This is a genomic window from Mucilaginibacter ginkgonis (assembly GCF_009754905.2).
Taxonomy (GTDB): domain Bacteria; phylum Bacteroidota; class Bacteroidia; order Sphingobacteriales; family Sphingobacteriaceae; genus Mucilaginibacter; species Mucilaginibacter ginkgonis.
Genome location: NZ_CP066775.1, coordinates 2,243,545 through 2,704,917, shown reverse-complemented (window position 1 = coordinate 2,704,917; position 461,373 = coordinate 2,243,545). Strand labels below are relative to the sequence as shown.

General features: G+C 44.5%; 413 protein-coding genes, 4 tRNA genes and 1 riboswitch (2 of these 418 cut by a window edge). Of the genes, 258 read left to right on the top strand and 159 right to left on the bottom strand.

The window, feature by feature from the left end; all coding sequences use genetic code 11:
* Positions 1 to 666, top strand: the 3' end of a protein-coding gene (locus GO620_RS12605; protein ID WP_157525710.1) for a S8 family serine peptidase. 966 nt of this gene lie to the left of the window's left edge; the window shows 666 of its 1,632 coding nt (coding positions 967–1,632); its start codon lies off the left edge, out of view; it ends in the stop codon at positions 664 to 666.
* Between the two features lie 176 nt (positions 667 to 842).
* Here the strand turns inward: GO620_RS12605 and GO620_RS12600 are convergent, their stop codons facing one another.
* From GO620_RS12600 to GO620_RS12590, 3 genes are all read right to left on the bottom strand, one after another.
* Positions 843 to 3,299: a TonB-dependent receptor domain-containing protein gene (locus GO620_RS12600; protein WP_157525709.1), complete on the bottom strand. Its 2,457-nt coding sequence runs from the start codon at positions 3,297 to 3,299 to the stop codon at positions 843 to 845.
* 266 nt (positions 3,300 to 3,565) lie between these two features.
* Positions 3,566 to 5,239, bottom strand: coding sequence for a PspC domain-containing protein (locus GO620_RS12595; RefSeq protein ID WP_157525708.1), 1,674 nt, complete (start codon positions 5,237 to 5,239; stop codon positions 3,566 to 3,568).
* 21 nt (positions 5,240 to 5,260) lie between these two features.
* Positions 5,261 to 5,596: a PadR family transcriptional regulator gene (locus GO620_RS12590; RefSeq protein WP_157525707.1), complete on the bottom strand. Its 336-nt coding sequence runs from the start codon at positions 5,594 to 5,596 to the stop codon at positions 5,261 to 5,263.
* Positions 5,597 to 5,778: 182 nt separating this feature from the next.
* Between GO620_RS12590 and GO620_RS12585 the strand changes: the two genes are divergently transcribed.
* Positions 5,779 to 9,027, top strand: a complete 3,249-nt coding sequence (locus GO620_RS12585; protein ID WP_157525706.1) for a SusC/RagA family TonB-linked outer membrane protein — start codon at positions 5,779 to 5,781, stop codon at positions 9,025 to 9,027.
* A gap of 13 nt (positions 9,028 to 9,040) precedes the next feature.
* Positions 9,041 to 10,456, top strand: a complete 1,416-nt coding sequence (locus GO620_RS12580) for a SusD/RagB family nutrient-binding outer membrane lipoprotein (protein WP_157525705.1) — start codon at positions 9,041 to 9,043, stop codon at positions 10,454 to 10,456.
* A 322-nt stretch (positions 10,457 to 10,778) separates the two neighbouring features.
* Here the strand turns inward: GO620_RS12580 and GO620_RS12575 are convergent, their stop codons facing one another.
* From GO620_RS12575 to GO620_RS12555, 5 genes are read right to left on the bottom strand one after another with little or no spacing between them, the layout of a single operon-like run.
* Positions 10,779 to 11,807, bottom strand: coding sequence for an asparaginase (locus tag GO620_RS12575; RefSeq protein ID WP_157525704.1), 1,029 nt, complete (start codon positions 11,805 to 11,807; stop codon positions 10,779 to 10,781).
* A gap of 34 nt (positions 11,808 to 11,841) precedes the next feature.
* The gene (locus GO620_RS12570) at positions 11,842 to 12,609 is read right to left on the bottom strand and encodes a TatD family hydrolase (RefSeq protein WP_157525703.1); all 768 of its coding nucleotides are present in this window, start codon (positions 12,607 to 12,609) and stop codon (positions 11,842 to 11,844) included.
* Between the two features lie 51 nt (positions 12,610 to 12,660).
* Complete coding sequence (locus tag GO620_RS12565; protein WP_244139410.1) at positions 12,661 to 13,656, bottom strand: FKBP-type peptidyl-prolyl cis-trans isomerase; 996 nt, start codon at positions 13,654 to 13,656, stop codon at positions 12,661 to 12,663.
* A gap of 55 nt (positions 13,657 to 13,711) precedes the next feature.
* A complete protein-coding gene (locus GO620_RS12560; RefSeq protein WP_157525701.1) occupies positions 13,712 to 14,683 on the bottom strand; it encodes an FKBP-type peptidyl-prolyl cis-trans isomerase in 972 nt (323 codons plus the stop codon).
* Between the two features lie 22 nt (positions 14,684 to 14,705).
* Positions 14,706 to 15,716 (bottom strand): DHH family phosphoesterase, encoded by a 1,011-nt coding sequence (locus tag GO620_RS12555; RefSeq protein ID WP_157525700.1) that lies wholly within the window; start codon positions 15,714 to 15,716, stop codon positions 14,706 to 14,708.
* Positions 15,717 to 15,842: 126 nt separating this feature from the next.
* Here GO620_RS12555 and GO620_RS12550 point away from each other — a divergent pair, with 126 nt between their 5' ends.
* On the top strand, positions 15,843 to 16,262 hold the full coding sequence (locus tag GO620_RS12550; protein WP_157525699.1) for a nucleoside-diphosphate kinase: 420 nt from the start codon (positions 15,843 to 15,845) through the stop codon (positions 16,260 to 16,262).
* 160 nt (positions 16,263 to 16,422) lie between these two features.
* On the opposite strand, the gene GO620_RS12545 is transcribed toward GO620_RS12550, so the two are convergent.
* Together GO620_RS12545 and recF are read right to left on the bottom strand one after the other, a co-directional pair.
* Positions 16,423 to 16,713 carry a DUF721 domain-containing protein gene (locus GO620_RS12545; RefSeq protein WP_157525698.1) on the bottom strand — a complete coding sequence of 97 codons (291 nt, stop codon included), beginning with the start codon at positions 16,711 to 16,713 and terminating at the stop codon, positions 16,423 to 16,425.
* Positions 16,706 to 17,806, bottom strand: coding sequence for a DNA replication/repair protein RecF (recF, locus tag GO620_RS12540; protein ID WP_157525697.1), 1,101 nt, complete (start codon positions 17,804 to 17,806; stop codon positions 16,706 to 16,708). Before recF ends, GO620_RS12545 begins: the two co-directional genes overlap by 8 nt.
* 139 nt (positions 17,807 to 17,945) lie before the next feature.
* Here recF and GO620_RS12535 point away from each other — a divergent pair, with 139 nt between their 5' ends.
* The 6 genes from GO620_RS12535 to GO620_RS12510 all read left to right on the top strand — a co-directional run bounded on the left by GO620_RS12535 (position 17,946) and on the right by GO620_RS12510 (position 22,007).
* Entirely contained in the window at positions 17,946 to 18,626 is a 681-nt protein-coding gene (locus GO620_RS12535) for a tetratricopeptide repeat protein (RefSeq protein ID WP_157525696.1), read from the top strand.
* A complete protein-coding gene (ribH, locus tag GO620_RS12530; RefSeq protein ID WP_157525695.1) occupies positions 18,626 to 19,123 on the top strand; it encodes a 6,7-dimethyl-8-ribityllumazine synthase in 498 nt (165 codons plus the stop codon). Before GO620_RS12535 ends, ribH begins: the two co-directional genes overlap by 1 nt.
* 210 nt (positions 19,124 to 19,333) lie before the next feature.
* Positions 19,334 to 19,663, top strand: a complete 330-nt coding sequence (ytxJ, locus tag GO620_RS12525; protein ID WP_157525694.1) for a bacillithiol system redox-active protein YtxJ — start codon at positions 19,334 to 19,336, stop codon at positions 19,661 to 19,663.
* A gap of 41 nt (positions 19,664 to 19,704) precedes the next feature.
* Positions 19,705 to 20,583, top strand: coding sequence for a lipoyl synthase (lipA, locus tag GO620_RS12520; protein WP_157525693.1), 879 nt, complete (start codon positions 19,705 to 19,707; stop codon positions 20,581 to 20,583).
* A 28-nt stretch (positions 20,584 to 20,611) separates the two neighbouring features.
* Positions 20,612 to 21,163: an RNA polymerase sigma factor gene (locus GO620_RS12515; RefSeq protein WP_157525692.1), complete on the top strand. Its 552-nt coding sequence runs from the start codon at positions 20,612 to 20,614 to the stop codon at positions 21,161 to 21,163.
* A 1-nt stretch (position 21,164) separates the two neighbouring features.
* On the top strand, positions 21,165 to 22,007 hold the full coding sequence (locus GO620_RS12510; protein ID WP_157525691.1) for an anti-sigma factor: 843 nt from the start codon (positions 21,165 to 21,167) through the stop codon (positions 22,005 to 22,007).
* A gap of 365 nt (positions 22,008 to 22,372) precedes the next feature.
* Here the strand turns inward: GO620_RS12510 and GO620_RS12505 are convergent, their stop codons facing one another.
* The 3 genes from GO620_RS12505 to GO620_RS12495 form a co-directional block, all read right to left on the bottom strand.
* Positions 22,373 to 23,680, bottom strand: a complete 1,308-nt coding sequence (locus GO620_RS12505) for a carbohydrate porin (protein ID WP_157525690.1) — start codon at positions 23,678 to 23,680, stop codon at positions 22,373 to 22,375.
* A 92-nt stretch (positions 23,681 to 23,772) separates the two neighbouring features.
* Positions 23,773 to 24,426 (bottom strand): HD domain-containing protein, encoded by a 654-nt coding sequence (locus GO620_RS12500; protein ID WP_157525689.1) that lies wholly within the window; start codon positions 24,424 to 24,426, stop codon positions 23,773 to 23,775.
* Positions 24,427 to 24,478: 52 nt separating this feature from the next.
* On the bottom strand, positions 24,479 to 24,721 hold the full coding sequence (locus GO620_RS12495; RefSeq protein WP_157525688.1) for a helix-turn-helix domain-containing protein: 243 nt from the start codon (positions 24,719 to 24,721) through the stop codon (positions 24,479 to 24,481).
* A gap of 175 nt (positions 24,722 to 24,896) precedes the next feature.
* On the opposite strand from GO620_RS12495, the gene GO620_RS12490 reads away from it, so the two are divergent.
* The 6 genes from GO620_RS12490 (at position 24,897) to GO620_RS12465 (ending at position 31,486) form a co-directional block, all read left to right on the top strand.
* On the top strand, positions 24,897 to 26,279 hold the full coding sequence (locus GO620_RS12490) for a mercuric reductase (RefSeq protein ID WP_157525687.1): 1,383 nt from the start codon (positions 24,897 to 24,899) through the stop codon (positions 26,277 to 26,279).
* Positions 26,280 to 27,164 (top strand): ABC transporter ATP-binding protein, encoded by an 885-nt coding sequence (locus GO620_RS12485; protein WP_157525686.1) that lies wholly within the window; start codon positions 26,280 to 26,282, stop codon positions 27,162 to 27,164.
* Between the two features lie 441 nt (positions 27,165 to 27,605).
* Positions 27,606 to 29,180: an ABC transporter permease/substrate-binding protein gene (locus GO620_RS12480; protein WP_157525685.1), complete on the top strand. Its 1,575-nt coding sequence runs from the start codon at positions 27,606 to 27,608 to the stop codon at positions 29,178 to 29,180.
* Between the two features lies 1 nt (position 29,181).
* Positions 29,182 to 30,333 carry an ergothioneine biosynthesis protein EgtB gene (gene egtB / locus GO620_RS12475; protein ID WP_157525684.1) on the top strand — a complete coding sequence of 384 codons (1,152 nt, stop codon included), beginning with the start codon at positions 29,182 to 29,184 and terminating at the stop codon, positions 30,331 to 30,333.
* A 7-nt stretch (positions 30,334 to 30,340) separates the two neighbouring features.
* Entirely contained in the window at positions 30,341 to 31,324 is a 984-nt protein-coding gene (locus GO620_RS12470; protein ID WP_157525683.1) for an L-histidine N(alpha)-methyltransferase, read from the top strand.
* Positions 31,325 to 31,414: 90 nt separating this feature from the next.
* Positions 31,415 to 31,486: transfer RNA gene (locus tag GO620_RS12465), tRNA-Glu, on the top strand.
* Between the two features lie 353 nt (positions 31,487 to 31,839).
* Here GO620_RS12465 and GO620_RS12460 read toward each other — a convergent pair.
* On the bottom strand, positions 31,840 to 32,862 hold the full coding sequence (locus tag GO620_RS12460) for a metallophosphoesterase (RefSeq protein WP_157525682.1): 1,023 nt from the start codon (positions 32,860 to 32,862) through the stop codon (positions 31,840 to 31,842).
* A gap of 285 nt (positions 32,863 to 33,147) precedes the next feature.
* On the opposite strand from GO620_RS12460, the gene GO620_RS12455 reads away from it, so the two are divergent.
* The 10 genes from GO620_RS12455 to GO620_RS12410 all read left to right on the top strand — a co-directional run bounded on the left by GO620_RS12455 (position 33,148) and on the right by GO620_RS12410 (position 48,697).
* A complete protein-coding gene (locus GO620_RS12455; RefSeq protein ID WP_157525681.1) occupies positions 33,148 to 36,261 on the top strand; it encodes a SusC/RagA family TonB-linked outer membrane protein in 3,114 nt (1,037 codons plus the stop codon).
* A gap of 11 nt (positions 36,262 to 36,272) precedes the next feature.
* On the top strand, positions 36,273 to 37,814 hold the full coding sequence (locus GO620_RS12450) for a RagB/SusD family nutrient uptake outer membrane protein (RefSeq protein WP_157525680.1): 1,542 nt from the start codon (positions 36,273 to 36,275) through the stop codon (positions 37,812 to 37,814).
* A gap of 721 nt (positions 37,815 to 38,535) precedes the next feature.
* Positions 38,536 to 39,873 (top strand): sigma-54-dependent transcriptional regulator, encoded by a 1,338-nt coding sequence (locus GO620_RS12445; RefSeq protein WP_200230011.1) that lies wholly within the window; start codon positions 38,536 to 38,538, stop codon positions 39,871 to 39,873.
* A gap of 261 nt (positions 39,874 to 40,134) precedes the next feature.
* Entirely contained in the window at positions 40,135 to 40,212 is a 78-nt protein-coding gene (locus GO620_RS17500; protein ID WP_157525817.1) for a potassium-transporting ATPase subunit F, read from the top strand.
* Positions 40,213 to 40,221: 9 nt separating this feature from the next.
* A complete protein-coding gene (gene kdpA / locus GO620_RS12435) occupies positions 40,222 to 41,937 on the top strand; it encodes a potassium-transporting ATPase subunit KdpA (RefSeq protein ID WP_157525679.1) in 1,716 nt (571 codons plus the stop codon).
* A gap of 59 nt (positions 41,938 to 41,996) precedes the next feature.
* Positions 41,997 to 44,087, top strand: a complete 2,091-nt coding sequence (gene kdpB / locus GO620_RS12430) for a potassium-transporting ATPase subunit KdpB (RefSeq protein WP_157525678.1) — start codon at positions 41,997 to 41,999, stop codon at positions 44,085 to 44,087.
* 7 nt (positions 44,088 to 44,094) lie between these two features.
* A complete protein-coding gene (locus tag GO620_RS12425) occupies positions 44,095 to 44,661 on the top strand; it encodes a K(+)-transporting ATPase subunit C (RefSeq protein WP_157525677.1) in 567 nt (188 codons plus the stop codon).
* A 65-nt stretch (positions 44,662 to 44,726) separates the two neighbouring features.
* Entirely contained in the window at positions 44,727 to 45,806 is a 1,080-nt protein-coding gene (locus GO620_RS12420; RefSeq protein WP_157525676.1) for a porin, read from the top strand.
* A gap of 3 nt (positions 45,807 to 45,809) precedes the next feature.
* Complete coding sequence (locus GO620_RS12415) at positions 45,810 to 46,946, top strand: sensor protein KdpD (RefSeq protein ID WP_157525675.1); 1,137 nt, start codon at positions 45,810 to 45,812, stop codon at positions 46,944 to 46,946.
* A complete protein-coding gene (locus GO620_RS12410; protein WP_157525674.1) occupies positions 46,943 to 48,697 on the top strand; it encodes a HAMP domain-containing sensor histidine kinase in 1,755 nt (584 codons plus the stop codon). The genes GO620_RS12415 and GO620_RS12410 overlap by 4 nt, the downstream gene beginning before the upstream one ends.
* 38 nt (positions 48,698 to 48,735) lie before the next feature.
* On the opposite strand, the gene GO620_RS12405 is transcribed toward GO620_RS12410, so the two are convergent.
* Genes GO620_RS12405 through GO620_RS12395 form a run of 3 tightly spaced genes read right to left on the bottom strand, consistent with a single transcriptional unit; the run spans position 48,736 to position 49,748 of the window.
* Positions 48,736 to 49,287 carry a mechanosensitive ion channel family protein gene (locus tag GO620_RS12405; RefSeq protein ID WP_157525673.1) on the bottom strand — a complete coding sequence of 184 codons (552 nt, stop codon included), beginning with the start codon at positions 49,285 to 49,287 and terminating at the stop codon, positions 48,736 to 48,738.
* A gap of 12 nt (positions 49,288 to 49,299) precedes the next feature.
* A complete protein-coding gene (locus GO620_RS17375) occupies positions 49,300 to 49,527 on the bottom strand; it encodes a mechanosensitive ion channel (RefSeq protein ID WP_157525672.1) in 228 nt (75 codons plus the stop codon).
* A gap of 41 nt (positions 49,528 to 49,568) precedes the next feature.
* Positions 49,569 to 49,748, bottom strand: a complete 180-nt coding sequence (locus GO620_RS12395; protein ID WP_157525671.1) for a hypothetical protein — start codon at positions 49,746 to 49,748, stop codon at positions 49,569 to 49,571.
* A gap of 206 nt (positions 49,749 to 49,954) precedes the next feature.
* On the opposite strand from GO620_RS12395, the gene GO620_RS12390 reads away from it, so the two are divergent.
* The 3 genes from GO620_RS12390 to GO620_RS12385 all read left to right on the top strand — a co-directional run bounded on the left by GO620_RS12390 (position 49,955) and on the right by GO620_RS12385 (position 51,824).
* Positions 49,955 to 50,749 carry a hypothetical protein gene (locus tag GO620_RS12390; protein WP_157525670.1) on the top strand — a complete coding sequence of 265 codons (795 nt, stop codon included), beginning with the start codon at positions 49,955 to 49,957 and terminating at the stop codon, positions 50,747 to 50,749.
* Positions 50,750 to 50,835: 86 nt separating this feature from the next.
* The gene (locus tag GO620_RS17340) at positions 50,836 to 50,964 is read left to right on the top strand and encodes a hypothetical protein (protein WP_262895009.1); all 129 of its coding nucleotides are present in this window, start codon (positions 50,836 to 50,838) and stop codon (positions 50,962 to 50,964) included.
* On the top strand, positions 50,961 to 51,824 hold the full coding sequence (locus GO620_RS12385) for a class I SAM-dependent methyltransferase (protein ID WP_157525669.1): 864 nt from the start codon (positions 50,961 to 50,963) through the stop codon (positions 51,822 to 51,824). Before GO620_RS17340 ends, GO620_RS12385 begins: the two co-directional genes overlap by 4 nt.
* On the opposite strand, the gene GO620_RS12380 is transcribed toward GO620_RS12385, so the two are convergent.
* Positions 51,812 to 52,246: a VOC family protein gene (locus GO620_RS12380; RefSeq protein ID WP_157525668.1), complete on the bottom strand. Its 435-nt coding sequence runs from the start codon at positions 52,244 to 52,246 to the stop codon at positions 51,812 to 51,814. The genes GO620_RS12385 and GO620_RS12380 overlap by 13 nt on opposite strands.
* A gap of 113 nt (positions 52,247 to 52,359) precedes the next feature.
* Positions 52,360 to 52,773, bottom strand: a complete 414-nt coding sequence (locus GO620_RS12375) for an EthD family reductase (protein ID WP_198173581.1) — start codon at positions 52,771 to 52,773, stop codon at positions 52,360 to 52,362.
* Positions 52,774 to 52,836: 63 nt separating this feature from the next.
* On the opposite strand from GO620_RS12375, the gene GO620_RS12370 reads away from it, so the two are divergent.
* The 4 genes from GO620_RS12370 (at position 52,837) to GO620_RS12355 (ending at position 56,368) form a co-directional block, all read left to right on the top strand.
* The gene (locus GO620_RS12370; protein WP_157525667.1) at positions 52,837 to 53,127 is read left to right on the top strand and encodes a hypothetical protein; all 291 of its coding nucleotides are present in this window, start codon (positions 52,837 to 52,839) and stop codon (positions 53,125 to 53,127) included.
* Between the two features lie 77 nt (positions 53,128 to 53,204).
* The gene (gene map, locus GO620_RS12365) at positions 53,205 to 53,969 is read left to right on the top strand and encodes a type I methionyl aminopeptidase (RefSeq protein ID WP_157525666.1); all 765 of its coding nucleotides are present in this window, start codon (positions 53,205 to 53,207) and stop codon (positions 53,967 to 53,969) included.
* A gap of 6 nt (positions 53,970 to 53,975) precedes the next feature.
* Positions 53,976 to 54,791, top strand: coding sequence for a helix-turn-helix domain-containing protein (locus GO620_RS12360; protein ID WP_157525665.1), 816 nt, complete (start codon positions 53,976 to 53,978; stop codon positions 54,789 to 54,791).
* 41 nt (positions 54,792 to 54,832) lie between these two features.
* Positions 54,833 to 56,368 carry an FAD-dependent monooxygenase gene (locus tag GO620_RS12355; protein ID WP_157525664.1) on the top strand — a complete coding sequence of 512 codons (1,536 nt, stop codon included), beginning with the start codon at positions 54,833 to 54,835 and terminating at the stop codon, positions 56,366 to 56,368.
* Here GO620_RS12355 and GO620_RS12350 read toward each other — a convergent pair whose 3' ends face one another.
* Positions 56,369 to 56,920: a dihydrofolate reductase family protein gene (locus tag GO620_RS12350; protein ID WP_198173580.1), complete on the bottom strand. Its 552-nt coding sequence runs from the start codon at positions 56,918 to 56,920 to the stop codon at positions 56,369 to 56,371.
* An 83-nt stretch (positions 56,921 to 57,003) separates the two neighbouring features.
* Here GO620_RS12350 and GO620_RS12345 point away from each other — a divergent pair, with 83 nt between their 5' ends.
* Positions 57,004 to 57,882 carry an NAD(P)H-binding protein gene (locus tag GO620_RS12345; protein ID WP_157525663.1) on the top strand — a complete coding sequence of 293 codons (879 nt, stop codon included), beginning with the start codon at positions 57,004 to 57,006 and terminating at the stop codon, positions 57,880 to 57,882.
* A 193-nt stretch (positions 57,883 to 58,075) separates the two neighbouring features.
* Positions 58,076 to 60,370, top strand: coding sequence for a catalase/peroxidase HPI (gene katG, locus GO620_RS12340; protein WP_157525662.1), 2,295 nt, complete (start codon positions 58,076 to 58,078; stop codon positions 60,368 to 60,370).
* 81 nt (positions 60,371 to 60,451) lie between these two features.
* Here katG and GO620_RS12335 read toward each other — a convergent pair whose 3' ends face one another.
* Both GO620_RS12335 and GO620_RS12330 read right to left on the bottom strand, forming a co-directional pair.
* Positions 60,452 to 60,991 carry a DUF4199 domain-containing protein gene (locus GO620_RS12335; RefSeq protein ID WP_157525661.1) on the bottom strand — a complete coding sequence of 180 codons (540 nt, stop codon included), beginning with the start codon at positions 60,989 to 60,991 and terminating at the stop codon, positions 60,452 to 60,454.
* Positions 60,992 to 61,090: 99 nt separating this feature from the next.
* A complete protein-coding gene (locus GO620_RS12330; protein ID WP_157525660.1) occupies positions 61,091 to 61,573 on the bottom strand; it encodes a response regulator transcription factor in 483 nt (160 codons plus the stop codon).
* Positions 61,574 to 61,653: 80 nt separating this feature from the next.
* On the opposite strand from GO620_RS12330, the gene GO620_RS12325 reads away from it, so the two are divergent.
* Positions 61,654 to 62,781 carry a lactonase family protein gene (locus GO620_RS12325; protein WP_157525659.1) on the top strand — a complete coding sequence of 376 codons (1,128 nt, stop codon included), beginning with the start codon at positions 61,654 to 61,656 and terminating at the stop codon, positions 62,779 to 62,781.
* A 135-nt stretch (positions 62,782 to 62,916) separates the two neighbouring features.
* Here the strand turns inward: GO620_RS12325 and GO620_RS12320 are convergent, their stop codons facing one another.
* Positions 62,917 to 63,387: a hypothetical protein gene (locus GO620_RS12320; RefSeq protein ID WP_157525658.1), complete on the bottom strand. Its 471-nt coding sequence runs from the start codon at positions 63,385 to 63,387 to the stop codon at positions 62,917 to 62,919.
* Between the two features lie 57 nt (positions 63,388 to 63,444).
* On the bottom strand, positions 63,445 to 64,605 hold the full coding sequence (bshA, locus tag GO620_RS12315) for an N-acetyl-alpha-D-glucosaminyl L-malate synthase BshA (RefSeq protein WP_157525657.1): 1,161 nt from the start codon (positions 64,603 to 64,605) through the stop codon (positions 63,445 to 63,447).
* A gap of 139 nt (positions 64,606 to 64,744) precedes the next feature.
* On the opposite strand from bshA, the gene GO620_RS12310 reads away from it, so the two are divergent.
* From GO620_RS12310 to GO620_RS17335, 6 genes are all read left to right on the top strand, one after another.
* On the top strand, positions 64,745 to 65,302 hold the full coding sequence (locus tag GO620_RS12310) for a thiamine pyrophosphokinase (protein ID WP_157525656.1): 558 nt from the start codon (positions 64,745 to 64,747) through the stop codon (positions 65,300 to 65,302).
* 54 nt (positions 65,303 to 65,356) lie between these two features.
* The gene (locus tag GO620_RS12305) at positions 65,357 to 66,199 is read left to right on the top strand and encodes a glycoside hydrolase family 16 protein (RefSeq protein WP_157525655.1); all 843 of its coding nucleotides are present in this window, start codon (positions 65,357 to 65,359) and stop codon (positions 66,197 to 66,199) included.
* A 111-nt stretch (positions 66,200 to 66,310) separates the two neighbouring features.
* Positions 66,311 to 67,471 carry a DUF6515 family protein gene (locus GO620_RS12300; RefSeq protein WP_198173579.1) on the top strand — a complete coding sequence of 387 codons (1,161 nt, stop codon included), beginning with the start codon at positions 66,311 to 66,313 and terminating at the stop codon, positions 67,469 to 67,471.
* Positions 67,472 to 67,597: 126 nt separating this feature from the next.
* Positions 67,598 to 67,945: a four-helix bundle copper-binding protein gene (locus tag GO620_RS12295; RefSeq protein ID WP_157525654.1), complete on the top strand. Its 348-nt coding sequence runs from the start codon at positions 67,598 to 67,600 to the stop codon at positions 67,943 to 67,945.
* A gap of 2 nt (positions 67,946 to 67,947) precedes the next feature.
* Positions 67,948 to 68,559 carry a flavodoxin family protein gene (locus GO620_RS12290; protein WP_157525653.1) on the top strand — a complete coding sequence of 204 codons (612 nt, stop codon included), beginning with the start codon at positions 67,948 to 67,950 and terminating at the stop codon, positions 68,557 to 68,559.
* A gap of 180 nt (positions 68,560 to 68,739) precedes the next feature.
* Positions 68,740 to 68,874 (top strand): hypothetical protein, encoded by a 135-nt coding sequence (locus tag GO620_RS17335; RefSeq protein ID WP_262895008.1) that lies wholly within the window; start codon positions 68,740 to 68,742, stop codon positions 68,872 to 68,874.
* Between the two features lie 130 nt (positions 68,875 to 69,004).
* On the opposite strand, the gene GO620_RS12285 is transcribed toward GO620_RS17335, so the two are convergent.
* Positions 69,005 to 69,217 (bottom strand): hypothetical protein, encoded by a 213-nt coding sequence (locus GO620_RS12285; protein WP_157525652.1) that lies wholly within the window; start codon positions 69,215 to 69,217, stop codon positions 69,005 to 69,007.
* Positions 69,218 to 69,390: 173 nt separating this feature from the next.
* Here GO620_RS12285 and GO620_RS12280 point away from each other — a divergent pair, with 173 nt between their 5' ends.
* Positions 69,391 to 69,537: a hypothetical protein gene (locus GO620_RS12280; protein WP_157525651.1), complete on the top strand. Its 147-nt coding sequence runs from the start codon at positions 69,391 to 69,393 to the stop codon at positions 69,535 to 69,537.
* Between the two features lie 361 nt (positions 69,538 to 69,898).
* Positions 69,899 to 70,345 (top strand): hypothetical protein, encoded by a 447-nt coding sequence (locus tag GO620_RS12275; protein WP_157525650.1) that lies wholly within the window; start codon positions 69,899 to 69,901, stop codon positions 70,343 to 70,345.
* Between the two features lie 687 nt (positions 70,346 to 71,032).
* On the opposite strand, the gene der is transcribed toward GO620_RS12275, so the two are convergent.
* Both der and era read right to left on the bottom strand, forming a co-directional pair.
* On the bottom strand, positions 71,033 to 72,334 hold the full coding sequence (der, locus tag GO620_RS12270; protein WP_157525649.1) for a ribosome biogenesis GTPase Der: 1,302 nt from the start codon (positions 72,332 to 72,334) through the stop codon (positions 71,033 to 71,035).
* A 125-nt stretch (positions 72,335 to 72,459) separates the two neighbouring features.
* Positions 72,460 to 73,338: a GTPase Era gene (era, locus tag GO620_RS12265; RefSeq protein WP_157525648.1), complete on the bottom strand. Its 879-nt coding sequence runs from the start codon at positions 73,336 to 73,338 to the stop codon at positions 72,460 to 72,462.
* Positions 73,339 to 73,410: 72 nt separating this feature from the next.
* On the opposite strand from era, the gene GO620_RS12260 reads away from it, so the two are divergent.
* Both GO620_RS12260 and GO620_RS12255 read left to right on the top strand, forming a co-directional pair.
* Positions 73,411 to 73,487: transfer RNA gene (locus GO620_RS12260), tRNA-Met, on the top strand.
* 171 nt (positions 73,488 to 73,658) lie between these two features.
* The gene (locus GO620_RS12255; RefSeq protein WP_157525647.1) at positions 73,659 to 74,357 is read left to right on the top strand and encodes a hypothetical protein; all 699 of its coding nucleotides are present in this window, start codon (positions 73,659 to 73,661) and stop codon (positions 74,355 to 74,357) included.
* 20 nt (positions 74,358 to 74,377) lie between these two features.
* Here GO620_RS12255 and GO620_RS12250 read toward each other — a convergent pair whose 3' ends face one another.
* The 3 genes from GO620_RS12250 to GO620_RS12240 form a co-directional block, all read right to left on the bottom strand.
* Positions 74,378 to 75,787: a serine hydrolase domain-containing protein gene (locus GO620_RS12250; RefSeq protein ID WP_157525646.1), complete on the bottom strand. Its 1,410-nt coding sequence runs from the start codon at positions 75,785 to 75,787 to the stop codon at positions 74,378 to 74,380.
* A gap of 78 nt (positions 75,788 to 75,865) precedes the next feature.
* A complete protein-coding gene (locus GO620_RS12245; RefSeq protein ID WP_157525645.1) occupies positions 75,866 to 77,188 on the bottom strand; it encodes a sensor histidine kinase in 1,323 nt (440 codons plus the stop codon).
* Between the two features lie 105 nt (positions 77,189 to 77,293).
* Positions 77,294 to 78,622 carry a sensor histidine kinase gene (locus GO620_RS12240; RefSeq protein ID WP_157525644.1) on the bottom strand — a complete coding sequence of 443 codons (1,329 nt, stop codon included), beginning with the start codon at positions 78,620 to 78,622 and terminating at the stop codon, positions 77,294 to 77,296.
* 170 nt (positions 78,623 to 78,792) lie between these two features.
* Between GO620_RS12240 and GO620_RS12235 the strand changes: the two genes are divergently transcribed.
* The 5 genes from GO620_RS12235 to GO620_RS12215 all read left to right on the top strand — a co-directional run bounded on the left by GO620_RS12235 (position 78,793) and on the right by GO620_RS12215 (position 83,549).
* Positions 78,793 to 80,274 (top strand): PAS domain-containing sensor histidine kinase, encoded by a 1,482-nt coding sequence (locus GO620_RS12235; RefSeq protein ID WP_157525643.1) that lies wholly within the window; start codon positions 78,793 to 78,795, stop codon positions 80,272 to 80,274.
* A gap of 73 nt (positions 80,275 to 80,347) precedes the next feature.
* The gene (locus GO620_RS12230) at positions 80,348 to 80,743 is read left to right on the top strand and encodes a DUF3224 domain-containing protein (protein WP_157525642.1); all 396 of its coding nucleotides are present in this window, start codon (positions 80,348 to 80,350) and stop codon (positions 80,741 to 80,743) included.
* A 92-nt stretch (positions 80,744 to 80,835) separates the two neighbouring features.
* Positions 80,836 to 81,402, top strand: coding sequence for a dihydrofolate reductase family protein (locus GO620_RS12225; protein WP_157525641.1), 567 nt, complete (start codon positions 80,836 to 80,838; stop codon positions 81,400 to 81,402).
* A 62-nt stretch (positions 81,403 to 81,464) separates the two neighbouring features.
* Entirely contained in the window at positions 81,465 to 82,742 is a 1,278-nt protein-coding gene (locus tag GO620_RS12220; protein WP_157525640.1) for an MFS transporter, read from the top strand.
* A gap of 99 nt (positions 82,743 to 82,841) precedes the next feature.
* Positions 82,842 to 83,549, top strand: a complete 708-nt coding sequence (locus GO620_RS12215) for a hypothetical protein (RefSeq protein WP_157525639.1) — start codon at positions 82,842 to 82,844, stop codon at positions 83,547 to 83,549.
* Here the strand turns inward: GO620_RS12215 and GO620_RS12210 are convergent.
* A complete protein-coding gene (locus GO620_RS12210; RefSeq protein ID WP_157525638.1) occupies positions 83,546 to 84,433 on the bottom strand; it encodes a dienelactone hydrolase family protein in 888 nt (295 codons plus the stop codon). The two genes, GO620_RS12215 and GO620_RS12210, sit on opposite strands and share 4 nt — an antisense overlap.
* Before the next feature lie 165 nt (positions 84,434 to 84,598).
* Between GO620_RS12210 and GO620_RS12205 the strand changes: the two genes are divergently transcribed.
* Positions 84,599 to 86,749 (top strand): xanthine dehydrogenase family protein molybdopterin-binding subunit, encoded by a 2,151-nt coding sequence (locus GO620_RS12205; protein ID WP_157525637.1) that lies wholly within the window; start codon positions 84,599 to 84,601, stop codon positions 86,747 to 86,749.
* Here GO620_RS12205 and GO620_RS12200 read toward each other — a convergent pair.
* Complete coding sequence (locus GO620_RS12200) at positions 86,746 to 87,279, bottom strand: lipocalin family protein (RefSeq protein WP_157525636.1); 534 nt, start codon at positions 87,277 to 87,279, stop codon at positions 86,746 to 86,748. The two genes, GO620_RS12205 and GO620_RS12200, sit on opposite strands and share 4 nt — an antisense overlap.
* A 166-nt stretch (positions 87,280 to 87,445) precedes the next feature.
* Here GO620_RS12200 and GO620_RS12195 point away from each other — a divergent pair, with 166 nt between their 5' ends.
* The gene (locus GO620_RS12195) at positions 87,446 to 88,210 is read left to right on the top strand and encodes an SDR family NAD(P)-dependent oxidoreductase (protein WP_200231149.1); all 765 of its coding nucleotides are present in this window, start codon (positions 87,446 to 87,448) and stop codon (positions 88,208 to 88,210) included.
* Between the two features lie 54 nt (positions 88,211 to 88,264).
* On the opposite strand, the gene uvrA is transcribed toward GO620_RS12195, so the two are convergent.
* Both uvrA and GO620_RS12185 read right to left on the bottom strand, forming a co-directional pair.
* Positions 88,265 to 91,114 carry an excinuclease ABC subunit UvrA gene (uvrA, locus tag GO620_RS12190; protein WP_157525634.1) on the bottom strand — a complete coding sequence of 950 codons (2,850 nt, stop codon included), beginning with the start codon at positions 91,112 to 91,114 and terminating at the stop codon, positions 88,265 to 88,267.
* A 152-nt stretch (positions 91,115 to 91,266) separates the two neighbouring features.
* Positions 91,267 to 92,028: a lytic transglycosylase domain-containing protein gene (locus GO620_RS12185; RefSeq protein WP_157525633.1), complete on the bottom strand. Its 762-nt coding sequence runs from the start codon at positions 92,026 to 92,028 to the stop codon at positions 91,267 to 91,269.
* Positions 92,029 to 92,258: 230 nt separating this feature from the next.
* Here GO620_RS12185 and GO620_RS12180 point away from each other — a divergent pair, with 230 nt between their 5' ends.
* From GO620_RS12180 to GO620_RS17495, 3 genes are read left to right on the top strand one after another with little or no spacing between them, the layout of a single operon-like run.
* Entirely contained in the window at positions 92,259 to 93,629 is a 1,371-nt protein-coding gene (locus GO620_RS12180; protein ID WP_157525632.1) for a pseudouridine synthase, read from the top strand.
* Positions 93,630 to 93,689: 60 nt separating this feature from the next.
* A complete protein-coding gene (locus GO620_RS12175; RefSeq protein ID WP_157525631.1) occupies positions 93,690 to 93,935 on the top strand; it encodes a hypothetical protein in 246 nt (81 codons plus the stop codon).
* A gap of 1 nt (position 93,936) precedes the next feature.
* Positions 93,937 to 94,239 carry a type II toxin-antitoxin system RelE/ParE family toxin gene (locus GO620_RS17495; protein ID WP_157525630.1) on the top strand — a complete coding sequence of 101 codons (303 nt, stop codon included), beginning with the start codon at positions 93,937 to 93,939 and terminating at the stop codon, positions 94,237 to 94,239.
* 215 nt (positions 94,240 to 94,454) lie between these two features.
* Here the strand turns inward: GO620_RS17495 and GO620_RS12165 are convergent, their stop codons facing one another.
* The 6 genes from GO620_RS12165 to kbl are packed head-to-tail and all read right to left on the bottom strand — an operon-like array spanning position 94,455 to position 98,387.
* Positions 94,455 to 95,036 carry a TetR/AcrR family transcriptional regulator gene (locus tag GO620_RS12165; protein ID WP_157525629.1) on the bottom strand — a complete coding sequence of 194 codons (582 nt, stop codon included), beginning with the start codon at positions 95,034 to 95,036 and terminating at the stop codon, positions 94,455 to 94,457.
* Positions 95,037 to 95,040: 4 nt separating this feature from the next.
* Positions 95,041 to 95,460 carry a Rieske (2Fe-2S) protein gene (locus GO620_RS12160; protein WP_157525628.1) on the bottom strand — a complete coding sequence of 140 codons (420 nt, stop codon included), beginning with the start codon at positions 95,458 to 95,460 and terminating at the stop codon, positions 95,041 to 95,043.
* Positions 95,457 to 96,491 carry a phenylalanine--tRNA ligase subunit alpha gene (pheS, locus tag GO620_RS12155; RefSeq protein ID WP_157525627.1) on the bottom strand — a complete coding sequence of 345 codons (1,035 nt, stop codon included), beginning with the start codon at positions 96,489 to 96,491 and terminating at the stop codon, positions 95,457 to 95,459. The genes GO620_RS12160 and pheS overlap by 4 nt, the downstream gene beginning before the upstream one ends.
* Complete coding sequence (locus GO620_RS12150; protein ID WP_157525626.1) at positions 96,491 to 96,904, bottom strand: PIN domain-containing protein; 414 nt, start codon at positions 96,902 to 96,904, stop codon at positions 96,491 to 96,493. Before GO620_RS12150 ends, pheS begins: the two co-directional genes overlap by 1 nt.
* Positions 96,901 to 97,164, bottom strand: coding sequence for a DUF6364 family protein (locus GO620_RS12145; protein WP_157525625.1), 264 nt, complete (start codon positions 97,162 to 97,164; stop codon positions 96,901 to 96,903). The genes GO620_RS12150 and GO620_RS12145 overlap by 4 nt, the downstream gene beginning before the upstream one ends.
* 32 nt (positions 97,165 to 97,196) lie before the next feature.
* Positions 97,197 to 98,387, bottom strand: a complete 1,191-nt coding sequence (gene kbl, locus GO620_RS12140) for a glycine C-acetyltransferase (RefSeq protein WP_157525624.1) — start codon at positions 98,385 to 98,387, stop codon at positions 97,197 to 97,199.
* A gap of 124 nt (positions 98,388 to 98,511) precedes the next feature.
* On the opposite strand from kbl, the gene GO620_RS12135 reads away from it, so the two are divergent.
* The 4 genes from GO620_RS12135 to GO620_RS12120 all read left to right on the top strand — a co-directional run bounded on the left by GO620_RS12135 (position 98,512) and on the right by GO620_RS12120 (position 104,696).
* Complete coding sequence (locus tag GO620_RS12135) at positions 98,512 to 100,977, top strand: DUF5686 and carboxypeptidase regulatory-like domain-containing protein (RefSeq protein ID WP_157525623.1); 2,466 nt, start codon at positions 98,512 to 98,514, stop codon at positions 100,975 to 100,977.
* Positions 100,978 to 101,053: 76 nt separating this feature from the next.
* Positions 101,054 to 102,688, top strand: coding sequence for a TldD/PmbA family protein (locus GO620_RS12130; RefSeq protein ID WP_200229995.1), 1,635 nt, complete (start codon positions 101,054 to 101,056; stop codon positions 102,686 to 102,688).
* A 340-nt stretch (positions 102,689 to 103,028) separates the two neighbouring features.
* A complete protein-coding gene (locus GO620_RS12125; protein WP_198173578.1) occupies positions 103,029 to 104,198 on the top strand; it encodes a Gfo/Idh/MocA family protein in 1,170 nt (389 codons plus the stop codon).
* 54 nt (positions 104,199 to 104,252) lie between these two features.
* Positions 104,253 to 104,696: a DinB family protein gene (locus tag GO620_RS12120; RefSeq protein WP_157525622.1), complete on the top strand. Its 444-nt coding sequence runs from the start codon at positions 104,253 to 104,255 to the stop codon at positions 104,694 to 104,696.
* 3 nt (positions 104,697 to 104,699) lie between these two features.
* On the opposite strand, the gene GO620_RS12115 is transcribed toward GO620_RS12120, so the two are convergent.
* Entirely contained in the window at positions 104,700 to 105,959 is a 1,260-nt protein-coding gene (locus tag GO620_RS12115; protein WP_157525621.1) for a glycoside hydrolase family 2 TIM barrel-domain containing protein, read from the bottom strand.
* Positions 105,960 to 106,080: 121 nt separating this feature from the next.
* On the opposite strand from GO620_RS12115, the gene aspS reads away from it, so the two are divergent.
* Positions 106,081 to 107,826, top strand: coding sequence for an aspartate--tRNA ligase (gene aspS / locus GO620_RS12110; protein WP_157525620.1), 1,746 nt, complete (start codon positions 106,081 to 106,083; stop codon positions 107,824 to 107,826).
* A gap of 107 nt (positions 107,827 to 107,933) precedes the next feature.
* Complete coding sequence (locus GO620_RS12105) at positions 107,934 to 108,416, top strand: FKBP-type peptidyl-prolyl cis-trans isomerase (protein WP_157525619.1); 483 nt, start codon at positions 107,934 to 107,936, stop codon at positions 108,414 to 108,416.
* 13 nt (positions 108,417 to 108,429) lie between these two features.
* Here the strand turns inward: GO620_RS12105 and GO620_RS12100 are convergent, their stop codons facing one another.
* Together GO620_RS12100 and gcvH are read right to left on the bottom strand one after the other, a co-directional pair.
* Complete coding sequence (locus GO620_RS12100; protein WP_157525618.1) at positions 108,430 to 109,512, bottom strand: DUF3810 domain-containing protein; 1,083 nt, start codon at positions 109,510 to 109,512, stop codon at positions 108,430 to 108,432.
* 78 nt (positions 109,513 to 109,590) lie between these two features.
* Positions 109,591 to 109,971: a glycine cleavage system protein GcvH gene (gcvH, locus tag GO620_RS12095; protein WP_157525617.1), complete on the bottom strand. Its 381-nt coding sequence runs from the start codon at positions 109,969 to 109,971 to the stop codon at positions 109,591 to 109,593.
* 111 nt (positions 109,972 to 110,082) lie between these two features.
* Here gcvH and GO620_RS12090 point away from each other — a divergent pair, with 111 nt between their 5' ends.
* Together GO620_RS12090 and GO620_RS12085 are read left to right on the top strand one after the other, a co-directional pair.
* The gene (locus GO620_RS12090; protein ID WP_157525616.1) at positions 110,083 to 111,111 is read left to right on the top strand and encodes a Gfo/Idh/MocA family protein; all 1,029 of its coding nucleotides are present in this window, start codon (positions 110,083 to 110,085) and stop codon (positions 111,109 to 111,111) included.
* A gap of 1 nt (position 111,112) precedes the next feature.
* Positions 111,113 to 111,598 (top strand): TlpA family protein disulfide reductase, encoded by a 486-nt coding sequence (locus GO620_RS12085; RefSeq protein ID WP_198173577.1) that lies wholly within the window; start codon positions 111,113 to 111,115, stop codon positions 111,596 to 111,598.
* Position 111,599: 1 nt separating this feature from the next.
* Here GO620_RS12085 and GO620_RS12080 read toward each other — a convergent pair whose 3' ends face one another.
* Complete coding sequence (locus GO620_RS12080; protein ID WP_157525614.1) at positions 111,600 to 112,178, bottom strand: DUF1572 domain-containing protein; 579 nt, start codon at positions 112,176 to 112,178, stop codon at positions 111,600 to 111,602.
* Positions 112,179 to 112,482: 304 nt separating this feature from the next.
* Between GO620_RS12080 and GO620_RS12075 the strand changes: the two genes are divergently transcribed.
* The 7 genes from GO620_RS12075 to GO620_RS12045 all read left to right on the top strand — a co-directional run bounded on the left by GO620_RS12075 (position 112,483) and on the right by GO620_RS12045 (position 123,079).
* Complete coding sequence (locus GO620_RS12075) at positions 112,483 to 112,845, top strand: hypothetical protein (protein WP_198173576.1); 363 nt, start codon at positions 112,483 to 112,485, stop codon at positions 112,843 to 112,845.
* Between the two features lie 147 nt (positions 112,846 to 112,992).
* On the top strand, positions 112,993 to 113,397 hold the full coding sequence (locus GO620_RS12070) for a VOC family protein (RefSeq protein WP_157525613.1): 405 nt from the start codon (positions 112,993 to 112,995) through the stop codon (positions 113,395 to 113,397).
* 69 nt (positions 113,398 to 113,466) lie between these two features.
* A complete protein-coding gene (locus tag GO620_RS12065; RefSeq protein WP_157525612.1) occupies positions 113,467 to 114,438 on the top strand; it encodes a polyprenyl synthetase family protein in 972 nt (323 codons plus the stop codon).
* A gap of 79 nt (positions 114,439 to 114,517) precedes the next feature.
* Entirely contained in the window at positions 114,518 to 117,778 is a 3,261-nt protein-coding gene (locus GO620_RS12060) for a S41 family peptidase (protein ID WP_198173575.1), read from the top strand.
* A gap of 195 nt (positions 117,779 to 117,973) precedes the next feature.
* On the top strand, positions 117,974 to 120,436 hold the full coding sequence (locus tag GO620_RS17235) for a T9SS type B sorting domain-containing protein (protein WP_157525610.1): 2,463 nt from the start codon (positions 117,974 to 117,976) through the stop codon (positions 120,434 to 120,436).
* Positions 120,433 to 121,401: a PorP/SprF family type IX secretion system membrane protein gene (locus GO620_RS12050; protein ID WP_157525609.1), complete on the top strand. Its 969-nt coding sequence runs from the start codon at positions 120,433 to 120,435 to the stop codon at positions 121,399 to 121,401. Before GO620_RS17235 ends, GO620_RS12050 begins: the two co-directional genes overlap by 4 nt.
* Position 121,402: 1 nt before the next feature.
* Positions 121,403 to 123,079, top strand: coding sequence for an OmpA family protein (locus tag GO620_RS12045; protein ID WP_157525608.1), 1,677 nt, complete (start codon positions 121,403 to 121,405; stop codon positions 123,077 to 123,079).
* 54 nt (positions 123,080 to 123,133) lie between these two features.
* Here GO620_RS12045 and GO620_RS12040 read toward each other — a convergent pair whose 3' ends face one another.
* Positions 123,134 to 125,236, bottom strand: a complete 2,103-nt coding sequence (locus GO620_RS12040; protein ID WP_157525607.1) for an LruC domain-containing protein — start codon at positions 125,234 to 125,236, stop codon at positions 123,134 to 123,136.
* A 125-nt stretch (positions 125,237 to 125,361) separates the two neighbouring features.
* Positions 125,362 to 125,508 (bottom strand): hypothetical protein, encoded by a 147-nt coding sequence (locus tag GO620_RS12035; RefSeq protein WP_157525606.1) that lies wholly within the window; start codon positions 125,506 to 125,508, stop codon positions 125,362 to 125,364.
* An 86-nt stretch (positions 125,509 to 125,594) separates the two neighbouring features.
* On the opposite strand from GO620_RS12035, the gene GO620_RS12030 reads away from it, so the two are divergent.
* Both GO620_RS12030 and GO620_RS12025 read left to right on the top strand, forming a co-directional pair.
* A complete protein-coding gene (locus GO620_RS12030) occupies positions 125,595 to 126,662 on the top strand; it encodes a sensor histidine kinase (RefSeq protein WP_157525605.1) in 1,068 nt (355 codons plus the stop codon).
* Positions 126,643 to 127,374: a LytR/AlgR family response regulator transcription factor gene (locus tag GO620_RS12025; protein WP_157525604.1), complete on the top strand. Its 732-nt coding sequence runs from the start codon at positions 126,643 to 126,645 to the stop codon at positions 127,372 to 127,374. The genes GO620_RS12030 and GO620_RS12025 overlap by 20 nt, the downstream gene beginning before the upstream one ends.
* Here the strand turns inward: GO620_RS12025 and GO620_RS12020 are convergent.
* Positions 127,371 to 130,325 (bottom strand): lantibiotic dehydratase, encoded by a 2,955-nt coding sequence (locus GO620_RS12020; RefSeq protein WP_157525603.1) that lies wholly within the window; start codon positions 130,323 to 130,325, stop codon positions 127,371 to 127,373. The two genes, GO620_RS12025 and GO620_RS12020, sit on opposite strands and share 4 nt — an antisense overlap.
* Before the next feature lie 185 nt (positions 130,326 to 130,510).
* Here GO620_RS12020 and GO620_RS12015 point away from each other — a divergent pair, with 185 nt between their 5' ends.
* The gene (locus GO620_RS12015) at positions 130,511 to 131,359 is read left to right on the top strand and encodes a phosphatase PAP2 family protein (RefSeq protein ID WP_157525602.1); all 849 of its coding nucleotides are present in this window, start codon (positions 130,511 to 130,513) and stop codon (positions 131,357 to 131,359) included.
* A gap of 14 nt (positions 131,360 to 131,373) precedes the next feature.
* On the opposite strand, the gene GO620_RS12010 is transcribed toward GO620_RS12015, so the two are convergent.
* The 6 genes from GO620_RS12010 to GO620_RS11985 form a co-directional block, all read right to left on the bottom strand.
* The gene (locus tag GO620_RS12010; protein ID WP_157525601.1) at positions 131,374 to 132,057 is read right to left on the bottom strand and encodes a response regulator transcription factor; all 684 of its coding nucleotides are present in this window, start codon (positions 132,055 to 132,057) and stop codon (positions 131,374 to 131,376) included.
* A gap of 79 nt (positions 132,058 to 132,136) precedes the next feature.
* Positions 132,137 to 133,153: a YncE family protein gene (locus tag GO620_RS12005; protein ID WP_157525600.1), complete on the bottom strand. Its 1,017-nt coding sequence runs from the start codon at positions 133,151 to 133,153 to the stop codon at positions 132,137 to 132,139.
* Positions 133,154 to 133,201: 48 nt separating this feature from the next.
* Positions 133,202 to 136,252: an efflux RND transporter permease subunit gene (locus GO620_RS12000; RefSeq protein WP_157525599.1), complete on the bottom strand. Its 3,051-nt coding sequence runs from the start codon at positions 136,250 to 136,252 to the stop codon at positions 133,202 to 133,204.
* Positions 136,249 to 137,190, bottom strand: a complete 942-nt coding sequence (locus GO620_RS11995; RefSeq protein WP_157525598.1) for an efflux RND transporter periplasmic adaptor subunit — start codon at positions 137,188 to 137,190, stop codon at positions 136,249 to 136,251. Before GO620_RS11995 ends, GO620_RS12000 begins: the two co-directional genes overlap by 4 nt.
* Entirely contained in the window at positions 137,190 to 138,422 is a 1,233-nt protein-coding gene (locus GO620_RS11990) for a TolC family protein (protein WP_157525597.1), read from the bottom strand. The genes GO620_RS11995 and GO620_RS11990 overlap by 1 nt, the downstream gene beginning before the upstream one ends.
* Positions 138,423 to 138,473: 51 nt before the next feature.
* Entirely contained in the window at positions 138,474 to 139,727 is a 1,254-nt protein-coding gene (locus GO620_RS11985; RefSeq protein ID WP_157525596.1) for a sensor histidine kinase, read from the bottom strand.
* Positions 139,728 to 140,076: 349 nt separating this feature from the next.
* Between GO620_RS11985 and GO620_RS11980 the strand changes: the two genes are divergently transcribed.
* Entirely contained in the window at positions 140,077 to 140,511 is a 435-nt protein-coding gene (locus GO620_RS11980; RefSeq protein WP_157525595.1) for a hypothetical protein, read from the top strand.
* A gap of 111 nt (positions 140,512 to 140,622) precedes the next feature.
* Here the strand turns inward: GO620_RS11980 and GO620_RS11975 are convergent.
* The 3 genes from GO620_RS11975 to GO620_RS11965 all read right to left on the bottom strand — a co-directional run bounded on the left by GO620_RS11975 (position 140,623) and on the right by GO620_RS11965 (position 141,990).
* A tRNA-Val gene (locus GO620_RS11975) sits at positions 140,623 to 140,697 on the bottom strand.
* A gap of 111 nt (positions 140,698 to 140,808) precedes the next feature.
* A complete protein-coding gene (locus GO620_RS11970; protein ID WP_157525594.1) occupies positions 140,809 to 141,327 on the bottom strand; it encodes a DUF4402 domain-containing protein in 519 nt (172 codons plus the stop codon).
* A gap of 207 nt (positions 141,328 to 141,534) precedes the next feature.
* Positions 141,535 to 141,990 carry a ferritin-like domain-containing protein gene (locus GO620_RS11965; RefSeq protein WP_157525593.1) on the bottom strand — a complete coding sequence of 152 codons (456 nt, stop codon included), beginning with the start codon at positions 141,988 to 141,990 and terminating at the stop codon, positions 141,535 to 141,537.
* Between the two features lie 258 nt (positions 141,991 to 142,248).
* Here GO620_RS11965 and GO620_RS11960 point away from each other — a divergent pair, with 258 nt between their 5' ends.
* Positions 142,249 to 143,448: an ATP-grasp domain-containing protein gene (locus GO620_RS11960; protein WP_157525592.1), complete on the top strand. Its 1,200-nt coding sequence runs from the start codon at positions 142,249 to 142,251 to the stop codon at positions 143,446 to 143,448.
* A 177-nt stretch (positions 143,449 to 143,625) separates the two neighbouring features.
* Positions 143,626 to 145,440: a translational GTPase TypA gene (typA, locus tag GO620_RS11955; RefSeq protein WP_157525591.1), complete on the top strand. Its 1,815-nt coding sequence runs from the start codon at positions 143,626 to 143,628 to the stop codon at positions 145,438 to 145,440.
* A gap of 66 nt (positions 145,441 to 145,506) precedes the next feature.
* Here the strand turns inward: typA and GO620_RS11950 are convergent, their stop codons facing one another.
* The gene (locus GO620_RS11950) at positions 145,507 to 146,151 is read right to left on the bottom strand and encodes an FkbM family methyltransferase (protein WP_157525590.1); all 645 of its coding nucleotides are present in this window, start codon (positions 146,149 to 146,151) and stop codon (positions 145,507 to 145,509) included.
* Positions 146,152 to 146,267: 116 nt separating this feature from the next.
* Here GO620_RS11950 and GO620_RS11945 point away from each other — a divergent pair, with 116 nt between their 5' ends.
* The 5 genes from GO620_RS11945 (at position 146,268) to GO620_RS11925 (ending at position 150,641) form a co-directional block, all read left to right on the top strand.
* Positions 146,268 to 147,584, top strand: coding sequence for a flippase (locus GO620_RS11945; RefSeq protein WP_157525589.1), 1,317 nt, complete (start codon positions 146,268 to 146,270; stop codon positions 147,582 to 147,584).
* Positions 147,581 to 148,228, top strand: a complete 648-nt coding sequence (locus GO620_RS11940) for a class I SAM-dependent methyltransferase (protein ID WP_157525588.1) — start codon at positions 147,581 to 147,583, stop codon at positions 148,226 to 148,228. Before GO620_RS11945 ends, GO620_RS11940 begins: the two co-directional genes overlap by 4 nt.
* A 9-nt stretch (positions 148,229 to 148,237) precedes the next feature.
* Positions 148,238 to 149,134 (top strand): glycosyltransferase, encoded by an 897-nt coding sequence (locus tag GO620_RS11935; RefSeq protein ID WP_157525587.1) that lies wholly within the window; start codon positions 148,238 to 148,240, stop codon positions 149,132 to 149,134.
* Positions 149,135 to 149,261: 127 nt separating this feature from the next.
* Complete coding sequence (locus GO620_RS11930; protein ID WP_157525586.1) at positions 149,262 to 150,008, top strand: glucose 1-dehydrogenase; 747 nt, start codon at positions 149,262 to 149,264, stop codon at positions 150,006 to 150,008.
* Between the two features lie 63 nt (positions 150,009 to 150,071).
* Positions 150,072 to 150,641 (top strand): TetR/AcrR family transcriptional regulator, encoded by a 570-nt coding sequence (locus tag GO620_RS11925; protein ID WP_157525585.1) that lies wholly within the window; start codon positions 150,072 to 150,074, stop codon positions 150,639 to 150,641.
* Here the strand turns inward: GO620_RS11925 and GO620_RS11920 are convergent.
* Positions 150,634 to 151,386 (bottom strand): methyltransferase domain-containing protein, encoded by a 753-nt coding sequence (locus GO620_RS11920; RefSeq protein ID WP_157525584.1) that lies wholly within the window; start codon positions 151,384 to 151,386, stop codon positions 150,634 to 150,636. The two genes, GO620_RS11925 and GO620_RS11920, sit on opposite strands and share 8 nt — an antisense overlap.
* Positions 151,387 to 151,480: 94 nt before the next feature.
* Between GO620_RS11920 and GO620_RS11915 the strand changes: the two genes are divergently transcribed.
* On the top strand, positions 151,481 to 152,773 hold the full coding sequence (locus tag GO620_RS11915; RefSeq protein WP_244139409.1) for a glycosyltransferase: 1,293 nt from the start codon (positions 151,481 to 151,483) through the stop codon (positions 152,771 to 152,773).
* Positions 152,760 to 153,521, top strand: coding sequence for a glycosyltransferase family 2 protein (locus GO620_RS11910; RefSeq protein ID WP_394368529.1), 762 nt, complete (start codon positions 152,760 to 152,762; stop codon positions 153,519 to 153,521). Before GO620_RS11915 ends, GO620_RS11910 begins: the two co-directional genes overlap by 14 nt.
* Here the strand turns inward: GO620_RS11910 and GO620_RS11905 are convergent.
* The gene (locus tag GO620_RS11905) at positions 153,518 to 154,372 is read right to left on the bottom strand and encodes a beta-1,6-N-acetylglucosaminyltransferase (RefSeq protein ID WP_157525581.1); all 855 of its coding nucleotides are present in this window, start codon (positions 154,370 to 154,372) and stop codon (positions 153,518 to 153,520) included. The genes GO620_RS11910 and GO620_RS11905 overlap by 4 nt on opposite strands.
* A gap of 173 nt (positions 154,373 to 154,545) precedes the next feature.
* On the opposite strand from GO620_RS11905, the gene ruvC reads away from it, so the two are divergent.
* Entirely contained in the window at positions 154,546 to 155,136 is a 591-nt protein-coding gene (gene ruvC / locus GO620_RS11900; protein WP_157525580.1) for a crossover junction endodeoxyribonuclease RuvC, read from the top strand.
* On the opposite strand, the gene GO620_RS11895 is transcribed toward ruvC, so the two are convergent.
* The 6 genes from GO620_RS11895 to rsmA form a co-directional block, all read right to left on the bottom strand.
* The gene (locus tag GO620_RS11895) at positions 155,137 to 155,556 is read right to left on the bottom strand and encodes an HIT family protein (RefSeq protein ID WP_157525579.1); all 420 of its coding nucleotides are present in this window, start codon (positions 155,554 to 155,556) and stop codon (positions 155,137 to 155,139) included.
* Positions 155,557 to 155,644: 88 nt separating this feature from the next.
* Positions 155,645 to 156,118 carry a transcription elongation factor GreA gene (gene greA / locus GO620_RS11890; RefSeq protein WP_157525578.1) on the bottom strand — a complete coding sequence of 158 codons (474 nt, stop codon included), beginning with the start codon at positions 156,116 to 156,118 and terminating at the stop codon, positions 155,645 to 155,647.
* A 184-nt stretch (positions 156,119 to 156,302) separates the two neighbouring features.
* Positions 156,303 to 157,181 carry an NAD(P)-dependent oxidoreductase gene (locus tag GO620_RS11885; protein ID WP_394368560.1) on the bottom strand — a complete coding sequence of 293 codons (879 nt, stop codon included), beginning with the start codon at positions 157,179 to 157,181 and terminating at the stop codon, positions 156,303 to 156,305.
* A 46-nt stretch (positions 157,182 to 157,227) separates the two neighbouring features.
* Complete coding sequence (locus GO620_RS11880; RefSeq protein WP_157525576.1) at positions 157,228 to 157,530, bottom strand: type II toxin-antitoxin system RelE/ParE family toxin; 303 nt, start codon at positions 157,528 to 157,530, stop codon at positions 157,228 to 157,230.
* A complete protein-coding gene (locus GO620_RS11875; RefSeq protein WP_157525575.1) occupies positions 157,514 to 157,753 on the bottom strand; it encodes a hypothetical protein in 240 nt (79 codons plus the stop codon). The genes GO620_RS11880 and GO620_RS11875 overlap by 17 nt, the downstream gene beginning before the upstream one ends.
* 50 nt (positions 157,754 to 157,803) lie before the next feature.
* Positions 157,804 to 158,586, bottom strand: a complete 783-nt coding sequence (gene rsmA / locus GO620_RS11870; protein ID WP_157525574.1) for a 16S rRNA (adenine(1518)-N(6)/adenine(1519)-N(6))-dimethyltransferase RsmA — start codon at positions 158,584 to 158,586, stop codon at positions 157,804 to 157,806.
* A gap of 144 nt (positions 158,587 to 158,730) precedes the next feature.
* Between rsmA and pdxA the strand changes: the two genes are divergently transcribed.
* Together pdxA and GO620_RS11860 are read left to right on the top strand one after the other, a co-directional pair.
* A complete protein-coding gene (gene pdxA, locus GO620_RS11865) occupies positions 158,731 to 159,786 on the top strand; it encodes a 4-hydroxythreonine-4-phosphate dehydrogenase PdxA (protein ID WP_157525573.1) in 1,056 nt (351 codons plus the stop codon).
* Between the two features lie 81 nt (positions 159,787 to 159,867).
* A complete protein-coding gene (locus GO620_RS11860) occupies positions 159,868 to 161,046 on the top strand; it encodes a DUF5009 domain-containing protein (protein WP_157525572.1) in 1,179 nt (392 codons plus the stop codon).
* Between the two features lie 50 nt (positions 161,047 to 161,096).
* Here the strand turns inward: GO620_RS11860 and GO620_RS11855 are convergent, their stop codons facing one another.
* Positions 161,097 to 161,606: a DinB family protein gene (locus GO620_RS11855; protein WP_157525571.1), complete on the bottom strand. Its 510-nt coding sequence runs from the start codon at positions 161,604 to 161,606 to the stop codon at positions 161,097 to 161,099.
* Between the two features lie 62 nt (positions 161,607 to 161,668).
* Here GO620_RS11855 and GO620_RS11850 point away from each other — a divergent pair, with 62 nt between their 5' ends.
* Positions 161,669 to 163,813 (top strand): M3 family metallopeptidase, encoded by a 2,145-nt coding sequence (locus tag GO620_RS11850; protein WP_157525570.1) that lies wholly within the window; start codon positions 161,669 to 161,671, stop codon positions 163,811 to 163,813.
* Between the two features lie 111 nt (positions 163,814 to 163,924).
* Here the strand turns inward: GO620_RS11850 and GO620_RS11845 are convergent, their stop codons facing one another.
* The 8 genes from GO620_RS11845 to GO620_RS11810 all read right to left on the bottom strand — a co-directional run bounded on the left by GO620_RS11845 (position 163,925) and on the right by GO620_RS11810 (position 168,532).
* Positions 163,925 to 164,692 carry an exodeoxyribonuclease III gene (locus GO620_RS11845; protein WP_157525569.1) on the bottom strand — a complete coding sequence of 256 codons (768 nt, stop codon included), beginning with the start codon at positions 164,690 to 164,692 and terminating at the stop codon, positions 163,925 to 163,927.
* Between the two features lie 82 nt (positions 164,693 to 164,774).
* A complete protein-coding gene (locus GO620_RS11840) occupies positions 164,775 to 165,470 on the bottom strand; it encodes a peptidylprolyl isomerase (RefSeq protein ID WP_157525568.1) in 696 nt (231 codons plus the stop codon).
* A gap of 1 nt (position 165,471) precedes the next feature.
* Positions 165,472 to 165,819 (bottom strand): hypothetical protein, encoded by a 348-nt coding sequence (locus tag GO620_RS11835; RefSeq protein ID WP_157525567.1) that lies wholly within the window; start codon positions 165,817 to 165,819, stop codon positions 165,472 to 165,474.
* 29 nt (positions 165,820 to 165,848) lie between these two features.
* Entirely contained in the window at positions 165,849 to 166,157 is a 309-nt protein-coding gene (locus GO620_RS11830) for a type II toxin-antitoxin system RelE/ParE family toxin (RefSeq protein ID WP_157525566.1), read from the bottom strand.
* Positions 166,147 to 166,332 carry a hypothetical protein gene (locus tag GO620_RS11825; RefSeq protein WP_157525565.1) on the bottom strand — a complete coding sequence of 62 codons (186 nt, stop codon included), beginning with the start codon at positions 166,330 to 166,332 and terminating at the stop codon, positions 166,147 to 166,149. The genes GO620_RS11830 and GO620_RS11825 overlap by 11 nt, the downstream gene beginning before the upstream one ends.
* A 28-nt stretch (positions 166,333 to 166,360) precedes the next feature.
* Positions 166,361 to 166,933 (bottom strand): nicotinate (nicotinamide) nucleotide adenylyltransferase, encoded by a 573-nt coding sequence (gene nadD, locus GO620_RS11820; protein WP_157525564.1) that lies wholly within the window; start codon positions 166,931 to 166,933, stop codon positions 166,361 to 166,363.
* Positions 166,934 to 167,002: 69 nt separating this feature from the next.
* The gene (gene gmk / locus GO620_RS11815) at positions 167,003 to 167,569 is read right to left on the bottom strand and encodes a guanylate kinase (protein ID WP_157525563.1); all 567 of its coding nucleotides are present in this window, start codon (positions 167,567 to 167,569) and stop codon (positions 167,003 to 167,005) included.
* Positions 167,570 to 167,656: 87 nt separating this feature from the next.
* The gene (locus tag GO620_RS11810) at positions 167,657 to 168,532 is read right to left on the bottom strand and encodes a YicC/YloC family endoribonuclease (RefSeq protein WP_244139407.1); all 876 of its coding nucleotides are present in this window, start codon (positions 168,530 to 168,532) and stop codon (positions 167,657 to 167,659) included.
* A 159-nt stretch (positions 168,533 to 168,691) separates the two neighbouring features.
* Here GO620_RS11810 and GO620_RS11805 point away from each other — a divergent pair, with 159 nt between their 5' ends.
* The gene (locus GO620_RS11805; RefSeq protein WP_157525562.1) at positions 168,692 to 169,426 is read left to right on the top strand and encodes a hypothetical protein; all 735 of its coding nucleotides are present in this window, start codon (positions 168,692 to 168,694) and stop codon (positions 169,424 to 169,426) included.
* On the opposite strand, the gene rnc is transcribed toward GO620_RS11805, so the two are convergent.
* The 3 genes from rnc to GO620_RS11790 are packed head-to-tail and all read right to left on the bottom strand — an operon-like array spanning position 169,415 to position 171,663.
* Positions 169,415 to 170,140, bottom strand: coding sequence for a ribonuclease III (gene rnc, locus GO620_RS11800; RefSeq protein WP_157525561.1), 726 nt, complete (start codon positions 170,138 to 170,140; stop codon positions 169,415 to 169,417). The genes GO620_RS11805 and rnc overlap by 12 nt on opposite strands.
* A 12-nt stretch (positions 170,141 to 170,152) precedes the next feature.
* On the bottom strand, positions 170,153 to 171,406 hold the full coding sequence (gene fabF / locus GO620_RS11795) for a beta-ketoacyl-ACP synthase II (RefSeq protein WP_157525560.1): 1,254 nt from the start codon (positions 171,404 to 171,406) through the stop codon (positions 170,153 to 170,155).
* A gap of 20 nt (positions 171,407 to 171,426) precedes the next feature.
* Positions 171,427 to 171,663, bottom strand: coding sequence for an acyl carrier protein (locus tag GO620_RS11790; RefSeq protein ID WP_008508386.1), 237 nt, complete (start codon positions 171,661 to 171,663; stop codon positions 171,427 to 171,429).
* A 148-nt stretch (positions 171,664 to 171,811) separates the two neighbouring features.
* Between GO620_RS11790 and GO620_RS11785 the strand changes: the two genes are divergently transcribed.
* The 4 genes from GO620_RS11785 to GO620_RS17490 all read left to right on the top strand — a co-directional run bounded on the left by GO620_RS11785 (position 171,812) and on the right by GO620_RS17490 (position 175,319).
* On the top strand, positions 171,812 to 172,231 hold the full coding sequence (locus GO620_RS11785; protein ID WP_157525559.1) for an IPExxxVDY family protein: 420 nt from the start codon (positions 171,812 to 171,814) through the stop codon (positions 172,229 to 172,231).
* A 62-nt stretch (positions 172,232 to 172,293) separates the two neighbouring features.
* Positions 172,294 to 173,730, top strand: coding sequence for a pyruvate kinase (pyk, locus tag GO620_RS11780; RefSeq protein ID WP_157525558.1), 1,437 nt, complete (start codon positions 172,294 to 172,296; stop codon positions 173,728 to 173,730).
* A gap of 333 nt (positions 173,731 to 174,063) precedes the next feature.
* On the top strand, positions 174,064 to 175,119 hold the full coding sequence (locus GO620_RS11775) for a proline iminopeptidase-family hydrolase (protein WP_157525557.1): 1,056 nt from the start codon (positions 174,064 to 174,066) through the stop codon (positions 175,117 to 175,119).
* 119 nt (positions 175,120 to 175,238) lie between these two features.
* Complete coding sequence (locus tag GO620_RS17490; protein ID WP_394368559.1) at positions 175,239 to 175,319, top strand: hypothetical protein; 81 nt, start codon at positions 175,239 to 175,241, stop codon at positions 175,317 to 175,319.
* A 664-nt stretch (positions 175,320 to 175,983) separates the two neighbouring features.
* Here GO620_RS17490 and GO620_RS11770 read toward each other — a convergent pair.
* The 8 genes from GO620_RS11770 to GO620_RS11735 all read right to left on the bottom strand — a co-directional run bounded on the left by GO620_RS11770 (position 175,984) and on the right by GO620_RS11735 (position 185,445).
* Positions 175,984 to 176,553: a 5-formyltetrahydrofolate cyclo-ligase gene (locus GO620_RS11770; RefSeq protein WP_157525556.1), complete on the bottom strand. Its 570-nt coding sequence runs from the start codon at positions 176,551 to 176,553 to the stop codon at positions 175,984 to 175,986.
* A gap of 102 nt (positions 176,554 to 176,655) precedes the next feature.
* Positions 176,656 to 177,219 (bottom strand): elongation factor P, encoded by a 564-nt coding sequence (gene efp, locus GO620_RS11765; protein ID WP_157525555.1) that lies wholly within the window; start codon positions 177,217 to 177,219, stop codon positions 176,656 to 176,658.
* A gap of 57 nt (positions 177,220 to 177,276) precedes the next feature.
* Entirely contained in the window at positions 177,277 to 180,126 is a 2,850-nt protein-coding gene (locus GO620_RS11760) for a M16 family metallopeptidase (RefSeq protein ID WP_157525554.1), read from the bottom strand.
* Positions 180,127 to 180,165: 39 nt separating this feature from the next.
* Positions 180,166 to 180,801, bottom strand: a complete 636-nt coding sequence (locus GO620_RS11755) for an ABC transporter ATP-binding protein (RefSeq protein ID WP_157525553.1) — start codon at positions 180,799 to 180,801, stop codon at positions 180,166 to 180,168.
* 98 nt (positions 180,802 to 180,899) lie between these two features.
* Positions 180,900 to 181,682: an acyl-ACP--UDP-N-acetylglucosamine O-acyltransferase gene (lpxA, locus tag GO620_RS11750; RefSeq protein WP_157525552.1), complete on the bottom strand. Its 783-nt coding sequence runs from the start codon at positions 181,680 to 181,682 to the stop codon at positions 180,900 to 180,902.
* On the bottom strand, positions 181,679 to 183,079 hold the full coding sequence (locus GO620_RS11745; RefSeq protein WP_157525551.1) for a bifunctional UDP-3-O-[3-hydroxymyristoyl] N-acetylglucosamine deacetylase/3-hydroxyacyl-ACP dehydratase: 1,401 nt from the start codon (positions 183,077 to 183,079) through the stop codon (positions 181,679 to 181,681). The genes lpxA and GO620_RS11745 overlap by 4 nt, the downstream gene beginning before the upstream one ends.
* Before the next feature lie 37 nt (positions 183,080 to 183,116).
* The gene (gene lpxD, locus GO620_RS11740) at positions 183,117 to 184,160 is read right to left on the bottom strand and encodes a UDP-3-O-(3-hydroxymyristoyl)glucosamine N-acyltransferase (RefSeq protein WP_157525550.1); all 1,044 of its coding nucleotides are present in this window, start codon (positions 184,158 to 184,160) and stop codon (positions 183,117 to 183,119) included.
* 58 nt (positions 184,161 to 184,218) lie between these two features.
* Positions 184,219 to 185,445 carry an HD domain-containing protein gene (locus GO620_RS11735; RefSeq protein WP_157525549.1) on the bottom strand — a complete coding sequence of 409 codons (1,227 nt, stop codon included), beginning with the start codon at positions 185,443 to 185,445 and terminating at the stop codon, positions 184,219 to 184,221.
* 147 nt (positions 185,446 to 185,592) lie between these two features.
* Here GO620_RS11735 and porX point away from each other — a divergent pair, with 147 nt between their 5' ends.
* The 10 genes from porX to GO620_RS11685 all read left to right on the top strand — a co-directional run bounded on the left by porX (position 185,593) and on the right by GO620_RS11685 (position 193,571).
* Positions 185,593 to 187,143, top strand: a complete 1,551-nt coding sequence (gene porX / locus GO620_RS11730; protein WP_157525548.1) for a T9SS response regulator signal transducer PorX — start codon at positions 185,593 to 185,595, stop codon at positions 187,141 to 187,143.
* Between the two features lie 15 nt (positions 187,144 to 187,158).
* Entirely contained in the window at positions 187,159 to 187,344 is a 186-nt protein-coding gene (locus GO620_RS11725; RefSeq protein WP_157525547.1) for a hypothetical protein, read from the top strand.
* On the top strand, positions 187,331 to 187,705 hold the full coding sequence (locus GO620_RS11720) for a PIN domain-containing protein (RefSeq protein ID WP_157525546.1): 375 nt from the start codon (positions 187,331 to 187,333) through the stop codon (positions 187,703 to 187,705). Before GO620_RS11725 ends, GO620_RS11720 begins: the two co-directional genes overlap by 14 nt.
* Positions 187,686 to 188,117: a tRNA (adenosine(37)-N6)-threonylcarbamoyltransferase complex ATPase subunit type 1 TsaE gene (tsaE, locus tag GO620_RS11715; protein ID WP_157525545.1), complete on the top strand. Its 432-nt coding sequence runs from the start codon at positions 187,686 to 187,688 to the stop codon at positions 188,115 to 188,117. The genes GO620_RS11720 and tsaE overlap by 20 nt, the downstream gene beginning before the upstream one ends.
* Positions 188,118 to 188,152: 35 nt before the next feature.
* Positions 188,153 to 189,382, top strand: coding sequence for an alanine dehydrogenase (locus GO620_RS11710; protein ID WP_157525544.1), 1,230 nt, complete (start codon positions 188,153 to 188,155; stop codon positions 189,380 to 189,382).
* A 7-nt stretch (positions 189,383 to 189,389) separates the two neighbouring features.
* Positions 189,390 to 190,067, top strand: a complete 678-nt coding sequence (locus tag GO620_RS11705; RefSeq protein ID WP_244139406.1) for a M15 family metallopeptidase — start codon at positions 189,390 to 189,392, stop codon at positions 190,065 to 190,067.
* 167 nt (positions 190,068 to 190,234) lie between these two features.
* Positions 190,235 to 190,603 (top strand): MarR family winged helix-turn-helix transcriptional regulator, encoded by a 369-nt coding sequence (locus GO620_RS11700; protein WP_198173572.1) that lies wholly within the window; start codon positions 190,235 to 190,237, stop codon positions 190,601 to 190,603.
* 5 nt (positions 190,604 to 190,608) lie between these two features.
* On the top strand, positions 190,609 to 191,880 hold the full coding sequence (locus GO620_RS11695) for an MFS transporter (protein ID WP_157525541.1): 1,272 nt from the start codon (positions 190,609 to 190,611) through the stop codon (positions 191,878 to 191,880).
* Between the two features lie 13 nt (positions 191,881 to 191,893).
* Entirely contained in the window at positions 191,894 to 192,460 is a 567-nt protein-coding gene (locus GO620_RS11690) for an isochorismatase family protein (RefSeq protein ID WP_157525540.1), read from the top strand.
* A gap of 118 nt (positions 192,461 to 192,578) precedes the next feature.
* Complete coding sequence (locus GO620_RS11685; RefSeq protein ID WP_157525539.1) at positions 192,579 to 193,571, top strand: YihY/virulence factor BrkB family protein; 993 nt, start codon at positions 192,579 to 192,581, stop codon at positions 193,569 to 193,571.
* Here the strand turns inward: GO620_RS11685 and GO620_RS11680 are convergent.
* Positions 193,564 to 194,910: an FAD-dependent oxidoreductase gene (locus GO620_RS11680; protein WP_157525538.1), complete on the bottom strand. Its 1,347-nt coding sequence runs from the start codon at positions 194,908 to 194,910 to the stop codon at positions 193,564 to 193,566. The two genes, GO620_RS11685 and GO620_RS11680, sit on opposite strands and share 8 nt — an antisense overlap.
* A gap of 100 nt (positions 194,911 to 195,010) precedes the next feature.
* On the opposite strand from GO620_RS11680, the gene GO620_RS11675 reads away from it, so the two are divergent.
* From GO620_RS11675 to GO620_RS11630, 10 genes are all read left to right on the top strand, one after another.
* A complete protein-coding gene (locus GO620_RS11675; protein ID WP_157525537.1) occupies positions 195,011 to 195,535 on the top strand; it encodes a YfiT family bacillithiol transferase in 525 nt (174 codons plus the stop codon).
* Positions 195,536 to 195,984: 449 nt separating this feature from the next.
* The gene (locus GO620_RS11670) at positions 195,985 to 196,506 is read left to right on the top strand and encodes a YceD family protein (RefSeq protein WP_157525536.1); all 522 of its coding nucleotides are present in this window, start codon (positions 195,985 to 195,987) and stop codon (positions 196,504 to 196,506) included.
* A 7-nt stretch (positions 196,507 to 196,513) separates the two neighbouring features.
* Positions 196,514 to 196,705: a 50S ribosomal protein L32 gene (gene rpmF / locus GO620_RS11665; RefSeq protein ID WP_157525535.1), complete on the top strand. Its 192-nt coding sequence runs from the start codon at positions 196,514 to 196,516 to the stop codon at positions 196,703 to 196,705.
* 17 nt (positions 196,706 to 196,722) lie between these two features.
* Positions 196,723 to 197,667 carry a phosphate acyltransferase PlsX gene (plsX, locus tag GO620_RS11660; protein WP_157525534.1) on the top strand — a complete coding sequence of 315 codons (945 nt, stop codon included), beginning with the start codon at positions 196,723 to 196,725 and terminating at the stop codon, positions 197,665 to 197,667.
* Positions 197,668 to 197,674: 7 nt separating this feature from the next.
* The gene (locus tag GO620_RS11655) at positions 197,675 to 198,664 is read left to right on the top strand and encodes a beta-ketoacyl-ACP synthase III (RefSeq protein ID WP_157525533.1); all 990 of its coding nucleotides are present in this window, start codon (positions 197,675 to 197,677) and stop codon (positions 198,662 to 198,664) included.
* Positions 198,665 to 198,745: 81 nt separating this feature from the next.
* Positions 198,746 to 199,237 (top strand): acetyl-CoA carboxylase biotin carboxyl carrier protein, encoded by a 492-nt coding sequence (accB, locus tag GO620_RS11650; protein WP_157525532.1) that lies wholly within the window; start codon positions 198,746 to 198,748, stop codon positions 199,235 to 199,237.
* Between the two features lie 104 nt (positions 199,238 to 199,341).
* Entirely contained in the window at positions 199,342 to 200,682 is a 1,341-nt protein-coding gene (accC, locus tag GO620_RS11645) for an acetyl-CoA carboxylase biotin carboxylase subunit (RefSeq protein ID WP_157525531.1), read from the top strand.
* A gap of 76 nt (positions 200,683 to 200,758) precedes the next feature.
* Positions 200,759 to 201,637 (top strand): twin-arginine translocase subunit TatC, encoded by an 879-nt coding sequence (gene tatC / locus GO620_RS11640; protein WP_157525530.1) that lies wholly within the window; start codon positions 200,759 to 200,761, stop codon positions 201,635 to 201,637.
* Complete coding sequence (gene rpiB / locus GO620_RS11635) at positions 201,634 to 202,074, top strand: ribose 5-phosphate isomerase B (RefSeq protein WP_198173571.1); 441 nt, start codon at positions 201,634 to 201,636, stop codon at positions 202,072 to 202,074. The genes tatC and rpiB overlap by 4 nt, the downstream gene beginning before the upstream one ends.
* A gap of 81 nt (positions 202,075 to 202,155) precedes the next feature.
* Positions 202,156 to 203,685 carry a M28 family peptidase gene (locus tag GO620_RS11630; protein WP_157525529.1) on the top strand — a complete coding sequence of 510 codons (1,530 nt, stop codon included), beginning with the start codon at positions 202,156 to 202,158 and terminating at the stop codon, positions 203,683 to 203,685.
* 173 nt (positions 203,686 to 203,858) lie between these two features.
* On the opposite strand, the gene GO620_RS11625 is transcribed toward GO620_RS11630, so the two are convergent.
* The 5 genes from GO620_RS11625 to uvrB form a co-directional block, all read right to left on the bottom strand.
* A complete protein-coding gene (locus GO620_RS11625; protein WP_157525528.1) occupies positions 203,859 to 206,348 on the bottom strand; it encodes a YfhO family protein in 2,490 nt (829 codons plus the stop codon).
* A gap of 82 nt (positions 206,349 to 206,430) precedes the next feature.
* The gene (locus GO620_RS11620) at positions 206,431 to 206,715 is read right to left on the bottom strand and encodes a hypothetical protein (RefSeq protein WP_157525527.1); all 285 of its coding nucleotides are present in this window, start codon (positions 206,713 to 206,715) and stop codon (positions 206,431 to 206,433) included.
* Positions 206,716 to 206,718: 3 nt separating this feature from the next.
* Positions 206,719 to 206,973 carry a DUF4834 family protein gene (locus GO620_RS11615; protein WP_157525526.1) on the bottom strand — a complete coding sequence of 85 codons (255 nt, stop codon included), beginning with the start codon at positions 206,971 to 206,973 and terminating at the stop codon, positions 206,719 to 206,721.
* 342 nt (positions 206,974 to 207,315) lie between these two features.
* Positions 207,316 to 207,705, bottom strand: coding sequence for a DoxX family protein (locus GO620_RS11610; RefSeq protein ID WP_157525525.1), 390 nt, complete (start codon positions 207,703 to 207,705; stop codon positions 207,316 to 207,318).
* Positions 207,706 to 207,717: 12 nt separating this feature from the next.
* Positions 207,718 to 209,742 carry an excinuclease ABC subunit UvrB gene (gene uvrB / locus GO620_RS11605; protein ID WP_157525524.1) on the bottom strand — a complete coding sequence of 675 codons (2,025 nt, stop codon included), beginning with the start codon at positions 209,740 to 209,742 and terminating at the stop codon, positions 207,718 to 207,720.
* A 340-nt stretch (positions 209,743 to 210,082) separates the two neighbouring features.
* On the opposite strand from uvrB, the gene GO620_RS11600 reads away from it, so the two are divergent.
* On the top strand, positions 210,083 to 211,180 hold the full coding sequence (locus tag GO620_RS11600) for an AAA family ATPase (protein ID WP_157525523.1): 1,098 nt from the start codon (positions 210,083 to 210,085) through the stop codon (positions 211,178 to 211,180).
* Between the two features lie 34 nt (positions 211,181 to 211,214).
* Here the strand turns inward: GO620_RS11600 and GO620_RS11595 are convergent, their stop codons facing one another.
* The 4 genes from GO620_RS11595 to GO620_RS11580 form a co-directional block, all read right to left on the bottom strand.
* Positions 211,215 to 212,060 (bottom strand): N-acyl homoserine lactonase family protein, encoded by an 846-nt coding sequence (locus GO620_RS11595; protein WP_157525803.1) that lies wholly within the window; start codon positions 212,058 to 212,060, stop codon positions 211,215 to 211,217.
* A 72-nt stretch (positions 212,061 to 212,132) separates the two neighbouring features.
* On the bottom strand, positions 212,133 to 212,435 hold the full coding sequence (locus GO620_RS11590) for a nucleotidyltransferase family protein (protein WP_157525522.1): 303 nt from the start codon (positions 212,433 to 212,435) through the stop codon (positions 212,133 to 212,135).
* Between the two features lie 388 nt (positions 212,436 to 212,823).
* Positions 212,824 to 214,410 carry a DUF1501 domain-containing protein gene (locus GO620_RS11585; protein WP_157525521.1) on the bottom strand — a complete coding sequence of 529 codons (1,587 nt, stop codon included), beginning with the start codon at positions 214,408 to 214,410 and terminating at the stop codon, positions 212,824 to 212,826.
* Positions 214,407 to 216,005 carry a DUF1800 domain-containing protein gene (locus tag GO620_RS11580; RefSeq protein ID WP_157525520.1) on the bottom strand — a complete coding sequence of 533 codons (1,599 nt, stop codon included), beginning with the start codon at positions 216,003 to 216,005 and terminating at the stop codon, positions 214,407 to 214,409. The genes GO620_RS11585 and GO620_RS11580 overlap by 4 nt, the downstream gene beginning before the upstream one ends.
* Before the next feature lie 161 nt (positions 216,006 to 216,166).
* Here GO620_RS11580 and GO620_RS11575 point away from each other — a divergent pair, with 161 nt between their 5' ends.
* The 13 genes from GO620_RS11575 (at position 216,167) to GO620_RS11515 (ending at position 228,415) form a co-directional block, all read left to right on the top strand.
* Complete coding sequence (locus GO620_RS11575; protein ID WP_200229979.1) at positions 216,167 to 216,862, top strand: YjjG family noncanonical pyrimidine nucleotidase; 696 nt, start codon at positions 216,167 to 216,169, stop codon at positions 216,860 to 216,862.
* A 688-nt stretch (positions 216,863 to 217,550) separates the two neighbouring features.
* Positions 217,551 to 218,402, top strand: coding sequence for a UDP-2,3-diacylglucosamine diphosphatase (locus GO620_RS11570; RefSeq protein WP_157525519.1), 852 nt, complete (start codon positions 217,551 to 217,553; stop codon positions 218,400 to 218,402).
* Between the two features lie 135 nt (positions 218,403 to 218,537).
* Complete coding sequence (locus GO620_RS11565) at positions 218,538 to 219,527, top strand: glycosyltransferase family protein (protein WP_157525518.1); 990 nt, start codon at positions 218,538 to 218,540, stop codon at positions 219,525 to 219,527.
* Between the two features lie 52 nt (positions 219,528 to 219,579).
* The gene (locus tag GO620_RS11560) at positions 219,580 to 220,566 is read left to right on the top strand and encodes a DUF6427 family protein (protein WP_157525517.1); all 987 of its coding nucleotides are present in this window, start codon (positions 219,580 to 219,582) and stop codon (positions 220,564 to 220,566) included.
* 45 nt (positions 220,567 to 220,611) lie between these two features.
* Entirely contained in the window at positions 220,612 to 221,304 is a 693-nt protein-coding gene (gene purQ / locus GO620_RS11555) for a phosphoribosylformylglycinamidine synthase subunit PurQ (RefSeq protein ID WP_157525516.1), read from the top strand.
* Positions 221,304 to 222,041, top strand: a complete 738-nt coding sequence (locus tag GO620_RS11550) for a type III pantothenate kinase (RefSeq protein ID WP_157525515.1) — start codon at positions 221,304 to 221,306, stop codon at positions 222,039 to 222,041. Before purQ ends, GO620_RS11550 begins: the two co-directional genes overlap by 1 nt.
* Complete coding sequence (locus GO620_RS11545) at positions 222,034 to 223,392, top strand: PorV/PorQ family protein (RefSeq protein WP_157525514.1); 1,359 nt, start codon at positions 222,034 to 222,036, stop codon at positions 223,390 to 223,392. Before GO620_RS11550 ends, GO620_RS11545 begins: the two co-directional genes overlap by 8 nt.
* On the top strand, positions 223,358 to 223,972 hold the full coding sequence (gene lptC / locus GO620_RS11540; protein WP_157525513.1) for an LPS export ABC transporter periplasmic protein LptC: 615 nt from the start codon (positions 223,358 to 223,360) through the stop codon (positions 223,970 to 223,972). Before GO620_RS11545 ends, lptC begins: the two co-directional genes overlap by 35 nt.
* 128 nt (positions 223,973 to 224,100) lie before the next feature.
* Positions 224,101 to 226,188: a peptidylprolyl isomerase gene (locus GO620_RS11535; protein ID WP_244139405.1), complete on the top strand. Its 2,088-nt coding sequence runs from the start codon at positions 224,101 to 224,103 to the stop codon at positions 226,186 to 226,188.
* Positions 226,189 to 226,258: 70 nt separating this feature from the next.
* Positions 226,259 to 226,774, top strand: a complete 516-nt coding sequence (locus GO620_RS11530; RefSeq protein ID WP_157525511.1) for a DUF2480 family protein — start codon at positions 226,259 to 226,261, stop codon at positions 226,772 to 226,774.
* On the top strand, positions 226,774 to 227,571 hold the full coding sequence (locus GO620_RS11525) for a DUF3108 domain-containing protein (protein ID WP_157525510.1): 798 nt from the start codon (positions 226,774 to 226,776) through the stop codon (positions 227,569 to 227,571). Before GO620_RS11530 ends, GO620_RS11525 begins: the two co-directional genes overlap by 1 nt.
* Positions 227,564 to 228,133, top strand: a complete 570-nt coding sequence (locus GO620_RS11520) for a DUF3109 family protein (protein WP_157525509.1) — start codon at positions 227,564 to 227,566, stop codon at positions 228,131 to 228,133. The genes GO620_RS11525 and GO620_RS11520 overlap by 8 nt, the downstream gene beginning before the upstream one ends.
* A gap of 3 nt (positions 228,134 to 228,136) precedes the next feature.
* Complete coding sequence (locus GO620_RS11515; RefSeq protein WP_157525508.1) at positions 228,137 to 228,415, top strand: hypothetical protein; 279 nt, start codon at positions 228,137 to 228,139, stop codon at positions 228,413 to 228,415.
* Positions 228,416 to 228,705: 290 nt separating this feature from the next.
* Here the strand turns inward: GO620_RS11515 and GO620_RS11510 are convergent, their stop codons facing one another.
* Together GO620_RS11510 and dxs are read right to left on the bottom strand one after the other, a co-directional pair.
* Positions 228,706 to 229,272, bottom strand: a complete 567-nt coding sequence (locus GO620_RS11510) for a Crp/Fnr family transcriptional regulator (RefSeq protein ID WP_157525507.1) — start codon at positions 229,270 to 229,272, stop codon at positions 228,706 to 228,708.
* Positions 229,273 to 229,346: 74 nt separating this feature from the next.
* Positions 229,347 to 231,275, bottom strand: coding sequence for a 1-deoxy-D-xylulose-5-phosphate synthase (dxs, locus tag GO620_RS11505; protein WP_157525506.1), 1,929 nt, complete (start codon positions 231,273 to 231,275; stop codon positions 229,347 to 229,349).
* A 134-nt stretch (positions 231,276 to 231,409) separates the two neighbouring features.
* Between dxs and GO620_RS11500 the strand changes: the two genes are divergently transcribed.
* From GO620_RS11500 to GO620_RS11490, 3 genes are read left to right on the top strand one after another with little or no spacing between them, the layout of a single operon-like run.
* On the top strand, positions 231,410 to 232,153 hold the full coding sequence (locus tag GO620_RS11500; RefSeq protein WP_157525505.1) for a segregation and condensation protein A: 744 nt from the start codon (positions 231,410 to 231,412) through the stop codon (positions 232,151 to 232,153).
* Between the two features lie 27 nt (positions 232,154 to 232,180).
* Positions 232,181 to 233,452 (top strand): serine hydroxymethyltransferase, encoded by a 1,272-nt coding sequence (gene glyA, locus GO620_RS11495; RefSeq protein ID WP_157525504.1) that lies wholly within the window; start codon positions 232,181 to 232,183, stop codon positions 233,450 to 233,452.
* 8 nt (positions 233,453 to 233,460) lie between these two features.
* Positions 233,461 to 236,583 carry a PAS domain S-box protein gene (locus tag GO620_RS11490; RefSeq protein WP_157525503.1) on the top strand — a complete coding sequence of 1,041 codons (3,123 nt, stop codon included), beginning with the start codon at positions 233,461 to 233,463 and terminating at the stop codon, positions 236,581 to 236,583.
* A 101-nt stretch (positions 236,584 to 236,684) separates the two neighbouring features.
* On the opposite strand, the gene GO620_RS11485 is transcribed toward GO620_RS11490, so the two are convergent.
* The 3 genes from GO620_RS11485 to rlmN form a co-directional block, all read right to left on the bottom strand.
* Positions 236,685 to 237,542 (bottom strand): OmpA/MotB family protein, encoded by an 858-nt coding sequence (locus tag GO620_RS11485; RefSeq protein ID WP_157525502.1) that lies wholly within the window; start codon positions 237,540 to 237,542, stop codon positions 236,685 to 236,687.
* A gap of 98 nt (positions 237,543 to 237,640) precedes the next feature.
* On the bottom strand, positions 237,641 to 238,342 hold the full coding sequence (locus GO620_RS11480; protein ID WP_157525501.1) for a ComF family protein: 702 nt from the start codon (positions 238,340 to 238,342) through the stop codon (positions 237,641 to 237,643).
* Between the two features lie 39 nt (positions 238,343 to 238,381).
* Positions 238,382 to 239,446 carry a 23S rRNA (adenine(2503)-C(2))-methyltransferase RlmN gene (gene rlmN, locus GO620_RS11475; protein WP_200229951.1) on the bottom strand — a complete coding sequence of 355 codons (1,065 nt, stop codon included), beginning with the start codon at positions 239,444 to 239,446 and terminating at the stop codon, positions 238,382 to 238,384.
* Positions 239,447 to 239,606: 160 nt separating this feature from the next.
* Here rlmN and GO620_RS11470 point away from each other — a divergent pair, with 160 nt between their 5' ends.
* The 14 genes from GO620_RS11470 (at position 239,607) to sov (ending at position 260,605) form a co-directional block, all read left to right on the top strand.
* Positions 239,607 to 240,773: an amidohydrolase family protein gene (locus GO620_RS11470; protein WP_157525500.1), complete on the top strand. Its 1,167-nt coding sequence runs from the start codon at positions 239,607 to 239,609 to the stop codon at positions 240,771 to 240,773.
* Between the two features lie 53 nt (positions 240,774 to 240,826).
* A complete protein-coding gene (locus GO620_RS11465) occupies positions 240,827 to 241,102 on the top strand; it encodes an acylphosphatase (RefSeq protein ID WP_200229923.1) in 276 nt (91 codons plus the stop codon).
* Positions 241,103 to 241,143: 41 nt separating this feature from the next.
* Positions 241,144 to 242,631, top strand: coding sequence for an oligosaccharide flippase family protein (locus tag GO620_RS11460; RefSeq protein ID WP_157525499.1), 1,488 nt, complete (start codon positions 241,144 to 241,146; stop codon positions 242,629 to 242,631).
* A complete protein-coding gene (gene dut / locus GO620_RS11455) occupies positions 242,628 to 243,062 on the top strand; it encodes a dUTP diphosphatase (RefSeq protein WP_157525498.1) in 435 nt (144 codons plus the stop codon). The genes GO620_RS11460 and dut overlap by 4 nt, the downstream gene beginning before the upstream one ends.
* Positions 243,063 to 244,790, top strand: a complete 1,728-nt coding sequence (locus GO620_RS11450) for a tetratricopeptide repeat protein (RefSeq protein WP_157525497.1) — start codon at positions 243,063 to 243,065, stop codon at positions 244,788 to 244,790.
* A complete protein-coding gene (locus GO620_RS11445) occupies positions 244,768 to 245,562 on the top strand; it encodes a DUF4292 domain-containing protein (protein ID WP_157525496.1) in 795 nt (264 codons plus the stop codon). The genes GO620_RS11450 and GO620_RS11445 overlap by 23 nt, the downstream gene beginning before the upstream one ends.
* A gap of 19 nt (positions 245,563 to 245,581) precedes the next feature.
* A complete protein-coding gene (locus GO620_RS11440; RefSeq protein ID WP_157525495.1) occupies positions 245,582 to 246,880 on the top strand; it encodes a murein hydrolase activator EnvC family protein in 1,299 nt (432 codons plus the stop codon).
* 55 nt (positions 246,881 to 246,935) lie between these two features.
* Positions 246,936 to 247,445, top strand: coding sequence for a Sec-independent protein translocase subunit TatA/TatB (locus tag GO620_RS11435; RefSeq protein WP_157525494.1), 510 nt, complete (start codon positions 246,936 to 246,938; stop codon positions 247,443 to 247,445).
* Between the two features lie 30 nt (positions 247,446 to 247,475).
* Positions 247,476 to 247,685, top strand: coding sequence for a twin-arginine translocase TatA/TatE family subunit (locus GO620_RS11430; RefSeq protein ID WP_157525493.1), 210 nt, complete (start codon positions 247,476 to 247,478; stop codon positions 247,683 to 247,685).
* 88 nt (positions 247,686 to 247,773) lie between these two features.
* Positions 247,774 to 249,201 (top strand): Asp-tRNA(Asn)/Glu-tRNA(Gln) amidotransferase subunit GatA, encoded by a 1,428-nt coding sequence (gene gatA / locus GO620_RS11425; RefSeq protein ID WP_157525492.1) that lies wholly within the window; start codon positions 247,774 to 247,776, stop codon positions 249,199 to 249,201.
* A 66-nt stretch (positions 249,202 to 249,267) separates the two neighbouring features.
* The gene (locus tag GO620_RS11420) at positions 249,268 to 250,506 is read left to right on the top strand and encodes a lytic transglycosylase domain-containing protein (RefSeq protein ID WP_157525491.1); all 1,239 of its coding nucleotides are present in this window, start codon (positions 249,268 to 249,270) and stop codon (positions 250,504 to 250,506) included.
* Between the two features lie 153 nt (positions 250,507 to 250,659).
* On the top strand, positions 250,660 to 252,942 hold the full coding sequence (locus GO620_RS11415) for an NADP-dependent malic enzyme (RefSeq protein WP_157525490.1): 2,283 nt from the start codon (positions 250,660 to 250,662) through the stop codon (positions 252,940 to 252,942).
* A 30-nt stretch (positions 252,943 to 252,972) separates the two neighbouring features.
* Positions 252,973 to 253,557, top strand: a complete 585-nt coding sequence (ruvA, locus tag GO620_RS11410) for a Holliday junction branch migration protein RuvA (protein ID WP_157525489.1) — start codon at positions 252,973 to 252,975, stop codon at positions 253,555 to 253,557.
* 25 nt (positions 253,558 to 253,582) lie between these two features.
* A complete protein-coding gene (sov, locus tag GO620_RS11405) occupies positions 253,583 to 260,605 on the top strand; it encodes a T9SS outer membrane translocon Sov/SprA (protein ID WP_157525488.1) in 7,023 nt (2,340 codons plus the stop codon).
* 249 nt (positions 260,606 to 260,854) lie between these two features.
* Here the strand turns inward: sov and GO620_RS11400 are convergent, their stop codons facing one another.
* The 4 genes from GO620_RS11400 to GO620_RS11385 all read right to left on the bottom strand — a co-directional run bounded on the left by GO620_RS11400 (position 260,855) and on the right by GO620_RS11385 (position 264,807).
* The gene (locus GO620_RS11400; protein WP_157525487.1) at positions 260,855 to 261,445 is read right to left on the bottom strand and encodes a hypothetical protein; all 591 of its coding nucleotides are present in this window, start codon (positions 261,443 to 261,445) and stop codon (positions 260,855 to 260,857) included.
* A gap of 4 nt (positions 261,446 to 261,449) precedes the next feature.
* Positions 261,450 to 262,499: a hypothetical protein gene (locus tag GO620_RS11395; RefSeq protein ID WP_157525486.1), complete on the bottom strand. Its 1,050-nt coding sequence runs from the start codon at positions 262,497 to 262,499 to the stop codon at positions 261,450 to 261,452.
* Positions 262,500 to 262,594: 95 nt separating this feature from the next.
* On the bottom strand, positions 262,595 to 262,924 hold the full coding sequence (locus GO620_RS11390; RefSeq protein ID WP_157525485.1) for a hypothetical protein: 330 nt from the start codon (positions 262,922 to 262,924) through the stop codon (positions 262,595 to 262,597).
* 71 nt (positions 262,925 to 262,995) lie between these two features.
* Positions 262,996 to 264,807, bottom strand: a complete 1,812-nt coding sequence (locus GO620_RS11385) for an AsmA family protein (RefSeq protein WP_157525484.1) — start codon at positions 264,805 to 264,807, stop codon at positions 262,996 to 262,998.
* A 171-nt stretch (positions 264,808 to 264,978) separates the two neighbouring features.
* Here GO620_RS11385 and GO620_RS11380 point away from each other — a divergent pair, with 171 nt between their 5' ends.
* The 10 genes from GO620_RS11380 to GO620_RS11335 all read left to right on the top strand — a co-directional run bounded on the left by GO620_RS11380 (position 264,979) and on the right by GO620_RS11335 (position 275,739).
* Positions 264,979 to 266,475 carry a MiaB/RimO family radical SAM methylthiotransferase gene (locus GO620_RS11380; protein ID WP_157525483.1) on the top strand — a complete coding sequence of 499 codons (1,497 nt, stop codon included), beginning with the start codon at positions 264,979 to 264,981 and terminating at the stop codon, positions 266,473 to 266,475.
* 34 nt (positions 266,476 to 266,509) lie between these two features.
* Entirely contained in the window at positions 266,510 to 266,902 is a 393-nt protein-coding gene (locus GO620_RS17485) for a four helix bundle protein (protein ID WP_157525482.1), read from the top strand.
* A gap of 46 nt (positions 266,903 to 266,948) precedes the next feature.
* Positions 266,949 to 268,193 (top strand): sigma-54 interaction domain-containing protein, encoded by a 1,245-nt coding sequence (locus tag GO620_RS11370; RefSeq protein WP_157525481.1) that lies wholly within the window; start codon positions 266,949 to 266,951, stop codon positions 268,191 to 268,193.
* A gap of 1 nt (position 268,194) precedes the next feature.
* Positions 268,195 to 268,725: an LptE family protein gene (locus GO620_RS11365; protein WP_157525480.1), complete on the top strand. Its 531-nt coding sequence runs from the start codon at positions 268,195 to 268,197 to the stop codon at positions 268,723 to 268,725.
* Positions 268,726 to 268,757: 32 nt separating this feature from the next.
* Complete coding sequence (locus tag GO620_RS11360) at positions 268,758 to 270,527, top strand: hypothetical protein (protein WP_157525479.1); 1,770 nt, start codon at positions 268,758 to 268,760, stop codon at positions 270,525 to 270,527.
* Positions 270,528 to 270,536: 9 nt separating this feature from the next.
* Positions 270,537 to 270,899 carry a preprotein translocase subunit SecG gene (secG, locus tag GO620_RS11355; RefSeq protein WP_157525478.1) on the top strand — a complete coding sequence of 121 codons (363 nt, stop codon included), beginning with the start codon at positions 270,537 to 270,539 and terminating at the stop codon, positions 270,897 to 270,899.
* A 228-nt stretch (positions 270,900 to 271,127) separates the two neighbouring features.
* On the top strand, positions 271,128 to 271,421 hold the full coding sequence (locus GO620_RS11350; protein WP_157525477.1) for a co-chaperone GroES: 294 nt from the start codon (positions 271,128 to 271,130) through the stop codon (positions 271,419 to 271,421).
* Positions 271,422 to 271,457: 36 nt separating this feature from the next.
* Positions 271,458 to 273,095 carry a chaperonin GroEL gene (gene groL, locus GO620_RS11345; protein ID WP_157525476.1) on the top strand — a complete coding sequence of 546 codons (1,638 nt, stop codon included), beginning with the start codon at positions 271,458 to 271,460 and terminating at the stop codon, positions 273,093 to 273,095.
* A 365-nt stretch (positions 273,096 to 273,460) separates the two neighbouring features.
* Positions 273,461 to 274,246: a mechanosensitive ion channel family protein gene (locus GO620_RS11340; RefSeq protein WP_157525475.1), complete on the top strand. Its 786-nt coding sequence runs from the start codon at positions 273,461 to 273,463 to the stop codon at positions 274,244 to 274,246.
* A 62-nt stretch (positions 274,247 to 274,308) separates the two neighbouring features.
* Complete coding sequence (locus GO620_RS11335) at positions 274,309 to 275,739, top strand: L-serine ammonia-lyase (protein WP_157525474.1); 1,431 nt, start codon at positions 274,309 to 274,311, stop codon at positions 275,737 to 275,739.
* 121 nt (positions 275,740 to 275,860) lie between these two features.
* Here the strand turns inward: GO620_RS11335 and GO620_RS11330 are convergent, their stop codons facing one another.
* The 3 genes from GO620_RS11330 to GO620_RS11320 are packed head-to-tail and all read right to left on the bottom strand — an operon-like array spanning position 275,861 to position 277,928.
* The gene (locus tag GO620_RS11330) at positions 275,861 to 276,562 is read right to left on the bottom strand and encodes an SGNH/GDSL hydrolase family protein (RefSeq protein ID WP_157525473.1); all 702 of its coding nucleotides are present in this window, start codon (positions 276,560 to 276,562) and stop codon (positions 275,861 to 275,863) included.
* Positions 276,559 to 277,287, bottom strand: a complete 729-nt coding sequence (gene lipB / locus GO620_RS11325) for a lipoyl(octanoyl) transferase LipB (RefSeq protein WP_157525472.1) — start codon at positions 277,285 to 277,287, stop codon at positions 276,559 to 276,561. The genes GO620_RS11330 and lipB overlap by 4 nt, the downstream gene beginning before the upstream one ends.
* 2 nt (positions 277,288 to 277,289) lie before the next feature.
* Positions 277,290 to 277,928 (bottom strand): 4'-phosphopantetheinyl transferase family protein, encoded by a 639-nt coding sequence (locus tag GO620_RS11320; RefSeq protein WP_157525471.1) that lies wholly within the window; start codon positions 277,926 to 277,928, stop codon positions 277,290 to 277,292.
* Positions 277,929 to 278,000: 72 nt separating this feature from the next.
* Here GO620_RS11320 and dcd point away from each other — a divergent pair, with 72 nt between their 5' ends.
* Entirely contained in the window at positions 278,001 to 278,537 is a 537-nt protein-coding gene (gene dcd / locus GO620_RS11315) for a dCTP deaminase (RefSeq protein WP_157525470.1), read from the top strand.
* A 49-nt stretch (positions 278,538 to 278,586) separates the two neighbouring features.
* Entirely contained in the window at positions 278,587 to 281,271 is a 2,685-nt protein-coding gene (locus tag GO620_RS11310) for a TonB-dependent receptor (RefSeq protein ID WP_157525469.1), read from the top strand.
* A 3-nt stretch (positions 281,272 to 281,274) separates the two neighbouring features.
* Here the strand turns inward: GO620_RS11310 and GO620_RS11305 are convergent, their stop codons facing one another.
* Positions 281,275 to 281,526 (bottom strand): hypothetical protein, encoded by a 252-nt coding sequence (locus GO620_RS11305; RefSeq protein WP_157525468.1) that lies wholly within the window; start codon positions 281,524 to 281,526, stop codon positions 281,275 to 281,277.
* 257 nt (positions 281,527 to 281,783) lie between these two features.
* Here GO620_RS11305 and GO620_RS11300 point away from each other — a divergent pair, with 257 nt between their 5' ends.
* The 3 genes from GO620_RS11300 to GO620_RS11290 are packed head-to-tail and all read left to right on the top strand — an operon-like array spanning position 281,784 to position 283,846.
* Complete coding sequence (locus GO620_RS11300; RefSeq protein WP_157525467.1) at positions 281,784 to 282,797, top strand: c-type cytochrome; 1,014 nt, start codon at positions 281,784 to 281,786, stop codon at positions 282,795 to 282,797.
* Position 282,798: 1 nt separating this feature from the next.
* Positions 282,799 to 283,245 carry a DsrE family protein gene (locus GO620_RS11295; RefSeq protein ID WP_157525466.1) on the top strand — a complete coding sequence of 149 codons (447 nt, stop codon included), beginning with the start codon at positions 282,799 to 282,801 and terminating at the stop codon, positions 283,243 to 283,245.
* 7 nt (positions 283,246 to 283,252) lie between these two features.
* Positions 283,253 to 283,846: a TlpA family protein disulfide reductase gene (locus GO620_RS11290; protein ID WP_157525465.1), complete on the top strand. Its 594-nt coding sequence runs from the start codon at positions 283,253 to 283,255 to the stop codon at positions 283,844 to 283,846.
* Between the two features lies 1 nt (position 283,847).
* On the opposite strand, the gene GO620_RS11285 is transcribed toward GO620_RS11290, so the two are convergent.
* Positions 283,848 to 284,708, bottom strand: coding sequence for a DOMON domain-containing protein (locus GO620_RS11285; RefSeq protein ID WP_157525464.1), 861 nt, complete (start codon positions 284,706 to 284,708; stop codon positions 283,848 to 283,850).
* A 110-nt stretch (positions 284,709 to 284,818) separates the two neighbouring features.
* Between GO620_RS11285 and GO620_RS11280 the strand changes: the two genes are divergently transcribed.
* Positions 284,819 to 285,100: an ATP-dependent Clp protease adaptor ClpS gene (locus GO620_RS11280; RefSeq protein WP_157525463.1), complete on the top strand. Its 282-nt coding sequence runs from the start codon at positions 284,819 to 284,821 to the stop codon at positions 285,098 to 285,100.
* A 113-nt stretch (positions 285,101 to 285,213) separates the two neighbouring features.
* Here GO620_RS11280 and GO620_RS11275 read toward each other — a convergent pair whose 3' ends face one another.
* Entirely contained in the window at positions 285,214 to 286,278 is a 1,065-nt protein-coding gene (locus GO620_RS11275) for a branched-chain amino acid aminotransferase (protein ID WP_157525462.1), read from the bottom strand.
* A gap of 71 nt (positions 286,279 to 286,349) precedes the next feature.
* Positions 286,350 to 287,348, bottom strand: coding sequence for a tryptophan 2,3-dioxygenase family protein (locus GO620_RS11270; protein ID WP_244139404.1), 999 nt, complete (start codon positions 287,346 to 287,348; stop codon positions 286,350 to 286,352).
* Between the two features lie 38 nt (positions 287,349 to 287,386).
* A riboswitch (Fluoride riboswitch) is annotated at positions 287,387 to 287,453 on the top strand.
* 27 nt (positions 287,454 to 287,480) lie between these two features.
* Here GO620_RS11270 and GO620_RS11265 point away from each other — a divergent pair.
* The 3 genes from GO620_RS11265 to GO620_RS11255 all read left to right on the top strand — a co-directional run bounded on the left by GO620_RS11265 (position 287,481) and on the right by GO620_RS11255 (position 289,723).
* Positions 287,481 to 288,794: a chloride channel protein gene (locus GO620_RS11265; protein WP_157525461.1), complete on the top strand. Its 1,314-nt coding sequence runs from the start codon at positions 287,481 to 287,483 to the stop codon at positions 288,792 to 288,794.
* Positions 288,795 to 288,823: 29 nt separating this feature from the next.
* Positions 288,824 to 289,168 carry a nuclear transport factor 2 family protein gene (locus GO620_RS11260; protein ID WP_157525460.1) on the top strand — a complete coding sequence of 115 codons (345 nt, stop codon included), beginning with the start codon at positions 288,824 to 288,826 and terminating at the stop codon, positions 289,166 to 289,168.
* A gap of 69 nt (positions 289,169 to 289,237) precedes the next feature.
* Entirely contained in the window at positions 289,238 to 289,723 is a 486-nt protein-coding gene (locus GO620_RS11255) for a universal stress protein (protein WP_157525459.1), read from the top strand.
* Here GO620_RS11255 and GO620_RS11250 read toward each other — a convergent pair.
* Positions 289,720 to 291,012 carry an HAD-IB family phosphatase gene (locus tag GO620_RS11250; protein ID WP_157525458.1) on the bottom strand — a complete coding sequence of 431 codons (1,293 nt, stop codon included), beginning with the start codon at positions 291,010 to 291,012 and terminating at the stop codon, positions 289,720 to 289,722. The two genes, GO620_RS11255 and GO620_RS11250, sit on opposite strands and share 4 nt — an antisense overlap.
* A gap of 96 nt (positions 291,013 to 291,108) precedes the next feature.
* On the bottom strand, positions 291,109 to 292,077 hold the full coding sequence (locus tag GO620_RS11245) for an SDR family NAD(P)-dependent oxidoreductase (protein WP_157525457.1): 969 nt from the start codon (positions 292,075 to 292,077) through the stop codon (positions 291,109 to 291,111).
* Positions 292,078 to 292,147: 70 nt separating this feature from the next.
* On the opposite strand from GO620_RS11245, the gene GO620_RS11240 reads away from it, so the two are divergent.
* The 3 genes from GO620_RS11240 to GO620_RS11230 all read left to right on the top strand — a co-directional run bounded on the left by GO620_RS11240 (position 292,148) and on the right by GO620_RS11230 (position 295,771).
* Complete coding sequence (locus GO620_RS11240) at positions 292,148 to 293,332, top strand: formimidoylglutamase (protein WP_157525456.1); 1,185 nt, start codon at positions 292,148 to 292,150, stop codon at positions 293,330 to 293,332.
* Between the two features lie 48 nt (positions 293,333 to 293,380).
* On the top strand, positions 293,381 to 294,544 hold the full coding sequence (locus GO620_RS11235; protein ID WP_157525455.1) for a TlpA disulfide reductase family protein: 1,164 nt from the start codon (positions 293,381 to 293,383) through the stop codon (positions 294,542 to 294,544).
* A 75-nt stretch (positions 294,545 to 294,619) separates the two neighbouring features.
* Complete coding sequence (locus GO620_RS11230) at positions 294,620 to 295,771, top strand: TlpA disulfide reductase family protein (RefSeq protein ID WP_198173569.1); 1,152 nt, start codon at positions 294,620 to 294,622, stop codon at positions 295,769 to 295,771.
* 166 nt (positions 295,772 to 295,937) lie between these two features.
* Here the strand turns inward: GO620_RS11230 and purD are convergent, their stop codons facing one another.
* Positions 295,938 to 297,212 carry a phosphoribosylamine--glycine ligase gene (purD, locus tag GO620_RS11225; RefSeq protein ID WP_157525453.1) on the bottom strand — a complete coding sequence of 425 codons (1,275 nt, stop codon included), beginning with the start codon at positions 297,210 to 297,212 and terminating at the stop codon, positions 295,938 to 295,940.
* Between the two features lie 220 nt (positions 297,213 to 297,432).
* Here purD and secA point away from each other — a divergent pair, with 220 nt between their 5' ends.
* The 3 genes from secA to GO620_RS11210 all read left to right on the top strand — a co-directional run bounded on the left by secA (position 297,433) and on the right by GO620_RS11210 (position 302,573).
* Positions 297,433 to 300,741, top strand: coding sequence for a preprotein translocase subunit SecA (gene secA, locus GO620_RS11220; protein WP_157525452.1), 3,309 nt, complete (start codon positions 297,433 to 297,435; stop codon positions 300,739 to 300,741).
* Between the two features lie 194 nt (positions 300,742 to 300,935).
* Complete coding sequence (locus tag GO620_RS11215; RefSeq protein ID WP_157525451.1) at positions 300,936 to 301,385, top strand: SPOR domain-containing protein; 450 nt, start codon at positions 300,936 to 300,938, stop codon at positions 301,383 to 301,385.
* A 3-nt stretch (positions 301,386 to 301,388) separates the two neighbouring features.
* Positions 301,389 to 302,573, top strand: a complete 1,185-nt coding sequence (locus GO620_RS11210) for a M20 metallopeptidase family protein (protein WP_157525450.1) — start codon at positions 301,389 to 301,391, stop codon at positions 302,571 to 302,573.
* 87 nt (positions 302,574 to 302,660) lie between these two features.
* Here the strand turns inward: GO620_RS11210 and asnS are convergent, their stop codons facing one another.
* The 3 genes from asnS to GO620_RS11195 all read right to left on the bottom strand — a co-directional run bounded on the left by asnS (position 302,661) and on the right by GO620_RS11195 (position 307,022).
* The gene (asnS, locus tag GO620_RS11205; protein ID WP_157525449.1) at positions 302,661 to 304,097 is read right to left on the bottom strand and encodes an asparagine--tRNA ligase; all 1,437 of its coding nucleotides are present in this window, start codon (positions 304,095 to 304,097) and stop codon (positions 302,661 to 302,663) included.
* Between the two features lie 104 nt (positions 304,098 to 304,201).
* Positions 304,202 to 306,409: a hypothetical protein gene (locus tag GO620_RS11200; RefSeq protein ID WP_157525448.1), complete on the bottom strand. Its 2,208-nt coding sequence runs from the start codon at positions 306,407 to 306,409 to the stop codon at positions 304,202 to 304,204.
* Positions 306,410 to 306,509: 100 nt separating this feature from the next.
* Positions 306,510 to 307,022, bottom strand: coding sequence for a DUF6252 family protein (locus tag GO620_RS11195; RefSeq protein WP_157525447.1), 513 nt, complete (start codon positions 307,020 to 307,022; stop codon positions 306,510 to 306,512).
* Between the two features lie 171 nt (positions 307,023 to 307,193).
* On the opposite strand from GO620_RS11195, the gene dnaG reads away from it, so the two are divergent.
* The 8 genes from dnaG (at position 307,194) to GO620_RS11155 (ending at position 314,650) form a co-directional block, all read left to right on the top strand.
* Positions 307,194 to 309,119: a DNA primase gene (dnaG, locus tag GO620_RS11190; protein WP_157525446.1), complete on the top strand. Its 1,926-nt coding sequence runs from the start codon at positions 307,194 to 307,196 to the stop codon at positions 309,117 to 309,119.
* Positions 309,119 to 309,481 carry a YraN family protein gene (locus tag GO620_RS11185; protein ID WP_157525445.1) on the top strand — a complete coding sequence of 121 codons (363 nt, stop codon included), beginning with the start codon at positions 309,119 to 309,121 and terminating at the stop codon, positions 309,479 to 309,481. The genes dnaG and GO620_RS11185 overlap by 1 nt, the downstream gene beginning before the upstream one ends.
* Before the next feature lie 113 nt (positions 309,482 to 309,594).
* The gene (locus tag GO620_RS11180) at positions 309,595 to 310,662 is read left to right on the top strand and encodes a glutaminyl-peptide cyclotransferase (protein ID WP_157525444.1); all 1,068 of its coding nucleotides are present in this window, start codon (positions 309,595 to 309,597) and stop codon (positions 310,660 to 310,662) included.
* Between the two features lie 293 nt (positions 310,663 to 310,955).
* Positions 310,956 to 312,048 (top strand): peptide chain release factor 2 gene (gene prfB / locus GO620_RS11175; protein ID WP_157525443.1). Its coding sequence is split into 2 segments (ribosomal slippage): positions 310,956 to 311,015 and positions 311,017 to 312,048, totalling 1,092 coding nucleotides; the frame shifts between segments, so codons are not numbered across the junction.
* Positions 312,049 to 312,449: 401 nt separating this feature from the next.
* Positions 312,450 to 313,361 carry an alpha/beta hydrolase gene (locus GO620_RS11170; protein WP_157525442.1) on the top strand — a complete coding sequence of 304 codons (912 nt, stop codon included), beginning with the start codon at positions 312,450 to 312,452 and terminating at the stop codon, positions 313,359 to 313,361.
* A 39-nt stretch (positions 313,362 to 313,400) separates the two neighbouring features.
* Positions 313,401 to 313,691, top strand: a complete 291-nt coding sequence (locus GO620_RS11165; RefSeq protein ID WP_157525441.1) for a nucleotidyltransferase family protein — start codon at positions 313,401 to 313,403, stop codon at positions 313,689 to 313,691.
* Positions 313,688 to 314,044 carry a HepT-like ribonuclease domain-containing protein gene (locus GO620_RS11160; RefSeq protein ID WP_200229909.1) on the top strand — a complete coding sequence of 119 codons (357 nt, stop codon included), beginning with the start codon at positions 313,688 to 313,690 and terminating at the stop codon, positions 314,042 to 314,044. The genes GO620_RS11165 and GO620_RS11160 overlap by 4 nt, the downstream gene beginning before the upstream one ends.
* Positions 314,045 to 314,128: 84 nt before the next feature.
* Positions 314,129 to 314,650, top strand: a complete 522-nt coding sequence (locus tag GO620_RS11155) for a contractile injection system tape measure protein (protein ID WP_157525439.1) — start codon at positions 314,129 to 314,131, stop codon at positions 314,648 to 314,650.
* A gap of 29 nt (positions 314,651 to 314,679) precedes the next feature.
* Here GO620_RS11155 and GO620_RS11150 read toward each other — a convergent pair whose 3' ends face one another.
* A complete protein-coding gene (locus GO620_RS11150) occupies positions 314,680 to 315,579 on the bottom strand; it encodes a transglutaminase-like domain-containing protein (protein WP_244139403.1) in 900 nt (299 codons plus the stop codon).
* On the opposite strand from GO620_RS11150, the gene GO620_RS11145 reads away from it, so the two are divergent.
* On the top strand, positions 315,578 to 316,363 hold the full coding sequence (locus tag GO620_RS11145) for an O-methyltransferase (RefSeq protein WP_157525438.1): 786 nt from the start codon (positions 315,578 to 315,580) through the stop codon (positions 316,361 to 316,363). The genes GO620_RS11150 and GO620_RS11145 overlap by 2 nt on opposite strands.
* A gap of 87 nt (positions 316,364 to 316,450) precedes the next feature.
* Here GO620_RS11145 and GO620_RS11140 read toward each other — a convergent pair whose 3' ends face one another.
* Positions 316,451 to 317,587, bottom strand: a complete 1,137-nt coding sequence (locus GO620_RS11140) for a BamA/TamA family outer membrane protein (RefSeq protein WP_157525437.1) — start codon at positions 317,585 to 317,587, stop codon at positions 316,451 to 316,453.
* A gap of 134 nt (positions 317,588 to 317,721) precedes the next feature.
* On the opposite strand from GO620_RS11140, the gene GO620_RS11135 reads away from it, so the two are divergent.
* The 22 genes from GO620_RS11135 to GO620_RS11030 all read left to right on the top strand — a co-directional run bounded on the left by GO620_RS11135 (position 317,722) and on the right by GO620_RS11030 (position 340,108).
* Positions 317,722 to 319,320, top strand: a complete 1,599-nt coding sequence (locus GO620_RS11135; protein WP_157525436.1) for an ATP-binding protein — start codon at positions 317,722 to 317,724, stop codon at positions 319,318 to 319,320.
* A 110-nt stretch (positions 319,321 to 319,430) separates the two neighbouring features.
* Entirely contained in the window at positions 319,431 to 320,411 is a 981-nt protein-coding gene (locus GO620_RS11130) for a deoxyhypusine synthase family protein (protein ID WP_157525435.1), read from the top strand.
* Positions 320,412 to 320,675: 264 nt separating this feature from the next.
* Positions 320,676 to 321,947: a c-type cytochrome gene (locus GO620_RS11125; protein ID WP_157525434.1), complete on the top strand. Its 1,272-nt coding sequence runs from the start codon at positions 320,676 to 320,678 to the stop codon at positions 321,945 to 321,947.
* 95 nt (positions 321,948 to 322,042) lie between these two features.
* The gene (locus GO620_RS11120) at positions 322,043 to 325,090 is read left to right on the top strand and encodes a TAT-variant-translocated molybdopterin oxidoreductase (RefSeq protein WP_157525433.1); all 3,048 of its coding nucleotides are present in this window, start codon (positions 322,043 to 322,045) and stop codon (positions 325,088 to 325,090) included.
* Between the two features lie 24 nt (positions 325,091 to 325,114).
* Positions 325,115 to 326,587, top strand: coding sequence for an NrfD/PsrC family molybdoenzyme membrane anchor subunit (gene nrfD, locus GO620_RS11115; RefSeq protein WP_157525432.1), 1,473 nt, complete (start codon positions 325,115 to 325,117; stop codon positions 326,585 to 326,587).
* A 2-nt stretch (positions 326,588 to 326,589) separates the two neighbouring features.
* Complete coding sequence (locus tag GO620_RS11110; protein WP_157525431.1) at positions 326,590 to 327,129, top strand: DUF3341 domain-containing protein; 540 nt, start codon at positions 326,590 to 326,592, stop codon at positions 327,127 to 327,129.
* A complete protein-coding gene (locus tag GO620_RS11105; RefSeq protein ID WP_317198304.1) occupies positions 327,122 to 327,697 on the top strand; it encodes a c-type cytochrome in 576 nt (191 codons plus the stop codon). The genes GO620_RS11110 and GO620_RS11105 overlap by 8 nt, the downstream gene beginning before the upstream one ends.
* A gap of 14 nt (positions 327,698 to 327,711) precedes the next feature.
* Entirely contained in the window at positions 327,712 to 328,989 is a 1,278-nt protein-coding gene (locus GO620_RS11100; RefSeq protein ID WP_157525429.1) for a quinol:cytochrome C oxidoreductase, read from the top strand.
* A 48-nt stretch (positions 328,990 to 329,037) separates the two neighbouring features.
* A complete protein-coding gene (locus GO620_RS11095; protein ID WP_157525428.1) occupies positions 329,038 to 330,225 on the top strand; it encodes a cytochrome c oxidase subunit II in 1,188 nt (395 codons plus the stop codon).
* Between the two features lie 18 nt (positions 330,226 to 330,243).
* A complete protein-coding gene (locus GO620_RS11090) occupies positions 330,244 to 332,136 on the top strand; it encodes a cytochrome c oxidase subunit I (RefSeq protein WP_157525427.1) in 1,893 nt (630 codons plus the stop codon).
* A gap of 81 nt (positions 332,137 to 332,217) precedes the next feature.
* Entirely contained in the window at positions 332,218 to 333,276 is a 1,059-nt protein-coding gene (locus GO620_RS11085; protein WP_157525426.1) for a COX15/CtaA family protein, read from the top strand.
* Complete coding sequence (gene cyoE / locus GO620_RS11080; RefSeq protein ID WP_157525425.1) at positions 333,273 to 334,130, top strand: heme o synthase; 858 nt, start codon at positions 333,273 to 333,275, stop codon at positions 334,128 to 334,130. The genes GO620_RS11085 and cyoE overlap by 4 nt, the downstream gene beginning before the upstream one ends.
* A gap of 5 nt (positions 334,131 to 334,135) precedes the next feature.
* Positions 334,136 to 334,717 carry a cytochrome c oxidase subunit 3 gene (locus GO620_RS11075; RefSeq protein WP_157525424.1) on the top strand — a complete coding sequence of 194 codons (582 nt, stop codon included), beginning with the start codon at positions 334,136 to 334,138 and terminating at the stop codon, positions 334,715 to 334,717.
* Between the two features lie 18 nt (positions 334,718 to 334,735).
* A complete protein-coding gene (locus GO620_RS11070) occupies positions 334,736 to 335,449 on the top strand; it encodes a cytochrome c oxidase subunit 3 (RefSeq protein WP_157525423.1) in 714 nt (237 codons plus the stop codon).
* A 20-nt stretch (positions 335,450 to 335,469) separates the two neighbouring features.
* Complete coding sequence (locus tag GO620_RS11065) at positions 335,470 to 335,817, top strand: cytochrome C oxidase subunit IV family protein (RefSeq protein WP_157525422.1); 348 nt, start codon at positions 335,470 to 335,472, stop codon at positions 335,815 to 335,817.
* Positions 335,818 to 336,519, top strand: coding sequence for an SCO family protein (locus GO620_RS11060; protein ID WP_157525421.1), 702 nt, complete (start codon positions 335,818 to 335,820; stop codon positions 336,517 to 336,519).
* 2 nt (positions 336,520 to 336,521) lie between these two features.
* Positions 336,522 to 337,100 carry a DUF420 domain-containing protein gene (locus GO620_RS11055; protein ID WP_157525420.1) on the top strand — a complete coding sequence of 193 codons (579 nt, stop codon included), beginning with the start codon at positions 336,522 to 336,524 and terminating at the stop codon, positions 337,098 to 337,100.
* 24 nt (positions 337,101 to 337,124) lie between these two features.
* Entirely contained in the window at positions 337,125 to 337,397 is a 273-nt protein-coding gene (locus GO620_RS11050; protein WP_157525419.1) for a hypothetical protein, read from the top strand.
* Between the two features lie 23 nt (positions 337,398 to 337,420).
* Positions 337,421 to 337,825 carry a DUF983 domain-containing protein gene (locus GO620_RS11045; protein WP_200229895.1) on the top strand — a complete coding sequence of 135 codons (405 nt, stop codon included), beginning with the start codon at positions 337,421 to 337,423 and terminating at the stop codon, positions 337,823 to 337,825.
* Entirely contained in the window at positions 337,803 to 338,462 is a 660-nt protein-coding gene (locus tag GO620_RS11040) for a DUF2461 domain-containing protein (RefSeq protein ID WP_157525418.1), read from the top strand. The genes GO620_RS11045 and GO620_RS11040 overlap by 23 nt, the downstream gene beginning before the upstream one ends.
* Positions 338,463 to 338,468: 6 nt before the next feature.
* Positions 338,469 to 339,296, top strand: a complete 828-nt coding sequence (locus GO620_RS11035) for an OmpA/MotB family protein (protein WP_157525417.1) — start codon at positions 338,469 to 338,471, stop codon at positions 339,294 to 339,296.
* 35 nt (positions 339,297 to 339,331) lie between these two features.
* On the top strand, positions 339,332 to 340,108 hold the full coding sequence (locus GO620_RS11030; protein WP_157525416.1) for a metallophosphoesterase family protein: 777 nt from the start codon (positions 339,332 to 339,334) through the stop codon (positions 340,106 to 340,108).
* Positions 340,109 to 340,234: 126 nt separating this feature from the next.
* Here the strand turns inward: GO620_RS11030 and dapA are convergent, their stop codons facing one another.
* The 3 genes from dapA to GO620_RS11015 all read right to left on the bottom strand — a co-directional run bounded on the left by dapA (position 340,235) and on the right by GO620_RS11015 (position 344,798).
* The gene (gene dapA, locus GO620_RS11025) at positions 340,235 to 341,116 is read right to left on the bottom strand and encodes a 4-hydroxy-tetrahydrodipicolinate synthase (protein ID WP_157525415.1); all 882 of its coding nucleotides are present in this window, start codon (positions 341,114 to 341,116) and stop codon (positions 340,235 to 340,237) included.
* A gap of 37 nt (positions 341,117 to 341,153) precedes the next feature.
* The gene (locus GO620_RS11020; RefSeq protein ID WP_157525414.1) at positions 341,154 to 342,806 is read right to left on the bottom strand and encodes a M1 family metallopeptidase; all 1,653 of its coding nucleotides are present in this window, start codon (positions 342,804 to 342,806) and stop codon (positions 341,154 to 341,156) included.
* Between the two features lie 123 nt (positions 342,807 to 342,929).
* Entirely contained in the window at positions 342,930 to 344,798 is a 1,869-nt protein-coding gene (locus tag GO620_RS11015) for a CocE/NonD family hydrolase (protein ID WP_157525413.1), read from the bottom strand.
* Between the two features lie 256 nt (positions 344,799 to 345,054).
* On the opposite strand from GO620_RS11015, the gene lpdA reads away from it, so the two are divergent.
* Both lpdA and GO620_RS11005 read left to right on the top strand, forming a co-directional pair.
* Positions 345,055 to 346,458, top strand: a complete 1,404-nt coding sequence (gene lpdA, locus GO620_RS11010; protein ID WP_157525412.1) for a dihydrolipoyl dehydrogenase — start codon at positions 345,055 to 345,057, stop codon at positions 346,456 to 346,458.
* 121 nt (positions 346,459 to 346,579) lie between these two features.
* Positions 346,580 to 346,768, top strand: a complete 189-nt coding sequence (locus GO620_RS11005) for a DUF433 domain-containing protein (protein WP_157525411.1) — start codon at positions 346,580 to 346,582, stop codon at positions 346,766 to 346,768.
* 6 nt (positions 346,769 to 346,774) lie between these two features.
* On the opposite strand, the gene GO620_RS11000 is transcribed toward GO620_RS11005, so the two are convergent.
* Together GO620_RS11000 and acs are read right to left on the bottom strand one after the other, a co-directional pair.
* Entirely contained in the window at positions 346,775 to 347,185 is a 411-nt protein-coding gene (locus GO620_RS11000; RefSeq protein ID WP_157525410.1) for a hypothetical protein, read from the bottom strand.
* Positions 347,186 to 347,194: 9 nt separating this feature from the next.
* Positions 347,195 to 349,096, bottom strand: a complete 1,902-nt coding sequence (gene acs, locus GO620_RS10995) for an acetate--CoA ligase (RefSeq protein ID WP_157525409.1) — start codon at positions 349,094 to 349,096, stop codon at positions 347,195 to 347,197.
* A gap of 110 nt (positions 349,097 to 349,206) precedes the next feature.
* Between acs and GO620_RS10990 the strand changes: the two genes are divergently transcribed.
* The 7 genes from GO620_RS10990 to bshC all read left to right on the top strand — a co-directional run bounded on the left by GO620_RS10990 (position 349,207) and on the right by bshC (position 355,012).
* Positions 349,207 to 349,881, top strand: coding sequence for a hypothetical protein (locus GO620_RS10990; RefSeq protein WP_157525408.1), 675 nt, complete (start codon positions 349,207 to 349,209; stop codon positions 349,879 to 349,881).
* A gap of 105 nt (positions 349,882 to 349,986) precedes the next feature.
* The gene (rpmB, locus tag GO620_RS10985) at positions 349,987 to 350,220 is read left to right on the top strand and encodes a 50S ribosomal protein L28 (RefSeq protein WP_157525407.1); all 234 of its coding nucleotides are present in this window, start codon (positions 349,987 to 349,989) and stop codon (positions 350,218 to 350,220) included.
* Positions 350,221 to 350,296: 76 nt separating this feature from the next.
* On the top strand, positions 350,297 to 350,479 hold the full coding sequence (gene rpmG / locus GO620_RS10980) for a 50S ribosomal protein L33 (protein WP_074490316.1): 183 nt from the start codon (positions 350,297 to 350,299) through the stop codon (positions 350,477 to 350,479).
* Between the two features lie 91 nt (positions 350,480 to 350,570).
* Entirely contained in the window at positions 350,571 to 350,732 is a 162-nt protein-coding gene (locus tag GO620_RS10975) for a DUF4295 domain-containing protein (protein ID WP_157525406.1), read from the top strand.
* Positions 350,733 to 350,877: 145 nt separating this feature from the next.
* Positions 350,878 to 351,843 carry a signal recognition particle-docking protein FtsY gene (ftsY, locus tag GO620_RS10970; protein ID WP_157525405.1) on the top strand — a complete coding sequence of 322 codons (966 nt, stop codon included), beginning with the start codon at positions 350,878 to 350,880 and terminating at the stop codon, positions 351,841 to 351,843.
* Between the two features lie 124 nt (positions 351,844 to 351,967).
* Complete coding sequence (rimO, locus tag GO620_RS10965; RefSeq protein ID WP_157525404.1) at positions 351,968 to 353,305, top strand: 30S ribosomal protein S12 methylthiotransferase RimO; 1,338 nt, start codon at positions 351,968 to 351,970, stop codon at positions 353,303 to 353,305.
* A 108-nt stretch (positions 353,306 to 353,413) separates the two neighbouring features.
* Entirely contained in the window at positions 353,414 to 355,012 is a 1,599-nt protein-coding gene (gene bshC / locus GO620_RS10960) for a bacillithiol biosynthesis cysteine-adding enzyme BshC (protein WP_157525403.1), read from the top strand.
* A gap of 135 nt (positions 355,013 to 355,147) precedes the next feature.
* On the opposite strand, the gene GO620_RS10955 is transcribed toward bshC, so the two are convergent.
* Positions 355,148 to 356,971 (bottom strand): UbiD family decarboxylase, encoded by a 1,824-nt coding sequence (locus GO620_RS10955; RefSeq protein ID WP_157525402.1) that lies wholly within the window; start codon positions 356,969 to 356,971, stop codon positions 355,148 to 355,150.
* 86 nt (positions 356,972 to 357,057) lie between these two features.
* On the opposite strand from GO620_RS10955, the gene GO620_RS10950 reads away from it, so the two are divergent.
* The gene (locus tag GO620_RS10950; RefSeq protein WP_157525795.1) at positions 357,058 to 357,402 is read left to right on the top strand and encodes a putative quinol monooxygenase; all 345 of its coding nucleotides are present in this window, start codon (positions 357,058 to 357,060) and stop codon (positions 357,400 to 357,402) included.
* A gap of 82 nt (positions 357,403 to 357,484) precedes the next feature.
* Here GO620_RS10950 and GO620_RS10945 read toward each other — a convergent pair whose 3' ends face one another.
* Complete coding sequence (locus GO620_RS10945) at positions 357,485 to 358,543, bottom strand: class I fructose-bisphosphate aldolase (protein WP_157525401.1); 1,059 nt, start codon at positions 358,541 to 358,543, stop codon at positions 357,485 to 357,487.
* 139 nt (positions 358,544 to 358,682) lie between these two features.
* Between GO620_RS10945 and GO620_RS10940 the strand changes: the two genes are divergently transcribed.
* Entirely contained in the window at positions 358,683 to 359,153 is a 471-nt protein-coding gene (locus GO620_RS10940; protein ID WP_157525400.1) for a DoxX family protein, read from the top strand.
* Between the two features lie 26 nt (positions 359,154 to 359,179).
* Here GO620_RS10940 and GO620_RS10935 read toward each other — a convergent pair whose 3' ends face one another.
* Positions 359,180 to 360,496: a M16 family metallopeptidase gene (locus GO620_RS10935; protein WP_157525399.1), complete on the bottom strand. Its 1,317-nt coding sequence runs from the start codon at positions 360,494 to 360,496 to the stop codon at positions 359,180 to 359,182.
* 9 nt (positions 360,497 to 360,505) lie between these two features.
* Positions 360,506 to 361,876: a M16 family metallopeptidase gene (locus GO620_RS10930; RefSeq protein ID WP_157525398.1), complete on the bottom strand. Its 1,371-nt coding sequence runs from the start codon at positions 361,874 to 361,876 to the stop codon at positions 360,506 to 360,508.
* A gap of 124 nt (positions 361,877 to 362,000) precedes the next feature.
* On the opposite strand from GO620_RS10930, the gene GO620_RS10925 reads away from it, so the two are divergent.
* A complete protein-coding gene (locus GO620_RS10925; protein WP_157525397.1) occupies positions 362,001 to 362,837 on the top strand; it encodes a sulfite exporter TauE/SafE family protein in 837 nt (278 codons plus the stop codon).
* A 1-nt stretch (position 362,838) separates the two neighbouring features.
* Complete coding sequence (locus GO620_RS10920) at positions 362,839 to 363,228, top strand: DUF1634 domain-containing protein (RefSeq protein WP_157525396.1); 390 nt, start codon at positions 362,839 to 362,841, stop codon at positions 363,226 to 363,228.
* On the opposite strand, the gene GO620_RS10915 is transcribed toward GO620_RS10920, so the two are convergent.
* Complete coding sequence (locus GO620_RS10915) at positions 363,225 to 365,645, bottom strand: outer membrane beta-barrel family protein (RefSeq protein WP_157525395.1); 2,421 nt, start codon at positions 365,643 to 365,645, stop codon at positions 363,225 to 363,227. The two genes, GO620_RS10920 and GO620_RS10915, sit on opposite strands and share 4 nt — an antisense overlap.
* A 193-nt stretch (positions 365,646 to 365,838) precedes the next feature.
* Here GO620_RS10915 and GO620_RS10910 point away from each other — a divergent pair, with 193 nt between their 5' ends.
* Positions 365,839 to 367,119 carry a serine aminopeptidase domain-containing protein gene (locus GO620_RS10910; RefSeq protein WP_157525394.1) on the top strand — a complete coding sequence of 427 codons (1,281 nt, stop codon included), beginning with the start codon at positions 365,839 to 365,841 and terminating at the stop codon, positions 367,117 to 367,119.
* Between the two features lie 262 nt (positions 367,120 to 367,381).
* Here GO620_RS10910 and GO620_RS10905 read toward each other — a convergent pair whose 3' ends face one another.
* Complete coding sequence (locus GO620_RS10905) at positions 367,382 to 367,852, bottom strand: DinB family protein (protein WP_157525393.1); 471 nt, start codon at positions 367,850 to 367,852, stop codon at positions 367,382 to 367,384.
* A 133-nt stretch (positions 367,853 to 367,985) separates the two neighbouring features.
* Here GO620_RS10905 and GO620_RS10900 point away from each other — a divergent pair, with 133 nt between their 5' ends.
* Positions 367,986 to 369,746 carry a DUF885 domain-containing protein gene (locus tag GO620_RS10900; RefSeq protein ID WP_157525392.1) on the top strand — a complete coding sequence of 587 codons (1,761 nt, stop codon included), beginning with the start codon at positions 367,986 to 367,988 and terminating at the stop codon, positions 369,744 to 369,746.
* Between the two features lie 111 nt (positions 369,747 to 369,857).
* Here the strand turns inward: GO620_RS10900 and GO620_RS10895 are convergent, their stop codons facing one another.
* Positions 369,858 to 370,805: a nucleoside phosphorylase gene (locus GO620_RS10895; protein WP_317198303.1), complete on the bottom strand. Its 948-nt coding sequence runs from the start codon at positions 370,803 to 370,805 to the stop codon at positions 369,858 to 369,860.
* A gap of 11 nt (positions 370,806 to 370,816) precedes the next feature.
* Between GO620_RS10895 and GO620_RS10890 the strand changes: the two genes are divergently transcribed.
* Entirely contained in the window at positions 370,817 to 371,467 is a 651-nt protein-coding gene (locus tag GO620_RS10890; protein ID WP_157525391.1) for a CatB-related O-acetyltransferase, read from the top strand.
* Positions 371,468 to 371,847: 380 nt separating this feature from the next.
* Positions 371,848 to 372,024 carry a DUF6496 domain-containing protein gene (locus GO620_RS10885; protein ID WP_198173567.1) on the top strand — a complete coding sequence of 59 codons (177 nt, stop codon included), beginning with the start codon at positions 371,848 to 371,850 and terminating at the stop codon, positions 372,022 to 372,024.
* Positions 372,025 to 372,026: 2 nt separating this feature from the next.
* Here the strand turns inward: GO620_RS10885 and GO620_RS10880 are convergent, their stop codons facing one another.
* The 3 genes from GO620_RS10880 to mgrA all read right to left on the bottom strand — a co-directional run bounded on the left by GO620_RS10880 (position 372,027) and on the right by mgrA (position 374,667).
* On the bottom strand, positions 372,027 to 372,545 hold the full coding sequence (locus tag GO620_RS10880; protein WP_157525390.1) for a hypothetical protein: 519 nt from the start codon (positions 372,543 to 372,545) through the stop codon (positions 372,027 to 372,029).
* Positions 372,546 to 372,619: 74 nt separating this feature from the next.
* Positions 372,620 to 373,594, bottom strand: coding sequence for a Gfo/Idh/MocA family protein (locus GO620_RS10875; RefSeq protein ID WP_157525389.1), 975 nt, complete (start codon positions 373,592 to 373,594; stop codon positions 372,620 to 372,622).
* 83 nt (positions 373,595 to 373,677) lie between these two features.
* On the bottom strand, positions 373,678 to 374,667 hold the full coding sequence (gene mgrA / locus GO620_RS10870; protein ID WP_157525388.1) for an L-glyceraldehyde 3-phosphate reductase: 990 nt from the start codon (positions 374,665 to 374,667) through the stop codon (positions 373,678 to 373,680).
* 129 nt (positions 374,668 to 374,796) lie between these two features.
* Here mgrA and GO620_RS10865 point away from each other — a divergent pair, with 129 nt between their 5' ends.
* Positions 374,797 to 375,702 (top strand): hypothetical protein, encoded by a 906-nt coding sequence (locus GO620_RS10865; RefSeq protein WP_157525387.1) that lies wholly within the window; start codon positions 374,797 to 374,799, stop codon positions 375,700 to 375,702.
* A gap of 2 nt (positions 375,703 to 375,704) precedes the next feature.
* Here GO620_RS10865 and GO620_RS10860 read toward each other — a convergent pair whose 3' ends face one another.
* The gene (locus GO620_RS10860; protein ID WP_157525386.1) at positions 375,705 to 375,905 is read right to left on the bottom strand and encodes a hypothetical protein; all 201 of its coding nucleotides are present in this window, start codon (positions 375,903 to 375,905) and stop codon (positions 375,705 to 375,707) included.
* 117 nt (positions 375,906 to 376,022) lie between these two features.
* Between GO620_RS10860 and GO620_RS10855 the strand changes: the two genes are divergently transcribed.
* A complete protein-coding gene (locus GO620_RS10855) occupies positions 376,023 to 376,382 on the top strand; it encodes a glycoside hydrolase (RefSeq protein WP_157525385.1) in 360 nt (119 codons plus the stop codon).
* Positions 376,383 to 376,436: 54 nt separating this feature from the next.
* Positions 376,437 to 378,077, top strand: a complete 1,641-nt coding sequence (locus tag GO620_RS10850; RefSeq protein ID WP_157525384.1) for a hypothetical protein — start codon at positions 376,437 to 376,439, stop codon at positions 378,075 to 378,077.
* Here the strand turns inward: GO620_RS10850 and GO620_RS10845 are convergent, their stop codons facing one another.
* On the bottom strand, positions 378,078 to 379,166 hold the full coding sequence (locus tag GO620_RS10845) for an SDR family oxidoreductase (protein ID WP_198173566.1): 1,089 nt from the start codon (positions 379,164 to 379,166) through the stop codon (positions 378,078 to 378,080). It abuts the gene before it with no gap.
* 102 nt (positions 379,167 to 379,268) lie between these two features.
* On the opposite strand from GO620_RS10845, the gene GO620_RS10840 reads away from it, so the two are divergent.
* Positions 379,269 to 380,396, top strand: coding sequence for an MFS transporter (locus GO620_RS10840; RefSeq protein WP_244139402.1), 1,128 nt, complete (start codon positions 379,269 to 379,271; stop codon positions 380,394 to 380,396).
* On the opposite strand, the gene GO620_RS10835 is transcribed toward GO620_RS10840, so the two are convergent.
* On the bottom strand, positions 380,393 to 381,337 hold the full coding sequence (locus GO620_RS10835) for an MBL fold metallo-hydrolase (RefSeq protein ID WP_157525383.1): 945 nt from the start codon (positions 381,335 to 381,337) through the stop codon (positions 380,393 to 380,395). The two genes, GO620_RS10840 and GO620_RS10835, sit on opposite strands and share 4 nt — an antisense overlap.
* Before the next feature lie 36 nt (positions 381,338 to 381,373).
* Entirely contained in the window at positions 381,374 to 382,468 is a 1,095-nt protein-coding gene (locus GO620_RS10830) for an AI-2E family transporter (protein ID WP_157525382.1), read from the bottom strand.
* Between the two features lie 94 nt (positions 382,469 to 382,562).
* Here GO620_RS10830 and ligA point away from each other — a divergent pair, with 94 nt between their 5' ends.
* The 3 genes from ligA to GO620_RS10815 all read left to right on the top strand — a co-directional run bounded on the left by ligA (position 382,563) and on the right by GO620_RS10815 (position 388,487).
* Positions 382,563 to 384,560, top strand: coding sequence for an NAD-dependent DNA ligase LigA (gene ligA, locus GO620_RS10825; protein ID WP_157525381.1), 1,998 nt, complete (start codon positions 382,563 to 382,565; stop codon positions 384,558 to 384,560).
* A 224-nt stretch (positions 384,561 to 384,784) separates the two neighbouring features.
* Positions 384,785 to 387,265, top strand: coding sequence for a DUF5686 and carboxypeptidase regulatory-like domain-containing protein (locus GO620_RS10820; protein ID WP_157525380.1), 2,481 nt, complete (start codon positions 384,785 to 384,787; stop codon positions 387,263 to 387,265).
* A 70-nt stretch (positions 387,266 to 387,335) separates the two neighbouring features.
* Positions 387,336 to 388,487, top strand: coding sequence for an aldose epimerase family protein (locus tag GO620_RS10815; RefSeq protein WP_157525379.1), 1,152 nt, complete (start codon positions 387,336 to 387,338; stop codon positions 388,485 to 388,487).
* 8 nt (positions 388,488 to 388,495) lie between these two features.
* Here GO620_RS10815 and GO620_RS10810 read toward each other — a convergent pair whose 3' ends face one another.
* On the bottom strand, positions 388,496 to 390,928 hold the full coding sequence (locus GO620_RS10810; protein WP_157525378.1) for an outer membrane beta-barrel family protein: 2,433 nt from the start codon (positions 390,926 to 390,928) through the stop codon (positions 388,496 to 388,498).
* A 161-nt stretch (positions 390,929 to 391,089) separates the two neighbouring features.
* Here GO620_RS10810 and GO620_RS10805 point away from each other — a divergent pair, with 161 nt between their 5' ends.
* Positions 391,090 to 392,013, top strand: a complete 924-nt coding sequence (locus tag GO620_RS10805; RefSeq protein ID WP_157525376.1) for a DUF72 domain-containing protein — start codon at positions 391,090 to 391,092, stop codon at positions 392,011 to 392,013.
* A 57-nt stretch (positions 392,014 to 392,070) separates the two neighbouring features.
* Positions 392,071 to 393,405, top strand: coding sequence for an argininosuccinate lyase (gene argH, locus GO620_RS10800; RefSeq protein ID WP_157525374.1), 1,335 nt, complete (start codon positions 392,071 to 392,073; stop codon positions 393,403 to 393,405).
* A 42-nt stretch (positions 393,406 to 393,447) separates the two neighbouring features.
* On the opposite strand, the gene GO620_RS10795 is transcribed toward argH, so the two are convergent.
* Genes GO620_RS10795 through GO620_RS10785 form a run of 3 tightly spaced genes read right to left on the bottom strand, consistent with a single transcriptional unit; the run spans position 393,448 to position 395,032 of the window.
* Positions 393,448 to 394,083: an HAD family hydrolase gene (locus tag GO620_RS10795; RefSeq protein ID WP_157525372.1), complete on the bottom strand. Its 636-nt coding sequence runs from the start codon at positions 394,081 to 394,083 to the stop codon at positions 393,448 to 393,450.
* 27 nt (positions 394,084 to 394,110) lie between these two features.
* Entirely contained in the window at positions 394,111 to 394,806 is a 696-nt protein-coding gene (locus GO620_RS10790) for a DUF1345 domain-containing protein (protein ID WP_157525370.1), read from the bottom strand.
* 28 nt (positions 394,807 to 394,834) lie between these two features.
* Positions 394,835 to 395,032, bottom strand: coding sequence for a YwbE family protein (locus GO620_RS10785; protein ID WP_157525368.1), 198 nt, complete (start codon positions 395,030 to 395,032; stop codon positions 394,835 to 394,837).
* A gap of 160 nt (positions 395,033 to 395,192) precedes the next feature.
* Between GO620_RS10785 and GO620_RS10780 the strand changes: the two genes are divergently transcribed.
* Positions 395,193 to 398,210 carry a glycosyltransferase family 117 protein gene (locus GO620_RS10780; protein WP_157525366.1) on the top strand — a complete coding sequence of 1,006 codons (3,018 nt, stop codon included), beginning with the start codon at positions 395,193 to 395,195 and terminating at the stop codon, positions 398,208 to 398,210.
* Between the two features lie 27 nt (positions 398,211 to 398,237).
* Positions 398,238 to 399,008: an Fpg/Nei family DNA glycosylase gene (locus GO620_RS10775; RefSeq protein ID WP_157525364.1), complete on the top strand. Its 771-nt coding sequence runs from the start codon at positions 398,238 to 398,240 to the stop codon at positions 399,006 to 399,008.
* Positions 399,009 to 399,208: 200 nt separating this feature from the next.
* Here the strand turns inward: GO620_RS10775 and GO620_RS10770 are convergent, their stop codons facing one another.
* Positions 399,209 to 400,273 carry a M20 family metallo-hydrolase gene (locus GO620_RS10770; RefSeq protein WP_157525362.1) on the bottom strand — a complete coding sequence of 355 codons (1,065 nt, stop codon included), beginning with the start codon at positions 400,271 to 400,273 and terminating at the stop codon, positions 399,209 to 399,211.
* A gap of 88 nt (positions 400,274 to 400,361) precedes the next feature.
* Between GO620_RS10770 and GO620_RS10765 the strand changes: the two genes are divergently transcribed.
* Genes GO620_RS10765 through GO620_RS10755 form a run of 3 tightly spaced genes read left to right on the top strand, consistent with a single transcriptional unit; the run spans position 400,362 to position 402,647 of the window.
* Positions 400,362 to 401,024 (top strand): basic secretory protein-like protein, encoded by a 663-nt coding sequence (locus GO620_RS10765; protein ID WP_157525360.1) that lies wholly within the window; start codon positions 400,362 to 400,364, stop codon positions 401,022 to 401,024.
* A gap of 60 nt (positions 401,025 to 401,084) precedes the next feature.
* Positions 401,085 to 402,422: a DUF2851 family protein gene (locus GO620_RS10760; protein ID WP_244139401.1), complete on the top strand. Its 1,338-nt coding sequence runs from the start codon at positions 401,085 to 401,087 to the stop codon at positions 402,420 to 402,422.
* Positions 402,423 to 402,425: 3 nt separating this feature from the next.
* Positions 402,426 to 402,647: a PspC domain-containing protein gene (locus tag GO620_RS10755; protein WP_157525356.1), complete on the top strand. Its 222-nt coding sequence runs from the start codon at positions 402,426 to 402,428 to the stop codon at positions 402,645 to 402,647.
* On the opposite strand, the gene GO620_RS10750 is transcribed toward GO620_RS10755, so the two are convergent.
* Positions 402,648 to 402,884, bottom strand: coding sequence for a hypothetical protein (locus GO620_RS10750; protein WP_157525354.1), 237 nt, complete (start codon positions 402,882 to 402,884; stop codon positions 402,648 to 402,650). It abuts the gene before it with no gap.
* 419 nt (positions 402,885 to 403,303) lie between these two features.
* Between GO620_RS10750 and GO620_RS10745 the strand changes: the two genes are divergently transcribed.
* The 4 genes from GO620_RS10745 to GO620_RS10730 all read left to right on the top strand — a co-directional run bounded on the left by GO620_RS10745 (position 403,304) and on the right by GO620_RS10730 (position 407,833).
* On the top strand, positions 403,304 to 405,952 hold the full coding sequence (locus GO620_RS10745; RefSeq protein WP_157525352.1) for an FtsK/SpoIIIE family DNA translocase: 2,649 nt from the start codon (positions 403,304 to 403,306) through the stop codon (positions 405,950 to 405,952).
* Between the two features lie 68 nt (positions 405,953 to 406,020).
* Entirely contained in the window at positions 406,021 to 406,698 is a 678-nt protein-coding gene (locus GO620_RS10740) for a LolA family protein (RefSeq protein ID WP_157525350.1), read from the top strand.
* A 101-nt stretch (positions 406,699 to 406,799) separates the two neighbouring features.
* Entirely contained in the window at positions 406,800 to 407,072 is a 273-nt protein-coding gene (locus GO620_RS10735) for a hypothetical protein (RefSeq protein WP_157525348.1), read from the top strand.
* On the top strand, positions 407,069 to 407,833 hold the full coding sequence (locus tag GO620_RS10730; RefSeq protein ID WP_157525346.1) for an MBL fold metallo-hydrolase: 765 nt from the start codon (positions 407,069 to 407,071) through the stop codon (positions 407,831 to 407,833). Before GO620_RS10735 ends, GO620_RS10730 begins: the two co-directional genes overlap by 4 nt.
* Before the next feature lie 15 nt (positions 407,834 to 407,848).
* Here GO620_RS10730 and GO620_RS10725 read toward each other — a convergent pair whose 3' ends face one another.
* Positions 407,849 to 408,610, bottom strand: coding sequence for an NUDIX hydrolase (locus GO620_RS10725; RefSeq protein WP_157525345.1), 762 nt, complete (start codon positions 408,608 to 408,610; stop codon positions 407,849 to 407,851).
* 687 nt (positions 408,611 to 409,297) lie between these two features.
* Between GO620_RS10725 and GO620_RS10720 the strand changes: the two genes are divergently transcribed.
* From GO620_RS10720 to GO620_RS10675, 10 genes are all read left to right on the top strand, one after another.
* Complete coding sequence (locus tag GO620_RS10720; RefSeq protein ID WP_157525343.1) at positions 409,298 to 412,564, top strand: SusC/RagA family TonB-linked outer membrane protein; 3,267 nt, start codon at positions 409,298 to 409,300, stop codon at positions 412,562 to 412,564.
* Positions 412,565 to 412,588: 24 nt separating this feature from the next.
* On the top strand, positions 412,589 to 414,424 hold the full coding sequence (locus GO620_RS10715) for a RagB/SusD family nutrient uptake outer membrane protein (protein WP_157525341.1): 1,836 nt from the start codon (positions 412,589 to 412,591) through the stop codon (positions 414,422 to 414,424).
* A 78-nt stretch (positions 414,425 to 414,502) separates the two neighbouring features.
* On the top strand, positions 414,503 to 418,084 hold the full coding sequence (locus GO620_RS10710) for a VCBS repeat-containing protein (protein ID WP_157525339.1): 3,582 nt from the start codon (positions 414,503 to 414,505) through the stop codon (positions 418,082 to 418,084).
* Positions 418,085 to 418,087: 3 nt separating this feature from the next.
* On the top strand, positions 418,088 to 419,416 hold the full coding sequence (locus tag GO620_RS10705; protein ID WP_244139400.1) for a vanadium-dependent haloperoxidase: 1,329 nt from the start codon (positions 418,088 to 418,090) through the stop codon (positions 419,414 to 419,416).
* 11 nt (positions 419,417 to 419,427) lie between these two features.
* The gene (locus tag GO620_RS10700) at positions 419,428 to 420,987 is read left to right on the top strand and encodes an FG-GAP repeat domain-containing protein (protein ID WP_200229886.1); all 1,560 of its coding nucleotides are present in this window, start codon (positions 419,428 to 419,430) and stop codon (positions 420,985 to 420,987) included.
* Entirely contained in the window at positions 420,987 to 422,540 is a 1,554-nt protein-coding gene (locus tag GO620_RS10695) for an FG-GAP repeat domain-containing protein (protein ID WP_157525335.1), read from the top strand. The genes GO620_RS10700 and GO620_RS10695 overlap by 1 nt, the downstream gene beginning before the upstream one ends.
* A 107-nt stretch (positions 422,541 to 422,647) precedes the next feature.
* Positions 422,648 to 423,922, top strand: coding sequence for a flavin monoamine oxidase family protein (locus GO620_RS10690; RefSeq protein WP_157525333.1), 1,275 nt, complete (start codon positions 422,648 to 422,650; stop codon positions 423,920 to 423,922).
* A gap of 240 nt (positions 423,923 to 424,162) precedes the next feature.
* Positions 424,163 to 425,479: a TolC family protein gene (locus GO620_RS10685; protein WP_244139399.1), complete on the top strand. Its 1,317-nt coding sequence runs from the start codon at positions 424,163 to 424,165 to the stop codon at positions 425,477 to 425,479.
* Positions 425,480 to 425,488: 9 nt separating this feature from the next.
* The gene (locus GO620_RS10680) at positions 425,489 to 428,761 is read left to right on the top strand and encodes an efflux RND transporter permease subunit (protein WP_157525329.1); all 3,273 of its coding nucleotides are present in this window, start codon (positions 425,489 to 425,491) and stop codon (positions 428,759 to 428,761) included.
* Between the two features lie 20 nt (positions 428,762 to 428,781).
* Positions 428,782 to 429,942, top strand: a complete 1,161-nt coding sequence (locus GO620_RS10675; protein ID WP_157525327.1) for an efflux RND transporter periplasmic adaptor subunit — start codon at positions 428,782 to 428,784, stop codon at positions 429,940 to 429,942.
* Here the strand turns inward: GO620_RS10675 and GO620_RS10670 are convergent, their stop codons facing one another.
* The 6 genes from GO620_RS10670 to GO620_RS10645 form a co-directional block, all read right to left on the bottom strand.
* A complete protein-coding gene (locus tag GO620_RS10670; protein ID WP_157525325.1) occupies positions 429,943 to 430,866 on the bottom strand; it encodes an aspartate carbamoyltransferase catalytic subunit in 924 nt (307 codons plus the stop codon).
* Positions 430,867 to 431,006: 140 nt separating this feature from the next.
* The gene (pyrR, locus tag GO620_RS10665) at positions 431,007 to 431,546 is read right to left on the bottom strand and encodes a bifunctional pyr operon transcriptional regulator/uracil phosphoribosyltransferase PyrR (RefSeq protein ID WP_157525323.1); all 540 of its coding nucleotides are present in this window, start codon (positions 431,544 to 431,546) and stop codon (positions 431,007 to 431,009) included.
* Between the two features lie 152 nt (positions 431,547 to 431,698).
* Positions 431,699 to 432,400, bottom strand: a complete 702-nt coding sequence (locus GO620_RS10660) for an endonuclease III domain-containing protein (protein WP_198173565.1) — start codon at positions 432,398 to 432,400, stop codon at positions 431,699 to 431,701.
* A 517-nt stretch (positions 432,401 to 432,917) separates the two neighbouring features.
* Entirely contained in the window at positions 432,918 to 434,912 is a 1,995-nt protein-coding gene (gene rpsA, locus GO620_RS10655; RefSeq protein WP_157525321.1) for a 30S ribosomal protein S1, read from the bottom strand.
* 660 nt (positions 434,913 to 435,572) lie between these two features.
* The gene (locus tag GO620_RS10650) at positions 435,573 to 436,757 is read right to left on the bottom strand and encodes an FAD-dependent oxidoreductase (RefSeq protein ID WP_157525319.1); all 1,185 of its coding nucleotides are present in this window, start codon (positions 436,755 to 436,757) and stop codon (positions 435,573 to 435,575) included.
* A gap of 80 nt (positions 436,758 to 436,837) precedes the next feature.
* Positions 436,838 to 437,500: a hypothetical protein gene (locus GO620_RS10645; RefSeq protein WP_157525317.1), complete on the bottom strand. Its 663-nt coding sequence runs from the start codon at positions 437,498 to 437,500 to the stop codon at positions 436,838 to 436,840.
* Positions 437,501 to 437,706: 206 nt separating this feature from the next.
* Between GO620_RS10645 and tyrS the strand changes: the two genes are divergently transcribed.
* From tyrS to GO620_RS10630, 3 genes are read left to right on the top strand one after another with little or no spacing between them, the layout of a single operon-like run.
* Positions 437,707 to 438,990, top strand: a complete 1,284-nt coding sequence (gene tyrS, locus GO620_RS10640) for a tyrosine--tRNA ligase (protein ID WP_157525315.1) — start codon at positions 437,707 to 437,709, stop codon at positions 438,988 to 438,990.
* A 37-nt stretch (positions 438,991 to 439,027) separates the two neighbouring features.
* Entirely contained in the window at positions 439,028 to 439,510 is a 483-nt protein-coding gene (gene parS / locus GO620_RS10635; protein WP_157525313.1) for a type II RES/Xre toxin-antitoxin system antitoxin, read from the top strand.
* Entirely contained in the window at positions 439,511 to 439,960 is a 450-nt protein-coding gene (locus GO620_RS10630) for an RES family NAD+ phosphorylase (RefSeq protein ID WP_157525311.1), read from the top strand.
* A 2-nt stretch (positions 439,961 to 439,962) separates the two neighbouring features.
* Here GO620_RS10630 and GO620_RS10625 read toward each other — a convergent pair whose 3' ends face one another.
* Together GO620_RS10625 and GO620_RS10620 are read right to left on the bottom strand one after the other, a co-directional pair.
* The gene (locus GO620_RS10625; RefSeq protein WP_157525309.1) at positions 439,963 to 440,598 is read right to left on the bottom strand and encodes a PH domain-containing protein; all 636 of its coding nucleotides are present in this window, start codon (positions 440,596 to 440,598) and stop codon (positions 439,963 to 439,965) included.
* Between the two features lie 50 nt (positions 440,599 to 440,648).
* Positions 440,649 to 441,638 (bottom strand): LuxE/PaaK family acyltransferase, encoded by a 990-nt coding sequence (locus GO620_RS10620; protein ID WP_200229877.1) that lies wholly within the window; start codon positions 441,636 to 441,638, stop codon positions 440,649 to 440,651.
* Positions 441,639 to 442,007: 369 nt separating this feature from the next.
* On the opposite strand from GO620_RS10620, the gene GO620_RS10615 reads away from it, so the two are divergent.
* Entirely contained in the window at positions 442,008 to 443,111 is a 1,104-nt protein-coding gene (locus tag GO620_RS10615) for a PQQ-dependent sugar dehydrogenase (RefSeq protein WP_157525307.1), read from the top strand.
* 2 nt (positions 443,112 to 443,113) lie between these two features.
* On the opposite strand, the gene GO620_RS10610 is transcribed toward GO620_RS10615, so the two are convergent.
* The 5 genes from GO620_RS10610 to GO620_RS10590 all read right to left on the bottom strand — a co-directional run bounded on the left by GO620_RS10610 (position 443,114) and on the right by GO620_RS10590 (position 450,124).
* Positions 443,114 to 443,449, bottom strand: coding sequence for a hypothetical protein (locus GO620_RS10610; RefSeq protein ID WP_157525305.1), 336 nt, complete (start codon positions 443,447 to 443,449; stop codon positions 443,114 to 443,116).
* 1 nt (position 443,450) lies between these two features.
* Positions 443,451 to 445,883: a penicillin acylase family protein gene (locus tag GO620_RS10605; protein ID WP_157525303.1), complete on the bottom strand. Its 2,433-nt coding sequence runs from the start codon at positions 445,881 to 445,883 to the stop codon at positions 443,451 to 443,453.
* A gap of 12 nt (positions 445,884 to 445,895) precedes the next feature.
* Positions 445,896 to 446,360, bottom strand: a complete 465-nt coding sequence (locus tag GO620_RS10600) for a hypothetical protein (RefSeq protein WP_157525302.1) — start codon at positions 446,358 to 446,360, stop codon at positions 445,896 to 445,898.
* A 35-nt stretch (positions 446,361 to 446,395) separates the two neighbouring features.
* Complete coding sequence (locus GO620_RS10595) at positions 446,396 to 446,881, bottom strand: hypothetical protein (RefSeq protein ID WP_157525301.1); 486 nt, start codon at positions 446,879 to 446,881, stop codon at positions 446,396 to 446,398.
* 87 nt (positions 446,882 to 446,968) lie between these two features.
* Positions 446,969 to 450,124 carry a glycosyltransferase family 117 protein gene (locus GO620_RS10590; protein WP_157525300.1) on the bottom strand — a complete coding sequence of 1,052 codons (3,156 nt, stop codon included), beginning with the start codon at positions 450,122 to 450,124 and terminating at the stop codon, positions 446,969 to 446,971.
* Positions 450,125 to 450,660: 536 nt separating this feature from the next.
* Here GO620_RS10590 and GO620_RS10585 point away from each other — a divergent pair.
* The 9 genes from GO620_RS10585 to GO620_RS10545 all read left to right on the top strand — a co-directional run bounded on the left by GO620_RS10585 (position 450,661) and on the right by GO620_RS10545 (position 460,302).
* Positions 450,661 to 450,731 (top strand) — tRNA-Gln (locus GO620_RS10585).
* Positions 450,732 to 450,887: 156 nt separating this feature from the next.
* A complete protein-coding gene (locus GO620_RS10580; protein WP_157525298.1) occupies positions 450,888 to 451,832 on the top strand; it encodes a ribose-phosphate pyrophosphokinase in 945 nt (314 codons plus the stop codon).
* A 125-nt stretch (positions 451,833 to 451,957) separates the two neighbouring features.
* The gene (locus GO620_RS10575; protein WP_157525296.1) at positions 451,958 to 452,533 is read left to right on the top strand and encodes a 50S ribosomal protein L25/general stress protein Ctc; all 576 of its coding nucleotides are present in this window, start codon (positions 451,958 to 451,960) and stop codon (positions 452,531 to 452,533) included.
* 449 nt (positions 452,534 to 452,982) lie between these two features.
* Positions 452,983 to 453,543, top strand: coding sequence for an aminoacyl-tRNA hydrolase (gene pth, locus GO620_RS10570; RefSeq protein ID WP_157525294.1), 561 nt, complete (start codon positions 452,983 to 452,985; stop codon positions 453,541 to 453,543).
* A gap of 108 nt (positions 453,544 to 453,651) precedes the next feature.
* Complete coding sequence (locus GO620_RS10565) at positions 453,652 to 456,093, top strand: outer membrane beta-barrel family protein (protein WP_157525292.1); 2,442 nt, start codon at positions 453,652 to 453,654, stop codon at positions 456,091 to 456,093.
* 12 nt (positions 456,094 to 456,105) lie between these two features.
* Positions 456,106 to 456,453 (top strand): Spx/MgsR family RNA polymerase-binding regulatory protein, encoded by a 348-nt coding sequence (locus GO620_RS10560; protein WP_157525290.1) that lies wholly within the window; start codon positions 456,106 to 456,108, stop codon positions 456,451 to 456,453.
* Positions 456,454 to 456,497: 44 nt separating this feature from the next.
* On the top strand, positions 456,498 to 458,462 hold the full coding sequence (locus tag GO620_RS10555) for a M1 family metallopeptidase (protein ID WP_157525288.1): 1,965 nt from the start codon (positions 456,498 to 456,500) through the stop codon (positions 458,460 to 458,462).
* A gap of 72 nt (positions 458,463 to 458,534) precedes the next feature.
* The gene (locus tag GO620_RS10550; protein WP_157525286.1) at positions 458,535 to 459,212 is read left to right on the top strand and encodes a peptidase associated/transthyretin-like domain-containing protein; all 678 of its coding nucleotides are present in this window, start codon (positions 458,535 to 458,537) and stop codon (positions 459,210 to 459,212) included.
* A 16-nt stretch (positions 459,213 to 459,228) separates the two neighbouring features.
* Positions 459,229 to 460,302 (top strand): glycoside hydrolase family 130 protein, encoded by a 1,074-nt coding sequence (locus GO620_RS10545; RefSeq protein ID WP_157525284.1) that lies wholly within the window; start codon positions 459,229 to 459,231, stop codon positions 460,300 to 460,302.
* Here the strand turns inward: GO620_RS10545 and GO620_RS10540 are convergent.
* On the bottom strand, positions 460,278 to 461,373 hold the 3' portion of the coding sequence (locus GO620_RS10540) for a toxin-antitoxin system YwqK family antitoxin (RefSeq protein ID WP_157525282.1). It continues 20 nt past the right edge of the window; only the last 1,096 of its 1,116 coding nucleotides appear in the window; its start codon lies off the right edge, out of view — the gene reads right to left on this strand; the stop codon is at positions 460,278 to 460,280. The genes GO620_RS10545 and GO620_RS10540 overlap by 25 nt on opposite strands.

Genomic DNA, 461,373 nt, shown 5'->3' with positions numbered 1-461,373 from the left:
ATCATCGCTTCGCCCGATGGTGACGAGTATGACAAAGATGTAGCCAACGCCATTTACTACGCGGTAAACAATGGAGCTAAAATTATCAACATGAGCTTCGGCAAAAAGCTTTCGCCGCATAAAGAATGGGTAGACGGCGCCTTTAAATATGCTGCCGCGCATGATGTTTTACTGGTAACCGCGTCGGGTAATGACAGCCAGAACCTTGATGATGTACAAGACTTTCCGAATGATACTTTTCTTGATGGTTCTTCTACTGACGCGGATAATGTGATCAACGTTGGTGCATCGGGGCCAAAAGCTGATAAGTCTTTAGCGGCAGATTTTAGCAATTATGGCAAAAAAAACGTTGACGTTTTCGCGCCCGGTGTTAAGGTTACTTCCGTTGGCCTGAACAAGGAAACGGAAACAGAAGACGGTACAAGTTTTTCCTCACCCATTACTGCCGGTGTGGCGGCGCTTGTCCTCGAATATTACCCCGACCTGAGCGCCCGCCAGTTAAAACAGGTGCTGATCCAATCCGCCAAACCTTTAACCGGTTTTATGGTGAACAGGCCCGGCACTACAACTACGGTGGATTTTACCGCGCTAAGCAAATCCGGCGGTATCGTTAACGCTTATGAGGCTTTAATGATTGCTTCGACGATGAAGGGAGAGCGGAAGTAGCTGAACTTCTCTACTCCCGACATCTATAGGGATCTCTCCGAATGAGAGGGAGCTTAATTTATGCCTGGGTTTAGTCGTTACCTAACTAAATTCAGCATAAAAAAGCAATTCAACATCTGAAACGCAAAAAAGCCCCGCAAATTTGCGGGGCCTTTACGCTTATGATTGGGTTGGGATTAGTTTCCGGTTTTTACACGGTTTCTTTCGGCGTCTGCGCCGGTCTCGTGCTGGCGGGCTTTGATCTTGCTGTTGCCAAAGTTGTAGGTCAGCGTTAAGCGGGCCACACGTGAGTCGTTTTTCTGATGAATATCTATGGTGCTGCCTTGTGCTATGCTGGTAACATTATTGGTGCGCATATTAAAGATATCGCTCACAGATAACTTAACGTTCAGTTTTTTATCCGCGAATGATTTGCTCAGGCCGCCATCAATAGCATATTGCGGGTGAACCAAAAAGTAACCATAGATAAGCGGTGACTGGTAGTCGCCCATAACTTCGGCTTTAAATGTTTTAGTGATCGCAAATGTCTGTGTTGCTTTAACCTGATAAGCAACTTTACCGGCATTTAACACGCCGTTAGAAAGGGTAGTGCCGGTTGCTTCGGAACCCGATTTAAAGCCTAAGTAAAACGCGGTGAAGTTAAGATTGCCTGTCCACCATTTGGTGACGGTGTACGGCGTGTTCACGTTAAAGTTATATGCGTTCTGCACACGCAGGTTTTGGTTAGTTTGGAAAGTAGCTTTCCTTGCAGTATCTGTCAATAACACCTGGGTAATAACGTCGGTAGTTCTGCTGTAACCTAAGCTCACATTAACTGTATGCTTAAAAGTATAGTTCAGTTCGAACGAATTAGTATACTGCGGTTTTAAGAAAGGGTTGCCTTGTGAATAAGTGTATTGGTCCAGGTAAAAGATGAACGGATTCAAATTATCATACCCCGGGCGATCGATACGGCGGCTGTAATTGAAACCAATTTCGTTGTTTTTGTCGATGGTTTGATTAACGAACAAGCTTGGAAAAAGATCCAGATAGCTGCGGTTTACCACATTGTTGGTGGTTACTAAGTCACCCATTGATTGAGTGTACTCGGCACGTAAACCAGCCTGGATGGATGTATTCTTAAAGCTCTTGCTAAAATTTACGTAACCGGCATCGATCTTTTCCTGGTAAATGAAGTGGTTGGTCAAAGTAGCATCATTAACATAGCCCGAAGCTGTGTTGCGTTGCGCGGCAAGGTCATTATCTGTCTTTACATCGCTGAACTTCACGCCTGCTTCCAATTTTAAAGTCTTAGTCAGCGGTTTGGTATAATCTGCTTTGGCGGTTTTGATGTCTATTACAGAAGGGCTTTGGTTGCGGAGCATGATGGGGGTGCTCGCGCTTGTGCCGTTAGCGTTATATATATAGGTATCGTACTGCGCGTTTGATGAGTTTTTGAATTTAGAATAGTCCAGGTCAACGCTTAGCTGCTGACCGGCGGTATCTATCTGCCATTTATCGTTCAGGTTTAAGGCAAAGTTGCGGTATACCTGTGGCACACCGGAAAATGTATTCTGGTATGTGCTGAACACTCCCGGCTGCGTACCTATTAAAGTATGGTTGTAAGTGCTGTCGCGTTCGGGGTTATAGTAACCGCTTACTACAACACCCAGGGTGTTTTTGCTGCTCATGTCCCAGTCGGCACCAACACGGTAGTTATTGTAATGGTTGGTATTGATCATGTTACCGCTCTGGCTGAAATAAGTGTTACTGGTGGTGCCGATCACGGTACGGTCTATGTCTAATAAGTGCGTACGCTTGTTGTCACCGCGGCTAAAGTTGCCGAAGAAGTTAAGCGCGCCTTCTTTATGATTTAGCGATAAGCTGGTGTTATCCCTGTAGTAAGCACCTTTAGCTGCTGTTGCAGAAATATTGCCGTTAGTACCGCTTTGTTTGTTCTTTTTAAGTTTAATGTTGATGATACCAGAGTTGCCTGCAGCATCATATTTAGCAGATGGGTTAGTAATGATCTCGACGGAGGTGATAGTATTGCCATCTGTAGAGCGTAACAAGGTGGCCAATTGTGCTGCAGACAGGTAGGTCAATTTATCATTGATCATGACAGTTACCCCTTGTTTGCCCTTAAGGCTGATGTTGTCATCTTTGTCAATGGTAACACCAGGGGCGCGTTCCAGAATATCCATAGCAGAGTTCCCTGCTGCCAATACACTATTTTCTACATTAAGCACGGTGCGGTCTATCTTACGCTCAATTAGTGGACGGGTACCTGTTATGGTTACACCGCTTAATGCTTTGCTTGCCGGCACCATTTTAATTGCAGCAACTTTTACGTCGGCGCCACCAACGGTGAACACAGCGCTTAGCGCTTTTTGGTAACCTACGTTTGTTACCCGGATCATATAGCTGCCGGCTTTTATGTTTGGAAAGATGTAATTACCATCCGCGTCAGATAGGCCGCCCTTTACAACGGTAGAATCTTTTTGCCTTAGCAGGCTTACGGTAGCGTAATCTGCGGGTTTGCCTGCTTCGTTAGTGATGCTACCGCTTACCTTTACACCGGCTTGGGCATTTGCGTTTGTTAAAGTTACAGCCCAGGTAATGACGGATAATAGGGCTGTTGTGAGGGTTTTCATATGTGTGGTATTAGTGTTGTAAAATTTAGTCAAAGCGTTGCCAGTGGGCTTTTAGGCCCTTTTTTAATTTCCCTGAAATTTTTGGTTCAGTTTTTTGCTGCTGCGAACAGTTTGTTTTATCGATTAGATGCTGATCACGTAACAAAGGTTACATTAAAAGAAATTTTTACCGACGGTTATTCGGTGAATGGCGGGATATTTACGGTTAAAGTAGTGAATGGCTATGGGAACAAAAAAGCCCCGATACTTTACCGGGGCTTCAGAAGTTATTTAACTTTCTTCAGGTGCTTTGGGGCGACCGTTGGTTTGGCAAATACTTTTACAGTATCTGTAACTCTCACTGTATCCCTCTTTAAGGTATCAACCTTACACTCTAAACCGGTTGGCTGCATCTTAAAGGTTGCATAAGTAGCATCCGGCGTTTTGTTATCGTCAAGGCATCCCCAAATATTCAGGCTTAACGGACGATTAAGGTTTTTATCAACTAGTACAGTTGAATTAACCGGCACCTTTAAAACCAGTAATATTTCCTGATTGTGCCATTGCTCATTATAATTTCTATGCAAAGAACGGTCAAAGGTTAATACCGAGTCTTTCTGAGTGAAATTATACACTGTGTTACGGGCGTTCATCAGCGCCTGATCATAGGTTGCGCCGTTAGCGCTGAAACGTTCAAAAAGGGTAGGCTGGGCTACATCACTTTTTTCTACCGATATCGATACATTGTTCGGTTCACCCATATCGTCTTCATCGCCATCTATTACAATAAAGCCATGGAAGCGCGATTGTACATTTAAACGTGCGCTATCTTCTGCCGTAAGGTATTTCTTATCATTCAGTTTAAGGTGATACACATTGTTCTTTGTAGCGGCGATGTTTACAGTTTTGCCAAAACTTGCAGAATACCTGAAGTTCGCGCTGATCCGTGCCGCATAGTAAATGCTAAGCGTTACGGCGCATACCCACAATACGCCTAACACGGTCAATGCCGACGAACTTAAACGTGCGGTATTGAATGCCAGCCTTGCAAATAATACAATAAGGATTACCAGCGGGATAATAATTGCAAAGAACGCCGACGTATACAAAGCGGTATTGTACTGCACCCCTAAAACACTGAAGGGGAAAATAAACTGCAGCTCTGTATGGCCAAACATCATAAAAGAGATATAGGCTACAATTACGGCTATAGCCATGCAGAAAAAGGATAACATAAAGGCAATGCCTATTAGTTTAAGCAACAGGTTACCAGATTGCCCTATGGCCTTGCCCAGAAAACCGAAGAACTCGCCCAAAAAATCCCTGAAACGATAGATAAAAGGTTTAGCGTGGTGGCCTGCCTCGTTGAGCCGTTCGCGAAGATTTACTGCTTCAGCCTCAAAGTTTCTTTTAAAACCTTGCAGGTCCAGTTTTTCACCTTTCATGGCCATGCGGTCGGCGCGGGTTTGTGCTTTAGGCAGCACTATCCATAATATAATGTATAGAAAGAAACCCGTGCCTGCAAATATCACTGATAGGGCGAAGGCCAGTCTTACCCAAACAGCAGGCGCGTCAAAATAATTTGCGATGCCTGCGCACACGCCGCCAACCAGATGGTCATCCGGATCGCGGAACAAGCGGCGCTGACTGGTGTGCGTTTGATAGTAGCTGTCACCTGCAGTGGCACCGGTAGGGGCATTGTCAAAATCCTCAACCGCGCCCATTTGTTCAATTACCGCGTGCACATCCTGGTCTATGATCGCCTGGCGGCCTTCGCGGGCCAGTATCTCTGTAAATAGTTCGGCTACGCGGTTTTCAATATCGGTAGTGATCTCAAGGCTGTCTTCAGAATCAAAGAAATGACGCTTAACAGCCGTCATGTATGCCTTTAATATTTCGTAGGCCTGTTCCTCAATATGAAATACAGTGCCGTTTATGTTTATAATGATTGTTTTATTCATGATCGTAAAATTGTGAGGTTATTAAGCGTTGCGACCGTCTATTGATGATTGTACCGCAAAGGCAAGTTCCTGCCAGGTTTTGTCGAGTTGTTCCAACACAACTTTTCCTTCGTCAGATAGTGAATAATATTTGCGCGGCGGGCCCGATGTAGATTCTATCCAGGTATAAGCCAGCAGGCCATTGTTCTTAAGGCGGGTTAACAGCGGATACAAAGTGCCCTCAACTACAAGCAATTGCGCTTTGCGCATCTCTGCAATAATATCAGATGCATATATCTGCCCCCGCGCAATTATAGAAAGTATGCAATACTCCAGTATGCCCTTTCTCATTTGTGTTTGGGTGTTCTCGATTATCATAATACAAAGATATATGCTTTAGATTGTATTATGCAATACATAGTACTAAAATATTTTTGCGTTACCTACTTTTAAGTAATTTTTTAACCGACAATTAACATTTATATAGAAAATGTTTGTTTTTGTTGATAATAATGTCCTATTTTAGGGCAATTAACTATTAACTGATTTAAAAAGACAACATGAAAAAACATTTACTTTTTTCTTTGTGCGTACTTCTATTAGCTTTTTCGCAACAGCTATACGCGCAAAACCGTACTGTTACAGGTACGGTGACTGGTAAAGATGACGGATTGCCCCTACCTGGTGTATCTGTTGTCGTTCCGGGCAGTACCATCGGTACACAAACAGATGCTCAAGGTAAGTATACCCTGCGCGTACCGGCTGGTACTACCGCATTAAGGTTTAGCTTTATAGGATATGGTACAGAAGAGCGTGCCATCCCGGCAGGCGCTTTAAACGTTGCATTGACCATTTCTGCCAGGCAACTGGGCGAGGTTGTGGTACAAGGCGCGTTAGGCTTAAATCGTAACCGTAACCAGCAATCTTATGCTGCGCAAACAGTAAGCGGCGAAAGTCTTTCTGCAACACGTAGCACTAACATTTCCAGCGAGTTATCAGGTAAAGTGGCAGGTTTGGAAGTTCGTCAGAGCAGCAGCCTTGGCGGTTCTACCAACGTGGTTATCCGTGGTGCAAAATCTATCTACGGTAACAACCAGGCACTTTATGTGGTTGATGGTGTTCCTTTCAGCAACGGTGGTTTAAACAGTGCTTCTATTAATCAAAGCGGTCAGCGTAGCGGTACCGGTGGTTATGACTACGGTAGCCCTGCGAATGATATCAACCCTGATGATGTTGAGTCTGTGACTGTATTGAAAGGTGCTGCTGCAACAGCGCTTTACGGTTCTCAAGGTGCAAATGGTGTAATCTTGATCACTACCAAAAAGGCTAAAAAAGGCTTGGGTATCACTATTAATGCAGGTATCGGTACCGGTTCTATAGACAAAACAACCTTTGCTAAATACCAGAAACAATATGGTGGTGGTTATGGCAACTACTATGATGACCCAACCGGTTATTTCTTGTATCAAGACGTTAACGGCGACGGTAAACCGGATTTGATCGATCCATTGACTGAGGATGCATCTTACGGTGCCAAATTTGATCCAAACCTGTTGGTCTATCAATGGGATGCTTTCTATCCGTCATCGCCAAATTATTTAAAGGCAACTCCATGGGTAGCAGCTGCTAATGATCCAAGCAAATTCTTTACCCGCGCTACTCAAAACAACGAGAGCATTTTTATCACTAACGCTAATGATAACGGTTCATTCAAATTAGGTTATACCCGCGATAACCAGACCGGTATCATGCCAAACAGTAATATCCTTAAACAAAACGTAGACTTCTCTGGCAGCTACAATGTAACCAGCAAATTGACTGCAAGTGCTAACATCAGCTACATCAACACTGTTGGTTTAGGCCGTTACGGTACGGGTTACCAGTCAGACAACATTCTTAACTCATTCCGTCAATGGTACCAGGTTAACAATGATGTTTATGAATTAAGGGACCAGTATTTTGCTTCAGGTGGCCAAAACACTACCTGGAACTTAAGTGCTCCGTTTAACACAACCCCTATCTATTGGGATAACCCTTATTTTATCCGCTATCAGAACTATAACTCTGATACACGTAACCGTTATTTTGGTAACGTAGCTGCAAACTACAAAGTAACCAGCTGGTTAAACATTTTAGGCCGTGCTACAGTTGATAACTGGACACAGTTACAAGAAGAGCGCCGCCAGGTTGGTTCTGTAGGTGTATCTGGTTATACCCGCAGAAACTTAGGTTTCACAGAGTCTAACTATGATCTGATCGCTTCTGCTGATAAGGATCTTACTAAAGACCTAAACTTGAAAGCGGTATTAGGTGGTAATATCCGTAAACAACGCTATCAAACTATTAGTGCTTCTACAAACGGCGGCTTAGTTGTTCCGGGCATTTATGCTGTTTCAAACTCTGTAAGCCAACCTGTAGCACCTGTAGAAGGTGATCAGCAACGCGAGCTTGATGGTGTTTATGGTGAGTTGAACTTGACCTACGCTAAAGTAATCAACATTGACGGTACAATACGCCGCGATGCTTCATCAACTTTACCTAAAGGCGCTAACGTTTATTATTACCCGTCAGTTGCTGTCGGTTTCATCTTCTCTAACTTACTTAAAGATTACAAATGGTTGTCTTACGGTAAATTGAGAGGTAACTATGCCCAGGTTGGTAATGATGCTACTCCATACAGTACTATTGATACTTATAGCATTGGTACTCCTTATGGCAGCTCTTCTCAAACGTATATTTCAACTACTAAAAACCTTCCTAACTTAAGGCCGGAACGTACTCAAAGTACTGAGGCTGGTTTAGAGTTGCAGTTCTTTAATAACCGTTTAGGTTTAGACGCGACTTACTATGTCACAAAAACTAAAGATCAATTAATCCCGGTTTCTGTATCAACCGCAACAGGTTTCTCAAGCACTTACAGAAACGCAGGTACTGTACAAAACAAAGGTATAGAGCTTGCTTTGACAGGTACACCTTTGAAAACCAGCGATTTCTCATGGAACCTTGGCGTTAACTATACCCGTAACCGCAACAAGCTTATCGAAACATTTAATGATGCTACCGGTAACCCAGCCAACAACTTATTGTTAGCAAGCTTCCAAGGCGGTGTTACGTTGAATGCTACATTAGGCGAACCATTGGGTACCATACGTGGCAGCAACTATGTGTTTTTAAATGGACAGCGTGTGGTTAAAGCTAACGGCCGTTACCAATTATCTGCAACATCTAATGAGGTTATTGGCAACTACAATCCCGATTGGATCGGTGGTATCACTAACACATTCAAATACAAGAACTTTACTTTAAGCTTCTTGGTTGATATGCGTAAAGGTGGCCAGGTATTCTCACTTGATATGTATTACGGTTTGGCGACAGGTTTATATCCTGAAACTGCGGGTAACAATGATTTGGGTAACCCATCAAGAAATACTCTCGCAACAGGTGGTGGTATAATCCTACCAGGAGTAAAAGCTGATGGTACTCCAAATACTACAAGGGTAAGTAACACCGTTTATGGTACATACGGTTATGTATATAATCCAAATGCGGCCTTTATTTACGACGCTAGCTATGTTAAACTGCGTGAAGCTTCTTTGGGATATTCTTTCCCTCAGAAATGGATCTCTGGTTTAGGACCTGTTAAAGGCGTAGACGTATCTGTAAACGGTCACAACTTATGGATCATCCACAAAAACGTTCCTTATGCAGATCCTGAAGAGACATTGTCTTCAGGTAACTTGCAAGGTTATCAAAGTGGAGCAATGCCAACCGTGCGTTCATTCATATTAAATTTAAGAGTTAAATTTTAAGGAAAATTAAAACATGAAAAAACTATTATACATTGTTTTGCCGGCGTTGTTAGTTATAACGTCGTGCAAAAAGAACCTAACGGATCTCAATGTAAACCCTAAGTCGCCTACCACTGTACCTGCTGCAGGCGAGTTTACTGGTGCGGAGCATACATTTGCCAACATCCTGTCTTCTGCCAGCGTTAACTTGAATATATTCAGGTTAATTGAGCAGCAATGGCAAGAAACCACTTACACAGATGAGTCTAACTACGATATTAACACCAGGCCAATTCCCGATGCGATCTGGAATGCCTTTTATCGTGACGCGTTAGAAAACTTTGAACAAGCAAAAAAACTTGGTGCTGCAGACCCTGCTTCAAAAGTTAACAACGCAATGGTTGACGTAATGGAGGTTTATAGCTATTACTATTTGACAACTACATTTGGCAATGTTCCTTACAGCCAGGCGCTTAACCCTGACAACTTGTTCCCGGTTTATGACGACGCTTTAACTGTGTACAAAAGCTTGTTAACAAGGCTTGACGCGGATATTACCGCATTAGGCTCAGGTACATCAAGCTTTGGTGCTGCTGACCTTCTATATGGTGGCAGTGCAACTCAATGGAAAAAAGCTGCTGCAACGTTGAAGCTTAAAATGGCTATCACGCTTTCTGATGCTGATAACGCTACTGCGAAAGCAGCAGCAGAGTCTGCAGCTACCGCAGGCTTGTTTACTTCAAACGCCGATAACATGACCTTTGCTTACCTAAGCGCTCCACCTAATACCAATCCGGTTTGGGTTGACTTAGTGCAAAGCGGCCGTCAGGATTTCGTAGCTAACACCGTCTTAGTAACTACGTTGAAAAGCCTGAATGATCCAAGATTATCATTCTTCTTTACAACTGATGCTAACGGTGGCTATTCTGGTGCTGCACCGGGCGCAAGTGCTAACTACTCAGCGTTCTCTAAACCATCAACTACTATAACTCAGCAAACTTATCCTGGTTTGTTGTTAAGCTACTCTGAAATGCAGTTTGACCTAGCTGAGGCAGTAGAAAGAGGTTATAACGTTGGTGGTACAGCAGCAGCTCACTACAACGAGGGCGTTACCGCTTCTATCACTTTCTGGGGTGGTACAGCAGCACAGGCTACTACTTACCTTGCACAGCCAACTGTGGCTTATGCAACCGCAGCCGGTACTTACAAACAAAAGATCGGTATCCAAAAATGGATCTCTTTCTACAACCGTGGATGGGATGCATGGATAAACCAACGCAGATTAGATTACCCTGTGTTGACAGCTCCTGCTACTGCACGTACCGCTTTCCCGGTTAGGTTTACCTACCCAGTACAGGAAGGTAACGTTAACGGTCCTAACTTCACCGCTGCAGGCGCTGCAATTGGTGGAAATACTGTTACTACTAAACTATTCTTCGATAAATTCTAAGAAGAATATTTGTAATATAGAAAGGCTCCCGGATTCCGGGAGCCTTTTGTGTTTTACATGAGATGTACAATTTTATTAGTGACATCAGCTTGTTACTTCAACTGTTTCACAGCCAGTTTTAATGACTCAAAAGGCTGTTTTTTGGTTACTAGTGACAAAGCAGTGCTTGTAGATAAACGCTGTAATAAGCTGACTATTAACGAAGAGCAACTTCGTGTCACATACTTAAAAGTAGGAATCAAACTGTTTCAACTGTTTCACCTGAAACAGTGAAACACTGACAACGAAATGCGCACTATTAATGAACCGGACGGTATAAAATTCAGGAAACGGTTAACTCGCCGCGCAGGTCTGTTTCTATGAGTTCTTTGATGGTAGCAGGGTCGTCATACTGGCCAAGAAGGTACATCATTTTAGTGATAGCAGCCTCGAAAGTCATATCATAACCATTAGCTACGCCGATATCTTTAAGCTGCTTGCTGGTTTCATAACGGCCAAGTTCTACGGTGCCTACTTTACACTGTGAGATATCGACGATGACCTTGCCGTTGTCTATCGCAGATTTCAGCAGGTTAACAAACCAATCGTCTGTACTGGTATTGCCTGCACCGAACGTTTCCATTACAACGCCACGTACATCGGCAGATAGGATATTCTCTACCACTTTTGGACTGATGCCCGGATAAAGTTTTAAAACGGCAACGTCGCTTTCCAATTTCTGGCGGATAACCAGCGGCTGTCCTTCAGACGGGCGGATATCATTTACGCTGAAACGCAGGTGTACGCCGGATTCGGCCAGGATAGGGTAGTTAGGCGACCGGAAGGCTTCGAACTTTGAGGAATTATATTTGAATGAACGGTTACCCCTGAACAGTTTGTAATCAAAGTAAATGCAAACCTCGGGCACGCGTGATCGGTCATACTTTTTGGCCTTCGCGATCTCGATGGCCGTCATCAGGTTTTCCTTCGCGTCTGTACGAATGGCGCTGATGGGTAGCTGCGAACCGGTAAAGATTACCGGCTTGTCCAGGTTCTCTAACATAAAACTTAACGCCGACGCTGTATAAGCCATGGTATCAGAACCATGAAGAATGACAAAGCCATCCACCTCATTGTAATGCTTTTCTATCAGCCCTGCCAGTTCGCCCCATATTTCCTGGTTCATGTTAGATGAATCGATGATCTCATCAAACGAGTGGACTTTTATGCGGCAATTAAGCTTCTCAAGCTCGGGCACGTTATCCATGATCTGCTCAAAATTGATGGGCCGCAATACCTTGCTCACCGGGTCTGCCATCATACCAATGGTGCCGCCGGTGTAGATGATCAATATCTGGCAAGTGTCGCTCATGGTGTATAAATGTAAAAAAGAAGATCGAGATTTCTCATATGCCAAATATTGCCTTAGAATTAGCGGTGGTAATGTCGGCAACCTGCGCAACATCAACCATAAAGATATCTGCTACCTTTTCGGCGATGTATGTAAGGTAGCTACTCTCATTTGGCTTACCGCGAAATGGCACAGGAGTTAGATAAGGAGCATCAGTCTCCAGCACAATGTGCTGCAAACTTAGTTGTGCTAATGCTTTATCCAAACCTGAGTTTTTGTAAGTAACAACGCCACCTATGCCCAGGTAAAAGCCAAGATCAATGATCTGTTGTGCCTGTTCAACAGTGCCACCAAAGCAATGGAAGATGCCGCGCAGTTTGTCGTCATTGTGGCGTTGAAGTATGTCGTAAACTTCGTTAAACGCGTCGCGGCAATGGATCACGATAGGCAGATCGAGCTGTTTAGCTAATTGTATCTGGTATTCAAAAGCTGCGGTTTGAATATCGAGCGTTGTTTTATCCCAGTACAGGTCGACACCGATCTCGCCTATTGCATAGATCCTTTCGTTTTCGCCGGTGGCCATTATGGCATCTATTTCTGTTTGCCAGTCTGGTTTTACATCGCAGGGATGCAAACCAAGCATCGGGAAAAAATATTGGGGGTGGGCGTTGGTAAGATCGAAAACCAATTGCGCCGAAGCAGCATCAACATTTGGTAAAAACAGGCGGCTGATGTTCTTATCCAAACAGCGTTGCAGCATTTCATCGCGTTTACCTGGATCGGTCTCGTAATAGAAATGCGTGTGCGTGTCCGTCAGTACCATGCTGCAAATGTAAAAGGCTGCCGGTTTCCGCGGCAGCCTTTTTTATAAACATTATTTATGCGTGACTTTCTTCTTTACCGTCGTCCCTTTCTTGACAGTAGTTTTCGCGCCGGTAATTGGCTTAGCAGCCGGTGCTGTTGTCGCCGGGCGGGGACCCGGATTTAGTTTCACCAACTCGACATCAAACAGCAATGTGCTGAACGGGCCTATGTCTTGCCCGGCGCCGCGTTCGCCATAGGCTAAGCTTGACGGTATGATGAGCGTGGCTTGCGCGCCCTGGTTAAGCAAACGCAGGCCGGCTTCCCAGCCTGCTATAACTGTGTTTTGCCCAAGTATCACCTGTATAGGCTGATAATTGCGACCAGGTTGCTGCAAGCCGGCTGCCTGCGCTACAGATTGCAGGCTGGTATCAAACACTTTGCCCGCCAAGGTGCGGCCTGTATAATTAACCAAAACGGTATCGCCGGTAAGTGCTTTGCGCCCCGTGCCCTGTTGAGTGATCACATATTTTAACCCGGACGGTAAACTGGTAGCAGGAATCTTATTAGCTGCAATGTACTCATCGGCTTTAGTCAGTTCAGCCTTTTGAATTTTCTGCAGTTCGGCGTTGCGCTCGGCCAAGGCCTCGGCAAGGGTTTGCACTTTCTCTATCTTAACAATGTAAGAGATATAGCTCTTGGCCGACAAAAACGGTGGGCGTTCTTTTTCATGCCCTTTAAAAACAGAATCGACAGGCACCTTGATCAAAGCGCTGTCTTTATTTGCCAATAGCGGGAACACTTCCATCAGGTCGGCTACGTTTTGCGATGGTTTTACCTGGATCTGTACCGGATGGCCTATAGTATAACTGCTGAAGACTACCGAGTCGCGGTCTGTTTTCTGTACTACGTGGAAGGTGACAATATCTTCCAGCTTTATTTTAGGGCCGGTATTGTGGGTAAATACCTGGTATTGCGCGCCTTTTGGCGTTTGTGTGATTACCACCTGTGCTTTAGCGGAATAAATAAATGCTATTAAAGCAACGAATCCTGAAAATAACTTTTTCATCATCTCAAAAAAAACGCCCGCACAGTGTGCAGGCGTATATTATGCATTATTAATTTTACTTCTGGATTTGAGGGGCAGCACCCGGCATAGCAGGAACTACAGGTTTAGGCGCGTTAGGGTTTGGTTTGATGATGTCCATTACCTCAACCTCAAATGCCAAAGGTGAGAACGGTGGGATCACCTGCATACCACGCTCGCCATAAGCTAAATTCGAAGGGATCACAAAAGTTGCTTTCGCACCTTTGTTAAGCAACAATAAGCCCTGGTCCCAACCCGGTATAACACGGCCTGTACCTACCGGAATAGGAGCAGGTTTGTATGGCGCCATTGGGTTAAATACCTTTTCTTTTTGAGCTACTTCTTTAATGCTGGTATCAAACACTTTACCGTTTAAGAAACGGCCGGTGTAGTTAACCAATACAGTATCGCCTTTAGCCGGAAGCGGTCCTGAGCCCGGTTTGGTGATCTGGTAATACAGACCCGAATCTGTTTTGGTAGCGTTAATGTTATGGTCTTTAATGTATTTAGCGATCTTACCCGGCTCGGCAGCTTTAGCTTTAGTGCTTTCTACTTTAAAATAGTCTTCAATTTTGGCAGAGAAGATCTGGTCAGACATAGTGCCTTTAGAGATCACCTTATTTACTTTGATATCATAGACAATGTACTTGCCTTTAAAGCCCGGTGGGCGCGCATTTTTCTTAAATAAAGAGTCGGCGTTAACTTTAACCACCGCGCTATCACCTTCGCTCATCATCACTAATGCGCTGTACAGGTCGCCTTTGTTAGCGATCTTTTCCGGCATGCTCATTACTGCGGGGCGGCCGACATCATAAGTGCTGTACATCACAGAGTCGGCATCTGTTTTGGCGATCAGGTTAAGGCTTACAAAATCCTTTGGTTTAATAAGCGGTCCCGATTTGTCGTCGACGATATCATATAAAAGGCCTGAATCGCCTTTTTTAAAGCCACCATTACAGCTTGCCAACCCGGCAAGTGCAAGGGCCAAAAACATAAAGTTTTTTTTCATTTCTATTTTTAAGTTTATTGTATTAAAGTGTTAAAAGTGATTTATAATCGGGTAGTAGTTGTTTAAACTGGGTCACAACAGCGTCGAGCGTATCATCGCTCTGGCCGCCGGCCGCGTTGCGATGGCCGCCACCGTTAAAATATTTTTTGCATATCTCGTTAGCAGGGAATTCGCCTTTTGAGCGTAAAGATAGTTTTACTTTATCTTTCCGTTCTACAATAAAGGCGGCAAGTTTTATCCCGCTTATAGAAAGCGCATAGTTTACAATGCCTTCGGTATCACCGGTGGCACTATCGTACTGATTCAACTCTGCGTTAGTGACCGCTATGATGGCTGTATTGTATTCGTAAAGCACTTCCAATTTCTGGCTGAGGCAGTAACCCAAAAAGCGCAAACGGTTTTCGGTAGCGCTATTGTAAACCAGTTCATGGATGCGCCAGTTAACCGCGCCCGCGTCTATCAGGTCGGCAATGGTGCGATGAACGGCAGAGGTGGTATTTGGCAAACGAAAAGACCCCGAATCTGTCATAATACCGGTGTACAAGCAAGTAGCGACATCCTTGTTTACCAGGTCTTTATCATTAAGCTCTTTAGCTATAAAGTCATAAACCAGCTGGGCGGTTGCGCAGGCGTTAATGTTCCAGTAACGATAATCATCAAAATCCTGAGGTTCCAGGTGATGGTCTATCATTACTCTAACAGCGCTGGCTTTGCCCACTTCTTCGCCCATCTCATTGATGCGGCTTAACGCGTTAAAATCAAGGCAAAAGATGATTTCGGCATCTGCAATTAACTGATTGCTTTGTTCTACGTGCTGTGTATAAATGATCACCTCCTCGTTACCTGGCATCCACTCTAAAAAGGCAGGATAATCTGTAGGGGTGATCACCTTTGCATGATGCCCGCGCTGTACCAGATAATTGTACAAGCCCAGCGACGAACCCAAAGCGTCACCATCGGGTTTGTGATGGGTGGTAATGACGATCTTCTTAGGCTGCGACAATAAAGCTGAAAGCTGCGCGATATCTAACATTAGTGTATAAAAAAAGAATGCAAAGGTAATTATTTATATGACAAAGGTGTTTGTTAAATTTTGTTAACCGTATTAATTATCAGCATTAAACGCTACCTTTGCAGCAATTTTAAAGGTATCATAACAATGACTACAAACAGAACATTTACCATGATTAAGCCTGATGCCGTTGCCAACGGACACATCGGTGCAATACTGGATCATATTGTTAAAGCAGGCTTTACTATCAAAGCCATGAAACTTACTGCCCTGACTGAAAAGACTGCCGGCGAATTTTACGCGGTGCACAAAGAGCGCCCATTTTATAAAGACCTTGTAGGTTTTATGAGCAGCGGCCCAATTGTAGCTGCAATCTTAGAAAAAGATAACGCGGTCGAAGATTTCCGTAAAGTGATCGGTGCTACAGACCCTAAGAAAGCTGACGCCGGTACCATCCGCCAGTTGTTTGCAGATTCTATTGAAGCAAACGCGGTGCACGGTTCAGACTCTGACGAGAACGCGCAGATTGAGGGTAATTTCTTCTTCTCTGCTTTCGAAAGGGTTTAAGTTAGCCCCACCTAAATCCTCCCCCGGTAGGGAGGACTTTGAAAATACGATGCCTCTGCCTTAATTGGTGGGGGCTTTTTCGTTAGTCGAAACCTCACATTAATCCTATTTAAAAATTTAAAAGTGACCTCTCCCCAACCCCTCTGCGAGGGAGAGGGGCTTACAAAAAAATAATCTCTTGAACGATAACGTCGCCGGCTTCTTCGTTGATCTTTTGGATGATCTGGCTGCGAATAAGCATTAGCTCGTTTTTGATGACCGACGATTCTATTTTAAGAAATAGTTTGCGGTCGCGAATAAAGAGTTCTTTGGTGCGGTTAGCCACAGACTTACCTACCAGGTCGGGCCAGTGCGCGGCTATAGCCGTTTCATCGAAGCGGCGTTTTATTTTATACACCTGCAGCATTTGTGCAATAGCGTCTTTTAACGTTTTGTCGTTAGCCTTACGCATCTACTTCGCCTCCCGCAACTTTAAATAAGGTATAATCTACCTTTATGCTGTCCATAATATCCGTAACGCGCTGCTGGCTGGTATCGGTAATAAATACCTGGCCAAAATTATGGTCAGACACCATTTGCATCAGTTTTGTAACGCGCAGCTCGTCAAGTTTATCAAAGATATCGTCCAGCAATAGCAAAGGCTTAAACCCTTTTTTCTGATTAAGAAAGGTATACTGCGCCAATTTTAGTGCTATCAAAAATGACTTTTGCTGACCTTGGGAGCCAAACTTTTTCATCGGCATACCATGTACGCTAAAAAGAAGATCGTCTCGGTGTATGCCGGCGGTTGTGCGCTGCATAACACGGTCTTTATCGGCTGTTGATCTTAACAGATCAGCTAGGTTCGCGGTTAGCAACTGTGACTCATACACCAGTTCAACCTCTTCGGCGCCATCACTAATAAATTTATAATGCTCGTTAAATATCGGGGTAAACACATCCATAAAAGCTTTACGCTTCTGGAAAATGCCGGCGCCCAAGACAACCAACTGATCGTCAAAAACCTCGAGGAGCCCGGCGTCGAAGCTGCGGTATATGGCCATCTGCTTTAATACCGCGTTTCGGTTTATCAGTACCTTATTGTAGGCTATCAGTTCGTCGAGGTATTTGTTATCGGTTTGCGATATCACGTTGTCGATAAAACGGCGGCGCTCTTCACTTCCCTCAATAATGATACTTACGTCGTACGGCGAAACCATCACCACCGGAAACAAGCCTATATGATCTGCCAATCGCTGGTAATCCTTTTTGTTGCGCTTAAATTGCTTTTTCTGATTTTTCTTTACCGCGCAGGCCACAATATCTGCTTTACCATTCTTCTCAAAGGTTCCGTTTACCATGAAGAAGTCGGTGCCCTGTTTTATTTGCTGGCTGTCAACCGGGTTAAAGTAACTCTTGCACAGGCACAGGTAATGTATAGCATCCAGCAAATTGGTTTTGCCAGCACCATTATTACCAGTAAAAGCGTTCACCCCGGCGCTAAGGTCTAACCTGGCTTCGGTATAGTTTTTAAAGTTAATTACTGACAGTTGCTGCAGGTACATATCGCGATTTCAAAGGTAACAGTTAGGCAATGCTTTTGGTAAGGTTATTAATTTATGTTGGCTTAAGTATTTAACTTAAAAGCTATTGTGTAGAATTTTTAAAACCGTATTTTTGCACTCCTGAATTTAAAAGTTTAAAATGTCAACTACTGAGACAAATACTAAGGCAGCAGAGCCGGTGAAAGAAGTGAAGCCAAACAGTGGCAGCTTTGTGCAAGAGAACCAGAAGAGCCTTATGTTTATTATAGGTGCTGTAATTGTGCTTGTAGCCATATACTTTGCTTACCAGAAATTATACCTGGCACCAAGGGAAGCTAAAGCTGCAGACCAGATGCACGTTGCTCAGGACGCGTGGGACAAAAAAGATTGGGACAAAGCCATTAAAGGTGATGGCAGCTACCCCGGTTTTGAAAAGATATTAGCCGATTACAGCAACACCAAAGCTGCAAATCTGGCCTACTACTATTTAGGTATGGCTTACCTTAACAAAGGTGAGTACAAAAAAGCGATAGATAATCTTAATGGTTACCGCGCCGACGATCAAATGGTGGCCAGCGAGGCTTTGGGTGGTATTGGTGATGCTTATGTTGAGTTGAAAGACTATGATAAGGCAGTAACCAACTTTAAAAAGGCGGCTGATAAAGCGAACAACAAATTCTTAAGCCCCTTCTACTTAAAAAAATTAGGTTTGGTTTACGAAGCGCAGAAAAATAACAGCGACGCGCTGGATGCTTACAAAAGGATTAAGTCTGATTATCCTGAAAGTACCGAGGCATCTACTATTGATGAGTACATTGCCCGCGTACAGGCTAAAATGTAATGGCAAGCAGGCTTAAAAACCTTTCAGACTTTTCTAATACAGAAATACCGTCAGCAGCGCCCTACCGCTTTGGCATTGTTACTGCCGAGTGGAACGCCGAAATTACCAATGCCCTTTACCAGGGAGCCTACGATAGCCTGGTAGAACATGGCGCCAGCGAAGATCATATTCATTCTTATCCAGTTCCGGGGAGTTTCGAACTTATTGCCGGTGCCGATGTTTTATTGAATAATATCGCTAATTTAGATGCAGTGATCTGCCTGGGTTGCGTTATACAAGGCGAGACCCGGCACTTTGATTTTATATGCAACGCCGTTGCAAACGGTTTGGCAAACGTGGCGTTAAAGCATAATAAACCGGTGATATTTGGCGTTCTTACCACCGATAACCAGCAGCAGGCAATAGACCGTGCCGGCGGCAAACATGGCAACAAAGGTGTAGAGGGCGCCGTAACCGCTATTAAGATGGCGCATTTGGCTAAGAGTATTAAGATCTGATAAAAGCTTTATATACAATGAAAAAGGTAATGGTTTTAGCAGTAGCTGCAGCAATGTTAATGTGTGTGGCACAATCATGCTCAAACAAGCTGTGTCCTGCTTACGGCAGCTACCACGGCAGGCGATAGCATTTTACGCAGCACTTACAATCAGCCGGCTTTAGGCGCGATTTTTGGGTTAAATTTGTATAAAATTAATAAACCCTTCTGCATGAAATGGATCGCGCTTGAGACTGAGCAACAACTGGCTGACATACAACAGCATCCCGGCTACAGCATTATATTTAAGCACAGCACACGCTGCTCTATCAGCATGATGGCCCGCCGCAAATTTGAAATGGACTGGGACCGCATCAATGAAGAAATCCCCTTGTATTTTCTCGACCTGTTAAAGTTCCGCAATATTTCAGCAGAGATAGCAGAACGTTTTCACGTACATCACGAATCGCCTCAATTATTGCTGATCAAAGAGGGCGAGTGTATCCTTGACCAATCGCATGGCGGTATCTCTGTTGATGAAACGCTGTTAATGGTGCAGTAAGCGCAGCCCGGTTTCCGTAGTTTTATTATTATCTTTGTTTGATGATCGATCTTCCGGTTATACCTGCTACACAGGTTGCACGCAAACCAGACTGGCTTAGGGTAAAATTACCTGTAGGTAAAGAATATGCCCATGTACGCGGACTGGTTGACACCCATAAACTGCATACCATTTGCGAGAGCGGTAATTGCCCAAACATGGGCGAATGCTGGGGCGCAGGTACGGCAACCTTTATGATCCTGGGTAATATTTGTACCCGGTCATGCTCGTTTTGCGCTGTAGCCACCGGCCGGCCGCTTGCGGTAGATATGGACGAGCCTTCGCGCGTAGCCAATTCGGTTAAGTTAATGCAGGTAAAGCATTGTGTAATTACATCTGTAGACCGTGACGACCTGAAAGATGGCGGTTCTATCATATGGGCAGAAACGATCAACGCCATCCGCCGCGAAAGCCCGGGAACTACGTTGGAGACATTACTGCCTGATTTTAAAGGGAACTGGGACAACCTTAAACGTGTAACAGATGTCGCTCCCGAAGTTGTATCGCACAACCTGGAAACCGTGCGCCGCCTAACCCGCGAAGTACGCATACAGGCCAAATATGATCGTAGTTTAGAGTGCCTTAGTAAAATATCAGAAGCCGGCTTACGCACTAAATCTGGTATAATGCTTGGCCTTGGCGAAACCGAAGACGAGGTTATTGAAGCCATGGACGATCTGCTGCAAGCAGGCGTACATATCCTTACACTTGGCCAGTATTTACAGCCTACACGTAATCACCACCCGGTGCTTGACTGGATTACCCCTGATACATTTAAGATGTACAAAGAGGTTGGTTTAGAAAAAGGGTTCAAATATGTTGAGAGCGGCCCATTAGTCAGGTCATCCTACCACGCCGAAAAACATTTGTTTGAAATGTAAGTTTTCATTACTACTTTCATTCCTTCATTTGAGCCCAAAACGTAAAATATCATTATCAGAGGAAGAACTGATAAATGCACTGCGCCACAGAGAAAAGATTGGTGCCGAAGCACTGTATGATATGTACTCCTCTTCTCTTTATGGTGTCATCGTTCGCATAGTGGTTGATACCGCTGTTGCCGAAGATGTTTTGCAGGAAACGTTTGTCAAAATTTGGCAATCATTTTCGGGCTATAGTGCAGAGAAGGGCCGCTTATTTACCTGGATGGTGAATATAGCGCGCAATCTGGCTATCGATAAGATAAGATCTAAAGACTTTAAGAATCAGAATAAAAACCAGGAGCTCGAAAATAACGTAACTTTTATAGACGAGCAAAGGAACACGGTTTACAAACCCGAATTGCTTGGCTTAAAGGATTTAGTACAGCAGCTAAAGCCTGAACAAAAGTCAATACTTGACCTGGTTTATTTTAAAGGTTACACGCATGTTGAAGTTGCAGAAGAACTAAACGTGCCGCTGGGGACCGTTAAAACAAGGCTGAGAATGGCTATTCAGCAGCTGCGAAAAAGTTTTAATTGAATTGGAAGACGTAAAAGCATATATCGAATCAGGCGTACTTGAGCTTTATGTTCTGGGGGTATTATCCGCGGAAGAAAAAGCACAGGTAGAGGCTATGGCTGCCAATAACCCGGCTGTGAAAGCTGAGTTGGGCGAGATAGAGCAGTCGATAGAACTTTACGCAAAACACAATGAGGTTGAGCCCGAAGATAGCTTACGTGACCGGATCATGAACAGCCTGGTGACCAATCTTGGCGACGACCGCATCTTCAAAACAAAACCGGCGTCTGAGCTTGAGGCGAAAGTGGTTACACTCACGCAGCAAAAGCAAAGCAACTTCTTTAAGTACGCGTTTGCTGCTTGTTTAGCGTTATTAATTTTAAGCGTTGCTGCTTTATATACAGTTTACAACAGGCTGCAAGATACACAAGGCCAGTTAGTGGCCGTACAGTTGCAGTCGCAAAAGTTTAGCAGCCGAGTTAATTTGCTGGACAGGGAACTTAATGTGTTAAGGGATCCTTCTTTTAAATTGATAAAATTAGGTCCGGGCCCGGCAGGTCCCGGCGCCGGACTTGCTGTAGCATGGAGCCCGTCTAAGAAAGAAGTGATGATCGATATGAGCCGCGCTAATAACCTTAAGCCAAATGATAAAGATCATTCTTACCAGTTATGGGCTTTAGTAAACGGCAAACCTGTAGATCTTGGCGTTTTTGATGTAACTGATAGCGCTAAAGATATGATAGAGATGAAATCTATCGACAAAGCCGACGCTTTTGCCGTTACCCTTGAACCACATGGCGGCCTGCCCGCACCAACCTTAACCAATCTTATGGTGATAGGTAAAACAGAAATTTCTGCGGAGTAATTATTGAGTTACCCTTATACAAGACGTCGCGGAGATAATTTCGAGACGTTTTTGTTGATAGGGTTTATCTTCCTGTCGTTATTGCGATACGTCAAAGGCGGAGAAGCAATCTCTTTGAGATTACTTTGTGAGGTTTGGGATTGCTTCGTCACAATGTTCCTTACAATGACGTTTAAAAGTGGATACGACACAGTTGTTTATGATGATCTTGTAATTGCGAGGCACGAAGCAATCCGAGCATAAAATCATTGATGATATAATGAGAAATTCCTCGCACTCATAGAAAGTCTCTCCATCAATTAACTCACTTTGTTACTAAGAATATGGGATGCCGAAACAAGTTCGGCATGACCTTAACGGATAGACTAAAACTCCACGTGCGCCCGTATGCCAAATACATTCACAGGTCCGCGGTCTTTGTTGTATGCCGGGTTTATAATAAATTGGTAATCGGGGGATAGGAATAACTTATGCTGATATGCATCAACTTTATAATAGGCCTCGGCGATCAGCTCGGTTCCGTAGTTTAGTTTGCCATCACCTATAATAAAACCATAGCCACCTGCGGCAAGGTAATCGCGGTGGGGTTGAGAGATGCCGTTGGCTACAAAAGCCAAACCCACTTCATCAAATTTACGTTTCCAGCTTGCACCGTTCAACACACCGCCAAAGCTGAATGAGCGATCTATCTCTGTAAAATACCAGGTTTCTGTTTTGCCGTCGTTATAGCTCAATTTTGCAAATATGCCAAAGTCTTTACTTAGGTTCTGTTCGGCGTTGATACCGAAGCCAAACTTATGCGCACCATATTTATTTACAGTATCTATAACCGGATTTACAGGCATAAACGCTAAAGCGTTTCTGTAATAGCTCATTTTGCCATTATTTAAAAATCCTAAAACCCGCACAGTTCCTTTTTGCCCATTTAGAGTATATCGGCGCTCATACTCTAAAGTATGTGTGTTCGCTTTTCCGATCTTCGCGTCCCATACCGAACCGTTTGCTTCTGTAGTTGACATGGTGAATGCGAAACGCAGGGCCCAATCCGGCTGGCCTAACTCTGCAACAGCACCCATTACGTAACCGCGTGTATTGGCCGGATAATCCCATGCGCCGTTGTCCATCAAACTCCAGTTCATGAACTGCGTACGTGGGTCATGGCTAAAAGCATTTTGGTCGAAGAAATCGGCCATGCCCCATTTACCAACGGTAATCGACAGGTATCGCTTGCTGCGCAAGCCGGCAAGCTGGTTGGCATCGTCTGTAAGTGTGTCTTTCTCTTTACCCCATTCAAAGTTTTGAGTAAGAAATAATCTGGCTATATAGATCTTAGGCTCAGGCGCGCCTACGCGAAAAGTTTCGCCATTTGGAAAGCCTGCTACGCCTAAAGTCTTGCTTAAGCCTGCTCCGCCGCTCATCTCGGGATTGAAATATGCTTGCGCACCCTTCCACAAACGGGCACCTCCATAAAAAGTAGTTGTCAGCGAGGTAGCAGTTTCAGATAATGGTGACATACTGTTATCGCCGGTATATTTGGCGCCAAAACCGGGCTTAGTTTGCGTAATTATCGTTTGCTGGAAATGAAAATTGAAACGCTGTTGTTTTAGCGTGTCTTGCGCATAAGAACTTTGAGCAACAAGAAAGAACGCGAATGGGAGTATTTTTTTAAGCATATATGAACTCACTAAAGTTAACAAAGCTAGGTAACCTCAGCAAACGTAATAAATTAAATTAGCCTAAACAAATTTTTAGGGATACCTAAAAATTATAATTCCCCATTCCATTCACTATAAAATTGATCGAGGTAGTGCAGCATGTAGTCGTGTCGCTGCTGGGCCATACGCTTACCCGTAGTGGTGTTCATCTTGTCTTTCAACAAAAGCAGCTTCTCGTAAAAATGGTTTATGGTAGGAGACGAGCTGTTTTTGTATGCTTCCCTACTCATTTCAAATTCGGGCGGGATGCCCGGATTGTAAAGTTCCCGCCCTTTGAATCCGCCATAAGTAAACGCACGCGCTATGCCAATGGCACCTATAGCGTCCAGGCGATCGGCGTCCTGTACTACCGACAATTCGGGCGAGGTATATTGCTGCCCGCCGATGTTTGATTTAAAGGATATATGTCTGATGATAAGATCAACTTTATCAATGACCTGTTCGCCGACATCATTTGCAGTCAAAAATTCTTTGGCTATGCGCGGACCAATTTCTTCATCGCCTCCATGGAATTTGGCATCTGCAATGTCGTGCAGCAATGCGCCAAGCTCAACTATCAGCATGTCGACATTTTCTGTAGCCGCAATACGTTTGGCGTTATTCCAAACGCGCAAAATATGCCACCAGTCATGCCCGGCTTCAGCGCCTTTTAATTTTTCCTGTACAAATGCTACTGTTTTAGCTATGATTTGTTGGTTTTCCATAATGCGGTTTATGCCGCAAATATAGTACGTCCCGGTTAGGATGGCCTTAGAGTTAGGCAGGGACTTTATCCTCGCTTAGCAACGTAACAACGTCGGTCTCCAACAGAGCAGCAACATGATATAAGCGCTCAAGCGTTATTTTAGTGTAACCGAGTTCAATCTTACTGAACGCGTTTTGCGATAATCCAAGTTTCATTGCAACGTATTCTTGCGTAAATCCTTTCGCCTCTCTTTTAAGGCGGAGGTTGTTTGCTATGCTTTTAATTTTGTTGGCTACAGTGTTATCTGCCGTCATAATTTATTTAGATGGTTTTGGAATAATTTACGAGACACGGATGAACTTGGTTTTGTGGTTTTAATTAAAGATTAAAAAATGTTCATCTCGTGAATTTCAGATTACAATTCCCGGGTCAAAGACCGATCCTGAAACATTTTTAGCTAATCCACCTTTTAACATTACAATTTATTAGATGAAGCATTACGACGCGATAGTGATAGGAGCTGGTCAGGCCGGTTCGCCATTGTCAAAAAAATTAGCCGGCGCAGGTAAAAAAACTGCATTGATAGAAAAAAAATGGATAGGCGGTACCTGCATTAATGACGGCTGTACGCCTACCAAAACCATGATCGCCTCGGCAAAGCTGGCATACCTTGCCGCACGCTGCAACAACTTAGGCGTTGATATAAAGGGTTTTAAGGTAAACCTGAAAGAAATAAAGAAGCGAAAAGATAAAATCGTTGAACACGCCCGCAACGGAAGTCAAGAAGCTATAGAAAAAACTAAGGATCTTGATCTTATTTTCGGCGAGGCACGCTTTACAGATAAAAAAACCATCACCGTTAAACTTAATGAAGGAGGGGAGGAAACTTTCACAGCCGATCAGTTTTTTATAGATACGGGAACAGCAACTGTTATACCTGATATTGACGGATTGCAAGACAGCGGCTATTTAACCTCTACTACCATCCTCGATCTCGAAAAAATTCCGGAGCATCTGGTGGTGATCGGTGGAAATTATATCGGATTGGAGTTTGCCCAGATGTTTAAACGTTTTGGCAGCTCGGTCACCATACTTGAAAGGGGCGCACGGATCATGGCCCGCGAAGACGATGACCTTGCCGAAGAGGTGCGCGAGATATTACTGGCAGAAGGGATAGATATCCTGACCGGCGTAAAATTGCAAAAGATTAAAAAAGGGCAGAAAGGCCTTACTGTTAAATTAATAGCGGGCAAAGATGAGACTCAGCTTAAGTGCAGCCACATATTGGTAGCCGCCGGCCGCGCGCCGCAAACCCGGTCTTTAGGCCTCGACAAGACAGGCGTAGAAGTGGATGACAAAGGCTACATTAAGGTAAATGATAAGCTGGAGACTAATGTTAAAGGTATCTACGCGTTGGGCGATGTTAAAGGCGGCCCGGCTTTTACGCACATTGCTTACAACGACTATACCATTGTTTACCGCAATTTGATAAAGGGCGAAGACCTAAATATTAAAGACAGGCCGGTACCATATTGTATGTTTATAGACCCGCAACTGGGCAGGGTAGGGCTTACAGAGAAAGAAGCGCAGGAACAGGGATATGATATAAAAGTTGCTAAATTGCAGATGGAACACGTGGCCCGGGCTGTTGAAGTTGGCGAGACCCGTGGTTTAATGAAAGCGGTTGTTGATGCTAAAACCAAGGAGATTTTAGGTGTGGCAATTTTAGGCGAAGAAGGCGGCGAAATTATGTCTGTAATGCAGATGGCCATGTTGGGCGGCATTACTTACGACCGTATACGCTACTGTGTGTTTGCCCATCCAACGTATTCAGAATCGCTGAATAATTTGTTCATGACCCTCGAAGAATAGATGATCACTGTACAGCACTTAAGTAAACATTACGGTACATTAAAGGCTGTAGACGATATTTCGTTTGAGGTTAAGGATAAAGAAAACCTCATATTGTTAGGCACTAGCGGATGCGGTAAAACCACTACGCTTAAGATGCTGAACAGGCTGATAGAGCCAACAAGCGGAGAGATTTTATTTGATGGCAAAAATATCAACGATCAGTCGCCCGAGGTGTTAAGGCGCGGTATTGGTTACGTATTGCAAAACACGGGTTTGTTTCCGCATTACACCATCGCCGAAAACATCGCAGTTGTTCCAAAATTATTGAAGTGGACCGGTACGCAGATCAAAGACCGCACGCATGAGTTGTTAGAGAAGTTACATCTACCGAAGGACAGCCTTCATCAATATCCAAACCAGCTAAGTGGTGGTCAGCAGCAAAGGATCGGTCTTGCCCGTGCTCTGATTGCGGATCCAGCTGTTTTGCTGATGGACGAACCTTTTGGCGCGCTGGATAACATCACCCGTTCAAAGATCCAGGCCGAATTTAAAGCCCTTGATGAACTGACCCGAAAAACCATTGTAATGGTTACCCACGATGTACAGGAGGCTTTTGAACTGGCCGACCGCATCTGCCTGATGGATAAAGGAAAGATTGTCCAAATCGGCACGCCGAAAGAATTACTATTTAACCCTGCGAATGAATTTGTTCGGGGATTTTTAGATGCACAACGCATGCAGCTGGAATTCAAAACTATCAGTTTACAAGATTTAAATCAACAAGTGGCGGGGTTTAGGGGGAATGACACAATATGGAATGTGTTGGAAAACCAAAAGCGGAAGGCAAATGATATCAAATTAGCAGAAGTGATGGCTGCTTACGAGAAATTCAAAAAAGCCTAGTCATGAAAAGCGCATTATATTTTCTAATATTCTCAATAGCTTTATTAATGCTGTGTAATTGCAGCCACGGGCATTTAATAAACAACGTAACTATAACATTAGTCGATCTTAATATGGAAACAATCGCTGATGTAAGCTGCAGCGATTTCGACTATTTATTTAATCAAGGTGAGAAGAAAATCAAAATATTGAAGTCGAACATAGAATTTTCTCAGTGTCAATCAACTTTGAAGCACTCACAATCGATTAAAAACTTAAAATCCTTCGATGTTCGTGGCAACATCGAACTGCAATTTGAGAATAAGAAAGAAAAATACTGCTTCGATAGGTTTGCTCGATTTTACTACAATGGAAGATATTTTTTTAATCGAAGGCTTTTGATATACATTGTTGAAAGGGGTTATGGCAGTCATCCTAAATATTTAGATACCCTTCATTGCAATGAGTGAGCGTCAGCAATCTTTATGGGCATTTATGGTGCAGGAAAGCGACAAGCTTGGTACCCAAACGCTGGAGCATGTGGGGCTTACATTCATCGCCCTATTGTTGGCTATTATCATTGGGTTGCCATTGGGCATTTTCATCGCCAGGCGTCAAAAGTTATCCGGCTTGGTGCTTGGTATTGCGGGCGTACTGCAAACCATTCCAAGCATCGCGTTATTGGGTTTTATGATCCCCGTACTTGGTATCGGCCCTAAACCAGCTATCGCGGCATTATTGATTTATGCTTTACTGCCTGTAATCCGCAACACTTTTACAGGTATAACAGGTGTTGATGCCTCTGTTAAAGAAGCGGCTACAGCTATGGGAATGAGCAAAGCGCAGATGTTAACAAAAGTAGAATTGCCGCTAGCCATGCCGGTGATATTGGCAGGCATCCGCACAGCGGCAGTGATCAATGTCGGCGTTGCTACCTTGGCATCGCTGATAGCGGCAGGCGGATTAGGCGAGTTCATCTTCGGCGGCATATCATTAAATAACACCAACATGATCCTGGCGGGCGCTATACCTGCAGCGCTGCTAGCTATACTTTTTGATGTGGTGCTGTCGCAAGTCCAAAAACTCAATGAGCGAAAGCTGAAGGTTGCAGTGAGAATAATTCCTGTTATTCTTATCCTTTTGTCTTTTTTCTATATCCTCCCTTCCGCGTACGCGGGGAAATTAAAGGCAGGCTTCACGCCCGAGTTTATGGGCCGGCAGGACGGCGACCTTGGCCTTAGGCAAAAATACGGCTTGGAGATTCATACCCTGGTGCTAAGTGATGCCATCATGTACAAAGCGGCTTACCAGAAGGAATTAGACGTCATTAGCGGATACTCTACAGACGGCCGCCTCAAAGCGTACGGACTAACTGTTTTAAAAGATGATAAGTCGATCTTTCCGCCTTATTATTGCGCACCGGTGGTGCGGCAGGGCGTGTTAAAGCGCTTTCCGGAGTTAGAGAAGACGCTCAATTTGCTGTCGGGACTGATAAACGATTCCGTGATGACGGAGCTGAACTATCGCACGGATTATTTGCATCAAAGCCCGCAAAAGGTGGCTGAAGATTTTCTGAAAACCAAACAACTTTACAAACCTGCCCGGAATGGTACAGGCGATGTGGTTCGCATCGGTTCAAAAATATTTGGTGAACAATACATCCTTGCCGAAATGTACAGCATGCTTATTAAAGGTAACACCAATTATAAAGTGTCTACCAAAACAGGATTAGGCGGGACCAAAATATGCTTTGACGCTTTGACCAATAACCAGATAGATTTGTATCCGGAATATACCGGCACCGCTTTGCTGGTGATGCTGAACCCGGATAAGAAAACCGTCGACAGCGTATCGCACAACCGCGACCAAACTTATAACTATGTTAAAAGCCAATTTATTGAACGTTATGGTTTACTTTGGCTTAAACCTATTGGTTTTAACAACGCCTACGCGTTAATGATGCGTCAAAAACAGGCAGATGCTTTAAAGATCAAAACAATTTCTGATTTGAAACGATATTTGGATACCCGCAACTAAAATGACTTTAAGCGACCGTTATAAACAAGTTCGTCGGCGCAGCGAACTTATATGCAGCCCGCTGCAGGTAGAAGATTACGTAGTTCAGCCTATAGTTGATGTAAGTCCGCCCAAATGGCACCTGGGACACACCACCTGGTTTTTCGAAACCTTTATTCTGAAGCCTTATTTTATGGGCTATCAGGATTTTGATCCCGATTACAATTATGTCTTCAACAGCTATTACGAAACTGTAGGTGCACGGGTGATCCGCACAGACCGCGGCAATTTAAGCCGCCCCACAGTGCAAGACGTTTACAAGTACCGCGCTTATGTAGACGAAGCCATGTACCGTTTCTTGTGCGGAGATATCTCGCCCGAACTAAATGAGCTGATGGTTTTAGGCTTCAACCACGAGGAGCAGCACCAGGAGCTTTTGTATTACGACATTAAATATATCCTTGGCCATAATCCGCTATTCCCGGCTTATGATGCTAATTATAAATCGTTAAAGATTGAAAAGTCTGGAAGCGATACGTTCATTTCAATCCCCGAAGGGATTTATGAAGTAGGTTTTGCAGGCGAAGGTTTTTGTTTTGACAATGAACTGAACCGCCATAAAGTTTATCTTAACGATTATCAGATCAGCCATAACCAGGTAACCAATGGCGAATTCCTTGAATTTATTGAAGCCGGCGGTTACCTCGACTTCCGCTATTGGCACGCCGAAGCCTGGGACTGGGTTAAAACCAATGCCATAGCTTCGCCTTTGTACTGGCACAATATCGATGGTCAATGGTACAACTACACCCTGCGCGGTCTGGAACCCATTGATCTGGATGAACCTGTTATGCATGTAAGTTACTATGAGGCTTATGCCTATGCCTCATGGAAAGGCCTGCGCTTACCAACAGAATTTGAATGGGAGGTTGCTGCTAATAAATTTAAATGGGGCAAAAGCTGGGAATGGACAGAGAGTTCTTACCTGCCTTACCCCGGATTTGCCAAAGCTCCGGGCGCCCTCGGCGAGTACAATGGCAAATTTATGGTGAACCAGAAGGTACTTCGCGGGGCATCTGAAGGTACCCCACCAAATCATAGCCGCCCAACTTACCGAAACTTCTTTCATGCCAGCTCGCGGTGGCTGTTTAACGGCATACGCTTAGCTAAGTAAAACTATAATGGACCACACATCTACCCAGACGATACCGGAACAATCTAAAAGCGCCAACCAGCAGTTTTGCGACGACGTACTTGCAGGACTGACAGCTATGCCAAAGCACCTGGACAGCAAGTATTTTTATGATACTGCCGGCGACAAGCTATTTCAGCAGATCATGGCCTGCGATGAATATTATCCGACTGAATGTGAGATGGAGATATTTACACGCCAGACAGCCGATATAGCAGAGGTTTTAAAAGGTGATGGCTCGCCCTTTAACCTTATTGAGCTTGGCGCAGGCGATGCTACCAAATCTGTTAACCTGTTGCGCGAATTACTAAACAGCGGTACAGATTTTACCTACATGCCTATCGATATTTCGCCGAATGTAATCTCACAGCTGGAAGACACCTTGCCAAAAGCATTGCCTTCTTTGCAGATTGAAGGTTTCCCGGGTGAGTATTTCAATATGCTGAAGAAAGCTGCCTCTGCCAATGGCAAGCGAAATGTGGTTTTGTTTTTAGGCTCAAATATTGGTAACATGCCGGTGAGTGATGCTGATTTCTTTTGCAAGCTGCTGCATGCGCACCTTTCGTCGGGGGATATGGTTTTTATCGGGTTCGACCTGAAGAAGAACCCTAAAGTAATTTTAGCCGCATACAACGACAGCCAAGGTATTACCAAGCAGTTTAATTTAAACCTGTTGACCCGGATTAACAGGGAGTTGGGCGCCGACTTCGATCTGCCTAAGTTTGAGCATTACCCTATTTACGATCCCGAAACAGGTTCGTGCCGGAGCTATTTATTTAGCCTGGTAGAGCAGCAGGTAAATATCTGCGACGAGTCAATAAGTTTTGCCAAGAACGAACTGATCTATATGGAAGTGTCGCAAAAGTACAGTGTTGATGAAGTAAAGGAGATGGCAACAAAGGCAAACTTCACCTCGGTAACAGATTTCTACGACAGCCGTGGTTGGTTTTTAGATACTATCTGGGTGGTATAAAGCAGGTTATAAAGGCCCTGCAAAAAAATTGAAATTAGATTTTTGAAGTAATCATCAAAAACATATCTTTGCAACTCCAAAAAATGATTTGGCCCGTTCGTCTAGGGGTTAGGACAGGAGATTTTCATTCTTCAAACAGGGGTTCGATTCCCCTACGGGCTACGAAGCCTCCAATGAAAGTTGGAGGCTTTTTTTATTTGAAGATTTTCATTCTTCAACAGGGTTCGTCCCGATAGCTATCGGGACCCCTACGGGCTACGAAGCCTCCACGAAAGTTGGAGGCTTTTTTTATTTGCAGATTTTCATTCTTTAAACTGGGTTCGTCCCGATAGCTATCGGGAACCCTACGGGCTACAAGGCCTGCAGCGAAAGTTGAAGGCTTATCTTATTTGGAGATTTTCATTCTTGAATTAGGGTTCGTCCCGATAGTTACCCTTAAACTGCGTCTGAACTGTTAAGCTTGGAATAAATGGATTGTATTTTTGATGAACGGAGATAGTACTTCTCTCTGTATACTAATTGAATAAAGAGACAGTAAATTTGCTGTCGCCGTCGGTCTCTTCCTCATTTGTATAAGGCGAAAATGTCCTCACACTTAACTCGTTCTTTTTAACAGAGAATTTGTACAGACGCATTAAACCATGCCCGCCATTAGCGCGACTTTGGTAGTCACTCAAAAACGTTTTAACGGTATGCCCATCAAAGGTATCTGTGCGATATCCTTCACCGTTATCGCCAACGTGCCCGCAAAGCATCATAAAAAGATTTGGGCAATCTTTCAAATGCGCATATATGGCTTTACCCTGTAAATCAAATTCTCCCTGTGGGGTATTTGATCCTGCCACAGGGTTAAAGTGCATGATAGAATGGCTTACCACAATGCCTTTCCTATCCGCATATTTTTTAAGTATTCCATTGGCCCAGTTATACATGTTGTCCTGATCTTCGTTAAACTGGTCATACTCTAAAAACACTACTATAAAGTCTTTACCGCCAGCGCTAAACAGATCATAATGGCTATCATTATTATTACCGTAGTGTCCGCCATAATAAGGCCGTCCTTCAAAATGGCTCACGCCAAAATATTTGTTGTAACCATTTGTTGTCCCTTTAACAGGGTATTGCGACGGGTATTGATCATGGTTACCAACAGCCATACCGTACGGTATGCTTACCGGGCTTTCTAATTTATAATAAGCTTTTTGCGCCAGGTACCATTCAGAACGGGCGGTGGCGGGGTTGTCGCCGTGTTCTGTGATATCGCCCATTTGGGCAACGTATGCTATATTTTCTTTTTTCTGATTCTTTGTTATCCAATCTATCTGTGCTTTTAGCATATCGAAATTGCCACCTAGTTGCGCCTGTGCCAGATAGTATTGCGAATCGGGGATAACGGCTATACTAAAGTCGCCCGGCTGCACAACAGCAGCCGTTCCAACGGTCGACAATGTGTCCGCCGCTTTTTGATTATATAGGCCCTGAGCCCTGCTGCTTTGCAGAACTGATACGGATAATATTAAAAGAAGAATTTTTTTCATCAGATAGAAGGATTGATTTGTTGGTGTCGCGGGCAAAACTATGATTCGATACGTTAACCATGGATTAATAAAGGATAAAATAATGTTCTACATATATACTTATTGTAACACAAATGTTAACTAATGGCTACAAAACCTTAACAAATTATTAAGCCCGTCCGAACATCATAAGCCCACTTTTGCTCGCGGTAACAGTAACCTTGTTGCTACCTGTGCCTTTAAGAGCAACCCCGCTCATTCAGGCATAGGTTAATTCACATTTACACGTGGTTTTTAATTCACTTTATGAAAAAACTGTACTTCTTATTTTCGTTTTTTAAGCGTGTCGCGCTTGTCGCAGCCTTGCTTATTTTGTCTGTTGCTGTGCATGCGCAACAAAGTGGCACCATCCGCGGCCTGGTGTCAGACAATACAGGCGCTTTGCCCGGTGCATCTGTTACCGTACCCGGCTCAGGTACCGGCGCTGTAGTTGACGGCACAGGGCATTACAATATCCGCATAGCGCCGGGAACTTACACGGTGGTAGTAACATTTATAGGTTACGCTAAAAAGGAGTTTCCGGGAGTAGTTGTCGCCGCAGGTAAAGAAACAACCTTAGATGTGCAAATGGGTGCCGGTGAAGGTAACCAGCTGCAGGAAGTAAACATTAGCTACGGTAAACAACGCCGCCGCGAGATCACCGGTGCTGTAGCGCAGATAGATGCGGCACCGTTACAAGATATGCCTGTCCAGCAATTCGCCCAGCAATTAGAGGGTAAAATAGCGGGCGTATCTGTGGTACAAAGCAGTGGCCAGCCTGGTCGCGGCGTTGACTTTCGTATCCGTGGCGCGGCATCGTTCTTTGCTGATAACCAGCCGTTGTTCGTGATCGACGGTTTGCCCATTACAGGTAGTATCAACAACATCAATCCGGATGAGATAGAGAGTTTTACCGTGCTAAAAGACGCATCTGCAACCGCTCTTTATGGTTCAAGAGCAGCTAATGGGGTAGTGCTCATCACAACCCGCCATGCAAAGCCTGGTGACAATAAAATAGAGTTTAACGCCAATTACGGCGTACAAAAAATACCGGGCAATAAAGTGCCCAGGGTGATGAACGCGCAGGAGTACGCGCAGTTTATGAATGAGCGCTATGCAGATATCCGCACTTATGAGAACCCTGCTACAGCAACACCAACAGAATACCTAAACCCGGCACAGTACGGCGAAGGGACCAATTGGTATAAATTGCTAACCCGCACAGCACCTATTCAGAATTATGATCTGACTATTCAGTCAGCAACGGAGAAATCATCGTCTACAGCCATTATAGGTTACCAGGAGCAGCAAGGCGTTTTGATCAACACAGGCACAAGGCTTTTTTCGGGCAGGTTCAATAAAGACCTGATCTTAGCAAATAATAAAATAAAAGTGGGCGTAAACTTTGCACCAAGCTATCGCCTGGATCACAATAACCGCCTGAGTACAGATGGGGTTGGCGGTCTTTTTGAAAGGATATTTGAAGCAAGTCCGTTAAAATCGCCATATAATGCAGATGGAAGTTATCAGCGCGATACATATTCCCCGGGCATGGTGGCTTACATTAATCCGCTGGCGCAGTTCAACCTAACCAATGATGATTACAAGACAACCCGTATCTTGGGTAATGCTTATTTTAACTACGAGTTCCTCTCGGGCTTGCAATTGAAATTGAATGGAGGTGTTGATAAAGGTAACGAGACCCGCCAGTATTATCAATCGGGCGTAGTAAGCTCAACAGTTAATAACCCGACAGGCACCAGCAGTTCTGTAGACAATGGTTCTTATACCGCGGAGGCCAACCTTGATTACAACAAGACTATAGGTAATCACCATCTGGCCGTCCTGGGAGGCTATTCTCTTCAAAAGTTCACTCAAAACTCTAACACGTTAACGGGCTTAGGTTTTCCGAATGATGACATTCAGTATTTAACCGCTGCAACCAGTGTTACCGGTAATAGTTCATATACTTCTTATTCTTTATTATCTGCCATTGGCCGTATCAACTACGATTACAAAGGTAAATACCTGCTTCAAGGCGCTATAAGGAATGACGGTTCTTCGCGTTTTGGCGCTAACCAGCGCTATGGTACATTCCCTTCTGTATCTGCAGGCTGGGTGGTAAGCGATGAGAAGTTCATGGAAAAATTGAGTTTGATCGACTTGTTTAAAGTCCGTGCAAGCTATGGTGTAACAGGTAATAATTTCTTCCCGTCGGCAAGTAACTATGCCGCACAGTCTACTACTGCTAATTACTATTACAACTACAATGGTACTATTACCCAAGGCACAACCATCAGCAACCTGGGTAACGCTAATCTGCAGTGGGAACGTAGTTTACAATTTGATGCAGGTTTTGATCTGACGCTCTTGAAGAACCGCATTACATTTACTTACGACTACTATCACAAAATATCTGACCACCTGATCCAGACCCGGCCATTGCCAACCTCGTCAGGCTTTAGCTCGATATTGGATAACGTTGGCAAGTTAGAATTCTGGGGCCATGAGTTCACGTTAAACACAGTAAATATTGTAAATAAGGACTTTAAGTGGAATAGTTCATTGAATATCTCTGTCGACAGAAACATTATCAAAAATCTGGTAGATCCGGGCTACATCCGTAGAAACAATACCGTATCTTCAGACTACTACCGCCAGCAGGTTGGCCATCACCTTGGTGAGTTTTACGGCTTTGTTTTTCAGGGATTGTATAAAGACGCGGCTGACCTGGCCAATTCGCCGAAATACCTTGCAACAGCTACCAATCCTAATGGCAACTCTGATATAGGTACCATAAAAGTTAAAGACATCAATGGCGACGGTGTTATTGATGACGTTAATGACCGTACATTCATAGGCGACCCAACCCCTTCATTTACAGGTGGATTTACCAACTATTTCAGCTTCAAAAAGTTCGACCTTAGCCTGCACACCTCGTTCTCTGTTGGCGGAAAGATACTTAATGCCGCTAAATGGGCTTACCAAACCAACCTTGATGGTTCACGTGTGCCGTTGGCAGCAGCTGCAGACCGTTGGAGGTCTATAGAGAATCCGGGTTCGGGCATCTATCCGCGCACCAAAACAGGAACTACAGCCATGGGCCGCCAGGTAAACAGCCAGTGGGTAGAAAATGGCTCTTACTTCGCCATAAAGAATATATCGCTTGGCTACACGGTTGACCTTAAACATGCTTACGGTTTCAAAAGCATTAGGTTCTACGGTTCTGTACAACAAGCCTTTGTATTTACCGGCTATACCGGCATGAACCCCGAGATCAATTTCGCCGGACAAGATCCGACGCTGGGTATTGGGATAGATGAAAATGCTTACCCGGTGCCAAGAACATTTTCAATAGGCTTGTCAGCAACAATTAAATAAGAAATACTACAATGAAAAAGATATATACCATAGTTATAGCACTCTTAATTACGGCAGTGTCTTGTAAAAAGAGCTTTATAGAATTGGCACCCGAATCATCATACACAGATGCCAACTATTACCAAACAGACGGGCAATTTAAGCAAGCGGTTACGGCTACCTATGCACCCCTTAGAGATGTTTTGAACAACGACTTCCTGTTGTCAGAAATGCGTTCTGATAACAGCTTTTACCAATCTAAATTGAGCGACCGCGGTACGGCTTATGTATTTCGTGAGAACCTCTCAGATTTTTTGGATGCGTCAACAAACTCATACGTCGCCTCTGAATGGCAGTACCTGTACCAAGGTATTTCAAGAGCAAACATTGTTATCTCACGATTAAAAACGGCGACAGCAGTTCCGGCTGCGTCTGCAGCAAACTATGACGGCCAGGCAAAGTTTTTACGTGCGCTTAACTACTTTAAACTGGTGCGCTTATTTGGCGGGGTGCCATTGTTTCTGAACGAAGTAAAAACACCTTCTGATGCTTTTTTACCGCGCTCATCTGCAGACGACGTGTATAAGCAGATTGTAGCAGATGCTACTGATGCGATAAGCGAACTTGCTGCCCCTTCGAAATTTCCGCAAACAGGCGAGGCTACTAAGGGCGCCGCTACTACTTTACTTGCCGATGTTTACGTTACGCAGAAAAGATGGGCCGATGCTGAAACATTACTCAATACACTTTCAGGTATGGGTTACAGCCTGACGCCTAATTATGCTGATGCCTTTTTGCCGGCCAACAAAAACGGCAGGGAATCTATATTTGAGGTACAGTATCTGGATGGTACCGTTACCGGGGCCACACCTAACCCGCTTCCTTTTTATTTTTTACCACGCAGCACCAGTACGGCGTTACTTACAGGCATCGCTATAAACAATAGCGCAACCGGGGGCCTGAATACGCCAAGCCCCGACCTTATTAGCACTTACGAGAGCGGCGACAAGCGTCTTGATGCTTCTATAGGCATTGCTGAGGGTGCTTACAATGCCAGTGATCTGTTTACCTATTCGGCTGTCAAAAGCGTGGTAGGATACACAACCCCACCGGCGGGTAAAGTGGCTGTGCCGTACATAAAGAAATATCTGCATTCGCCGTTAACTGCCGTAACAGGTTCTGCAGACGATTTTCCTATTTACCGCTACTCAGAGGCTCTATTATTATTAGCTGAAGCGCAGAATGAGCAAGGCAAGTCGCCACTATTGGCACTAAACGCGGTACGTAACCGTGCGGGTCTGGCTGCGACTACTGCGACGGGCCAAGCCGCATTACGCGACGTGATTTTACACGAGCGCCGGGTAGAACTTGCTTTTGAAAACAAACGCTGGCATGACCTGGTGCGCACCGGGACAGCTATAAATGTGCTGAATGCCTACGGCGCTAAACTGAAAACGCAGTTTAGCTATTTGCCAACAAGTGGCCGTGTAGTGACAGATTTTAGGTTGCTATACCCGCTACCTCAAGCCGAAGTGGGTTTAAATACCCAACTGACACAAAATCCGGGCTATTGATTAGTAAAAAATCACTGTTATAAGAAAGTTTATCATAATTTATTAACAGGGGTTCGATTCCCCTACGGGCTACAAAGCCTCCGGCGAAAGTTGGAGGCTTTTTTATGTTTGATACCAAAAGTGTCACATGTGACACTTTTCCCTAGAATACTGACTTTCTAGTATCTGACTTGATTTTGTCAGCGTCCTAAAAAGTTGATTATCAAGAATGCATGATCGTGTCAGTGTTTCAGATTTGCCTTTTTTTCTTAAAAAGTGTCACACAAGTGTTTCAGGTGTTACACTGGCAAATTGCTGTCAACGGGAAAACAAAATGAAGGAATGCTACGCGAGGCGCCAAAATATTAAATACGTTCAAATCTATAAATGAATTGCGTCCACCTGGCGTTAAAGATTTTTGTTATACATTGGTTGTAATTGGACAGGACTATCTTTATCTGAAGTTATCATTAATTAATTCAGTCATAATGTGATGCAATCTTACAAGCAACCAAGAAATGTCTTAATCTTAATAGGGTTACTTATTCTTATTGTTTCCATAGTTTTTAAAAAATATTTTAATCCGACGGTGTCACGCATTTTCGGTATTTTAGAGTCTGTAGTTTTTGTTCTATTAGTCGTATTTTCTTTAATGTCTTATAAAGACGATAGATAATAATTTTCAGTCACGACGCACGCATACCCAAGTTTTTTATTTCTACGAAATACTACATTTGTCGCGGTGGATGCGCAAATTCTCATAATTGATGACGAAGTAAAACTTGCCGGCTTGCTTTCCCGCATATTGGAGCTTGAGGGTTACGGCGTCTTCCACGCGGCCACTGCTCGCGATGGGATCAAGATATTGGAGCGCGAAAATATACTGGTAGTGCTTAGTGATGTTAAACTGCCCGACGCAAACGGTGTAGAACTGGTTGCTAGGCTCAAAGCGTTGAAGCCGCACATCGAGGTGATCTGCCTTACCGCTTACGGTACCATAGCAGACGGTGTTACCGCTATTAAAAACGGCGCGTTCGACTATATTACCAAAGGTGATGATAATGACCGCATCATTCCGCTGGTGAGCAAAGCGGTCGACAGAGCCGCGTTGCAGAAGCGGGTTTCAGACCTTGAACAAAAACTAAATAGGCGGTACAGCTTCGATGCAATTTTAGGCACCTCGAAGTTGCTGCAGCAAGCCAAAGACCTGGCGCAGAAGGTAGCGGCAACAGATACCACCGTTCTGCTTCTTGGCGAAACCGGTACAGGTAAAGAAGTGTTCGCGCAAGCGATACATTATAGCAGCAAGCGCAGCAACCAAAATTTTGTTGCGCTTAATTGCAGCGCCTTCAGCGCAGAGTTGCTGGAAAGCGAATTGTTCGGCTACAAGGCCGGCGCTTTTACCGGCGCCGCGAAAGATAAAAAAGGCCTGATAGAAGAAGCCGACGGCGGTACGCTTTTCCTGGATGAGATAGGCGAAATGAATATAGACCTGCAGGCAAAACTGCTGCGGGTCTTGGAAGCCGGCGAGTTTATCAGATTAGGCCAAACTAAAACGCAGAAAGTAAACATCCGGGTAGTAGCGGCCACCAACCGTAACCTCGAGGATGCTATTGAAAAGGGCACCTTTCGGCGCGACTTGTTTTACCGTTTGTCTATTTTCACAATCGATCTGCCATCGCTAAACCACCGTATTGAAGATATACCGCTGCTGGCAAATTATTACCTGCGCGAGTATGCTTTAAAGGCCGGCAAGCACATCACGGGCATGGACGATGCGTTTATAACTATGCTCAAGGGCCATAACTGGCGTGGTAATATCCGCGAGTTGAAAAATATGATAGAACGTGCGGTGATCATCGCCACCGGCGACACGCTTACTACTGATTTGCTGCCATTTGAATTTAACAGTCAGCAAGCAGCGGGAACAGGCTTCTTCGAGCTCAGTTCGGTAGAGAAGCAGCACATCAGCAATGTGCTAAAATACACTAAAGGCAACAAGACCGAAGCCGCCCGGCTGCTGGGTATTGGCCTCACCACACTTTACAGGAAAATAGAGGAATTTCGCCTCGAAAACTAACTTCCTTTTCTAAACTCTCCTTTTCGTTTTGGCAAAACCCTTTCATTTTGGTAGGGTGTTATTGTTGTTTCTGTCGCGTCTATTTCTTTTAAGTATCTGGTAAACAATAACTTAATAACTACAAACCAAATAAGGCATCACATTTGGCATCAGGGATTCAAATCTTAATGATATGAATATCCTGTTACTCTTTGCAGCACTCCTCATTAGCTGCTGGTTCATCTTTAAATCCATTAACTGGTTCGAAAAAATCTGATAGCCATGCTTGCATTATTTATCATTTCTGTAGCCGTATTTCTTTACATGGTATACGTGCTGCTTAAACCCGAAAACTTTTAGACACTTATCATGAACACCGAATTTTATGGCGTTATCGCCTCGTTCGTTATTACGCTTATCATCGCTATTCCGCTGGGTAAGTACCTGGCTAAGATGTTTTCCGGCGACAAAGTATGGACCGACTTTCTAAAGCCATTTGAGCGATTGATCTTCAAATTAGGCGGCATCAACCCAAATACACCAATGAACTGGAAGCAGTTCTTGAAAGCCATGATGACCATAAACATCTTATGGCTGGTTTATGGGTTTTTTGTACTGGTATACCAGGACAAGCTGCCATTAAACCCCGATGGCAATGCAGGACAAACACCCGACCTGGCATTTAATACCATCATCAGCTTTGTGGTAAACTGCAACCTGCAGCATTATAGCGGCGAGAGCGGCGCCACTTACCTTACGCAGCATTTCATTTTTATGTTTCTGCATTTTGTGAGTGCCGCGACCGGTATCGCATGCGCGGTTGCTGTATTCAAGGCCTTTCGTGATAAGACTACGGACGACCTGGGCAACTTTTGGAATGTGTTTGTAAAGTCTATCACCCGCTTACTATTGCCTTTGTCAATAATTGTTGCGCTGATACTCGCTTTTAACGGCACCCCAAGCAGTTACGCCGGCAAAGACAAATTTATTTCGCTACAGGGCGACACGGTAAATGTATCACGCGGACCGGCAGCGCAGATGATCGCGATTAAGCACTTGGGTACAAATGGTGGCGGCTGGTTTGGCACCAACTCTGCCCACCCGCTCGAGAACCCGAACTACATTACCAACGTTACCGAGATCGTTGCCCAGTTCATTGTACCTATTGCCATGATCCTGGCCTTTGGTTATTACATCCGCAAGAAAAAAATGGGGTGGGTAATTTTTGGCGTCATGATGGTTGGCACGCTTATGCTGATGATCCCAACCTTTACCAGCGAACTAGGCGGCAACCCTGCTATCGCCAAAATGGGCATCAGCCAGGCAGCCGGTGCCATGGAAGGTAAAGAGGTACGTATCGGGGTGCCCGCAACGGCTTATTGGAGCACTATAACCACTGTAATTTCTACAGGTTCTGTAAACGGGATGCATGACAGCAGTATGCCGCTTACAGGCTTATGGCAGCTGCTTGCGATGATGATCAACGGTTTCTTTGGCGGATGTGGCGTAGGCATACTCAATTACTTTGTTTACCTCATCATCGCGGTATTTATCTCCGGTTTGATGGTGGGCCGCACGCCCGAGTTTTTAGGTCATAAAGTAGAAGCCCGCGAAATAAAGATCGCCGCGCTCATCTCGCTGCTAAGTCCGTTTTTAATTATGGCAGGTACAGCATTAGCCGCGTTCGTATTTAGTAACCATATCGGCGAGACGTGGGCAGTCAAGCCATCGGCGTGGTTAAACAACCCGGGCTTCCATGGCTTTTCTGAGATGTTGTACGAGTACACTTCGGCTAACGCTAACAACGGTTCGGGTTTTGAAGGGCTGGGCGATAATAATGTTTGGTGGAATGTTACTACCGGCTTTATACTCATCCTTGGTCGTTATCTGCCGATCATTGGCCCTGTAGCGATCGCGGGCTTACTGGCTAAAAAGAAATTTATCCCAATATCTGCGGGTACACTGCAAACAGATACGGTGACCTTTGGCATGATGACGTTTGCCGTTATCCTGGTGCTTAACGCCTTGTCATATTTTCCTGCTTTAGTGTTAGGGCCTATAGCCGAATATTTTTCAATGAAATAGGGCCTCTAAAGTCCTCCCTTCGGGGAGGATTTAGGTGGGGCGATCTTAAAAAAATCAAAATGAAACAATCCAATAAATTATTTGAACCGGCGCTGGTGCAAACCGCGTTAAAGGAATCATTCATAAAGCTTGATCCGCGGGTAATGCTACGCAATCCGGTAATGTTTACCGTGGAGGTAGGCACTGCGATAATGATCTATGTAACTATATACAGCGCAACGCATCCGGGCCAGGGGTCTTTTGCTTACAACCTAAGCATCATGATCGTACTGTTACTTACGCTGCTCTTCGCCAACTTTGCCGAAGCGATAGCCGAAGCTCGTGGCAAAGCCCAGGCAGATAGCCTGCGCAAAACCCGCGAAGAAACACCAGCCAAAGCACTGGATGCCAACGGAAACATCATAAGCAAATCATCGAGCGAACTGCGCAAAGGCGATTATTTTGTGTGCGAAACAGGCGACACTATCCCTACAGATGGCGAGATCACCGAAGGTTTAGCTACGATAGATGAGTCGGCTATTACCGGCGAATCCGCACCTGTGATCCGCGAAGCGGGCGGCGATAAATCGTCAGTAACCGGCGGAACAAAAGTATTATCTGACCGGATCATCGTAAAAGTAACTACCGAGCCCGGCGAAAGCTTTTTAGATAAAATGATCGCATTGGTAGAGGGTGCTTCACGTCAAAAAACACCTAACGAAATAGCTTTGACAATTTTGCTGGCCAGCTTTACCATCATCTTCATTATTGTTTGTGTAACCCTAAAGCCATTTGCAGATTATGCGAACACACCTATTACCGTGGCCGCGCTTATTTCGCTGTTTGTTTGCCTCATACCCACAACTATCGGTGGGTTGCTTAGTGCAATTGGTATAGCAGGGATGGATAGGGCTTTGCGTGCAAACGTAATTACCAAAAGCGGTAAGGCTGTTGAGACAGCCGGCGATATAGATGTGTTGCTGCTGGACAAAACGGGCACTATCACCATCGGTAACCGTAAAGCGACTCAGTTTTGGCCTGCGCCAAATGTCAGCCCTGGCGATCTGGTAAAGGCGGCAGTGTTATCTTCCCTGGCCGATGAAACGCCCGAGGGTAAATCGATCATCGAATTAAGCCTCACCCCATCCCACTCCGAAGGTGAGGGTGCCAATTATGATATAAATGCGCTTATCGAAAAATACAAGTCCCTTCCATTTGGGGAGGGTTCGGGAGGGGGCTTGGAATTTGTAAAATTTACTGCGGAGACCCGGTCGAGTGGTATCGATACGCCGGATGGTTTGCGCATACGCAAAGGTGCCTTCGACGCGATAAAAAAAATCGCTGAAAATGCAGGTAACAAGCTTCTACCCGAAGTTGAAGAACGCGTAAAGACGATTTCGTCAAATGGTGGCACGCCGCTTATCGTTTCACAAAACGAAAGTATCCTTGGTGTTATAGAACTGCAGGATATCATCAAACCCGGCATCGCCGAAAGGTTTGACCGCCTGCGCAAAATGGGTGTTAAAACTGTTATGGTTACCGGCGATAATCCGCTCACGGCCAAATACATTGCAGAAAAAGCCGGAGTAGATGATTTTATTGCCGAAGCCCGCCCCGAAGATAAAATGAACTACATAAAAGCCGAACAAAACAGCGGCAAACTGGTAGCCATGATGGGTGATGGTACCAATGACGCGCCTGCACTTGCCCAGGCAGATGTTGGCGTGGCCATGAACAGCGGTACCCAGGCGGCAAAAGAGGCGGGCAACATGGTAGACCTGGATAACGACCCTACCAAATTGATTGAGATAGTAGAAATAGGAAAACAGTTGCTTATCACCCGCGGTACGCTTACCACTTTCTCTATCGCGAATGACGTAGCCAAATATTTTGCTATAGTGCCGGCCTTGTTTATAGCTTCTATTCCCGCTTTACAGGGCATCAACATTATGCGTCTGCACAGCCCCGAGTCGGCTATACTTTCAGCTGTGATATTCAATGCCATCATCATCCCTATGCTTATACCGTTAGCGCTTAAAGGCGTAGAATACAAACCAATAGGCGCCAGTGCTTTACTGCGCCGCAACTTGCTCATCTATGGCGTCGGCGGCGTTGTAGCGCCATTCATCGGCATTAAATTAATCGATCTTATTGTCTCATTTGCAGTTTAACAAAATCATGAAACCATACATAATTCAATCCATTCGCCTTACAGTTGTTCTAACCATACTGTTATGCATCATATATCCGCTAACTATCACCTTTGCAGGCAAACTGGCACCGGGGCAAAGCAGCGGCGAAACCATAAGCCTAAACGGCAAAGTGGTGGGCTACGCCAACCTTGGGCAGAAGTTTGATAAGCCGCGATACTTTTGGAGCAGGCCATCGGCTGTAAATTATAACGCTGCTGGTTCTGCCGGATCTAATAAAGGGCCAAGCAATCCCGACTACCTTAAAGAAGTAAGTAACCGCATAGATACACTCTTGAAATACCACCCATATTTAAAAAGGGGCGATATTCCCGCAGATATGGTAACAGCATCGGGTAGTGGTTTAGATCCCGATATTTCTCCGGAGGGGGCTAAGATCCAGATCCAACGAGTGGCCAAAGTACGCGGTTTAACCATTGAGCAGGTAACACAATTGGTAGACAGCCACACAGATAAACCTGCATTAGGGCTATTAGGACCTGCAAAGGTGAATGTGTTGAAGCTTAACGTAGCCCTCGATCAGCTTAAGAAGTAATAACATAACCCGAAACAAGAACAAACGTACGGCGGTTCTAAACCGTTGTGCACCAACATAAAACAATGAAAACTTTAATTGCAGGCTTATGCTTGCTTACTTGCCTGGCTGTAAAAGCGCAGGATACAACCAAAACTAAAAATCCGCTTACCATTAGCGGCTATGCGGAAATATACTACGGTTACGATTTTAACCATCCTGCAGATCATAACCGTCCGGGTTTTGTATACTCGCACAACCGTACTAATGAGGTAAACCTAAACCTGGCATTTATTAAAGCCGGCTATGACGATGGCAAAGTGCGCGCAAATTTGGCTATAATGGCAGGTACATATGCCAACGCTAACCTGGCGTCGGAGCCGGGGGTGCTAAAAAACATTTTTGAAGCCAATGCAGGTGTCAAGCTTAGCAAAACGGCAAACCTTTGGTTAGACGCGGGCATCTTTGCCTCGCACATTGGTTATGAAAGCGCCATTTCTAAAAACTGCTGGACATTGACACGGAATATCATGTCTGATAATACACCGTACTATGAATCAGGTGCAAAACTGACCTACACCACCGCCGATGGCAAACTGGCTTTAACAGGGTTGTACCTTAACGGCTGGCAGCGTATTTCGCGCATTAATGGCAACAACAGACCAGCGGGCGGATTAGAAATTTATTACACGCCATCACCAAAGATCACGTTAAATTACAGCAACTACCTTGGATCTGAAAATGCGGATTCGATTGGTGTACGCCGTTTCTACAACAACTTCTACGGCATATTTCAGCTAACTGATAAATTTGGCCTTACAGCAGGATTCGATTACGGCATTCAGCAAAAAGTTAAGAATAGTAACAGTTATTATCACGTACTGTCGCCTGTTTTGGTAGGCCGATATCAATTTGCATCGCAATGGTGGGCAGCGGCAAGGGTTGAATACTATCACGACGCAAACGGCGTATTCATCACCACATCTACACCAAACGGCTTTAAAACAACCGGTTATTCGCTCAATATAGACTATGCGCCGGTAGCTAACGCGCTCATCCGCCTGGAGGGGAAAATTTACGATAGTAAAGACAACGTGTTTTTGCGTGATGGACGGCCGGTAAATACAAGCCCGTTGATCACCGCAAGCTTTGCAGTATCATTTTAAATAATGGCGCCGCACACCGTACATACTAATGACGAGGTTAAGAGCTTTATTGAGCTTTTAAAGAAATCGCGGCGCGGTAAGCTTAAGGTTTACATTGGCATGAGCGCGGGTGTAGGTAAGTCGTACAGGATGTTGCAGGAAGCGCATGCCTTGCTTAAGAATGGAATTAATATCCAGATAGGGTATATAGAGACGCATAACCGGGCAGAAACACACGCACTTTTAAACGGCCTGCCTGTTATTGAACGCAGGAAAACTTTTTATAAAGGCAAAGAATTGGATGAGATGGATTTGCAAACCATTTTAATACGCCATCCCGAAGTAGTTATTGTAGATGAACTTGCGCACAGTAATATTGAAGGAAGTAAAAATGCTAAACGCTGGCAGGACGTACTGGATATTTTAAATGCTGGCATCAGTGTAATTACTGCCGTTAACGTACAACATTTAGAAAGCCTGAATGAGGAGGCGGAAGAAATAACCGGGATAAAAATAACGGAACGCATCCCGGACAAACTTTTAGAGATAGCAGACGAAATAGTAAACATTGACCTTACTGCTGATGAATTGATCGCCAGGTTGCGCGAAGGCAAGATCTATGATAAATCGAAGATTGAGCGGGCATTGCAGAATTTTTTCCAGAACGATAAGATATTGCAGCTACGCGAACTGGCACTCAAAGAGGTTGCCCACCATGTAGAACGTAAGATTGATATTGAAGTACCAAAGCAGATCAAACTTAGGCCGGAACGGTTCCTGGCCTGTATATCATCTAACGCCGAAACTGCAAAGGTGGTGATTCGCAAAACTGCCCGGCTGGCTTCGTATTATCGCTCGCCATGGACGGTGCTTTATGCGCAAATTCCGTCGGAGAGTTCCGACCGTATTAAGCTGGATAAGCAGCGCCATTTGATTAACAATTTAAAACTCGCGGTTGAGCTGGGCGCCGAAGTGATGCGTATACCAAGTGATAATGTCACCCAAACCATAATGAACGTAGCCCGAGAAAAAGAGATCACTACCATTTGCATCGGCAAACCGCATCTAAACCTTTTTCAGGTTATTTTGCGTACCACAGTTTTTAACCAACTGCTTAAAAGTTTAGCCGCTACAGAAACCGACCTAGTAATACTGTCATGAAGATTAGAAATAAATTGCGCCTGGGCTTTGCCTTTTTGTTTGTTGTGGTGCTGGTATTTGGCGCCACAGCGATGTACTACATTCAAGAGATCGCATCAAATGCGACTGCCATACTCAAGAATAACTATGAGACGCTCAACTATACAAAGAATATGCGCGCCATTTTGGATGAGCACTCTCTTCCGTTAAGCACCGATCAGGCAAAGGCATTTGGTATAGAGTTAAATAAACAGCAGCATAACGTTACAGAAAAAGGCGAAGGCGAGGCCACTGCCCAACTAACCGATGCTTTTACAGCGCTGACATCAACCTCAATGAGTGACGCCGAGAAATTTGGCTTGGAACGTAAAATACGTCAGCAATTGAGGGCCATTGAAACATTGAATATGCAAGCCATCATTAAAAAAGATGATCATTCAAGGAAGTCTGTACGAAGCGCTACTATACTATTAAGTTTTGTAGCGGGCTTTATGTTCCTCATTCTGTTTAGTTTCATCATAAACTTCCCGGACATTGTTGCCTCGCCTTTGCGCACGTTGCTAGAGGGTATCCGCGAGATAAGCCAAAAGAACTATAGCCAGCGTATTAATTTTAATCGCACAGATGAGTTTGGCGAACTGGCCTCGGCTTTTAACAACATGGCAGCTAAATTGAACGATTGGGAGAACAGTAACCTGGCCACTATCCTATCAGAAAAGCGCCGCATCGAAACTATTGTAGAACAAATGCAGGATGCCATAATCGGTATAAATGAAAAGCACGAACTTCTTTTTATAAATGACACCGCACGCAAATTGCTTAACCTGCCTAATGATATAGCCGCGGGTAGTAATGTGGAAGATCTTGCAAAAAACAGCGACTTATTAAAACGCGTGCTTTCACGTCAGTCGGAAATTAAGCCGCTTAAGATTGTTGTAAACGGCAAAGAGAACTTTTTCCAGTTAGAAAGCCGCGAAATAACGGTGCCAAATCTCGATACCAAACCTACAGAAACCGTGCGTGTTGCCGGCCGCTCTGCCGGAGTGGTTTACGTTTTACGAAACGTAACTGAATTTAAAGAGCTAGACGTTGCCAAGACCAATTTCATCGCTACCATATCGCATGAATTAAAAACACCGATATCCTCCGTTAAGATGAGCCTTAAACTATTGCAGGATAAACGCATAGGGGAAATTAATGCAGAACAGCAGCAATTGATAGATCATATAGCAGAAGACAATGCCAGGTTGTTAAAAATTACCAGCGAACTGTTAGACCTCTCGCAGGTAGAAACCGGCAACATCCAGCTAAATTTTACAAATGTCGAGCCTGCAAAGATCGTAGACTATGCATTAAAATCTATTGCGTTCCAAGCAGAGCAAAAGAATGTAAAGATCAATTTTACCAAAGTAGATCAATTGCCGTTGATACAGGCTGATGTAGAGAAATCTGCATGGGTTATGGTTAACTTTCTTTCGAACGCGCTGCGTTACAGCGCAGCCGGTTCTGCTATTGATATACATCTAAAAGAGAATGCGGGTGCGATAGAATTTACAGTTACTGATCACGGCAAGGGCATAGACGAGCAGTATCAGAAACAGTTATTCGACCGTTATTTCCAGGTACCTGCAGATGGTCAAAACAAAACAGGCACAGGTCTTGGGCTTGCCATCTCCAGAGACTTTATAGAAGCCCAAAACGGAAGGATTTGGGTGAGCAGCGCGATAGGCGAGGGCAGTACATTTGGATTTTCGTTACCTGAAAATAGTTAGTTGCGGGGCTTTGCCAGTCAAGATCGATCTTTAGCGTGTTAACTTCCTTCAGGTGCAAAAGAAACTTTTGCAGGTTCTTTAAGAAGCGCCGGTATAACAGCCTTAACAATATCGCTTCTTGTCTGGGATGACAACTTTGGATCTACAATATATATAAGTACAACCTCCACCCAATTATTTTCGTGGATACGAAAATTTATAAAAGGAAATTCTTTTATCTCGATGCCCTCTACAGGCGTTTCTGAGATCTGGTCCCGCATATCTTGAATATGATCTTTAGTTTTAGCATCCAGATGGGATAAGCAAATCTGTCGGATCTCATTTTCAACCCAGTCCATATCGCTCTTGTAGGTTATATAGAATGATATCTCGTTCCATACTAAAGGGAATTTCTGCCAGGAATAATTATATACCTGGTTTTGAAATATAAGGCTGTTAGGGAATCTGATCAATCGGCCGCTGGGGAGATCGCTTGTCATTAAATTGCCCGAGAATTCCCATAATGTTGTATCCAGGAAATTGATCTCTACCACATCACCGTTAAAACTCCCTACTTGTATGCGGTCGCCTACTTTAAACGGCCCTCTCATCACGATGTAAAACTAGCCTATTAGCGAAGCAATAGGTGTTTGCAGTGCAAAACCCAATAGCAGCGATATTAACCCTAATGATACAGCCGCCGTGTACCAATTTGAATTTAAGAACGATATAAAAATGAAAACGATGATAATGAAAGTTAAAAGCCTGGTAAATTGAATAAGATTATAAAGCAAGCCTTTTTCTAATGACCCCTTGGCGATCTGACTTTGTACCAGCTTGGAAACGATCATGATCCCGAAACTGACAGCACATGCGTAAAGAACGTTATCGATTACACGGTGCAATGAACCGACAAAGTTGAAGATGTTAAACGAATAAGAAAAGTAGCGCCTATGCAAGCCGCAGCGCCAATCAAATAGCCCGTTATTTTGAGTTTTTTTACCTCTTCATTATGAAGTTTTTTTATCGCTGCTTTTTGTTCGGGAGTGGCTTCCTGGTCTTTAATTTCCATAGGTGATCTTCATTTTATAATACGTGAGCGAAACGCGGCAATAATCAGCGGACATAACTTACCTATCTACGCATAAGGCTGTTTTAAAGTTTTAGAGCGCCTTGCCGCGATAATCAGACTATCTCTACTCAATATTCATGCTGCAAATCAGAGCTTTGAACATTTGAGGTAAATCCTTACTTTCAAGCACAATCTAAATCGAATAAATGGAGAAACCCGAACCTACCAGGGGGAGCCGGCTGGTACATCCGATTGATAGCCGAAATTTAAAATTCGAAGACTACATCGGTCAAAATCTTTACGAACATATACCTGCCGAATTTGACTTTTCTAAAAAGAAACGTACACCGTGGCGACGCATGGGTAACTGGACCGCAAATGATTGCACCTGCGCGTCCGCCGGGCACATGATAGAATGCTGGACCGCGAATGCTACCCGCGAGGATGTTATTCTTACCCGCGAAGTAATGGAGGTGTACATTGCCTTATCAGGCTATAACCCCGAAACACATGAAAATGACGACGGCCTTTATTACCAGGATGTATTAAAATATTGGCGCAAGAATGGCATAGGCGGGCATAAAATAAAAGCCTTTACAACAGTAAACTTTAAAGACCCGCAAACGGTGCGTGCAGCCATTTACAGTTTTGGCGGAGCGTATCTTGGGCTCGAACTTCCAAACACCATTATTAAGCAGGAACTTTGGGATGTGAAGCCGGGTGGACTTACCGGAGACCGCGCCGTGGGTTCATTTGGCGGGCATGCCGTAAATGTTGTGGCATATGACGCAGACTTCCTGTACGTGATCAGCTGGGGGAAGGTAAAGCGCCTGACCTGGAAGTTTTTGGCAACTTATGGTTATGTGCTTTACGCTGTAATAAGCGAAGACTTTTTTAATGCGGGTATAACGCCTCATGGCTTAGACTTGCGCACCCTTGAAGAGGATTTGCTTAACATATCAAAAGCAAAGAAAACGTTAGAAAGACAACTAGGCTATTAAGATTAATCACATTGATTTGCGGATTTGTGTTTGTCAGACAGGCCCTCTATATTTAATCATATTTCAAACTTTTAAACCTAAAACAAATGGCAGAGAAAAAACAAGACGCTGAAAGTAAACCAGCAGCGCAAAAACCGGCAGACGCAAAACGTTTACCAAGAAAAAAGAAAAAACAACTGGGCCGCGCATCCAAGAGTGGCAAAACGGGTGGATGATCGCGCTGATTAAAGAACTGATCCTTGCCGAAGTAAAATTAAGCCATGAGATAGTCAACACAATCTGTGATAATGCCGTTGCCAAGCCGCATTACGACAGTGTTTACAGGTTGACTTATAATCAGGCGGATGCTAAAACAGATGACCTTACGGCCCTGATGCGGGAGCATGACCTTACATCCGGTAAAAAGGTGATGGAGATACTGGCCGGCAACGGATTTGAAAGCAAGGTGTTAAAGCAAGAGTTTCCGGAAAATGATTACACCTGTGTAGACCACTCAGCATACTTTTCGCGTTTTGATGGCCTGGATTATGTAACCGCCGATTGTACGGATACTGACTACCGGCTCTCCAGTCAGCAAGACCTCATTTTTATCGGAAGTGCCAACGCGTCGATGTGCATGCTGCTGACGTTGAAAGAGCTGCTCAGGCTGGCAGTCTTTTTACAGCACAATGTGCAAATTAACGGCCTTGCCGTTCTTTCCTATTTCGAAGAGAATTGTAATGCAACAAATTTCGTGATAGATTATTCTGTCAAAGAAATACGTGATCACGAAACTTATACCGGCCTATATGCGCATTGGTTTAGCGGGGTAAAATGCGACGTAGAGACCCAATTAAACCATTACTACGATCTGGTAGCAATAAGTGCTGACAACGAACTAACGGTTAATAGCACCTACAGCGAAATAAGCTACCATAGGGACCCCTTCGTAACCAGAAGCTGGCAAACAGCTATTGTTACAGAGATAATGAAAACAGCAGGGTTCCATTATGCAGGAAACAAATGGAACCCCGATACGCGTTTTATGCCCTTCCGAAAAATTGGAACTATCGACAGGGTCGATTATTCAGCGTAACTAGGGTCAAATTCAATGATCCACTCAATGCCGTATTTATCCCTGAACATGCCGGCATAGGTTCCCCAGGGGCTATCGCCTATCGGTCCCTCTACATCTCCGCCAGCTGACAGGCCGTTAAATACCTTTTCGGCTTCCTCGCGGCTTTCAGTATTCACGTAAATTTTCGAGCGGTTTTCTGATTCGCTAACCTGCCCCATAAAGCCGGGTACATCGTTCGCCACTAACACATTGTTGCGGCCGATAGGTAAAGCAATATACATGAGTTTTTCGGCGTCTTCGGCCGATGGCTGGAAATCGTCATTTGCTAATTCCTTAAAGCGGACAGTTTTCTTGAACTCGCCGCCAAAGACAGAGCGGTAAAAGTTAAAAGCTTCCTCGGCGTTTCCATTAAAGTTGATCCATGGGTTGATTGCTCTCATAATGATGTTTTGATTTTGTATTTGGGTCTTTTAAAGTATGGTCAAAAATAGCGAGTCGAGGCATTCACAGACTGGCCTTTAACGACAAACATAAGGGTGGATACAGACATTTTTTACTCCACCACTTCGCTTATTTGAATGATCGGTGTAATGTTGGTATAGTTCGGCACATCGGCCCTGATCTTTGTCGCGTAAGTTTTCATTCCATCCTGAAAAGCTGCTGCCGAATCGAAATATAAATAACCGATAGCTAAAAAGGGGAGCGGTGTGCCGGGAGAACCCGCGGTAAGGCCTTTGTCTATAGCAGTCGCCTTTAAGGCACTGCCAAATAAACTTCTAAGCATAGGAAAATGCTTTTGGGTGTAGTACTCCATATCAAACTTTTTGCCTTCGCCATTGGGGTAAAGGATAGTTACTTTAATTGTACCTTTTTTTATTGAGGGCGGCAAAGATGATTGTGCTTTCGCGCTGACGACTGCCAGCAAGAACATAATGCCTGCAAGCAGGGTAAGTGAATTTTTTTTCATGATAATCGAGGTTTAAATAATTGATCTATAAATTTGGTAATTGTATGGCCAATATCAAAATGAATGAAATCTATCGCCGACTTTAAAGCATCATTAACACAATTACAACCCAACGACTCGTTGGCGGTGCAGCTTAAAAGTCTGTGGTATGATGGTGTTGGCGACTGGCAGCAAGCACATAATTTGATAGATCACCTTACCGACCGCGACTCTGCCTGGGTACACGCTTACCTGCACCGCAAAGAAGGGGATATTTGGAATGCGGATTATTGGTATAACCGTGCACATCAAACCAGGCCTTCCGTAACGCTCGACGAAGAGTGGGAGGCATTAGTCGATCATTTTCTTAAATAGTTGAATACGTTAACCATCACGGGCTAAAGACAGTCGATAACACGTAAATAGTTATCTTCGTTTACATATTTACCGTTATGTCTATATCTACAGAAGCAGAGAAAGCAGGTATCCAGCAAGCAAGCGACGCCGTTGCTATCACCTTAAAGAAGATGCGCGAATACGCCAGACCGGGTATGTCTGCTAAGGAGCTTGATGATTTCGGAGGCGCACTACTCGCCGAATTTGGGGCAAAATCTGCTCCAAAACTTACTTATAACTTCCCTGGGTACACTTGTATAAGCGTAAACAATGAAGTGGCGCACGGCATACCATCCGCGGAAAAGATATTTCAGGAAGGTGACCTAATCAATATTGACGTCTCGGCAGAATTGAATGGCTACTGGTCAGATAACGGCGGGTCGTTTGTTTTGGGCGAAGACATCCATGGTTATGGCAAGCTTGTGCAAGCTTCGAAAGATATACTGAAGAAAGCGATCAGCAATATTAAAGGCGGTGTCAAAATATCAGACATCGGCAAGTTGATAGAGACAGAGGCCAGAAGATCTGGCTATACCGTCATTAAAAACCTGACGGGGCACGGTATTGGCCGCGGCTTGCACGAAGAACCACATGAAATTGCCAATTACTGCGACCGTTTTAACACTACCCGTTTTAAAAAGAATTCTGTCGTCGCTATCGAAACCTTTATCGCCACAAAATCAACCATTGCAGAAACGCAGGCCGATGGCTGGACACTAAGCGGTAATAAAGGCGGCTTTGTAGCACAGCACGAGCATACCATAATGGTTACAGCCGACCAGCCCGTGATCTTTACAGCAGAAAACGGCATCTGGGATTGACCGCCAATGCATCAGGAATTTGAACCACCTGCAAAATTACACCACGCCATAAAATGCTTTTGGCACCACACGCGGGATGCAGTTAAGGATGGTGTTGAATTTGAAGTGATGCCCGACGGCTATGCAGAGATCATATTTTATCTCGGTAACGGTTTTGGCGTAACTTATAAAGATGAAGTCAAGCTGCTGTCGTCGCCGTTTTTGGTGGGCCTTCTTAACCAGCCGGTAAATTTCTATTCGCCCGGCGCGTCAACTATAATTGGTGTCCGGTGCTATCCCTGGGCTGTTTTCGGTCTGCTTGGTATTCAGCCAAGCAATTCTCGGGTTGATACATTGCAGCATCCAATTGCAGCCTTGCAAGAGCCTTTATCGCAGATAGTTACAGCGGGCGATATTGCAAGTGCGATAGATCTGGTCCAGCAATTTTTCCTCGGCAACAGTAATTATTTAGATAAGAACAATTCATTGACGAAAGCAGGCAAGGCATTACGAAACGCGATGGGGAGTATTGCTGTAAGTGCGGTGGCCGCAGAGGCGCATGCCACGGTAAGGACTTTGGAACGGGCATTTAAGCAATCGTCCGGGCACACGGTAAAAAATGTTACCGCGTTAATGCGGTTTGAACAGGTGCGCAACCGCTTATGGATAGAACCCAAAACAAATCTGGCGGCGCTGGCGCATGAGTCGGGTTATACAGACCAGTCGCACATGAGCCGCGAGTTTAAAAAGTTTAGCGGCACCACTCCGGCGGCCTTCGCGCGCGAGGCAAGGAGTGGCAAGGTAGTGGTGATTGAGAATTTTGTCGCGTTTGTACAAGACTAAGGGTTAACCATTAGGCACCTTTGTGTGCCAATTTCATCACCATGAATACTACACAACAAAGCAATAAAACTTACGATGTTATCATAGCCGGCGGGGGTCCTGTAGGCCTGTTTTTGGCTTGCGAACTTGCACTGGCCAAATGCACTGTGCTCGTTCTGGAAAAAGCCGAAAATTCATCTTCGCCCTTAAAGGAAATGCCGTTTGGCATGAGGGGGTTATCGGCACCGTCGGTCGAAGCTTTTTACCGCCGCGGTATGCTTAATCAGTTTCAAATACACAAACAAATCGCGTCGCCGCACATGACCACAACAGCACCTGCAAAGAAACCGCAAGGCGGCGGGCACTTCGCGGGTATACCCCTAAACAGCGAGAAGATAGACAACTCACAGTTTACATACCGCCTGCCGGGTTCTACACCCAATGTAATGTTTACCACAATGGCCGAAGTTGAAACTATCCTTACAGTCCGTGCCGGCGAGTTAGGCGTAGAAGTGATGACAGGCGAAGAAATAACAAATTTCAGTCAGACTGACAGAGAGGTAATCGTCAATACCCATAGTTCATCTTTTACTGCCAAATGGTTGGTTGGCTGCGATGGCAGCAGGAGCGCGGTACGAAAGGCGGGCGGGTTTGACTTTGCCGGCACTGAGCCCGAATTTACCGGCTACTCGGCGCGTGTTGATCTGGCCGATGGCGATAAACTGGGTGCAGGCCGTATCACCACTCAAACTGGTATGTACTTGCGCTCGCAGCCCGATTACGTGATCCTTCAGGATTTTGACGGCGGAACATATCATGCTTCCGGCAAACCTGTTACACTTGAACATTTGCAGGAAGTGTTGCGACGGATTTCTGGCACTGATGTAACCATCAATAAGCTGCACGTAGCCACCACCTGGACAGATCGCGCCAGGCAGGCAACTACTTACCAAAACGGCCGCGTTTTGTTAGCTGGGGATGCCGCGCACATCCACTCGCCACTTGGCGGGCAGGGGCTAAACCTTGGCTTAGGCGATGCCATGAACCTTGGGTGGAAACTTGCTGCCGTGCTTAACCGTAATGCACCGGATGGTCTACTGGACACTTACTTTGAAGAGCGTTATCCTGTTGGTGCGCGGGTATTGGACTGGTCGCGGGCACAGGTTGAAGTGATGAAACCAACACCGCAAAGTATGGCGGTTAAGGCTGTTATACAGGATTTAATGAACACCACAGATGGCGCTACATATTTTGCAGGGCGTATCACCGGCGTAAACTTAAGATATGATCTGGGTAATGATGATCCACTGGTTGGTCGGAGTGTGCCAAATTTTCAATTTGGTAATGGTACGACCATTGGCGACAAAATGCACAATGGTAAAGCGATACTCCTTGACTTGAGCGGACAAGATGGAATTAAATCTATTGCAGGTAAGTTCAGCAGAAACTTAAACTACATCACTCAAGATGTGCAGGATAATCTCGGTTTTAACGCAGTGTTAATACGCCCGGACGGAATTGTGGCCTGGGCTGCTAATGGCGAACCCGATTTGGTTGCATTAGAAAAGGCTGCGACGACCTGGTTTGTCCGGGATTGATTATTTCTTTACCTGGTAGTGCAACTCAACCATGCCGCTTTTATGGGCCCGTACATTTTTAAGATGCATTGGGATCTCTTTAGCTACAACGTCGTAAAACGGTAATCCATCACCTAAAATAATTGGCAGGATAGATTGCCTTATTTCGTCTGCTAAACCAAGGCGTAAAAAATCCTTCGCAAGTTTTGCACCACCAACCAGCCATACGTTATTATAGGCAGGTTTAAGTTTTTTTTCTACGAGCCCGGCAAGGTCGCCGCGATAAATTTCAATGTTTGGCCGCTCAATTGGTAGATCGCGGTTTGTTACAACAACTGTTGGTGTATCACCATAAACCCAACCATAGTCCTTAGACAAATTTAGCGCGTGCTCGTAAGTAGCTGCGCCCATTACATAGCAATCAATGGTTTTGAGAAAGTTTACTGCTTCGTCGGCTGTGACATCAGTTCCGTTTTCGTAGTTATCAGCGGTTTCAAACCACGAAATGCTATTATCGTGCTTCGCGATATAACCATCAAGGCTCGATACCATATGAATTGTAAGCGTAAACATAATCAGCGGTTTATGACACTAATTTAGCTATTGTGAGGTGAACATTATAGCGCTGCGCAGGTTTAATATCAAAACCAAATAAAATGAAAATCGTAGTAACAGGCTCATTAGGAAATGTTGGTAAGCCATTGGCAACCGATCTGGCAAACCAAGGCCATGATGTCATTGTGATCAGCAGTAAGGAAGAAAAGCGAAAAGATATTGAACAGATAGGCGCCAAGGCCGCAATCGGTTCCATAGAAGATGTCAATTTTTTGGAATCGGCCTTTGAAGGCGCTAACGCGATTTTCGCTTTGATTCCACCAAACATGTTAGAGGCCGATCCGCGCGCATACTACAAACGCATAGCAAATAATTATGCAAACGCTGTAAGAAAAACGGGCGTAAAACGACTGGTGCAACTGAGTAGTGTTGGTGCCGATCTTGACAGCGGCACAGGGTTTATTTTGGGCTCGCACGATGCGGAAGAAATATTCAATAGTCTTGACGGTGTTTCTGTCACTAATTTGCGCCCCGGATATTTTTATGTGAACTTGTTTGGATTGGCAGACATGGTAAAACATATGGGCTTCATCGCTACAAATTATGGTGGCGATACAAAGTTCCCGATGGTAGACCCGGCTGATATCGCCACTGTAGCCGCCGAAGAATTAAGCAAATCAGGCGGCGAAAAAGTGGTATACATTTCTGGCGAAGACATAACGGCCAACGAGGCAGCTAAGAAATTGGGTGAAGCCATCGGCAAGCCGAATCTGGAATGGAAAAAGATAGACAATGAGCAAATGACCGCGGGATTATCCCAAAGCGGCATGCCCGATGTGGTGATCAAAAATTTTGTAGAAATGGGCCATGCAATTGCGACCGGTGCATTACGCGAGGACTATGACAAACACCAGCCCATTATTGGCAAGGTTAAACTAAAAGACTTCGCGCCAAAATTTGCAGCTGCGGTTAATGGTTAAGCATTTAAAGAACAATTTTAAAGGCCGCTCTAATGGGCGACCTTTTTTATTTATAGCTGAAATGCTGCGCGTTGTCTATATATTCCGCCGGAAACATAGACAAAATTTATACTCCATTTTTTTATTTGATACACATAGCCTTTCGCAACGCTTGCCGTACCTTTAAAGCACCAAACATGTCAAAACATTTATAATGGAAAATAACCAAGATCAAAGCCAATCCGTACATGGTGGCGACATCGCCAAATGCCCGTTTCATAACGGTAGTATGAAAAGTAATACAGGTGGCGGCGGCACACGCAACCGCGACTGGTGGCCTAATCAGCTTAAATTGAATATCCTTCGTCAGCATTCATCACTTACCAACCCGATGGATCCTGATTTTAATTATGCCGAAGCTTTTAAATCGCTGGACCTTGAAGCGGTAAAAGCAGATCTGCACGCGTTGATGACAGATTCGCAAGACTGGTGGCCTGCAGATTTTGGTCACTATGGTGGCTTATTTATCCGCATGGCATGGCACAGCGCAGGCACGTACCGTGTTACTGACGGCCGCGGTGGCGCAGGTGCAGGTATGCAGCGTTTTGCTCCGCTAAATAGCTGGCCCGATAATGTAAGCCTTGATAAAGCGCGCCGTTTGCTTTGGCCTATCAAACAAAAATACGGTAACAAAATATCATGGGCAGATCTGATGATCCTTACAGGTAACATCGCGCTCGAGTCAATGGGTTTCAAAACCTTTGGTTTTGCCGGTGGCCGTGCCGACGTTTGGGAAGCAGATGAATCTGTTTACTGGGGTTCCGAAAATACCTGGCTTGGTGGCGACGAACGCTACGCGCACGGTTCGCCGGGTGTTGTTGAGGGCCATGGTGTATTGGTATCTGATGATGACGCAGATGGCGACGTGCATACCCGTAACCTGGAGAAGCCGCTTGCAGCAGTTCAGATGGGTCTGATTTATGTAAACCCAGAAGGGCCTGATGGTAATCCTGATCCGATCATGTCGGCACGCGATATACGTGACACCTTCGGCCGCATGGCTATGAACGATGAGGAAACCGTTGCGCTAATAGCCGGTGGGCACACTTTTGGTAAAACCCACGGTGCTGCCCCTGCGGATAACGTAGGTAAAGAACCGGAAGCGGTTGACCTGGAAATGCAGGGCTTTGGCTGGAAAAACAGCTATGGCAGTGGTAAAGGTGCAGATACCATTACCAGCGGTCTGGAAGTAACCTGGACACAGACGCCGACACAGTGGAGCAACCACTATTTTGAAAACCTTTTTGGTTTTGAGTGGGAACTGACCAAAAGCCCTGGTGGTGCACACCAATGGGTAGCTAAAGACGCGCCCGAGGTGATCCCTCACGCTTACGACAGCAACAAGAAACTAAAGCCAACCATGCTTACGTCTGACCTTGCATTGAGGTTCGACCCGGCTTATGAAAAGATATCACGCCGTTTCTTAGAAAACCCCGATCAGTTTGCAGACGCGTTCGCTCGTGCCTGGTTTAAATTGACTCACCGCGATATGGGACCTCGCGAATTGTACCTGGGTAACGATATTCCTGCCGAAGTGCTGGCATGGCAGGACCCTATCCCTGCTGTTGACCACCAATTGGTTGATGAGGCCGATGTTGCGTCTTTGAAAGAGCGTATCCTGGCGTCGGGATTAAGTGTGTCTGAATTGGTAAGCACTGCATGGGCATCCGCCGCTTCCTTCCGTGGTTCAGACAAACGTGGTGGTGCAAACGGTGCACGTATTAGGTTAGCGCCGATGCGTTACTGGCAGGTAAATAACCCCACACAGTTGCAAAAAGTGCTGAACGTATTGGAGCAAATTCAAAAAGACTTCAGCGTCAGTGGTAAAAAGGTTTCCCTTGCCGACCTGATCGTTCTGGCAGGTAACGCCGGTGTAGAAAAGGCTGCTGCAGCTGCAGGCCACAATGTAACCGTGCCATTCACCGCAGGCCGTATGGATGCCAGTCAGGAACAAACAGACGTAGAATCTTTCAGCCATATGGAGCCTGTTGCAGATGGTTTCCGTAACTATCGCAAGGGCCGCAACGCAGCCTCGACCGAAGAATTGCTGATTGACAGGGCCCAGTTGTTAACCCTTACTGCGCCTGAGCTTACAGTACTGCTTGGCGGGTTGCGTTCTATCAACATCAACTTTGATGGGTCTAAAAATGGTGTGTTCACACATAACGAAGGCCAGTTAAGCAACGATTTCTTTGTGAATTTGTTGGATATGGGCACCGAGTGGAAAGCCGCAGGCCAGGACCGTGAATTATACAATGGCACCGACCGCAAGACCGGCGAAGTGAAATGGACAGGCACACGTGCAGATCTGGTCTTCGGTTCAAACTCAGAACTGCGTGCCATTGCCGAGGTTTACGCCTCAGCCGATGCAAAAGAAAAGTTTGTGAAAGACTTTGTTGCAGCGTGGACTAAAGTCACAAACCTCGATAGGTTCGACTTAAAGAAATAAGTTATAGTATTACAGAACTTTTAGAATTGAAGGCGCCTCTTATTGGGGCGCCTTTTTTTGATCGGCAACTTAACGAATTTCTTAAGCGATTGCTGCGTTATCGCCAGCTGGTTTCTTTTTTAGCACTAAAGCCGCTATCAGAGCGATGAGCAACCCCACCGGTAATACCTCAATGTAGGTAAGAATAATTACGCCAAATGGCGACTTGTACATTTCAATGTAGTTTGCCATGTCTGCTTTCTGCTTCGCGATCTCTGCTGGAGATGCACCACGCGCTTTCATTTGTGAAAGGGTGTGGGCAACATATTTGTCCATAAAATCCGGCATGAAGCCGTAAAAGTCTACCAGCCATGCACCCACGTACACAGTAGAACCAATTAAAGCGATGTAAAGCCCAACCAGAAAAGCTTTGCCAAAGGTAATTGTCCCATTGTTGTATTTCTCTCGATAGTTGCGCACGCCTACAAAAATAAATGCGAAGGCTACGATCATGGAGCCGTAGCCCAGCCATAAACTACCTTCGTAATTTGGATTATTATAGCATGCTGTGTACAGGAAGGTCATCCAAAGGATGAAAACGAAGCCGGCAATGCCGCCGAAAGTAAGGACGTTCTTTAACATGATGTTTAAGTTTTATGTTTATTGATGCAGCAAAAATGCCTCATCCAGTAAATTTGACGGTCATACTTTTGGGTGATTTTCAAAAATTAACCCAAAAGACTACCCAATAATACCGATCCGCTTGGCCGTTTCAACAGCTTGCGTGCGCCGCTTTACTTCTAATTTGTCGAAAACGTTTGACGAGTGCGTCTTGACTGTATTCAGAGAAACAAATAGTCGCCCGGCTATCTCCTGGTTACTTAATCCTTCCGCCATCAGCGTTAAAACCTCTAATTCCCGTTTGCTGATATTTAGACTCTCTATCTCTCGTTGATCGGGCTTAAATTTATTTTCCCTTTCAAGGTATACAGCTTTTTCTACTACTACGGTTTGCATTTTGGGCCTTGCCAGTTTCAGCGCCAGCCAAACACCCAATGCGGTGAAAATGACAGCTAAGGCGCCGCTGTAAAGTTCTTCGGCGTGGTCGATTACCACAAATTTAAACTCAAGCCATTTAAGCAATACTAAAAGTATAGCCAAAGATAAACCGTAGATAATGGCAGGTTTATTTTTTATGACCGATGATACTGGCGCCCAATGCATAATTGATGTTCTAAAATAAAAGATTTTTAACAACCGACACTTAATGATTAATCCTATTTTGCATTTCCAATTATCAGCAGATGAAAAAGATATTATTTATAGCGGCTTTGCTCGCCCCATTTATAACGGTAGCGCAAAAAAAGACCCCAAAATCTTACGACCTTATAGTAGGCAGTTATACAAAGGGAACAGCCCAGGGCATTTCTGTTTACAGATTTTATACAGAGTCTGGCAGACTGGCGTATCTGAGCCAGGTACCAACCAGCAACCCCTCATATCTATGTGTAAGCGCCAATAATAAATTCGTTTACGCTGTTAATGAGGACGGTAAAGATGGCGGGGTAACCTCTTTCAGCTTCGAGCCGAAAAACGGTATTCTCACACAGATCAACAAGCAGCCCTCTCAAGGTGCCGATCCTTGTTATATTTCGGTAGATAAAGATATGCGCCACGCTTTTGTTGCCAACTATTCAAGCGGTAATTTAACAGTACTGCCTATTAACAAAGATGGTTCATTGGGTGCCGTTGTTCAAAACTTACAGGACGCAGGCACAGGTCCTAAAACCGACCGCCAGGAAGGCCCGCATGTACACACCGCGTTCCTATCCCCCGATGAAAAATATTTGCTGTATTCTGATCTGGGTACCGACAAGATAAATCATACCCGCCACCGTTCTCCAGAAGCACAACCGTTAACGCCGCTTCCCGAAGACCTCACTACACTAGCACCCGGCAGCGGCCCGCGCCACCTGGACTTTACGCCCGACCATAAATATGTGTATGTAATAGCCGAATTAAGTGCTTCTGTGACTGCATATGAATATCATGGCGGCAAAATGAAACAGATACAAAACATTACTATGCTTCCGGCTGGTTTCAATGGAACTTCGGGCGCTGCTGATATCCATGTTTCTGCTGACGGTAAATTTGTGTACGCGTCTAACCGCGGCACTGCAAATGACATAGTGGTTTACGCCATTGACCCGAACAGCGGCAAATTGACCTATGTTGATCGTGCTTACGTTATGGGAACAGGCCCGCGTAACTTTGTGATAGACCCAACCGGCAGGTTCCTGTTAGTAGCCAACCAGACCAGCGACAACATAGTTGTTTTCAAACGCGACGTTAACACCGGCCGTATTAGCAATACAGGCATACAAACCAAAGTGGGTAACCCGGTCTGCTTGAAGTTCGCTCCGGTGGAGTAAGCAGCGTTTGATATCCTGCTTTTGAGATCCCGAATCAAGTTTGGGATGACTCTTTGATAAACAAACAAAGCCCGCTCAATAAGCGGGCTTTGTTTAAAGCTCCTCTCTTTCGGAGAGGGGTTTGGGGTGAGGCCCTTACTTTCTTACAAAATTATAGACCACAAAGCCCGTGCTATTGCCAATAGATACCGGCGTTTTCAAAATAAATGAAGAAGCATTATTGGCGCTGATCACCAGCTGGTAACCCGCGGTTACGTTTTTAGCTTTATCGCCCTGGTAGATCTTTTTAAATTGAAAAGTTTGGTTATCATCGTTGAGCGACCAATAAATGGTTTGTGACGCACCGCTGTTAAGCGTATAAATACCGTTACCACTATTGGTTAGCTGCCAGGTACTGCCTACAAAATCTTGCGGAGGCGCCTGGTCAAATACACTTGACACCGATCCTTGCACCAAGCCCTCGTAAGTAACATTGGTCACCGTAAAAGTGCCTACAAAATGGTTACGGGTGCTGCCGCCATTGACAACGGTTTTGGTTGGACCGCAAGCGGTAAAAGCGAGTGTAACGGCTAATAATAAAAGCGCTATTTGAAATGTTTTTTTCATGTCGGTATGATATTTAATACCAACTATACATAAATAGCGACAAAGGGTTTTTACAAATTAGCTATTGCCGGTCGCGGTTGCCTCCAGGGGCTTCAGGTTTTCTATCACCTCGCGATACATTTCTTCGTACTGCGGTAATATATTCGATAGTTCAAATGTGCGGGCATGGGCCAGCGCATTATCTTTGAATTCCTGCAAGCGCGACTCGTCTTCTAAAATATAGATGGCTTTCTCTGCCATGGCGTCAACATCGCCAACATCACATAAAAAGCCTGTTTGCCCGTCTACGTTTAGCTCGGGTAAACCGCCGGTGTTGGTGCTGATCACCGGTACTTTGCAGGCCATGGCTTCAAGCGCGGCTAAACCAAAACTTTCTGACTGTGACGGCATCAGGAAAAGGTCTGAAACTGAGAGGATCTCTTCTACAGCGTCTTGCTTTCCCAGGAAACGCACATTTTGGCTAACGCCCAAATCGCGCGCCAGTTGTTCGCATTTAGGCCTGTCTTGCCCGTCGCCAACCATAAGTAACTTAGAAGGTATCTTGGCATTCACCTGCGCGAATATGCTCACCACATCCTGTGCGCGTTTTACCTTGCGGAAGTTTGAGGTATGCACCAATATCTTTTCGCCTTCGGGAGCAATGGCCTTTTTAAAGTGGTCTTTCGGTTTCAGGCTAAAGCGGCTGAGGTCTATAAAGTTGGTGATCACCTTAATGTCTTTCTTTATATCGAAAAAGCGGTAGGTGTCCTGCTTTAAATGTTCAGAAACGGCGGTAACGCCATCGCTTTTATTGATAGAAAATTCTACCACGGGCTGATAAGTGCGGTCATTGCCTACCAAGGTAATATCGGTACCGTGTAAGGTAGTTACCACCGGGATGCTGATGCCATAAGTTGCCAATATCTGCTTGGCCATAAACGCAGCCGAAGCATGCGGGATAGCATAGTGTACATGCAATACATCCAGTTTTTCGAAACGGGTAACATCTACCAGACGGCTGGCCAAAGCCAGTTCATAAGGCGGGAAATCAAACAGCGGGTATTTACTAACAGCGACTTCGTGGTAAAAAAGATTTTCAGAAAACAGGTCAAGCCTGGCGGGCTGGTTATAGGTAACAAAGTGTACCTGGTGGCCGCGGTCTGCAAGGGCCTTACCCAGTTCGGTAGCCACAACGCCGCTGCCGCCAAACGTTGGATAACATACAATACCTATTTTCATTAAGATGTTATTAATTGTGATTAGCTTACACCTGCGCGCAGGTATCAGTTAATGCCGCAAGTTTAACAGCAATAAATGGCAAATGTGTTAAGCTGGTGTAAAGTTATCTTTGCCTACAAAACGGTTACAAAAAGTTAAAATGTCATCGCATCACATCGTTCGGGAAAAGCAGGAGCCAGCCTTGCTGGTTTTAGGCCTCGATGGTTTTTCTATGGAAAACCTTGGGCAGCTTCTGGAGTGGAGCCCGACTGTTATCGCGACAGCAGATACCTTTGACCAACTCATCAGCCAAGAGATAAAGGTTGATTGGCTTATCGGTGACGCAACCGCAAACATGCAGGATAATATTGAAACCATCGTTGCTTCAGATCCGCTTTCATTAGCCTTGAATGAGTTAATTAGCCGGGAATATGGCGCGGTTAATATTGTAGGCGATGTAGTAGTTGACGAGTTGAAGGATTTTATCAGCCAAATTAATATCGTTATCTACTCTGCTAACCAAAAGATATACCCTGTGCGATCAGGTTTTCAAAAATGGCTGCCTGCCGGCGAAAGCATCTGCATCATAGGAAAAGCAGAAGGGCTGTCCGTACGCGGACTGGTGCCTGTACATGACGGACATTACCGGACAGAAGCTGATGGAATGGTGACTATCAGATTTACAGGCGACTACCTATTCATTTCGGAATTGATCTAAGTAACTTTTTACCTTTCAAAACGTTAAGTTTGATATTCAATAAATCGTCCCTTTATGCTAAATGCCAGGTTGTTTTTTGTAGCGATGCCTTTTGTGGCGCTGCTTTCTTGTTCGGGAAAGGGTGACAATGTTTCGCCGGCAATTACTGAGCCACCTGTTACTAAAGAATACACATTTGAAAACACCCCATACTGGGCTGATGAATTTAACGGCACAGGCATAGACGCTACCAAATGGGGTTACGATACCGGCGCGGGCGGCTGGGGTAACCACGAACTGGAATATTACACCAACGGTGCAAACTCTTCTATTGTGAATGGCAACCTGGTGATCACTGCCAGCAAGCAAAGTTACCAGGGCGCAGGCTACACATCGGCAAGGATGGTTTCTAAAGGAGATGGTAACTTTTTGTACGGGCGGATAGAAGTGCGTGCTAAAATTCCGGGTGGTAAAGGCACATGGCCTGCCATTTGGATGCTGCCTACAGATAATGCCTACGGCGACTGGCCAAAATCCGGCGAGATAGACATTATGGAACACGTAGGCCAGGACCCTAACAATATTTACGTGACCGTGCATACCGGTGCTTATAATCACTCCATCAATACACAAAAAGGAATAACGTATACCACCAACACTGCTACTTCCGACTACCACATTTACCGGTTAGACTGGACCCCGGCAGGCATAAATGAATACATAGACGGCCAGCTGCAGTTCACTTTTAAGAACGAAGGAACGGGCTTTATGGCATGGCCTTTTGACAAGCGCTTTCATATGATGCTTAACATTGCCGTAGGCGGCGATTGGGGCGGTGCGCAAGGCGTTGACGATACGTCTTTCCCGGCAATTATGCAGGTAGATTATGTGCGTTACTATCGGGTCAATAACCTGTAGTGTCAGCTCATTGTACTGTAATTAAATTATTTAATTAGCATTAAACTTTTGGTATCATTTATGGTCTTATTACAGTAAGCAGCACTAACAGCTGACTATTGTAAACAGATTATGAAACGCATATATCAATTATTTTCATTTGTAGCTGTAGCAGGTTTGTTAACCTTTACAGTAAACACTGCCGATGCCCAGAGAGGCGGTCGTGGTGGTGGCGGCGGCGGATTTAGCGGCGGCGGTGGTGGTTTCCACGGCGGCGGTGGGGGCGGTGGCTTCCATGGCGGTGGTGGCGGCAGCTTCGGCGGCGGCAACCGTGGCAGTTTTGGCGGAGGTGGTTTTAACCGCGGAGGCCAGTCTTTCGGCGGTGGCGGCTTTAACCGTGGCGGTGGCCAGGTAGCCCAGACACCAAGAGGTAATCAATCATTCGGAGGGTTCAACCGTGGTGGTGGCCAGGTAGGCCAGGCACCAAGGGGTAACCAGGCTTTTGGCGGCGGCTTTAACCGTGGCGGTTTTCAAGGCGCGCCAAACCGTGGCAGCTTTGCATACGGTAACCGTGGTGGTGTAAGGGGCGGTTTCGCTTACGGTGCACCCGGCGCAAGAGGTGGTTTTGCTTATCGTGGTAACACTTACTACCGCGGTGGCGTAGGTTACAGAGGTGGTTTTGGCGGTCCGTTCCGTGGTGGCTTATACTACCACAGCGGGTTTTACCGCAGCCTGTACGCACCACGCATCGGTTTCAGGTTAAACATATTGCCTTACGGCTACTACCCGTTCTATTACGGCCCAGACCAGTTCTTTTACAGCGGTGGTTATTTTTACCAATACAATAACAACGAGTACACTGTAGTTGAGCCACCATTGGGTGCAGAGGTTAACTCTTTACCATCAAACGCGCAGGCCATTAACATAGACGGCCAGCAATATTATGAGGCTAACGGTGTGTATTATCTGCCGGTTACCCGCGACGATGGCAGCACTGCTTACCAGGTTGTTGGTAAAGACGGCCAACTGAGCACAGGTGCAGGCCAGTACCAGCAAGGCGATTATCAGGGCGACCAGCAAGCTTATCCTCAGGATAACACCTACGCTCCGCAAAACAGCAATGATATGCTGCAACCGGGCGAAGTAGTGCAAGCATTACCGCCGGATACCCGCAAGGTGAAGATAGAAGGCGAGACTTACCATGTTGACCAGGCCGGTATATACTACCACGAAGAACGCGATCAAAGCGGCCGTAAGGTATACCGGGTTACAGAAATTGACCAGCAGAACTAACAAGTAAGTAATAGTGTATAAAGGCGGTGAGCAAAATGCTTGCCGCCTTTTATATTTAACCAAAGCTGTTGTAATAAACATAAAACATGTTGTACCGGGCAATGTTGCTTAAAGAAACTAATTGTCATGTCATTACAACACAACCACCAGCAACTGATAGAAAAATTATTCGCCTGCGTATTGGCATGCGAACATTGCGCAACCGCCTGCCTGGGCGAAGAAAATGTAGCCGATATGGCTGCTTGTATTAAGCTCGACCGCGACTGTGCCGATATTTGTGCACAAGCCGCCCGTTTACTCCAGCGCGATTCTGTAATAGGGCATCAATACCTGGTGCTTTGCGAAGAGATCTGCCGCCTGTGTGCCGACGAATGCGGTAAACATGAGCACCAGCATTGCAAAGATTGCGCTGCCGCTTGTACCACTTGTGCGGAGGCATGCCATGCCCATCATACCGCCATTACACAGGATTAATTATGCGGGCTGTAGTCCTAAACTGTACGCTTAAACCATCGCCGCAGCCCTCTAATACAGAGGCATTGGCGAACGAGGTGATCAAAGCGCTGAACGACCTTAAGGTAGAAACTACGCTGATCCGCTGTGCCGACCACAACATCATGACGGGAGCCAAGTCTGATATGGGCGAGGGCGACGCATGGCCTGCGATATTAAAGCAAATACTGGGTGCCGAAATACTGATCATGGCCAGCCCGACATGGGTAGGGCAGATGAGCAGCGTTGCGGCCCGTGTACTGGAGCGCATGAACGGCTTGTACCCGGTAAAGAACGAGGAGACAGGTATGCCTGTTACCTACAACAAAGTTGCGGGCTTTGTGGTTACCGGCGAAGAAGACGGCGCCCGCCACGTGGTAACAGAAATTGCCGGCGGATTAATGGACGTGGGCTTTACCATTGCGCCGCAAAGTTACACCTACTGGAACAATGGCCCCGGCCCGGGTAAGGCCTATCTAAAATCCGACTTCCGGAAGGAATGGTCTAAAGAAGTAGCCGTGATGGTTGCACAGAACGTGGTGGCTGTAGCTTCCGCACTGCAAAAGAACCCTATACAGTACAAAACCCAATCCTGACGCATTTGTCATAAATATGTAGTTTTGCAGTCAGCCGGATTGACGATGTGTATTTTTAACCATACAAAAATTGACTGCGAAGTATTACCAAGGCCCAATTTTCACGTGTTGGAGCAATTAGGCGAAGAGTGGCACAGTTATCGTAATTATAGTAACATAACTAACTAAAAATCTAAGACTATGAAAACTATAAACGCTACACAAATCCTGGTAAAATCAGTAGACATTGAACTAAAGAAACTGCTGCTTGCAGATTTGAAAAACTTTAAAGCACAAAGCAAAGGCATCAGCCAAGGCACGCAAAAAGCAGCCTAACAACATATATCCTACCAATGAAAACAGAAAAGCTCTCCGGTTTGCGGGGAGCTTTTTTTGTTTGGGGGGTCCATCCGCTTAGGTGTTCCCTTATCTTGGTAGACAATCCGGAAAGCAAATTCGTTAGTAGTTAAACGTCGCTGTCAGCGGCCTTTTTAACCAGATGGCCGGTGTTTAATGCTGCCAGTAGATCTTTTTGGTTTTGTTTTATCTCGTTTAGGTGTTTTGTTTGCGCTCTCAGATTATCTACGATTGTAGGTATCATAAATACTGCACGCATAATAGCAACTGTGAAGAGCACTCCGAGAACAATAAAGATTAAGTAAACAATTAGGTATTCCATGATATAAGTGTTGTTTGCTAAACCTAAATTATTTTCAAGAAGAAGACAACCGTTAAAACACCCATTTTGTCCGTCAGCTTAGGCGTCCTTCTATGTTGATGGATAATGCGGATAGCTAATTTCCCAACAACCCAAAGATACCTTACGCGGGTGCCTTAATTTTACAGCTACCTATGATAACGTTTTGCGACCTGTGGGAAGATAGTGCCTATGAATTTACCTTACGCTGGGACGGCGATGCCCTCGCAGGCGACCACTGGGCGCTGGTGCATGACCACGTTTGGTATATGGGATGCTTTATTTTGTACAACGGCGTTTAGAGGCTTACCGGTAACAGCGCGGATAAACTGCACCCGACGTTAATTGAAGATATGATTGAACGTGTACAGACCTGTGAAGCCGCTAATGCCAACTGCATTAATACCTACAGGAGTGCGAGAGTGAGAAGTAATTAGGGCGAAATGTAAAATCCAATTAGCAAGTTAAAAATGGAACAAAAAAAAAGACATTGTCAATAGGTAAGTTTTCAACATTATAATCTAGAGTTATCAACATGTAATTTATTAAAATTCTGATTTACAATACCTTATGTATTATTCATAATTATGCAAAAAATATTGCAATACAAAAGATGTAATATATTGTATAAAGAAGGGTTTTTTTTGCATTATCTTTACTGCCATGAGTTCAGATTTTGCATCAGCGCTTAAGAAACTTGAGAAGGAGAAACTTCGCCTTACAACGTTGCTTGCAAATATTAACGCTGCCATTGACTCATTAAATAAGGTTTCCGCTGGTTTTCAAGGGGAGTTGAATTATACAAGCGAAATCCAACCGAAAAAGATAAAGACTTTACCTTATGCGGATTATAATGTTGTTGTACCTATTGGGTATTATGAAGACTTAACAATTCCAGAAATGTTAATTTATGCTTTGGATGAAACAGGTGGAGCATTTGCTCATGATGCGGCAGAGTATATAGGAAGTATAGACGAGTTGGCAAATGTTGAATATCTAAAAAAGAGATTTACGGAAATTGCTTCCTCATTAGCAAAAGTCAATAAAATTGGATTCAAAAAAATAGGAAAGAAGTATAAATATTTTTTATTGAATTATAAGGAGGAATAAAAAAAAGCCGTCAATGACGGCTTAAAATATTGGTACTCTCCAGGGTGCCATAAAAAAGGAGATAAAATTAGAGTGAATGCTTCACTTGAGTCGACGGGGTCCAAACTCGTCGCACTTGAAGCCAGTAGCTCTAAGGGACACCTTCCAAAAGTATCTCTCGCCCTTTTTTTATTTTCAAATATATAATTTTTATTTAAATCAAATTTTTTGTCCGTCCGCTTCCTTGTCCCCTTATAGCATCGGACATTTCGGACAGCCTTATATACACAGCACATCTGCATGTCTATGCCGGCAAGGCGGTCGGCTGGGGTGGCATCGTTTTCTAAAGTTTGTGATACGGTAAAAGTGGCACCGGCATTAGCGCTTGCAGCCGGTGGGCTCCGGCCAGCATTTATCATAGAGCCTACAAAGTAAAACCAAAGAAACGGTAGTTATCGTGACACCATTTTGCCAGTGTAACACCGTTACAAAATGTGTGACAGTTTTAGGTGATTTTTGGGAAACCTGAAACGCTGACATGTTTGTGCATTACTGATAATCAGTATATTATGATGCTGACAAAATGGTGTCAAATACCAATAAGTCAGTATTTGCAGAGAAACTGTAACATGTTACACCCGCGGTATTGCGGCCGTAATTTAGCAACTGTGAGTACAAAAAAGCCCCGCTATCGCGAGGCTGTGTGGCTTATTTCTGCCTGAAAAATATCTGTACGGGGACGCCCTCAAAGTCGAAGTTGTCTCGTAGTTTGTTTTCCAGGAAACGTTTGTACGGTTCTTTAATATACTGCGGCAGGTTACAGAAAAACGCGAACATTGGCGCGGTGCCGGGTATCTGGGTAATGTATTTTATCTTAACAAATTTGCCTTTTAATGCCGGCGGCGGATAGTTCTCTATTATCGGCAGCAATACATCGTTAAGCTTGGAGGTTGATATCTTTTTGGCGCGGTTTGCATATACATGGTTAGCCACATCTATAACCTTAAGCATACGCTGCTTCTCTGTTACCGAGGTGAAAACAATAGGCACGTCTGTAAATGGCTGCAGTTTTTCGCGAATGGTATCTTCAAAAACCTTAACGGTTTTGTTGTTCTTTTCTATCAGGTCCCACTTGTTTACCACAATGACAATGCCTTTTTTATTCTTCTCTGCCAGGTGGAAGATATTGATGTCCTGCGACTCGATGCCTTCAACGGCGTCTATCATCAGGATAATTACATCGGCTTCTTCCAAGGCCTTAATGGTACGCATCACCGAGTAAAATTCGATATTCTCTTTAACCTTGGTTTTTTTGCGCAGCCCGGCTGTATCTATCAGCATAAAATCGTGCCCGTACTGGTTAAAGTGTATGTGGATAGAGTCGCGGGTGGTGCCGGCAATGGGGGTAACAATGTTACGGTCGCGGCCTATAAGGCCATTGATCATAGACGACTTGCCCACGTTAGGCCTGCCCACAATGGCATACTTTGGCAGCGTGTTTTCTTCTACCTTTTCCTCGTCGAAGGTTTTAACCACCTCGTCGAGCAGTTCGCCTGTGCCCGAGCCTGTCATAGAAGAGATGTTGTAGATCTCGCCCAGGCCTAAGCTGTAAAATATGGTAGCATCGCTCTGCTGTAATGTATTGTCGACCTTATTTACCACCACAAATACAGGCTTCTTACTGCGACGAAGCAATACGGCTATCTCATCGTCAAGGTCGGTAATGCCTGTGGTCACATCAACGACAAACAAAATGGCAGTGGCTTCTTCTACCGCGATTACTACCTGCTCGCGGATGGCAGCTTCAAAAACATCCTCGCTGTTGGCCACATAACCGCCGGTATCAATAACGGTAAAGTTGTGGTGGGTCCACTCGGCAATACCATAGTGGCGGTCGCGGGTAACGCCGCTAAAATCGTCTACAATTGCCTTGCGGCTTTCTGTAAGGCGATTATATAAAGTGCTTTTGCCAACGTTCGGGCGGCCAACTATTGCTACTATGTTGCTCATGTGTTTTAGAATCAAGAATCAAGAGCCAGGAAACAAGAATGCTAATCCGGCGTTAATTCGTTTATAATATAAAGAAGAGCAAAAATTATGTCTTGTGTCTTGATTCTTGTCTCTTGCTTCTAATACTAATCTTCGTACCCAAACTTCTTCAGGTAGTTTTTTTTGCTGCGCCAGTCGGGAATCACCTTTACAAACATCTCCAGGAATATCTTCTTTTGGAAAAAGTCTTCCATGCTGCGGCGGGCGTAAGTGCCCACTATTTTCAGCATATCGCCGTTTTTGCCAATCAGGATGTTCTTCTGCGAGTCGCGCTCTACAATAATTTCGGCACTGATGCGGTGCATGGTATCGCCTTCTTTAAAGGCGGTGATGATCACCTCGGTACTGTAAGGAATTTCCTTTTTGTATTGCTTGAATACCTGCTCGCGTATCATTTCGGCAGCAAAGAAACGGTCGTTACGGTCTGTTAGGAAATCCTTTTCATAGTAGGCAGGGTGCTCCGGCAGTAGCTCGATAATAAAATCCATAATGGATTTGATATTATGCTCGTGCAATGCCGAGATAGCAAATACCGCCTTTGGATTGAGTTTCTCCTGCCAGTAAGCAACTTTCTGCTTTACGGTTTCCTCGTCGCTTTGGTCAATTTTATTAATCAGCACGGCAACGGGCGCAAGCGAACTTTGCAGTTTCTCGGTAACGTCGTCCTCATCATATTTCTCGTTGATGTCGGTAACCAGTAAGATCAGGTCGGCGTCTACAATGGAACCATCTACCTGGTGCATCATACTTTCCTGCAGCATGTATGCAGGCTTGATAACACCCGGTGTATCAGAGAATACGATCTGATAATCTTCTGTATTAACAATACCCAGAATACGGTGACGGGTAGTTTGCGCTTTTGGGGTGATGATAGACATCTTTTCGCCTACCAAAGCGTTCATAAGCGTCGATTTTCCCGCGTTGGGTTTACCAATTATACTTACAAAACCTGCCCTGTGCCCCATCACTAAATTATTTTACTTTTTTATTTGGACTGCAAAGAAACGAATTATATCTTTGCAGTCCAATAAAAATAGTGCGGGATGGAGCAGTTGGTAGCTCGTCGGGCTCATAACCCGAAGGTCGTAGGTTCGAGTCCTGCTCCCGCTACCCAAAGAAAGCCTTGAGTCGAAAGATTTGAGGCTTTTTTGTTGGCCTTGCCCTTTCCAAAGGAGAGGGGGTTAAAGAATTAATTTGTTTTCTACGCTTAATCGCCAATAATCGCATCTTTGGTTTAAACCCTGATGCATATTTTAGCGTCCTTCCATCATCAACACCTTCAACCATGATCTCAAAGACCTTTAAACTGCTTTTAGTAGTTACACTAACCTCGATAGCCACAGCTAAGGCGCAATCTTACAGCGTATCCAGAAGCGTTGACATTTTTGGCGATACCACCACCACTTACACCGATCCGCGGGGGCTTAACACTTATAGGGTAACCAATTCAAAGGATATTTTTGGCAACAGGATCAGCAAGGTTACTGATGCTATCGGCAGGGAGATCAGAACGGTTAAGAAATCGAAAGATATTTTTGGTAACGACGAGGTTGCTGTAACCCAAAACGGAATGCCTGTAACCACTGCCAAAAGTACTACAGATATCTTCGGCAATAAGAAAAAGAGCATAACCGACGCCAATGGGGTCGAGGTTAAATCTGTCGAACGGTCCACCGATATATTCGGCAATGATGTCACCACTTTTAAAGACCGCGACCGGAATATATCCATCAAGAGTGAAAAAGATATTTTTGGTAATAAGATCAAGACGATATCAGACAACCTGGGCCGCACAAAGTTTACGCTTAAAGAATCAACAGATATCTTTGGAAACTTGATAAGAGAGGTGACAGATGATAAAGGCAGAGTGATCCTGTCTGCAAACAACGAAAAAGATATTTTTGGTAACTACAATACGTCACTTACCACAAGTCTCGACGCCCAATCCGTAAGTTCGTTTATGAGCATGTTTGACGGGAACTAAAGGGGGTCTTAGTCTTCCTATCATTTCTTCGCATCAAAAGCAGGTAAGATATACTTTTGGATTATCTCGTCGGATGGCGACTGGCTGTTATAATTCCCACCCGTGGTAATAACCACCATGTTCAACTTCCTAAACACGTAGATCTTTTGGCCGCCATTACCTTGCGCTGCAAAAGTTTGATAGCTTTTGTTTGGTGTATCCAAATGTTTTAGCCACCAGAAATAGCCATAATCTACACCCTGCACTACCGAGTGTTTAGCGGTAGATTCTTGTACCCATTTTTTTGGCACTATCTGCCTGCCATTCCAAACGCCATCCTGTAAGTATAGCTGACCAAACTTGGCCATGTCGCGCGGAGTTAAATAAACCTGGCAAAAATTCTCTGCGTTAGATGGGTCGGGTTTGAAATTCCACGTAAAGTCGGTTATACCTAAAGGCCCAAACAGGTTTTTAGCGGCGTAATCGCGCAATGGCGACTTAGCGTATAATTCTATAATACGTCCTATAGTGATAGGGTTTCCGGAATTATAACGGCCTACTTTACCGGGAGTATCTATTATGGGCAGATCGTAGGTGTATTGTATCCAGTCCGGCGAATTGCCCATAGCGGTCTCATTACCGCCAAGTTTAGGGTTTGCGGCATCATATGCTACGCCGGTTTGATTGTCCAGCATGTCCTGCAAGGTAATGCGGTCTTTAAGCGGTGAGGGGTTCTTCCAATGGTATTGCGGCAATAGATCGTTAAGTTTAGCATTGATTGATGGCAATACCTTTTGCTGCAAAGCTATGCCTGTTAGTGCCGAGATCACACTTTTAGACGCCGAGCGCATTTCCTGCAGCCTGTCGCGTGTATAATCGTAAAAGTATTCTTCAAATACCAGTTTTCCGTCTTTCATGATCAGCACGCTTCTTACATTAGGGTAGTCGCCTTTAAAAATTTTGTGCATCATGTCCGCCAGTAACCGAGCGTCTAAACTGGTACCTGTTAATGAAGATGTGCTGACCCCATCCTTTATTTGTGCGGGTTGGTGGTATTTGTACCCGTATACCTCGGGATGTACTACCATACGCGGATACCACATGGTTTTAGGAAAAGAAACGTCTTTATTGATGAGTTTAAAAGTATCGCGGCCGATAACGTAGCCATTCAGGTTATTTTTACTGTCCCTTGTAAAGTGTACAAGTTCATTGCTGTTGTTTAAAAAATTGTCGTTTCCCTGCGGTCTTAACGGGTAGCGGCTCTCATTTATAATGGCATAAAGCAAAGAGTCTTTTGGCGACGCCGCGAATTTAAGCGTAGTATTATTCGAGTATTGATACAAACCCTGATACTGTATCAATTGCAAATATCCGGGTTTGCCAGCTTGCGCGTAAAGTACCAACGGTGTGATAAGCACAAGTAATAGTGTTTTATAAAAGTTATGTGTCAAAACAGTAAAAGTTTCATGGTAGGCAATTTCAATTAAAGATATAAAAATTGCTTACCACTACAACGTAAACAGATCTGCTTAGCCCATCGGCACAAACACAAAAAAGCCGGAACCCTTTCCGGGTGTGCTTTCAAAACTGATACGGCCGTTTTGGCGCTCTATAAATTCTTTGCAAAGGGTTAAGCCCAGGCCGACACCCTTTTCATTATTTGTGCCATAGCCGGGTTCCGCGCTAAGTGAAAAAAGGTTTTGTTGTTTATCGTAATCTATGCCTTTGCCGTTATCGCTTACCGTGATCTTACATTCACCGTTTCCGACCGTCGCGTTTACAGCAATTGCGCCGCCGGCCGGGGTGAATTTTATAGCGTTGTTCACCAGGTTTCTGATTACTAACTCCAGCATGTCCGCGTCAGCGATCACTGTTATAGCGGGATCAATTTGAAAATTAAAGGATATGCTTTTCTTGATTGCCTGCATTTGGCATAGTTCATGCGTGTTTTTAAGCGCGTCTGATAAAATAAGCGTTGCCAGGTGCACCTCAGACCCTTGCATTTGCGACTTTGACCATTGCAGCAGGTTGGTCAGCATATCCGTCGCGCCGTTGGTAGCTGCGAGAAGATCATGTTCTATCGCGGCGCGCTGCGATGGTTCTATATCACTTTCCGTTAATATTTCCAGGTAGCTTTGTATGTTAAAGAGCGGTGCACGCATATCGTGCGAAATGATAGACATTAGTTTATTTTTCTCGGCATCGCTTTTTTCTATCTGTTGCTTTTGATGTGATATCTGCTCATTCTGTATCTCCAGCGCCAGGGCCTTCTCCGCTACAGCAGCACGTTCTTTATTATATTTCTTTCGGATGTATTTGATGACAATGAAAATTGTTATCACCGGCATTGGGAATGCTGTTATCCTGTCTACAAGTTCGCCCTGCCCGGCAGTAAACGGGTGCCTTACCCATTGCGGATTGTAATAGGCAACCACATGTAAGGCCATGAACGCCAGAATGTAAATGATAAGCCAGGTAAGCTGGTGTTTGTAAGGGGCTATTGCCAGTACCAATAAAAGATACGCCGGCCAGATAATATCGGTAGACCCGCTTATGCCCGAATTGGCGAAATAATTTACCGAGAAAAGGACTATGCCCGTTACGCCGAATAATACGCTGTTGTGCTTTACGCCTTTAAAGCGCGAATTGTAATATTCGAACAGGAAAAAAGCGGTCATTACCAGCGCCGAGAAAGACGCGATATACATCCCCACAAAAAAATTGTAAGGAATATAAAATACCGCCAGGACCATAAGGGCCACGGTTATAGAATGGAATATCCTGCTCTCTAACGAAAAATCATCAGAGTTGCCCACCAGCCGCGGCCAGATAGCTTTCAGTTTGTTAACCATAATAAAGGAGCTGTGCCAATGTACTCATTTAATGTTACAACACTAAACGAATATAAGCTAAGCGTGCAGGGAATTTGAATGGAGCGATACCCTTATCCAATAAAATTAGTGGCTTATCATGGGTACATACACAAAGAAGCTGGAACCCTGTCCGGGCTGGCTCTCAAAACTGATATGGCCGTTCTGGCGCTCAATGAACTCTTTGCAAAGCGTTAAACCAAGGCCAACCCCTTTTTCATTATTAGTGCCGTACCCGGGGTTTGGGTCTAGAGAAAATATGTTTTTCTGCTTATCGTGATCAATGCCTTTGCCGTTATCACTTACAGTTATTTTGCATTCGCCGTCTATGATCTCCGCATTTACACTTATAGTGCCACCGCCAGGTGTAAATTTTATGGCATTGCTCACCAGGTTTCTGATCACTAGTTGCAGCATATCCGCGTCTGCAACTACCATTATTGCAGGATCAATTTCGTAGCTTAAAGTAATATCCTTTTTGCCAGCATGCAGTCTACACATGTCTAAGGTGCTTTGTAAAGTATCTAATAGATTAACAGTCGACAGATTGACCGCCGGTCCTTCCATTTGTGATTTAGACCACTGCAGCAAATTGGTGAGCATGTCCATGGTGCTGTTAGTCGCGATCAATAGGTCTTTCTCGATCATTGCACGGTCTTCCATGTCAAGCTCGTTATCGCCCATTAGTTGCAGGTAACCCTGTATGCTAATGATGGGCGCACGCATGTCATGCGAAATGATGGACATGAGCTTATTTTTTTCGGCATCAGCTTTTTCTATCAGCTCTTTTTGCAGTGATATTTGCGCGTGCTGCGCTGTTATGGCAATGGTTTTTTCCTCTGCGATAATGCGGGCGTTATCATACCTTTTACGTACATAATTAATAACCAGGTATAAGATAAGCAGCGGTAAGGGGAACGCAGTTATCCTTTCTAATATTTCGTCTTTAGCTGCGGCAAACGGATGTTTCACAACTTCCGGATGATAATATGCTATCAGATGAAAGATAAGGAAAAGTGCTATGTATGATATGAGCCATAAGAGATGTTGCCGGTATGGAGAGGTGATCAGTAAAAAGAAGAGATAGGCCCGCCAGATAATATCAGTGGAGCTGTCGATTCCCCAATTGGCGAAGTAGTTTATAGAAAATAAGACCAGGCCAACTACCCCGAATAAGAAACTGTTGTGGTTTTTATTACGGCAGCGGGATTGATAATACTCGTAAGAAAACAGCAAACAAACAGCGAGTATCGATAACGAAGACGTATAAAAGCCGCCATAGAAATTATAGGACACGTAAAAAACGGCAAGTATAGCCAGTCCAATGCTGATGGAATGGAATATCCTGCTCTCGAACGAAAAATCGTCAGAACTGCCTATAAGCCGAAGCCATACCGTATTCAGTTTAGTATCCATCAGTAACGCGCTGTACTAATGTAACTATTTATAGGTTAGGTATGTAAGCTGTCGCAATTTATGGCGTACATTTCACTATTAGCTAAATTTCTTTACCAGGCGTATAATTTTGCGAATGCGCTAACTATGTCTACTTTTATTTGTTTAGAGCATCAACTTGACTGGGGAAAATGCCGGAACGTCTACCTTTTATCGAAAACGAAATAATTGCTAAGAGCGAAACGCATTTTGCAGCGCTGGTAACCGCGTTTTCTGATGTAATATACCGCATGAGTCCCGACTGGTCTGTACTGCAGGAACTTGACAGCAATTCTTTCTTAAAAAATATCGGTTCGCCTACAGAAAATTGGGTTGAGCAGTACATTCACCCCTTAGACCAGGAACTGGTGATCCGCACCTATCAGGATGCTATTGCCAATAAGCGAATGTTCCAGTTAGAACACAGGGTATTGCGTGCGGACGGCAGCATCGGCTGGACATCATCTCGCGCAGTGCCAATTTTTGGCAACCACGGTGAGGTGACCGAATGGTTTGGCGCCGCCAACGACATCACAGAGCGTAAACGTACCGAGGAAGCTTTGCAGGTAGCAAAGGAGTCGGCCGAGAAGCAAAAGCGCTTGTATGAGACCATTACCGCCAACACTCCCGATCTTATTTACGTGTTTGAGCTGGATTATACCTTTTCTTATGTGAACCAGGCCTTGCTTAATATGTGGGGCAAAACGTGGGACAATGCCGTTGGCTTGGGCTTGCGCGAAAATGGTTACGAAGAGTGGCATGCCCAGATGCATGAGCGCGAGATAGATCATATTGTTGCTACAAAGGAACAGGTACGCGGGGTGGTAAACTTCCCCCATGCCACGCTTGGTACCAGGTCTTACGACTATATATTGTCGCCGGTACTTGACGCCGATGGCAATGTACAGGCGGTATCAGGCACTACGCGAGACATTAGCGAGATCAAAGAAACAGAGCGGCGTAAGAACGACTTCATCAACATGGTGAGCCATGAGTTAAAAACCCCGCTTACTTCTACCGTAAGCTATGTGCAGATTGCAGAAAAGCGTGCTGCAGATAATCACGACTCTATCGCAGCCAATATGCTTAACCGGGCCAAGGTGCAGCTATCTAAAATGACGCGTATGATCAACGGCTTTTTAAATGTATCCCGTTTACAGGCCGGTAAGATGGACATGGACATGCAGCGCTTTCAGCTTCAGGACTTGCTGGAAGAGGTAAGGCAGGAGGCGGCAATAACCATTACGACGCATAACCTCATTTTTGCCCCTATCGAAAACGTATGGCTAACGGCAGATAAAGACAAGATAGAACACGTATTCATAAACCTTATAAGTAACGCGGCCAAATATTCGCCAATTGGCAGTCCTATTTATATCACAGGCGAACGTGTTGACGGACACATTCAATTTAACGTTAAGGACGATGGTATGGGAATAAACCCGGCCGAGATACCGCTATTATTCGAGCCTTACTACCGTGTAAAAGAGGCGGAGGCGAAAAAGATAGCAGGCTTTGGCATTGGGTTATATTTAAGCGCCGAAGTAGTGAAACGGCACAACGGCAGTATCTGGGCCGATAGCGAAGCAGGCAAAGGCAGTATCTTCCATTTTACACTGCCCATAGAGGAATAAATGTTCTTTTGGAACTTTACTGCTGACATAGGGCTGTCACAGTATACTTTTACTTCGCTTAAAAACTAACAATATGCAAGCAAAAGGAACATTTGAAGTAAAGATATTACCTGTTGAAGGAACGCCTATAGAAACCGAAGCCGGCATCGGCCGTATGACCATCGACAAGACGTGGAGGGGTGATCTGTCCGGAACGTCTAAAGGTGTTATGATCACCAGCATGACAGAAAGCACAGGCGCCATGGCTTATGTAGCCTTAGAGAAGTTTAATGGCGAGTTGAACGGGAAAAGCGGCACATTCTACTTCTCGCATTCCGCTACGATGATAAAAGGAGACGCATCATCCGGCGCTTTGAACATAACGGTGGTACGGAGTTCGGCGACTGGGGAACTGGCCGGGTTAAGCGGGAAATTAGATATTAATGTCGACGGTGGAGGCCACTCGTATAACTTAGATTATCAGCTCTGACGACGCAATCTGCCACCGTTTTTGTCGCGTTGAGGGCTATTATTATTTCTATCGGCTTATGATATTTGTAATACACCAATAAACATAATGTTATGAGAAAGTTGATATTACAGATGCAGATCACCATTGATGGTTTTGTTGCCCGCCCTAATGGTGCGCTGGATTGGATGTGGGCTGGCGGTGCCACAGACCAGGCTATCGTAGATAAGGTGATTGAACTGGCCGACAGCTGCGATCATATATTGTTAGGCCGTAAAATGACCAACGAGTTTGTTACTTACTGGGAAAATGTGGTTAATAACCAGCCCGACAGCCCCGAGATGGACCTCGCCCGCCGCATGGTGGATATGCAAAAGATTATCTTCAGCAAAACAGAGAAAGATATAAAGGGCCGCAATTTACGCGTAGAAAATGGCGATCTGGCTGCAGTAATTAACGAGTTGAAGGCACTGCAAGGCAAAGACCTGATGGTATACGGCGGTGCCGATTTTGCGAGCTCGCTTATTAAAGAACACCTGGTAGACGAATTTTACTTCTTTCACAGCCCGGTAGCCATAGGCAGCGGCATGCGCATTTTTAACGGTGACCAAATGTTAAAGCTCGAAAGCTCTACCCAATACAAAAACGGCAAGATCCTGAACAAGTATTTACCGGTGTGAACAGCGTAATCTTAATTTTCAGAAGGGATAGTGCGATAAACCAAATTTTATAAGTTTGGGTTATGAACACGCAAACCCCTAATGCGAACCCTGTTGCGCGCATCCTTACCGCCAGCCTCGTTGGTACTACCATAGAGTTTTTCGACTTTTATATTTATGCCACGGCGGCGGTGCTGGTGTTTCCCAAATTATTTTTTCGCGCGTCTGATCCCACATCTGCTACGCTCGAGTCGCTGGCAACATTTGCGCTGGCATTTTTCGCTCGTCCGTTAGGTGCAGCCATCTTCGGCCACTTCGGCGACCGCAAAGGCCGCAAGGCTACACTGGTTGCCGCGCTCATGACCATGGGTCCATCAACCGTGGCCATTGGCTTGCTGCCGGGCTATGCTACAATTGGCGTCGCTGCCCCGATATTGCTGGCGCTGTTCAGGTTTGGGCAGGGCTTAGGCCTGGGCGGCGAGTGGGGCGGTGCAGTATTGTTAGCCACAGAAAGCGCTCCGCCAAACAAACGGGCCTGGTATGGCATGTTCCCGCAATTGGGTGCTCCCATCGGGTTTTTATTATCCAGCGGCACGTTCTTTATCCTCAGCAAAACCATGAGCGAGGCAAACTTCATCAACTATGGCTGGCGCATACCCTTCATTGCAAGTGCGTTGCTGGTTTGGGTGGGTTTGTACGTGCGGTTAAAGATCACAGAAACGCCCGCCTTTATGAAAATGATCGATAATGACGAGCGTTCGGTTGTTCCATTTGCGGATGTTTTTGTAAAACACACCAAAGCCATTACGCTGGGTACATTGGCCACCATCACTACGTTTCTGCTGTTCTACCTCATGACGGTATTTACCCTTAGCTGGGGCACATCGGCACTGCACATTCCCAAAAGCGATTTCCTGATCGTCCAGATGATCTCGATGCTGTTCTTCGGTCTGGGTATACCAATTTCTGCAGTATTGGCCGATAAATATGGCCGCAATAAAATGCTGGTTTGGGCAACTGTGCTCATTATGGCTTTTGGGTTGGTTTTTGCGCCACTGTTTACCACCGGCAGTTTATTGACCACTGCCATATTCCTTGCGTTGGGTATGCTGTTGATGGGGCTTACTTATGGGCCAATAGGCACGGCATTGGCGGGCATCTTCCCGGCATCAGTGAGGTATACAGGGGCGTCACTGGCATTTACGCTGGCGGGCATCCTGGGCGCATCATTAACCCCTTACCTGGCCACTACATTAGCTACCAAATTTGGACTGGCTTACGTTGGGTATTATCTCACAGCGGCATCAACGCTTACGTTGATAGCATTACTTGCAGCCAAACGGTTGATGAAATTGGATTGACGTTTAAAGAAAATTGAGGGATATCCAATAATTTTTCCAACCAAAACGTTGTTGATTTTAGCCTGCAGATAAGTATCTTTAAGGCTCATTATTAAGCATTTGAAAAGGTCTTTTTATACACTACTTACCCTGGCAGTAATTTGCGGTGCCTTTTGTGCCTGTAAAAAAACGGTAACGCTGCCGCTTAAATCGCTTATTTCATTGAGTATGGTGGCAGACAGTACATCTTTTGATGTGCCGGTTACGCCAAAAGTGACGCCTGCACCTAACATCACCTTTACCAGCGGAGGCATGCTGGTCAACACCTTTAAATTTGTCGCGACAAAGAGCGGCAGCCCTATCGAGAAAGTGATTATGGGTAATGACGTAACAGATCTGTTTGCTAAAACACCTGTACTTTACACGATCAACGTAGATACCGGCGCGTATGTGAATTCCGAATTCAGGGTGCGGTTTCTAAAAACAACGGTGGCCAATGCACCAGCCCCGCTGATACTTAAGGGCACTTATAAAACTGCAACCGCTACCACGCCTATCGAGGTAGATTTTAACGAGACAACAGAAGTACGCATCAAAATAAAGGACCAGGTTATCGTTGATGGTTTAACGGATATCACCTCGTACTTGAAAATCTATCTCAACAGGCTATTTATGGGCGTTATGGCTACCGACGTAGACAAAGCAGTGCGTACCAACAATGTGATCCTGATCAATAGCACCACCAACCGCAATATTTATCTAAAGATACGCGCTAACATCCTTAACGCCGTAGGCGGTGATGCAACGCAGGTATCTGTTGAAGATTAATTCAAATTCGCTTTAAAGAAGTCGATGGTGCGCTGCCAGGCCAGTTCTGCCGCTGCTTTGTCGTAACGTGGGGTAGTGTCATTGTGAAAGCCATGGTTGGCGCCTTCGTAAACAAAGCCCTGATATTTCTTGTGGTTTTCCTTTAGCGCTGCTTCATAAGCAGGCCAGCCTCCCGTAATACGGGTATCTAAAGAAGCATAATGCAGCATTAGCGGGGCTTGTATTTTTGGCACATCCGCGGCAGCGGGCTGCGCGCCATAAAACGGAACGGCAGCCGCAAGACTGGGCAGGCGCACAGCCATCATATTGGCAATACCGCCGCCATAGCAAAAGCCAACAACGCCAACTTTGCCATTGCAATGTTTGTGGTTCTTTAAATAAGTAAACGCGTCCAGAAAGTCGTTTTCCATTTCGGTCTTGTCCCGCTTAGCCTGCATTTCGCGACCAGCATCGTCATTGCCGGGGTATCCGCCTAACGGACTCAATGCATCCGGAGCAAGGGTGATGAACCCCGCGACTGCCGCACGGCGCGCCACATCTTCTATATAGGGGTTTAATCCGCGGTTCTCATGCACCACAATAATGCCGCCCAACTTTTTGGTATTACCCTTTGGCTCGCTAAGCAAACCCTTGATCTTGCCTCCACCGTTGGGCGAGTCGTAAGTGATATAGCCCGAAGATATTCTTGGATCATCCGCCTTCACCTGGATATTATCCTGGTAATTCGGCATAAGGAAACTCATAAGCGCGGGAACGGTTAAGCCGCCAACAGCATAAAGTGAGAGCTTTTGTACAAAAGACCGGCGATCTAAGCGGTTGTGCGCGTAATCGTCATAAAGGTCAAATACTTCTTGTTTAACGTCTTCTTTATTTATCTGGCTCATAGTGGCTTATGTTTAAATCAAATGTAATCAATAAGAAGATGCTTCCGCAACAGGAAGTGTACAAAAAATTCTCAAAGCGATGCTATCAAAGCATCTATGTGCATAAGCAGAACGTCATTGATTACGGGTTGCATTGCAGCAAGTAAATTGTCTACCTTTAGGATAATGGAAAAGGTTTCGAGGCGAAAATTCATACAAACCGCGGGTGTTTCAGGCCTGGCATTGTGGCTTGGATTGTCTGCAAAAGGTACAACGGTTAAAGCGGCAGATCTGGCATCGGCAAAAAATTTCACGCCGTACATTATGGTAGAGGGTAACGGCAACATTACCATTTATAATATCAAGCCCGAGATGGGGCAGGGGACGTTTCAATCTGTACCGGCGCTTATTGCCGAGGAATTTGAAGTTTCGCTCGACAAGGTCATCATCAAAAATTCTAACGGAGAGAAAGAGTTAGGGCCGGGTCAGCGCGCGGGCGGCAGCGCGTCTATCCGGACAGGTTATACTAATTTCAGGAAGATCGGCGCGTCTGCAAAAGAGGTGTTCATCCTCGCCGCAGCCGGGAGATGGGGTGTTGACGCGAACACATGTTATGCGGAGAACGCCATGGTGATCCATTCGCCTAGCAAACGAAGCATAGCTTATGAGAACCTGATAGAAGACGCAGCTAAAATTGAGATACCAAAGGAGCCTAAGCTTAAAGACCCGAAAGACTTTAAGATCATTGGCAAGGCTGTTCATCGCCCCGATGTGCCGCTTAAAACCAATGGTTCGGCGCAATTTGGCATTGATGCGAGTCTGCCGGGAATGGTTTACGCTACGGTCGAGCGTTGCCCGGTTATAGGCGGAACCTTAAAAAGCTTTGATGCAACGGAGGCGCTTAAAGTTGCCGGGGTGGAAAAGGTTTTCGCCGCGGAGCGGATCGCGGGAACCTACAAGTCTACCGGAGTTGCGGTCATTGCAAATTCATATTGGGCTGCCATGCAGGGCCGCGCAAAGCTGAAAATAGAATGGGAGACCCACGGATACGACAATTTTAATTCGAAAGATTATGAAGCACATTTGCGTGCGTTGGCTAATGAGGAAGGCCTCGTAGATAAAAATATTGGTGCCGTAGACTGGGCTAAGGTATCGCGTACCAACACTGTTGAAGCATTTTATGAAACGCCCATTGTAGCTCACAGTCCGTTGGAGCCAATGGGTGCTGTGGTTAAAATCGATGGCGACGCGATAGAAATATGGACCTCAACACAGGTGCCCAGCTCGTTAACAGGAAGCGGGCCCACCGACCTGCACAGCTTTATTGGTTTTAAGCCCGAAAATATTAAGATGCACAACATGTTCATTGGCGGTGGTTTTGGGCGGCGCTTGTATCTCGACTATATTATAGAGGCAGTAAATGTTGCAAAGCAACTAGACAAACCGGTGAAAGTGGTTTGGTCGCGCGAGGATACCACCAAGCAAGGGCCTTTCAGGCCGATGACTTTCTCTAAACTAAAAGCAGGATTCGATGATCAGGGTAAATTGTCAATGTTTGAGCATAAGGTAATTAGCCCTTCGCTATCAGAAGCCACGCGACCAAATTTCGATCCGTCGAAAGTAGATGCTTCAATGGTTGAAGGCATAGCCGAGCAAGCTTATGAGATACCAAACATTAAAACATCATACGTCCGTGCGGAATGCCACTTACCGCTGGCAGCATGGCGGTCTGTAACCAGTTCAACTTTGTCGTTCGCGCATGAATGTTTTATAGATGAGTTGGCTGTTAAGGCAAAGCAAGACCCTTTAGATTTCAGATTGAATTTGCTTAGCAAACCGTCTGACACCAAAAAGGTGCTGCTTAAACTTAAGGAGGTGTCGGGTTGGGATAAACCTTTGCCAAAAGGTAAAGGCCGTGGTATTGCTCAATGGGAGTTCTTTGCCGGTCTGTGCGGCCAGGTTGTAGAAGTAACCCACCGCGCTGATGGCACAATAAAGATAGATAAGGTCTACGCGGTAATTGACCTGGGCGAAGTGGTCAGTCCTGATAATGTGAAAAATCAGGTTGAAGGTGCAATCGTTATGGCTATAACCGCTGCCACGAAGCCCGCCATCACATTTAAAATGGGCGAAGTGGAGCAAAGCAACTTTTACGATAATAATATGCTGCGCATGAACGAGACCCCTAAAATCGAGGTGCACATTCTGGCAGATGGCGGCAAAGTAAAAGGTGTTGGCGAACCGGGTCTACCTCCGTTTGCACCAGCTTTGGCCAATGCCATTTATGCTGCAACGGGTAAGCGCGTCAGGAAAATGCCTTTCGAACTAAAAGCTTAAAACTGCCATTCCAGTTTTGAAGTGTTAAAGCCTATGCCTTCGGCTGCACGTAAAAAGCGGTCTTTAATTTCTTGCGGTACAGATTTTTCTCGCGACAAAATCCACAGGTAACTAAGATTGCTGCTGGACACCAGCGCATATTTATAATCGTCATCAACGTCTAAAACGTTGTAAGCAAAGTAAACAGGTTCAAGGTAAGATACTTTCAGGCGGCCACTATCTTCCGCCACCTTAGATTTTATTAACCCTGAGAACTCTTTCCACTCCTGTTTTTTGGAGTTATAAGCGCGTGTCACCACTTTGAAAGATCCGTCGTCATTCAGCGAATAGTCTTCTGTCAGGTCCTTCAGGTTTTTCTCTATCATTGATGGCAAGCGGGCAGCTTCATGCCACAAGCCCATAAATCTTTTCTTATCGAATGGTTTGAAGATCGCCGCCTCAGGTATGTCGCTTTTCGATAATAGCTTATATGCTAACGCCGCTACGCCTGCGCCGGCAAGCGCCGCTAATGCCCACTTTTCTTTTTTCATATTTCAGTAAGGCGTTAAGCTTCAATTTGTTTGCCGGAAATAAACTCAACCAAGTTGTGCACGCAACCTAACAGGGTAATTTTCCTCACCCTTGTGTCATCATAAACGCTGTTTAAAACCACTCTTGTCGTGAGGCGTTTAACAGCAGATAAAAACACAGAGCAAAATAATGGCAACAAGTAAAATAGCATTGGTAACCGGCGGCAGCCGAGGGTTGGGCAGAGACATGGCGTTAAATCTCGCCAAAAAAGGGATAGACGTTGTACTTACTTATCACTCTAACAAAGAAGAAGCGGATAAGGTGGTTTCTCAGATTGAGGAAGCCGGCCAAAAGGCGGCAGCGTTTCAATTGGATACCGGCAACATTAGTTCTTTTGATGGCTTCATTAAACAAGTGACTGAGCATTTGGAGGAAAAGACCGGAAGCACAAACTTCGACTTCCTGATCAATAACGCAGGTACGGCCTTGTACGCACCCTTTGCAGAGACAACCGAAGAGCAATTTGATACCGCTTTAAATATTCACTACAAAGGCGTTTTCTTTCTGACCCAAAAATCGTTGCCCTATTTAAATGATGGCGGGCGCATTATTAATATTTCATCAGGCCTGGCCAGGTTCTCCTTCCCGGGATCATCTGCTTATGGGTCAATGAAGGGCGCTGTTGAAGTGCTGACCCGTTACCTGGCTAAAGAATTAGGCCCGCGCCGTATCGCTGCCAACGTTGTTGCACCGGGCGCCATCGAAACCGACTTTGGCGGAGGGCGCACCAGGGATAATAAGGAAATTAACGCGCAGATAGCAAGCCTTACAGCATTAGGCCGCGTTGGTTTACCAACGGATATAGGCGGCGTTGTAGCGTTTCTTTGTACCGAAGAAGCCGGCTGGATCAATGGCCAGCGCATTGAAGTATCGGGCGGGATGAATATGTAACAGCCGCCCGGTTAGTAAACAACAAAGCCTTTGAGAAACTCAAAGGCTTTGTTGTTATTTGGCTAAGCCCATTTCTTTTGCCAGGAATTTGGCCGTGAAGCTTTCTTTTACTTTACACAATCCTTCGGGCGTGCCTGAGAATAAGATACGCCCACCGCCCGAGCCACCTTCGGGTCCCAGGTCTATCACGTGGTCTACCACCTTGATTACATCCAGGTTATGTTCTATCACCAGCACGGTATTACCTTTATCTACCAATTGCTGTAATACGCCCAGTAAAACGTTAATGTCCTCGAAGTGCAGGCCCGTAGTAGGCTCATCCAAAATGTAAAAGGTATTGCCGGTGTCTTTTTTGGAAAGTTCTGTTGCCAGTTTTACACGCTGCGCTTCACCACCGGATAGGGTTAGCGACGACTGCCCCAAAGTGATATAACCTAAGCCAACATCATTCAATGTTTTTACCTTACGATAAATAGCCGGGATATGCTCAAAAAATGCCGTCGCGTCTTCAATGCTCATATCCAACACATCGCTGATGGATTTTCCACGATAGCGTACCTCCAAGGTCTCGCGGTTGTAACGCTTGCCATTACATTCTTCGCAAAGCACATGCACATCGGGTAAAAAATTCATCTCGATGGTTTTCAAGCCTGCACCCTGGCACGTTTCGCAGCGGCCACCCTTTACGTTAAAAGAGAAGCGGCCCGGTTTGTATCCGCGGATCTTCGACTCGGGCAGTGCGACATACAGGTTGCGTATATCAGAAAATACGCCTGTATAAGTCGCAGGATTTGAACGTGGTGTCCGGCCAATAGGCGTCTGGTCGATTTCTATAACCTTGTCTATATGCTCCAGGCCTTCTATCTTTTTATAAGTCAGCGGATGCTTTTTCGCCCTGAAGAAATGATGGTTCAAAACAGGGTAAAGCGTTTCTGTAATGAGGCTGGATTTACCACTGCCCGATACTCCTGTAATACCGATGAGCTTACCTAAAGGGAATGTAGCCGTTACGTTTTTAAGGTTATGTCCTGTGGCGTTCTTAAGTACCAGGTTCTTCCCATTGCCTGCACGGCGTTTTTTTGGAATGGCAATTTCCTTATTGCCATTGATGTAAGAAGTTGTCAAGGTGTTTGTTGACATCAATTGCGCAGGAGTTCCTTCGGCAACCACCTGGCCGCCATGCACACCTGCTGCCGGGCCCATATCTATCACATAGTCGGCCTCAAGGATCATGTCCTTATCATGCTCAACCACCAAAACCGTATTACCCAGATCGCGCAGGTTTTTAAGCGCGTTGATCAAACGGTCATTATCACGCTGGTGCAGGCCAATGCTCGGCTCATCAAGAATGTACATCACATTCATCAGCTGCGATCCTATTTGCGTAGCCAGTCTGATGCGCTGCGCCTCGCCGCCCGATAAAGTCCGTGCCGTACGGTCGAGCGTTAAATAGCTCAAACCTACATCCAGCAAAAAACCAATACGTGCGCGTATCTCTTTGAGTATCTCTTTGGCAATAACATTCTGGCGTTCGTTCAGGCGCTCTTCCAAGCCCTCGAACCACTGCTGCAGGGTGACAATGTCCATGCAAGCCAGTTCAAATATATTTTTCTCATCAACCTTAAAGTGTAGCGACTCTTTCTTTAAACGTGCGCCATGGCAAACCGGGCAGGTCTTCAACACACGGTAAGCCTCCATATCGTCAGATATTTCGTCGCTGCGTTTCTCCTGTTGCTCTTCCAGCATGCGGATAATACCATCGAAAGTTACCTGGTAGCTCTGCACGTTCCATTTGTTGTATTCAACCTGTACGGTAATGATCTCGTGCGAGCCATTCAAAATGATATCCAGTTTCTCACGCGGAATTTTTTCTATAGGCACAGAAAGTGAAAACTCATATTTCTTGGCAAGTGCTTTCAGCACCTGGAATATCCAGGTCTCCTTGTATTCGCCGATAGGGGCAAGGCCGCCATTTATGATGCTTAATTTGGGATTAGGTATCACCGAGTTTTCATCGATCTCGAATATGTAACCCAGGCCGTCGCACTTCTCGCACGCGCCATAAGGCGAGTTAAATGAGAAGGTGTTTGGCTGCGGCTCGTCATATGAAATGCCCGACTCGGGGTCCATTAAGTACTTACTGAAATAGGATACGTTATTATCCTTATCGCTAACGCGGATAATACCTTTGGCAGTTTTTAGCGCGGACTGTAACGAAGAGTATAAACGTTTACTGTCTTGCTCAGAGACCATTAATCGGTCAACAACAATATCAATGTCGTGGATCTTGTAACGGTCTACCTGCATTTTAGGTGTAACGTCAACGATCTCGCCATCTATGTAAACCTTCAAATAGCCCTGCTTGCGTATCTGCTCAAACAATTCGCGGTAATGGCCTTTACGCCCTTTAACCACCGGCGCCAATATGTTAACCGGCTGGCCGTCGAACTTAGTAAGAATTGTATTGTAGATCTGATCTTCAGACATACGCTCCATCTTCTTATCAGTAACGTATGAGTAAGCTTCTCCCGCGCGTGCGAAAAGCAAGCGCATAAAATCGTAGATCTCTGTAATAGTACCTACTGTAGAGCGCGGGTTTTTACTGGTAGTCTTTTGCTCTATAGCAATAACCGGGCTTAAGCCGCTTACCTTGTCAACGTCGGGACGTTCCATGCCACCCATAAACTGGCGCGAGTAGGCCGAAAATGTTTCCATATAGCGGCGCTGGCCCTCAGCATAAATAGTGTCGAACGCCAATGACGATTTACCGCTGCCGCTTAAACCGGTAATAACTACCAGCTGATTGCGCGGAAAGGAAATGTCTATATTTTTAAGATTGTGCACCCGTGCGCCAAAAACCTGTACTTCGTTTTGTTCGCCAAGGTCAACCGTTTTTTCACTCATAAATAATGTAAAGGAATTTATCTAACCCCGCTTGTGCCTTAAGGTTTTAAACCCTGCACAAGCCCTCTCAAAAAGAGGCACAAAAGTACAAAAAAAAGCCCGCTTTACCTGTGCGGAAAGCGGGCCAAAGTGCTCCGTAAATAATATTACCGTTAGTTAACAGTAAGTAATTCAGTTGGGTTTACGTAAGTTGCCAGGTAACGCTGATTAACTATACTTCCCGGTTTTTCAATGGTCTTTTTCATGGCTATTAACTTGTACACATAACCGGCGGTTTCGCGGTTAAGGCTCATTAAATAATAATTACCTTTGTTGTGTTTGTTAATAGCATGGCGTATACGTGGCGACCCGCAATTGTAAGCAGCGGCGGCCAGCGTCCAGCTGCCAACCTCGTCTTTAAGGTCGCGCAGGTATTTGCAGGCTGCAATGGTAGAGCGGCGTAAGTTTAAACGCTCGTCTTTACCACTGTTTACTTTTAAGCCATAAGTGCGCGCGGTACCCGGCATAAATTGCCACCAGCCCGCGGCGCCTTTAGGCGATACACCTGCTTTTAAACCAGACTCTACAAGCGGAATGTATTTAAAATCTTCGGGGATGCCGTAAGCCACTAGAATTGGCTCAATAATAGGGAACAGCTTACTTGCCTTGCGGCCAAGCATAGCTGATGTTTCTTCATCTGATCGATGTTTCCGCAAAGAAACATTTATCCTTTTGCTTACCTTTTTGTTCGAGACCGGTACCGTCTCATCAGCAAAATTATATCCCTTATTTTCACTCGCGACAGCGGTTATGTAGTTCCCAAAATGGGGTTTGTTAACCGGGCTGTTCTTTTCAGTTGTACTGCAGATAAACAGTTTTGTAATGACAACCGACACCAAGATTACGGAGCACGTAATTAAGTGTTTTTTAATCATTCAATCTACTTTAATTCAACATTCGTGTTAGATGTGGCCGCAAAGATATGTATTATTAGGCACAATATCAAATAGTTAGCAAAACCTTAGTGTTCGCAAATTGTTTTAAAAATTTAAAAATTTATGTTTAAGCCATGTTAGGCAAAGATTTTGCTTAAAAATTAAAGGTGAAAAAATCTTTAAAAATCGTAACTTTATCCCCCCGCTGAGACAGCGTTAAACCACAAAATATGGTATTCAAAAAATCTGGCAACAGTCGCGAAGACAAGCCGCAAAGATCATCAGGCAGGCCTGCCAAATCAGGCGATTCGCCACGCAGCAGTTCCCCGCGCTCAGGCAAAACTTTTTCATCAGGTTATAGTTCGAAAAGTACAGGTAAGCCTTATGGCGACCGTGCAGGAAAACCTGAAAGGCCTTACGGCAGCCGCAGCGAAGGTGACAAGCCTTACGGCGATAAAGCACAAGGCGGGTCATTCAGCAAGCCTTATGGCGAACGTTCTAATAAAAGATCATCTGCATCATACAGCGGCAGGCCGGCCGGCGACAGACAGGAAAAATCATCCGGCGACAAACCATACGGCCGCTCATCAGAAAAATCATTCGGCGATAAGCCATTCCGCGGACAATCATCAGACAAGCCATACAACCGCCGCCCCAATACCGGCGATCAGCAAAGCGGCGACCGTCCTTATGGTCGTTCCGCAGGTAAGCCTTTCGGTCAGGGTGGTTTTTCAAAGCGCCCATCTTCTGGCGCTCCGCGGGATAAGGATAACCGTGGCTATACAAAATCATACGACAGGCCGGAACGTGGCCCGCGTACCCCTGAACAAATTGCCAACCAGGCTAAATTAAGGGGTAAAAAAACTTCGACAAATACAGATGACGGTCTCATCCGTCTGAACCGTTATATATCTAACGCGGGTATCTGTTCGCGCCGCAAAGCTGACGAGCTGATCGAAGCAGGTGTAGTTTCTGTTAATGGTGAGGTGATCTCTGAATTGGGCCACAAGGTTGACCCAACTAAAGATGTGGTACGCTACAACGGCGAAACCCTGAAACGCGAGAAAATGGTGTACGTATTGCTGAACAAACCGAAGGATTACATCACAACAACGGACGACCCGCAAGAACGCCGCACGGTAATGCATTTGGTGGAGAAAGCCAGCCGCGAACGTATTTATCCCGTTGGCCGGCTGGACCGTAATACTACCGGTTTATTGCTGATGACCAACGACGGCGACCTGGCAGATAAACTTTCGCACCCTAAGAATAACGTATCGAAGCTGTACATGGTGGAGCTAAATAAGAGCCTCACCCAGGGCGACCTGAACAAAATAGGTTTTGGGTTAGAATTGGAAGACGGATTTATTAAGCCTGATTCTATCTCTTATGTAGCCGGCGGAACTAAACGCGAAGTGGGGATACAGATACACAGCGGGCGCAATCGCATTGTACGCCGCATTTTTGAGCATCTGGGTTACGAAGTAGAAAAACTGGACCGTTCTGTTTACGCTAACCTCACCAAGAAAGACCTTCCGCGTGGCCGCTGGCGCATGCTGGACGAGAAGGAAGTTATACAGCTAAAGCACTTGTTGAAATAGTATCAAATTGCCCCGCTTTAGCGGGGCTTTTTTGTTAAGTCAATTTTGTAAATTTGAAACATGACGACGATAATTATCGATATCGACAAACAAGAAGATCTTGCCGAAGTGAAGGAATTTCTTGCAGCTAAAGGGCTCTTTTATGAAGAAAATGAAAACTCCTATGAGGATTTTGTTTACACTGATCAAATGAAAAAGGAATTAGACGAAGATGAAGAGGCCCTACAAAGAGGGGAAATTGTGCCTATAAGTGCAGAAGAAAGTGAAAGACGTATTTCTGAAATTTTGAACAAGGTCAAAGTCTGAAATGCCTTACAACTATGACGTTTTGCCGAGAGCACAAAGGCATTTAGAAGAGTCAATAGAATATTATCAACTACACAGCGACACTGCGGCAAGCAACTTCATCAAAAATTTCAAGAATGCTTTGGCGACGATTTGCAACGACTCCTTAACAACCAGGCAATCTTATAGAGGATTTTTCCATTACTATTTAAATAAATTTCCGTTTACCATAATTTACTCTATTAATGAGTTCAAAAATTTGGTGACTATCCGTGCCATCTATCACCAAAAGAGAAATCCAAAAGGAAAATATAGAAAGTTATAATATTTGTACTGTTTCACTGGCGCTAGTTTGTCAGTAATTCGGCTGTTTCAAAGACCTTTTTTGCCCAGGTAGTGACAAAGTAGTGCTTGCAGGTAAACGTTGTAATAGGCTGATAATTAAGAAAGAGCAAGATTGTGTCAGATACTTAAAAGTAGGGAACAGGTGTTTCAACTGTTTCAGGTGAAACAGTGAAACAGTGACGTATTTCCGGTAGATTAAACTGCTACTGCGGCCTTCACTAAATAAGGTAATATCTCTTTTTGAAAAGACACAAAATTCTTCCGCACGTCGGCATCACTCACAGAGGTGAATGCGAAACTAAAGACAATACTCTTGCTGCATTTGATAAGGAAACGTAAGCGCTGGTGATAGTTCTCTATTTTGCGCATGCCGCTTAGTTTGGTAAAGGCGCCAAGCAGCAGGTCTTCCAACTCGTTAGATAAGTTCTTTAGGAATTCCTGCGAGTTAGTGCTCTCACGGATAAAATCCCAGCCGATAAATTCGTTGCAAATGGTGTAAGACAGGCGGCTGGTTTTGAGGATCAGATTCGCCAGATGGGCTTCTTCGTTTTGCTGGCGGTTATCAGCATCGATAAGATCTTCTACACTTACGCTGATGTAGTCCATCAGTAAGGCATGTAATATCTCTTCCTTGCTTTCGAAATACTTGTAAATGGTAGCTTTGGCGATCTTAGCCCGTTTGGCAATTTCGTTTACGCTGGTCTTATGATAGCCGAACTTGCGGAACAGGTCTTGCGCCCCGCGCTTTATACTTTCTTTGATCTTGTCGGCTTCCATGTCTTTAGTTAGACACAAATATCACATTATTAGTCACACTTACGGCATACTGCTTAAGCGAGCGTGTGGCAGGTGCTTTTACCGGTGAACCGTCCGTAAGGGAAAATTTGGAACCGCTGCATGGGTCGGTTGCGGTAAAACCTGTATCATCGATAGTAATGGCACATTTATTTTCGGGCAGGTAACTGCTGCAGCGGTCAAAGCATACATAACTGCCATCAGTATTGTGGTAAAAAATCAAACCTGCCACCCCGTAGCCGCTTATAGTCGCGCTGCCGCCAATACTGTTGAGCTTCACCAAACGTGGATCGGTAAGTGGTGCCTGAAAGTTTACCGGGACGCTGGGTACATAGCTGCCATTATCCTTACTGCAAGACGTTATGCCTAAAATGAATATCGAAAAAGCAGCTATAAAATATCTCATATCAGTTCTGTCTTAAATTGTTGCAGAAAGCGCACGTCGTTTTCAGAGAATAAACGCAAGTCGCGTATCTCATATTTCAGGTTGGTAATTCTTTCTACACCCATACCAAAAGCAAAGCCAGTATATTTTGTGCTATCGATGCCGCAATTCTCTAAAACATTCGGGTCTACCATCCCGCAGCCTAATATCTCTACCCATCCGCTGTATTTACACATATTACAACCCGCGCCTTTACAAATAGTGCAGGAAATATCCATCTCTGCAGATGGTTCTGTAAAAGGGAAATATGACGGCCGGAAACGAACTTTGGTACCCTCACCATAAAGTTCCTGAACGAAATGATACAGCGTTTGCTTAAGATCGGCAAATGATACATTCTCGTCAACATATAAACCTTCAATCTGGTGGAAGAAACAATGGGCGCGGGCAGAGATAGCTTCGTTACGGTAAACACGACCAGGCATAATGGCGCGGAAAGGTGGCTTACCATTTTCCATCATGCGCACCTGCACAGATGAGGTGTGGGTACGCAAAGCAACATCATCTTTGCCTGCATTCTTTTTGATAAAGAAGGTGTCCTGCATATCTCGGGCGGGGTGCTCTTCGGGGAAATTTAATGCCGAGAAGTTGTGCCAGTCGTCCTCGATCTCGGGGCCCTCAGCGACAACGAAACCTAAACGTTTGAAAATGTCGGTGATCTCGCTTTGCACCAAAGACAACGGATGGCGCGAACCGACTTCGATTCCGGTACCAGGCAAAGTTAGATCCACATCAGATTTAGGGCCGGCATTTGTGGTGGCGAAGCTTTCCTTCAAAGATTCGTACCTTGCCTCGGCCATTTGCTTAAACTGGTTAAGCACCTTGCCAAACGTGCGTTTCTCATCGGGACCTACACTTTTGAACTCCTCAAAAAGATCCTTGATAAGTCCTTTGGTGCCCAGATATTTTATACGGAATGCTTCCAACTCATCGGCATTCGCCGGATTGAAAGCATTTATATCAGCAGTATATTGATCTATTTTTTCTTGCATTATTTAATTACTGTTCTTAAAAATTGTTCGGCCGTGAGAACCGGAATAGTGGCGTTTTTATAATCTTTTACATTGCGGGTAATGATGTATTCCGCTTTCGCGCTTATTGCAGCATAATATTGCACGCCGTCTTCAAAATCTGAGAAACCTGAATTTAAGGCAGAATCAATAGTATCGGCATCTACAATAACGATACTTAGAACAAGCCTTAAGGTTTTTAGCGTTTCAATGGTTTTTCCAAGAAAAAACTTTCTTAAAAAATAATTAACATTTATAAATGAAGAAGACGACATGTGAAGCCTGACCGTATTGTTATGCGCAAGTTCAATAAGATTAAGTGCCGCAAGATAAAAAGGTTCGCGTCGTAATAGTGCATCAAGTATGATATCACTGTCTACATAGACATTGGTCATACGCCGTATTTCTCTTCCAAATGTTTACCATATTCTGCCTTATGATCAAAATCTGGTGTGGGCTCTTTTGCGAGTACCAAGCTTCGCACCCAATCAGAAAGTTCATGCTCTTTTTTTAAATGAGGGGCCACAGCAGCGTTGGCTTCTTTTTTTATAAAAAATTGCTCAACATAACCAGAAAGCGACAGATGTAATTCTTCCGCAGACTTTGTCATGTCTTCAATTACCTCGGGGTCAATATCTAATACCAGCTTCGCCATAATCTGTACCTCCTAAATACAAATATAATCAATTACTTTATCACCCCCAGTTCCTTGCCCACCCTGGTAAACGCGGCTATGGCTTTGTCCAAGTGATGGCGGTCATGGGCGGCAGAAATTTGTACACGTATACGCGCTTTGCCTTGAGGGACTACCGGGTAAAAGAAACCAATTACGTAAATGCCTTCATCAAGCATTTTGGCAGCAAACTCCTGGGCAACTTTAGCATCATACAACATAACCGGAACTATTGGATGTACACCCGGTTTAATATCAAACCCAGCAGCTGTCATCTGCTCGCGGAAGTATTTGGTGTTGCTCTCCAGTTTATCTCGCAATAGGGTTGTTTCGCTCAGCATATCCAGCACCTTTATAGATGCACCTGTAATTGCAGGGGCAAGTGTATTTGAAAACAGATATGGACGTGAGCGCTGACGCAGCATATCGATAATTTCTTTACGGCCTGATGTAAATCCGCCCGATGCACCACCTAACGCTTTACCAAGGGTCCCGGTAATGATATCTATTTTGCCCATCACATTATGGTGCTCATGCGTACCACGACCGGTTTTGCCCATAAAACCAGAGCAATGGCTTTCATCTATCATTACCAAAGCCCGGTACTTATCTGCCAGTTCGCAGATCTTATCTAGTTGCGCGATTGTTCCGTCCATAGAAAATGCGCCGTCTGTTACGATAATACGGTGGCGCAACTCAGTAGTAGACTGAAGTTTTTCCTCCAAGTCGGCCATGTCATCATGTTTGTAGCGATAGCGCTGCGCCTTGCAAAGGCGTACACCATCAATGATGGATGCGTGATTCAGTTCGTCAGAAATAATGGCGTCCTGCTCGTTAAACAACGGTTCAAATACGCCGCCATTCGCGTCGAAAGCGGCAGCGTAAAGAATGGTATCCTCGGTTCCTAAGAATTCGGCAATCTTTTGTTCCAGCTTCTTGTGGATATCCTGCGTTCCGCATATAAAACGCACCGACGATAAGCCATAGGCATGCGTATCCATGGTTTGTTTCGCAGCCTTTATAACATCCGGGTTCGCAGAAAGGCCCAGATAGTTGTTAGCACAAAAGTTTATCACTTTTTTACCGCCTTGCACTTCTATATCCGCTCCTTGCGGTGAGATAATGATGCGTTCTTTCTTATAAAGTCCGGCTTCTTCAATTTGTGCAAGCTCTTGCTGCAATACTGGTTTCAGCGTATCGTACATAGTGCAATTTTATTGTTAGTGGCAAAATTAAGCATTCAATAGATGATATAAGGACATGCGGTAGCTAATATTTTAGGCTGAAGGCAAACATTTTAAGGTTTTAAACCTCTTATCAAATATTACCATGAAGAAATATTTATTTAACTTACTTTTTATACTCACAACCCTTTCTGCCGCTGCTCAAAAATATGCCTTAACGGGTCGTGTTACAGATAATCAGAACAAGCCAATCGGCTTTGTGTCTATATATGTCCGCAATTCTACATATGGCAGTACTGCCAATGAGAATGGCCGTTACCAATTCAGTCTGTCGCCCGGAACTTACGATGTTATCTACCGCTATGTGGGCTATATTGAACGGATAGAGCGCATTACGATAACAGACCACAACGTTGATAACAGCATTGTAATGCAGCCCGAAGTTTTTGAGCTGAGACAAGTTACGATCACTTCGCGACGAAAAGGCCCGGCAGATTCAATTATGAAACAAGTGATCGCGCGCCGAAAATACTACTTAAACCAGGTTCCCGAATATTCCAGCGCGGTATATGTTAAAGGCGTTCAGCGCTTGACAAAGGCACCAAAAAAATTATTAGGACGAAACATCCCGACTTTGCTTGAATTGGATAGCAACGGCCGCGGCATATTGTATCAATCAGAGTCACTGTCCGAGTTTAACTTTAAGCAACCCGATAAAGTTAAAGAAGTGATGATCGCTTCCAAAATAGCCGGACAGAGTTCTGCCTTTAGTTATAACAAGGCATCAGACTTGCAGGTAAATTTCTACAAAAACGTATTACAGATCAACGGCCTCAGCACGCGCGGGTTCGTGTCGCCAATTGCTGATAACGCCATGTCTTTTTACCGTTACCGGTTGGCCGGGGTATCAATTGAAAACGGCCGAAGAATAGATAAAATAGAGGTAATTCCACGCCATGAGCATGACCCTGTCTATCGCGGCTTTATCTACATACTTGAAAATAGCTATCGCTTGTACAGCGCCGACCTGACGTTAACACGGCAGGCAAACATAAACCTGGTAGATTCACTAAACATTAGCCAGCAATATATCCCGGTGCGGGATAGCGTTTGGCTGCCCGTTTCTACACAGTATACTTATAGCGGCGATGTATTAGGCTTTGGTTTTAAAGGCTACTATGCCAGCATCTACAACAATTATAACTTAAACCCCGGCTTTAAAGAAGGTTTTTTTGATGGCGAAGTAATGCGCATCGATACTACAGCCAATATTAAAACAGAAGCTTACTGGTCTAAAACCCGCCCTGTGCCGCTTACTTTGCAAGAGGCACGTGATTATCATATTAAAGACAGCATTGGTCGTATAGAGCACTCACGGCCATACCTCGATTCTGTTGAGCGTGCAAACAACAAATTTAATCCGCTTAAGTATACCATATTCGGCTACGCATGGACAGACCGGTATGCAGGGCGCAGCTTCTATTTGAATCCCTTGTATGAAACTTTGTTCTATAATACCGTCGAAGGTTTCGGCATTAACTTAAAAGGTTTTTACACCCAGTTTTATAACGACCGCAGGTCGTTTACCATTTCGCCTGCCGTACGCTATGGTTTTTCTAACAAGAAACTGGAAGCGAACGTGCACCTTACCTACAATTATGATCCGCTGCACCAGGGGTACTGGTTTGGAACTTTTGGCAGCGATATTTTGGACCTCAATAATGCAGGAACCCGTTCGAACGTGTTTAATACTGTAAGTACGTTACTCAGCAGGAGTAACTATGTAAAATATTACCGCTCTACTTTCGGCTTGATAGGATACCAACGTGAATTAGCGAAGGGCGTATTGCTTTATACGGGATTGTCTTATGCCCAGCGCGAACAACTATATAACACGTCAGGTTTTAGTATCCTGGGATCAAAGGACAAGCCCTTTACAACCAATAACCCACTTAACCCTGCCGGGCCTGATAGTTACGAGTCGCTGTTTCCGAGAAACAATGCCATGACCTTTAAAGCATCGGTCACATTTACATTTGACCAGCGGTACACCACACGCCCCGATGGCCGCTTTTATGAGCAATCAAAATACCCCAAGATACGTATAAATTATCGTAAAGGAATAAACGCGTTGGGCTCTAGTGTCGATTACGATTTTGCCTCGGTTGATGTATTTGATGATCGCATCCCTACCGGGCTATATGGTTATACCGCTTTCAAGTTATCGGCAGGCAATTTCTTCAATAAGAACAATTTGTACTTCATGGATTATCAGCACTTTTTTGGTAACCAGGGTACAGTTTTCAATCCAACTATCGGCAGTTTCCATTACTTGCCGTTTTATACATTCAGCACCAATGGCGCTTATTTTGAGGGGCATTTAGAGCATAACTTTACCGGCTCTCTATTTAACAAGATTTCATTCTTGCGGCCATTGAAACTGGATGAAATAATCGGAGCCAATTATCTGTCGGGCTCTGCAGGTCGCCGCAATTATTCTGAGTTCTATGTTGGTATACAGCGGTTTATATTCAGGATAGATTACGGTATTGCCTTTGAAGGCAGCAAGAAGCTTAATAATAGCATCAGCATTTTTTACGGATTAAAATAACAATCCTGTTAGCTACGGCAGTAACTCTTGCTGCCGCACTTTGTTATCTCTATATTGTGGCTTTAAAACAGTCACCGTGAAAAGAAAAGACTTTTTGTATCTGAGTGGTATGGGTGTTGGCGCCGCCATGCTAAACAATTTACCTGCTTTAGGCAAGCCCATCGCTATTGAAGAAACACTTAGCAGCGTTGATGCCGGCATTAAAAAACGTATGGCAGATGTGGCGCTCAACGCAGCAAAAAGTAAAGGTGCAAGCTACGCCGATGTCCGCATCGGACGGTATTTAAACCAGTCGGTTATTACCCGCGAAAAGAATGTGCAGAATATTGCCAATACAGAATCGTACGGGATGGGTGTGCGGGTGCTGGCTAATGGCTGCTGGGGTTTTGCCGCGACTGATAACCTGACGACAGACAGCATTGCACGCACGGCGGAATTAGCGGTACGCATTGCAAAAGATAACGCCAAACTGCTAACCACACCTGTTGAGCTTGCGCCGCAAAAGGGTTACGGCGAAGTGAACTGGAAAACTCCGATATTAAAAAACGCCTTCGAGGTGCCTATCAAAGACAAGGTAGACCTGCTTTTGGAAGCCAATAATGCCGCTTTGGTGGCCGGGGCTAACTTCATTAATAACTCGTTGTTTATGATCAACGAGCAAAAGTATTTTGCGTCTACCGATGGCACCTACGCTGATCAGGATATACACCGCATCTGGCCATCATTTACGATAACCAAGACCGATGCGGCAACCAACAAATTTGAAACACGCAACTCGCTGAGCGCACCGATGGGTATGGGTTATGAATATTTGATGCCCGATAGCAGCACAGTTTTAAATGGCATTTTCCCGCTCTTTACTACGCGTTACAATATGCTGGAAGATGCACGCATCGCGACAGCACAATTGAGCGAGAAGCTCAAGGCCAAACCATTGGAGCCGGGCAAATATGATCTGATACTTGACCCGACAAATCTTTTCCTTACCATACATGAATCTGTTGGCCACCCAACAGAGCTTGACCGGGTGCTTGGTTATGAGGCAAACTTTGCAGGTACCAGTTTCTTAACGCTTGATAAGTGGCGAACAGGCAAGTTTAATTTTGGCAGTAAACTGGTAAATTTTGTCGGCGATAAAACGCAGGCTAACGGATTAGGTACTGTGGGATATGATGATGAGGGTGTTAAATGTGGCAAGTGGGATATCATAAAAGATGGTGTTTTGGTTAACTACCAAACCATCCGCGACCAGGCACACATCCTTGGGCTTGATGCATCACAGGGGTGCTGCTACGCCGACGATTGGAGCTCTGTACAATTTCAGCGCATGCCGAATGTTAGCTTACAGCCCGGCAAAGCAAAGTTGAGCCCTGCAGACCTGATTAAGAATACTGAAAAAGGCTTATACATGTTCGGCCGTAACTCTTATTCAATAGATCAGCAGCGGTACAACTTCCAGTTTAGCAGCCAGCTGTGTTACGAGATAAAAGACGGTAAACTGGGCGGGATGGTTAGCGGCGCGGCATATCAGGCAAACACACAAGAGTTCTGGAACTCGTGCTCGGCGATTTGCGACGCCAGTGATTACCGTTTAGGTGGTTCTTTCTTTGATGGCAAAGGCCAGCCGCAGCAAGTAAGCGCGGTATCTCACGGCTGTGCAACAACAAAGTTTGACAAGGTGAACGTTATTAATACCAGCCGGAAGATTTAAATAATATTATCGTCCTCTTCAAATGAGGATCAACGTAATCATAAAAATGCGTTAGCGATTGCAGTGTAAAGCCCGGACCCCGATGAATATCGGGGGAGGACTTGAAGCGAAAAGCGCGACCTGCCCACGGTGGGTAACGCCCAAAAGAAAGAATGCTAAGACTTGGCTTAAAGCTCAAATCTTTATTAAACTTTATTACTCTGAACTGTATTTGCTCTCTCGAGATTAGACATAGCCTTCAACAACTTCTTTATTATCGCCCTACGCAGAAATATTCAACTTTATTTCTTCTTTTGTATAACTAAATACCAACAAAAACTAAACATTATATTCTACCGAAATGGAAAACAGGAAATTACGTATGGGTATGATCGGCGGCGGTAAAGATGCCTTTATTGGCGCTGTACACCGCATTGCCGCCAATATGGACGGACAGATAGAACTGGTATGCGGCGCGCTGAGCATTAACCCTGATGTAGCAAAAGAAAGCGGACGTATGCTCTTTTTAGACGACGACCGTACGTATACCAGCTATGAAGATATGATCAATGCCGAGGCTGCCTTACCGGCCGACAAACGCATGGATTTTGTATCTATAGTGACGCCGAATTTTGCCCACTTCGCGCCGGCAATGCTGGCTTTGGAGAAAGGCTTCCACGTGGTGATAGAAAAGCCTATAACCCTTACATTTGATGAGGCTAAGCAGCTTAAGGCAAAGGTTGAGGAAACCGGATTATTGCTGTTACTAACGCACACTTATGCCGGATACCCGATGGTTAAAGAAGCCCGCGAGGTAGTGAAGAGCGGTCAGTTAGGAAAAGTAAGGAAGATAAACGTAGAATATTTGCAAGGCTGGTTAAGCCGCCTGTCTGAGCGTGAAGGTAACGCGCAGGCTGCCTGGCGCACAGACCCGTCAAAATCGGGCAAAAGCGGTAGCATGGGCGATATTGGTACGCATGCCGCACACCTGGCAGAGTACATAACCGGTCTAAAGATCACTGAGCTATGCGCTACGTTGAACACTGTTGTAAAAGGCCGCGCGCTTGACGATGATGGCGCGGTGCTGTTACGGTTTGAAGACGATGCAACCGGTACACTCATTGCGTCGCAGGTAGCGGCCGGTGAAGAAAACGCGCTTAAGATTCGTGTGTATGGTGAAAATGGAAGTTTAGAATGGGCGCAGATGGAGCCAAACTCTCTGATTATAAAATGGCTGGACAAACCTATGGAGATCGTCCGGGCAGGTTCGGGATACCAGGACCGCTTGTCGGACCTTGAACGTGCCAACGTGCGCACGCCTGCTGGCCACCCCGAAGGTTACCTGGAAGCGTTTGGTAATCATTACCGGAATTTCTCACATGCCTTGCGTGCGAGACTGAGCGGCGAAGACACTAAACCTGAATGGCTGGATTATCCGTCTGTAGACGATGGTATCCGCGGGATGGCATTTATAGAAAATGTTGTTGCCTCGAGCAATAGCGACCAAAAATGGTGGAAATATCAGATATAGTATTCTAAGGCCTCACAATATTGTGGGGCTTTTTTTATCACTAATAGTTTTACTATGAAATCAGCACTTATAGTTTCTTTTTACCAGCGCGATCTGGACAAACTGATCGATGAGATAAAACAGTTTAAGAATGAAGAAGATCTTTGGCGCGCAGCGGGTACTATAAATAATCCGGCTGGTAACTTGGTGCTACATTTAATAGGCGGTTCGAGTTATCACATTGGCGCTAATATTGGCAAAACAGATTACGTTCGTGACAGAGATTTGGAGTTTAGCCAAAAGGATGTCTCCCAAGCGGAATTTATAACGGGCCTCGAAAACCTGAAAACGTTGGTCACTACCACGCTTGCAAACTTAAGCGATGAAGACCTGGAAGCAGCCTATCCAATTCCGTTCGACGGTAAAGAAGTTACTGTGCACTTCATTGTGTTGCAATTGCTGGTACACCTTAATTACCATCTGGGTCAGATCAACTATCTGCGCCGTTTCTTCGAATAGCTGCTATTTAACGTAAAACGGAATATTTCCGGTTGCTACTTTATTTTTGCCGTCGCTTATATACAAGAAAATACGGTAGGCGCCTGCCTGGTTTGGTGCTTTTAACGTTGCCTCGCCCGGTTTGCTGATTTTCACAGACCCTACAATTGCCTGCGGCCTCGACTCGCGGTCGCCGCCGTTTTTAAGGTCGGTACTTTCGGGCAATAGTTCCCAACGTGGGGTAAGCGTGTCGCCGTTTGCATCAGTCACGTTATAGTTCAATGCGTACGATTTGCCGGGCTGCAAATAAATAAAGTCTGATGATTGTTTGCCGTCGAGCATCAAAGTGCTTAAGTGAGGCGCACGATTAGCCGGGTATTTGCCTGTCCATAAGTACTGCATCACATCTACCACTTCGTTTTCTTCGCCGGCTTCTGTGAATAAGCCATACCATGTTGGGGTACGCTCCTGCTTTTGTCCCCAAAGAAAAACATATGAGCCCAGGCAGTTCTTGTCTTTGGCTATAGATGCTTCATACCTGCTTTTATAAACCATAGCTTTTTGGCTGCTGGTTTCTTCAATCGATGCTTTCCACGGCGTTTGCAAGCTTTCCCAATGGCCCGTCGGACCCCACTCGGTTACCATGTAAGCTTTGGTCCAATGCGTAGCCTTGATCTCGTCAGGCACCTTAGCAAGTCCGCCATAAACCTGCACAGACAGCAAATCTATATCCGGACACCGGGCTATTATTTCTTTCATCACTTCAGGGTTTACACCGGCCAGCATAGTAGTTGCCGGGTGGTCAGGGTCTTCCTGATGGATCATTTTTGCTATGTCATTCACCGCATCCCAAACTTTTGGGTTCTTGTATTCCAGGTTTAACTCATTGCCGATTCCCCAAATAAGCAAGGCCGGGTAATTGCGGTATTTGCGCACTTCGGCCCGCAGCGTTTCTAGTTGTTTACGCACTGCCGCAGTATCATCATAATTAAATCCGTGACGTTCACGGGCGACGTTAAGGCCCATGGTAACTGTCAAGCCGAGTGATTGCGCTTTTTCAAGGATCTCACCGCCGTTGCGGGTATCCCAGGTACGCAGCGAATTGCCGCCATACCTTGCCAGCCTTTCCATGTAATTGGTGCCGCCGGCCCCCTTAATGAAATATGGTTTACCATTACGCATAAGCATATAACCGCTTGCGGTTTGTGTAACAGTAACCTTTGAAGGTTGGGCCCAAGCTACTGCTGACAATAGCAGACAGGCGGCAATTAAATACGTTTTCATGTTGTTAGTAGGATGAGTGCGACAAATGTAAATCAATTATAGTAACGGTCATAGTTTAGAAAACCTTTCCCTGCCTCGGTCAAAAACCTTATTTTCGCAAACTTTTACAATTGAGGTTATTATGCTCAGAACACACACTTGCGGTCAGTTAAACATCGATAATTTAGGCGAAACGGTTAGCCTTACAGGTTGGGTGCAAAAATCGCGCGACTTGGGCGGCACTACTTTTATTGATATCCGCGACCGTTATGGTTTAACCCAATTGGTATTCAATGAAGAGACAGACTCGGCAGTACGTGAGCAAGGCCGCAACCTTGGGCGCGAGTTTGTGATACAGGTTACCGGCAAGGTTTTAGAGCGTTTTAATAAAAACCCTAAAATGGAGACAGGTGATATCGAGATCGCTGTGGAAAGTCTGGAAATCTTGAATGCTGCTAAAATTCCGCCGTTTTTAATTGAAGATGAAACCGACGGTGGCGAAGAACTACGAGCCAAATATCGCTACCTCGACCTGCGCCGCAACCCTATTCGCAACAACCTGGTGCTTCGTCATAAAATGGCGCAGGAAGTGCGCCGCTATTTAAGTGACCTTGATTTTATTGAAGTAGAAACGCCTGTACTAATTAAGTCTACTCCGGAGGGCGCGCGTGACTTTGTTGTGCCGAGCCGCATGAACCCGGGTGAATTCTACGCCTTGCCACAATCGCCGCAAACATTTAAGCAGTTGCTGATGGTTAGCGGTTTCGACCGTTACTTCCAGATCGTAAAATGTTTTAGGGACGAAGACCTGCGCGCCGACCGCCAGCCTGAGTTTACGCAGATAGATTGCGAAATGTCTTTTATTACGCAGGAAGATATTCTTAATATTTTCGAGGGGTTAACCCGCCATTTATTTAGCAAGGTAAAGAGTATAGAGTTAGGTGATTTCCCGCGTATGCATTATGCTGACGCCATGCGTTTATATGGTTCTGATAAGCCTGATCGCCGTTTCGGGATGGAATTCGTTGAACTGAATGACATTGTCAAGGCTAAAGGTTTTGGTGTGTTTGATAACGCCGAACTGGTAGTTAGCATTAATGCTAAAGGCGCTGCGGCTTACACCCGTAAACAATTAGACGAACTGACCGAATGGTTGAAGCGTCCGCAAATTGGCGCAACAGGCCTGATCTATATGCGCCATAATGAAGATGGCTCTTTAAAGTCTTCGGTAGACAAGTTTTATAACGAAGAGGAACTGGCAAAATGGTCGGCGGCGCTTGATACACAGCGGGGCGATTTAGTATTGGTATTGGCAGGCGACACCCACAAGGTGCGCAAGCAAATGAATGAACTACGCCTGGAAATGGGCAGCCGCTTAGGCCTGCGCGACAAAGACAAATTTGCACCGCTTTGGGTAATAGACTTTCCGTTGTTGGAATGGGACGATGAAAGCCAGCGCCATCATGCCATGCACCATCCGTTTACCTCGCCAAAGCCCGAGGATATCGCCATGCTGGATACCCACCCCGGTGATGTACGCGCAAATGCCTATGACCTTGTGATCAACGGTACGGAGATCGGCGGTGGTTCTATCCGTATCCATGACCGTGAGCTGCAAGCATTAATGTTTAAACACTTAGGCTTTAGCAAAGAGGAAGCACAAAAACAGTTTGGATTCTTAATGGACGCGTTTGAATATGGCGCGCCGCCGCACGGTGGAATCGCGTTCGGTTTCGACAGGTTGTGCTCCATCTTCGCCGGCCTGGATTCTATCCGCGATGTGATCGCCTTCCCTAAAAATAACTCAGGCCGCGACGTTATGATCGATTCGCCTTCGACAATTGCCGATGCTCAAATGAATGAATTAAAAATCAAAACAACTGTTTAAATATACTGATTTTACGGAGTTGTGTATGAAAGGCAATTTGATGTAGATCAGAGCGTTAATGATCGGTGAAATCATAAATGTAATCAGCGTAATCGACGAAAATAACAATGAAAAAATTAATACTCCTGCTTGCAATTACTGTTTTAGGCTTCTCTGCCTGCAAAAAAGAAGATACCTCTGCGGCTGACGCGTCTGCTGCTGCAACCGCTGCTGCACAGGCCGCTGCCGACGATGCAACCATCCAGGCTTATATTAAAGCAAACAACATCACGGCTACTAAAGATCCGTCGGGAGTGTATTATTCGGTAATCACCGCTGGAGCGGGTGCGTATCCAACAAGTACCTCTGTAATCAGTGTAAATTATACCGGGACACTTGTTACCGGTACCCAATTCGATAAAGGCAACTTAACTAATACCGCATTGGGCGGCCTGATCAAAGGCTGGCAGTACGGCATCCCGCATATTAATGCAGGCGGTAGAATTATGTTACTGATACCATCTGCCTTGGGTTATGGTGCTACAGGTGCAGGGACCATTCCGGCAAATTCTGTATTGGTATTTACTATTGATTTGATCTCGTTCAGGTAACGGATTAGCGGAGTTAGTATATCCCTCGTTTTTTATACCACGACATAGTAAGCCGTATCATGCGGTTGTAAGTACGCAAGCCTGCGGGCTGTTTATTGGCCTTTAAAAAGCTATCGTAAAACCTGCCGCTCATATCGCCTAAGGGCCCGCTATACCTGGTCCAATACAAGCTGTCTGTTTTAAGGTCGTGCTTTACAGCATCGCTTAACATCGACTTTAATAGTTTGTAAGAGGTGGTGTCGCGACGATGCAAGTACCGCAAAAACTCAATTGTTGCTTCATAATATGCCGAATACTTTAGCAGCTCATTTTTACTATTGACTCCTGCCAGGTATCCCACAAAATTTGCTTCATCTTCCCGACCGAACCCCATTTGATGGCTCATTTCATGGCAGGCCGTAAATGGCTTATCAAATACGGGCATCAGTCTGTTGACTTGCGCTTCACCGGTAAAGGGATTAAAATACCCCGACGTACCCATGTAATTCAATAAGGGTGATAACAATGACGACTTGACCGCCGGCAGGTATACCTTGAACTTACTTGAAATAGGTGCAATATTTCTTATAGCTTCTGCTGAGGTGGTGTAGATGCTGTCGTCGCTAGTTTCCAGGTCTGCAATGTTTATCCGGGAACGCGTTTTATTTACACTATCGATGATCATTCCGGTTACATTTTTAACATCACTTAACGTATAAGACGTGTCTTGTAAACTAAGTAGCTCAGCAGCGGGCGGGCGGGAGTAATTTAATCCCCAAAAAAGGTAGAACACGATGATCAATAGCTCAGTACTAATCACAAGCCTGAACAATGTTTTTCCTGCCAACCAGAAGTTTTTCCGAATGGCGGCACGTATTGTCACAATAACGGCAATGACACTGCTGACGATCACAGCAATGTAGAAAATATCGCCTATGCTAAACGGAACCCAGCTAAAAAGAAAGTGCAGTATACTGCTTACGCCTTTATATAAGCCTTCGCTATAAAAACGTTCGATAAAGTTTGGCGCAGGCTGCGCCAATGTGAGCAGCAATAGCGGCACAAGCAACAAAGCTGCCTTAGCCCAATTACGCCATGTGAGTTTATTGTCTCGCATTTATCAAAGTAAACAATTACGATGATTTACCGCGAATGCATGGAAAGATCTGATGTCTTAACCTGAAGGAACTAATAATTACTCGCCAACCAAGGCTTTGTACTCATCAGCTGAAAGCAGTGTATCTACTTCTCCGGAATTTTCAAGTGTTACCTTGATGATCCAGCCATTCCCGTAAGGATCGCTGTTCACTAACTCTGGGTTCGATTCGGTTTGCGGGTTAACCTCTTCAACTGTGCCTGTAACAGGCGCAAAAAGATCTGAAACTGTTTTCACTGCCTCGATAGTACCAAACACTTCGCCTTTGGTAATGGTACCACCAACAGAAGGGTTTTCAAGAAACACAATGTCACCTAATTCGCGCTGCGCAAATTCTGTTATGCCAATAACGGCAGTGCTACCTTCAACGCGTACCCACTCGTGGTCGTTAGTGTATTTTAGTTCGGCAGGAAATTCCATATCGATTTATAATTGATGCCCAAAAATAGAAACTTTTATGATAATAACGCCTCACAAAAAATCTCAAATGGTTGTTATCTTCACACTTTTACCATCACTACCCAACTATTTATGAATAACCCAATAGTAACCGGTTTGCTGGCATATGGCATGTCTGGCAAATTATTTCATGCCCCGTTCCTGGCTACAAATGCGCATTTTAAATTTAAAGCGGTTGTTGAGCGGCACAATAAGATCGCGCATGAAAGCTATCCGGATGTATTAAGTTACGATGATGTAACCCAAATTTTAAATGACGATGAGATAGAATTGGTGGTTATAAATACACCGAGCTACACGCATTACCAGTTAGCCAAAGAAGCGCTCATTGCCGGCAAGCATGTGCTACTGGAAAAACCTGCAGCTGCTACAAGCGAAGAAGTTAAGGAGCTGTTTGACATAAGTAAACGTGTAGGCAAACACTTAATAATCTACCAAAACCGCCGTTACGACAGCGAGTTTATGGCAGTTAAGTCTGTGGTCGAGAGCGGCCGATTGGGTGAACTGGTTGAGGTGCACTTACGTTATGATCGATATCGTTTAACACTTGGACAAAAAATATTTAAAGAAACCGAAGGATATGCCGCGAATGGGCTAACGTATGATCTTGGACCGCATTTAATTGACCAAGCTATTGTATTGTTTGGCAAGCCGCTAAACTTTGATAAAGTAAAATCCACCCATCGGCCGGGATCGCAGGTGGATGACTACTTTAGTTTCAGGTTGAATTACCCTAACGGATTGAATGTGTTCTTAACCGGTAGCTTGATGGTGGCAAAGCGTTTAGAGTCATCAGTGGTTCACGGCACTTTGGGCAGCTTTGTAAAAGGACGCGATGATGTACAGGAAGCTCAGCTAATGGCCGGTATGAAGCCAACCGACCCGGCTTATGGAATAGAAAAACCAGGTAGTGAAGGTAAGCTGTACCTGATGTCGTCTGATACAGAACAACAAACTGAACTTGTGCCCTCTGAGCGTGGAAATTATAATGATATATTTGACGCTGTTTATCAAACTGTAAGGCACAACGCACTTTTCCCGGTAACAGAAGAACACGTAGCTTGGCAGGTAGAATTATTAGAAGCCCCAGCAAATGCATAACATGAAAAAAATATTAACCCTTTGCGCCTTCGTTTTAATCACAGCTTGCACCAATGCGCAAACAGGCGGAATTGAGAATATCCCGAACTTCCATATTCTTAATACCGACAGCGTTAAACTGACAGCGGCAGACCTTAAAAAGAACAAGCCCGTGCTGTTTATTTATTTCTCGCCCGACTGTACACATTGCCAGCACATGATGATGGAGATGAAGCCTTACATGAAGGACTTTAAAAACACACAAGTGGTGATGATCACATTTGTAAACCAGTTACGCTCATTGCAAGATTTTCGCCGCAACTATGGCTTAGCCGCTTACCCTAATTTCATTGTTGGCACAGAAGGGTACACCTATGAGGTGCAGCAATATTTCCATATAAAAACTACACCTTTTATAGCCCTGTATGGCCGAAACGGTAAACTGGTTAAAACCTGGGAAAAAGCCCCTGCCATGAAAGATTTGGCAGATGCGGTTAAGAAGGTATAATTTATAAATTCTCGTTCGGATTTTTAAGGTATTCGTCTGCGAAGTGTTCGCGGTGTTTGGGCTGCGCGAATTTCTCGCTGTTATATGCACCTGAATTACCTTTCGGAATTGACAACGATTCCCATTTTTCAGCCGCAACCATCTTACCTATAAAAACAATTTGACCTACATGATAGGGGTAATGTGCCAGCTGGCGGTTAATCGCTTCCGTTACACTATGGGCCTGATTACGGATGTATATATCAGCGCTTAAATTATCTGCATTAACGGTTTCAAGCGCATTAAAGAGGCAAGTCCAGCCTTCATTCCATTTTTGTAGCAGCTCTTCGCGACTGCTGATGTCATTTTCAAATTCTGCGTCGCGATTGCGCCAGTCCTTTTCACCATCACTGGTCAGGAAGTCGGTCCACCGCGAGAGCATATTACCCCAAAGGTGTTTTACAATTGTGGCTATGCTGTTGCTTTCTGTATTGTACTGCCAAAATAGTGCATCATCACTTACCTGGGCAAAGGTTTTCTCGCCCAGCATCTTGTAATATTCAAACTGTTTCTTGACGCTTTGCAGGTAGTTCGCTTCCATGCTTAAAGGTAGGACTAAAGAATGTTATACCAAAAGGTGGCATAAAAGCAAAAACCCTTAATGCCTTGCACTAAGGGTTTTGTTTCTGGGTTTTATCGGTCAGGGTTTACTACTTCCTTTCCGCACAGCTAAGTTATAAATTATCTTTATAAGAACAAAAATAAATTAAAACAAAAATAAATCTGTCATGGGGTAATTATTTACCCAAAATCGGGGTAAGTAATTCGTGACGCTTCCACATCCATCTAAAACAACCCGCGTTTTGCTTTGTAGTTAAATTGTTAAACCAATTAATAGAATCATCATGAAAAAGCAAATCATTGTAATGGCAGCAGCCATATTAACATTAAGCGTAGCAAGCGCAAAAACTAACACTGTTACCACAAATAATGGCCCCAAAAAAACATTAGCAGCGGATACCGTTCCGTCACAAAAGAAACGGACCAGGCCAACACCAACAACACCAAACAGGCCGACGCCAACCAACCCGACCCCGACAAACCCAACACCAACAAATCCGTCGCCGTCGCCAATGCCGACCAATCCGACTACGCCTAATCCAATGCCAAACCCAAGTCCTACACCAACACCAACCAATCCAACACCTAATACCCCTACACCAACTAATCCAACGCCTACAACACCAACAAGGCCGCCGTTTAAATAATATCGAGCTTTACATATTTAAGCGCCCCAAAGGGCGCTTTTTTGTTTAATTAGTGTCGTATTTAACCTTGCATTTGTCGGTAATACACAGTAAACCACATTAGGCAACCTATTATCTTTGACTATCTAATCACCTAAATAAAATACCATGACAAAAGAACTGTGGCTTAACCTGCCGGTAGCAGATGTAGCGAAGGCCCGTGCCTTTTTTAAAGCAATAGGATTTGATACGCCGGATACTCCGGGCAATACCGCCAATTCCGGGGTAGTGATCGTAGGCACGAAAAAGGTAGCGGTTATGCTTTTCGAGAACCAGGCGTTTAAAAACGTTACTCAAAACGGCTTGGTGGATACCGCTACAGCATCAGAGATCATGATCTCTTTTGACGTGAATAGCCGTGAGGCGGTTGGTGAAGTAGCCCAGAATGTAACCGCAGCAGGTGGGCATGTTTTTGCACCACCGGCAGAAATACAGGGTTGGATGTATGGCTGCGCCTTTACAGACCTGGATGGACATCGCTGGAATGCGCTTTACATGGAGCCAAAGAATTAAGGGCAAAATAAAATTTTAGCTAAGTTTGCCACGCATGCCTAAAAAGTATATGCGCAAATAAATTTATCAATGCTGAGCATTAACGAGATTAAGAAACCTATAGCTGCCGACATTGATATCTTTGAAGAGAAATTCAGGCTATCTATGCACAGCCAGGTTCCGCTGCTCGACCGTATTACCCATTATATTGTAAAGCGCAAGGGCAAGCAAATAAGGCCAATGTTCGTTTTCTTTTCGGCCAGCATGTGCGGCGGCATTAATGATGCAACTCACCGGGGGGCGGCGCTTGTCGAGCTTTTGCACACCGCAACGTTGGTGCATGATGACGTGGTAGACAATTCGTACCAGCGCCGGGGATTTTTCTCTATCAATGCCTTATGGAAAAATAAGATAGCTGTTTTGGTTGGTGACTACCTGTTATCAAAAGGGTTGCTGCTTTCTTTGAAAAATAACGACTTTAACCTGCTAAAGATAGTTTCGGAAGCGGTGCGGCAAATGAGTGAGGGCGAACTGCTTCAGATCGAAAAGGTACGCCGCCTGGATATTACCGAAGAATTATACTATGACGTTATTCGCCAAAAGACGGCTTCTCTTATCGCGTCATGCTGTGCCTGCGGCGCAGCCTCTGCCGGGGCGAGTGACGAAGTGATAGAAAAAATGCGCCTATTCGGTGAGAAAACAGGCATAGCTTTCCAGATCAAAGATGATATGTTTGATTTTGGGACTGATGATGTAGGCAAACCACTGGGTATCGACATAAAAGAGAAGAAGATGACCCTTCCCCTCATTTATGCATTAAATAAAGCATCAAATTCCGACCGGAAAGCAATCATCAGTCTGGTAAAGAATCATAATAATGACAACGCAAAAATTGCGCGCATCATAAAATTTGTAAAAGATAGCGGCGGCTTGCAATATGCCGAAACGCAAATGCAAAAATATCAGAACGAAGCATTTGACATATTAGCCACACTGCCGGCCGGCGATGCACGTACGGGGCTTGAGCAATTGGTGCGCTTTACAACAGAGCGTAATAAGTAACCGGATTTTTTTCCATCTTCTGCAAGCATCTAAAATAATAACCCGGAATTATTATTTTAGGGACTTAATCACGCAATTTATGTCAACCAAACCTGTGCTTTTATTAGGCTTGTTATTTTCTGCATCTGTCGCGTTCGGGCAGCAGAAAGGATATTATCGCACTCCTGCGATTTACAAAAATACGGTGGTATTTACTGCTGAAGGAGACCTTTGGAAATTTGACACCAATACCGGTCTATCAACACGTTTAACCACAAATGATGGTGTTGAACAAAACCCGGCTATCTCGCCGGATGGTAAACAGATTGCTTTTTCGGGTCAGTATGAAGGTTCATCAGAAGTGTACCTTATGGATATCAACGGCGGCGTCCCAAAACGCCTAACGTATAACATGGCCAACATCCTCATCTCGGGGTGGACAAAAGACGGGAAGATTCTATATCGTTCTAATATCAATTCCATGTACCCATCGCCGCAGTTGATGAAACTGGACCCTGTTACCTTGAAGTCAGAGAATGTGCCATTAGCCCAGGCGTCGATCGGTACTTATGACGATGCAGGCAACTTATATTTTACCCGCTTTCAAAATCAAGGCAGCAAGACCAAGCGTTACAAAGGCGGCTACATAGAGCAGCTTTGGAAATTCGACGGCAAGCACGAAGCCGCAAGCCTCACATCAGATTTTGATGGCACCAGCACCAGCCCGATGTATGTAAACGGCCATATATTTTTCCTGAGCGACCGGGACGGCACCATGAACTTATGGTCAATCGATCTGGACGGTAAAAACTTAAAGCAACAAACCTTTTCAAAAGGATGGGACTTACAAACGCCATCTGTTTATGGTTCTACGATCGTTTATCAAAAAGGCGCCGATATCTGGACGTATGACATCACTGCAAATGCAGAAAAAATGCTGGATATCAAATTGGTATCCGACTTTGACCAGCGCAAGCCCAAATGGATAAAAAGCCCGGTAAGCAGCATCAGCTACTCAGACATATCGCCTAACGGCAACTATGTTGCTATCGTGAGCCGCGGTCGAGTATTCGTCTCGCCTGCTAAAAGTGACAGGTGGGTAGAAGTATCCCGCAAGAGCGGCATCCGCGTACGCGATGTACATTTTATGAATAACAAAAGCCTGGCTGTACTGTCTGACGAAAGCGGCGAATACGAAATATGGCAGATCAACGCCGATGGCAGTGGTGAAGCAAAACAGTTAACCAAAGGCAGCAAAACACAGATAGCAAGTTTTACCGTTTCGCCAAACGGCAGATACATTGCCACAAATGATAAAAACGACGTGATCCGCATTGTAGAAGTGGCTACCGGCGAAGTTAAGTTTAAACATGATGGTGCCTACGGAGGTACTAATGATATGTCATGGTCACCCAACAGTACATATTTAAACATCTCTCAGAGTATTGAGAATTTAAATTCGCAGATAGCAGTAATTGATACCCGCACCATGAAAATGACGCCTGTGACCACTACAAGATTAAATAGTTATAGTCCGGTCTGGTCTGCAGATAATAAATGGATGTTTTTTGTAAGTGAGCGTAACCTGGTATCTCGCGTTTTATCTCCGTGGGGTTCACGCGCGCCCGAGCCTTACTATACACAAACGGCTAACATTTACGCCATGGCATTAGATACAGCAGCAAAGTTTCCGTTTTTACAAACAGATTCGTGGCTAGCCGACTCGGTATTTACGACAGTAACGCACGAGGGTGTGGCTAAAACGGTTAAGGTAGATAAGACTAGGCCAAAGGTGATGCCGGCAGGAAGCATAGATTGGGCGAAGGCTAAAGAGTCGCTTTACAAAGTGCCAACTAAAAGCGCCAATATAAACGGGCTTGCAATAGCTAATGGTTACATATATTGGTTAGATAGCGGGGTAGCAGGGGAAGACAATGGCGGGAAGTTATATGCCATGAAAATCATTGAAAGTAAAAAGCACGACCCGACAGAGATCGCGTCATTTGTAAGCGGCTTCGACGTTTCTGCAAATGGCAAAAAGGTGCTGGTGCATTTTACCAATAGAAACCTGGCTGTGATCGATGCAGACGGGCAGAAGCTTGATCTGGATAAAAGTAAAGTTGAGCTAAGCAATTGGAGTTTCTCGATAGAACCGCAGTGCGACTGGCAGGAGATGTTTGATGATGCATGGCGCATGATGCGCGATTATTTTTATGATCGCGATTTACACAAGGTTGATTGGGTAGCTGTGCGCGACCAATATAAAACCTTGGTTCCAAGGCTGACAGACCGGTATGAACTTGACGACCTTTTGGGACAGATGGTTGGCGAAATTTCTGCTTTACACACCTTTGTTGGCGGTGGCGACAAGCGCGTTGCAGAAGACCGCACCCAAACCGGTGTATTAGGCGCTAAGCTAAATAAAACCACTGCAGGGTATAAAATAGAGCACATTTATAAGTCCGACCCTGATTTTGAATTTTCTTCGCCGTTGGATAAACCCGAGCTGCGTATTAAAGAAGGTGATGTGATCACCGCAGTAAACAATATGCCTGTAAACGATGTAGAAGACATTGGCGAATTATTAGCAAACAAGGTAAACATCCCGGTAAAATTAACCTTGCAGGACAAAGGCAAAAAGCGCTACGAACAGGTAGTAAAACCTTTTTCGACACGCGATGCGCAAAACCTGCGTTACAGTGAGTGGGAATTATCGCGCAGAATGAGAGTTGACAGTATGAGTGATGACCAGATTGGTTACGTGCATTTACGCGCGATGGGCGGCAGCGATATGGACGATTTTACTAAGCAGTTTTATCCTGTCTTTAACCGTAAAGGGTTGATCCTTGACGTGCGCGGCAATAACGGTGGAAACATTGATAGCTGGGTATTGGAAAAACTGATGCGAAAAGCCTGGATGTATTGGCAAAGCAGGTCGGGCGGCCCAACCTGGAATATGCAATATGCCTTCCGCGGGCCAATGGTAATTCTTTGCGACCAGCAATCTGCATCTGATGGTGAAGCAATTGTAGAAGGCTTTAGAAGATTAGGCCTGGGCAAAGTGATAGGTATGCGCACCTGGGGTGGCGAAATTTGGCTGTCTCAAGATAACCGCATGGTTGACAACGGTATTGCCAGCGCGGCAGAGATGGGTGTTTTTGGCCCCGAGGGCAAGTGGCTGATTGAAGGTCATGGAGTTGACCCTGATATTGTGGTAGATAACTTGCCATTTGAGACCTTTAAAGGCAAAGACGCACAATTATCTAAAGCAGTAGATTATCTGAAGCAGGAAATTAAAACCCATCCGGTGGAGGCGCCAACAGTGCCTGCTCACCCCGACAAATCATTTAAATATCAATAACATATTAATTTTTAGGCCGCTCTAATATAGAGCGGCTTTTTTATTGTGTTGCATTCGTCGATATAAAGGCATCCACTATCCTGTAAATCATATATTTTGCAATAAAAGGCATATATTACGTACGGTTACTTTGTAACCAAATTAGCATAACCTAATCCTCATAAATTGAAGCTCCCAGCTTGTTGCAAAAGATCGATGCGCCTGTCTCAATGGTTGCTGATGCTTTGCTTTCTGGCCTCAAAATCGGTTTGGGCAGAAGGAAGTAAGGAATTAACGAGCAGCGGGGGTAATCGTGCTTATTTGCTTTCATCAACTATTGGCAACCAGTCTTTTCCGTTTGCCACACTGGGAACCATGAAGGTTTACGTCAAGGCAGGCGAGACCATCAACGTGGGCTCGAGTGCGCAGGGTATTGGCAGCGGCACAATTAACTTGCGCTCGCCGGATGGCTTAACGTACTCAAGCGGAAACAATACAACGGTCGGCCGGATAAATAATCGCAGTCAGGAACAGGCGGGCCCGTTGCCCAATGCCGGGGGCTACATACCATATACAATCACGGCGGCAATTAACCAGGCGGGAGTATGGGAAATAGATTTTATATCACCAACAAACGGATCTTCGCAGGCAGGTAACCCAACGCCGGTGGCAGCATCAGCAGCTTGGTCACAACCTACGGCGTCTTATGTAACCGCGTTCGACGTTTCGGTGCGAAACCAGGCAAATACAGCTTTTATTCCCGGCAGGGTATTTACCAATATATTTTCAGGGATACTGGGTAGTTTTGATGTGGGTTTTAATGCCGTTCTATACGTCCTGACAAAAGACGGCTATCAATATAGCCTAAACAACAACGGGCAGGCGGGTAATGGTTTTTCCTTTTTTGCCAACAACAAAGGTTTTAGAAACGCTAACGGCGCGGCACTTTACCAAAGCGTAAACAGCACTACTAATCCAAACATTCAAGATCCTACCACCGCCGACACACAAACAGACATAACGCATAAAATATTTTTCAATTTACCGGCTGCTGATCTGCCTGCAACGGCACCCGCTCCGGGAGGGTCATCTACGTGGTTGCTGAACACACCTTTTGTTCCGGCGGTAAGTGCCGCAAATTTTACCGGCACTGAAGGTACACCGGGGATAGGCGGTACAGCGCCATTGGGTGGCAATTTCATCTTTACAGCAGAAGCAAACGGGACTTACACGATCTCTATAGACGTAAATCAAAACGGCATTTACACAGACGCAATAGATAGGCAACTAACAGGTGTGGTATCTGCCGGTTCAAATTCTGTTGCCTGGGATGGTTTGGATGGGCAGGGACAAAAAGTGCCTGCAAGTTTGAGCAGCTATAATGCTTCGGTGTCAACTACCTTATATAGCGCCGAGGTACACTTTCCATTTTTTGATGTGGAGAGAAATGTAAACGGCATCATTCTAAAACGCCTTAACGGGATCAATAGTCCCGACTATACAGTTTATTGGGATGATACGCAAATATCAGCTATCGGTACGGCGTCTAACCCGCTAAAAAATGCAACCGGTGTAAGCAGTATTACAAACGGGCATAAATGGGGAAGCGCGACGAATGACCCTATAGATGAAACAGATTTCGGTAATAACAAAAGTTTAGATACCTATACCTATGTTATCGGATTGCCCATAGTCAGCACCGTTAGTTTCAAATTGCGCGAAAGCGACTTGCAGATCACCAATGTAACGGCAAACAGTGGCTGTGTTGGTCAGCAAGTTACTTATGTGGTAGATGTTGCCAACGCCGGGCCGTCAGCTGTAAACGGAGCGACTTTCAGTTTCAACATACCATCGGTTGTAAATGGCGTTGTAGTTACCAGCACATCTTTGAGTGATACATCGGTTATCAGTTCTACATCAACATCTGCAACGCTTTATGCAGCTAAGCTGAATATGACAGCCGGCGCGGCGCGTCGTTTTACAATAACAGGGCTTGTGTCTTCTTCTCCGTCAGGCGGATCGTTAGTAGCGACGGCTTCAATATTACGTCCGGCAGACGTAACAGACCCTGACGCTACCAATCCCGATGCAGCCCCGCCAACAAACGCGCAGGCAGAATGTGATTCGCCACCATCGGGCGTTGGTTGCAATAATGTTAAAGTAAGTACTGTAAGTTTCGCTGCCGCCCCGAATGCGGGAGTTGACCAAACTGTAATTCAGGGCGCCACAGTTACCTTAACCGCCAATACGCCGGGCACCTGGAGTGCCGCAAGCGGCAACCCATCTGTCGCGGTAATTAATAACAGTACCAGTATTTCAACAACCGTAACCGGTTTGACTAATATTGGTAGGTACAATTTTGTATTCACCAATGCCAATGGCTGTACTGCTGCCGTAGCGGTAAATGTGCTGAGCTCTGCAATAAGCATCTCTACCGTATTTACGCCAAACGGAGATGGCAAGAATGACACGTTTGAAATTACAGGAATTACCAATTACCCGGGGAGTCAGCTATTGATATTTAACCGCTGGGGCAATGAGGTATATAGATCTGGTAGCTATGCAAACACCTGGGATGGCAGTGGCCTTGCTGAAGGTACTTACTATTATTTGCTTAACCGCCGCAATCTAGATGGCTCTGTAACCGCCTTTAAAGGCTTTATCTATTTAAAAAGATGAATGCGGTAAAATTGCATCTCATCTTTATAGGACTGCTCTTACGCTTTAGCGCATCGGCACAGCAAACTGTGCAGTTTAGCCAATATGTATTTAACGGGTTAGCAGTAAACCCTGCCTATGCAGGTTATCGCGATGACTGGCGTTTAGACATAAGTAGCCGCTTGCAATGGACAAGTTTTGACGGCGCACCGAAAACAAACACAATTTCTGCCGATGGCACTTTGGGTAACTCAAAGAACGTGGGCTTGGGCATTTTGGTGACCAACGACAGGTTAGGGCCCGAAAATAATTCGGCGTTATATTTAAACTACGCTTACCACATCCGTTTGGATGACCTAGATAGCAAACGCCTGAGCTTTGGCGTTGGTGCGGGCTTGGTTCAGTACCGTATCGATGGTTCGCTTTTAAGCGCCTCAGACATGACAGACGCCAACATCCCGACAGGAATCAGCACTAAGTTACTACCCGATTTTAGATTAGGGGTGTATTACTATTCATCTTCTTTTTATGCAGGGGCATCTGTGCTGAATTTGCTGCCCATCAATAACAGCAATAATGTATTTATAAATCAGGCACGGACGATGTACCTTACTACCGGGCTAATGCTGAACATATCGCCGCTGATAGACATGAAACCATCTATTCTTATTAAAGAAGATTTTAAGGGACCCACCAACCTCGATGCAGCGGCTTTTCTGATATTTGATAAGCGGTTTTGGTTAGGCGGCGCGTATAGTACCGGTGTAACTATCTGGAAGAAAAGTAATCTGCAAAGCGGCCTGGATAAGAATGATATGGCAACAGCAATACTTGCATACAGCTTGACAGAAAGGTTCAGGATCGGCTATTCGTATGATTTCGCTACGAGTAAACTGGCTACCGCGCAAAGTGGTTCTCATGAAATTTCTTTGAGTGTCACCATTGCTCGCAAGCGGCCGGTTATTTTAAGCCCAAGATTTTTTTAACATGAAAAAGATCTTAATCCTATCATTATTTATCGTCGGCTGCTCTTACAAACTGTTTGCGCAGGAGCAGTTGTCCAAACAGCAAATGGTCGACCGTATGTTTGAACGTGAAGAATACGCCAAATGCCTGCCTTTATATCTTGAACTGGCCGCAAAAAGCAACCCGCAACTAGTCGCGTTACAGCGCGTAGCAGATTGCTACAGGTTGATAAATGACTACCGTCACGCCGAAGAGTGGTACCGTGATGTTACCCGCTATCCAAAAGCCAATTCAGAAAACATCTATTTTTACGCGGAAGCCTTGCTGGCCAACAACAAACCAAAAGAAGCAAGGGATCAATACATTAAATACTATTCGCTTACCAATGACACTGCCACACGTGTGCGTAAACTGGCTGATTGTGATTCGGCGATAAAGTGGGCAGCGGAAAAAAGCGGCTATGAGGTAAAGCCTGCAGAGCGATTCGATTCAAACGCGTCCGATTGGGGGTTAGCTTTTTACGGGAAAGATGATTTTGCATTCGTGTCGGACCGTGGCTCAGGCAGTAACGGGATTTACGAACGTACAGGAGCCGGCTATTTGCAGCTTTATAGAGCTACCGGTAATGAAATTAAGCCGTGGCTGATAGATGTAAAAGACAATAAATTCTTTAATGGTAGTTACAACATCGGCCCGATAGCTTTTACAGCAATGGGTGACACAGCTTACATTACGGTAACTACAACGGTTTCAAAAAAAAGCCTTCCTGTACATCGCGGTAACATGAGCGGCCAAGGCCTATATGAGCGCCGCTTGCAATTGTTCACGGCTGTTTTAAAAGATAACATTTGGAGTGATTTAACGCCATTCGAGTATAATAACGTCAAGGAATATTCAGTTGGACATGCGGCTTTATCTTTAGATGGTAACACCATCTATTTTACCAGTGATATGCCTGGTGGACAGGGTAAAACTGATATATGGTTTTGCAAAAAGCAACCTGACGGGAAATGGAGTAAGCCCATGAACTGTGGGGGCATTATCAATACTAAAGATGAAGAGGCGTTTCCGGTAATAAACGCCGGCACGCTTTATTACTCATCTAAAGGGCTGCCGGGCATGGGCGGTTTTGACATTTACAAAGCGGAACGTAGCGGCGATGATTGGTCGAAATCCGAAAATCTAAAATATCCGGTTAATAGCACACGAGACGACTTTTACTTTGTAACCCGAGATGGGTTAAATGGTTATCTGTCATCAAACCGCGATGACGGACGAAGCGATGACATTTACAGCTTTAGATTTACTCCGCCTCCGGCCAATCCACATGAGACGGGCTTTGCGCCGGGTTTGGTACTGGCAAACATTTATTATGATCTCGACAAATCAAATATCCGCCCGGATGCAATTATAGAATTAGACAAAGTTGTCGCTATCCTAAGCCGCAATCCCCAAATCAAAGTGCAGTTGTCGTCTTATACCGACTCGCGGGCTACGAAGGATTATAACGTTGGTTTGTCTGAGCGGCGATCAGCCTCAGCGCAAGCTTACCTAATCGATCACGGGATTGAACCCGGTAGATTAATTACAGCAAGCTTTGGCGAAAACAACCTGGTAAACCAATGCGCAGATGAGGTCACTTGTACAGAAGCGCAGCATCAACTCAATCGGCGAACAGAAATTACTGTGCTTAAATAAAAAAGCCCCCTCAAATAATTGAGTAGGGCTTGGGTTGGGTCAGATAACTATCTTTTATTTCGTATATAAATTGCTTGTATTGCGGAATCCCGATGAGGTGTTAGAATACCAATCCGTATAAGTTGTCCCACCACTTGCAGCCCAATCTGTAAAGTGCGGGTATGCCTGGTTAATCGGTATAGTCTCCAGCGGATAGGTAAATGCCTGGCTGAAACTGATTGCCCATGGCCAGTTCTCTTTAGATAGATAATATCTTGATGCCGCTACAGAAGAGTTATCGTCAGCTGTACCGAAAAGAGTTTTATCTGCTTTGTCTGTCGGCAAATAACCCGGCAGGTGAACTTCATAGCCACGTTTTAAATTACTGATCAGGAATGGATTGATGGAATTGATAGAAACGTTTGTGGCCGTAATTGGATAAGCAAAGGTCACGGCTACATTAACAGGTGTGCCTGTAACCTTATCCTTGTTGGTAAGCGTGTTTATGAAGAACGAATTATCCTGGTTTTTAATTACCGCATCGAAGTTGTCGAACGGTATAATTACCGCGTTGGTTTGCCCTGCCTCGACACCGTTAGCCGCAAAGGTGATATAATTGCTCACTTGCTTTTGCCCTGTTACGGAACTTACAGCAGCAGCCGGAACAGGTAATTGCACGCCAAAGCCGTTTTTGAAAGACGCGCCCGCAGCAACTACGTTAAACTCGCCTTTCATGTCTACAAATTGGTTTTGCGCGTTGCTAGTGAAGGTGTAACGATAGTTTAGCACCAGGTCATTCATATCGTAGTCACCTTTAGACGGGTAATTATCCTCGAATGCCAGCGTAGCATACGTACTTGCTGACGGATAATAAACCACATACGCTCTCGTCGGGTCGTTAGGATAAGCATCAAGCGCGTCAATAACACCATCGCCATCAGTATCGCCACCATTGTCTATCGCGGCGACGCCTGTAGCAGATATGCCTCCGGTTGGATTTGTTGTCGCATAGATCACCAGGTCATTAAAATCATTATCAGAACCACCATTCTGCCTATTTAAGTCTTCAAAACCTAAGACGAAAAGGTTGTGGACATTATCATACAAGCAGACATTATGTTGGCGAAGTGATGAGCTACTTTCGGGGTTAAATGAATCCTGACTATAAAATTTCGTGGCATTAGTATTTACACCGCTGCCTGTCCAGCCATTTTGGATCAAAACGAATGCGATAGTTGTGCCTGCGGCGAAATTGCCCAGTTTAACTTTGTCGCCCGATTTAAGGCCACCACCTGAACCATAGCCGGAAGCATTAGGAAAAACGTATGTAATCTTGTCAATACCACCCAATAGGGTACCGCCCCCTGCAGAAGATGGCGGGTTACTGGTGTTGTAGGTATAATATGCTAATGTATTTTGATAATCAGCACCTTCAGAAACAAAGGTGACATACACGTCAGATTTAGCAGTAACATTAAGTGTATGAACCGCGGAAGATGAAATATATTCCGGGTGATTTGTGGTAACGGCTACGTTTTCAGGCAGCGACGCATTTATGTAAGAAAGCAGCGATGCCGGTACATTGTCGCCGGTTGCTTCCAAATACGCGGGTTTGCCTTGATTTGTAGGGCTTGCAAATGCCGTTGATGAAGTATAACCTGTTGGATAAATATAATCAGCACCCAATAGTCCATTTACTTGTCTGGTAGAATTGGTTGTCAGTGACGGCGAATTGTTTATAGAGGCCGGTACAATGTCACCGCTGTAGCCTGCACGGCCGCCTATTGTTGCAGTAACGCTGCCATTGTTAATGTTTGCAACGGCATTATGCAGTAAACCAATATAAGACGGGTCTATGATGAGTTGAGTGAAATATGCAGGAACCACTATTTTGCCCGTGAGTACGCCTTGCTGGTTGGTTACACCTTTAAACAACGCAGTGCCTGCAGCAGCTCCGCTAGCAGGATAAACACTTACCACCACACCTTTAAGCGGGTTGTCACTATTGTCAAGCAACGTCAAACTTAGAGACACTGTGTTTGAAGTACTAAAAGTGAAGCCATCGGGCGCTATTTTTGTACCCGTTGTTGGGATTGGCGGTGTTACGCTGTTATTATCCTTTTTACAAGAGATGGTGAAAACAGTTATTGCTAAAAGGCACGTAATCAATCTTTTCATAAACTGTTGGTATTATTTGTTATTAAAGTGAATGCTGTGAAGACCGGAAAATGCAAAAGCCGGAAAGTGATTTCCGGCATTTAATACATTAGGTTAGCAAGCGCTAAAGCGTATGATTTAGCAATCTATTTATTGAGAAAAATATGCGAGACCGTTGCCACAGTAACCGTTATTGGGTCAGTGTCGGGGGTGCGTTTGTCTGATTTAACTTGCTGATAATTGTAAACCGATTTCAGCTTAGGATAGGCGAGGTTCTGCAGTTTTGTTTTCATCGGAATATTTTTTAGTTTCCTAATATTAGTCCGACTTAGGCGTAGCCTAAACTTTATTACACCAACAGAAATATTGGGGATACAAAATGAATTATTATCAATATCACCGAAATCCCGTTTTTGGAAAACCCAGGTATCATTTTACATTTTGGGCGGTTTTTATCATTTATGAGGTAGCGGTTAGTTACTCTTACAGTGGCGGGTTTGCGCCGGTTGTAGATTATGTTACTGCTTATACACTCAATATCTCACTGTTTTACATTCATAGCAATCTGTTCTGTCGTGTCCTTACAGAAAAGGCCAAGCCTATACCATTCATAATCGGCCTTGTACTTATAGAAATAATGGTCTATTTAGGCGTTAAGTATTTGTTAGGCGAGGCGTACAAAATTTCTGGGATTGAAAACGATAAGAGCCTCGACAATATTGAAGGATTTATAAGAAATGGTACATGGCGGGCCTTCTATTTTATTGGCCTAAGTTCTGCATTTGGATTTAGCATGGTAGCTGAGTCGCTCCGTAGAAAAACCGCTGATCTGGAGCTTAACGCACTAATGAACGAAAAAGAACGACTGCATAATGAGTTAACTTTATTAAAATCGCAAATAGACCCGCACTTTTTGTTTAACAGCCTTGGTTTAGTACATAACAAGGTTGCTAAATATTCCAGAGAGGCGGGCGAGGTTGTTTTATTGTTGTCTGATATGATGAGATACGCTCTTGAAACACCCGGATACGATAACAAGGTTGCCCTTGGCGATGAAATACAGCACGTGCGCAACTACATTAAACTGAACCAGCACCGTTTGGACAAACCCGTGTATGTAAATTTTGACATAAACGGCAAGATAGACGGCGACCGCATTCCACCACTTATTTTACTTACTCTTGTAGAAAACGCATTTAAATACGGCGAAACTACTGATTCCCGGCAACCGGTGCGAATTGTGCTTGAAAGTAATTCAGAAGAAATAATATTTAAAATATCAAATCATAAAAAATTAAACAATAGTGGCACGGGTATTGGGCAGGATAACATGGTAAAAAGATTGGGTAAGACCTATGGTGACAGGTTTTCTTTTAAAGTATACGACATAGATAATATTTACGCGGCTACATTAACTATACAAAAGGATGAACTGCTTTATAATTGATGATGAGCCGTATTCTATTGACACACTAAGCAGCTACATTCAAGAAACGAGCAGCCTTACGCTGGTGGGCAGTTCATCATCGGCAGTAGATGGTATGAGCAAAGTACTGAACGCCGGTGATGTTGACCTTGTCTTCCTTGATGTAGATATGCCAACCCTATCGGGCATTGAGATAGCTAAGCTACTACCACAAAATATATCTGTTATTTTTTGTACCGCGCATGCCCGATACGCAGTTAAAGCTTTTGATGTGCAGGCACAAGACTTTTTGCTGAAACCTGTTTCTTTCCCAAGATTCCTTCAGGCGGTAAACAAAGTCATGGCCAGCCGGCATAATGTACACCAGGGCAACATAGATTTTCAGGCTGATGCCTTATTCATCAACCCGGGTGTGAAAGGCAAGTTTGTACAGATCACTTTGCACAACATACTGTACATAGAAGGGCTTAAAAACTACGTGCTGATACATACTAATGACGGCAAAAATTTCATTACATATCTTACCATGAGCGAAATTCAACGGTCGCTTACCGACAAAGGCTTTTTAAGGATACATAAATCATACATCATCAACAAAAGCAAAATTGTTGCTATTGAAGGCAATACAGTTAAAATAGAGCATGATATTGATTTACCTATCGGTACTACTTACAGGGAATTCTTTTTACAAGAGATCACCAAGTTTACTTTACAGAGCAAACGAAAAAACTAGGGTTTGGCTTGCTTACTTTTAGCCAGGTCAGATCGCAACTTTTTATTTAAGCAATAATAGATCACCATTTCGTGGTCGCGCTGGTTTTGCGCAAATATACGGTTAAGGTGCATATGGATAATATCTGCTACCAGTTGCTTGCGCCTTTCATTAGAGTCGCATGTTAAGTTGTTTAAAACTGCTTCAAAACAAGTTTCAAACTGGAGTTGCTTTTTGGTAAGCCTTAGCCGCTCATACACTTCAGCCGGTTTTAAGTATAATAGCTCGCGGGACAGCGCGCGATATTTTTTATCCAAATCAATTCGTAATTCTTTTTGGTTACCGTATTCCAGCAAGAAATTATCAGTAACTGTTTCGACAAATGCGATCTGATCGGTCAAATCCGGACAATAAATGTCAATCATCGACAACACAGAACTGAAGCCGAAAAGATAATATGGATAAATGGCTGCATTGGCGTCAAGGCTTCTCAGATAGGCCGCAACAACTATGCTGCTTTTGTAAAACAAGGTTTCAACCCCCGCGATGATATCCCCGCTATACCGTTCCAATTCGCGCTTATAGGTGTCAACAGTCAGGGAAGTAATAGCACCCGAATCGATATGGGTACATAGGGCAGCATTTACCTTATCCAATGTATTATGCACTTCATCATTTTTTAAATGAATCCGTAACCTGATGTGATGCCCGCCTTCGTAATAGCGGACAAAGAACCATTTGTCTGCTTGTTGCATGGTCAGTTTTCGCATAAAAGGAGCGAGTGTACGAGCAATTATCTCATCCGCAACAAGGGGTGAACAATATATTTTTACAAATAGCCAATCGCTGCCGGGCGCAAAGTCGCGGGTAGTTTCTTTTTTGATATTGACAAGTGGATTCGCAATACCCTTGTATACAGTTTCTGAATTAGCTAAAAACGCTACAAACTGGTTGATCATCAACTTACCGTCGCAGGTGGTTTGCGTGCTTGCAGGCAAAGAAAACTCCTCAATTGTTGCACTGTTAAGTGCCTTTAAATTACTCAGGAAAAGTTTGGCTTGCGTCTCAACACCCAGATCAAAATAAAGCCGCTTATCCGCTTCGCCTAAAGTAATTGTAGTCGGAACTAGATGTGCTGTACGATAAGCTTTTAATCCGTGAAGGTTTGTCTCAATAGAATTTGCGGTAAGTGATGTGATAATATCCTTGTCAAGACGCCATTTTGCGGGGGATAATCGGATGTCATTAAAAAATACACCGGGGTAATAATCCAAATTTGGGAAGAACTTTTCCAGGCTGAAACTGAAGTCATAGCGCACATTCTGATACTGTAGATCTGCCAGAAATCTAAAAATGTTTAGATCATTCCTTTGATGATTATATGCTGATGAGAACCTTGGTATGATGCGTTTCTTTTTTGTTAAAGAGTAGAGTACTACTTCGCTTTGTTTGATGCTGATATAGAGGTCTTCTAGATAAATCTGCTGAACCCCGGGACTTGGGAAAGTGTTGATACAAATCTCGTAGTTATAAACTGTCCTCCGGCGATTGATATTATCAGTATGGCTGTCCATAAGGTGATTGATCTCAGCAAAAATCACCTCAGGATGGAGCGCTTCCTCTTTATCAGCTACTGACTTCGCGGCTGTAAAAATTTGGTCATCTAATAATGTAAAACGGCCCACCAAACCGTTTGCAGAAACGCCGCCAAAGGTGTCGATGCCTATTTGGCCATCTGCAATAGTGAATAGCAATGCAGTTGAAGGCGGTAAGGGCACCTGCTTTTCATTTCTAGCTTCCAACGAGGCGATGTCTTCGTCCGTTATGAAAATCGGCTTGCCGTGAGCAGAGGCCATCTTCTGCAACAATAATTTATGTGTTGCCGTCCATTGTATATTCGTCTGCTGCTGTTTTAATTTGGCAAAATCGATATCCTTCAATAATGCCGGAATTTCATCTTGTGCGTTATTGCCGTAGGCAATTCCTGTTACGGGGTCTAAAACCTGTAATAACGGCATGGCCATACGCTCGTAACGCTTTTCGAACGCAGTGGCGAAATCACTTAGCAGCTTATGGGGTTCATAAAGAACCAAAGCCTGCAAAGCTTTGACGGCATCTTTTAATTTTTGCTGATAATTGGTTGATAGACCGTCTGCCGTGTAGCGTTGAAGATTGGTATAAAAAATCGCTTGTCCCTCTAAAACGTTATCAACCGCAGCGTGCATCTGCTTTTCTGCATCTATCATCCTTTCAACGTCCGAATAAAGAACATCTTGGCGGCTGCTAATGCCTGTATTGTGTAAAGTGGCGGGAAGAATATTGTCTTGAACAATGCCTGATTCCACCAAATAATTGATGTAATTGACAGCGTCATCTTCATTACAATCTGTAGCTTTTTGTAATTTAGATATTACATCGTCATTGGTAAAAACGCTATGACGAAAATTTTTAATCAATCCGGACAGTAATTTATCCGCATCGAACGTGGTTAAGGAATATTTGTAAGCCGTGCCATCCTGAGGCAACTCTGTTTTTACAAACCTGAAAGATCTTCCTTGTTTATAAAGGGTTGCGTTAACGCATAATTGCCCATTGCCAGCCAACTTCAATAAACTTTGCCGGTAATGCTGGTCGGGGAGAAGATGGAGATTTGGTGACGATAATCGGATAATTTCATGAGTGGGATCATCCGTCCAGTTTAAGATGGTAAATGAAGCGAATGCACCAAATGGTGTAACCCTAAAGCAGAAACGATTATAATAGTTCTGCAACGTTAGAGCCTCTTTGTCAGCAAGTTGATCCGGATTGAAATCTTTTCGTTTTAAGATTCCAAAGTACTGCGGATTCGACAGGTATAACGCCGCTAAAAAATGCCTGTTATTTGAAAGTCCACTTAAGTCATTCGGTTTATAGCCCAGGTAACTTGACCCGGGGCATCTTAGTATTACGTGGGGCAGAAATCTTAAGGACACACTACAAATGTAAACCTAAATATAACTTACGTCAACCGCTTAGGCACGACTAACTTTTGAGATGAAGTCTAACTCTAATATTTCTTAAATGTTAATTTTAAGTTAATAAATTCAAAATCTCTACAGATTGATTTAGTAACTCGCCGATGAGCACCGACAAGTGCTTATACCTACAGAACTAACATATGAAACGTCAACGACTAGCGTTATTTACAGCCATTTTATTTTTTTGTCTGCAAAACGTTTATGCGCAAGTTGATACGGCTAAGAAAAACATTGCGGACACCATTAAAAAGGATTTAACCACAGCGCCGGATACCGTTAAACATCTCCACAGCAAGGGCTGGACCTTTATTCCGCCGGCGGTAATGCTTGCTTATGGAGCATCGTCATTTGCCATTGAACCATTACGCAGGTTAGACAGGTCTATTTACCAACAGGCAAATGATCACAATTTTGTGGTACGTTCTCATATTGAGGACTACTTTCAATACGCGCCGGTAGTACTTACCTACGGTTTAAATCTGGTAGGCATACATGGTAAGAACACTTTTTTAGACCGGACATTGCTGTTCGTATTATCAGAAGGAATTGCGAGCGGAACAGCGTTTATTGTAAAACATGCGTCGCACCGTTTAAGGCCAAATAACGCAGATTATTATTCGTTTCCATCAGGACATACTACAAATGCTTTTGCCGAGGCAGAATTTATGTCGCAAGAGCTTGGGGCAAAATCGTGGGTCTATAGCGCAGTAGGTTACGGTTTCGCTACCACTACCGGTATTTTCCGCATTTATCATCAGGACCATTGGTTTAGTGATGTTGTTGCCGGTGCGGGCTTGGGCATCTTATCAACCAAGGCCGCTTATTTAATTTATCCTTATTTGCGCAATCACCTCACAAAAGCCGGCCGTGAAAAGGAACGAAACAAAGATCTGCCCAACGAATTGAAAAAGCAGCCAAAAACGAGCTCGATCTTGGTCCCGTCGTATCGTGACGGAAACTTAGGGCTTAGTTTTTCTATGCAATTATAACAGGGGTTAAGCTGTTACGAGTTATTACTTCCAAACTTATAGCCTAAGCCATAAGCAGCTTGTATATATTCCTTTCCGCCGGCATCAATAATTTTTTTTCGCAGGTTTTTAATGTGGGAGTAAATGAAATCAAAATTGTCAGCCACATCAAAACTATCGCCCCACAAGTGTTCTACAATAGCATTCTTTGAAACAACCTTGCCTTTATTGGCAATGAAGTAAATTAGCAAGGCATATTCTTTTGGCGTTAGTTTTAGAGTAATGTCATTGATCTTTACATCCTTACCCACCAAGTCGATCATAATTTCCTGATACACCAATTTTTCATTGCCCCGGAAAGACTTACGGCGGACAATGGCCGCTACCCGCGCTTTCAGTTCTGAAAGATGAAAGGGCTTAGTAAGGTAATCATCTGCTCCTAAATCTAAACCAGTCACCCGGTCATCTAAAGAGTTTTTTGCAGATATGATCAGTATACCATCCTCAAACTTTTGATCTTTTAGATACCTTAAGATGTCCAAACCATTGCCATTTGGCAGGGTAATATCCAAAAGTATACAGTCATACCGGTATAAACTTACCTTACCGATTGCCGAATGATAATCAAACGCCGTTTCGCAGATATTACCATCTCCTGATAAGTATGTTTTAATACTATCACGAAGTGCTGGTTCATCTTCAATGATCAATATTTTCATCTGCCTGAATTATTGTGATGTTATAATTAACAAAAGGGCAGCCGAATTAATCAACTGCCCTTTTTTAAAAATTATAGTCTTATTGCGATATTTCTATAATGTGAAAAGAACCGGGCACTTGTTTTGGCTGTGATTTTTTTCCGTCAGCGGATGATTGTACAGGTTCTGTCTTCGCGGCTGGAAGGTATATCTTATGGGTAATTTCATCTAAGCCAATAGTGCGGGCGCTTACCTCTGTAGGTAAGTTCGTGTATTGAACAAACTTATTTGCTGACATCTCTTTGATTATAGATAAGCTACCGTCGCCGTTTGACGTATAAACCAATTTTAAAGCCGGATCAAAAGCGACACCATCCGTATCGCCGATTTTAAACCTCGCTACATTTTTTCCGTTGGCTGCATCCATTACAATCAGCGTTTGGTTACCGCCACACCCTACAAACAAGCGGTTTGTAGCACGATCAATAGCCAGGCCGGATGGTTCATCCCCATCGATCAGTTTGTAACGGGCAATTACCTTGTAAGTGTTGGCATCTATTGCGATCACCTCATTTGTTGTCTCGGAATTGACAAAGACTTTTCCTTTTCCGTCAGACACACCTGTTTCCGGCTTTCCACCCAATGGAATGGTCGCGACAACCTGATCTGTAGCAGGGTCTATCACCGAAGCATCCTGACTGCGTCCATTGAAAACAAACACTTTTTTAGAAAAGTCGTCGTAAAATATAGCGTCGGGATTAGTACCAACCTTGATCTGAGCGATTGGCTTGTAGGTTGTTAGATCAAACACTGTACAAGCATTATCCCGGCCGTTACTGGTGTAACCTTTATTAAGCGGTTTCACTAATGCAATCCCATGCACGCCGTTTGTTCCGGTAATAACGCCAAGCGAATCGCCGGCAGTGCTTAAAATGTTTACCTGCGTACCATGGCTTACAAACATGCGTTTGTTAGGCCCGTCTACTGTGATGTAATCCCATCCACCGGAACTTTTAATTGGGAAATTATTGCTGATATGCAGGGCCGATTTTTGTTGAGCAAAAGCCGAAGAGACCATTAATAAGGCTCCTGCTAATAGGGGCATTTTAGTTATCATGATTGATTTTTTCAGCTATTTAAAAAGGGATTCTGAATAAATATTGGATTAGAGCATGTGTTCATCTAGTGTTTTCTTTCCAAAAATAACACGAAGCGTGCTCGGTAAGACAATCAACAATAAGGGCAAAGCCACTATAAACCCGCCAATAACGGCAATGGCAAGGGGCTGGTGCAACTGCGCTCCCGCTCCGATGCCTAGTGCAAGCGGCATTAAGGCTATTATAGCACCTAAAGCGGTCATTAGCTTAGGACGCAGGCGTGTGGAAATGGAAAATATGATGGCCTCATCTATAGTGCTGGCGCGGGCACTTTCTTTAAACTGCCAGAAAGTAAAGATCGCGTTCTCGCCAATGATGCCTACTATCATGATCAAGCCTGTATAGCTTCCAACGTTAAGTGGCGTATGTGTTATATATAAGGCAAGAAAACTGCCGGCTATTCCCAAAACTGCAACACCCAAGATGACCAAGCCTACTCTGATGTCGCGGAACAAAAACAGTATTACACAAAAAACCAACAAGCTGGCGGTGACCAAAATGATCAGCAATTCTTTAAACGACTGCTGCTGCTCTGCATAGGCGCCGCCATAACTTATGTGATAGCCGGTTGGTAAATTTATCTTTTGTTCTATTTGTTTCTTTATTACCGGCACAACACTCCCTAAACTGCCGTTGTCTAATCTGGCGGTTATTACGCCCATAGATTGGAGGTTTTCGCGTTGTATTTCTGCGTCGCCAGGATGTATGTTTACGGTAGCAACCTCAGCCAACGGTAGCAATTTGCCGTTGCTCAAAAAGATGTTTTGCTTTTGCAAACCGGAAACATCAAGTGAACGGTTTCCCGGGTACACCATTCGGATAGGCGACAATTGCTCCTTTTCTATAAGATTACCTGCGATATTTCCTTCAAGCGAATTTTGCACCTGCGTTTGCAGCATATTTGGTGTCAGGTTATACTGCGCCAGTTTGCCGTAATTTGGCTGGATCTCGAGCGATGGGCCTGCTATAACAATTCCGTCGAAAACATCGGCAGTCCCTTTTACACCCTCAACTACATGCGCGACCTTTTTAGATAAACTTTGTAAAACACGCTGGTCATTTCCAAACACCTTTATCTCGATGGGTTGGGTCGACGTCATCAGATCGCCCAGCATATCACCGATAACCTGTCCGAAATCTATGCGCAAAGCAGGCTGGGTCGACTCTATAGCGCCCCGCAGGCCGCTGATCACATCTTCTGTTGTTTTATCCCTTTTCTTTTTTAATTGTATCAGGTAGTCGCCCGTATTCGGTTCTGTAATAAAGAAACCCATCTGCGTCCCCGTTCGGCGTGAATAGGCAGAAACATCCGGATTTTTAATAATGATCTTTTCCACTTCGCGCAGCATGCGGTCTGTTTCTTCGAGCGATGTCCCCGGCGGCGAGGTATAATCAAGCACAATACTACCTTCATCCATATCGGGCAAGAACCCGCTTTCTAGCCTGCCCGGAATGAAGATAATCACTGCAATTAATATTAGCGTGAATAACAGACTGATTACCGGCTTATGAATAAAGAACGATACCCAGCGTTGCTTTTTAACGTGATGTTCTTCCGTCGCTTTTTGATTTCGTTTTTTTTTGCGCGTTAGCAACAGGTAAACAACAGGTAAACCAATCCAGGTAATTACAAAAGAGCAAATCAAAGTAATGATCATGGTATTAGTCATGATCTTGAAGTATGCTCCGGCAACACCCGTCATTAGTACAAATGGAATGAAAATAACAATAGTGCTAAGCGATGAGGCTATCATGGCAGGCAGCAGGTAACCTATCGCTTCATGAATAAGCGCGGTGATAGGCTCATCGGGGTGTTCCTCATGTGTTCTATGGATCTGTTCTACAACAACTATAGCGTCATCGATGATCAAACCTATGGCCGCCGCAATGGCGCCCAGCGTCATGATATTAAAAGTGGAATCCTTTACATATAAAATCAGCAGCGTGCAAGCTAACGTTACAGGGATAGTGATCAGTATAGTAGCACTTGCTTTTAGCGAACGCAAAAAGATCATAGCCACTACAATGGCTAGCACTAATCCTATCCAGAGGCTATCTGTAACACTGCGTATGGCATCTTTAACAAAATCGGCCTGCACATAGTAAGGTTTTATTGTTACACCGGGCGGAAGTATCTTCTGCAACGCAGTAATCTTTCTACTCATCGCGTCAGAAAGTTCTACCAAGTTTGCATTCGGCTGCTTTATAACTGCGATAAGAACACCCTCGTGCCCGTTAGCGTTTATCTTGGTATATTCTATTCCGGGGTTGATCTGCACATTGGCAATATCTTTGAGCTGAATCACCCGTTTCCTATCGTTGCTGATCACAATTTCGCCTAACTTATCACGGGTAAGCACGGTGGCATCCATTACGGTTAGGTAAAGCATTTTATATGCCGACAAATAACCTTCAGACTTTATAAAGTTTGTTTGTGTAAGCGTATTGGTGATCATATCGGGCGTGATGCCCAGGCTGCTCATCTTTTGAACATCAAGCACTAACCAATACTCTTTGGTTTTACCCCCAATTACCCTTATCTCTGATACACCTGTAACCTGCGACAGAAAGGGTTTAGCCGTGTAAGTAGCAATTTGCTTAAGCTCTATCGGCGATTTATTGTGGCTCTCTAGTGTATATCCGCTTACCGGTAGAATGGACGGGTTCATTTTCTGAACGGTAACATTTACTTCCGGCGGCAGATTGTTCTTTATCTGATTAATGCTCGACTCGATACGCTGCTGGCTGATGTCGATATCCGCATCCCAGTTCATAAATGCCGATATTTCACAACTGCCCCGGCTTGTAGTACTGCGGACGTATTGTAAATCCGGCACTTGTTTAACAGCGTTTTCAAGCGGCTTGGTTACCGTTACCATCATTTTATCAACCGGCTGCAAACCGGCATCCGCAATGATCTTGATCTTTGGAAACGTGATCTCCGGAAACAAAGAAGTTTGTAAACGTGTGTATGCGAATCCGCCGCCCATCAACAAGATGAGTAGCATTAAGCTTACCGGGGTTTTGTACTTAACAAAAAAATCGCTGGTAAACTTCATTGTTTGGCGATCCTTATTTTAGCAGTGTCTGCCAAGCCATAATTTCCCGAAAGTAAAATCCTGTCTGAGGATTTGAATACAGGAGAAGTAATCTCTATATACGACCCTGTTTCTATCCCTTTTTTAACAGGTATCTTTACAGCCGTGCTGTCATTCGTTACCTTCATTACCCAAAATTCTGTAAGGGTTTCGTTTGCAAGCACAGCTGCTTTTGGCAGCATTGCCGCCTGCGCGTTAGCAGCTTTAATCAATTTCGCTTTTGCCACCAGGTTCTCAGGCAATGGCTTGGCGCTGTTAACTTTTACAACAAGGCCTTGCGTTTGCGCCAGCGTATCAACATTAGGCATTACCGATGTGATGTGACCGTTGAGTTTTGTACCATCGGGCAGTGTGAGGACTAAATTTTGGTTGCTTGCTATTAGCTTGTTAAGCTCATAAGGTACTTGCAGCAAGAATGCGAAACTGTTATGATCACTAATAACAGCCAGTTGGTCGGCGTCCTGAACATAGTCGCCCAACTGATGATCCAGTTGTGTGATATAGCCACTACTTGAAGCTCTGATACGATTCAACCCGGAAAATTTGAATGTGGTGTCTAATACGTTTATCGCGTTGCCAATACTTTGGGCTTCCTTGGTTTTTAACAGGAATAATAACTGTCCCTTTTGTACATATTGACCGGGAACTACCATCACCTTTTGCAGATAACCGATGGCATTGGCCTTTACATAATTCTTTTGCAAGAAAACAGACTTCGCACTTAAAGATAAAGTATCGGCGATTTCACCGGTTTTTATTTGTGTAACTGTGACCGGTGTTACAGCAGACGCGGCGCTTTCATCAGATCCGCTGTCAGCGTTTCCACCGGTACCACACGACAACAATGTTGTTGCGCAAAGGCAAAATATGGTAAAAGCTGGTAATTTGTACCGGGTCATTATCTGTTATAATAATTGAGTTGATTTATTAATTGCAGTTGATTAATGGTATTGGTAGTTAATAAATTCCTGATAGAGAAGTAATTATTTACAGCCAGTATCAGGTCTGCTATTTTGAGGTCGCCCGTTTGGAGCAATTTTGTATCTACTTTAATAAGCGATTCTGAATATTTAAATTGGGTTTGAATATCTGTTAATAGAGTATCATAACCCGCGATTTGCTCTCTTAGCTGGTAAATTTGTTGCGTATATTGTTTATCGAAGAATGATTTATACTGCTGGCGGGTTTGCTCCTCTAGCTGAACCCTCTTATGTGCAAGTTTACGCTGGCCGCCATCGTAAATCGGTACTGATAATCCAAAGCCCGCGCTTGCGCCAAAATGCTGATAGTATTCTGCGCTTAAGTCAGAATTGTAACCGCCATCAACATAGGCATGCAGTTTTGGTTTATAAGCATAGTCTATCAATTGATTTTGATTTCGTATGCGTAAACTATCCAACTGAAACTGTTTAAAGAAAATACTCTGCGTGCGGTCCGTAAGGTAGGCCGGTTTTAGATCAGGTTTGCTTAAAGAGTCGAGTGTGGTGTCCCTTATACCCGCAAGATATTTTAGCGTTGAATAGTCTGCCTTATACTGCAATACCGATTGTGAAAGGCTTAGCTGCGCTTGCTTAAGCGTTACCAAAAACGCCAGGTAGTCGCTTTGCTTATAGACGTTTGAGCGGGTAAGCTTCAACAACGCTGCCTCTTCTTGTGTAAGCAGATCAACTATTTTTTTATTAAATCGCCTTTGCTCCTGACTGCCATAAGCGCTTATGTATTGCGCGATGACCGTTTTCCGCAAATCCTGTTCAGACAGGCGAATTGTATTACGTAAAGAATCTTTCTGGTTGAGAATGCTTTGCAACTGAGCATTCAAATAAGTTCTGCCTATAAACTGCTTATCAACAGTTATCAAACCCGTAAGCTGCTGCCCATTAGTAATTGCGGTAGAGTAACCATACCCATGGATAACGGGGGCATATAAACCAATTGCATTTCCAGACACCTGTGGCTTAAAGCCTGCTTTAATGCGCAGACTGTCTAACTGCGCTGCAAGTATTTGGTTGTTAAGATCTTTTATTAGCGGGCTGCTGGTTAGGGCAGCGTCTACAAAACCATCAAGCGTACGCGTTTGACCGTGACAGAACGTTGCAAAAGACACTAAGAGAATACAAAGTCTGAATCGCATGACGTAGCTAAAATACTTTTTGATTCTGAAAAAAAACTGGGTACATCTCTGTTAAAATACTATAGAAAAGCAATGCAGGTTTTCCTCGAAGCTGTACGCCAGATCAAAGCCATGACCGTCACAAATTTCTTTTATCAGCGTCAAACCTAAACCGGTACCTTCAGACTCCGGCGACTTGTAGAAACGCTGAAAAATTTGATCGCTATCCAGTGGTTCCAGGCTGCCGGTATTACAAACCTTAAGGCTATTACTAGTAAGAGTAACAGCCACCATCCCGCCCTCGCGGTTGTGCCTTATCGCATTTAATATAAGATTACTGAGGAGGATAGACAACAAATCCCTACTCGCCGAAATTGTCACAATACTTGTTTGCGCCGTAATGAAAATGTTTTTTGGAGCAGCGAGCTCTTTAAAATCTTCAACCTTTTGCAATAGTTCGGCCTGAAGGTCAACAATTTCATATTCAGGAATCAATTTGTTTTCTATGCGGGCCAGTATTAACATTGATTTGTTCAACTGTTTTAGTTTCCCAACGGTAGCGTAAACATCACTTAATATCTGCCCCTGATAGTCGCTAATAGCATGATCTTGTACAAGTGTATCTAGCTTAGTGTTGATCACAGCAAGAGGTGTCATCAGTTCATGCGAAGCGTTTTCAACAAAGTTCTTTAATAACTGATAGTCCTGCTGCACACGTTCAGACATCGCGGTAACCTCGGTATTAAGATCATAAAACTCCTCTATTTCCGTATCGGGCTTAGTGATCTTGCTGCGGTCGGCAAGGTTAAACCCCTTAATTTCCTGAAGCATTTGATAAAAAGGCCGCCACAAATTGCGCATCAATTTTCGGTTGATAAGCAAGAGCGCCGTTAATAAGGCGAAAGCGATTATGATCGTAATGGCAAATATCACCCTTATTAAGTCTTCTGTTTCTACTTTAGATTCTGTGATGACGATACGATAACGTTGTGTCCTGACTAATACAGAGCTTATTAAACTGCGGCCTGATTCAATATCATGCTCACGTTTATTATTGTATTGCACATTTTTAAAAACCCGTTGAACCGTATCTTGACCTATGGGAAAAAATTGAATGTTCAGGTCTTCTGACTTAAATACCTGCGGGAGTTTGTAATTTAATTTAACGTAATCAAATATCTCGTTTTCTTCAACAACAAGATCTTTATCAACCTGCCCTGTCAGAATATAGCTTATAGTGAAATAGTAAATGATCCCGGTTATAATGGTTACGGTGACAGTAACCAGCAAACTAACACGGTTGTATTTGTCAAGCAGTTTGATCATTCTGTAAACCGGTAACTCATTTCGTATGCAGACCTAAGATAATCTTTACCGGTGGCATCTGTAATTTTTTACTCAGGTTTTTAATCTGCGAATTGATAAAATAAAAGTTGTTAGAATTTCCATCTCATCGCCCCAAAGATGTTTTCCCATAGCGTTTTTTGTACCCACTTTCCTAAGTCCGCTTATCTTTTACAACAAGCACGCATATAATTTTCGAAGTACGATGATGAAACTGAATAAATTTTGAATAGGCAGGACTGGTACTTAAGTTGTATACAATTCAATAAAAGATCAGATTCCCGACAAGATAAAATCAAGATTTGCTCTTAAGATTGCATAAAAAACATTTATGAAATCATCAAAAATTGTTACGCTGGCAGGATGCCTGGCATTAGCAACAGCATCACTTGCTCAAAAAGTTAAAGAAAAGGATGTTCCGTCAGCCGTGGAAATTGCGCTGAAGAGCAAATATCCCGGTGCGGCCAAAGTAACCTGGGAAAAAGAAAAGGGCAATTTTGACGCAAATTGGGGCGGAAGATCAGGCGAAGACATGTCCGTTATGTTTACCCCCACGGGTGCATTTATAGAACAAGTTGAAGCACTACAACCCAATGCTTTGCCTGCGCCAGCTTTAATCTACATAAAAAAGGCAATGGGTAATGTGAAGATCAAGGAAACGGGTAGGGTTACTGATGCGGTGGGAAAGATTACCTATGAAGCCGAAATTAAGCACAAAGAGTTAATTTTCGATGCTGAAGGCAAGTTGGTAAAAATAGAAAAGTAAGCTATTTATCAGTGGCTAAGCCGGCTTAGAAAACGACGGCTTTCTTTTCTGCCTCGTATAATACCACAAGGTGTGCAAACAAAAAAAGGCCACCTGTTGAGGTGGCCTTTGTGGGAGCTACTGGGTTCGAACCAGTGACCCTCTGCTTGTAAGGCAGATGCTCTGAACCAGCTGAGCTAAGCTCCCTTGTTTTGGGACTGCAAATATAGAGTTTGGACGGGTGTTTGCAAAATAAAAATTTAAAATAGCTGTAAGTTCTTGATAATACAGCATTTAAACTGGCAGATACAGAAAACTCTAGTTGTAATTTACAGTAACCGTAAACGGCGAAGCGCCGGTAGTGTATGTACCTGCTGCCTGGCTTGCACCAACATTTAGGGTTGCACCAACGCTAAGAGTTTGCGTTCCGCCTGCGCTAAGTGTGCCCGTAGTGCCCGGATTGCTAGTAAATGTAGAAATAGTCATAGTGTTAGCACCGCTGGACAATGTCACCGTTCCTGACGGTAAAGTGATTGCATACGTATAAGCCGCAACCCCCGAAACGGTAAAAGCTGCCGCAGCTACTGTGCCGGTTGTAGCGGGCAGGGTTACGCCACCTGTTTTAGTACGCGAGCCGGCAGGAGTTAAAACAACCGTACCTGCCGTTCCCGAAGTTGATAAATTGCCAAATGCCATATCCGCAGTTTTGGCGATAGATATTGGCGTAACTATGTTTGCGGTGGATGTTGCAGTAGCGCTTGCTTGCGCCTTTGCACTTCTAGAGCCTGCGATTACAAAGCCCGTAACTATAAAGAAGAGTAAATATACCTTCTTCATAGGCGTTTAATAATTAGGGCGTTTATAGTTAACACTGTGATTATAAGTGGATAAGATTCCATTACAAACTTAAGACAATAAAATTTATCTTAAAAATAATTTTGTAACTTGTATGTTACTTGGAAACCTTGCGACAGCTAATACCGTATGGGCAAAAAAAAAGCCGGACGTTAACTAACGTCCGGCTTTTTTAATATTAAAACTTGCTTAGTTTGAACTATCGCGCAATGCTTTGATGCGATCATGTGCTAAAGCTTGTGTGCTTGCCTGCTCTGCAACAGTTGAATAAAACTCGCCTGATAACTGACCGTCTGAAAGGGCATCTTTGTATGCTTTTTTAATAGCGTCTTCGCCCCGTTCGCATTCTTCTAAAACGCTTTTACGGTCGTGGCCGCTAAATGTAGCCTTTACATCGATCCATGCGCGGTGCAAAGTTCCTGACAAGCTTGAGCCCGTTTCTACATTTTGGTTTGTACGCGCTACCAGCTCAGTTAACTCCTGGCTGTTTTTGCGGCTTTCTTCGCTGTATTGTTGAAATAATGATTTCAAATCGCTGTCGCTGTCAGTTAGATCGGCTAGCGCTTTTTCAAAACCTGCTATACGGTCGTTGTTAATTTCTATCAGATCGTTTAAAACTTCTGCTGATTTTTCGATGGTTTCCATAGTAAGATTTATTTGTTTGCTAACGGATTTGCAATTAGCATGCCATGGATGACTTTCTTTAACCTAAAATTTTTATTTATAGTTAAAGTGTAATGGCGGCTTGTTTTATATCGATAAATAATTTCTTGTGAGGCATTATTGTCGGGGCGGTAAAACTCAATGTTTGCCTAAGAACACACTGTCTGTTTTCAAAGAATAAGACTAAAACAATATTCTCCTTTAAGCTTTGTATTTTGCAGTTTAGCTCAAATACAAATTATGGAACCTTCGGCACGCAAAAAATTCAACGACGATTTTACCGAGCAAAAATTTGCCGATCTGCTTGATCGCCTAAACAAGGGCTTACCAAACCCGGTTGCTTTTCGTGTGGCTGAAACGCCAATTTTTATTCCTGATGATTTTTTGCAAAAGCTCGTTGCAGCGGGCGACGATATTCTGAAAACTATTTTACGAGCGGATTTTAAGCAATTGACTGAAACCGCGATCCCTGAAAAATGGAAACTTCCAAATGAAAATGACCATCCGCATTTTATAGCACTTGATTTTGGCGTTTGTAAGGATGACAATGGGGACATTTCTCCTAAATTGATAGAGTTGCAAGGTTTTCCATCATTGTATGCTTTCCAGGTGTACCTCTCTGAAAACTATAAATCAGCCTATAACATTGATGCTGATTGGGAGCCGTTCCTTAGCGGACTGGATAAAGAGTCATATATCGACCTGTTCCGACGCACTATCTTAGGTGACCATCAACCTCACGAAGTGGTATTGATGGATGTAAATGCGCACGAGCAGAAAACAGCAGTCGACTTTTTGCTCACCGAAAAGTATCTGGGCATCAAAACGGTGGCATTAGAAGAGTTAGAGCAAAGGGGAGACAAGCTTTTCTACTATGCGGATGATGAACTTGTACAGATCAAACGCATTTACAACCGATTGATATTTGACGAGATAGAAAACGACCCGGATATTTTTAACCGCGTGGTAGACATTAGGCAGCCTTTGGACGTAGAATGGGTTACACACCCTAACTGGTTCTATCGCATAAGCAAATACACTATGCCATTTTTAGAAGGCGCTTATATTCCGAAAAGCGTCTTCGCCAATGATCTAAAGGACATTCCTTCCGATTTGGAGAATTACGTGCTAAAGCCGTTATTCTCTTTTGCCGGACAGGGCGTGATCATTGATGTGAAGCCCCAAGATATCTCCAACTTAAAGAATCCGGAGAACTGGATCCTACAGGAAAAAGTAAACTACGAACCTGTTGTACAAACTCCCGAAGGCGGCGTAAAGGCAGAAATACGCTTGTTATACCTTTGGCCGGATGGCGACGACAGACCAACGCTTGCCATCAACCTTGCCCGTCTTAGTCGCGGTAAAATGATAGGCGTGCGTTATAACAAAGATTTTAACTGGGTTGGAGGAACTGCGGGGTTGGTGACAAGTAGATCTTAAACTCGAAGTTGAGATGCGCAGGTGAGTAAGAATGTTAGGCTTCTACTTAAATCATATTTAACCCCTGCTTAACTTATTCATCATATAATCAATTTCCTTACATATCAATTACCTGTGTTTGCTTTATTATGCCATATTTTAAGCTTACCTTTGCGCAAAATTTAAGAGGCGCATTTCATGCAAAACAAAATTCGCAATATTGCTATCATAGCACACGTTGACCACGGTAAAACTACACTGGTTGATAAAATTCTTCACAGCTGCTCAATTTTTCGTGACAACCAGGAAACAGGCGAGTTAATTCTCGACAACAATGACCTGGAACGCGAGCGCGGTATCACCATCGTTTCTAAGAACGTTTCTGTAATGTACAAAGACGTTAAGATCAACATTATAGATACACCCGGACACGCCGATTTTGGCGGCGAGGTTGAACGTGTATTGAAAATGGCCGACGGTGTATTGTTGCTTTGCGACGCTTTTGAAGGCGCTATGCCACAAACACGCTTTGTTACACAAAAGGCTTTGGCATTAGGCCTAAAACCAATTGTTGTTGTAAATAAGGTTGATAAAGAAAACTGCCGCCCTGAAGAAGTTTATGAACAGATCTTTGAATTGTTCTTTAACCTTGAAGCTACTGAAGAGCAGCTTGACTTCCCGGTCATTTACGGTTCTTCTAAACAAGGCTGGATGAGCACTGACTACAAACAGCCAACAGACAATATATTCCCGTTGATGGATGCCATCCTGGAGAATATTCCTGCAGCGCCTATTAAAGAAGGCAGCCTGCAAATGCAAATCACTTCGTTAGATTATTCATCTTTTGTAGGCCGTATTGCTATCGGCCGTGTGGCACGTGGTACCATCAAAGAAAACATGCCGGTATCTTTGGTGAAACGCGATGGTACCATTCAAAAATCAAGAATTAAAGAATTATACACGTTCGAAGGCTTGGGTAAGGTTAAAGCTACCGAAGTTCAGTCGGGCGATATTTGTGCTGTTGTTGGTATCGATGGTTTTGACATTGGTGATACCATTGCCGATTTTGAAAAACCCGAGCAATTGGAGGTAATCCACATTGATGAGCCTACCATGAACATGATGTTCACCATCAACACTTCGCCGTTTTTTGGTAAGGAAGGCAAGTTTGTAACATCACGCCACTTGCGCGACCGTTTATATAAAGAGATGGAGAAAAATCTGGCGCTCAAGATAGTTGAGACAGAGTCGCCGGATTCTTACCTTGTTTATGGCCGTGGTATCCTTCACTTGTCAGTTTTGATAGAAACCATGCGCCGCGAAGGTTATGAGTTACAGGTAGGCCAGCCGCAGGTTATCATCAAAGAAATTGACGGCCAAAAATGCGAGCCTGTTGAGACTTTAATAGTTGACGTACCGGGTGATGTTGCAGGTAAAGTTATTGAGCTGGTAACCCAGCGCAAAGGTGACTTACTGGTAATGGAGCCAAAAGGCGATCTGCAACACTTAGAATTTGAGATACCTGCACGTGGTATCATTGGTTTACGTAACAACGTTTTGACCGCTACTGGTGGCGAGGCAATCATGGCACATCGCTTTAAAGCTTATGAGCCTTGGAAAGGTCAGATTCCGGGACGCTTAAGCGGCGTATTGGTTTCTATGGAAACCGGTAAAACCACAGCTTTTGCTATTGATAAACTGCAAGACCGCGGCCGTTTCTTTATAGATCCTGGAGTGGATGTTTATGAAGGCCAGATCATGGGTGAGCACATCCGCGATAATGACCTGGTAGTAAACCTGGTTAAAGGTAAACAGTTGACAAACATGCGTGCTTCTGGTAGCGATACCAACGTTCGTATTGCTCCGGCTATCAAATTCTCTTTAGAGGAGTCTATGGAATACATCCAAGCCGACGAGTACATCGAGGTTACACCGCAGAGCATACGTATGCGTAAAATCTATCTTACAGAAAACGAGCGTAAGGTTAATGCTAAGAAATTTGTTAATCAATAATGCATAGCATCAAAAACAACAAAGGCCTCTTATTAGAGGCCTTTGTTGTTTAGCATAATATAGTAATTATCTTTCTTTAAAAATAAGCGTGCGCGGGGTTTTATAGATCTGTTCGTAGCCATGCTCATGCAAAAAGCTGTACACCTCAGATACGTCTACTGTTCCCGCACTGTCAACATCCTCAATCAACAGATATTTAGGGCGATATTTATCCCAGTCGTTAGATTGTAGCAAAGCGATATCTAAGCCTGCAGTGTCGATACTTATAAAATCTATGTTCTTTCCTGCGGGTAAATGCTGATCAAGAATATCTCTTAGCGGGTATATATCTACATTTGCCGAACCTGTTACACCTTCTGTACGTTTATCGGCAATTGTTTTATCAAACGTATTGAGCGAAGAATCTTCAAAACAATAGAGTGTTCTTGTCTCGCGAAACTCGCCAATGCCCACGTTTAAATTTATATCATTTGACCGTGCGTCTTCAAACAGCTTTAAAGCTTGAGGAGTAGGCTCTATGTTGATACCTGTCCAGCCGTTTTCGTAGAAAAATGCAGTATTTGAATTTCTAAACGGATGGTGGGCCCCAATATCTACAAAAAAACCTTTGCGATTTCCGTTAAGATCTTGCGCTATTACAGCCCGCAATAACATGTCTTCGCCATTTTGCGAGTACGAATGCAAGGCTTTAAAATTTGTATCGTCAATCATATGAATAAGTAGCCGGGCAAAATAAGGAATTAATAACAGACTTGGTAAGTGTTGGAAACGCTGTAGCGGGTAAATCAGTATCGATTGACGCTAATTAATTACCTTTACCCGCAAATATGCGTATTCCCGGCATTAAAGGATTTGATCAGCAAGCTTTCGAGAAGTATTTCAAAAATACAGGCTGGTTGTTTATTGGCAGGGTAGGCAGTTTGGTGATAAAAATGGCAGTTAGCATTGTTGTTGCTAACTATCTGGGTCGTGGTAACAATGGTATACTCACCGGTGGCATCACCTACATTTACTTCTTTTCGGCAATCGCCACACTGGGGCTCGACCAATTTATTGTTAAGGAACTACATGTCTTTCCCGAGAACCGCGACCAAATTTTAGGTACCTCCTTTTGGATGAAAGTAATAGCAGGTTTCCTTTGCGTGCCGCTGATCTACATTGGCTACCTCATCTATCCGGCAAAGGCTACACCATATAGTTACGTTTTTATCCTCTCGTTCACAGGGGTGGTGCAGGCGTTCAACGTAATAGATTCTTATTTTCAATCGCAGGTAAGGTCTAAGTACATTATGCAGGTACAGGTTATTGGTAACCTGGTATCCGCGGCTATAAAGGTAGGGCTGGTATATATGCACATGTCGCTTGTATGGTTTGTGTATGCATATTTCTTTGACATTCTGCTATTATCATTAGGCTATTTTTTTACTTATCAGGATAAGCAACGGAGCGTATTTACATGGCAATTTCAGGGTAGTCTCGCCTCTAAGTTATTAAGTTATTCATGGCCGTTGATCATTGCAGGGATCATGGTGTCGCTGTACATGAAAATAGACCAGATCATGTTGCAAAACCTGGTTAACGTAAAAGAGGCCGGCGCCTATAACACGGTTGCTCAACTAAGCGAGGCTTGGAATTTTATACCTTCAGTTATTGTAACCTCGCTGTTTCCTGCTATTCTAAATGCCCGCCGCGATGATATTAACCGTTATAAGAAACGTATTCAGAACTTATATGACCTGATGGTTTATTTAAGTTTACCTGCTGCGTTGGTCATTACATTTGCTTCGCCGCTGATATACAAGCTGTACAAACCAGAATACGCTTACGCCGCGCCGGTGCTGTCGGTACACATATGGTCGGGGGTGTTCGTATTTTTAGGAGTTGCCAGCTCCCAATACTTGATCGCCGAAAACCTGAATAAATTGACGTTTATCCGTACAGGTTTCGGCGCTGTGGTAAACATTGTGTTAAACCTTATGTTGATACCCAAAATGGGGATGATGGGTGCAGCTATCGCAACTTTGGTTGCCTATGCTAGTGCCACTTTTTTTGTCCTGTTTATTCCCGCAACTTATAAGCAAGGTTTAATGATGTTTAGATCATTATTTTTAATTTCACTTTTTCAAAAGATATTTAATCGTTGAGCGCGTTTTCATCACTTCTGCAAGTACTAGGCCAGCCAAAAAGGCTTAAATCATTACTGTCTTTTAATGGTAAAGGTTATCTACACGAAATCGGTTGGTTTAAATCGTTTGATGCGCAAAAACCGGTTGATGCTAATGGCAACCCAATCCCGTGGGTGACTTATAGTTTTATAGACTTTATAAAAGAGCGCATTAATAAGCAACACACCGTTTTTGAATTTGGTTCCGGCAACTCTACGTTTTTCTACGCCAAACACGCGGGAATAGTTGTAGCTGTGGAGCATGACAAAGGCTGGTACGAGACTGTTTCTAGAGATCGTCCCGAAAATTCTGAGATCATATTTTGTGAACTAAAGCGCGATGGCGATTACTGCCGCATGCCGGTAAAACTCGGCGAAAAATTCGACGTGATCATTATTGATGGCCGTGACCGGGTAAACTGTTGCTTAAATTGTTTAGATGCCCTGACTCCTGATGGTGTTGTTGTGCTTGATGATACTGAACGTGAGTCTTATAAGCCCGGAGTAGATTTTCTTAAAGCCAACGGATTTAAACAATTGCTTTTTAGCGGCATCTCACCCGGCTTATTTTATGAAAAATCTACTTCGGTATTTTATAAATCCGACAATTGTTTAGGTATTTAAACACGCCATTTGCCAAGCCTTGCACCCATAGCGCTATTCGTATATAACCGCCCGGACCATACCCGGCGCACTATTAGCCACTTGCAGCAAAATCATCTGGCTACCGAGTCTGATCTGGTAATTTATGCGGACGCTGCCAGATTCAAATCTGAGCAAAAGAATGTTTCTGAGGTTCGCGATATTATCAGTAACGTGTCCGGGTTTAAGAGTGTGCATATAGTTACCCGCGAAAAGAATATGGGCCTTGCGGCGTCAATTATTGATGGTGTTACAAAGTTGGTTAACCAGTATGGCAAGGTAATAGTGTTCGAAGATGATCTTCTCTCAGCCCCTTATACGCTAAAGTATTTCAATGACGCGTTAACGCGTTTTGCCGACGAAGAGCAGGTAATGCATATTGGAGGCTACATGTACCCATTGGATACCAATGGTTTGCCGCAGACTTTTTTCTACCGTGCAGCGACGAGTTGGGGCTGGGCAACGTGGGCAAGGGCATGGAAAAACTTTGAACCTGATATTGACAAGCTGATCAGTGAGTTTGATAAGCAAAAGATCAATAGTTTCAGCATAGACGGCACTATGAATTTCTGGAAACAAATGAAGGAGTTTAAAGCCGGTAAAAATAACTCATGGGCCATACGCTGGTACGCATCTATATTTCTTAAAGGCGGATTAACGTTAAATCCTTCGCATTCATTGATACAGAATATTGGGCATGATGGTACAGGCGTCCACTCGAACGCGGAGGCTATGTATAATGTAGAAGTTTCTGGTCAACCCGTCACTCACTTTCCTTCCGCAATCAAAGAAGATCTTGTTGCGTATACTTTAATAAAGCATTTCCTAACACATAGAAAAGGTAGTTTGTTGAAGCGCGCATTGCGATTCTTCCGACAGAAGTTCTAACAATAAAAGTTCTTTGCAACTTTTATTGTCATCTTAAAAACACATGTAAACTTATTAGGAACATTTATTCCAATATGTGTTTACTTTTGCGGAACGATTGTTCCAAATAACATTAAATCACAAAAAAATGAAAAGATTAGAAAACAAAGTGGCGGTGGTAACAGGCGCTTCAAAAGGCATAGGTGCAGATATTGCTAAAAAGTTAAGCAGTGAAGGCGCCTCTGTAGTTGTTAATTATTCGAGCGACAAAAGCGGGGCTGATAAAGTGGTGGTAGAGATTACCAACGCAGGTGGCAAGGCTATTGCGGTACAGGCGAATGTTTCTGTCGAAACAGATATTAAACGCTTATTTGCCGAGACTAATAGCACATACGGTAACGTTGATATTCTTGTAAACAACGCAGGCGTTTACAATTTTGTACCGCTCGGCCAAATCACGGCAGATGAATTCCATCGTCAGTTTAACACAAATGTTTTAGGCTTGTTACTTGTTACCCAAGAGGCAGCAAAGAATTTTAACGACGGCGGCAGTATTATCAATATCGGATCGGCTGTTACCAAATTAAATATCGCCGGTAGTTCTATCTACACCGCTACCAAAAGTTCGGTTGAATCTATCACCAACGTACTATCTAAAGAACTTGGTCCAAGAAAAATAAGGGTAAATACCCTGGCGCCGGGAATGGTTGAAACGGAAGGTTCTATTTCTGCCGGACTTATTGGCAGCGACTTTCAAACTCATGTAGAAAACACAGCGCCTTTGGGCCGCATCGGTCAGCCGGAAGATATCTCTAACGTTGCCGCGTTTTTAGCATCAGACGAATCCGGCTGGTTAACCGGCGAGGTGTTATTTGCTGCAGGCGGCGCTAAATAATCAGGCACTGCCTTAAACATATTTTAAATAGCTTTGCTCTTACAAGAGCAAGGCTTTTTGTATATGGCGCGAAGTAAAGATTTTGACGAACAAGAGGTTTTAGCCAAGGCCGTGGAAATATTCTGGCGAAAGGGTTACAAAGCTACATCTATGCAGGATCTCGTAGACGGCTTAGGTATAAGCCGCTCAAGCTTATACGATACCTACACGGATAAGCATACTTTGTACGTTAAGGCGCTTGATATGTATCAGAAAGATGCTTCAAAGAATGTATGCAGCATTGTAAACAATTCCGGGTCTGCAAAAGCGGCTATCCGCAGATTGTTAGAATACACCACCACTGACACCGAACAGAAAGGGTGTTTCCTGGTAAACTCTGAAGTGGAGGTTGCCCCTCATGACAAGCAAATAGGCACCATGATTTGCAGCAGTGACCAAGAAATTGAGGATGCCTTTTACACCGCCATAAAACGCGGTCAGGAAAGCGGTGAGATAAGTAATAAACAAGATGCGCGTGCATTGGCACGGTTTACCTATAATACTGTAAAAGGCATCCGCGTTAGCGCCAAATCCAGTACAAATAAAGCTTTGTTCAAAGACATTATCGATATGGCTATCGAGGCTCTTAATTAGGCTTTGTTGCCGTAACTACTATATAAGGTGACAAGTTTTTACTTTCTACGGGTACGATCTTAGTCGCAACCTTTCCTGCCAACCATAGTAGTTTAAATAAAACTTTTATGCTGCGTGGTTGGCTAGCTTTATTTTCTAGCCAGACAGAAAATTTGCCGTAATAGCAGGCTTTAACATTTTGTAAACCTAACTGCCGGCAGTAATCTGCCAGCTTTTGCGGGTCCATGCTGCTGATGTTATGCTTACTGTAATTATCTGCATCATATTTGCGCTGCAACCAGCCATTAACCCCTGTAAAATTTGGTAGCGTAATAAGTAATGTTCCGCCGGGGTCAAGAAATGGCAGGTGACGAGCTATAATGTCTTTCGTATTATTAAAATGCTCAATTAAACCGGCAGATAAAACAAGATCATACCGCTTTTCTGGCTGAATCTTAAACAGATCGCCTTCAATTACGCCAATGTCTGTTCTACGTAAACCATTAGCATCTAATACCTCATCTAATACACCGGTGTGTATATAATAATCAAACAGGGTGGCGTCGACGCCAAAATATTTTTTGAGAAAAATGGCATAATAACCTGGAAAGCCACCTAATTCTATGGCAGACTTAACTTTATTGCCGGTTGTAATTTTTTCAATGATCTTGTGAAAAGTATAGTTAGCCGGAACTTTAAAGGCCAGGCCGGTTTTGTTTTCCCAATAATTTTTCCAGAAATCGCGGTTGGTAAGTTCGTTGCTCATTGGCGATACATGTGGCTTTTCAAATGCTGAAAGCCGGCTGTAAATTTAAATATTAAGCGCTTAAACAGCACGGCAATAAAATGTATTTTTGGGAGTGCCCAGAGTATTACATTTAAACACCTACGACGGTAACGGCGGTGCAGGTAAAGCATGTCTTCGTTTGAATAATGCATTACAAAAGCAAGGTGTCGATTCAAAAATATTGGTTCATTATAAGTTTGGTCAAAATCCCTTAGTTAAAAGTTTCGATAATAATATCTTTCAAAAATCTATCACTGCTGCCAAGATCATCCTTGAACGGGTATTAGGCAGGCGGTATTTGAAAGCCGGTTCGCGCACACCATTTTCCTTTACCTGGTTTGGCCGTGATGTTTCAAATCATCCTGATGTTAAAAGTGCAGATATTATACACCTGCACTGGATTAATCATACGTTTCTAAATCCGGCAAGTTTAAAGAAGCTTGCAAAGTTGAACAAGCCAATTGTATGGACATTTCACGATAGTAATGCTTTTACCGGTGGTTGCCACGTGCGTTACACCTGCGACCATTACCGGCACTCATGCGGATTTTGTCCTTTACTAGAGAAGCCTCATGAGAGTGATCTTTCAAGGAAGATCTGGCTTCAAAAAGAATCGGCGTATCAGCAGCTTAAGTTTACCATAATTGCGCCAAGCAGTTGGATGCTTCGTTCAATAGCAGAAAGCGGTTTGTTGAATACAAGGCCTGCTAAAATATTACCCAATACTTTGGATACGGATGTATTTAAACCGCGCGACAGGGATGCATTATTAACAGAGTTTGGATTAGATGCTACTAAAATCTATTTCCTTAGTGGCTTTATGCCATCCCGAAAAGACCTGCACAAGGGCACTGATTATCTGTTAGACAGTCTTAAGCGCTTGGTAACAGATTCCGCTATTAATACAAGTAATGTTGAACTATTAATATTCGGTAACCGTACAACAACAGACCTGCCTGTGTTTCCTTTTCCCACTAAGTTTCTTGGCACCATTGGCGACGAGGAAACACTTGCTAAATATTATGCGGTAGCTCATGCCTTTCTGATCCCATCATTAGAAGATAATTTGCCTTATACTGTGATGGAAAGCCTTTCTTGCGGCACGCCGGTAATTGCGTTTACAACGGGCGGTATTCCCGATATGGTGAAGCATGAAGAGAATGGTTATTTAGCCACCTATAAATCTGCAGAAAGTTTATGCCGGGGCATGAGTTGGATAATTACTCATGGAAATTTACAACAATTGCAGAACAACGCCCGCGAAACAGTTATGGAGCATTTCTCGGAGCAACGTATTGCAGACAGGCACATTGCGATGTACGAAGAAGTAATTGCCGAAACCCCAAATATAAATGCGAATGCATAGCCCACGCTTAAGCGTTATTACTGTAGTGTACAATAATGCTGCAGATATTGAGCGCACGCTTAAGTCTGTGATCAATCAGACTTACACGAAAATTGAATATGTGGTAATCGACGGAGCATCGACAGACGGAACCCTGGATATTTTAAAGCAGTACCAGGATAATATAACAACGCTAATTTCTGAACCTGATAAAGGCATTTACGACGCTATGAATAAGGGATTAGAAATAGCTACTGGCGATTATGTACTGTTTATGAACTCGGGAGATGAAATATATGCTGATAATACCGTTGCGAAAGTCTTTGAATCAGGTGATGAGGCTGATATATATTACGGTGAGACGGAAATGATTGACGGTATTGGTAAAAGCCTAGGCCGCCGCCGGCATAAAGCACCTAATAAATTTACTTGGAAAAGTTTTAAATACGGTATGAGTATAAGTCACCAGGCCATTTACGTAAGAAGGTCCTTGGCAGAGCCTTATAATAATACCAGCTATAGCTTGAGTGCCGACATCGATTGGATATTAACGGCCGCCAAAAAAGCGAAAAAGATAATTAAAGTAGAAGGCTATGTAGCAAAATACCTGGTAGGGGGGATGTCTAAAAAGAAACATCGGCAAAGTCTCATTGAGCGGTTCAATATCATGCGGAAGCATTATGGATTGATACCGACAATTTTAAACCATGGAGTGATCGCCTTTAATTTGGGGTGGTATTGGTTATTACACCGCCGAACAAATGATTAAGCTACCGTTTCGGCGGCATGCTCATCAAGCAAGTCAAATAGCGCCGGATCGCGGCTCATATCCAGTTTGCGAGCCCAAAATGCTCCGGATGCCAACATCTTGTCAGCGTCGGTTATATTAAGCGTTTTAGGGCTTACCCCGCCTGCCGACCAATCGATGTAACGGAGATCCCTGTTTACCATTTTGCTTTTATGTACAGAGTTGAATAAAATGGTTTGGAAGATAAATTCGTCGGGCGCCCATGTCCACTTTATAAAACGCTGAAGTTTCTTATTGCCCGCCCAGAAATCTACAATGTATTCCACGCAATCTAAAGGGATGGTAAACCATTGCGAGCGGCCAACGGGTATCATTCCACCCGGGAAACTGCGTATTGGCAACAGGCTATTGACAACTGATTGCAAAATAAAACGACCGCTTATTTTAAGGTGATGAAAATGGTACTCTTCTATGCGGGGCATAGCTTCTTGCCACTCGGTTTCCATCATCAGAAAGTTCATGAAAGCGGTGTTTGGATGCTCTTTCAAAAATTTATGGACGGTGTCATAAGATTTTAAAGGATAATCCTGACCACTCAATAAATTCAGATAGTCGTATTTTTTTCCGCTTAACAATATCTCTTTAAAACTGCAAAGGGTTGCCTGCACCATCGCAAAGCTGCCCCAGTCTACACGGCAGCGGTCTTTGATAAAGAAAACGTTTTCAATTTGTTCAAGGTAAATAAAAGCATCAATGGTAGCTTTTTTATCCAGGTGGATATAAATATCGGCGTCGGGATGTGCAAGTTTACGTATCAGTCTTTCGAGCTGAGCCGGTGCGGAATGTGCAAGTATTAAATGAACCAGTTTCATAACCTCGATCTATCTACAAAATACGTGCATCGTAGGGTTAAAAATACTGAAATAAAATTATCACTTGCGACGATGTTCAAAATTTTAGGGCTGTAGGTCTGAGCATATTACGTAAAAAATCTATCAACAGATTTATGACGGCCTAATTTTAATAGATGCACTATCTTTACTGCATGCAAGCCCTGCCTGTTAAAGAAAGAATTATCCTGGGTATCGACCCTGGCACCGCTGTAATGGGGTATGGGTTGGTAAAGGAAACAGGCAACAGAGTTGAACTTATAAGCATGGGCGTTGTAAAGATCCCTGCAGGCAACGACCATATGCTTAAATTGCAGCGCATATTTGAAAAAACTGTCGCCCTTATAGACAATTACCACCCCGACGCGTTGGCCATTGAAGCGCCCTTTTATGGTAAAAATATTCAGGTAATGTTAAAGCTTGGCCGGGCACAGGGCACCGCTATTGCCGCGGCGTTGTCACGTAATATCCCGGTTAACGAATATTCGCCGCGAAAAATAAAGCAGGCCATAACCGGCAACGGCAATGCGGGTAAAGAGCAGGTAGCCGCCATGCTGCAGCAGATACTCCATTTTAAAGAAACGCCCGAATTTTTAGATGCCACTGATGGCTTAGCCGTGGCGCTTTGCCACAGTTTTCAAAAGATCACCACGGGCCGGGGCAGCAGTGTAAGCCATTCGAGCTGGGAATCTTTCGTTAAAGACAATGCAGCCCGCGTTAACGCGCCAATAAAGTTTAAAAAGTAACTATTCTTCGTCTTGAACGATATCGGTGTGAATGGCGGCTTTAATTTTATCTGCCGTCGCTTGTAATTGCCCTGCCGTAAAAGATAGCTTAGGCCTTGCAAAATTCATATCACTTACCTGATTAACAGGTATCAAATGTATGTGTGCGTGAGGCACCTCTAACCCAATCACTGCAACACCCACCTTAATACAAGGCACAGAACGTTTTATGCCGTGTGCTACTATCTTTGCAAACATCTGCAGGCCGGTATAGGTTGCATCATCAAGATCGAACAAGTTATCAACCTCAATTTTGGGGATAACCAATACATGCCCCTCTGCAAGCGGGTTAATATCCAGGAAAGCCAGGTAATCATTACTTTCTGCAATTTTGTACGAAGGTATTTCTCCTGATATGATCTTATTGAAAATAGTTGCCATTTGGTTATAAGTTATTCAGTTGTTAAATGTATTAAGTTGTTAGCCCCAAAATTGTTCATAGTAACTAATAACTAAATACACTTACTGACTACCTGCTAATTTCCAAGATCTCAAATTCCATTTTACCTGCCGGTACCATTATTTCTGTTGTTTCCCCAACTTTTTTACCAAGCAAGCCTTTAGCAATAGGCGAGGCCACAGATATTTTGCCCGATTTAAGGTCGGCCTCATTCTCTGATACCAATTGATAGGTCATAGTAGCGCCGTTCTTTGTATTCTTGATCTTTACTTTTGATAGCGCTAATACTTTAGACGTGTCCAGTTTAGATTCGTCAAGCAGACGCGCGTTTGCAAGCAGATCGCCAAGCTTTGCAATTTTAGCCTCGTGCAGGCCTTGTGCTTCTTTTGCTGCATCATATTCAGCATTTTCAGAAAGGTCGCCTTTGTCACGCGCTTCGGCAATTGCCTTTGCTATCTGCGAGCGGCCTTCTGTCTTTAAATATTGTAGTTCTTCTTTTAATTTTTCTAAACCGTCTTTGGTGTAGTATGCTACCTCTGCCATATAAGTATGGTATAAATTCTAAAATCCATTAAATAAAACCGCCCCTGCGCTTTCCTTTACGCAAGGGCTTTAAAAACAAACAAGACTATAACGGCTGTAACCGCATAGTCTTGTTTGGTGTAAAACGAAGATAGGCTATTTAAATATTAATATCCAAATTTTGGTTGGCGATAATTTTAAGTGCCTAGAGTATTAGCGTTTTTAGTTTCTCTCCTAAAATTTCACTGATCTTGCGGTACGATTCAAATGTCCACCCGGCAACATGCGGAGTAAGCAGCACCTTTCTGCTCTTGATCAATTCATCAAACCAGGGCTCGGCTGCCAGGGCAGGAAATTTCTCAGTTGATAAAACATCTAAACCTGCACCTAAAATCTTTCCTTGTTTTATTGCATTGAGCACCGCTTGCGTATCTGTAATAGGACCCCGGGCCGTATTCAAAAAGAAGATGGGTTTTTTAAAATGAAAAAAATATTCATCATTCACCATTCCCTTGGTTTCTGTAGTTAATGGAATGTGCAGGCTTAATACATCGCTGTGTTTTACTATTTCTTCCATGCTTACCTCACGGGCGTAAGCGTCGCTAAAGCCGGTTCTGTATTTGTCATAAGCAATAACATTAACCCCAAAGGCGGAGAGTTTTCGGGCGAAGCTTTGCCCCATGTGACCATAACCAATAATACCGACGGTTCGGCCTTTCAACTCATACCCCCTGTTTGCTTCGCGTAGCCACTGACCTTTGCGTATTTCTTCATCAGCGCGATCAAAATTATTCATCAGCGATAACAACATACCTATAGCATGTTCGCCAACCGCGTCCATATTACCTTCGGGGGCATTTAACAGTTGAATGCCTTTTTGTAAAGCATGTGCCTCGTCAATGCCGTCCATACCTGCACCCGCACGCGCAATGAATTTTAGATTAGTAGCCAGATCCAGCACTTCTTTGTCAACCTTAAATTTAGAGCGAACAGCTAAGCCTGTGTAAGCCGGTAACAGCTCAAGTATTTTATCTCTTTTGATGTCGGGTCGATAATCGCATTCAAAGCCTTGCGCCGAAGCCATATTCATAAAGGCAGGGTGCAGGTCGTCTACTATCAGGATAGATTTGTTAGTCAAAATGATATGGGTTCTTATCAGGACTCATACGATTGTCCCAAAACGTTATTAAATAAATACCAGATTTGCGGACCGAGTAAAACAAAGAGTTTTGTTTAGTTATAACTGCTTTTCTTACTTGAGATATTTTTGATTGAGGGAAAGCATCCGGTTGTTCTGAAATGGCTTTCAAAAACATATCCGTTCTGTCCATAAAATTGTCTACATCATTAGCCGACCAATTCAACTCCAAATAAAGCAATATGTTATTATAGGTAAATTCGGCACGTGGCGACCATTCAATTTTTAGTCCCATATTTACTTCTGAATTCGGCCATAACTTCATGGTGAGGTCTGTGCTGGCCGTTTTCTATTTGTTTTAAGCCAATAGCAATACTTTCTTTTACGTGATCTGGTAGGTCATCGTAAAAGTCTGTTGGCTCACTAGTCAATATTGCTTTTACCTCAGTTATGACATTTGGATTTTCTACGTCCAACAAGAGTTTTACTAACTCAATTTTTTCCGTCTGTATGTCCATAATCAAATATACCTAAATAGAAATTGTAAGTATTTAGCGTAATGTCAAAATTACTCTCGCCCCGCGCTTATCTTATTCGTTAGCTGAACAAAATCTGCGACGCTTAGTCGCTCAGCACGTAAGTCGAGTAAAGGTTCGTTATCCATTTTTTCTTTATTAATTAAAGAGGATAAAGCGTTACGCAATGTTTTACGGCGTTGATTGAAGCCGGCCTTTACAACCTGCCAGAACAATTTTTCATCGCAATCCAATTCCTTAACATCATTTCGAGTTAAGCGGATCACCCCAGACAGCACCTTTGGCGGCGGATTGAATGCTCCTGCCTTCACGGTAAACAAATACTCAACTTTGTACCACGCTTGTAAGAACACACTCAATATCCCGTATTCTTTACTGCCGGGCTTGGCGGAGCAGCGTTCGGCTACTTCTTTTTGGAACATGCCCACCACTTCTACAACTTGTTGACGATTGTCTAGTACTTTAAATAAAATCTGCGAAGAGATATTATACGGAAAGTTGCCAATTATGCCGAATGGCTGCTCGAAAACTAATGAGAAATCCATTTCCAAAAAATCTGCGTTGATGATACGCGAAGCGGCTTCAGGATATTTCTTAACCAGGTAGGTGTAAGATTCGGTATCAATGTCTATCATATATGTTTCAAGATCTGGATGTTGCAACAATATGTCAGATAGAATACCCATGCCCGGCCCAACCTCAAGCACCTGGTTGTACTTGCTCTCCGGGCGTAAGCCGCCAACTATGCGCACAGCAATATTTTTGTCGGTAAGGAAATGCTGGCCAAGATGTTTTTTTGCTCTTACTTCGGGCATTGGTTGTTTGGAGTTGATCAGCAAAGTACGTCATATTTGCGCTTTTGTGGTGATAATTGCCCTTAAAATCTTTTATTTGCATACCTCACCGGTGTTGCCATTGATAATGGTGTAATCACCCAGCACCGGTGTAATCATTAAAATATGAGCGAGAGAATAAAAGTTGGTATTAGCATTGGCGATGTAAATGGCATTGGCCTTGAGGTGATCATTAAAACGCTTGCTGATAGTCGGGTGTTTGACTATTGCACGCCCATTGTTTACGGGCATACCAAAGTTGCATCTTTTCACCGCCGCAGCTGCGAAATTACCGAATTGAATTTTAACGTCATCAGCAATGCCGCGGAGGCACAACATCAAAAAGCCAATATGATAAACTGTTGGGAAGAAGATGTGAAAATAGATTTAGGTGTCGCGAATGAAACAGGTGGCAAATATGCTTTCTTATCGTTGCAAAAAGCTACGGACGACCTTTTAGCCGGGCATATCGACGCGTTGGTTACTGCACCTATCAACAAGGATAACATCCAAAGCGAACAATTTGATTTCCCCGGTCATACAGAATATTTGCAGCAGCGCGATAACGCGGCAGATTCTTTGATGTTTCTGGTGAGCGATACTTTACGTGTAGGTGTGGTTACCGGCCACATCCCGGTAGCTAAGGTGCCGCAGGCAATTTCTGTAGAAAAAATCCTGAGCAAGTTAAAGCTAATGAACACATCGCTGCAAAAGGATTTTTGGATACGTAAACCTAAGATCGCTGTTCTGGGCCTAAACCCTCATGCAGGTGATAACGGACTGATAGGAAATGAAGAGCAAAGCGTAATTATCCCCGCGGTTGAGGAAGCCCGGGCGAACGATATCCTTGCCTTTGGCCCCTATGCGGCTGATGGCTTTTTTGCTAATGCAACTTACATGCAGTTTGACGCGGTGCTCGCTATGTATCATGACCAAGGTTTAATTCCTTTTAAAACCATCGCGTTCGAATCTGGTGTGAATTTTACTGCCGGACTTAGCTTTGTGCGTACATCGCCAGACCATGGCACAGCTTATGATATTGCCGGCAAAAATCAAGCGTCAGAAGTATCATTCCGCGAGGCATTATTTACAGCGATACATGTTGTAAAGCATCGCCGCGAAAATCTCGTTTTAAGCGAGGATCCGCTCAAATTTACCAAGCTTAGCCGCGATCGCGATTAAAACCCCTGTGCAAAAATGGTGTTACAGCATACCACGCATTGCAAAGCAGGCGTTATGTTTGCATAACATCTATCTAATTTAATGAGTAATTTCTCAGATCGCGTCAGGTCGATCGATGCATTCAGGGCACTTACCATGTTCCTGATGATCTTTGTTAATGACCTCGACGGGATACCACATACCCCGGCCTGGCTTAAACATGTTGGTGAACAAACCGACGGCCTGGGTCTTGCCGATACCATCTTTCCGGTATTTTTATTCATTGTAGGCTTATCCATTCCGTTCGCTTTCAACAAACGCGAAAAGAAGGGGCAAAATGTGCTGGCGCGTATCTTGATCAGATCATTCGCTTTGCTGCTCATTGGTTTCTACCATTCTAACATGGAAACTTATAATGAGCAATTGGCTTTATTACCAAAGCCGGTTTGGCAAAGTTTGCTTACCATTAGCTTCTTTTTTCTTTTTGCCGACTACCGGAATACAATACCCTGGAAACGCTGGCTTTATCAGGGAATAGGGCTTGTGTTACTTATCGTAATGTCTATTTTGTTTAAGTCGACAGATGCAGGCCACCCATGGTTACATTACAGTTGGTGGGGTATTTTAGGATTAATAGGCTGGTCATATCTGATCTGCTCACTCATTTATTACTACTCGGGCGGTGTACTTTGGGTGCAGGCTGCCGCGTGGATATTCTTTTTGTTTTTTAACCTTGATTATCACTTTGGGATGATCAGTTTTATGGACAAGTTTTATAGTTACATCTGGCTGGCGGGCAGCGGCGCAATGCAGGCCTTCACAATGGCAGGCATCGTCGTATCTGTGATGTATATGCGGCTAAAAAGTAACAACGACATAAAGCTGCTCTGGGTAGCTATGGTATGCTTGGCTGCTATTTTATTTAACCTTGGTTTTATTGTGCGGTATTATAGCGGCGGGATATCTAAAATGCATGATACCCCCTCATGGGTATTTATCTGCACCGGTATTGCATTAGTTGCGTATGCTTTTTTTGCCTGGCTGGTAGATTTTGCCAAACAATACAATTGGGTGAAGGTGATTGAACCGGCAGGAAAAGAGACTTTTACCTGTTACCTGGTACCATTTATCTTTTATCCTTTGTATCAGTTTTCAAATTTAGGCTATCCCGAATATTTGAGCGAAGGAACGGGTGGTTTGATTAAGGCATTGGTATTCTCTTTCGCTATGATCTGGATCGCAGGCTTGTTGAATAAAATAGGCATCAAGCTCAAAATTTAATCACTAATATGATTTTGTTTCCGAAAGAAAGGTTGTGTAAACAAGTCGCCCTACAAATATCTTTCTTTCAATAGCTTTAAATGGTGCAATTCATGCCCGGCCATGATATAGAGAATAGCCCGAACAGATGTCGAATGATTGCTTGACGTTCCGACTATTGTTGATTGCTCATCGCTAAGGTTGTTGATGAAGTACAGATTAGCCTCCCGAACTGCCCGAAACTCGTCCGCAATATTTTTTAAAGTACGGCTGTTTGCATTGGCCACATAATCATCTTGCTCAAAACCGGGAAATGCTGTTTTGTCGCCCAAGGCAATACAATATGCCCGGTAAGCAAATACCCTTTCAGCATCTATCATGTGCGCCAGTTTTTGCTTAATGGTCCATTTGCCGTCGGCGTAAGTATAGTTGCCTTTCTCCTCGGGAATGGCGGTAAAGGTACTGTAGGTAATATCTTTTAGTTCCGTCAGCAACTTCCTTATGTCGTTGTACTCACTGGCTAAAGCTATATAGCCTGACGCGTATGGCGCATATTCTCCGGGTTCAGGTTGGGCGATCATGAGTTGGTGTTTTCGTCAAATATAAATGATAAATTTAGCATCCATTTATATCCATAAATTATATGAAGATCAATCAAATATATCCGGTAGCTGTCGCGGTTCTTGTTGCAGTTGCCGTCTCATCATGCAAGCCAAATAATAATCGTTCAGAAGCAACACTGTCGACCAATAATCCATTCCTGAAACAAAGTACGCTGGCATTGCAGGCGCCTGCTTTTGATAAGATCAAGGATGGCGACTACCAACCTGCTATTGAAGAGGGAATCAAACAACAGCAAGAAGAGATTAACAAAATCGCTAACAACTCCGCTGAACCAACCTTTGAAAATACGCTTGTAAAAATGGAAAAAAGCGGGCAGATGCTTACCCGCGTAAACAATGTATTTAACCTGGTAACGGCCGCAAACACCAACCCCACACTGCAAAAAGTACAGGAAGAGGTGGCGCCGAAATTAGCTGCCAACCGCGACGCTATTCTACTAAATGCAAAGTTGTATCAGCGTGTTAAAGCATTATTTAATAAACGCGCGCAACTAGATCTCGACCCGGAATCACTGCGGTTATTGGAATTTTACGAACAGAAATTTGAATTAGCCGGTGCAAACCTTTCTGATAAAGCCAAAGACAGCTTGAAACGGTATAACCGGGAAGAAGCGAGCTTAAGCGCCAAATTTACCAGCCAGGTATTGGCCGCCAATAAAGCAGGCGCATTGGTGGTGGATAAAAAAGAAGATCTGGCCGGACTTACAGATGCGGAGCTAAATGCCGCTGCTGATAATGCCAAGTCGGCAAAAAAGGAAGGTAAGTGGATGCTGTCTTTACAGAACACTACTCAGCAACCGGCATTGCGCGAACTGACTAACCGCGATACCCGTAAAAAATTATTTGATGCCTCATATATCCGCGCAGAACGCGGCGACGCTAATGACACCCGTGCCACTATCACCCGCATTGCTCAACTGCACGCTTTAGAAGCTAAACTTTTAGGTTATAACAGTTTTGCCGAATGGAAGTTAAAAGACCAGATGGCACAGAATCCGCAAGCTGTTCAAAGCTTTTTAGATAAGCTTGTGCCTGCAGCCACAGCAAAGGCGCGCAGTGAAGCTGCAGATATCCAGTCGGTAATTGATGCCCAAAAGGGAGGGTTTAAACTGCAGCCATACGATTGGAACTTTTATGCAGAACAGGTGCGCAAAGCGAAATATAATCTGGACGAGAACGAGGTTAAACCATTTTTCGAATTAAATAAAGTTTTGATGGATGGCGTGTTCTACGCGGCTAACCAGCTTTATGGATTAACATTTAAAGAGCGCAAAGACCTGCCTGTCTATCAGGAAGATGTGCGTGTGTTCGATGTGTTTGATAAAGACGGAAGCCAGTTGGGCTTGTTCTATTGCGATTATTACAAACGTGACAATAAGAACGGCGGTGCCTGGATGGATAACCTGGTTGGCGAATCAAAGCTGTTGGGTGCCAAGCCGGTGATCTATAATGTATGTAATTTTACCAAGCCTGCACCGGGGCAGCCCGCGTTGATCAGCGCGGACGACGCCAAAACCATGTTCCACGAATTTGGTCATGGCCTTCATGGTTTGTTTGCCGCGCAAAAATATCCAAGTTTGGCAAGTCCTAATACCTCGCGCGACTTTGTGGAGTTTCCGTCTCAGTTTAACGAGCATTGGGCTTATGATCCTAAGATATTTGCGCACTATGCCGTGCATTACAAAACAGGCGCGCCAATGCCACAAGCTTTAGTAGAAAAGATCAAAAAGGCAGCGACCTTTAACCAGGGTTATGCTTTAACAGAAGCCCTGGCTGCTGATGCTATAGACCTGAAATGGAATACCCTGCCTGCAAACGCCGGTAAACAAGATGTAGATAAATTTGAAACTGCCGCGCTGCACAGCGCCGGCTTGGATCTGCCGCAAGTACCGCCGCGCTACCGCTCGAGCTATTTTCTGCATATATGGGCTAATGGTTACGCTGCAGGATATTACGCTTACGCCTGGACAGAAATGCTGGACGATGACGCCTTTAGCTGGTTTCAACAGAATGGTAGCTTAACCCGTGCCAATGGTCAGCGGTTTAGGGACATGATCTTATCCAAAGGCAACACAGAAGAATACGGCAACATGTTTAAGAACTTTCGCGGCCACGCGCCTGATATCCATCCAATGTTAGAGAGCAGGGGACTGGTAGTTAAGTAGGTATAAGCAACAACGTCATTGCGAACCGCCAAAGGCGGTGTGGCAATCCCAACCATTACTAAAGAGATTGCCGCGTCGCTTTGCTCCTCGCCATGACGTTTCTGGAAAAACTTACACATCCAACTCCAGTAACACCGGGCAATGATCAGAGTGGCGGGCTTCGGGCAGTATGGCAGCGCGCTTGATCTTTTCAGCTAAAGGGGCTGTCGCCATATTATAATCGATGCGCCAGCCCAGGTTTTTAGCCCTTGCGTTTGCACGAAAGCTCCACCAGGTATAATTATGTGGCTCTGGGTTTACATGGCGAAATGTATCTACAAAGCCGCTTTCTAAGAACTGTGTGACCCAGTCCCGTTCTGCGGGCAAAAACCCGGACGAATTAGCGTTCGACTTTGGGTTGTGTATGTCTATTGCCTGATGGCAAATGTTATAGTCGCCGGATACTACCAGTTTGGGGCAAGCTGTTTTTACTCCATCCAGATATTGCCCAAATTCGTTCAAGAAACGGAACTTAAAATCTTGCCGGTGTTCGCCGCTTGATCCTGACGGAAAGTAAACGCTCATTACAGACAGATCATCGAAGTCGACTCTGATATTACGCCCCTCGCGGTCATAATCACTTATACCGCAACCATACTCAACATGCTTAGGCGTATGTTTAGTAAAGATGGCCGTACCGCTGTAACCTTTCTTTTCCGCAGGATACCAATAATGCTCATAGCCCAACGCCTCCACTAGATGCAAGTCGGTCATCACATCTGGCGTGGCCTTAATTTCCTGCAAACAGATCACATCCGGATCAGCGGCCTGCAGCCAGGCCAGCCAGTTTTTGTTAATAGCCGAGCGGATACCATTTACGTTATAAGTGATGATCCTCATGCTGCAATAATGAATATCGAATGATGAACATCGAATGTAGAAGTAGAAAAAATTGGTTTCATAATTCGGCATTCGATGTTCATTATTCGATATTTAAAAGCTTGTCCATCTGCCTACATTCTTTGTTGGTTAGCAGCTCAACAGTCATCGACACATCTTCCAATGGGCGGTCCTTAGCGTCTTTTTTAACCGCAGCGATACGGTCTACCATATCAATACCAGAAACTACTTCGCCGTAAACGGTGTAATTCTGATCAAGGTGGGGCACGCCGCCTACCGACTTATACCACTCGCGCTGCCACGCCGGGACTTTGCGGCCTTTCATTCGCGTATTTTCAAGGGTGTCTAATTTACCATCGGTAAACCTTTTACCTTCTGTAATATAAAACTGGCAGCCGCTTGATGCCTTGGCAGGGTTATCGTCGCGGGCTGCAGCCAATACGCCTCGCTTATGAAACAAGCTGTCATTAAATTCGGCAGGTACAGTATAACCAACATCTCCATTACCTAATTCCTGACCGGGTTTAGCAGTTTTCGAATCAGGGTCGCCGCCCTGGATCATAAAATTTTGAATAACCCTATGAAAAAGTGTGCCGTTATAAAAACCTTGCTTAGCAAGTTTAACGAAGTTATCACGGTGCTTCGGCGTCTGATTGTACAGCCTGATGATCACTTCGCCGTATGTTGTTTTGATACGTACATACTGGTTTTTGGGCGCTTTGGCAAACCCGCTTACTGTGGCAAGGAGTAAAAAACTTAGCAGTATAAATTTCTTCATATCAGGATAATTGTAGTTCATCAAAGTAATCGATGATCAGCGATTTCATCATCATCTCTTGTTCAAGCAAGGTATAATTGGGAATAATTTTTACAGCTTTCCAATGCGGCCACCCGTCCTGATCAAGCGCTTCCAACTCGTAGAAGCCCATTTTACTCAGCAATTTGCAGGTAGCAATATGCATTAGCTCTTCTTTTTGCCGCTTACTGAATTTTCTTGGGCCTTTACCTAATTCCTGTACGCCTATCAGGAACAACATTACTTTAATATCCGGGACATCATTGTCGAATTCGGCGGCAACAAATTGCTGCAGTTCGGCCCATCGTTTATTCGTTTCGGCAGGTGTCATCGCGGCAAATATACGTTTCGCAAAGTTATTTACTCCTCATCACCAAGTGCAGGGTTTCGGGAAAGTGAGCGGGCGTGGTGATGAATGGTTAGGATTTGGATAACTTCCCGGGAAATTATCTCATAGAAAATGAGATAATTTTTGAAAATGGCGGTGCGAACTTTCTTCGCTTGGAACCCAATAAATGGTTTCCCAATTAAAAGCGCGTCTTTAAGTTTTGCGATAAAAGCATGAATATTCTCAAGTTCTATACGTGCATACTTTCGCGAACCGTTACTTATAAAATCTGAAATTTCTTTTAAATCGAGTTTCGATTCTTTAGAATACTTAATCTTCAAACCAAGAATCGATTTCTTTTTTCATCTCTTCTTCTGTGTAATATTCGCCATTCGCTATTTGTAAACGAGCCCTATTTATCTTGTCCAACAACATCATTTCCTCTACAAGATCATCTACCGAAAAAGTTTCGGGCATGTGGTCTATTACCTGTTTTACACTTTCTTTAGTGAGCATTCTAACCTCCGTTTAATAAAGATACAACCTATTTATACAAACTTTTGCTTTCTATAAATTTTAAAACGGGGTCGGGAACAAAGAATTGCACATTCTTTTTCTCCGCAATTGATTTGCGTATAAATGTTGCAGACAGTTCCATCTGCGGGGTCATAGTAATTGTCACCGATGGGTGAGCGGCCAGGTCGGCATTTTCATATCCCGGGCGGGGATAAACAAATATCCGGTAGTCGCGCAGTATCAACCGGTAATTTTTCCATTTGTGCAACGTGCCTAAATTGTCAGATCCCATAATAAGCGCGAACTCATGCTGAGGATACTTTTCCTGTAATGCCGTTAGCGTATCAATGGTGTATGAGGGCTGAGGCATTTTAAGCTCGATATCGTTAACCTCAATATTTTGTGCATGGTCGGTTGCAAGGCGGGCCATTTCTAACCGGTCATAGGTATTAATCAAGTCGCCGTACTTTTTTAGTGGATTTTGAGGGGAAACTACCAGCCACACTTTATCCAGTTCGGTATGATTGGCCATGTAATTTGCAATAATTAAATGACCAATATGTATAGGATTAAATGAACCAAAGAGTAGGCCTATTTTCATATCTCATAATTTATAAAGCAATGTATTATAAATCTTATAAGAAAACAACAAAAATGTTAAGAAGTTGATCTATCTGGTTAAGAAGTTGGAAACCAATTCTTCTGCTTGCCGGCAAGCGACTTTAAGGTCGTCATTCTTAAGAATAATATCAAATCGCGGCGCATAGTTTAATTCTTTCTCTGCTTTGTCAAAGCGTTCCTGCAGCTTTTGAGGACTGTCTGTGCCACGGCCTGACAAACGTTGCTTAAGTACTTCAAGAGACGGCGGCTGGACGAAGATAGCAAGCGCCTGGGCACCATATTTTCGTTTCAGGTGCAGGCCGCCTTCTACGTCAATATCAAAGATCACCACTTTGCCGTTTGTCCAGATACGCTCTATCTCTTCGCGCAAAGTGCCGTAAAATGTTCCGGAATAAACTTCTTCAAATTCGACGAATTGCTTTTTGGCAATGCGGTGCAAAAACTCTTCTTTGCTGATGAAGTAGTAATCTTTACCGGCAACCTCATCACCGCGCGGCTCGCGTGTGGTTGCTGAAATCGAAAATTCAAGAGACGGAATTTTAGATAGCAGGTGATGCACTATGGTTGTTTTACCAGCGCCCGATGGGGCAGAAAATATCACCAGCTTGCCGTCCATTATTTTTAGTTATTGAGTTATTAGTTAATAGGTTATTAAGATCATTTGGTTCAGTTGGCAATAACTTAATAACACAGTAACCAATAACTATAATACATTTAACAGTTGTTCTTTTATCTTTTCAAGTTCTTCTTTCATGCCTACTACCAGTTTTTGGATAGCAGCGTCATTTGCTTTAGAACCCAGCGTATTTATTTCACGGCCAATCTCTTGCGAAATAAAGCCTAGTTTTTTACCATTTGCGTCGTCGCTCTTCAGGGTTTCTAAAAAGTAGTCGCAATGGCTTTTCAGGCGTACCTTTTCTTCGGTAACATCTAATTTGTCTATGTAATAGATAAGTTCCTGTTCAAGGCGGTTATTGTCAATATTTTCGGCACCAACAGTTTCGGATAGAAAGTTTTCTAACCGTTCGCGAATTACCGCCAGACGCTTTGGTTCTTCTAAAACCACACTTTCTAAATTCTGGGTGATCAATGCAACACGCCCTTTCAATTCATTTTCAAGCACGCGGCCCTCGTCATCCCTAAACTGCTGAAAGTTTGCCATTGCCTGCTTAAAGGTCTTCTCTGTCAACTTCCATTGTTCGTCAGATAAAGTCTCTTCGTCAAACTTTACAACCTCAGGTAAGCCTAATGCCAACTGTAGCAGGTTTCCGCCTGGCTCGTTAAGTTCGTCTGCAACTTGTTTTAACTGTTTGTAGTAGTGCTGTAATAGAACGGTATCGATGCCTGCAGCTCTGGTTTGTGTATCGGCTTGTTCAATTGTAATGCTCAGGTTAACCTTGCCACGCTCTATTTGCTTGTTACAATCGGTACGTAATTGAAATTCCTTATCAGAAAAAGCTTTGGGCAGGCGCAATGAAAGTTCGAGAAATTTACTGTTGAGGGATTTAATTTCTACAGTATATTTTGTGCTGCCGGAGTCGGTGGTGGCTATGCCATACCCCGTCATAGACTTTATCATGCGCAAAGATAATCTTTTTGAGCCATGTATTTTTGTAACATACCGAATGGGAAAGTGGTTCAATACAACATATGTAAGTTATCACCTTAACACCACAGGAGGCTCATTTAACAATTTTTCACATCTGCCTACAAAGCATATGGTTATCTTTGTTTGGGTATGCTTACTAAAATTTTAAAATACGCGCTGCTGTTTTTAGCGGCTATACCGGTTATTGCATTGGGCCAGCAGCGCCAAACGGTGCGCGGCATTATTTTCAAAAAAGGAATGTTAGAGAAGATAGCCGAAGCGCAGGTAACCAATCTAAACACAGGCGTTATCAGCAAAAGTAATTTTTACGGAGAGTTTATTACCCAGGCAGCTATAGGCGATTCTATAATCATTGAGAAAACGGGCTACACACCATTTAAGCAAACTATCACCAGCTACAGCCCCCTGTACATTACCCTGTCGCCGCCAATCACACTTAACCAGGTAAACATTACCGGCCAAACCAAAAAGCAGGAGCTAAATGATGTTGTGAACACGTACCGTAGTAAGGGTTTGTATTACGACGGTAAGCCGAGCGTTTTAGGAGCGATATTTAGCCCGCTTACGGCTATGCATGAACTTTTTGGCAGCGATGCCAAAAACGAGCGTCGTTTTATGAAATATGCCAAGCGCGAGCAGGAAGATGCTGAAGTGATGAGGCGTTATACACCGCAATTGGTGTCAAAAACAACGGGTTTAGAAGGGGTTGAGCTGCAGCATTTTATGGAGAATTATACGCCGGAGCATGATGACATTGTGAAATGGAACGACTACCAGATCATCGTCTATATCAAAAACTCCTACGAAACGTATAAAAAAGTAGGCTATCAGCCACCGGTGGATATCTTCAAGTCAAATCCCTAAGGCAGTGCAGGCTTTTTCTGCAGCAAGCTTTTCAGCGTACTTTTTACTGAATTCTTTACCCATGCCCATCGTCTCACCGTCTATATTTACATTGATGGTAAAGAGTTTATTGCTTTCGCCTTCGTTATTAGTAATGTGTTCAAATATGACATCTTTGCCATGGCGCTGGCACCACTCAATAAGTTTGCTTTTGAAATTGGTTTCAGTCAGCTCAAGCGTGTGAATGTCTATATGCGGCTTGATAATGCGGGTGATCAGAAAGTTTTTCGTAAAATCGTAACCTTTATCAAGATACACGGCACCAATCAAGGCTTCAAAAGCGTCACCTAACAAAGATCCCTGGCGGGTTGCGCCGATCATCCGGTTATCATACTCTACCAAATTCTCGAACCCGAGTTTGCGGCCCAGTTGATTAAGATTGGCACGATTCACTATCTTAGAACGAAGCTCGGTGAGAAAGCCTTCATCCTTAAAGGGATACATTTTAAAAAGCACTTCGGCGACAACGCTGCCTAAAACAGCATCGCCCAAAAACTCGAGCCGTTCGTTGCTGTTTTTGACGCCTTTTTTTACGTTTTGCGCTGCAGATTTATGGCGGAAAGCAAGCCGGTATAAAGACAAATTACCGGGCACAAAGCCCAGTAAGTTTCTTAATGTTTTAACGTATTTTCTGCCGGGGGAAAGATAGAGCTTATAGAACCGTATTACAGGCATCCAGCTGCGTAATTAATCTTCGTATTTTTTAAAGATAACAGAAGCATTATGACCTCCGAAACCGAAGCCGTTGCTTTGAGCGGCGCGTACAACACGTTGCTGCGCTTTGTTAAAAGTAAAGTTGATCTTTGGATCGAAGGCAGGATCGTCTGTAAAGTGGTTGATAGTAGGCGGTATCATATCATTCTTAACAGCCAGGATAGCAGCAATGGCTTCAACCGCACCCGCAGCACCTAGCAGGTGGCCTGTCATAGATTTGGTTGAGCTGATGTTTACTCGGTAAACATCTTCACCGTATGCTTCGGTAATAGCTTTTACCTCCTGCGGATCGCCGATAGGGGTAGACGTGCCGTGAACGTTTACGTAATCAATATCAGCCGAGGTCATTCCTGCATCTTCGAGGGCAGCTTTCATTACCAGGGCTGCACCTAAACCTTCGGGGTGCGGGGCTGTCATGTGGTATGCATCGGCACTCATACCACCGCCCATCATTTCGGCATATATTTTAGCGCCACGCGCTTTAGCGTGTTCTAATTCTTCGAGGATGATTGTACCTGCACCCTCACCGGCAACAAAGCCATCGCGGTCAAGGTCAAACGGCCTTGATGCTGTTGCAGGATCGTCATTACGGGTAGACAGTGCATGCATGGCATTAAAACCGCCTATACCTGCTTCGTTAATGATCGCTTCAGATCCACCGGTAATAAACATGTTAGCCTTACCTAAACGCAGGTAAGTAAATGCGTCAATAAGCGAGTTATTAGATGACGCACATGCAGAAACGGTGGTGAAGTTTGGTCCGCGGAGACCGTATTTTATAGAGATATGGCCGGGAGCTATATCCGCTATCATTTTAGGGATAAAGAAAGGATTAAAGCGTGGGTTACCGTCGCCTTTGGCAAAGTTCACAACCTCATCCAAAAACGTTTTTAAACCACCTATACCAGAACCCCAGATAACGCCAATGCGGTTAACATCAAGCTTGTCAAAATCAAGGCCGGCATCTTTAACAGCTTCTTCTGTAGAATAGAGTGCGTACTGCACAAAGGGATCTAATTTGCGTGCGTCTTTGCGGCCCAGAAAGGCATCAGCATCAAAGTTCTTTACTTCGCAGGCAAACTTGGTTTTGAAATTGGTGGTATCAAAACTCTTAATTAAGGCAGCCCCACTTACTCCATTGATCAACCCGTTCCAGTACTCCTGAACAGAATTACCAATTGGAGTAAGTGCGCCAAGCCCGGTTACAACAACTCTTTTAAACTCCATTTAAATGTGTTTAACGGAGCTTATTTAACGTTTTTTTCAAGGTAAGCGATAGCCTGGCCAACTGTACCAATTGTTTCAGCCTGATCGTCAGGAATTGCTACGTTAAATTCTTTTTCAAACTCCATGATCAATTCCACGGTGTCTAAAGAGTCAGCACCAAGGTCATTGGTGAAACTAGCTTCAGGTGTTACTTCACTTTCGTCAACACCCAATTTTTCTACGATAATAGCTTTTACTCTTGAAGCGATATCAGACATGGTCTTTGTGATTAATTAATTAATAAATTTTCTGTGCAAAGAAAGATAAATTCTATCAAAATACAAATTCAAAATCTTTACATTAAAATTAACAAATTTTTAGTGCAACGGTTTCAATTCGTAGTTTTACTTTTCATAAAAAGCCCGTTTGAACAAGCGAATTTTAAAGTTTGAGATCGATCTTGATTTTGTCCTGATCGCCATCACATCGTCTCTAAAAGACTATCGTCTGTGCTTTTTTATCAATAAGCAATTAAGCTTCAATTTTGTTCGGCAGCCCGATCTGGAAGTAGATACGCGGCAGGATAATCAGCCGGGCCTGTTCTCCATTTTTCATCATTACTGGGAAACCACCGAGACTGATTTTTATCTCATTACCAATAAAGGATCGGACGGCTTGCTGATACCCGAAATGCGGGAAGTTGATTATTTTTTAATGATAAAGAACTATATAGACGATGATGAACTGGATGAGCTGATAAATAATTTAAACCGCATAAATGATATAGTCGCGGCTGTAAAGATTGACCCGAAAAAAATAAAATCCCGTGAAAATCTTTTATTTTAGCGCGATTTAAAACACCACGACCTTAAATTCTAATAAAATCTAAACGGATAACCGTTATACATATGAAATTATCTTATAACAGAACTAAAATAGTGGCCACCATGGGCCCTGCATCCGGTAAAAAAGATGTATTGCTGGCCATGATCAAGGCAGGTGTTAATGTATGCAGGCTTAACTTTTCGCATGGTAAGCCGGAGGATCATCAGAAGGTGATAGATACCATCCGCGAGATCAACGAACAATATAAACTCAATATTGGTATCCTTGCCGATTTGCAGGGGCCAAAGATCCGCATAGGTTTAGTTAAAGATGGCGGTATCCATTTAGTTAATGGCAAGACCATCAAGATAACTACCAAAGAATGCGTTGGCGATGACGAGCAGATCTACATAACCTACGAAACCTTTCCGCAGGATGTACATGCGGGCGAGACCATTTTGCTTGACGACGGTAAACTGCAATTACGCGTTGTAGAAACCAACCGCAGGGACACTGTTATTTGCGAAGTGCTGCATGGCGGTATTCTTACATCTCGTAAAGGCGTTAATCTGCCAAATACCAAAGTGTCTATCCCTAGTTTAACTGAAGAAGACCTGGTAAACCTGGAGCAGGCCCTGGCTAACGATGTAGAATGGATAGGCCTTTCATTCGTGCGTAACGCGGAAGACATTGTACAGTTAAAACGTGTTATAAGCCAGCGCGGTAAAACAGCACGTGTTATTGCCAAAATAGAAAAGCCTGAAGCTATTGAGAATATCGATGCCATTATTGCCGCTACAGACGGTGTAATGGTTGCCCGTGGCGACCTGGGTGTAGAAATGCCACTGGAAGAAGTACCATTACTACAAAAAATGATAGCCCGTAAATGCCGCGCGGCTTCTAAGCCGGTTATTGTGGCTACACAAATGCTGGAGAGTATGATCACTACCCCGCGCCCAACCCGCGCCGAAGTCAATGACGTAGCCAACTCCGTTTTAGACGGTGCAGACGCGGTGATGCTTAGCGGCGAAACTTCTGTTGGTGATTTCCCGGTTATTGTTATTGAAACGATGGCCAAGATAGTTCACAATGTAGAGGAGCGTGGCTATCCTTATTACAGCAACAAGGAGAGCAATAACGACCCGTCTTCTGCAAGTTACCTTAGCGACGCCCTTTGCGGTTCTGCAGTTTACCTGGCAGAGCATACCGAAGCGGTGGGCATAGTAACCATGACCACATCCGGTTATACTGCTTTCGAGATATCATCGCACAGGCCTAAAGCACCAACTTATATCTTTACGTCGAGCAAAAGCTTATTGAATACACTTAGCCTTATCTGGGGCGTTCGTGCTTATTATTATGACGGTTATGAAAGCACAGATCAGACCATTGCCGATGTAAACAATGTATTGAAACGCGAAAACCTGGTAGAGTCTGGCGATGTGGTGATCAACACCGCTTCTGTGCCAATTGCAGACAAGGGCAAAACCAATATGCTGAAGTTTACCGTAATAGCGTAAACGACAATAACAAGTTTTTTGGAAAGGGATAGCCATTTGGTTATCCCTTTTTTATGCCTGATCTGCTGATCCGTCGGCTGACGGACGTGTGTAACATGTGACAGTTTCTCTACAAATACTGACTTATTCGTATCTGACGCTATTTTGTCAGCGGTGTAAGTTGCTGTTTATCAATCATGCATGATCGTGTCAGTGTTTCAGGTTTGCGGTTTTTCGCCCAAAAAGTGTCACAGACTGTCACAGGGTGTGACAGCGGCGCAATGCGATAGTTGTTTAAAACTGCGTAGGCAGAAAATATTTTATTAGCTTTAAGCAATTCACAATCAAAACTTTATGAGAACAAGTTTAGTAAAGGCAATTCTATTATCAGCATCATTAGGGTTTTACAGTTGCAAGCCAACTGCAAGCAACGCAGGCTGCCAACCGTCCATTGAATATTTTAAAGACACTACGACCGGAGTAAAGACCGGAGGCGTTCAAATGGTAAGGATTAGTACACCCAAAGGAAACTTCAATATCTGGACAAAGCGCATTGGTAACAACCCGAAGATGAAATTGCTGCTGCTTAATGGCGGACCGGGCGCCACGCATGAGTATTTTGAATGCATGGAAAGTTTTTTGCCTGCCGAGGGTATCGAGATACTTTATTATGACCAATTGGGTTGCGGTAATTCTGACAACCCGCGCGATACTTCTATGTGGAGTTTGCCGCGCTACGTTGAAGAGGTGGAGCAGGTGCGCCAGGCCTTGCACTTAGATAAAGATAATTTTTACCTGCTGGGGCATTCGTGGGGTGGTATACTGGCCATGGAGTACGCGCAAAAATACCAGCAGCATTTAAAGGGGCTTATTATTTCTAATATGATGATGGATGTGCCTGCCTATGGCAAGTATGCCGAAGAAGTTTTAGCGCCCCAGTTTGATCCTAAAGTGCTTGCCAGGATAAGGGACATTGAAGCGCGTAAGGATTTTAAAAATCCGGAGTACATGGCTTTATTGATGCCTAACTTTTACGCCAAACATATTTGCCGTATACCGCTGGACAAATGGCCCGAGCCGATAAACCGCTCTATGGGCAAATTAAATGAATCCCTGTATGTAACCATGCAGGGGCCAAGTGAATTTGGCGTGTCCGGCAAATTGACCAACTGGAGCCGTATGGCAGACTTGCCAAAAATCACTGTGCCCACGTTAAGCATCGGCGCGCAGTATGATACCATGGACCCAAAACATATGGAAAAGGTAGCGCAACTGGTGCAGAACGGCACTTACCTGTATTGCCCCAATGGCAGCCACATGAGTATGTATGATGACCAGCAAACTTATATGACCGGGCTTATGAAATTCATTAAAGGTGTTGACGCGGGTGAAAAGAAGGTGAAGATGTAAAGAATGTACCTCGAAATTTTTCTCGGGTTACTTATTTTAATAATATCGGAGCTTTTTATTTCATGCCCGCAGTGCTTACTCGCAAACACAAAAATTTTTGAAGTGTATTCTTTTGCAATTTGTTTTTTGGCGCTACAGGCGTAGGGTGGGTTATTTGTTTGATTTGGGCACTGTCAACTGAAGATTTAAATGGCACCTAACAAGGCAATTGAATAAATCTCAATACAAAATTAACTTAGTTTGATTATTTGCAATACTATAAAAGGGAACTACCTCTTCGGTGTTCCCTTTTTACGTCGCCGGTTGACGACAAATTTCTTCTCTGTTTAGGTATTAGTAAACTTTTGCCTTGCAAACTTTACCCTGCAGGGTACCCATTTTAGCGAAACGGTAATCCCAATAAATTCTTAACAGTGTCATAATAATTTGTTAACGAAAATTTTTCAAATATAGTTTTTTGACGCTACTTAAAATCAAAGGTTTAAAAAAAGCTTTTTTAATTAAATGTCGGGCATCCGGTGTATTGGTGTTTCATTAACGATGCCTTAATTATCAACATTGTAACCTGAAAACGTCCTTCAGATTGTCATTCCGAATGAAGTGAGGAATCTTATGCGCAAATGCACAGCCTAATGATCCCGATTGAGAGTGGTTTCTTCGCCGCCCGACCTCTCTCCCCGCCCTCTCCGAAGAAAAGGGGGCGTTTACTCCTCACAAAGATGTGTTCTATATGAATGCCGACCTCTCTCCCCGCCCTCTCTGAAGAAGAGGGGGCTGTTCATGCTTTTCAAAGCCCTCGCTTCCGGGGAGTGTTCGGGTGGGGCGATTCTAAAGCTTGATCTTGAGGCAAAGTTCCAAATGATCTCAAACGTCCCAAACCCTGTCGGGCATTATGCACCGGTGCATTTGCCTATCATATTCATTTACATCATCTATATGTTCCATCGGCTCAAACAGACTCAAACCTACGAGTTGAACATCTGTACGGCAGCGGGCAATAAAGCGATCGTAAAACCCTTTGCCATAACCAACGCGATAGCCGCGTTTGTCGAAAGCTAACAAGGGCAAGAGTATCATATCGATATTGTCCGGATTGATTATATTACCCGCCACAGGTTCTGTAATCCCGAACTGGTTTTCAGCCAGTTGCAGATCGGTATCATCAACAAAGCTTTCCATACTGCAGCCTGCAAAGTTGCATTGCGGATACACCAGGGTTATGTTGGGATGATTTGCTTTAAGGTAGTTAATGATCAGATAAGTATCCGGTTCCCTGCGGGAAATTATCGGAAGGAAAATATGAATGTATTTAACGCATGAAAAATCAACGGTTTTAAATTGCGCTAAAAGTTGCTGGTTAAGAATGGCATAGTCTTCGGCAGAAAGCGCTTTGCGCTTATTCGAATATATTTTACGAAGTTCTGCCTTGGTCATGCCTTAAATAAAAAGAGGCCCTGTTTGGGCCTCTATATGTTTTTGTCATTGTGAGGAGCGAAGCAATCTTGCTGCGCTTTTTGCAACGACGTGATCAGATCATTAGCTCTTTACACGCTCAACATAAGCACCGGTAGCGGTATCCACCTTAACTTTGTCGCCCAGGTTAATAAACAATGGCACTTTAATTTCGGCACCTGTTTCTACCGTAGCTGCTTTAAGCGCGTTGGTAGAAGTGTCGCCTTTAACAGCAGGTTCTGTGTAAGTGATCTCAAGCTCGGCACTTGCTGGCGCTTTAGCCATGATGGGCTCGCCGCTTTCAAAAGCAACAATAACGTTAACACCCTCCTTCAAGAATTTAACGCTGTTACCAAATAGAAATTTCGGTACGTTAAATTGCTCGTAAGTGGCATTATCCATTATCACCAGGTCATTGCCATCATCATAAAGATATTGGTAGTCGCTGGTTTCCACACGCGCAATGTTTACCTCTTCATCTGTGCGGAAACGATACTCAACCAGTTTGCCTGATTTTACGTTACGCATACGCGCCTGGTAAAACGCACGCAGATTGCCCGGTGTGCGGTGTATAAACTCTTCTACCTGTACCAACTCGCCGTTGAAACGAAGGATGTTACCATTTTTTATTTCTGATGCCTTAGCCATATCATTTATAATCGGAGCGCAAACATAGCCACTTCGTGTTAAAAAATCAAGCGACGGTTATTGAACTATGGCGTCGCCGTCGGCGTTCAGTTCCACTATATCGTAACCCAATTTTTGCAGCCCGGGCAGTATCGCTGCTTTATCGCCAACCAGCAAAATGTTAACCTGGCCGGGCATAACCCATTTGGCAGCAGTTGCTTTCAGCTCGTCTTTCGTCGCGTTAGCTGTCATATAGTTTTGCTTGTCGACATAAGATGCCGGCAAGTCGTAGTCCAGAATGCGGCTGATAAAACGAGCCTTTTGGAAACCTGTTTCATAACGCAAGGCATCGCCCTGGTTTATTGCCTTTTTAAGCGTCGCCACCTCGTTATCGTTCGGGCCAAACTCGCTGTAATCTTTGTACTGGTTCATTAAAGCGTACAGGGCACTGTCTGTAGCATTGGCGCGTATGCCCGACGAGAAGTAATAATCGCCCGAATATTTATCAACTGCTAAACGGGTAGAAGCACCATAGGTCCAGCCCTTAGTCTCACGCAAATATGTGTTTACACGGCTGGTAAAATCGGCGCCCAGCGGATAGTTGGCCATGTATAATTTGTAGTACTCGCCGGTTGGGTCGTAACGAAGCGGAATTCCTGAACCAACCCTGAACTCTGTTTGAGCGGCCTTAGGCACATCTATAAGATAAATGGTGGTCTTGTTTACTGCCAAAGCCTGGGCAGGCATTGCCGGGGCAATGTTTTTTACAGGCAGCTTGTCAAGGAAGTTTAGTTGGGCTAATAATTGCTGCTCCGTTACATCGCCTACCATGACCACCTTAGCGCCATTTGCCGTGATGTTGGTATTATAATAGTTCTGCAGGTCTGCCAGCGAGATGTTTGAAACTGTTTTTTCTGTGCCCGATGTTGGATAACCCAGTACGTTGTTCTTGCCATAGTTTAAACGGGAAAAAGCCGCGTTCGCGATGGTAGCCGGTGCCGATTTCTGCAGCTTAAATGCTTCCAGGGTTTGTTTTTTATCGCGGCTAAAAGCTGCTTCTGTAAACAATGGGTTCAACACGCGCTCTTGCAGCAGCGCCATTGTAGGAGCGAAGTTTTTCTTAAGCGATTGTACCGAGAAGGTGATGCCATCCACTCCGCTGAATAACGTGATAGTGCTGCCCAGCTTCTGCAACTCGACAGTGAACTTTTCGGCAGTGTAGTTTTTGGTATCTTCATTCATCATAGTTGCGAACAGGGATGATATGCCCACTTTAGACAGATCGCTCTGCTCTAACAACCTGCCGCCCGGCAAAGTGAGTGTAAGCGTTACCATCGGTACTTCTGTGTTGGTTACGCCGATCACCTTAGCCCCCGATGGGAGATCTTTACGCCAGAAAGCAGGAGCTTTAGTAACAGGCACTGCTCCTATGGCAGGGGCAACCTTACGGTTAAAATTGTCTTTTGCTTTGACATATTTCAAGCCGGCATAACCGTAATCCGGTTTCTTATAGCCGATAGAATCCGCGGCTGGTATCACATCTGTATGTGCCGCGAATTTTTCCCTGTCCTGGCCCTTGGTCAATACGCTGACATAAACCGCGGAATGCCCTTTGATGTATTTATGAAAGGCATTCATCACGTCTTGTTTGGTTAGCGTGTTGTATTCTTTAAGCAGTTCGGCAGTTTTATTAGGGTTGCCGGTAAACGTTTGGAATTCTGCCAAACGCGACACCTTGCCCGATACACTTTGCAGATTGTTGATGAATTCGAACTCTACACCGCCTTTAAACTTCTTCATATCGTCATCGGTGATGCCGCGCTTCTCTAAAGAATCCAGCGACGCCATGTAAAGGGCCTGCATATCTGCCAGGTTTTTGCCCGGGGTAGGGATGATGCGGATGCTGAATTCGCCAGCCAGTTCTGTGTTCTGGCTAAAGGCAGAGGCCTGTAAAGCCAGTTGCTTTTTAACCGTGGTTTGATATAAGACCGAATTTTTGCCCTGGCCCAACACTTCTGCCAAACACTCCAGTGCCGGAACATCTTTGGTAAAATCCGGAACGGTTGGATAGGTTATACTCAGCATTGGTAAGCGCGCGTAATTGTCGTTATAAGACACATACCGGTTAGTTGGCAGGCTCACCGCCGGTACCTTTACTTTCTGTACAACAGGGCAGCGCGGAATGGTACCGAAATATTTTTGCACCATTTTCAAGGTAGCTGCCGGGTCAATGTCGCCGCCGATTGTTAGCGTGGCGTTATTTGGGCCATACCAACGCAAAAAGAACTTCTTAAGGTCTTCTACATTGCTGCGGTTCAGGTCTTCAATGTAACCTATGGTCAGCCATGAATACGGGTGGCCGTAAGGATATAAAGTTTTCGCGGTGTATTGGCCAACCAGGCCGTAAGCACGGTTGTCATAATTCTGGCCGCGTTCGTTTTTTACAGTCGCGCGCTGGATCTCGAAACGCTGCTGGGTAACTTGTCCTAAAAGGAAACCCATACGGTCGCCCTCGAGCCAAAGCGCGTTTTCCAATAAGTTTTTAGGGATGGTCTCATAGTAATTGGTGCGGTCGCGGTTCGTAGAACCGTTATTGGTACCGCCATTGCCAATGATGATCTTATCAAAAGTGCCTTTAGGTGCATCGTCAGAACCTTCGAACATCATATGCTCAAAGAAGTGCGCGAAGCCCGATTTGCCGATCTCTTCGCGCGCCGAGCCTACGTGGTAGGTTACATCCACGTGTACCAATGGGTCTGAGTGGTCTTCATGTAAAATGACAGTTAAGCCGTTCGGCAAAACATATTTGCTGTAGGGGATAACAATGTCTGTTCCTTTTTTTACAACTTTTTGTACCAGTTTAGGCTGGCCGAATGCCAGGCCGCCGGAAATACAAAGCATTGATAATGCAAGTAATTTTCTTTTCATGTTAATGAGGTATGGGTTAATAAAAACAGGAGCGATCTCTTATTTTTTGTAATCGGTAATATACAAATTATAATTGCAGAAATCATATTCATAAGGCTGGTTAGACCCTATGATGGTTAGCCTGTTAGCCAAGAAACGCTCTACAAGGCTGCGGTACCACTCAACACCTTGACTATCCAGGTTTGAACACGGCTCGTCGAGCATAAGCAATGGCGTATCTGCACAAAAGGCGAGTATCAGCTTAAGGCGCTGCTTCATGCCCGAAGAGAAATATTTGATCTGTTTATGTTCTGCAGATGGCAGGTTAAGCAAGTCTATCAGGATATTTTTATCTATGCCGGGCAGGTAAGGTTTAAATTTGAAATGGAAATCGACCATCTCGCTAAGCGTAAATTCTTCGATGAGTTCGAGGTATGGCGCCGCGATACTTAGGTGCTGAAAAATATTTTCCTGTGGGATGATCAAGTTGTTGAGCGAATAACTCACTTTCCCCGCCGAAGCCCCAAGACTGCCATTGATCACCTGCAGCAAGGTGGACTTGCCCGAGCCATTTGGCCCGAGTATGGCGTAACAGCTCCCCGAATTGAACGTGTATTCTACCCCGCGGAATATCCAGTCGCGGTTAAAGCGCCGGCCGGTGTTGTCAAGGGAAATGGATAGAAGTTCATGGTTCATAGTTCATGGTTCATAGTGATAGCAACTTGTTTGGATGCTACAAAAATCAATAACAGGATGATAAGGCTATGAACCATGATCCATCATCTATGAACTATTTAAGAATTTCCGAATCCTTTCATGATACCGCGCTGCGAGCTGTTGATGAAATTCAGGATCTCGTCGCGTTCTTCAGTAGGCCTGAAATCTGCCTCGATAATTTCCATTGCCTTACTCACGTTGTTGTTCTTTACAAACAGCGTGCGGTAAATATCTTGTATCTCGTTGATCTTCTCTTCGGTGAAACCCCTGCGGCGCAAGCCTACAGAGTTAATGCCCGCGTAAGAAAGTGGCTCACGTGCTGCTTTAATATATGGAGGCACGTCTTTACGCACCAGTGAACCACCGGTAACAAAAGAGTGTGAGCCAACTTTACAAAACTGGTGTATAGCTACCATGCCCGCCAATACTACATTGTCGCCAATGGTAATGTGACCGGCCAGCGTTGTATTGTTAGAGAATATACAATTATTACCTACCACACAATCGTGCGCAACATGGCAATAAGCCATTAGCAGGCAGTTGCTGCCTATCTCTGTACGCCAATGGTCGCTGGTGCCACGGTTTATGGTTACGCATTCGCGGATGGTGGTATTATCACCAATAACTACCTGTGTTTTTTCGCCTTTAAATTTTAGATCCTGCGGAATGCCAGATATTACCGCTCCCGGGAATATACGGCAGTTTTTGCCGATACGCGCACCTTCCATAATCGTGGCGTTAGAACCAATCCAGGTACCCTCGCCAATTTCAACGTCGTTATGGATCGTCACAAACGGATCAATAGTTACGTTGTTGGCAATTTTTGCCTGCGGATGTATGTATGCTAAAGGTTGGATCATGATTCTTTGTATTTAACGATCTGTGCCATCAATTCGGCTTCAACCACAACACGGTCGCCAACCATGCCAATGCCCTTCATTTGTGCAATGCCACGGCGTATCGGCGCCTGCAAATCGCACCGGAAAATGAGGGTGTCACCCGGCAACACTTTATCTTTAAAACGGGCATTTTCAATTTTTAAGAACAGCGTCAGATAATTCTCGGGGTCGGGAACGGTATTTAACACCAGGATACCACCTGTTTGCGCCATCGCTTCTATCTGTAATACACCCGGCATTACGGGCGCGCCAGGGAAGTGGCCAACGAAAAACGGCTCATTCATGGTAACAGACTTTAAACCCACCACATGCGTTTTTGTAAGCTCCAAGATCTTGTCTACCAACAACATTGGCGGCCTGTGTGGCAAAATGTTCATGATTTGCACCGTGTCATACACTGGTTTCATGTTAGGGTCATAAACCTTAACATGTTTGCGGCTGCGCTCTTTTTTGATCAGTGCTTTTATACGCTTAGCAAACGCAACGTTTGCCGCATGACCGGGGCGGGCAGCCATGATATGCCCGCGGATAGGCACACCAACGAGGGCTAAGTCGCCAATCATGTCAAGCAGTTTGTGGCGCGCGGGCTCGTTCTGGTGCCTAAGCTCAATATTGTTTAAAATGCCCTGCGGGGCAACATTAATCTCTTTACGGTTAAATACTTTTGCCAGTTTGGCCAGTTCCTCACTGTCAATCGGTTTGTCAACAACAACGATGGCGTTGTTTATATCGCCACCTTTTATCAGGTCGTGCTGTATCAGCATCTCCAGTTCATGCAAGAAACAAAACGTACGGCACGATGCTATCTCTTTTTCGAACTCTGATATAGTAGAAATACTCGCGTGCTGGCTGCCCAATACCGGCGAATTATAATCTACCATACAGGTAAAGCGATAATCGTCAAGCGGCATGGCCACCATATCTACCTTACGGTCGGGCTCAGAGTAATGGATATTATAAGGTATGTGGTAGTATTCGCGGTCCGCGTCCTGGTCTACAAAGCCGGCACCTTCTATCGCTTGTATAAACGGCATAGAGCTGCCATCCATAATAGGTGTTTCGGGGCCATCAAGGTCTATCAGCACATTGTCAACCTCCATACCTACCAGGGCAGCCAGAACATGCTCAACAGTACTTACGCTCGCGCCATTTTGGGTAATGGTTGTTCCGCGTGATGTATCGGTAACGTTGTCCACATCAGCGTCAATCACCGGTTTGCCCGGCAGGTCAACCCTGCGGAATTTATAGCCATGGTTCTCCGGCGCGGGGTTAAAGGTCATTGTGGCGTGTTCGCCGGTATGTAAACCTGTACCCGACACCGACACCGGTGCCTTAATAGTTCTTTGTTTCACGTTCATGAGTTGTTGTAGGGGAGACTGCATTAAATCTATATAATCATATGCTGACGTTACGCAGCTCTGCAATTAATTTTTCAAGTTCGGCCACTTTTTTTTCGAGGTTAGGTAGCCGCTGAAGTGCGATATGTGATCTAAGCTGATCATTAAAGGCGAAAGCAGGAGTGCCGCCCCATTTTTTGTTTTCTTCTGTAATGCTTCGGCTTACGCCGGATTGTGCCTGGAATTGCGATCCGTTGGCTATCGTAATATGGCCTACCATACCTACCTGGCCACCTATAACAACGCGCTCGCCAACTTTTGTACTGCCGGATATGCCGCTCTGGGCAGCAATAACTGTATTAGCGCCGATCTCTACATTATGGGCTATCTGGATAAGGTTATCCAGTTTAACACCTTTTCTGATAATTGTAGATCCCATGGTGGCGCGGTCTATTGTTGTATTGGCGCCAATTTCTACGTTATCTTCTATTACAACGTTGCCTATCTGGCTTACCTTTTTGTAACTGCCGTCTTCTGTGGGTGCAAAACCAAAGCCATCGCTGCCAATGATGGTGTTCGAATGTATGATCACGTTGTTGCCTATCACACAGTCAAAATAGACCTTTACGCCGGGGAAAAGTGTACAATTATCACCGATGGTTACATTATCTGCCAGATAGCTATTCGGGTATATTTTACTGTTGTTGCCAACTTTAGCGCCGGGGCCTATATAACTAAAAGCGCCAATGTAAACATTGTCACCTATTTGCGCATCAGGGTGGATAAAGCTCGGCTGCTCTATACCGCTTTTATTAAGCTTTAAAGTATTGTATTGCTCAAGCACTACAGAAAATGCAGTGTACGCATTGTCTACCCGCACTAAAGTAGCACTTACTTCGCCGGTTAAAACCAGGTCTTTGTTAACGATAACAACAGACGCGTTTGTGGTATACAGAAACTGCTCGTACTTGGGATTTGCTAAGAAGGAAAGCGACCCATTTTGGGCTTCCTCTATTTTAGCCAGTTGATTTACTGTTGCATCGGGATTGCCCTCAACGGTTCCGCCTAACAATAAGCTAATCTGATGTGCAGTAAATTGCATGGGCAAATTTAATCGTTAATATTAAAGCAACAAATAGTTGACGTTACCATAAATACGGTTATTGTAAGTCTTTGGTATAGCACAAGATAAACTTTTCTACAGGCTTAGCCAATGCCTGTAGATTGAAATTGTCGCTGGCCTCTGCTATGTCTTTAGTTTGCCCGTTGTTCATCTGTATTAAAATGCGGCCGTCTTCTGGTTTGTACGCGTGATTTGTGAGCGACTCTGTAAAAACAAAGTATTTTGCTTCATCTGCGGTAATGCCATATTTCTGCCCGGCGGTTTTCAATAATTCGCTTTCTAATATTTTATTTGGTTTTTTGTTTGTGATGTCGGCCTGATAGAGGTCGCGTTTCATAAAGTGGCTGCAAAGTATGCGCAGCACCTTGTCGCTATGGTTTACCCAAACCTTTATCGATGCCATAATATCATTATCGTCCAAACAGGTAAAAGTTTCCAAATTCGGCGCATCGGCAGTGAAAGACTCTTTTGTAAATGCATTTCTAAGAAAATGACCCAAAGCCGGGGTTGCAAAAAGCTCGACGCCTTGATGGCTTAAATACTTAGCGCGGGTAAGTATCTTACCCAGCATTTGCTCTGCTGCCACTACCGTTTTATGCAGGTAAACTTGCCAGTACATCAGCCGGCGGGCAATGATAAATTTTTCGATAGAGTAAATGCCCTTCTTTTCAACCACTAAATAATCATCCACCACATTGAGCATCTTGATAATACGGTCAAAACTAATGATGCCTTCAGATACCCCGGTAAAGAAACTGTCGCGGTTAAGATAATCCAGCCTGTCCATATCTAACTGGCTGGACACCATTTGATGCAGAAATCCCTTTTTGTACGTGCCATTAAATATAGCAATGGCCATAGATAGCCTCCCGTCAAAAGTTTCATTCAGCTTTTCCATCAGCATAATGGAAATGTCTTCGTGGCTTATGCCGCTCACCAGGTTGCGTTCAAGGGCGTGCGAAAACGGTCCGTGGCCAATGTCGTGCAGTAAAATAGCAATGGTGGCAGCTTCCTGCTCGTCGGGAGTAATGTCGTGGCCTTTGTCGCACAATGTTTGCAGCGCCGTACTCATTAAGTGCATGGCACCCAAAGCATGGTGAAAGCGGGTATGCAGCGCGCCGGGGTAAACCAGGTGTGTCATGCCCAATTGTTTGATATAACGCAGCCGCTGAAAGTATGGGTGAGATATCAGATCAAATACCAGATCTGTTTTTATGCTGATGAACCCATAGACAGGGTCATTGATGATCTTCTTCTTATTCAAAAGTTTTATTTGTTGGCACAAAGGTAATTACTGCATTTACTAAATCAGTACATACATAGTAAGACGTGTGTTAATAAATGTTAATACTTGCAGTAATTTGCAACAATTATTACGCTTAAAAGTTATAACCCAACTAAAACGATACAAATGCAGGATACGACTATTTTATGGGCCGATGACGAGATCGACCTTTTAAAGCCCCATATATTATTATTGAATGAAAAAGGTTATAAGGTAACTACTGTGACCAACGGCCGCGATGCGGTGGAGGCTTTTAAAGGCGGTTACTTTGACCTGGTATTTCTTGACGAAAACATGCCAGGCCTAACCGGTCTGGAAACACTATCAGAAATTAAGTCTATCAATAATGACGTCCCTGTTGTATTGATCACCAAAAACGAAGAAGAACCGATGATGGAAGATGCCATTGGTTCTAAGATAGACGACTACCTTATAAAACCTGTCAACCCTAAGCAGGTGTTGCTGACCATTAAAAAACTGGTAGAGAACAAAAAACTGGTTGCAGGTAAAACCACCATGGCTTATCAGCAAGACTTTCGTACGCTGGGCATGACCCTTAACGATAACCTGAGCTACCAGGAGTGGGTTGATGTTTACAAAAAACTGATCTATTGGGAACTTGAGCTCGAGCAACTGGAAGATGCAGGTATGCACGAGATACTTACCTTGCAAAAAGCTGAGGCTAACGTACAGTTCTCTAAGTTTATAGAAAAGAATTACTTAGACTGGGTTAAAAATCCGGACGACGGACCAACGCTATCTCACCAGATATTAAAGAAAAAGGTATTCCAAAAGATCGAATCGAATCCGGTTTTCTTTATCCTGATCGATAACCTTCGGTATGATCAGTATAGGATCATTCACCCTATCATCAGCGAGTACTTCCGGCTGGAGGAAGAAGATACCTATTACAGCATTCTGCCTACTGCGACTCAATATGCGCGTAATTCTATCTTCTCGGGTTTATGGCCTTTAGAGATGGAAAAGAGATTTCCGGATAAATGGCAAAATGACGAAGATGAGGGAGGCAAGAACCTTTTCGAAGTAGATTTCCTGGCCGACAATATCAAACGTAATATTCGTAAAGACTGCAAATTCAGCTATCACAAGATATTAAACATCGATGAGGGAAGGTCGCTCAACGAGTCGGTCAATAATCTCATGAATAATGAGCTGAATGTGGTGGTGTACAACTTTGTGGATATGCTGTCGCATGCGCGTACTGATATGCAAATGATACGCGAGCTGGCCAGCGATGATGCTGCGTACCGTTCCTTAACACTATCTTGGTTTGAACACTCGCCTTTGTTCGATTTGTTAAAGTTCCTGTCGACCAAACAAGTTAAGGTTGTCATCACAACAGATCACGGTACCATCCGCGTTAAGAACCCAAGTAAAGTTATCGGCGACCGCAACACTAATACAAACCTGCGTTACAAGCAGGGCAAGAACTTAAATTTTAACGCTAAGGAAGTATTGCACATCCGCAATCCGCACGATGCCATGCTGCCTAAATTGCATGTGAGCAGCAGTTTTGTTTTCGCAAAAAGCGACAGCTATTTTGTTTACCCTAATAACTACAACCAGTTTGTGAATTTCTATAATGAATCGTTCCAGCATGGCGGTATTTCATTGGAAGAGATGATCATCCCTATCGCCACGTACAGCTCTAAATAATTTGTATATTTGAGTATGACGGTAGAGATATTACAATCGGATACGCCAGAAGAGGTGGACAACAAACTTAGTCAGATCGATAAACAAATTGATAAGAAAAATGAAGAACGTTTTAAACGTGTGATGAAATATTTTGGTTCAGTCAAGCTTGATATCGATCCGCTGAAATTACAAAGGCAATGGCGAGATGAATGGGAATAGTGCCATAATTGACAGCAATATTCTTATTTATTTTTTAATAGGCAAAGTTGGCGTCCAGAAATTTTTCAGAAAGTATGAATGCGCTTTTTCTTTCATTTCTGAATTAGAGGTTTTATCAGGGGCAAATGGAGAAGATCTTTTAAAGGCGAAAAATGTTATTGCGGAGTACCGAGTAATCGAATATTTGCCAGCAATTAGAGATATTGTTATCGACATTAGGTCTAAAAAGAAAATAAAGCTTGCCGACGCTATAATAGCCGCTACGGCTATTTATCTTAAATATCCACTTATATCTTCGGACAAAGGTTTCTTTGGGATAGATGGGTTAGATTTTGTATACCATGAACCAGGCCTCTCTTAGACTTACGCTAAATTCCCTAACAGACTTGCCCTCCGCCGCGCAAGAGATCGTTGCTTTCGCAGGTAGTGCGCGCATCCTGTTATTCTATGGCGAAATGGGCGCGGGCAAAACAACACTTATTACTCGGTTGTGTAAGGTTTTGGGCGTAAAAGAAGATGTAAGCAGCCCTACGTTCTCTATCGTAAATCAGTATCGTGGCAAAGAGAGCGATATTTATCACTTTGATTTCTATCGCTTAAAAAATCAAAATGAGGCCCTGGATATGGGCTATGAAGAATATTTTTATTCAGACGCGTGGTGTCTGGTGGAGTGGCCAGAGAAGATCAATGGTTTGTTGCCGCAGCATTATGTAAAAGTGAGGATATCTGCTACCGGGCAATCATCGCGCGAAATTATTGTTCAGCATATTTAAAATAAGTATCTTCATCTCCCTAAGGATTAACGAGAATGAGTACAGGTTTGTACAGCGGATTTTCTGATGTGGCCAAGCAGGCAATGATGCAGCCCCAGGAATCTATGCTTGAGGTAAAGACGAAGAAGAATCAGCTGTTTATTGGTATCCCCAAAGAAATATCATTTCAGGAAAATCGTATCGCGTTAACCCCGCTATCAGTCGCCTTGCTGATAAATAACGGCCACCAGCTTATGCTTGAGAGCAACGCCGGCCAGGCTGCTAATTTTTCTGACAAGGATTACGCAGAGCAAGGCGCGCAGATCGTCTACGACGCCAAACAAGTTTATGAGCAAAGCGACATCATCATAAAAATTGCCCCACCAATGCTTAAAGAGGTGGAGCTGATGAAGGCTGGGCAGATCCTGATCTCTACTTTGCAACTGTCCACGCTTAAGGCAGATTGCCTGCAAGCTATGCTCAAAAAGAAGATAACAGCTTTATCGTTTGAGCATTTACAAGATGAAGGCGGCTCATTAACGGTGATCCGCGCCATGAGCGAAATAGTGGGAGCAACATCTATCCTTATCGCTGCTGAATATTTAAGTAATGTTTTTGACGGCAAAGGCCTTATGCTTGGAGGCATTACAGGTGTACCGCCAACTGAGATAGTAATTTTAGGTGCAGGAACGGTAGGTGAATATGCGGCGCGCACAGCGATCTCATTAGGTGCAGAAGTTAAGGTCTTTGACCCATCTATTTATAAACTACGCAGGCTGCAGAATAATATCGGCACACGTGTATTTACATCTGTGGTACAGCCCATAGTTTTAGAAAAGGCTATTACCACCTGCGACGTTGCAATTGGCGCTATGCGCGCCGAAGATGGCCGCAGTCCGTGTATAATTTCAGAAACTACGGTGAGCCGTATGAAGCCAAATTCTGTGGTAATTGATGTAAGTATTGACCAGGGAGGCTGCTTTGAAACATCGGAAGTAACTAATCATACACAGCCGGTGTTTAGAAAGTATGATGTGATCCATTACTGTGTACCCAACATCGCGTCGCGCGTGGCGCGGACCGCTACATACGCCTTGACCAATATTTTTACACCAATCCTTCTTGACATTGGCGAGCACGGAGGTTTAAAAAACGTGATATGGCAGAAGAATGGCGTCCGTAATGCAGTTTACATCTATCAGGGGCAGCTCACCAATAAATCACTTGGCGAGCGCTTCAATATGCAAAGCAAAGATCTTGATCTGATGATCGTGTCAAACCGGTAACATGCAAATGAAGTATCTTCTTTCTTTTATCGTTGTTCTTACAGCTTTAACAGTTAAAGGCCAAAGCTTCGACTATAGCGATAGCTTGCATGTGGTGAAGTTTGCACAGTACAAAGAGCAGGTAAAAGAAAATTCCAATAACCAATTGGTTGAAATTATTCCGGCTAAGACAGGCATCCTGCTTGATGTGCGTTATGCCACCACCAACAACTTTATGCATGCGGTTATGTATCCCCAGGCAAGGGCGTTTGCGCGTTTGCCGGTGTATCACGCTTTGCTGGCAATTCAGCACGACCTGGAGAAACAGGGCTTAGGATTGAAGATCTTTGATGGTTACCGGCCCTATAATATCACCGTTAAGTTCTACAATATGACGCGCGATACCAGCTTTGTTGCAAACCCCGCGCATGGCTCAAAACATAACCGCGGCTGTGCAATCGACCTTACAATTGTGGACTTGAAAACCGGCAAGGAAATTGAAATGCCAACCGGCTATGATAGTTTCACTAAAGCGGCGGCTGCCAAATTTGAACCGGTGAGTGCGACGGCTAAAAAGAACCGCCAATTGTTGCAGGATGAAATGACCTCGCACGGTTTCCAGATATTGCCTACCGAGTGGTGGCACTTCGACTTTATTGGCTGGCAGCAATACAAATTGCTGGATATCCCTTTCAGCCAATTGTAATCTCAATCACAGAATAAGTTCATTTAGCAAAATTCCCTTCACAGAAAACAAGTATCAGCTTATATTTGTAAGGTAAACTTATAAGTTTAACTGATAATATGATTGATAGGGACACAATGCATCTGGCGTCTGAGCTAAGAACATTAATAACAAGACTGGTAAAAAAATTGAGGAGCAAGTCCGGTGCTATTGGCAGTCTGTCGTTAACAGAACGGTCTGTTCTGAAATTGCTTGACGAGCATAAACAACTATTGCCAAGCGAACTGGCTGTAATTGAGAAGATCACCACACAATCCATGTCGCAGATATTGAATCATCTTACCGAGCTGGATCTTATCATTCGCACACCATCAGAAACGGATAAACGCAAAGTGCTGATCACGATGTCTGCCGCTGGACTGGAACTATTATACAAAACCCGCCACGAACGAGACGAATGGCTAGCCAAGGCTCTACAGGAAACTTGTACAGATACAGAATTAGAAGTGCTTATCAAGGCCGTTGGGCCTTTAAGCCGTGTTGTAAACTTTGAATAATAATAATGCAAATAAATACATTTAACGCTTTCAAAAGCCGCAACTACAGGTTGTTTTTCTTAGGCCAGTCGGTTTCGCTGATAGGCACCTGGATGCAGAAGACCGCCGTGAGTTGGGTAGTATATTCTTTAACACATTCAAAATTTATGCTTGGGGTTACGCTGTTTGCCAGCTTGTTCCCCACTTTCGTGCTGTCTTCGATTGGCGGCGTAGTATCAGACAGGTACAACCGCTTTAAGGTATTGCTTACAACGCAGGTGTCATCTATGATACAAGCCATTGCATTGGCTATGCTCATCTTCTTCAATCATTTTAATATCTGGGAAGTGGTAGCGCTAAGCGCCATACTAGGCATCATTAATGCCTTTGATGTTCCGGCAAGGCAAGCGCTTGTGTATGATATGGTCGACGATAAAAAAGACCTGCCTAATGCCCTGGCGCTCAATTCGTCGATGGTAAACCTATCCCGGCTTATCGGTCCGGCTATTGCAGGTATCGCGATTGAGAAATTAGGCGATGACGTTTGCTTTGGGCTTAACGCGCTGAGTTTTGTGGCGGTGATAGGTTCGTTATTGTTGATGCGGCTGCCTGCTTACGTTGCAAAACCCCACACAAAAAACGTTTTAGGGGAGCTTAAAGAAGGATTTCTGTATGTAAAAAATACGCCTACCATCGGCTTTGTGATTTTGATGCTGGCCTTGATGAGTTTATTGGTATTGCCTTATAATACTTTGATACCTGTTTATGCTAAAGACATATTTCATGGCACTGCCTCAACCTTCGGTGTTATCGACAGCGCCATTGGCCTGGGTGCTTTTTGCGGGGCGATATTTTTAGCTTCGCTTAAGCCAGGCACAGATCTGAACAAGATTCTGACTATCAATACTTTTGTGTTCGGCATTGGCCTGTCATTGTTCGCGTTTGAGAAGACTTACTGGCTGGCACTTATTTTTATTACCATTAGTGCCTTTGGTATGATGTCGCAGGTAACAATAACCAATACACTTGTCCAAACCACAGTGTCTGCCGACATGCGCGGGCGTGTTATCAGTTTGTATGCCATGGCTTTCTTCGGTATGCAGCCAATTGGCGGACTCATTGTAGGCGCTTTATCGCAACGTTTCGGCGCGGAAACCACAATATTGGTTCAGGGTACAGTGGCCATGCTTATAGGTGGTTTGCATTTATGGCATTTACAATCGGTAAAGATGAAAAGTGCCCAAACAGCGCCAACATTAGACAAACAGCCATCCGTAATGATGGAACATTCTGCGTAACAAATAAATACCTATGATAACTCAATTAGATAAACGTACCGCATTGGTGCTTGTAGACCTGCAAAAGGGAATTATTCAATTTCCACTGGCAAACCCTATTGAGGACGTTTTGGCCAACGCCGCTAAGTTAGTGGCCGCGTTCAGGGCAAAGAATTTGCCGATAGTTGTGGTCAACGTCAACCCATCCTTAAATAAACGGCCCGCTACACGTAAGGATGCAAATCAGCCGCCACGCGAATTCGATGCCGAGTGGCTGGAAATAGCACCTGAAATTAAAACGCAACCTGATGATATTTTCATCACTAAACAAACATGGAACGTTTTTTTTGAAACCGGGCTGCATGAACAACTGCAGGCTATTGGCGTTACAGGAATCGTTTTGGCAGGTGTTTCTACCAGCATTGGCGTAGAAGGTACAGCGCGTTCGGCTTTTGAATTTGGTTATAATATAGCTTTTGCGCAGGATGCCATGACCGACATGATTGCCGAAGCGCAGGAGCGCTCTATCAAATACATATTCCCGCGCATTGGCCAGGTTGATAGTACAGATCAAATTATAGAGGTGTTAAAAGGAAAGTAACACGCCTCATCTATTGCCATTCAATGGTATGACGCTCTTAACAAAAGTTTAACTAAACTTTTGCGGCTAAAATTGCTTTATAGTTTAGCATACTAAAAAAAGCAGACCCTTTAGCTTTATGAAAAAGATCTTTACCAAAGAATATCTTAACCGCTGGTGGTGCATTTTAAAAGCCACGTTCATGGGCTTTTCTGACGATAATGGCCTAAAGTTTAGCGCCTCTCTGGCATATTATACCGTGTTCTCGTTAGCGCCGCTTTTAATATTGGTAATTTCTCTTGCCGGCTTATTTCTGGGCCAGGACGCCATTACCAATTCCCTCTATCCGCAGATAAAAGGATATGTTGGCGCCGATGCCGCCGCGCAGATACAAGACATGCTTAAAAACCTCGAACTGTCTGGGAAAACGGGTACTGCAATTGCCATAGGTGTAGTGACCCTGATGATGGGTGCCAGCAGTATTTTTATTGAAATACAGGATTCTCTAAATACCATCTGGCGTGTAAAGGCGAAGCCTAAGAAAAGCTGGCTCAAGCTTATCCAAAACAGGTTTATCTCTTTTTCACTGATCATAAGCCTGGGCTTTTTATTCCTGGTTACCATGGCTGTCAATTTACTTATACTTGCGTTGAGCAACCGGCTTCAGCATTTTTTGCCGGGGTTAACCATTTGGGTGGTAAACGGCATAAACCTGGCTATTGGCTTTATTGTGATCTCGACATTATTCGGGATCATATTCAAGGTATTACCCGATGTGAAGATCAAGTGGAGCGATGTACGTTCGGGCGCGTTCTTTACCGCGTTGCTGTTTATGCTGGGTAAGTACGTGATCGGGCTTTATATAGAATATTCGGCAAAGACATCAACTTACGGTGCGGCAGGTTCTATCATCGTTATTTTGCTGTGGATCTATTATACCGCAGCTATATTGTATATAGGTGCCGAGTTTACACAAGTTTATGCTGAGGCTAATGGCAGCCACATTGAGCCGGCAGAATACGCGGTACATATTAAACAGACAGAGGTTGAGCAGCATGTAGATGTGCTGCCGCCACAAAACCCCGAACTACAGAACAAGTTGAATAAACCTGTTGAGGGCGCTGCTAGTTAATCAGTTTGCCGGTAATATCTACATATCGGGCAAAAGGATTTAGAAATTTATTGGCCAGCACGGCAAACTCACGACGATTAACCGGCTTTTGCAGATCAAATGTGTTTTTGAATTTGTAAACCGTTTGCCATTGCTTTTCCATGTCCATCCGGAAGGTTTTAGGATCGCGTAGGCTGATCTCGCTTATAAAAGAAAGCAAATCTGCAGTCGTAAAATAAGTGCCGGGCGTGTTCTTGTTAAACCATAAAAATGCTCGTGTATACATATCTGTTAAAACAGGTTGGATCTCCGCCGTGCGCACCAGCGTATCGGGCATAAAAAGCATTTTCTTTTCTTTAAAACGCCTATCAATCCCCAAAACACCTTTTATTAGTCCGGTTGCGCCAATCTGTTGTATCGCGCGAATATTTGGGTCTGACGCCGGGAAATCGCTGAAAGGGAGCAAATAGCCCTTGAAATCCAGCAGTTCACCCTGTATAGCCCGTACAGATTTTACCGTGAAATTTTTTGTTGTGGTTTTAAAGAACGCGCAATAAGCGGCAATAGTCCCCGCCCCCTGACCAATACACAATTGCACAGCAGGGTTTTGCAACACCTGTTTTAAGGTGTCATCAACCGATACGCCATTTCCGGTAACAATCAGATTGTCTGCATTCTTAACTACCAGCGCGCCCAGCGGTATACTAAACGGCGTACCATTCTGTACATCGCAAATGGCAATAGCTGTTCGATAAAGATTTAGCTTTTGATCGTACGGACTTTCTACGTCTGTAACAGTCAACTTTTCGAGACCCTCAAGTGGGGTACTTTTCAATACATCTTTCGCTGCTGCTGATGTCGTTGTTGCATCAACCAGCACCCGCGCTTTAACTATGATCTTTTCTTCGCCCTGCTTTAAATTTACCTCCCAGCCGGTGCCATCTTGCCTGATAGAGGTATAGCTGGTGTTGAACTTTATGGTGAGGTTCTTTACAGTATCCGCCATTTTTTTCAAGAAGGCTCCGCCTGTATAAGGTTCAAATCTCAGAGACGAATCCGGCGCTGGTCCGTAATTTTTATTGTGGCGGTAATATTGGATGACATGTTTACGGAATTCACCCCAGATCCCCGACGGGAGATCTTTGTTGCCGGTTATAACACCTTTCCCTATAATGATCTGTCCGCCCAACAGCGATTGAGGTTCTATTAAAAGCGTTTTTAACTTGCTGCGCGCCGATTGGATAGCCGCTGCTGTTCCGCTTTCCGTACCACCGATCACCAGCACGTCGGTATGAATGGTCTCTGCATATGATAGCGCAGACACAAGCATCAATAATACCAACAGCCCTTTTTTTATCATCAGAAGGTTAAAAGAAAATTCAAAAACGTTAATTTGGGGCAAATCTTACAGCCCACACAAGTATATCACAAATTATCCGACCGCTAATTACAACTGAACCATGTCTGACGAAATATTAAGGTACCCGATAGGAAAATTTTCTGCCCCCGTAAGTTTTACGGATGAAGAGATACGCCGCTGGATAGACGACATTAAAACCTTGCCCGGGAAAGTGCGCAATGCGGTTATTAGCCTAACCGAGGATCAATTGAACACACCCTACCGCCCCGGCGGGTGGACAATCAAACAAGTGGTGCACCATCTGGCAGACAGCCACATGAATTCGCTTATCCGCTTTAAATGGGCACTGACAGAAGATAACCCGGTTATAAAAACTTACCACGAGGCCGACTGGGCGCTACTGCGCGACTACCAACTGCCTGTGGAATCGTCATTAAAATCGTTGGAGGGGATCCATCAACATATGACCGCGCTTTTTGAGTCCATGAGCGAAGACGAATGGAACCGAACCTTTTTTCACCCCGAGCAGCAGAGAGAGATCTCGCTTAAACGTAATCTCGCGCTATACTCGTGGCACAGCAGGCATCATTTAGCGCATATAACTGAAACAAAGAAAGCGTTTTGATTAGAGAAGCCCCTCTCCTTCGGAGAGGGGTTTGCAGAGAGGTCACTTGATACTTCAAGGTTTCAATTTCGGCTTGTTGGCGACAACACCAACAAGGGCTTCAAAAACCCCTCTCCTTCGGAGAGGGGTTTGGGGAGAGGTCACTTGATATTTCAAGGTTTCAATTTCGGCTTCTTGGTGACAACACCAACAAGGGCTTTCAAAAGCCCCTCTCCCTCGGGGAGGGGTTGGGGGAGAGATCACTTATGCTTAAGAACGATAGAAAATTTGCTTAGCGTTTCTTTCCGAAAGAGCGGGTTACAAGAGATCGTTTATCAGGCGGTCAATAATGTTAAGCCGTGTCTTGTTTCCTGGCTCTATATTCTTGGTTGTGTCTCCTCAAACAATTCCAAAAAAACACTTTACCAATTCTATAAATTTCCCTACATTTGCGGGCTAATTATCGCTCGTTGAAATCGTTAAAGACATACTTAATTCCATTTACCGGGTTAAAACTTGGTAAGCATGAGTTTGATTTTGAGATAACAGACGCGTTCTTTGCAGAGTTTGAATACTCGCTGGTTAAAAAAGCCGACCTGATTTGCCACGTAGAACTGGACAAACAGGAAACCATGCTGATACTTGATTTTTACATCAAAGGCAGCATTGGCCTTACTTGTGACAAGTGCTTGTCGCAATACCCGCAGCAGGTAGAGATCCGCGAGCAGCAGATAGCTAAATTTGCTGACGAAGACATTGACGAGGACGAAGAGATAATAACCCTTAAAAAGCAGGAGTTTGAAATAAACATTGCAGGGTTGATCTATGAATATGTAACTGTTGCGGTGCCGTTTATAACGCGCTGCAATGATGAGGGTAACACCCCATATTGTGATAAAGAAATGCTGGCAAAGCTTAATGAGCTGGCCGGCAATGGTGGAAGTACAGAGCACGAAGACCCGCGTTGGGACGCGCTCAAAAAATTAAAATAAAAAGGTTATGCCAAATCCAAAACGGAAATTTTCGAAATCGAGAAGAGATAAACGCCGTACACACTACAAAGCAGAAGCACCGGGTTTAACAACTTGCCAGGCAACTGGTGCAGTGCATTTGCCACACCGCGCATATACTGTTGATGGTAACATTTACTACAATGGTAAATTGCTTGTTGAGAAAACTGCTGTAGCTTAAATTTGTTATCCTGACTGATGAAGATCGGCTTGGATATTATGGGCGGAGATTACGCCCCCAAAGCAACTGTTTTAGGGGCAATTGAAGCTTGTAAAGAACTTGGCGCAGATCAGAAATTGGTATTGATCGGCGATAAGCCTGCTGCTCAGTCTATTTTAGAAGAGCAGGGCTTTAGCTGCGATAACTTTGAGTTTGTACATACCACTCAGGTGATTGGCATGGGCGAGCACCCAACCAAAGCCATTGTACAAAAAGCCGATTCAAGTATTAGTGTGGGTTTCCAGATGTTGAAGGAAGGGCAGATAGTTGCTTTTTCGTCAGCAGGAAATACCGGCGCAATGCTTGTTGGTTCGGTATTCAGTGTAAAGACAATTCCCGGTATTTCGAGGCCTGCCATGGCCACAATCATACCCAAACTTAAAGGAGGTTTGGGTATTTTGCTTGATGTAGGTGCTAATGCCGATTGTAAGCCGGAGAACCTGATGCAGTTTGGTGTGTTAGGCAGCGCTTATGCCGAGCTGGTTTATAAAATTCCCGATCCGAAAGTCGCGCTGATGAACATCGGCGAAGAAGAGGAGAAAGGCAACCTGCTCTCATTGGCAACTTATCCGCTGATGAAGGATACCGAACTCTTTAACTTTGTAGGAAATGTAGAAGGCCGCGACTTATTTAGCGACCAGGCCGACGTGATCGTTACCGATGGCTTTACCGGCAACGTTATCCTTAAAATGGCCGAGTCTTTCTATGTTATATCTCTCAAAAAGCAAATAAAAGACGAGTTTTTTACCCGGTTCAACTATGAACAATATGGTGGCAGCCCGGTTTTGGGCGTAAATGCGCCGGTTGTTGTCGGGCATGGTATATCCAATCCGGAGGCTATCAAAAATATGGTATTGCTGTCGCGCGACATGTATACCAGCGGTTTGATAGATAAGATTAAACAAGCTTTTCAGCCACAATAAAATTATTATGCAAAAAACATATGCTGCTATTACTGCTGTAAATGGTTATGTGCCCGATTATGTGCTGACCAATAAAGAGCTGGAAACAATGGTAGATACCAATGACGAGTGGATCACCTCCCGTACAGGTATCAAAGAGCGCCGCATTTTAAAAGGCGAAGGCTTGGGTACGTCAGATATGGCAGTTCCGGCAGTTGAAGGCTTATTGAAGAAACGCGGTATCACAGCAGATGAACTAGAATTGATCATCTTTTGCACCACAACGCCCGATATGCCGTTCCCGGCAACGGCTAACATTTTAGCAGCTAAAATCGGCGCTACCAAAGCCTGGGGCTATGATCTGCAGGCAGCATGTTCGGGTTTTCTATTTGGCCTGGCTACAGGCGCATCTTATATAGAAAGCGGCAGGTACAAGAAAGTGTTAGTTATAGGTGGCGATAAAATGTCGTCTATCATAAATTACGAAGACCGCGCAACCTGTATCATTTTTGGTGACGGCTGCGGCTGCGCATTGCTGGAGCCGAATGAACAGGGTTTTGGCATTATAGATTCTGTTTTGAAGAGCGATGGTAGTGGGGCTCCATACCTGCACATGAAAGCGGGCGGTTCTGTAAAACCGGCATCGCACGAAAGTATAGACGCGCACGAGCATTTTGCTTATCAGGAAGGCCAAACAGTATTTAAATTCGCGGTTACCAATATGGCCGATGTTGCTGCCGAGGTGATGGAGCGTAATGCCTTAGAGGCAGACGACGTTGCATGGCTGGTGCCTCACCAGGCTAATAAACGCATTATAGACGCTACCGCTAACCGTACCGGCTTAAGCGCCGATAAGGTGATCGTAAACATAGAACGTTATGGTAATACTACCAACGGAACCATCCCCCTTTGTTTGTGGGAGTGGGAAGACAAATTTAAAAAAGGCGACAACCTGATACTGGCTGCTTTTGGTGGCGGGTTTACCTGGGGTGCCATGTACATTAAGTGGGCATATTAATTTGTTGCCAACTTTTTTAATTTTATTTGTTATACATTAGCTACATCAATCTTTTATCCAAAACCAATTTTTACCTTAAGTATGGATATTAAACAAATACAAGATCTTATCCGCTTTGTATCGAAGGCAGGCGTAAGTGAAGTTTCCATTGAGCAAAAAGACTTTAAGATAACCGTTAAGACACAGCAGGCACAAACTATTGTAAATGCTACTATACCATCGCTGCCTCAGGCAACACAAGCCGCAGCGGCACCACAGCAACCACAAATTGCAACTGCTGTTGAACATACCCCGGCACCGACCGACGCGCCTGCTGCCGCAGACGTTTCAAAATACCTGACTATAAAATCACCGATGATTGGTACTTTCTACCGCTCATCAACTCCTGAAAAGCCATCTTTTGTAAACGTTGGCGACGAAATAAAATCGGGTACTGTACTATGCATAGTTGAGGCAATGAAATTGTTTAACGAGATAGAATCAGAAGTATCGGGCCGTATTGTAAAAGTACTGGTTGAAAATGCGTCGCCGGTTGAGTTTGACCAGCCGCTGTTTTTAGTTGAACCTATGTAGTTTTTACGATTACATCGATTGGTGAACGATTACACCGATTAACCTGTGTAATCAATTTTAACATCGGTGAAATCACAATAAATCTGTGTAATCCAAACAAAGAAATGTTTAAAAAAATACTGATTGCTAACCGTGGTGAAATTGCCTTGCGTATCATACGTACCTGCAAGGAAATGGGCATTAAAACGGTAGCAGTATATTCAACCGCCGACCGCGACAGCCTGCACGTGCGTTTTGCAGATGAAGCTGTTTGTATAGGCCCTCCGCCAAGCCGCGATTCATACTTGAACATCCCGAATATCATTTCAGCGGCAGAGGTTACCAACGCCGACGCTATTCATCCCGGCTACGGTTTCTTATCAGAAAACGCTAAATTCTCTGCCATCTGTGCAGAATATAATATCAAATTTATCGGTGCAACGGCAGACCAGATCAATAGCATGGGCGACAAAGCTTCGGCTAAAGCAACTATGAAAAAGGCCGGCGTACCAACCATTCCGGGGTCTGAAGGATTACTGCCCGATGTGAAAACCGGCATCTCTATAGCAAGCAAAATGGGTTACCCCGTTATACTTAAAGCTACTGCAGGTGGTGGTGGCCGTGGTATGCGCATTGTATGGAATGACAGCGAATTTGAACCGGCCTGGGACTCGGCTCGTGCCGAATCAGGTGCAGCTTTCGGTAATGATGGCTTGTACCTGGAGAAATATGTAGAAGATCCCCGCCACATTGAGATACAGGTTGTAGGCGACCAGTTCGGTAAGGTTTGTCACCTTTCGGAACGCGATTGCTCTATCCAGCGCCGTCACCAGAAACTGGTAGAAGAATCTCCGTCGCCTTTTATGACAGAGAAACTTCGCAAAAAAATGGGCGAAGCTGCTATTAAAGGCGCTAAAGCTGTAAAATACGAAGGTGCAGGCACCATTGAATTTTTGGTCGACAAACACCGCAACTTCTATTTTATGGAGATGAACACCCGTATCCAGGTAGAGCACCCGGTTACAGAAGAGGTGATCAATTTCGACCTGATAAAAGAGCAGATAAAAGTTGCGGCGGGAATTCCTATCTCCGGTAAAAACTATGAGCCAACTATGCACGCTATAGAGTGCCGTATCAATGCCGAAGACCCTGCAAATAATTTCCGTCCGTCACCGGGTAAGATCACTAATTTCCATTCGCCGGGCGGACATGGTGTAAGGGTAGATACGCACGTTTACAGTGGCTACGTTATTCCACCGAACTATGATTCGATGATAGCTAAGCTTATCTGCACCGCCCAAACCCGCGAGGAAGCATTAAATACCATGGCGCGTGCACTGTCAGAATTTGTCATAGAGGGTATCAAAACAACTATACCTTTTCACCTGCAGTTGCTGCAAGACCCTAACTTTAGGGCCGGTAATTTCACTACTAAGTTTATGGAGAGTTTTGAGTACTCTGCGTAGTCAATTTTTCCGTATATAGATCAATGTTTTTAATATACCATTCTTGACTAAACAGAATGGTATTTTTTTTAAGTAAATGAGCGATAATAAAATAGTAAAGGCCATAAAAGACTCGACCAGTAACATGGAGGGCGAGATGTCGTTCTTTGACCATCTTGAAGCTTTAAGGTGGCACCTGATCAGGGCATCAATAGCCATTCTTATTTTTACAGGTTTCGCTTTTGCTTATTACGATTGGCTATTCGCCCATGTTATTATGGCGCCGGCACACATGGATTTTTTTACCTACCGAACCATGTGCAACCTGGGAAATTGGCTGGGTACAGTTTTTAAAGGCCATAAATTTGACTTTTGTTTTAGTGAAATTCATATTCAATTGATGAATACCGAAATGGCCGGGCAGTTTACATTGCAAATAAACTCCGCTTTAATTACCGGTATTACACTTGGCATTCCGTATTTATTGTGGGAGTTGTGGCGTTTCATAAAGCCGGCACTGCATGATAAAGAACGGAAGGCCGCATCGGGCTTTGTGGGTTACGCGACGCTGCTATTCATTTGTGGTGTTCTGTTTGGGTATTATGTAATTACACCAATGTCTGTCCACTTTTTGATGGGTTATGTAGTGAGCACCGATATTAAAAACATGATCGATGTCGACTCATACTTATCATCTGTAACCACGTTAACTTTAGCTACCGGTGTGGTTTTTGAATTGCCCATAATAGTCTATATTCTGGCAAACCTGGGCATCATGAGCGCTAAATTAATGCGCAGCACCCGGCGGTATGCAATAGTGGTCATTCTGATCATTGCAGCTATTGTTACACCCACCCCTGATATGTTAACAATGACGGTGGTTAGTATCCCGCTTTTTGTACTATATGAGGTAGGCATTATCGTTGCCGCCCAGGTTGAAAAGAGAAAGCTTAAACGCGCCGCGGAAGTTGCATGAAACCATTGAGCGAATTGAAACTCGCCATTGGCGCAGACCACGCCGGGTTTGACTACAAACAAGCATTTATAGATTCGCTTGTTGTGGCAGAGATCAAAGACTTTGGCACGTATTCTTTAGATTCTGTAGACTACCCGAATTTCGCCCATCCTGTAGCTACTGCCGTGGAGAGCGGCAACTATGATATGGGCATTCTTATTTGCGGCAGTGCCAATGGCGTAGCTATTACAGCCAACAAACATCAGGGCATCCGCGCAGGACTTTGCTGGAATGAGGAAGTTGCCGCGTTGGTACGCATGCATAACAATGCCAACATACTATGCATACCCGCCCGTTTTGTGTCATTGGCAGAAGCAACCCGGATAGCTAATGTCTTTCTTACAACAGACTTTGAAGGCGGCCGGCATGCTAATAGGGTAGGGAAGATCAGCTGTTAAACTTCTTTAATTGTAACGCTTTTGACACTTCTTTGAAGCTAAATTTCAAAAAGCCATATTTGTTATCTCTCAATAATAAATATGAAAAAATTACTCATCGGGGCGCTGGCAATAACGTTTGCTAATTGCACCCACGCGCAGCCGAACCCTACGGCAGAAAAATTTGCGAAGTACATTACGCCCGAAGATGCTAAAAAGCACCTAAGCATAATTGCGTCTGACGCTTTTGAAGGCCGCGAAACCGGCAAGCATGGTGCCGATCTTGCTGCTAATTACATCGCAGAGCAATTTAAGGCCTTAGGCTTGCAAGCCCCTGTAAAAGGATCTTATTTTTTAGACATACCGCTTATTTCTACAGCCGGGAAAGTTGATGGCTTTACAGCCAACGGAAAGCCATTAGCGTATGGTAAAGATTTTGGCGCGACGGTAACTTCATCAGGCGATGTTAAGACATCCGAAATCGTATTCTTAGGTTACGCTACCGCTGCTGATCTGGCATCCGCGGATATTAAAGGAAAAGTAGTTTTGTACATCGCTGATGACAAAGAACCAGTTGCAGGCGAATCTATGCGCCAGGTGCGTACGCGTCGCCAAAAAACGATTAGGAGCATTCAGGAAAAAATGCCGGCGTTGATCCTGGGATACAGCGTTAACGCTTATACACGCGGTACAAATGGTGCAGAAAGGTTGACCATCAATAAGGGTAAAACTGCTCCGGCGCAGCCAACCGTGTTTAGTATTAACACCCTCGCTGCTGATGCAATTTTATCGGCAAGCGGTAAAACTTTAGCGCAATTAAAAGAGGTACCGCAGGTAGCAACACTTAAGGCAGACCTGAACGCGAATTACCAATTGATCACCAAAGACGTAAAAGCAGTTGATGTTTGTGGTTACCTGCCGGGCAGCGATCCGAAGTTAAAAGACGAAGTGCTGGTATTTTCTGCTCACTATGACCACATTGGCATGCTGCCTGAAGGTACCCCGGGCGACCGTATCAATAATGGTGCAGATGATGATGGCAGTGGTACAACAGGTATACTCGAAATTGCCCGCGCGTTCACCCAAGCCAAAAAACAGGGACATGGCCCGCGCCGCAGCATTTTGTTTTTAGGAAACGTTGGTGAAGAAAAAGGCTTGCTTGGTTCTGAGTATTATTCAGATCATCCTGTATTTCCATTGGCTAACACGATAACAGATTTGAATATTGACATGATAGGTCGCCGCGACCCATCTCATGAAGGTAAGCCTGATTACTGCTACCTGATAGGTTCTGACAAGTTGAGCACAACCCTGCATAAGATTAGCGAGAATGCCAATAATACCTATACCAAATTAGCTGTAGACTACAAATACAACGATCCAAAAGATCCTGAGCAGATCTATTACCGCTCTGACCATTATAACTTTGCCCGCTACGGTGTGCCTATCGTGTTTTACTTTGACGGCGTACACGCCGATTACCACAAAGTAAGCGACGAAGTGGATAAGATCGATTTCCCACTATTGGCTAAACGCGCGCAGCTGGTATTTTACACAGGTTGGGATTTAGCTAACCGCGACACCCGCCCTGTTGTAGACGTGAAGAACGATATGCCATCAATGAACGAATAATAGAAGAAGACTTATAGAATTATAGAAGCAAAAGAGCCGCCCCGGAATCCGGAGCGGCTCTTTTTGTTGCGTGAAGGTCATGCCGAACTTGTTTCGGCATCCCAAAGGCTAGGCCAACTTTCTAATGTCCTGTGAGATGCCGAAACAAGTTCGGCATGACCTGTGGGATTCGTTTATCTCTTATCCTCAGTCCTTCCGGTTACCGGTTTCTTGCGGTTCTCAGTGTAAGCAGCACCGCCAAGTGCTAACACTAACAGGATTGATCCTGCTAAAGAGATGCCTTCGCCGGTGTAATAAGATGCCGGGTGGAAAACAAACTCTATCTTATGGTTGCCCACAGGTATCTGCGCGGCACGCAATAAGTAATCTGCACGGAAATAAGGGTGCTCTTTACCATCGATCAGCATTTTCCAGCCTTTGTCATAATACACTTCAGAGAATACAGCTACCATAGTGGCAGTAGTACCGCTCTGGTAAACCATATGGTCGGGGTTATAGCTGGTAAGTGTAATAGAACCATTAGGGTCTTGCGACTGCTGTTTCTCATCTATCAATGAACGGTATTTCTTGTCAACAATAGCTTCGTCTTTCGGTGAGAACGCGCTGATCACCTGCATCTCCTGGTCTGAATTTGCCACATAACGTACGCTTTTTACAAACCAGGCGTGGCCGCAAGCATTTGGATTAACCTGCATGGCAAGGTTGTTTGTTTTGGGGTCTGCATTGATCACGTACTTCACGTTCAGCATATCCAAAACATCCTGATTCAGGCTTTTGCTGAATTGGTTCGTTACCAATTCGTCATATCGTTTTAGCCTTGCTGCAGAGTAACCGCCTACAGATTTATAGAAGTAAGGCGTTACAGCATCCTGCATCAATGGCTGTGTAAGGTCAATCACCCTGAAATCGGGATCTTTATCGCGCTGAATAAACTGGTCTACCTCACGTGGCTGTGGTGCTGTTGCCTCTTGTTTGTCAACAAAGCTGCTCTCCTTTAGATAACGTTTGTCTACCTGCCAGAAATCAAACAGGGTTAATACCAGTAGGATGATAGAACAGATCATCACGTTCAATTTCTGTTTGATCAACGCCCACATCAGCCCAAAGGTCAACAATACAAATATCAGTGTGCGAATGGCATCCATACGCGCCAGCGAGATACGGTCGCTGATGATAGCCTTACCGATATCTGACGCCAGGCCGCTGTCGCCTTTAAGCGCTTGCGTTAAATAATCAATTATTTGCTGATGCTGTGCAGTGCGGAATGAGAAGAAAGTATCAGGAGTCGCGATCAATAGTAAAGTGATACCACCAACGATATACAAAGCGATCTTTAGCTTACTGAACAGGTATGTTTTGTCAGTATTGGTTATTACTTCGCTGACTGCCAGATAGGCCATTATAGGGAAACACAGCGCAGCTATTACCATGATCGACTCTACCGCCCTGAACTTATTGTACAGCGGGAAATAGTGGAAGAAAAAGTCTGAAAGGAAAGATAAGTTACGCCCCCACGAAAGCAGGATGCTTAAAACAATTGCGGCAAGCAGCCACCATTTGATGCGATTGCGAACAATAAGCAAACCGAAAACAAATAGGAAACAAACTATGGCGCCAAAATAAAACGGACCTTCTGTAAATTGCTTATCGCCCCAATACGTTGATATGCCTACGCCCGGTAGTTGCTGCATAAAGCCGCCTATCTGGTCACCCGGCAAGCCTTTAGCGGCAAGGGTTTTCACCAACTCCGAGTTTTCATCCAGCATACCCAAACCGGTGCTGCTGCCATAAAGGTTTGGCACCAAAACAGTCATGGTTTCGCCCACACCTTCACTCCATTGAAAAGCGTATTCCTTATCTAAACCGTTGGTGGGTTCGGTTTTGCTGGTAAGGTTGGATTTACCGCGGTAACTGTCGCCGCTGTATTCAGCAGTACTCCACAAGATAGACGCGTTCACAGCTAAAGCTAAAACAATGGCGCCGCCCACATAAGCTATCGACTTAACAAACGCGGGCATTGTTTTATTGCGGTAAGCGTTATACAGTTCAAAACCTACTAACAGCAGCAAAGCTATTAACAGGTAGTACGTCATTTGTATGTGGTTAGCCCTTATTTCCATCGCCAGAAACAAGGCCAGCAATGCACCGCCCATAAAGTAGCGGCCCCTAAAGGTCATGATCACCGCGGCAACAATAGGCGCGAAAAACGCGATCGCATAAGCCTGGTTAGAGTGGCCGGCCAATAGCAGAATAAAATTGTAAGTCGAGAATGTTACCGCGATGGCGCCTGCGGCAGCAAGCCATGGATTAAGCTTTAAAACGCAGAATAAAAGATAAGCACCTAATAAAAACAGCATAACTGTATCTATCGGAGTAGGGAACACGGTTCTTAGCCCGGTTATTACATGTGTGGTAATGTTACTGGCGTAAGGCGCCCAGATCTGATAAGCAGGCATACCACCCAGTATCTGGTTGGTCCATAATATGGTGATGTCTTTTGCCCTGTAGTCCATTATCTCTTTTTGAGTGGACTGCGCGCGGGTTACGTCATTTTGGCCAAGGGTTTTACCTTGAAATGCCGGTGTAAAATAAAAGAAACAAATTGCTAAAAAAATTCCCGCTATGGCGAAATGTATGCCATTCCGCTTAAACCAATTGCCCATCTTAACTTTAAAAAATAGTTTTAATTAATTTCCAAAAATAGGAAATTGAACGGGATGAGCAACGATAAGTTTTTGGGTATAACTAACAGTCTTTAAACGCTAAAGCCACTACAGCACCGGCCATGATGACCAGGCTGGCAATGTAGGCGATCATGGCAAAACGGTCGAAACTTTCTATGTGGCGTCTAACGGTAAAAAAGTTATAGATGGCCAACGCTCCGGCTACTATCCAAAACACTAAACTGATGTGGTGACATTTAACAAAACCGGGAGCAACCAACGCCAGTACAATGGCATTGACTATTATAAGCGTAAACGACTCTGGCGTACCGCGATGGCGGCGTTTAAAAAGCTCCTCGGGGATCATAGGTTATTTTACCTCTTCGTAATCCACAAAGTCGCCTTCAGAATCCGGTATCTTGCTTTTTTGCACCGGCGGAATATGATCCACCTTTATTTTACCTGTGGGTTGTTGGCGTTGCTGATATTGGCGCTGTTGTGCATTATGCTGCTGTTGCGCTTTATTAACCATGCCTTGGAAAAGCATTGGCAAAAGTATGCGAACCAAAGCGCGGATAATATAAAGTATACAGATTGAAATGATCAGAAAACGGATCAAAAGCATGTCTTACAAATTTAGTCTGCAAATATAGGTATATAACGCTTGAGGTGATTACTTGTTACAGTATAATGCAACTGCATTTACAAAAGAGTGATGCCGTCCCGATAGCTATCGGGAATGTTTCGGCATCTCAATGGACAATTTTATAAAAGGATAGTCCATTTTATAGTCGGAACAATAATTTTTATATAAATGATGGGATACCGAAACACGTTCGGCGTGACAGACAGTTAAATATATTTTTTGGCGTTGCCGCTTCGCGGCCCGCGCTATTCGCTGCAAGTCCTCGTTCCCACAGTACTGTGGGGACTGGGGGCTTTTCGCTGCTATCGCTAACGCGGATTACTAATTTTGGGGCTCTGTTGGCTTATCATGGTCAAACAACCACACCGCCATAGCGAACGCAATAATGTATATGAGCTGCTGGCCTGCAAGGTTCCAGTCTTCATGTAAGGTGGTGCCGAAGATCAAAGCGCTTACGATTAGCCCGCCGAGGATATAACCTACGCGGCTCAACCTGCCACCTAACAAGATCAGTATACCCGTAATTGCTTCCAGGAATGGCAGCACATGCAGAAAGCCGCTTACAAATGCGTTCGGCAAAATAGTTTCTGCAAATGGCTTAGATGATTTTGCAACGAATGCTTCTAACTTAGGGATACGTACCAAGCCATGCATAAACATATCTACGCCTAACCCAATGCGAAACAGGTGTATGGCTTTAAACTTGCTCATACACCTATAAGCCTACTTTTCCTGCAATTGTTTCTCTAGTGCGAACATTTCGTCGCGCAGTTTGGCGGCTTGCAAAAAGTCCATGTCCTTGGCCGCGGCAAGCATTTCTTTTTTGGTGTTGTCTATTGCTTTTTTCAGATCGGCTTTGCTCATGTACTGCACAATCGGGTCGGCGGCCATGCTGGCGATGTTTTCCTCTTCGATGTAAGGGCGCTGCACACCGCCTTTAAAGTCCATAACAGAAGTTTGCTCTATGATTGCCTCCTTGGTTTTGCCAACTGTTTTCGGCACAATGCCGTTATCCAAATTGTAGGCTATTTGCTTATCCCGGCGGCGGTTAGTCTCATCGATGGTGATCTGCATACTGTCTGTAATGGTATCTGCATACATGATAACGCGCCCATGATCGTTACGGGCGGCACGGCCAATAGTTTGTATTAAAGATCGTTCCGAGCGCAGGAAACCCTCCTTATCCGCATCCAGGATAGCAACTAGGGATACTTCAGGTAAATCCAAACCTTCCCTTAACAAGTTTATGCCAATCAGTACATCAAAAGTACCCAGGCGAAGGCCGCGCAGTATCTCAACCCGCTCTAAAGTTTTCACTTCCGAGTGTATCCAGCGCACTTTGATATTCAGGCGGTCCATGTATTTGGCTAACTCTTCGGCCATACGTTTGGTCAAGGTAGTAACCAGAACACGGTCGCCCATTTTGATGGTTTTATCAACTTCATCCAAAAGATCATCCACCTGGTTTATCACCGGGCGAATCTCAATTACAGGATCCAACAAACCTGTAGGGCGTATTACCTGTTCAACCACCACACCCTCAGACTTTTCTAATTCAAAATCGCCGGGGGTAGCACTCACATAAATAGTTTGTGGTGCAAGTCTCTCAAATTCCTGAAAGTTCAAAGGGCGGTTGTCGAGCGCGGCCGGTAAACGGAAACCGTATTCTACTAAGGATATCTTCCGCGACCTGTCACCACCATACATCGCCCGTATTTGCGGAACGGTTACGTGGCTCTCATCTATCACCATCAGGTAGTCATCGGGGAAATAATCCAGCAGGCAGAAAGGCCGTGCACCGGGCTTGCGCCCGTCAAAAAAGCGCGAGTAATTCTCGATGCCCGAGCAGTAACCCAACTCGCGGATCATCTCCAGATCATAGTTCACCCTTTCTTCAAGGCGCTTAGCTTCAAGGAAACGTTTTTCATCAATGAACTGCTGCTTGCGCATCTCTAACTCTTCCTGTATAGACCAGATAGACTTGGTGAACCTGTCGCGAGGAGCCACGTACAAGTTTGCCGGGAACAAGATCATGTTCGGCATTTTCTCGATGGTCTTACCGTTAGACGGATCAAAACTGCTTAGCTCTTCAATATCATCGCCGTAAAATGAAACACGATAAGCATAGTCAAGATAGGCAGGATAAATATCAACGGTATCACCCTTAACCCGAAACGTACCACGCTTAAACTCGGAAGTGGTACGCGAGTACAAGATCTCAACCAACCGGTGCAGAAAAGCATTGCGGCTAATGCGGGTACCAACCGCGAACTTGAACACCGAATTTGCAAAGTCCTCGGGGTTACCCATACCATAAATGCACGAAATGGATGATACCACGATCACGTCCCTTCGGCCGGCCATTAATGCCGATGTAGTACGCAAACGAAGTTTCTCGATCTCGTCGTTTATCTGCAGGTCTTTTTCTATGTAAGTGTTAGAGGTGGGTATATAAGCCTCGGGCTGGTAATAGTCGTAGTAAGATACAAAATAGTTCACCGCGTTCTCCGGGAAGAATTGCTTAAACTCGCCATACAATTGCGCAGCAAGGGTTTTATTGTGGCTTAGAACCAAAGTTGGTTTTTGCGTTTGCTCAATTACATTGGCAATGGTAAATGTTTTACCTGAGCCGGTGACACCTAAAAGCGTCTGGTAATTGTCGCCCGTGTTGACACCTTCAACCAGTTGTTGTATCGCCTGCGGCTGATCGCCCGAGGGCGTGTATTGTGAACTTAATTTAAAATCCATTAATTCAAAATTACGAAATTTTGCAGGCAAAGGCTAATGATATTAGCAAGGATTGCAGGCAGATGTCAAATGGGGTGGCGACGGCCAGGGGAGCGCTAGCATATCTGACAAATATTTATAATATAAATAAAGTCAAGGTGTTGTTAGTCAGCTAATTAATTAAATAGATAAGCCCACAGTTGTGCCGACTTACCCGCTTTAAGGCAATAATTTGCCCGGCGTCGCCATAGTATCGCCATGCCATCGCCATAGGCAATACATCTTAAAACTACTGACAAAACAGCTTCACGAAAACTATCCGGACGTTAGCTGAAATTTGTTGCCAACCATTGAAAATATTATGACAGAGATCACTTACGCCGGAGTAACGGATAATTTCCATTTTTCTGACCGGCCGAAACAGATTGAAATGATACGCGATGCCATACGCGAAGGGATGGAGCGTAACCCATTGCGAAAACCTAAACAAGCAGATGAACGCTATGACTGCGCTGATGACCTTTTTGAGATACGCTGTGCAAATGAGTGGATGGACGTTGGCTGCCGACGCCCGCCGCCTAAAATGCTTTTTGATAACTTTTGGTTTGAAAATGAGCTGTGCATTTTATTTGCCGATACTAATGTTGGCAAATCTATACTGGCCGTTCAATTGGGTAATTGTTTAGCTAACGGCAACGACATAGAGCCGTTTAAGACAGAAACCGCTGCCTGCCCGGTTTTATACGTAGATTTTGAACAAAGTGCTGCCCAGTTTGAGGCCAGGTATACGGTTTATGACGGGCCTTACAAGTTTAGTCCGCGTTTTTTTCGGGCCGAACTTAATGCCGCCGCCGGCCATGTGCGCAATTACATAGACCGTGTGCACTATTGTATTGAAGAGGGGCTGCGTAAAACCGGTGCCAAGGTGCTCATCATTGACAACCTAACGTACCTGGCAAACCAGGCGGGCCAGATTGGCGACGCGCTTAGTATGATGAAATTTTTGAAGACCATTAAAAGCAAATATCATATATCTATACTGGCGCTGGCGCACACGCCTAAGCGTAACCAAACAAGGCCAATTACCAATAACGATATGCATGGCAGTAAAATGCTTATTAACTTTTGCGATAGTGCCTTTGCCATGGGCCGCAGCCAAAAAAACAGTAACATAAGGTATCTTAAACAGATAAAGCAACGTAACAGCAGCGAGGTTTACGGCGAAGGCCGTGTTTGCCTGTTTACTATTGAACGCAGCGGCGGTCTTTTACGCCTGTGCCCCGCAGGGTACGAACCAGAACATGAGCATCTGCAAAAGGCCAATTACATTACCATAGCAGACAGGCAGGCCGCTAAGAAAATGTTTAGTGAGGGCCTATCGAAACGGCAGATAGCTTTGCAACTGGATATTGCCAGATCCACAGTGAGGCGAATATTGGAAGAAGAGGAAAACGGTTAAGACAATCGCAAGACCGGGTTTCGAAATAATCAGGTTACCTGATCTCAACAATCCCGTCTGCGACCTTTGGGAATATCGAAAACACCTTACCATCGTGCCCGGGAATGATAAACTTTACATTGCTTGCCAGTGTTTTCATTCTTTTCATTTCACGGACATAACCCGCAGGATCCAGCGTGCCGCCATTAGAAGGCGGACTTAAATGCTGAAGGCTATAATACACCCAGATATTGTCTGAGGCAAGTACGATCTTGTTTATCCCTGTATTTACCACAACGTATTGCGAATTGAATGTATGCCTTGAGCCGGTATACACCCTTATGTCGGGAAGTATTTGCTTGTCATCGCCGTTTATAAGCGTTAGTCTGCCCTCAAGGTTAAGATCAACTATTTTGCGCACGTCGCGTTTTGCGAAACCGCCGCTTCCAATACCTTTTTGCCAGGTTTGGCCAACAAAATAATTGTAGTCTTCCTTCTGCATCCAGAAATGCGCATTCGGGAAAAGGCTTACCCCATCGATATGGTCCCAATGCGGGTGACTAATGATCACGTCTGTCACGTCGCCGGGCTTAATGCCCAGCTTCATTAGTGCCGAATCGGGGCGGATGTAATCTTTGATTTTAAAATCGGCGGCGTCTTCAGCATCTTTTAGAAACCCGGTATCAAACAGGATCACTTTACCATTATCGCCTTTGATCACCCAGACAGAAAAGTTAATGTCGACTTTAGTTTTTGGTCCATTCAGTGCCCAGTCGCTCACGGTAAATGGTATTGCAGTACCAGCGAATTTTACGGCGTGAACTTTATAACGGGGTATTTGGGCGGTTGCGGTAAGTAAGAAAAGAAAAGTAAAGATTGCAAGCAAACATATTGATCTCATCATACTGAAAGATAATAATCTATTGCCTCAACAGAAACTTTAATATCAAATAACAACTTTTTTCTTCCGGAATCATAATAACGATACCTTGCTGTTATTGATCGATTCTATCAAATAAGGGTTTGAGAGCGTTTTCTCGGCGATAATTTCGACTTCTCTCTGAAGCAAGTTTTCTAATGCATAAATGAGTTCGAAATAGTTATCACCATACTCTGCTATGCTAAGTCCGGAATCAAAATTTACCAGGAAATCTACATCACTTTCCGCAGTCATAGTGTCTTTTGCCGCACTGCCGAATAGCGATGCCTTAACCACCCCATGCTTTTGCATAAGCAATTTGATTTCCTCAAGGTTATCGGCAACGATAGCGTCCATATTTCAAATTTAGCAATAAAAATTAAAGTAGTTACAGCGAATGCTTTGACAGCCTCAGCGCATTAACCCCTCCCTAACCCTCCCCTTCGAGGAGGGAAAAGCCCCTCTCCTTTGGAGAGGGGTGGGGTGAGGCGTAGAACAAATGCGACGATAACTACGAGATTGCTTCGTTTCTCGCAAGGAAATATTAAATTCAAGCCCCTCTCTTTCGGAGAGGGGTTGGGATGAGGCGTAGAACAAATGCGACGATAACTACGAGATTGCTTCGTTTCTCGCAAGGAAATATTAAATTCAAGCCCCTCTCTTTCGGAGAGGGGTTGGGGTGAGGCGATTATAAGCTAACAAACAAAAGCCACCTCTCCTTTGCAGAGGTGCTGGGGTTGGACCATTACCTCACCGCTACCATTCCACGCGTTTGCGTTAAGCTGCCGTTTTGTAGCCGGGCATAATACACACCCGGCGGAATGTTCTGTGCATCGAAACGCACTTCATAGTTACCCTGATCATAAATATTGTCGACCAAATTGCTTATGAGTTTGCCCTGCACATCAAATATCTGTATGAGCACGTGCCCGCCCGAAGACTTGAAAGATACATGCGTAACCGACTGGAATGGGTTAGGATAATTGCTGATTAGCTTATCGCCCGCGGAAGCATTAAGCTCTGATTGCGTGGAAACACACGGCGCGCTGGACTTGATGACCGGCAGGGACTGGAAGTTATTTAATAATATGTCGCCTAAAGTGCTTGGATCTACACAGAACCATTGCTGAAGCAGCGAGGCATATACCGAGCGGAAATCGTATTGCATCGGGATGTTATCATTTACCCCTACGTTGTTGGATATCACCGGGCTTGTGCCCAAAACCCCCGGCTGTATGTAATCGCCAAAGAGGATCATTGGTGCTGCCGCGCCGTGGTCTGTACCAACGCTGGCGTTTGACTTTATACGGCGGCCAAATTCTGAAAAGGTCATGCCGGCTACGCGTTTAGATGCACCTAAACCTTTAAGATCGTCCATAAAGGCTTTAATAGCGTCTGACACTTTGCCAAGCATAGTTGCATGATAGCCTGTTTCCTGTGCTCCGGTATTTACCTGCGCGCTGTGCGTATCAAAGCTGCCGATGTTAACCATGTAAACACGGGTTTTTAGTCCGCCGGCAATTAATCGTGCCACTACCTTTAGCTGGTCTGCGAGCGAGTTGTTTGAAGGGTAGGCGCCTTGCTTGGTTACTTTGCTTGCGGCTGCTTTTATTACTGTACCATATTGCGTGGTTTGCTGTGCAACCTGGCGGATATAGGTAAGCTCTTTGCCGGCATTGGTGTTTGGCGCAGCGGTTGTTTTACCGCTGATAAGGCTGTAGAAATTGTTTGGGTCTGTGATAGCCATGCCCATATTTACAGACGGCCCCTGCAAAGCGGGGGATACCGACGAGCCTATCTGGATGGCCAAGGGATCGGGCATAATGGTATTTGGATAGCCCACCGGGAAGTTTGTGTATTGTTGGGCAAGGTACCTGCCTGCCCAGCCCGAAGTTAATACCTGGTCTGAGTTTGCACCTGTTAACCATATATCAGTTGCACGGAAGTGCGAAAAGTTGGGCTGCGGATAACCCACCGATTGAATGATCTTGGCTTTACCATCATTATACAAACTTTGCAGACCTGTCATGGCGGTATGAATGCCGGTATATGAGGTGCCGTCGAGCTTCAGCACTTTGTTTTTCGGGATAATGATATTGCCCCTCGCGTTCGCCAGGTTATCATATTGGTCAAAAGGGATAACGGTATTCAACCCATCGTTACCACCGTTCAACTGAATCAGAACTAACACGTGGTCTGTTTCTGTAGGCGCCGCTACCAAAGCCTCTAAAAACGGCGAAACACCAAATGCCTTAAACGTCAGATCGTTGATCAGCTTTGGCATGACTACGCCTGCCGGAAGCGCTTTTCCTATAAAATCGCGTCTGTTCATGATAGCTGGTATTCTGGCAGGTCCATAATGTATTTATACAGCGTTTGCAACCGGGTAGTGATCACCTTAAGGTTAGCCGCGTCTGTGGGGTTGGCCTTCAAAGCGTTCCAGGCATCCGTCCAGTAATGGTCTGATATCTGGCCTGAGAGCAGGATGCCTTTTAGGAAATCAATTGTTTCTTGCGAAACTGTAACCTGATACAGTTGGGCAAGCATATCTGTGATCAGCAAATTCGGATCGGCAGGGGTTGGCAATGAGGCTGTATAGGCAACTGTATCGATCACTAACTTTTTGCCGTTGCGGGTATAACCATTACCGATGAGCGTATCTGTAAACTGGTTGCGCTTTGGCAGGGTGTCAGAGTTGATCCACAATTCGTGATACTCCGGCACCTGGTAATACGCAGGCCACCCTGAAACGTTAGGCGGATCCCCAATGCTCTGGCCAATGTTAGATGCTATGGTTTGCAGGTAAGTCAGCATATAATACTGGTTCACATAGTCGGCATCACCCGGCAGGGTAACGTTAAATTCGCGCATCATGCCGGCCACCAGATTAACAGGGTCTTTAATTACACAGCCTTTGGCGGCATCGGCATAAAAGTAGTCGCTGGTGAAAAGTGCCTGCAATACTGGTTTTATCTCGTAGTTATTTTTGCGGAAAATATCTGCCAATGGTACAATCACGTTTGCCTCTGTAGCGGCGTCAATGTTGTAGTAAACGAAATAGCGATATAATTTTCGGCAAATAAACAAAGCTACCTCGTTGTTCTTGAAGATCATGTTGATCAGATCATCCAATTCGGTCGACCCATTTGCACCCGTTTTGCCAGTGATCACAGTATTGCCATAAAAGGCCGAAAAAGTTTTATTGGTAGCATCGTGACGGGTTGCGTCGAACGATGATGATATCAGCGTTGTATTTATAGTATAGCCCGTTAATACTTTGGCAGCCGCCTTAACGTCATCTTCGGTATATTTAGAATTGGGGCCTTTGCCAACGGTAAACAACTCCTGCAATTCGCGGCCGTAGTTTTCATCAGGTGCCGACTTAACATTCACATACCCGTTTAGGTATTTGAGCATCGCCGGGTCGAGGGTGATCTGCTTTACAAAGTCTTTAAAATTGCCAAGCGCGTATTGCCTTAACAGCGCGTTATGCTTGTACACAAACCTGGCATCATCAACAGTTGATGTCTGCGTAGCGAAGTGATTGTGCCAGAAAAGCACCATTTTTTCCAGGATGCTACTATTCTGATTGATCATCAGGCCCATCCACCAGGCCTTGAAAGATGCAAGCCTGCGGCTGTTTGCAGTACCGTCTGTGTATGGCGCGTTTACCCAGGTTGTACCGGCCGGAACATTTGCATCTGTATAATTGGCATCGTTATAACCATTTACCGGAGGCGCCGGTACTGCAGGTTGTGTAAACAGCGTTGCCACAACCTGGTTTAAATTCTTACCGCTAAGCGCGTTGATATCGCTCCGGCTTACACCAAAGGTAGTGCGGTTAAGCAGATGTATCAATTCTGCATTGCCAAAAACGGCCGGCGGGGCAGCTGCAAGGTGCTGCGCAGTTAAATGTCTGTCAGTCATTTACTTTCTTAGGGGAAAGGGTGCCATAAAGATAAGCAATATTTGCAACAGTAATGTTACAATACTAAAATTTGTGAAAATTTATTAACTAAGAAAAAATCAGAAGTGAAAATTGTAATTGTCTAAAAACCATTGGCATCTTTGCGGCAGCAAATATTAAAGTGAAAAACTACCGCCATATTTTCTTTGATCTTGATCATACCATTTGGGACTTTGACCGCAATGCCGAAGAAACCCTTAAGGAACTTTACATGGAGTATAAGTTAAGCGCATTAGGAGTGCCTTCGGCCGAACTTTTTATCGCTAAATACACAGAGAATAACCATCGCTTATGGGCAGAGTACCACAGCGGTAAGATTACCAAAGACCATCTGCGCGAAATGCGTTTCAAGCAAACCTTTTTAGACTTAGGTATGCTCCCTGATTTGATCCCTATCGGTTTTGAGGATCACTATGTACGCGTTGGGCCTACAAAGACAGGATTATTCGATGGCGCGCACGAAGTGCTTACTTATTTGAAAGAGAGATACACTTTACATTTGATCTCGAACGGGTTCATTGAAGCAGTAACTGTTAAGGTCGCGGGATCTGATCTGGCTAGATACTTCGACAACGTGATCGTATCTGAGGTTGTCGGCGTTATTAAACCCGACCGCCGCATATTTGAACACGCCCTGCAACTGGCAGGTGCAACAATCGGCGAAAGCCTAATGATAGGTGACAGCCTGGAAGCCGATGTTTACGGCGCACTAAATTTTGGTATGGATGCCATTTGGTTTAACCCCGCCGGGTTGCCAACGCCTGATGACGTGCCGGTACAAGTAAATAGTTTGAGAGAGTTGGTGGGGATGTTGTAGGTGGCCGATGATTTGAACCGGTGTGATCAATAAAGTTTTTCATCGCGAGTTAAGCGCGGTTCTCAGCATAAAATCTAACTATCCTATGGAATTGCTTCGTATCTCGCAATGACAAGGAGGGTAATAACCTATCCAACTAATACAATAACGGAATATCAACTTAATTTACGTCCGCGTTAGCGATAGTAGCGGAAAGCCCACAGTGAGCGTAGCGAAACGAGGACTTGCAGCGGATAGCGCGGCACCAACAGAGTTGGGGCAACGCCCAAAGTTCTTTTACCTACAGCACCATTCTATTACCATTCCTATCCATAATATTTATTTCTAATCTGTTTCAATAAAACAGCATTCCTTTTTAAACCTAACCCCCAAGATCCGGTCAATTATTCAATTGTTAACAACTCCGTTACTGTTGAAAAAATAAACCACAATAATTTGTAACATATACTGTTTTAACGCCGTCTTAACATTAAAATAATCAGCGCATTATAACTTTGCTTAACACGTATTAGTATGAGCTTCAATACAGCTTATTTGATTGTCACCGGATTAATGATCATGCTTGCCTTGCTCTATATCAGCCCTTATGAACTAAAGGTTGAAGAAGAGGAAGAAGAATAGTCAGGAATCCGGCAACTGTATAAATTACCCTGAAATACGCAGGGCGTAGATCATATTCTCTTGATTAATGCCAAAACGCGAAGTAGAAATTGCCATTATTTCTGACGTCCACCTGGGGACCTACGGCTGCCACGCCAAAGAACTGCTCAAATATCTTAAAAGCATTAAGCCAAAAAAACTGATCCTCAACGGCGACATTATAGACATCTGGCAATTCAGCAAGTCTTATTGGCCCGATAGCCATATGAAGGTTTTACGCCGCATACTGAAGTTTGTTACAGAAGGCGTGCCCGTTTACTATCTTACAGGCAACCATGACGAAATGCTGCGCAAGTTTGCTGACTTTGATCTGGGCTCATTCAAACTAGTTAATAAGTTGCTTCTACCGGTTGGCGATAAAAGGGCGTGGATATTTCATGGCGATATTTTTGACGTAACCATGCAGCATTCTAAATGGCTGGCTAAGATGGGCGCCATTGGTTATGATACGCTTATTCTGATCAACAGCTTTACCAATTGGGTATTAACTAAGCTTGGCCGGCAGAAGATGAGCTTTTCGCAAAAGGTAAAAGCGAAGTTTAAAGATGCCGTAAAATTCATCAATCAATTTGAACAAACCGCCGCCGACCTTGCCGTTGATAAGAAATACGACTATGTGATCTGCGGACATATCCATCACGCCGAGATCAGGACTATCGATTCAACAGATAAGACGGGTAGCGTAACTTATCTAAACTCGGGCGATTGGGTAGAAAGCCTTACCGCCCTCGAATATAATCATGGCAATTGGGAGATATTTAAATATCGCCCGCAAGATTTTGTTGTTGAACATGAGGATGACGACAAAATTGACAGCGAGAACCTGGATAACAAACTTGACGTTAGGACCCTGTTGGAGAAGTTGAAACTGGAGGTCTGAGGGGATTTTCGAATGTCGAATTTTCGATTTCGAATTTTTATTTAATTGTGATTCCTTTCTATTTCTGACTTATTTAAGTTCGAAATTGACTCCCGATAGCTGTCGGAACGAATTCGATATATTTGGCGCATCACCATGAAAATATTATTCGGCATACAGGGGACCGGCAACGGGCATATTAGTCGCGCCCGCGAAATAGTCCCGCTGCTGCAGCAATATGGTGATGTTGACTTATTAATAAGCGGTACGGAGGCTGAGGTGAGCCTCACCCAGCCGGTAAAATATCGTTTTCATGGCGCCAGTTTTGTTTTTGGTACAAACGGTGGCGTCGACATGAAAGCTACATGGAAACTGCTGAACCTGCGCCAACTTTGGCGCGACATGCGCAGCCTGCCTTTAAAGGACTATGACCTGGTGATCAATGATTTTGAACCCGTCAGTGCCTGGGCTTGCAAGCTGCAGAAAGTGCCGTCTGTTTCTTTAAGTCATCAATGTTCGTTTGTTTCAAAAAAAACGCCGCGGCCGCTTAAATGGAATTATGCCGAATGGCTATTTAAGTACTATTCCCCAACAACGCATCACGTTGGTTTCCACTTTGAGCGTTATGATAACTTTATTCATACCCCAGTTATCCGTAGCGAAATACGCCATTTAACGCCCACTAACAAAGGGTATTACACAGTTTACCTGCCCGCTTATGATGACAGAACGCTTATCAAAGAGTTAAGCGCTGTTCCGGGTGTGCAATGGCAGGTATTTTCAAAACGCGAAAAAGTGGGCATAACGCAAGGTAATGTTACAGTGTTACCCGTAAATAATGACGCTTTTAACTATAGCCTTGCCGGCTGTGCGGGTTTACTTACCGGGGGCGGTTTCGAAGGCCCCGCCGAAGCGCTGTTTCTTGGTAAAAAAGTAATGGTGATACCCATGAAGAACCAATATGAGCAGCAATGTAACGCGGTAGCAGCTGCCCGGCTGGGCGTTAAGGTGGTAGACCAGATCGATGAGCATTTTACTTCCCACTTAAATAATTGGATCGTGGCCGACAACAAAATAATTGTTGATTTTAAAGACGAGACTGCTGATATCATTAAGAACTTAGTAAACACCTACGCCCGCGGATAGCAAATTTTACCATACCCGCTTTTTGTGGTATTATTGCAGCTACGCCACTTAAATGATAAGCCTTTTCAGGAAATATAACCCGGTTAATACAGCATGGCTGGTGTTAGTGGTTATCTTATTGCGGTTGGTTTACATCGCAAAGGCTCCAGACAAACTCGATTTCATATTCGTTGAAACCTTTACCCGCTCGCTGGTGCCGGTGGCTTACGAGAATGCTTTTTCGCCGGTCATAAATATTTTATTGGCAGCGCTTTTGGTTTATGGCCAGGCTTTGCTGGTAAACTATGTAGCAAACTTTTACAATTTGTTAGGCAGGCCCAGTTTTTTGCCGGCGCTGATGTTTGTAGTCGCATCGAGCATATTTACGCCGTTCTTAATATTAAGTCCGCCGTTGATCTGCAATTTTCTGGTCATTTGGATGATATTTAAGATGCTGGCTTTATACAAGGCAGATAATGCAAATGCCCTGGGTTATGATCTGGGGATGCTGGTTGCTGTAGGGTCGCTCATCTATTTGCCGTTCATTTATTTCATGGTATTGGTTTGGATAGCTTTTATCATATTCAGGCCGTTCAACATCCGCGAGTGGCTGTCTACCATTTTAGGTTACATCACCATCTTTTTTTTCCTGGCAGTGTACTATTACATGACAGACAGGATAGATAGCTTTTTTAATATCTGGCTGCCGCTTGGTACCAAATTGCCTACCAGCATTGTCATAAAGCAATATACCTATGTCTTGCTAATTCCTGTTGCCGTGTTCTTTTTCTTAAGTTTTACCAAAATAAGCGCACTTTATTACAAAAGCTATATCCACAGCCGCAAAGGGTTAATATTAATGGTGCTGATATTTCTTATTGCAGGATTATCATTTTATGTGAAAGCCGAATTCAGGTTAAGCCACTTTTTGCTTTGCGCCCTGCCGACCGCTATATTTTTCGCTTATTACTTTCTGTATGCCAAATGGAAATGGTTTTACGAAACCTTGTTTTTACTGTTTGTGGCGGGAATCATCTTCTTTCAGTTTAACAATTTTTAACTTTTACATTCGTTCAGGTTCAAGGCGTTATATTAGCTTTGTAGCATGAAATTTGGCGTTGTTATATTCCCCGGGTCAAACTGCGATGAAGATATCATCTATGTTTTAGAGCATGTTTTAGGTCAGCAGGTGGTGCGTTTATGGCACAAAGATCATGACTTGCAGGGCGCCGATTTCATCATCCTTCCGGGTGGGTTCTCTTTTGGCGATTATCTGCGTTCCGGTGCTATTGCCCGTTTTTCGCCCATTATGCAGGAGGTGATAAAGTTTGCCGGGCAAGGCGGATACGTAATGGGTATATGCAATGGCTTCCAGATATTGGTTGAGGCACATTTGTTACCGGGCGTGCTGCTGCATAACAAGAACCGCAAATTTATTTGCCGTAACACCTACATCAAGGCAGAGACCACTAATTCTTTATTAACCTCACAAGCAGACTTGCAGCAGCCTTTAAAAATTCCGGTTGCGCATGGCGAGGGTAATTATTTTGCCGATGCTGATACCCTTAGCAGTATGGCAGATAACGACCAGGTGTTGTTCCGCTATTGCGATGAGACTGGCAACGTGTGCGAAGAATCTAACTTAAATGGTTCAATCAATAACATTGCAGGTGTTTGTAATTTGGAACGTAATGTGTTTGGCTTGATGCCGCACCCCGAACGTGCTGCCGATACATTGGTGGCCAACCAGGACGGCCTAATCATATTTGAATCTATACTGTCGCTGGCTAAAGCCTGATGGCCAACCTGGTTGTAGATATCGGCAATACGCAAACTAAGTTGGCAATATTCAACGGCGAGAAAATGCTATCGTTCGATCATGTTGCCGAAGCGGATGAAAGTTTGATTGCTGCACTGATCGGTAAGCACAAGGTTGATAAAGTTATCATCTCATCGGTTAAAGAAAACAAACCGGCATATATACAACAACTTGACATTCCGGTCACCTGTTTCACTAATCAGACCAAAACGGCGGTGAATAATCACTATCAAAGTGCGAACACGCTAGGCGCCGACAGGTGGGCAGCAGTAGCCGGGGCGGTAACGGTTAATCCGGGTAAGGATACTTTGGTAATAGACGCGGGCACTTGTATTACATATGATATGGTTGATGCCGGACATAATTATTATGGCGGCAGCATATCGCCGGGCCTTGAAATGCGTTATAAAGCCGTTAACCATTATACGGCGGCATTACCGTTGCTTAATGCTGATAATAAATTCGAAGGAAGCTTTGGTACAGATACGGCATCGGCTATACGTTCGGGCATACAAAACGGAATTAAATATGAAGCCGAAGGTTTCATTAGCGGTTATCGTGAGCAATATCCCGAACTTAACATCATACTAACAGGCGGCGACGGTATTTTTTTGGATACTCTTTTGAAAAATAGCATCTTTGCCCCCTATATAAAAAATGACCCTTACCTTGTTTTAAAGGGTTTAAATGCAGTTATACAAGTCCAGAATGATTAAATATATTCGTTTAGTAATTACGATACTCGCTTTTTTACCCTTAGCCAATGTGGTTATGGCGCAATCTACCGCTACCACAAGCTCGCCTTATTCTAAATATGGTCTTGGTACTTTAAATCAGGATGCGTTGCCTGAAACGCGTGCAATGGGTGGCATCGGCACGGCCATCAACAAATTAGGTTTTTACAACTATATAAACTCTGCCAACCCGGCGTCATACTCTTATATAGGCCTTACCACTATCGATATTGGTTTGTTTAACAACAGTGTAACACTAAGCCAAAATGGTGTACCATCACAAACAAACTCAAATTTCAGGCTAAGTCACGTTTCTTTCGGCATACCGGTTAGTAAACGTTCGGCATTAAGCTTTGGCTTGAAACCTTATACAGAGTTAGGGTATAACTACACGCAAACAAAATCTAATCTTGGCTCCGGCCTGCCAAGCGACACAAATGCTGTAAATTACATTTACAGCGGAGACGGAGGCCTGTCTAAAGCTTACTTGGGATATGGATTTGGCTTAGGTAAACACATTGCATTCGGTGCAAACGCGTCTTATATTTTTGGCAACCTTCAGCAATTCAGGTCGGTAGAAATTCCTAACCTGTATGGTAACCTAAATACCAGGATAGAGCAAAGCAATTCCGTTTCGGGCCTGGCCTATGACGCCGGTACGCAGATCACTTTTGATTTTAAAGGTAAAAAAGACAGGCCGGGCGATCCGCCAAGCCGCCACCTTACATTTGGTTATTCAGCAAATTTGTCGTCGCAATTACGTACACAAAATAAATATGTAATTACACAGTACCAAAAGAATTTTGCAACAGGCGACGAAAATAATGCCGCCGATTCTGTTGTAAATAATCAGACGAGCGGTGCAAAGATCAAATTGCCATTGATCCACCATTTTGGTATATCTTTCCAGAACGATGGCAAATTTTTAGTAGGTGCAGATTATAGCATTGGCAATTGGTCGCAATTGACAATTGCAGGTGTTAACCAGGGCCTGCAAAACACGCAGACATTTAATGTAGGCGGTCAATTTACGCCTAACGCTAACTCTATAAACAGCTACCTGGCTGCGGTTGATTACCGTCTTGGTTTTAATTACGAAAAAACTTACGTGCAAATAAATGGTACCAACATCAATCAAAAGGCAATCACGTTTGGCTTTGGTTTTCCGCTTGCACCATCTGTTGGACAGATAAGTTTTTATAAATTAAACATCTCTGCTGAAATTGGCGAACGCGGTACGCTGTCAAACAACCTTATACGAGAACGTTTTTATAACTTCCACTTAGGCTTTCTGCTAAATGACAAATGGTTCCGCAGGTATAAGTTTGACTAAGCTTAAATCGCTTGCGACCGTTTTTAAACTGACCGGCGCTTTAGTGTGCGTTTTGGTATTGTCATCATGCGAAAACGATCTTAAGAAAATCCGGGAAATATCTGCCAAATACAACTCGTCGCCGGTTGAAAAGACCACCGGTGTTGAAGTGATCTATAGCGACTCTGCCCATGTTAAAGCCAAGGTAGAGACCCCGCTGATGCTTAGTTATAAGGTAAAGAACCCTTATTATGAAATGCCTAAAGGGGTCAAGATCACTTTTTATGACCAGGACCTAAAGTTACAAAGCACGGTTATTTCAGACTATGCCATACGGCGTGAAAATGAGAAGATCATTGAGCTGGATAAAAACGTCGTGGCAACCAATGAAAAAGGTGACGTTTTTAAATCGGACCAATTGATCTGGAATGAAAGCGACCGCAAGGTTACATCTAATAAGCCTGTTACCATTATTACCTCAAATGGTAGTATCATTCGTGGCGGATCTCTTAAAACCAATGAAAAATTTGACCCGTGGGACATTAATAATACAAACGGCACCTTCCACGTCGAGCAGAATTTCTCACAGCAACAACCCTGAAAACAAGTGTGTTAAGAGTTGAAATTTGTCTGCTAATTTTTTGGCAAAATTCGTATCTTGCGCGCTCTTTTTAAGAAATATAAACTATCGAATAGGATATGGGTGTGATGACTTTTTTGCGCAATCGTATGGGTATCATCTTGGTGGTACTGATCGGTTTTGCGCTTTTTGCTTTTATTGCCAGCGAAGTAGTACAGTATGGCAGGTCTTTTATGAGTGGCGACCAAACCACAATTGGTGAAATTGGCGGCGAAAAAATTCCTTACGACGAATTTAACAAACGTTTAGATCAAAACAGTAAACAATACCAGCAGCAGTTTGGCCAAAACCTTACGCCGCAGTTAACTGCATACGTACAAAATATTACCTGGAACCAGTTTCTAACCCAAACCCTTTTAACTAAAGAAGAAAGCAAATTGGGTATTACCGTTGGTAATGACGAGTCTTACAACATGACCCACGGTGCCAACCTTGACCCGGAAGTTGCCCGCTATTTCACCAATCAGCAAACCGGCCAGGTAGACCGCGATCAGTTGAACCGTTTTTTAGCTTCTATTAAAAGCCTACCGGCTTCAGACCCAACGCGTGCACAATGGAGCTTGTTCTTAACCGGCCGCATTGAGGCTAAACGTTCAGAACGTTATTTGTCTTTAGTGCGTAACGGGTTATATGTTAACTCACTCGACGCAAAAGACGATTACGAAAACAAAAATAAGCTGGCTAATTTCAAATACATCGCTTTGCCATTTTCAGGTGTGGCCGATAACAAGGTTAACCCAACAGAAAGCGATTACCAGGCTTATTATGACGAGCACAAGGCGCAATTTAAGATCCCAAATGAATTAAGGTCGTTTGAGTATGTGACTTTTAACGCTGCCCCGTCAAAAGAAGATTCATTGGCAGTTAAGGAACAGGCAGATAAACTTGCGGCAGATTTTAAAGCAGCTAAAAGCGACTCTGACTTTGTACAGATCAACGCCATTGACGTTGCCAACAAAGCTGAATTAAAATTCCAAAAGAAAGGCCAGCTTGAGCCAAAACTTGATTCGGTGATGTTTACCGTGTCAAAAGGCTTTGTTTACGGCCCATACTTATCAAACGGTAGCTATAAAGTTTCTAAACTGGTTGACGTTCAGACCGGTCCGGATTCAGTAAAAGCAAGCCACATCTTGCTTAACCCTGCTACTGAAGGCGGCTTGCCAAAAACACAAGCTAAGGCAGACTCTATAAAGAAATTATTGGTTGCCGGTAAATCGTTCGCGGACCTGGCTAAAATGTATTCTGTAGATAAAGGCTCTGCTGATAAAGGCGGCAGCCTGGGTACTTTTGGCCGTGGTGCAATGGTGCCGGTATTTGAAGACGCAGCGTTTAACGGTAAACCGGGCGAGATAAAAATTGTGACCTCACAATTTGGTGTACACATTATTAAGATCGAGGCACTTAAAGGTTCAGCTAAAGTAGTAAAGGTAGCCACTGTAGACAGGCCACTTTTGGCAAGCAGCAAAACACAGTCTTTGGCTTTTGGTAAAGCGCAAAGCTTTTTGTCTAATGCCAATGGTGATAACTTTAACGCCGAAGCTAAAAAAGAAGGCTTAGTTATAAAGACGGCAACAGACGTTGATGGTCTTGCCATGCAAACGCCGGGTTTAGATAACGCGCGTGAGGTAGTTAAGTGGGCTTTTAAAGCAGATAAGAACGCGGTGTCTGACAAGGCTTTTACAGTAGGTACTCAATATGTGATACCACACCTTACTCAGGTTAAACCTGCCGGTACATTATCATTAGATTTAGTAAAAGCTCAGATAAAACCTGCAGTTATTAACCAGGTTAAAGCTAAAATGCTTGCAGAGAAAATGGATGCCGCTTTAAATGGCGCGTCTTCAATAGATCAGGCGGCGCAGAAAGCAGGTGTACAAGTTGTGCCGTTGCAAAACATAGTTTTTGCTAACCCGGTGTTGCCTGGCGTAGCACAAGAGAATAAATTGGTTGGCTCGGTATTTGGCTCACAGCCTAATAAGTTAAGCAAAACCATTAAAGGCGACCAGGGTGTGTACGCGTTTGTGGTTGATGGCTTTACCAACCCGCCAGCAATGACAAGCGCGGTTCGCCAGCGTGAGCAAATACAGCAGGCGCTGATACAGCGTTCAGAATCGCAGGTATTTGATGCCTTGAAAGATAAGGGTAATGTAAAAGATTATCGCGCTAAATTCTTGTAGGAATAATTTAGCGTAATTTTGAATCCGGAACGGCGTTATATACCTGTTCCGGATTTTTTTATTTAAAAACATGGAGATCCAAGAAAATTTTGTGAATAAGGTTGCCCAAAGCGGGTTGGTTACGCTTGACCCGGCTTCTTTTTATCCTGCCGGCGACCGGGTTATCTACGATATTAAAGACAATCTTTTCCATGGCCTTATGCTTCGCGAAAAGGATTTTCGTGAATTTGTTAAAGAGCACGATTGGACCCAATATACCGGCAAAATTGTAGGCATTACTTGCAGCGCCGATGCAATTGTCCCGGCATGGGCTTATATGCTTTTAGCTAACCGTATGGTACCGTACGCAGCTGATATCATTTTTGGTGATGCGGCCATTATCGAAGAAAAGCTTTTTGAAAAGCAAATAGACAACGCCAACCTTGACCAATACCGCGACCAGCGTTTAGTTTTAAAAGGATGCGGTGATGTTGATGTGCCCGTATCTGCATATGTTTCTTTAACAGCAAAGCTTACGCCGATAGTTAAGAGCTTGATGTTTGGCGAGCCATGCTCTACGGTACCTATTTACAAGCGTAAAGATTGATGAGAAAGAGCCTTGTTATCATATTATCTGTTGTGGCTTGTGCGCTTTTTGCGTTCAGGATGGCTATACCATTGCCGGATAGGATTGATGAAACTGCTTTTAAATCAGGCGAGGTACTAAACTACCGCATGAAGTATGGAATATTTACAGCGGCGGAGGCGCATCTGAGGGTAGAAGATAGCGAGGTGAAATTTGACGGTAAACCTGCCTATCATATTATTGCAGATGGTGCTACCGCTGGTACTTTTGACGTATTCTATAAGGTGCGCAACCGGTATGAGTCATATATTGATAAAGCATCATTAACGCCTTATCTATATACAGAGAACAGGCACGAGGGCAGCTGGCACCATGCCGATAAAGTAACCTTTAACCATGGCGACGATAAGATCACCGGCACAACAGGCACTTATCCGTTCAGCGGAAAAGTTTTCGATTTTCCTTCGGCGTACTATTTTGCACGCAATATAGATGTAACCAAACTGCATCAGGGCGATACCTTTGATATGCGTTATTTTTTGGATAATGGTATCCAATCATTAAGCATCACTTTTATAGGTCGCGAGAAAGTTAAAACTGCTTTAGGTAGATTTAATTGCTTAAAGTTTAATCCTACGATCATCCCGGGGCGCATATTTAGGAAAGACAGCAAACTATACCTTTGGGTTACAGATGATGCTAACCGTATCCCCGTTAAGGCACATGTAGAAGTAGTGGTAGGCAGCCTTACTATGGAGTTAACCAGTGCCGCCAATTTAAAATATCCTCTCAAGACAGCCGACAGTAAGAATGATTGAAGTAAGCGGTACGTTAGTGCACGAAGACGTGGTGCGCGAGAATTTTGTTTGCAACCTTAACCGCTGCAAAGGCGCCTGCTGTATAGAGGGTGATTCGGGCGCACCACTCGACCACGAGGAATTAGGAAAGCTTAAAGAGATATATCCTAAAGTGAAATCCTTTATGACCGCCAAAGGCATCGAAGCGGTTGAACTGCAGGGAACCCATGTGACCGACTTTGAAGGCGACTACACTACACCATGTGTAGATACCAATAAAGAATGTGCGTACGTTACCTGGGAGAATGGTATAACCAAATGTGCCATTGAAAAAGCATGGGAAAAAGGCGAAGTGGATTGGCGTAAACCAATTTCCTGTCATTTATACCCAATCCGCATTACCAAATACCCTGAGTTTGACGTGCTGAATTACGACCGCTGGAGTATTTGCAGCCCGGCGTGTAGTTTTGGGGATGAGTTAAAGGTGCATGTCCATGAATTTTTAAAAGAGCCGCTGGTGCGTAAATACGGTGAGAACTGGTATTCGGAATTAGAGGAACAGGTTGCTGAAGCTAGTCTGTAAAATATGAGCCTGCATTTTATAAACGCTGTACATCAGATACTTTTCGGTGCCGAGCAATGCCTTTACGTTGTAAGCCTTGATGAAATAACGCAGGAACAAAATACCTTTCGTGAAGCGATCAGAGCTGTATTTTTAGACCAGGGAGTTGAGATCGAATTCAGTGGAAAAGGCATCAACGAACGTGGTGTTGTCATTGACCTTGATGAGATTAAGCTTATGGAAGCAGGTTATGATAGAGACATTTTACGCTTTGGACAAACTGTCGTGAGGGTAAGGGGATAGAATATTATTTGTAGATTTACTAAAAGCAAGTTCATCTTATGATAAGAATATTATAACACCCAAACAAAAATCAATTTCTTTGGAACTTCCTGCCGATTATGTTGAGAAGGAGGTTGAGGTGATAGCGTTCACAAAAGGCGAGAGTGAGCCTAAACGAAACAATGGTTAAAAAGGTTTCTTTCTCTGCTTTGTCAATAGATACCCTGAAATTTAAATTCAATCGCGAAGAAGCTTAGCCATCAAATTGACGAGAAGCTTACAATAACCAACCCGTTTAAATAAGACTGTTTCTATCTGATATTCTTCCTTATCCTGCTTAAAGACGTTGGGGTAACGCCAATGTAAGAAGCCAAGTACTTTTGGGGGATCTTTTGCATGTAGGTTGGCTTGGCCAACAAGTCAAGGTAGCGTTTATCAGCCGCATCGCGCTGTAGCGCTGTAAATCTTTCCAAGAGGTTAAGCATGGCATCTTCCCAATAATTACGCATTATTTCCTGCATCTTGGGGTAGGTGTCGTACAACTTCTTGATCTCGGTTTTTGGGATGATAAGCAAACTGCTGTCTTCTATTGCCTGTATAAAATATATAGAAGGTTTCTCGCTGATAAAACTGTTAATGTCTATAGCAGAGTTGCCTTCAAAAGCAAACCAGACGGATACCTCAACGTCTTCATTAAAATAGAATAGCCTAAGGCAGCCTTTTTCAACAAAGATCAGGTCGCTGCATACATCGCCTTCTTTCAAAAGATAAGTGCGTTTTTTTACGTCTCTGGCTACAAACTTTTGAGCCAAAAAGTCCAGGTCTTCATCAGTTAAAGACGCATAATTGCCTAGGAAAGATTTAAGGTGTGTGCTCACTAAAGCTAATTTCTATAAAAAATTCCGGCAGCATAAATCGGCTGGAAAATAATATCTCAAGATAACGCTCGTATTTACGACGCGATAATATGCTGGTTTTTCTGAAGCCCGAGATTTCTAACCTGCTTAACTATCGACACGGCGTCGTAACCGCATTCTGTCCAAAGTTCAGGCTGTTCACCATGTTCTATAATAGCATCAGGTATGCCCAGGCGTACAACATTTGCATTGTACTTGTTATCGGCCATAAACTCCAGTACCGCGCTGCCTGCGCCGCCTTCCAAACAACCATCTTCCACAGTGATCACGTTTTTGTATTTGGCAAAAACCTCGTGTAACAATGCTTCATCAAGTGGTTTAACAAAGCGCAGATCATAATGAGCAGGGTAAAGGCCTTCCGCGTTTAATGTTGTAGTGGCTTTAACAGCCTCATTACCGATAGCACCGATAGTTAAAATCGCCACTTCTTCACCATCGCAGATCTTACGGCCTTTGCCGATCTGAATCTCTTTAAACGGCCGTTGCCAGTCAACCATAACGCCGTTTCCACGCGGATAACGTATCACAAACGGGCCTTTGTTTTCCAGTTGCGCGGTATACATCAGGTTGCGCAGCTCTTCCTCATTCATGGGGGCAGACACCGTCATATTAGGTATACATCGCATGTAAGCCAAATCATAAGCACCGTGGTGAGTAGGCCCGTCGGCGCCTGCTATGCCCGCCCGGTCAAGGCAAAACACAACATTCAGGTTTTGCAAGGCAACATCATGTATCACCTGATCGTACGCCCGCTGCATAAAACTGCTGTAAATATTACAAAACGGTACTAGTCCCTGGGTAGCTAAACCGGCGCTAAAAGTTACAGCGTGCTGCTCTGCAATACCCACGTCGAAAGCACGATTGGGCATGGCTTTCATCATCAGGTTAAGTGAAGACCCTGATGGCATCGCCGGAGTTATGCCCATTATTTTCTTATTCTGCTCGGCAAGCTCAATAATTGTGTGGCCAAACACATCCTGATATTTTGGAGGCTGCGGCTTTTCGTAAACAGTTTTCTTGATCTCGCCGGTTATTTTATCAAACAAACCCGGGGCATGCCACTTGGTCTGGTCTTTCTCTGCCAATGCATAGCCTTTACCCTTAACGGTAACGATATGCAATAATTTAGGGCCCGGAATGTTACGCAGATCGCGCAATACCTTAACCAGATGTTTTACGTCGTGGCCATCTGTAGGGCCAAAGTAGCGGAATTTTAACGCCTCGAAGAAGTTGCTCTGCCTAAGTAGTGTACCCTTAATGCTCTTTTCGATCTTCTTAGCCACTTTATAAGCATCGGGCCCAACTTGAGAGAGTTTCCCTAACACATAGGCGATATCATCGCGGAAACGGTTATACGGCCCTGATGTAGTTATGTCTGTCAAATATTCCTTCAGCGCGCCCACATTAGGGTCGATAGACATGCAGTTGTCATTCAATATCACCAGGATATTGCTATTTTCTATTCCTGCATGGTTAAGGGCTTCAAAGGCCATACCCGCTGTCATGGCGCCATCACCAATAACAGCTACGTGCTGGCGGTCGTCTTCACCTTTGTAATGTGAGGCTACAGCCATACCAAGCGCTGCTGAAATGGAGGTTGAAGAATGGCCTACGCCAAAAGTATCATATTCACTCTCGGCGCGCTTGGGGAAACCGCTTATGCCGCCATAAACACGGTTAGTATGGAAATTATCGCGGCGGCCGGTTAAAATTTTATGGCCATAAGCCTGGTGGCCAACATCCCACACTAATTGATCATACGGTGTGTTTAATACGTAATGCAGTGCTACGGTGAGTTCTACCACACCAAGGCTGGCCGCAAAGTGGCCGCCGTTTACAGAAACTTCATCAATAATATATTGGCGTAATTGCTGGCAAACTTGAACAAGCTGGTCTTCTGTAAAGTGCTTAAGATCAGACGGATCGTTTATTTTTTGTAGTAAGTTACCGGCGGTTACCTGCATTAGGCCTAAAAACTAAGTATAACTTACAAAGTAAGTCAATTATTTATAATTAAACATGACATCTCAAACCCAAAATAGTTTGTCACCTGCGCCTGCATGTTTTACCCTGTAATGCGTAATTTAGCGGTGTTTCTATGGCCGATAACGAGTTTGAAATAAGATTGCCGCAATTTGAAGGGCCGTTTGACCTGCTGCTATTCTTCATAGAACGGGACGAGTTGGACATACATGACATCCCTATCGCCCGTATTACCGACGATTTTTTGAATTATCTTCAGCAAATGACCGCGCTGAATATGGACATAGCCAGCGAATTTATATTTGTCGCCGCTACCCTGATGCGCATAAAAGCCAAGATGCTTTTACCAAGGTATGACGCCGAAGATGGCAGCGAGACAGACCCAAAAGAAGACCTGGTCCGTAAGCTGATAGAGTACAAAAAATTTAAGCAGATCTGCGAAGAACTGCGCCCGTTGGAAGAACAACGCCTAATGCAGGAGAAGCGTGGAAATATAGCCTTTGACCTACAGCAGGTAGAAGAGGTGCCGTTACCCGGCGAGGAACTAAGCACCATTTCATTATATAAGTTAATGCTGGTGTATGACCGCATTAACAAACGGTTTCTAAACCGTACAGAACCGGTTAAACATACAGTGGTGCAATATCCGTACACAATTGAGAAACAAAAAGAAGCGATATCGAATTTACTAAATATTAACAAGCGGCTTGAATTTGCCGCGATCTCTAAATTGTCAGAAAATAAGGTGCACTTTGTCTATAATTTTTTAGCTTTATTGGAAATGCTCCAACAACAGCTGATCAATATTCAGGTGGGCACCGGCTACAATAACTTTTGGGTATCGTCTGTCAGTGCATAGCGCACGTTGATATTGAATTCACTATTTATGAAAAGGGATAAATTGATTTTTAAACTGCTCAACGAAGAGCAGGACCGCCAGGAAAAAGGCCTGGAGCTAATTGCTTCAGAAAATTTTGTAAGTAAACAAGTAATGGAGGCCGCAGGCTCTGTTGCTACGAACAAATACGCCGAAGGCCTGCCGGGCAAAAGATACTATGGTGGGTGCGAGGTTGTTGATGAGATAGAAAGTATTGCCATTGCGCGGGCAAAGCAGCTTTTTAACGCAGAATGGGTAAACGTGCAGCCGCACTCAGGTGCACAGGCAAACGCGGCTGTTATGCTGGCATGCTTAAAACCCGGCGACAAAATTCTTGGCTTTGATCTTTCTCACGGTGGTCACCTTACGCATGGCTCGCCGGTAAATTTCTCAGGTAAACTGTATGAGCCGCACTTTTACGGGGTAAAGAAGGAAACCGGTTACATCGACTACGAACACCTAAAAGCCATTGCTCTTGAGCAAAGGCCTAAAATGATCATTTGCGGCGCATCTGCCTATTCGCGCGATTGGGATTACGCGTTTATCCGTTCTGTTGCAGACGAGGTTGGCGCCTTGGTGCTGGCAGATATTTCGCATCCTGCAGGGCTCATCGCGCGTGGCTTACTGTCAGATCCGTTGCCGCATTGCCACATTGTAACCACCACGACCCACAAAACATTACGCGGCCCACGTGGCGGTATGATCATGCTGGGTAAAGATTTCGAAAATCCATGGGGACTAAAAACACCTAAAGGTGAAGTAAGAATGATGTCTAACTTGTTGGATATGGCTGTTTTTCCCGGCACGCAGGGCGGCCCGCTAGAGCATATTATCGCTGCTAAAGCTGTTGCTTATGAAGAAGCTTTGAGCGATAGTTACATGAAATATATTTTGCAGGTTAAGAAAAATGCCGAGGCTATGGCAGCGGCTTTCGTTAGCTATGGTTACAATATCATATCGGGTGGTACTGATAACCACCTGATGCTGATAGATCTCCGAAATAAGAACATTAGCGGTAAAGCTGCAGAAAACGCTTTAGTTGAAGCAGATATTACGGTGAATAAAAACATGGTTCCGTTTGATGATAAGTCGCCGTTTGTCACTTCAGGAATCCGCATTGGTACAGCTGCCATCACCACCCGCGGTTTCAAAGAAAAACACATGGAAACGATAGTCGGCCTTATAGACGCCGTATTAAAAAACCATGAAAACGAACATTACGTAAAGAAAGTACGTAAAAAGGTACATGACCTTACCGCTAAGTTCCCGCTGTATAAATAATCGGTTTAATGTCTGTTGCTAACTATCCCGTACCATCTAATGAGAGCGAGCGCTTAATCGCCCTGCACTCTTATGATATTCTGGATAGTATGCCCGAGGAGCAATTCAATGCAATAACCCGGCTGACGGCATATATTTGCCAGGTACCATTCGCGTTTATCACCTTCATAGATAAAGACCGTCAATGGTTTAAAGCCCTGGTAGGTATGGATATCGAGTCCATTCCGCGCGCCGATTCTTTTTGTAATTACACCATCGCCGACGATAAGATACACGAAGTTAATGATGCATCTGTAGATGAACGTTTTGCAGATCATGCTAACGTTAAGAATGGCGGCATTATGTATTATGCCGGCGCCCCATTAATAGACCCCGATGGTTATCATTTAGGATCGCTTTGCGTATTTGATACCAAACCTCGTAAACTTACAGATGAGCAGCGCGACGCTCTAACAACACTTGCCGGCGAAGTAATATCGCATCTGGTACTGCGTAAGCAGAAAAAAGAACTGGAGGAAACATTGATATGGCACCACGAGTTCTATAACTTGTTTAACAGCTCGCCCGAAATACATTGCATTACAGACCGTGCGCTCAACATCCTGCTGATCAATCAGGCTGTTGAAAATATATTAGGCTATAAGGCCGAAGATATTGAGGGCAAACCAATCTGGCGTTTTTTTAATGACGATAAGCGCGACGAGATGTTGCTACTCATTAAAAACAATGGTGAATTGGGAACCGCTTTCGAACTGGAAACGCCTGTACGCACAGTGAAAGGTTTGCGTTGGATAAGCTGGACGGTAAAACCAAACGGCGAACGATGGTACGCAAGCGGCCGCGATGTAACGATACAAAAGCGCGATGAGGCGCAATTGGAAATGCTCTCGCTGGTGGCCAGTAAGGTAAGCAACGGCATTGTAATAAGCGATGGTAATGACAATGTTGTTTGGACAAACGATAGCTTTGAAGAGATAACTGGCTATAGCCTTGCAGATGTGCGCAGTAAGCCTTTAAGGAATGTGCTGAACGGCAAGTTGGGCGCCAACATCTCTGTAAAAGATTTTGAGGAGTTACTGGCTTCGCGCCAGTCTTACGAGGTAGATCTTAATATCAAACGTAAAGACGGAAAAGATATTTGGATATCCGTGATGAACTCCGTTATCAAGAACGAACGGGGAGAAGTAGAACGTCAGATAAGAGGCATTACAGACATTACTCAACGTAAAGAGACCGAGAAAGACCTCGAAATACTATCATCCGCGGTGCGGAAATCTCCAAGCGGTATATTGATCCGGGATGCCGAACGACGTATTGTTTGGATGAATGAGGCGCTTGAGAAGATCACCGGCTACACCCTGGAAGAAATGAAGGGTAAGCCTTTTGGCGAAATGCTAATTGGTCCGGAAACGGATGTTTCTGCCTTCGAAAAAGCAGTAGCGCTGATGGCAGAAAACAAGCCGTACTCCATTGAGATCCTTATTTACCGTAAAGATGGCAGCCAGGTATGGACCTACTTGCATAACAGTCCATATTTTAATGCTAACGGCGAGGTTGAACGCAACATTCTCATAGCTATTGATATAACTGAGCGCAAAAAAACGGAGCAGCAATTAGCTTACCTATCCCTGGTGGCCAGCAATACACTTAGCGGCGTTGTGATCAATAGCGCTGATGGCAGGGTAGAGTGGGTAAACAGTGCCTTTACCAGCATAACCGGTTACAATTTTAAAGATGTAAAAGGCAAACATCTGGGCGACGCGCTTAAAGGCGAGCTGACGGATGTAGGCATAATAGAAAAATCGCGGGAGTTATCTCGCAATAAGCAATCTTTCGAGGTTGATCTGCTGGCATATCGCAAGGACGGTAAGCCAGTTTGGTTATCAGTCATCAATTCGGTGATTCTAGGCGCTGATGGTTTGGTTGATAAATACATTGAAGTATTGATCGATATCACCAGTAAGAAGAAAGCCGAGACGGAACTGATCAGCGCCAAGGAAGAGGCTTTGCAATTGAGCAAAGCCAAAGACATGTTCATTTCTGTAATGAGCCACGAGATACGCACACCGCTGAACGCTGTGGTCGGTATGTCGCACCTGTTGATGGAAGATAACCCGACAGAATCCCAAGAGGAAAATCTATCTATCCTAAAATTCTCGGCAGAAAACCTGTTAAAGCTGATTAATGAGGTATTGGATTTCGCTAAAATGGATTCCGGTAATTTGGAGCTTGAGAAGGTCAAGGTGAACCTGCCTGAGATGATCCATAATATAATTGCATCCCTGCAATACAATATTTCTGGTAAAGGCATTTATCTCAAAGAAAACATAGACAGCGATGTACCTAAGTTTATCCTTGGTGATAAAACCAGGCTTACACAGATACTTATCAACCTTGTTAACAACGCGGTTAAGTTTACAGAAACAGGCGGAGTAACTGTCGAACTAAAAGTAATAGAGCAATCGGCTAAAGATGTACGCATCCGGTTTGCTGTAACAGATACAGGTATAGGTATAGCTAAAGATAAACTGGGGACAATTTTCGAATCGTTTAAACAAGCCGAACTGAACACAACCCGCAAATACGGTGGTACAGGTTTAGGCCTCGCGATCACGAAAAGATTGATAGAACTGCACGACTCGCGCATTATTGTAGATAGTGTTCTTGGTAAAGGTTCTACGTTTTGGTTCACTATAACATTTAAAAAGGTTGATGGCGCCGAAGCAGAGAACACCGGATCGGCAGACGCTGCCTTAAATCTGCATGCGCTTGTGGTGGATGATAACCAAATAAACCGCCTGCTTATTAATAAGGTGCTTAAGAAATGGGGCGCAACTGCAGATTTTGCAGAAGATGGTTTGCAGGCTATACAAAAAATTGAAAGCGACCATAGCTTTGATGTGGTGCTGATGGATATTCACATGCCTGTAATGGGCGGGTTGGAGGCAACAAAAACGCTGCGCGCCAAGGATGAATCTTACTACAAGCAACTGCCGATTATAGCACTAACAGCATCTATGCTGAATAATCAAATGGGCGAGATAAGCGAGGCAGGAATGAATGATTATGTCCTGAAGCCTTTTGATCCGAAAGTGCTGCACGATAAGCTGAGCAAATACCAAAAGCAGTAAAATAAGAACGGGATGGATCCTTGCGACACATCCCGTTCAACTATCTAATAAACGCTCCTGGGTATGTATACGGGAGCTGTTTTAAAAGGTTACAATTATTTTTATTTTTTCTCAGGCGCCTTACCAATCAGGTCCATAAACTGGTCAAGTTTAGGTGTTATGATGATCTGTGTACGGCGGTTTTGCGCTTTACCTTGTGGTGTGCCGTTATCGGCAATCGGGTTATACTCGCCGCGGCCACCAGCAGTTAAACGTTTTGGATCAACGTTATAATTGGTTTGTAAAGCCTGTACAACAGATGATGCCCTAAGCGCGCTCAGGTCCCAGTTGTTGCGGATGTTTTTCTGAGAGATAGGCACGTTATCGGTATTACCTTCGATCAATACATCATAGCTGCTGTAATCGTTAATGATTTTAGATATTTTGCTCAATGTAGCACCCGCTTTATCTGATATTTCATAGCTGCCTGATTTATACAGCATATTATCAGAAAGTGAAATGTATACTACACCTTTAAGCACCTTTACGTCAACATCTTGTGTTTCAGATGCGCTTAAAGAACGGGTAAGATTGTTGGTTAGCACCAGGTTAAGCGAGTCGCTTTTGTTTTTTGCATTAACCAGTTGTTGGATGTATTTATTAGATCGGTTTATCTCATCAACCAGTTTAGAAATGTTAACGTTACCCTGGCTGCTTGAATTTAAACATTTATCCAAAGCATCTTTTAAACCGGCCGCATTGGCACGTTCAGAAGCAATTTGCTCTTCAAGGCTTTTAATGCGGTTGTTCGCAACATCGCGTTCCTGAGCAGCACGCTGGTATTTGATGCTTAAGTCGTTAGTGCTGTTTTGCAGCTGTTTGTAGTTGGCGTCAAGCTCGTTGTATTTTTTATTACTCACGCAACTTGTACCAACCGCTGCTGTTAAAAGCAGCGCCGGGACGGCAAATTTTAACTTCATGGTTATAATTTTAGTGAAACAAAGGCTGCGGATTGCCCGCATTTATTTAAAACCAATTATAAGGATTTTAGTTTTAACGCGGCCAGGTGGACATGACGTTACTCTGCATAAGCGATGGTTGCAATGCTTAGCTTTAAGCCATCAACTTCTATTAGCGGCATGGCGCAGGCCTCAAGGGTGGAGCCTGTGGTCATGATGTCGTCTACCAATAAAACATGTTTGCCCCTTAGCGCTGCAGGGTCTTTCAAACTAAATACCGATCGCATATTTTCAAACCTGGCCAGCCTGTTTTTATGAGTTTGAGTAAGCGTAGCCTTTTTACGGATAAGGTTGCTGACCAATACTTCGGCATTTAACTTTTCGGCAATGCCACGGGCATAGTACTCACTTTGATTATAACCCCGTTTGCGTAACCGTGACGGATGCAACGGTACCGGTATAATGAAATCTATCGTGTTATAAACTTCACTTTCCGCCAACTGCTTACCAGCCAATTTGCCCAGCATGTAACCGATCTGCGGCGTGTTATGGTATTTAAAATTGTGCATTAATTGCTGCACGCTGCCGCCTTTAGTAAAATAAAGAAATGAATAAGCAGATTCGAGTTTAATCTTGCCCCAAAATTGCCGGGCTACAATGTTATCTGCCTGCAGATGAAAGTTGGTATAAGGCAGATCGTATAAACATGTAGTGCAGATAATATCTTCATTGCCGACAAGGTTGTTACCGCATGCCTGGCACAACTGCGGGAATAGTAGAGAAAGGGTATCTGTAAAAAGGGTTTTGACGGCTGTAAGCATTACCTAAGATAGCAAAATAACCGGCCGTAAAGAAGTTGACTAAACCGTAGCCGCTTCTTTATCTTTTATGGCTAATTGCCCGCAGGCTGCATCAATGTCCTTGCCGCGGCTGCGGCGCACGTTGGTAATAATGCCCTGGCGTTTCAGATAGTCGGCAAAGGCATCGATTTTATCTTCGCCCGCGTTTAAGAAATCTGCAAAAGCAATGGGGTTATACTCTATGATATTTACTTTGCAAGGCACGTGTTTGCAAAACCTGGCTAACTCCACGGCGTCTTGCAATTCGTCATTAAAATTATGGAAAACGATGTACTCGAAAGTAATGGGGTTCTTCGTCTTTGCATAAAAATACTTCAACGCTTCAGCTAACGCCTTTAAGCTGTTCTGCTCGTTTATCGGCATTATCTGGTTACGCTTTTCATCGTTGGCGGCGTGTAAAGACAATGCCAGATTAAAGCGAACCTGGTCGTCGCCCAACTTCTTGATCATCTTGGCGATGCCTGCCGTAGAAACGGTGATGCGCCTGGCTGCCATATTAAGCCCGTCTTCAGACGTTATACGCTCTATTGATTTAAGCACATTGGCGTAATTGAGCAAAGGTTCGCCCATGCCCATGTATACAATGTTGGTAAGCGGGGCGTTGTAGTTTTCGCGAGCCTGTTTATCAATCAGCACAACCTGGTCATAGATCTCATCGGGGTTGAGGTTGCGTTTACGCTCCATGTAACCTGTTGCACAAAATTTACAGGTAAGGCTGCAACCTACCTGTGATGATACACAGGCTGTCATCCGCTCCTCGGCCGGTATCAGAACTCCCTCTATTAAATGATTATCATGTAATATAAAAGAATTTTTTATAGTTTTATCAGCACTAAACTGGGAGTTATTAATTCTAACTTCGTTGATAGAAAAATGCTCTTCCAGTTTTTTACGAAGTTCTTTTGAAATATTGCTCATCCCCTCAAAAGAGGTGCACGATTTTTTCCATAACCATTCATAAACCTGCTGAGCCCTGAAGCTTTTTTCGCCCAGGGCTACAAATTCTTGCTGAAGCTCTTTTAAGCCCAGGCTACGGATATCTTTCTTTAATGGATTGGAACTCACACTACAAAGTTACTGATTTTTAGAATTTTGCGTTTTGGCGACTTTTCTTTTAATTGTAAAATTAAAAAACAACAACTAAAAGTTAATTGTAGTGAGTTTTAGGAACGTAAATTGTATACCTGTTATGAGTTGATACCCAGCAATAAGTACCATATTTTAAATGAAAAGTTACAGAGCCGATTACGTTTTTACCATTACAGCCGATCCGATAAAAAATGGGGTAGTTACCGTTGATGACAACGGTACAATTATTAGCGTCGGGACAGAACCGCCCGATTCAAACACACAGGTTCAGCAGCTATCCGGGGTGATTACTCCCGGTTTTATTAATACCCACTCTCACATTGAATTAGCGCATCTTAAGGACAAGATAGAGAAAGATTGCGGGCTGGTAAGGTTTATCAAACTGGTACAAAAACAGCGTGAAGTAGATCGTTCCGAAGCTATCGACGCGGCATACCGAGCCGATGCCGAGATGTATGAGAATGGCATTGTTGCAGTAGGCGATATTTCAAACACAGATATTTCTGTCGACGTAAAATTAAACAGTAAGCTTTATTATCACACTTTTATAGAGTTATTCAGCTTTTTACCGCAACGCGCAGAAGAAGTTTTTAATAAGGGCTTGGAGCTTAAAAAAGAGTTTAAAAATTCAAATACATCCGTTACACCCCACGCGCCGTATTCTGTTTCTAAAGATCTGTTTAGGCTGATTAAAGACTACTGTAGTAAGCATGATAATTTGATAACCATGCACAACCAGGAGTGCGAAGATGAGAATAGGTTTTACAGGTATAAAAGCGGCGAGTTTCTTGATCTTTATGAAAGCTTTGGCTTAGATATTAGCTACTTTAAGCCGCAGGCCCGTAACTCTTTACAAACGGTTGTGCCGCTGCTCACCAGCAAGCAAAAGATATTATTGGTTCATAACACCTATACCAACTTAAAGGACATATACTTTATTAAACGGTTTGACAAACGCATTAGCTGGTGCTTTTGCCCCGGGGCGAATATGTATATCGAAAGCCGCTTACCGAAGATCGAGTTGTTCCTTGATCAGAAGGCAAACATTACGTTGGGTACAGACAGCCTTGCCTCAAATACCAAATTAAGCATCCTATACGAAATGAGTTTGATACAGTCGGCATTCCCTTCTGTAACATTGCAATCCTTATTGCAATGGGCTACACTTAATGGCGCAAGTTATTTGGGTATAGATGAAGAAAAGGGTAGCATTGCTCCCGGCAAAACACCCGGATTAAATTTGCTTACAGGCCTTGATGGATTTACCATAACGCCGGAGACTAAGGTACAGCGGATAGTTTGATTACACCTGAATCCTTAAAGGCAAATTTTTCATAAATCCTTTACCTTTGCTTCGTGAACCAACATTTAGATATAACAGTCAGCGGGAAAGTGCAGGGCGTGTTTTTCAGGGCGTCTACAAAGGCCGTTGCCGACCAGTTAGGCATAAAAGGCATTGTTAAAAACCTGCCAAACGGCGACGTTTTTTGCGAAGCCGAAGGCGATAAACATGCTATCGATATGTTTTTAGACTGGTGCAACGAAGGCCCCGAAAATGCTGAAGTAACATCTGTAAATGCACAGGAAGGCGATTTAAAAAACTATCGTAATTTCGAAGTTGTAAGAAAATAACCCCTTATATGGGTATCAACTTTAACGTTTAACTTAGCACCTTGTCTACAGCCAGAAAATTTGCGGGCCAAACAGCAGTATACGGTTTAACAACCATTGTTCAAAGGCTGTTAAGCGCTATACTTACACCGCTTTATACCAAGGCGTACTTGCCGCAAGTTTACAGCATTTTTAGTACCATGTTCAGCTATGCCTCAATTATACAGGCGGTGCTTTCATTTGGTATGGAAACCACGTTTTTCCGTTACCTCAATAAATACAGCGATAAAAAGCAGCAGGTTTATAACAACGGCTTCTGGTCTATCTTTATTATCACTGTTTTATTTCTTTTACTCACGTTGCCTTTTACAAACGCAATTGCTGGTTTTATCCGTATTGGTAATGACACCCCGAGTGAAGACTTTAAAACATACATCAAATATTTCGTCGCGATCCTGGTAACAGATGCCTGGTGCGTTATACCCTTCGCAAAACTTCGTGCAGATGGCCGCCCGGGCAGGTATGGCACCATTAAAGTGGTAAACATTGTAGTTACTGTTACCCTGAATTTGATCCTTATCTTCGGCATACCGCGTTTAATTGCAAGCCATGGCATAGGCAGTTCATGGTTTATTGGCTGGTACAGGCAAGGTTGGGTGGGCTATGTTTTTCTATCGAACCTTATCGCAAGTATCATCACACTTGTAATGCTACTGCCCGAGTTGCGTCGTATAAAGCTGCAGTTGGACGTAGACATGTTTAAGCAAATGCTGTTGTATAGCTGGCCAATGCTTATCGCCAATCTTTCTTATATCGTAAACGAAAATTTTGACAAAATTCTTTTAGGTAAGTTGTTGCCGATGAATATCAGCGAGCACGAAGTTGGGGTGTACTCAGCATGTGCGCGGATATCTATATTTCTCAGCCTGTTTAATCAGGCGTTCCGTATGGGTGCAGAACCATTTTTTTTCAGTCATGCGAAGAATAAAAACTCGGGCCAGACCTACGCCCGTATCATGGACTACTTTGTGATCACCATGTGCGTAATGTTCGTAGGCATTATTGCTAATATTCAGATTTTAAAGCACTACGTAAACAACCCCGATTACTGGGTAGGGCTGGATGTGGTACCGCCGCTTCTATTCGGATATGTAAGCCTGGGTATATATATGAACCTGTCGGTGTGGTATAAACTTTCCGATCAAACCAAATACGGTTTATACATCTCGGGTATTGGGGCACTGCTTACTATTATTATCAATGTTATCTTTATTCCGAAGTATAGTTACATGGCTTCGGCATGGGCGTCGTTGATCGCTTACGCCAGCATGATGATATTGTCTTACATCTGGGGTCAGAAGAACTATCCCATACCCTATCATTTGAAAAAGAACCTGGCTTACCTTGCCGCGTCGATAATCATCGTTATATTGTCCTTCGTTGTGTTTAAACGTAGTTTGATAGCGGGTAACTTATTATTCATCGCATTTGCCGCGGTGGCGATATTAACCGAGGGAAAGCAACTAAAAGCTACATTGAGCAAAAAATGACCATTAAAGTAATAAATAAGTCGGCGCACCAGTTGCCCGGCTATGAAACCATACATTCCGCAGGGATGGATATGCGCGCGCATATCGAATTGCCCATCACACTTAAGCCAATGGAACGCCAATTGGTCCCTACAGGATTGCACATTGAGTTACCGGCAGGTTTCGAAGCGCAGATCAGGCCACGAAGTGGCCTGGCCTACAAGCATGGCGTAACTGTTTTAAATTCGCCGGGGACGATTGATGCCGATTACCGTGGCGAAATAAAAGTATTATTAATCAACCTATCTACCGAAGCATTTGAGATCAATAACGGCGACCGCATTGCTCAGATGATTATAGCCCGTCACGAAAACATTACCTGGGAAATAAGCGAAACCTTAAATGAAACCGTTAGGGGAGCAGGTGGTTATGGCCACACCGGTGTGCAATAAATGAAATTTAAGCTGCTTATATTTTTAGGCTTATTGCCTGCTTTGAGCTACGCGCAAGATGCTGCGAGCGGGAAACTACGCAACGCTGCCGCGAAACCCATGACCAATGCCGACAGCGTTTTGATGAAGCAGCTATTCTTTACCGGCCTGCGCGAACGGACAATCGAAAATTTCGCTCTTGCGTCTGATTTGTTTTCTCACGTTCTACAGATAGATCCTAATAATGACGCCGCGCTTTATGAGATGGCCAACCTTAAAAAGCGGAATAATGATTACGACGGTGCACAGGCATTATTGGAGAGGGCTGTCGCAATAAACCCTAATAACGAATGGTATTGGGTAGCATTATCTACAGGGTACGAAAAGTCTAACAACATTGCGCGTCTTGAAGCCATTTTTTCGCAATTGATAAAGCTTAATCCCAACAATCCCGACTATTACTTTGACAGGGCCAACGCCTTATTCATCGGCAAAAAATACGACCAGTCCATCGCGGTTTTAGATTCGCTCGAAAAAGTAACCGGCCCAAGTGATGATCTTTTACTTAAACGCCAGAAAGTTTACCTGGCGCAAGGCAACGTCAACAAAGCAACTGCCGACATTAAAAAAGCCATTGCAGAAAATCCAAACCAGGCTAAGTATTACATTATGCTTGGCGAGGTTTATAACGCTAACAATTTTGTTGACGACGCGCTGAAAGCTTTTCAAAAGGCAGAAACCTTAGACCCGTCTAACGGCTATGTGCACCTGCAACTGGCAGACATTTACCGGAATAAAAAAGATAATGATAATGGCTTTAATGAATTAAAGCTGGCATTCACGCAGGCAGGCATGTCTGTAGAGCAGCAGTTGCACATAATTATGGGTTATGTGCCTAAGTTCCCGGATGCAAATGCTAAGGCAAGCGCTTTAGAATTGAGCAAGATATTAACAGAAAGCCACCCCGAAGATTCACGCTCGTTTGGCATCTACGGCGATATGCTGTTGCAAAACGCACAATATAAGGCGGCTGCAAATGCTTACAGAAGGTCAATTGCTGTTAATGATAAAATATACCAGGTTCATGAGCAACTGGTACGGATAGAATTAGGAGATAACGATTTCGACGCCGCTATAAAAGATGGAGAAAACGCTTTGACGCTTTTCCCAAATCAGGCGTGGATGAATTATTTGGTTGGTGTTGCCTGGCTGCAGAAAAAGAATGCCACAAAAGCTCTAGGTTATCTCAAAACGGCGGCTTCATCAGAAACTCAGGATAAAGAACTTCTTTCGCAAACATATTCTGCTATTGGGGATAGCTATCACGAATTGAAAGACAATGCAAAGTCTGACGCGGCTTACGACCAGAGTATAACTTACAATCCTGATAACGGATATACGTTAAACAACTATGCCTATTATTTGTCAGTAAGAAACGAGCAGTTAGATAAGGCGGCGCAGATGGCCGAACGGGGTAACGAGTTGCAGCCGAATACGGCGTCGTTTGAAGATACGTATGCATGGATTTTGTTCAGACAAAAGAAATATGCCGAAGCAAGGCCGTGGATAGAAAAAGCCATCGCCCATGATAAAGATAAAAGCGCTGTACAGCTAGAACACTATGGCGATATCTTGTTCTACAATGGCGATGTGGACGGTGCCGTATTAAACTGGAAGAAAGCTAAAGCAGGCGGTGCAGATTCGCCCCTGTTAGACAGGAAGATCAATGAAAAGAAATATATCGAATAGTTTTTTGTTGTTAGGCATCATTGTCATAACAAGTTGCCATAGCAAAAAACTGGTGACCCGCACGCCTGCTAGTACTGCCGTAACAAAAACTGATAATTCTGCCGATGCTGCTAAAATGAAACTGGCAGAGATCCGCTCAAAACAGATCAGCTTTACCACATTCTCCGGCAAGGCAAAAACCAAGTTAAACATCGATGGTAACAGCAATGATGTGACTTTAAACATCAGGATATTACGCGGGCAGAAGATATGGGTATCTATCACCTATTTGATCGGCATTGAGGTGGCGCGGGCTTTAATTACGCCCGATAGCATAACAGTGATCAATAAACTCCAATCGGTTTATTTTCAAAAACCGTTTAGCTTTATTTATGACTACGCGCCTCGCGAAGTAAATTTCAATACTGTACAGTCAATTTTGATCGGCAATGCTATCCCTGAAACGTTGACCGACGGTATCACTTTAACGCCTGATAACAACAATTTGGTCTTAAGCGGATCGTTAAAGGATATGCTTTTTAAAATGATCTTAGGTGCTGATCTGAAAATCAACAGCACTAACCTGTCAAAAGCAGCGGCCGGGCAATCATTACAGGCTAATTACAGCAACTTTATCCAGGCAACAGGCAGGGTAGTGCCATCGCACATATCGCTTACATCTAAAACGCAACAAAAAAATATAGAAGCAGAGATAGATTACAGCCGGATTGATTTCGACCAGACATTGGATTTTCCTTTCAGTATACCAAACCGCTATCAGCGGATAAATTAAAATTGTACTTTTGGGTTCGATGAAATTTCTGCGATCTGTATTCTTTTTCTTGCTTGCCCTGTGTTCTGTAAGCGCGTTCGCGCAAAGCAGTTCTGAGTTAAAAAAACGCCGCGATAAACTTAATGAGGAACTGGAGCAACTGAATAATGAATACCAGGAAACGCTAAGCAACAAGAAATCTACCTTAAAGCAACTTAACATTCTCAAGGCTAAGATCAGCTTGCGTGAAGAGAAGATCAAGACCCTCAATTCAGAAGTTCGCCTGCTGGGCAACCAAATAAATGAAAATACCAATACTGTCCACACGCTTCAGGGCCAGCTTGATCAGTTGAAAAAAGAATACGCGGCCATGATCGTTTTCGCGTACCATAATCAGAGCGCGTACAATAAGTTGATGTTCATCTTTGCATCGCAAGATTTTAACCAGGCATACAAAAGGCTCACCTATCTGCAGCAGTTTGCTAATTATCGCCAGCGCCAGGCAGAATCTATACAAGGTACCCAGCACGAGCTGAATACAAAGATCACCCAGCTGGACAAGACCAAAACCCAGCAAAGCAACCTGTTGAAAGACCAGGAGAAAGAAAAGCAGAACCTGGGTAAAGAGCGCACCAGTCAGCAAGAAGTGATGAACGGACTTTCTAAGCACCAGGGCGAATTAAAACAACAACAAAAGCGTATAAACCAGCAAATTGCTGATAACAACCGCCAGATACGCCGCGCCATTGCCCGTGAAATTGAAGAAGCACGCCGAAAGGCAGAAGCAGAAGCCCGGGCCGAAGCTGCCCGTGCTGCCGCTGCCGCAAGGGCCAACGCCGTTGCCGGTAAAGAAACTGCACCTGTAAAAGCAGCACCGAAGGCGGCCGCGACGAACAGCCAATTGCTTAACGCGACACCGGAATTTGCGAAGCTATCGAACGACTTTATGGGTAACCGTGGGCGATTGCCTTGGCCGGTTGCAAATGGTGTGGTTACACAAGACTTTGGTATTACTTATATAGAAGGTATAAAAACAGATAACCCGGGTATAGATATCCGCACGGGGCAGGGTGCTACAGTGCGCTCGGTGTTTGGTGGCGAGGTTACCAGCGTAAACAATATCAGTGGTACATATCTCGTTGTAATAAGGCACGGCGAGTACTTTACCGCTTACGCCAATTTACGTTCTGTGAGCGTATCAAAAGGTCAAAAGGTAGAAGTGAAAACCACGTTGGGTACTGTGGCAACAGATGGTTCTACAGGCGAAACCCAGGTGCATTTTGAATTGTATAAAGGCCAAACACCTGTTAACCCAAGAAGCTGGCTGGCAAGCCAGTAAATTTTTAATAAATAACATTGTAGGCTTTTAGTTGTATATTTGTAGTCCGATTAACATGTTGCATCCGATTTTTTTATTTTTAAACATAGGCAGTTCAGAAATGATCCTGATCGTCTTTGTAGCACTGATGCTTTTTGGTGGTGATAAATTACCACAGATAGCTAAAGGGCTTGGCAAGGGCATTCGCGACTTTAAGGATGCATCTGAAGGTGTTAAACGCGAGCTGCAAAATCAGATCGAAAATTTTGAAGCTAAGCCACCGGTTGAATCAGCACCCGGGCGTACAGATGCAGATCTTAATTTTCCGCCGGTTGCAAATACGGCTGCGGTTACAGATCCTTTCGCGCCGGCAAATTCTACGGTTGAAGAACATGAGACACCGCTCACTGAAGAGCGCACAACCAATACTACAGATACCCAAACAACACCTGCAGAGCATAGCCATGCAGATGTATCGCATTTGATAGAACAACCCGAGGTGACTAAAGTGGCAGAAAACCATCTGAGCATTACGCACGTAGATGATGGCGCTGCAAAAGAACCAAAGGACAAAGCAACAACGTAAAAAATTAACAAAACATTAAATTAAATTATCATGGGTGGATTAGGTGCACCAGAAATTATTCTGATCATTATTGCAATACTATTATTGTTTGGCGGTAAAAAAATCCCTGAACTTATGCGCGGCTTAGGTAAAGGTGTAAAAGAATTTAAAGATGCTCAGAATCACGACGACGTGAACGAAAGGCCGTCTAACACCAACACTACCGCTTCTCCTCGTCACGAAGAGAAAACCAATATTTAATTGCGGATGCAGTTTTGCTGCATTCTCATATGCTTAAACTTATGGATCGATTTGCCTTCGGTTCATAAGTTTTTTTATTTTAGCCCTGATGACTACTGCATATGCTTCTTTTAATGACATCCGTCGCGATCTGGCTTCGGGAGCCGTTACAGTAGAAGAACTTGTAAAACATTACCTGCAACGTACTGAACAATACGCGCACCTGAACGCCTTTGTGGAAGTTTTTGCCGGCGAAGCATTAGCCCGTGCTGCAAAGATTGACAAAAAGTTGAAAGCGGGTACAGCCGGTAAATTGGCGGGTATGGTTATCAGTATAAAAGATAACATTCTTTACAAAGGGCACACCGCGTCGGCATCATCAAAAATTCTCGAAACTTATAACGCGATCTATTCTTCAACCGTTGTTGAGCGGTTACTAGCTGAAGACGCCATTATCATCGGCCGCTGCAATTGCGACGAATTTGGTATGGGCGCGGCTAACGAAAATTCTGCACACGGTCGGGTAAAAAACTTTGCAGATGAGAGCCGCGTTCCGGGCGGATCGTCAGGCGGGTCGGCGGTAAGTGTGCAGGCAGGCATGTGCCACGCCGCTATAGGTACAGATACCGGTGGATCTGTTCGTCAACCGGCTGCATTTTGCGGACTGGTGGGGTTTAAACCAACTTACGGCAGTATCTCCCGGCACGGCATTATCGCTTACGCATCCTCTTTCGATCAGGTTGGCACTATAACCCGGTCAGCAGAAGACGCTGCGCTGCTTTTGGAAGTTATGTCTGGCCCCGATAATTACGATAGCACCCTTAAACAGGCAAAACCTCTTGCTTATTTCAGCGCGTTAAAGCCAAACGGGCCGAAAAGCTTAGCATATATCAAAGAATCTTTAGAACGCGAAGGTGTTGGCGAACAGGTGCGGGAAAGCATGCTGGCTAAAATAAAAGAGTTACAAGCTGCCGGCAACATTGTAGAGCCCGTATCTTTTGAATATCTGGATTATGTTGTGCCAGCCTACTATATTTTAACAATGGCGGAAGCGTCGTCAAACCTGGCGCGGTATGACGGTGTGCGATACGGCTACCGCAGCCCAAATGCTACCGCCCTGACATCAGTTTACAAGAAATCCCGTTCCGAAGGTTTTGGCAAAGAGGTGAAACGCCGGGTAATGCTGGGGACGTTCATTCTTAGTTCTGGCTATTACGATGCGTATTATACCAAAGCACAGAAAATGCGCCGGCTCATCATGCAAAAAACAGATGAAATATTGAATGATTACGATTTCATACTCACGCCAACAACACCAGAGCCCGCCCCAAAGATCGGCCGGGAAGAAAAGGACCCTGTAGTCTCTTATCTCGAAGATATCTTTACTGTGCAAGCTTCTTTAGCCGGTCTGCCGGCTATCTCTCTGCCAATGAATAATATTAAAGGCACACTACCGTTAGGTTTGCAATTGTCTGCCAAACGTTATAATGAGCAGGAACTATTAAATTTCGCTAAATACTTTTTAGATTTAAGTTAAATTACTTAATTTAGTAGCAGCCTTTATTGCCTTAGCATACAGTTATTTAACCCCTTTATTTAAACGATGAGAGTTTTTACTGTTGTTGCTTTTCTTCTTGCGCCTTGTTTAGGTTTTGCCGCATCAGGCAATTCAAAACTTACCGACTCTGTTGGTACCAAAGACTACCATTCTACCCATTTTCATCGCGATACATTAAGTGTGCAACCAAGCGGTATGCAGTTGACCACCATGCGCGGGAAGTTACAGGCCATTCAAAAGGAAGTGCCTTTGGATTACAATGATTTTGTTCAGAATTATATCGATTTGTATACCGGCCCTAACCGCCGCGAAGAAATGGGCCGTGTGTTAGGTTTGGCTAAATATTATTTTCCTATTTACGAAAAGGCTTTCCGCGACGCGGGAATACCTGAGGAGATTAAGTTTTTATCCATAGTTGAATCTGCATTAAACCCTAACGCAATCTCGCGTGTTGGCGCTGCAGGGCCATGGCAGTTTATGTCTACCACCGGGCGCACTTACGGCTTAAACATCAACAATTATGTTGATGAGCGCCGCGATCCTATCGCGGCCAGCTATGCGGCGGCGGCTTACTTAAAAGACGCTTACCAGGAATTTGGCGATTGGCTGTTGGCCATCGCTTCTTATAACTGCGGGAAAAGTAGTGTGGAACGTGCGGTAGCTAAGGCAAACGCTTTGGATTACTGGAGCATCCGCCAATACTTACCGGTCGAAACACGTGGGTATGTGCCTGCTTATATAGCTGTGATCTATGTAATGAATTACTACAACAAGCATAATATTACGCCGCAAGCATGCAGCATGCCTATGCAAACCGATACCATTTTGGTAAACAAGTTCGTCTCGCTGGGCAATATTTCACGTGTCATCGCGGTAGACCCTAATCAATTGGCGTTACTAAACCCGGGTTACTTACAGCGTGTAGTTAATGGTACAGCTGCGGCGCCGCGCAGGCTGGTAATACCCCAGATACAAAAAGAAAGATATAGCGCTTTATATGATGCGCTTAACGGGAATCAGCTAACAGTTGCGGCTATGCCTGTTATTGCGACTGCTGACAACGCAGGTCGTGTAGAAGATATTCCGGCGTTTCATACCGTTAAAGCAGGTGAGACCCTTGCCGGCATCGCGGATAAATTCGGTGTTGAATTAAGTGACCTGAAATCCTGGAACAAAGTTGGTGAGCGTGCCATCCCCGGTCAAACCTTGAGATTGATCGCACCCGGAACGGTTGCTTTAGCTTCCCCTAAAAACGGAAGTGTGGCTGTTGCCGCTGGATTGTAACGTCAACATATCATTATTTAATAAAGCCCTGATATTTATGATATCGGGGCTTTATTGTTTGTGAATGTAATGGTGTACTTAGTGTATCCAATTGCTGCACTTTGCCTTTCAACTCAAAAAGAATTGTAATTTTACAGCCTGAATTTGAGAAGAATGAACAAACCTAATCGTAAGCTCGACGCCCTGAATTACCACTCAAAAGGGCGCCCGGGTAAGATACAAGTTGTACCTACCAAACCTACCAATTCGCAGCGCGACCTTACCATGGCTTACTCGCCGGGCGTTGCTGAGCCTTGCTTAAAAATTGCCGAAAACGTTGATGACGTATATAAATACACCGCTAAAGGTAACCTGGTTGCAGTTATCAGTAATGGTACAGCGGTATTGGGTTTAGGCAATATAGGCCCCGAGGCCAGTAAGCCTGTGATGGAAGGCAAGGGCCTGCTGTTTAAAATATACGCCGATATTGATGTGTTCGATTTAGAGTTGAACGCTAAGTCGGTAGATGAATTTGTAAACATTGTTAAGGCATTAGAACCAACCTTTGGTGGTGTAAACCTAGAGGACATTTCTGCGCCGACGTGTTTTGAGATAGAGCGCCGTTTAAAAGCCGAGATGAATATCCCGGTAATGCACGACGATCAGCACGGTACTGCGATCATTTCGGGTGCGGCGTTAATGAACGCCTGCGAATTGCAGGATAAAAAGCTTAGCGAAATTAAAATGGTGGTAAACGGCGCCGGAGCGGCTGCTGTTTCCTGCTCCAAAATGTACCTCTCGCTGGGCGTCAAGGTGGAGAACCTGGTAATGTTTGACATTAACGGTGTGCTGGATAAAAACCGCACAGACCTTGATGACATCCGCATGCAATTTGCCACAAACCGCACAGATGTAAAAACGCTGAGCGATGCGATGAAAGGCGCAGATGTTTTTATCGGCCTTTCTGCAGGTAACGTGGTTAGCCCCGATATGCTGCGCAGCATGGCGCCTAACCCTATCGTATTCGCGATGGCCAATCCTAACCCAGAAATTGATTACGAGACAGGAAGTGCTACCCGTGATGACCTGATCATGGCAACCGGCCGCTCCGACTTTCCTAACCAGGTGAATAACGTGTTGGGTTTCCCATTCATTTTCCGTGGCGCGCTCGACGTTAGGGCAACCGCCATAAATGAAGAGATGAAAATAGCGGCCGCATACGCCATAGCCGAATTGACTAAAAAGCCGGTCCCTGAAGCTGTAAACACAGCGTACAACGCTAAAAACTTAAAATTCGGCAAAGATTATATTATTCCAAAACCGATGGATCAGCGCTTGCTCACCGAGGTTTCTATCGCGGTAGCGAAAGCAGCGGTCGAGTCTGGTGTGGCGCGAAAAGTGATCACCGACTGGGATGCCTATGCTGAAGAATTGCAGGGCCGCATTGGTAAGGACAACCGTTTGCTACGCAATATTGCCGTAAGTGCCAAGCAAAACCCAAAACGTGTTGTATTTGCCGAAGCAGATAATTACAAGATATTGCGTGCTGCCCAAATTGTAAAAGATGAAGGTATCGCTACGCCGATCTTGTTAGGTAATGCTGACAAAATCAACCAAATAATTGAAGAAACGGAGCTCGAATTAGGCGACGTAGCTATCATCGACCCTCGGGCTGATAATGTGCCTCAGATAGATGACTATGCTAAATATCTTTATCAGAAGCGTCAGCGTCGTGGGGTAACCATGCATGAAGCGCGTAAACTGCTCATTACAGACCGAAATTACTATGGTGCCTGCATGGTGCAGTTTGGCGAAGCCGATGCGTTGATATCCGGCCTCACCAAAAACTATGTAAATGTTATAAAACCGGCTTTACAGATCATCGGTACTGAAAAAGGTGTAAACCGTGTTGCAGGCATGTACCTTATGGTTACACCGAAAGGCCCTGTATTCTTTGGTGATACTACGGTCAATGTCGATCCAACCGTGCAGGAACTGGTAGATATTACTGTGTTGATTGAAAGATCGGTAAGGCAATTTAACATCAGCCCGAGAGTCGCGTTGTTGTCTTACTCGAATTTTGGTTCTAATGATGGCCCTATACCAGAGGGTACCCGCGAGGCGGTAAAGATATTGCATGAAAAGTATCCCGATATGATCGTGGATGGAGAAATGCAGGCCAACTTTGCAATTAATTCAGAATTATTAAAGGATAACTTTCCATTCTCTACCTTGAACGGCACACCGGCAAATACGCTGATCTTCCCTAACCTTGAGTCGGGAAATATTGCTTACAAATTACTGCAGGAGCTAGGCGGTGCAGAAGCGGTTGGCCCTATTCTATTAGGCCTCAAGAAATCTGTACACGTATTGCAGTTGGGTAGTTCTGTGCGCGAGATCGTGAACATGGTCACCATTGCCGTGCTCGACGCGCAGCAAAAGGCAGGTAACAATTAAAAATGGTAGAACTGCTTAAGTGATCCCGGCATGTATGATTATATAGAAGGCAAACTGGCATTTAAATCGCCCGCCTACGCGGTGATAGACATTAACGGTTTAGGTTATCACATTAATATATCTTTAAATACCTACGCCAAATTAGGCGACAATAACAGGTTTAAATTATTCACATGGCTTCATGTAAAAGAAGACGGCCACACGCTTTACGGTTTTGCCGATGAGGGCGAACGCCGTTTATTTCTTTACCTTATATCTGTATCAGGGATTGGGGCGAACACGGCCAGGATGATGCTCTCATCCATCACCCCCGAAGAAATTCAGGAAGCCATTGTATCCGGCCACGTCGCTACTATACAACGAATAAAAGGAATAGGCCCAAAATCGGCACAAAGACTTATCTTAGAGCTGCAAGACAAACTGAAAAAAGACGGACCCGGAACACTGATAAGTGTGCCTGTAAATCATACCGTTAAAGATGAGGCGCTTAGCGCGTTAGTGATGCTTGGCTTTGCAAAAAATATTGCCGAAAAAGTGGTGGACAATGAAATAAAACGGCAAACCGGGAGTTTAAATGTCGAACAGCTGATTAAGGCCGCCCTTAAGAATCTGTAGAGTACTAATTAATTAATGCCGACGCTTGGTTAAAAGTTTTACGTTTAAGGCTTTACTGTGTTTAGTTGTATTTGCTTTTTTTGGCGGGTATAATAACGCACGTGCACAACGCCGCGGCCGCGCCGATAGCGTAACTGTACAGCAGCCTGTCCGCAAATCGGGCACACGTAACACAAGGGCGTTAGAAGGGGTGTTAGCGCCCGACCCGCCAAACTTGGTCAGATCTATCCAATATGACCCTGCCACCAACCGTTATATCCTAACAGAGAAAGTAGGCAACCTTAATTACCGCCCTCCGCAATATCTTACCTTCAAGCAATACCTTGATCTGATACAGCGCCAGGACCAGCGCCAGTATTTCCGCCAGTTATCAGATAATTACGCCTATCAGTCTCAGCAGCCGGGTTTTGTGCCGCAGATAAATGTGCGCAGCAAAACTTTCGAGCAAATATTCGGCAGCTCTGTAATTAATATCAGGCCGCAGGGTTCTGCGGAGATCTTGTTTTCCGGCCAGGTCAACAGCAACCAAAACCCGCTATACAGCACAGCGCAACGCAACGTGTTCAACTTTAATTTCGACCAGAAAATTCAGATGAACGTGGTGGGTAACATCGGCGATAAATTAAAGATCGCTACCAATTACAACACCGACGCGCAATTCCAATTCGATAACCAGGTAAAACTAGATTATACGGGCCATGCCGACGAGATCATTCAGAAAATAGAGGCGGGGGTGGTAAGCATGCCTTTACCAACTACGTTGATCCAAGGCAGCCAGGCACTATTTGGTGTGAAAACCAAGTTAAAATTTGGGAAACTGGATGTAACCAGCGTATTCTCACAGCAGCGGTCGCAGGCCAAAACCATTACCATAACCAATGGCGCCCAACAAGGCGAATTCAGGCTTACGCCGGCCGACTACGAAGCCAACAAACACTATTTCCTGTCGCAATATTTCCGCAACAACTACGACAGGGCGCTGGCGAATATCCCGATCATCAGCACCAATATCAACATTACCAAAATAGAGGTTTGGACAACTAACCGTACCAACGTCACAACTGACTCGCGGGACATCTTAGCCTTTTTGGATTTGGGCGAAAACCAGCCATATAATACACAGCGGGTGCAGGGCGGCGGTTCGGCTTTGCCTTCGGGGTATTCAAATCCTAACTTTCCGCAGCAGTCTAATAACCTGTTGCAAAACCTGCCGCCGGGCGCAAGGCAAACTAATTCAAATGACGTTGCTACGTACTTTCAATCAACCGGAAGTACCGACAACTACTCTAAACTAACCTACGCGCGCAAACTGTCTGATAAGGAATATGTATTGCATCCGCAACTTGGTTACATCTCCCTGAATTCGCCGCTGAACAACGACGAGGTACTGGCCGTTGCCTACCGCTATACGTACAATGGCGTTGAATACCAAGTTGGTGAGTTCTCTACCGATGTGGCCGTCGATCCGGTAACACCGAAGGTATTGTACACAAAGTTGATCAAAAGTGACCTGCTAAAAACCAGTTTGCCAACCTGGAAACTGATGATGAAAAACATCTATTCATTAGGTGCCTACCAGGTTAGCCCGCAAAATTTCAGGATGCAGATCACCCGTTTGGATGAAAAGTCGGGCATTGAGAAACCCATAATGGACGAGGGGGTCAATACAACCAGTAAGCTTTGGCTGCAATTGGTTGGTCTGGATAACCTAAATGCGCAGAATGATAAGAAGCCCGATGGGTATTTTGACTACATTGAAGGGATCACCATCGATTCGCAAAACGGGCGGATCATCTTTCCGCTGGTAGAACCCTTCGGGTCTGACCTTGCCGCCAAATTCGCCCCGGGCGAGCAAGCCTTGGTAAGCAGATATTCCTATCAGCCCTTGTACGATTCTACAAAAACTATCGCGCGGCAATATTTCCCTCAACTAAACCGGTACGTTATTAAGGGGCAGTACTCGTCGAAAAGCGGATCAGAGTTCCAGCTGAATGCATTGAATATCCCGCAAGGATCAGTCATTGTTTCCGCGGGTAGCTTACAGCTTACAGAAGGTACAGATTTTAACATCGATTATAACAGCGGCAGGTTAACCATCATCAATCAGGCGTTATTATCATCGGGCCAGCCCATTACCGTAAGGTTGGAGAATAACGAGTTGTTTGGTATCCAGCAGCGGTCTCTATACGGGTCGAGGTTCGATTACCGGGTAAATCCAAATCTGGGCTTAGGTGCTACGGTAATGCACTTATCTGAAACACCGATAACGCAGAAGGAAGTGATAGGCGAGGAGTCGATATCAAATACCATTGCAGGTTTCGACGTCAACTACAGCGCTAACTCGCGATACCTGACACGACTGGTAGACAAACTGCCCTTGATATCAACCAAGGCTCCATCAACTGTAACTTTTAACGGCGAGTTCGCCAAGCTTTTCCCGGGCAGCCCAAGTGCCTTGAACTTTGCCGGATCTACAAAAGGAACGTCGTATCTGGACGACTTTGAAAACAGCCGGTCTATCATAGACATTAAAAGTGCTATTGCTTGGCAGATATCGGGTACACCCCAACTATTCCCCGAATCGCAAAACTTTAATGATCTGAGCTATGGTTACAACCGTGCGTTGCTGGCCTTTTATAACATCGACCCGATATTTTATACAAATACCAGCAGTGTGTTAACCGGGAACACCCGGAGCGAATTGTCTAACCAGTATGTGCGCCAGGTTTTAGAGACGGAGGTGTTTCCTTACAAACAGTCGGTAACAGGATCACCGTTGATCTTGCCAACGCTGGACCTGGCTTTTTATCCTAACGTTCGCGGGCCGTATAACTATACAACAACAGGTATTAACAACAATGGTACGCTGCAAAACCCGGCATCGCGCTGGGGCGGTATTTATCGTAAGATAGAAACCAACGATTTTGAGTCGCTCAACGTAGAGTTCATTTCGTTCTGGGTGCTCGACCCATTTATTTACAAAAAGAATTCTACCGGGGGTAGCCTTTACTTTGATTTGGGCAGTATATCTGAAGACGTACTGAAAGACGGCCGCAAGAGTTTAGAAAACGGTTTGCCTGTGGATGGCGACCTGACCAAAGTTGACGAGACAGCCTGGGGTCGCGTCCCTAAATTGCAACCCGTTGTAAATGCATTTGATAATAACCCCGACTCGCGTTCTTTACAGGATATAGGTGTCGATGGTTTGAATGATAAAGATGAGCAGGTGAAGTTTGCGCCTTTCCTTAACCAGGTAAAAGGGACGTTAAACACAGCAGCCGCAAACATTTTAACCAATGACCCATCGAGCGATAACTATCAGTACTATCGCGGCCCGCAATTAGACGCTTCTAACGCCGGCATCTTACAGCGCTACAGCAGGTATAACAATACTGAAGGTAACTCAAAAACTACGGCGCAATCCCAAGCCGATTTGGGTTTGACAACTTCTGCAGCGACGGCCTACCCCGATGGTGAGGACATCAATCGCGATAATACCATGAGCCAGGCCGATGAGTATTTTGAGTATAAGGTTGATATTAACCCGGGCACATTACAGGTTGGCCAGCAATATATTACCGATAAGATCACGTCGCAGGTTAAACTGCCTGATGGTACTACCCAGCCTGCAACCTGGTACCAGTTTAGGATACCTATTTATAACTACAAAAATAAGGTTGGTAACATAGAAGATTTTAAAGCTATCCGTTTTGTGCGGATGTTTATGACCGGTTTTGCCGATACTACGGTTTTGCGTTTTGCAACCCTGCAATTTGAACGCGGTGAGTGGCGCAACTATAATGAAGAGGCTAGTACACTGAAAGTAATCGCCGACCCATCTATTACCAATCCGCCGCTTGATAATTCTACCCTTGATGTGAGTACGGTAAATATCGAGGAGAACGGTAACCGGTCGCCCATACCTTATGTGGTGCCGCCGGGCATTGTACGTCAGCGCGATTTTAACAATCTGCGCACTACCACCCAGTTGAATGAGCAGTCGCTTTCTGTAAAAGTATCCAACCTGCGCGATGGTTACTCCCGGGCTGCGTACCGCACTTTTTATAATGACCTGCGTTCTTACAAGAACATCAACATGTTTATCCACGCCGAAGGCGACAACCTAAAAAATGGCGATGTAAGCGCGTTCGTTCGTTTTGGTGTGGATTACCAGGATAACTACTACGAGTACGAAATACCATTAACCATTACCCAGCCAACAACCGACCCCGCTGCCATATGGTCCGATGCCAATGCCCTGGACATTCCGTTGTCTTTACTCACTAATGCCAAACTGGCCCGTAACCATGCTACATTGAACGGGCAGCCCTGGCCGTTAAACTTACCATATACGTTGGTTGATGGGAAAAATAAAGTGACCATTAAAGGTCAGCCTGACCTTAGCCGTCTGCGCGATATTATGGTGGGTGTACGCAACCCGCTCAAGACAACAACCGGCGACGACGGCCTGGATAAAAGCGCTACAGTTTGGTTCGATGAGTTACGCCTGACCGACTTTGACCAGCGCGGCGGATGGGCTGCAACAGCAAGGCTGAACGCTAAACTGGCCGACTTTGCCGATGTAACTGTTGCCGGCAGTAAGAGCACAATTGGTTTTGGATCGATAGAGCAACGGGTAAGTGAACGCAGCCGCAGCGATAACAGTTCTTATGATGTAGCTACCAATGTAGAACTAGGCAAGTTGTTCCCGGCTAAAAGCGGCGTGCATATACCCATGTTCATCAATGTGTCGTCGCAGTCTGCAATGCCGCAGTATGACCCGGCACAACCCGACGTAGAGCTGAAGCAAACCCTTGCCTCAGCCGCATCTGATAAGGAGCGCGACTCTATCAAAAATGCCGCGGTAGACTATACTATAAGGCGCAGCATTAATTTTACAAATATCCACAAGACCAAGACAGACCCGTCTGCCAAGACCCATTTGTGGGATATCGAGAATTTCAACGCCACCTACGCTTATAGTGAGTACCGCCATCATGATTTTACTACGCTGAGCGATCTGCAGGAAACCTATCGTGTAGCGCTTGCCTATAATTATATCAATCAGGCTAAATACTATTCGCCGTTCGAGAAGCTGATCAAAGCCAATGCCTTGCGTGCGGTAAAGGATTTCAACTATAGTTTGTTACCGACAAGATTAAACTTCAGCATCAATTTCGACAGGTTTTATTCGGAAAATACGCTGCGTAATAACGACCCCAACAACTACATACCAATCCCGACTACTTTTAACAAAAGCTTTAATATTACCCGTGTATATGGCATTGGCTGGAACCTGACCAAGAGCCTGCAATTGGATATTGACGCGACCAACTTAGGTATTGTTGACGAACCTGCGGGACGGGTTAACGGTTTAAAGAAAGATACTTTGTGGAATAACCTTTTAAAGTTAGGCCGTACCGTTAACTACTACCACCAGTTGAACCTTACTTATAACGTGCCATTGAATAAAATACCGGGTTTTGATTTTGCAAACATGAATGTGCTGTACAGTACTTATTTTAACTGGCAGGCACAACCAACTTTCGCGTTTAACAACCCCGATTACAACGTGGGTAATACCATACAAAACAAACGTACCATCACCGTTAGGCCAACGCTTAACCTAATTACTTTGTATAATAAATTGCGGGTAGTGCGCGAGCAATCGTCAGATGGTCACGGTGGGCTGAAGAAGTTTTTTGTTGGTTTATTGACCAGTGTAAAGAACATCAGCGGAACTTACGGCCGTACAGAAGGAACTTACCTGCCGGGTTATTTGCCCAATAGCAATTTTGCCGGTGAGGACTTTAGTTACAACTCACCCGGGTTGGGTTTCTTGTTAGGTAGCCAGGCAGACATCCGCGCTAAGGCGGCTGCCAATGGCTGGCTGAGTACAGACACCCTGCAAAACCAGTTGTATTCGCGTACGCTGAACGAAAACCTTAATATCCGCAGTATCATTGAGCCGCTGCGCGACCTACGCATAGAACTTACCGCCTTGCGTACGCAAGACCGCGTATTCCAAACCAATTTTAAATACTTCCCCACCACGGGCCGTTTCGAAGAACTGAGCCCTATAACCAGCGGCGACTACAGCATATCTTACTTAAGCATCGCGTCGGCGTTTACCAGTGCTAATGGGTTGAATAATACATCAGCGACATTTAACAGATTGCTCACCAACAGGGCCATTATATCGCAGCGTCTTGCTGCCCAAAACCCCAACAGCCAGGGGCAGACGGCAGGTTACGCGGATGGCTACGGGCCAAACCAGCAAAATGTATTGGTAACCTCTTTCCTTGCGGCATATTCCGGCAAGAGCGCCTCGACAGCCAGTTTGAATAATTTCCCTTCTATCCCTATACCAAACTGGTACATCACTTACGGCGGTTTAAGCCGCATGCGCCTTTTCTCTGACTGGTTCGACGCTATTGATCTGAAACATGGTTACCGCTCAACATATACCGTAAATAGCTTTAACACGTTGTTGCAGTACAAAGAGGTTAATGGTGCGTCTTACAACCGCGACCTTAATAATGACTTTCTGCCTTACTACCAATTCTCGCAGATAACTATTTTTGAGCAGTTTGTGCCTTTGCTGGGAATGGATATAAGGTTCAAGAACAGCATCACCACCAACTTCGAATACCGCAAATCGCGCACGTTAAGTTTAAGTTTAGCTAACAGTCAGCTGGCACAGCAGAACGAGAATATCATTGTTTTGGGTTTCGGGTACCGGACACGAAACTTCAGGTTCCCTTTCGGTTTGTTTAACAATTTGATCCTCAAGAACGACCTTAACTTTAAGGTGGATGCCGCCATTCGCGACAACAAAACGTTGATCTACCGTGCCGACGTTAACCAGGCAGAGATATCATCGGGTGCCAAGAACATCACCTTCCGCCCGACTATCGACTATGCCGTTAACCAGCGCTTTAATCTTAGCTTGTTTTACGATACCAACATCACCAAGCCGTATACTTCCCAGGCATTCAACACTGCCTTCACTAACTTTGGGGTAAATCTGAAGTTGTTATTGCAATAAAACCTACTGATCCCTCAGCTGACGGATGGGTGTAACATGTTACACTTTCCCTACTAAATACTGACTTATTAGTATCTGACACCATCTTGTCATCAAGATAATCGGCTGAGCATCAGCAGTGCACGATTGTGTCAGTGTCACCCGAATCGCTAAAATCTTAAAAAAGTGTTTCACCTGGTGTCACATGTGTTACACTGACAAAACGATGTCACAAAAGCGTTATTTGCTAATAGGTTTGTGTACCGCAGACTAAAACTGCCCTTTGTCTTTAACGATAACGGTTGAACCGTTTTTAAGAACATATAAGTTGATTCCCGCATCGAACGAAAAATAGTCAACACGATAGTTTTTATCTGTGAAAACCTTTCGATGATCCGAATCATAAAAAGTTGCTTTTTGAGGTTTTTCTAAATGCTTGTCTAGCATTTTTATAAATCTACCTTTTTCTTTATCTGTAAGGTTACGTTGTACCGACCGGTATAAGGGCTCATTATAGATCAATACCAATTGTCCGTTTACATAACCATAATAGTCAGGGTAAATTTGCTTTGGATTGTTTTTTTTAAAGATAAAAGCACTCGGAGTGATATTGTAGCCAAGGACCGTGTCACCCTTAAACTCTTTAACTCTTACCTCAAAATAACCAAATCCTTTATCAAAGGGATTTTCAGTATTTGTATCAACGCTGGTTTTTGTTTTTTGAGCACTAAGCGAATAATTAATTCCTTTAATCAGGTTGCTATCTATGATAGCGACCTGATTAATATGAAAAGGTTGCATCTGTTGTGCATAACTGAAACTAGTAATAAACAAAATGAGAACTAATGTATACTTAAGCATATGATTAGTTTACTTTAGAGCACGTTGAAGATAAAGTCCCCGTGCTCAATAAGGTTGCTGAGTTATCGCCATTAGCAAATTTACCCAATGCGTCGCATCCAACAATGTAATGGTTCATCATAGGATATTTGTTTGCCAAGTTTTTATCACCTGAGCTTAATGTGCCTCCAGTAACACCATCAGTGCCATCGTCGTGACACGGATAGTGGGTATGAACGGTTGCAACAACTGGGATATAATATTGTCCTCCTCTATTTATCATCCCAGAATATGTTTGAGTAGGGGCTCCCGCACTCGAAGGATAGGTGTAATAGGCCTGCCCTTCAAAATTATACAAGCCACCCCAATTACCACCGTCGTATCCCGTCACAGCAACGCATAAAAATTTGCCGTCAGATGTTAATAAACCAACGGTCTCTTTTTGTTCATTGAGGCTCTTGTCTTGTAATTGCTGTAGACCAGAACATTTGTCAGGACTTTCGGCAAATGGTTTTAACCCGTTTAAGTTTAGAAATAAATTATCCGTATCAAAATAGATACTGGGAACTGGAGACTTGTAAGTCGGACATTTATCTGTTGGTTGAGGATAACCTGTACCATCGTCACCGCCGCCGTCAGGTGGCAAATTTTGCACTTTAATTGATTGATTTCCAGTAGGCACCGAGCAATTCGGTTTTGGATTATTCGGGGTTGCAGGGGGAGCGCCGTCACCATCCGCACCGCCGCCACCGCCGCCACTAATTTCGTAACAAATTGTAAATAAATATTGTTCAGGGCCGTCAGGGCGGCCGTTTGTCATAGGTACGAGATAATAGTCCCAACATTCTTTTTCTTGCGTATTAACATGTATTTCGTTACTTGTTAAACTTTGTTTTTGATTACCTGAGTTAGAGGTTTGCAAGATAATTTTACCATTTACATACCGCCACACGTCTGTAAGTTGTCCTTTAGGAGTAAAGTACATGACCAAGCCGCTAAAGTCGGCATCTCTTTTATTGTAGCGCAAATTTTCAAGCTTATTACGATCCCCATTCAGCCATGCAGAATCGGCCATAATAACCATTACAAACGCTTGGTAACCCGTAGAGTCTTTTAAGATCAAGAAAGAGCTTTTACTATTTTCTTGCCGGTACGGCGTTTTGCCAATAGTTAAATTTTTAAGGCCGAGAGCAAATTTGATTCTGCACCAACCGATACCTCAGTAACATCTTGTCCAAATCTTTTATATATAACAGCTTTGTCCCAGTCGGGTTGCAACAACTGGCTGTAATCGGGCAGGTCTGACATGCTTTGCGAGGCCTTTGCAGAGACAGCAAGCTTTGGATAAGTGTTTTCATACCACGTTCTCGCCTCAGAAGTTGTGGCGGCGACTAATGCACCCGTAGATAATTCTTTTTTGCATCCGTAAATAAGGGCCGCCATGAAAGTTAATGCAGCTGCGTAACGCAGCAAGGATTTGGAAAGGAAAGATTTCTTCATTTTGTAAAAAGGTTTAGTAAGTATTCATCATGTTTACGTACCAAAATGAAGAAGGTTACAATAAATTATAATTATTTTTTATAAAAATTTCTTCGCGCCTTTTCCCTGTCTTTGCGCGCTTTTCGTAATGCTTTCTTTTGCTTGCGCAAGGCCTTGTCTATTTCATGTTGTGCCATGCGTGCTTTTACCGCCTGCTGGGTTTTCTCGTCGAAACCGGTACAGGGCTTTATGCCGCTTATAAGCGTTTGCAGCATGGTTTTAAAGAACGGGAAGTTTTTTGGCCGGGGAAGGTTCAGTATGGCGCTGCGTGGCTCAGCATCAATGGTGTCGGGGTTGTTGCGTTTTAAAATGCCGTTATTGGCAATAATGGAGGCTATACGCAAATGATGCATCTTCTCGTTCACGGTATCGGCCTTTAATAGATGAACCCGTAAGTTGCTGTACAAAAATGTCACCTTCCCGCGCGAACTATTCTTGTCAGCCTTTATATCGAAGAACAGCCCCTTGCATTGCCCGCCATTTACACTTAATGAACCCAGCGGAACGGCTATCGGGTTCGCGTCAGACAGTTTCATTACGCCCAGGCTGCCTTTGTAAGAATAGCTGCGTAAACTATCCGCCAGGTCAAAGGTAAATTCTGTTTCGATAGGCGCCTTTTTCATAAAGCGCGATTTAAATTTTACCAACGTTACGGGATTAAGCTTTACAGCCTCCTTGTTGTTGGTAATGTTAAGCATATTGCCGGCGATGTCATAAAAACCAATGTGCCCTTCACGATTGGTTTTAACGCCGTACTCGCGATAAACCAGGTCAATATTTTTTACCTTTACCGTATCGATCTTTAAATCGATGGGAATATTAAAAATTGCCTGGTTGGGAAAGCTGTTAATACGGTCGGCGTTCACCTTTTTTGGGTTGAGCCGCGGGTTGCCGAAGATATTTAGTCCGCCGTTTGTAAGCGAAACCGTCGAGGCATGCACATTATGGTACTTATTATAACCTTGAAAATCGAAATGATTGATCTGTAATGAATCGAGGTTGAAAACAAACTGGTCGCGATAGGTATATTTAAAAAATTCGGTAAGCTTTCGGGTGGCCACCAGCGAACATTTGTAAGCCTTTAATTGCGAAGTTTTAGTAGAAAAGCTGATCTCTTTGGCAGAGTAACTATACAAGCAGTTTGCCGACTTCCCTATATAATTATATAACTCCGCGGTTACATCGCTGCAATACAAATACCTCTTTTTATTAAACTGCGATGCGCTATCCACTAAAAAATCAATGGCGTTAAAATTCAACTCCCGCAATTCGGTGATCTTTGGTTGCGCGGTATGGCGGTCTTCGTACTTAAGTTCTACGTCATTAAATAAAATATTACCAATGTGGACCTTCTTTAAGGTTGACGCTATTTGCTGATAGAGCGTTCGTTTGTCTTTTGCAACGGTATCCGTCAGGTGATTTAGCTGATAGGTAACATGCACATTAGGCGCGCTAAAGATAACATCGCCTATTTCCAGTTCTTTTTTAAAATAAAGGCGCAGTGGATGGATATTTTTAAGCACCAGTCGTTTTAAGCGCAATTCAATCAGGTTGTTGGGCGCAAGTCCGCGTGACCTCAATCTATTATAGGTTGCGGTATCCGGCCGTAGGTTGATATTGTGGATCACGATTTTACCCTGTAGAAAATGTAGTTGGGCATCTGAAAAATCGATCTTATATAGGCCGTCTGAGGAGTTATTTACAATTGTTTTTAACCTGTCTGATACAATTGGCGACCAGTAGATATTTATCAGCAAGCCAATAACGAAAACAATAATGGCTAAACCGATAAGTTCAACAGCTAAAATTTTTTGCCATCGTTTTTTAATAAACTTAAAAGCCATTAAGTGTGTCGCGCTTAATCAATTGGGTAACGCTCAATATACGCAAAAGTTGACTAAAGCTGCAATACAACAAATGGCGCCACACATCAGCGCGCTAAATTTCAACTGCCAATCTGTCATTAATTATAAAAATTAAGTACCTTTGCAAACATTTTAAAGAGTGCATTTAGTATGATCGATTTAGCGCTTCCGGATACGAAACATGATGAGAGCAGGCAGGGCGAAGCTTTAATGCTTGAACCAACGCGCAAAAGCGGTGGCCGCAAGCTGTATATAGAAAGTTATGGCTGCGCTATGAATTTTTCTGACAGTGAAATTGTCGCATCTATCCTGGCCGACAAGGGCTTTGAGACCACAAACGACTTCAAAAGCGCCGACGTGATCTTTATTAATACCTGCTCCATCCGCGAAAACGCAGAGCAGCGTGTGCGTAACCGTTTAAAAGAATTTAAGGTAACTAAATATAATAATCCGGGGACTGTTGTAGGTGTGCTGGGTTGTATGGCAGAGCGCCTGAAATCTAAGTTCCTGGAAGAAGAAAAATTGGTAGACGTTGTGGTTGGCCCCGATGCTTACCGCGACCTTCCGAATCTTTTGGAAAAAGTAGATGGCGGGCAGCGTTCTGTGAATGTATTGTTGTCGCGCGAAGAAACTTATGCGGACATTAACCCGGTACGCTTAAATACCAATGGTATTAATGCCTTTGTGTCTATTATGCGTGGCTGCGACAACATGTGTTCGTTTTGCGTAGTGCCCTTTACCCGTGGCCGCGAGCGCAGCCGCGACGCGATATCTATTGTTGAGGAATGTACAGATCTTTTTAATCAGGGCTATCGCGAAGTGACCTTATTAGGTCAGAATGTGGATTCTTATAAATGGGTAGCTAATCAAGTCTCCCCTACCGGCGGAGATTTAGAGGGGGCGATCTCCTTTAAAGAGGGGCGGGGAGAGGTTGCTGTCCAAGAGGATTATACTCAGAATATCGTCAACTTCGCTAATTTATTAGAGATGGTGGCGCAGGTAAGCCCCGATCTGCGGGTAAGGTTTTCTACCTCGCACCCTAAAGATATTACCGACGAGGTGTTGTATACCATGAAAAAGTACGACAACATCTGTAAGTACATACACTTACCGGTACAATCTGGCAATAGCGAGGTGTTAGACCGCATGAACCGCACTTACACCCGCGAGTGGTACATGAACCGTATCGATGCCATTAACAACATATTGCCGGGCTGCGCTATTTCTACCGACGTGATCACCGGTTTTTGCGGAGAAACAGAAGAACAGCATGCAGAGACATTGAGCATGATGGATTACGTGCAGTATGACTATGCCTACATGTTTATGTACTCCGAAAGGCCGGGAACTTTAGCTGCTAAACGCTACGCCGATGATATCGCTGAGGATGTAAAAGCGCGCCGTCTGAATGAGATCATTGAAAAGCAACGCGCCCATGCCCATGTGCGTTTACAAAACCAACTGGGCAAAGTGCATAAGGTACTGATAGAAGGTTTTTCAAAGAAATCTAAACTGGATTATGCAGGCCGTAACGACCAAAACGCGATGGTGATCTTCCCGGTTAAGGAAGGGATTAAACCAGGTCAATACATAAATGTGCTGGCACAAAGCTGTACAAGCGCAACCTTGATAGGGGAGATTGTTTAAGGGAATCAAGAATTAAGAATCAGGAATCGAGACTATGACCACAGGGCACAATTTCAAAAATTTAAAGGTGTGGCAAAAGTCGATGGATCTCGCCGACATGGTTTATGAGTTTTCGCAAGAACTGCCGCATTCTGAAAGATATAACTTGATCGATCAGATAAACAGGTGTTCAATTTCAATACCATCAAACATTGCTGAAGGTTCTGGTAAAAGGACGAATGCACACTTTGCTGAGTTTCTTTCAACTTCATTATCGTCGTCATACGAGCTAGAAACACAGTTAATTATCTGTCAACGTCGGCGGTACGGCTCGGGCGAAATATTAAAGCAATTATTCGAATCTCTTGAAGAGGTTCAAAAAATGATATTCAATTTTCGGGAGTATGTCATTCAAGGGAAAAATTCCTTTATAAAATCAACAACATAAAATTAAGGGTCTTGATTCTTGAATCTCGATTCTTGTTTCTCACATAATGGATGTACAAGAAATAAAACAACGTTACGGTATCATCGGCAATTCGCCGTTGCTTAACCGTGCCATTGATATTGCAAATCAGGTTGCGCCTACAGATATTTCTGTACTGATAACCGGTGAAAGCGGCAGCGGTAAAGAAGCGTTTTCGCAGATCATACATAACTTAAGTCCGCGTAAGCACGGGCCGTTCATCGCGGTAAACTGCGGCGCTATCCCCGAGGGTACTATCGATTCTGAATTGTTTGGCCATGAAAAAGGCGCTTACACCGGAGCTGTTGGCGAGCGCAAAGGCTATTTTGAAACCGTTAACGGCGGCACTATTTTTCTGGATGAGATCGGTGAGATGCCATTGGGTACGCAGGCTCGTTTGCTTCGGGTTTTAGAATCGGGTCAATTTATACGTGTAGGCTCGTCAAAAGTAGAAAAGACCAACGTACGTGTAATTGCAGCAACAAATGTCGATGTATATGACGCCGTTAAGGCAGGCAAATTCCGTGAGGATCTATACTACCGATTGAATACAGTCCCCTTGCGTATACCACCACTTCGTGACAGGAAGGAAGATATCTATTTGTTGTTTCGCAAGTTCGCCGCAGATTTTACAGATAAATACCGCACGCCCCCCATTCACTTGGATGAAAGCGCGCAGCAGGTATTGGTCAACTACTCATGGCCGGGCAACGTTCGCCAGCTAAAAAATATGGCCGAGCAACTGGCCGTTTTAGAGCGCGACCGTACCATTACCGGGCAAATGCTTTTAAACTACATTCCGAACGAGGGGACGAAGAGCAACTTGCCAATGCGTATAGAAAATCAGCCCAAAGAAGATTTCTCTGAAAGGGATATTCTTTATAAGGTCCTTTTCGATATGAAGCGTGACATGGTCGAGTTAAAGAAACTGGTGGCAGATATGATAGAACATGGCGGTGTTTCGCCCAACTATGCCAACCACTCGCAGGCAATTAGTCAACTGTATCGCGATATCGAGATCCCAAATAATATCCACGAGCCGCAATTAACCCTGCAGCAGCCCGTTACAGTAAATAACAATGGCAACAGCGACAACTACAACATTACGCCGCATGCCGAAGAAGTTGAAGAGTCGCTATCTTTAGTAGATAAAGAGTCGGACCTGATACGCAAAGCCTTAAAAAAACACAAAGGCAAACGTAAACTGGCGGCAAATGAATTGGGTATATCAGAACGTACCTTATACCGTAAAATAAAAGAATTAGACCTGTAACATGCTTAACCGCAAATTTTTTATACCGGCGCTGATCATCCTTTTGGCATGCTTTAACCAAAGCTGCTCTTACACACTAAGTGGTGCATCTATATCCGCAAACCTCAAAACCATCAACGTGCAATTCTTTGAAAACAATGCGCCGTTGGTGGTCAACAACCTTAGCCAAACATTTACAGAAAGCCTTAAAGACCGCATCCGTTCGCAAACCCGTTTGGCAATTGTAAGGGGCGAGGCCAATGCGACCATGTCAGGCAATATCATCGGCTATTCTATTACGCCGGTTTCTGTACAGGCAACAAATACGTCAACCGCGCCGCCTATAGCATCGGCCAGCAGGTTAACAATTACCGTTAACGTTAAGTACAGCACCTTTACTGATAAGGACGATAAGAAGAATGACTTTGAGCAGCAGTTTAGCCGCTACGCTGATTTTACGGGCGATATCGCATCACAAGAGCAAGGCTTGATTGCGCAAATTAACCGCCAGCTTACCGAAGACATTTTTAACAAAGCCTTTGCTAATTGGTAGGCAATACTTACTTTCATAGCGTGGATAGCCAAATGTTTGACAACGACGCTGAAGTATTGTGGAAGATATTAGCCGACCCTGCCGATGCCAACCGCAAGGATGACGATGTGCTGATCGGGTTGTCAAAAAAGTATCCGCAAAGCAACCTGCTTCATTTATTATGCGCCCGCAATGGCGACGACGAGTTGATTAAAAAAGCTGCTATTTATGCAGGCAGTGACATTCTGCATAAACTGGTAACCAGTCAGCCCGCAAATAACGACATTGCCCTGAGCGACATCATCACCATTAACGGCGAGGCCACAATGTATACGCCAAAGCCTGCTGTCTATGCAGACAAACACGTTGCAGCAGCTGCGTCCGAGGCCAACGAAACCACCGTTGCCAAAGAGGTACTGACAGACGAACCGGCAAGCGTTGAAGTGCCTAAGATTACCCATGATCACCCGATAGGGCAAGACTTTGCAGCAGAAGAGAAAACTCATGAAGAACTGCCGCAACAGCCGGAAACAGAGGCCCTTGCGGAGCCTGATCGTCCCGAATACATTCCGCCTGCAAACCCTGTAGTAAACCAGGTAGAGACAGGCATAGAAGAATGGCAGGCCGACGATGACGATACTTATCAGTTTGTAAATAATAGCAACGAGATAAAGCCTGTCGCAGCGGATGACCATGCGGCTTTTAAAAGGGATGCATCTGAACAACAACCTGTTGGGGAGGAAAAGCGTGAAGAACCGCAGCCACTTACGCAGCAACAACCATTCAAGGATCAGCCTGCTGCGATAACAGGATCAATAACCCTGGCTGAAGAGCCCAAGCCGGAGCCGCAAATTGACGCTGCTTCTCCGGCCGAACAGCAAGCCACCGTAGCTGAAACACATGTTCTGGTGCCAACATCGCCAGTAATCACGCCTGTCCAAGCAGCCGCCGCTGATGACGAGGTGTTTGATGAGATAGTCGGTATTGAAGATATCTTCATCGACCGGAATAAGCGAAGCCCTGTTGAAGAACCGGTAGTGTCAGAAGAGCCTGCACAATGGCCGGTGATGCAAGAATTTGTACAGCCTGAACAGTTTGACGAGCCAATAGTTGAAAACGGGCCGGAGGCACCTCAGCCTGAAGAGCCGAAGTATCATCCGTTTACGGAAGAGGTTACGCCGCATATTGAAGTTAAGGAAGAACCTAAGCCGGAAGTTATTTCGCCGAAGGCGGATAAATTGCTGGACGAAGAGATCATTGGCAGCATAGTAGCTACAGATTACTTTGGTTTTACCGCTGCCAACGGTGCCGATGTGATTGACGAGCCGGCCGCGCCTGTATCATCGTCAACTGCCGCGGATGTACCTAAGACAGACGAAACGGTTGCCAAATATTACGACGAAAACCTGCCATACTCTTTCTTATGGTGGCTGGATAAGACCCGCCGCGAACATGCCAGCGTTTATCAGCCTTTTGCCAAAAAGCCGGTATTGCCAAAAATGAGCACCCTGGCAGAGGCGCCCGCCAGGCCGCCCTTTGCTGAGCATAAAAAGGTTGACGAAGAGAAGATCATAGAGCGATTTATACAGGAAGAGCCGCAGATGCGGCCTGCTGTTACTGACAAGGCCGACAATGAAAATAAAGCCCGCAACAGTGCAGAAGACGCAGATGATATGGTTACAGAAACCCTGGCGCGCATTTATACCGAGCAAATGCTATTTCACAAAGCCATTGCTACTTATAAAAAATTGATGTTGAGATATCCGGAAAAAAGTAGTTACTTTGCAGGCCAAATTCACCTGTTAGAGAACAGGATTAATTAACAGAAAGAAATGTATTTTATCTTAATTATTGTTGCCATTATAGTTTGTATCCTTTTAGGCTTTATCGTATTGATACAAAATCCTAAAGGCGGTGGTTTATCATCAAATTTCTCGTCATCATCTCAATTGATGGGCGTGCAAAAAACAGGCGATATTTTGGAGAGAGGTACCTGGATATTGGCGATCACTTTAATGGTATTGTCTTTGGCTATTAACGTAGCGGTAAAAAGCAGCACCGGCCGCGCGGCAGGCGCAGGCAGCGAATACCAAAATCAAATTGATAAGGCTTCTGCACCATCTGCAACAGCACCGGCAACCAACCTGGCTTTGCCAACCGCGCCAGCCCCTAAGAAAGACTCCACTAAGAAGTAATTAAACACTGATATTTACGAAAGGCTTTAGAATTTTCTAAAGCCTTTTTTTATGCCAACTGACAGCCTGACATTTTAGAATTTGTACATATAACCCTCAATTTTAAGATATTGTTAATTGGCTGACAGATATACAGCTAAATATGCCAAATTGTTAAACTATCGGCAGTTGGCACAATTGATGTTCAAAAAGGGGACAACCAAAAAGTAAATTAATCATCATAAAATTATGTCATTAAACATTAAGCCAATTGGAGACAGGATATTTGTAGAACCTGCGCCTAAAGAAACCAAAACAGCATCAGGTATTTATATTCCGGAAACCGCACAAGAGAAACCACAAGTTGGTACAGTTGTGGCAGTGGGCCCCGGCAAATATGCCGACCTTACCGGTAACATTATTCCGATCAATGTTAAAGTTGGCGACCAGGTTTATTACAGCCAGTACGCTCACGAGATCACTTACGAAGGTAAAAGTTACCTGGTATTAAGAGAAGCCGACATTTACGGTGTAATTGTTTAATTAATCAGTCAATCATAAAATTATAAAACTATAATCATGTCTAAACAAGTTAAATATAACGTTGAAGCCCGTGACGCCCTGAAAAGAGGTGTTGACATTCTGGCAAACGCAGTGAAAGTTACTTTAGGCCCTAAAGGCCGCCACGTTATCATCGACAAAAAATTTGGTTCACCGGCGGTAACTAAAGACGGTGTAAGCGTAGCGAAAGAAATTGAATTGAAAGACGCCATTGAAAACATGGGCGCACAAATGGTAAAAGAAGTAGCATCTAAAACTGCTGATATTGCGGGTGACGGTACTACCACTGCAACCGTATTGGCTCAGGCTATTGTTACTGCAGGTATTAAAAACGTTGCTGCCGGTGCAAACCCAATGGATTTAAAACGCGGTATCGATAAAGCAGTTAAGCAAGTTGTTGACAATCTTAAATCTCAGAAACAAGATGTTGGCGACGACTTTGGTAAAATAAAGCAAGTAGCATCTATTTCTGCTAATAACGATGACGTTATAGGCGAGATGATCGCTGACGCGATGAAAAAAGTTGGTACATCAGGCGTGATCACTGTTGAAGAAGCAAAAGGTACCGAAACAGAAGTTAAAACTGTAGAAGGTATGCAGTTTGACCGTGGTTACTTGTCGCCATACTTTGTAACCAACTCAGACAAAATGGAAGTTGAGTTAGACAACCCTTACATTTTGATCTATGACAAGAAGATCTCTTCTATGAAAGAGTTGTTGCCGATATTGGAGAAACAAGTACAAACCGGTAAACCGCTGTTAATTATTGCTGAAGATCTTGACGGCGAAGCATTAGCTACTTTGGTAGTTAACAAGATCCGCGGTTCGCTGAAAGTTGCTGCCGTTAAAGCTCCGGGTTTTGGTGATCGTCGTAAGGCAATGTTAGAAGATATCGCCGTATTAACAGGCGGTACAGTAATATCTGAAGAGCGTGGCTATAAACTGGAAAGCGCAGAGCTTGATATGTTAGGCCAGGCAGAAAAAGTAACTATCGATAAAGACAACACCACCGTTATAAACGGTGTGGGCGACTCTGATAACATTAAAGCCCGCGTTAGCGAGATCCGTGCTCAAATCGAAGTAACAACTTCTGATTATGACAAAGAGAAATTGCAAGAGCGTTTAGCTAAGCTATCTGGCGGGGTTGCGGTATTATACATCGGTGCAGCATCAGAGGTTGAGATGAAAGAGAAAAAAGACCGTGTTGATGACGCGTTACACGCTACACGCGCTGCTGTTGAAGAAGGTATCGTAGCAGGTGGTGGTGTTGCTTTCATCCGTGCAGTTGCATCTTTGCAAGACCTTAAAGGTGATAATGAAGATGAGAACACAGGTATCCAGATCATTCGTCGCGCTATAGAAGAGCCATTACGTCAGATCTGTGACAACGCGGGTATCGAAGGTTCAATCGTGGTACAAAAAGTTAAAGAAGGCTCTGCCGACTTTGGCTACAATGCACGCACCAATGTTTATGAAAACCTAATAGGCGCAGGCGTTATAGACCCAACTAAAGTATCACGTGTTGCTTTAGAGAACGCTGCTTCTATCGCTTCTATGTTGTTAACTACAGAATGTGTGTTAGCAGACGAAGTTGAAGAGAACGCGCATTCACATGCTGCTCCGCCAATGGGTGGTGGAATGGGCGGGATGATGTAATCAGCCGTTAAGCAAACTATATAAAAAGGCCGTGTCTGCAAAGACACGGCCTTTGTTGTTTTCTATGTACAATTTTAAGTACATATTTTTGCTTCGCGAGTCGCTGACTACAGTAAAATACTAACTAATAAGTCAGTATTTAAAGGCTTTTGTATGATTTGTGTTACCTGTGAAATAAATTTCACTTCCAATGACGCTTTTCGATTCATGGGCACAGCATTTGCCTTATTGGGTTCATTATGAAATTTATAGTACAGAACCGCAAGAAGATACACACACAAATAGTGACCTGGGTGCTTACCTCAGGTACAGAGGTTTTAGCCAGCTTAATATAATTTGATTTGTAAATTTGTCGCTCACGACAAATGGATCTACAACTCTTCTACAGCAAAGCCTCTACATGGATCATTGACAAGGGTCCGAAACTCATAGTAGGCATCATCATATTTTTTATCGGTCTTTGGATAATTCGTGTTATCCGCAATACACTTAAAAAGCGTATGACGCGTAATGAGGTGCACTCAACGCTTCAACCTTTTTTTCTTAGCCTGTCAATCACCGCCTTGTACCTTATCCTCATCATCCTGGTGATGGAAATAGTAGGTATAGAACTTACCATATTTACCACGGTAATCGGAGCGGCTACAGTTGCGGCAGGTTTAGCCTTGTCCGGTACGCTTCAAAACTTTGCTGGCGGAATATTGATCTTGTTGTTAAAACCCTTTGATCTGGATGATAATATTTTGGCACAAGGGCAGGATGGTACAGTTACTTCTATACAGGTTTTTTACACGGAGATATTAACGCCTGATAACAAAACGGTGATCATACCAAACGGGAAACTCTTTAACGAGGTGATCACCAATGTGTCGAGAAAGGGAACCCGCCGAATAGACATTGAAATTAAATTAGGTTACGCCGCCGACTCGGACGAAGTGATCGCTATCATTACTAAATGTGTCGCCGAGATCAAGGATATTTTGGCTTCGCCGAAAAGCATTGTAGGCGTTTTCGCGCTGGACGTTGACGGCATTCGATACACTTTAAAAGTTTGGGTAAAGCCGCAAAACTTCCTTCGCGTTAAACTGGAATTGCAAGGTTTAGTGATAAGACGTTTGCGTGCCGCCGGAATAAAATTGCCGGGCATGTAATATCTTGAGGTTTAGCACCGTATTGTTTAAGTGATAAGCCAAACTATCTCTACCTTTGTATAATGCAGAAAGAACAGATATCTGTTTTTGACATGTTTAAAATAGGTATCGGGCCGTCCAGCTCGCATACACTCGGCCCCTGGCGGGCCGCGCAGCAATTTGTGTCTTTACTGCAAAGTAGCCAGGTTTTAGAACTGGTAACAGAAGTTAAGATCCTGTTATATGGCTCACTGGCCAAAACCGGTAGGGGGCACGGCACAGACGTAGCCATTTTATTGGGCCTTAGCGGCGATGACCCTGTAACATTTAACGTAGATGAGGTAACGCCTAAAACAGAAGCTATCAAATCGGAGGGAAAGCTTTGCCTCGGCGGTTTTCGTGAGATAGGCTTTTCATACATCTACGACCTGCTCTTCCTATTTACTGAGAGTTTGCCGTTCCATCCAAACGCGGTCACATTTCAGGCTTTTTTAAGCAATGGCAAAGCAGTCTCGGAAACCTACTATTCCATCGGCGGCGGTTTTGTAGTATCAGACAATTGCGAGAAATCGGCCGGAAAGGCGGAAGTTGATCTGCCATTCCCGATAGAGAATGCTGGTGAACTGCTGCACTGGTGCCGCAAAACCGGCTTAAAAATTTCTGAGGTGGTAATGGAAAATGAGCAGGCTTGGCGAAGTGAGCAAGAGACCCGCGCAGGTGTGCTCAATATCTACAAAACTATCAGTGAATGCATTTATCGTGGCTGCCATACCAGAGGTAACTTACCGGGTGGGCTTAACGTGGCACGCCGCGCTGCTGCGCTAAATAAAAAGCTCATTGGTAACCGTGCTTATAATAATTATAATGAGTGGGTAGCTGCCATTCGCGCTACCGGCGAAGGTTTCAAGAACATACTCGACTGGGTGAGTTGTTTTGCCCTGGCAGTGAACGAAGAAAATGCTTCGTTTGGGAGGGTGGTTACCGCGCCAACTAATGGTGCTGCAGGAGTGATCCCGGCAGTACTGCAATATTATATTGTTTTCTGCGACGCGTTTAAAGAAGAACAGGTAATTCAGTTTTTGCTTACCGCGTCTGAGATCGGCAGCATATTTAAAAAAGGCGCGACGATATCTGCAGCTATGGGCGGCTGTCAGGCCGAGATAGGCGTATCATCTGCAATGGCCGCGGCAGCGCTGACAGAATGTTTAGGTGGTACGCAAAGACAGGCTATGATGGCAGCAGAAATTGCTATGGAACACCACCTTGGTCTAACCTGCGATCCGATAGGCGGACTTGTTCAGGTGCCGTGCATAGAGCGCAACACCATGGGGGCGATTAAGGCCATAACAGCATCGCAATTGGCATTACAATCAAACCCCGAGTATGCTAAAGTAAGTTTAGATGCCGTAGTGAAAACCATGTGGCAAACGGCTTTAGACATGAATTCTAAATACAAAGAAACTGCTGATGGCGGTTTAGCCATTAATATTCCTATAAGTTTGCCGGAGTGTTAGTTAGTGCGCATGTGCGAATAGTAAAATAGTCATCCCGAACTCGTTTCGGGATCCCAAAAGAATGGCTTAACCACTGTCTTTGAGATGCCGAAACAAGTTCGGCATGACTTAAGGCTTACTCTTAATTGTCATCGAGTTCTTCCAAAACTTTCGGCAGTAACTTCTCCACCCATAATCCATACATTTTGCCGGACGGATGCAAACCGTCATCAGCTAATAACGAAGCATCATTTGCAGCTTGCAAAGAGATTGGCGTGATGTCGATATAGCTGACATGCAGGCGCTCGCTTTCTTGTTTGTTGTAAGCGTTATATGCAGCAAGTTCTTTAGCGATCTTTTCTTTGTCGCTATTTGCAGCAAACGGTGTGACCGAATAATCCGGGATGGAAAGTACATACACGTGTTTCGCGCCGCCGTTCGCAAGCGATATCGCAGTATTTAAAAGCTTTGTAAACTCTTTATGGTAGGTAGCGATATCGATTCCCTGATACTGGTTGTTTACGCCAATCAGTAACGTAACGATATTATATTTCTTAGTTAACTGCGCACTTCCTATTGCCGCGATCAAGGCGCCGGTAGTCCACCCTGTGGTAGCAATAATCTGGGGATCGGCTATGTCGATCTTTCGGTCGTGCAACTGTGCCGCCAGCTGATACGGAAACGATTGCTCAGCAGGCACCGATTCACCAATGGTATAAGAATCGCCCAGGGCAAGGTAAGTAATCGTATGTGCGTTATTTTCCATTTTAGTGCCGGCAGTGTTATTATTGACGGTGCAACCTACTGTAAGCAGCGCAGTGGCAAATATTTCTAACAGCTTCATCCAATGATCTCCATATCAAACAATACGGAAATATGATGCCTTAAGATTGTTTTTACTTCGTCTATGTCTAATTGGATACCTAGTTCCTGTTGCATAGAGGTAACGGCCTTATCGTCAATCCCGCAAGGAACAATGTTTTTGAAATACTCAAGATTAGGGTTCACATTAAAAGCCAGTCCGTGCATAGTCACCCAGCGGCTGCAGCGCACACCCATGGCACAAATCTTACGCGCTTTTTCATTATCAGCGTCCAGCCAAACGCCTGTATAGCCAGGATAGCGCTCGCCATTTAACCCATAATGGTTCATTGTTAATATTACGGCCTCTTCCAGCATGCGCAGGTAACGGTGTATATCAGTGAAGAAATTATCCAAGTCTAAAATAGGATAGGCCACCAATTGTCCCGGCCCATGGTAAGTAATATCGCCGCCGCGGTTTATTGGATAATATGCGGCGTTCTTTTCTTGCAAACCTTTTTCATCAAGTAACAGATGCTCCGGTTTACCGCTTTTGCCCAAAGTGTACACGTGCGGATGTTCGCAAAAAATGAGGTAATTTCTGGTGGTTATTTCATCGTCAGCACTATCACCTGCAGGAGCCGGCTGCAGGTTGCGGATGGTAGTCTTGGTATTAACGGTATTGGCAAAAATTGTTTCCTGCTTATCCCAGGCTTCTTTGTAATCAATAAGGCCCCAGTCGTCAAAAAGTACTTGTTTATTTTTCATATCTATCCCGCCACGTATCCCACCATATAATCATCATACTTCATGTAATGTACATCATAGTTTATGTCGATGTCATCTTTTAACAGTTGCGCTTTTACTACCCCGGCTGTTTCATATTTAAAAGGTTGCAGCAAAATGTTGTCTAAAAAAGATACCTCTGTTTTACCATAGCATTTGTAAACGGCCTCTTTAGCGCACCAGCAGACATATAACTGGTCGATTTTATCTTTAGGGTTGATAAACGCCAATTCGGGCTCGTCCATAAATTTGTGGGCTATGCGCTCAACCTTATCTTTTATCTGTTCAATGTCTATACCAACAGGCTTACTTTTGCTCACCATTACTGCGGCATAATCAAAAGAGTGGCTAAGCGAAATATGGTATGGCATGTTGGTAAGATATGGCTTGCCATGCTCATCTATCTGGCAGTCAATGTAGTCGTCGGTTTGAAGCATTTTGCGTAATAAAACCCGCGTACCAAGCCAGTGAAGATTACGTTTACCGTGGCTTAAACGCTCAAAATATGCTTTCTCAACAGCGTTTAGTTGTAGCTGGTTGTAAAGGTCTTCTACTTCTTCTTCTATTTTCCAGATCGCAAACTCTGTGTCGGGGTCAACCTGCTTGCGGAACGCTATTGCCATAAAAGTAAAATTGCAAAAACGCGGGCAAACTAATGTCAAATAATTATAAATTAGTCGGGTAAAGCACCCCACATGATCTTATCAGACAAACGCATTTTAGAAGAGATAGATAAAGGCCACATTATCATTGAGCCCTTTTACCGCGAAAACCTGGGCACTAACTCTTATGACGTTCATTTGGGAAAACATCTGGCAACTTACCGCAGCCGCGTGCTCGATGCAAAGGCACACAACGAGATAGATCACTTTGAAATTCCAAAGGATGGTTATGTTTTGCAGCCCAACACTTTATACCTGGGCGTTACTATGGAATATACAGAAACCCATAAGCATGTTCCGTTTCTGGAAGGTAAATCGAGCACAGGACGGTTAGGTATAGATATCCATGCAACTGCGGGTAAAGGCGATGTTGGTTTTTGCAACACCTGGACACTGGAGATATCATGCGCGCAGCCGGTTAAGATCTATCCGGGAATGCCAATTGGCCAGCTTATTTATTTTGCTGTTGAAGGCGATATTGAGACCATGTATAATACTAAAGGCGACGCGAAGTACAACAAACCTACTACCCGCCCTGTAGAAAGTATGATGTGGAAAAATAAATTTTGACACATAACTTTTATAATTTTTAGCCGTAATATTGTTTATAGACATTCTTATGGCATATAAAAAAATACCCCTGTTTCTTTTGGTGATAGTCGCCCTGGCTTTTACATCACCGGTCATTGCTCAAACTAATGCTATTAAGAATACCGAGTCTGCATTGTTAAGATGGACCGACGAGTATCCGCAAGAAAAAGTCTATTTGCATTTTGACAAACCCTATTACGCCACCGGCGATGATATGTGGTTTAAGGCATATATAACCGTTGGTGCCGATCACCGGCTCTCGGGCCTAAGCGCCGCATTAAATGTAGAACTGATTGACGCGCTCGACTCTGTAAAGCAGTCGATAAAACTGCCCGTAGTTGCAGGCGTCGCCATGGGCGATTTTGCTTTGTCTGACACACTTAAACCCGGCAACTATCGCGTAAGGGCTTATACTAATTGGATGCGTAATTTTGGTACTGATTATTTCTTCGATAAGACGATTTCTATCGGCGGCACCGCTGCAAATTCTGTTTATACCCGCGCCGCATATTCGTATAGCGCCACAAATGGCCAAGCAAGTACTACCGCAACCGTGACTTTCTCTGATGTTGATGGTAACGTGTATGCCAATAAAGAAGTGAGTTACCGTGTGGTCATAAACGGCAAGACGCTTGTTCGCGGTAAGGGCACAACCAACAACAAAGGCGTAATACCTATAAGTTTTTTAAGCCCGGCTAATATGCAATTCAAAGGTGGACTTATTGAAACGCGCATAAAGACAGATGCAAAAACGACGCTGGAAAAAGAAATTCCTACCAAAGCTATTTCTTCTTCAGTGGATGTGCAATTTTTTCCCGAAAGCGGTTATTTGGTTTATGGTCTGCCATCAAAAGTAGCCTTTAAGGCAATTGCCTCCGATGGCTTAGGCACTCCTATAAGCGGCAACATAACCGATAACAGCGGAACTGAGGTCGCGAAGATCACTACCCAGCATTTGGGAATGGGTTTATTTATGCTCGTGCCTTCCGATAATAAAACCTATAAAGCCAATCTCACATTCGCTGATGGGTCTCAACGTAGTATTAATCTGCCGGTGCCGAAGCAGGATGGCTATGAGTTGGCGATCAATACCTTGAGCGACCCTGATAATGTTACACTGCGCATTTATGCGGGCGGGGCGGTAAAGGGCGCAGAAATAAGCGTTGTTTCCCAGAGTAGTGGCACTATCTGCTATGCCGCACGCGACAATCTGAAGGACGGCGCCATTTTTGCTAAAATACCGAAATCACATTTTCCACGCGGCATTGTACAATTTACGTTATTTGACGCGGCCGGTAATGCGCTTAACGAGCGTTTGGCTTTTATAGATAAACCCGACGATCTTAAGCTTGACATTATAACGCCGAGCCTAAATCTAAATACACGGCAAAAAGTAGATCTTGGTATTAAAGCCACTGATGATAGCGGCAAGGGTATGGTGGCCAGCTTATCTGCTGCTGTGGTCGATAACACTAAAGTGCCGGTAGACGCTAGCAATGAAGTGACCATCCTATCATCAATACTTTTAAGCTCTGATATTAAAGGTTATATAGAAAAACCTAATTATTATTTCGAGAACATAAGTGCTGAAACCAGGCGCGACCTCGATGTATTGATGCTTACGCAAGGCTATCGCCGTTTTGATTGGAAGAGTCTTCTAACGGGCAACATGCCCGCCAAAGCTTTTGAGCCTGAGAAGTCCATCACTATATCGGGCAGGGTGCATACAGGTGGAAACAAACCTGTGGTGGGCGGTAAGGTTACTTTATTTACAACAAAGGGCGGCATTTCTTACGTGGATACCCTTACCGATAAGGATGGCCGTTTCGCTTTTAGAAACCTTGTATTCGCAGACAGCGTTCGGTTTGTGATACAGGCCAGAACGAGCAAAAACAGCAAATTTGTTGACATCGAACTAGATAATACCAAACCTCAGGTAGTAACCGTTAACCCAAATGGGCCTAATGAAAGCCTGAGCGATACGACGCTTAGTTATTTAAGAAGCGAGAAAAGTTATTACCAGCAGCAATTGAAAGGTGGCGTCGGTAATCACAACATTTTATTGAAAGAGGTTATCATTCGTGAAAGCAGGCAGCCGCTTAAAAACTCAAGTAATAGAAACGGGCCTGGGCAGGCTAATCAGGTCTTAAAAAGTGATGAGTTGGATAAGTTCACTTGCTCTTCGTTAGATATATGTTTGCAAGGCCGCATTCTCGGAGTCACTTTCAGAAATGGTATACCATACTCTCGTGGAGGACAAATGCAAATTTGGCTGGATGGCTTTCAGATCGATGCAGACATTCTAAGAAGTATTAATCAATACGATATTGGTAGTATAGAAGTACTTCGAAGCCCTGAATACGCCGCCGTTTACGGCGCACCAAATGGCCTTTTGTTAATCAACACAAAACGGGGTGGCGAGACTGTTAGTATCAACAAATATACACCCGGCTTGATCACTTATATGCCTAAAGGCTATTACCAGGCACGTCAGTTTTATTCGCCACAATATGGGGTGTCAAGCACTAACGCGGCCCTTGCAGATCTGCGCACCACTATCTTTTGGAAACCAAATATCGTAACCGACCAAGATGGCAAAGCATCAGTTGACTATTTTAACGCAGGATCGCCGGGCACTTACCGTGTTGTGGTTGAAGGAATAGACACAGAAGGCCACATTGGCCGCAAGGTGTTAAGCTACACAGTAAAATAGATCTTAAACTGTAGTGAATATCATATACATGGCTGCCTCTAAAAGCATGAGCATGGAGCCGCACAAACAAAAAAACACGATCGGCTTATTGCGCGAATTGAGTGCCGCAGGCAATAATTGGAATACCGCCGCGGCTACAAAAAGCGGTACAATGTATTTTGGCTTATTGATGAAATAGAACAGTAACGCCGGGAAGGGCAGCACAAACATGATCTGCAGTGCGATAACTACATAGAGAGACATTTTCTCTGACATTGGGCGGCGGGAAGTGTCCAACACGTTGTCAATTAACGTTTTGTTTCTTTTGAGTAATACCTCGGAGGTTCTTCGATCCCCGATCAAATTTCGATTCAAGCTACGCATGCTGCTATTTATACATATTCCGTGCCTGAAATTTCTTTGTGCGAAATAAAATAATCTTTGTAAATAAATTGTTTCAAATGCGTTTGCCCGATCGGTATCAATATATTATCGTGATTATGCAAAATAGGCTATCTTAGTATACTTGTTAAATGCCAGTCAACAAACCCGCATATCTGTTTTTATCTGCCACCATAAGCGGTCTCATTGCTATTATCGGCATAGCAACCTTCTTTTTAAGTTGTAATAGAAGTAATAAAGAACAAGCCGCGGCGCAAAAGCCATCAAATATGCCGGAGCAGCGATGGCAAGTTCCCGACACAGCTATCCTTCCGCATGATAAACGAGGAGAAACCATTAGATATGGACGCGAGTTGCTGGCACACACATCAAAATACTTTGGGACAAAGGGAAGCATTGCCCAAATAACCAACGGTATGAATTGCCAGAACTGCCATCTCGATGCCGGATCGCGCCTGTTTGCCAATAATTACTCGGGCTTTATAGCGTCTTATCCCAAAAAGAGCAACCGCAGCGGAAGGATGACGCCTGCTACAGAGCGCATTGCCGAATGTTTTGAACGAAGCCTAAATGGTAAAGTGCCCGACACGGCCGGCAAAGAAGTGCAAGCGATTTTGGCTTACATGAAATGGCTGGGGCGCGGGGTTAAAAAAAGCGAAAAGCTTTATGGCTCATCTACGCAGAAATTGCCCTTTTTAACGGTAGCAGCGAATCCGGCGAATGGCCTAACAGTTTATAAAGCCAAATGCCAAAGCTGTCATGGTGCCGGTGGGGAAGGGTTATTGGCAGCTGATAAAAAGAGTTACGCTTACCCGCCTTTATGGGGACGGCACAGTTACAACGACGGCGCCGGCATGTATAGACTGATCAACTTTGCGGGCTTCGTGAAAAATAATATGCCTTATGGTGCTACCTATCAGCGGCCGCAATTAACTGATAAAGAAGCCTGGGATGTCGCGGCTTTCGTAAATTCGCAGCCGCGGCCACACCGTGAGCAGAACAGTGACTGGCCCGACAGAACGAAAAAACCTATTGATATGCCATTTGGACCTTACGCCGATAACTTTAGCGAGCAACAGCATAAATACGGTCCTTACACGGGAATAGCTGCGGCGCAAATAACCAGACAAACAAACACCAAATAATATGAAAAGCTTACTTAGATCATTACTTGTATTCGCGTTTATTTTCGCGATAAAACCAGTCCTGGCGCAATCGAGTTTCAAGGGTGCTGACGCGGATGCCACATCTTACAAAGCGTTGTACTACCTTAATTCAAATGATGAAAAAAAGATACGCAGCACTTTGCGCAACATCGATAACGCCCTGGAAGACCCCCGTTTAAAAGGTAAGGTACAAATAGAGTTGGTAGTTTTTGGAGACGGCGTAGCGGCCTATGACAAAGCCGGCCCATATGAAGAGCAGTTGAGCAACCTGGCTAAAAAGGGAGTGATATTGGCGCAATGCAATAATACCCTACGCGAGCGCCACATAGATCCGGCAACGTTGTTCCCTTTTATTGGTATAGTGCCAAGCGGCAACGGTGAAATCATTATCCGCCACGCCCAAGGCTGGGCTACTATACATCCATAGTATATCCATGCAAGCCAAACAAGCTGCTAAAAGGTGGTTTACCAGGAGCAATGTCCTGAATGCCATATTTATAATTGTGCTTGCAGTATTTGTGTTATACCTGCCGACGCGGGTGATGTTAATGCGCGGTTTGATGAAGATTGGGTTATTCAATCCTTCTGTTTCTACAGAAACGGATCATCCCGTGCAAGCAGGTGATGTCGTTTTTCAGGATAGTGCCGGCAAGCAGATCAGTTTGTCATCGCTTAAAGGTAAAGTGGTTTTCATAAACTTTTGGGCAACCTGGTGCCCGCCATGTATTGCAGAACTGCCGTCAATAGATGATCTGCACACCAAACTTAAAGACAACCAAAACATTGTTTTTATAGCCGTAGATGCTGATGCCGATTTTGGCAGATCGCTTCCATTTATTGCAAAACATGGTTATCATGTGCCTTTATTTATTCCTGTGTCAACCGTGCCTCAAAGCTTGATGGGCAACGCCATCCCGGCGACAGTGGTGATCGACAAGCAAGGCATGATCATGTTCAGGCATGATGGCGCGGCAAATTACTCGGGTACCAAATTCCGGGATTTCCTGACAGCGCTGGCAGCAAAATAATTTAGTTGCCGCTTAGATAAAACTTTTCCCAAAAGTCAACAGACTTACTCATTTCAGATCGATCAATTGAGGGCTGGCTTCCTTGCATGCCCCCACCGCGCATACCTCCACCCATTCCTCCCCGGCCGCCACGCATACCACCTCCGCCCATGCCACCGCGTCCACCGCCCATTCCGCCTCTGCCACCCATCTGGTTTTCAGCCTCGCCGGCAGGTTTGTTTGCAGGGCGGGTAATGCCGTTTATCCTGAAATTAAATGCCCACTCCGTTTTAGCAATATCATCTGCATGGAAAAATTTTAAAGGTATGGCCGCTTCGTAATTCAAATGACCGTTATCATCATAAGTGATGGCTGCTTTAATTCCGTAGGTGTTTGCAGTAGTAATGATGTCGCTTTCTATATCCGGGAAACCGGTTACTTTAATGTTTCGCAGCTTGGTAAGCCGTGCCCGCATCATCTCGTCGCGGTCATCGGGCATACCGGTCTGCGCTGGTGCACCGGTAAGTGCTGCCGGTTCATTTTCATTGGCCACCGGGAATGTCATGCTATACATCTCTTTCTTTTTTCCTTTGGTATTGATACTCAATGTAAGGCCGGATCGTAAGACACGCAATTGCTCACTGCGGTCGCTTAACCTCAGGGCAACGTATATGTTCTCTGTATCATTAGCTAAAGAATAGTTCAACTTTTTCTCTGCATTGTAATAGCGCAGGCTGTCGCCCCATTCAGTTATGGCACCATCGATTTTGATGTTGGCTGGTGGTAGTTGCAGCTGACTGCCGGTCGTGCTTTGCGCATTAATAGATTGCATGGTCAGTGATAACGCGATAGAAGCGAGTAAGGAATAAACAGAGATTTTCATGAGGGGCAAAATGACTTATAATTATGAACAGGTGATGAATTACATGCCCATAACACATTTGTAACGGCTTTATTATTGTTTTTGAGTAAATTTGTGATTACAAATAGCTTATGCCTACAGAAGTACAGGAAGAGACCTTCACGCTTGAGGAGGTTTTGGCGGGATTAAAGGAAATGCATCGCCTGATATTGTGGAACGACGATGTAAACACGTTTGAGCATGTGATCTGGTGCATGATGAAATACCTGGACTATAACGAATCGCAAGCAGAGAAGATAGCCTGGAAAGTGCACAACGAAGGCAAATGCGCTGTGCTGGAAGGTTCTTTTACCGAAATGGAAGTTTACCGTAAAATATTACAGCAGGAAGGCTTGACTGTGAGTGTCGACTGACGTGCAAATGTGCGGATGTACATTAAAAAAGCGCTTCGGGTATACCAAAGCGCTTTTCTCTTTTATATCAGATGATATGTATTCACCAGAGACAACTCTGTCCTCACTGGCCGTTAAACCACATAATTCCAACCGAACGTATCTTCGGTTTTGCCATAGCGGATGTCGTTAAGCGTACTCAATACCTTCTTTGAAAACTCACGGGTAGAGGCATCGCTTAGCACGAAGTCTTCACCTTCGTAATGCATTGCACCAATAGGGGCTATAGTGGCTGCAGTACCTGCGCCGAAAGCATCGGTCAGTTTGCCGTTACGCGCCCCTTCTACAACTTCAGCAATAGAAATACGACGCTCTTCAACCGGCATGCCCCATGATTTTGCGAGGGAGATAACCGTATCGCGGGTAACGCCGTCTAAGATGGTATCGCGGGTAGATGGGGTAATCAACTTGCCATCAAGCATAAACATTACGTTTGCCGCGCCCATTTCTTCGACATACTTATGCTCTTTAGCATCTGTCCAGATCAATTGATCGAAACCTTCCTCGGCTGCTTTTTTAAACGGTAGCATAGAGCCCCCATAATTACCGGCTGCCTTGGCATAACCAAACCCGCCTTCTGCCGCGCGGGTGTAATGCGTTTCAAACTTGATACGTACCGGCTTTGTAAAATAAGGTCCCACAGGGCCGGTTAAAACAACAAATTTGTAGGTTTTAGACGGTACTACACCCAGGTAAGGGTCAGTAGCGAACATAATAGGGCGGATATATAAAGAATGCCCTGCCTTGGCCGGCACCCAATCACGGTCTACATCTACCAATGCAGCCAGGCTTTGCGTAAACATCTCCTCCGGCAATTGCGTCATGGACAAACGCTCCGCCGATTTGTTAAAACGGATGGCATTTTTATCCGGACGAAAGATAGTAACCCTGCCATCATCATGTTTGTAAGCCTTTAAGCCTTCAAAAAAAGCCTGGCCGTAATGTAAGGCAGAGATTGCCGGGCTTAGATCTAATGGCCCGTAAGGTAAAATTTCGAAGTTCTTCCATTCGCCGTCGGCATAGTCGGCTACCAGCATGTGGTCTGCAAACGTATGCCCGAAAACCAGGTTAGAAAAATCAGTAGTCGCCAGGCGCGACTCTGTGGTTTTGGTTATCTTGATGTCTAAGGTATCTGTCATTGCCTTCTCGTTCTAAAAATGGCAATGTACCTGTTTTCGAGGTAATTTCTTCTAAAACCTAACTGAAAATCCTAAAACCGGGTATGTAATGCTTCTTCAACCCAAGCCTTTCCCCAATTGTCTTTCTCTTCATCGCTCCACAGTTCAGGATAGAATATCCGTTTTTGAAAACGTGGCGGCAGGTATTTTTGCCAGTTGGTACCACCGGTTGCCTTAATTTCTTCGGGCTCGCGGTGCAGGTAGCGCACGGCAGACTTATAATGGGCCAGCGGCCAGTTTACGTTAACAAAAGTGTCCAGGCGGCGTAGCTCCTCTTGTAAGGCTGTGGTATCCTCGCCTTTTTGCTGCAAGTTGCGAAGCAAAAGATTGAAATTATTGTCCCTGCAATCCCTGGCAAGTGTTATGAAGGTTGAACTGTATTTTTTCTCGAACTGCTTTAACGTGAGGGTCTTTTTACCGGTCGATAGTTCAGTAGCCCCAAACTTCCAGTAAATGTATTCGAACTGCTGCTCTGCCGATGCGTTCCTTAACTCCTCGCGTTTGTCTTTAGCGACCAAATTAATAAAGTCTGTAGCATAGATCTCTATCATGCGGTATTGCCCAGACTGAAATCCACTTGCCGGTAGCAGCGACATCCTGAACTTTAAAAATTGTTCTTTCTCCATCCCGTCGACCATTATAGTGAAAGAATTTACCAGCGCGTCAAAATAATTATTGATGCGCTTTAAACGCGCGGTAAAAAACGTAGCTGTCAGATCGTGCGAATTGGCTACTTGCTTACACTCGTGCAACGCCAGTTTAAAATATAGTTCAGTAATCTGGTGATAAATGATAAATATCTCTTCGTCGGGAAAAGGCGTTTTAGGGCTTTGCAGGCTTAACAGCGTGTCCAGATGAATGTAATCCCAATAAGTTAGAAAGTCTGCATACAACAAACCGTCGAGGTAAGATGCCATGTCCTGGCCCATTGCCTCATACTTTTCTTGCAGCAGGTATATCTTATTTTCTATATCGGGCGAAATGCTCATCGGGTTAAAGATAGGGGTTAGCGCAGAAAGATGAAATTTCAAATTCGTCTCTAAAATCCAAAATATTCCTACATTTGCTTATCACGCAAGGCAATGGTGTCCTGCCTAATTGAACCGCTGTAAAAAGCTGATGGCGCCTACTCAGATAAGTTTTATTTATTTGCATGTAGGTGTATGTTCAAAAATTTTAGTTCCGCGTTTCTTTCTTTTATAAGATATATATCGCATTGGGCGATAATGCTCATCCCCGTTGGTATCGTGATCGGCGCAACGGTAGCCTTATTTCTTTGGCTGCTAAACCTGGCTACATTTTATCGCTTTGCCCACGCATGGCTATTGTACCTGTTGCCGGTAGGAGGCATCATCATCCACTTGCTTTACAAATTTTTGGGAAAGTCCGCAGAGCGTGGTAATAATCTTATTATAGAAGAGATACACCAACCCGGTGGCGGCGTACCCAAACGCATGGCACCTCTGATTTTGGTCACCACTATCATCACTCATTTTTTTGGCGGGTCTGCCGGCCGCGAAGGTACTGCTGTGCAGATTGGCGGCAGTATTGCTCATTTCTTCAGCTCTGTTTTTAAGCTTACTGACGCAGACAAAAAGACATTGCTTGCCGCGGGGATGGCTGCCGGTTTTGGTGCAGTTTTCGGAACGCCATTTACAGGAGCAGTGTTCGCTATTGAGGTGCTTACCGTAGGTCGATTAAATTACAAAGCGTTTGTGCCTTGTTTGGTTGCATCATTCGTTGGAGACGCAACCGTAGCAGCAATAGGAGTGCATCACACGGCGTACCACATTAAGATTATTGCACACTCCCCTAAAGAAAATCTTTTTTTAGCAGATGTTATCCTGGGATTGAAAGTGATTATCTGCTCTTCATTATTTGGGCTTGCTGCCCGAGTGTTTGTACTGTCGGCACATTATGTTAAGAGACTTGCAACTGCTTTTATTAAACCCAATTGGCTAATGCCGGTCGTGGGCGGATTCGTAATTATTGGTTTAACGATACTCTTAGGCAAACCCGACTACCTTGGTTTAGGCGTTGAACCGCAATATCTAGGAGCGGTGACTATAGTTTCTGCGTTTCAGCACGGCGGAGCGGATGCGTTAAGCTGGCTTTGGAAGATCGTTTATACGGACATTACGCTTGGTACAGGCTTTAAAGGCGGAGAGGTTACGCCGCTATTTTACATTGGCGCTACTTTAGGTAATTTCCTGGCACAAATACTTAATGCGCCTATAAGTTTGTTTGCTGCTTTAGGGTTCATTGCAGTATTCTCCGGGGCAACCAAAACACCGTTGGCATGCACCATTATGGGTATAGAATTGTTTGGCCCCGATTATGTCTTGTTTTTCGCAGTGGCTTGTAGCATCGCGTATCTGTGCAGCGGCAAAACCGGCATATACTCCGCACAGCGAAAAGCAGATGTGCATATGCTCAAGGCATATTATAGAAAATTTCGTGCAAAAGGTGATAGTTAACCGATTACTTGCACATCCGTAAAATTAATATGGAAAAGCAAGAGATTATAAAGATTATTTACAACGCCTTCAACCGGCGGGATATTGACGCTGTTATGGCATATCTTCATCCCGAAGTAGAGTGGCCAAACGGCTGGGAAGGAGGTTACGTTTATGGGCATGATGCAGTACGAGACTATTGGACGCGCCAATGGGCAGAAATAGACCCAACAGTTGAGCCCGTTAATATTTCGTTCATAAATGATAACGAAATTAACGTTTCGGTAAAGCAATTGGTGAAGGACAAAGCCGGCGCCATACTTTTTGATGGTATGGTACGACACCACTATTATTTCTCGGGCTCATTGGTCACAAAAATGGTTATTTGTAAGTGATGCGCTACTTAAGGCATTAAAGAGCAAACATATTGGCGTTTTGTTTTTTATAGATAAAACCACCCAACCATGATAACCTTTGAAAAAATCTTAATCGCTGTAGACAATGGTCTTGCCGCGGATAGCGCTGCAAAAGTTGGTTTTGAACTCGCAAAAAAATTCAATGCCCATGTCGGCCTCGTGCATATCACAGAGCCGGTGATTGGTGCTCCGGTAATGACAGACTCGACAATGGGTATGCCTATGCAAAACGCGAATGACATTACCAGTGTAGAAATTGCAGAAATCCAAAACGAGGTATCAGACAATATTATCGATCACATCAAAACGAAATATGGCAGCGACCTGCGAGTAAGCGTCTTTACAGAGTTTGGGGCAACTGCCGACGGCATCATCAAATGCGGGCACGATTTTGGTGCAAACATTATTGTGATGGGCAGTCATAATAGATCTGGTTTCGAACGCTTTTTTACCGGCAGTGTTGCGGAAGAAGTTGTTCGAGATGCAGGCATTCCCGTATTGGTTGTTCCCTTGCGTGACGAAAAAGCTGATTAATATAACAGCCTGAATTTTATGGTATTTGGTATAGCTTTAAGCAATTCAAGTACCTCTGTATCATAACCTGTATTCACATCAGTGATCACGTATCCAATCTGTTGATTCGTTACCAAAAATTCCCCTACTATATTTATATCGTGATCCGCGAATACCTCGTTGATTTTGGCTAATATTCCGGGTACGTTTTTATGGATGTGTATCAACCTATGTGCGTTATTAACGCGCGGTGGCTGCAAATCGGGAAAGTTACAACTGGTATGCGTCTTTCCTTCGTTCATGAAAGAGATTACACGTTTCGGAATAAAGTCTATGTTGCGGGGGTTGTATTTGGGGTCGTCAAATATGATCACACCGTTGTCGCAGGCACTTTCTGCCAGTTTTCGGCTGGCTACCCTGCCAAAACAACCTATTACCTTTAATCTCGGCGCATTATCCAGTTGTTCGGGGGTGGGCTGCTTGTCATCTGTACAAAGCAAAACTCCCGCTTCTTGTAAATATGCGTCTTCAATAAGATCGCGGCGCCTAATATTGTAACCTTCTTTTTGTATCTGAGCGATTGCTTCTTTATCCACATTACCCACTATCAAGCATTTGATGCGGTTTTTAGGGTAAGATATCGCGCGTGGCAGGCGGTTAAGGTATAAAAACTCATCAAAGGTTGGCGTAATATGATCTGCTTTTTCCACTACAGACTGGCGCTCTATGTTCTCTGTAAAAGCGAAGAATTTTTTGATGATGCCCGATTCTTTTAATTGAAAATCTGAATACCCGTCACCGATGCCAAAGATGTCACCTTGCAGGTCTAGTTCGCGCAGCAATTTCACCTTGCCGCCTTCCTGCGAAAGCGGGTTTTCGCGGTCATAACCTGTTATTTTATCATGCACGTCAAAAATGAAGGTGTTAGCATAGATGTTTTCTTTTTTAATATGATAATCGCCAACCACCGGAATAATGAACTCTTTAAAGCCTCCGGAAACGATCAATACCTCATCCTGGTGATTTTTAAAGAAAACGCTGTTGCGCGAAAATGATACCGATACTTTTTTGCGCAGATGTCGCACCAGTTGTTTAAGATGCTCGCGGTTGGCCTCCAGCAATTTTACGCGCTGCTCCAGGCTATCAGTAAAAGACAACTTACCTTCCATAGACGCGTTGGTGAGGTCTTCTATCTTTTTGTAGATCAGCTCACGGTCAGGACGATCTTTAAGCGATATGCGTGCCAGTTCGTCAAGCGCCTCAACCTGGGTAAAAGTGCTGTCGAAATCTATGATATAGTACTGCGCCATATTTTACAGAAGTAAGCGTAAAAATGCGAATTATAAAACCTTTCTGCAGATTTATTGAGAAATAAATAATCTTTGAGAAGAATTTATAGAATGCTGCTAAGAAACCTTCAAACGCCGCACTATTTTGTCGACGGTCTCGTTAACAGGCTTAAAACTAAAACCAATAGCTGCTTTTATCTTACTGTTATCAAAATTAAGTTCCTTCGATGCATAGCGTGCGGTAACGGTGTCGAGATTATTATTGCCCGTAAACAGAGCCCCAAAACCCGCGAAGGCACTTGCTATGCTCAGCATCCATGGCTTCGCGTTAATCGTGGGGGGGTTAACACCGAACCTTCCTGCAACGGTTGGAAGAAATTCTTTAAAATACCTGTTCTCAGCACTAATGATAAACCTTTCGTCAGTTATGTTGCTTTCCATCAACGTAATCATGCACTTGGCTGCATCGGCAACGTCCACAAAACCGCAACTACCGCTTGTATAAAAGTTTAAGCCGTTGCGCACTTTCTCAAACAAGCGCCCGCTGCCTTCTTTGCCCGCATCGGCACCAATAATTACTGATGGATTTACAATGACACCATCTAACCCTTCGGCAATGCCGCGCCAAACCTCCATCTCGCTTTCCAGTTTGGAAATAGCATAAGGGTTGCCTACAGGAGTGTCTTCAATAAATGCGTTCTCGTCAATCAGTTTTCCGGGCTTTGCATCGCCAAGAGCGGCAACAGAACTTACATGCACCAGTCGGGCGTTATTTTCAAGGCAAAGGTTAACTATGTTAGCCGTACCTGTCACGTTTGTAAAGATCATCGGCACCTTGTCGGCTTTCGAAAACGAAACCCATGCGGCAGAATGATATACTTGCGTAACACCTTTAAAAGCGTCGGCAAGTGAAGAAATGTCAGTAATATCTGCCGTTACCCAATCAATGCTGTTTTGGTGCAAAATAAGTATTTCCGGAATAACAGAACTTTCGCGGCGGGTACAGCGGATGTGATGGCCGGCTTCCGCAAGTTGCTTCGCCAGTTCGGCGCCTAAAAAGCCGGTCGCGCCGGTAACAAGGATCATGCCTGCCAATTTTTATTTAGAGCGTGCAAATTAATCGAATTAAATGGATATTTGATTTCACAAAAGCCTTATGTCTTTAGCCGACTTTTTAACCCCTATTAATACTGATCAACTAATTCCTGAAAAAGGTTTCAATGCAAGTCAGCTCGGCAGTAAGATAGACGTTTTCACTAACCATTTCCCTGATCTTGAAGAAGCCCGTTATGATATTGCGCTGATTGGTGTGCTCGAAGATCGCAACGCGGTTAATAACGAAGGCTGCGCAGATGGGCCGGATAAGATCCGCGAAAAGTTATACAGCCTTTACGAGGGAAATTATACTATCCGTATTGCAGACTTAGGCAATATTGCCCGCGGAGAAAGTGTTACCGACAGCTACATAGCGCTTAAAACCGTTATAAATGAATTGGTGCGTGCAAATGTTGTACCCATAATTTTAGGCGGTGGCCAGGACCTCACTTACGCGCAGTACATGGCGTATGAGGACCTGGAGATGAAAGTGGACCTGGTGGTGATAGACAAAAGCTTTGACCTGGACGATGAGTTTGAAAGCGCAGGTTTTGAAACCACCTCTGAAGCATTTTTAAGCAAGATACTGTTGCACGAACCTAATTACCTGTTCAACTTTAGCAACCTTGGTTATCAAACCTACTTTACCAGCCAGGAGAGCCTGCGGGTGATGGATAAACTGCTTTTCGACGTTCACCGCTTGGGCGAATTAAGCGGTAATGTTTCTGTTGCAGAGCCGGTGATCCGCAACGCAGGTATGGTAAGCTTCGATGTCGGAGCGATAAAGGCTTCAGATGCTATGGGCAATGGTAATGCGTCGCCAAATGGTTTTTATGGTGAAGAGGCTTGCCAGCTTTGCCGCTACGCCGGATTTAACGACAAGCTTACATCGATCGGTTTTTACGAATACAACCCCAAGTATGACGATAACGGCCGCACAGCGATGCTGCTGGCGCAGATGATCTGGTATTTTATCGAAGGGTTTTACAACCGCAAAAGCGACTTTCCGCTTAACCCGCGTTCGCACTACCTCATTTATAAAACAACACTCAAGCATGAAGAGCATGAACTGGTATTTGTGAAAAGTAAAAAAAGTGACCGCTGGTGGATGCAGGTGCCATATCCGTCTAACGGGTCGGCTAATGAACGCTCACATCTGGTGCCATGCCGCTACGAAGATTACAAAACCGCGGTGGACGGTGAAATGCCCGACCTTTGGTGGCGCACCTATCAGAAATTAAGCTAAGGCAATACCTGCGTTGTTTTCCCGTTTATTTAACCACATCATTTGTAAATGAAAAAGTTAATCCTGCTCGTCAGCCTCTTGACACCTTTGTTTGTCTTAGCACAACAACCTTTAAATTTTGAACTTAACGGAAAGATCGCTAACGCAACGCCCCCGGGTAAAGTTTATTTGATCTATTATGTTGGTGCTAATCAGACGATTGATTCTGCCACGATAAGCCTGGGAGCTTTCAATTTTAAAGGAACAGTTTTGTCGCCGGTGCCGGCATTTTTGGCATTTGATCATAAAGGGGCAGGCCTTGCAAAAATGGATCAGAAAACTGCCGACGTGCTGCCTATTTACTTGGACGCAGGCAGTGCTTCTATTGCAGCGCTCGACTCTATATCAAAGGCAAAGATCACAGGTTCGCAGATCAATGATGATAATGCGCTGTTGTTGGCGCAGGTTGGCACTATACGCGATAAAGCAAAAAAGATCCAGGCAGATGCACAACGTGCTACGCTGGCGCAGCAAAAATCGCCCGAGTTTCAAAACGCCATGCAAGCTAAGTATCAAGCATTACAAAAAGAACAAGAGGGTATCTTAAGTTCGTTCATCAAATCACACCCTAAAAGCTATATCAGTTTATTAGCACTGACATCCTTAGGCGGCCCTTCGGCTGATCCCGGTGTTCTGGAACCTTTATACAATAGCCTCGATCCTGAATTGAGGAATACAGAATCAGGCAAACAATTACATTCAGCTATCACGGGAGCAAAGGCAACAGCTATTGGTGTTACCGCGCCCGATTTTACACAGAATGATGTGGATGGCAAGCCCGTCAAACTATCATCTTTCCGTGGGAAGTATGTGCTGATAGACTTTTGGGCAAGTTGGTGCGGCCCATGCAGGCAGGAAAACCCTAATGTGGTTAAAGCTTACAACCAATATAAAACCAAGAATTTCACCATCCTTGGGGTGTCGTTAGATCGGCCCGGAGCACGTGACGCTTGGGTGAATGCTATTAAAAGTGATGGCTTAGCCTGGACACAGGTGTCAGACCTTAAATTTTGGGATAACGAAGCTGCTGCCTTATATAAGGTGCAGTCAATTCCGCAAAACTTTTTATTAGACCCGCAAGGTAAGATCATTGCGAAAAATCTGCGCGGCGACGATCTAAAAAACAAGCTGAAAGAGATATTTGGTGCGCCCGCAACTCCAAAGGGCGAATAATCGCCGTCTTGTTACATAATTGTGATGATTTATGTCGAAGTGTTTTTTACATTTGAAAATACGTCACCACAAATTATGATCAAACAATTAGTATATACCGCTTTAATTGCCTTGCCAACAGTTGGTTTAGCGCAAAGCAACAACTTTACAATTAAAGGTAAAATTGGCACAGGCAATGCGCCGGCGAAAGCTTATTTAAGGTACCGGGACGGCGACAAGAACATTACAGATTCAGCTGTTTTAAAAAACGGAGCTTTTGAATTTCAGGGCAGCGTAAAAGAACCTGTGCAAGCCGCCTTGTACATCAATGCAAAAGGTGATGGCATGCATTCGCCGTATGATTATACTTCATTATATATTGACAAAGGTGTAACAACTGTTACCAGCGCAGATTCTGCCATTCGTGCCAGCATTACCGGTACCAAAATAGCAGAAGAAGATGCCGCTTACAAAGCCGCTTTGAAACCTGTGTATGCGCAATACGAAGCTTTGGAAGCTAAAAACAAAGGCGTAAGTGATGAGGTAAAAGCATCTGAAGCCTTTGCAAAGCAAAACGCGGCCGCAGAAAAAGCGATAGACAACCAGGAAAACGCGGTAACCAAGAAATTCATACAAGAACATCCCGGTTCGTTGATCAGCCTGAATGCGTTGCGCAGTTATACTTACAGTGCCGATTACGCGGATGTTGAACCTTTGTTTCACAACCTTACTCCGGAACTGCAAGCCACAACCAGTGGTAAAGCTTATGCTGCCCAATTAGACAAATTAAAGGGCGTGGCCTATGGTAAAGTTGCGCCGGAGTTTGCTATGGCAGATACAAACGGCAAGATGGTGGCGCTGTCATCATTTCGCGGTAAGTATCTATTGGTCGACTTTTGGGCAAGCTGGTGCGGTCCTTGCCGCCGTGAAAACCCAAATGTGGTGAAGGCCTTCAACCAATTCAAGGACAGAAACTTTACCATTTTAAGCGTATCGCTTGATCGCCCGAATGCAAAGGATAAATGGTTAGCTGCTATTCATAAAGACGGTTTGGCATGGACCCATGTGTCTGATTTGAAATTCTGGCAAAACGATGCCGCTCAATTATACGGTGTGCAAGCCATTCCGCAGAACTTTTTGCTTGATCCAAGCGGAAAGATCATCGGTAAAAATCTGCGCGGCGAAGACCTGGTCAACAAACTAAACGAGGTTTTAGGCGCAAACAAAAAAGCAACTAAAGCGGAGTAATATTTCTCCAGAACATATGGTTAAATGAAAAGAGACGCAATGTGCGTCTCTTTGCATTTAAAGTTTTTTGTCATTCTGAGCGAAGCGAAGAATCTTATGCGTAATTGCGATACTGAATAAGATTCTTCGCTTCGCTCAGAATGACAACAATTGTTTGTGGTATGGCTTATATCAGATCAAACCCAATATCTTTTCTAAAATATTTACCGTCATAATAAATGCGGCTCGCATCCAGCGTGGCTTGCTGCAAAGCAGTAAACAGATCGTCCTGCAATGATGTGACCGCAAGCACACGTCCGCCTGATGTTTTGATGTCCTCGCCATCGGCATAAGTGCCTGCATGGAAAACCATCGACCCACGCACATTATCCAACCCGGTAATGGTTTTATCTTTCAGATACTCGCCCGGATAACCTCCTGCCACGCAGACCACAGTCGCTGCTATCTTATCTGAAATTACTAATTCTTTTGTGTCAAGGTTGCCATTGGCGACACCTTTTAAAAGATCAACCAAATCCGACTCAATTCTAGGAAGAACGCTTTCTGTTTCGGGGTCGCCCATGCGGCAATTATACTCAATTACAAAAGGTTCACCACCGCAATTCATCAGCCCGATAAAAATGAATCCCTTATAAGGAATGTTATTTTGTTTCAGGCCATCGATAGTTGGAATAACAATGCGCTGCTCTACCTTCTGCATAAATATGGCATCGGCAAAATGCACGGGGGATACCGATCCCATACCACCTGTGTTTAAGCCGGTATCACCTTCGCCAATGCGTTTATAATCTTTGGCTTCGGGCAGTATTTTATAGTTGACGCCGTCTGTCAATACAAAAACGGATAGTTCTATTCCCTGCAGAAATCGTTCAATAACCACTTTGTCGCTCGCAGTACCAAATTTAGCCTCGGTCAGCATTGCGGTTAATTCTTGTTCCGCTTCCGCTAAAGTTGTGCAGATCAGCACACCCTTGCCGGCAGCCAAACCGTCTGCTTTAAGCACCACAGGAAGCCCGGCTGTCGCCAGGTAACTAATGCCTTCTGATAACGTCTCCCGCGTGAAAGTTTGTGAGGCCGCTGTCGGGATATTATGGCGGTTCATAAACTGTTTGGAAAAATCCTTACTGCCTTCCAATTGGGCCCCTTGCTGCTGCGGGCCGATAACGGGGATATGTTTGATCTGCTCATCAGCTAAAAAGTAATCGTGGATGCCTTTAACCAGCGGCTCTTCGGGGCCCACTACTACCATATCAATTTGATTGTCAAGGCAGCATTGCTTTAGGGCGGCAAAGTCGGCGACTTTTATATTTACGTTCATACCAAAAGCAGCAGTACCCGGGTTGCCGGGTGCTATAAATAATTTGTCGCAAAGCGGGCTTTGTGAAAGCTTCCATGCAAATGCACTTTCGCGGCCACCACTGCCAATCAAAAGAATATTCATATTGCGAAGATAGATATTAGAGTCAAGATGCAAGAGCTAAGAATAAAGACACCTCCCGTTGAGATAACCTTTATCATGTTATCAAACCAACTGCCGTCTTGGCTCTTGCTTCTTTGTTCTTTATTCTCATTTGGCTTGAAAACCGTACCTTTACCTGTCATAATGGCTTTTAACGCGTAGTGGCGCAAAAGTTGATTAGCAAGCATCATAATACAATAACATGTTAGGATTTATCAGTAAACTTTTCGGCAACAAGTCGGAGAGGGACTTAAAAAGCATACAGCCTTTAGTAGATAAGGCAAAGGCCGAATTTGAGAAACTTGGCGGTTTAAGCCATGACGAGTTGCGGGATAAAACCTTGGGCTTTAAGCAGATCATTAGCGAAGGTTTAGCAGATATCGATAGCGAGATCGCATCGGCAAAGGAACAAGCCGAAAGCGAGGGCATAGCAGTAGACGAAAAAGTTGAGCTATACACCCGTATAGACAAACTGCAAAAAGACCGCGATAAAAACCTCGAGGAAATTTTGTTGCGAATTTTGCCCGAGGCGTTCGCCGTAGTTAAAGAAACTGCACGCAGATTTAAAGAAAATCCTACAATTGAAGTAACCGCCTGGCAAAGCGACCGCGAGCTGGCGGCACGCAAATCAAACGTTATTATCAAAGGTGATAAAGCCATCCACCATAATACATGGCTTGCTGCCGGTAACCAGGTAACCTGGGACATGGTGCACTATGATGTGCAGCTATTTGGCGGTGTAGTATTGCACCAGGGTAAGATTGCCGAGATGGCCACGGGTGAGGGTAAAACTTTGGTTGCTACCTTGCCTGCTTATTTGAATGCATTAGCCGGCCAGGGTGTGCACATTGTAACTGTAAACGATTACCTGGCACGCCGCGACTCTGAGTGGATGGGCCCGTTATATGAGTTCCACGGATTGACTGTTGATTGTATAGATAAGCACGAGCCGAATTCTGAGGAACGCCGCAAAGCTTACGGAGCTGATATTACTTTTGGTACCAATAACGAGTTTGGTTTTGACTACCTGCGCGATAACATGACGCGTACTCCTGAAGAATTGGTTCAGCGCAAACTACACTTTGCGATGGTGGATGAGGTTGACTCTGTTTTGGTGGATGACGCCCGTACGCCATTGATCATTTCTGGCCCGATCCCTAAAGGCGATCAGCATGAATTTTATGAGTTGAAACCACGCATTCAGCGTTTGGTTGAAGCTCAAAAAGGTTACGTGAACACCGCGCTTAATGAAGCGAAGAAACAGATAAATGACGGAAAAACCGGTACTGATGAAGGTGGCTTGGCATTACTTCGCGCGCACCGCGGTTTGCCAAAAAGTAAAGCGCTCATTAAATTCCTGAGCGAGGGTGCTAACCGTACCGTTCTGCAAAAAACAGAAAATTACTACATGCAAGACCAGGGCAAAGAAATACCCATGGTTGACGCCGAACTGTTTTTTGTGATCGATGAGAAGAGCAACTCCGTTGAATTGACTGAAAAAGGTATCGAACTGATCACCGCGTCGGGCGAAGACCCGCATTTCTTTGTGATGCCTGATGTGGGCAGCGAGGTGGCAGAGATAGAACGCTCTAACCTAAGCACAGAGGAAAAAGTACACCGCAAAGATGAGCTGATGCGCGATTTTTCTATCAAGTCTGAGCGTATCCATTCTATCAATCAATTACTGAAAGCTTATACGCTGTTTGAGAAAGACACTGAATATATTCTTGACGAAGGCAAAGTAAAAATTGTTGATGAGCAAACAGGCCGTGTATTGGATGGCCGCCGTTACTCAGACGGTTTGCACCAGGCGATCGAGGCTAAGGAGAATGTAAAGGTGGAAGACGCAACACAGACGTTTGCTACAATTACCCTGCAAAACTACTTTAGGATGTACCACAAACTTTGTGGTATGACCGGTACTGCCATAACCGAAGCCGGCGAGCTTTGGGAGATCTATAAACTGGACGTGGTTGAGATACCAACCAATCGCACCGCACAGCGCGACGACCGCCAGGACCTGGTGTACCGTACCATGCGCGAAAAGTACAATGCAGTTGCCGACGAGATCGTTAAATTAACGCAAGAAGGCAGGCCTGTACTGGTAGGTACAACTTCGGTAGAAATATCTGAGTTGGTAAGCCGTATGCTGAAACTGCGCGGTATCAAACACAACGTATTGAACGCAAAGCTTCACCAGAAAGAGGCAGATATCGTTGCAGAAGCCGGTAAGGCAGGCACAGTAACCATTGCTACCAACATGGCCGGCCGTGGTACGGATATAAAATTAGGCGAGGGTGTTAAAGAAGCAGGTGGTTTGGCAATTGTGGGTACAGAACGCCACGAGTCGCGCCGTGTCGACCGCCAGTTGCGTGGCCGTTCAGGCCGCCAGGGCGACCCGGGCTCGTCGCAGTTCTTCGTATCATTAGAAGACAACCTGATGCGTTTATTCGGTTCAGAGCGTATCTCCAATTTGATGGTGCGCATGGGTATCGAAGAGGGCGAAGTTATCCAGCATTCCATGATATCTAAATCTATAGAGCGTGCGCAGAAAAAGGTAGAAGAGAACAACTTTGGGATACGTAAACGTTTGCTGGAGTTCGATGACGTAATGAACGCTCAGCGTACTGTTATCTACACTAAACGTAAAAACGCGTTATTTGGCGAGCGCTTGGATGTCGATATCAGCAATACCATTTTCGACGTGGTTGAAGATGTGGTTACAGAATACAAAGAGTCTAACAATTACGAAGGCTTCCAACTGGAGATCATCCGCTTGTTTTCTGTTGATATTGAAATTGGTGCTGATCAGTTTACCGGATCAAGCATCGCGCAGCTTACAGACGAGGCGTTTGCTATCATTACAGATTTTTATGCCCGGAAGCAAGAAGCTATCGCTAACCAGGCTTACCCTGTTTTAAAAGATGTGTATGATCATCGCGGTCAGCAGATAGAAAATATCATTGTTCCGTTTACAGATGGCATTCATGGTATACAAATAGCCGTGCCGCTTAAAAAAGCTGTGGAAAATCACGGTTTAGAAGTATTTAAATCATTCGAGAAAAACGTAACCCTCGAAATGATCGACGATGCCTGGAAAGAACACTTGCGCGAGATGGACGAGTTAAAGCAGTCCGTTCAGAACGCGGTTTATGAGCAAAAGGATCCATTATTGGTTTATAAGTTCGAAGCGTTTGAGCTGTTCCGTGCTATGCTTGCCAATGTGAACAAAGAGATCGTTAGCTTCTTGTTCCGTGGCGGCATACCAACCCAGCAAGAACCTGAAGAGATACAAGAAGCAAGGCCTGCGCCTAAAACGGACATGCGTAAAATGCGCACAACCAAAGCCGAGTTTGAGGATGGTGGCAATGTAGGTGTAGCTGATATGCCCGAAATGCAACAACAAAAAATAAGCCCGGTGCGGGTGGACCCTAAGATTGGCCGTAACGACCCTTGCCCTTGTGGTAGCGGTAAGAAATTTAAAAATTGCCACGGCGTAGGGCAGAATTAATTAAACTGTTAGGTCATGCCGAACTTGTTTCGGCATCCCAGACGGCAAGCGTGCAAGTGCTTAGCAGAATAAAAATAATACTTCATTGCGATGAGCCAACGGCGAAGAAGCAATCCACGATTAGCATAGCCGCTCTGTAAGTAGGAGATTGCCTTGTCGCTACGCTCCTCGCAATGACGCATTTTTAAGATATTATGAAAACAAAAGCCTCTGTTTACAAAGTAATATTACTCTTGGGCGGATGCTTTTTCTTTTACAGCGCTCATGCGCAAATCCGTGGAACGGTCGAGGTGATAAAAGACCCGCGTATTGATACGCTGATCGCTAAACGGTTTACCCGCTTAGGTAAAACTGCCGGTGCGGGTGGTACAAGCGGATTCTCATCATATGGTTACCGCGTGCAGATCTATACGGGTTCTAACCGTACTGAAGCATTTAAGGCTCAGGCTAAATTTCAGGAAGATTATCCCGACGTCCCAACTTACATTTCATACCGCGAGCCAAACTTTAAAGTGCGCATAGGCGACTTCCGCACAAGGCTGGAAGCAGCCAAAATGCAGCAAAATTTAAAGCCGTGGTTTCCGCTAATGTTTATCATCAACGAAAAAATAAATCCGCCTAAATTAACGACAGACACCCCCTGATATATGCTTAAGGAAATTATACAGCAGCACGCCGAGAATATTTATAACGACGTTGTGAGCAATCGCCGCCATTTGCACGCCAACCCCGAATTGTCTTTTAATGAAGTGCAGACCTCTGCTTTCGTTGCTTCGAAACTTGATGAATTAGGCATCCCGTATGAGCGCATGGCTGATAATGGTTTAGTAGGTCTGATAAAAGGCAGTAAACCATCTGACAATGTCGTTGCGCTTCGCGCGGACATGGACGCGTTGCCGATCATAGAGGCGAACGAGGTGGAATATAAATCCAAAAATCATGGTGTAATGCATGCCTGCGGCCATGACGCGCATACATCTTCACTACTAGGCACAGCCACCATCCTTAGCAAAATGAAAGATGATTTTGGCGGGACAGTCAAATTGATCTTTCAACCGGCGGAAGAGAAATTGCCCGGTGGTGCAAACCTGATGATACAGCAAGGCGTGCTAGAAAATCCAAAACCACAAGCAGTGATCGGTCAGCATGTAATGCCTTTTATCGATGCTGGTAAGGTGGGTTTCCGCGCGGGCAAGTATATGGCCTCTACAGACGAAATTTATGTTAAGGTTATCGGTAAAGGAGGGCACGGCGCGCAGCCACAGCAAAATGTAGACCCGGTGATCATAACCGCGCATATGCTGGTTGCTTTGCAGCAAATAGTTAGCCGTTTTGCCGATCCTAAAAACCCCTCGGTATTATCATTCGGTAAAGTGATCGCGAACGGCGCAACCAATGTGATTCCGAACGAGGTTTACCTGGAAGGCACTTTCCGCACCATGGACGAGCAATGGCGTAACGAAGCGCATATTAAAATGAAAAAAATGGCCGAAGGCCTTTGCGAAAGCATGGGAGCGACATGCGATTTTGATATACGTCGGGGCTATCCGTTTCTGATCAACGAAGAAAAATTAACCGCCGAAGTGCGCGCTTACACCGAAGAATATTTAGGAAAAGAAAACGTGCTCGACCTGGATATCTGGATGGCTGCGGAAGATTTTGCTTATTATTCTCAAGTGGCAGACAGCTGCTTTTACCGCCTGGGTACGCGCAACGAAGCACGTGGCATCACCTCATCTGTGCACACACCAACTTTCGACGTAGAAGAGTCGTCATTAATGGGCAGCACCGGGTTGATGGCGTATATAGCTTTGAAAAGATTAGGAAACTAACATTGTTGATTTCACTGATTCCACAAATGATTACACCGATTGTTCTCTTAAATCAGTGTAATCATAATCAATCAGTGAATCGTATTACTAAAATTCCGCGTTTTTTGGGAACCTTGGGAAAGGAATTACATCGCGGATGTTACCCATACCGGTAACAAACAACACCAAACGTTCAAAGCCTAAACCGAAGCCGGCGTGGGGGCACGCACCAAAGCGGCGGGTGTCCAGGTACCACCAAAGTTCCTCAGTTGGGATGCCCATCTCGCCCATGCGTTGCTCCAGTTTTTCCAAACGTTCTTCGCGTTGCGATCCGCCGACAATTTCACCAATACCCGGGAATAAAATATCCATTGCCCTAACTGTTTTACCGTCGTCATTCTGGCGCATGTAGAATGCCTTGATCTCTTTTGGATAGTCGGTCAGGATAACGGGTTTTTTAAAGTGTTTCTCAACCAAATAGCGTTCATGTTCCGACTGCAAGTCGGCACCCCATTCTTCTATGAGGTACTGGAATTTTTTCTTCTTGTTCGGAGTAGAATCCTTCAGGATATCAATCGCCTCGGTATAAGTCAGGCGCTGGAAATCGTTATCGAGGCAAAATTGCAGTTTCTCCAATAAACTCATTTCCGAGCGCTCGTTCTGCGGTTTCTGCTTGTCTTCGTCGGCCAAACGCTGAGTTAGAAACTCAATATCCTCAGCATTATGTTCTAAAGCATAGCTTATGGTATATTTTAGCAGCGCCTCAGCCAGGTCCATGTTGTCTTCCAGGTCATAGAAAGCCATTTCGGGCTCTATCATCCAGAATTCTGCCAAGTGGCGGGTAGTATTGGAATTTTCGGCACGAAATGTAGGACCGAAGGTATAAATGTCACTTAGCGCCATTGCACCAAGTTCGCCCTCTAACTGCCCGGATACAGTAAGGTTGGTGGCCTTGCCAAAAAAATCTTGTTTGTAATCAATCTGTCCGTCATCTGTACGCGGCAGGCGGTCAAGATCAAGGTTAGTTACTTTAAATGCTTCACCGGCACCTTCAGCGTCAGACGCGGTGATGACAGGTGTATGCAGGTAAACAAAGCTACGCTCCTGAAAGAATTTGTGGACCGCGAATGCCAGGCTGTTGCGCACTCGGAAAATAGCACCGAATGTATTGGTACGGAAGCGCAAGTGAGCTATTTCACGTAAAAACTCAAGGCTATGCTTTTTTGGTTGCAGCGGGTATTTCTCAGGGTCGCTGTCGCCCAACACTTCAATAGCGGTTGCCTTGATGTCAAACTTCTGGCCTTTGCCCAGCGACTCGACTAACGTACCGGTGACGCTAAGTGCCGCGCCTGTAGTAATGCGTCTTAGCAGTGTGGGGTCGGTGTTTTCAAAGTCGACAACTATTTGGATATTACTATTGGTTGAGCCATCATTTAAAGCGATAAACTGGTTGTTACGGAAAGTGCGGACCCACCCCATAACTGTAACCTCGATGTTTGTTTGCGTGCTTTCTAATAATGCCTTAACTTTTATACGCTTGCTCATATCCAAAAATTGTGAGCGGCAAAATTACTGATTATAACCTTGATTTCACAGATTAAGGAAAGGATTACGCTGACAGTCAGACTTAGGTTCCCATAACAATTACTTTATGAGTTCCAGGTAATAGAAACCTGCGCATCGCCGGGTACAGTATATTCCAGGTTGCCGCCTTCAACTTTTTTGCATGCGACCTCTTTCCTGTTTGCCAAAACCCTCACTTCAGGCAGCTTGGTCTTATCGGTCTTGATGAGCATAATACGGCAGTTAAGACGTCCATCGCCGGCTAAGCGCAGATGCGCCGGGCTGCTTTTCTTTGCACTGAAATTATAACTCGGATAGTCGGTGAAGATCATAAAATGATCTCCGGGTACGCGCATGTAATGTCTTGGCAGAATGCCGAAGGCGTTGCCCGCGCCATATACTTCCTGTCCCACCGATCCTGATTTTTCCCAGCCATCATGCAGGTCCTCAAGTGCTATCCACAAATTGTGATCTACTTCACCTGTTTTTGGTTTTTCTTCCAGCATTTCTTTAGGCAGCATGGTTGGATAGTAATAAGCTGCCCTCGCAGTAATAAAGCGGATGTACTCTGCGATCAGTAAACGTGCCGACGGAAGTATGTCTACATCCTCTGCCAGGTGCAGCAGGTCATGCAATGCGCAAAAAATCTCCTGCTCTTCGTATACAGCAGTATAGGGTGCGTCGCTCAGAGGATATAGTGCAAAAAATGAGCTAAAGTGTTTTCCATACCCATAGTTACAATCCCAAAGTTTTACGTTTTTAAAAATGTTGGCGATACACAAGTGGCATAGGTCAAGGTAAATATCCTTTTTAGTTTCCTTGTATAAACGCAGCATTGCACCTGTGGTAAAAGCTGTATTGTTTGCCTGGTAAAATAACTCAAAACCTAACCCTTGTAAATGCCTTGCAGATTTCTCAGCTTCGTTGAGATAGCGTTTATCGCCGGTTAGCTCCCAAGCTTGCAGCATTACGTGCGCGTACAAGCCCGGTACATCTTTTTCGCCGCCTTTGCCGGGTTGCGTTTCTGCTTTTACTACTTCGAGTGTATCAATTTTGTAGAAAACAGGCCATGTGTAATTAAAGTGGTGGGCAACTTTGATGGAAAACTCTAAAGAATCAAGAAATAATTTTTTCGCGACTTTATCCCCCTTTAACGCCAGGCGGGACAGGTTCAGGAGCGGATGGTGCAAATACCATGCGTCCATCACCAATGGTTGCTTTTGCTCTTCCGCGCCGTCTAATTGATCTGCTACCTTTGGGTGCCAGCGCATAATAGTGTTATACTTTTCATCATAAAAAGCAGGTAAACCTTCTCTGACCTTATCTATTACTTCCAGGCTTTGGCCGCTCCATTCAACGTAATCTAAAAGCGGCAGCATTACGGCCAGTTGTACCATTACTTCGGGCGGTGTGTCATAGTCAGCCACGTAGGCATTAAAATAATGGTTGCCACCCACCTGCGCCCAGCACCCCGGGCTATCTATAAGGTCATATAGCCCTTTTTCCAATACCTCGGGCCAGTTTATGTATTGCGGATCGGGTTTGGGCATGGCCAGATAAGCCGCAGCAAGCATGTCAAGATACTGTGTGCTGATCTCTGCTTCTGTTTTAGGCGCATTTTCTGCGAACGCGATAAACGCGTTAGAAATGGTATAGGTCTTACCCGCTTGCATGGGTTTGCCTTTAATGGTTGGCGGCAGTGCAAAGCCAATCTCGGGCCATTCACCGCCAACGGTATCCATTGCCGAAGTTTCCGTATCCTGATTATAATCTGCAAGGGCGGTAAGGTTTTGCAGATACATTACAGAACCTCCATTTTTACCTTTAAGACTAAAATACAACTGCCCCGACCTACCGCCAACTTGTTGTACGTAAACCTCGCCATCAGCAAAGTTTTCTTTAGCATTATTGCCTAAGGCGATGATGTCCCGGGGCCAGAAAGGGATCAGCAGATCTTCTGCAGGCTTGAAGGTTGTAGTGTGATGTAAAACCGGCTGGTCTGCTGATGGAAATTCGATTGTGATCTGATAGAGGCCGCTATTCGATTCTAAGTCAATGTCGATGCCACCATCTTTTTCCTTAATGCTCTTTACGCTAAGAATATCAGACGGTCCGTAAGCCAGCCTGAAAGCGATACGGGCGCCTTTTGGCCAGGTAACCATCAGCCAACAGCTATCGTCAGCTAAAACAGTGTTAAACGAGTAGCCGTTTGCTGTTATAAAATTTACGTTCTTATAAGCTGCCTCCCGCAGCTTTTTGTTTGCATTTTGTAACCAGGGAGAAATGGGAGACATGGTTTATATAGTTATACGAAGTACATAAACCCATTGCAAACATTATGGTTTTAAAGCGCATACAACTTTAGGGAATGAAAAAGTGCGTTAAATGCTGAAATTAATAGATTTTAAAAAATAATTCCAGGTCAAGCTTATCATTATTTATTTTAGAGCGCAGCCTGCCGTTGCTTAATGTCAGCGTAGACGGTGTTCCGGTCATTCCTCTTGTAGTTTCCTTAAAAGTAAGATCGAATGTTCCTTTGACTATGCCCTGGTCTATATCTGTTATTTTAACAATATTGGCTGGGTCGGTATTGAGGTGATAGGTCCTTACAACCACATCCTGCCCAACCGTGGTGTAAAGCATCGCATCCAGGTCGGGCGATCTGTACACACCCGCTCCCTTGTTAATTAAGCGTATAGTCAAGTGGTCTTCACCCGATGACCCACGCACATAAAGCGTATCTTTTTTAATGACGGACCTAAAGCCTGCATCAGGGTAGGTTGATTTAAAGGTTGTATTATCACTGTTCTCTGCGTATACATATTGGTCTAAGCCTTCAACAGGATTTTTTTTGCAGGATGTATAAACGATAACCCCAATCGCTACAAGTAAGAGTATTTTTTTCATAAAAGATCTTTAACCTACTTACGCACATCAGTTTCATTTCGCTACAAGTAATCTAATTTATTTCATTCGATTCTTGGTCTGATGTGCCTGTGCCTCATTAGAGAAATTATTGTTATTTTAGAAATGAGTAAGCGTGTGCAAAAACATATTTTTGTACCCCGTTTCATTAGCATGATCACCAAACTCACCGTAGATAAAATTATGGAAGCTACCGACATTGTTGAGGTAGTGGGCGAGTTTGTGCAATTGAAAAAACGTGGTGCCAACTATGTGGGCCTTTCGCCATTTGCGAACGAGAAAACGCCATCATTCACCGTATCGCCGGTTAAAGGGATTTTCAAGGATTTCTCATCTGGTAAAGGAGGATCTGCAGTGACATTTTTAATGGAACTGGAGAAGTTTACCTACCCCGAAGCGCTCAAATGGCTTGCAAAAAAATACGGTATCGAAGTTGAAGAAACCGTCGAGTCTGCAGAGAACAAGGAAGCCGAAAATCATCGCGAGAGCTTAATGATCGTATCGTCATTTGCTGCACAGTTCTTTCAGCGCAGCATGTGGGATACCGACGAGGGTAAGTCTATTGGCCTCAGCTATTTTAGGGAGCGTGCTTTTACGCCAGAGGTCATGCGCAAGTTTGAACTGGGCTATTCGCCCGATCAATGGGAAGCATTTACAGGCGAAGCTATAAAGTCGGGCTACCAGGAGCAATACCTGGAAGAAACGGGGTTATCCGTAAAGCGCGACAATGGCACATTGTATGACCGTTACCGCGGCCGCGTAATGTTTCCCATCCATAGTTTTACCGGACGGGTAATAGCCTTTGGCGGTCGAACGTTAAAAAGTGATAAGAACGTACCCAAGTATGTCAACTCGCCGGAGAGTGAGATATACCACAAGTCGAACGTTTTGTACGGCTTATATTTTGCCAAGCGCAGCATCCGCGAGCAGGACAACTGTTACCTGGTAGAGGGTTACGCCGATGTGCTGTCTGTTCATCAGGCGGGCATCGAGAATGTAGTCGCTTCATCGGGTACATCCCTAACTGTAGAACAGATTAGGCTGATTGGCCGGTTGACACAAAATATCACGATCCTTTATGATGGGGATGCCGCGGGGATAAAGGCATCGCTGCGCGGATTAGACCTAATACTTGAAGAAGGCTTGAATGTGAAGGTGGTCTTGTTCCCGGATGGAGATGACCCCGACTCATACGTTCGTAAAGTAGGTGCAAGTGCATTTAAGCAATACATAGAGCACAATAAAAAGGATTTTATTCCTTACAAGACAAGCATTTTATTAAAAGACGCAGGCAGCGATCCTTTGCGCCGTGCCGAGGTGATACGTGAGGTGGTAGAAAGTATCGCGCGAATACCTGATTCTATAAAAGCTTCGGTATTCATTCGCGAGTGCAGCCACCAAATGCAGATAGAAGAGCGGGTACTGCTCACCGAGCTAAACAAAATGCGTTTGGCGCGCTCGAAGAAAACAGGTCTGCAGGCCGAAAGGATAGAGGCTTATCAGGATAATACCCAACCTGCGCCAACGCTCGAAGCACCGCGCGAAAAGCATACAGGCTTAACGCAGGAGAAAGAAGTAATACGTTTACTGCTGCATTACGGCAACCGCATTGTCGATTGGGATGATATAGCAAATACCTATATCGGGCCGTTTGTGATCAGTCAGTTAGATGATGTGACCTTCGACAATGAGCAGTGCAAAATGTTTATTGATATCTACCGCAAGCAGGTGGAAGATGGTGTTTTGCCCGATGAGCAATTCTTTATCCATCATCCGGATAAGCAGATTGTAGACCTGTCGGTAGATTTGCTGGCCAGCCGATATACATTAAGTGAAAACTGGTATGAGATGCACAAGATTTTGGTAAGCGATGAAACGCAGAATATGCGGGCTACGGTCTTGGGCGCTATTTTCCACCTAAAACAGCAAAAGGTGAGCGTGATTTTAGAAAACCTGCGTAAAGAGCTACAGGCAGCACAAAACGCCGAAGAGGAAGAGATATTGATGGGGAGATATATCCAGCTAAAAAAAGTGGAGAAGTACATCTCAGATTACCTGGGCTCAGTCATCATAAAATAATGGCAGTTCATAACGATCTTGGTCGACGGGGAGAAGCGATTGCCAAAGCCCACCTGGAAAGCCTGGGTTATGAAATATTAGAAGAGAACTGGACGCATGGCAAACTCGAAGTTGACCTGATCGCTTACAAAAACGGTATCATTGTTTTTATTGAAGTAAAGACCCGCACAGGCACGGGCTTTGGTCAGCCCGAAGATTTTGTAGACGACCGTAAACAAAAATTGCTGGCAGAAGCTGCTGATGAATATATTTACCTGATGAACCATAAGAGCGAAGTGCGGTTTGATATAGTGTCTGTATTATTAAAAGCCGAAGAATATAAACTGAACCACATCGAAGACGCGTTTTGGCCGATAGGGTAGGCACATTACCCAACATGTTAAGCAAATATGTCATTGCGAGGCACGAAGCAATCTCATAGGAAATTTGTTGCTGGAATTGCACCGTCGCTCACAATGACCATAAGAAAAAGCTGATGAAATTAACAACGATACTAACCATCGCCGCGATAACGGCAACAATTGCAGGCTGTAAAGACAAAGCCGGAAACGGGTTTAACGTTACCATATCGCCTGATGCGGGCACAACCTTCAATGCCGGGAAAGATGTAGTTGTGAAAGCCGGATACACTGCCGACCTCAATCCCGATTCGGTAGTTTATCTGCTTGACTCGACAAGGATAGCAGCCAAAAAAGATTCGTCGGCATTGACGCTTACAACGGATACACTTAAACTAGGTATAAAAAACCTTACAGCGAAAGTTTACAAAGGCGGTAAGCACGAAGACGCATCCACCAACGTGGTGGTGCTGGCCGCAAAGGCACCGCAGCAATTGACCTACCAGGTGGTGGCAACCTTCGCGCATGACACTGCAAGCTATACAGAAGGCCTGGTTTACCGCGATGGCTTTCTTTATGAAAGCGATGGCGGCCGGGCTGCTGATCCCGAAGGGCAATCGAGTTTGCGGAAAACTACCGTGCAAGGTAAGGTACTGCAGAAAGTAGATATCGACCCGAAGATATTTGCAGAAGGGATATCACTTGTGGGTAATAAGATAGTACAGCTTACCTGGACGGAAAAGATTGGGTATGTGTATGATGTAAACACGTTTAAATTACTGAGCACATTTACCAACAATGTAGGTGTTGAAGGCTGGGGCATGACATTCGACGGTAATAAACTGTATATGGACGACAGCACAAACCGTATCTGGTTCCTTAACAAAGACACTTATCAGCAGGCCGGTTACATAGACGTTTACGACGACAAAGGGCCCATAAACCAGATCAACGAATTAGAATTTATTAACGGGAAGATCTTTGCCAATGTCTATCAAAAAGATGTTATTGTTGTCATAGATCCTAAAACCGGTGCGGTTGAGCAAACGCTGGACCTTGCAAAAATATACCCCGACCGCACACAACATAACCCTGATGCGGATGTATTGAATGGCATTGCCTGGGAGGCCGCCGGCAAACGTCTTTTTGTCACCGGCAAAAAATGGGATAAATTGTTCCAGATAAAAGTGCCTGGGGTGAACTAAAGCAATTATCGATATGCCATCCGCCTTAAGCATCAAAAATAAACCCACCTGGAAAGGTTGCGTTAGGGATAGCAGCGGCATCCTGCGAAGCAGATAAAGCGGATAGCCCGGGCCGCAAAGCGGCAACGCCATAAACATTGTTATTTAACCAAAATCAATAACCCCAACCATCGCAAAACTGAGTCTTTGACATATCACATCTCTTTAATAAAATCCTTCGCTACACTCTGATTGACATAGTTTATCGAATATCTACCTTGCTTCTTGTCTCTCCAATAACCTATCTTTGACGCATGACTAAAGAACAAGTTCAGGATTTAAGGGATAGAACAGCTTCCCTGAGGAGGCATCTTTGACATTGACAAGAAATTAGAACTGCTGCAGCAAGAGCAGGATATTACTGTAGGTCCGCATTTTTGGGACCATCCAAAAGAGGCCGAGAAAGTATTGGCTTCAATCAAAGCCAAAAAGATCTGGACAGACGCTTACCAAAAAGTGTCGTCCGTGGTTGATGATACCGGCGTATTATTCGAATTCTTCCAGGGAGGCGATGCTACCGAGGCCGAAATGCAGGAGCAGTTCGATCAGGCTGTTACCGCTATCGAAGAGCTGGAATTTAAGAACATGCTTTCGGCCGAAGAAGACCAGCTGAATGCCGTGCTACAGATCACAGCTGGCGCGGGCGGTACAGAAAGCTGTGACTGGGCCGGCATGCTCATGCGCATGTATATTATGTGGGGCGAAAAGAACGGCTACAAAGTTACCGAGCAGGACTACCAGGAAGGCGATGTGGCGGGAGTGAAAACCGTAACCCTGCAATTAGAGGGCGAATTTGCGTACGGTTACCTTAAGGGCGAGAATGGTGTACACCGCCTGGTGCGCATTTCGCCGTTCGATGCAAATGCCAAGCGCCATACCTCCTTCGCGTCGGTATATGTGTACCCGTTGGTTGATGATACCATAGAGATAGATATTAACCCGGCTGATGTGGAGTTTGAAACGTTCCGCTCAGGTGGTGCAGGCGGGCAGAACGTGAACAAGGTGGAGACCGCCGTAAGGCTTTACCACAAGCCATCGGGCATTATCATCAAGAACCAGGAATCGCGTTCGCAATTGCAGAATAAGGATAACGCTATGCGTTTATTGAAGTCGCAATTGTATGAGATAGAGATGCGCAAGCGTATGGAAACCACCAATGCCATTGAGGGTAATAAAAAGAAGATAGAATGGGGCTCACAGATACGCAACTATGTGCTGCACCCGTACAAACTGGTGAAAGACCTGCGCACAGACCATGAAACATCAAACGCCCAGGCCGTGTTAGACGGCGAACTGGACGATTTTCTGAAAGCCTACCTAATGGAGTTTGGCGGGGATAAGGGTTAAGTGCAGATAGCCTGTAACTAATTGTTAGGATATAAGGAAGCTGACAACAGACCAATGAAGCCGGCACGGGTGGCGTCGCCATAGGGGGTGGGTATTTTAAGTTGTTAGTCAAACGTGGTTTAGACTGACAATCAGATGTTTACAGTTTTTCGAATATGGGTTGATCGCGAAAAAATGCCTTTTTAGGTCATTTTTGACGTTGCATCGCCATACCATCGCCATAGCATAGCCACCCCCTCTCCGAAGATGAGTAGGGACGTTACGCCGAGGCCTCGAAGCATGGCGTGGCAGAGTGTTTAAGCATCATGCCATTCTGAAGATGGTGAAGAATTCTATTAAATCCATCACAAATTTTGTAAGATTCTTCACTTCGCGTAAATGACAAGTCTTAGATTTATGATATGAAATACCTTTTCTCCGCCCTATTGCTATTCACTATGTCCGTGGCAGTCTACGCACAGCAAGCTGACCCCATCGACCTGTATCCGGCAGGCGTGCCGAACAGCAAGTCGACCCCCGCTTCTTACGTAGAAAAATTTGAGAATGGCGACTGGATGAGCAGAGTGAGCAAGCCGCAGTTGCTACCATTTTTCCCCGCCGAAGGTAAAGCGAATGGTACAGCGGTAGTGATTTGCCCGGGCGGGGGCTACGCGGGTTTATCTATGGTTAAGGAAGGGCAAAAGGTTGCGTTGAAATTAAACGAGATAGGTATTACCGCCTTTGTCTTGAAATACCGCTTACCAAGTGACAGCATTATGGTGGATAAAACCATAGGCCCGCTGCAGGATGCACAACGCGCCATGCAGATGGTAAGGCAAAATGCCGCAAAATGGCACATCGACCCGGTAAAAGTGGGGATCATGGGTTTTTCTGCAGGTGGGCATTTGGCATCTACCGAAGGCACGCATTACAGTAAAGCAGTCGTTCCTAATCCTGATAATGTTAATCTGCGTCCCGATTTTATGATGCTGATCTACCCGGTAATTACCTTCGGGCAGTATGCGCATACGGGTTCGCGGGATAATTTGTTGGGTAAGAACGCTTCGCAGAAAATGTTAGATCTGTATTCTAACGAGAAGCAGATCACTAAAGATACGCCGCCAACATTCATTGCCCATGCGGAAGACGATGACGTTGTGCCTGTACAGAATGCCTTAATGTTTTATAACAACCTTTTAGCCGCCAATGTAAAAGCCGAGATGCACATTTACCAATCAGGTGGCCACGGCTTCGGGCTCAATAACCCCAAAGAATCTGCCGACTGGTTTGCGGAATTGGTAGTGTGGATGAAGGCAAATGGGGGGGTAAAGTAGCAGACAACTTCTTAATTATATAATAGTTAGCTTTGTAATATGTTATCAGTAAATGATATAGAAACTAAGCTTAGGGAAATTAAACCTGTTTTGGCAACACAATTTAATGTTAGCGCTATAGGTTATTTTGGTTCTTATGCTACCGGTAAATTTAATCCTGATAGCGATTTAGATCTGCTTGTAGAATTTGCTCGTCCTGTAGGATGGAACTTCTTTACTCTCGAAAGCTTTTTAGAAAAATCATTCGGGCTGAAAATAGATCTGGTAACAAAGAATGCGTTGAAGGAACGAGTTAAAGAAGATATATTAAGCCAGGTAAAATATATTTGAAACCACACGAAAGAGATCCTCTCTTATATTTAGAAGACATTAAGTTATCTATCGAGAGAATAACTCAATATCTCGATTCTATGGATTTTATTGCTTTTCAAGATAATTATATGGTCATTGATGCAGTGATCAGAAATTTTGAAGTGATAGGCGAAGCATCAAAAAGGCTCTCCAGCGAAATAAAATTAAAATACCCCAACGTGCCTTGGGAAGAGATGTATCGCTTAAGAAATAAGATAAGCCACGAATATTTTGGGATCGATCACGAAATAATCTGGTCTATCGCCAAAGAGCAGCTTCCGCAAAATTATCAAGACATTTTGGAGGTAATTGAGCGGGAAGCAAGAATTTGAAAGTTCTAAAAAGCAACTGCCCGCCCGATAACCCTAAAGAATCTGCCGACTGATTTACACAACTGGCAAGGTGCATGAAGATAAATGGTGGATGAATTAACTATGACTTCAACGGTTAAAAAATATGGCGTTAATAATGCAGGTATCGTCCTGCTGAACCCGTTTCTGCCAAATGCTTTTAAGAGACTAAATTTTACTGATCCGGATAGCGGTGGCCTGATAAAGCCGCACGATGCTGCGGCGTTCTTACAAAACTGTGTTGGTGCGGATGATGAAAGCGGCGCCGGATTGATCAATTTACTTTGTGGATTAGACCTCGCGCACAGGCAAGTAAAACCGGCACCAAATCTTGATATTCAAAGACTTGCTGATGAGTTATTACAGGCTGTTATTGCAAATTGGATTCAGCTCAGAAATTCATCACCAACGGCGTTAAAAGAAAGTTTTTTGCAGCGCCCGGGTCACTTAAGTTACACCGGTCATAGCTGGCAATTAGAAGTTTCAAATCATTCATACGATGTGGTCTTGCAGACCTGTCCATGGACGTTCGAAGAGATAAAATTACCGTGGATGAGTACGGCATTAAGTGTCAGTTGGGCGATTTAGCCGGAACTCTTTAAAGGTAAAAGTCCTTTTTACTCCAACACTATCTCCAGCAGCTCGTTCAGCTCAGTAACTTTATCGGTCGAGCCTAAGTTTTCATACGCACTGATGAGGTTGCGAAGTACACGGCGGATAATATCGGCATTGGTGCAAGGCTCATAAAATTGCTTATCGGGTTTTACGCCCAATTGCTTCAGAAACATGTCTACATCGCGGCGGCCAAACACCAGGCCTTTGTTAAAGGCATTAATGTAAAACAAAACGCCGCCTTCAAACTCGCTCTCTTTACTTTCATCAATGTATGCCAGTATAAAGTGCTGTGGCAGGTTAACGCCGTAGATAGGTATATCTAGTTTCTGCGCTATGATGCTATAAATGATGGCCAGTGATATCTGGTTACCTTTGTGCGATTCCAATACCTGGCTCAGGTAGCTGTTCTGCGGGTCCTGATGGTTTGCCGTGTTGCCGCTAAAGCCATGCAGATTGTAGATCACATGATTTATCAGCTTCACATGGTCGGCCGGGCTGCCTTCGGCGTACATGGTCATCCAAACATCGCGCTTAATGCTTTCAATCTGGTTGATCACTTTCTGCTCGTCCAGGTCAGGGTATTGATATTTGTTTATGGTCAAGATACCGCGCAGCAGGTCAAAGCTGCCGCTTTGGTACCATAGCTTAAGGTCGGTTTTAACGTTGTTAAATTGTATTTCATGAACCAGGTCGGCAATACGCTCCTGCAATATCGGGTCAAAAGCCTCGCTCCAGGCGGCTTCTAAGAAACCGATGGCCTCGTCGCCCAGGCCGAAAAGCTTATCATGCACATGGCCAAATATTTCCTGGTCGGGATCGTCTAACAATTTTATAAGTGATTTTATTTCTGATTGCGTTATTTCGGGCATAAAATGTATTCCTTTATCTACTTTTACCGCCATGTTTAAGTGGCAGTTTGCTAAAGATTATCTATTACACAGGTTACAGGCCGGCAACCGCCATGGTTTACACTCGCCTTTTGTGTACCGTTTGGTAGATGAAGTAATTTACGATTTTAAACCCAAAAGCGTATACGCCGAAATTGAAAATTACAGAAAACAACTATTGCATGACGATAGCGAAATTACCGTTACAGACCTGGGCGCCGGCTCGCATGTAAATAACAATAAGCAAAAAAAGATAAGCCAGATAGCAAAGAACGCGCTTAAACCCCCTAAGCTGGCGCAGCTGCTTTATCGCCTGGCGGCCGACTTACAGCCCGCCAACATCATAGAGTTAGGTACCTGCCTGGGGACTACCACCCTGTACTTACACGCAGCCGCGCCCAATGCTAAAATATACACCCTAGAGGGCTGCCCGCAAACCGCCGGCGTAGCTCAAAAAGGATTTGATAAAACAGGTGCTAAAAATATTCAACTGATTACCGGGAATTTTGACGACACACTTCCGCCGCTGATAAACGAACTGGATCAGCTTGATTTTGTATTTATAGACGGTAACCACCAAAAGCAAGCTACACTGGATTATTTTAACCGGTGCCTGCCTAAAGTGCATGAAAACTCACTACTGATATTTGACGATATTTACTGGAGCGAAGGCATGAAAGAAGCATGGACGGAAATAAAAAAACACCTTGACGTTACTGCCACCGTTGACTTGTTTTGGATAGGTTTGGTATTCTTCAAGAAAGGCAGGATGAAGGAAGATTTTAAGATACAGATTTGAAGGCCTCACCCCGGCCCTGTCCGAAGGAGAGGGGGTTAAACGCAATCTTTTCGAAGTCCTCTCCTTTGGAGAGGATTTAGGTGAGGCCTAAAACGCTTCCCCCAACGCCAGGTATAAACCGCTCTGCCGGCTTTCTCCGGGGCGTTTTTCGCCAAAGCCATAGTCCACGCGGATAGACAGGCCTTTTTCCACGTCGAAGAAATAACGTAACCCGCCACCATAGTTCGGCTTAAGGTCTTTGGCATTAAAGCTGGTATTGAACACTGTTCCCGTTCCGGCGAAACCCACCAGGCCAATGCGGTCGCTCAAGCGGTAGCGCAGTTCCGCCTGCCCCGCAACGAGGTTGCGGTCGCGGTAACGGCCGTTGTAGTATCCACGCATCATCTCGTCGCTGCCCAGGGCAGGCAGCAAATAAAACGGCGAGCTGCCACCTGTAAGGTTTTGGTCCTGCACGTTCAATCCCAAAACAAACTTGCGGTTTAATGAAAAGAACTGCGCATACTCTATGTTAAAAAAGCCGCCGCTATAACTATTATTCCCGAACAAGCCCTGCATGGCGTTAAAGTAGCTGGTAACAACAATGCCTTTTGTGGTGTAAGTGTTGTTATTGCGGCTATCGAATATCAGGCTGGGGCCTATAAAAACAGTGCTGCCGCCATTACGGTATTCTACCCGTGTGTCGGTATCAAACACGCCGCCGGGGTTTTTATTTTCAAAACGGTAATTAAATCCGCCGGCTACTGCGCCCAGATAAATATATTTTCCAAGGCGTTTGTCGGCTTCAAGGTTCAGCTTAAAGCGCTGCAGCCCCAGATCAACCTTGTAGCTTTTTAATGTGTTGTTGCCAATCCCGTAAAAATTGGCGGGGAAGTTTACATAACTCGCCGCGGCTATATAATGCCATTGATTTTGCGGCGTCCAGTAGCTGGTGCTCAGGCTTAACCTCTCCTGGCCTTTTGTTGTTATAGTAGCGTAACCAAACAAGTTCGATACCCTTGTCCCCTTGGTTAACGTATCGGTATAAAAAGAATAAAGCCCCGATGCGCCAACTTCGAGGCCCGTCTCCGGTGCAGAACTTAGCACCGGCAGCAAGAAAAAGCTGCCGCGCTTGCTGGTATCTTTCTCAAAGATCATCCGCCGTAAAAAGCGGGGCAAAATGTTGCGCTGGGCAAATAGGGTAGTGCTGCAGCCAAGCAGCGTGATAAGCAATAAGGCTTTACGCATTTGCGGAATAAAAAAACTTGAAGCAAATTTTGTTTGCTAAGCAATGCCGAAATTATAAAATCGTTAAAACTTATCAGTTGTTTTTTTAGTTACTCTCTTTTACTTAGCCCGGAACTATACGCTCTAAACTCTACATGGACAGTATTCCGTTATTAACCGATAAGCAGTTAATAGATGTGCTCAACCTAACCAAGGTTGCCACTGCTATTCACGTTACAGAAGATGCTGTAATCCAAACCGCAAACCAGGCGATGCTTGATGTATGGGGTAAAGATAGCAGTGTAATAGGCAAATCGCTTGAAGCCGCCCTGCCCGAGTTAAAAGGTCAGCCCTTTATAGACATGTTCAAAAGGGTTTGGAATGAAGGCCTGGTCATATCAGGTACTGATACCCCCGCCGACCTGATGATTAACGGCGAATTAAAAACCATTTACTTTGATTTTGAATACCGGGCTGTAAAAGATGAGGCCGGAAAAGTGATCTGTATTTTGCACACGGCTACAGACATAAGTGAGCGTTACTTCGGCCGCCAGCGCGAACAGACGCTCATGGAAGAATTGGCCACTACAAATGAAGAATTGGCCGCCACAAATGAAGAGTTGGCTTCAATGAACGAAGAACTGTCTGTCACCAACGAAGAGGTAAGCGAATCTTACGCTGCTTTAAGAGAACTGAACGATAACCTGGCTGAGAGCCGTAATGAACTAAGTTTCGCTATAGAAGCTGCTGACCTCGGCACATTTGACCTTAATCCTAAAACAGGAAAGTTTGTCGGTAATGCCAGGTTAAAGCAATGGTTTGGTTTGGGTGCCGATGACGAAATAGATCTGGCAAACGCTACTGATAACATAGCAGAGGAAGATCGTCAGCGGATACTAGCGGCCATAGACGAGGCGATGTCTTTCAGATCAGGGGGCACTTACGACGTAGAATACAAGATCATCCACCCGCACGACAAAAAAGAAATTATAGTCCGCGCCAAAGGCCGAACGGTATTTAGTGATGACCAAAAGCCCTTAAGGTTTAGTGGCACTGTTCAGGATATAACAGACCAAAAGCGCCGTGAACAATATAAAGACGATTTTATCAGCGTGGCAAGTCACGAACTTAAAACGCCTATCACAAGTTTAAAAGCGACCCTGCAAATGCTCGACAGGCTAAGGGATAACCCCGGCGACCCGGCTATAGCAAAGTTAATTAGTCAGGCTAACCGCAGCATGAATAAAACCACTATGCTGATAGATGACCTGTTGAACGCCAGCAAAGTAAATTCAGGCCAGCTGGATCTCGCTAAAACTAATTTCCTTATTGCAGAGTTGCTTCGCAATTGCTGCAGCCATATACGCGCAGAAGGCAGGTATCATTTGAATATTGAGGGCGACCTTGACTTAAGGGTTTATGCAGATGAGCACCGTATAGACCAGGTGGTGGTAAACATGGTAAACAACGCGGTTAAATATGCGCCTGATTCATTCGAAATTACATTGCGGATAGATAAGGCCGACAATTTCGCGCGTATCTCCGTCATAGATCACGGACCCGGCATTAACCCCGAAAATGTGATGAAGCTATTTGACCGGTATTACCGGTCAGAACATGCAGGCGCGCAGTTCTCCGGGCTTGGTTTAGGGCTTTACATCAGCGCGGAGATCATCAAAAAGCATGGTGGCAAAATAGGTGTGGATAGCGAGTTAGGCAAAGGCAGTACATTTTGGTTTACGCTGCCATTGTAGCTTCATATTCGTGTTTAAACGCTTCCAAAGCGTTAGTTCTCTAATTCTAAAATCCTGCAAATTCTGCTACAGACTTTCTTACCTTTGCGCCAATATTTATTTGATTGAAAATGAGCACTACAAGAGGACCTATATCTCAATTTATTGAGCGCAATTATTTGCATTTTAATGCTGCAGCGTTGGTTGACGCAGCCAAGGGATATGAAACCCACCTGCTTGAAGGTGGTAAAATGATGGTAACCCTTGCAGGTGCCATGAGTACTGCGGAACTTGGCATTTCGCTGGCGGAAATGATCCGCCAGGGAAAGATAGACATCATTTCATGTACCGGTGCAAACCTCGAAGAAGACATCATGAACCTGGTAGCGCACTCGCACTATAAACGGGTGCCCAATTACCGCGACCTGAGCCCGCAGGATGAGTGGGATTTGTTAGAAAACCATTACAACCGCGTTACCGATACCTGTATCCCAGAAGAAGAAGCTTTCCGCCGTTTACAAAAGCACATCCACAAAATTTGGAAAGATGCCGACGACAATGGCGAACGTTACTTTCCGCATGAGTACATGTACAAAATATTGCTAAACGGCGAGTTAGAGCAGTATTACGAGATCGATCCGAAGAACTCATGGATGCTGGCCGCTGCTGAACGCAACCTGCCAATTGTGGTACCGGGATGGGAAGATTCTACAATGGGCAACATCTTCGCGTCTTATGTGATCAAGGGCGAAATAAAAGCTACGACCATGAAAAGCGGCATTGAATACATGGCATGGCTTGCCGATTGGTACCCTAAAAATTCGGGAGGTAAGGGGATAGGTTTCTTCCAGATAGGTGGTGGTATAGCCGGCGATTTCCCTATCTGCGTAGTTCCTATGCTTTATCAGGATATGGAGATGGAAAACATCCCTTTTTGGAGCTATTTCTGCCAGATATCAGACTCTACCACTTCTTACGGATCTTACTCGGGTGCTGTACCCAATGAGAAGATCACATGGGGCAAGCTGGACATCGACACGCCAAAATTTATCGTTGAAAGTGACGCCACAATTGTAGCGCCGCTAATTTTTGCATGGATTTTAAAGCAATAATTGATATTTGCAATAGTGCTGAAATGAGTAACTCGTTATTTTTCAGCTGTTATAACACTTAATCATTAAAAAGCCCCCTGACGTTTAATCAAGGGGCTTTTGTCATTTATTTAGAACAATTATAAATTATGATTATGTGTCATTACTTTGTCAGCCATTGTTTAATAAATTATACTTTTGTGGACTGTTAAAAAGCCGTGTTGGCATACGTCTGCAAGCTAATTACAGAAACTAACTACGAAATATTCAGCACAAATACACTGTATGAGAAATATCTCATTGACATTTAAACAATTTTCCAGGACACTTTTACTGATTGCAGGGTTCGCGTTTATGGCTGTTTCGGCACAAGCGCAGGCAGATGCTGCAAAGGGTGAAGCATTGTTCAAAGCAAATTGTACTGCCTGTCACAAAATCGATGCTCGTATGACCGGTCCGGCGCTTGGGCCAACCATTTCATCAGAAACTGATGATAAATGGCTTACCAAGTGGATCCAAAACAACCAGGCCCTTATCGCTGCAAAAGATCCTAAGGCATTAAAGATCTACAACGAGTATAACCAGTCACAAATGACTGTGTTCACCAACCTTTCTGATGGTGACGTTGCTAACATCATCGCTTACGTTCGCGACGACTACAAAAAATTACAATCAACACCTAAAACATCAAATGGTGACCCTAGTACTGCAGACAGTGGCCCAAGCGAAGTTTTGATATTCAGCCTTATAGGTGTTCTGATAGTTGCCTTTATTGTTATCCTGGTTTTAAACAGGGTTATCGGCACATTAGAAAAAGTATTGGTTAACCGTGCCGATCTTCTTCCTGAAGAATTGGAAGCTGCAGAAGTTGAAACTGTTAAAGTTGATCGTTTTGCAACCATCAAAAGGTTAGCTAAGAACAAGAAACTGGTTTTCTTCGTAGTGTTGTGCTTGTTCATCGCTTTCGGTAGCTGGAGCTGGGTAACCATGTGGAATACTAACGTACACCAGGGTTATCAGCCTGAGCAGCCAATCAAATATTCGCACGAATTGCACGCGGGGGTAATGCGCATCAATTGCCAGTATTGCCACGGTGGTGCTTACAAGAGCAAAAATGCTACTATCCCGTCTCTTAACGTTTGTATGAACTGCCACAAAGTGGTTAAAACAGAATCGCCGGAGATACATAAGATCTATGACGCTTTGGGTTACGATCCGTCTACCCAGAAATATGACAGCACTAAAGCAAGGCCAATTCAGTGGGTGCGTGTACACAACCTGCCTGATTTCGCTTACTTCAATCACTCACAGCATACTAAGGTTGCCGGTATTGAGTGTCAGCGCTGCCACGGCCCTATCCAAACTATGAAACAAGTTTATCAGTACTCACCGCTTACCATGAAATGGTGTATACAGTGCCACAAACGTACCAACGTTAATTCTAAAGGCAATGCATACTACGAGAAAATGGTTGCTATACATGATGTGATCAAAAATGGCGGTCACGTTACTGAGGCGCAAATGGGTGGTTTAGAGTGCGCTAAATGCCACTATTAATTTAGAAGTGAGATGTGAGATTTGAGATGTGAGACATCATCGCGAATCGAAAATTTAAAAAAAGAAACTTAGCAATTACAGTTTATATAGCTTAAATGGAAAGCAATAAAAAATACTGGAAAGGTTTAGAAGAACTGAACAAAACTCCCGAGTTTGTTGAAAAGAACAAGCACGAGTTTGCAGAGCCTATCCCTATCGAAGATATATTAGAGGGCGACGGGCTTAAATCAAAAACTCCGCGCCGCGACTTTTTAAAAGCTTTAGGTTTTGGCGTTGGTGCTGTGTCATTAGCAGCCTGCCAAAAGGTTCCGGTTCACAAATCTATCCCTTACTTAATAAAGCCTGAAGAGATCACCCCGGGTTTGGCCAACTTCTATGTATCTAGTTACGAAGGCCAGGCTATATTGGTAAAGACCCGCGAAGGCCGTCCTATTAAAATTGAAGGTAACCCTAACGATATTTTTGGCAAAGGCGGTACATCATCAGCTGCACAGGCTTCTGTATTAGATCTGTATGATTCAAGCCGTTTAAAAGGCCCTATGCAAGACGGCGGCGAAAGCGGCTGGGACGCGATCGACACCTATATAAAAAACCGTTTAGCAACTACAAAAGCATCTGGTAAAGGTATCCGCCTGGTAACGTCAAGCATCAACAGCCCATCTACTTTAGGTGTAATTGCCGATTTCATTGCCGCTTATCCTACTGCAAAACACGTAGTATACGATGCAGTATCTTATACAGGTATCATCCAGGCTAATCAAAATAGCTTTGGTAAAGCCGTATTACCGCATTACAATTTTGACAAGGCTGATGTTATTGTAAGCTTCGGCGCCGATTTCTTAGGCAGCTGGATCTCACACACAGAGTTTAGCCGTCAATATGCTTCTAACCGTGCCGCAAAAGCCTTAGAAGAAAAGAAAATGTCTCGCCACATCCAGTTCGAGACAGGTATGAGCCTAACCGGCAGTAACGCCGACGTGCGTATGCCGATCAAACCTTCAGAAGAGGGCACCGCGATCATTAGCTTATACAACGCGCTTAGTGGTAACACGCTTGGTGGCGGTAAAAAAGTAAGCAATGCCGCTACAGATACCGCTATTACCCTCGCAGCTAAAGAATTGATGGCGGCAAAAGGCCGCGCTTTAGTGGTTTCGGGAAGCAATGATGTAGCTACACAGATATTGGTTAATGCTATCAACTCTTTGTTAGGCAGCTACAGTACCACTATCGATCTTGATAATCCATCAAAACAATACAATGGTAACGATGCCGGTATTGTTGAGTTGGTTAATGAGATGAACCGCGGCGAGGTTGACTGTGTGTTCTTTTTAAACAGCAACCCAATTTATGATTATTACGACGCCAAAGCATTTAAAGCTGCTTTAGGCAAAACCAAACTGCTGGTCTCATTGTCGGCTTACCGCGATGAGACTGCTGCTGTTTCTAATATTATTGCGCCTCAAAGCCACTACTTAGAAACCTGGGGCGATGCAAACGCTGCAGAAGGTTACTATACTATTATCCAGCCAACAATTAATCCGGTTTATGATACCCGCCCTGCAGAGCAAAGCTTATTGGTTTGGGCTAACGCGCCGGTTAAAGATTACTACACTTACGTACGTAACACCTGGGAGAAAACCATTATGCCTATTGCAGGTTTAAGCGGCCAGGCCGGATGGGAAAAATTATTGCAAACAGGCTATGTAAAAGCTGCCGCTAAACCGGCCGGCACTTACACCTTTAGCAAAGATCTCAACGCTGTTGTTCAAACTATTGCCGGCCATGCAAGCCAGATAGCTGCAAGCGGCGACGGTAAATTAGAACTGCAAATATTTGAAAGCCCTAACCTTGGCGACGGCAAAAAAGCTAACAACCCATGGTTACAAGAATTGCCTGATCCGGTTACTAAAGTAACATGGGATAACTTTGCTGCCATCGCGGTTAAAACTGCTAAACAATGGGGCTTAGAAGAAGGCGATTGGATCTCGATCACCGCTAACGGTTATACTATTGACCTGCCGGTGCTTTACCAGCCGGGACAAGCACAAGGCACTATTTCTGTGTCGGTAGGTTATGGCCGCACAAAAGCGGGTAAAGTAGGTGAGGGCGTAGGTAAAAACGCGTTCCCGTTTGCAACTTACCGCAACGGTACTTTCCAGAATTCAATTGTTGCCGATGTTAAAAAGACCGGCGCATTGACATATGTGTTCGCGCAAACGCAAACACACCACTCTTACGAAGGCCGTAACAGCATTATCAAAGAAGGTACTTTAACCCAATACGTTAAAAATCCTGAGTCGATCACCGGTAAAGGCGAAGGCAAAGAGAATTATGATCTTTGGGACGAATACCAACGCCCAACCTACAACTGGGTAATGGCTATAGATCTTAACGCTTGTACAGGCTGCGGATCTTGTATAGTTGCGTGTACTGCGGAGAATAACGTTCCGGTTGTGGGACGCGATGAAGTGCGTAACCGCCGCGAGATGCACTGGATACGTATTGACCGTTACTACAGCTTTAAAGACGGTGAAAAATCTGTAACTAAAGAAAAAGAGATCAACAAACTTGATGATCTTGATCATGTACAGGTTACTTACCAGCCAATGCTTTGCCAGCATTGCGACCACGCGCCTTGTGAAACTGTATGCCCGGTATTGGCCACCACACACTCAAGCGAAGGCTTGAACATGATGACCTATAACCGTTGCGTAGGTACACGTTATTGTGCAAACAACTGCCCTTACAAAGTGCGCCGTTTCAACTGGTTTAACTACTGGAATGACTCTCGTTTTGAGAACTATATCCAAAATGAATACACCGAGCTTGTGCTTAACCCTGACGTTACTACCCGTTTCCGTGGTGTAATGGAGAAATGCAGCATGTGCGTGCAGCGTATACAGGCAGGTAAATTGAAAGCCAAGCTGGAGAAACGCCCGTTACAGGACGGTGAAGTTAAAATGGCTTGTCAGCAATCATGCCCTACAAACGCAATTGTTTTCGGTAACCTTAATGACCCTAACTCTGAAGTTGCAAAAGCATTGAAGAGCGAGCGTACTTATTATGTGTTAGAAGAGCTTAACGTTAAACCGGGTATTGGTTACCAGGCTAAGATCAGAAACACAACTGTAACAGGGGCTTAATTTAAAAGAGATAAAAAATACTATATGTCATCTCACAAAGAATCAATAATAAGGGAACCGTTAATTACCGGCAGGAATATAACCTACGGGCAAATTACCGACGAAGTATTACTCCCTGTTGAAAGTAATCCAAGCAAAGCCTGGTGGATAGGCTTCGGCGTAGCATCTTTGTTTGCCGCCCTGTGGGTATTTGCCATCAGCTGGACCTTTTGGTTCGGTGTAGGCGAATGGGGGTTGAATAAAACAGTTGGCTGGGCTTGGGATATCACCGGTTTCGTATGGTGGGTAGGTATCGGCCACGCGGGTACGCTCATCTCCGCGGTACTTTTGATTTTCCGTCAAAACTGGCGTAACTCGATCAACCGCTCTGCAGAAGCGATGACCATCTTCGCGGTAATCTGTGCAGCCACGTACATTTTCGGTCACATGGGCCGCCCCTGGTTAGCTTACTGGACGTTACCATTGCCAAACCAATACGGTTCTCTTTGGGTAAACTGGAACTCGGCCCTGATGATGGACGTGTTCGCGATATCGACTTATTTCTCTGTATCATTGGTATTCTGGTATACAGGTTTACTGCCCGATCTTGCCGCTATTCGCGACAGGGCTACAGGCCTTAAACAAAAGATGTATGGCATAGCATCATTCGGCTGGACAGGTTCAGTAAAAACCTGGCAACGTTTTGAAACTGTATCATTGATCCTTGCAGGTATATCAACGCCACTGGTACTTTCGGTACACACAATCGTGTCCTTTGACTTTGCTACATCGCTTGAACCGGGATGGCATACTACCATCTTCCCGCCATACTTCGTTGCGGGTGCTATCTTCTCTGGTTTTGCTATGGTGCAAACACTATTATTGGTAGCCCGTAAGGTATTAGGTTTAGAGAACTACATTACCATGTTCCACATCGAGTCGATGAACAAGATCATCATTTTGACGGGTTCTATTGTAGGTGTAGCTTACCTGACAGAATTCTTTATCGCATGGTACTCAGGTGTAGAATATGAGCAATACGCGTTCATCAACCGTTCAACCGGTCCTTACTGGTGGGCGTACTGGAGCATGATGACCTGTAACGTAATTACACCGCAGTTATTCTGGTTCCGAAAGATCCGTTTGAGTATTATGGCATCCTGGATTCTTTCTATTATCGTAAATATCGGTATGTGGTTCGAGCGTTTTGTGATCATCGTAACATCACTGCACCGCGACTATGTACCATCTAGCTGGGTAATGTTCTATCCAAGCTGGGTTGACGTAAGTATCTTCATCGGTTCGATAGGCTTGTTCTTTACCATGTTCCTGATATTTATTCGTTTGGCTCCATCACTGGCTATCGGCGAGGTTAAGCTTTTGCTTAAAACTGCAAGTGAGCAAATGAAGCTTAAACAAATTAAAGAAGGCCACCTTGATCCTGAACAAGTACAGTTTTACAAAGAATCATTACAAAAATACGATAGCGTTGAGCTGTCTGACTACGAAAACGTATAACCATGAGCAGCACTAAAATGATATTGGGTGTTTTTGATGACCCTGATGAAATGATGGACGGCATCGATGGCCTGCAGAAAAATAGTGTTACTATTTATGATGTGTACACGCCAATGCCAATCCACGGTATAGAAGATAAATTGAACATTAAAGATTCGCGCCTTGGTTATGCAGCATTTCTTTGCGGCTGCACAGGTTTGAGCGTAATATTCAGCATAGTGTATTACACACTTGTTCATGACTGGCCAATGAACATTGGCGGCAAGCCACACTTTGCCATGCCCGATTTTGTGCCTTTTTGCTTTGAGTGGACCGTATTGTTCACTGCGTTTGGCATGGTAGGTACATTCTTTTTCGCAACGCACTTGTTCCCCGGTCGCACGGCACGTGTTATGGATCTGCGTGCCACTAATGATAAATTTGTTATCGCTATAAATCCAAAGGGCTTAAGCCTTCCGCACGAAGATATCACCCGCATTTTAACAGAAGCAGGTGCCACAGAAGTTAAGCATAACGAAAGAAAATATGTTAGCTATGAATAAATATAAAGTATTGGGTATTACAGCTGTTACTATTGCTGCAACCATACTGGCTACCTCTTGTAAAGACAACAAGAGCACCGGTTGGGAGTATGCACCCAATATGTATGAACATATTGCTTACGACCCTGACCAGAAGAACCCGAACTTTAAAGACGGTAAAACTGCACAGGTGCCGCCTGCAGGTACAATTCCATTGGGTTTTACCCGCTTTGACTATCCAAATACTAAAGACGGTTATTTACAAGCCGGCCTCGAGGTTAAAAACCCTATCGCTCAAAACAAAGCCAACTTTGATGAGGGTAAGGTTTTGTTTGAGCACTACTGCTCGCCTTGCCATGGCGTAACAGGCCAGGGCGATGGTTTGGTGGTTCAGCACGGTTTCCCGGCTCCGCCATCTTATTCTAAGGGCCAGTCATCTCGCGGTGGCGCCATGAAAGAATTGACAGATGGTAAAATATATCACACCATTACTTACGGCGTAAACTCTATGGGTTCATACGCGTCGCAGTTAGCACCGGAAGAGAGATGGAAAGTGATCACTTATGTTCATCATTTACAAAACTTATAAGCAATTAGAGATAGATGAAAACTGAATATAGTTTTGACAACCATTACGAGTTTACAGGCAAGATAAAAACCTGGAGCTTGGTAGCAATTGTTATAGGTGTCTTAGGCATTTTATATGGGTTCTTTGCCGATCACGGCGAGATGGGCATTCAGCGTACCTTTTCTAATCTGTTGCTTTGCGGTTATTACTTTGCCTGCGTTTGTATTTGCGGTGTGTTTTTTATGGCGTACCAATACGCGGCACAAGCGGGCTGGTCTGTAGCAATTTTGCGTATACCACAAGCTTTGGCACGTACACTGCCAATTGCAGGCTTAATATTAATAGTGATCATCCTTGCGGGTTTATTTACTACCCATCCCGAGATGATTGAAGGCCATGAAGTAAAAGCCCCTTATTTGTATGCGCACTGGGCCACTAAGGGTTTGACCGACCCTTCAAGCAAGATCTATGATGCTATCATCACAGGTAAAGCACCTTTCCTTAACATTCCGTTCTTTTTAGGTACTATCATTGTTTTACTATTCTTATACGCGTTATTTGGCCGTATGCTGGTTAGGTTTTCTGAAACAGAAGATCAAATGGGCGGAATGGTTAACTACGAGAAAAGCTTTAAGTATTCATTGATATTCCTGGTAATCTTTGGCTTTACATACCCGATCTTCGCATTTGGTGGTGTAATGTCTTTAGAAGCGCACTGGTTCTCTACCATGTTTGGCTGGTATAACCTGGCTGCCTTACACGTAGCAGGTTTATCTGTGATCACCTTGATATTAATCTATATGTATCAGAGCGGTTATTTCCAATGGATACATGTAGACCACATTCATACATTGGGTAAACTGATGTTTGGTTTCTCTATCTTCTGGACATACGTTTGGTTTGCACAGTTCTTCTTAACCTGGTATGCCAACATGCCGGAGGAGTCTGTGTATTTCTACAAACGCTGGGAGCCCGAATATAAATGGTGGTTCTGGTTAAACATTGTGTTAAACTTTGTGTCGCCATTGTTATTATTAATGTCGCGCGACGCTAAAAGGGTATTACAACGCGTTAAAATTGTATGTATTGTGTTGATCATCGGCCACTGGTTAGACTACTACCTAATGATCATGCCGGGTACATTAAAATTGCCTGAAGGGGCTAAAGTTCCTTTTGGTATAGAAGACTTTGCCATCTTCGTCGGTTTTGCAGGCTTATTCACCTTTACCGCACTTACAGCCTTAAGTAAATTTAAAGCGTTAGTGCCGGCTAAACACCCGTTTGTAGACGAGAGCCTTCATCATCACATTTAATAATTGCTAACTTTGTAAAAATTGAAGAATACCAAACCGAACTATAAAATGGCATTCAGAAAACTCATAAATATAAACAAGTTCTTTGCTGCATTAACCTTGCTTTTATTATCTGCAACAGGTGTTTGGGCACAGGCTACTGTTAACGCTACTACCCCTGCAGCGACCGAAAAGGCAAACGTTTGGGTGGGCCCCGGTTACTACGTATTGCTGTTTTTGGTGATATGCCTTGCAATTGCCATAATTGGTAAAATACTTAAGGTTTATGACATTACCCAGCAGATACAACATAAAGAGCCTATAAAATTGAATAACCTTATGGCTTATTTCTTTATTGCCTTTTTGGTGATAGGTATGATTGGTGTTTGGTGGTCGTTCTCTGTTCAAGGCAGCATGATCTTGCCGGAATCTGCTTCATTGCACGGTATTAAAATTGACCACATGTTTTGGATCACTTTTGGTATCACCGTTATCGTATTTATCGGCACACAGATACTGTTGTTCGGCTTCGCATTTAAATACCGCGGTTCTGAAAAACGCAAAGCATACTATTTGCCGCATAATAATACCATTGAGAAGGTTTGGACAATCATTCCTGCTATCGTGTTAACGGTACTGGTTGTGTTTGGCTTCTTTACATGGAGAGAGATCACTAACACTGTTGACGCTAAAGGCGAAAAGGCTTCGTTAAACATTGATATTACAGGGCACCAGTTTGCATGGGAAGTACGTTACCCCGGTCGGGACGGTCAGTTAGGCAGAAAAAGCTATAAACTGATCACAGGAACAAATAAATTGGGTGTCGATTTTCAGGATCGTCATAGCCTCGATGATTTAGCGGCTGACACTATCGTACTCCCTGTTAACAAATCTATCCGCATTAATATTTTAGCGCAAGATGTTATACATAGTATGTACATGCCAAACTTCCGCGTGCAGATGAATGCTGTACCGGGCTTGCCTACCTTCTTTAAATTTGTACCTATTATCACTACCAATGATATGCGCAACAGGCTTGACGATCCAACGTTTGAGTATCGCATGTATTGTAACAAGATCTGCGGTGGAAGCCACTATAACATGCAAAAAGTAGTACGCGTGGTATCTCAGGCAGAGTATCAGGTATGGCTTGCACATCAAAAACCATATCTGTCAGACGCTTTGAAAAAAGAGTTGAAAATGGCAGATGCAGGTTCTGTAAAAAGTGATAATAAAAGGTTAGCGTTAAACAATTAATACAAGAAAAAAGCTACTATGTCTACATTAGCAGTTGAAGGTCACTACGGAACAGAACATCATGACCACGGTCATGATGATCATGCTCACCACGATACCTTTTTAACCAAATACGTTTTCAGCCAGGATCATAAAATGATCGCTAAGCAATTCCTTATTACGGGTATTACTATGGCGGTTATCGCGATGATCTTATCTATACTTTTCCGTATCCAGCTGGCTTACCCCGATAAAAGCTTTCCTTTGCTGGAGACTTTATTAGGCCGCTTTGCACCTGATGGCCGCATCAGCACAGACTTTTATCTGTCCCTGGTAACTATCCACGGTACTATCATGGTATTCTTTGTGTTGACAGCCGGTTTGAGCGGTACTTTCAGTAACCTGCTTATTCCTCTGCAATTAGGTGCCCGCGATATGGCTTCGCCGTTTATGAATATGCTTTCTTACTGGTTGTTCTTCGGTGCAAGCGTTGTGATGTTAAGCTCATTCATTGTACAAAAAGGCCCTGCAAGCGGTGGCTGGACAATTTATCCGCCGTTATCTGCACTACCTAAAGCAATGCCCGGTTCTGCCGAAGGTATGACCTTATGGTTGGTAAGTATGGTGATGTTCATCGCCTCGTCATTATTAGGCGCTATCAACTATGTTAGTACCGTATTGAACATGCGTACCAAAGGCATGGACCTTTGGAAAATGCCGTTAACCATCTGGGCGTTTTTCTTAACCGCTATCCTGGGTATCCTTGCATTCCCTGTGCTTGTTGCAGGTGTAGTGTTATTGATATTTGACCGCAGCGTTGGTACCAGTTTCTACTTATCAGATATTGTACTGGCTGGCAAAGTAATGAACTTTGAAGGCGGTAGCCCGATATTGTTCCAGCACTTGTTCTGGTTCCTGGGCCACCCCGAAGTATATATCGTTATTATGCCAGCAATGGGTATCGCTTCAGAGGTAATGAGTGTAAACAGCCGCAAACCAATCTTCGGTTACCACGCTATGGTTTACTCGCTTATCGGTATTACGGTATTATCTTTTATCGTGTGGGGCCACCACATGTTTGTAACGGGTATGAATCCGTTCCTGGGTGGTGTGTTTATGATCACAACGTTGATCATCGCGGTGCCATCGGCGGTTAAGACATTTAACTGGCTTGCTACGTTGTGGCGTGGTAACATCAGGTTTACACCTGCGATGCTTTTCGCTATAGGTTTGGTATCATTTTTTATCTCTGGTGGTATTACCGGTATATTCCTGGGTAATGCTGCACTCGATATTAACTTACATGATACTTATTTTGTTGTTGCCCACTTCCACCTGGTAATGGGTTCTGCAGCTATATTTGGTATGCTTGCAGGTGTTTACCATTGGTTCCCGCGAATGTTTGGCCGTATGATGGACGAGCGTTTGGGCTACCTTCACTTCTGGCTTACTTTCATTGGCGCTTACCTGGTATTCTTCCCAATGCACTTTATGGGCCTTGACGGTGTGCCACGTCGTTACTACGCATTTACAGAGATCGAATCTTTAAAGAAATGGGTATCTGTGAATACGTTTATAACCTGGTCTGCTATTATGGCGGCAGTTGCACAGGTAGCGTTCTTGTTTAACTTTATCCATTCTATATTCTTTGGTAAAAAATCTGTTCAAAACCCTTGGAATGCTACAACGCTTGAGTGGACCGCACCAGTTGAACGCATCCACGGTAACTGGCCGGGCGAAATTCCAACTGTTTACCGTTGGGCTTATGATTACAGCAAGCCGGGTGCAGATGAAGACTTTATACAGCAGACCGTGCCTTATTCTGAGACCATGACATCAAATTTGCCTCACGACTTTGAGGACAACCCGATTGGCCTGGGCAATTACAACGACTGGTTGAAGAACCAGAATCCCCAAGAAGAAGTAAAATAACACAGGCATAAAAGACCTGATATTTAGGGTATCTGCTCCGTAACATTTACCGGAACAGATACCCTAATTTTTTTAACATCAATGAGCATAGCGTCGCGCCGTACCAAATTCAGGAAAGTAAACGTTGCAGCAATTGCATCGCTTTTTCTGGTGATTTTGGCCGGGGGTGTGGTGCGCAGTTCAGGTTCTGGTATGGGCTGCCCCGACTGGCCTAAGTGTTTCGGTAGATATATCCCGCCGACAGATGCTTCACAATTGCCTAAAGATTACAAAGAAAAATACATCGGCCGCAGGGTAAAAAAGAACACGCATTTCGCAAAGTTGCTCGATGCTTTAGGATACAATCAGTTGGCAGACCGCATACGTCGCGACCGCTCCGTTTTATTGGTTGAAGATTTTAATGCCGCCAATACATGGACAGAATATGTTAACCGCCTGGTTGGGGTTGTTGCAGGTTTCCTGCTGATTGCGGCTGTTGTTTATTCTTTTAGTTATCGTGGCGCTGAGAATACCATCCCGCTTTTAAGTGTTGTCAATTTAGTATTAATTGGTGTTCAGGGCTGGCTTGGGTCAGTTGTGGTATCTACTAATTTGACCAGTTGGATTGTAACAGTCCATATGTTACTCGCTTTAGCTATTCTTGCTATCGCGATCTACACTTATTACCTGGCAAAAAATTTCGATCGTAACCGCGGCGGTATTGCAGGCGGCTTATTTTTCCTTGGTATTTTAAGCTTGGTTGTAAGCATTATACAAATTGTTGCCGGTACAAACCTTCGCGAAGAAATAGATGCTGTATCCGCCCATTCTGAAGGGTTACGCAACGACTGGGTAAGTGAAGTAGGTAATGCGCTGTCAGACCACCGCAACATCGCGATAGCTGTGGTGCTCATTAATGTAGCCCTGTTTATACTGGTGCGTAAAAACTATAACCGCCATTCCTTGCAGCAGCAACTGATGAGCCTTACTTTTCTGCTAATTATGCTGCAGATCGTCACCGGTATAATCATGTCTTACTGGATGCTGCCTGCCTTTGCACAAGCTGCACATATCACTTTAGCCAGCCTGGTGTTTGGCGCTCAATTTTATTTATTATTGAATTTAACTAAGCAGGGCACCCTGCAGGGGAGGGCTGCATGAAACTGAGCGATTTTGTAAAGCTGGTAAAATTCAGGCTCACTTTTTTGGTGGTCTTCTCCGCGTCTATATCATTCCTGATCGGCAGTAAGGTAAACGGCTATATCAATTGGGAAAATTGGGCGATATTGATAGTTGGGGGCTTTTTGGTAACATCTGCCGCCAATTGCTTTAACGAGATTATAGAAAAGGACCTGGACAGGATGATGAAGCGTACGTCTGACCGCCCATTGCCAGCCGAGCGTATGACCACGGGCCAGGCGCTTGTAATTGGGTTATTTATGGGAATTTTGGGTACTTACCTGTTACAAAAGCTAAACCTGCTTACAGGTTTCTTATCGGTATTCTCGATAATTCTTTACGCATTTGCCTATACGCCATTAAAAAGAAAATCACCGATTGCGGTTTTTGTTGGCGCAATACCTGGTGCATTGCCTCCACTTATTGGTTATGTAGCTGCGCATCCACAAATCGATGATATCGCGTTAATTTTGTTCGGCATACAATTCGTGTGGCAGTTTCCGCACTTTTGGGCTATTGCCTGGGTGTTGGATGATGATTATAAACTAGCCGGCTTTAGGTTACTGCCAACAGGCAAACGTAATTTACCAAGTGCTGTTATTACCTTTATAAGCACGCTGATATTGTTGCCGGTAAGTTTACTGCCGTGGCTTTACAACCATAGCGGCATGTATCTGGCTATTGTATCTGCGGTATTTAGCTTGATATTTTTATACCAAGCTTTTAACCTGATGCGCACTTTAGAAATTAAAGCGGCGCGTAGCTTAATGTTTGGATCATTTTTATACCTGCCGGTTGTGCAGTTAATGTTTTTATTTGATTTTATAGGGAAGTGATTGTAATGGCACAAGTGCACCAAAATACAGACCGCCTTAACCTGGCACCCAAGAAGTTTAACATGTGGATATTCCTGTTCACATCGTTTATGCTTTTTATGGCCTTTACCAGCGGTTTTATAGTTTACGCGGGCGGCAGTAAAAGCCACCAATTGAACCTGCAACTACCGAGAATATTCTTATATAATACTTTGGTGATAGTGGCCAGCAGCTTAACCCTGTTTATGGCAAGCCGGGCGGCCAAACGTTTGCAGTTTGAAAAGCAGCGCCTTTTTTTATGGGCGACGATTGGATTGGGGGTTGCCTTCTTTGTTCTACAAGTGTTTGCATGGAATGAGCTGATCAATATGCACGCGTACCTCATCAATCCTAACGCGTCTATAAGCTTTGTTTATATTATGACCGGTGTACATTTGCTACACATTTTGGCTGGTTTGGTGTTGTTAAGCATCAGCCTGCGAAAAAGTTACCGCAGTACACCACAGGTGATGAATATCTTCAGTATGGACATGTCATCAATATTTTGGCATTTTGTTGATATTGTATGGATTTATCTCTACGTTTTTTTACTTTTGAACCAACATTAATAATTCTGCAAAAAGTACATGAGTACAACTACAGTATCACAAATAGACCAGGTTAAAACCACTCCGTGGGCTGGTGGCCGCTCGCCATTTGCTACAGAGTACGGAAAGATCATGATGTGGTTTTTCCTGTTATCAGACGCGTTTACATTCTCATCGCTGCTTATATCTTACGGCGCGTTACGCTTTAGTGCAAACAGCTGGCCTGCTGCAGATCTGGTGTTTCAATCTGTTCCTTTTCTGATAGAACATGGGGCTCCCCTGGTATTCGTAGGTATCATGACTTTTATCCTCATCATGAGTTCTGTAACCATGGTTTTGGGTGTAGAGGCAGGTCACCGCGGAGCCAGAAAAGAAGTAGCCATGTGGATGGTATTGACCATTATAGGTGGTTTTATGTTCCTGGGCTGCCAAGCATTAGAGTGGACGCACTTACACCATGATGGTTTCTGGTGGGGACGCACGCCTACGGATTTGAAAGAGTATTTCCACGAAGGTGCGCCCCTTTCAAGGACTTATACCCAGCAATTCGCTAACCTTTTTTTCACCATTACAGGTTTTCACGGTTTCCACGTATTTAGCGGTGTGATTATCAATATTATCATTCTAATCAACGTTTTGAAAGGAACTTATGAGAAACGCGGAAGCTATTTGATGATTGAAAAAGTTGGCCTTTACTGGCACTTTGTAGACCTTGTTTGGGTATTCGTATTTACATTCTTCTATTTAGTTTAAAAGTTTTAAAGACCTTATATATGTCAACCGAAGAAACTTCACACGCTCACGACGAACACCACGGTGAGCATGAATCAATGACCAAGAAAAAAATCTGGAATGTGTTCTGGGTGCTTTTGCTGATAACAACTATCGAGTTCATTATCGCGCTTTACCTTGTACCAAAAGGTATCATCCCGTTGCATTTTGCTAACCCGATATACATCATCTTGACGTTGCTTAAAGCTTTCTATATTGTGGCGTACTTTATGCACTTAAAGTTTGAAAAGATAGGCTTGATCTATTCAATTGCACTACCGGTTATATTTATCGTAGGTCTTATCCTGGTGCTTACAAATGAAAGCCACCACTGGGTAGATTTGAGATAGATGGGTAGAGCATCCGCTGTATTAAAAAAGATATTGATCCTGGCACTCATACTTGCGTTGCCGGGATTTTTATATTATTTACTTACCGTTAAGGGCAAAAACAGGTATAAACCGCTGCCGAAATTTGGCCCTAAAGAGGTTGCCAAAACGGGACACAAATTTCACGGCAAGTATATTCCTGATACCATCTTTCATAAACTGCCTGCCTTTAGCCTCACTAACCGCGACGGTCAAACGGTTACTGATAAAACCTTCGACGGGAAAATATTCGTTGCCGGATTCTTTTATACCCATTGCCCGCAGGTTTGTATCGAAGTAAATAGCAACGTTGATAGTCTGGTTAAAGGATACGCTAAAAATAAAATGCTGCGCTTTGTGTCGATCACCATTGACCCGCACAACGACAGCCCGGCTGTACTTGCCAAATACGCGTCCAAATTTGAGTCGGCTAATAAATGGTATTTCCTTACAGGCGATACTGCGACAATAAATAACCTTGCCGCAAACGGTTTTTATCTGAATGCCGTACATACACCCGACGGTCAGTTTATCGTTGATGATAAACTGGTTTTGATCGATCAGGAGAAACGCATCAGGGGGTATTACCACGGAACGTCCATCGCTGACATGAACCGCCTGAATGACGAGATCAAAGTTTTAATAGCCGAGGAACTAAGAAAAATTAAAGCACCCGAAATGTAATTATGCAATTCAACGACAAACTAATATTCCGCCTTGTAACTGCTATTTCAGTCTTCGTCTTTGTAGTTGTTGTTATACTCGAAAGTAAAGTAATACCTGCACCCACGGTGTTGCCCGCGTTCACACCTTTTCTGCCGAAGTTAAACGCAACATTAAACGGTACCTGCAGTCTGTTGCTCATCATTTCGCTTTGGTGTATTATGCACGGTAAGGTAACCGCGCATAAGCGCATTAATATCCTGGCGTTTTGCCTGTCGGCTTTGTTTCTGGTGTCTTACATTCTGTTCCACTGGCTTGCCCCGGAAACCAAGTATGGCGACCTAAACGGCGATCATATATTATCAGCAGATGAGAAGGCAGCATCAGGGAACATCAGGTATGTTTATTACCTCATTTTAGTAACACACATTATACTCGCCGCCGGAGTTTTACCGCTTATTTTATTGAGCTTTTACCGAGGCTTGCAAATGCAGGTTGAAAAACACCGTAAGCTAGTGAGGTGGACGTTCCCAATATGGCTGTATGTAACCATAACCGGTGTAATTGTTTACATACTGATATCGCCTTATTACCGTTTTTAACTACAATAAGCGTAAATTTGCAGTATGAAAAAGGCAACAATTGTTATCATCGTTTTATTGTTATGTGTAGGTGCATTGACGATTAAAAGCAGTGCCCAATGCGCTATGTGTTCTGCCACGGTAGAGACAAATAACAAAAGTGGCAATACCCAGGCTAATGGCCTTAACAATGGTATTATGTACCTGCTTGCCGCTCCATATCTTGCCGTTGCTGCAGGAGCTTACATCTGGTATAAAAAGTACCGACGCAAAGATGTAGACCTGAACATGCGCAACGAAAAGATACATCTCAATTAGTCTTTCACTATAAATCATAAAGCGTGAGCCAGACCCCAAAGTTAAAAGCCATGCTGCAAGCAAAATGTCCGCGGTGCCGCCGCGGCGACATGTTTACAGGAGCAACCTACAGCTTTAAAGGTAGGATGAACGAATTGTGCCCGCGCTGCGGAATGAAATTCGAAATAGAACCCGGCTACTTTTATGCCGCCATGTATGTAAGCTATGCGCTTAACGTAGCAGAGTCTGTTACTCTTGGGGTGGCAACATATGTACTCACCGGCAATACCACATCGCCATGGTTGTATCTGGCAACAATATTGGGCGGATGCTTTCTGCTGTCGCCGTTCAACTATCGCTATTCAAGGATCATCTTGTTGTATTGGCTGTCGCCCAAAGTTCATTACCAACCCCAATTAGACACCGATGATCAGCCAAGCCACCTTTAATTTTATTAAAGATGTAACTGCCAATAACGACCGCGAATGGTTTGCCGAAAACAAAATCCGTTATGACCAGGCGCGCGAAAATATGATCGATTTTACGGCGGCCATGCTTGCGGAACTGGCTAAGACAGACGCCGGCGTAAAGGAAGTAGATCCCAAAAAGGCCGTACAAAGAATTTACCGCGACATTCGCTTCAGCAAAAATAAAACGCCATACAAAAATCATTTTGGGGTATCATTTGCTTCTAAAGCCAGCAAACCCGACACTACAGGATATTACCTGCACATTATGCCATTGGGCTCATTCGTTGGCGGGGGTATATGGCAGCCGCAATCAGAAAATATTAAGGCCATTCGCCAGGAGATCGATTATAATGGCGCCGCGTTTAAAGAGATAGTCGACAGTAAAAAATGGATCGATACCTTCGGCGAATTTAGAAACGGAAATAGTCTGAAGACAACACCGAAAGGATATGACACAGATCACGAAGATATTGCGTTATTAAAGCTGAAAGACTTTATCGGCATGCACAACATCAGCACAACTGCTCTTACAAAAAAGGAAAGCTACAAAACTGTGGCCAATGTGCTGGAGCAGATATATCCGCTAAATGAGTTTTTAAATAATGCTATCGCTTAAATACCTATGAAAATAAAACACCTGCTCTTAATTCTGGTTGCTGCTGCGACATTGCATTCATGTAAAATATTATCTAACAAAGCTTATAAGGCAATGGTAGATGAGCGCGACTCACTTTCTACACGTACAACTACGCTTGAAGCACAGGTTGCCCAATTGCAGGCCGATACCATGCGCATCCATGCACAATTGCGCGAACTGCAGGGAAAGTATAATACACTCAACAATGACTTCAACACAGCGAACAAAAACCTGGATAAAACCTCGTCGCAAGTAAACCAGCTTTCAACCGATTTGCAGAAGCGTGAAGCAAGGTTAAAAGAGGTGGAAGATATTCTTAAACGCCGCGACGAGGCCACTAACGCTTTGCGTGCTAAATTGCAGCAGGCATTGCTGGGCTTTCAGCAAAGTGGCTTGTCGGTAGATATCCGCAATGGAAAAGTATATGTATCGCTTACAGATAAATTGCTGTTCCCATCGGGAAGTATAGTTATCGATGAGAAAGGCAAAGCCGCTTTAAAGCAACTTGCAGTTGTGTTAAATAAAGAGACAGACATCAACCTTTCTGTAGAGGGACACACCGACAATAAAAAGGTTGTAAACCTTGGACAGATCAAGGATAACTGGGACTTGAGCGTACTGCGCGCTACTTCTGTGGCACGTTACTTAACCGAGACCGAAAACATCGATCCGAAACGTGTTACTGCAACCGGCAAAGGTCAGTTTCAACCTATCGATACCGGTAACACACCCGAAGCATTGGCCCGCAACCGCAGGATAGAGATCGTGCTTACGCCAAAACTTGACGAATTATATAATTTGATAACTAAATAGTAAACCGTTTTGCCTCAAACGCGGTTTATTTAGTTATGAGAACGTACGCCATCATATCCGACATTCACGGGAACTTGCACGCATTGTTAGCAGTGTTGAAAGACATCCGCAAACGTGAGATAACGGATATCATTAACCTTGGCGATCATTTTTACGGCGCGCTTGAACCTGAGGGCGTTGCCGAGATCATTCGCGAAAACCCGATGGTGTGCATTAGCGGTAATACCGACCGTGCAATTTTAGAAAGCATTGAGCGCGATGGGACAGAATCGCACAAGCCGGAGATGAAGCGTGTAAAAGGCGAACTATCTAAGCAAAGCGTAGAGTGGTTGAAGACCCTCGAAAACACCGCTGTAATAGATGAGATCATATTCGCTTGCCACGGTACACCAACAAGCGACAACGAATACTTACTGGAGAAGGTGACAGATAAGGGCTTATTTGTTTACAATGATGAAGACCTTATCGAAAAAACTAAAGATATAAATGAAAAAGTTATCCTTTGCGGGCATTCACATGTCAATCGCGTAGTTTACCTGAGCAATGGCAAGGTGATCCTTAATCCCGGCAGCGTAGGCTTACCGGCCTATCTTGGCTCAGAAAAATATCAATACCGATTCGCCATGGAATCCATGACCCCGCATGCTAAATACGCCATTATAAAAGTTGAAGGCGACTCGGTAGCGGTTGAACAGGTGAACGTAGTTTATAACTGGAGAAAGGCATCAAAAGCTGCCAGAAGTAACGGTAATGAAAATTGGGCGCAGTTTCTGCTTACCGGCCGCATGCCGAAGGATTTAAGGATAGATTAAATTTAATTCCCCTCTTGAGAGGGGTTAGGGGTGTGTTCTTGAGGTCAGATGCAGTCTTACTCCATTTATGATGCGCTGTCAAAACGATCCCGAAAATTATCTTGGACGACACGCCCCTGGGAACAATTACCCAACTATCCTCTTGGTTTCTGCAACGATCTTCGCGGCAATATCATCATTCACAGGGAACAATGGCATGCGCAACGTGTCACCACAAATACCTAATTGCTTCAAGGCTGTTTTAACACCGCCAGGACTGCCGTCTGCAAACATCAGGCGGGTGAACTCTATCAGGTTATAATGTGCTTGTTGGGCACCCGCAAAATCACCTTTAAGGCAAAGGCGTACCATGTCAGAAAACTGGCGTGGCAAAGCATTGCCAACAACCGAGATCACGCCCACAGCGCCCATAGCGATCATTGGGAAGGTAATAGGATCGTCGCCGGATATCATCATAAAACCCGCTGGCTTATCCCGCATGATCTGGTTTAATTGGTCGAAATTGCCTGATGCCTCTTTGGTGCCAATGATGTTTTTAAAGTCATGCGCTAACCGTACGGTTGTTTCCGCAGAAACATTGCTGCCTGTGCGGCTTGGCACATTATATAATAAAATCGGCAATGGCGAAGCTTCTGCAATGGCTTTATAGTGATAGTAAATACCCTGTTGATTAGGTTTGTTATAATGCGGACTTGCTGATAAAATAGCATCATAGCCTGCATTGTCGAAAGCTTTTATCTGCTCTAAAACGTCTGCGGTGTTATTACTTGCTATACCCGCAACTAAACCCACACGGCCATTGTTTACTTCGGCAGTGTAAGCCCAGATCTTTTTCTTTTCTTCTTTAGATAAAGTGGCGCTTTCGCCGGTAGTGCCCAGCGAAACCAGATATTCAACTCCGCCACCGATCAGGTGATCGATAAGGTTTTTCAAAGCAGGGTAATCTACCTGTCCGTTGTTATCAAAAGGTGTAACCATGGCCACACCTGTGCCGTAAAATTTATTCATCGTTAAAAGAAAAGGATTCCAAAGTTAACTTTTTGCGTTAATCAACCAGTACCCCTATATAATAATTAAACGTATCTACCTCTACGTTGTCTTTGGTCAATCCGTCTATGGCAACCGGTGCAAATCTTGTAGTTGGTTTGATGTACTGGTATTCGCCGCCTTTTATTCGCACTCTTACCGGCATAGTGAAGCCGTTAACATCAGAGATCCAACGGCAGGTAGGTTTTCCATCCTCAAACCTGAACTCTAGTACAGGAATATTTTTGTAGCGCAGGTATTGATCAAACACCTTTGTCAGGTCCATGCCCGCTTGCTGGTTAATGTAGCCAATAATTTGCGGCGTAGTAACGGTTTGGTGGTAAAAGGTTTTGTTTAGGCCACGTAATATATCACGCCATTTTGCATCGTCATTGATAATTGTCCGGATCATGTTTAGCAAGTTGCCGCCTTTATAATACATATCTCCCGAGCCGTCTTTATTTACATCGTAATCGCCAATAATAGGCGAATCGTTTTGTATAGCGCGACGTGTGCCGTGTACATATTCCTGCCCGGCTTGTTTATTCTTGATCTGCTCCACAAAAAGCGACTCAGAGTAATTGGTAAAACCCTCGTGTATCCACATGTCGGCCACGTCTTTATCAGTAATATTATTGCCGAACCATTCGTGACCGCTTTCGTGGACTACAATAAAATCCCAATCTAGGCCGATACCTGTACCTGATAGATCGCGGCCCAGATAACCATTGCGATATTTATTGCCGTAAGCTACGCCGCTTTGGTGCTCCATACCCAGGTGCGGTGTTTCTACAAGTTTGTAGCCATCTTCATAGAAAGGATAGGGGCCAAACCAGTATTCAAAAGCTTTGAGCATCGGCTTTACATTTTTGCCAAATTGGATCTTCGCTTTTTCGGCATTATAAGGCAGCACCCAATAGTCAAGGGTAAGCTTGCCTTTCTCGCCGGCATAACTGTCTTCCATATGGGTGTAATTACCAATGTTGGCTTCTACGTCATAGTTATTGATCGGATTTTTTACAAACCAGTCAAAACGGGTGTAACCATTTTTAAGGTCGGTCACTTTACGAAGCCTGCCGTTAGATACGTCTTTTAATCCGGTGGGTGCGCTTATGCTAATGGCCATGCTGTCGGGCTCGTCAGACAGGTGGTCTTTGTTTGGCCACCACACACTGGCGCCTAAACCTTCGCAAGCGGTAGCTACCCAGGGTTTACCAAGCGAATCAGTCGTAAAAACAACCCCGCCATCCCATGGGGCACGTACAGCAACACGCGGATTGCCCGAGTAATAAACCGTGAACTCATCTTTGCTGCCGCTTTTTATCACCTGCGGAAAAGTGACGAACACTGCATTAAACTCACGGGTATAAGGCAATTCCCTGCCTTTATAAGTGACCTTTTGAATTGCAAGGTTGGAGAACAGATCGAACTGTAGTTTAGTAAAATCCTGTGTTGCTGTAAACTTGAATAGATTGCTGCCGCTGATAAATTTTTGCGCGATATCGAACTTAACATCCAGGTGATAAAAGTTAACATCGTAACAGGTACGTAAAGGCGTTAGCATACCACGCAGGGTATCTGCGCGGGTATATTTAGGCTTTATGTTTTGCGCGAAAGTGTTTGCGGCCGCGAATGCAAAAAGCGCAGCCAGCAGTATGGTTTTTATATTCATTTGTTATTAATTGCTTTTTGCTAAACTATCTGCGCAGTTACGCATAAGATGCTTCGCAAGCTCAGCATGACAACTTTTAAAAATACAGCCCTCTCCTTTAGAGAGGGTTGGGTGAGGCCTTTCTTACTTCAACACTTCTACGTCAATATAGCTATCGTTGTACACGGTTTCGGTGGCTTTTACATAATCGCTTTCATTCGCCTTATAGGGATTGTCTACAAATTTTTGCGGGTTACGCGCGAACAATGGGAATGCGGTGCTTTGTACCTGCACCATTATGCGGTGTCCCTTTTTGAAGGTGTGCAGCACATCCTGCAGGCGGCAATTTACATCTGTCTTTTGGTTTGGCACCATGGCCTCCGGTTTTTCAAAGCTGTTGCGGAAACGTGCCGGCATTATTTCAGAACGTACCATTTGCCAGTAATTACTCAGGATGATGTTCTTATTGGGCATGTAAGCATTGTTCTTCTCGTCAGGCGGATATACGTCAATCAGTTTAACCACATAATCGGCATCTGTGCTGCTGTTGGCTACTTTTAAATGTGCCATGATCTCACCACCCAACGTCACGTCATTATCAAGAACGTCGGTTTGGAAAACCAATACGTCAGGCCTGCGGCCGGCAAAGCGCTGGTCTTCGCTCATGTAATTGTGCGGCGTGAAACCCATTGTGGTGGTGTTATCCTCGGTATATGGTACAGGTTTCATTGGGTCGCTTATATAAGAAACAGAACCCGCTGAAGATGGCTGGTTCATGCTTAATTTACCATCGGCACCAAAATACATTTTAGTATGCGCGGCAGCTGGAGAAGGCCATTGATCAAATTTCTCCCACACCTTTTTCCCGGTATTGTACATAAAGGCCTTAGGTAAACCAGAGTCTTTGTCGCCGGGGCCTTTTAAAAAGTGGTCGAAGAAATTAGCCTCGATTTCTTTTTGATAATAGGTAGCTATGCTATCACCAAAGTATATATTGCTGTGCATCGTGTGGCCCGTTTCGCGCGACCAGCGGCCATGACCAAATGGACCCATAACGATGGTGTTGTAAGCAGACGGATCAGTAGTATTTACGCGCTTAAACATATCCAGCGGGCCGCTCAAATCTTCTGCATCATACCAGCCGCCAACCCACATCACAGCAGGTTTTACCTTGCCGTAATGGCGCGGTAAACTGCGCGATTGCCAAAACTCGTCGTAGTTTGGATGATTGATGGTTTCCTGCCAGTAAAAGTTGTCTTTGTAATACTTGTCGGCGTTTTTTAATGGCCCCATATCCAGTAAAAACTGGTAGCCATCGCGGGTATTGGCTTTTATGTTTTGGTCGTTATACCAGGCTTTGCTGGTAGTGTCTTTCTTTTGCACGCCAAACACAGGATAGGTAAAGAAATAACTTTCCAATAGAGCGCCATTGTGATGGAAATCATCAAAAAAGAAATCGGAAATAGGTGCCTGCGGCGATGAGGCCTTCAACGCAGGGTGATTAGACAGTATACCTGCGGCAGTATAGAACCCCGGATAAGAGATGCCCCATTGGCCTACGCGGCCATTGTTGAAGGCCACGTTCTTAACCAGCCAATCTATAGTATCGTAAGTGTCAGAACCTTCATCTACATCTTTTTTTCCTTTTTTATTGTCAATAACCGGCGTCATGTTTGTCCATGTACCCTCACTCTTCCAGCGGCCGCGTACATCCTGATAAACTACAATGTAGCCCTCGCGCATCATCGTTTCAGACGGGCCCAATCGCGCAGGAATTTTGTCTTCGCCATAGGGTGCCACGCTGTAACAGGTGCGCTGCATGATCACTGGATATTTCTTGATTTTCGACGCGTCTTTTGGGGTATAAATTGCAGTAAACAGTTTTACACCATCGCGCATGGTGATGTATACTTCCTTTTTGGTGTAATGTTCTTTAGCATAAGAATCGGCTTGTGCAAACACGCCGGCACAAGAACAGATGAGTACTAAGAGAACAGCGGCAAATTTCTTCATTTCTTTAAGTCTTATAACCGCCTAATTTATTAAAGTAAAACGTTTTAACGTAATGGCGCATAAATCTGTTACAAATTGAAAAGAAAGGTATTTAATTATTTGATCAAACTAGAATATAACTGTGGGCGTTGACAACGTTAGGCTAACAATGGTTTTTCATTCCGTTTGGGGTAAGTAACGGGCATGTAAATAGTCGTTGGCGGCGTTTTACAGCATTTTAAATATCCTTACCTTTGCCACAATCTAATACACTACTATGCAATACGATGTTATCGTTATCGGTTCGGGTCCCGGTGGTTATGTAGCCGCTATCCGTGCTGCTCAATTAGGCCTTAAAACAGCTTGTATCGAAAAATATTCAACCTTTGGCGGCACCTGCTTAAACGTGGGCTGTATCCCGTCAAAGGCCTTGCTCGATTCTTCGGAACACTATCACAACGCCGCGCATACTTTTAAAACTCATGGCATTAACCTGGATAATTTAAGTGTAGACTTTGGCCAGATGATAAAACGCAAGAACGAAGTTGTTGCGCAAACTACAGGGGGTATTAGTTTTCTTTTCAAAAAAAATAGGATCACTTCTTATCAGGGGCACGGCTCTTTTGTAGATAAGAATACCATTAAGATCAAAAAGACAGACGGCAGCGAAGAAACCATCACCGGTAAAAACGTGATCATTGCTACCGGTTCAAAACCGTCGGCATTGCCGTTTATCAAGATCGATAAGAAACGTATTATCACCTCGACAGAAGCATTAACCTTACCGGAAGTACCAAAGCACCTGATCCTGATCGGAGGCGGAGTTATCGGACTTGAATTAGGTTCTGTTTATGCGCGTTTAGGTGCAAAGGTTTCTGTGATAGAATTCATGGACGGCATCATCCCAACAATGGATAAGGCTTTGGGCAAAGAATTGCAGAAAGTGCTAACGAAACTAGGTATGGAATTTTACCTTGGTCACAAAGTAACCGGCGCTACCGTTAAAGGTAAAGAGGTAACCGTTACATTCGATAATCCTAAAGGAGAAAAGCAAGAGTTAAAAGGCGATTACTGCCTGGTAGCAGTTGGTCGTGTCGCTTATACAGATGGTTTAGGCCTGGAAAATATAGGATTGACCGTTGAAGAGCGCGGCCGTAAGATTACCGTCGACGAACATTTGGAGACAAGTGTTAAAGGCGTTTATGCCATTGGCGATGTCATCCGTGGAGCGATGCTTGCCCACAAAGCAGAAGATGAAGGCACTTTAGTAGCCGAACAAATTGCGGGGCAAAAGCCACACATCAATTATAACCTGATACCGGGTGTAGTCTATACCTGGCCCGAGGTTGCCAGTGTGGGTTATACCGAAGAACAGCTTAAAGAGAGCGGTACGAAATATAAGATCGGTTCGTTCCCATTCAAGGCCAGCGGCCGCGCCCGTGCAAGTATGGACACCGACGGTTTTGTAAAGGTGTTGGCTGATACCGAGACAGACGAAATATTAGGCGTACACATGATAGGCCCCCGCGCCGCGGATATGATAGCTGAAGCTGTTACTGCGATGGAATACCGAGCCAGTGCCGAAGATGTTTCAAGAATGAGCCATGCGCATCCTACTTATACCGAAGCTATGCGTGAAGCTTGCTTAGCCGCTACCGAAAATAGGGCGATACATATTTAAAAGGTAGTTTTTAAATATGGAGGCCTTTTATACTTTGTCATTCTGAACGTAGTGAAGAATCTTATGCTTAAATGCAATATTGAATAAGATCCCTCGCGGGCTCGGAATGACAAATTTTATTATGGAACAATCTGACTTCATATCCATATATCCGAATATCCGCTTTGGCAAACCTTGTGTCAATGGAACCCGTATTTCGGTATACGATGTTCAAGGTTGGGTAGCCGCAGGTATGTCTGTGGAGGAAATAATCTATGATTTTCCACAGCTTACTGAAGAAGATATTAAAGCTTGTTTGAAATTAATTTAAGCGAATTTAATAAGCCCAGACACCTCGAGATCGCGCTTTATCAAGCAAAGATCTATATTTCTTGTCAACTTCTTTTTCCGCTTTAAGCCACTGCTTCTTCGTCCATACTGCACCTAAATCGTTAACTGTTTTATTCATTAGCAATACGTTTGTAGGCCTTGTGAAAACTTTCACTATGCGTGTTTCTGCAGCAGTACCCCGAAAGCTGAAAACTAAACTATCTCCAAGGTTCGCGGGTATCGAATACAGACCATTGGCATTTGCAAATCTTATAATATTGGAAGTTTTGTTCGTGATCTTCGCACCCGTAAATTGTTGCAAATGCTCATCAATCACCTTTCCGCTTATATAGGTTGTTTGCCTGCTATTTAACAAGATTGCAACGAGTGACCAACCTAAAATAATAAATATTCGCATCCGAGTGTTCTATAAAGCCCCATTTTTTATCTCATCAACTACTGCAGGGTCTAACAGCGTGCTGGTATCTCCCAGGTTAGATGTGTCGCCTTCGGCTATTTTGCGCAGAATGCGGCGCATGATCTTGCCCGACCGGGTTTTAGGCAAACCGCTTACAAATTGAATTTTATCTGGTTTAGCGATTGGGCCTATCACTTTAGTAACCGAAGCCAATATGGCATTGCAAGTACTGTCATCACCTTTAGCATCGGGCGCTATCACGAAGGCATAAATGCCTTGTCCCTTTATATCGTGGGGGTAACCAACTATAGCAGATTCAACAACGCCTTGCGTTAAGTTGATGGCGTTCTCGACTTCAGCTGTGCCTATGCGGTGGCCCGATACATTTAGTACGTCATCTACGCGGCCGGTGATACGGTAATAGCCGTCATCATCTCTCAGGCAGCCATCGCCTGTAAAATAAAGATCTTTGTACGTGGCAAAGTAAGCCTGGCGGCAACGCTCATGGTCGCCGTAAGTAGTGCGCAATATCCCCGGCCATGGAAACTTGATGCAAAGATTACCGCTTACGCCGTTGCCGGTGATTTCTTTTCCGTTCTCATCTACCAATATCGGCTGCACCCCGGGCAGTGGCAATGTGGCAAAGCCCGGCTTGGTTTTGGTAACACCTGCAATTGGCGCTATCATGATCCCGCCGGTTTCTGTTTGCCACCAGGTGTCCGCAATAGGTGCTTTGTTATGGCCAATATTATCATCAAACCAATGCCAGGCTTCTTCATTTATCGGTTCGCCTACAGAGCCTAATACCTTAAGCGAACTTAGATCATATTTAGCCGGGATCTCTTTACCGCTGCTCATTAATGAACGGATGGCAGTCGGCGCAGTATACAAGATGTTGACTTTGTGCTTTTGCACAATGTCCCAGAAACGCCCTGCATTCGGATAGGTTGGTACCCCCTCGAACAAAACAACTGTAGCGCCTTGCGATAGCGGGCCATATACGATATAGCTGTGACCGGTGATCCACCCGATATCAGCAGTGCAGAAATAAACATCGCCCTGGTTGTATTGAAATACATTAGCGAAAGTGTAGCCCGTGTAAACCATATAACCACCGCAGGTGTGCACAACCCCCTTAGGTTTGCCGGTAGAGCCGGACGTATACAGAATAAACAGCATATCTTCGGCGTCCATTTCCTCGGCAGGGCATTCGGCGTTATTATTTAATTTTTCTATTTCATCCTGCCACCAGATGTCGCGTCCTTTAGTCATATTGACCGAAGTACTACTGCGTTTAAAAACGATCACCTTATCTACCGATGAGCATTGAGTTAACGCCTCGTCAATAACGGGTTTTAGAGGCAAGTCTTTTGGCCCGCGAAAACCACCATCGGCAGTGATCACAATATTGCATTGGGCGTCGTTTACCCTGTCTGCAATAGACTGCGCTGAAAACCCGCCAAACACAACCGAATGTATGGCTCCAATTCTGGCGCAAGCTAAAACCGCAATTGCCAGCTCGGGCAACATAGGCATATAAATACATATACGGTCGCCTTTTTTAGCGCCGTTGTTCTTCAGCACTAAAGCAAACTGGCATACCTCACGATGCAGTTCTTTATAGGTTAGCGTGCGCGATTTTTCATTTGGATCGTTGGGTTCCCAAATAATGGCCGGCTTATCGCCGAGGGTCTCCAAATGACGGTCAAGGCAATTTTCTGTAATGTTCAGCTTTGCACCCTCGAACCATTTAACATCCGGGTCTTTAAAGTTCCAGCTTAGCACATTGTCCCATTTCTTTTTCCAAATAAAATTATCGGCAATACCGGCCCAAAAATCTTCGGGCTGATTTACGCTATGCTCATACGCTTGCTGGTACTCTTCAAAAGTACCGATCTTAAGACTGCTCATAATGGTAAATGAAATGGATTGGCAAAATAGTAAATGCCGAATTGATATTTGCTTAAAGCGTTTTAAAATGTAAACTTTTATAAATTTGATGGTGCCCGTTTTTAGGATATATGTTTAAGTTGTATTTGTTTTTCGGATTGATGGTAGCGGCATCTGCTGCAGGTGCACAAATGCTTCACCCAATGTCAGACCCCGACATTATTTTTGGCAGGGTATCGCAAGTGAAAGAGATCTACTATCTGGAACCGCAAAAGGGCGAAGCTATCGATACACTTGAAAAACGGATCTATTGGTACAACATAAATGGCATGACAGACGATATACAGCGCGCCAGGAAAACGCGTACCGGCTGGGACACTAATCCCAACGAGTTTGATCTGCGCTTAAAGAAATTTGGCGACCCGCCGATCACCACCGGCCGTGACGGGGCCGATTTTAAAATCCAGTATGACTATAAAGGCAATGAGATACAACGCGATAACTATGCACTTAACGGTTCTGTTGCCACCAGCATTAAATATTTTTACGACGACAAATTTGTGCGGACGAAAAGCGAATTATATCGCAACGGCGAACTGGCGTGGACAGTAAATTATTACTATGAACAAAACCGTTTAATAAAGGAACGAATTACCTTCCCCAACCGCACCACTTACGACATTAGCTATAAGTACGAAGGGTTTGACGATAAGAATAACTGGATAAAGCGTACGCGGATTGTGGCCAATGCCACCAAAGACGACAGGCCGCAAGTAACCGAAAGGCGAGTGCTCTATTACCCATGAAAATGTCTTGAAAATATTTTACTGAGGCTGTTGATTTTTAAAGATATAAAGCCGATATTTGCAAACTCTTTTGAGAAAAAGCGTATTCAATAAATAAGATTTGTCATGTCAAGAATTTGTGATTTAACAGGAAAAGCGCCACTGAATGGCCATAACGTTTCAAACTCGAACGTTAAGACCAACCGTAAGTTTTATCCTAATTTAAAGATCAAGAAGTTTTATATACCCGAAGAAGACAAATGGATCACTTTAAAAGTATCTACTTCTGCTGTTAAAACTATCAGCAAAAACGGTATCTCTGCTTGCATCAATAAGTTTGTAAAAAAAGGATATATATAGTAGATAGTTATCAGTTAATAAGTTATTGGGTTAAGTCTCAATAACAAATAACTCAATAACATAATAACCAAAGAAGATGGCTAAAAAAGGTAACAGGGTTCAGGTAATATTAGAATGTACAGAGCATAAAGAAAGCGGCATGCCGGGTATGTCTCGTTACATCACTACCAAGAACAAGAAAAATACAACAGAACGTCTGGAGTTAAAGAAATTTAACCCGGTATTAAGAAAAGTAACCGTTCACAAAGAAATTAAGTAGTAACAGTTACTAAGTTATTAGATTATTGAGTCATAGGTCTATCCTTGCTTAAGTAACATGATAACTCAGTAACTCAATAACGATAAAAGGCATGGCAAAGAAAGTAGTTGCAACACTAAAAACCGGTAAAGGTAAAGAGTATTCAAAAGTGATCACCATGATCAAGTCGCCAAAAACTGGTGCTTATTCATTCAAAGAGCAAATTGTTCACAACGATCACGTTAAAGATGCGATTAGCGAGTCTAAAGCTTAATTTTAAGTTTTAGTGTAAAAGATAAAGCCGTCTTGCAATTGCCAGAGGGCTTTTTTTATAGGCATTATCCCGGCCGCGCAAGGGACAATAAAGACGGTAAGATCATTTGCACATCTGCACATCATTAAATCTGCACATTTGAATTATGGGTTTATTTGATTTTTTTAAGAAGAAAGAAACTACACCGCAAGAGCAGCAGGCGCTTGACACCGGCTTAGAGAAAACCAAAGACAGTTTCCTGTCCAAAATTTCAAAAGCGGTTGCAGGCAGGTCGACGGTTGATGATGATGTGCTTGATGATCTTGAAGAAGTACTGGTTACGTCAGACGTTGGCGTAAGCACTACACTAAAGATCATTGAGCGGATACAGGAACGTGTTGCCCGCGACAAATACATTAACACATCTGAGCTTAATAACCTGCTTCGCGAAGAGATTCAGAAACTCCTTGCAGAAAATAACAGCAACGATTTTACCAGCTTTGAGTACGGCAACCATAAGCCCTATGTGATTATGGTGGTTGGTGTAAATGGTGTTGGGAAAACCACTACTATAGGTAAACTGGCTCATCAGTTAAAAGAAGCCGGTAATAAGGTAGTGCTTGGTGCGGCCGATACCTTCCGCGCGGCGGCGGTCGACCAGATATTATTATGGGGCAAACGTGTGGACGTGCGCGTGGTTGCCCAGCCAATGGGGTCAGATCCGGCATCAGTGGCGTTTGATACTTTAAAATCTGCCGTAGCTAATGGTGACGATGTTGCTATCATTGATACCGCAGGCCGCTTGCATAATAAGGTGGGCCTGATGAACGAGCTGACCAAAATAAAGCAGGTAATGCAGAAGGTTGTACCAGGCGCGCCGCATGAAATTTTGCTGGTGCTTGATGCCTCGACCGGTCAAAACGCAATTGAGCAATGCAAGCAGTTTACCCAAGCCACAGATGTTAATGCCCTGGCGCTTACCAAGCTTGATGGCACGGCTAAAGGTGGTGTTGTGATCGGTATATCAGATCAGTTCAAAATTCCCGTTAAATACATAGGCGTAGGCGAAGGCATGAACGACCTGCAGCTATTTGACAGAAAAGGGTTTGTGGATAGTTTGTTTAAGAAATAACAAGCTCAACATCGCGTCATTGCGAGGAGGTACGACGAAGCAATCTCTGGCAAATTTTCCCTGTAAGTAGGAGATTGCCACGCCGCTTTCAGCGGCTCGCAATGACGCCTTAACTAGTAAATAAATGAGAACCAAAATATTAGATAAACCAACTATACAACCAAATCGCCCCCGCGTTAACGTGGTCACCCTCGGCTGCTCAAAAAATACCTACGATTCTGAGGTTTTGATGGGGCAACTAAAAGGCAACGCCTTCGACGTGGTGCATGAGGCTGATAAGGTTGGCAAGAACGATATTGTGGTGATCAATACCTGCGGCTTCATAGATAATGCCAAGCAGGAGTCTATCGACACTATTCTTCAATACAGCGAACTGAAAGAGAGCGGAAAGATAGGTAAGGTTATCGTAACCGGCTGCCTGTCAGAACGCTATAAACCCGAACTGGAATCAGAGATCACCAACGTTGATGGCTGGTTTGGCACCAATGACCTGCAGGATCTGCTGCAATCTGTTGGCGCAAACTATAAATATGAATTGCTTGGCGAGCGCTTGCTAACCACGCCGTCGCACTACGCTTATTTCAAAATAGCCGAAGGCTGCAACCGTCCGTGCTCTTTTTGCGCTATTCCGTTAATGCGTGGCAAGCATGTGAGCTTTCCGATGGAGCAGTTGGTTAAAAACGCTGAGTCGCTCGCAAAGAGTGGCACTAAAGAGCTCATCCTCATCGCGCAAGACCTTACCTACTATGGGCTCGATCTTTATGGCAAACGCAATCTGGACGAGCTGCTTCGTCGTTTGAGCGACGTGAACGGTATTGAGTGGATTCGCCTTCAATATGCCTATCCTTCGGGCTTCCCGATGGAGATATTGGATGCCATGAATGAGCGCGACAACATCTGCAAATATTTGGATATGCCTTTACAGCACATTACCGACAATATGCTGAAGTCGATGCGCAGGGGTACCACCAAGCAGAAAACCATCGATCTGGTAAATGCCATTCGCGATAAGGTGCCTAACCTTGCGTTGCGTACCACGCTCATCACCGGCTACCCCGGCGAAACCGTGCAGGATTTTGAAGAGATGGCTGCCTGGGTAGAGCAAACCCGTTTCGACAGGCTGGGTTGTTTCACCTATTCGCACGAAGAGAAAACACACGCCCACCAACTGGAAGACGATGTCCCTGAAGAGGTGAAGCAAGACCGCGCCGATGCAATAATGGAAATACAGCAAGGCATTTCGTGGGAAAAGAACCAGCAGAAGATCGGCAACACCTACAAAGTGCTTATCGATAAACTGGACGGCGGATATTTCATAGGCCGTACCGAGTTTGATTCGCCTGAAGTGGACAACGAAGTATTGATAGACGCGTCTTCGCAGTATGCTACCATTGGCACATTTGTTAACGTAAAGATCGACAAGGCAGAAGACTTTGACCTTTATGGACAAATTGTAAAATAAGGCGCGCCGCTTTTCAGAATATTTGTTTTAGCAGATAAACATCTAACTTCGGCGTTCCGGTTTTTTGACTTCTAAGTTCGAAATTGAAAATCCGAAATTCGAAATCAAATGGACATCCAGTGTATCAGCTATAAGGAAACAGGTTATTTCAGCAAAACGGTTACCGATTACCTGGACAACGCGCCTGCGCTGGAACCTTTTTATACCTACAGGCCAAACCTGGATGGCTTTACACAAATTTTAAAAGACCGCAAAGTTACCGCAAACCGCGAACTGCTGGTTACGGTCCTTAATGAGCAGTACGATAATATTAAGAATGTTGATGCGGGCGCTGTTATTCCGCACGAAAACATTGATGCACTTGCTGACGAAAATACTTTCACCGTTACCACAGGCCACCAACTAAATATCTTTACCGGTCCGCTTTATTTTATTTATAAGATAGTTACCGCCATCAAGCTTGCAAGCCAATTAGGCGAGCACTTCCCGGACAAAAAATTTGTACCCGTTTACTGGATGGCGACCGAAGATCACGATTTTGCAGAGATCAACTACACCAACATTGGCGGTAAAAAAGTGCAATGGAATTTAGAAGCGGCAGGCGCAACCGGCAGGCTCGATACCAAAACCATCCGCGAAGCACTTAATCAGTATAAAGGCGTGTTGGGTATAGAAGGCCATGGCGAAGAACTGGCGCAGCTGGTCGAGACCGCTTACACAAAGTTTAACGCCCTGGCGGGAGCTACCCGTTACTTGGTAAACGCGCTTTTTGGCAAATATGGAGTTGTAATTATCGATGCAGATGATAGCCGCCTTAAAAAGGAATTTGCGCCTATCATCGAGCAAGACATTATAGGACGGAACAGTTTTAAACAGATCGGTCAAACTATTGAGCGGCTTAATCAACTGCACGTCCCTATACAGGTCAACCCTCGGGAGATCAACTTTTTTTACCTGACCGATGGCAGCCGCGAGCGTATTGTATTTGAAGATGGCCGTTACCAAGTGCTAAATACTGATACAAGTTTTACAGAAGATAAGCTAAAGGCAGAGATTGCGGCACATCCCGAGCGGTTTAGCCCGAATGTTGCCATGCGCCCCGTTTATCAGGAATACATTTTACCAAACCTGGCATATATTGGCGGTGGCGGCGAACTGGTTTACTGGCTGGAATTAAAGTCGGTGTTCAACTTCTACCGGCTAACTTTTCCTGTTCTTATACTGCGTAACTCGGGACTGGTTATCCGCAAGGACACCGCGGCAAAGATCCGCAAGATGGAACTGGATGCTAAGCAATTATTCCTCGACACAGAAAGCATCAAGAAAAATTGGGTCTCTGCACACACATCGCATCAGCTTTCGCTTACAGATGAACTGCGCGAACTAAGCCACATATTCGAGAAAATAAAGCTGCGCATTTATAAGATAGATGAGACACTCGCGCCGTCGACATCCGCTGTTGAAGCACGCTTAAAACACGCGATGGGTAATTTGGAAAAGAAACTGATGCGTGCCGAAAAACGCAAGTACACCACAAGCCTAACGCAGATAGAAAATATTAAAAAAGAACTCTTCCCTGGTAACGGCCTGCAGGAACGTAATGAAAACTTTGGCTTATTCTATGTGAAATGGGGGCAAAGCTTTATTGACGAGTTGATCAGAAACTTTCAACCGCTGGACTTTAAGTTTACAGTGCTGTCTGAATAACAGAATCTTTTACTTGCCCATATTGTCATTGCGAGGAGCGTAGCGACGCGGCAATCTCAGCATAAAGTCGTCCTATGAGATTGCCGCGCTTTCTTCGAAAGCTCGTAATGACATAGCCGAATAGTTGTTGGCTTATTACCTCAATATCCTCTCCACCAACCCATCGATCCTTTTTTCCACTTCCTCGTCTTTTATCAATTCCGGCGCGTGGTGCGGTTTTTTACGGGCATCTATAATGAACGGGCCGTGGCAGCCCCAGTGCTTATGTTCTATGAAACTGTTGATGCCATAAATATCGTGCGAGGGGTTGCTGCGCGTGAAGGTAACCCATACCAGGTTGTTAATGTTAGCCGCGGTAAATTCGGCATCGTCGCATAAAACCATTAATGGCAAGCCTGACAGGTCTTTCGGGCCTAACGTGCTGTTCAGAGCCTTAATTTGTTCATTAGTATCTAAGTCGCTGGTGTACGCGGGCGCAGTTATGGCCAAAACCCCGTTTATAGCAATTTTGTATCCGGCAAACTCCCCCGGCAATGCAAATTCTGCAGGCACAACATTCCATAAACTTCGTTTCACCTCGCCTGCCGCCGCTATTGCTACCTTACTGCCACTATTTAAACCGCTGCCGCTATAATCTAAAGTGTCAATGGTGGTGCGGGTATAAAAATGCAGGTCGCGCGTGAAGTCAACGCGTTCAAGTATATGTTTCAGGAAACCCCCGATGTCGTTCACGTCAAGCAAAGGATCATCTTCCTTAGCCGCTATGAATAGGTATTTCGCCAGGCTTAACTGGTTTTTGCCCAGGATATGATTGGCAATAGTCAGTATTTCCTGCGGGCGGCGCTCGTTTAAAAAAGGCGTATAACGTTCGCTGCCTATGGCGAATAATAAGGGGTGTACACCTGCGGCATCTACCGCGTTAACGGCATGTAAGCCGGGAATTTCTTTTGGCAAGGCCGACCCCGTGATCTCATGGATCAACGCGCCAAAACTGGTGTCCTCCTGCGGCGGCCTGCCAACCACGGTAAAAGACCATACTGCATCTTTCTTATGATACACATTATGCACCTTCATTAACGGGAAGGGATGGGTCAAGCTATAATAACCCAAGTGGTCGCCAAAGGGGCCTTCGGGTTTATTAACGTGCGGATGAACTTCTCCGGTGATCACAAAATCCGCATCGGCAGATATTACAAAACCTTCGGGATCATGAAAGTAACGGAACCGCCGTTTACCTAAAGCGCCCGCGAAGGTCATTTCTGATAAGCCTTCGGGCAAGGGCATTACCGCTGCAACCGGGTGCGACGGCGGGCCGCCTATAAAAATGCTCACCTTTAAAGGCTGCCCTTTGGCATTTGCCTTACTTTGATGCACTCCTATTCCGCGGTGCAATTGATAATGCAAACCTATTTCTTCATTCTCGATGTATTCATTCCCGCCAAGTTGTATACGGTACATGCCCAGGTTAGCATTCATGATGCCCGGCTGATCGGCATCTTCGGTATAAACCTGCGGCATGGTAACAAACGGGCCTCCATCCAAAGGCCAATTTACAATTTGCGGCAGCGCGCTTATAGTTGTCTTCGCGAAATCTTTGATACGGCTATTGCTTACTTTTTTAGGTAATGCAGAAAATGCGGTAAGTGCAGACCCTGTATATTTAAACGGCGATTTTACAGCTTTGAGCGGGTCATTTTTGAGGCTCACTAAAGTCTTGATCTGCGGCAGCGTATCCCTGAAAATAAACTCCGACCGTTCCAGAGTACCGAACAGGTTTGAGAGTGCCGGAAATTTGCTGCCTTTTACTTTTTCAAACAAAATTGCCGGGCCTTTTGCCTCAAACATGCGCAGGTGAATAGCCGCCATCTCCAGATAAGGGTCAACCTCTTTTTTAATGCGTATCAGATGACCGTGTTTTTCCAGATCGGTAATGCAGTCTTGTAAACTTTTATAACCCATTATGCCAAAAGTAAGAAAACACTGTAGCTTTGATAAAAAACCGGAACATGATACGTAGAATTTTAATTATAACAGGTTTTATATTTATGACAGCAGGCATCGCATCGGCACAAACCAAAGATCAGATCACACGCATTGCCAAAATAGAAGTAGACCCTGCGCAACTGACATCATATACCGCCGCTTTAAGAGAGCAAATGAATGCTGCGATTAAACTGGAGCCCGGCGTACTAACCTATTATGCGGTAGCCGATAAACTGCACCCTGAGAAGATCACCATACTGGAGATCTACGCGAGCCAGGCAGCTTACGAATCGCACATCCAAACGGCGCATTTTAAAAAGTACAAAGCCACCGTTGAGCACATGGTAAAGTCTTTAGAATTAACTAATGTCGATGTTGTAGGTATCGCTAAAAAGCCCGGATTGTAAGCCTCATCCCAACCCTTCTCCGAAGGAGAAGGGCTCTATCAATTTTAAATTCTTTCTAGTGAAGATGCTCAAACCAAGTCATCTATGCCAGGTCAATTTCTTTGGCCAGGTAAACATCCTGTACCGCGTGAAGTAATTCTACCCCTTCGTTAAAAGGGCGCTGGAAAGCCCTGCGACCTACTATTAAACCTGAACCACCCGCGCGTTTGTTGATCACCGCATGTTTTACTGTTTCTGCCAGGTCCGAAGCGCCGTTAGATTCTCCGCCCGAATTGATGAGACCCGCGCGACCCATAAAGCAATTGGCCACCTGGTAGCGGCACATATCTATAGGATTATCAGAAGTTAGTTTACTGTACATCAATGGGTCGGTTTTGCCGAAGTCTATTTTGGTAAAGCCGCCGTTCACGTCGGGCAGTTTTTGTTTGATTATATCTGCCTGAATGGTAACACCCAAATGATTAGCCTGACCTGTAATGTCCGCTGCGGTCTCATAATTTACACCGTCTTTCTTAAAAGCGTTATTGCGGGTGTAGCACCATAAAACGGTAGCCATGCCTAATTCGTGCGCGCGTTCAAACGCCTGCGATACCTCTATGATCTGCCCGTCAGATTGTTCAGACCCAAAGTAGATCGTCGCACCAACAGCGGTCGCCCCTAAATTCCACGCATCTTCTACCGAACCGAACATGATCTGGTCATATTTAGTGGGGTAGGTCAGCAATTCGTTGTGGTTAAGCTTTACAATGAAAGGAATTTTGTGCGCGTATTTTCTTGCCACAGCAGCAAGTACGCCAAAAGTGGTCGCCACGGCGTTAGATCCTGCCTCAAGTGCCAGTTTAATGATGTTCTCCGGATCGAAGTACATAGGGTTTTTGGAAAATGAAGCGCCTGCGGTATGCTCTATACCCTGGTCGACCGGAAGAATTGACATGTAGCCCGTACCCGCCAACCTGCCGTGGTTGCGTATGGCTGTTAAGCTTTTAAGCACCTGCGGGTTACGGTTGCTGTCCAGAAAAACTTTGTCGATAAAATCGGGCGATGGGTTGTGCAGCAGGTCTTTAGAAAAAGTTTCGCATTTATGAGCGAGCAGTGATTCTGCATCTTTACCTAACAGGTCTTGTATTTTTTGAATAGGCATAACAGTCGGTTAAAAAAGTTTAACATGTAGTCGCGGTTATTGTTGATGCACTATTGTCATAATACTTTGTAAATTTTGAGCAACTGTATTGTACAAAAGTCTTTATATCAATAAATTTAGCTAACCAATTTATTGACCCATGAAACCTCTGATCGTATTAGCATCGGTTTTTGGACTAACCCTGCTTTTAACATATACTTTTAACGCCCGCGAAGACCTTTACCTGGCGGGGCGTTTGGCGCTGGCGGTAATGCTGTTATTCACATCGCTGGCGCACTTTGTTTTTATGAAAGGCATGGTGCTGATGGTGCCGCCATTTATACCGATGGCCATTAAAAAGACCATGGTGACCGTTACCGGTGTAATAGAAATTATTGCCGCTGCCGGCATTATGATCTATGAAACAAGAGTAATAGCGGGCTACGCGTTGGTGATTTTCTTAGCCGCGTTGCTACCGGCGAATGTTTATGCAACACAGCGCCGGGTAAACATGGAAGCCGGCGACTTTACAGGCCCCGGCATTTATTATTTATGGTTCAGGATACCGATGCAGTTGTTTCTAATTGCATGGACGGCTTATTTCGCCATTATACACCCGTATCCGCATTGATGATCACCCTCTCAAAAGGTGAGGCGCTAGTGAACTGCTGTGCTGAATGCGTCGTCGGCTTGCTGTGCCAGTTTAGGGCTGCCCAGGTATACCCACCTTATCCCGGCGATATATTTTAGCATTGCTTCATTGATCTGCTCAACGGTAACTTTGTCCAGCATGGCGGGCAAATTCTCGGCATACTCCCAGCCGCCATTTATTTCTGCCGATCCCAGATTGGCAGTGATTGCGCTGGATCCCTGGTCTTTGATGTAATTTGAGGTAATAAAAGTGCTTTTTAAATACTTTAAGCCATCATCTGATATGCCTAAAGATTTCACACGGCTTATAATGCGCACCATACCTTCCACAGCTTCTTTAGGGCTGTTGGTACTTACATGCATAAAGCCATAAGGCATAAGGTAACTTATCGCAGATGCACCGGGATCGTAGGATAGGTTGAGCTGTGTGCGCAATTCGCTGAACAGTGAACCGCCCAAACCGGAAATACCCATTCTATAGGCTAAAAATTCGGGCGTGTTGATCGGCGGGGCATTAAAAACCCCGGTAATGTAATTGGTTGCCAGCTCGCGGCCTTCAACGTCCAGATGGTTTTCTGCCCATTGCGGCGAGGTGCGCACCGGTGGTATGTAAGGTATATCCGGCAACGCAGCGAAAAACGCCTTAACTTTTTCTTCTACCTGTGCGCGGGTAATATTGCCGGCAATTACCAGGAACATGCGGTTCTTGCTCAATATATGCGCATAATAGTCTCTCAGATCAGTTGCTGTTATAGGCGTAAGGCTGATGATATCCCCATCCGGGTCGGTAGCGTATGGGGTGCCCTTGTAAGCATATTTCATCACCATGTCGTCTATGTGCTTATCGGGGTCGCCTTGCTGCGAGCTTGCCATGGTGATGAGCTTGCTTTTCAATAAACTAACCTCGCTTTCTGTAAATATGGGAGAGTTAACTGCAGAGGCAAACAGGTCCCAGCCCTGGTCGAAATATTGCTTAACGCAGTCCATCCCTATGTTGCCATAATCGTAAGTAGACGAGCCGCCTATATCGATGCCGAACTTATCCGCGATATCCCTGAAGGCATCAGCACTGTATTTTTTCGTTCCGCATTGCGTGGCAGCCTTCAGCGCGAAACTTTCTATGCCCGCTTTATCGCCGGGGTAATTGTAAACCCCGCCCCGGAAGTACATCCGCACACTGATCACGTCTTTCACCGTAGGTTTAAAGATCACCTTTAACCCATTCACTGTAAACGAAGAAGCAGTGCGGGTATTTAGGGTTTGCGCCTTAACCTGAACAACAACCGGTAGCAGCAAAAGACAAATGATATATAGTTTTTTCATGATGATGGCTTAGTTAGCTGCGGTAAAGAATTTGGCGGGTGTAAGCTGCCGGTTCATTTGCGGGCTCACCAGCAGGCCTGCGCAATAGGGCTTACCTTTTATGTATTTGCGTACGTAATTCTGCAGATCTGCTCTGGTCATCTTTTTGAGGTTATCATTGTAACTGGCGAAGTAATCCAATGACGCCGATGCCCACCAGAAAGATAACACCTGCGTAAAATCGCTGGTCACTTCCGCTTCGCGGGTTTGCTGTATGCCCAGCTTACGTTTGGCTGTTTCTAATTGCTCATCGGTTACATAATCGGGGCTATCCCACATGGCTATCTGCCTTTTAATTTCTGCCAGGCATTCGGGTATCTTGGCAGGGTTAGGTATCACCAATAACGTGATAGGCCCGGTATGGCTTAAAGTGAGATAACCAAAATCAACCTGCTGTGCCAGGCCGCTGCGGATGAGTGCTTTGCTTAACTTAGATGAATTCTGGTCGAGGATGTAAGAGAATACGTCAGCGGCGTAAGTAGCAGGCAGATCGTGGCGTGTATCAGGGCCAAACCATTCCATCTGGATAATGGGCACATTCGCTATGGGCGACTGTACCACAAAATAATCGGTCTTGGTTAGAGGCTTAAACTCGGGCACTGGCCATTTCTTAAACGGATCGAACGCGGATGCCTGCCAGCTGCCGAACAACTGATCCACTTCCGCAAACACCGCCGCGTGGGCAACGTCGCCGGCAATGGTAAGTAGTGCGTTGTTAGGGTAATAGTATTTGTTCTTAATGGAGTCCATCAACGCGGGCGTTGCGTTACGGATGATATCGTGGTTGCCTGTAGGATTTTTACGGCTGTACAGATCGCCCCACATGTGATGGTCCATGGCATCTATCAAGGCATAAGCCGGCGCCGATTCATGCTGCTGAAATTCATCGTCTACCACAATGTTCTCGCGCTTCATTTCCTCGGCGTTAAACAGCGGATACCGGATAGATGAGTTCATCAGCTCCAGGCCGGGTTTAAGATTGGCGCTTGGCAGCGTAAAAAAGTAGTTTACATTTTCATAAGTTGTAGAGCCGTTGAACTCCATCCCCAACTCACTTACCCTGTTCATAAAGTCTGTTTGCGTTGGATAGTCCTTATTGGCTTTAAAGAACATATGCTCATACAAGTGGCTTAAGCCGTTAAAGGCAGGCGGCTCCGTATATGCCCCGTTCTTAACAGTGATCATTACCGTAGCCAGCGGAACGCTGTTATCTTCTACAACAATAACATCGAGGCCGTTGGGCAATTTGTGCTGAAATATGTTCGACGGAAGTTTGGATTGGGCAAAGCCTATAGCAGAAACAAAACAAAATAATACAGGCAGGAGCAGTTTGATCTTCATACAACGCAATAAACGTTTAAAGTAAGTATTTCTGTTTCAAATAGTAATTAATATTGTTACAGTAAACGCTTAGCCTAAAAGTATTGCTACTTTAGTCGCTGTTATAAACCACCGCTAAATTCTAATGACCGTATTGTTGTTTACCCTGATAGTGCTTGTCGGCGCTTTTGCGGCAGGTCTGCTGGGCTCGCTCACAGGTTTGGGCGGCGGGGTGGTGATCATTCCGCTGCTGAGCATCGGTTTAGGCGTCAACATCCATTATGCCATTGGTGCTTCGCTCGTCTCTGTTATAGCCACGTCAACGGGTTCGGCCGCGGCGTATGTAAAGGAGGGAATAACCAATATCCGGATCGGCATGTTCCTTGAGATCGCTACAACACTGGGCGCGCTGATAGGGGCAACGCTATCTCTTTTCATTCACGCGCCTATCATCGCGGTAATATTTGGGGTGATACTCATTTTTTCGGCAGTAATGTCTGTTAAAAAAAAGCAGGAAATCATCGTTACAGAGCAGGCGCCGCTTGCGGTGAAATTAAAATTAAATGGCAGCTACCCTACCGCAATAGGCCGTGTAGAATATGGCGTGCGCAAGGTGGGCGGCGGTTTTATCATGATGCTGTTCGCGGGCATTATATCAGGTTTGCTGGGCATAGGCTCGGGGGCGCTAAAAGTTATCGCCATGGATAATATCATGCGCGTTCCGTTCAAAGTGTCAACCACCACCAGTAATTTTATGATAGGGGTAACGGCAGCGGCCAGCGCGGTGGTTTATTTACAGCGCGGCTATATAGACCCGGGGATTACCATGCCGGTAGTTATAGGAGTTTTATTAGGCGCTATAACCGGGTCGAAGATACTGGTCAAAACAGGTTCATCGGGTTGGCTGCGCTGGGTGTTCGCGGTGATCGTTACTTTCCTGGCGGCGCAGATGATCTACAATGGTTTAAACGGCAAGATCTGATATGGCAGCAAAGCACAGTTTTAAGGATACAGATATGCAGCGGATCATAGGCCTTGTGCTGCGCGCAGGCGTTATCCTATCTATATCTGTGGTTTTTATTGGTGGCTTGGTTTACTTGCACCGTCACGGCTCAGAAGCTGTTGATTACCACAAATTTATAGGCGTGCCGGAGTTTGTGCACTCTCTTTCCGGCATCATACACGGTATATTTAACGGCAGAGGCCGGGCGGTAATACAAATGGGAATCATCCTGCTTATTATCACACCAATAGTTCGTATTATATTTTCTGCAATAGGCTTTGTGCTGGAGAAAGACTGGCTGTATGTAGGCATAACCCTCGCCGTGCTAATTATCATCATAGCCGGCTCGCTTACGGGTAACGTAGGTTAAAGCCCTGCCGAGTTCATGCGGCGCTGTTCCTCGGCGTTACTAGCTGTATGCCTGCGCGCACCCTTAACAGTTGATTTGCCAAAGCGATAGGTGTAAGTAACCCGTACAACTTGTGTCTCCTTTTTGTTGTATACAGACATGTTAAGATTGGCGAAATTAATGTTATAACGGTCGCGGTCTGTATTAAAAACGTCTGTCGCGTTTACTGTAAGGGTAGACCTTGGGTTGATCTGTTTCGCGATACCCGCGTTCAGATAATAGTTAGGCCTGAATGATGAAACACCGTAAAACGTTGCCGATTCGTACTGCGCGTAAACGGATGCTGATAAACCATCAGCCAAACGGAAACTTTGATTCAGTTTAAGGATCAGGTCGCCCGTCCCTTTGTTCAAATATCCTTTATAATCCTTATAACGTTGATAGGCCACATCGCCGTTGAAATCAAAATTGTAAAACTTGCTCACCTTAACCGGCAACTCCACACTAACCCCGGTTGACAAAAACGTTTGCAGATTGGTTTTAGTAGTGGTGAGCACCTTAGTGACATCATTCTGGCTGTAATAAGCAAAGTTGAACATGTTTTTGGTGTCTATGGCATAGACACTCAGCTTTAGCACGGATGGGCGTAAGTATGACACCTGGAAGGTATTGATGATGGCAGGCTGCAGGTAGGGATTTCCCGCGCGCAGGTTGTAGTTATCCTGGTAAGCTACTATCGGGTTCACAATGCTATAATCCAGATAATCTATGCGGCGGTTGTAATCAAAAATGTACTGCGATTTATTGGGTTTGTAGATCAGCTGCAACGAAGGGAACAGGTTGTTATAGTTGCGGATAAAGCGCTCATTACGCGATACCAGGTTAGCATCAGACCGCAAATTTTCTGCACGCAGCCCGGCGGTATAACAAAATTTATCTGCCACATGGACAAAGTTGACATAGGCAGCAGCGATCCGCTCGTTGTAATTAAAATCGCTGCTTAAGCTGGCATAAGGTACAGATACGCCGTTAACAACCGTGTTAAACCATTGCATATTAGTGCTGTGTACAAAACTGCCTTTTATACCCGCGTCTAAATGGTTTGTCTTAGACAGGTTATTGCCATAATCTATTTTGAAAGACTGGTTGTCAAATTTGGTGGGTGCCAGGTTATTCAACGTGTCTAACCTTGGCGTGATAGCGTTCGCCGGGCGGGTTATACTGCTTGATGTTACCAGTTGTTCCTGCGAACGGCGCGAATAAAATGCAGCGTCGACATCAGCGCTTAGCGTTTGATGGCTTCCTAATTTCCCCTGGTAGTTGATGTTATAGTTGGTAAGTGACACCTTTCTTTTAAGGTTCGAGGTGGTAATAAAAGATGAGTCCGCGCTGGTTTTTCGCAACGCGGTAGCGGTACTTTTAGAAAAATCTGTTGTTGCTGTGTTGCCAGATATTAAAAAGCCCAGCGAATGTTTCTGGCTGATGGTAACATCTGTGCCAAAGCGGTAATTAAAAGTAGGCGTGCTTTGGGTATTGTCATAAACTGTGTTAAATGCCGAATGCTCGGCGTCATTTATAGTACGGTCTGTACGGATGGTTAAAAAGGTTTTATTATAATCTATGCCGGCAGACCCAAATACGTTTACGCCTTTAGACCGGTAATTACCGTTTGCGTTAAGCCCGGCTTTGCCGTAACTGCCATAACCTGCAGTGCCCGTTACCGCGCCATTAAAGCCTTCATTAGCACCCTTTTTCATGATGATGTTGATCACCCCGCCGGCGCCGCCCGCGTCAAACCTGGCCGATGGATTTTGTATCAGCTCTACCTGACTAATGTCGGGGCTTTGCAGGCTCTGCAAATAAGCAGAAAGGTCGGCACCCTGCAGCCTCACCTGCCTGCCGTTAACATATACAGATGGGCGCTGGCCCGCCTTCATGGCTATTTCGCCCAGGCTGTTCACCTTTACGCCAGGTGCGGTAGCCAGCACGCTTAGCGCGTTTATGCCTGTTGCCAGGATATTACGGTCAACATTCAACACGGTTTTATCGGCGCGCGTATCAATATAATCCCGTTTATCACGTATCACCACTTCGCTCAGCGCGATCCTGTCTTCAGAAAGTTTGACGTCAGCAATGGTAAGTCGCTGGCCGGGTGTTACTACGTATGGCCCTGTAACCTGTTTTTTGTAGCCTATGCCGCTTACCACGATGGCGTACCTGCCGCTTTTAATTGTTTCGAACGAGAAGGAGCCGTTAGCATCTGTATTGCCGGCTTTTATTTGTGCAGAATCGGGCAGGTGTAACAACCTTACGGTTACAGAGATGGCGGGCTGATTATCAGGGCCGGTGATCTTTCCGTTAATGGCAGAACTATTGCTTTGTGAATACGAACTCAGGGCAATACACAAGAAGATAATACAAGCAATAAGTTTAGTCATTCAATAGTTCGGGGTCACTTACCGTAACGGCATCAAAATCGTTTATCAATTTTCTTTTACGTTAAAAACAATTTTAAGTTACGTAGCAGAAAAATATTTTGAGGTGGAATATAAATAATAGTTTTTAATCGTACAGAACGCAATAGTAAAATAACCAAACTATGATTAATTTCGGCGTTCCTAATACGCGATAATGAAAAAATTGTGCTTTGTTTTTATGATAACCGCGTTAACCGCGCAGGCCCAAACCGGCCAGGCTGCCTATATGCAAGTGGTTACAAAATTTAAACAATTTTATAACGCTAACCAGCCCGACAGCATTTTTGCGATGTTCTCTCCAACGGTAAGAACAGCGCTGCCTGCCGATAAAAATAATCAGATGGTTGGCCAGCTGCACAGCCAGTTGGGAGACCTGAAGGACATTACCTACGCCCGTAACGACAATGGCATAGCGATCTACAAAGCATCGTTCGACAAGTCTGTGCTGGCCATGAAACTTAACGTTGATGACAAGAACCAGATAGCAGGTTTGTTTTTTGATAACTATACCGATGGTGCCACCGTGCAGCAAACGGAAGCCTTGCCGGGCGAAACACCTTACATTTCTAAGGGCTTATTTAACGCGGAGATATCGGGCACACTATTGATCCCGCCCGGTACCGGCGGAAAGGTTCCGGTTGTACTGATCATTGCAGGATCTGGCCCTACAGACCGCGACGGTAACAGCCCTAAACTGGGTATCAATACCAATACCTACCGTATGCTGGCTGCGGCATTAAGTAAAGCAGGCATTGCCAGTTTACGCTATGATAAAAAGCTTGTTGGCAAAAGTGTTTCGGGCACAAAAGAGTCACAATTAAAAATTGAGGATTATGTAGAAGATGCATCGCGTATAATTGGCGAATTACATGACGATAAGCGCTTTTCAAAAGTCATTGTATTCGGCCATAGTGAAGGATCACTGGTGGGGATGCTTGCATCTGCCGACGGGCCTGTGGCAGGTTTTATTTCTGCCGAGGGAGCGGGCAGGCCGGCATCTGTTTTATTAAAGGAACAGATGAAATCGCAGCCTGACTATATAGCCACACGTGTGAATACTGTCTTAGACAGCCTTGCTAAGGGAAAGGTGCAAAACAATGTAGATGTATCATTATACGCGTTGGTACGCCCAAGTATTCAGCCTTATATCATGTCGTGGATGCGTTACGGCCCAGCGCTGGTTATGCGCAGGTTAAAAATGCCTGTTTTGATATTGCAGGGCACAACAGACTTACAAGTTAGCACGGTTGATGCCGAGAAGCTGAAGAAAGGTAAATCTGACGCCGAACTTGACATTATTCCCAACATGAATCACATTTTAAAGGATGCCCCGGCAGACCGTGATAAGAATCTGGCTACTTATGCCGACCCGAACCTGCCGCTAAAGCCGGAGTTGGTGACCGATGTGCTGAATTTCATCGGAAAATTGAAGTAATTGCTTTACCGTCAGTATTTTACAGATTAAGATTAACGGTAAACATTGTGCTGACAGTGTTATGGCATTGTAACACCCTGAAACAGTATGTGACATTTTTTGTCAAAAAACGGGCAAACATGTGACACTGACACGATCATGCAGTGTTGATACACAGGGTATTATATCGCTGACAGGTTTAAGTCAGATACTAATAAGTCAGTATTGTTAGAAAAACTGTCACATGTTACACTCATCCGTCAGCTGAAGGATTAGGAAATTGCTATTTCCATGCATTTAATAACCTGCGGATAATGATGATCTCGCTGGTATGATAACTCGTGTGATCTGCCATTTGCAGCGCTTCGCGTAAAATTGTTTGTCCATCGCCATGCGGAATCTTTTTATAGATATCTTGCTTTTTGATCAGTTCTATAAAATCTTCCAGGTCATGCTCTATCTGCTTTATAGAATTTTTCCAGATGCGTTCATCAGCAGGGCCGGTCTCTTTCACCCAATAATCATCGGGCCACTTAGGCGATTTATGATTGGCGTCGCGGCAAAACTCAAGCATATCCCATTGCGCAATGCGGATGTGCTCTAACAACTGCCAGATGCTGTAGGGTAAGTTGTATGGTTTTGCACTGCGCAAGTTTTCGGGCAGGTCGGCCAGCGCGTCTTTAAGTGTTGCATGTGCTCCGCCGCCTTTTAACAGCTTTATTAATTCTTCAATGGTGGTTTCCTTAGTATCCATAAGGGACATAATTGGTTGTATGCTTAACAAGCAGCAAGCAGATATGTTACTGTAATATTCGCGTTATGCAGGCAGTTTCTGTTTGTGTATTGTAATGTTTAAGTTAGCAGGCATATTTAAAACCCCTCGTCAAATGCTAACCAGATCTGTTTTATTTGCGGCACTAGCTTTCACTGTTTTTACCGGCTGCAAAAAGGATAATGGCGCCGCCCCGCAATCCATAAAAGACAGCACAACCTTTGCCCGGTATGAAAATCATTTCCTGGAAGAACTTTGGAAGGTAAACCCCGACTGGGCAACGCAGGTAGGCTACCATAAATATGATAGCGTACTGATTGTGCCAAGTGCAGACGCACGCGACAAATACGTAAGCTTTGCCAAAAAACAAATAGACTCGCTTAGCCGCTACGAGATAGGTTCACTCACCGACGCGATGAAGATAGACCATCATCTCATAGAAAACCAGATGCAGGAAATACAGTGGGCAAACCAGCAAGAAAAATCGTGGGAGTGGAACCCGTCTGAATATAACGTGATTGGCACTTTTGCCTTCATCCTGAATGAAAAATACGCACCCTTAGAAAAGCGCCTGCGCAGTTTTTATCAAAAGATGCTTAACATCCCGGCCTACTATAAAGAAGCCGAAAAGCAGATCAAAAATCCGGTGGTTGAATTGACAAACCTGGCAATAGACCAGCACACGGGCGGCGTATCTGTATTTGAAAATGACTTCGCCGACTCGCTAAAAAAAACAGACATCCCAAAAGAAGAAAAGCAAAAGATGCTGGAGCGTGCTAAGCTATCTGCCGAAGCCATAAAGGGTTTTGCTGCGTGGCTTAAAGGCTTAAAGAACGATCATCCGCGCAGTTTCCGTTTGGGCAAAGACCTGTACCAGGATAAATTTAAATATGATATCCAATCGGCCAGTACGCCTCAACAGGTCTATAACAGCGCGGTTGAGCGCAAGAAATACCTGCACCGCGAAATGGCTAAAATAAGCAAGCAGCTATGGCCAAAATATTTTGGTAAAGAAGCCATGCCTGCAGATACGTTGGAATTGATAGGCAAAATGATAGATACGCTGTCGGCAAAGCATGTGCGGCCCGACGAGTTCCAATCGGCAATCGCGGCGCAGATCCCTCGCCTGACCAACTTTGTAAAAGATAAAAACCTGCTTTACATAGACCCAACCAAACCGTTGGTTGTGCGAAAGGAACCAGCTTACATGGCAGGGGTGGCAGGTGCATCGGTAAGTTCGCCCGGCCCGTATGATAAAGGTGGCAATACCTATTACAATGTGGGCAGCCTGGCAGGGTGGCCTGCCGCAAAATCTGAAAGTTACCTGCGCGAATACAATCAATACATATTGCAGATACTCTGCATCCACGAAGCTATACCAGGCCACTACACGCAACTGGTTTATGCTAATATATCGCCAAGTATGATCAAATCCATACTAAGCAATGGCGCCATGATAGAAGGCTGGGCAGTTTATACTGAACAAATGATGCTCGAAAATGGCTTCGGTAATAACGAGCCCGAAATGATGCTGATGTGGTATAAATGGAACCTGCGTTCGGTATACAATGCCATATTGGATTATAGCGTACATACCGGCACCATGACCAAAGAACAGGTAATAAAAATGCTGACCAAAGAGGCATTCCAGCAGCAAGCCGAAGCGGAAGGCAAGTGGAAACGTGTAAGCGTTTCCAGCGTGCAGCTAACCAGTTACTATACGGGCTTCAAGGAAATAACAGACCTGCGCGAAGCCTACAAAAAGAAAATGGGCGACAAGTACAAGCTTAAAGACTTCAACGAAAAATTCTTAAGCTTTGGCAGCGCCCCGGTAAAATACATTGCAGAGTTGATGCTGAAAAAGGGAGGGAAATAGGCTTTTGTCATTTTGAGCAACGCGAATCCCGATAGCTATCGGGATTATTCAGCAGTGCATTAATGCATAAGATTCTTCACTATGTTTAGAATGACAAGTTTTATATGACTGTTAGGTGTATTCAACTACCCTATCCAGTACTTCTCCAATAAACCTTTCCATAGTCTCAGCCGGGGTTCGGCTAAAAACATTGGTGGCACGGTTGGCCAGAATTACATTAAATGATATAGCCCGGTGGCCAAGCACGGCAGCCATACCATAGATACCGGCGGTCTCCATTTCCAGGTTGGTTATACGCTGTCCTTTATATTCAAATTGATTGATCACTTCAAAAAATTGCGGTACTGCTGATGCTACCCTCACAGACCTGCCTTGCGGCGCGTAAAAACCCGGCGCAGTAATAGTGATGCCCTGTTTAAAACCATTGCCCAAAATACTGATCAGTTCCCGGCTGCCTGCCGCGAAATATGGTAAAACAGAACCACTGCCATTTAATGACTTACTAAAGGCTGCGAGCAATTCCTCATCGGCTGCCGAAGTTTCCCGCTTGTAATAATGCATCAGGCTATCTAAGCCTATCGCTGCAGATGATACCAGCAAACTGTCTATCGGAATATCTGCCTGTACCGCCCCCGATGTGCCAATGCGAATCAGATTCAGTTGGTTAAGTTCCCCTTTTACCATACGCGTATCCAGGTCAATATTTACCAGCGCGTCTAACTCATTCAGCACGATATCTATGTTATCTGTACCAATGCCCGTAGACACAACAGAAAGCCGTTTGCCACGCATCACACCCGTATGCGTTATAAATTCGCGTTTGCCCTTTTTTAGGTCGATAGTGTCGAAATGCCTGCTCACTTGCGGCACTCGTTCTGGGTCGCCGACCAGGATAATGGTATCTGCAATATCGCCGGGCAGCAGGTTTAAATGGTATACGCTGCCGTCGGCATTCAAAATCAAGTCGGTATCAGAGATAAATCGCATGCGGTAAATATAGTCCAAATGCAACGCTTCACATGTATCGGCGTCATGTATAGTAATCACTATCTTGCTCAAAATTCATCAGTATGAGTTACGGACCCAACCCGGCTACCAAATACCCTTTAGACGGTCATCGCGAAATGGCTTTTCTGAAAAATATCATCACCCGTCCAAACATTATTGTGGGTGATTATACCTATTACGACGACCTGATCGACCCGCACAATTTCGAAAGGAACGTGCTTTACCATTTTGATTTCCTGGGCGATAAACTCATCATCGGTAACTTTTGTGCCATTGCATCGGGTGTACAATTCATCATGAATGGCGCCAATCACGAGATCAAACCTATCTCGACTTATCCATTCGGCATCTTTGGAAATGGCTGGGAAAAGATCAACGAGGGCGTGGACCTTACTACAAAGTACCCCTTCAAAGGGGATACGGTAATTGGCAACGATGTGTGGATAGGCTACGGGGCTACCATTATGCCCGGCGTAAAGATCGGCAATGGAGCCATAATCGCTTCAAAATCTGTAGTGACCAAAGACGTACCCGATTACGCCATTGCGGGCGGCAACCCGGCGAAATTGATCCGTATGCGTTATGATGAGCCAATAATTGCACGCCTTAATAAAATTGCCTGGTGGAACTGGAGTGCAGAGAAGATTACCCGCCACGTCAAACTTATCAATTCGACCGATATAAATGCTTTAGAGCAAGTTAGTTTTCTATAATCTGTTTTACCATTATCTCTATAATCCCCAAAACACACACCGCTCCTATCATTTTGATATAGAAGTGTCCGTCTTTAAGCCTAAAGCAGGCATTAAGAAATAATATTAAACAAAAAACAAATCCTATAAAGCCAACAAGCGTTTCATGTGCACCAACTGACTTTTCATATCCAGGTGGTATTTTACGGATTTCTCTTAAGACCAAGCTTGTCCATGTCGCAGCATACACTGAAAAGAAGCCCAAAACGTAGGGATGCTTTGAATAAGATTGTAATAAAGCTTTATTATACGTCACTAATTCTTCATACTTAAAACAATGATAGGTAACCCAAATTTGGCAAAAACTTTGCTGAATAATTCAATAACTCAATAACCAAACCATGGCAAAGTATTCACAGAAAGCCGGCGAAAAAGTTGGCGAAGTAATGGACGAAATGAAAGAAGGCAAGCTAAAAAGCGGTAGCGGCAAAAAGGTAACCGATCGTAAACAAGCTATCGCAATCGGACTATCAGAAGCGCGCAAAGAAGGCGCTAAAGTGCCGAAGAAAAAAGATTAATATCACTCTTGTTGCGGCTTCTCGTAATCGTTCATTACCCAATAGCCTAATTGACCGTCCCTCTCAAGGCGGATCAATTTTTCTATGTCCTCGTCTTTTTTGCGGGTAGGCTCTGCACGGTATTTAGCTATTAGTGCCCTCACCGCGGCGTTGTTAGCCTCTTCCTTAAGATATCCGGGGTGCTCAATAGCGTATTTTGAATAGCCGCCTACAAAGGCAGCCATAAGCAGGTTGTTTTTATCTGTAAGGTTTATCAATTCGGGCATTATGGTCATTACAATGCCGGGTACGCCCTGTATCCACTTAAACAAAAAGGCGTTGGCGAGGCGTCTTTTAACAGGTTCTTCTGTCCAGGGGGTATTTTGCAGCCAGTCTACCGTTTCTAACACTTGGGGTTCGTAACGTTTGTAATCGGCCGGCGAACTGAATTTATAATTTACCGGCACGGTGTAGGTTTGCGCGGCAGCACGCAATCCAAAAAGCAACAATACAAACAGCGCAGGTAAAAAAGCTCTTTTCATAACCTCTGGCTAATTTAGCAAAATAACTTTGGTTAAGTAAGTATGTTGTGTGTCAATTAAATACTTGACCGGCTCTACTTTCCTGTAAACGGGTCCATTATCTTCATCAATACCACGGCTTCTTCAATTGAGCAAGGATTTGGCCCCTCACTGCCGAAATAATTAACTATTTTTTCAATCATGGGCTGCTGAATGTGCTGCGGATGGGTAAAGGTTTTGGTTTCATTTATATCATCTGTTTCCAGCGCAACCGTGAATCCGAAAAACGGGAAACTTACTTTTCCCTTGGTGCCAATGATCTCGCAACTATCTGTTATCTGGTTTTTGGCTACATTAAAACTCCACGAGCCGTTAACTACCACGTTATTCTCAAAAATGATACTTCCGCAGGTATGGTCATCGGCAGGATATTGGTTGGCTTGATTGAGCGAATACCCCTGATACTTTACAGGCTTGCCGAAGTAATATAACATCAGGTCGAGCTGGTGCGGGGCAAGGTCATGAAAGTACCCCCCTCCCGATATTTCGGGTTGTACGCGCCAGTTGTTTTCCGTTTGTTGTATCTGCTCGGCCTGGGCGGTCTTCCACATGCGTATCTGCACCGTGCGGATCTCGCCTATCGCTTGCTCATCTATCAGTTGCTTTATATAAAGGAACATTGGCAGCGCGCGCCGGTAGTGAGCTACGGTAAGTTTACCACCGCTTGCAGCTACGGCATCTGCAATTTGCTGGGCTTCGGCAGCGTTGCGTGTAACTGGTTTCTCAACGTATACATTAAGTCCGCGCTCCAAGCCGGCTAAAGTATATTCTACATGCGACGATGGAGGGGTGGCAATATAAACCGAATTGATGCCCGCCTCCGCCATCATTTTATAGGCATTATCGTACCATTGTTCTACACCGTGACGCCGCGCGTAATCAGCAGCCTTTTCACCATCTCGGCGCATCACAGCTTTAAGCTGACTGTTAGGCACCTTATTAAAGGCCGGGCCGCTCTTCAGTTCTGTTACGTTGCCGCAACCTATTAATCCCCAATTGATCTGATCCATAAAATCTAAAAGCTATCGCTTAAGAATAGAATTCGCCTGCGGCGAATCTTTCCTGGCTTCCGCTGTTATCGCTAACCCGTTTTTTATTTTAAGATCGTTTCTATTTGGTTTATTTCTTCACCGCTGAATTTAATGTTATCCAGGCATTTGAGGGAATCTGCCAGTTGCGTAGGGCTGCTTGCACCTACCAGGACTGAGGTTACCCGCGGGTCTTTCAATAACCAGGCAAGCGCCATTTGTGCAAGCGACTGGCCACGTTGCCGTGCCAGTTCATTTAGTTTTTTGGCCTTGTCTACAGCCTCAGGCGTAACCTGGTTCTCCTGCAAAAAGCCGCTTGCTTTGTGTGCGCGTGAATCTTCGGGGATGCCGTTTAAATATTTGTTGGTAAGCAGCCCTTGTGCCAGCGGCGAAAATGGTATACAACCTACGCCGTCTTTTTCCAAAACATCAAGCAACCCGCCTTCTACCCATCGCTCAAACATTGAATATTTTGGCTGATGAATGAGGCATGGCGTGCCCAGGTCTTTTAAAATATCGATCGCGCGCTGCGCCTCGTCGGCCTGGTAATTTGAAATACCTACGTATAATGCTTTGCCTTGCCGAACCATCAGGTCTAACGCGCCCATAGTTTCTTCAAGTGGTGTGTCAGGGTCGGGGAGGTGCGAGTAGAAAATATCCACGTAATCCAAGCCCATGCGTTTTAGGCTTTGGTCAAGGCTGGCCACCAGGTATTTTTTAGATCCCCACTCGCCGTACGGGCCTTCCCACATATGGTAGCCCGCTTTGGTAGATATGATCATCTCATCGCGGTAGCCGGCAAAATCGGCTTTCAATAATTTACCAAAGTTTTCTTCTGCAGATCCCGGAGGCGGGCCGTAGTTGTTAGCCAGATCGAAATGCGTAATGCCGCTGTCAAACGCTAATTGCAGCGTTTTGCGGAAATGCTCCATCACGTCTACGTGACCAAAGTTGTGCCATAGCCCAAGTGAGATGGCGGGCAATTTAATGCCGCTATTTCCACAGCGGCGGTATTCCATTTTATCGTACCGATTGTCGGCAGGCTGGTATTTCATGAGTAGATTGGTTGTTAGGGGCTAATGTAATTAAAATACAGAAAAGGATTTGGTTTAATTGGGCTGGCAGTATAGTTGCAGGTAGTGTTAACCTAAACTTCACAATGGTTAAATATTTTTGCATTTGATATGTCGCCAAAAAGGATAAAGAAACGCAGGGTAGCATTGCTGATTATTATTAGCTCTGTATTTGTTGCAGCATACGCGCATCACAAATTGCAGCGCAAGTCAGAGGTTACCGGTAAGCTTCAGGACAAGGCTATGAACGAAACGTCAGGTATCGCGGCCTCGGCTATTAGCCCGGGCATATTGTATGTTCATAATGACAGCGGCGATAGCAGTCGTTTTTTTGCTATAGACGATAAAGGCGCGCTTAAAACTACGTATAATTTTAAGGGCTTAGAAAACAATGGCTTGGGTGCGCGCGATTGTGAAGACATTGCGGTTGCCCCCGGCCCGCTAAAAAATAAAAGCTATATTTATTTAGGTGATATTGGTGATAACGCTGCTGTAAGGCCTTATTTGACGGTTTACCGTTTTGCGGAGCCCAAACAGGGCAGCGCTGTGTCAAGAACACTAACTGCAGACCATCTTTTCTTACAATACCCCGACGGGCCAAGGGATGCAGAAACACTAATGGCCGACCCGGTTGAAAAGCTGTTATATATAGTTTCAAAGCGAACCGACTCAGTTACGGTTTACACTACGCCGCTAAATTTTAGATCGGGCGATACGGTTGTTTTGACCAAACGTGCACGATTATTCTTCCCGGGATTCCCGCCTATGAAATGGATCACGGCGGGGAGTATCTCTGCCGATGGATCTCAAATATTGTTAAAAAATTACAGCAAGGTTTATTATTGGAAACGCCCTGCCGGGATGCCGGTATGGAAGGTAATGAAACAAGCTCCGGCAGAACTGGATTATGAGGCCGAGAAGCAGGGCGAAGCAATCACATTCGCGCGTGACGGACGTTCATATTACACTACCAGTGAGGGTATATATGCGCCCATCTATCATTATTTTGTACCGTAAAACTATATGTGGTTGTCTTTTTCAACCACCTCTTCCCAATAAATAGTGCCTGTAAAAACGCCGTTCTGAATGGCGACCTGTTCCTTTATTTTTTCCAGTTCGGCTTTTAAATGCTGCGCGTCACCGCCGGCTGTGTATGAATAGTAAAATATGGTATTGCCGGTTTTGCTATTGATGAATTTGAAATGCTTTGTGGCTGCCATTGGGGTAAGTATTTATGAGGATATAAGTATCCAAATTGCTTTTTTGTTCTATACGGATGAATGATTACGTGCATTTAACATTTTAACAATTATATTGGCACATAAACAAATCCAATTATGATAACTAAAAAAATGACGTTTCTGGTGGCAATTTTCGCCACGGTTGTACTTTCGGCGTTTGCCATTTTCGCGGCACTTGATGGTAAATGGGTAGGTACCACTAATATGGATGGTAACGACCTTGCATTAACCTACAACTTTAAAGTTGACGGCGATAAACTAACCGGTACAGCCGAGTCGCCTTATGGTGTGTCTACAATCGATAATGGCAAAGTGAGCGGCGATATGATCAATTTTTCAACCGTTGTTAATGGTTTAGAAATACCTCAGAAAGGTAAGGTTTATGCCGACTCTGTCGTGATGAACATAGATGTAAACGGCAACATATTACACGCTACTTTAAAAAGGCCTAAATAATTTATAAGCAGGGGCTTACAACTTTCTACCCATAATTTGCGTATTATAATTAACATGGAACAATTGAAAGCCCCTGCTATAAAAAAATCATGGATATATCGCAGCCTATTTCTCCTGGTCTTGGTCAGCGTTTTTGCCTATTGTTCTAAGAAAGCTATTGTAGACCCAGTATCAAATGAGGGCGTTGGCGGTAACACGGGTTCGCTCGAATCTAACGGCATCCCACTGAAAAACATGTTTGGTGTTAACGGTTATGAGTGGAACATCGAACAAAACCCCAATGATGTAAACGACAATACGCGTGTTTACGAGCCTAAATGGGCATTGATAAAGGGGTTCGGCTCTTTCAGGCACTATATGGACTGGGAAAAGCTTGAGCAAACCCAGGGTAAATACACCTTTAATCCTACACACAGCGGCGGCTGGTTTTATGATGTGATGTATCAGCGTGGCAAACAAGATTCTGTGCTGATGCTGGCCGATCTGAAAACAGTCCCGGGATGGTTCCTTAATGCTTACTATCCTGCTGATCAACGCGATAACGAAGATACGCCTGCGCCGTATACTTCAGACAAATCAAATCCTTCTTCTTATTTATTGCAAGCAAAGGTTGCATTTCAATTTGCAGCCCGGTACGGGTCAAATGCCGCTATCGACCGGTCCTTGATGAGTATCGACGCATCGCAGCGATGGACGGGAGATGAAATTAACGAGATAAAGGTTGGCCTTAATTATGTTAAATATATAGAGTGCGACAATGAGCGCGACAAATGGTGGAAGGGTGCCAAAGCGCAGCAAACCGCTCAGGAATATGCGGCTAATATGTCTGCGTTTTATGATGGTAATAAAGGCAAAATGGGTAAGGGCGTTGGCGTTAAATCTGCCGACCCGAATATGCTTGTTGTCATGGGCGGACTGGCACACCCGGATGTTCAATACGTGAAGGATATGGTAGAGTGGTGCCGTGCAAACCGCGGTTACCGCGCCGATGGCAGCGTAGACCTTTGTTTTGATGTGATTAACTACCATTACTATTCAAATAATGCTTCGCTGGACATTAAATCTGTAGCCACGAAAGCTATGGCGCCAGAGCTAAGCATAGGCGGAAAAGTTGCCGACGATTTTGTTGCCTTAGGTAAAACACTGCACTTGCCGGTCTGGGTAACAGAATCGAGTTATGATACGCAGTCATCGAGTCCGCAGGGTGCATTTGTGATCGGTAACCGCTCAATCATGCAAACACAGGCCGACTGGACATTACGTACTTCCTTAATGTATGCCCGTCATGGGGTTGAGCGTGTTTTCTACTTCCAGATGTATGACGATGCGCCGGGCGGAGGGTGGACTTACCAGACATCGGGACTGGTTAACGACAACAATACCCGCAGGATAGTTGCCGATTATATGCTGCAGGTAAGTAAGATAATGGGTAATTACGCTTACAACTCAACCATTAGTGCCGACCCGTTAGTTGATCGCTACGTATATGGGAATAAGGTATTTTATGCTTTGATGATCCCAGACCAAATGGGCCGGACAGGCACATACACATTGGATCTGGGAAATGCATCTCAAGCCGCGGTTTACACCTTAAAAGACGGTGCCGCTGATGCGGTTAAAACGGTGATGAACACTACTGGCGGTAAACTTACGCTTACCGTGACAGAAACACCTGTTTTTGTACAGCCGCTGTAATTAAACAAACTTTCTTACCAGCCAGAACGCGGTTACCGCTGCGGCGCCTGCGATACCACCTAACTTTAGGTTATGCTTAGTAACCTTTTTAGACGTATAGCCGCCCGATATCTGATAATGAAGATGTGTAGCGTGCTGTAAGTTTCCATTGGTCACAGCTTCCGGTTCTGCATGTTTAAAATAATTCCTGGAAATTTGTGTCATCACCCAGCGGGTAAAGCGCGGCGCAAATATACTGCCGACCCTGGCGCCGTATGCCGCAGAACCTATTAACACGTGTTCGCGCGGGTTTTGTAATAATGCCACTATCTCTGATGCTACCCTTGTCGGGCTTACTACGGGCGGCATGGGTTTTAGCTTTTTGCCCGTGTAATTTCCGGCATGCGACGGGCCGGGTGTGTCTACGAAACCGGGATAAACGTTGCACACATTTATGTTAGGGTAGTCGCCAAGTTCGCCTTGCAAAGCTTCGGCATATCCCCGTACGCCGTATTTACTGGCAGTGTAGGCTACCGAATAAGGCATCGGCAAAAATCCCCCTGCTGAGTTTACGTTCACTATTGTACCATAACCTTGCTTTTTAAAGCATGGTAACGCTGCGTACGCGCCATTGATGTATCCAATCAGGTTGGTTTGTATCACCTGCTGGTGTACCTCTAAGGGTATGCTGCTAAAATCGCCAAGTAAACCTACACCTGCCACATTTATCCAGGCATCTATACTTTTACCGAAGGCGCATGCGTCTTTGCCCAATGTTGTAATAGCTTGTGCGTCTGTGACATCTGTGACTACTACCATTGCGTTAGCACCAAGGCGGTTGCATACATCTGCTACCTCATCCAAAGCAGCTTTGTTGCGGGCAGCCAATATCAATTTGCAGTTATACCTGGCCAGTTCAATAGCGGTTGCCCGCCCAATTCCACTCGAAGCACCGGTGATTACTATGGTTTGCTTGTTAAGCGGCGGTACCGCGTTGCACTGTTTTTTGCCTGATAAAAACATACCTACAAAACTGAAAGGGTGAGATAGAATAACGACAGTCGACATTAAAAGTTTAAGCGGATTTTCAACCAGTATCAGAAGAAGCAAACTTTATGAAAGATTCTTTTGTGTAAAAAGACACCCAACTACTCTGCTATAGCATTTAGTTGTCTAAATTCGCGGTGGTAGCAAATTGTTAAACATCACCTTTTGAATAAGAAAATTATCAGGGCGGCGGTAGGCGCCATGTTTTTCATGACGGGCTTGTGCTTTGCCAGCTGGGCATCGCGTATAGCAACCATTCAACAAAAATTGGCACTTACTGATGCTGCGCTTGGCGGAGTATTATTTGCACTGCCGGTAGGTTTAATGCTGTCTTTGCCATTCTCTGGTTGGGCGGTCACCAAATTCGGAAGCAAAACGCTGCTTACAATCGCATTGATCATGTACGGCGTTTTTTTGATCGGGTTGGGAAGCGTAACACAACCCTACCAATTGATTTTATGCCTGGTGCTATTCGGTTTCGCCGGTAATGCCACAAATATTTCTGTCAACACACAGGCTGTCGCGACGGAAAAGGTGTATAAAAAACCGATAATGGCCTCGTTCCACGGGCTGTGGAGCCTGGCGGGTTTTGCCGGCGCCGCAATAGGCACGCTGATGATCGGGCAAAACATCCTGCCTGCAGCACATTTTATGTTCATCGCAACGTTGACACTCATAACTGTTATCATCTGCAGGCAGTATTTACATAATGATAATTCGACCGGCGATACTGGGCCCGCCTTTGTTATCCCCGACAGGTCATTAGTAGGCTTGGGTATCATCGCATTCTGCTCCATGATTTGCGAAGGCGCCATGTTCGACTGGAGTGTAATCTACTTTAAAAAGATTGTATTAGCAGAGAAGGCCTGGGTGGCTGCAGGTTACACAGCCTTTATGAGCACCATGGCTACCGGGCGTTTCATTGCCGACTGGTTTGCACACAAATTTGGGCTGAAACGCACGCTTCAATTAAGCGGAACGCTCACTACGATCGGATTGCTCATTGCTGTACTTTTTCCGGTGCTGCCCGCTGCCATCGGCGGTTTCATGCTGGTTGGTTTTGGTGTATCATCCGTTGTGCCTATGATCTACAGCGCAGCGGCCAAATCTAAAACCATGCAACCGGGCGCGGCTATCGCGGCGGTGTCTACTATAAGCTTTGCAGGGTTTTTAATTGGGCCGCCGGTTATTGGCTTCCTGGCGGGCGCATTTACACTGCGTGTTTCATTTATCTTTATCGCATTGATGGGAGCCAGCGTTGTTGTATTGGTTTCAAGGGCTAAGCTGGATTAAAGCGTCAACGTCTTTCCCTGTTCAGGGAATATCAGGTTCAGGCCTAACTTGTTTTCGGCTTTTAATTGTTGCTTTATTTTGCTGACGCTTGCAACCGGTGGTTTTAAATGAGTGATGACGACTTTAAAGCCTTTAAGCGAGGCCGCGCCGCCGGTCAGTTGCGCTAAATTATCAAATTCTGACATCAACCATCTTGGGGTAAAATGCCCAAATAGAGATTTGTCCGGCTGCTCGTCAGGAAAAGATGTTTCGATCATGATCGCCTTTAGGCGTTTGTCTTTAATTAGCGGTGCTACGGCAGTCCAAAGGTTATGCAGGTTAGCACTTTTCTCCACCGCATCCGGTCCGGTGTCACCTAAGTAAAGTACGTAAGCGCTGCCGCTACGTACAAGGAATGCTGTACTGGTCAAATTCGAATGGCTAAGCGGATATGGGGTGACAGTCATATCAGTACTAGCAATGGCTGTTTCCTTGCCTGCTTCCAGCGTTTCGTAATGATATTTTTTGAGTACAGGGGCTTCACCTTTGTCGCCGAAATTTGACCAGCTAACAGGTGTAAAGTAATGCGTTTCGAAAACTTTAAGGCAATCCGCGAACGCGTAAATAGTTTTATTGGTGTCGGCAGGGGAGTTGATCACCAATCCGGATAGGTGATCCAGATGCGAGTGGGATATTAGATAGCCTTTTATCTTTTGTCGTAAAACTTGCTCAGCAGTGCCTGCAAAAACTTTATTGGCAATGGCTTTACTAATACCTGTATACAATGTCCCCGCATCTAAACAAACATAGTTATTAGATCCGGCAGGGGCAAGCATATATGAGGACAGGTTACTTTCGTCTTCGCCACCTAGTACGCCCAAGGGAACAATTTTAAAGGATTGCGCTTTGGCACTTATCGCTAAAGCGCTTAGGATGAATATGGAGAAGAGCTTAAAATTCATAGCGAGATGATTTGCCTTAAAGGTAAGCACAGTACATCATTCAGTCTTCATTTTTCTTTCAGCGGATCGCTTGTAAACGTAGTCGCCGCCCAGCAAAAAGCCCCAGGGCTTCAGTGGCTTAATGTGATCAAAAACAATCTTTATAATGGCCAGCGTCGGAATGGATAAGAACATGCCGGAAAGCCCCCAAAGCATTTCGCCAAGTATGATTCCCAAGAACGTGATAAGCGCGTTAAGCCGCACCTTTGAGCCTACCACAACCGGCAGCAAAAAGTTTGCATCAATTGCATGTATACCGATCACGCTAATGGCAACGAAAAAGGTATCTGTAAGCGCGCCTGTCGCAAAAGTGATAAGCGTACTCAATAGCAGCGCGGTAAAAATACCCACGTAGGGAATGATGTTGAATAAACCGGTGATCAACCCCAACAAGGCGGCGTATTTTATCCCAATGATCCAAAATACACTGCAGGCAGCGGCGGCAACCAGAAACATCTCTAATAACAAACCGAGGATGTATTCACGCAATATCAACTGTATCTGCTCTGCAATGTCTTTTATAGTATCACAATGCTTGTCGCCGCAGGCACGCAATAAAAATTCGAAGAGAAGCTTGCGGTAAAACAGTATAAGGAACGTGAAGACATTAATGAGCAATAAAAACAGAACAATTGACCCCACCGACAGGAATGTGCTGCCCACCAATGCTGTACCCGATGATACGATTTTGCTGGTGGTGTTATGCACGTAAGCCATCTGGCTTTCCATGTTGACGTGGAAAGTGGATTGTACCCATCCCTGCAGGTCTTGTACTGATTGTTCTATCTGCTTTTTCAGCATCGGCCAGTCGTCGGCCAACCGGGATATTTGCGTAGCTACCAGATACACTATTCCGCCAACAAAAAGCACAAATAAAAAAATAGCTAAAAACGCTGAAGCGCTTCTGGGCAGTTTCCATTTATGTTCAAAGAAGTTTGCCAGGGGCAACAGCAGAACGGCAAATAGAAACCCGAACATGAGCGGGTCTAACATGCTTTTGCCGATATGCACCAAAAAGCCGAAACCAATGATTGCCGTAAAAACATACGCCAGTTTAGCGTAATAGGGCGTGCCGGTTTCTTTGCTGGTCATGCGCTATAAACACAGGTGGTATACTTTGGTTTTAACACCTACTCTGGCGTGTAGTCCTTGTCCAGAGACGGCAACATTACTATCTTCGCTAACCATGTCGCCTAAAGAAAAAATAGAAAAGCTCACCGCCGAATTAAGGCAGCATAATTACAATTATTATGTGCTGGCCCAACCCACCATTTCAGACTATGATTTTGATATCAAACTGAAAGAACTGGCTGCTCTGGAGAAAGAACATCCTGAATTAGCTGACCCTGAATCGCCTACGCAGCGTGTTGGCGGCGAAGTGACTAAAGAATTTCAAACGGTAAAGCACCGCTGGCCTATGCTGTCGCTCGGTAACACTTACAGCGAGCAGGAACTGATAGATTTCGATCAGCGCATCCGTAAAGCCATTGGTGATAATTTTGAGTATGTGTGCGAGTTAAAATTCGATGGCCTGTCTATGAGCATGACCTATCAAGACGGGAAACTAGCGCGCGCGGTAACACGTGGGAATGGTTATGAGGGCGATGACGTAACTACCAACGTCCGCACGATACATAGTGTGCCGAAAAAGTTAGCGCCGGGCGATTATCCCGATTCATTCGAGATCAGGGGCGAGGTATTGATGCACCGTAAGGCGTTCGAGCGCTTAAATGATGAACGTATAGAACACGGAGAAGTTGCTTATGCTAACCCACGGAATTTTGCCTCCGGAACGATGAAATTGCAGGATTCGGCAGAGGTAGCCCGTAGGCCATTAGACTGCTTTTTATATTTCCTTTATACAGAAAAGCAGTTATTCAAGACCCATTGGGAGAGCTTGCAAGCCGTAAAGCGCTGGGGCTTTCACGTAAGTGAGCATAACAAATTGTGCAGCAACATTAATGAGGTGCTAAAGTTTATTGCGCACTGGGAAGAGAAGCGCTTTGATCTTTCTTTCGATATTGACGGTATTGTAATTAAAGTGAACAGTTACGCGCAACAAGAAGAGTTGGGCTTTACGGCTAAGGTTCCGCGATGGGCAATATCCTATAAGTACAAAGCCGAGCAAGTGGAAACCATTTTAGAAAAAGTAGTGTATAACGTCGGTCGCACAGGGGCGGTTACTCCTGTAGCTAACTTGAAGCCGGTATTGCTTGCCGGTACTACAGTTAAACGCGCAACGTTGCACAACGCCAATGAGATACTTCGGCTCGATCTGCACCAGGGCGACACGGTGTATGTCGAAAAGGGCGGCGAGATAATCCCAAAGATCATCAGCGTGAATACGACCAAACGGCAAGCCGGTGCAGAACCAATTGCGTATGTAACTACGTGCCCGGCCTGTGGTACGCAGCTTGAACGTAAAGAAGGAGAGGCGGCGTTTTATTGCCCTAATGATGAAGCCTGCCCGCCACAAATAGTAAGCAAGATGCAGCACTTTGTTGGCCGCAGGGCAATGAACATTGATGGTTTGGGCGATGAGACTATTGAGACGCTTTACCAAAGGGGTTTGCTGAAACACATCAGCGATATTTATGACCTTAAAAACCATTATGGCGCGCTCACTTCTATGGATCGGTTCGGCGAAAAGTCGATCACTAACATGCTGGATGGCATAGAAAAATCTAAGAAGATGCCTTTTGAGAAAGTGCTGTTTGGCTTAGGTATACGTTATATTGGCGAAACCGTGGCTAAAAAACTGGTGGCACATTTCAAGACGATCGAGAAATTGCAGGCCGCGACATTCGAAGAGTTGACCGCCGTAGATGAAATAGGCGACCGCATTGCCCAAAGCTTGGTCGAATATTTTGCTGAGCCAAAGCACTTACAAGAAATCCAAAAAATGCAGCAGGATGGCTTGCAGTTTGCTGCCGAAGAAAAGGAAGTGGTGCTGGCCAGCGACAAATTGAGCGGCAAAACCTTCATTATCTCGGGCACCTTTGAACGCTCGCGCGTGGAATTGAAAGAAATTATAGAACAAAACGGGGGCAAAATATTAAGTAGTATCTCTGCAAAGCTTGATTACCTGGTAGCAGGTGATAATATGGGGCCTGCAAAATTGGAAAAGGCAACGAAGTTGAATATCCCGATAATAAGTGACGGGGAGCTAATGGGCATGCTGTAATCATGTTATAAAGGCACTTGATATAACACTTATGTCATTGCGAGGTACGAAGCAATCCTAGCATAAAATCGTCCTATGAGATTGCCACGTCGTCCCGAAAGCTATCGGCACTCTTCGCAAATGACGATTTTCATTGAACCATTACTACACGTTAAAAAACGTTAAAAGCGTAACAAACCCGCTACAATCAAAATCAAATGCACATCTTTAGGCATTTGCCATTCATGTATAAAAGAATAATTTTTTCCGCGGCTCTTTTACTTTGGGTCTTTACCGCCTCGGCGCAGCAATTTACGCTAAGCGGTAATATTGTTGATGATACCGGCGCACCGGTTCCATTTGCCAGCATCCTGGTTAAGGGTACCACCCGTGGCACATCTGCCAACAACGACGGTAACTATAGCCTTAACCTTGCCAAAGGCCAGTATGAGATCTTATTTAAAGCCATCGGCTACAAAGAAGAGTTAAAACGCGTCAATATTTCGGGCAATACAAAATTAGATGTGAGGCTTGCCGTAGCGGCATATCAACTTAACGCTGTAACCATCCGCCCCGGTGGCGAAGACCCTTCTTATGCCATCATCCGCAAAGCTATCCGCAAAAGAAATGGTTACCTAAACGAAGTAAACGCCTACAGTGCCGAGGTATATTTAAAAGGCCTTCAAAAACTACTGGCCGCGCCTAAAAAGTTTTTGGGCAGGGATATCAATCAGATCGCGCGGGAATACGGCCTCGATTCTAACCGCAGGGGGATTGTCTACCTGTCAGAATCACAATCGAAACTCACATTTGAAAAGCCTGACAAGATACACGAGGAGATGATCTCTTCAAAAGTATCGGGCAGTAACAGGGCATTTAGCTTTAACCGCGCGTCTGATATCCGGGTTAACATGTACGAGAATTACCAGAACTGGGAGCAGATCAGCAACCGGCCGCTGGTATCGCCCATTGCAGATAACGCCTTAAGCTATTACAATTACAAATGGCTGGGCACATCAGAAGAAAACGGCGAGACGATCAACAAGATACAGGTAACACCAAAGCACAGTTACGATCCGGCATTCGCGGGCATAATCTACATTATGGAAGATAGCTGGCGTTTGCACAGTTTCGATCTGGAGATTACTAAAAGTGCAAATTTGAATATTGTCGACACGCTAAAAGTCAAAGAGCAATATGTGCCGGTTGGTAAAAAAGTTTGGATGCCGTCTACAGCTAAGATGGAGTTTAACGGCGGTATATTTGGGTTTAAGTTTGGCGGGTATTTTATTGCAGTTTACAGCAATTATAACCTTAACCCAACGCTCAACCAGAAGGAATTTGCAGAGGTATTGAAAATACCGCAAGGTGTCAATAAGAAAGACTCAGTTTACTGGCAGCAAGAGCGCCCAGTGCCGTTGACGACTGAAGAGATTACAGATTACCAGAAGAAAGCAATCCTGGCAAAAAAGAGGGAATCCAAACCTTACCTCGATTCGCTGGATAGGATAGGTAACCGTGTAACCGCGAATAAATTATTGTTAACAGGCATACTTGAACGCGACAGGTACAAAAAGCAGTACACCTATTTTAGTCCGCTGCTTACATCGTTCCTTTACAACACGGTTGAGGGTTTTACCTTTAACTACAATGTAAACTATGTAAAGCAGATCGATAGCATTAACAATAAATATTTGCGTCTGGGAGGCAACGTACGCTACGGCATCCGAAACGAACGCTTTCACGGTTTTGTAGACGGTACTGTTCCGTTAAGCGGATCGACTTTGAGTTTTGCAGTTGGCAACAGTATGTTCGATATCAACAACACTAATCCTACCAGCCCGCTGTTTAACACCTTTAACAGTTTATTCCGCAGGCTAAACCAGTTGAAGTTGTATGAAAGGTCATTCGTCACGGTTTCGCTTAACAAGCGTATTTATGGCGGGTTGCGAGGCGGCATTACGATCGACTATTCTGACAGGCAGTGGCTGCCAAACACTTCCTTGTACAGCATAACCAACCTGCAGAACTACGAGTTTACGTCTAACAATCCCCTTACACCGAAGGCAGATAACCCGCTTTTTCCGCGCAACCAGTCGTTCACAGTGAACTTGCATGCCAGCTATAATTTCAGCAATCGGTATGAAACTTATCCAACGGGGCGCAGATATTTGCCATCACCATACCCAACATTAACCGTTAATTATACACGTGCTATCCGGAATGTTTTTGGATCGGATGTCGATTATAACTTCGTGAAGGCAACGCTTTCTAAGGAAGACATTAGTCTAGGGCCAATAGGGAAGTCGTCTTTTTATATTGGCGCCGGTAAATTCTTTGGTGTTAAGCAGATCTATTTTACAGACTATGCGCATTTTTATGGTAACGAGGGCGTTTTCTTTGTAAACGCGCCAAACGCGTTCCTGATATTGCCTTTATATGAATTCAGCACACCGGAAAGTTATCTCGAGGCTCATTACGAACATAACTTCGGCGGGTATTTTTTAAGCCGGGTGCCGCTGATCCGCAAGTTAAAACTGCATGAAATTGTCAATGTAAATTACTTGGCTACCCCGCAGATTGGTAATTATGTTGAGTTTGCAGCCGGTGTTCAATTGTATGGTATAAGGTTCCAGATGGGCAGGTCGTTTAGGACTGATGGCCACTCAACATCTACGGCGCTTATCGGGTTGGCATTACCTATGCGGCCGGCACGGCCGAATTAATGCCTTTGATTATACCTTGTCGAATCCTATTTTTGGTTTCAGCGGCAGTATAACCGGTCCGTGTTAACCTATGAAAAAAATTTTCTATCCTGTTATAGCGGTGGCGCTGTCTATCGCGTTTGAATCTTGTACCAGTAAAAGCGATAAATCTGCAACCATGAGCACAGACAGCCTTTTGCCCGATAGTTCGGGTTTTAATCAAACCATAAATGGCAAGCAAGTAAAGCTGTTCAAGCTAAAGGGCGAAAACGGCATGGAGGCCGCTATCACCAATTTTGGTGGGCGTGTGGTTAGCTTGTTGGTAAAGTCGGCCGCAGGCAAAATGGTTGATGTTGTTGCCGGCTTTGACGATTTGAAAGGCTATCAAGGTTCTGCGTCAAATTATTATGGAGCATTAATAGGCCGTTACGGCAACCGCATAGCAAAGGGACATTTTAACCTGAATGGGACTGATTATACCTTATTCATCAACAATAAACCTAACAGTTTGCACGGCGGCAAAGTAGGTTTTGATTCTAAAGTTTGGGACGCCAAAATGCTGAATGAACATACGCTTGAACTCACCTATCATTCGGCTGACATGGAAGAAGGTTACCCAGGTAACCTGGATGTTAAAGTGACTTACGCGGTGACGAAATATAACAGCCTTTCTATTACTTATGAAGCCAAAACCGATAAGCTAACAGTAATCAATTTGACCAATCACTCGTACTTTAATTTGAACGGCTGGGGCAGCGGCGATATTCTGAAACATATTATACAAATTAACGCTGATGCCTACACACCTGTTGATTCTACCCTGATCCCAACTGGCAAGATCGCTGATGTTAAAGGCACACCATTTGATTTCAGGGCACCTTTGCCCATTGGTGACCGTATTGATGCTAACGATGGTCAGATCACTTTTGGTAAAGGCTATGACCACAATTTTGTGCTGAATAAACACAGCACACAACTGCCTGTAGTAACCGTATCCGGCGATAAAACCGGATTGGTGATGAAGGTGTTTACTACCGAACCGGGCGTGCAATTTTATACCGGCAACTTTATGAAAGGCGATAGCAAAATGAAAGGTGGCCACCCGGACGCTTATCGTAACGCTTTTTGCCTGGAGACCCAGCACTTCCCAGATTCACCTAATCAGCCAAATTTTCCATCAACCGTTCTAAAGCCGGGTAAAGTATATAAATCGCTTACGTATTATCAATTTGAGAAGCACTGAATGCGGGCTTATTTTCCGCTTAGATCATCATTATTGATAGTGCGCTGATTCTTTTTGATATCGCTGCTTAGCTTTCCAAACTTGTAGCTTAAGCTTAAGCTGAAATTGCGGTAATAATTGTTGCTGGTATTGCTTTGGTAAAAGTCGGGCGTTGATGTGTAATTGGTAAATTGGTTATACGTTTTGTAAGGATTGTTCACCACTCCTGTAATTGTAAGCTTTTTATTTGCAAAGGTTTTATACGCACTTATCGACGAATACATGTAGTCATTAGAGCTGCCCTGCAGCATGATATATCTTCGGTTAAACCCATAACTCAGTCCAAAACTCCAGCCGTCGCCCGGTTTATAACTACCGCTCACAAAGGTATTGGTTCGCAGGCCATGGTTGCTGTAAAAGCGCCCATTGTAAGGGCCGCTTATCCAAACGTAAAATAAACCGGTGCTGTAATTAATGTTCACCTTTTTGCCGATGGGATTATTGCCGTTTACATTCCAGCGCAAAATTTTGCTGTTGCCTACGTTTTCATAAGTGGTTTCAGATAGTGTGTCAGATATGAGCCTGATCACACTCACCGCCATACCGCCGGTGTGCATATAACTTAATTTGGTACTAAAGCTACCTGTGCCCGACTTTGAGTAAGTTAGTTCGATCAGATCGCTGATCACAGGCCTTAAGTTAGGGTTGCCGGTGGATATGATCTGCGGGTTAGACCGGTCTACAAATGGGTTTAGCTGGTAAATGCTCGGCCGTTCTAAACGGTTGGTGTAACCGAATGTAAGGCTTTGGTTTTTAGGCAGCATCAATTGTGCAGAAAGAGACGGGACAATATTTGTGTAGCCCATATTAAGCGTGGTAGCGTTTGTTACAAAGTTAGCGTCAACTTGTGTACGCTCTAAGCGCGCTCCTGCTTTAAACACCCATTTGGTTAACTTGTATGTGTAAGAGTTGTAAAGGCTATAAACATCCTGATGGTAAATAAGGTCATTCTCGCGCGACGGATCTTCAACAAATGATCCCTGCCCGTTCCGGATACTGAATACAGTAGCTTCTGTTTCGCTGGTGTTCTTGCGTAAAATTGCTTTTGCTCCCGCTTCAAGCGTTAGCTTTTTCATGGGCTGTATGTAGTCCACCTGGAAAGTGTGCGCTTGCTCACCGGCGTTATTGCGTTGGGTATAATCAGGTCCATTATAATTGACATCGTTAATCGAACTGATATCATTGTGCTGCCCATTGTTGTAGTCTGTGTAGCGGTACGATGTTGTCAGCAACTGCTGCTTGTTACGTTTAAATCCCAGTTGGTAGTTAAAGCTCACATCTGTACCGGTGTAACCGTTGCCACCAATATTAATAAGGTTGTATGATTGCGGCAAAATGCCAGGTGCCTGGCTGCTAAATTGCGTAAGCTTATTACTGCTGTTCCTAAAATCGCCGAAATTATAGTTTAACGAAGCAGTTAGCAGGTTTAAGGTATCTATCTCGTAACTGGTTTCAACACTGCCGTAACCCCAGCCACCGCCGGCATTATCAAATATTCCGTTTTGGGTAAATACGGAAGCCGGACTGTAAGTCTCGCGGTAACTGCCAGACTCAAACTTTGTAGGCACCTGCCTACCTGTACCCAAAAAGCCCGACAAGCCAAATTTGCCCTGCTTGTATGTAGTGCTTAAGTTGATATTTGGCCCCCACGGGAAATTGTAACGCGCGGTGACCGTGCCATTGTAGCCGTCGTCGGTTTTTTTGCTGGTGATGATATTAATAATACCCGCTAAACCTTCTGCATCGTACTTTGCCGGCGGAGTTGTGATCACCTCGATTTTTTGAATGTTAGTGGCAGGCATGGCACGCAGCACATCTTTGGGGTTGTTGGTTAACAACGCAGATGGTTTGCCATTGATGAAAATGCGATAACTGCCGCTGCCCTGCAATTGTATATTGTCGTCGCCGTCAATAGTAACCAATGGCACTTTGCGCAGCATATCCATGGCTGTTTGTGCCTTGCTTTCGGGGTCGGCTTGCACGTCGTAACTCATGCGGTCTATCTCCTGCTTTACCAAAGGTTTTGCCGCGGTTATTTTAACTTCGCCCAACTGCGCGTTAGATGGAGCTAATATGATGCGGCCGGCGTCTGCTTCCGGTTTAGTCGAGCTCAGCGTGTTTATCCCGATCGTTTTTGAGGTGTATCCGACGGATATCACGTTTAGCAGATAATTTTTTATTTCGAGATCTTTTAACTCAAAAGTGCCATTGTCTTTGGTGAGCGTGCTTTTAACGGGTGCTTTGGTTGCAGCATCTACAAGCGCGATGGTAGCATATCCCAGGGGCGCATTCTTCGCAGAATCAATAATAATCCCCTTCACAACACCTTTGATGGGTGGGGTTTGGGCTAATGTTGCAACAGATAGTAAAAGTAAAAGAAAAGGCAGTAAGGTTGTTTTCATGTAGTTGAGATACCTGATTGGTATTGCTCAAGAGACACATGAATAATGGGCACGTTGCAAGACGCTTTATAATTAGCGCACAAAACCCTATTGCAGAACCTGTTAAATGTTTTTGCTTAGTTATTAGTCAGCAAAACTTATCTTCATAAAAATTATCTGTTATGGAATTTGGTAAAGTAGCCGACGCCGACAAACTGCCTCAATCTTATTTTAACCTCCCGCCCGATACGGCCTTCACTGCGCATGTTCTGGCAAATGCCAGCGGCAGCGGTAAGTTCCAAGCGCACGTTGGTTGTGCCAAATGGGGCCGTAAAGAATGGGTAGGGCAGATCTATCCGCCAAAAACCAAAGAGGCCAACTTTTTAACTGAGTATGTTAAACACTTCGATTCAATAGAGCTAAATGCTACATTTTACCAGGTTTACGGTCCTGAGACTTTAAGCAAATGGGCCGAAAAAGCAGAAGGTAATCCGAATTTTAAATTCTGCCCAAAGTTTTCGCAGTCGATAAGCCACATACGCAGGCTTAAGAACGCCGAAGAAATAACCACGCAATTTTATAATGGCGTCTTAGCTTTTGGCGACAAACTGGGGCCGATGTTCCTGCAGCTAAGTGACAATTTTACCCCAAAGAGCTTCCCCGAATTAAAAGCTTATTTGGAACATTTGCCTACCGATGTCCCGGTTTTCGTGGAAGTGCGACATAAAGAATGGTTTAACACAGCAGGTACGGATAAGGATATTTTTGCGCTGCTGCGCGATTTAAACATTGGCAGTGTGATAACGGACGCCAGCGGACGGCGCGATTGCGGGCATATGAACCTGTCTACGCCACATGCGTTTATCCGCTATGTGGGGAATGGGTTGTTGCCAACAGATTACGGACGCATAGATGAATGGGTCGATCGAATAAAAAAATGGAAAGATGAAGGCCTGCAGTCACTTTGGTTTTTTATGCACCAGCACGATGAACAGTATTCGCCTGTGTTGGCGGATTATACGATTGAAAAATTGAACGAAGCATTAGGCACAAGTATTCAAAGACCGCAATTTCTGCCGAAACAGGAATCTATGGAATTAAAATAAGCGACACGTTCCGAAATCGAAATTCTTAAATCCGAATTCATTGAGCATCTTTGCAGCATGAGCAAGCTATGGCAAAAAGCGACGGATGTTAATCAATTGGTAGACGCCTTTACCGTTGGCAAGGACCGCGAACTTGATAGTCAAATGGCCGCGTTTGATGTGCTTGGCTCCCTGGCGCACACACGCATGCTGCAAAGTATCGGTTTGCTAAACTCAGACGATCTGGAAGTTGTCCAGAAAGAACTTAAAGCTATTTACAAAGAGATAGAAAGCGGTGATTTTGCCATCGAGGCTGATGTCGAAGATGTGCATTCGCAGGTAGAGATGCTGCTTACCCGCCGCATAGGTGAAGCAGGCAAAAAGATTCACAGCGGCCGCTCACGTAATGACCAGGTTTTGGTCGATCTGAAATTGTTTTTTCGCAGCGAATTGCAGCAATTGGTTGAGTCAACAGATGCCTTGTTTCGCACGATGATTAATCTTAGTGAGAAGCATAAAGATGTTTTGTTGCCGGGCTACACGCATCTGCAGGTGGCTATGCCTTCTTCTTTCGGGTTATGGTTTGGCGCTTACGCGGAGAGCTTAGCTGATGACCTGGAACTGGTGCGTGCTGCCTGGAATATTACCAACAAGAACCCTCTGGGCTCTGCTGCGGGATATGGCTCGTCATTCCCGCTTAATCGTACAATGACGACGGAGCTTCTGGGTTTTGATGACCTGAACTACAATGTAGTGTATGCGCAAATGGGTCGCGGTAAAACAGAACGTATCATCGCGCAAGCAATATCCGCTATTGCAGCAACCCTTGGGCGCATGGCAATGGATCAGGTACTATATTTAAGCCAGAACTTTGCGTTTGTAAGTTACCCCGAAAACCTGACCACAGGTTCGAGCATTATGCCGCACAAAAAGAACCCGGATGTTTGGGAAATTATGCGGGGCCGGTGCAACCGTTTGCAGGCACTGCCTAATGATGTTGCTATGATGACTACCAACCTGCCATCGGGTTATCACCGCGAAATGCAGCTGCTAAAGGAATTGTTATTCCCGGCATTTTCAGAGATCAAAAGCTGCCTGCAAATGGCTGATTTTATGCTGCAAAATATTGCTGTCAAAACCGATATACTGAGCGATGCCAAATACGACTACCTCTTTAGTGTCGATGAGGTTAATCGCTTAGCTTTAAACGGCACACCTTTTCGCGATGCGTATAAACAGGTAGGGCTCGCCATAGAAGAAGGGCAGTTTAACCCGGTAAAAAAGGTAGACCATACCCACGAGGGAAGTGTTGGTAACCTAATGAACGACTGTATTGTTGCTAATATGGATAAGATGCTGGATAGCTTCAACTTTAGAAGGGTTAATGAGGCAATTGAAAAATTGGTGAAATAATTGAAAGCTCAAGTTCGTCATGACCACGGCAATAGATATACGCTATTCCAGCCCCATGAAATGCTTTGTCAGATCCGAGAAGTTATCAAACTTTAGATCGTAATCATCGGTGTTGCCAAAGCCGTAACTCACAAATACAAACGGGATACCTGCCAACCGGCTTTGCTGTCCATCGCCTTCAGTATCTCCTATATAAACAGGGCTCATTAAATCCCATTTATCGCTAAGCAACTTTATGTTGTGGCTTTTAGGCATAAAGTTTATGCCGTAAGCCAGTTCGTCGGTGATGTATTCATGCAACCCTGCCCAGTCAATGAAAAGCTGTATGATGCCTTTTGCGCAATTGCTGAGAATGAAAATTTTATATTTGGTAGACAGCTCCTTTAAGCCATCAATCACACCATCATACATTATACCGCCCAATTGAGGTATAAGGTTGTGGCGGGCGCTATTAACGGTAGCATAAATTTCAGTTCTGCGCTCGTCATCAAAATCGGGCATAATCTCTTTGATCACTTTTTTGCCTTCCCAACCTACCATGTGCGCCAGTTTATCCTTATCGACGGTAATGTCAATATCCAATTCCTTAAATACCTCATTCCAGGATACGGCATACGTTGCCACAGCATCCCAAAGGGTGCCGTCCATGTCGAATATTAAACTATCGGGTTTTTGCATAATTGTAATCAAAGGATAATATCGTGATTAGTGCGCCACGAGACCGGATATAACGTTTATACTTAATGCAACTATTGCCGTATTAAATGCGAAAGATATTAAGCCATGTATCCAGGCCAATCTGCGTAACTGACTGTTAGAAATCTCTACATCCGATACCTGGAAAGTCATGCCCAGCACGAATGAGAAGTACACAAAATCCATAAAATCCGGATACTTTTCGCCACCGGGAAAGTCTAGTCCGCCGAATGGCTTTTTACTGTCGTCATCATTGGTGGTGTCATAATAAATATGGGCATACCTGATGGCAAATATGGTGTGCACCAACCACCACGATGACAATACCGAAGCAATTACCAGGAAAACGTGCCCGGTAACCTCTTGAGGCGTCGAGCCTTTTTCTGATTTCAATAAGAAGATGATAGAAAAAAGGCTCACTATAGCCGCCCCGATGACAATAATAAAAATCATTGTCCGGCTTGAATCTTCCAATGTATTCACCTGCTTAAAATCTTGCGGGTGCGCCATAAAGATAATAAGCCAGTCCATTACGATTGCACTAACTACGAAGCCTATCCATGTTAGCAATATTATAGACGAGACGGATAGCTCAGTCTTAAAAATACTGAAGAAGACGATGGCCGCGCATAACAGAGAAATAAGTATCCTGTAATGAACGTCGAGTTTTAATAAGCGGCTTGGCTTTTCAGTTTTCCGGGGCATGCGGTGGCTAATATAGTCATCCGCATCACTATTCCTCAACAATTTCTGCAACACGGCCAACCTGCCCATCTTGGAGGCGGACTTTTATTCCGCGCGAATGATATGGCGCGCTGGTGAGCAGATCTTTCACAATTCCATTTGTGAGTGTGCCGCTGCGCTGATCTTTCTTTAAGATGATATTTACCTCTAACCCGGGGTAGATGTCTTTTCTGTTAGTGCCGTCCATGGCGCTAAGGTAACGAAAAACAAACCGTCACTAAGCATCCCGAGGAGGCATCTGTCCAATGTTAAACTTTGTTAAATAGTGTTAAAACAGACAGTTACAAAACTAAGCCGGCGCTTTTAAATAGATATTTACCGCAATTAACTGAAACACCTTTACAACAATGGCGTACAAGAACATTAACAACTTGCTAGGCTGGGTTTGCTTCGCAACCGCTGCCGTAACTTATGTATTAACCCTGGAGCCATCTGTAAGCTTTTGGGATTGCGGCGAATTTATTTCATGCGCGTACCGCTTACAGGTATCGCATCAGCCTGGTTACCCTATGTTCGCTATGCTAGGCAAAGCGTTCTCATTGCTGTCATTTGGCGACCGTGCAAAGGTTGCTTATTTCACTAATGTAAGCTCTGCGATGGCCAGCAGCGCTGCAATCATGTTTATGTTTTGGACTATAAGCATGCTGGCTAAAAAGCTGCTGGTAAAACGCGGTGAAAAGCCCAACCCAGCTCAAACTGTACTTATTATGGGTGCTGCCTTGGTAGGCGCTTTAGGTTTTATTTATACTGATACATTTTGGTTTTCGGCAGTGGAGACGGTAGTATTTTCGCCGGCGATGCTTTGCACAGCCGTTGTTTTTTGGGCGGCACTCAAATGGGAAGCAAATGCTGATCTACCTGGCGCCGACCGTTGGCTGGTGCTCATCGCTTATGTAATGGGATTATCCATCGGCATACATTTATTAAATTTATTGACCATCCCGGGGTTAACGCTTATTTACTACTTCCGCCGCAGTAAACAAGTAACCCCCATGAAAACATTTTTGATGTTTTTGCTTGGCGTTGCCTTGCTGGCCTTCTTACAATTTGGCGTAATCCAGTACTCAGTTAAAATGATGGCGTATTTCGATCTGTTTACGGTCAATAACCTGGGCCTGCCGTTCAACCTGGGGGCCATTATTTTTCTGGCTGCATTAATCGGTGTAATAGTTTGGGGCATCAGCTACAGTATTAGAAAACATAAACCGGCACTTAACCTGGCTTTGCTTTGCATACTGTTCATTTTCTTTGGTTATAGCTCTTTTACCATGATCCCGATAAGGGCGCATGCCAATACCAACCTGGATAATTACCATCCCGATAACGCGTTCGCGCTGCAGGAATATTTAAGCCGCATTCAATATGTTGCCCCACCACTTATCTACGGTGAGTATTTTGACGCCAAGCCTATCGATCAAAAAGATGGCATCAGCCTTTATCGCAAAGGAGACAGTAAATATGAAATGATCGGTAAAAAACAAGAGTTGGTTTACGATCATAACACAATTCTTCCACGCATCTTCAGCAGTGACGCCCCCGATGTTGCTTTTTATAAAGACTGGCTTCACCTTGCAGATGGCCAATCGCCAACGTTTGCAGACAACATGAAATGGTTGTTTAGCTGGCAGGTATACCAAATGTATTTCAGGTACTTTATGTGGAATTTTACCGGCCGGTACAATGATGCCGACGGCCAGACCAGTACACGAATGATCAATGGCAACTGGACGTCGGGATGGTTTGACCACGGCAAACAACTGCCTAACGCCATTACCCACAGCATCACCTACGCCCCGCTATACGCATTGCCGCTCATAATCGGACTGCTGGGTATGGTTTATCATTTCCGCAAGGATAAGAAACACGCGCTGGTGCTGTTGGTAATGTTTTTCTTTATGGGCATAGCGATTGTGCTATATGTAAATCAATATAATGTGCAGCCCCGCGAACGCGATTATTCTTACGTGGGTTCTTTTTACGCTTTTGGCATATGGATAGGTTTAGGTGTTTTAGCTATTGCCGATGTGCTACGGCGAAGGCTTACAGCAAGGATTGCTTCGTATGGCTCTATCGCCATTTGTATGCTGCTGGTTCCTGTTTTAGTGGCAGTAAAAGAATGGCCGGGGCACAACAGATCTACAAAGAAAGTGCCGCATGATCTGGCGTATAATTACCTGATTTCATGCCCCAAGAACGCCATACTTTTTACTTATGCCGATAACGAGACCTATCCGCTATGGTATATACAGGAAGTAGAAAATGTGCGGCCGGACGTGAGGATCATCAACTTAAGCCTGTTTACCGGCGACTGGAATATCCGCCAGATGCAGTCGGCCATTAATGAAGCTGCTGCCGCGCCGATAACTATGCCCTATGAAAAATACAAAGATGGTACCCGCGACATCATCCGCTTTAGCGATGCTAAACTTCCCGACTCGGTAGAGATAAAAGAAGTGTTTGATTTCATCACTTCAGACGACCCGCGTGCAAAGGCCCAATACCCTGATGGTAGCAGTGAAAATTACCTGCCGACTAAGAACTTTAAACTTACAGTAAATAAGCAAGCTGTTATAGCAAATCATGTGGTTACGCAGGAGCAGGAAAGCCGTGTTGCAGACGTGATGGAGTGGAAACTGCCTGCAAATTACCTGACTAAAGGAAACCTGGCGTTATTAGACATTATGGTACACAATAATTGGAAACGCCCCATATGCTTTGCAGAATCTATGCCCGACGAAGATGTGATAGGTCTGCACAAATATATGTATAAAGAAGGGCAAATTTATCGCTTGCTGCCGTTCAAGCCCTCAGCCGAGCCGGATGAAGAAAAGATAAATAGTTTGGTGATGTACGATAACATGGTGAACAAATACAAATGGGGCAATATGAAAAATGCCAGCTACCTCGATAGTCAAACAGTACAATTATTTTACCCAATGATCACCGCAAACTTTACCTCGCTGGCTAATTCACTGGCGGCCGAAGGTCATACCGCCATGGCTGTGAAAGCTTTGCATAAACTGGATGACAGTACCCCTGATATTACTGCTGATATGAACGTTGCCGTGCGGCAATATTATGTAGCGGACAGCGCCTATCACTTACAGGATGTCCAATTAGGCAACAAATACGTGAACAGGGTTATGGCGTATGTGAAAGACCAGCTGGATTACAATTACCGCCAGCTACAAAAAGATGCCGATACCATAAGTGTGCGTGATGTACAGATGGGTGTCTCGCTGATCAATGCCATGGCTAACTCCACAAAAGTGGCTAGCCAGATAGCATTAAGTAATATGCTCACCGCCGGTCTCAAAGATTACGAGACTAAGTTTTCTTCTGTTTTGAGCAAGCAATTAAACTAATAGCTTGTTGTGCTTAAAAATATAATCATGCCTGAATTACCAGACCTGCAGGTATTTGCACGCAATCTTGATAAGAAGCTTGGCGGTAAAACGCTGGAGAGAATTACTGTAAACAGTAAAAAAGCAAAAACGCCAAATGCAGAGTTTGCAAAAGCGTTACATGGCCAAAAACTAAAAAAGGTTTACCGGGATGGGAAGGAACTATTTTTCGATTTCGACGAGCACACGCTGGGTTTGCATTTGATGCTGCACGGCCAATTGTTTCGGTTCGACGGAAAGAATGAACAAAAGTATACAGTTGTAGAAATGATCTTTAAAGGGGGAGAGGGGCTTGCGCTAACCGACTGGCAGGGCGCGGCTAACCCAACGCTTGACCCGGAGGAAAGTAAAGCGCCCGACGCGTTCGATAAAGCAGTGACACCTAAGTGGTGGCAAGATAGTCTTGGGAAAAAAAAGTCGGCAATCAAGAACGTACTCCTCGACCAAAAATTTATTCGCGGTATTGGTAACGCGTATGCGGATGAAATACTTTACGATGCCGGCATCTCGCCGATGTCTGTCGCTAATAAAATACCCGCCGACAAGGTGAAGGTGCTGGCGAAATCAGTCAAGAAAGTGCTGGAAGATGCCGAAAAACAAATCACCAAATCCAAGCCTGATATCATCAGCGGCGAGGTGCGCGATTTCTTAAAGGTGCATCATACCCGTAAGGGTGAAACCGACAAAGGCGAAAAAATACTGGTCGAAAAGGGTTCCCGGAAAACTTACTATACAGAAGGGCAGGAGTTATATAAATAGGCCGCGCACAAAGTTGTCATTCTGAAAATGCGCTACCAAAATCTCCTAATTCAATCGCAGAAGATCTCTCACTTCGTTCGAGATGACGATTTGGATATTGATTGGTACATCCAGCTCCCTCTCCTTCGGAGAGGGCTGGGGGAGAGGTAATGCAGAGTTAAAAAAAACTTTCTGTGCTTTAATTATAATCCGATGAGGCCTTAAACGATCTGCTCCAGCATCTGAATATATAGATCAATACCCTCTTGTATCTCGTTTACATAAATAAATTCGTCGGCTGTGTGGGAGCGTGCCGAATCACCGGGGCCAACCTTTAATGACGGTATGTCTAAAAGCGACTGGTCGGAAGTGGTAGGCGAGCCGTAAGTAGTTCTTCCCAAAGCGATACCTGCCTGAACTATCGGGTGCTCTTTGTCAATTGATGATGGCTTTAAACGTATTGAGCGCGGTTTAACATCGCAGCTTACATGCCGGCGGATGATCTCTAGAACTTCTTCGTTTCGGTAAGCATCAGTTACGCGCACATCAACGGTAAACACACATTCGGCCGGTACAACGTTATGCTGCGAGCCGGCATTGATGATGGTAACAGACATTTTCACCGGGCCAAACACTTGCGACTCTTTTGGAAACTTGAACGTGCGGAACCACTCGATATCTGTCAGCGCTTTGTAGATGGCATTGTCACCTTCCTCACGGGCCGCATGGCCTGCGCGGCCATGAGCTGTGCAATCCAATACCATTAAACCCTTTTCGGCAATGGCCAGTTGCATTAAGGTAGGTTCGCCAACAATGCCAAAGTTCAATTTACCCAGGTCGGGGATAATGAGTTCCAAACCGTTTACGCCCGAAATTTCTTCCTCTGCCGTCGCTGCAAGACAAAAATTATATTTCAGGTCTTGCTTGTCGTAAAAGTACAGGAACGTGGCAATCAGCGACACCAGGCAGCCGCCTGCGTCGTTGCTGCCTAAGCCAAACAGCTTACCGTCTTCAATTTTTGCGTCGTAAGGGTCGCGGGTATATCCGGGGTTGGGTTTAACTGTATCGTGGTGCGAGTTAAGCAGAATTGTGGGTTTAGATTCATCGAAATGCACGTTCCAAGCCCAGATGTTGTTCATCTTTCGGTGGGTTTTTACACCGCGCTGCACCAGGAAATCGTTGACAATATCTGCTGTTTTATCTTCTTCGCGGCTGAATGATTGTGTAGCGATGAGGCGCTGCAAAAGTTGAAGAGCATCGGCAAACAGCGTGTCCTTAGATGGCATAAATAGAAGTCCTTTTAGGTAGATTGGTCAAAGTTAAAGGTTAATTTTTAAAAACGCGCGTTGCCGCATAAATCGCTATTTTGGCAATATGAAATTCAGGTTGTTTATTTTACTGCTGTTTTTAAGTGTACGAGGTTTCGCACAGGGATTTGAAATCTTCCGCAATGACGGTTACACCCTGGTATTTACAAATAACGACCCGGCCCTGGATAAGACGTTAAAAAGTAAACTCATTACCACTTTTTTCAAGGTGTATCCGCTGCTGGCAAAGGAGTATAACCGCAAGACAGCAAAGCAGGTTTACATGCTTGTAGATACAGCTTATAAAGGCGTGGCCGCCACAGATAACGCGCACGTGCGCATCAGTGCTGCCTGGTTCCATAAACACCCCGAAGATATCGATGTGGTTACACATGAGGTGATGCACATTGTTCAGGACTATAAAGAAAGCGTTGGCCCGGGCTGGCTCACAGAAGGTATCGCAGACTATGCACGCTATAAATTTGGTGTAAATAACGCGGCAGCAAACTGGTCTTTACCGCCCTATGCAGCAGGCCAGAACTATACCGACAGCTACCGTCGAACCGCACGTTTCCTGGCATGGATAGAGATGCACGAGAAGAAGAACATTGTAAAGAAGTTGGATAAGAGCCTGCGCGACCATACTTATACCGCCGATACCTGGAAAGACATAACCGGCAAGTCGCTTGATGACCTTTGGAAGGAATATGTGGCAGATCCGGGGTTATAGGTTTAACTTTTAAAATGTCATTTCGACGAGGCATGAGGAGAAATCTTCTTATCCTTCCCCTTGAAGAAGATATCTCGCTTCGCTCGATATGACAATAGTTTGAAAAGTAAGAAAATGCTATTCACCGAAGATTTTTTATACCATGTCTGGAAGTTCAGGTTGTACGATCGTACCGAGCTGCGTACCACAAACGGTGAGCTGATAGATGTGCTTAGTCCGGGGATGCAAAACAGCCATTCGGGTCCCGACTTTCAGCAAGCACGGATAAAAATTGGGGACACCGTATGGGCGGGCAATGTCGAGATACATGTTGCCGCTTCAGACTGGCAAAAGCACAACCACCAGGTTGATAAAGCTTATGACAACGTTATTTTGCACGTTGTTTTTAGAAACGACGCAACGGTTTACCGCACAGATGGTATTGAGATACCGGCTTTAGAATTAGAGCACCGCATACCTGCAGAATTATACAGCCGCTTTCATGGCCTGGTATATGGCAGGGCGCAATTTATCCCATGTGAAAATAGTATCCACAGGGTAGATGATCTTACCATTCGAAATTGGATCACAAGGCTACAAATAGAGCGGCTGGAAAAGCGGGCTTACGGTATTGCCAACGCCTTGCACCAAAACCGCGGCGATTGGGAAGAAACCTTTTACCAATATCTGGCGGCCAACTTTGGTTTTAAAATAAACGCGTTGCCATTCGAGATGATGGCTAAATCTGTTCCCCAGATAATCTTGGCCAAACACAAAAACAACCCTCTGCAGATAGAGGCGTTACTCTTTGGGCAGGCAGGTTTCCTGGAAGATGATTTTGAAGATGATTACCCAAATAAATTAAAAGCCGAGTATCAGTTCCTTAGAGCTAAATACACCTTGCAGCCGGGTGATAAGTACGCCTGGAAGTTTATGCGCTTGCGGCCGCTAAATTTCCCAACTATCAGGCTGGCACAATTTGCAGCTTTGGTCATCAGATCGAACCACCTGTTTTCTAAGATTCTTGACGTTACCGATGTAAACGCATTACGTGACCTTTTCGCGGATATCAAGGTAAATTCTTATTGGGAAACGCATTACAAATTTGATGCAGAAGCCGCACCAGTTTCTAAAACGATGGGCGCGGAATCTGTAAATAATCTGCTACTCAATACTTTGGCTTTGTTTTTGTTCGCTTATGGTAAGCAAACCGGGCAGGAAAAGTACGCCGATAGAAGCATGGCGTTGTTAGAAGCCTTGCCGGCTGAACATAATTCTATCGTCCAGGGATTTGCAGATTTGGGTGTAAAAAGCAAGAGCGCCTTTGAATCTCAGGCCTTGCTCGAACTAAAAAATAACTATTGCAATTACAAGCGGTGCCTAAATTGCGCCATCGGTAATAAAATATTAAATTTGTAAAGCATGTTGCAGCGCATACTTACATTTTTTGAACGGTACTCTTTTGGGGTTTGCACCTACCTGGGCGAACGCTTTAATGTGTCTATCTCAAAGATAAGGCTGTTTTTTATTTACTCGTCTTTTTTGGCGGTGGGCTTTCCACTGATATTTTATTTCTTTGCCGGCATTGTATTAGATATACGCAATTATGTGAAAAGGGTGCACACGCGTATTACAGATCAGTAATCAATTCTCTTCGTATTCAAGTTTTACTTGCACTTGTTTGCCGTCACTTACTTTGGCAAAGTTTTTTGGGTTTCGTGTAAAATCCGGGTCGGTATCTAAATAAACGTTCAACACGTTAATGATCTGTGGCTTATTTTCTGTGCCTATGTTATAGATGCATGGCTGGCCTTCGTCAACTTTGCTTCTGATATCCTGGTATTCTTTACCGGTAAGCATCACCATTTTCTCCGCTTTCATAACGCAACTGGTTTATAATGTAAGCGCCTAAATTACCTTTTTGGTTTGCACAATAATGTAAATTTCTGAAATCAATAGAATTGTCCGGCATTGATAATTTATTTGTGCCCTTGTTGGGATGTTCGCCGCCAAGTTGACGGGATTTTGTCAGCAATTACCCCGTTTCAAGTGTTTCACTTGCAGGTACTGACAAAGTAGTGCCTCGCAAGATAACGCTGTAACCGATTGATATCTAACAAGAATCAAGATTCTTTGACATACTTGAAAGTAAGAAACAACTGCTTCACTGTTTCATCTGTTTCACTTGAAACAGTGAAACGCCATACATCGTCAACATCAGCATTTAAATTAAAAATCACTATCGGCAAACGGATTTATCAATTAACTTTATATTTGAATTTTAGTGTTTAAATATCAGGATGCCGCCTAAAGCCAACCAGTTCAGATCTAACAGTTTTAAGGATGATAATAAACCCGGCCGTGAAACGGCTGGCGGCGAGCGCAGAAGGGTATCAAAACCAGTATTGGAAAAACTGCCCCAGTTCGACCTCAACAACGGCAGGCTGGTAAAGATAATTGGCCTTTTCTTTCTGCTGCTTTCTATCTTCTTCTTTATATCATTTACCGCTTACTTGTTCACCTGGCAGCAAGATCAAAGCTATGTATCGCCTGCAAACGGCGGTTGGCACAACTTGTTTAAAACGCAGCAAGAACTTATAGAGGGCGGAATAAAAGACCCGATTGTTGACAACTGGATGGGCAAATTAGGCGCCTTGCTCTCTAACCAATTTATCTATGAGTGGTTCGGCGTCGCATCGTATCTCTTCGTTTTTATATTCCTGGTTATCGGTTACCGCATGTTGTTTAAGGTGCGGCTGTTCTCTTTAGGAAAAACCCTGGCTTACTCGGCGTTTTGCATATTATTTTTATCTGTGGCCATTGGTTTCGCGCATGGTTTCATGTCAGATTATCCGCATTTTTTGGAAGGCGAAGTTGGCTTTTGGACCAACCGTTTGCTCAACGCACAAATAGGCGAGGCGGGTACGGGATTTTTGCTGGTTTTCGCCGGATTGACTGTGTTGATCATCGCATATAACATCGACTTTAAACTGCCGGAGCGTAAAACCAAAGGTGGCCTGATGCCGGACCATGTTGACGGCGAGCTTACCCCACAGCCTGTAGATCTGGAGGATGAGATATTATCTGAACCTGTAGAGTGGCGCAAAAACAGCCGCACCAAATTTGAGCCTATCATTGAAGAAGATGAAGGCCCGCTTCAGCAGAATATAATCAATCATAAACCTGTAATCGCGACAGAACCTGTTGAAACTGAAAGCGTTGTTCCGCGCAGCAGTACGCACACAACCCTTGTGCACAATACTATGCTGCACGAACCTGTTACGTTAATGCCCGAGCCTTTGATGGAAGAAGCAGTTTCTGCCATTGAAGATATTCCTTTAACGGTAGAAGAAACACGCCCGCAGGAAGAATTGCCTATAGAAAAAGAAACACCAAAGACAGCCAATGAACTGGTTGATAAGTTTGGCACTTACGATCCCAAGCTCGATCTGTCGGGTTATAAGCTTCCGCCGCTCGATCTGTTGGAAAACTATGGGTCAAACAAAATCTCTGTTGATTCCGGAGAATTGGAGGCGAATAAAAATAAGATCGTTGAAACGCTAAACCACTATAATATCGAAATCGATAAGATTAAGGCAACGATAGGCCCTACAGTTACTTTGTACGAGATCATTCCCGCGCCGGGTGTGCGTATTTCCAAGATCAAAAACCTGGAAGATGATATCGCTTTAAGCCTTGCTGCTTTGGGCATTCGTATCATCGCACCAATGCCCGGTAAGGGTACCATCGGTATCGAGGTGCCTAATCAACACCCGGAGATGGTCTCGATGCGATCCGTACTCGCGACGGAAAAGTTCCAGCAAACGACAATGGACCTGCCTATTGCTTTAGGCAAGACCATCTCGAACGAGGTATTTATTGCCGACCTGGCCAAAATGCCGCACTTGCTTGTCGCAGGTGCAACCGGGCAAGGTAAGTCTGTAGGCATCAATGCTATATTGGTATCGCTGTTATATAAGCGTCACCCGGCTGAATTGAAATTTGTGCTGGTCGATCCTAAAAAGGTCGAGCTGACCTTGTTCCGCAAAATAGAGCGGCACTTCCTGGCCAAATTGCCTGACGAGGCTGACGCCATCATTACCGATACCAAGAAAGTGATCAATACATTGAATTCACTTTGTATCGAGATGGATCAGCGTTACGACTTGTTGAAAGACGCGCAGGTACGTAACTTGAAAGAGTACAACGCCAAATTCATCAATCGCAAACTTAACCCCAATGAAGGCCACCGCTTTTTGCCATTCATTGTTTTGATAGTCGACGAATTTGCCGACCTGATGATGACGGCCGGTAAAGAAGTAGAAACACCAATCGCCCGTTTGGCACAGTTGGCCCGTGCAATCGGCATCCACCTGGTTATCGCTACGCAGCGCCCATCAGTAAATATTATTACCGGTACCATTAAAGCCAACTTCCCTGCGAGGCTTGCCTTCAGGGTATTGTCTAAGATAGATTCACGTACCATTCTGGACTCGGGAGGGGCAGACCAGTTGATCGGCCGCGGGGATATGCTCCTGGCAACAGGCAGCGACCTGATCCGTATCCAGTGCGCGTTCGTAGATACACCAGAGGTAGAGCAGGTTTCGGACTTTATTGGTAACCAGCGAGGTTATGCGACAGCGATGTTACTGCCTGAGTATGTAGGTGAGGGCGAGGCCGGTAGCAGTCCCAAGGACTTCGACCCCGATGACCGTGATCCGATGTTCGAGGATGCCGCCCGTTTGATCGTGCTACACCAGCAAGGTTCAACCTCATTAGTTCAACGTAAACTAAAACTGGGCTATAACAGGGCGGGGCGTATAATAGATCAGTTAGAGGCTGCAGGTATTGTAGGGCCTTTTGAAGGGAGCAAAGCCCGCGAGGTTTTATTTCCGGATGAATATAGCTTGGAGCGCCATCTCGAAGAAATAGCTAAACCGCGCGGTTAAACCAGTTTCAGAAAAAATCATCTAACATTTTAAGTGCTTCGCAGTTAATAAGGCGACGTACAATTATTATGAAAAGATTTATCCCTGTGTTCCTTTTGGGTGTTTTTATTGCTGCTTCTGCATTAGCTCAGAAAGATGCTGACGCACAAAAAATATTGAGTGCTGTAAGCGCTAAATACAAATCCTACAATGGCTTTAAAACCGATTTTGCATTATCTGTTGATAACCCGCAAGCGGGGGTTAAGCAATCGCAAACCGGGACGCTTGTTGCTAAATCCAAATCCAACAAATTTAAAGTAACACTGTACAGTACGAGCAAAGGTAAGGCCGCTGCTGAGCAGGAGATCATTAGTGATGGGAAAACCCAGTGGACGTACTTAAAAAAAGATAATGAAGTACAAGTAAATGATGCTGATAAAAGCGGTGAGGGTATAAACCCGGCGCAGATATTTGCCATTTATGAAAAAGGCTACAAGTACGTATATACCGGCGATCAGAAAGTAAACGGCAGGCTTTGCCAGGTAATTGAGCTCAGCCCTCTGGACGCCAAAAAATCTATCTTTAAAGCAAGGTTATTCATAGATAAGGCAAAAAAAGAAATCGTTAGCGCCAACCTATTTGATAAAAACGGTATCCGTTACACGTACATGATAAAGAACTTTACTCCACAGCCACAACTTAGCGATGCAATGTTTGCTTTCGACGCAAAAGCGCATCCCGGTGTTGAGGTAGTTGATTTGCGGTAAGATTTACATGCGTGGTGTTTGAAGCCCTCGAATAAACTCAACAGCCATCATGTTGGGATTAGTGAAACATTATAAAGCTTAATTCCATAAATTTGACAGCAATGCTCACCGTCACCAACCATACGCTCGAAAAATTGGAGAACCTGCTTAAGGCGTCAGGATATAAGGTGCGTTATGAAAAAGGAAATTTTAAAACCGGTGCATGCCTGTTGCAAAACAGTTCAATGGTTATTGTAAACAAGTTCTCGAACTTGGAAAGTAAGATAATTTCGCTAGCTGATCTGATTCGGACGCTAAACCTTGACCTTAAAATAGTTGATGATAAACAGTCGGCTTTCTATCAGCAAATAAAACAAACAGAACTGCAGCTTTGATCGTCACATTCTTAGGTACCGGAACTTCCCAGGGTGTGCCCGTTGTGGCCTGCACATGCGCGGTGTGTCTTTCTGCCGATAAGCACGACAAACGGTTGCGCACGTCTATCATGATAGAAGATGAAGGCAAGGTTGTGGTGATAGACTCTGGGCCAGATTTTCGATATCAAATGCTACGCGAAAATGTGATGCACCTGGATGCCTTGGTTTTTACACATGAGCATAAAGACCACGTAGCCGGTATGGACGATATCCGCGCGTTTAATTTTAAGCAGAACCGCGCGATGGATATTTACGCTGTGCCCCGTGTGCAGCAAGCGCTAAAGCACGAGTTTAGCTATATATTCGACGAATTTCAATATCCGGGTATCCCGAAGGTGAACCTTATCACTATAGAAAATGATCAGCCCTTCAATGTTGGCGGCATCGGCTTCATGCCAATCGAGGTGATGCACTATAAATTGCCTGTGCTTGGTTTCCGGATCAAGGACTTTACCTATATCACAGACGCCAAAACCATAAGTGACAAGGAGAAAGCAAAAGTTAGAGGCACTAAAGTGCTGATAGTAAACGCCTTGCAAAAGCAGGAGCATATTTCGCACTTTACGTTTGACGAAGCTATCGCTTTTGCGAAAGAGATCGGCGCAGAGAAAACTTACCTCATTCACATCGGACACCGCCTGGGAAAACATGCAGATGTGTCTAAAGAGTTGCCGGCGGGCATTGAACTCGCTTATGACTGTCTTAAATTGGAATTATAAATTTCTAGTTTTCCGCTACCAACCAGATGCCAATCCATCTTTCAAAGCCTGCTCATATTTTTCAAGGTTAAAGGAGTAGAGATATGGCGCCTTGTGCGCCCCGCCTTTGCGTGGATGCTCAGACCGGTTTAAAATATCAAACGCCAATATCTTACGCTGAAAGTTACGCCTGTCGAGTTTCTTACCTAAAATTGTTTCATAGAGTTTCTGCAACTCCGGCATTGTAAACTCGTTCGGCATCAAATTATAGCCAATCGGCAAATAATTTAGCTGGAGCCTTAAAGTGTACAATGCGTTTTCTAAAATCTGTCCGTGGTCCAGGCTAAGGGCAGGCACCTCTTCCAGGTTGCACCATACACATGCTTCAGACATGGCATCAGGTGTGGGTACCGTATTATGAAAGTCTACAAGTGCATAGTAACCTATGGTAATAAACCGGGTAGCAAACCAATTGTCCTTATCTTCAACCATGCCATTATACATATCTGTGTGGGGCTGGGAGCGGGCGGGATCGCCAAACACATGAAACTGCTGTAGAAAAATATGGTCTAAAGACGTACGTTCTTTTAAAATACGGTTTGCTGCAACATCAAGCTGTTCCTGCTTTAAAACGAAACCTCCCGGTAAATACCATTTAGCCTCATTTCTCATTTTTAATAATAACACCTTTAGTTGCCCCTCGTGGAAGCCAAACACTACACAATCAATGGAAATATGGTTAAGCCATTTTTCTCGGGCTTCTTTTGTATAATCTGTAAGTTCTTGTTTGGTAAACATTTAACAGGTAGCATTTAATTGGTGAACACCAAAAATGGTTAATTATAATGTAAAATGCACATAATAGTTATTAGCAAATCTGTCCTTCTTTAACGATTGAAAAATTGAGAATTTTAATAAAGTGTCATATTAACACAATAAAAAAAGTTTTACATGAGAACATACACCGCTTTTGGTAAAAGTCGACTTAACATGTTGAGTTTTATGGTTTAAAGCGAATATTAGGATTTCAATTCGTTTAAAAGTTTAACAATTACGTAACATAAATGTTATCAAAAAATTAATAAATGATATTCTAAATTTTAAAATTGTTATCAATATCATTTAGGGTTTGAAATATTTGCAAATCTGAAATTGCTCTTGTGTAAGCCCTACACTTAATCTACTTTAGGAATACGCCAATTAGTAATTTTTACTGAATTATAAACTTAAAGTAACCCTAATTAAAAAGGTGGCAAAAAGGTGATCGATGCGAGTTTCGGTTGCCTGTTTTTGTAACTATTTAAAATATGGATAAACCTTTACAAAATTTATCAGGTCCCGCAACTCTCACTGCTCTCATGCGGGTAACAAATTCCATTTTATTGGCAGGCTATCCTCATTGCGAAACTTTCGCGATGAACTCTCGCGCAACTAATAGCTCAAATAATAAATCAAATCAATTAATCAACTAAAAACTCAAATCTTATGTTTAAAAGTTTACTACTAAAGGTAAGAGTGATGTGTTTGCTATTTGCATGCATACTCTCTTCATTGGCAGTTACGGCGCAAACAAGGGTCACCGGCCGGGTTATCGGCGCCGATGACAAACAAGGAGTGGTTGGTGCGGCTGTACGCATCAAAGGCACTACTGTTGGTACCGTAACTGATGTTAATGGTAATTTCTCGTTAAACGCCTCAAACGGCCAAACGTTGGTAATTACTTATGTGGGTTATAAAACCCAGGAAGTTGCTGTAAGCGGCGGTCCTATAAATGTAACCCTGGCTGTGGCAACCAACCAATTAGAAGATGTGGTTGTAACAGGTTACACCACGCAGGTTAAAAAGGACATCACCGGTTCCGTGGCGGTAGTAAGCGTTAATGACGCAAAAAAACTGCCCGCTACAAGTTCTGAGCAATTACTCCAAGGCCAGGCATCTGGTGTTACCGTAATCAACCAGGGTGCTCCGGGTGCTAACAGTACTGTGTTTATCCGTGGTGTAAACAACTTTGGTAACACATCACCGTTATATGTGATTGATGGTGTGCAAACCAATAACATGTCTCAGGTTAACCCTACAGATATAGAAAGCATCTCTGTGTTGAAAGACGCGGGTTCTGCAGCTATCTATGGTGTTGCCGGTGGTAACGGTGTTATCGTTGTAACAACCAAAAAAGGCAGATCAGGAAAATCTACATTCACTTATGACGGTTACTATGGCGTTCAAAAACCATTAAGCGGTAATGTTTGGCGGTTAATGACCCCTGCTCAACAGTCTCAACTAGCATACCAGGCTGGTGACGCAGGTCAAATCAACGGTTTATACGCAGGTGGTGCAGGTTCTTTGCCAACTTACGGTTTCCGCGGTGCGGGTTCATTTAATGGTGCAGCATCTGGTGTAACAAATGATGCTTCTGTTACCGCATTATACAAATTTGATGCGGCTAACCCTAACAACGACTTCCTGGTTCAAAAATTTAACCAGGCTGGTACAGATTGGTTCCATGAGCTTTTCCGTTCTGCACCTCAGCAAAGCCATACCATCACTGCAAGCGGTGGTAATGACAACAACACCTACTTATACTCTTTAAACTATCTTAACCAAAAGGGTACATTGTTAAACACCTTTGAGAAAAGGTATACTGCCCGTGCCAACACTACATTTAGCTACTTTAACAATAAGTTTCGTGTAGGTGAAAGCGGTTATGTATTTTATCGTGAAAACAATGGTGGCAGCGGTTACAATCAGCAACAAGAAGGTGGTACTGTAGCAGAAACTTATCGTCAGTTACCACTAATTCCTGTTTATGATATCGCCGGTAACTTTGGTGGTAACTATGCAGGTACTTCTGCACAGTTAGGTAATGCAACCAACCCTGTTGCTACCGCAATGAGATCTGTGAATGACAGAAGCAAAACCTGGAACATGCAAGGTACTTTGTTTGCAGAGTTAGATTTCCTGAAACATTTTACCGCACGTTCTGCATTTAGCGGTAACGCACGTAACAACTTCTACTACTATACTGGTTACAATCCATATAACGACTCTGAGCCGCATGGTAACCCAAATCAGTATAATACTGCTTCTAACTACTCTTACACCTTCAATACAACCAATACTGTTCAATATAAACAGATATTTGGTAAGCACAACATTAGTGCTATTGTTGGTTACGAGTTTAAAAGAAACGGCGGTCAGCAGTTAGGTGTTCAGGCTAATAACTTCTTTACGCTTGATCCAAACTTCTTGACAGTTGCAGGTACCACAGATCCTACCAGCATCATCTTAACAGGTGGCAATGGTACATATCTGTATCAGCCAACTTCTACACAATCTTTATTTGCCAAGGTTGATTATTCTTTTGCTGACAAATATTTGTTAGGTGGTAGCGTACGTCGCGATGGTTATTCTTCTTTCTTCCCTGGCCGTAAATACGGTACATTCCCTGCCGGATCCATTGGTTGGAGAATTGGACAAGAAGAGTTCTTGAAAGGAAGCAAAGTCATCAACGACTTAAAATTACGCGCTAGCTACGGTTCATTAGGTAGCAACGCTAACATTAGCGGCACTAACTCTGTTGATACTTACAACTATGGTCCCGGTAGTTCATTCTATGGCATCGCCGGTGGTGTTAACTCTACTCAACTTGGTTTCTATCAAACAAGCATTGGTAACCCAAGCACAACATGGGAAACAGATAAGATCTTAAACATTGGTTTCGATCTTTCTATCGTTAACCATTTTGATATCACAGCTGAGTACTATCAGAAAAGAATCAGCGGTTTGCTATTCCCGTTACAATTGCCTGCAACTGCAGGTGGTGCAGGTTCTCCTGTAGTTAACTTAGGTAACGTAGAAAACAAAGGTTTTGATATCTCTGCTACTTACCATGACCAGGTTGGCGAATTCCGTTACAGCATTGGTGCAAATATAACCACTTATAAAAACACCATTACCAGCTTACCTGATCCGGGATATTTTGATCTTGGTGTAGGTTCTCGTATTGGTACGCTTGTACGTGAACAAGTTGGCCACCCAATTGGTTCATTCTTTGGTTATAAAGTTGCAGGTATTAACCAAAGCACTGCAGATGCAAACTCTGGCGCTACTTATAGCGGTGCAGCAGCAGGTTCATACAAATATGTTGATGTGAATGGCGACGGTAAAATTGATGACAATGACCGTACCTTTATTGGTAACCCTAACCCTGACTTTACTTACGGTTTAAATCTTAACGCAAGCTACAAAGGCTTTGATTTCTCTGCGGTTTTTTATGGCTCACAAGGCAATAAAATATTTAACCACGTTAAATATTTCACAGACACTTATGCAGGTTTCGTAGGCGGTAAACGTACCGAATTGTTAACCAACTCTGCAATTGTTGCCAACGGTGTAGTTACTAACCCCGGTGCAACATTGCCGGTATTGACTTTTAACCAGGCTTTAGGTAGCTCTGCGCCAAGCACTTTCTACATTGAGAATGGTTCATTCTTGAGAATGAAGGTGGCTCAGTTAGGTTATACTTTTGCTCCATCTGTATTAAAAGCGGTTGGTGTATCTAAATTGCACGTTTACTTGCAAGGTAACAACCTGTTCACTATTACAAAATATACCGGTCCGGATCCGGAGTTGGTGCCTTCAATCAACAACTTGGGTAACGGCGACCGTCAGAGCGCAGCCTTCGGAATCGATTTTGGTGCATATCCAAACAACCAAAAAAGCTTCTTACTGGGTGTTAACATGACATTTTAACGAATAAAGAAAACACTTTTTGTTATGAAAAAATCAAATTTTAAATTAATTGCATTAGGCTCAATAGCCTTGCTTACAGCGACTTATTCCTGTAAGAATGCATTAGATACAAACCCAACGGGCGTGTTGGGAAGTGCCGTACTTGCTAATAAGGCAGGTGTTGACGGTTTGCTTATCGGTGCTTACTCATTATTAGACGGCTATTATTCTGGCCAACCAGGTACCAATTACGGTTCTGGTATATCTAACTGGTCTTTCGGTGGCCTTGCATCTGATGATGCTTACAAAGGTTCTGATACTGGTGACCAGGGCGGTAACGCAGCCGGCGATATCGAGGCACACATCGTTAGCTCATCTAATGACTATGTATACTCTAAATGGCAGGTGAACCTGGCAGGTGTGGTGCGTGCGAACAACGTAATTGCCGAAGTTCCTTTGGTAAAAGATGGTTCATTAACGGCCGCTCAAGGTGCCCAGGCAATTGGTGAAGCACGTTTTTTACGTGGTGTTTATAATTTCGAGCTGATGAAGGTTTTCAGAAATGTACCTTACGTAGACGAAACTGTTAATTATGCTGCAGGTAACTTAAACGTACCTAACGCGCCGATCTGGGATAAAATAGAAGCTGACTTTACAGCTGCTATGGCTGCATTGCCTACAACGCAATCTCAACCAGGCCGTGCAAACAAATGGGCTGCTCAGGCTTTCCTGGCTAAAGCTTACATGTATGACCACAAATACACTCAGGCATTGCCATTATTAACAGATCTGATCACTAATGGTACAACTGCAAGTGGTGCTAAATATGCATTAGGTGCATATGGCGATAATTTTTACGCTTTAACCCGTAACAATGCAGAGTCTGTATTTGCCGCGCAAATGACTACTAAAGACGGTTCTAACGGTCAGAATAGTGATTTTGGCGACGTATTGAACTTCCCTGGTGGTGGTACTTACACCAGCTGCTGTGGTTTCTACATTCCGTCATATAACTTAGCTAACGCGTTTAAAACGGATGCTGCCGGTTTGCCTATGTTCCAAAAGGATGCTACAACCGGTTTCCCAATGTATAACGTTACTAACCTTAAAAATGATCACGGTTTAGCTGCGGGCGCTGCGTTTACGCCTACAACAGAAGCTGTAGATCCACGTTTAGACTTTACTGTTGGACGTCGTGGTATTCCTTACCAGGACTGGGGTCTTTGCGGTGGCGAAACCTGGACCCGTGGTGACCTTGCTCCTTATACACCGAAGAAAAATGTATTCTTCCAAAAGGATGTTGCAACTACTGCAGATCAAGGCGGCGGCTGGGCAACAAGCCAGGGCTCAGCTATCAATTATCTGTTAATTCGCGTTGCTGATCTTTACTTATGGCGTGCAGAGTGCTATGTAGAGGCTAACAATTTAGCTGCTGCAGAAGCAGATGTGAACGTGATCCGTAACCGTATGGCACAACACCCTGAGTATTGGGTACATACTTATGTAGATAACAGCGCACCATCAAAAGGTAATACTACTACTCCCGCTGCTAATTACGTAATTAAACCTTACACAGGTCAGTTTGCTGCTAATGGTCAGGCGTATGCACGCCAGGCTGTATATATGGAGCATCAGTTAGAGTTTGGTATGGAAGGTCACCGTTTCTTTGACTTGCAACGTTGGGATGCTATTTTTGGCGGCCCTGCAGGTGCAAACTACATGGCTAACACTATCAACGCTTACATTAAAGCGGATACACGTATTAGCAACCCTGTTCTTAACGGCCGTACATTTGTTGCCGGTAAACACGAGGTTTTCCCTATCCCTCAGATAGAGATCAGCCGTGAAGGTGGTGCTTTGAAACAAAACCCTGGATATTAATAGCTTTTAGCTTTATCTTTAAGGCGGAAACATTACGTTTCCGCCTTTTTTTTAAACTATTTTTTGCAAGCCCTTACAATGAAGATCTTTAAATTCTTCACACCTATACTGTTTTCTGTAGTTCTGTTTTCATGCAAAAACAAAACCTTGTTCGAAGTCATGCCTTCATCAGTTACAGGGATAAAATTTGCGAATAATATTACAGAGACTGATGCCATCAACCCGCTATCTACTGTTAATATTTACAATGGCGGGGGCGTAGGTGTTGGTGATTTTAATCGCGACGGTAAACCTGATCTGTATTTTACAGGTAATGCCGTTTCAAATAAATTATATCTTAATAAAGGCAATTTTAAGTTTGACGATGTTACCGCAATCGCCGGTGTTCGCGGTAAAGGTGGCTGGGCGCGCGGAGTTGCAGTTGTAGATATAAATAATGACGGTTGGCCGGATATTTACGTATGCAACACTTTATTGCAAGATTCTACAAAACGCGTAAACCTTTTATATATTAACCAGGGAAACGGAAAAGAAGGCATCCCAACGTTTAAAGAAATGGCGGCCGAGTATGGCCTTAATGCAAACAAGCATTCAACCATGGCTTATTTCTTTGATTATGATAATGACGGCGACCTGGATATGTACCTGGCGGTTAACGACGCCGAGAACAGCGATAACACTAGTACCTTTCGCCCTTTAATGACCGATGGAAGTAAGGCAAGTACCGGTAAACTTTTTAGGAATGACTTTGATGAGAAGCTAAGACACCCGGTTTTTACCGACGTTTCAAAACAGGCAGGCATAACCATTGAAGGTTATGGGCATGCCGCCAGCATTGCCGATATAAATGGCGACGGTTGGAAAGATATCTATGTTACCAACGACTTTTTAACTAACAATATTCTTTACATCAATAACCACGACGGGACATTCACAGACCGTAGTAAAGAATATTTTAAACACACTGCTGCTGCGGCGATGGGCCAAGACATTACCGACATTAATAATGACGGTTTGCCCGACGTATTTGAACTCGACATGAACCCAGAGGATAATTATCGTAAAAAGATGTTTATGCCTTCAAACGCATACCAGATATACCAAAATTTCGACTATTACAAATACCAATATCAATATACACGAAATACCCTCCAACTAAATCAGGGCTATAGTTTAGGGCAAAACGACTCCATAGGCATACCGGCCTTTAGCGAAATATCTTTTTTAAGCGGCGTTGGCCAAACAGATTGGAGCTGGTGCCCGCTAATTACAGATTTTGATAACGATGGCAACCGCGACATTGTGATCACCAATGGCTATCCCCGCGATGTTACAGACCACGATTTTACAACTTTTAGGGATGAAGCTTTTTCTGTGGCCTCACAAAAGCAGATACTAGATCAGATACCCATTGTAAAGATTCATAACTATGCTTTTAAGAGCAATGGTAACCTACAGTTTACAGACGAGACAGAAAACTGGGGGCTGACAGTTCCATCGTTTTCAAATGGTGCTGTTTATGCCGATTTGGACGGTGACGGCGACCTGGACATGGTGATTAACAATATTGATGATGAAGCACTTGTCTATAAAAATACTTTAAGAGACAAAGCTGATGCCAATGGTCAAGATCACTATTTAAACATCAGCCTCAAAGGCGATACTAAAAACATTGACGGTATAGGTGCCCTAATTAATGTTTACTATGACCATGGCAAACAGCAGTTCTACGAGAATACGCCATACCGGGGTTACTTGTCATCAACCTGGAATGTTGCTCACTTTGGCTTAGGTGGTATCTCAAAAGTTGACTCTGTAGTTGTACGCTGGCCCGGGTTTAAAAAGCAAACGCTGGTAAATATTAAGGCAGATCAATTATTGAAAATTGATATAGCGAACGCGAATGAATCTTATAATTTTAATCGCCCTGTGATAGACAACAGTGCAATGTTTACAGAGGTAACCCGCGATAGGGGTATCAACTATCAGCATAAAGAAGATGATTTTGTAGACTTTAACATCCAGAAACTATTGCCGCACAAACTTTCAGCCTTTTCCCCGGGTATGGCATCGGGAGATGTAAATGGTGATGGCACCGATGATATTGTTGTAGGCGGCAATTCAAAATATCCGGCTCAATTGCTTTTACAGCAAGCTAGCGGAAAATTCATTCAAAAACCATTGTATGCTTCGTTTACTTCTAAAGATGGTATCCGCAAAGACGAGGGCTTACTTTTATTTGACGCTGATGGCGATGGCGACCTTGATCTGTATGTGGCGAGCGGAGGGTTTGAGGCTACCCCGCAATCGCCAACCTACGGTGATAGATTATATATTAATGACGGTAAAGGTAGTTTCAGCGAACAAACTAACGCGCTTCCGTTAAATAATACGAGTAAACTATGCGTGCGCGCGGTGGATTACGATCACGATGGCGACCTTGACCTGTTTGTATCGGGCAGGGTAGATCCTTGGAATTACCCTAAGCCGGTCTCAAGTTTTATACTGCGTAACGATTCTAAAACAGACGGTGTTAAGTTTACTGATGTTACTCAGCAAGTGGCACCGGCTTTAAAAAATGTGGGCCTGGTATGTGACGCCTTGTTTACCGATTTTAACAACGACGGCTGGCCCGACCTGATCATGGCAGGCGAGTGGATGCCGGTTACGTTTATGAAGAATGACCACGGCAAGTTTGTGAATACGACGAGCGCAAGCGGAATATCTGATAAACTAGGTTGGTGGAATACCATCGCTGCAGGGGATTTTGACCATGATGGCGACATCGACTATATTGTAGGGAATACCGGATTAAACACATTTTACAAAGCAAGTGATCAATATCCAGTTTATGTTACCGCTAATGACGTTGACCATAACGGCAGTTACGATGCGTTTACCTCTGTTTATCTAAAAGATAAAGAGGGTAAAATGCAGGAGTTTCCTGCCAATACCCGAGATGATGTGGTCAAGCAGGTAATAAGCATGCGTATCAAATACCAGAATTATAAATCGTTCGCGGTTGCTACAATGGATCAGGTCATCCCTGATTCTCTGCGTAAGGGCGGCATCAGGTTAAAAGTAAACGAGCTGAGATCTTGCTATTTACGTAACGATGGCGGCGGGAAATTTACCATTTCACCTTTGCCAATTATGGCGCAAACATCTCAGTTGTGCGGTATTACGGTTGATGATTTTGATGGGGATGGCAACCTTGATGTGATCCTTAACGGTAACGATTATGGCACCGAGGTAGGTACCGGCCGTTATGACGCCTTTAATGGATTGATGCTTAAAGGAAACGGAAAAGGCGGCTTTACCCCGCTTTCCATAATGCAGAGTGGTATATACATTCCGGGCGACGGCAAAGCGTTGATAAAGTTGCGCGGCACAGACAACAAGTATTTGCTCGCCGCAAGTCAGCACACCGGTCCGCTTAAATTATATGATCTTAAAAGAAGCGTCAAAACCGTGTCTTTAAGCGCAGGAGACATGTATGCAAAAGTTAAATATCGCGATGGAAGAAAATCGAAGATCGAGTTTTATAACGGCGAGTCTTTCTTGTCTCAGTCTGCGAGATTTTTTAATATTGAATACAATATGTCTGCCGTGCAAATTACAGGCAGCAACGGTAAAACACGTTCCATACCAGTTAATTAAACCATGCCGAAACTTAGAATAAACATAGCCGCAGTGATGTGCGTTATTGCTGCCCTTGCAGGTTGCAAAAGCAAACTTGGCGATGGTAAAAAAGTCAGTGACGCAGACATACTTCATCAGAACGAAGATCAGCTAACGCAGGTGATTATTTATGATGTGTTTACGCCGCCTGTAGCCAGCCGGATATACGGATATGCTTCCCTGGCCTCTTATGAAGCAATGCGTTATGCCGACCCGAAATATAATTCAATAACTGCACAACTAAGAGGCTTTGCAAAGATGCCTGAGCCGCAAAAAGGCAAAACTTACAATTATACGCTTGCAGCAAGCAAGGCATTTTTTACCGTTGCCCATAAAGTTATATTTTCCGTCGACTCTTTAAAGAAATACGAAGACAAACTTTTTGGCCGTTTTCAGGACAATCTGCACGATTCCGTTTATGCACGTTCTGTAGCTTTTGGCGAAGCCATTGGTAAAATTATACTTAAACGCGCGGCATTTGACAATTATCCGCAAACACGCGGCAAGCCGCGGTTTTTAGGAAGTCACGACCCGGGCAAATGGCAGCCGACTCCACCAGATTATTTGGACGGCGTAGAGTTTTGCTGGGGCACAATGAAAACCTTCGCGGTTGATTCGTCTTCACAGTTCCCAACGCCACCACCACCGGCATTTAATGAAGACAAGAATAGCCAGTATTACAAACAAAATGTCGAGGTTTATAACCTGAGCAAAAACATCACAAAAGAACAGGTAACCATCGCGAAATTTTGGGACGATAACCCATTTGTGATCCAGCATACAGGGCACATTATGTTCGCCAATAAGAAGATTACTCCCGGCGGGCATTGGATAGGTATTACTACTATTGCATGCAGGCAAACTAAGGCCAATGCCGTTAAAACAGCTCAGGCTTACGCGCTTACAGCTATAGCATTATATGACGCCTTCATTTGCGGATGGCAGGATAAGTACACCATCAATTACATTCGCCCTGTAACAGTAATTAACGACAAGATAGATCATAACTGGTTGCCATTGCTGCAAACACCGCCGTTCCCGGAGTACCCGAGCGGGCATAGCGACATCAGCGCTGCGTCATCAACAATTTTGACGCATATTTTTGGTGATAACTTTGCTTTCCAAGATACCAGCGATTTACGCTACATCGGTATGCAGCGCCACTTCGATTCCTTTATAAAAGCATCAGATGAAACATCTGTAAGCCGCTTTTACGGCGGCATACATTACCTAAATAGTGTAAACCAGGGCGCAGTACAAGGTCATAAAGTAGGCGAATACATCTGGCAAAAATTAAAATTAACTAAATAGATATTTCAAGAATGGATATGTGGAGCAAGGCCAAATATATAATAGGGCTTTCCGGGTTTGTATTGATAATTGGAGCGACGGTAATAATCGACGGCTGCAAAACAAAAAGTGGATCAAACCTTCAGGATACTAACGATGTAGAACTAAGCAGCAGTCAGCTGGTTACAAAATATTGTACCAAATGTCATAAACTGGTGCCTGTGAATGCGTTGACTAAGGATGTTTGGCTTAATCATACTTTAGTCGCGATGGCGCCGTATCTGCAGATAGCTACTTACGGCACGGAATTCTACAGACCTGATACTGCTAAAGGGATTTCTATCTCAGACTGGGCACGCATTGTTGATTATTACAAAAAGAATGCGCCAACCAATCCTTTGCCGCAAAAGCGCCCCGATAGTCTGGTTAATGATTGGGCCGGCTTTAGTTTAAAAAAGCCATCATCGACGGCAGATGTTGATTTGGCGTTCACAACTATGGTAAGCATTGACCCGCAAAGTCATGTGATATACAGTGCAGACAACGTGAAGGCTAAGTTATATAAATGGGATAGCAACCTAAACGCATCACCTGTGACGCAATTACCGTCTGCAGCGGTTAGCATGGCTTATGTCAAGGATGGCAGCTACTATAATGGGGTTATCACCTGCATCGGTGAAGTTGCCCCTAAAGATTTTCCTAATGGCAAAGTTCTAAGCTTAGACCTGGCTGCTAAAGGCGCTATGCCTAAAGTTATCGAGTCAGACCTGTCAAGGCCTATGCAAACTTCTGCGATCGATGTAAATAAAGATGGTCTTATGGATTATGTCATCTCATCGAGGGGAAAACTACGTGGTCATTTATTTGTGATGAAACAAAAAGCAGATCACACGTTCGATCGCGTATCCTTGAAAGACTCAGACGGCGTTGTTCAGACTGTTGTCGGCGATTTTAATAAAGACGGCTGGCCGGATATTATGGCTTTATATGGGAACAATAATGAAGGTATCAGCTTGTTTACAAATGATAAGAAAGGCGGTTTTACAGAACGCAGATTATTAAGCTTGCCGCCGGTTTATGGATCGTCAAGTTTCCAGCTGGCAGATGTTGATAAGGATGGCGATTTGGACGTGATCTTGACCTGTGGATACAACTTCGGCGATTCAAGAATTAAAAAGCCCTACCATGGTTTATATATTTATAAGAATAATGGCAACTGGTCGCTTGAACAAAGCTATTTTTACCCTATAAACGGTTGTACAAAAGCTATTGCTACCGACTTTGATCGTGATGGCGACCTGGACATTGTAGCCAGCGCATTTTTCGCTGACTTGCAAAGCCAACCTGCTGAAAGTTTTATTTACTTTGAAAATGACAAGGCAGGCCATTACATACCGCACGCGGTGCCTGTGAGTAAGTACGGCAGATGGTTTGACATGGCTGTTGGCGATGTAAATGGTGATGGTAAGCCCGATGTTGTACTGGGCAATTATTCGCAGGGGATGACCATCGACCATAACAAAAATCCGTATCAGAATGGCAACATTCCGCTTATAGTTTTAGAAAACCACACCGGTAAAAAAATAGGCTGATGTTTAACTTAAAAAAATTCTTGCCGGCGGTTTTTATACCGGCTACCCTGGCTATTGTATCAGGTATCACGATCTATAGCTGTAATCAAGATAATGCGCCTAAAGCGCAATCATTAGACGGCAGGACATTAGCCACAAAATACTGCACCAGCTGCCATAAGTTTACAGAGCCTGCCCTTGCCGATAAGAAAAGTTGGCGAGATGGTATCCTTCCGGCGATGGCAAAACGGCTGAACCTCGAAATATTTATGGGTCAGGCAGTAGTCAACCCAAATTCAACAGTTAGCCTGGCGCAGTGGCAGGCTATAGAAAAATGGTACATATCTAATGCGCCCGACTCTTTGGTAATCCCCAAACCTGCAAAAGCACCCGCCCGTGATTGGGACGGTTTTACATTGGTTAGACCTAAGATTGTAAATACTCATGTGCCTGCAATGACAACAATGGTTGCTGTAAGCCCGGACGATCACAAGCTTTACAGCGGCGACGCGGCGAATGGCTTCTACAGCTGGACACCGGACTTAAAACAAACGCTGGTTTATAATTTCGATTCGCCTGTAACGGGCATAGATTTCGTAAAACAGGGTGAGAGAAACGTTGGCGTGATAACTGGCATTGGTCAAATGATGCCGGTTGACGTGTCGAAAGGAAAGGTGTATGAACTTACTTTACCTGTTACAGGCAAAGCCGGAGCACCGAGACAAATCACTGACAGCCTGCCGCGCCCGGTGCAAACCGTTACTGCAGATTTTAATAAAGATGGGTTGCCCGACTACGTGGTTTGTGGGTTTGGGCATGACCGCGGTGGCCTGTATTACATTGAACAAAAGCCGGCAGGCAAATACAATAAGAAAGTGATGCTGGGCATACCGGGCGGAACGCAATTATTAAAAGGCGATTTCAACAATGATGGCTGGCCTGATGTAATGTGCCTTTTTGCTCAAAATGAAGAAGCTATTTGGTTGTTTACCAATGACCATAAGGGTGGTTTCACACAAAAGAGGATTTTGCAGTTCCCGCCGATATATGGCTCGGGGAGTTTCCAGTTAGTGGATATGAACGGCGACGGTAAGCTAGATATACTTTATTGCTGCGGAGACAATAGCGATTATTCAAGGGTATTGAAGCCTTACCACGGTCTATACATTTTCACTAACCAGGGCGGCTGGAACTTTAGGCAAACGTATTTTTATCATATAGATGGCGGTACTAAAGCTGTCGCCATAGATTTTGATGGAGATGGCAAGCCCGACATAGCTGCAATAGCGTTTTTCTCTGATTTTAAATATCACCCCGAAGAAGGCTTTACCTACCTGCACCAGGAATCGGCCAATAAATTTACGCCGCATAATATCCCTGTTGAGAAATATGGCCGGTGGATCTGCATGGATGTACATGATGTTGATGGCGATGGTAAGCCGGACATTGTACTTGGCAACTTTTCAATAGGCCAGCGTGGGTTACTGAATCAAAAAGGCGTTAAACCGCAATGGGACCAGAACGAACCTTTGATAGTGCTGAAAAATAATTTCAAGCAAGCCGGGAGAAAGTAAGCGGCTTTGATTAATTTAGCTTTGCACTGATTACACGACACAACCAATCACACTTTATAATAGGGCCGTTCTGAAACTTTCAGGGCGGCTTTTGTTGTTTATAGCACATGGAAGACATTTTGATTTTAGGAGCCGGAGCTGCAGGCTTAATGGCCGGGAGGTTGCTTGTGAAAGCAGGTTATAAAGTGACGATTCTTGAAGCGCGCGATAGGATAGGCGGGCGCATACATACTATTTACGACCAGTTTGGCAAAACAGAACTAGGTGCAGAGTTTGTACATGGCGATCTGCCGGTAACGCTTAATCTGCTCAAAGAGGCAGGCATAAAATATCACGCTGCAAGCGGTGAGATGCTGCACCTCGACAATGGCCGATTAACCGAAGAGGGTAATGAAATAGACGGTTGGGATGAGCTGATGGATAAGATGAATGGCTTAAAGGAAGACATGAATTTAGCCGATTTACTAACGGTCTATTTTGCCGGCGAAGAACACGAGCCATTACGTGACCAGGCTAAACGATATGTATCCGGCTTTGATACCGCCGACCCCGCTGATGTGTCTGTGTTTGCCCTTTGCGAAGAGTGGCAAAATGAGGACGAAGGAGCCCAGCACCGCCTTAACTATGGTTATCTCGAAATGATCAACTATCTGGCTGACGAAATCACTTCGGCCGGAGGCCAGATTATTTTAGAAGCCGAAGTAAAGGACTGTAATTGGTCGAAAGATAAAGTGACCGTCAAAACATCTAACAGTGAAAGTTATAAGGCGAGGAAATTGATTATAGCTTTACCCTTGGGTGTATTAAAATCGGATAATGCGTTAACGTTTACGCCACCCATCCACTCGCAACAGCAGGCATTCCGTCAAATAGGTTTCGGTGCTATCATCAAAGTTTTACTGCGTTTCAATACAAGGTTTTGGGAGAAGCTGCATGACGAAGATTTAAGCGGTGCGTTATTTTTTATGTCTAAAGAGGAGATACCTACCTGGTGGTCGCAAGCGCCTAAACATGAAGCTTTACTAACCGGCTGGCTTGGAGGTAACCCTGCCCGCGAATTAACAGACGCTTCTGATGAGGATATATTAGAAAAATCACTTGAAAGCTTATCAAACATATTTGACCTTACCGTAAAAGAATTAAAAGAGCAAATGCAAAGCTGGCATGTAGCCAATTGGACAGCAGACCCTTACACGTTGGGTTCATACGCTTATGACATGGTCGGTTCTGATGATGCCCGTGAAATACTTACATCGGCAATAGAGGATACTATTTATTTCGCTGGCGAATATCTATATCATGGTCCGGCTATGGGTACAGTAGAGGCGGCCTTAACATCCGCGGCAGCCGTTGCGACAAATATCATTGACAAATCAAAATAGCAAAATGACATATTGGTAAGAAAAAAGCCTATTTTGTAAGGGAATGTAAATTTTGTGACATTCATATTGTTATATAGACACAATGGAAACAAGTTTATTACAAAACTCAATTTTCATTATCTCTAGATTTGCAGCACTACTTACTAATACCCCATGTTCAATAAGGCTCTATTTTTTCTTTTAGCCGCTGCTTGTACTTGTTGTATTTACACAACCGCCCATGGGCAACAACAGCTCTCCATGCGCGAAGCATTGCGGCTGGGTACAGAGAATTACCCCACCATAAAAGCAAAAGCGCAGCAACTAAACGCTTCTAAAGCATATTTAAAGGAAACAAAAACAGAGTACCTGCCGGATTTTAACTTATCTGCGCAACAGGATTACGGCACCATTAATGGTATGAATGGGCCATTATACGGTTACCGCGGTTTAAGTGTAGCATCGTCGGGCCCGGCGCTATCATCGCAAAACTGGAATGCCGCGTTCGGCGCATTGTATCTGAGCAATGTAAGCTGGGATTTCTTTGCCTTTGGCCGTGCCCGTGAAAAGGTGAACGTGCAAAAATCGACAGTTTACCGTGACCAGGAAGATTTGAACCAGGAATTATTTCAGCATCAGGTAAGGATCGCATCGGCGTATCTTAATTTGCTGGCTGCGCAACGCATTGTCAAGTCGCAAATGGATAACCTTAACCGCGCTACAGAATTAAGCAGGGTAGTAGTTGCAAGGGTGAAGAATGGCCTTAACGCCGGTGTAGATTCGTCGCTTGCCAATTCAGAGGTATCAAACGCCCGCATCGCGTTAACCAACGCGCAGCAAAATGAGCAGGATCAAAACAACATTTTAATACAATATTTAGGTGTACCGGTGCAACAGTTCGCCTTAGACAGCACTTTCATTACGGGCATACCAAAAGCTCCGGACGCACCGTCGAATGTGCCCCTGCAAAACCATCCCGTATTGCAGTACTTTCAAAGCAGGGTAGGTGTAAGCGACAGGCAAGCTATCTATTTAAGCAAAAACGCACTGCCAACTTTAAGCGCGTTCGGCGTGTTCCAAGGCAGGGGATCCGGCTTTACGCCGGGCGTAACTTCGGCGGCGCCAAGCGTATACACGTCTAATTATGGCGCGGGGGTGGATCCAACCCGATACAACTATCTGTTGGGCGTTGGCGTGGTGTGGAACTTTACCAGCTTGTTCCGCACGCATTACCAGGTACAATCGCAGCGCTTTACTTCGGCACAATTACAAAATGAATATGATCTGGTAAGCCAGCGTTTGCAAGACCAGCAGGTATTAGCCGAGACACGCATCGCCAACTCATTAAAGAATTACCGCGAAGCACCGATAGAAGTAAAGGCTGCCACAGATGCCTACAAACAAAAAGAGGCGCTTTACAGAAACGGTTTGTCGAGCATTGTAGACTTTACAACAGCGCTTTTCAATTTAAACCGTGCGCAAATAGACCGCGACATTGCTTACAACAATGTTTGGCAAGCAGTGCTGCTAAAATCGGCAGCAACAGGCGACTTCACCATTTTTACTAACAACTTATAAAAGCAGCAAATGGGATTAATAAAAGGAGCCCTGCAGAAACCTATCACAGTGTTAGTGATAGTGGCCGGGTTATTTTTCTTCGGGCTAGGCGCAGTCCGCACTATCAAAATCGATATTTTCCCCGACCTTAATTTACCAGTAATCTACATATCGCACCCGTTTGGTGGCTACACGCCCGATCAGATGGAATCATATTTTGGCAAGCAATATGTCAATTTGCTTTTGTATGTGTCAGGTGTCAAAAGTATCGAGACCAAAAATATTACCGGCTTAACTCTAATAAAATTAACTTTTTACGAAGGAACCAATATGGCCCAGGCGGCCGCGGAGGTGACGGCCTACACCAACAGGGCCCAGGCTATCTTCCCGCCGGGTACGCAGCCACCGTTTATTATACGTTTCGATGCTTCTACACTGCCTGTGGGCCAGTTGGTATTGAGCAGCGCAACACGGACAAATAACCAGTTGCTTGATTTGGCAAACGTGTACGTACGCTCTTCATTTACATCGGTTCCGGGCTTAATATCGCCCGCGCCATTCGGCGGCAGTACACGTACAGTAGTAATCAAGATCGACCCCGAATTGTTGCGTTCGCACAATCTTACGCCTGATCAGGTAGTGACATCGTTAAGGGAAAATAACCAAAATTCTCCTGCCGGTAACGTCAGGATCGGTGACTACAATTATTTAACGCCTGCAAATACATCGATAAAGAAGATTGATGATTTTAACAACATCCCGATCTATAAAAACGGTATACAAACAATCTTCTTAAGGGATATTGGCAAAGCAGAAGACGGTGCAGATATCACCAGCAGCTACGCTTTAGTCAACGGTAAGCGTTCGGTATACCTACCGATAACCAAATCGGCCGACGCTTCAACCTGGGAGGTGGTGAGCAACCTGAAAAAGGCCATCCCACGTTTTCAGAGCCTGCTACCGCCTGATGTAAAATTGTCTTATGTTTTTGACCAAAGCACTTACGTGATAAACGCGGTAAAAAGTTTGGCAGAAGAAGGTACGATCGGCGCAGTGCTTACGGGCCTCATGGTATTATTATTCCTGGGCGACAGGCGTGGCGCATTGATCGTGATCCTCACGATACCTACATCCATCATATCAGGTATTTTATTCCTGTCGCTTTTCCATCAAACTATCAACATCATGACGCTTAGCGGACTGTCGCTGGCTATTGGTATCCTGGTGGATGAGTCGACAGTAACTATAGAAAACATTCATCAGCATTTCGACATGGGCAAACCCAAGGCTTTGGCCATTTGGGACGCCTGTAAGGAAATAGCCTTCCCTAAATTGCTCATCCTGTTTTGTATCCTGGCAGTATTTGCGCCGGCCTTTACCATGAGCGGTATCCCGGGCGCATTATTCCTGCCTTTGGCGCTGGCCATCGGTTTTTCCATGATTACCTCTTACCTTTTGGCGCAAACCTTTGTGCCGGTAATGGCCAACTGGCTAATGGTTAACAAGCATGAAGACCATAGCCATAAAGGCGGCTACGCAATTGAGGATGAAGGTGGCCACGCTGAGCAAAAAGAACGTGCAATGAAGCATGCCGAAGCTGATGCGGGGAAGTCGCCATCGAAATTTGAAAGGTTCCGCGCAGGTTATTTAAAGGTGATAGACCGCATGATGCCGCAACGTAAACTCATAGGTATCGTATACATTTTTGGCGCCCTCGCCCTGGCGTTTCTAGTGTTTAGTTTTACCGGGCGAGATGTATTACCAAAAGTAAATTCCGGCACCTTTCAGGTGCGTTTGCGCGCACCGGATGGCACACGCTTAGAGCGTACAGAAGCAATGACCATCAACGCGCTGCACTTGCTTAACAAACTGGTTGGCCGTAACCATATTGAAATTACTTCATGCTTTGTAGGGCAGCACCCCGGGCAATTTTCTACAAGCCCCATTTATCTGTTTATGGCCGGCCCGCAGGAAGCGGTTATGCAGGTAAATTTTACAGAAGATTACCATCCGGATCTTGACGATTTTAAAGAGCGTTTCCGCGAGGCAATGGCTAAAGAAATGCCGAATGTGAAAATGTCTTTTGAACCCATCGAGCTTACAGATAAGATACTGAGCCAGGGATCGCCTACACCTGTAGAGGTGGCATTGATCGGGAAAAATAAAAAACAGAACGTCGCCTACGCTTACAAGGTTCTGAACAAATTGAAACAGATAAAGTATCTGCGCGATGTGCAGATAAATCAGGCAGTTAATTACCCAACCATCAACATCGATATAGACCGCGTGCGTGCGGCGCAATTGGGCTTAAGTGTGAATGATATTTCGCGATCGCTAATTGCGGCAACGTCATCATCAAGGTTTACAGAAAAAAACGTGTGGCTTGATGAAAAGGTAGGTCTTAGCTACAGCGTGCAAGTTCAGGTTCCGGAATCCCAAATGGCCGATCTGAACGCGATCAAGGAAATACCATTACTGTCTAACCAGCCCCGGCCGGTACTGAACGATGTAGCAACTATTACTCCGGGTAAAACCTTTGGCGAGAATGACGACATAGGTGCTTTGCCCATGCTTACGGTTACCGCTAACCTAAATCATAAAGACTTAGGCGCTGCATCTGATGACGTAGGCAAGGCTATTAAATCATTGGGCAAGTTACCCCGTGGATTAACAGTTGTGCCGCGCGGGTTAACACAAACATTGGATGATACGCTCGGAAGTTTACAAAATGGCTTGTTAGTTGCTGTTATCGTGATCTTTTTAATGCTTACCGCTAATTTTCAATCCTTCAAAGTCTCATTAGTGGTATTATCGACCGTGCCGGCGGTGTTGTTAGGTTCAATGCTGCTGGTCAAATTAACCGGGTCGACGTTGAACCTGCAATCCTACATGGGCATGATCATGTCTGTAGGTGTGTCTATATCAAACTCCGTTTTATTGATCTCAAATGCCGAAGAGCTGCGCAGGTTTAATGGCAATGCTTTACAGGCCGCACGCGAAGCAGTGGCTCTACGTGTACGCCCTATCCTGATGACCAGTTTAGCCATGATGGTGGGCATGGTGCCTATGGCATTGGGCTTAGGCGAGGGCGGCGACCAAACATCGCCATTGGGCCGCGCGGTTATTGGCGGTCTGTTTATGTCGACGTTTGCCGCGTTGCTGATCCTGCCGTTGATATTTGCCTGGGTGCAGGGTAATGCTACGACGCAGTCCGTATCGCTGGATCCCGAGGATAAAGAGAGTAAATTTTATGTGCCTTTAACCCACGCCGAAGCCGAACAAAGGCTAAACCTAAATCACTAATTTTATTACTACCGAAGACGATGAAAATATTTAAATCCCCTTTACTGATTGCGCTGCCGTTAATTATCGGATTAGCTGCAGGCTGCTCTGGCGACAAAAAAGAGAAAGAAGAGCAGGAAGAAGTGCAAAAGCAGGAAGCTGCGGTTGATACGCCTGCGGTTCAGGTTTTCGATCTTAAAAAGGGCATCCTTACCTCGAGCATACAAGTTCCGGGCGAGCTGGCTCCTTATCAACAAGTAGACCTTTATGCTAAGACCAACAGCTATGTTAAAAAGCTTTTGGTTGACGTAGGTTCGCAGGTTCATACAGGACAATTACTGGTAACGCTTGATGCGCCAGAGGTACAATCGCAGCTTGCAGAAGCTAAAGCCAAAATAGCCCAGCAGGAAGCTTTATACCTGTCAAGCAAATCGCAATATGACAGGTATATCAACACTGCAAAAACACCTGGTACTATTGCGCAGAATGATATTGACCAAGCTGCTGCCCGCAAGAACGCGGATTACGCAAATGTGCAGGCCGCTAAATCTTTCTATAAACAGATTGCAACAGGGTTAGGTTATCTGGAGATACGTGCGCCGTTTGATGGGGTGGTAACGGCACGTAATATAAACGTGGGAGCGTACGTAGGACCTTCCGGTAAGGGTTCAGACCAGCCGCTATTGGTAGTACAGCAACAAAGCAGGCTGAGGTTAATTGTTTCTATCCCTGAAAATTATACCGCAGGTTTGAATAACAAAGACGAGGTGGAGTTTACCGTGAAATCGTTGCCGAATCAAAAGTTTACCGCCAAGGTTAGCCGCCTGGCGGGGGCTTTGGATAGCAAGCTGCGCGCCGAACGTCTGGAAATGGATGTTTATAACAAATCTAAAAACTTGCTGCCTGGCATGTATGCCGAGGTAAACGTGCCGCTGCCATCGCATGATAGTAGCTTTGTGGTGCCAAAGACCGCCGTTGTTAACTCCACAGAGAAGGTATTCGTTATCAGCATAGAAGACAACCGCGCTAAATGGCTGAACGTGAAAAAAGGATTAGAGACCAGCGATAGTATTGAAGTTTTTGGACCTGGCCTAAAACCAAATATTAAGTTGGTGATGACCGCTAATGACGAGATCCGCGATGGCAGTCCTGTGATTAGTTCTGCTGCGAAAGCGGTTGCACCAAAGAAAACAGCTGAATAATTACTCCGCCTGACCGGCAAGCAGATACAATACAGCCATACGTATAGCAACACCGTTTTCTACCTGGTCAAGAATGATAGACTGCTTACTGTCGGCAACGTCGCTGGTAATTTCTACGCCGCGATTGATAGGGCCAGGGTGCATCACGGTGATCTCTTTATCTAACGAGTTAAGTATTTGTTTATTCAGGCCGTACAGCATAGTATACTCGCGCAGCGACGGAAAGTATTTAATATCCTGACGCTCCAACTGTATCCGCAGCATGTTGGCAACATCGCACCAGTTTAATGCTTTAAGCAGGTCATGCTCGACCTTCACGCCTAGCGAACCGATATGCTTAGGGATCAGCGTAGTTGGGCCGCAGACCATAACTTCTGCGCCAAGCATTTTAAGGCAAAGGATATTTGACAGCGCTACACGCGAGTGAAGAATATCACCAACAATCGCTACCTTCTTGCCTGCCACATCGCCATATTTTTCGCGAATAGAAAAGGCATCAAGCAATGCCTGAGTAGGATGCTCATGCGCGCCGTCGCCGGCGTTAACGATTTGGGCTTTAATATGTTTTGATAGGAATACACCTGCCCCGGCATAAGGATGGCGCATTACCACCAGGTCTACCTTCATGGCCAGGATGTTATTCACGGTGTCTATCAGCGTTTCGCCTTTGCTAACTGAGGATGACGATGCCGAAAAGTTAACCACGTCCGCCGATAAGCGTTTCTCGGCCAACTCAAAAGATAAACGCGTACGGGTAGAGTTCTCAAAAAAGATGTTAGCTATAGTTACATCACGTAATGACGGAACCTTTTTTATCGGGCGGTTCAAGACAGATTTAAAAGTATCCGCCGTTTCAAAGATCAACTGGATGTCCTCGACCTTAAGATCTTTTATGCCTAATAAATGACGTGTGCTAAGCCCCATATTTTATTTCGGATTTCGAATTTTCGATTTCGAATTTATTTAATCAGTCGTGTCATGCTGAGCTTGTCGAAGCATATTCTTCTGTTTACTCGATTCAGAAGATTCCTCGCAAGCTCGGAATGACAACTTGTTTTTGTTCGTTATTCGTTTATCAATATTATCCTATCCTCTTTATCGGCTTCTTTCCAGCTCACCACTACTTTTTGCGAGGCAATAGAGTCAACCTCAATGCCGGTATAGTCTGCAGCTACGGGTATGTGCCGCGAGTACCTACGGTCCACTAAAACTAATAACTCCACCTTCTCGGGCCGGCCAAAGGCCTGCAGCGCGTCCATAGCCGCTCGAATGGTGCGTCCCGTCCACAACACATCGTCCATCATGATCACCTTTTTGCCTTCGGTAATAAAATCGATTCTTGTTTGATTTGGCACCAACTGCTCACCTTTTCGGCGAAAATCGTCGCGGTAAAAGGTGATATCCAAGTCGCCTTGTAAGATTGTAGACGATGGGAGAATTTTGCGCAACTCTTCGGCAATACGCTTAGCCAGGAAAATGCCCCGAGGTTGGATACCGATAATTACCGAATTAGAAAAATCGTTGTGATTTTCAATTAACTGACGACATAAACGCTGTATAGTGATATCAAACTTCTGACCGTCGAGCAGCGTTAAATTTTGCATCGTTTGGGTGGATTTGGGCAAAGGTAAATAATTTGCCAAAATATTAAGTACGTCATCCCGAACTTGTTTCGGGATCTCACGTGATTAGCAAGAAGACTTGCCTATGGGGTGACTAACAATCCCGATAGCAATCGAGACGACATAACGTGGGTTTATAATCTCAGCAATTCTCGCCCCGTCGGACAGATATCCAGCAGCACACATTTGTCGCACTCAGGATGGTAGTAGTGGCAGATCTTTTGACCATGCCGCATTATCACCTGGTGATTGTCAAACACCTGCTGAGCAGTAAAATCGGGCGGCAATAAGTTTTCCAAAACTTCATGTGCTTTGGCTTCGCCAAGTTTGTTATCAATTATGCCCAGCCGCACTGCAACCCTGTAATGATGTGAGTCGATCGCCAGCGCTTTTCCTTTAATGTTGCTGTATGACATCACCGCGCCGCTTGTCTTCGGACCAACGCCGGGCAAAGCTTCCAGCCAGGCACGCGCATCGATGACATTCATCGCTGCAAGAAAATCTAAATTAAGTTCGCCACGCTTTTCAGTGATTAAACGCAGCACTGTTTGCAGCCGGTGTACTTTTTGATCGGGCCAGGTGCACATGGTTATTTGTTTACGTACCTCATCTTCCGGAGCGTCCCGCACATTTTCCCATGTATCAAAAGCAGCGACCAGATTCTTAAACCCCTGCGCAGAATCTTTATTCTTGGTCCGCTGCGAAAGTATGGTGTCCACCAGTTCGCTCAGCGGATCGTTCGCGTGGGCATGCGCGATCTCGTCTTTATAAATCTTGTAAAGCCTGTTATGGACTTCGAGCGTAAGTTGTTTCTTATCGGCAATAGGCGTGATCACGATACGGTAAAGGAATAAGATTGTATATAGTTTTAGCCCTTAATAAGCCCACCCTAACCCTCCCCGGAAGGGAGGGAAATTGTACCCTTTTAGATTCAGGTCTCGTAAAAATTCGAATTCAAACTATTGCGTTAGCGATTGTAGTGAAAAGCCCACAGCAAGCATAGCGAGCGAGGACTTGTAACGGAAAGCGCGACCCGAGCAAAGCGAGGGTAACGCCCGCAAAATTATTTTAAACCCTGCGTTTTTGGTATCAAATAAGACCGCCTTTAATAAACATACCCCTAACCCCTCTTAAGAGGGGAATTATAAGCTGCTTCGAAGGGCTCAGCATGACATGATTTGAAGTTTGAATAGTCCTGGTCAACAAAACATACCCCTAACCCCGCTCAAGAGGGGAATCATCATCCAATTTTGAAACCATTCTGCCTTAAGGCGAAGAAGTGTTTGGGTGGGCCACAAAAAAAGCCCCTTACGTTTCCGTAAGAGGCTTTTCAAAAGGGATTTATTTAAAAGCTTATTTAGCTTCTTCTTCTGTTTGTTCAGAAGTTTCTTCGGCTTTCTTTGGAGCTGCTGCTGCTTTTTTAGAAGCTGCTTTGCTTTCCGCGCCTTCCATTTGCTCTTTTAACTGAGCAAGAACGCTAAGATCACCTAAGGTTGATTTCTCTTGTGTATCTTTTACTTTCTTCACCGCGCTTGTCGTAGCTTTCGCTTCTTTTTTACGGTTTTCAAAGTCTTGCATACGGGCTTCAGCGCGCTGATCTTCCCATATACGAGCGTGAGATATCACAATGCGTTTTGTGTCTTTGTTAAACTCAATGATCTTGAAATCTGCAGTTTCATCTTGTTTTAATGAACCACCGGTTTCTTTAACCATGTGTTTAGTTGGGCAAAAACCTTCAACACCGTAAGGAAGGGCAACAATAGCACCTTTATCGGTAACCTTCAACACAGTACCTTCGTGGATAGAATCCATGGTGAATACGGTTTCGAAAGTGTCCCAAGGGTTTTCTTCCAGTTGTTTGTGGCCTAAGCTTAATTTGCGGTTCTCAACATCAAGTTCTAAAACAACCACATCCAGTTTCTCGCCTACTTTAGTAAACTCGTTAGGGTGGTTAACTTTTTTAGACCAGGAAAGATCAGAGATGTGGATCAAACCATCAATACCGTCTTCCAATTCAACAAACACACCAAAGTTGGTCATGTTTTTAACAGTAGCTACGTGTTGTGTACCAACAGCATAACGTTCTGAAGCTTGTTGCCATGGATCAGGGGTAAGTTGTTTAATGCCTAAAGACATTTTACGATCGTCGCGGTCAAGTGTTAACACTTGTGCTTCAACCTCGTCGCCCACTTTCAAGAACTCCTGAGGGTTGCGCAGGTTTTGTGACCATGACATTTCTGACACATGGATCAAACCTTCAACACCCGGGATTATTTCTAAGAAAGCGCCGTAATCTGCAACGGTAACAATTTTACCTTTAACCTTAGAACCAACAGCCAGCTCTTTGTCAAGGTTTTCCCAAGGGTGTGGGGTTAATTGTTTTAAACCAAGGGCAATACGTTTTTTCTCGTCATCAAAGTCCAGAACAACCACGTTGATCTTCTGATCAAGTGAAAGCACTTCGCGCGGATGCTCGATACGGCCCCATGAAATATCTGTAATGTGCAACAAGCCGTCAACACCACCAAGGTCAATAAATACACCAAAGTCGGTAATATTCTTAACCGTACCTTCAAGTACCTGACCTTTTTCAAGCTTGCTAACAATTTCGCTTTTTTGGTTTTCCAAATCGTCTTCGATAAGCACTTTGTGCGATACCACAACGTTTTTAAACTCGTGGTTAATCTTAACAACTTTGAATTCCATTGTCTTACCAACATAAATGTCATAGTCGCGGATAGGCTTAATATCTATCTGTGAACCCGGTAAGAAGGCTTCAACGCCCATTATATCTACAATAAGACCACCTTTGGTACGGCTCTTAACAAAACCGGTGATGATCTCATCATTATCCAATGCCTGGTTAATGCGTTCCCATGATTTTTGAGTTTTTGCACGTTTGCGTGAAAGTACCAACTGACCGTTAGCATCTTCCTGCGACTCTACAAAAACGTCAACCGTGTCGCCAATTTTAAGCTCGGGCATATCACGGAACTCTGATAATGATACCATACCATCAGACTTAAAGCCGATGTTCAATACCACATCTTTGCTATTGATGTTTACAACAGTACCGGTAATGATCTCGCCCTGGTTAATAGAGCTGAAAGTACCGTCATACATTTGCTCAAGTTTTTCGCGCTCGGCATTGCTGTAGTTGCCAAATTTTTTGTCGTCGGCATCCCAGTCAAAATCTGCTGTGTTTGCGGCGATGTTAGATTTGATCTCATCAATAGAAATTGAATCTGCTTCAGACTCAATAGTTTCTTTGTCCTCTGGTAAGGTAGCAATGTCTTGCTCAGCCTCTTTAGACTTTAATTCTTTTTCTGCTTCTTGTTTTTTTGCCATTAAATAAATTGTCTCCTTTTCCCAACTCAATTGGGACTGCAAAGGTACGGATAGTTTTTTATTACGTGAAAAGAAATTTTAATGTTATTTGCTGATTTTGAGGAAGAAGGATAATTCAGGCGCGTCATTGCGAGGAGTGCAGCGACGTGGCAATCTCATAAGGGTAAAGAATATTTTTTGCTATTCAGAAAAGTGAATATGGAAATTGGGATATTTTCAGTCGACCCCTCCTCAATCTTTTTCAAAGGAAAGGGGGCTTAAAAGCTCATCTTAAACATATCGAATCGCGGCTTTCGGGATTGTTTCGGCATCTTAAAGGGCATTAAAAATTGAGCTAGAGATCGGGTACAATGAAATATCTTTTATCATTATTAAATCTTTTCCAGGTAAGAATTAAGTTTTGCGATTAGTTTTTGGGCGTTGCCGCTGCGCGGCCCGCGCTATGCGCTCATACTGCACAGGCCTTAGCCACAGGCCGGTGTCCGCTGCTATCGCTAACGCGAATTGCTGATGATCATCAAGATTAAGATTTGAGAATGGTCAGGACCATAATTCCTCTCTCGAGAGGGCTAGGGGTGTGTCTCTCAATTTTCACACACTCCCGCCACCGCGCATTTCGCCGCCCCCCTCAAGAGGGGAGTAAGAGGCAACTTACTTAAATCAAATCTCCCTTTTGTTTGGAGAGGGGCGGGGTGAGGCGTATTCCAATATACTCATCATAAAGTCCATTGCTTCCGGCGAATGCATCATCTCTAATGAATCCATACTCATGCCTGCAGCGGCTGATGCGCGTTTACGCATTTGGTGTTCGTAAACTGCTATGGCGAAATGTACGGCAGATATCTCTTTATTAAACAGGCTTTCGCTTAACTCCGAGGCGTCTTGCATGGCCATGTTTACGCCTTCGCCGGCATAGGGCGGCATCAGGTGGGCGGCATCGCCCAGGATCGTTAAATTTGGCTGCGCTTCCCAGGTCTGGTCGAGCGGCAGGCAATACAACGGACGTGGCATGAATGCGCCGTTCGCGTTCTCGAACAGCTGTAGCCAGCTATCATTCCAATTGTGAAATTCTTTTTTAAACCAGGCAAGCACCTGCACTTTGTCTCCAAAGTTAATACCCGACAGGCTAACCCAATTTTCCTCAGCTTTAAAGCATGGATAAAACACCAGGCTGCCGTCGCCTTTGGCACTTACAATAAGTGACTGACTGTTGCCCAGTGCGAATACCTTACCGCCGCCTACCAGTTTGTGCATTTCGGGGCAGGTCTCGGCGGGTTGCGATACCGCGCCTTCAATTGCTGTGTACCCGCTATAGAATGGTTTAACTGGCGTAATATATTTGCGCAGTTTTGAGCCTGCACCATCCGCGGCAATAACCAGGTCAGCATAAACCTGCATGCCGTTCCCGAATAATAAATTCCAGCCGCTACCTTTTGGTTCCATAGCAACAAAACGGCTATTCCAAATTACAGTGCCGGTCAGCAGAGAGTTTAGCAGCAGGTCTTGTAACGGCCCGCGGTCTATCTCTGGCCTGCCATGCTGGGTTTCGGCGTCATTGTCATGTTCGTCCAAAAAAACTTTGCCGGTATGATCTGTGATGCGCAGCTTGTCGGCACCAGGGCGGTAAGCGGCCTCAAATTCGACCATTAATCCTGCCTTCTGCAAAGCCAGTAACCCCGAATCTTCATGTAAGTCGAGTGTAGCGCCTTTTGGGCGGGCGTCTTTATGCACGTCGCGCTCATATACGGTTACATGTGCACCTCGCATTTGCAGCAACCGTGCAAGAGTAAGTCCGCCCGGGCCGCCGCCCACAATAGCTATCTTTTTACTCAGGATATCGCTCATAATTCAATAACAGGTCATACCGGCCTGTATATGCAGACGATCATCGCCCAAAAACATTTTAAACTAAATGAAAAGAGATGCTATAATTTAGAACTGATGAGATCAAAGATCTCCATAAAGGCAGGTTCTAGTTTTGCCCGGTAATTAAGAATGATCTCGCTTAACATAACTTCCTGCTCCCGGGTAAAAGGATCGCGCCAAATGCGCATACAAATCCTTTTTAACGCGTATGCCACCTGCGAAGCATCTTCGTAAGTACGCAGGTATTCGCTGCGTTTAAAGCCATCAAAAAACGTTGTAAATTTCTGTGGCTCTTTCATGCCGCTAAAATTTAAAAAGTCGGTGATGATCTGATCATCGCAACCGCGTAAGTGATCATAGAAATCATCAACATTTACTTTGCCTGTTGTAATCAGCAAGTTATCCAGTATCAGCTCAATGCCAATATGTCCTAAAAAGAAGGGTTTCACAGGCGAACCTTGTAAGGCGGGCAACAACGCCAGTTTCAGTTGATGCGAGTGATGAGAAAAAAATTCTGACGAATGAAAGTGCCTGTCCACGTCCAGGTGTTTTTGCCATCCGCCGATCAGGCTCATAATGTGCTTGTCGGGGTGGGTTAGGTGCTCAGGGTGCAGTACAATTGTTTTATCCGCGTTCTTTAATAAATCGGGCATTACAGTGCCCAGAACGTGGTAGCAATTGTTTGTATGGCGGTCAAAGTAGAAGTGGGATAGAAAATTCATGGCCTTGATGCAAGATAGTGAGAAAGTCCGAAAAGTCGGAAAGGCCGGAAGTCAGCAAAGTCCGAGAGACTGAATGTCAATAAAGATAGAAAAGGCGGAACCCTGTAAGACATATAATTTATCCGCAGCCCCTCCCCACTTTCTGTGTTCCTGTCTTTCCGTCTTCCTACCTAAAAACTATCTTTGCTGCCTTATTTATTTGTACAATGGATTTTGTAAAAGAATTGCGCTGGCGGGGTATGCTGCATGATATGATGCCCGGAACTGATGACCTGTTAAACAATGGCGTAACTGCAGGATATATAGGTTTTGACCCGACAGCCGATTCTTTGCACGTTGGCAGCCTGGCCCAGATCATGACGCTGATCCATTTCCAGCGAGCGGGCCACAAGCCGGTAGCCCTGGTTGGCGGCGCTACAGGTATGGTGGGCGACCCTTCGGGCAAATCTGCCGAGCGTAACCTGCTGTCAGAGGATGTTCTTCAAAAAAACTTAGCGGGTATACAGGCACAACTTGAAAAATTCCTTGACTTTGACAGCGGCGAGAATAGCGCCATTGTGGTAAATAATTACGATTGGTTTAAAGATTTTTCTTTCCTCAATTTTATCCGCGATGTGGGTAAACATATCACGGTAAACTATATGATGGCCAAAGACTCTGTGAAGAACCGTTTAAGCGGCGATACCGGTATGTCTTTTACCGAGTTTACTTATCAACTGGTGCAGGGTTATGATTTTTATTACCTGTGGAAACACCATAACTGCAGCCTGCAAATGGGCGGCAGCGACCAGTGGGGTAACATTGTAACCGGTACAGAATTAATCCGCCGTAAAGACGCAGGAGAAGCGTACGCACTTACTACTAAATTGATCAAAAAGGCAGACGGCACTAAATTTGGCAAGTCTGAAGGCGGTAATATCTGGCTCGATCCGGAAAAGACCTCACCTTATAAATTTTACCAGTTTTGGTTGAACACCAGCGACGAAGACGCTAAATCTTACATCCGTATATTTACATTATTTGACGAGACAACGATCAATGGCTTAGAGACAGAGCATGATGCTGCGCCGCACATGCGTACGCTGCAAAAGGCTTTGGCTAAAGATATTACCATACGCGTGCATGGCGAAAATGCTTATGACAAATCGATAAAATCATCCGACTTTTTATTCGGTAACGTTGGAATAGAGTTTCTGAATGAGTTGAACGACGAAGAAATTTTGGGCCTGTTTGAAGGTGTGCCACATTTTGAAGTTGACCAGTCTGACCTTGCTGATGGAATTAACATCATCGAATTATTAGCCACTAAAACTGCAATCTTCTCTTCAAAAGGTGAAGCCCGTAAAATGGTACAGGCAGGTGGCGTAGCTATAAATAAAACAAAGGCCGCGTCTGCAGAGCAGATGATTACGTCTAATGATTTGATCAACAATCGTTACATAGTACCGCAAAAAGGGAAGAAGAATTATTTTTTGATAAGTGTGAAATAATTTTGAATACCGACATTTGTGCTTTATTTTTGGATAAATGTCAGTAAAGAAAAAACATATAGATGATAACCTGGTTAATGAACCCATGGCAGTTTATCATACGCAACCATCTTTAAATCCATTTGGGCAGCTTTTGAGCGGCAAGTTTTCTTCAGATCTTGATATAATTAAGTTAACACGCAGCGGCTTATCTAAGAAGGTATTAACGGGTCTGGCGCAAAAGATTGCCATTAGTTTGCAAGAGCTTTCTGATATTATGCACATCTCTGACCGTACCTTTCATAGGTTTGATGACAGCGCAATTATCAAAACAGAGTATTCAGAAAAAGCCGTTGAGCTGGCCCGTTTGTACACCCGCGGGGCAGAGGTTTTTGGTTCCATGGATAAATTCAAGCTTTGGATGAAATCTCCGGCGTATGTTTTCAATAATGAAACGCCTTTATCCTTGTTAGACACCTCTGCCGGCTTTAACCTGGTATTTACAGAGCTTGGCCGCATAGAGCACGGTATCTTCGCTTAAATGCTGCTTTATCGCATTGTACGCAAACCGTACGCCCAAGACCTAAGCGGCACAGGTTCGAGGTTATTTGGAGGGCGTTGGAATAGCATCGGCAAATCGCTTACATACCTGGCAGACTCGCAATCCCTTGCTGTATTAGAAGTTTTGGTGCATATAAGATTGCAAGCTGCACCTGCCGACCATGTGCTGGTTACCTTATATGTTCCCGAAGATATTATAGATATCAATACAGATAAATTGCCGTCGAGATGGAATGATGTGTACCCGCCGGCACTTTTGCGCAAATATGGCGACGACTTTGTTGATGACGGCAAAAGCTTGTTGCTGAAAGTCCCGTCGGCAGTTGTGCCGCAGCAGTTCAATTACCTGATGAACCCTGCGCATCCCAAAATGGCAGAGGTGAAGGTCATCAGCGCAGAGCCTTTTAGCTTTGACTCGCGATTGATGTAATACTACAAGTCGTTAAGCAGCTCTAATTTTTTAGCGTTATACTCTTCCTGAGAGATCAACCCATTGTCAAAAAGCATCCTTAACTTTTTTAATTTTTCTGTCAGCTCATCGGGCTTTGGCGTGGCTACCGGTTCAGGCTCCGGGATAACAGGCGCAGGAGTTGCTACAGGTTCAGGGATATGCACGGGTTCCGGGGCTGTCTGTGGCGCTTCGGGAATGTTAATGATATGACCGGTTTGCTTTTCTGCGCGTTTGCGCTCTTCTTCGCGGCATTGCTGCGAGAACTGGTATAGTTTACGGCCCTGCACCTTTGGCAGATAATCTACACCCATTTCGGCACCCTGGGTGGTTACAATGGTAAACACAGAACCGATGATCTCTTCTTTCATATTTACATCGGCAATGTCTTTCCAGGTAAAATCAACAAATTTTAAAGACAGGCCCAGGTTAGCCGGAGTGAAGAACAGCACACGGCGATTGGTCACCACCACAACATCGGGCAAAATATTTACCAAAGGTTTTTTTTGGGTAGCAATGTAAAGCGCCTCTTCGCCGGTTGGCAGCAGCTGCTCTAAACGCGAGTATACTTTTTCTACTGCGCCTTGTTCCTGCTGGTCTGCTAAAAATTTGTCTATCATGGGTTTTGTAGTTTTAAACCGGCGCAAAAATACAGATTAATTGACTACCGTCAAGCAATGAGCAAATTGCACCCGCGGATATCGGCATTGTCAAAGCGGCCGATGATCTCGAATGATCTATCAGCAAAAGTTTTACCAAGATCTTGCGTGGCTATGAAAGAGCAGGAATTAATATTTGCCAAGTCAATGATATTGACACCGCCTGTTTTATTAGGCGCATTTAAGATGGTTAGCGGATCGTTTGTGTCGCGGGTGATGATCTGCATCCACGGCGGGCAGTTGAAAATGCCGTCACCTTTTGAATAAGCTTGCGAAAGCAGTTCGGTCATACCATATTCCGAGTGGATGTGGTTTACACCAAATGCTTTTGTGAGTATGCCATGCAGCTCTTCGCGGATCATTTCTTTGCGGCGGCCTTTCATACCGCCGGTTTCCATTACTATTAATTCCGGGAAATCTATTTGGTATTTATCGGCAAAATCCAGCAGCGCGAAGGTTACGCCTAACAGTAAAGTTGGTTGGTTCTTTTGCTGCTGTTCGATCAGTTGCGCGTACAGGTCTTCGTGGTTATACAGGTAGAAACCGCTATCGGGATTTTGCGACTGGTTGATCATATCCTGCGCCATATAGATAAGCGACGATCCTTCGCGCTCTAAGTAGGCCGGCAGCAGGGCTAACACGCAGTAGTCTTTTATATCGCCGTAAAAATGGTTGAAAGTCTTTCTGAAACTTTGCTCATACCAGCTCACATCGGTAACGTAGTGGCTGCTGGTAATCATGCCCGTAGTGCCCGAACTGGTAAAGGTCACCTTTGCCGGGTTTTCATCACTCGTTACCTTATGGGCCTTGAAAAACTCGACCGGCAGGAACGGGATATGTTCGACTCTCGTAATTGCTGATGCATTTATACCCAAACCTTTTATAAACTGGCGGTAAATGGTACAATTCTGTGCCTGGTATTGGAAAACTTGCAGCGCAGATTCTTGAAATTGTTGCTGATCTTTTATAGAAAATACCTGTTGCTGCGATGGTTTTTGCACAGGGCAAAGATAGGGTTAGTTTTTTGACAAAGTTGAACCGCAGAGCGCGCAATCAGATCTTAAAATTGTAAATATGATCCGTCAGCTGACGGACGGGTGTAACATGTGACAGTTTCTCTACAAATACTGACTTATTTGTATCTGACAGCATTTTGTCAGCGTGTTAACAGCTTGAATATTAACCGGGCATGATCAAGTCAGTGTTTCAGGTTTGCCGGTTTTTATCTAAAAGTGTCACACATTGTCACAGGGTGTGACAGCCGCAAATTCATGTCACTGCCAATATTTTAAGGCGATCGTGTAATTAAACATTGCATAAAAACTATTTGAAAATTAATTGTTTTAGTAACGATACCCCGCCTATCCATCATGAAAAAGTTCTCGTTATTACTATGCACTGCCATAGTGCTCTTAGCAGGGTGCAAAAAGTCGGTCAACAATGAAACCGTACCCGCAAATCCATCTGATGCGCAAATAAATGCGAGAGTTTTAACAGAACAACTGGTATTTCCGTGGGAGATACTCTGGGGACCAGATAGCAAATTATGGATAACCGAACGCGGCGGAAAGATCAGTAAGGTAGACCCTTCAACAGGGCAAATAAGCCCGCTGCTGACCATCAGTGAAGTGGTTTCTCAGGGCGAAGGAGGTTTATTGGGCATGGTGCTGCACCCCGACTTTGCATCGACACCGCAAGTTTTTGTAGCTTACGATTATCTAAACAATGGCGTTTATACCGAAAAGATCGTCAGGTTTACATATACTGGATCGGCTTTAACAAGCCCCATAGTATTGCTCGACGGTATCTCTGCCGCTAATAACCACAACGGTTGCAGGCTGGCCATTTCGCCCGACAAGAAGTTGTATATCACTACCGGTGATGCTACCAATTCATCGCGCTCCCAGGATAAGACCAATCTTTCGGGTAAGATATTAAGGATCAATCTTGATGGTTCTATCCCCTCAGACAACCCAACGCCCGGCAGCCCCGTGTGGACATTTGGCCATCGCAATCCGCAAGGGTTGGTATTTGTAGGCAACACGCTTTACAGTTCTGAACATGGCAACACTACGGACGACGAGATCAACGTCATACAAAAAGGCCGTAACTATGGCTGGCCAAATGTAGAGGGGGCTTGCAACACCACAGCAGAATTAGGCTTTTGCCCGATAAACAACGTTGCAGAGCCTATCTACTCATGGACGCCGACGATCGCGCCATCGGGCATTGACTATTATGGCAGCGACGCCATCCCTCAATGGAAAAACTCTTTGCTGCTTGCCGTTTTAAAGGATACAGAATTGCTGCAACTAAAATTGAGCGGCGCAGGAGATAAGATAGAATCTGTTAATACTTATTACAAAACCACCTATGGCCGCATGCGCGACGTGGCTGTATCGCCGGATGGAAAGGTTTACGTGATCACCAGCAACGGCAGCGCAGACAAGATCATCGAGTTGAGTAAGAAGTAGGCTCACTTAAAGATCACCCGGCGCACTAAAAAGCCTGATAACGACGCCATACCGCCGACCAGTCCGCCTATTAAAGCGGTAATAAGCAGTAACTCTATCCAGTTGGGCAAGTGCATCATTTTGGTTACCCTGTCGGCAAGTATATGATCATTTGGGATGGTCTTTAATAAGGCAAGGATGATCCACGATATGGCTATGCCGCCAAAGCCCGACCAGAACGCCTGCGCCGGTTTTTTGCCTGCGTAAAACGCAGCGACAAAAGCAATGATGGCGCCCGCCCACCAGGTAAAAATGTATCCGCCTGCAAATGTTAGTATGAGTATGATGAGGAATAGCATTTTACTTAGCTTTTAAGGTAATGGTTGATTTAATTTTGGACGGCGCGTCATTGGCGGACTGCATAAATAGCAACTTGTCTAATTTGCCGTCGCGCCATGTTTGCAGCATATCGTCATAATAGTAGCTGCCCGGGTTGCCCGATTGTCCGCCGGGATAAATGCCATAGCCTTCCACCTGCGGGCCAACCTGCACTACCATACGCCACGACGGGCCATGGTCATCGCCCAGGGCGTTAACGATATTGTGCCACCCGCCCGCTTTGAATATGCCCGATCCCATCCCCGGAATATTGCCCATGTGGTTCACGGCGGTTTCTTTAACCAGTCCCCACTGCCATTTGTCGCCCATTGGCCCAAACTTTTTATGAAGTTGACTTACGGCTTCGGCAAGCGCTTTGCGAACCATATCTGCGCAGTTTTCTTTTGCCGGCGTGTTCTTATCATCAAACCATTTAGAGTTGGGGTCTTTTAACACCAATTCCAATGTCTTTGTACGGCTTGGAGTAGCGTAGTTGGTTCCTTTTTTAGCAAACTCGTCGTTCCAGGTAAACTGATAAAAATACTTCCACCAGAAATTAAACACAGTTGCGCCCACCTCATCGGCATTATAACGCTTATTCCATTTGCTCACCAGGTTAAATGCTTTTAACTGATCGCCCTTTAGTTTTGAAGCATCCGTCATTGCAATAAACGTTGGCAAAATGTCCCTTGCCATAATGCTGTAATTATCGGTTTGCAGCATGCGCATACTATCTACAGTTACGTGGGTCATGCTATTGAGACGGGTGTTCAACCGCTCTGCACGTTCGTAATTGGTTTGCTGCCAGTTAATGTAGTAAGGATAACTTGCAGCGACCGAACTTTGGTTTGCCGACACAAGGTATCCTTGCGCCGGGTTCCTGGCTATCGGGTTTTGGTCTGCAGGGATATACCCGTGCCAGTCGTCGGCATCATCTGTGCCGTCTAATATGTATTTACCCTGATCGGGATATTTAAGCGGGAACCTGCCGTTAGGGCTTAAGGCGATGTCTTTATCAATACTTGCGAATACAAAGTTTTGCGCAGGTGCAGCGTAGTAAGTAAGCGCCTTGCGATAGTCGGCATAGTTTTTTGCGCGGTTAAGCAAAATGAAAGTTTTTAATTCGTTGCCGGCGTCGTGGCCTATCCAGCGCATTGCTGCACCAACAGGAACATCATTAGCCTGCTCAGGCCGTTGTTTAATGTTATCAAAAACTACCGGGCCGTGATGGGTATAGATAACCGTATCGTAGACCGTTTTTTGGCCGCGTACTTTTATTTCCTCTATTCTGCGTGTGGTTTTATTCCACCGGTTATTGTACCAGTATTCATTTTTAGAGGCGTCTTTAAATTTGATCTGGTACCAGTCGAGCACATCGGCATCAACATTGGTGAAGCCCCAGCTCACATTGTTGTTGTAGCCGATGATGACGTTTGGGGCACCGGGAATAGAGACCCCGTTCACATTTACTCCCGGTGCCGACAGCTGTATTCGGTACCAAATGGCGGGTAATGATAAATGCAAATGCGGGTCATTAGCCAGTATAGGGTAACCGTTTGCGGTTTTACTGCCCGCTACCACCCAATTGTTACTGCCAATACCATCCACTTTCTCGGGCGGTTTAATGTTGCTTTGCTGTGCGATAAAATGATGTGATGGTTTTGGGATAGCCACGGGTTTAAAATCCCATGGGGTAGCAGCGGGGATCACAGGGTTTTCGCGGAACTCATGATCGGGAAATAATTCTTTCATTACTTCGGCACCATAAGCCTCCAGCGTGTTGGTCATGGCGAAAGATTGTGAACCACCTGCCAGGTTTTGTGTCATTAGTTTAAGCAGAAATGCACAGTCTATTGGCTTCCACTCTTCGGGGGCATAATCCAGTAGTTTAAACTCGATAGGATAGTCGCGCGGGGTAAGGGTTCGAATGTAGCTGTTGATGCCTTCGGTGTACGCATTCACCACATCTGCTGTTTGCGGGTCTTTAGCCATCTCTGCAACAGTGCGTTCTGCCCCGTAAACCATGCCCGACCTTCGCTGATAGCGGTCCTTGTCCAATGCCTTAGGCCCGACAACCTCTGACAGGCGGCCCGACGCGCTGCGCGTTTGGATATCCAGTTGCCACAGCCTGTCGCGTGCGGTAACGTAACCTTGGGCGAGGTACAGGTCGTGGTTGTTTTGCGCAAAGATATGCGGTACCATGCGCTCATCATATTTGATCAATACGGGCTTTTTAAGCCCCGGTATGTTCAGATTTTCATTTGGCAGGATATGTTTACTCTCGGCATTGTACCAAAAGCCGTTGCAGGGGTTTAAGAACTTGCCAATAGGTGGCAGGCTGCCAAATTTGGTTTGCAATGCCCAGATCAAGATCAGCGTAAGGGCTACGGAAACAATAGCTTTAAAAAGTTTCATTAAGCGAGAAACCTATCTGATGTAAAAGGGTACAGGTTTGGTATAAATATACAGAAATGTAACGTCGGGGAAATTGGTGTAATAAGAAGTTTTTGTTGCGCGCAGAACTTTGATGTTAAAAACCTTTAAGGATGAGATCTTCAGTTTGGCAGTTTGGGTTATTAAAGTGTCATTCAGCAAAAATATTATCTGCGATGTTTTGCTGATTCCCGACACATTTTGCTGCGCGATCTGCTGCACCGTCAGTCTTGTAGCCAATAAAATTTTGGTTAACAACTTACGGTCTTTAAGCGTTATATATACAGTGTCGCGCTGAGGGAAAGGTGTGTGGACAATTTTTTTAACCTCAATATCTTTTTCTTTTAAATAATCAGTTGCTTTATCATTCAGTAACGTACCATCTACTTTGTAAATAGCAGGCAATCTGCCGTTTAAAGCGATCTCTGCCTTTTGACCGGTTTGCGCCTGTGAAGCCATCCAACAAAGTGATAGAAAGCAAATAAGTAACCCCTTCATGGCGCGACAACGTAAATTTTGAGGATCACCGCTTTTGGCAGCATTTTAGCATAGCTTGTTTTCGACGAATTAACCACCTCTGCCTTTTTAAAATATTGAATCGGGACGCCAACTTCGGCCGTATCGACTAAAAGTTTATCGTTCCAAATGAAAAGCACTTGCGATGATGAGTTGTAACCCGGGATATATTTTTTGGCGATATCGTCGGGTGATAGAAACCTGCTATTCCGCAATTTAATGAACGCAACGTGATCTTTTAACGTTATGGCAACGGTATCCCTAAACTGCCCTTTAGCAACTCGGACGGTCTCCAGGTTTTTTGGTTTAAGGTAATAAGGAAAGCCCCGTTTTATCGGCACCGAATCTATCACGTAAAGCACGCGCTGAGGATCAGGCTGGGCCTTAGCCGCATTAAAAGTGGCCGCGGACATAAAGAGCGCGCTGACAAGATTGATGACAACAGTATATTTTAGCGCTGACATTTCTTTCTCAATGTAATGCTATTTATCAAAGCTTTGCAAATAAAAAAGCCCGCTTGGGAGCGGGCTTAAAACATTTTTAAACAATACCTATTGCTGGGCGTGCTGTTGTATCAGCGAGCCCAACTTGCCTTCGTAGTTCTTTAGTTGTGAGTTGAACTTGTTGTACAGGGCCGTTTGATTATGCTCCTTGGTGAGATTAACCAGGGCGTTCAGCACAGACATGGTTAATTGTACGTCGCGCTGCTGGATGCCGTCACCGCCGTTGGCCATCAGGTTCGAGTTAAAGTTCAATACATCAACCAGGTAACCGTCTACCATATTAGCCCACTTGTTGCCAAGTTGCACATCGTTCACTTTGTAAGCATCCTCAATGAGGTAGTACTTCTGCGCAGCCTCATCAGGGTAGGGGTACAGGTCGGGCATTACCGCGTCGTACTTTTTAAGCACCTGCGCTGCTTGCGCTTGCTTGTTTTCTTTAAGCAAATTATCTGTCAGGGTTATAAACTGTTTAACAATAATGTGGTAGAACATGGTCAGCGACTCGTGGTCTAAATAACGGGCATTTTTCATGTTACCCCATTTAAACTTGGTCATCATGTTGGTGTACATCTTGTCGGTGTTTACACCGTTGCCATTGGCTGTAGTATCGGGCGTCATCGGTAACAGACGGTTAGCAAAACCCTCGTCATACAGGTAATTTTCCATACCCATCAGGTTCTCACTGCCTACAGTTATGGCAAAATAAATAGGGCGTTTCCAGTTGTTATGCGCCAGTATGTCTATCATGGCCAGGTTGTCCTTGGTCACATAGTTAGACGGATATTTCCAGGTCATGGCAGGCGCTATCTTAGCCCTATCGCTTTCCGGAACAACGCCCATTTTTACCAGGCTGTCGGCATTTGTAGTGATCTTGAAATCTTTGGTCGGCAGGTAATTCTCTGTGGTGCCGTCGCGGTATTCTACTTTAGCCTGCGGATTGTCAGAGGTCATAAAGTCGAACACGTCTTTTAACTCGGTTGCACCCTGTATGCCTTTATCGGCAAAGTATAGTACGTCCCGCACGCCTTGTTCAAATTTTTCGTTTGGCATGGCGATAGGCAACGGTGCTGAGTCGTTCATCTTCATTTTCATCTGGCGGATATACCAGTCGGTACCCAATAGACTTAGGTTAACTATACGGATATCCGGGCGGACACCCTCTACTTCCTGCGCATACCAAAGCGGGTAAGTATCGTTGTCGCCGTACGTGAACAGAATAGCATTTGGCGCGCACGAGTTCAGATAGTTGGCGGCCATGTCGCGCGGGGTGGTCTTGGTAGAGCGATCGTGGTCGTCCCATTCCTGGCTGGCCATTAATACCGGCGCTGCTACTAAACATCCTACGGTCGCGATCAACGCGCTGGTCTTTGCATCCAGTTTCCTGCTGATAAGGTCTGCAATGGCGATTACCCCCAAGCCTATCCATATCGCGAAGGCGTAGAAAGATCCGGCGTAAGCATAATCACGTTCACGTGGCTGACCAGGATCCTGGTTAAGGTAAAGCACAATGGCTAAACCGGTGAAAAAGAACAGGGCCAGTACCACACCGGCATCGCGTTGTTTGCGGCGGAAATGGTAGATCAAACCAAACAAACCAATGATCAATGGCAATGCGTACATGCGGTTGTAAGACTTACTATGTGTTACCGCGAACGGCATAGATTTGCTTGACTTAAAACCGGTCGTCCAGTTGCCGTCTGTGCCGTTAGTGTGGTCTTGTCCATCCATTTCGTTGGTACGGCCTGCAAAGTTCCACAAGAAATAGCGGGTATACATTTGGTAAACCTGCCAGCTCCAGAAAAATTTAAAGTTATCAACTCTATTTGGTACATCCTGCTGACCCATTTGTAACCACTCTCTGTAAAACTTGGGATCATTACCGGTTTGGCTGAATATCCGCGGGAAAATAACGTTACGGTCGTAATTGGTTGTAAACTTACGGCCCGACATTTCATATTGTTTTTCGCCGCGGCGGTACATTTTTGCACCTTCTGTTTGCGGGTTCAATGAGTCGGGGCGTGAGTCGAAGTACGGACCATACATCAATGGTGTTTCGCCGTACTGGTCGCGGTTTAGATAACTGTTAAGCGCGAAGGCATCTTCCGGGTCGCTGTTGTTAAGGTTAGTACCGGCCTTTGCGCGGATGATGATCATCACGAAAGAACTGTAACCCAGGATGATCACCAGGGTACAAATCAGCACTGTATTCAGTATAAAGCGCTTCTCGCGGATGTGGAACACATACTCCAGCAAAGCCATGATAGCCACGCCCGCAATAAAGCCAATAATGCCGGCACTAATCGTAAGCAGCACAACAAAGCAGATCGCCGAAGCAATGATGACCCCGTTAGACGGTTTGGTGGTATAGTAAATACCCAGGATGATGCCTGCCAACAACAATAGGTAAAACGTAATAGCACCTGTGCCAAAACCCATCCCGAGGCTGTTTACAAACAACAGGTCTGAATAGGCCGCGCCTTTAACTGTATATTGTATAATTCCCCAAAGTATGGCAGCCAGTACCAAAACACCTATCATGAACGCGCCAACGGTTCCCCACGGGGTAACGTTTTTAGAGCGTTTAAAGTAGATCACCAAAGCAATAGCCGGCATTACCAGTAAGTTAAGTAAGTGGATACCTATGGAAAGGCCCATAACGTAAGCTATAAAAATCAGCCACTTATCTGCGCCGGGCTCGTCGGCATGGGCTTCCCATTTTAATATAGCCCAAAAAACGATAGCGGTACATAAAGAAGATTCGGCGTAAACCTCAGATTCTACAGCAGAGAACCAGAAAGTGTCAGACCATGTGTAGGCCAACGCGCCAACAACGCCTGCACCTATAATGGCAATCATTTTGCCCGTAGTTAACTCCTCGCCGGCTTTAAGTACCAGCTTTTTAGCTAACGCGGTAATTGTCCAAAACAAGAACAAGATGGTTGCCCCACTGGCCAGTGCCGACGCCAGGTTGGTGAAGTAGGCAACCTTGGTACGATCGCCGAATGACAGCAATGAGAAAGCCTTGCCTATCATGGTAAACAGCGGCGCACCCGGTTGGTGGGCCACCTGTAAACGGTATATACAAGCGATAAACTCCCCGCAATCCCAGAAACTTGCAGAAGGCTCGAGCGTAAGTATGTAGGTTAGAGAGGCTATCAGAAAAACGATCCAGCCAAAAAGGTTATTGGTTTTAGTATAGTTCATGGTCACTAATAATACGGGTAACTTTATAAGTTAAGCTGACGAAATTAACAAAACTATACGATGTTTACCGGAAAGGGCGATATTCTTTAACATAATTTAACTAGCGCGACCTCACCCCAGCCCTCTCCAAGGAGAGGGCTTTTGAATTATCGTTACTTTTAGTTTGTACTGAACTTGTCGAAGTGATACTATCGCTAACGCGTGCATAAACGTTTACGAGAAAGTTGAGAGGTATCAAAGGTTTGCGTTAGGGATTGGAGTGGATACCGGCCTGTGCTCAAGGCCTGCAGGCGTATGAACGGAAAGCCCGACCCGAAGGGAAACGCCCGAATTAATACAATACAACACACCCCTAACCCCTCTCAGGAGGGGAATTAAATTCCTTCCTGAATCTCTCTTTTATTGAAAGGATTTAGATAAAGCTCTTACATCCTTTTTTTGCGGTGATAAATCTTTTTTCACATTCACTTTTGCAGTTTAAAAAATCGTCCTATATTTGCATTCCGTTTCGAAATCGAAAGAAATCGATGGGAGATTGCCTGATAGTATAATGGTAGTACGACGGTTTTTGGTACCGTTTGTCTAGGTTCGAATCCTGGTCGGGCAACAATTTAATTTCGGATTTTGGTTTTTCATCCGGCAACGTTCGGTTCAAAAATTAAAGTCCGATTTTTGTTTACCGCCGTCACATACAGACGGGTAAGGGGTGGACATCGACATTGAAACTTAGTCCCGGTAGCTATCGGGATCGAAATATAGAACGATGCCTTTACAGTTTAACCAGGTAAAGTTATTTGCAGGTTCGGGTAGTGTGGCGCTTGCCGCCAAAACTGCCGAGGCTTATGGCCGCGAACTTGGCGATGTGGTGCTGTCGCGGTTTAGCGATGGCGAGTTTCAGCCGCATTTTAACGAGTCTGTACGCGGGTGCGATGTATTTCTGATACAATCAACCCATCAGCCTACAGATAACCTGATGGAACTGCTAATGATGATAGATGCCGCGCGACGCGCATCTGCACACTATGTAACCGCGGTTATCCCGTATTTTGGGCTGGCCAGGCAAGACAGGAAAGACAAACCACGCGTAGCGATAGGGGCCAAACTGGTAGCCAACTTATTGGTTGCCGCCGGCATTAACCGCATTATGACGATGGACCTGCACGCCGCGCAGATACAGGGTTTTTTTGACATACCGGTAGATCACTTAGACGCTTCTGTAATATTTGTACCTTATATCAAGTCGCTTGGATTAGAGAATTTGACCATAGCGTCGCCAGATATGGGGGGCTCTTACAGGGCGCGCACTTTTGCCAAGTATTTTAATGCAGAGGTGGTGATCTGTGATAAACGCCGTAAGCGCGCGAATGAGATAGAGTCTATGACCTTGATTGGTGATGTAACCGGCCAGGACATTGTGCTTATTGATGACATTTGCGATACTGCAGGTACATTGGCCAAGGCAGCCGCGTTAATTATGGAGCGGGGCGCCAAAAGTGTGAGGGCGGTTTGTACGCACCCGGTATTATCTGGCAAGGCGTATGAGACAATACAAAACTCTATGCTGACAGAATTGATCGTTACAGATACAATCCCTTTGAAGCAGCAGAGCCCGAAGATCAAGGTGTTGTCAACTGCAGACCTTTTTGCAAAGGCTATTGCCAATGTAAATGAGCACGGGTCTATAAGCCAGTTGTTTAAGGTGGATTGAGGCCTCACCTAAATCCTCTTCAAAGGAGAGGACTTTAAAAGGCTTAAAAATTGAATTAATAATTCTTGCAACTCCCTCTCCTTTGGAGAGGGTTGGGGTGAGGCAAACAATTAAATAAATAAAAAATGAATTCAGTTGCTATTAGCGGTTCTCTAAGAGAGAACGTAGGGAAACGCGACGCAAAAGATTTGCGTTACAACAGCATGGTGCCTGCAGTATTATACGGCGGTGCTACTCAAACTCACTTTGCAGTTGCTGCTGCAGATCTTAAACCCGTTGTTTACACTCCGGAAGTTAACTTTATCGATTTGACCATCGATGGTAAAACTACAAAGGCTATCATCAAAGATATGCAGTTTCACCCGTTGACAGAGGCGATGATCCACATCGACTTCCTTGAGCTTAACGAAGACAAACCAGTTACTATCGAAATTCCTATCAAAGTAACCGGTACTTCTCCGGGTGTTAAAATGGGTGGTAAATTGGTGCAAAAACTGCGCAAACTGCGTGTTAAAGCTTTACCTAAAGACCACATCAACAACATTGAAGTAAGCATCGAAGGTTTAGAAGTTGGTAAATCTGTTCGTGTTGGTGACGTATCTGTACCAAACCTAACTATTACTAACGCTCAGGAAGATACCATCCTTTCTGTAACTACCTCACGTGCATTGCGCCAGGCAGAGCAGGAAGCTAAGAAATAATTGCTTTTGATTTCACCGATGAAGAGGTGATTTCACAGATGCGATTACTCAGATAACAGCGATAGAATTTTCTATCGCTGTTTTTTTATAATTTAGCCCGGCCTCTCCTTAAAGGGAGGTTAATGTAGGGTTCGTTATTTAGTCCCGATAGTATCGGGACCAACGAAGAATCTTTTTCAGCAAATAAGTTTAACCGAATGATAATAGTTGGGCGTTTCCCCGCTTCGCGGGTCGGGCTATCCACTACAAGCCCTCGTCGGCCGGCGGCCAACTGCGGGCTTTTCGTTGCTATCCCTAACGCGTTTTTTCTGATTTAAGGGACAAAGAAATATGTTTATTTAAACAATAAATTAAATTGTTATTTAAAACCGGGCGATGAATCTTAATCGATAACTTTAAATATTTTTGAAAAAAATAATGTGGTTCCACATTTAGGGGGTTAGGGGGTTATGAAATACTTAATAGTAGGTTTAGGGAATATCGGCCCGGAATATGCCGAAACTCGGCATAATATCGGCTTTATGATATTGGACGAATTGGCCAAACAGGAAGGCCTAAAGTTCTACAACATGAAGCTGGCCTGGTATACCGAGCTGAACTATAAAAGCCGTACGCTTTATCTTATTAAACCTACCACTTACATGAACTTAAGCGGTAAGGCGCTTAACCACTGGATGCAGCAACTGAAGATCCCAGCGCAAAATGTTCTGGTACTGGTAGACGATCTGGCCTTACCATTCGGCACACTTCGCCTAAAACCAAAAGGCAGCGCTGCCGGGCACAATGGCTTAAAGCATATAGAAGCAACTTTGGGGCACCAGGATTACGCCCGCCTGCGCTTTGGTATCAGCGATCATTTTCCTAAAGGCCGCCAGGTAGATTATGTATTAAGCGGTTTTGACCCCGAAGAACAATTGGAGCTTGCGCCACTTATTGATCGCTCTATTGAGATGATAAAAAGCTTCGCCACCATTGGCACAGAGCTTACTATGACCAGGTTTAACAAGTGAAGTGTTAAAATTAACTATTTTTTTAGTTAAATAATGTTAACGATGCTTTGTGGATAAAACTTAAGGTTTATCATTGTAACGCAACCAAACGCCAAGCGTCTTATCCACATGAAAAAACTTCTACTTTTTACAGCGGCTATCCTTTGCTGTGTCTTTACCAATGCCCAATCTCTGCAAACGATCAAGGGTACAGTTGTCGACTCGGCTAGAAACCAACCACTTGGATATGCCACTATTGCCCTGCAAACCGTGCAAGCCGGCAAGCCCGTTAAAAGTATGCTGAGTAAAGACAACGGAAGTTTTGAATTTACTGGTTTAGCCTTGAAAGGTTATAAACTCATCATTGCAACGGTTGGCTTCAAAAACAGAACAATCTTAATAGACAGCACCAAAACCAGCATAGACCTTGGGCAGATACAAATGGCTGTATCTACAAAAAGCCTCAACGAAGTTTCTGTAACTGCTTTAAAGCCCATTATGAAGCAGGAGGTAGACCGCATTAGTTATGATGTGCAGGCCGACCCCGAAAGTAAAGCCATAACCGCGCTGGACATGATGCGCAAAGTGCCTATGCTTTCTGTGGATGGCAACGAGAATATCAAACTTAAAGGCAGCGGCGCATACAAGATCCTGATCAACGGTAAAGAGTCGGCGTTGATGGCAAAAAATCCGTCAGATGTCTTAAAGGCTATGCCTGCTACTAACATTGAGAAAATAGAGGTAATCACTACGCCGCCTGCTAAATACGATGCAGAAGGCCTGGCGGGTATCATCAACATCATCACAAAGAAAAATGCCGACCAGGGTTACAACGGTACTATTAGCGGGCGCATGAATTCAATTTACGGCCCCGGGATTAATTTCAACGGAACAGTTAAACAAGGTAAATTCGGCGTTTCGGGATATTTGGGTTCCAACAGACAGTTTAAGCAAACCACTGCCAGCGGCGGTACCCAAAATTTTTTCGCCAACAACACCACCATTAACCAAAACGGTACCAATACTTTCGGCGGCGGATTTAACAATTATGGCGATGCCGAATTAAGCTATGAAATAGACTCATTAAACCTTTTGACCGCATCCTTTGAATATTATGGCGGTAATTTTAACCAGTCGTCCACACAATTATCTTCTCAGTTGACCGGCGCTAATGTTTTAACCCAGCAATTTTTTCTTGACAATAACGGCTCGGGACGTTATCAGGGATTGGATGCCGGCATCAACTACCAGTTGGGTTTTAAAAACAAGAAGGACAGGCTGCTTACCATCTCTTATAAATATGGAAACTCGCCATTTAAGCAAAGCAACAATATTTTACTTTCGCAGCAGATCAATTACAACCTGCCAAACTACACTCAATACAACGAGGCAGGGAATATATCACATACCTTCCAGTTAGACTACGCCAACCCTATAAAGAAAGGCAGTATAGAAGCGGGAGCTAAAGCGATACTGCGAAACAATTTTAGCGATTCGAAAAGCGATAACCAGGATCCCGTAACCGGTCAGTACATACCCAACCCGGTACAAACCAATTACTTTACTTACCATCAGAACGTTTACAGCGCTTACAGCTCTTACCAGTTAAAGATGACCAATTGGACAGCTAAAGCCGGTTTAAGGTTAGAGGAAACCCACGTTGATGCAAATTTTACCACCCTGGGTAGCGCGCTAGACCGTAATTATGCCAACCTTATCCCGTCTGTCTCGCTTCAGCGAAACTTGAAAAGCAGCAGCCTTACCGCCGGTTTTACCCAGCGTATACAAAGGCCGGGCATTTGGCAATTGAATCCATTTATAGACCGGTCTAACCCTAAGTTCATCAGCACCGGTAACCCTGATCTGCGCCCCGAATTAAATAACACCTTTGAGTTAACGTATAGCAATTTTAAAAAGGGATCTGTCAATGTAACTGCAAGCTATGCTTTTTCTAATAACGCTATACAAAACGTGTCGAGCAGCCAGGCAGGCATCATCAACGGCCAGCCGGATATTATTACGACCACGACTTATCAGAACTTAGGCAGTAACCGCAGCGCGGGCTTAAATTTTAGCACCAATCAGTCTATCGGCAAAAAGATCACCATAAACCTTAACGGACAATTGTCGCACGTTTGGTTAAGAGGTACTTACAACAGCGCGTTTTACACCAATGATGGTACAATAGGTAACGCGTTTTTAAACGCGGGTTATAAGTTCGCCAACAACTATCGCTTTGGTATTGATGCCGGTTACTTTAGCGGTGATGTTACGTTGCAGGGCCACTCTACGGCGTTTATCTACAATTCGTTCGTGCTTACCAAAGAGTTTATGGACAAGAAAGCTAGTATCTCTTTAGTCGCGAACAATCCCTACAGCAAATATTTCACTTTTAAGAATTACACCAATACTGTCGACTACACTCAGTATTCTTTCAACGAAAACCCTTACCGCACCTTCGCGTTACGCTTTAGCTACAAGTTTGGTAAGCTTAACGGCGATATTAAACGTAACCAGCATGGTATTAACAATGATGATACAAAGGGCGGTGGCAAAAGCAACGGAAATTGATACTTTTGCCGGATGAAGGTTTACGGTATTACCAATTGTAACACGGTTAAAAAAGCGCTCGACTGGTTAAAGGAACATAACATTGCTTACGAGTTCCAGGATTTTAAAAAGTTAGGCGTGAGTGCCGATAAGCTTGAAGAGTGGAACGCTAATGCCGGTTACGAAAAGTTTTTAAATAAGCAGGGTCTTACCTGGAAACAGCTACCTCCAGAAGAAAAAGAAAAAGTTACCGATTTTACTTCTGCTTCGGCTTTGCTGCAGCAAAAAACCAGTATGATTAAAAGGCCTGTGATTGAAGACGATGGCTTTCTTTACTTTGGTTTTAACGAAACCGATTATAAGCAACACTTTTTAAAGTAATGCCTGTTGTCCGTTTACACCAATTTATAAACGAGTACTGTTTAATGAAATTCTTTCGCTTTGCTGGCGCAATGCCGGCTTTTTTATTAGTTAGCCAGCTTCTTTTAGCCCAGCCGGGTACAGAGTTACCGCAATCAAAATTCGATCCGGTATCATTGTTTAATCCGCAGTTTTATACCTCTAACGGTAACGAGTACCGTGCCGCAAACGGCGAACCCGGCCCGCACTATTGGCAAAACCGCGCTGACTATAAGCTTACAGCAAACCTTAACGAACAGAAGAATGAGATAACCGGAACCGAAGTGCTTACCTATACCAACAACAGTCCGCAAAAAATGGACTTTTTATGGATGTACGTGGAGCAGAACTTATACAAACAGGGCTCGCGCGGGGCTGCATTGGAGAACTACCGCGGCAGCCGTAACCACGGCGGCGGACAGGTGTTTGATGCGGGTGACAAGATTACTTCGGTAAAGATCAATGGCCAGGCGGCTAAATATATGATTGACGATACCCGTATGCAGATATTATTGCCCACGTCTTTGGCGGCAAATGGGGGCAAGGTAAATGTAGAGATCGCCTGGTCATATATCGTTCCAAATTTCGGGTCGGACCGGACAGGTATTGAAGAAACAAAAAATGGTAAGATATTTACTATTGCGCAATGGTACCCGCGCATGTGCGTTTATGACGACCTTGCCGGTTGGAACACCATCCCTTACAACGGCCCAAGCGAATTTTACTTAGAATATGGCGATTTTGAAGTAAGTATAACAGCACCGGCTAATCATATCGTCTTTGCCTCCGGAGAATTACAGAACCCACAGGAAGTATATACTGCCGAACAGCAAAAGCGCTGGGCAGCCGCAGCAGCGAGTGATAAAACGGTGTTCATCCGCACCGCACGTGAGGTGACAGATCCCAGTTCGCGCCCACAGGGTAAGCCAACCTTGACCTGGCATTACAAAATCACTAACGCCCGCGACGCGGCGTGGGCTTCGTCGTCAGCATTTATTGTCGACGCTGCTAAAATGAACCTGCCAAATGGCAAAACCTCGTTAGCAGTATCGGCATATCCGGTTGAAGGGAAAGGCAACGATAGCTGGGGCAGGTCGACGGAATATGTAAAGAAATCTGTCGAGTATAATTCTGCTAAATGGTTCCCATACCCATATCCTGTGGCCGTTGCTGTAGCAGGCCGCGTTAGCGGCATGGAATATCCAGGGATTGTATTTTGCGCCACAAATACCCAGGGCAAAGAGCTTTGGGAGGTGAACGATCACGAGTTTGGCCACACCTGGTTCCCGATGATCGTTGGCTCTAACGAGCGGCTATATGGCTGGATGGACGAGGGCTTTAATACATTTATCAATGGCTTATCTACAGACGCCTTTAATAACGGCGAATATGCCACGCCGCCCATGAACTGGACGCGCAACGAGGCACTGCCAATGCTTAACCCCGGTTTGCAGCCTATTATGACCGCGCCCGATAACGTACCCGAATTTAATACCGCTGTTGTATTGTATTTTAAGCCTGCTGCCGCGCTTGATATATTGCGCAACCATGTGCTTGGGCCGGAACGTTTTGACCGGGCTTTCAAAACGTATATAGAAAGATGGGCATTTAAGCACCCGTCGCCGAATGACTTTTTCCGTACTATGGAAAACGTGGCCGGCGAAAACCTGGGTTGGTTCTGGCGGGAGTGGATCTTGAATAATTACCAGTTAGACGCGGGGGTTTCAAAAGTTGCTTACGTGAATGACGATCCTGCCGAAGGCGCGCTGATCACCATCAACAATTACGACCGTATGGCATTACCGGTAATACTGGAAGTGCGTACTAAAAGCGGTAAAAAGCAACGCATAAATCTGCCCGTAGAAACCTGGGCAACCGGCAGCCAATGGACAATAAAATACCCATCTACAGAAGAGATCATTTCTGTAACCTATGACCCCGACCATGTTTTGCCCGATTACAACACTGGCAACAACGTATGGCGTAAATAATTGGTGTAAAAACGGCGCTACGGTAAAACTATCGGTGTAAGTACAGGTTATAGCAATATCTACGCTATGACCATGAGAACTAAGATATTTGCCGTTGTGGCCGGTTGCTTTTTCGCCGGCACAACTTACGCACAAGACCGCTTAGAGGGTACCGTTACAGAGGCCGGCAGCAACGCCCGCCTTGCAGAGGTTTTTGTAAAAAACACCAGTAACAAGCGTCTCACACTTACAGACAAAAACGGGAAGTACATCATCCCGGCAGGTACCGGCAACATCTTGATCTTTTCTGCGCCGGGCTATGCGTCTGACACGCTGTTCCTTACAGATATGCGTAATAAATATATTTCGCTTACACCGCTAAGCATTGCCCTGCGCGAAGTAAACATTACAGCATCCAGGCGGTTTAACCCACGTGCCGAATACCCCGAAGTTTATACCCGGGCAAAGGTATATCCGCTTTCGCCAACATCATGGTTTAGTAAAGACGCACGCGATGCCCGCCGTCTAAAACATTACTTCGAACGCGACGCCCAGGAACGCACTATCGATTCCGCGTTTAACCGTGTTTATGTTGGCAGTTTGGTTCCTCTTAAAGGTAAAGACCTTGAAGATTTTATGACCATTTACCGCCCTACCTACGCTTTTGTACGCGATAATAATGGACAGAGTATGGTAACCTACGTAAACGACAGTTATAAAAGGTGGAAAGCCTTGCCGGCCTCTAAACGCAAGGTCCCCGACCTCCAATAAATATCTACCTAATTTTATGAAAGACATTGCAAAGCGCTTTGCACAAAACCCAATTCTAAGGCCTGCCGACTTAAAGCCAAGTGCCGGTGACATGCAGATCATCTGCTTGTTAAATCCCGGTGTATTTACCTTTAAAGGCAAAACATGGCTCATCGTCCGCGTGGCTGAAAATACTGCGGCAAAAGAAGGCTTTGTGCTGGTACCGGTAATTAACGATGCAGGACAAATAGAAATATTAGAGATACCGGATAACCACCCCGAACTGATCAGCACAGATGCAAGGGTGCTGCGTTATCAGGGGTTAGACTATCTGACCACGCTTTCTCATTTAAGGTTATTGTCGAGTGATGATGGCGTGCATTTCAAAGAAGATCCCGAATATCCGCCCTTGTTTGGCAGCGGGATGCTGGAAACTTTCGGCATCGAAGATTGCCGCGTTACACAAATAGGCGAAACTTATTACCTAACCTATACTGCTGTATCGGCAAACGGGGTAACGGTTGGTTTACGTACCACAACAGATTGGAAAACCTTTGATAAGAAAGGGGTGATCTTCCCGCCGCATAATAAGGATTGCGCCATTTTTGAAGAAAAGGTTAACGGTTTGTATTATGCCCTGCACCGCCCAAGCAGTGTAGACCTGGGCGGAAATTTTATATGGATAGCAGATTCGCCTGATGGTGTACACTGGGGTAACCACAAGTGCATTGTTAAAACCCGCGCCGGCCATTGGGACAGCGCAAGGGTAGGCGCGGGCGCGGCACCTATAAAAACAGAATACGGATGGCTGGAGATTTACCATGGTGCCACACCGGAGCATCAGTATTGTCTGGGCGCAGTGCTGTTAGACCTGAAGGATCCGTCAAAGGTTATTGCCCGCAGTAATGAACCGCTAATGATCCCAACCGAACAATATGAAACAAGCGGCTTTTTCGGCAACGTGGTGTTTACCAATGGCCATGTGGTAAACGGCGATGACATCACTTTATACTATGGCGCCGCCGATGAGTTTGTATGCGGGGCGCATTTTAGTATCAAAGAAATCGTAGTAACGCTATATGATCATCAGAGCGTTTGTTTGATTGGTTGAAAGTGGTACCTGAATGAATAAAATCCTCTTTCGAAGGTAAATGTGATATCAAAGCCTTCTTTGACAGGTACACCATTTGCTGTTGCCGGCACTAAAAGAGGTAAATGGTATAATTGCCTGATAAAGCCGTTCGCTATTTCCTGATTAAAGGCATTGTTACAGGTCAGTTTTGTTAATTGCCCGCGTTCTGATATTTCACCACTTATTACGAACTGGTTGTCATAAGACTTTATATCAACAGTTTTTAAGTACGGCTCTATGGCACTTTTTATAGCCTCGTTAAAATCTTCGGCCCCGTTTCTGTATTGTGCATGTACTATTTTTTTAAAGCCTGTTCCGTTACACGCGGTCGTCGATATCTGAAATTTCTCTGCTTTTAGATAGGGTAGCATAGATTCTGAAATTAATACAATCCGGGATCCATCTGTGTAATCGCCTGCAGGGGACGACCCTTTTTGAAAGACGCCATTTTTGTAGCTCTCTGTAACTAAGCTGGTTTCCGTTACATCGGCAGTGCGATAGGCATGCCATGTACCATCGGGCAGGCCATTGTTGAGTTTGCCTTTCCATGTAATGTAATCCATCTCATTGGAGTACACGCCTTTACCGTTGTCCACAGTTTTCTTACCCCTGGCGTCCCAATAATTATTAATCTTTATCTTGCCTTCAACAGCATCAAAGTCCATTTTAGGCTTATCATTTTCGTAAAACAGTGTCCAATTACCGTCGAATTGGTTATTCTTAAAATATCCTTTTGATTGAAGGGATCCATTATCATACCGCGATAGAAACAAACCGGTTTTTAATCCCTCGTCTGTATATGTACCTTCAGACAGCACCGCAGTAGGCTTGTTTTTATTTAGATCCTTAAAAGCACCTTTAAATTTTCGTTCGCGTAAATTTGCGTGCGCGTAACGCACAATATCTGCACAGCTATCTTCAATAAGTTCATAATTACTGTTAAGCGAAAGGTTAATGCTGTCGCGGCCTATTGTTCTGTATCTCACCATCCGGTGAGCTGTCGGGGGTTCAGTTTGTGCCAATACCGCGGTGCAAGACGCGGTAAGTAAA

What these genes read in the sequence shown, in the direction of transcription:
- GO620_RS12600 (WP_157525709.1), bottom strand. Translation starts at nt 3,299, where the DNA reads ATGAAAACCCTCACAACAGCCCTATTATCCGTCATTACCTGGGCTGTA.
- GO620_RS12595 (WP_157525708.1), bottom strand. Translation starts at nt 5,239, where the DNA reads ATGAATAAAACAATCATTATAAACATAAACGGCACTGTATTTCATATT.
- GO620_RS12590 (WP_157525707.1), bottom strand. Translation starts at nt 5,596, where the DNA reads ATGATAATCGAGAACACCCAAACACAAATGAGAAAGGGCATACTGGAG.
- GO620_RS12585 (WP_157525706.1), top strand. Translation starts at nt 5,779, where the DNA reads ATGAAAAAACATTTACTTTTTTCTTTGTGCGTACTTCTATTAGCTTTT.
- GO620_RS12580 (WP_157525705.1), top strand. Translation starts at nt 9,041, where the DNA reads ATGAAAAAACTATTATACATTGTTTTGCCGGCGTTGTTAGTTATAACG.
- GO620_RS12575 (WP_157525704.1), bottom strand. Translation starts at nt 11,807, where the DNA reads ATGAGCGACACTTGCCAGATATTGATCATCTACACCGGCGGCACCATT.
- GO620_RS12570 (WP_157525703.1), bottom strand. Translation starts at nt 12,609, where the DNA reads ATGGTACTGACGGACACGCACACGCATTTCTATTACGAGACCGATCCA.
- GO620_RS12565 (WP_244139410.1), bottom strand. Translation starts at nt 13,656, where the DNA reads ATGAAAAAGTTATTTTCAGGATTCGTTGCTTTAATAGCATTTATTTAT.
- GO620_RS12560 (WP_157525701.1), bottom strand. Translation starts at nt 14,683, where the DNA reads ATGAAAAAAAACTTTATGTTTTTGGCCCTTGCACTTGCCGGGTTGGCA.
- GO620_RS12555 (WP_157525700.1), bottom strand. Translation starts at nt 15,716, where the DNA reads ATGTTAGATATCGCGCAGCTTTCAGCTTTATTGTCGCAGCCTAAGAAG.
- GO620_RS12550 (WP_157525699.1), top strand. Translation starts at nt 15,843, where the DNA reads ATGACTACAAACAGAACATTTACCATGATTAAGCCTGATGCCGTTGCC.
- GO620_RS12545 (WP_157525698.1), bottom strand. Translation starts at nt 16,713, where the DNA reads ATGCGTAAGGCTAACGACAAAACGTTAAAAGACGCTATTGCACAAATG.
- recF (WP_157525697.1), bottom strand. Translation starts at nt 17,806, where the DNA reads ATGTACCTGCAGCAACTGTCAGTAATTAACTTTAAAAACTATACCGAA.
- GO620_RS12535 (WP_157525696.1), top strand. Translation starts at nt 17,946, where the DNA reads ATGTCAACTACTGAGACAAATACTAAGGCAGCAGAGCCGGTGAAAGAA.
- ribH (WP_157525695.1), top strand. Translation starts at nt 18,626, where the DNA reads ATGGCAAGCAGGCTTAAAAACCTTTCAGACTTTTCTAATACAGAAATA.
- ytxJ (WP_157525694.1), top strand. Translation starts at nt 19,334, where the DNA reads ATGAAATGGATCGCGCTTGAGACTGAGCAACAACTGGCTGACATACAA.
- lipA (WP_157525693.1), top strand. Translation starts at nt 19,705, where the DNA reads ATGATCGATCTTCCGGTTATACCTGCTACACAGGTTGCACGCAAACCA.
- GO620_RS12505 (WP_157525690.1), bottom strand. Translation starts at nt 23,680, where the DNA reads ATGCTTAAAAAAATACTCCCATTCGCGTTCTTTCTTGTTGCTCAAAGT.
- GO620_RS12500 (WP_157525689.1), bottom strand. Translation starts at nt 24,426, where the DNA reads ATGGAAAACCAACAAATCATAGCTAAAACAGTAGCATTTGTACAGGAA.
- GO620_RS12495 (WP_157525688.1), bottom strand. Translation starts at nt 24,721, where the DNA reads ATGACGGCAGATAACACTGTAGCCAACAAAATTAAAAGCATAGCAAAC.
- GO620_RS12490 (WP_157525687.1), top strand. Translation starts at nt 24,897, where the DNA reads ATGAAGCATTACGACGCGATAGTGATAGGAGCTGGTCAGGCCGGTTCG.
- GO620_RS12485 (WP_157525686.1), top strand. Translation starts at nt 26,280, where the DNA reads ATGATCACTGTACAGCACTTAAGTAAACATTACGGTACATTAAAGGCT.
- GO620_RS12480 (WP_157525685.1), top strand. Translation starts at nt 27,606, where the DNA reads ATGAGTGAGCGTCAGCAATCTTTATGGGCATTTATGGTGCAGGAAAGC.
- egtB (WP_157525684.1), top strand. Translation starts at nt 29,182, where the DNA reads ATGACTTTAAGCGACCGTTATAAACAAGTTCGTCGGCGCAGCGAACTT.
- GO620_RS12470 (WP_157525683.1), top strand. Translation starts at nt 30,341, where the DNA reads ATGGACCACACATCTACCCAGACGATACCGGAACAATCTAAAAGCGCC.
- GO620_RS12460 (WP_157525682.1), bottom strand. Translation starts at nt 32,862, where the DNA reads ATGAAAAAAATTCTTCTTTTAATATTATCCGTATCAGTTCTGCAAAGC.
- GO620_RS12455 (WP_157525681.1), top strand. Translation starts at nt 33,148, where the DNA reads ATGAAAAAACTGTACTTCTTATTTTCGTTTTTTAAGCGTGTCGCGCTT.
- GO620_RS12450 (WP_157525680.1), top strand. Translation starts at nt 36,273, where the DNA reads ATGAAAAAGATATATACCATAGTTATAGCACTCTTAATTACGGCAGTG.
- GO620_RS17500 (WP_157525817.1), top strand. Translation starts at nt 40,135, where the DNA reads ATGCTTGCATTATTTATCATTTCTGTAGCCGTATTTCTTTACATGGTA.
- kdpA (WP_157525679.1), top strand. Translation starts at nt 40,222, where the DNA reads ATGAACACCGAATTTTATGGCGTTATCGCCTCGTTCGTTATTACGCTT.
- kdpB (WP_157525678.1), top strand. Translation starts at nt 41,997, where the DNA reads ATGAAACAATCCAATAAATTATTTGAACCGGCGCTGGTGCAAACCGCG.
- GO620_RS12425 (WP_157525677.1), top strand. Translation starts at nt 44,095, where the DNA reads ATGAAACCATACATAATTCAATCCATTCGCCTTACAGTTGTTCTAACC.
- GO620_RS12420 (WP_157525676.1), top strand. Translation starts at nt 44,727, where the DNA reads ATGAAAACTTTAATTGCAGGCTTATGCTTGCTTACTTGCCTGGCTGTA.
- GO620_RS12415 (WP_157525675.1), top strand. Translation starts at nt 45,810, where the DNA reads ATGGCGCCGCACACCGTACATACTAATGACGAGGTTAAGAGCTTTATT.
- GO620_RS12410 (WP_157525674.1), top strand. Translation starts at nt 46,943, where the DNA reads ATGAAGATTAGAAATAAATTGCGCCTGGGCTTTGCCTTTTTGTTTGTT.
- GO620_RS12405 (WP_157525673.1), bottom strand. Translation starts at nt 49,287, where the DNA reads ATGAGAGGGCCGTTTAAAGTAGGCGACCGCATACAAGTAGGGAGTTTT.
- GO620_RS17375 (WP_157525672.1), bottom strand. Translation starts at nt 49,527, where the DNA reads ATGATCGTTTCCAAGCTGGTACAAAGTCAGATCGCCAAGGGGTCATTA.
- GO620_RS12395 (WP_157525671.1), bottom strand. Translation starts at nt 49,748, where the DNA reads ATGGAAATTAAAGACCAGGAAGCCACTCCCGAACAAAAAGCAGCGATA.
- GO620_RS12390 (WP_157525670.1), top strand. Translation starts at nt 49,955, where the DNA reads ATGGAGAAACCCGAACCTACCAGGGGGAGCCGGCTGGTACATCCGATT.
- GO620_RS17340 (WP_262895009.1), top strand. Translation starts at nt 50,836, where the DNA reads ATGGCAGAGAAAAAACAAGACGCTGAAAGTAAACCAGCAGCGCAAAAA.
- GO620_RS12385 (WP_157525669.1), top strand. Translation starts at nt 50,961, where the DNA reads ATGATCGCGCTGATTAAAGAACTGATCCTTGCCGAAGTAAAATTAAGC.
- GO620_RS12380 (WP_157525668.1), bottom strand. Translation starts at nt 52,246, where the DNA reads ATGAGAGCAATCAACCCATGGATCAACTTTAATGGAAACGCCGAGGAA.
- GO620_RS12375 (WP_198173581.1), bottom strand. Translation starts at nt 52,773, where the DNA reads ATGAAAAAAAATTCACTTACCCTGCTTGCAGGCATTATGTTCTTGCTG.
- GO620_RS12370 (WP_157525667.1), top strand. Translation starts at nt 52,837, where the DNA reads ATGAAATCTATCGCCGACTTTAAAGCATCATTAACACAATTACAACCC.
- map (WP_157525666.1), top strand. Translation starts at nt 53,205, where the DNA reads ATGTCTATATCTACAGAAGCAGAGAAAGCAGGTATCCAGCAAGCAAGC.
- GO620_RS12360 (WP_157525665.1), top strand. Translation starts at nt 53,976, where the DNA reads ATGCATCAGGAATTTGAACCACCTGCAAAATTACACCACGCCATAAAA.
- GO620_RS12355 (WP_157525664.1), top strand. Translation starts at nt 54,833, where the DNA reads ATGAATACTACACAACAAAGCAATAAAACTTACGATGTTATCATAGCC.
- GO620_RS12350 (WP_198173580.1), bottom strand. Translation starts at nt 56,920, where the DNA reads ATGTTTACGCTTACAATTCATATGGTATCGAGCCTTGATGGTTATATC.
- GO620_RS12345 (WP_157525663.1), top strand. Translation starts at nt 57,004, where the DNA reads ATGAAAATCGTAGTAACAGGCTCATTAGGAAATGTTGGTAAGCCATTG.
- katG (WP_157525662.1), top strand. Translation starts at nt 58,076, where the DNA reads ATGGAAAATAACCAAGATCAAAGCCAATCCGTACATGGTGGCGACATC.
- GO620_RS12335 (WP_157525661.1), bottom strand. Translation starts at nt 60,991, where the DNA reads ATGTTAAAGAACGTCCTTACTTTCGGCGGCATTGCCGGCTTCGTTTTC.
- GO620_RS12330 (WP_157525660.1), bottom strand. Translation starts at nt 61,573, where the DNA reads ATGCATTGGGCGCCAGTATCATCGGTCATAAAAAATAAACCTGCCATT.
- GO620_RS12325 (WP_157525659.1), top strand. Translation starts at nt 61,654, where the DNA reads ATGAAAAAGATATTATTTATAGCGGCTTTGCTCGCCCCATTTATAACG.
- GO620_RS12320 (WP_157525658.1), bottom strand. Translation starts at nt 63,387, where the DNA reads ATGAAAAAAACATTTCAAATAGCGCTTTTATTATTAGCCGTTACACTC.
- bshA (WP_157525657.1), bottom strand. Translation starts at nt 64,605, where the DNA reads ATGAAAATAGGTATTGTATGTTATCCAACGTTTGGCGGCAGCGGCGTT.
- GO620_RS12310 (WP_157525656.1), top strand. Translation starts at nt 64,745, where the DNA reads ATGTCATCGCATCACATCGTTCGGGAAAAGCAGGAGCCAGCCTTGCTG.
- GO620_RS12305 (WP_157525655.1), top strand. Translation starts at nt 65,357, where the DNA reads ATGCTAAATGCCAGGTTGTTTTTTGTAGCGATGCCTTTTGTGGCGCTG.
- GO620_RS12300 (WP_198173579.1), top strand. Translation starts at nt 66,311, where the DNA reads ATGAAACGCATATATCAATTATTTTCATTTGTAGCTGTAGCAGGTTTG.
- GO620_RS12295 (WP_157525654.1), top strand. Translation starts at nt 67,598, where the DNA reads ATGTCATTACAACACAACCACCAGCAACTGATAGAAAAATTATTCGCC.
- GO620_RS12290 (WP_157525653.1), top strand. Translation starts at nt 67,948, where the DNA reads ATGCGGGCTGTAGTCCTAAACTGTACGCTTAAACCATCGCCGCAGCCC.
- GO620_RS17335 (WP_262895008.1), top strand. Translation starts at nt 68,740, where the DNA reads ATGAAAACTATAAACGCTACACAAATCCTGGTAAAATCAGTAGACATT.
- GO620_RS12285 (WP_157525652.1), bottom strand. Translation starts at nt 69,217, where the DNA reads ATGGAATACCTAATTGTTTACTTAATCTTTATTGTTCTCGGAGTGCTC.
- GO620_RS12280 (WP_157525651.1), top strand. Translation starts at nt 69,391, where the DNA reads ATGATAACGTTTTGCGACCTGTGGGAAGATAGTGCCTATGAATTTACC.
- GO620_RS12275 (WP_157525650.1), top strand. Translation starts at nt 69,899, where the DNA reads ATGAGTTCAGATTTTGCATCAGCGCTTAAGAAACTTGAGAAGGAGAAA.
- der (WP_157525649.1), bottom strand. Translation starts at nt 72,334, where the DNA reads ATGAGCAACATAGTAGCAATAGTTGGCCGCCCGAACGTTGGCAAAAGC.
- era (WP_157525648.1), bottom strand. Translation starts at nt 73,338, where the DNA reads ATGGGGCACAGGGCAGGTTTTGTAAGTATAATTGGTAAACCCAACGCG.
- GO620_RS12255 (WP_157525647.1), top strand. Translation starts at nt 73,659, where the DNA reads ATGATCTCAAAGACCTTTAAACTGCTTTTAGTAGTTACACTAACCTCG.
- GO620_RS12245 (WP_157525645.1), bottom strand. Translation starts at nt 77,188, where the DNA reads ATGGTTAACAAACTGAAAGCTATCTGGCCGCGGCTGGTGGGCAACTCT.
- GO620_RS12240 (WP_157525644.1), bottom strand. Translation starts at nt 78,622, where the DNA reads ATGGATACTAAACTGAATACGGTATGGCTTCGGCTTATAGGCAGTTCT.
- GO620_RS12235 (WP_157525643.1), top strand. Translation starts at nt 78,793, where the DNA reads ATGCCGGAACGTCTACCTTTTATCGAAAACGAAATAATTGCTAAGAGC.
- GO620_RS12230 (WP_157525642.1), top strand. Translation starts at nt 80,348, where the DNA reads ATGCAAGCAAAAGGAACATTTGAAGTAAAGATATTACCTGTTGAAGGA.
- GO620_RS12225 (WP_157525641.1), top strand. Translation starts at nt 80,836, where the DNA reads ATGAGAAAGTTGATATTACAGATGCAGATCACCATTGATGGTTTTGTT.
- GO620_RS12220 (WP_157525640.1), top strand. Translation starts at nt 81,465, where the DNA reads ATGAACACGCAAACCCCTAATGCGAACCCTGTTGCGCGCATCCTTACC.
- GO620_RS12210 (WP_157525638.1), bottom strand. Translation starts at nt 84,433, where the DNA reads ATGAGCCAGATAAATAAAGAAGACGTTAAACAAGAAGTATTTGACCTT.
- GO620_RS12205 (WP_157525637.1), top strand. Translation starts at nt 84,599, where the DNA reads ATGGAAAAGGTTTCGAGGCGAAAATTCATACAAACCGCGGGTGTTTCA.
- GO620_RS12200 (WP_157525636.1), bottom strand. Translation starts at nt 87,279, where the DNA reads ATGAAAAAAGAAAAGTGGGCATTAGCGGCGCTTGCCGGCGCAGGCGTA.
- uvrA (WP_157525634.1), bottom strand. Translation starts at nt 91,114, where the DNA reads ATGAGTGAAAAAACGGTTGACCTTGGCGAACAAAACGAAGTACAGGTT.
- GO620_RS12185 (WP_157525633.1), bottom strand. Translation starts at nt 92,028, where the DNA reads ATGATTAAAAAACACTTAATTACGTGCTCCGTAATCTTGGTGTCGGTT.
- GO620_RS12180 (WP_157525632.1), top strand. Translation starts at nt 92,259, where the DNA reads ATGGTATTCAAAAAATCTGGCAACAGTCGCGAAGACAAGCCGCAAAGA.
- GO620_RS12175 (WP_157525631.1), top strand. Translation starts at nt 93,690, where the DNA reads ATGACGACGATAATTATCGATATCGACAAACAAGAAGATCTTGCCGAA.
- GO620_RS17495 (WP_157525630.1), top strand. Translation starts at nt 93,937, where the DNA reads ATGCCTTACAACTATGACGTTTTGCCGAGAGCACAAAGGCATTTAGAA.
- GO620_RS12165 (WP_157525629.1), bottom strand. Translation starts at nt 95,036, where the DNA reads ATGGAAGCCGACAAGATCAAAGAAAGTATAAAGCGCGGGGCGCAAGAC.
- GO620_RS12160 (WP_157525628.1), bottom strand. Translation starts at nt 95,460, where the DNA reads ATGAGATATTTTATAGCTGCTTTTTCGATATTCATTTTAGGCATAACG.
- pheS (WP_157525627.1), bottom strand. Translation starts at nt 96,491, where the DNA reads ATGCAAGAAAAAATAGATCAATATACTGCTGATATAAATGCTTTCAAT.
- GO620_RS12150 (WP_157525626.1), bottom strand. Translation starts at nt 96,904, where the DNA reads ATGACCAATGTCTATGTAGACAGTGATATCATACTTGATGCACTATTA.
- GO620_RS12145 (WP_157525625.1), bottom strand. Translation starts at nt 97,164, where the DNA reads ATGGCGAAGCTGGTATTAGATATTGACCCCGAGGTAATTGAAGACATG.
- kbl (WP_157525624.1), bottom strand. Translation starts at nt 98,387, where the DNA reads ATGTACGATACGCTGAAACCAGTATTGCAGCAAGAGCTTGCACAAATT.
- GO620_RS12135 (WP_157525623.1), top strand. Translation starts at nt 98,512, where the DNA reads ATGAAGAAATATTTATTTAACTTACTTTTTATACTCACAACCCTTTCT.
- GO620_RS12125 (WP_198173578.1), top strand. Translation starts at nt 103,029, where the DNA reads ATGGAAAACAGGAAATTACGTATGGGTATGATCGGCGGCGGTAAAGAT.
- GO620_RS12120 (WP_157525622.1), top strand. Translation starts at nt 104,253, where the DNA reads ATGAAATCAGCACTTATAGTTTCTTTTTACCAGCGCGATCTGGACAAA.
- GO620_RS12115 (WP_157525621.1), bottom strand. Translation starts at nt 105,959, where the DNA reads ATGAAAACGTATTTAATTGCCGCCTGTCTGCTATTGTCAGCAGTAGCT.
- aspS (WP_157525620.1), top strand. Translation starts at nt 106,081, where the DNA reads ATGCTCAGAACACACACTTGCGGTCAGTTAAACATCGATAATTTAGGC.
- GO620_RS12105 (WP_157525619.1), top strand. Translation starts at nt 107,934, where the DNA reads ATGAAAAAATTAATACTCCTGCTTGCAATTACTGTTTTAGGCTTCTCT.
- GO620_RS12100 (WP_157525618.1), bottom strand. Translation starts at nt 109,512, where the DNA reads ATGCGAGACAATAAACTCACATGGCGTAATTGGGCTAAGGCAGCTTTG.
- gcvH (WP_157525617.1), bottom strand. Translation starts at nt 109,971, where the DNA reads ATGGAATTTCCTGCCGAACTAAAATACACTAACGACCACGAGTGGGTA.
- GO620_RS12090 (WP_157525616.1), top strand. Translation starts at nt 110,083, where the DNA reads ATGAATAACCCAATAGTAACCGGTTTGCTGGCATATGGCATGTCTGGC.
- GO620_RS12085 (WP_198173577.1), top strand. Translation starts at nt 111,113, where the DNA reads ATGAAAAAAATATTAACCCTTTGCGCCTTCGTTTTAATCACAGCTTGC.
- GO620_RS12080 (WP_157525614.1), bottom strand. Translation starts at nt 112,178, where the DNA reads ATGGAAGCGAACTACCTGCAAAGCGTCAAGAAACAGTTTGAATATTAC.
- GO620_RS12075 (WP_198173576.1), top strand. Translation starts at nt 112,483, where the DNA reads ATGAAAAAGCAAATCATTGTAATGGCAGCAGCCATATTAACATTAAGC.
- GO620_RS12070 (WP_157525613.1), top strand. Translation starts at nt 112,993, where the DNA reads ATGACAAAAGAACTGTGGCTTAACCTGCCGGTAGCAGATGTAGCGAAG.
- GO620_RS12065 (WP_157525612.1), top strand. Translation starts at nt 113,467, where the DNA reads ATGCTGAGCATTAACGAGATTAAGAAACCTATAGCTGCCGACATTGAT.
- GO620_RS12060 (WP_198173575.1), top strand. Translation starts at nt 114,518, where the DNA reads ATGTCAACCAAACCTGTGCTTTTATTAGGCTTGTTATTTTCTGCATCT.
- GO620_RS17235 (WP_157525610.1), top strand. Translation starts at nt 117,974, where the DNA reads ATGCGCCTGTCTCAATGGTTGCTGATGCTTTGCTTTCTGGCCTCAAAA.
- GO620_RS12050 (WP_157525609.1), top strand. Translation starts at nt 120,433, where the DNA reads ATGAATGCGGTAAAATTGCATCTCATCTTTATAGGACTGCTCTTACGC.
- GO620_RS12045 (WP_157525608.1), top strand. Translation starts at nt 121,403, where the DNA reads ATGAAAAAGATCTTAATCCTATCATTATTTATCGTCGGCTGCTCTTAC.
- GO620_RS12040 (WP_157525607.1), bottom strand. Translation starts at nt 125,236, where the DNA reads ATGAAAAGATTGATTACGTGCCTTTTAGCAATAACTGTTTTCACCATC.
- GO620_RS12035 (WP_157525606.1), bottom strand. Translation starts at nt 125,508, where the DNA reads ATGAAAACAAAACTGCAGAACCTCGCCTATCCTAAGCTGAAATCGGTT.
- GO620_RS12030 (WP_157525605.1), top strand. Translation starts at nt 125,595, where the DNA reads ATGAATTATTATCAATATCACCGAAATCCCGTTTTTGGAAAACCCAGG.
- GO620_RS12025 (WP_157525604.1), top strand. Translation starts at nt 126,643, where the DNA reads ATGAACTGCTTTATAATTGATGATGAGCCGTATTCTATTGACACACTA.
- GO620_RS12015 (WP_157525602.1), top strand. Translation starts at nt 130,511, where the DNA reads ATGAAACGTCAACGACTAGCGTTATTTACAGCCATTTTATTTTTTTGT.
- GO620_RS12010 (WP_157525601.1), bottom strand. Translation starts at nt 132,057, where the DNA reads ATGAAAATATTGATCATTGAAGATGAACCAGCACTTCGTGATAGTATT.
- GO620_RS12005 (WP_157525600.1), bottom strand. Translation starts at nt 133,153, where the DNA reads ATGATAACTAAAATGCCCCTATTAGCAGGAGCCTTATTAATGGTCTCT.
- GO620_RS12000 (WP_157525599.1), bottom strand. Translation starts at nt 136,252, where the DNA reads ATGAAGTTTACCAGCGATTTTTTTGTTAAGTACAAAACCCCGGTAAGC.
- GO620_RS11995 (WP_157525598.1), bottom strand. Translation starts at nt 137,190, where the DNA reads ATGACCCGGTACAAATTACCAGCTTTTACCATATTTTGCCTTTGCGCA.
- GO620_RS11990 (WP_157525597.1), bottom strand. Translation starts at nt 138,422, where the DNA reads ATGCGATTCAGACTTTGTATTCTCTTAGTGTCTTTTGCAACGTTCTGT.
- GO620_RS11985 (WP_157525596.1), bottom strand. Translation starts at nt 139,727, where the DNA reads ATGATCAAACTGCTTGACAAATACAACCGTGTTAGTTTGCTGGTTACT.
- GO620_RS11980 (WP_157525595.1), top strand. Translation starts at nt 140,077, where the DNA reads ATGAAATCATCAAAAATTGTTACGCTGGCAGGATGCCTGGCATTAGCA.
- GO620_RS11970 (WP_157525594.1), bottom strand. Translation starts at nt 141,327, where the DNA reads ATGAAGAAGGTATATTTACTCTTCTTTATAGTTACGGGCTTTGTAATC.
- GO620_RS11965 (WP_157525593.1), bottom strand. Translation starts at nt 141,990, where the DNA reads ATGGAAACCATCGAAAAATCAGCAGAAGTTTTAAACGATCTGATAGAA.
- GO620_RS11960 (WP_157525592.1), top strand. Translation starts at nt 142,249, where the DNA reads ATGGAACCTTCGGCACGCAAAAAATTCAACGACGATTTTACCGAGCAA.
- typA (WP_157525591.1), top strand. Translation starts at nt 143,626, where the DNA reads ATGCAAAACAAAATTCGCAATATTGCTATCATAGCACACGTTGACCAC.
- GO620_RS11950 (WP_157525590.1), bottom strand. Translation starts at nt 146,151, where the DNA reads ATGATTGACGATACAAATTTTAAAGCCTTGCATTCGTACTCGCAAAAT.
- GO620_RS11945 (WP_157525589.1), top strand. Translation starts at nt 146,268, where the DNA reads ATGCGTATTCCCGGCATTAAAGGATTTGATCAGCAAGCTTTCGAGAAG.
- GO620_RS11930 (WP_157525586.1), top strand. Translation starts at nt 149,262, where the DNA reads ATGAAAAGATTAGAAAACAAAGTGGCGGTGGTAACAGGCGCTTCAAAA.
- GO620_RS11925 (WP_157525585.1), top strand. Translation starts at nt 150,072, where the DNA reads ATGGCGCGAAGTAAAGATTTTGACGAACAAGAGGTTTTAGCCAAGGCC.
- GO620_RS11920 (WP_157525584.1), bottom strand. Translation starts at nt 151,386, where the DNA reads ATGAGCAACGAACTTACCAACCGCGATTTCTGGAAAAATTATTGGGAA.
- GO620_RS11910 (WP_394368529.1), top strand. Translation starts at nt 152,760, where the DNA reads ATGCGAATGCATAGCCCACGCTTAAGCGTTATTACTGTAGTGTACAAT.
- GO620_RS11905 (WP_157525581.1), bottom strand. Translation starts at nt 154,372, where the DNA reads ATGAAACTGGTTCATTTAATACTTGCACATTCCGCACCGGCTCAGCTC.
- ruvC (WP_157525580.1), top strand. Translation starts at nt 154,546, where the DNA reads ATGCAAGCCCTGCCTGTTAAAGAAAGAATTATCCTGGGTATCGACCCT.
- GO620_RS11895 (WP_157525579.1), bottom strand. Translation starts at nt 155,556, where the DNA reads ATGGCAACTATTTTCAATAAGATCATATCAGGAGAAATACCTTCGTAC.
- greA (WP_157525578.1), bottom strand. Translation starts at nt 156,118, where the DNA reads ATGGCAGAGGTAGCATACTACACCAAAGACGGTTTAGAAAAATTAAAA.
- GO620_RS11885 (WP_394368560.1), bottom strand. Translation starts at nt 157,181, where the DNA reads ATGGCTTCGGCGCAAGGCTTTGAATGCGATTATCGACCCGACATCAAA.
- GO620_RS11880 (WP_157525576.1), bottom strand. Translation starts at nt 157,530, where the DNA reads ATGGGACTAAAAATTGAATGGTCGCCACGTGCCGAATTTACCTATAAT.
- GO620_RS11875 (WP_157525575.1), bottom strand. Translation starts at nt 157,753, where the DNA reads ATGGACATACAGACGGAAAAAATTGAGTTAGTAAAACTCTTGTTGGAC.
- rsmA (WP_157525574.1), bottom strand. Translation starts at nt 158,586, where the DNA reads ATGCCCGAAGTAAGAGCAAAAAAACATCTTGGCCAGCATTTCCTTACC.
- pdxA (WP_157525573.1), top strand. Translation starts at nt 158,731, where the DNA reads ATGAGCGAGAGAATAAAAGTTGGTATTAGCATTGGCGATGTAAATGGC.
- GO620_RS11860 (WP_157525572.1), top strand. Translation starts at nt 159,868, where the DNA reads ATGAGTAATTTCTCAGATCGCGTCAGGTCGATCGATGCATTCAGGGCA.
- GO620_RS11855 (WP_157525571.1), bottom strand. Translation starts at nt 161,606, where the DNA reads ATGATCGCCCAACCTGAACCCGGAGAATATGCGCCATACGCGTCAGGC.
- GO620_RS11850 (WP_157525570.1), top strand. Translation starts at nt 161,669, where the DNA reads ATGAAGATCAATCAAATATATCCGGTAGCTGTCGCGGTTCTTGTTGCA.
- GO620_RS11845 (WP_157525569.1), bottom strand. Translation starts at nt 164,692, where the DNA reads ATGAGGATCATCACTTATAACGTAAATGGTATCCGCTCGGCTATTAAC.
- GO620_RS11840 (WP_157525568.1), bottom strand. Translation starts at nt 165,470, where the DNA reads ATGAAGAAATTTATACTGCTAAGTTTTTTACTCCTTGCCACAGTAAGC.
- GO620_RS11835 (WP_157525567.1), bottom strand. Translation starts at nt 165,819, where the DNA reads ATGACACCTGCCGAAACGAATAAACGATGGGCCGAACTGCAGCAATTT.
- GO620_RS11825 (WP_157525565.1), bottom strand. Translation starts at nt 166,332, where the DNA reads ATGCTCACTAAAGAAAGTGTAAAACAGGTAATAGACCACATGCCCGAA.
- nadD (WP_157525564.1), bottom strand. Translation starts at nt 166,933, where the DNA reads ATGAAAATAGGCCTACTCTTTGGTTCATTTAATCCTATACATATTGGT.
- gmk (WP_157525563.1), bottom strand. Translation starts at nt 167,569, where the DNA reads ATGGACGGCAAGCTGGTGATATTTTCTGCCCCATCGGGCGCTGGTAAA.
- GO620_RS11810 (WP_244139407.1), bottom strand. Translation starts at nt 168,532, where the DNA reads ATGATAAAGTCTATGACGGGGTATGGCATAGCCACCACCGACTCCGGC.
- GO620_RS11805 (WP_157525562.1), top strand. Translation starts at nt 168,692, where the DNA reads ATGCTTACTAAAATTTTAAAATACGCGCTGCTGTTTTTAGCGGCTATA.
- rnc (WP_157525561.1), bottom strand. Translation starts at nt 170,140, where the DNA reads ATGCCTGTAATACGGTTCTATAAGCTCTATCTTTCCCCCGGCAGAAAA.
- fabF (WP_157525560.1), bottom strand. Translation starts at nt 171,406, where the DNA reads ATGGAGTTTAAAAGAGTTGTTGTAACCGGGCTTGGCGCACTTACTCCA.
- GO620_RS11790 (WP_008508386.1), bottom strand. Translation starts at nt 171,663, where the DNA reads ATGTCTGATATCGCTTCAAGAGTAAAAGCTATTATCGTAGAAAAATTG.
- pyk (WP_157525558.1), top strand. Translation starts at nt 172,294, where the DNA reads ATGAAATTATCTTATAACAGAACTAAAATAGTGGCCACCATGGGCCCT.
- GO620_RS11775 (WP_157525557.1), top strand. Translation starts at nt 174,064, where the DNA reads ATGAGAACAAGTTTAGTAAAGGCAATTCTATTATCAGCATCATTAGGG.
- GO620_RS11770 (WP_157525556.1), bottom strand. Translation starts at nt 176,553, where the DNA reads ATGACCAAGGCAGAACTTCGTAAAATATATTCGAATAAGCGCAAAGCG.
- efp (WP_157525555.1), bottom strand. Translation starts at nt 177,219, where the DNA reads ATGGCTAAGGCATCAGAAATAAAAAATGGTAACATCCTTCGTTTCAAC.
- GO620_RS11760 (WP_157525554.1), bottom strand. Translation starts at nt 180,126, where the DNA reads ATGAAAAGAAAATTACTTGCATTATCAATGCTTTGTATTTCCGGCGGC.
- GO620_RS11755 (WP_157525553.1), bottom strand. Translation starts at nt 180,801, where the DNA reads ATGAACCATGAACTTCTATCCATTTCCCTTGACAACACCGGCCGGCGC.
- lpxA (WP_157525552.1), bottom strand. Translation starts at nt 181,682, where the DNA reads ATGATCCAACCTTTAGCATACATACATCCGCAGGCAAAAATTGCCAAC.
- GO620_RS11745 (WP_157525551.1), bottom strand. Translation starts at nt 183,079, where the DNA reads ATGAACGTGAAACAAAGAACTATTAAGGCACCGGTGTCGGTGTCGGGT.
- lpxD (WP_157525550.1), bottom strand. Translation starts at nt 184,160, where the DNA reads ATGCAATTTACTGCACATCAGATTAGCTTATTGTTAGGCGGAACCGTT.
- porX (WP_157525548.1), top strand. Translation starts at nt 185,593, where the DNA reads ATGCAGGATACGACTATTTTATGGGCCGATGACGAGATCGACCTTTTA.
- GO620_RS11725 (WP_157525547.1), top strand. Translation starts at nt 187,159, where the DNA reads ATGACGGTAGAGATATTACAATCGGATACGCCAGAAGAGGTGGACAAC.
- GO620_RS11720 (WP_157525546.1), top strand. Translation starts at nt 187,331, where the DNA reads ATGAATGGGAATAGTGCCATAATTGACAGCAATATTCTTATTTATTTT.
- tsaE (WP_157525545.1), top strand. Translation starts at nt 187,686, where the DNA reads ATGAACCAGGCCTCTCTTAGACTTACGCTAAATTCCCTAACAGACTTG.
- GO620_RS11710 (WP_157525544.1), top strand. Translation starts at nt 188,153, where the DNA reads ATGAGTACAGGTTTGTACAGCGGATTTTCTGATGTGGCCAAGCAGGCA.
- GO620_RS11705 (WP_244139406.1), top strand. Translation starts at nt 189,390, where the DNA reads ATGAAGTATCTTCTTTCTTTTATCGTTGTTCTTACAGCTTTAACAGTT.
- GO620_RS11695 (WP_157525541.1), top strand. Translation starts at nt 190,609, where the DNA reads ATGCAAATAAATACATTTAACGCTTTCAAAAGCCGCAACTACAGGTTG.
- GO620_RS11690 (WP_157525540.1), top strand. Translation starts at nt 191,894, where the DNA reads ATGATAACTCAATTAGATAAACGTACCGCATTGGTGCTTGTAGACCTG.
- GO620_RS11685 (WP_157525539.1), top strand. Translation starts at nt 192,579, where the DNA reads ATGAAAAAGATCTTTACCAAAGAATATCTTAACCGCTGGTGGTGCATT.
- GO620_RS11680 (WP_157525538.1), bottom strand. Translation starts at nt 194,910, where the DNA reads ATGATAAAAAAAGGGCTGTTGGTATTATTGATGCTTGTGTCTGCGCTA.
- GO620_RS11675 (WP_157525537.1), top strand. Translation starts at nt 195,011, where the DNA reads ATGTCTGACGAAATATTAAGGTACCCGATAGGAAAATTTTCTGCCCCC.
- rpmF (WP_157525535.1), top strand. Translation starts at nt 196,514, where the DNA reads ATGCCAAATCCAAAACGGAAATTTTCGAAATCGAGAAGAGATAAACGC.
- plsX (WP_157525534.1), top strand. Translation starts at nt 196,723, where the DNA reads ATGAAGATCGGCTTGGATATTATGGGCGGAGATTACGCCCCCAAAGCA.
- GO620_RS11655 (WP_157525533.1), top strand. Translation starts at nt 197,675, where the DNA reads ATGCAAAAAACATATGCTGCTATTACTGCTGTAAATGGTTATGTGCCC.
- accB (WP_157525532.1), top strand. Translation starts at nt 198,746, where the DNA reads ATGGATATTAAACAAATACAAGATCTTATCCGCTTTGTATCGAAGGCA.
- accC (WP_157525531.1), top strand. Translation starts at nt 199,342, where the DNA reads ATGTTTAAAAAAATACTGATTGCTAACCGTGGTGAAATTGCCTTGCGT.
- tatC (WP_157525530.1), top strand. Translation starts at nt 200,759, where the DNA reads ATGAGCGATAATAAAATAGTAAAGGCCATAAAAGACTCGACCAGTAAC.
- rpiB (WP_198173571.1), top strand. Translation starts at nt 201,634, where the DNA reads ATGAAACCATTGAGCGAATTGAAACTCGCCATTGGCGCAGACCACGCC.
- GO620_RS11630 (WP_157525529.1), top strand. Translation starts at nt 202,156, where the DNA reads ATGAAAAAATTACTCATCGGGGCGCTGGCAATAACGTTTGCTAATTGC.
- GO620_RS11625 (WP_157525528.1), bottom strand. Translation starts at nt 206,348, where the DNA reads ATGGGCAATTGGTTTAAGCGGAATGGCATACATTTCGCCATAGCGGGA.
- GO620_RS11620 (WP_157525527.1), bottom strand. Translation starts at nt 206,715, where the DNA reads ATGATCCCCGAGGAGCTTTTTAAACGCCGCCATCGCGGTACGCCAGAG.
- GO620_RS11615 (WP_157525526.1), bottom strand. Translation starts at nt 206,973, where the DNA reads ATGCTTTTGATCCGTTTTCTGATCATTTCAATCTGTATACTTTATATT.
- GO620_RS11610 (WP_157525525.1), bottom strand. Translation starts at nt 207,705, where the DNA reads ATGAGCAAGTTTAAAGCCATACACCTGTTTCGCATTGGGTTAGGCGTA.
- uvrB (WP_157525524.1), bottom strand. Translation starts at nt 209,742, where the DNA reads ATGGATTTTAAATTAAGTTCACAATACACGCCCTCGGGCGATCAGCCG.
- GO620_RS11600 (WP_157525523.1), top strand. Translation starts at nt 210,083, where the DNA reads ATGACAGAGATCACTTACGCCGGAGTAACGGATAATTTCCATTTTTCT.
- GO620_RS11595 (WP_157525803.1), bottom strand. Translation starts at nt 212,060, where the DNA reads ATGAGATCAATATGTTTGCTTGCAATCTTTACTTTTCTTTTCTTACTT.
- GO620_RS11590 (WP_157525522.1), bottom strand. Translation starts at nt 212,435, where the DNA reads ATGGACGCTATCGTTGCCGATAACCTTGAGGAAATCAAATTGCTTATG.
- GO620_RS11585 (WP_157525521.1), bottom strand. Translation starts at nt 214,410, where the DNA reads ATGAACAGACGCGATTTTATAGGAAAAGCGCTTCCGGCAGGCGTAGTC.
- GO620_RS11580 (WP_157525520.1), bottom strand. Translation starts at nt 216,005, where the DNA reads ATGACTGACAGACATTTAACTGCGCAGCACCTTGCAGCTGCCCCGCCG.
- GO620_RS11570 (WP_157525519.1), top strand. Translation starts at nt 217,551, where the DNA reads ATGCCAAAACGCGAAGTAGAAATTGCCATTATTTCTGACGTCCACCTG.
- GO620_RS11565 (WP_157525518.1), top strand. Translation starts at nt 218,538, where the DNA reads ATGAAAATATTATTCGGCATACAGGGGACCGGCAACGGGCATATTAGT.
- GO620_RS11560 (WP_157525517.1), top strand. Translation starts at nt 219,580, where the DNA reads ATGATAAGCCTTTTCAGGAAATATAACCCGGTTAATACAGCATGGCTG.
- purQ (WP_157525516.1), top strand. Translation starts at nt 220,612, where the DNA reads ATGAAATTTGGCGTTGTTATATTCCCCGGGTCAAACTGCGATGAAGAT.
- GO620_RS11550 (WP_157525515.1), top strand. Translation starts at nt 221,304, where the DNA reads ATGGCCAACCTGGTTGTAGATATCGGCAATACGCAAACTAAGTTGGCA.
- GO620_RS11545 (WP_157525514.1), top strand. Translation starts at nt 222,034, where the DNA reads ATGATTAAATATATTCGTTTAGTAATTACGATACTCGCTTTTTTACCC.
- lptC (WP_157525513.1), top strand. Translation starts at nt 223,358, where the DNA reads ATGACAAATGGTTCCGCAGGTATAAGTTTGACTAAGCTTAAATCGCTT.
- GO620_RS11535 (WP_244139405.1), top strand. Translation starts at nt 224,101, where the DNA reads ATGGGTATCATCTTGGTGGTACTGATCGGTTTTGCGCTTTTTGCTTTT.
- GO620_RS11530 (WP_157525511.1), top strand. Translation starts at nt 226,259, where the DNA reads ATGGAGATCCAAGAAAATTTTGTGAATAAGGTTGCCCAAAGCGGGTTG.
- GO620_RS11525 (WP_157525510.1), top strand. Translation starts at nt 226,774, where the DNA reads ATGAGAAAGAGCCTTGTTATCATATTATCTGTTGTGGCTTGTGCGCTT.
- GO620_RS11520 (WP_157525509.1), top strand. Translation starts at nt 227,564, where the DNA reads ATGATTGAAGTAAGCGGTACGTTAGTGCACGAAGACGTGGTGCGCGAG.
- GO620_RS11515 (WP_157525508.1), top strand. Translation starts at nt 228,137, where the DNA reads ATGAGCCTGCATTTTATAAACGCTGTACATCAGATACTTTTCGGTGCC.
- dxs (WP_157525506.1), bottom strand. Translation starts at nt 231,275, where the DNA reads ATGCAGGTAACCGCCGGTAACTTACTACAAAAAATAAACGATCCGTCT.
- GO620_RS11500 (WP_157525505.1), top strand. Translation starts at nt 231,410, where the DNA reads ATGGCCGATAACGAGTTTGAAATAAGATTGCCGCAATTTGAAGGGCCG.
- glyA (WP_157525504.1), top strand. Translation starts at nt 232,181, where the DNA reads ATGAAAAGGGATAAATTGATTTTTAAACTGCTCAACGAAGAGCAGGAC.
- GO620_RS11490 (WP_157525503.1), top strand. Translation starts at nt 233,461, where the DNA reads ATGTCTGTTGCTAACTATCCCGTACCATCTAATGAGAGCGAGCGCTTA.
- GO620_RS11485 (WP_157525502.1), bottom strand. Translation starts at nt 237,542, where the DNA reads ATGAAGTTAAAATTTGCCGTCCCGGCGCTGCTTTTAACAGCAGCGGTT.
- GO620_RS11480 (WP_157525501.1), bottom strand. Translation starts at nt 238,342, where the DNA reads ATGCTTACAGCCGTCAAAACCCTTTTTACAGATACCCTTTCTCTACTA.
- GO620_RS11470 (WP_157525500.1), top strand. Translation starts at nt 239,607, where the DNA reads ATGAAAAGTTACAGAGCCGATTACGTTTTTACCATTACAGCCGATCCG.
- dut (WP_157525498.1), top strand. Translation starts at nt 242,628, where the DNA reads ATGACCATTAAAGTAATAAATAAGTCGGCGCACCAGTTGCCCGGCTAT.
- GO620_RS11450 (WP_157525497.1), top strand. Translation starts at nt 243,063, where the DNA reads ATGAAATTTAAGCTGCTTATATTTTTAGGCTTATTGCCTGCTTTGAGC.
- GO620_RS11445 (WP_157525496.1), top strand. Translation starts at nt 244,768, where the DNA reads ATGAAAAGAAATATATCGAATAGTTTTTTGTTGTTAGGCATCATTGTC.
- GO620_RS11440 (WP_157525495.1), top strand. Translation starts at nt 245,582, where the DNA reads ATGAAATTTCTGCGATCTGTATTCTTTTTCTTGCTTGCCCTGTGTTCT.
- GO620_RS11435 (WP_157525494.1), top strand. Translation starts at nt 246,936, where the DNA reads ATGTTGCATCCGATTTTTTTATTTTTAAACATAGGCAGTTCAGAAATG.
- GO620_RS11430 (WP_157525493.1), top strand. Translation starts at nt 247,476, where the DNA reads ATGGGTGGATTAGGTGCACCAGAAATTATTCTGATCATTATTGCAATA.
- gatA (WP_157525492.1), top strand. Translation starts at nt 247,774, where the DNA reads ATGACTACTGCATATGCTTCTTTTAATGACATCCGTCGCGATCTGGCT.
- GO620_RS11420 (WP_157525491.1), top strand. Translation starts at nt 249,268, where the DNA reads ATGAGAGTTTTTACTGTTGTTGCTTTTCTTCTTGCGCCTTGTTTAGGT.
- GO620_RS11415 (WP_157525490.1), top strand. Translation starts at nt 250,660, where the DNA reads ATGAACAAACCTAATCGTAAGCTCGACGCCCTGAATTACCACTCAAAA.
- ruvA (WP_157525489.1), top strand. Translation starts at nt 252,973, where the DNA reads ATGTATGATTATATAGAAGGCAAACTGGCATTTAAATCGCCCGCCTAC.
- GO620_RS11400 (WP_157525487.1), bottom strand. Translation starts at nt 261,445, where the DNA reads ATGCTTAAGTATACATTAGTTCTCATTTTGTTTATTACTAGTTTCAGT.
- GO620_RS11395 (WP_157525486.1), bottom strand. Translation starts at nt 262,499, where the DNA reads ATGGCCGATTCTGCATGGCTGAATGGGGATCGTAATAAGCTTGAAAAT.
- GO620_RS11390 (WP_157525485.1), bottom strand. Translation starts at nt 262,924, where the DNA reads ATGAAGAAATCTTTCCTTTCCAAATCCTTGCTGCGTTACGCAGCTGCA.
- GO620_RS11385 (WP_157525484.1), bottom strand. Translation starts at nt 264,807, where the DNA reads ATGGCTTTTAAGTTTATTAAAAAACGATGGCAAAAAATTTTAGCTGTT.
- GO620_RS11380 (WP_157525483.1), top strand. Translation starts at nt 264,979, where the DNA reads ATGATCGATTTAGCGCTTCCGGATACGAAACATGATGAGAGCAGGCAG.
- GO620_RS17485 (WP_157525482.1), top strand. Translation starts at nt 266,510, where the DNA reads ATGACCACAGGGCACAATTTCAAAAATTTAAAGGTGTGGCAAAAGTCG.
- GO620_RS11370 (WP_157525481.1), top strand. Translation starts at nt 266,949, where the DNA reads ATGGATGTACAAGAAATAAAACAACGTTACGGTATCATCGGCAATTCG.
- GO620_RS11365 (WP_157525480.1), top strand. Translation starts at nt 268,195, where the DNA reads ATGCTTAACCGCAAATTTTTTATACCGGCGCTGATCATCCTTTTGGCA.
- GO620_RS11360 (WP_157525479.1), top strand. Translation starts at nt 268,758, where the DNA reads ATGTTTGACAACGACGCTGAAGTATTGTGGAAGATATTAGCCGACCCT.
- secG (WP_157525478.1), top strand. Translation starts at nt 270,537, where the DNA reads ATGTATTTTATCTTAATTATTGTTGCCATTATAGTTTGTATCCTTTTA.
- GO620_RS11350 (WP_157525477.1), top strand. Translation starts at nt 271,128, where the DNA reads ATGTCATTAAACATTAAGCCAATTGGAGACAGGATATTTGTAGAACCT.
- groL (WP_157525476.1), top strand. Translation starts at nt 271,458, where the DNA reads ATGTCTAAACAAGTTAAATATAACGTTGAAGCCCGTGACGCCCTGAAA.
- GO620_RS11340 (WP_157525475.1), top strand. Translation starts at nt 273,461, where the DNA reads ATGGATCTACAACTCTTCTACAGCAAAGCCTCTACATGGATCATTGAC.
- GO620_RS11335 (WP_157525474.1), top strand. Translation starts at nt 274,309, where the DNA reads ATGCAGAAAGAACAGATATCTGTTTTTGACATGTTTAAAATAGGTATC.
- GO620_RS11330 (WP_157525473.1), bottom strand. Translation starts at nt 276,562, where the DNA reads ATGAAGCTGTTAGAAATATTTGCCACTGCGCTGCTTACAGTAGGTTGC.
- lipB (WP_157525472.1), bottom strand. Translation starts at nt 277,287, where the DNA reads ATGAAAAATAAACAAGTACTTTTTGACGACTGGGGCCTTATTGATTAC.
- GO620_RS11320 (WP_157525471.1), bottom strand. Translation starts at nt 277,928, where the DNA reads ATGGCAATAGCGTTCCGCAAGCAGGTTGACCCCGACACAGAGTTTGCG.
- dcd (WP_157525470.1), top strand. Translation starts at nt 278,001, where the DNA reads ATGATCTTATCAGACAAACGCATTTTAGAAGAGATAGATAAAGGCCAC.
- GO620_RS11310 (WP_157525469.1), top strand. Translation starts at nt 278,587, where the DNA reads ATGGCATATAAAAAAATACCCCTGTTTCTTTTGGTGATAGTCGCCCTG.
- GO620_RS11305 (WP_157525468.1), bottom strand. Translation starts at nt 281,526, where the DNA reads ATGTCAGAGAAAATGTCTCTCTATGTAGTTATCGCACTGCAGATCATG.
- GO620_RS11300 (WP_157525467.1), top strand. Translation starts at nt 281,784, where the DNA reads ATGCCAGTCAACAAACCCGCATATCTGTTTTTATCTGCCACCATAAGC.
- GO620_RS11295 (WP_157525466.1), top strand. Translation starts at nt 282,799, where the DNA reads ATGAAAAGCTTACTTAGATCATTACTTGTATTCGCGTTTATTTTCGCG.
- GO620_RS11290 (WP_157525465.1), top strand. Translation starts at nt 283,253, where the DNA reads ATGCAAGCCAAACAAGCTGCTAAAAGGTGGTTTACCAGGAGCAATGTC.
- GO620_RS11285 (WP_157525464.1), bottom strand. Translation starts at nt 284,708, where the DNA reads ATGAAAATCTCTGTTTATTCCTTACTCGCTTCTATCGCGTTATCACTG.
- GO620_RS11280 (WP_157525463.1), top strand. Translation starts at nt 284,819, where the DNA reads ATGCCTACAGAAGTACAGGAAGAGACCTTCACGCTTGAGGAGGTTTTG.
- GO620_RS11275 (WP_157525462.1), bottom strand. Translation starts at nt 286,278, where the DNA reads ATGACAGATACCTTAGACATCAAGATAACCAAAACCACAGAGTCGCGC.
- GO620_RS11265 (WP_157525461.1), top strand. Translation starts at nt 287,481, where the DNA reads ATGTTCAAAAATTTTAGTTCCGCGTTTCTTTCTTTTATAAGATATATA.
- GO620_RS11260 (WP_157525460.1), top strand. Translation starts at nt 288,824, where the DNA reads ATGGAAAAGCAAGAGATTATAAAGATTATTTACAACGCCTTCAACCGG.
- GO620_RS11255 (WP_157525459.1), top strand. Translation starts at nt 289,238, where the DNA reads ATGATAACCTTTGAAAAAATCTTAATCGCTGTAGACAATGGTCTTGCC.
- GO620_RS11250 (WP_157525458.1), bottom strand. Translation starts at nt 291,012, where the DNA reads ATGGCGCAGTACTATATCATAGATTTCGACAGCACTTTTACCCAGGTT.
- GO620_RS11245 (WP_157525457.1), bottom strand. Translation starts at nt 292,077, where the DNA reads ATGATCCTTGTTACCGGCGCGACCGGCTTTTTAGGCGCCGAACTGGCG.
- GO620_RS11240 (WP_157525456.1), top strand. Translation starts at nt 292,148, where the DNA reads ATGTCTTTAGCCGACTTTTTAACCCCTATTAATACTGATCAACTAATT.
- GO620_RS11235 (WP_157525455.1), top strand. Translation starts at nt 293,381, where the DNA reads ATGAAAAAGTTAATCCTGCTCGTCAGCCTCTTGACACCTTTGTTTGTC.
- GO620_RS11230 (WP_198173569.1), top strand. Translation starts at nt 294,620, where the DNA reads ATGATCAAACAATTAGTATATACCGCTTTAATTGCCTTGCCAACAGTT.
- purD (WP_157525453.1), bottom strand. Translation starts at nt 297,212, where the DNA reads ATGAATATTCTTTTGATTGGCAGTGGTGGCCGCGAAAGTGCATTTGCA.
- secA (WP_157525452.1), top strand. Translation starts at nt 297,433, where the DNA reads ATGTTAGGATTTATCAGTAAACTTTTCGGCAACAAGTCGGAGAGGGAC.
- GO620_RS11215 (WP_157525451.1), top strand. Translation starts at nt 300,936, where the DNA reads ATGAAAACAAAAGCCTCTGTTTACAAAGTAATATTACTCTTGGGCGGA.
- GO620_RS11210 (WP_157525450.1), top strand. Translation starts at nt 301,389, where the DNA reads ATGCTTAAGGAAATTATACAGCAGCACGCCGAGAATATTTATAACGAC.
- asnS (WP_157525449.1), bottom strand. Translation starts at nt 304,097, where the DNA reads ATGAGCAAGCGTATAAAAGTTAAGGCATTATTAGAAAGCACGCAAACA.
- GO620_RS11200 (WP_157525448.1), bottom strand. Translation starts at nt 306,409, where the DNA reads ATGTCTCCCATTTCTCCCTGGTTACAAAATGCAAACAAAAAGCTGCGG.
- GO620_RS11195 (WP_157525447.1), bottom strand. Translation starts at nt 307,022, where the DNA reads ATGAAAAAAATACTCTTACTTGTAGCGATTGGGGTTATCGTTTATACA.
- dnaG (WP_157525446.1), top strand. Translation starts at nt 307,194, where the DNA reads ATGATCACCAAACTCACCGTAGATAAAATTATGGAAGCTACCGACATT.
- GO620_RS11185 (WP_157525445.1), top strand. Translation starts at nt 309,119, where the DNA reads ATGGCAGTTCATAACGATCTTGGTCGACGGGGAGAAGCGATTGCCAAA.
- GO620_RS11180 (WP_157525444.1), top strand. Translation starts at nt 309,595, where the DNA reads ATGAAATTAACAACGATACTAACCATCGCCGCGATAACGGCAACAATT.
- GO620_RS11170 (WP_157525442.1), top strand. Translation starts at nt 312,450, where the DNA reads ATGAAATACCTTTTCTCCGCCCTATTGCTATTCACTATGTCCGTGGCA.
- GO620_RS11165 (WP_157525441.1), top strand. Translation starts at nt 313,401, where the DNA reads ATGTTATCAGTAAATGATATAGAAACTAAGCTTAGGGAAATTAAACCT.
- GO620_RS11155 (WP_157525439.1), top strand. Translation starts at nt 314,129, where the DNA reads ATGGTGGATGAATTAACTATGACTTCAACGGTTAAAAAATATGGCGTT.
- GO620_RS11145 (WP_157525438.1), top strand. Translation starts at nt 315,578, where the DNA reads ATGTTTAAGTGGCAGTTTGCTAAAGATTATCTATTACACAGGTTACAG.
- GO620_RS11150 (WP_244139403.1), bottom strand. Translation starts at nt 315,579, where the DNA reads ATGGCGGTAAAAGTAGATAAAGGAATACATTTTATGCCCGAAATAACG.
- GO620_RS11140 (WP_157525437.1), bottom strand. Translation starts at nt 317,587, where the DNA reads ATGCGTAAAGCCTTATTGCTTATCACGCTGCTTGGCTGCAGCACTACC.
- GO620_RS11135 (WP_157525436.1), top strand. Translation starts at nt 317,722, where the DNA reads ATGGACAGTATTCCGTTATTAACCGATAAGCAGTTAATAGATGTGCTC.
- GO620_RS11130 (WP_157525435.1), top strand. Translation starts at nt 319,431, where the DNA reads ATGAGCACTACAAGAGGACCTATATCTCAATTTATTGAGCGCAATTAT.
- GO620_RS11125 (WP_157525434.1), top strand. Translation starts at nt 320,676, where the DNA reads ATGAGAAATATCTCATTGACATTTAAACAATTTTCCAGGACACTTTTA.
- GO620_RS11120 (WP_157525433.1), top strand. Translation starts at nt 322,043, where the DNA reads ATGGAAAGCAATAAAAAATACTGGAAAGGTTTAGAAGAACTGAACAAA.
- nrfD (WP_157525432.1), top strand. Translation starts at nt 325,115, where the DNA reads ATGTCATCTCACAAAGAATCAATAATAAGGGAACCGTTAATTACCGGC.
- GO620_RS11110 (WP_157525431.1), top strand. Translation starts at nt 326,590, where the DNA reads ATGAGCAGCACTAAAATGATATTGGGTGTTTTTGATGACCCTGATGAA.
- GO620_RS11105 (WP_317198304.1), top strand. Translation starts at nt 327,122, where the DNA reads ATGAATAAATATAAAGTATTGGGTATTACAGCTGTTACTATTGCTGCA.
- GO620_RS11100 (WP_157525429.1), top strand. Translation starts at nt 327,712, where the DNA reads ATGAAAACTGAATATAGTTTTGACAACCATTACGAGTTTACAGGCAAG.
- GO620_RS11095 (WP_157525428.1), top strand. Translation starts at nt 329,038, where the DNA reads ATGGCATTCAGAAAACTCATAAATATAAACAAGTTCTTTGCTGCATTA.
- GO620_RS11090 (WP_157525427.1), top strand. Translation starts at nt 330,244, where the DNA reads ATGTCTACATTAGCAGTTGAAGGTCACTACGGAACAGAACATCATGAC.
- GO620_RS11085 (WP_157525426.1), top strand. Translation starts at nt 332,218, where the DNA reads ATGAGCATAGCGTCGCGCCGTACCAAATTCAGGAAAGTAAACGTTGCA.
- cyoE (WP_157525425.1), top strand. Translation starts at nt 333,273, where the DNA reads ATGAAACTGAGCGATTTTGTAAAGCTGGTAAAATTCAGGCTCACTTTT.
- GO620_RS11075 (WP_157525424.1), top strand. Translation starts at nt 334,136, where the DNA reads ATGGCACAAGTGCACCAAAATACAGACCGCCTTAACCTGGCACCCAAG.
- GO620_RS11070 (WP_157525423.1), top strand. Translation starts at nt 334,736, where the DNA reads ATGAGTACAACTACAGTATCACAAATAGACCAGGTTAAAACCACTCCG.
- GO620_RS11065 (WP_157525422.1), top strand. Translation starts at nt 335,470, where the DNA reads ATGTCAACCGAAGAAACTTCACACGCTCACGACGAACACCACGGTGAG.
- GO620_RS11060 (WP_157525421.1), top strand. Translation starts at nt 335,818, where the DNA reads ATGGGTAGAGCATCCGCTGTATTAAAAAAGATATTGATCCTGGCACTC.
- GO620_RS11055 (WP_157525420.1), top strand. Translation starts at nt 336,522, where the DNA reads ATGCAATTCAACGACAAACTAATATTCCGCCTTGTAACTGCTATTTCA.
- GO620_RS11050 (WP_157525419.1), top strand. Translation starts at nt 337,125, where the DNA reads ATGAAAAAGGCAACAATTGTTATCATCGTTTTATTGTTATGTGTAGGT.
- GO620_RS11040 (WP_157525418.1), top strand. Translation starts at nt 337,803, where the DNA reads ATGATCAGCCAAGCCACCTTTAATTTTATTAAAGATGTAACTGCCAAT.
- GO620_RS11035 (WP_157525417.1), top strand. Translation starts at nt 338,469, where the DNA reads ATGAAAATAAAACACCTGCTCTTAATTCTGGTTGCTGCTGCGACATTG.
- GO620_RS11030 (WP_157525416.1), top strand. Translation starts at nt 339,332, where the DNA reads ATGAGAACGTACGCCATCATATCCGACATTCACGGGAACTTGCACGCA.
- dapA (WP_157525415.1), bottom strand. Translation starts at nt 341,116, where the DNA reads ATGAATAAATTTTACGGCACAGGTGTGGCCATGGTTACACCTTTTGAT.
- GO620_RS11020 (WP_157525414.1), bottom strand. Translation starts at nt 342,806, where the DNA reads ATGAATATAAAAACCATACTGCTGGCTGCGCTTTTTGCATTCGCGGCC.
- GO620_RS11015 (WP_157525413.1), bottom strand. Translation starts at nt 344,798, where the DNA reads ATGAAGAAATTTGCCGCTGTTCTCTTAGTACTCATCTGTTCTTGTGCC.
- lpdA (WP_157525412.1), top strand. Translation starts at nt 345,055, where the DNA reads ATGCAATACGATGTTATCGTTATCGGTTCGGGTCCCGGTGGTTATGTA.
- GO620_RS11005 (WP_157525411.1), top strand. Translation starts at nt 346,580, where the DNA reads ATGGAACAATCTGACTTCATATCCATATATCCGAATATCCGCTTTGGC.
- GO620_RS11000 (WP_157525410.1), bottom strand. Translation starts at nt 347,185, where the DNA reads ATGCGAATATTTATTATTTTAGGTTGGTCACTCGTTGCAATCTTGTTA.
- acs (WP_157525409.1), bottom strand. Translation starts at nt 349,096, where the DNA reads ATGAGCAGTCTTAAGATCGGTACTTTTGAAGAGTACCAGCAAGCGTAT.
- GO620_RS10990 (WP_157525408.1), top strand. Translation starts at nt 349,207, where the DNA reads ATGTTTAAGTTGTATTTGTTTTTCGGATTGATGGTAGCGGCATCTGCT.
- rpmB (WP_157525407.1), top strand. Translation starts at nt 349,987, where the DNA reads ATGTCAAGAATTTGTGATTTAACAGGAAAAGCGCCACTGAATGGCCAT.
- rpmG (WP_074490316.1), top strand. Translation starts at nt 350,297, where the DNA reads ATGGCTAAAAAAGGTAACAGGGTTCAGGTAATATTAGAATGTACAGAG.
- GO620_RS10975 (WP_157525406.1), top strand. Translation starts at nt 350,571, where the DNA reads ATGGCAAAGAAAGTAGTTGCAACACTAAAAACCGGTAAAGGTAAAGAG.
- ftsY (WP_157525405.1), top strand. Translation starts at nt 350,878, where the DNA reads ATGGGTTTATTTGATTTTTTTAAGAAGAAAGAAACTACACCGCAAGAG.
- rimO (WP_157525404.1), top strand. Translation starts at nt 351,968, where the DNA reads ATGAGAACCAAAATATTAGATAAACCAACTATACAACCAAATCGCCCC.
- bshC (WP_157525403.1), top strand. Translation starts at nt 353,414, where the DNA reads ATGGACATCCAGTGTATCAGCTATAAGGAAACAGGTTATTTCAGCAAA.
- GO620_RS10955 (WP_157525402.1), bottom strand. Translation starts at nt 356,971, where the DNA reads ATGGGTTATAAAAGTTTACAAGACTGCATTACCGATCTGGAAAAACAC.
- GO620_RS10950 (WP_157525795.1), top strand. Translation starts at nt 357,058, where the DNA reads ATGACAGCAGGCATCGCATCGGCACAAACCAAAGATCAGATCACACGC.
- GO620_RS10945 (WP_157525401.1), bottom strand. Translation starts at nt 358,543, where the DNA reads ATGCCTATTCAAAAAATACAAGACCTGTTAGGTAAAGATGCAGAATCA.
- GO620_RS10940 (WP_157525400.1), top strand. Translation starts at nt 358,683, where the DNA reads ATGAAACCTCTGATCGTATTAGCATCGGTTTTTGGACTAACCCTGCTT.
- GO620_RS10935 (WP_157525399.1), bottom strand. Translation starts at nt 360,496, where the DNA reads ATGAAAAAACTATATATCATTTGTCTTTTGCTGCTACCGGTTGTTGTT.
- GO620_RS10930 (WP_157525398.1), bottom strand. Translation starts at nt 361,876, where the DNA reads ATGAAGATCAAACTGCTCCTGCCTGTATTATTTTGTTTTGTTTCTGCT.
- GO620_RS10925 (WP_157525397.1), top strand. Translation starts at nt 362,001, where the DNA reads ATGACCGTATTGTTGTTTACCCTGATAGTGCTTGTCGGCGCTTTTGCG.
- GO620_RS10920 (WP_157525396.1), top strand. Translation starts at nt 362,839, where the DNA reads ATGGCAGCAAAGCACAGTTTTAAGGATACAGATATGCAGCGGATCATA.
- GO620_RS10915 (WP_157525395.1), bottom strand. Translation starts at nt 365,645, where the DNA reads ATGACTAAACTTATTGCTTGTATTATCTTCTTGTGTATTGCCCTGAGT.
- GO620_RS10910 (WP_157525394.1), top strand. Translation starts at nt 365,839, where the DNA reads ATGAAAAAATTGTGCTTTGTTTTTATGATAACCGCGTTAACCGCGCAG.
- GO620_RS10905 (WP_157525393.1), bottom strand. Translation starts at nt 367,852, where the DNA reads ATGGATACTAAGGAAACCACCATTGAAGAATTAATAAAGCTGTTAAAA.
- GO620_RS10900 (WP_157525392.1), top strand. Translation starts at nt 367,986, where the DNA reads ATGCTAACCAGATCTGTTTTATTTGCGGCACTAGCTTTCACTGTTTTT.
- GO620_RS10890 (WP_157525391.1), top strand. Translation starts at nt 370,817, where the DNA reads ATGAGTTACGGACCCAACCCGGCTACCAAATACCCTTTAGACGGTCAT.
- GO620_RS10885 (WP_198173567.1), top strand. Translation starts at nt 371,848, where the DNA reads ATGGCAAAGTATTCACAGAAAGCCGGCGAAAAAGTTGGCGAAGTAATG.
- GO620_RS10880 (WP_157525390.1), bottom strand. Translation starts at nt 372,545, where the DNA reads ATGAAAAGAGCTTTTTTACCTGCGCTGTTTGTATTGTTGCTTTTTGGA.
- GO620_RS10875 (WP_157525389.1), bottom strand. Translation starts at nt 373,594, where the DNA reads ATGGATCAGATCAATTGGGGATTAATAGGTTGCGGCAACGTAACAGAA.
- mgrA (WP_157525388.1), bottom strand. Translation starts at nt 374,667, where the DNA reads ATGAAATACCAGCCTGCCGACAATCGGTACGATAAAATGGAATACCGC.
- GO620_RS10865 (WP_157525387.1), top strand. Translation starts at nt 374,797, where the DNA reads ATGTCGCCAAAAAGGATAAAGAAACGCAGGGTAGCATTGCTGATTATT.
- GO620_RS10860 (WP_157525386.1), bottom strand. Translation starts at nt 375,905, where the DNA reads ATGGCAGCCACAAAGCATTTCAAATTCATCAATAGCAAAACCGGCAAT.
- GO620_RS10855 (WP_157525385.1), top strand. Translation starts at nt 376,023, where the DNA reads ATGATAACTAAAAAAATGACGTTTCTGGTGGCAATTTTCGCCACGGTT.
- GO620_RS10850 (WP_157525384.1), top strand. Translation starts at nt 376,437, where the DNA reads ATGGAACAATTGAAAGCCCCTGCTATAAAAAAATCATGGATATATCGC.
- GO620_RS10835 (WP_157525383.1), bottom strand. Translation starts at nt 381,337, where the DNA reads ATGAATTTTAAGCTCTTCTCCATATTCATCCTAAGCGCTTTAGCGATA.
- GO620_RS10830 (WP_157525382.1), bottom strand. Translation starts at nt 382,468, where the DNA reads ATGACCAGCAAAGAAACCGGCACGCCCTATTACGCTAAACTGGCGTAT.
- ligA (WP_157525381.1), top strand. Translation starts at nt 382,563, where the DNA reads ATGTCGCCTAAAGAAAAAATAGAAAAGCTCACCGCCGAATTAAGGCAG.
- GO620_RS10820 (WP_157525380.1), top strand. Translation starts at nt 384,785, where the DNA reads ATGTATAAAAGAATAATTTTTTCCGCGGCTCTTTTACTTTGGGTCTTT.
- GO620_RS10815 (WP_157525379.1), top strand. Translation starts at nt 387,336, where the DNA reads ATGAAAAAAATTTTCTATCCTGTTATAGCGGTGGCGCTGTCTATCGCG.
- GO620_RS10810 (WP_157525378.1), bottom strand. Translation starts at nt 390,928, where the DNA reads ATGAAAACAACCTTACTGCCTTTTCTTTTACTTTTACTATCTGTTGCA.
- GO620_RS10805 (WP_157525376.1), top strand. Translation starts at nt 391,090, where the DNA reads ATGGAATTTGGTAAAGTAGCCGACGCCGACAAACTGCCTCAATCTTAT.
- argH (WP_157525374.1), top strand. Translation starts at nt 392,071, where the DNA reads ATGAGCAAGCTATGGCAAAAAGCGACGGATGTTAATCAATTGGTAGAC.
- GO620_RS10795 (WP_157525372.1), bottom strand. Translation starts at nt 394,083, where the DNA reads ATGCAAAAACCCGATAGTTTAATATTCGACATGGACGGCACCCTTTGG.
- GO620_RS10790 (WP_157525370.1), bottom strand. Translation starts at nt 394,806, where the DNA reads ATGCCCCGGAAAACTGAAAAGCCAAGCCGCTTATTAAAACTCGACGTT.
- GO620_RS10785 (WP_157525368.1), bottom strand. Translation starts at nt 395,032, where the DNA reads ATGGACGGCACTAACAGAAAAGACATCTACCCCGGGTTAGAGGTAAAT.
- GO620_RS10780 (WP_157525366.1), top strand. Translation starts at nt 395,193, where the DNA reads ATGGCGTACAAGAACATTAACAACTTGCTAGGCTGGGTTTGCTTCGCA.
- GO620_RS10775 (WP_157525364.1), top strand. Translation starts at nt 398,238, where the DNA reads ATGCCTGAATTACCAGACCTGCAGGTATTTGCACGCAATCTTGATAAG.
- GO620_RS10770 (WP_157525362.1), bottom strand. Translation starts at nt 400,273, where the DNA reads ATGCCATCTAAGGACACGCTGTTTGCCGATGCTCTTCAACTTTTGCAG.
- GO620_RS10765 (WP_157525360.1), top strand. Translation starts at nt 400,362, where the DNA reads ATGAAATTCAGGTTGTTTATTTTACTGCTGTTTTTAAGTGTACGAGGT.
- GO620_RS10755 (WP_157525356.1), top strand. Translation starts at nt 402,426, where the DNA reads ATGTTGCAGCGCATACTTACATTTTTTGAACGGTACTCTTTTGGGGTT.
- GO620_RS10750 (WP_157525354.1), bottom strand. Translation starts at nt 402,884, where the DNA reads ATGAAAGCGGAGAAAATGGTGATGCTTACCGGTAAAGAATACCAGGAT.
- GO620_RS10745 (WP_157525352.1), top strand. Translation starts at nt 403,304, where the DNA reads ATGCCGCCTAAAGCCAACCAGTTCAGATCTAACAGTTTTAAGGATGAT.
- GO620_RS10740 (WP_157525350.1), top strand. Translation starts at nt 406,021, where the DNA reads ATGAAAAGATTTATCCCTGTGTTCCTTTTGGGTGTTTTTATTGCTGCT.
- GO620_RS10735 (WP_157525348.1), top strand. Translation starts at nt 406,800, where the DNA reads ATGCTCACCGTCACCAACCATACGCTCGAAAAATTGGAGAACCTGCTT.
- GO620_RS10725 (WP_157525345.1), bottom strand. Translation starts at nt 408,610, where the DNA reads ATGTTTACCAAACAAGAACTTACAGATTATACAAAAGAAGCCCGAGAA.
- GO620_RS10720 (WP_157525343.1), top strand. Translation starts at nt 409,298, where the DNA reads ATGTTTAAAAGTTTACTACTAAAGGTAAGAGTGATGTGTTTGCTATTT.
- GO620_RS10715 (WP_157525341.1), top strand. Translation starts at nt 412,589, where the DNA reads ATGAAAAAATCAAATTTTAAATTAATTGCATTAGGCTCAATAGCCTTG.
- GO620_RS10710 (WP_157525339.1), top strand. Translation starts at nt 414,503, where the DNA reads ATGAAGATCTTTAAATTCTTCACACCTATACTGTTTTCTGTAGTTCTG.
- GO620_RS10705 (WP_244139400.1), top strand. Translation starts at nt 418,088, where the DNA reads ATGCCGAAACTTAGAATAAACATAGCCGCAGTGATGTGCGTTATTGCT.
- GO620_RS10700 (WP_200229886.1), top strand. Translation starts at nt 419,428, where the DNA reads ATGGATATGTGGAGCAAGGCCAAATATATAATAGGGCTTTCCGGGTTT.
- GO620_RS10695 (WP_157525335.1), top strand. Translation starts at nt 420,987, where the DNA reads ATGTTTAACTTAAAAAAATTCTTGCCGGCGGTTTTTATACCGGCTACC.
- GO620_RS10690 (WP_157525333.1), top strand. Translation starts at nt 422,648, where the DNA reads ATGGAAGACATTTTGATTTTAGGAGCCGGAGCTGCAGGCTTAATGGCC.
- GO620_RS10685 (WP_244139399.1), top strand. Translation starts at nt 424,163, where the DNA reads ATGCGCGAAGCATTGCGGCTGGGTACAGAGAATTACCCCACCATAAAA.
- GO620_RS10680 (WP_157525329.1), top strand. Translation starts at nt 425,489, where the DNA reads ATGGGATTAATAAAAGGAGCCCTGCAGAAACCTATCACAGTGTTAGTG.
- GO620_RS10675 (WP_157525327.1), top strand. Translation starts at nt 428,782, where the DNA reads ATGAAAATATTTAAATCCCCTTTACTGATTGCGCTGCCGTTAATTATC.
- GO620_RS10670 (WP_157525325.1), bottom strand. Translation starts at nt 430,866, where the DNA reads ATGGGGCTTAGCACACGTCATTTATTAGGCATAAAAGATCTTAAGGTC.
- pyrR (WP_157525323.1), bottom strand. Translation starts at nt 431,546, where the DNA reads ATGCAAAATTTAACGCTGCTCGACGGTCAGAAGTTTGATATCACTATA.
- rpsA (WP_157525321.1), bottom strand. Translation starts at nt 434,912, where the DNA reads ATGGCAAAAAAACAAGAAGCAGAAAAAGAATTAAAGTCTAAAGAGGCT.
- GO620_RS10650 (WP_157525319.1), bottom strand. Translation starts at nt 436,757, where the DNA reads ATGAGCGATATCCTGAGTAAAAAGATAGCTATTGTGGGCGGCGGCCCG.
- GO620_RS10645 (WP_157525317.1), bottom strand. Translation starts at nt 437,500, where the DNA reads ATGAATTTTCTATCCCACTTCTACTTTGACCGCCATACAAACAATTGC.
- tyrS (WP_157525315.1), top strand. Translation starts at nt 437,707, where the DNA reads ATGGATTTTGTAAAAGAATTGCGCTGGCGGGGTATGCTGCATGATATG.
- parS (WP_157525313.1), top strand. Translation starts at nt 439,028, where the DNA reads ATGTCAGTAAAGAAAAAACATATAGATGATAACCTGGTTAATGAACCC.
- GO620_RS10630 (WP_157525311.1), top strand. Translation starts at nt 439,511, where the DNA reads ATGCTGCTTTATCGCATTGTACGCAAACCGTACGCCCAAGACCTAAGC.
- GO620_RS10625 (WP_157525309.1), bottom strand. Translation starts at nt 440,598, where the DNA reads ATGATAGACAAATTTTTAGCAGACCAGCAGGAACAAGGCGCAGTAGAA.
- GO620_RS10615 (WP_157525307.1), top strand. Translation starts at nt 442,008, where the DNA reads ATGAAAAAGTTCTCGTTATTACTATGCACTGCCATAGTGCTCTTAGCA.
- GO620_RS10610 (WP_157525305.1), bottom strand. Translation starts at nt 443,449, where the DNA reads ATGCTATTCCTCATCATACTCATACTAACATTTGCAGGCGGATACATT.
- GO620_RS10605 (WP_157525303.1), bottom strand. Translation starts at nt 445,883, where the DNA reads ATGAAACTTTTTAAAGCTATTGTTTCCGTAGCCCTTACGCTGATCTTG.
- GO620_RS10600 (WP_157525302.1), bottom strand. Translation starts at nt 446,360, where the DNA reads ATGGCTTCACAGGCGCAAACCGGTCAAAAGGCAGAGATCGCTTTAAAC.
- GO620_RS10595 (WP_157525301.1), bottom strand. Translation starts at nt 446,881, where the DNA reads ATGTCAGCGCTAAAATATACTGTTGTCATCAATCTTGTCAGCGCGCTC.
- GO620_RS10590 (WP_157525300.1), bottom strand. Translation starts at nt 450,124, where the DNA reads ATGAACTATACTAAAACCAATAACCTTTTTGGCTGGATCGTTTTTCTG.
- GO620_RS10580 (WP_157525298.1), top strand. Translation starts at nt 450,888, where the DNA reads ATGCCTTTACAGTTTAACCAGGTAAAGTTATTTGCAGGTTCGGGTAGT.
- GO620_RS10575 (WP_157525296.1), top strand. Translation starts at nt 451,958, where the DNA reads ATGAATTCAGTTGCTATTAGCGGTTCTCTAAGAGAGAACGTAGGGAAA.
- pth (WP_157525294.1), top strand. Translation starts at nt 452,983, where the DNA reads ATGAAATACTTAATAGTAGGTTTAGGGAATATCGGCCCGGAATATGCC.
- GO620_RS10565 (WP_157525292.1), top strand. Translation starts at nt 453,652, where the DNA reads ATGAAAAAACTTCTACTTTTTACAGCGGCTATCCTTTGCTGTGTCTTT.
- GO620_RS10560 (WP_157525290.1), top strand. Translation starts at nt 456,106, where the DNA reads ATGAAGGTTTACGGTATTACCAATTGTAACACGGTTAAAAAAGCGCTC.
- GO620_RS10555 (WP_157525288.1), top strand. Translation starts at nt 456,498, where the DNA reads ATGAAATTCTTTCGCTTTGCTGGCGCAATGCCGGCTTTTTTATTAGTT.
- GO620_RS10550 (WP_157525286.1), top strand. Translation starts at nt 458,535, where the DNA reads ATGAGAACTAAGATATTTGCCGTTGTGGCCGGTTGCTTTTTCGCCGGC.
- GO620_RS10545 (WP_157525284.1), top strand. Translation starts at nt 459,229, where the DNA reads ATGAAAGACATTGCAAAGCGCTTTGCACAAAACCCAATTCTAAGGCCT.